Here is a 360,018-nt window from a genome sequence, read left to right on the forward strand (position 1 = left end):
CACATCAACACCGCCCTGGCCAACGACCTGGTCGTGACCCTGAGCAACAACGCTCAAGTCACCATCAAGGCCGGCCAGACCAGCGCGCCATACGAGCACGCGGCACAAGGCGACGACGTCTACAACGACGCCGGTGAAATCAGCCTGGGTATCAAGTCGGCAGCCGACATCGGCGGCCGTACCTTCGAGAACCTGCAGCTGGGCGACGCGGCGAAGGTCAACGTCACCGACACCACCGACGAAGTCATCGCGAAACTTACTGCGACCCCGTCGGTCACCGAAGGCGGCGTGATCACCTACACCGTGACGCTGACCAACAAAGATGGCCTGCCGATCAACAACCACTCGGCGCTGACATTCACCCTGAACGATGGCAAGACCACCATCACCGTGCCGGCCAACGGCACCGTGGGTACTGCCACCGTGGCTGCCCCGGACAACGTCTACGTCGGTGCAAACGACCCTGTGATCAAGTCGATCGCTTCGGTCAGCGGCACTGATGTCGGCAAGTTCGAGCAACTGACTCTGGACAAGACCTCGGTCAGCACCACCGTGACCGACGAGCCAGGCTCGGGTATCCCGGGCACCGGCAACCAAGGTGACGTCACCACGGTCGGCATCACCGGCACCAGTTCGCTGACCGAGGGCGAAACCGGCCAGTACACGCTGACCCTGAGCAACGCCTCCAAGGCCGAAGTCACGATCACCCTCAGCTACAGCGGCACCGCCAAAAACGGTGAGGACTTCACCGGTGTCACCACCGTGAAGATCCCGGCCAACAGCACAGGCACCACGTTCAACATCGCTACCATCGACGACAAGCTGGTCGAAGGTACCGAGAACTTCGTGGTGAAAATCGAAACTGCCACCGGTGGCAACTTCGAGAACCTGCAGGTGGATAGCAGCAAATCGAGCGTGGCTACCACCATCCTCGACAACGACCACCTGCCAGTTTCGCCTGGTGGCGCGGTGTTTGGCGTGGAAGACACCGACTACGTGTTCGCCTGGAGTGATTTCAAAGTCACCGATGCCGATGCCAACACCGGTCTGTCGGTGACCATTACCTCTATCCCCGGCGCAGGCAGCCTGCAGTTCTTCAACGGTACTGCCTGGGTGAATGTGACCGTTGGCCAGGTGGTGAGCCAGGCTGACATCATCGCCAAGAACCTGAAGTTCGTTCCGCTTCTCAACCAGTCGGGCTCGGATAACTACGGTGGCAATGGCGTGGGTAACCAGAAGGCCGACTACGCACAGTTCAAGTACAAGCCGAACGATGGCACCAACCTGGGCACAGAAGTGACCATGAAGGTCGACATCAGTCCGGTAGCCGACAAACCGACGCTGAGCTTCGGCAGCGCCGATATCGACTCCAAAGGCCTGACCAAGGAAGTCTGGACCAGCCTCAAAGGCCTGGGTACTGGTGGCAATGGCATTACCGGCGAGGACCTGAAGACGGTATTTGCCAACTCTGGCAACGCCAACTCCAGCAGCACTACTACCAACGTGCAGTCCGATGGCAGCGTCACTGCTGGCACCGGCTCGAAAACGTCGGGCCTGATCTACCTGGAAGCCGGCAAGACCTACACCTTCAGCGGTACCGCCGACGACAGCTTCGTGGTCACCATTGGTGGCAAGACTGTGGTCACGGCCACCTGGGGTGCCGGTGGCCAGGTTTCGGGTACCTTCACCCCGAACACCAGTGGCTACTACCCGATCGAGGTCTACCATGCCAACCAGTCTGGTCCAGGCAGCTATGACCTGAACATCCAGGTAGGCTCGGGTGCGGCCACTGACCTGAGCAGCTCGAACATCAAGATGTATCAGAACGTAACCGAGATGGCCAACGCTGGCCTGGGCGTGTCCGACCTGCACACCGTGAATGGTCAGAGCTACTACGACGGCTACAAACTAAACGAAGGGCCGGAAGGTGGCTCGGTGAAACTGGTTGGTATCAATACTGCCCTGACCGACACCGATGGCTCCGAAACCCTCAACGTTAGCCTCAGCGGCATCCCGAAAGGCACTGTACTCAGCGATGGTGCAGGCCACACGGTCACGGTAGGCAGCGCACCGGTGGATGTAACCGGCTGGAAACTCAGCGGCCTGACCCTGACGCCGCCGGCCTACTACAAAGGCTCGTTCGACATCACGGTCACCTCGACTGCCACCGAAAGCCTGGGCGGTTCGGCCATCACCACCGGCAACATCCCGGTGACGGTGTACGGCGCAACCTACAAGGCCAGCGTGGGTACTTCGGGCAACGACACCATGACCGGCAGCGAAGGCAACGACATCATCGTCGCCGACGTGTCGGGCCTGAACGTGGTCCAGGGCAAGAACTACAACATTGCCTTCATGGTCGACAGCTCGGGCAGTATGAGTGACCAGTCTGTTGCCACGGCCAAGGCCCAGCTGGCGTCCGTGTTCCAGACGCTGAAAGCGAGCCTGGGCTCCGACTCCTCCGGTACCGTGAACATCTTCTTGGTCGACTTCGACACCCAGGTCAACAAGAACGTGACGGTGAACCTGAACGATACCGATGCCCTGAGCAAGTTGCAGACGGTACTGGACTCGATGGTGGGCGGTTCTCGCTACGGCGGTGGTACCAACTACGAAGACGCGTTCAAGACCACGTCCAACTTCTTCAAGAGCACTGTGGCCTTGAGCAATTCTGGTGCGGAGAACCTCACCTACTTCATCACTGATGGCAAGCCGACTTACTACCAGAACGGGGAAAGCACCAACCCTCGCCTATGGACCAATGGCAAGTATCTGGATGACGTGGTCAACGTCAACAATTACAAGATTGGCGACACCTTCAGTGCCTGGGCCGACAGTACGCACAAGGTTGAGATCAGCAGTAACGGGCTCATCACCGTCTCTACCTACAGGAGTAATGGCAGGCTCGACTCGACCAAGGAGATCGGGACGATCCATGCCCAAGGTGATGGTACCTACGAGACCTCCGACCTGGCGGGTACTGGCTACGCTGACGCCTGGAACTATTACTACTCAGCGGCAGGTTCCACTGCGAGCTTTGCCGTACTTGGTGGCAAAGATACCGGTCTGAGCAAGGTGCAGGCGATTGGCCTGAACAGCGATGTCTCGCTCAGCGACCTGACAGCCTATGACACTGCTGGCAAGCCACAGGCCAACATCGACCCGGCCGACCTGGCCAAGGCGATTCTGGGCCACTCCGAGGCGATCTTGCCAGGTGCAGACACCATCGATGGCGGCAACGGCAACGACATCATCTTCGGTGACCTGATCACCCTCAATGGTGTCGTCAGCGAGGGGTATCAGGCCCTGCAGACCTACGTTGCGCAGAAAAGCGGTGTCGAAGCCAGTGCTGTTACCACCAGCAACGTGCACCAGTACATCACCGAGCATTACACCGAGTTCGATATCTCCGGTGCCAACGACGGCAAGGACTTCTTGTCCGGCGGCAACGGCAACGACATCCTCTTCGGCCAAGGTGGTAACGACACGCTCGATGGTGGCAGGGGTAACGACATCCTGCTGGGCGGTACTGGCAATGACACCCTGATCGGTGGCCACGGCGACGATATCCTGATCGGTGGCAGCGGTGCCGACACCTTCGTGTGGAAGGCGGGCGATTACGGCAACGACGTGATCAAGGACTTCAAGGTAGGCGAGAAAGACAAGATCGACTTGAGCGATCTGCTGCAAGGTGAGAAGGGCAGCACGATCGACAACTACCTGAAACTCACCACCGTGGAAGGCACGACCACGTTGCAGGTCAGCAGCGAAGGCAAGCTCAACGATGCTGGCGGTCTGGCAAATGCCGATGTGACCATCAAGCTTGAAGGGGTGAACTGGTCCAACACCACGGTCAACTCGTTGATCAGCGGTGCTGACCCGACCATCATCATCCACAACAAAGACAGCTGATGCGCTACAGGGCCGCTACGCGGCCCTTTCGCGACACAAAGGCCGCTCCCACACGGGTCTTTCCTGCCATCTGCTGACAGCGCATACTCTTGCGCCGGGCCTGCGCGCCCGGCGATCTTTGCCTATGCTGCTGTCTACCAACAAGGAACCAACGTGACGAGGGACACCGCCATGTTCTACGTGCAACGCGACGCCGCTGGCCAGTTGCTGCGGGTAGAAGCAGCTGCTTTTGACCAGTTCACCGAAATGCTCCCCGCCGACCATGCCGATATCCAGGAATGGTTTGCCGATGACGCCGTGGAAAACAGCCTCAACCAGCTCAAGCAAAGTGACCTGGACATGATCCGCGTGCTCGAGGACCTCATCGACGTGCTGACCGCCAAGGGGGTGTTCAAGATCACCGACCTGCCCGCCGGCGCACAGGCCAAGCTGCTCAACCGCTCCACCGCGCGCAAGGCGCTCAGCAGCCTCAACAACCTGATCGACGAAGAAGAGCAGGGTGGGCTGATCTGACAGCAGGGCAGCCCCGGCGACAGTGATATGGTTATGCTTTAAAGGTATTTAAAATATCGCGCTTATGACTTTATAGTCACATCCACTGCGTACCCGTCGACCAATCGATGCGCCGCACGACTTGAACCCACACGGGAAATCCCCGTGCGTTTCTGATCGTTGCGCGCCATTGAAGTCGCGCACTGCGTGGGAGTGATAAATGTCAGCCGCCTCGAACGCCTTGTCGACCATCGACAGCGCCCAGCCGCAAGTTTTCGAAATCCGCCCGTTCTCCGGTGCCGTAGGCGCCGAGATCATCGGCCTGGACCTGGCCAAACCGGTCAACGCCGAGGATTTCGCCCGTATCCATCGCGCCCACCTCGACCACCATGTGCTGGTGTTCCGCGACCAGCGCATCAGCCCGGAACAGCAGATTGCCTTCAGCCGCCGCTTTGGTGAGTTGCAGATCCATGTGCTCAAGCAGTTCCTGCTGGCAGGCCATCCCGAGATCCTGATCGTTTCCAACATCATCGAAAACGGTCAGAACATCGGCCTGGGTGATGCTGGCAAGTTCTGGCACTCCGACCTTTCATACAAAGCGCTGCCCAGCCTCGGTTCCATGCTGCATGCCCAGGAACTGCCAAGCGAAGGCGGCGATACGCTGTTCGCCGACATGCACAAAGCCTGGGACGCCGTACCCGACGCCCTGCGCAAAGTGGTCGAGGGCCGCAGTGCTGCCCACTCCTATACCGCCCGTTACGCCGAAACCAAATTTGAAGGTAACTGGCGCCCGAACCTGACCGCCGAGCAATTGGCGCAGGTACAGGAAGTTATCCACCCGGTGGTCCGCACCCACCCGGAGAACGGCCGCAAGGCGCTGTTTGTCAGTGAAGGCTTCACCACCCGCATCGTCGGCCTGCCAGACGATGAAAGCCGCGACGTGCTGCAACAGCTGTACGCACTGAGCGTGCTGGAGCAGAACATCTACCGCCACCAATGGCAGCCCCATGACCTGGTGTTCTGGGACAACCGCTCGTTGATCCACCTGGCCGCCGGCTGCCCCGCACACCTGCGCCGCAAGCTGTACCGCACCACCATCCAGGGCGACGCCCCGTTCTGACGACTGAGGACATCATCATGCGCAAATCCATCAGCCGCCTGGCGGCAAGCATCGGCCTGGGCGCAAGCCTGGTCGTTGGCAGCCTGGCTGCCCCTGCAGTGGCCCAGGCCGAAGGCAAGATCCGCATTGCCGAACAGTTCGGCATCGTCTACCTGCTGCTGAACGTGGTGCGTGACCAGCACCTGATCGAAAAGCACGGCAAGGAGCAGGGCATCGAAATCGACGTCGACTGGGCCCAGCTGTCGGGTGGCTCGGCCATCAACGACGCACTGCTGTCCGGTTCGGTAGACATCGCCGGCGCGGGTGTCGGCCCGTTGCTTACGGTGTGGGACCGCACCAAGGGTCGGCAGAATGTGAAGGCCGTGGCCTCGCTGGGCAACTTCCCGTACTACCTGGTCAGCAGCAACCCCAACGTGAAGACAATCGCCGACATCTCCAACAAAGATCGCATCGCCGTGCCAGCGGTCGGTGTTTCGGTGCAGTCGCGCTTCCTGCAGTATGCCGCTGCCCAGCAGTGGGGCGACAAGGAATACAACCGCCTCGACAAATACACCCTCGCCGTACCTCACCCCGATGCCACTGCCGCGCTGCTGGCCGGCGGTACCGAGCTGAACGGGCACTTCTCCAACCCGCCGTTCCAGGATCAGGTACTGGCCAACAAGGACGTGCATGTGGTGCTCAACAGCTATGACCTGCTCGGCCCCAACTCGCCGACCTTGTTGTTCGCCACCGAGAAATTTCGCAAGGACAACCCTAAAACCTACAAGGCCTTCGTTGACGCCCTGGCCGAAGCCGCAGACTTCGCCCAGAAAGACAAGGCAGCTGCCGCCGACACCTACATCCGTGTGACCAAGGCCAAGATCGACCGCGACGCGTTGATCAAGCTGATCGACAACCCGCAGTACGAATTCACCGTCACGCCAAAGAACACCTACAAGCTGGCCGATTTCCTCTATCGGGTAGGCGCCATCAAGCATAAGCCGGAATCGTGGAAGGACTACTTCTTCCAGGATGAACGCCCGCTGCAAGGGAGCTGATCGATCATGACCGCCCCATTGCCAGGCCACACGGCCAGCAACCTGAGCCGTGTCGCAACGCCGCCTTTGCTCAAGGTGGATAACCTCAGCCTCGAATACCGCACCGCGCAACGCGTGGTGCGGGCCACCCACCAGGTCAGCTTCGAAGTCGACCGTGCCGACCGCTTTGTGCTACTTGGCCCCTCAGGCTGCGGCAAGTCCACCTTGCTCAAGGCCGTCGCCGGTTTCATCCAGCCGCAGGAAGGGCAGATTCTGTTGCAGGGCCAGGCTGTCCGTGGTCCGGGCCCCGACCGCATAGTGGTGTTCCAGGAGTTTGACCAGCTGCCGCCGTGGAAAACGGTAAAGCAGAACGTCATGTTCCCGCTGCTGGTGTCGCGCCAGCTCAAGCGCGCCGAAGCCGAAGAGCGGGCACTGCATTACCTGGAGAAGGTCGGCCTGGCCGCCTTCGCTGATGCCTATCCACACACCTTGTCGGGTGGCATGAAGGCACGCGTGGCGATTGCCCGGGCCTTGGCCACACAGCCGAAGATCTTGTTGATGGATGAGCCGTTCGCCGCCCTTGATGCGCTGACCCGGCGCAAGATGCAGGAAGAGCTGTTGCTGCTGTGGGAGGAAGTACGGTTCACCCTGCTGTTCGTGACCCACTCCATCGAGGAGGCGCTGGTGGTCGGCAACCGCATCCTGCTGCTGTCGCCGCACCCGGGGCGGGTACGGGCCGAAGTGCACAGCCATCAGTACGACCTGGGCAGCCTGGGTGGCAGCGACTTCCAGGCCAGTGCCCGGCGTATCCACCGTCTGCTGTTTGACGAGGCGGACACCCCGCAACAGCCTGACGAGCTTGGTTTTAACGATATTCGCATCGCCTACTGACAGGAGCTTCAGCCATGACCACTACACCTGTACGCCAGGAATACGAGGTGCAGCTGGAGCCCCTGCTCAGTGTGCCTCTGGAACGACAACTGCCGTTGGCCCGGCGCCTGTGGCAGCAAGGCTGGCTGCGCAAGGCGGTTATCCTGCTGGTGATCGCTGTGCTGTGGGAGGCCGTCGCCCGCTATCAGGACAACGACCTGCTGTTGCCAGGCTTTTTGCAAACCGCCGCCGCCCTGTGGGACGGGATGATCAGTGGCGAACTGCCGGCCAAGGTTGGCGTGTCGCTGGTGATTCTGCTCAAGGGTTATGTACTGGGCATCGTCCTGGCATTCGGCCTGACCAGCCTGGCGGTTTCGACCCAGCTGGGCCGCGACCTGCTGGGCACATTGACCTCGATGTTCAACCCGCTTCCGGCCATTGCCCTGCTGCCGCTGGCCTTGCTGTGGTTCGGGCTGGGCGACAATAGCCTGATCTTCGTGCTGGTGCATTCGGTGCTGTGGGCTTTGGCGCTGAATACCTACGCGGGCTTTCTTGGCGTCTCGGAAACACTGCGCATGGCGGGCCGTAACTATGGCCTGAAAGGGCTGCGGCTGGTGCTGCACATCCTGGTGCCGGCGGCTTTGCCGTCGATCCTGTCGGGGCTGAAGATCGGCTGGGCCTTTGCCTGGCGCACCCTGATTGCCGCCGAACTGGTGTTTGGCGCCAGCAGCGGTAAAGGCGGGCTGGGCTGGTACATCTTCCAGAACCGCAACGAGCTGTATACCGACAAGGTATTTGCCGGGTTGGCGGTGGTGATCCTGATTGGTTTGCTGGTGGAAGGGTTAGTGTTCAACACCCTGGAGCGGCTGACCGTGCGGCGTTGGGGGATGCAGCGCTGACCTGTACTGGCCCTATCGCCGGCAAGCTGGCTCCCACAGGTACTCCACAGGTCGTGAGGCTTGTGGCTTTCCAGTGGGAGCTGGCTTGCCGGCGATAGGGCCAGTACAGGCTATCAACTCAGGTACTGAGCCGCCGCATTGCTCAGGATCTTGCCAATCTCTTCCCTCAATACCACAGGCTGCTCCACCACCAACCCATCCCCATGGCTCAACAGCCACCAGCGCAATGGCCAGCCGTCACTCACCGTCGCCCGCAACCGATGCCCATGCTCCAGCGCCGTCATCTGCATGTCGCTGCTCAACGGTGCAACGCGCAGTTGCCGCGCCAGTGCATCGCTGATCCGTGCCACCAGCTCCACCCCCTCACCCTTCGCCGGTTGCAACGCATCCCCCCGTAGGTGCGTCAGCAAGTCGAAGTTACCGCGCAACTCGCCCACCGCACTCGCCGACCAGTGCCAGCCGAACGGGATGCTCTTGTCATTGCGCTCCAGCGGGAATATCAGCGACAGCTCATTGAGGTCGCGCTCGACAGTGCGTTTGCTGACCGTGAAGCCGACATCGCGCAGGCCCCAGACAAGCTCGGCGCTGGTAATGCCGGGGGAGCGGTTGGGCAGCTGGCGCAGCAGCGCCCACTGACGGCTGAGGGTGGCGCGAGTGGTGGCGAACGGCAAAATGTAACGTCCTTGTCTAGGCTTGCCGCAACAGGATGGCGGCACGCGTGCTGTATGGCAATTGGCCACAGCCTGCTCAGATCAAGGAACTCGCATTTGGTTGCCGTGTGCCGATTCGTTCGCGACAGGTTTTGACGTGACGTCACGCAGAATCACGCCTCATCACAGCCGAAGGTTGGGGTTGTGCGTCGTTCAATGAGGATGAACATGTCTGCTGCCAGCAATATCCATTCGCTGCTTGCCCGCCTTCTTCCCGAGCGGGTCATTGCGCCACCGGCCCCGGTCGGGAGGCGACAGTGGCTGTTTGCCGGTGTGGGTCTGCCCAGCCAGCGCTCGATGCTGGTCAACCGCCTGGATGAGGCCAGCGACCTGCAGGCGGTGTATGCCGACCTGCGCCGCCAGGCGTTGCTGGGCAGCGTGGCGGCACTCAACGACCTCGGCTGGATCTGGCTCAACGGCAAGTACTGGCGTGCCGATACCGTGCTGGCCGGCCACCTGCTGCGCATGGCGGCCCTGCAAGGCAATGCCGCCGCTTGGTTCAACCTGGGGCAGCAGCATTACTTTGGCAAAGGCATCGACCCTTCCTACGTGCAGGCAGCGGAGTGCTATCGGCAGGCCTTTGAGCGGGGCATGCTCCACGCGGCCGCGGCATTGGGCGACCTGTATGAAGAGGAGGTGTGCGACGGCGACCTGGACTGGCAGGTCGACCTGGTTCAGGCCTACCACTGGTTCATGCGCGGGGCAGAGCGGGGTGAAGCACGCTGTCGTTTTGAGGTGGGTTACCGGCTGATGCACGGGCTGTATGTAGAGGCCGACCTGAAGGCCGCGCTGTACTGGCTGGAGCTGGCGGCAGCGGCGGGGGTGGTGCAGGCGGCAGAGGAGCTGGCGGTGCATTTCAGCAGCCGTGATGCAGCGCGCTATCAGGAATGGCGGGACCGGGCGGTGCAGATGGGCAGCACGCTGGCACTGACCATGAAGCTGGAAGACCAGATCCAGCCCTGATTTTCTGTTGCCTGTGCCGGCCTCTTCGCGGGAAACCACAAGCCTCAAAATGTGGGGTACCTGTAGGAGCGGGTTTACCCGCGAAGAGGCCGGCACAGGCTAAAAAATGAACAACATTTAACCCGGTTGTCCGTCGCCCACTGTTGACGACAGGGGGAGGGCAAGGCGTATATTGATAGTTAGCAAACTATGAATATCCTTGGTTCCCTTCATGTCCCTTGATCTCCTGCGCCTGCAAGTCAGCAGTGGCATGGTGGTCGCCGCCCGTCATTGGCGGCGCATCTGCCATACCGCCCTGACCGGTTACGGCATTTCCGAAGCCTGCGCTGCGCCGCTGCTGATGATCGTGCGCCTGGGCGACGGTGTGCACCAGGTGGCCGTAGCCCAGGCTGCCGGCCTGGAAAGCCCATCACTGGTGCGCCTGCTCGACCAACTGTGCAAGGCTGGCCTGGTGTGCCGCAGCGAGGACCCACTGGACCGTCGCGCCAAGGCCCTGAGCCTGACCGCCGAAGGCCGTGCCCTGGCCGAGGCCATCGAAGCCGAGCTGGTGCGCCTGCGCCGCGATGTGCTCAACGGTATCGACCAGGCCGACCTGGAAGCCACCTTGCGCGTGCTGCGCGCCTTTGAAGCAGCCGGCCTGGGCGGTACGGGCGGGGTGGCATGAACGGCTTCTTCAGCTCTGTACCACCGGCCCGCGACTGGTTCTACGGTGCGCGTACCTTCGCCGCCTCCATGATCGCCTTGTACATCGCGTTGCTCATGCAGCTGCCGCGCCCCTACTGGGCCATGGCCACGGTGTATATCGTTTCCAGCCCCTTCGTCGGCCCCACCAGTTCCAAGGCGCTGTACCGCGCCGTGGGCACGCTGCTGGGTGCCGGCGGGGCGATTTTCCTGGTGCCGCCGCTGGTGCAGTCGCCGTTGCTGCTGAGCATCGCCATCGCCCTGTGGACCGGCACCTTGCTGTTCCTGTCGCTGAACCTGCGCACGGCCAACAACTACGTGTTGATGCTGGCTGGCTATACCCTGCCGATGATCGCCCTGGCGGTGGTCGACAACCCGCTGGCGGTGTTCGACGTGGCGTCCTCCCGTGCCCAGGAAATTTGCCTGGGGATCGTCTGTGCGGCAGTAGTCGGCGCCATTTTCTGGCCGCGCCGGCTGGCCCCCGTGGTGGTCGGCGCCACCGGTAACTGGTTCACCGAGGCGATCCGCTACAGCGACACCAACCTGGCCCGCGAAGCCAGCGCCGACAAGGTCGGCGGCATGCGCGGGGCGATGGTCGCCACCTTCAACTCGCTGGAGCTGATGATCGGCCAGCTAGGCCACGAAGGTGCCGGCCCACATACCCTGAAGAACGCTCGTGAGCTGCGTGGGCGGATGATTCACCTGCTGCCGGTCATTGATGCGCTCGACGACGCACTTGTGGCCCTGGAGGGCCGTGCCCCGGCCCAGTTCGCCCAGCTTCAACCCGTGCTTGAAGCCGCGCGCGAATGGCTGAAAGGCACTGCTCACAGCGTTTCGGTAACGCGCTGGACCGCGCTGCACGAGCAGATCGACCGCCTGCAGCCCGGTGCCGCCGCCCTCGACCAGCGCGCCGAACTGCTGCTGTCCAACGCCCTGTACCGCCTGACCGAATGGGCTGACTTGTGGCAGGACTGCTGCACCCTGCAGCACGCCTTGCGTACCGACGATGCCAAGCCTTGGCGCGCGGTGTATCGCCACTGGCGCCTGGGCCGCCTGACGGCATTCTTCGACCGTGGCCTGATGCTGTACTCGGTGGGCTCTACCGTACTGGCGATTGTGGTGGCGTGCGGCCTGTGGATTGGCCTGGGCTGGAACGATGGCGCGAGCGCCGTGATCCTTGCTGCCGTGTCGTGCAGCTTCTTTGCTGCCATGGACGACCCGGCGCCGCAGATCTACCGGTTCTTCTTCTGGACGCTGATGTCGGTCATCTTCTCCAGCCTGTACCTGTTCCTGGTGCTGCCCAACCTGCACGATTTCCCGATGCTGGTGCTGGCGTTTGCCGTGCCGTTCATCTGTATCGGCACCCTGACCGTGCAGCCGCGCTTCTACCTGGGCACCTTGCTGACCATCGTCAACACCTCGACCTTCATCAGCATCCAGGGTGCTTACGACGCCGACTTCTTCACCTTCCTCAACGCCAACCTGGCCGGCCCCGTTGGCCTGTTGTTCGCGTTCATCTGGACCTTGGTGATGCGCCCGTTCGGCGTGGAGCTGGCGGCCAAGCGCATGACCCGCTTCGCCTGGCGCGACATTGTCGAAATGACCGAGCCGGCGACCCTGGCCGAGCAACGCCAGGTGGGCGTACAGATGCTCGACCGCCTGATGCAGCACCTCCCGCGCCTGTCGCAAACCGGCCAGGACAGCGGCGTGGCACTGCGTGACCTGCGCGTGGGGCTGAACTTGCTCGACCTGCTGGCCTATATGCCGCGCGCCGGCCAGCAGGCCCGCGAGCGCTTGCGCACGGTGGTCGAAGAAGTCGGCGCGCACTACGCCGCCTGCCTGCGGGCCGGTGAGCGCCTGCATGCCCCGGCCGCGCTGCTGCGCAACATGGAACGCGCACGCCTGGCGCTGAACCTGGATGAATTGTACGAGCGTGGCGATGCCCGCACCCACCTGTTGCATGCCCTGAGTGGCCTGCGGCTGGCGCTGTTGCCGGGCGTGGAAGTGATGCTCGAACCCGCCGAACAACCGCAACTGCCCCCTGGCCTCGACGGAGCGCCCCTGTGATTGGTGAACTGGATATCAGCGGGGTGTTTCTGCCCACGCTGCTGGTGATGATGTTTGGCACCTACCTGGTGTTCCTGGGGGTGCACGCGGTGCTGGTGCGCCTGCATTTCTATCGCCTGGTCTGGCACCGGGCGTTGTTCAACGTTGCTCTGTATGCCGTGCTGCTTGGCGCGGTGGACCACTTTTGCCGAAACCTGATGCTGCCATGAAAAAACCTTTGTTGACCTTGGGCCGTGTGGTCCTGACGTTGCTGGTAGTGACCTTCGCCGCCGTGCTCGTGTGGCAGATGGTGGTGTACTACATGTTTGCCCCCTGGACCCGCGACGGCCACATCCGCGCCGACGTGATCCAGATCGCCCCCGATGTGTCGGGGTTGATCCAGAAGGTCGAGGTGCGCGACAACCAGACCGTCAAACGCGATGACGTGCTGTTCACCATCGACCAGGACCGCTTCAGCCTGGCCCTGCGCCAGGCCAAGGCCACCCTGGGCGAACGCCAGGAAACCCTGGCCCAGGCCTCACGCGAGGCGCAGCGCAACCGCAAGCTGGGCAACCTGGTGGCCGCCGAGCAGCTTGAAGAAAGCCAGTCCCGCGAGGCCCGCGCCCGCTCGGCTGTCAGCGAGGCCCAGGTGGCAGTCGATACCGCCCAGCTCAACCTCGACCGTTCGGTGGTGCGCAGCCCGGTGGACGGCTACCTGAACGACCGCGCCCCGCGTAACCACGAATTCGTCACCGCCGGCCGCCCGGTGCTGTCGGTGGTCGACAGCACCTCGTACCACGTCGATGGCTACTTTGAAGAAACCAAACTGGGTGGCATCCACATCGGTGATGCCGTGGACATTCGCGTAATGGGCGACAACACCCGCCTGCGCGGCCATGTGCAGAGCTTTGCCGCGGGCATCGAAGACCGCGACCGCAGCAGCGGCGCCAACCTGCTGCCCAACGTCAACCCGGCGTTCAGCTGGGTGCGCCTGGCCCAGCGTATTCCGGTGCGCATCGCCTTCGATGAAGTGCCGCAGGACTTCCGTATGATTGCCGGGCGCACCGCCACGGTGTCGATCATCGAGGGCCAGCGCCCATGAAGCAGCTGATCCTGGCCGGCCTGTGCCTGTCGCTGGGGGCCTGCATGATGGTCGGGCCCGACTATGAGGTGCCCAAGGACGCTGCGGTGCAACGTAGCGATCTGAGCGGCCCGCTGCGCCAGGATGCCGATAGCGTGGTCTCGGCGCCGGTGCCCGAGGACTGGTGGCAGCTGTATCAGGACCAGCGGCTGAACGCGCTGGTGCGTCAGGCCCTGGATGCCAACACCGAGTTGCGCGTGGCGGCGGCCAACATCGCCAAGGCCCGCGCCCAGGTCGAAGTGGCCGAATCGCAAGGTGGCTTCAATGGTGGCGTCAAACTCGGCGCCCAGCGGTTGCAGGAGTCGGGCGAAGCCTTCCTGCAGCCCGAGAAGGTACCAGTGGCCAACATTGGCGAGGCTATTATCAGTGCCTCGTACCAATTCGACCTGTGGGGTACCTTCAAGCGCGGCACCGAGGCCGCCAAGGCCAATGCCGACGCGGTGCAGGCCGCTGCCGATACCGCGCGTATCACCCTGGTGGCGGATGTGGTCAAGGCTTACACCCAGGTGTGTTCGGCCAACGAGGAACTCCACATCGCCCGCGAGTCGCTGGACCTGCAGGAGCAGAGCGTCACGCTCAACCAGCGCCTGCGCGATGCCGGCCGCGGTGATGAAACCCAGGTCACCCGTTCGCAGACCCAGTTCAAATCCTTGCGCGCCGAACTGCCACGCTTCAAGGCCGAGCGAGAAACTGGCATGTACACACTGGCCGCGCTGCTGGCCAAACCGGTCGACCAGTTGCCTGCCGGTACCGCCGATTGTGCCGAGCTGCCACACCTGAACCAGCTGGTCCCGGTGGGTGATGGCGCCGCGCTGCTCAAACGTCGCCCAGACGTGCGCCAGGCGGAGCGCCAGTTGGCTGCTGCCACCGCCTATATTGGCGTGGCCACTGGCGCCTTGTACCCGGACATCAGCATTGGCGCCCAGGTTGGCACTATCGGTATCCTGGAGAACCTCGGTGAGCCCGCAACCAACCGCTGGGGCTTTGGCCCGCAGATCAGCTGGAGCATCCCTACCAACGGCACCCGTGCGCGTATTCGCATGGCCGAAGCTTCAACCCAGGCGGCGTTGGCGAACTTCGATGGGGTTGTGCTGAACGCCATCCGCGAAACACAGACCCGCCTGGCGCAGTACAGCGCCCTGCTGGACCGGCGTGATGCCTTGGCCGAGGCAGAAAAATCGGCCAAGGAAGCGGCGGACCAGACCCACCGGTATTACCAGGCAGGGCGTGAATCGTTCCTGGCGGATTTGCAGGCCACACGCACCTATACCGACATGCGTGCGCAGTTGGCAGCGGCCAATAGTCAGGTAGCCATGGGGCAGATTGGGGTGTTCCTGGCGCTGGGTGGAGGCTGGAAGGACACCGCCAAGCCTTGAGGCCCAATCGCCGGCAAGCCAGCCCCCACTGATCAGCGCAGCTTCTGAGGGCGGCGGAATACTTGGCATCTGATTTGTAGCAAGATTTTTCATGAAATCTGCGTGGCACCCTTGAGGGAAGCAAAGTGGGAGTGAACAATGTTCTCTTTCGCATTCCCTTCGAGACTGGCCATGAAAACCCGTTCACGTCTGCTTGCCTGGTTGCCGGCTTTATTACTCGGCCCAGTGCTGGCGCTGTGCAGCTCCCTGGCGCTGGCCGAGTCCCCCGCCGAGGCCGGCAAAGCCCTGCACCTGCTGGACTACATTGGCGCCGACTACCCGCCGACCGTACAAGATGGCAAGGTGATCGACGAGGGCGAATACCGCGAGCAACAGGAATTCAGCGCGGTATTGGCCGAGCTGGTCAAAGCCCTGCCCGCAAATACCGAGCAAGCCGCGCTGGAGCAGGGCGTCCAGGCGTTGCGCCAGGCCATCGATCAGCGCCAGGAGGGCACGGCTGTCGCCAGGCAGGCCCGCCAGCTGGGCGCGCGCCTGGCAGTGGCCTACGAGGTCAGCCAGGCCCCGGTGATTACCCCGGACCCGGCCCGCGGCGCTGCGCTGTACGCGCAAAACTGCTCGATCTGCCACGGCGACACCGGCGCGGGCGACGGCCCGGCTGGCGTGGGCTTGGAGCCTGCGCCCGCCAACCTGCGCGATGTTTCACGCCTGGACCAGTTGAGTCTGTTCGACCTCTACAACACCCTGGCCCTGGGTATCGACGGCACCGAGATGCCGTCCTTTGCCGACCAGCTGGATGACCGTCAGCGTTGGGATATAGCCGCCTATATCGCCAGCTTCACCGCCAAGCCGGAAGCCGGCAAAGGCGACAAGACCTGGAACATCGCCGACCTGGCTCGCCAGACCCCGGCCGAAGTCGCCGCCAACGAAGGCAGCGCGGTCGTGGAAGCGTTCCGTGCCCAGCGAGCCCAGCCGCCGCAAGTCAAGCGCGGCCCGGCGCAACTGCTCGAATACACCGCCAGCACGCTGGACAAAAGCTTGGCCGCCTACCGCGCAGGTGACCACGACCAGGCCTATGACCTGTCGGTAGCGGCCTATCTGGAAGGCTTCGAGCTGGTGGAAAGCTCGCTGGACAACATCGACACCCAGGCGCGCAAGGACACCGAAAGATCCCTGATGGCCTACCGTCAGTCCCTGCAGGATGGCCTGCCCGTGGCCCAGGCCGAGCAGCGTCTGGCTGAGGCAAAAGGCAAGCTCGACCAGGCCGCCAAGCTGTTGGGCAGCGACGGCCTGAGCTGGTCGCTGAGTTATATCTCCGGTTTGCTGATCCTGCTGCGCGAAGGCCTGGAGGCGATTCTGGTGCTGGCCGCGATCCTGGCCTTCCTGCGTAACACCGGGCAGCAGTCGGCGGTACGCAGCGTCAACATCGGGTGGGGGCTGGCGCTGGTCGCCGGGTTCGCCACTTGGGCGGTGGCGGCCTATGTGATCGATGTGGGCGGCGCCCAGCGCGAACTGCTGGAAGGCTGCACGGCGCTGTTCGCCGCGGTGATGGTGCTATGGCTCGGTGTATGGATGCATGACCGCCGCCACGCTGCCGCCTGGAAGGACTACATCAAAAGCAGCCTGGTCAGCGGCGGCGGGCGCTTTGGCTTTGCCATGCTGGCGTTTTTCTCGGTGTACCGCGAACTGTTCGAAGTGATCCTGTTCTACGAAACCCTGTGGTTGCAGGCAGGCCCTGCCGGGCACCAGGCGGTGCTGGCGGGTGGCGCCACGGCGCTGGTGCTGCTGGTGGGCCTGGCCTGGGTGATTTTGCGCGGTTCTGCCAAGCTGCCGCTGACGCTGTTCTTCAGCATCAACGCCGCACTGCTGTGCGCGCTGTCGGTGGTGTTTGCCGGGCATGGTGTGAAGGCGCTGCAAGAAGCCGGGGTGCTGGGCACACGGCCGGTGGCGTTCTTCGAGTTCGATTGGCTGGGCATTCACGCTGATGCCTACTCGCTGTGGGCACAGGCGGTGGCCTTGCTGGCCATAGTGTTCCTGTATGGGCGCTCGTGGCTGGTGGAAAAGCGCAGGGCAACGGCCAACTGACCGGGGGCCGCGCTGCGGCCCATCGCCGGCAAGCCAGCTCCCACCCCGACCGCATCAGTTTCAAGCCATGTGCAATACCTGTGGGAGCTGGCTTGCCGGCGATGGGCTGCATGGCAGCCCCTTGTAATCTCGGTTCAGGCCGGCTGTGGCGCCTTGAGGATGTTCTGCAGCAGCTGGACACTGTCAACGGCGTCATGACCCAGGCTGGTCAGGTAGCCGCCATCGGGTTGATCGGTCAGCCCCTTCTCATGCAGGCGTTGCGCAGCGGCGACCAGGGCAGGGGCGGCGTTGCTGTTTATCTTGATGCCTTCCTGGCTGCTGTCGTGTTTGAACAGCGCGAGTACTTCCAGTTCAGCGATCAGATCGGGGGTAAAAGACATGGCGACTCCTGACTTCCAGACAAGGATGGCGGCACCGCTTACGGTGCCTGACCTTCGAGTGTAGTCGGGTTATTCGTCCTCGCCTTGATCCATCTCAGGCGGCAGCTCCGGCAGCGCCCGCAAGGCGTTCTCGTACCACTCGCCGTCGAACGCGCGGTCTTCCACCAGCATGTTGTCGATTTCGAAGGCCAGCACATGGGCCATCAGGTTGAGGATGTCCTCGCGCTCGTAACCGACCAGGGTCAGCTTGTTGAAGGTGGCCTTGGCCGCAGGCGGTTCGCCGCTTTCAATCTGGTTTTCGATGGCTTGGGTCAGTGTCGCCTCGGCGAAGGCTTCGTCGTCATTGTCGATGTCGGTGGGCTCGCTCATGGCGGTACTCCTGTGATGGGATGCACAGTGTGCCACGCCCGTGGCGGCAATGCCCGGGCATTGACGGGGTGCATGACGCTGGTCAGGGGCGGGCTTAGAGTCTATAAAAGCCGGGCCAACCCCTTACGGCCTGGAGGCTGTTACCTCATGCTCAAGCTTCATGGATTCTCGGTCAGCAACTACTACAACATGGTCAAGCTGGCCCTGCTGGAAAAAGGCCTGCCCTTCGAAGAAGTCACCTTCTATGGCGGCCAGGCGCCACAGGCGCTGGAAGTGAGCCCGCGGGGCAAGGTGCCGGTGCTGCAGACCGAGCACGGCTTCCTCAGCGAAACCAGTGTAATCCTCGACTACATCGAGCAGACCCAAGGCGGCAAGGCACTGCTGCCGGCCGACCCGTTCGGGCAGGCCAAGGTGCGTGAGCTGCTCAAGGAAATCGAGCTGTACATCGAGCTGCCGGCGCGTACTTGCTATGCCGAGTCGTTCTTCGGCATGTCGGTTGAGCCATTGGTCAAAGAGAAAGCGCGGGCCGATTTGCTGGCCGGCTTTGCCACCCTCAAGCGCAACGGTCGCTTTGCGCCCTATGTGGCGGGCGAGCAGCTGACGCTGGCAGACCTGATGTTCTGCTTCTCGGTCGACCTGGCTTATGCCGTGGGCAAGAAAGTGCTGAACATCGACTTTTTGGCCGACTTCCCGCAGGCCAAGGCGTTGCTGCAGCTGATGGGCGAGAACCCGCACATGGCGCGGATCTTGGCGGACAAGGAAGCGTCGATGCCGGCCTTCATGGAGATGATTCGCAGCGGGAAACGCTAACCGGAGCTAGCGCTGAACCTGTAGGAGCAGCCTTGTGCTGCGAAGAGGCCGGTGCAAACACCTTCTATCCATGGTGTTTGCACCGGCCTCTTCGCAGCACAAGGCTGCTCCTACAAAAAGCAGGGCAGCGAGGCTGGCTTAACGCGAAGCCAGCAGCGCCTTGCCACGAACAACGGCAGCGCGTACCTGCGCCGGTGCGGTACCACCAATGTGGTCACGGGCATTCACCGAGCCTTCCAGGGTCAGCACGGCAAACACGTCCTGCTCGATCTGGTCGCTGAACTGGCGCAGTTCGTCCAGGCTCATCTCGGCCAGGTCCTTGCCGGTGTCCACGCCGTACTTCACAGCGTGGCCAACGATTTCGTGGCAGTCACGGAACGGCAGGCCACGGCGTACCAGGTAGTCGGCCAGGTCGGTGGCGGTGGAGAAACCGCGCAGGGCCGCTTCACGCATGATGGCGTGCTTTGGCTTGATCGCCGGGATCATGTCGGCAAAGGCACGCAGCGAGTCGCGCAGGGTGTCGGCAGCGTCGAACAGCGGCTCCTTGTCTTCCTGGTTGTCCTTGTTGTAGGCCAGCGGTTGGCCTTTCATCAGGGTCAGCAGGCCGGTGAGGGCGCCGAACACGCGGCCGCTCTTGCCACGTACCAGCTCTGGCACGTCCGGGTTCTTTTTCTGCGGCATGATCGAGCTGCCGGTGCAGAAGCGGTCCGGCAGGTCGATGAACTGGAACTGCGCGCTGGTCCACAGCACCAGCTCTTCCGAGAAGCGCGACAGGTGCATCATCGCCACGCTGGCAGCGGCGCAGAATTCGATGGCGAAGTCACGGTCCGACACGCCGTCCAGCGAGTTGCCGGCCACAGCTTCGAAGCCCAGCAGCTTGCAGGTCAGCTCGCGGTCGATCGGGTAGGTGGTGCCCGCCAGCGCGGCGCTGCCCAGGGGCATGCGGTTGGTGCGCTTGCGGCAGTCGACCAGGCGCTCGTAGTCGCGGCTGAGCATTTCGAACCAGGCCAGCAGGTGGTGGCCGAAGGTGACCGGCTGGGCCGTCTGCAGGTGGGTGAAACCGGGCATGATGGTTTCGGCTTCACGCTCGGCCTGCTCCAGCAGGCCCTGCTGCAGGCGGGTGATTTCGGCCAGGATCAGGTCGATTTCGTCGCGCAGCCACAGGCGGATATCGGTGGCCACCTGGTCGTTGCGGCTGCGGCCGGTGTGCAGCTTCTTGCCGGTGATGCCGATGCGGTCGGTTAGGCGTGCTTCGATGTTCATGTGCACGTCTTCGAGGTCGACGCGCCAGTCGAAGTTGCCGGCTTCGATTTCGTCCTGGATGGTCTTCAGGCCATCGATGATGGTGTCGCGCTCGGCATCGCTGAGCACGCCGACCTGCGCCAGCATGGTGGCATGGGCGATCGAACCCATGATGTCGTGGCGGTACAGGCGCTTGTCGAAATCGACCGAGGCGGTGAAACGGGCGACGAAGGCGTCGACGGGCTCACTGAAGCGGCCGCCCCAGGACTGATTGGTCTTGTCGGTGCTCATGGATTCACTCATTGCAGGCGTGAACGAAAAAGTGGCGCCGATAATAGCAGGGTTGGGCTGGCTGCCGCAGGGCGCCGGTCGAGAGAAATGCCCGGAAAATGGCAGAGAAGGATTTTAAGGAATGAACGGCAGTGTTCCACGGACCGTCTACAGTTGGACAAAGGACTGGCGGTGAATCTGCCGTCCGAGTGAATCTTTGGCCATCGCACCGGTCTAGAGCGTGACCGCAGTGTCGCTCGAACTACACCTGTCTACGCTATACCTGTGCGAGACTCATTCAGGAATCCAGCGCAATTATGAATGTCCTGATCGTTGATGACGAACCCCAAGGCCGTGAACGCCTCAGCCGGCTACTCGGCGAACTGGAGGGTTATACCGTGCTGGAGCCTAGCGCCACCAACGGCGAGGAGGCCCTTGCGCTGATCGAAAGCCTCAAGCCCGATGTGGTCCTGCTGGACATCGGCATGCCAGGCCTGGATGGCCTGCAGGTAGCCGCTCGCCTGTGCGAACGCGAGGCGCCGCCGGCGGTGGTGTTTTGCACCGGGGATGACGAATACGGTGCCGAGGCATTCAAGGAAAGTACCCTCAGCCATGTGACCAAGCCGTTCCAGGCCCAGGCGTTGCGCGATGCCTTGCGCAAGGCCGAAAAACCCAACCGCGCCCAGTTGGCGGCGCTTACCCGGCCGGCCAATGAAGGTGGCGGCCCACGTAGCCACATCAGTGCCCGCACGCGTAAAGGCATCGAGCTGATTCCTTTGCCCCAGGTGATCTATTTCATTGCCGACCACAAATACGTCACCTTGCGTCACGAGGCCGGGGAAGTGCTGCTCGACGAGCCGCTCAAAGCCCTGGAGGATGAATTTGGCGAACGCTTCGTGCGTATTCACCGCAATGCGCTGGTTGCCCGCGAGCGCATCGAACGCTTGCAGCGTACCCCGCTGGGGCACTTTCAGCTGTACCTGAAAGGCCTGGACGGTGATGCCCTGACAGTGAGCCGCCGGCATGTTGCCGGCGTGCGCAAGATGATGCAGACCCTCTGATACGGCGCCCGCATGGCAAGGGCTGCGCCCTTGTTCGCGGCTAAAGCCGCTCCCACAGGTGGATCATTGGCCTGTAGAGCGGCAGCTCACCCTGTGGGAGCGGCTTTAGCCGCGAAGAGGCCCTCAGGTGATCCACATCTGCAAGCGATAAAGGAGATGCTGTTATCATCGGCGGCATTTCTCTGGATCGGGGCGTTCCATGTCCACTCGCGAAATCCGCATTGCCACCCGTAAAAGTGCCTTGGCCTTGTGGCAGGCCGAATACGTCAAAGCCCGCCTCGAGCAGGCCCACCCCGGTCTGCTGGTGACCCTGGTGCCCATGGTCAGCCGGGGTGACAAGCTGCTCGACGCGCCGCTGGCAAAAATCGGCGGCAAGGGCCTGTTCGTCAAAGAGCTGGAAACCGCCCTGCTGGACAACGAAGCCGACATCGCCGTGCATTCGATGAAAGACGTGCCCATGGACTTCCCCGAAGGCCTGGGCCTGTACTGCATCTGCGAGCGTGAAGACCCGCGTGATGCCTTCGTTTCCAATACCTTTGAGAGCCTTGAAGCGCTGCCTGCCGGCAGCATCGTCGGCACTTCCAGCCTGCGCCGTCAGGCCCAGTTGCTGGCGCGCCGCCCGGACCTGCAAATCCGCTTCCTGCGGGGCAACGTCAATACGCGCCTGGCCAAGCTGGATGCCGGCGAGTACGACGCCATCATCCTCGCCGCCGCCGGCCTGATCCGCCTCGGCTTTGAAGACCGCATCACCGCCACCATCAGCGTCGATGACAGCCTGCCTGCTGGCGGCCAGGGTGCGGTGGGCATCGAGTGCCGCAGTGCCGACCTCGAGATCCACGCACTCCTGGCGCCGCTGCACCATGCCGACACCGCCGACCGGGTAGTGGCCGAACGCGCCCTGAACAAACACCTGAATGGCGGCTGCCAGGTGCCGATCGCCTGCTACGCGGTGCTCGAAGGTGACCAGCTTTGGCTGCGTGGCCTGGTTGGCCAGCCGAGCGGGGGTACCCTGCTGGTGGCCGAAGCCCGTGCCCCTCGCGCTGCTGCCGAGACCTTGGGCGTACAGGTGGCCGAAGACCTGCTGGGCCAAGGTGCCGAGGCCATCCTCAAGGAAGTCTACGGCGAGGCCGGCCACCCGTGAGCCAATGGCGCCTGCTGCTGACCCGGCCTGCCGAGGACTGTGCGGCGCTGGCGCAAAGCCTGGCGGCAGCGGGGGTGGGCAGCAGCTGCCTGCCGCTGCTGGCGATAGAGCCCGTCACCGTGGAGCCCCGGCAACGTCTGCTGCTGGAAGGCCTGCATGGCTTCCAGGCGATCATCGTGGTCAGCAAGCCGGCTGCCAGGCTGTTGCTTGAGCAGCTGGCCGAAGCCGGCATGCAGCCGCCACGGCAAGGCTGGTTCACCGTGGGTGAGGCAACCGCTGCAGTGCTGCAGGGCGCCGGGCTGGAGGTAAACACTCCGCCGCGTGGCGATGACAGCGAAGCCTTGCTGGCGTTACCGGCCCTGCTTCAGGCCGTTGCCGTGCCTGCAGCGCGTGTCCTGGTCGTGCGCGGCGTCGGAGGTCGCGAACTGCTGGCAGAGCGTCTTGCAGAGCAAGGTGCTAGTGTCGAATATCTGGAACTGTATCGTCGCTGCCTGCCGGGTTACCCGGCGGGCACCCTGAAGCGCCGCATCGAAGCGGAACGCCTCAATGGCCTGGTGGTCAGCAGTGGGCAGGGTTTTGAACATCTGCAGCAGCTGGCCGGTGCGGATTGGCCGCAGCTGGCACGCCTGCCGCTGTTCGTGCCCAGCCCACGGGTTGCCGAACAGGCCCGGGCCGCCGGGGCCCAACAGGTTGTGGATTGCCGTGGCGCCAGTGCCACGGCCTTGCTGGTAGCCGTGCAGCGCAGCGCTGCACCTGCCTCTTAAGGCGCTAAGCTGAACGCGATGCGCCCCCATGCAAAGGATGGATACGTGAGCGAGACTGTCTTGTCCAATAATGATCAGCCGTCGGCACAGGCGCCGGCGGAACCCGTCACCGCCCCACCTGCCAAGCGCTCCGGCAGTGGCCTGGCAGCGCTGGCCTTGATGCTGGGTGCGGCCGGGGTGGCAGTAGGTGGCTGGGGTGTCTGGCAGGTACGTCAACTGCAAGGCAGCGAGTTCAACCAGGGCCAGCACATCGAGGCGCTCACCCAGCGCGCCGAAGCCCTGCAGCAGCGCGAACAGCAGATCAGCGCGCAACTGGCCAGCCTGCCGGCGGCCAGCGAGCTGGAAGACCGCCGGCGCCTGGTGGCGCAATTGCAGGGCGACCAGCAGCGTCTCAGCCAGCGCCTGGAAACCGTGCTAGGCGAAAGCCGCAAAGAGTGGCGCCTGGCTGAAGCCGAGCACCTGCTACGCCTGGCTACCCTGCGCCTGTCGGCCTTGCAGGACATCACCAGCGCCAAGGCCCTGGTCGAGGGCGCCGACGAGATCCTGCGCGAGCAGAGCGACCCAGGCGCATTCGCCGCCCGCGAGCAGCTGGCGCGCAGCCTGGCCACCCTCGGCAGCACCCAGCAACCGGACCGTACCGGCCTGTTCCTGAAACTGGCCGCACAGCGTGAGCTGGTACAGCAACTGAGCGCGCAGTCGCCCGAGTTCGACAGCAATGCCGATGCGCTGGGTGCCCTGACCGCCGACGGCGATGGTGCCAGCCGGCTGTCGCAGTGGTGGGCAGAAATCTCCAAGTACTTCCAGATCGACTTCAACGCGGATGAAAACGTGCGGCCGCTGCTGGCCGGGCAGCAACTGAACCAGCTGCGCCTGGCCCTGAGCCTGACCATCGAGCAGGCCCAGTGGGCGGCGCTCAATGGTGACGCCAAGGTCTACACCCAGGCGCTGGACGACGCCCGCAGCGTGTTGTTGGCCAACTTCAACGCCGACAACCCGCAAAGCAAGGCAATGCTTGAGAGCCTCAATGCCCTGGCCGATCAGCCGGTGTCGGTGGTTACCCCCGACCTAAGCGAAAGCCTGGCGGCCGTGCAGGCCTACATTCAGCGCCGTCACCTGCCGGCTGAGGCTGAAGGGGGCAAACCATGAAGCGTGTCTACCTGCTGGCCGTGCTGGCAATCGTGATTGCCGCGGCACTGGGTATTGCGGTCGCCAAGCACAGCGGTTACGTACTGCTTTCCTATGGAAGCTTCCGCTATCAATCGGGGCTGTGGGCGGCCCTGGCCGGGCTGCTGGCCGTGGTCGCTGTGTTGTGGCTGTTGCGTTACCTGGTCGGCCTGGTGCTGACCTCCAGCGGTGTGGTCAACCCATGGTCGCGGCGTAATCGCAGCCGGCGCATCCGTCTGGCCATCGAACAGGGCCAGCTGGACCTTGCCGAGGGCCGCTGGGCCAGTGCTCAACGCCACCTGCACCGTGCCGCCGAGGCCGAGCGCCAGCCGCTGCTGTACTACCTCGGTGCCGCCCGTGCTGCCAACGAGCAGGGCCGCACCGAAGACAGCGACAACCTGCTGGAGCGCGCGCTGGAGCGTCAGCCGCAAGCAGAACTGGCCATCGCCCTGACCCATGCGCAGTTGCAGATGGACCGTGGTGAAAGTGACGGCGCCCTGGAAACCCTGCTGGCCATGCAGGAACGCCACCCGCACAACAGCCAGGTGCTGCGCCTGCTGCAGCGTCTGTACCTGGAGCGCGGTGACTGGTCGGCACTGATCCGTCTGTTGCCCGACCTGCGCAAGGGCAAGGTGCTGCCTGCCGCCGAGCTGGCCGCCCTGGAGCAACGCGCCTGGGGCCAGAACCTGAGCCTGGCCACCACCCGTGGCGAAGACGCGCAAAGTGCACGTCAGGCCCTGGAACGCGCCTGGCAGCAGCTGACCGCGGCCCAGCGCCAGGAGCCGCAACTGGTGCTGGCCTACGCTGAACAATTGCGCCAGGTAGGTGCCCAGAACGAAGCCGAGCAGGTGTTGCGCACCGCCCTCAAGCGTGGATACGAAAGCCACCTGGCCCGCCTGTACGGCCTGGTGCGCGGTGATGACCCGGCGCGCCAGCTGCAAACCGCCGAAGGCTGGCTCAAGGATCACCCGCAAGACGCCAGCCTGTTACTGACCCTGGGCCGCCTGAGCCTGCAGAACCGGCTGTGGGGCAAAGCGCGGGACTACCTGGAAAGCAGCCTGCGCATGGAACGCAACCCCGAGGCCTGTGCCGAACTGGCTCGCCTGCTCGCTGGCCTGGGCGAGACCGAGCGCAGCAACCAGCTGTTCCAGGAGGGCCTTGGCCTGCTGGACGAGCGCCTGCTGGCGCTGCCCTTGCCAGAAGGCGTACGCGCCTGACCCACCCCAAAGCCCGCGCCAAGGTGCGGGCTTTGGGGTTGGGTAACTTTTCTACCGCTGCCAGTTAGATCTGCAGTGCAGTTCCTCAGCCGCCTCCTACCGTATCGCTTGAAATTTCCTACACCATTCAGCGACTTGTCGCTACTGTCTCGCCTTGATACAAAGCGCATCTTTCCTCTACCGTCTCACATCCCAACATCTTCCCCGGGACTTTCACCGCCCATGCTTCCGGCCCGTTTGCGCACCTTTTTCCTTCCTGCCTGCCTGGCCGCATTTGCGGTGCTGGTGGCGTCATACCACCTGGAAAACATACGGGGGTTGATGCCGTGCCCGTTGTGCTTCAGCCAGCGGCTGCTGCTAGCGGTGTACGCACTGCTGAGCCTGGCGGCGGTGCTGCAGGCACCAGGCACGCAGGGCACCCTCCATTACGCGCGGGCGACTCTGGGCTGCACGCTGGCTGGCGCGTTGCTGGCAGCACGGCATGTCTGGTTGCAGGGGGCCAGCGGTGCTATCCCTGTATGCCCGGTACCGATCGGGCGTGTGTTCGAGCAATCCTGGAGCGAGGCGGCGCGGCAATTGCTGCTCGGCGGCCCCGAATGCAGCTCGCTGACCTGGAGCTTTCTCGACCTGACGCTGCCTGAGTGGAGCCTGCTGGCCTTCCTGTTGCTGGCCGTGCCGCCCTTGAGTTGCCTGCTGGCGTATCGTTTCCGCACCCTGGCAAGAAGTTGACCTGGAACAAGGCTGGGCCACTAGCGCGACCAATGGCGTATTAACAGGGTATTAAACACTTGTATGAACTTTGTCCGCTGCGTACCTTGATGGGCAGCACGCGCGGGAATAATCTCCCAGCACGCATACCGAAAATACAACTGCTCGATGCCGTCCTGCTGATGTCACCTTTGTGCTGCGCGGTCGTGGTGCGAGGTGCAGCGGCATCTACCCAGAAGGGAAGAGATTGCCATGCTCGATAGTTGTCAGAATGCCCAGGAACGCTGGGGTGGGGTTCACGACCTGATCGACCGTTGGCTGAAGGCGCGCCAGGACCTGGTGCAGTCTTTCGGCGCACTGCGCGATTTGAAGCCAGCCTTCGCCGACAAGGACACCAACGGGGACTTTTGCGCGCTCCTGGTCGACTACGTTTCGGCGTGGCACTTCGAAGTTTGCGAGCAACTGGTCAGCGAGGCCAAAGCTTTCGGAGACGAGAAGGCGCTGAGGCTGGCCGAAGAAATCAACCCACGGATCAACGACAGTACCCAGATTGCACTGGCCTTCAATGACCAATGCACCAAGGGTGAGTGCAAGGACACCGAACGCTTTGCCGAAAAGCTAGGCAAGTTGGGCGGGCTGTTGCACGAGCGCTTCGAACTTGAAGACTGCCTGATCGAGGTGCTGCACAACGCACACAAGGAAGAGGGTGCGGTCCAGGCATGAGGGTTGGCGTCAGTCGCCAACCGCCAGCAATTCGATCTCGAACACCAAGGGTGTATAGGGTGCGATAAGGTCACCCGCGCCTTCGGCGCCATAAGCTTGCGCCGACGGAATTACCAGGCGCCATTTGGCCCCTGCGTGCATCCTTGGCAAGGCCACTTGCCACCCTTCGATCACCGAATCCAGGCTGAACCACTGGGGCGCCTGGTTCTGGTCGAACACCGAACCATCCGGCAGCCTGCCCACATAGCGTACCTGCACTTTGCCGCCAGCCTTGGGCTGCGCGCCTGTGCCTGGCTGCAGTTCACTGTAGAGCACACCTTCCGGTAGTTCGCGTACTCCATAACGGCCACGCTCGTTGGCCATGAAGCGTGTTTCGACTGCCTGCAACTTCTGCGTGGCGGCGTCACCTTCCTGCGCTTCGTCTTGCTGGAGCACGGCCTGCATACGAGCCTTGTCGAGCTTCAAGGGTTGCCCCTGATAGGACTGCTTCAAGCCTTCGACCAGTGCGTCCAGTTGCAGGCCAGGCATATCCTGGCGCAGACGCTCACCCAGGCTGGCGCCCAGGCTGTAGGCGAGGTCATGGTCGTTGCTGTCGGCCATTGCAACTGGCACCAGCAGGCATAAACCTAATACAAGATATCGAGGCAATGCCCTGACTCCCAAATATCAGCAATGATTAATTCAGCAACTACACTTTCACGCAGCTGCAAGATAACAACTTTGCCCAGGCATGCAACGCGGCGTAAATATTACTGTCAACATGCCCTAGCGGCGGTAGCAGCAGAAGCATAGTATGAGCCGCAATCTCGTCAGCCAGGAGGTAAACCATGTCGGCCAAAAAGAAGCCAGTAAGTACGCCGTTACACCTGCTCCAGCAACTTTCGGGCAGCCTGCTCGAACACTTGGAAGATGCCTGCTCGCAAGCGCTGGCTGATGCGGAAAAACTGCTGGCAAAACTGGAAAAGCAGCGTGGCAAGGCCCAGGAAAAACTGCACAACGGGCGCCTGAAATTGCAGGATGCCGCCAAGGCAGGCAAAGCCAAGGCGCAGTCCAAAGCGCAAAAAGCCGTTGGTGAACTTGAAGGGCTGCTCGATGCCCTCAAGGAACGTCAAACCCAGACCCGCTCTTATATCCAGCAACTCAAGCGCGATGCTCAGGACAGCCTCAAGCTGGCCCAAGGTGTAGGCAAGGTTCGCGAAGCAGCAGCCAAAGCCCTTGACCAGCGCGCCGTCAAAACCACCAAGGCTGCCGCTGCCAAGCCAGCTGCCAGAACCACTGCAGCCAAACCTGCCGCGAAGCCAGCTGCCAAGGCTACTGCTGCAGCCAAACCTGCTGCGAAGCCAGCTGCCAAGGCTACTGCTGCAGCCAAACCTGCCTCCAAGCCAGCCGCTAAACCGGCTGCCAAGGCTACTGCTGCTGCCAAGCCAGCCGCCAAACCAGCCGCCAAACCAGCTGCCAAGGCCACTGCTGCAGCCAAACCTGCCGCGAGGCCAGCTGCCAAGGCTACTGCTGCAGCCAAACCTGCCGCGAAGCCAGCTGCCAAGACTACTGCTGCAGCCAAACCTGCCGCGAAGCCAGCTGCCAAAGCGACTGCTGCCGCCAAACCTGCGGCCAAGCCTGCTGCCGCTGCCAAACCTGCAGCCAAGCCAGCGCCAGCCAAAGCCGCTGCCGCGAAACCAGCTGCGAAACCTGCGGCCAAGCCTGCTGCCGCCAAGGCTCCTGCACGTCCGGCCGCCAAGCCAGCTGCCGCCAAGCCTGTTGCCAGCAAGCCAGCCGAAGCCAAACCTGCTACGCCAGCCGTCAGCACCCCGGCCGCAGCAACCAACTCGGCCACCCCGGCCACCCCGGCCGCTTCGGCAGCACCTGCCAGCACCCCGGCTCAGGCACCGTCTTCGGCGTCTTGAAGCGCAGCCGCCGCGACGCGCAACAGATCCAGCGCGTCGTGGTGTCGGGCAGGGTCCGGCGCCAGCCGGGCCAGCCAGTCGTCCGTGGGCTCATGGGAGTCCGCGGGCCACTGTCGCGAGCATTCCTGCATACGCGCCAGCAGCGCTTTTTCTGCCTGTAATTCCAGCCCCTTCACCTGCTCACGCAACGCCGCCAGTTGCGTATCACCCGACGCTGATGCCCGCCATTGCTGGCGCAGGCTGCGTAACGGGCCCACCACTTCCCGCTGCCAGGGCTCGGCAATGTCGTGCAGGGCTTGTGCGCGCGCGTCCAGCGGGGCCACGCCACGTGCCTGCAGCCAGGTGGCGCACAGCAGCAGGCAGACATCGCCACCCTGCGCCTGTAGTTCAAGGCAGGCCGCTTCCACGCCGGGCCTCGCATACAGGGCCAAGGCGTAATTCCACAGGTCGGTGTGCATGGTTCCACTCGCGCTATGGGCCGAGGAAGCTGGTAGACTCCGCGACCATCATGATCAGACTAACCAATCTCACTTTACAGCGTGGTCCGCAGCGCTTGCTAGACGGCGCCGACATGACCCTGCACGCCGGTCACAAAGCCGGCCTGATCGGCGCCAACGGCGCCGGAAAATCCAGCCTGTTCGCCTTGCTGCGCGGTGAGCTGTCGCCCGATGGTGGCGATTGCCAGCTGCCCGGCGACTGGCGCATCGCCCACATGCGCCAAGAGGTCGACACCCTCGACCGCCTGGCCGTGGACTACGTGCTCGATGGCGATCTTCGCCTGCGCAAGGTCCAGGCCGAACTGGCTGCGGCCGAGCAGGCCCACGATGGCACCGCCCTGGCGCGCCTGCACAGTGAGCTGGAAGGCGCCGACGGTTATACCGCTGACGCCCGTGCGCGCAAATTGCTGGCGGGCCTGGGCTTCACCAACGAGCAGATGGACCGCCGCGTCGGCGACTTCTCCGGTGGCTGGCGGATGCGCCTGAACCTGGCTCAGGCGCTGATGTGCCCGTCCGACCTGCTGCTGCTCGACGAGCCCACCAACCACCTGGACCTCGACGCCATCCTGTGGCTGGAAGACTGGCTCAAGGGCTACCCCGGCACATTGTTGCTGATCTCCCACGACCGTGACTTCCTCGACGCCGTGGTCGACCATGTGCTGCACGTCGAGCAGCGCAAGCTGAACCTGTACAAGGGCGGCTACTCCGCCTTCGAGCGCACCCGTGCCGAACGCCTGGCGCAGCAGCAGCAAGCCTACGAGAAGCAGCAGGCACAGCGCGCGCACATGGAAAAGTACATCGCCCGCTTCAAGGCCCAGGCCACCAAGGCCCGTCAGGCACAAAGCCGGATCAAGGCCCTGGAGCGCATGGAGGAGCTGTCGGCGGCGCATGTCGACTCGCCGTTCGACTTCGTCTTCCGCGAGTCGCAGAAAATCTCCAGCCCGTTGCTGAGCCTGTCCGAAGGCCGCCTGGGTTATGGCGACAAGGCCATCCTTGACAAGGTCAAGCTGCAGCTCACCCCGGGTGCGCGAATTGGCCTGCTCGGGCCCAACGGCGCCGGCAAGTCGACCCTGATCAAGAACCTTGCGGGTGAGCTGGAGCCGTTGTCGGGCCGCCTGGTCCGTGGCGAGAACCTGGCGGTTGGCTACTTTGCCCAGCACCAGCTGGACTCGCTGGACGACAAGGCCAGCCCGCTGCTGCACCTGCAGCGTATTGCCCCCACCGAGCGCGAGCAGACCCTGCGCGACTTCCTCGGTGGCTTCGACTTCCATGGTGCCCGCACTGACGAGCCGGTGGTGAATTTCTCCGGTGGCGAAAAGGCCCGCCTGGCGCTGGCGCTGATTGCCTGGGAACGGCCGAACCTGCTGCTGCTCGACGAACCGACCAACCACCTGGACCTGGAAATGCGCCTGGCGCTGACCATGGCGTTGCAGGAGTTTGCCGGTGCTGTGGTGGTGGTGTCGCACGACCGTCACCTGCTCAAGAGCACGACCGATGACTTCCTGCTGGTGGCCGACGGCAAGGTCGAAACCTTCGACGGAGACCTGGACGACTACAGCCGCTGGCTGGTCGAGTACCGCCAGCGCAGCGCGCCGGCCAGTACGGCCCCGGTCAACCCGGACAAGACCGACAAGAAAGCCCAGCGCCAGGCTGCTGCAGCCTTGCGTCAGCAACTGGCACCGCACAAGAAGGCGGCCGACAAGCTGGAAACCGAGCTCAACCAGGTGCACGTGCAACTGGCCGAGATCGAGACCGCGCTGGGTGACGGTGGCCTCTACGAAGCGGCGCGCAAGGACGAGTTGCGTGACCTGCTGGCGCGCCAGACCAAGCTCAAGCAACGCGAAGGCGAGCTGGAAGAAGCCTGGATGGAAGCGCTGGAAACCCTCGAAAGCATGCAGGCCGAGCTCGAGGCGCTGTCCTGATGGAGGAACTGCGTTCGCTGCTGCCAGGGCAATGGATGGACACCTTCTGGCTGGGCTTGCAGATTCTGTTGATCCTGGTGGCGGCCTTCGTCCTGCAGCGCATCGTTGCTCGCGGGTTGAGCCGCCTGGGCCAGCGTTATCCGCTGCCACCAGAGCTGCTGGTACCGGTGCGTGGCGGCCTGCGCTGGCTGATCATGGGCAGCGCGCTGCTGTTTGTGCTGGAGCGCCTGGGGGTTTCGGCGACCGTGTTGTGGACGGCACTGTCCGGCTTTGTCGCGGTGGCGGCGGTGGCGTTCTTCGCCATGTGGAGCGTGCTGTCCAACCTGCTGTGCGCGGTGCTGATCTTCACGGTCGGGCCGTTTCGCATCGGTGATGTGGTCGAGCTGGTCGACACGCTGGACAAGCCGGGGGTGAAAGGGCGGGTGATCGCTATAAACCTGCTGTTTACCACCTTGCTGGAAATGCCCGAAGCGGGCGGGGCGCTGGTGCAGGTGCCCAATAGCCAGTTCTTCCAGAAGTCGGTCCGGCGCTGGCGCGGGGCCGAGGTACAGGCCCTGCACAAAGAAACAGCTGCCGAAGCCGACTAAACCTTTAATGGCCTCTTCGCGGGTACAGGCGATAGAAATCCATCAGAAATCGCTGGTTATTTTTTCACCAAAACCTTAGCTTAACCTTTTGCAACAAGTGTTCGAGCGAGGTGTGTGATGTCGATGGAAGTATGGTTGGGCTTCTTTGCCGCCTGTTGGGTGATCAGCCTGTCACCCGGTGCCGGGGCAATTGCCTCGATGTCCAGCGGCCTGCAATACGGCTTCTGGCGTGGTTACTGGAACGCTCTGGGCCTGCAACTGGGTCTGATTGTGCAAATCGCCATTATTGCCGCCGGCGTCGGCGCCATCCTGGCCGCCTCGGCCACCGCCTTCCAGGTCATCAAATGGTTCGGCGTTGCCTACCTCGTCTACCTGGCCTACAAGCAATGGCGCGCCTTGCCGATGGACATGTCCGATGAGTCCGGCGTGCGGCCTATCGGCAAACCGCTGAGCCTGATGTTCCGCGGGTTCCTGGTCAACGTCAGCAACCCCAAGGCGCTGGTGTTCATGCTGGCGGTGCTGCCGCAGTTCATCAACCCGCATGCACCGCTATTGCCGCAGTATGTGGCAATCACCGTGACCATGATCACCGTGGACATGCTGGTGATGGCGGGGTACACCGGCTTGGCTTCGCGGGTGTTGCGCTTGCTGCGTACGCCCAAGCAGCAGAAGCGCTTGAACCGGACTTTTGCCGGGTTGTTCATTGGGGCGGCGACCTTCCTCGCTACCCTGCGTCGCGCGCCGATCTGATCGGGCCACGGGCGCAAACACAGACTCTGTAGGAGCAGCCTTGTGCTGCGAAGAGGGCATTGCAGCCGAAGATGATCTTTAGCCTTACCGGCCTCTTCGCAGCACAAGGCTGCTCCTACAGGGATTGCGGAGCGGCCCTTATTTTTTCTGCTTGTCTACCAAGCCCGTCAGCAAGTCCACCGGCATCGGGAAGACAATGGTCGAGGTCCTGTCGCCCGCAATCGCCCCCAGCGTCTGCATATAGCGCAACTGCATCGCCCCAGGCTCCTTGCCCAGCATCTGCGCCGCCTGCATCAGCTTCTCTGACGCCTGCAATTCCCCCTCGGCATGGATCACCTTGGCCCGCCGTTCGCGTTCGGCCTCGGCCTGCCGGGCGATGGCGCGTACCATCGATTCGTTGAGGTCGACATGCTTGATCTCGACGTTGGCCACCTTGATGCCCCAGGCATCGGTTTGCGCGTCCAGCACCTGGCGAATATCCGCATTCAGTTGCTCACGTTCGGCGAGCAGCTCATCCAGTTCGTGCTTGCCCAGCACCGCACGTAGCGTGGTCTGGGCCAATTGGCTGGTCGCCACCAGAAAGTCCTCGACCTGGATGATCGCCTTTTGCGGGTCGAGCACGCGGAAGTAGAGCACCGCGTTGACCTTGACCGAAACGTTGTCGCGGGTGATTACATCCTGTGGTGGCACATCCAGCACCACGGTGCGCAGGTCTACCCGCACCATTTGCTGGATCACCGGGATCAACAGGATCAGCCCCGGCCCCTTCACCTGCCAGAAGCGCCCCAGCTGGAACACCACGCCGCGTTCGTATTCGCGCAGGATGCGAAACGCCGACAACAGCAGCATCGCCAGCACGATCAGCACGGCAGTGAAACCCACTTGCATGAACATGGTTATTCTCCTTGCGCCGCAGGCGCGGCGGCGCTCACGTCCAGCATCACGCCATGGCGCGCGGTCACCCGCACGTCCTGGCCAGCTTGCAGCGGCGTTGCGCACTGCACTTGCCATTCCTCGCCCTGGGCCAGTACCACGCCACGGAACGGGTTGCCTGCCATCACTTGGGTGACGGTGACCAGGCTGCCGACCAGGCTGGCGTCACCGCTGACGAGCGCCCGTTGACGTGCCTTGAGGGCCATGCCCAGCACGCCGCCGATCAACAGCGCCGAGAGCACTGCCAGGGTACCGATCAAGGCCAGCGGGATGCCGTAGCCGGGTGCGTCGGTGTCGATCAGGATCAGCGCGCCGACCACAAAGGCAACGATGCCGCCAAACCCGACCACGCCGAAACTGGGCAGGAAGGCTTCGGCGATCATGAAAGCGATGCCCAGCAAGATCAGCGCCACCCCGGCGAAGCTCACCGGTAACAGCTGCAGGGCGTACAGTGCCAATAGCAGGCAGATGCCGCCGACCACGCCTCCCACGGTAGAGCCGGGGCTCATGAATTCGAACAACAGGCCGTACACCCCGACCATGATCAGGATCAGCACCACGCTCGGGTTGGTAATGACCGCCAGTACCCGGGTGCGCCAATCCGGCAGGTGCTCCACCAGGCTGGCGCCGGCTGTCTGCAACTGGTGTGGCTGGCCGGCGGCCTCCAGCGTTTTGCCGTCGAGTTTGCGCAGCAGGGCGGGCAGGTCGTCGGCTACCTGGTCGATCACATTCAGCCGCAAGGCTTCGCTGGCAGGAAGGCTGACAGCCTCGCGCACGGCCTTCTCCGCCCAATCGGCATTGCGCCCGCGCAGCTGCGCCAGGCCGCGGATGTACGCAGCGGCATCGTTGACCTGCTTGCGTGCCAGGGTTTCATCATCGCTGCCTTTGGTCTTGTCGTCCTTGGGCGCACCTGGGGGGGCGCCAATCTGTACAGGTGTGGCGGCCCCCAGGTTGGTCCCGGGGGCCATCGCGGCAACATGGCTGGCGTAGAGAATATAGGTGCCGGCGCTGGCAGCGCGGGCACCGCTTGGGGCCACGTAGGTGGCAACCGGCACGGGGCTGGCGAGAATCGCCTTGATCATCTGGAGCATGGCGCTGTCCAGGCCACCTGGGGTGTCCATGCGGATCACCACCAGTTGCGCGCCCTGGGCCTGGGCCTGGTCGAGGCTGCGTACCAGGTAGTCGGCGCTGGCCGGGCCGATGGCATCATCGATGCCCAGCACCCACACTGCACCGGGCGCTGCCTGGCCACCTGGCGTGATGCCAAGCAGCAACAGCAGCAACAGCCAGCGCCAGCAGCGGGCGATCACCTGTCGTCACCTCGTTTGGCCCTATTACACAAGTTTAGCCCTGGCTGGCGCCAGCCGGCCTAAAATTGGAGATTGGGGGGCGAAACCGGAGGTGCATCATGCGTATGGCAAAGACCCTGCAGGCCCGCCTGGACAAGGCCAACTGCGACTACGACATCATTCCCCATCCACACTCGGCCACCAGCCTGGAGTCGGCCCGTACGGCCGGCGTGCCCGCCGAGCGGGTCGCCAAGTCGGTGATGCTCGATGACCGGCATGGCAACTACATCATGGCCGTGCTACCGGCCAACCGGCATCTGGACATGACCAAGGTGCGCATGTCCGGGGCCTGGCAATTGACCCGAGAAAGCGGCCTGCCGAGCTTGTTCGGCGACTGCGAGCGCGGCGCCGTGCCGGCCCTTGGCGACGCCTACCAGATAAAAATGCTGCTTGATCCGAGTCTTACTCGCCAAGGCGATGTCTATCTGGAGGCGGGTGACCACGATCACCTGATCCACATGAGCATGGAGCAGTACATGAAATTGGTGCCGCACGCCGAAGTGCGCGAGCTGTGCTGATGTTTTCACACCCATGCCAGACGGGCGTCGTGGACGGCCTGCCTGGCGCTCAGGAGGAACCATGGAAGCGCCGACCCATCCCTTTGCCGACCTGTTCAAGCAGTTGGGCTTGCCCGACGATCCCGAGAGTATCGATCAGTTCATCACCAGCCATTCTCCGCTGAAGAACGAGATAAAGCTGGTGGATGCGCCGTTCTGGACCGACTCCCAGCGTGCTTTTCTCAAGGAAAGCATCATTGAAGATTCCGATTGGGCCGTGCCCTTCGATCAACTCAACGAAGCGTTGCGCCGCCCCCGAAAATAAAGCGCCGAGCGGCACCTGACGAGTGATTGGCCCTTGCTATGCTCAGGAAAACAATAAGGGGATAGCGCGATGAAAGATCCCTATGCACCAGGTTTCTGGTGCTCCGTGACGATCCTGGGCACCCTGACGGCCAGTTACTTCTATGGCATCAGGCAAACGCAACAGATGAACCAGGCTGTGCACTTCCTGTATGCGGCTGCCGCTGTCACGGTGGCGGTGGTATTGGTGGCGCTGACCTGGATCGCCTGGCAACAGTTGCACCTGAACAAGCGCGAAGTGATTCAGGGACGAACGTTGCTCACCATCTGGAACACCAAGGTGGCGCTACGCCGCGTCGAGACAGTATTCGACCGCTATTTCTGGGGCAGCTACTGGCATTCGGGGCGCACGTTCGAAGAAGTCATGGGCGAGCTCAAGGGCACGCCGCTGGAGCAGAGCCTGGATGCGCTGAAGCGACAGTGCCGGGTACTCGACCGTGAAATCCATGACCACCATCACCATTGGCTGGCCAATGCCCGCGACCTGTCCAGCGTGGCCCAGGCCATGGCTCGTGAACGCTACCAGCTGGACCTGGGCGAGCCAACCTGCAGTGGCAATGGCAATACTGCCGTGCTCAACCGTGACCTGGAGGTGCTGGTGTACACCTGGTCGGCGCGCCTGCGCAGCTTTGACCATCAACTGGACGAGCTGGAGCGCGCCTACCATTGAGGGGCGTCATTCGCCGCGGATGTACTGCTCCAGCTGCTGAATCAGGCTGGCCTGTTCGGTGATGGTTTCCTTGACCAGGTCGCCGATCGACAGCAGGCCGAGCAGTTTGCCGTTGTCGACCACCGGCAGGTGACGCAGGTGACGGTCGGTCATCAGGTTCATGCAGAAATCGAGCTTCCGCTTCGGTTCCACGGTGACCACGGGTGCGCTCATGATTTCGCGCACCGGGGTGGCGGCGGAAGAGCGGCCCTTGAGGACCAGTTTGCGCGCATAGTCCCGTTCACTGACGATACCCACCACCTGGTCGCCCTCGACCACGGGCAACGCACCGACGTTTTTCTCCGCCAGCACTTTCAGGGCGTCGAGCACCGAGTCATCCGGGCCGATGGTGTAAACGGTCTGGTGCTGGGACTTGGTCTTGAGGAGTTGTTCGACGGTCTTCATACGGGCCTCTGCGGGTGAAAAAAGCGCTGTCTCGGAGTAACTAAAGCATCCGGCACGGCGCTCTGCACGGCAATGCAGGAAACGGCATGGAGTCGATTGAAAAACGTCATCAGCCGACATTGCGCCTACGGGCAACCGGTCGCGGCCACCTCCTGGCTCGCTTCCTTGAGTGCCGCGGCCACAGCGGCGGCATCGTTGGCGGTATACACCCGCCCGCCGGTGTTGCTGGCTGCGCAGTTGGAGCCGGTGCTGGCGCTGATGTTGACTACGTTGATGCGCAGGCGCGGCTGGTTTTTGGCGATCTGTTCCGACACGCTGCACACACTGGTACCGCAACTGTCCCGGCCATCCACGAACATCACGATCACGCCATCCCGATCACGGCCGTTCATCTTGCTGGCGGCTGCTTGCAGGCTGATACCCAGCCCCGTCCCGCCACGTGCGTTCAGGTCGGCCACCCGCTTGACCAGGTCTGCGCGCTGGCCTTGGCCAAAGACGCCGTGGTCCACCGGGCTGCGGCAGCCATCGAAGGTTACCAGGCGCATGTCCACGGCCTTGTCCAGGTCGCCGATCACTGCGGTCAGCGAGCTTTTTGCCACGTCCATGCGGGTGAGCCGTTGCGGCTGGTTGTTGGCCAGCAGTTCGTCAACGTAAGGAATGCGGGCCAGCAGGCCGATGTACCAAGGGTCATCTTCCTTTTTCACCCTGATGCGCTGGTCCATGGAGCCCGAGGTGTCCAGCACCACCGCAAACTCCGATGCCTGGAAGGCGCCCCCCGGGGTACAGATTGCAGTCTGCGTATAGCCCTGCCAGCGCTGGTACAGCACAGGCCAGCTGCTGTACAGCCAGTAGAGCAGGAGCAGTAACAGGCCAAACAGCAGCCAGGGCCACAGGCGCAGGCTGCGGCGTTCGGTCATCACCACGGTTCGTGTCCGGGTGGGCTTGGGGGTTGGTGCGGGTTTTGGCTTGGCCGGCGCTGGCTGTCGCGGTGCCGGAGGTGGCGACACCACGGGCGGCGCAGCGACAGGTGCCGGCTGCCCCCAGCGAATCACCAAGGGTTCGTCGTTGATGCTGTAGAGGTTGGCAAGGTCGGGTCGGCCGATCAGTGTGCGCAACGCTTCGGCTGCGGGCGCCTGGCCGCGCCGTTGCAGCTCATCGGCCAATTGGCTGACGGCTGCCTGGCGCTCTTCATAGCGCTTGAGCAAGGCAGCCTGCTGCTCTCGGCCGAGGGTGGCATACAGATGCGGTTGCCCCTCCAGTTCAGACCACCATTCCAGCACACCGTCGCGGCCCTGCCGGGGTATTGCGTACAGGTGAGCGATGCCCGGCGGAAAGTGCTGACGGATCAACGCCACCCTGAGTTCGAGCGCGCTGGCAGCATCCTGGCTGGCGTGGGTGTCGCGGTTTACCCTTTGCATGTTTTGTCCTAGTCGCAATCGGCTGTGCTGGAGACTTCCTGGCTGGCAAGCTTGATGGCCGCGGCAACCTGCCCGGCATCGCTGGCGGAATAGATGCTCCCACCCGTACTCTCGGCCACACAGCTGGCCAAATTGCTGTTGCTGATGTCGACCAGATTGACGCGCAACCTCGACTGCTCGCGGGCAATCCGCTGCGCCACTGCACACACGTCCTGTTCACAGCCGTCGGCACCGTCGATGAACATCAGGATCACCCCATCGCGGTCGCGACCGTTCATTGTTTTGGCCGCCACATCAAGGCTGGCCGCCAGGGCGGTGCCATCATTGGGTACCAGTGCCTGGATACCTTTGATCAATGCCGGGCGCTGGGCCAGGGTGAACACGCCGTGGTCCAGCGGCGCGCGGCAGCCATCGAAGGTCACCACGCGCATATCGACCGCCGGGTGCAGGTCGTTGATCAGGTGGGTCAGGTTGCTCTTGGCCACGTCCATACGCACCGGGGCCCGGGTAAGTTGCGCGACACGCTGCTGATCGATGTTCGGGTCGTCATTGATGTGCTGGAAGAACCATTGTTCGTCTTCAAGGGTGGTGGCGACGTTGAGTTGCATCGAACCCGATGTGTCGAGCACCACGGAAAATTCGGGCGGCTGTATGCGGGTGTCTTTCACGCAGGCGAAGGGCGTGGCGGGGCGGTTGCCAAGCCAATGCTGCAGGTAGGGCCAGCCGAACCACAAGGCCAGGGCCAGCAACAGCAGGCCGAGCAGTGGCAACAAGAACCATGGCAGCCATACCCAGCGCCGACGTACCACGGGCGCGGGGCGTGGCGGCAGCGGTGTGGGCGACGGCTTGACCGGGGCAGGTTCGGCCCAGCGCACGACCAGCGGTTGGCCGTTGATGCTGTACAGGTTGTTCAGGTCGGCAGGCCCGATGAGCTTGCGCAGCAGCGCCGCATCGTTGGCCTGGCCCAGGCTTTCCAGTTTGCTTACCAGCTGGTGTACGGCTTCCTGGCGCTCGTCGTAGAGGCGCAGCAACGCGGCCTGTTGCTCGGCGCCGAGGTCATGGTATTGGTGCGGTTGGCCTTGCAGTTCCGACCACCATTCGCGCAGGCCATCCTTGCCGTTGCGTGGGGTGGCAAACAGATGAGCGATGCTCGGCGGAAAATGCCTGACGATGATCGCCATGGCCTGTTCGAGCACCCGCAGGTCGTCCTTGGCGGGGCTGGTGTCGCGGGTGACCCGCTGCATGTGGATATCCTGAGAAGATTCGGCAGCCGAAGCTGCCGATGAGGTTTTACTCGTAACCCAGGCTCAGCTGAAGGCGGCTGACCTGTTGTTGAAGGGCCGCGAGCTTCTGCTTGCGGGCTTCGATCTGGGCGTTGCTGGCATTTTGCGAGGGTGCGGCCTGGTTAGCCTTGAGCTGTTGCTCCAGGCCGGCGATCTGCTTTTGCACATCGCTCTTGTTGCCATGGCGCGCCTTGAGCGTGCCCAGCAGGTCGTTCAACGATTTTTCCAGGCTGGCCTGCTGCCGCTGCTGGCTTTGCAGGTCCTGGCGGGTCGAGGCCTGCAGTGCACTCAGTTGTGCGTACACTTCGTTGAACTGGCGGTTCTGCTCCTTGGCGCTGAGCAGCTGCTGTTCGCTGTTGCGTACACCCTCGGCATAACCTCCGCCGTAATCGCAGTTGAGCTTGCCGATCAGGCTGGCGCTGCTGTCGGAGGCATTGCACTGGGAGGCAGTGGTCGCACAACCGGCAAGGCTGGCCAGCAGTGCCAGGCACAGGCAGTTACGTAGAAACATGGCGTGCACTCCTTCAGCCCAGGGTGATTGCCGAACGCTGGCTGTAGAGGCCATCGACCTCCTGCTGCAGCGAGGCGACCTTGGTGTTCATCTTGGTGATCTCGGCTTCGACCTTTTGCACTTCGGCTTGGCTGGCGCCGCCATCACGTTCAAGCTTGGCCACCTGCTGGTATTCGGTAACGCGTTTTTTCATGTTGGTCAGGTCTTTGCGCATCAACCCGATGTTCTGGTCGATGTTGGCGATATCCCGCTGGGCCTTGGCCTTGTCCAGGGTCTTGGCTTTCATGCTCTGCTGGATGCTGGCAATTTGTTGCTTGTCGTCGTTGATGACGCGTTGCAGCGTATCGCTGCGCTGCGCGACCTTGGCGGTTTCACCCTGCACTTCGGTAGTCATCGCGTTCAGGCGCTCGGTGGTATCGGCATATTTCGCCCGGCGCTGATCAAGGTAGTAGTTGGCGCCCATGGCCACACCGCACGCGCCGACACCGGCGATGATCGAGCAGGCTGCCTTATTGCCGGAGTTGGACAGCATGCAGGCAAGAATGCCAGCGCTGGCCGCGATGGCACAGGCCTGGAAGCCCGATGTGGTAAAGAACTTGGCATCGTTGCCGCTGGTCAGGCGCGGATCGACAGTGCCCTGGCTACCGGTCATCGAGCTACCGGTATTGGCACAACCGGTAACGGCCAGGCAAGCAGCCATCAGCAGACCCAACCAAGGGTTGATACGGGTGGATGTAGGGAAGTTCATGGTGGCTCCTGGATGTCCTTGGGTCAGTGTGCGACGGTCTTGCAGCTGTTCAGCCATGCGTTGGCATCAATCTTCTGTGTCTTGAGGAACGACATCTGGTTGGCCCAGTGGGTACGCAGGTAGGGCGACAGGTCCTTGAGGTTCTTGTTGGCTTTGAACGAACCGTCCAGCACCGGCACCTGGGCTTCGAGCAGGTCCTTGCCGTACAGCGAACCCGACTCCACCAGGGAGCTGGCGTAGTAGCGGCTGAGCTTGTGCAGGCGCTCCTGTTGCTCTTCGAGCTTGACCTTGCGCACGCCACAGGTCGGGTCTTCTTCGCCGGCCTTGCAGTTGCTGGCGTAGTTTTTCTGCAAAAAGTCCAGGTACTGGCCGTCGTCGAGCATCTTGGTGCACAGGAAGGCGCCCAGGTTGAGGCTGGCGCGAATCGCCTGGTCTCGGGCTTCCTGCTGCTGCTGGTTGCTGGCGCGCAGTTGGTTCTCGACGGTCTTGAGCTGGTTCTTCAGGGCTTCGTCTTCCACGTTGGAAGCAAGCTCTTCCAGCGCCTTGACGGTGCCTTTCTGCTTGCTTTCGGCAGCCGGTTGATCGTTGCCCAGGTTGCTCCAGCTCTTCTCGATGTTTTTTACCCGGTCGCGCGAGGTGAGGGTCGGGGAAACCATGGCCAGGCGCAGGCCGTTGGTTTTCTTGGCCACTGCACCCTCGGCGTTGTAGTACGGCTCTTCCTGGCGCAGCGAGGTGCGCAGGTCGCCTTCGCTGGTCAGGTAGTTGCCACCGCGCACCACATAGCCACCGGCCTGGCCGTGCTGGCGGTCGAGCTTGTTCAGGCGGAACGGCTCGAACATCATCTCGCTGGCATTGCCGAGCATGTCATGCAGGCCCAGCGGGTTGGGCTTGAGCAGCCCGCTCAGTTGCAACTGGCCGTTGGCGGACTGCGCGCCGGCGAACCACTCGTAGGCATTCAGGCCTTCGGGCATGGGGTAGCGGCCATCGCGGAACTCGGCCGTGCTGACTTGCAAACCGCCACGCGCGGCGAATTCCCACTCCACCTCGGTTGGCAGGCGCAAGAAGCCTTGGGCGCCATCTTCTCGGGGCAGCTTGTCGGGTGCATTGGCACGCAACCAGCGGTTGTACTTGTCGGCAGCCTGCAGGGCGTCCAGCCACGACACCGATACAATCGGCAGGCGCTGCTTGTTGGAGGCGGTCGGGCAGGTTTCGTCCATCAACGCCTTGTACTGCAGCTGGCTCATCTCGTATTTGGCCAGCAGGTAGTAGCGCGACTTCTCACCTTTGGCACTGGTGAAACTGCCGGCAATGAACGCCGGGCGGGTCTGCTCGACATAGCCCCACTCGGCGCTGTCCTGGCCGATGTTGATGGGGTAGTCGTCCAGCGGGCCGGCCACCGGGATCATCACCTTGCGAAATACCATGGCGCCGTCACACGGCATGGGCAGCACCACGTCATCGGCGTCGGCCATGGGGTTGTAGTATTTCTCTTCCCAGGTCGCCGCTGTGGCTTGCAGCGCAAAGCCGAGAGCAAGTGGCGCCAGAAGCAGGCGGCTGTAGGCTTTAGAGTTCACGTAGGCTCTCCGCAGGTTGTATGCGTATGGCACGCAAGGCGCCGATCAGGGCGACCAGGCCGGCGACCAGGAAGGCCAGCAGCAGGGCGACCAAGCCATGCCATACGGTGATGTGACAAATGAAGGCGCCGGTTGCCTGGCTGCTGACCAGCAAGCGGTCGAACAGCAGGCTGCCGAGGTAGTAGCTGCCAAGGCCGCCCAGGTAGCCCACCAGGCTCAGCACGAGTGCTTGAAGCACCACGTAGGCCGATACCGCGGGGCTGCTGAAGCCCAGCAGGCGCAGCACGGCCAGGTGGCGGCGCTTGCGATCGATGTTGGCCAGGAAGGCGCCGACCAGCGAGGCGATGCAGCCGATCAGGGCGGCCCCGGCAATAACGCTGAAAATCAGCCCGAGCACGTGGTTGATTGCCTTGACGCTGTTGATTTCTGCCAGGCGGCTGGCGGTTTCGATGCGCTGTTCGTTAAGCCAGCGCTCCAGCGGTGCCACGCTGTCGATGTCCCGCGCATAGACCCGGGCCCGGGCGTAGCCGACGTTCAGGGCATCAAGGGCCTGGCCACTGCTTGCCCCGAGGCTGGCGACCAGATAACCGTCGCGATAATGTTCCAGCTCCATCAGCAGCTCGGGGCTGACGAAGGCTGCAGGGCGGGCGAAGCGAACCGAGCTGACGATGGCACGTACCTGCAACGTGCGCTCGCCACGCTCGTTGACTTCGTTCAGGCGCCGGGCAACGCGCAAGCGCAGGGTGTCACCGGCCTTGGCGTCGAGCCGTTCGGCGGCTCGTTCGCTGAGAATCACCTGGTCGGGCGCCAGCTCACTCAGATCTGTTGCCAACAAGGGATCGCCGGCCCGGGTAGGGATGACCTCGACGTTGTCGGCGAAGCGGCCGTGTGTACCCAGCAGGTCGGCCTGGGTGTTCAGCGAGCGGGTCTGGCCGATGGCGAAGCCCACCTCCGGGCGTGCCTGCAACCGTTGCAGCCAGGCTTGGTCGAAATGGCCGCTGCTGAGCATCTTGACCTCAAGGTTTCGGGGGTCGCTGAGCAGTTCCTGTTGCAGTTGGCTGACCACCCCGTGCTTGAGGCCGAACAGCAACAACAGCGGGGCAATGACAGCGACCAGCGAGGCCGCCATGCACAAGGAAACGTTACGGTCGTGCCAGAGATCGGCCAGGGATAACCGTGCCAGCAGTGCCAGGCGTTTATGCCACGGGTTCAAAGCGTGTTTCCCCTTGACCGTTGATGGCACCCAGGCGCGGCAGGCCGAAGCGTTCGACCAGTGCCCAGTCGTGGGACACGACCAAGGCGCTCAGCCCTAGCTCAGCCACCAGCTGCAGCAGCAGTTCGAACAGCCGCGCTGCATTGTGCGGGTCGAGCGCGGCGGTGGGCTCGTCGGCCAACAGCACCCGGGGTTCATGGGCGATGGCACGCACGCAGGCCACCCGCTGACGCTCGCCGATGGACAGCGCCTGGGGCAGCTTGCCCAGCAGCGGCGCCAGGCGCAGTGCCTCGACAGCCTTGTCCACCGCCGTGCTGGCAGGTGGCAGGCCGAGCAGGCGGCGTGGCAGCAGGATGTTGTCGCGCACACTGAGAAAAGGCAGCAGCCCGCCGTTCTGCAGCACAAAGCCCAGCTCGCGCGAACGCAATGCCGCCAACGCTGGCTGCTGGTCGCTGGCCAGCAGGCTGGCCACGTCCTGGCGTTGCGGGCCAAGCCTGTAGTGCGTCAGTTGCTCAGGCTTGAGCAGCAGGCCAATGGCCTCCAGCAGTGTGCTCTTGCCGCAGCCGCTCTCGCCCGTGATGGCACGTACTTCGCCGGGTTGCAGGCACAGGGCGTCCAGCCGTACCCGGTGAGCCTGCGATCCTTCGCCTCGAACGACTAGTAGTCCCTTGATATCGAGCATATGGGGTCAGGGCATCATTTCCAGCGGTACCGGGTAGACGTTGTCGCGGCTGTCACTGCCCGGCGCCAGGGCAACCCAGCGGTCGACATCGGCGTTGTAGCGTTGGTAATGGCGCAGCTTGGTGCTCAGGCTACGGATGAATTTCTCCTGGGCCAGGCCATCCCAGCCCTTCCAGGTTTCTTCGTCCAGGTTCAGCACTTCGCTCTGGTAGGGCAGGTCTTGCAGGTACTCGCCAAGCACGCCCAGGTCTGCCACGCGAGTGGTCGAGCCTTGCTTCAGCTGGTTCGGGTCGGCACCCATGGTCGCGGCAACCGAGCGCAGGCGGGTGAACATTTCGTCTGGCGAAATCATGCCTTCGTTGGCGGCATCCAGGATCTGCTTGAGTACATCGCTCAGGTCGCTGAGTTGGGCCTTGGTCAGCAGGACGCGCACATCGGTGGTCGGCACGTTCTGTTTGATCAGGTCGCGGTCGCTGATCCAGGCCTGGAACACCGGCGGCGCCTGGGTACCGTTGGCCTTGCCCAGGTAGGCCAGCTGCATGGCGTGGCCGATCAGTGCGGCATCCTCGAGCATTTTCTTTTCGGCAGGGTCGGCCTTGGCATTGTTTGCGCTGCCGATGGCCGCCTCGCCCATGTAGGCCGCCCGCACTTGCTGGGTGATGGCGGCAGCCAGGCCGTCGACCTTGCGGCCAAAGGCCTCCACATCGCCGGCATTGACCGGGTAGTACAGCGAGGTGTTGGTGCCCGGGTAGTTCGACAGGGTGCGGTACTGCGCTTCGGCGGAGCTGTGGTTCTTGGCGCCGCTGGGGGTTTTCAGGTGCAGGGTGTACAGGGCCACGCCAGGGTTGCTGGCTTCGATCTTGACCTGTTCGGCGCCAAGGCCGGTGCTCGACAGCTTGTCACCCCCGTCAATGGCGCCGGCATCGGTGATCAGCACCACATAGCGTGCGCCAAACTGGCTCCAGTCGATCTGGTCGACGGCAGACATGACACCGGCGTAGGCATCTTCGTTGAACTCGCTGCTCGACACCTTGGCTTGCTTCAGGTCCGCGACCTTGGCCATGAAGTCGGCACCGTCCTTCACCGTGTTGGGGTCGGCGTACATCTTGCTGACGTATTCCAGGCCCGGCACTGCTTTGGTGCTGGAGCGGTAGGCGACCAGGCCGAACTTGACCTGCTTACCGAGGTTTTCCTTCTCGATCTGCCCGTACACGCGCTTGATCGCCTCGCGGGTGCGGTCGATGTACGGGTCCATCGAAATGGTCGAGTCGATGACGAACACCACGGCCGCGCTGAACGCCTTCAACTGCTGGTTGGCAGCGGCCTGGGCAGGCGCAGGTGTGACGGCTGCGGCACTGTCGGCCTTGCTGACCGAAGCCACATTGAGGATGCGCGTGCGGAAGCCTTCCTCGGTCATCACTTCTTCGCCGCTGAGCACGGGCAGCAGGTAGAAGTTTTTCTGCAGGTCGACGAAGTATTCGGGCTCTTCGGCCAGCACGCCGGGCGCCTCGGTGCCGTGCTTGAGCTTGGCGCGTAGCGGGGCCACATGGCTGACCGGGTCGGGGGCGTTGAGAATGCCTTCGAGCTGGTTGCGCTCCTTGAAGAACATCAGCCGATCACGGTTGGCGGGGTTGGTAAACGCCAGGGTCAGCTGCATTTTCCATTCGACGGTGCAATCGGCAGGCAGCCAGCCGATGCTCTTGCCCTGCGTGTCAGGGCCGACCCGCAGCCACTCGCGGGCGTCAGCCTGGGCGCGTTCGTACACGTAGAAGCGGCTGAAGGTGGGTTGCGCGGCGCCAGGGGCAGCCCCGGCGTTATCGCTCAGCTTGCAGCCCGGCGTGGTCAACACGCGCTGGAACAGGGTTTTCTTGCCGTCCTGCAGCAGGGGCTTGTCGGCCGCCTGCAGGGCAGGGCTGAGCGACAAGGCCAGCAGCGCGGCGCCAATGCTACGCATCTTCATGGCTTGAGCTCCTCGTAGCGCTGCTTGGCTTCGGCGTTGTTTTCATCGAAGCTGAGGATGGTCTCGTACCAGGAGGCTGCGGTGGCGGCTTCCGGCGCCTTGAAGCAGTTGCTTGGCTGGTGGTACTTGGGATCGTATTCGTGAGCGTAGGCCGTGGCGATCTGGATGTCACCGGCATTGGCGCGGTTGGCATACAGGCGCTGGGCCACATCGCACTGGTCGTTGGCCTTGGCCAGGCTGATCACTTCAAGCAGTGCGGCGCTGTCCGGTTTGCTCTGGATGCACGACTGCAGGAACGCCAGTGACGTCTGGCCTTGCATGCTTTCCAGCGAACAAGGTTTGGCCGCGTCGGCCTGTGCGACGGGCTTGTCTTCAGGCGGCACGGCTGCAGTTGCTCCGCCTGCGCTGCGGTTGAACCACCACCAACCGCCCCCGGCGGCAAGCGCCAGCAGGATCAGGGCCAACAGGGGCAGCAGCCACTTCTGGCCTTGCTTGGCAGGCGCCTTCGGCGGCGGTGCCACAGGTGCCGGCTGGGGGGCTGGCGCGGCTTCGGGCTCGGGTTCTGGCGCCACTGCCGGAGCAGGCTCAGGGGTGGTCACCGCAGGTGGCTCGACAATCACCGTCGCGCTGGGCAACGGTGCCGGGGGCGGCGATTTCTCCAGCGCTGGCCCAGACTCGACAGACGCGATGATGGCGCTGTTGATACGCACCATGCCAAGGTCGCTGCGCCCGGTCTGCGGGTCGCTGACCTCGATGCGGAAGGTGGCGGTACCGCTGGCTTGCAGCAATGGGTTGATCAGGTTGGGGCCGATCCGCGTTTCGATGGCCGGGGCGCCTGCGACAGCATTCATGCCATCCAGGCGGAACCAGTGAGCCACTTTGGCCCAGTGCCCGCCATCATGAAGAAACTCGTGGGACTGGCTACTTTGCAGAGAGCATTGCAGCCCTTCGCTGGTGCCTTCCCAGCCGGTGATCCGCAACAGGCCTTGGCCTGGTGTGTTCACGTCCAGTGGCAGCACATCAACTCTGATACCCATTGCAATCAACTCGCTTGAAAGGTGTTCAGCAGCACCGCCAGCTGGCGTCGCTGCTCGGTGGTGATTTCCGGGTCCGCGCCACTTTTGGCGTTTTCCTGGGTCAGCCAGGCCAGGCTCGACAGCCAGTCGATCTGGAAGCTCTGCTCCTGGTTGGACGGCTCTTTCGGGAGCACTGGCAATTCGCCCTGGGCGAAGGTCTGGTAGGCGCCGAATACGGGTTGGCCCTCACCCAGCAGGGCGGTCGGGCGCTCGCTGACAGGTTTGCCCAGCAGGTCGAACCAGGACAGGAAGTCCCGCATGGCCAGTTGCACGGTCAGGACCTGGCGCTGGACTATCTGGTCACGGCGCACGCCGTTGAAAATCCGGCGCATGACGGCGGCATCCAGTTGTTCGATGAAGGCCGGTCGGCGTACTGCACTGACCAGTTCCTCGACCAGGGCCTCGACCACTTCGCGGCTCATGCGCAGGCTGCTCAGGTGCAGCGGTTGCGTACCCAGCTCGCGCATATGCTTGATCCACGCCTTCAGCGCCGCGCGTACAAAGCGTTGCTCGGAGTTGAGGCGCTTGGCCACAGGCTTGGGGGCAACTGCTGGCGTTGCCGAGGCAGTGTTGCCGAACACGTTGCCGAAGTTGAGTGCCGGGGCCTTGTTGGCCGGGGCCCTGACGGCGGGTTCCGGCTCTTCGCCGGCCTCGCCGTCAATGCCGTCGATGTCGTACACACCGCCCAGGTACAGTTCACGCAGCTGTTCGACAGGCACCTGCAAGGCATGGATCAGTTCGCTGATCGCGTCCGGGTCGGCGCCCAGGTTGTCGAGCAGGTACTGGGTTTTTTCACGCTTCTTGTTCAGCAGTTGCTCGAAGTCTTCCTCGCGCCAGGTGTTCAGGCCGTGCTCCAGCAGGTCGGTGCGGCACTGTTCCAGCTGTTCTTCGATACGGGTGAGCTTGAAGTCGATGTTGCTGATGCCCCGGAAGCTGCCACTGAAGCGGGTGATCCCGCCGTCATTCAGTTCGAGCATCGCGGCCCAGGCGTCAGCCGGGTCCTTGATGTGCCGCAGCACCGACGGGCTTTGCGCGAAGCATTGTTGTAACTGTACAAGGCGCGGTGCATGGCGCTCGTTCAGGCTGGTTTCTTCGCCGTTGCCGATATCGCGCTCGATGAACGCGGTATCCAGGCGCGGCTTGCGCACCAGGTAGGTGTTGTTGAACGGTACCCCGGACCAGTCTTTCATCCACTCCTGGCTGCCGAAGCGCTCGATCATGGTCAGCTTCATCATGTTCTCGCAGCCTTCGGGCAGCTGCCCTTCGCTCAGGGCGAGCGTGTTGCCGATGAAGCCATCGAGCATGGTCAGCGCCCAGATCAGGCCGGGGGTGCGCTGGCTGCGTTCTTTGGGCGTGGCGCCCTGTGTCTTGTGGATCCAGCGGGTCAGCACCGGCCCCACGCTGACCACTTCGCTTTGCTTGAACGAACTGGTGCACAGCACCAGGCCATTCATCTGCTGGGCGTCGGTATAGCGCTCGAACAGATAGGCGACCTTGCCCCGCAGGATCAGGCTGGCGGCCGGGTTGACCTCTTCGACCACGTCCGGGCTTGCCGCATCTTCGATACGCAGCAACTTCTGGCGAGTGCGGTAACCGGGGAAGTCGAGCAGGTCGACTTCTTCAACGACCGGGTCCTTGGGGCTGTTGGTCAAGCGGAAGGTCATCTCGGCAGTCAGTGCCGCCAGTTGCGCGACCGACAGTGTCACGCTCCCCTGCACCTTGTCGCCCTGCAGCGGCAGTACGTTTACTGGCAGGTCGCGGCCAGTACCCAGGCGGCCGAGAATATCGACGTTCATGATGCTGTTGGCCTGGGTGTAGGCGCCGTTTTCTTCCTTCACCAGCACGCTCAAGGGGGCGTAGACGGTGTCGGGGAAACCCAGTTTCTGCAGGCTGCCGACCAGCAGTTCATAAATTTCGGTGAGGGCGTCCTGTTCGCCCCACAGTACTGAAAACAGCTTGGCACGCTGGCGCGGGTTCAGGCGTGGTGCCAGCTTGATCACCCGTGGCCAGTAAAGCTCGTTGAGCTTGCGCACCGACTTTTCGTAGTTGCCTTTGAGGTAGTCCCACAGGGCGACCACGTCATCGCCGTTGACGCCCGGTTGCAGGCCTTCGTTCTCGCGGCCCTCGAAGCCGGCCAGCAGGGTCTGGATGCGTTCGTCTGTATAGGTGTAATCCAGCTTTTCCTGGTCGAAATCCTCGAACCAGGCATTGGACAGGATCTTTGCCACTTCGATTTCGCTGAACAGCTTCAGCTCGACCGGATGGTTGGCATCCGGGCTGGGTCTGGCGCGCCGGCTGAAACGGGTGACCAGGCCGGTGGCTTCCTTGCCTAGGCCGGTCGGGTTCACATGTTCGATGAAGTCCAGGGTGCGGCCGCCGAAATCGGTTTCCAGGCGGCCACTGCGGTCAGCGGCCAATGCCGAGATCAGGTACGACTTGCCCGCCTGGGACAGGCCGAAGAAGCCGATCACCATGGGTGTGGAAGCGGCACGCTGCAGGTCCTTGGCGCGGTTGCGGGCCTGGCGTAGGCGCAGGTTGAGGCCATCGGCCTCGGCCTCGACACTGGCGGCATTGCCACGCACCTGCTCGATCCATTCCAGCGCCTCGCCGGCGCCTTTGTGAATGGCGCCCCAGGCACCCATCAACTGCTGTTGCTTTGGCGTAAGGTCGCTCATTTTCCTTTGACGTTCCCGCTGTCGAGCCAATAGTCGCTGTCACTCAAGCTCATGGTTGGCATGGTGTTGAGTGAGAGTTCAAGATCCCGGTCGAAGTCGAAGTCGGCATCCTGGATGTTCGATTCCAGCTTCTGGATGACCAGCTTGTCGCTGATCAGCCCCTGGTCGCGTTCTTCCTGTTCGAACTGCTCGACTTCAAGGCGGATGCGCAAAACCGGCGCTTCGCCATTCTTGCCGATCGCCCTGGAGAACGCTGCCTTGCCCGAGGGGGTGAAACGCAGCGTGTAAAGCGGTGAGGCCGACCAGCGCTCGGTGGCCAGTTGGCGGTAACCCAGGTGCAGGTCGCCGCGCATCTCCAGCCAAGGCGTACCACGCTCATCGCCTTCGCCGACGATGGGCAGTTCGATCAGGCCTTTATCAGACTTCAGGTCGTGGTAGAGCACGTCGTGATACTTGATGGTGCCGGCAGCGTCGATCTGGCCAAAGTGCTTGATGATCGAGTAAGGCTTCAGCGCGGCGGTGCGGAAATAGAAGTTCGGCACACTGTGGTTGGAGCACAGCAGGCAGATCATCGCGCCCACCGATGCGGTGCTCTTCGGGTCGTCGATCAGGCCGTTGCGATGGAACGGGTACCAGCCGCCGGTGCGGTAGTTCTGCATCGGCAGAATGCGCCCGGGCGGCAGCGGCAGGCGCTGGCGGATGAACGCCTGAATGCCTGGCAGGCGCGATGGCCGCCCCGTCAGCAGCAGCATGTCGCAAGGGTACTTGGCGACCACTTCGCACAGTTCGGCAAGTGCTCTGGTGACGTTGATCTGGCCGCCGATGAACGCGGCGTGCACCTGTTCGAGGTCGAAGGTGATCGGCGTCTGCAGCAGGTCAAGCGTGCCATCGCGGCCCACTTCGCGGCGCACGGCGGCGTCGACGTACGCCAGCACCTTGTCGCTGACAACGGCTTCACCCAGCGCCTGCTGCCAGGTTTGCTCGACCGCGGCGGGTGGCAGGGCCGGGTCGAACTGCTCGTAGGCCTTCAGCAGTGCGAGGCCCAGCGGCACGAACACTTGCAGGTTCAACTGCTGGCGCAGCAGGCGTTCCTGGACGGTGGCTCCGCCGTTCCCGCACAGGCTCGACATCAACGCATCCGGTGCCGGCACGCCGGCATTGCGCAGCGCGTTGGCGAAGGAGGGCAGGATGAACTCCTGGATCACATCCAGCAGGATGTCATCGCCCGCAATCTTGAAGCCGTCACGGAAGCGCTGGTTCGGCACGATGTGCGCGTTGGCGCCGGCGCCACCGCCGGTGCCCCGATCCAGGCGGTAATCGGTAATCACCAGGTCCGTGGTGCCGCCGCCGATGTCGATGGTCGCCAGGGTGATCTGTTCGTGCTCAAGCTTGTCCGGGCGGGCCAGCGTGGCAAAGAACTCCTCCGGGTGACCGGCAAAGTTCTCGTTGACCTCGTTGTACAGGTAGACCAGCTGGCCGCAGCTGGCTTCGTCCCACTCCACACGCACGCTAGGGAACGGGGTGCGGGTCGCGACGCCCTTGCCTTTGAACGGGTTGCTCTCGTCCTGGTGCCAGCCCAGGCTCTTCCACACCAGGCCAATGGCCTCGTACAGGCGGTTGCTGAGCAGGCTGCGCTCGGCCTGGGGCATGCCTGGTGGAACGGTCAGGGTAATGCTGTTGAGCAGGCGCGGCACCCGCGCGTGGCCCTGGCGCGAGCGCTGCGCCGGGCTGTTGATCTGGGTCAGCGCCTGGGTCACCACTTCGGCCAGCATGAAGGTCATCAGGTTGCTGCGCGAATAGCGCGGGTTGAAGACCGGCATGTCGAAGGGCTTGAGGTACAGCGGCTGGCCACGGTCGTTGATCAGGTTGGCGAACGGCGCGGCGACGGCCATTGGCTCCTTGTCGGTCTTGACGTAGGCGGTGTTGAAGCGCCAGCCATGGCCGTAGGCCTTTTCATCCCACAGGTAGCGTTTGGGGCTGGAGAGGCCGGTCGAGCCTTCGGTGCCGCGGTTGCGGCTGGCCAGGCGGCTGGCTTCACCGCCGACACGGGCGATGGTCGGCCACTGGAAGGCATTGTGGCGGCCGCTCTTGATCGACAGGTGGTCTTTGCCGAAGGCGGCGTGGGTGAACTCGACCCGGCTCTCGAAAGCCTGGTTGTAGACTTTTTCCGGCTCGCTCAGGTCGCGCAGTGCCAGTACGTAGTTGTGGCGCATGCCCGAACCCGCCTGGCCATGGTCCTCAATGAGGATGCCGCAGGTGCGCGAGTTGCCGACGTCCAGCACCAGGTCCACCGGGATCGGCTTGACGATGCCATTGGCCTCGTTGGCGATCACCTTGATTTCCGGGATCTCGACCTTTGGCTTTTCGTTGCTCTGCTCGGCCGGGACCGGGCGGCGCAACAGGCTCAGCAGGTTCAGATAGTGGCCAAGGTGGCGGTTGCCCTGCAGGTCACGATCCAGGCGTTCGCGCGTCCACTCGGCACGCGCCTCGGTGTACACCTCCACCAGCCAGTCGCGGATCCATGTGTGCGTCAGGAACCAGCCATATTCGCGGGCACTGCACGCCAGCTTGAACGCCACGCCCGAGCGCACGTCGTCTTCGTTGGGCGCCAGGTACGGTGCGCCGGTAACCACTGGCATGGTGCGGCTGTCGAAGCCGAGGGTGAGGCGGTGGGTGTTGCCGTCGACATCGGGCTCCGCGAGCTTGACCAGGCGCATGCGCGCCCAGTTGTTCGGGCCTTCGTCAAAGCGATAAGGCGGCGTGAAACGCAGGACCGGGATCGGCAACCAGATCCCGTCCAGCAGCTTCAGGCTGTCTTCCATGGGCAAGCGGAAGTGGCTCTCTTCGCTGGTGTCGAACTCCACCTGCACCACTTTGTCTGGCTCGGGCTCGTAGAAGTCCTTGTACTCCTTGGACCACAGCAGGCGTGTCGGCACCATGCCGTTGTTGAGCTGGACGAATTTGCCGGTCTGCTCGCCATCCGGGCCGAGACGCAGGGCGAAATCCATGAATTGAATTCCGGTATCGCTGACCAGCGTGACCGTTTCTTCGAACTGGGTGATTTCGGGCAACATCTTCTGCGTTTCTCGTGTGATTAGCCGGCTTTTTTCATTTGAATGTCGAAGCCTTTGGCACCGTAGTTGGCGTTGCAATCGGCAGCGCCGTTGGCGTTGGCTTTGCAGCCCACTTGCGGCAAGTCATAGCTGCTGCCATCGGCGCAGGCGGCCTGGCCGGAACTGTTGATCGACAACAGGCCGCCTTGCATGGCTGCGGCAACTGGCGCATGGCACTGCACGTTGTCCGGGCGGGTGACCGTGGCCTGGCCCTTGCCGTTCTGGAAGTCGTACTTCAGGCGCAGGGGTTTGCCAGTGCCGGCTTCTTGAATGCCTGCACCCGCCCAGTTGCCGTTGAGGAAGTCCGCGTTGCCGTCGGCCGCATCTGGCGGGATGCTCAAGTCATCAGGTTGCGGCGGCTGAGCGCTGGTTTGCGCTTGCTCATCGGCCAGCTGTGGTGGCGCAGGGGGCGTGTTCCCTGGCGTTGATGCCTCGGGCCCGCCTGGCGGTGGCGTGTCGGATGCTTGCTCTGGCGCTGGCGGCTGCTCCGGCGCTGGCGGTGTTTCTGGCTTGCCCTGCGCAGGGGTGTCGGCATTATCCGCCGGCGCTTGGCTATCGCCTTGTGGCACGGCACCGCCTGCATCGGCTGAGCCGCCCGGCAGGCCCGCCGGGTTGCCATTACTCACCGCCACGTCCGGGGCAGCTACACCCATTGCACCGTTCGCAGCGCCAACAATGCCCGACGATTGTGTAGGCACTTGGGCTTGGTAGTTGTTTGATGCAGAGGTATCGCGGCCAAAGTCCGGGATGCCTGGACCGGAAAGGTTGACCCCAGGGATGCAGCCGCGCAGCCCGAACAACAGCAGGAGCAGCAGCGCCAGCAGCAACAGCAATGGCAGCAGCCAGCGCCAGTTGCGCCACCACGGCAGGCGTGCGACGGCAGCGGCTGGCGCTACCGCTGCTGCTGCCGCCGGCGCAATGGGCGCGGCTGGGGGAACCGGCGGCGTGGCCACGGGTTCGGCGATGGGTGCGGTGCGCGGATACAGGCAGTGCAGGGGCTGTCGGCTGCGCTCGGCACCGGCATGGATGAAGCCCCAGAAGGTCAGTACAGGGCGGCCATCGACCAGGTAGACGAAGTTTTCGTCAGGGAAGGGCACGACACAGGTCAGCAGCTTGCCGAACACCGCGTTATCACCTTCGGCGGCCTTTCTGGCCGTTGCCGAGGGTTGGCCGTTGGCATCCAGGCCAAGCAAGGTGTTGCTCAGGGCGTTGATCTTGGTTTGCAACACCTCGAGCTGCGCACGTGCTGGCGCGCGTTCCTCCTCGGTGGCGCTGCTCCAGGGGATTACATCGCCTGGGCGGTCGCTGTACCAATCGATGGTGCGGCCCTGCTCATCGCTCTGCGGGATGGCCAGGTGCTCGATCAGCTCCGGGTGCTCCGGGTACTTGCGCCGAATGGCTTCGCGAATCTGCAAAGCAGCGCGATAGACGGGTTGGCCAGTCTCGCCCAATGCGGTGAAGTGCTCACTTCTACCGCTGCGTAGTAATACTCCGCGCATCCTTGTAGACCTACCTAGTCTATTAGCCGAATCCATTCGGTATCCATTAAACAATACCGAAAAACCGAGTCACACTAATGGCAAAGTGCTTTTTTCGTCAATTCATATGGATGGCTTTTTGACGTCAAAGGACGTTTTATCCGGTTACACTCCGCCTGGTCCGATCAACGGCATCGGCAACTCATCATCGACGAATGGAGCACGAAGAGCATGAGCCTTTGGGATGACCTGAAGAAAAAGGCCTACGATGCCAACCCGGAGCTGGCCGCCAAGGCCGCCCAGGCGTTGGAAAAGGCCAAGGACCTGGCGGTGGAGGCCGGGCAGAAAGCCGCGCCCTTGATCAAGGAAGCCAGTGACAAGGCCGCAGGCTACGCGCAAGAGAAAACGCCGTTGCTCAAGGCTCAGGCCCTGAAGGCGATTGACGATGCCCAGCAGCGTCGTGCCCAGCTGCAAGAGCAGGCCAAGCGCGACAAGGCCGCGCGCGCGGAAATGATCCGCACCATGTATGACATCACCCTAACCCCGGAAGACGTCAATTTCGTCGAGGAACCGTTCAACCATTTTGAGCGGCAGTTGATGTTTTTCGTGCGTAACGGCGAGGTGCTGGAAAGCGAAAAGCGCAACCAGACGCACCTGGACGCCTACCACTCGCACCGCACCACCGGTGGCCACATGTGGCAGGGCACGGGCCATACCGGTAGCAGCTCATCGACCATGCAGGTCACTGCGCACAATGTTCAGGAGCACGAGTTCTGGGTGCGCCTGGAGAATGGCACCGAGGCGTGTTTCCAGCTGAACAACAATGGTGTGCGCCTGCGCCCTGGGCAGTATGTGAGCATGGCGTTTGTGCGCAACGCCAATCAGGACATGGGGCAGATGGTGGCGCTGTACAACCATAACGCCGGGCAGAACTTCGTGACCCTCTCGCCGAGGCAGATCAACCAGCAGTTCCAGCTTTACTTGAAAGAGCCTGGCATTTTCAACGCCAACGAAGTGAACGGTACGCGCGACAGGCTGCTGCAGGCGCTGGACAAGCGTCTGGGCGAACTGGCCAGGTACATGGCGTTGCACGGTGACAGGCGTGCCGGCCAGTTGATAGAAGGGCAGGCGGAATAAACGAAAAAGCCCCGGGAGATGTCCCAGGGCTTTTTTGATATGGCGCACTCGGCGGGATTCGAACCCACGACCCCTGCCTTCGGAGGGCAGTACTCTATCCAGCTGAGCTACGAGTGCAACGCGCACGCATGATACCCATCTGTGTCGTTGACGTCCATCGCCTTGATCTGTGGCCTTTTTCCTCTTTTTGCGCAGGCGGCTTTTGCGGGCCACCGGCCTGCGCAAATTTATCTATCCATATGCGATATCAATATTTCCCACACCCTTCTTATGCCCTCTATCCTCTGGTCACAACTTGTTATAACAAGTCATCGATCAGCGAAGAGACCCCATGGCCGAACTGCTCCCCCTGTCCCCGGTACCGCTCTATACCCAGCTCAAGGAACTGCTGCGCGAGCGCATCCTCGACGGCACTTATCCACCGCATAGCCGCATGCCCTCGGAAAGCGAACTGGGCAAGGCCTTCGACGTCAGCCGCATCACCGTGCGCCAGGCGCTGGGCGACCTGCAGAAGGAAGGGCTGATCTTCAAGATCCACGGCAAGGGCACGTTCGTCGCCAAGCCCAAGGCGTTCCAGAACGTCAGTACCTTGCAGGGCTTGGGCGAGTCGATGACGCAGATGGGCTACGAAGTGATCAACCGCCTGCGCAGCTTCCGCCATGTGCCGGCCAACGCATTGGTTGCCGCCCGGCTGCAGGTCGAGGAGGGTAGCCTGGTCACCGAGATCCGCCGGGTGCGCCTGATCAACCGCGAGCCGGTGTCGCTGGAGCTGACCTGGCTGCCCAAGGCTGTCGGCGAAAAACTGGAGAAGGCCGACCTGGTCACCCGCGACATCTTCCTGCTGCTGGAAAACGACTGCGCCATCGCCCTTGGCCACGCCGACCTGGCCATCGATGCGGTACTGGCCGACAGCGACCTGACCCAGGCGCTGGATGTTGAAGAAGGCTCGCCGATCATGCGCATCGAGCGCCTGACCCATGCTGCCGACGGCACGCCGCTGGACTTCGAACACCTTTATTACCGCGGCGATGCCTTCCAGTACCGCCTGCGCATTGATCGCCAGAAAGGGGGCAAGGCATGAGCATCCAGACCCAGGACTACGACATCATCATCATCGGTGGCGGCACGGCCGGGCCGATGGCGGCGATCAAGGCCAAGGAGCAGGACAAAAGCCTGCGCGTGCTGCTGCTGGACAAGGCCAACGTCAAGCGCAGCGGTGCCATCAGTATGGGCATGGACGGCTTGAACAACGCCATCATCCCCGGCCACGCCACCCCCGAGCAGTACACCAAGGAAATCACCGTGGCCAATGACGGCATCGTCAATCAGGCCACCGTGCATGCCTACGCAACCCACAGCTTTGAAACCATCGAGCAACTCGACCGCTGGGGGGTGAAGTTCGAGAAGGACGAGACCGGCGACTACGCGGTGAAGAAGGTTCACCACATGGGCGCCTACGTGCTGCCAATGCCCGAAGGCCACGACATCAAGAAGGTGTTGTACCGCCAGCTGAAGCGTGCCCGGGTGGAAATCAGCAACCGCATGGTCTGCACCCGTGTGCTGCTCGATGGCGAAGGCGCCGCCGCGGGTGTGCTGGGCTTCGACTGCCGAAGCGGCGAGTTTCGGGTGGTGCGGGCCAAGGCGGTAATCCTTGCCTGCGGCGCCGCCGGGCGCCTGGGCCTGCCGTCGTCAGGCTATTTGATGGGCACCTACGAGAACCCGACCAACGCCGGTGACGGCTACGCCATGGCCTACCATGCAGGCGCCGAGCTGGCCAACCTCGAGTGCTTCCAGATCAACCCGCTGATCAAGGACTACAACGGCCCGGCCTGTGCCTACGTCACCGGCCCGCTGGGTGGATACACCGCCAACAGCAAGGGCGAGCGCTTCATCGAGTGCGACTACTGGAGCGGCCAGATGATGTGGGAGTTCCACCAGGAGCTCGAAGGCGGCAATGGCCCGGTGTTCCTCAAACTGGACCACTTGGCCGAAGAGACCATCCAGAACATCGAAGAGATCCTGCACAGCAACGAGCGCCCCAGCCGTGGCCAGTTTCACGCCGGGCGTGGCACCGACTACCGCCAGCACATGGTCGAGATGCATATCTCCGAGATCGGTTTCTGCTCCGGGCATTCGGCGTCGGGCGTGTGGGTCAATGAAAAGGCCGAGACCAGCGTCAAAGGGCTGTATGCCGCGGGCGACATGGCTGCGGTGCCGCACAACTACATGCTCGGCGCCTTTACCTATGGCTGGTTTGCCGGTGTGAACGCCGCGCATTACGTGGCCGGGCGCGAACTCGCCGAGGTCGATGCCGCGCAGGTCGAACGCGAGCGCGCGCGGGTGTTTGCCCCGCTGCAGCGTGAGCATGGCCTGCCCCCAGCCCAGGTCGAGTACAAGCTCAGGCGCATGGTCAACGACTACCTGCAGCCGCCGAAGGTGACCAAGAAGATGGAAATCGGCCTGGCGCGCTTTGCCGAGATCGAGCGTGATCTGGAGCAGATGAAGGCCAGCAACCCTCATGAACTGATGCGTGCGATGGAAGTGTCGGTGATTCGCGATTGCGCCGAGATGGCGGCGCGGGCCTCGTTGTTCCGCGAGGAAAGCCGCTGGGGCCTGTACCACCACCGGGTGGACTTCCCTGAGCGCAACGATAGCGAGTGGTTTTGCCATTGCCACCTGAAAAAGGGCGAGAACGGTGAAATGACCAGTTTCAGGAAGGCCGTCGAACCCTACCTGATCGCCCTGGATGCCGATGAACAGACCGCCTATGACCGGTTGCGAGTGAAGGCTGATGCAGCGTGAATGAGGCCATCAGCCTCTGCAAAAAACAGAACGAGGGCCACAGGCCCCAAGGACTCCGTGAAATGGCCTACCAGCCGCAAGAAATCTTCTTCCGCAGCAGCGCCCCGGTCACCATCGACGAAGACAAATGCATCGCTGAAAAAGGCTGCACAGTGTGTGTCGAGGTCTGCCCCATGGACCTGCTGGCGATCAACCCGGCCACGCAGAAGGCCTACATGGCTTTCGACGAATGCTGGTACTGCATGCCCTGCGAGAAGGACTGCCCCACCGGTGCGGTGAAGGTCGACATCCCGTACCTGCTGCGCTGATTCATCCTGCCATCCGGCGAACCACCGGACGCCCTCCTGCTGTGCCCCTCGTTTCCCACCACCCAAGCCGGGCGGCGGAGACGACCCCAACTCTTATAACGATTCGAGGGGAAACACCCATGCGCCTTGTTGCAACCGCGGCCGGCCTTGCGCTGGCGCTCACTGGCCTGAGCGCCAGTGCCGAAACCATACGCATCGCCATCGGCACCCAGGACACCACCATCAACTGCGCCACCGGTGGCCTGCTGATCCGTGAGCTGGGCCTGCTGGACAAGTACCTGCCGCACGACGGCAAGTACAAGGATGCCACCTACCAGATCGAGTGGAAGAACTTCACCAGCGGTGCGCCGCTGACCAACGAAATGGTCGCCGGCAAGCTCGACTTCGGCGCCATGGCCGACTTCCCGGGGTCGTTTAACGGCGTTGCCCACCTGGATGCCGGCAAGCGCAGCCTGTTCATCAGTGTGCTGTCGGGCAGCGTGCATGGCAGCGGCAACGGCATCGTCGTGCCCGCCGCCTCCAGCGTGCAGTCGCTGGCTGAACTCAAGGGCAAGACCATTTCGGTGCCGTTCGCCTCCACTGCCCACGGCATGCTGTTGCGCGCCGTCGCCGCTCAGGGCTGGGACCCACAGAAGGATGTGCGGATCATCGCTCAGGCACCGGAGATCGCCGGTTCCGCGCTGCGCAGCAACCGCATCGAGGCCCACGCCGACTTTGTACCGTTCGCCGAGTTGTTCCCCAACCGCGGCTTCGCCCGCAAGATCTATGACGGCGCCCAGGCCAACGCACCGACCTTCCATGGTGCCCTGGTCGATGCCGATTACGCGAAGAAGTACCCGGAAGTGGTCACCGCCTACCTGCGTGCCAGCCTTGAAGCCGACCGCCTGATCGCTGCGCAGCCTGAAAAGTACAGCGAGTTGATCGAGAAGGTCACGGGGATCGAAGCCGAGGTCAATTACCTGTTCCATGGCCCGCTCGGCCTGCAGACCCGCGACCTGACCTGGAAGCCTGAATACCGGCAGGCAGTGGCTACATCCATCGATACGCTCAAGCTGCTGAAAAAGACCGACCGTGGCCTGGACACCGACAAGTTCATCGACGACCAGTACATCCGTGCCGCCTTCAAAGAGGCTGGCCTGGACTACGACAAGGCGCTGAAAGACTACGACGCGCTGCCACTCAAGGCCAATGACGCGCGGACCGGCAAACCGATCACCGACTTCAGCCGCCTGGCGCAGATCTGGGTGCGCGGTGAAGACAAGGTCCGCCACTACGCTTCGCCGGAAGCGGCCCTTGGCGCCCTGGCCCAGCTGGAGCAGGAGGGCAAGGACATCCGCGCCATCTACGCCCAGGCCGCCGACAGCGGCATCAAGTTGCTGGCAAACCAGGCCTGGTTCGTGCGCAACGGTAAAGGCGAACTGGCGGCGTTCCTGCTCAAGGACCAGGCCGAGCAGTATGCCAAGGCCCATGGTGGCGAGGCGCTGGACTTCGTCAGCGCCAACCAGAAGCTGGTCGCCCAGCGCTGACCGGGAGGCACCGACATGACCCGCAACCTCAAGCGCTGGCCGGTGCGCCTGGCGTCGCTGCTGGCCTGCCTGCTGTTCTGGCAGGTGGCGGCAAACGTGAAACTGGACCTTGGTCTGCTGACGTTCACCTATGTCCCCACACCCAGGGCGGTGCTGGACGCTGCCTGGCAGTTGCTGACCTCCAGCACCCTGCTGGCGCACCTGGGCAGCAGCCTGTCGCGGGTATTTGCCGGTTATGCCACTGCGGCACTGGTTGGCGTGGCCCTGGGGTTGCTGATCGGCCGCTTGAAATGGGCTGAAGATACCCTGCTGCCGCCGCTGGAAGTGCTGCGGCCGATTCCGGCGGTGGCGTGGATCCCGCTGGCAATCCTGATGTTCCCGTCGTCGGAACTGTCGATGGTGTTCATCACCTTCACCGGTGCGTTGTTCCCCATCCTGCTCAACACCGTGCATGGCGTCGAGGCCGTCGACCCGCGCCTGGTGGCATCGGCGCGCAGCCTCGGTGCCGGGCGCTGGGCGATCCTGCGCGAAGTGGTGTTGCCTGGGGCGTTGCCGAGCATCGTCACGGGCCTTGCCATCGGCATGGGTACGTCATGGTTCTGCCTGGTCACTGCCGAGATGATTTCCGGGCAGTTCGGCATCGGCTACTACACCTGGGAGTCCTACACCTTGCAAAACTACCCGGACATCATTGTCGGCATGCTGCTGATCGGCGTGCTGGGCATGGGCAGCAGCGCCCTGGTCAAGCGCCTGGGGGCGTTGGCCACGCCGTGGTACCGCACGCGGGGGGCCAGTTGATGAACAGTTATCAACAGGCGCAGGGGCGTATCGATGGTCGTGGCCTGTCGATTCGCCTGGGGCACGGCAGCGAAGCGTTCGAGGCGGTGCAGCGCCTGGACTTTGCCGTGGAGCCGGGCGAGTTCGTCTGCATCCTCGGCCCCTCCGGTTGTGGCAAGTCGACGTTGCTCGGCGCCCTGGCCGGCCACCTGGTGCCCAGCAGCGGCCAGTTGAAGGTGGACGGCCAGACCGTTGCCGGGCCGTCACCGCAGCGGGGCATGGTGTTTCAGCATCACACCTTGCTGCCCTGGCGTAGCGTACTCGACAACGTGGCCTTCGGCCTGAAGATGCAGGGCCTGGGCCGCGCCGAACGTCACCGGCAGGCTCGCGAGATGCTGCAACTGGTGGGGCTGGCCGACTTTGCCGGGCGCTGGCCCAACCAGCTGTCCGGCGGTATGCAGCAGCGGGCCGAAATCGCCCGGGTGCTGATCAACCGCCCACGGCTCTTGCTGATGGACGAACCTTTCGGCGCACTGGATGCGCAAACCCGTGCCCGCATGCAGGAGCTGTTGCTGGATATCTGGGCCAGCATCCGCACCACCGTGGTGTTCGTCACCCACGATATCGACGAAGCGCTGTTCCTCGCCGACCGCATCCTGGTGATGAGCCCGCGCCCCGGTCGCTTTATCGAAGACCTGCGCCTGGACTTTGCGCGCCCGCGCCGCGCCAGCCTGCTGACCAGCCCTGAATTCACTCACCTCAAGCGTCACTGCCTGGCGTTGCTGCGCCACGAGGAAGGCCGCGAACTGCCGCGCCTGACCCCGCTGGGCCTGCCGGACACTGACCACCCACCGCTACGGATCGCGCTATGACTGACCGAACGACCGACAACCCCGACATTCTTGCCCTGTTGCCTCGTCTTGATGCCAGCGACGCTGGCGTGCGCCGCATTGCCCTGATCGAGCTGGCCGACCTGGAAGACCCGGATGGCTTGCCTTGGCTCACCGATGCCCTGCTGGTGGACGCCGCCGACGAGGTGCGTGCCGAGGCCGCGCGCCTACTTGAGGCCTGGGAAGAACCCGAAGTTGTGCAAGCCCTGTGCGCTGCGCTGGCCGATGGCGCCGAGCCGGTACGTCTGGCAGCTGCGCAGAGCCTCAGCGAACTCAAGAGCCTTGAGGCCGGCCAGCTGATCCTCCCGTGGGTCAAACACGCCGATGCCTTCGTCCGCGCCAGTGCCCTGCGAGCCTTGCGCGAGCTGCGCCTGCAGGATGCCGCCGACCCTGCGCTGCTGGCGCTGGCCGATGACGACGCCACTGTGCGGCGTGAGGCAGTGGGCATTCTTGGCTGGCTCAAGCACCAGCCGGCGTTGCTGGCGCTGGCAGCGCTCGCCGAGGCCGAGCCGGACACCGAGGTGCGCCGCGCGGCCATCGGCGCGCTGGGCCTGGCCCGGGACAACTCGGTGTTGCCTGCGTTGGTGGGGGCATTGACTGACCAGGCCTGGCAAGTGCGCGAGGAAGCCGCCACCACGTTAGGCAAGGTCGGTCAGGACCAAGCAGGGCCGGCGCTGGTGGATGCCCTCGCCGATGACTTCTGGCAGGTACGCCTACGGGCAGCGCGCTCACTGGGTCGGCTGCGCTATGCCGCTGCACTGGACGCGCTTGGCGCGTTGCTTGGCCATGGCATCGCCAACCTGCGCAAGGAGGCGGCGCTGGCGCTGGGCGAGCTGGGCCAGGCGCGTGCTTTGCCGGTGCTGCAGGCCGCCGAGGCCGACAGCGATCCCGAGGTGCGCAAGGCTGTGCGGATTGCCTTGGCGCAACTGCGCGGGGCTGCCTGATGAACGCCCCGCAAGCCATTCGCAACCTGCGCGGGCCAGGGCAGTTGGTACTGCAATGGGAAGACGGCGAGCACAGCCTCAGCCACACCCGGTTGCGCGGTGCTTGCCCTTGCTCACAATGCCGAGCGGCGCGCCTGTCGGGGGAGATCAGCCTGGTGCGCGACGATGTGCGCGTGGTGCAAATCGAGTCGCAAGGGTATGGGGTGCAGCTGGTGTTCAGCGATGGGCATGAGCGCGGGATCTACCCTTGGGCTTACTTGCGTGACCTGGTCAGCAAGTGAAGCTGATCCCTCAGGCTACCGCATCCCCTTGTAGGAGCAGCCTTGTGCTGCGAAGAGGCCGGTAAGGCTAAAGATTATTTTCAGCTGCGATGGCCTCTTCGCAGCACAAGGCTGCTCCTACAGGGCTTGTGTCTGCATTGAAATTGTCGCCGGTCATTCACAATGCAATCAGCTCCGGCCGCAGCCCTTCGACCCGTCGCACCGGCGGTGGCAGGTAGCCGCCATCCCCCGTGATCTGGTGCAGCACCTTCTCGCGCAGCCCATGCAGTGCAACACCGGTGCGCAACCGTGGGTGCGGCAGGTCTATCTCGACCACCGATTTGATCCTGCCCGGACGTGGCTCCAGCACCACAACCCGATCAGCCAGGTACGTCGCCTCCTCGGCATCATGGGTCACCAGTAAGGTTGTGATACCTGCCCGTTCGCGAATGGCCAGCAGCTCGTCCTGCAGTTGCTGGCGGGTCAGGGCATCCAGGGCGCCGAACGGCTCGTCTAGCAGCAGGATACGCGGGCTGGCTACAAGGCCACGGGCAATGGCCACGCGCTGCGCCATGCCGCCCGACAGCTGGTGCGGATAAGCCGACTCGAAGCCGACCAGCCCCACCAGTTGCACGAATTCATGCACCCGCCGGGCACGTTCACCCTGGGTGAGCGACTCGTTGACCAGCCCCAGGGCAATGTTCTGTTCCACGTTCAACCACGGGAACAGCCGGTGCTCCTGGAACACGATGCCGCGTTCGCCACCAATGCCGCTGACGGCGCGGCCATCGACGCGGATGCTGCCGCTGTATTCGGTATCCAGCCCCACCAACAGGCGTAGCAGGGTGGACTTGCCGCAACCGGAAGCCCCGACGATGGCAATGAACTCGCCCTCGTTAATCGACAGGTTGAAGTTGCGGATAGCCTCCAGCGGCTGGCCGTTCACGCTGAACACCTTGCCGACCCCCTCGAAGCTGACCAGCGGCGGGGTGGTGTCGGGCTGGTTGGCCGCCTGCAGGTGCGAAGTGTTGAATGCGTTCATGCGGTTCTCCAGCGCGTGGCGCGCGATTCGAGGCGTTGTCCAAGGGTGCCGAGCAGGGCGCCGACCAGGCCGATCAGGACCATGACGGCCATCACCTGGTCCATGCGGAACAGTTGCTGGGCGCCGATCATCAGGCTGGCGATGCCGCCGTCCGACGGCATGAAGTATTCGGCGCCGATGGTGCCCAGCCAGGCGTAGATCAGCGACAGGCGCAGGCCGGCGAAAATCGCCGGGGCCGCGCCGGGCAGTACCAGCAGGCGCAGGCGTTGCCACAGGTTCAGGCGCAGGCTGCGGGCCGCCTCGCCCAGCTGCGGCGAGAGGCTGGCGATACCGCGCTGGGTAGCGATCAGCAGCGGGAAGAATGCGGCCAGGCCAACGAACACAAGCTTGGCCCCTTCACCCAGGCCGAACCACGCAGTGAGCAAAGGCACCCAGGCGAACAGTGCCACTTGGCGCAAGGCCGACAGGCTTGGCCCGAAGACGCGTTCGGCTGCACTGGAAAGCCCCAGCAGCAATCCGGCCAGCAAGCCTGCGGCGCCGCCCAGCAGCAGGCCGCTCAGGGTACGTTCCAGGCTCAGCAACAAGGCCTGCGGCAACGACCCATCGGCCAGGCCGACCAACAGCGTGCGCAGTACCTCAAGTGGCGAGGTGAGGATGTTCGGGTCAACCCAGCCAAAACTGTTACTGGCCTGCCACAGCGCCAACAGCCCCAGGGGCAGCAACAGGCTTTGCCAGCCGCGGGGCACAGGCCCGCGCTGCTGCTCGCCAGTGGCTGGTTGCGGCCAGTACAGCAGGCGTTTTTCCAGGGCTGAGAAGCTGCGCTCCAGCACGGCGCCGACCAGGCCGATCACCAGAATGCACAGCATCACCAGGTCGAGCATGAACAGTTGCCGGCCCCACACCATCAGGTAACCGATCCCCTCGCTGGAGGCCAGCAACTCGACCGCCAGCAGCGAGGTCCAACCGGTGGTCAGCGCCAGGCGCACGCCGGTGAGGAAGGCAGGCAGGGCAGCCGGCAGTAACAGGCGCAGGAACAGCAGGTGCCGGGGCAGGCGCAGCGCCGCAGCGGCCTCACGCAGTTTTGGCTGGGCATCGCGCACACCCACCAACGTGTGCAAGGTGACCGGGACCACCACGGCCTTAACCAGCACCACCAGCTTCAGCACCTCGCCAATGCCGAAGAACAGCATGAACAACGGAATCCAGGCCAGGGTAGGGATCTGGGCCAGCGCCACGAAAGTCGGCAGCACCAGCGTCTGTGCCCGCCGCGAAGCCCCCAGCCACACACCCAGCAGCAAGCCGCTGGCAATGCCCGCCGCCAGCCCCCAGAACAACCGTTGCAGGCTTATCCACAGGTGCCCCCACAGCTCCCCGGAGCCAAACTCCAGCGCGCTCTGCCACACCAGCGCCGGTGCCGGCAGGATCTGCTCGCTCATCCAGTGCTGCCGGCTCGCAACAATCCACAGCAGGGCAATCAGCACAGGCAGCAACCAGGGTAGCACCCGCTCCCCAGAGAAGATGCGACCCCTGTAGGAGCGGCCTTGCGCCGCGAATGGGTCGCGTAGCGGCCCCCCCCGATTCCTGCTCTGAACTCCATTCATCGGCCATCTCTCGAAGCGTTGTTAGGTTATTCACTTATGGAATTAAAAAAACAGTAATGTGAATTTCAAGAGATAAGAGCATGCGTTCCCTGCATACGGAAGCCCCTCGCCGTTGCGTTTTCCTCATATTTTCCATGCGTTTTCCGCAAGCTCCCCGCCGGCCCGCATGCCGCTTGGTTTATGCCTTTCAGTTACTAAAAAATGAAGTTTTGATCTTTGTAGGTTCTAACCAGACCTGCCTAGCTTCTGGCCAAAGCGCCGGCCTTCGCCGGTGGCAGCCTGCCAAGGAGCCTTGCCATGAAAACCCCATTGCGCCACCTGATCACCGCCCTTGGGCTGGCCTTCAGCCTCGGTGCCCACGCGGCTGAACCCGCCAAGCCAGAAAGCATTCGCATCGCCGTGCCCGACCTTAGCGCCGGCAGCAAGCCCAGCGCCGGTGGCGTGGTCGATGTGCTGCGTGACCAGCAGCTGCTGGAGAAGGAATTTGCCAAGGACGGCATCCGCATCGACTGGCATTTTTTCAAAGGCGCCGGGCCCGTGGTGAACGAGGCACTGGCCAACGGCCAGGCCGACTTCGCCTACCTGGGCGACCTGGCCGCGATCGTCGGCAAGGCCAATGGCCTGGACACCCGCGTGCTGTCGGCAGGCGTGCGTGGGGTCAAAAGCTACCTGGGCGTGGTGCCCGGCTCTGGCATCAAGACCCTGCATGACCTCAAGGGCAAGCGCGTGGCGGTGTTCCGCGGCACGGCCAACCAGCTGTCGTTCGCCAGCGCTCTGGCAAGCCAAGGGCTGACCGAGCGCGAGCTGAAAGTCATCAACCTGGACTTCAACGCCGCCAATGCCGCACTGGCCGCCAAGCAGATTGACGCCACCTGGGGGCTGTCCAACCTGCTGTCGCTACGTGAGCGCGGGCTGGTCGAACTGCCGGTCAACTCGCGGGATCTCGAAGGCGCCGGCAGCACCCAGGCGGTGCTGCTGGGCACCGGCGATTTCATTCGCAAGTACCCCGAGCTGGTCCAGCGCCTGGTTAACGCCCAGGAGCAGGCCAGTACCTGGCTGCGGGATGAACACAACCGCCAGGCCTACATCGAGCTGGTGGCCAGCAACGCCAACTGGCCGCGCAGCATCCTCAGCGATGACCTGGCCAAGGAAGACCTCGCCCACTACTTCGACCCACGCCTGGACGCTGGCTTCGTCGGCCAACTGCAGCAGGGCGTAGACCTGGCGGCCAAGGAACGCCTGATCCGCCGCGGCTTCCAGGTAGCCGACTGGATCGAACCGCGCTTCCTCGATGCTGCGCTGAAACAGGAACAGGCCGTGCAGGCCGCCCGCTAAACCTTCAAGAACCCGACAATGACCGCAAGGACCACGACCATGAGCAATGCCGCCCTGGCCACCGCGCCACAGCCCCTCGAACTCGACATTCATCCGGTTGCCGGCCGTATCGGCGCCGAAATCCGCGGTGTGCAACTGTCCGCCGACCTCGATGCAGCCACCATCGAGGCTATCCAGGCTGCACTGGTGCAGCACAAGGTGATCTTCTTCCGCGACCAGACCCACCTGGATGACCAGAGCCAGGAAGGCTTTGCCAAACTGCTCGGCGAGCCGGTCGCCCACCCCACCGTACCGGTGGTGGATGGCACCAGCTACCTGCTGCAACTTGATGGCGCCGAAGGCCAGCGGGCCAACTCCTGGCACACCGACGTGACCTTCGTCGACGCCTACCCCAAGGCTTCGATACTGCGCAGCGTGGTAGCGCCGGCTTCGGGTGGCGATACCGTCTGGGCCAACACCGCCGCGGCTTATCAGGAACTGCCCGAGCCGCTGCGCGAGCTGGCCGACAAGCTGTGGGCGGTGCACAGCAACGAATACGACTACGCCAGCCTCAAGCCGGATGTCGACCCGGCCAAGCTGGAGCGCTATCGCAAGGTGTTCACATCGACCGTTTACGAGACCGAGCACCCGGTAGTGCGTGTGCACCCGATCAGTGGTGAGCGGGCGCTGCAACTGGGGCATTTCGTGAAGCGCATCAAGGGGTATTCGCTGGCGGATTCGCAGCACCTGTTCGCTGTGCTGCAAGGGCATGTGACGCGCCTGGAAAACACCGTGCGCTGGCGCTGGCAGGCGGGAGACGTGGCGATCTGGGATAACCGCGCGACGCAGCATTATGCGGTGGATGATTACGGCACCCAGCCGCGTGTGGTGCGGCGTGTGACATTGGCGGGCGAGGTGCCGGTCGGGGTGGATGGGCAACTGAGCCGGACTACCCGCAAGGGCTGAGCCCAGCAGAGAACCCTGTGTAGGAGCAGCCTTGTGCTGCGAAGAGGCCGGTGCAGGCACCGCAGATTGATGGTGTCAGCTCCGGCCTCTTCGCAGCACAAGGCTGCTCCTACATCAGTCTGCGCAAGCCTTCACATTTCGGTATCACAGGCAATCAACTGCCTGACCAGCCCCTGCGCCAACGGCGACAAGCCATACCCCACCCGGCTCACCACCCCATAGCGGGTATGGCACGCCTCTTCCTGCTCGGGCGTCAGGTCTGCCAGCTTCAACTGCACCAACCCGCCCTCGCGTTGATACGGCCGCAAGTTGGCATTGCAGGCAATGCCGATGGTGTCCGAGTGCATCACCACATTCAGCAGCGCATACCCGTGCTCGCACTCTACCGCTGGCAGGAAGTCCTGCCGCCCGCTGAGGTCGCTGAGGATCTTGCGGATGTTCGGCGGGCGGAAGGTGGTAGCCATCGGGTAGTCGAACAGGTCTCGCGCCTGCACGGCCTCCTGCTCGGTCAGCGGGTGCCCGGCGCGGCAGCAGAAGTGCCAGCGCTGGGGCGTCAGCTTGTGCACCTGGTAGTCCGGGTCGGACTCGAACTGGCGGGTGTCGGCGACAAAGAACTCGATCTCTTCGGCCACCAGCTTGCGGTTCAGCGCCTGCCAGTTGTCCACCTGGAAGCAGGTGCGCGCCGCCGGGTACTCGGCCACGAAGCGCGCCACCGCGCGCGGCACCAGGCCACCGGCTGGCGCAGGGCCGGAGCCAAATCGCACCACCCCGGTGGTGGCGCCATTGAACTGGTGGATTTCGTTGACCAGATTGTGCGCCCCATGCACCAGCCGCCGCGAATGCTCCAGCACCAGCAAGCCCTGGCGGGTCGGCGCCAGCTCTTTGCTCGCGCGGTCCACCAGCCGGCAGCCGATGTTGTGCTCCAGGGTCTGGATGCTGCGGCTGAAGGCCGATTGCGACAGGTTCACGGCCGCCGCAGCGGCCACGAAACTGCGGTGCTCGACAAGGGCGATGTAGTGACGCAACTGACGCAGATCGATATGCATTTTTTACATTAAAACCTTCGGTCAAATGCAATTGCTGACAAGGGTGAGTCCCCTTATAAAGGGTGTTACTTATTCCACTAAATATGAATTACAAATATTTATATTACTAAAAAGAATATAAGCCCGACTGACCGCGATTCGGTTCCGCCAACGGAAATGCTCGCCAGGGCCCACGCCTCAAGGAGCATTTGCATGTCCGGACTTTCCAGTTGGCCTGCGCGCGCGTCGCGTTTCACCTTGCAACCCTTGGCCGCCGGCGTGTTGCTGGCGGCGTCCTCTGGCAGCTTCGCCGAAGAGCCGGTCAGCGCCACCCCGGCGGTAGAGCAGGAAGCCAAGCTCGGCACCGTCACCGTCAATGCCCGCCGCCGCGAAGAAACCGCGCAAAGCGTGCCCACGCCCATCAGCGTGCTCGACAGCGAAACCCTGGAAACCCAGCGCATCTACCGCGTGCAGGATTTGCAACAGCTGGTGCCCAGCACCAACGTCGCCTACGTGCATGCACGCCAGTCGAGCATCTCGATCCGTGGCCTGGGCAACAACCCGGCCAGCGATGGCCTGGAAGGCAGCGTCGGCATCTACCTGGACAACGTCTACCTCGGCCGCCCGGGCATGGCGGTTTTCGACCTGCTGGATGTGGAGCAGCTGGAAGTGTTGCGCGGCCCTCAGGGCACGCTGTTCGGCAAGAACACCACGGCCGGCGTGCTCAACATCAACACGCGCAAGCCCACCTTCCACCGCGAAGGCAGCATCCAGCAGTCGATTGGCGAAGACGGCTATCTGCAAACCCAGGGCAGCTTTTCGGGGCCGATCAGCGAGACCTTGGCCGGACGCATTAGTGCCTACCGCACCGAAGACGACGGCTATGTGAAGAACATCCACAACGGTGACGACCTCAACGGCGGCAAGCGCCAGGGCTTTCGCACCCAGCTGCTGTTCAAGCCCAGCGACACCTTCAACCTGCGCTGGATTGGCGAATACAACGAAGAAGACTCCAATAACGGCATCCTCAGCCTGTACAGCACCGGCCCCACCATCAATGGCGTCAACCGCTACGAAAGCCTGGCCGCCCAGGCGGGCGCGACGCTGGTGTCGGGCAAGGACCGCAAGGTCAATTTCGACGCCGACCAGCAGGTGACGGTGTTCCAGGGCGGCACCTCGGTGGAAGCCAACTGGACCTTGCCTAACGACTTCACCCTGACCTCGATCACTGCCTACCGCTGGTGGGACTTTACCCCGCGCAACGACGATGGCCTGGACGTGCCGGTGTTCTACAGCGCCGGGGTATCGGTACGCGACAAGCAGTACTCGCAGGAAATCCGCCTGGCTTCGCCTACCAGTGGCGCCTTCGACTACGTGCTGGGTGCCTACTACTTCAAGCAGGACCTGGACAACAAGTCCTTCACTTACTACGGGCCGCAGGCGGATGCCTGGAACCTCACCCCGGCCGGTGCGCTGAACAACGTCAACACCATTGGTGACGGGCATATTGATACCGACAGCTATGCGCTTTTCGCCCAGGGCACCTGGCATGTCACCGACCGCCTGGATTTCACCGCCGGCGTGCGCGGTACCTATGAAGAAAAGAGCGCCTGGGTGACCCGCGATGCACCTGACGGTGGCGCCGCTGTAACCGGGGCTGCTGCCACCGCGCGCCAGGCGCGGATAGGGGCCTACGATTCGGGCGATCTCAACCAGTACAGCTTCAGCCCTTCCGGCCTGCTGGGCCTGAGCTACCGCTTCAACGAACAGCTGCTGGGCTACGCCACCCTGACTCACGGTGAGAAGTCTGGTGGCGTCAACCTGACCGTCGGCGCCGCACCACGGCTGGGGACCGATTCGCTGCTGGTGGGTACCGAGCGGGTCAACAACGCCGAACTGGGCTTGAAAAGCACCCTGTTCGACGGTCGCCTGCAACTCAACAGCAACCTGTTCTGGGCCGAGGTGCATGGTTACCAGGCCAACGTCTACGACCAGATCAACCGCGTGCAGTACCTGGCCAACGCCGGCAGCGTGCGCTCGCGCGGCCTGGAGTTCGAAGCCACGGCGCTGCCGGTCCGTGGCCTTACGGTCAACTTCAACGGCTCGTGGAACGACGTGCGCTACACCGAGTACAAGGATGCCCCATGCCCGCCTGAGATGAGCCTGGCCAATGCCACCGCCACCTGCGACCTGTCTGGCCACCAGGTGGTCGGCGCCTCCAAGTACATCGCCAACCTCAACACCCAGTACAAGTGGCAAGCCACCGACCATGTCGAGCCCTACGTCACTGCCAGCTACGCCTTCCGCTCGAAGGCCGTGGGCACCATCGACGATTCCGATTTCGGCCAGATCCCCAGCTACGCGCTGGTCAACCTTTCCGCTGGTGTGCGCCTGGACCAGGGCGACGGCGTGGTCGACCTGTCGCTATGGGTGAAAAACGCCGGCGACAAAACCTACTTCACCAGCCTGTGGAACTCCGCCAACGGTGGTTATGCCGGCGTGCTCGGCACCCCGCGCACCTTCGGCGCCACCGCCCGTTACGATTTCTGAGCACAAGGAGCTTTGCCATGAATGCCAAGACCCAAACCCCTGCACTGCCTGAAGGCGCCTGCCTGACCGCCAAGGTCCCCGAGCGTGACGAGGCGCTGCTCGGCGATGTGGTTGTGAACCCGTACCGCCTGGCGCCGCTGACCGCGATCATCCGCGACGGTGGGCGCAGCCTGAGTGACGCGCATGTGCGTGTGCTGGGGCGTGGCGAGCGCGGTGTGGACATTGTCTATGACGTGTCTGATCGTTCGTTGTGGACCTACGGCGGCATCCCGGTATTCGGGCTGTACCCGGACTACGTCAACCAGGTCGAGGTGACCTACAAGCTCGACGGCGAGCGCATTCGCGAGCAGTACCAGGTCTACGCCCCGGCCGTGCGCCTGCCGGTGGTGGCCAGGCAGACCGCCGCGTTGCCGGAAGTGCAGCCGGTCAAGGTGACGCCTGGCTTTGAAAGGCGCCTGTACCTGTTCAACCACCTGCAGGGTGACATCCCGGGCGGCCGCGCCTTCAAGTGGAATGCCCTGGGTGGCGCAGCGGAATGGGACCAGGTGGGCAACAACTGGATTGCCGACAGCAATGGCGATGTGCGCTGGTACCTGGATATCGAGCAGATCCACGACTCCAACCGCCGCGACGGCCTGGGCGGCACCATGGGCTTCCAGCAGACCCGCGACGGCAAGCTGATCTGGGGCCAGGGCCAGACCTACTCCAAGTACGACCTGCTGGGCCGGCGCATATGGCAGCGCAGCCTGCCCGACAAATTCGCCGACTTCTCCCACGAAATCCGCGAAACCGCCAACGGCACCTACCTGCTGCGGGTGGGCACCAGCGACTACCGCCGCCCGGACGGCAAGCGTGTGCGTTCGATTCGCGACCACATCATCGAGGTCAGCGAAGCCGGGGATGTACTGGACTTCTGGGACCTCAACCAGATCCTCGACCCGTACCGCGGCGATTTGCTGGAAACCCTCGGCAAGGCCGCTATCCAGTTGCCGGAAGGGGTGCAGAAGCAGGACGACCGCCTGGCCAACGAACTGGCCGAGGGTAACCTGCCGTTTGGCGACACCCCGGGGGTGGGTACCGGGCGCAACTGGGCACACGTCAATGCCATCGATTACGACGCTGATGACGACAGCATCATCGTTTCAGCACGGCATCAGGGCGTGGTGAAGATTGGTCGCGACAAGCAGGTGAAGTGGATTCTTGCCTCGCCCCAAGGCTGGCCTGAGCGCCTGCGCGACAAAGTGCTGACACCGGTTGCGAGCGAAAACTTCGACTGGTCGTGGACCCAGCACACTGCCTGGCTGACTGGCAAAGGCACGCTGACCGTGTTCGACAACGGCTGGGGGCGCGACTTTGCGCCGACCAAGCTTGCCGGCAACTACAGCCGGGCGGTGGAGTACCGCATCGACGAAGCCAAGGGCACGGTCGAGCAGGTGTGGGAGTACGGCAAGGAGCGCGGCGACGAGTGGTACAGCCCGGTGACCTCGGTGGTGGCCTACCGGCCGGAGACCGACACCCAGTTCATCTACTCGGCTTCGGTGAACTTCCTCACCCCCGAGAAACTGACCACCACCGTCCTCAACGAGGTGCGGCGCGGGACCCAGGAGGTGCTGGTGGAGTTGAAGGTGCACAGCCGGCAGCCGGGCAGTGTTGGCTACCGGGCACTGGTGATCGACCTGGCCAAGGCATTTTGAGCTTGGTAGGCCTGACGTAAATTTTGTGTTGATGCGTACATCGAGCGCCGCCCGCGCGGCGCTTCGCAGCACAAGGCTGCTCCTACATTTGTTTCGGGCCAGTGACGCCTGCACCAACGCGCGCGACCGCCTTGTTTGTTCGACACGATATTGAGGTGAGCACCAAAGGGCCGCGCGCCTTGACCTCAGGAATAATTGGCCCGAAACAAATGTAGGAGCAGCCTTGTGCTGCGAAGCGCCGCGCGGGCGGCGCTCGTTTTCATAGGCGCTGAAGATCTCACGGCAACCACTCCCCCTTTCACATTTCTTTCTGCTAGATCGTCTACCCTGAAGCGGCCGTTTTTCGGGCGATTTCAGATGGACTGTTCAACCATTCGTTCTTTTTTTCGAACAGCCTATTGTCCAACACCCCAGCAGCCGCTTAGCATTCGTTTGAGATTTCAAACGCTCGATGCCCTGCCTTGGGCGCTTTTCAACAATCAACAATTCGGGAAGCCGACATGCAGCTCAAAGACGCTCAGTTGTTCCGCCAGCAAGCCTACATCAACGGTGAGTGGCTGGATGCGGACAATGGCCAGACCATCAAGGTGACCAACCCGGCCACCGGTGAAGTCATCGGCACCGTGCCGAAGATGGGTACTGCGGAAACCCGCCGTGCCATCGAAGCTGCCGACAAGGCCCTGCCGGCCTGGCGTGCACTGACCGCCAAAGAGCGTTCGGCCAAGCTGCGTCGCTGGTTCGAACTGATGATCGAGAACCAGGACGACCTGGCTCGCCTGATGACCACCGAGCAGGGCAAGCCACTGGCCGAAGCGAAGGGCGAAATCGCCTATGCCGCTTCGTTCATCGAGTGGTTCGCCGAAGAAGCCAAGCGCGTCTACGGTGACACCATTCCGGGCCACCAGCCAGACAAGCGCCTGATCGTCATCAAGCAGCCAATCGGCGTTACTGCGGCCATTACCCCGTGGAACTTCCCGGCTGCCATGATCACCCGTAAAGCCGGCCCGGCCCTGGCCGCTGGCTGCACCATGGTGCTCAAGCCTGCATCGCAAACCCCTTACTCCGCCCTGGCGCTGGTCGAGCTGGCACACCGTGCCGGTATCCCGGCTGGCGTGCTGAGCGTCGTTACCGGCAGCGCTGGCGAAGTTGGCGGCGAACTGACCGGCAACTCCCTGGTACGCAAGCTGTCCTTCACCGGCTCGACCGAAATCGGTCGCCAGCTGATGCAAGAATGCGCCAAGGACATCAAGAAGGTTTCCCTGGAGCTGGGTGGCAACGCCCCGTTCATCGTGTTCGACGACGCCGACCTGGACAAGGCTGTCGAAGGCGCGATCATCTCCAAGTACCGCAACAACGGCCAGACCTGCGTCTGCGCCAACCGTATCTACGTGCAGGACGGCGTCTATGACGCGTTCGCCCAGAAGCTGGCCGCTGCAGTTGCCAAGCTGAAGATCGGTAACGGCCTGGAAGACGGCACCACCACTGGCCCGCTGATCGACGGCAAAGCTGTCGCCAAGGTTCAGGAACACATCGAAGACGCCGTCTCCAAAGGCGCCAAGGTGCTGTCCGGTGGCAAGCTGATCGAAGGCAACTTCTTCGAGCCGACCATCCTGGTCGACGTGCCGAAAACCGCAGCTGTCGCCAAGGAAGAGACCTTCGGCCCACTGGCGCCTCTGTTCCGCTTCAAAGACGAAGCCGAAGTCATCGCCATGTCCAACGACACCGAGTTCGGCCTGGCTTCGTACTTCTACGCCCGCGACATGAGCCGTGTGTTCCGTGTTGCCGAAGCCCTGGAATACGGCATGGTAGGTATCAACACCGGCCTGATCTCCAACGAAGTAGCACCGTTCGGTGGCATCAAGGCTTCGGGCCTGGGCCGCGAAGGTTCCAAATACGGTATCGAGGACTACCTCGAAATCAAATACCTGTGCATCAGCGTCTGATAGCACGGTAAAGGCTTTACCTCTGCCAGCGGGGCGCGAGAGCGACGTCTCGCTGGCCTTTTTTACATCGCAGTACCTGGTGGCCAGGGCGTTTACGGCAGTCGATCAACGAATACTGTGCGCGAGCACTCCCAGCCACCCCCGAATAAAAGCGCCATTCCTGTCGGCGCAATGAGGGCATTATGAGCAAGACCAACGAATCCTTGATGCAACGTCGTGTAGCTGCCGTCCCACGTGGCGTTGGCCAGATCCACCCGATCTTCGTCGACACCGCGAAGAACTCGACCGTGATCGACGTTGAAGGCCGCGAACTGATCGACTTCGCCGGCGGCATCGCAGTACTGAACACCGGCCACCTGCACCCGAAAGTGGTTGCAGCCGTGCAAGAGCAGCTGACCAAAGTCAGCCACACTTGCTTCCAGGTGCTGGCCTACGAACCCTACGTAGAACTGTGCGAAAAGATCAACAAGCTGGTACCAGGCGACTTCGACAAGAAGACCCTGCTGGTCACCACCGGCTCCGAAGCTGTTGAAAACGCCGTCAAGATCGCCCGTGCCGCCACTGGCCGTGCTGGCGTCATCGCTTTCACCGGCGGCTACCACGGCCGTACCATGATGACCCTGGGCCTGACCGGCAAGGTCGTGCCGTACTCCGCTGGCATGGGTCTGATGCCAGGTGGCATCTTCCGCGCCCTGTTCCCGAGCGAACTGCACGGTGTAAGCGTTGACGACGCCATCGCCTCGGTCGAGCGCATCTTCAAGAACGACGCCGAGCCGCGCGATATCGCCGCGATCATCCTCGAGCCGGTACAAGGCGAAGGCGGCTTCCTGCCAGCGCCGAAAGAGCTGATGAAGCGCCTGCGCGCCCTGTGCGACCAGCACGGCATCCTGCTGATCGCCGACGAAGTACAGACTGGCGCTGGCCGTACCGGTACCTTCTTCGCCATGGAACAGATGGGCGTTGCGCCTGACCTGACCACCTTCGCCAAATCCATTGCTGGCGGCTTCCCGCTGGCCGGTGTGTGCGGCAAGGCCGAGTACATGGACGCCATCGCGCCGGGCGGCCTGGGCGGCACCTACGCCGGTTCGCCGATCGCTTGCGCTGCGGCCCTGGCTGTGATCGAAGTGTTCGAAGAAGAAAAACTGCTGGACCGCAGCAAGGCTGTAGGTGAGCGTCTGACCACCGGCCTGCGCGAAATCCAGAAGAAGTACCCGATCATCGGCGACGTCCGTGGTCTGGGCTCGATGATTGCTGTTGAAGTCTTCGAGAAAGGCACTCACACCCCGAACGCTGCTGCTGTTGGCCAGGTTGTTGCCAAGGCACGCGACAAGGGTCTGATCCTGCTGTCCTGCGGCACCTACGGCAACGTTCTGCGTATCCTGGTACCGCTGACTGCCGAAGACGCACTGCTGGACAAAGGCCTGGCCATCATCGAAGAGTGCTTCGCTGAACTCGCTTGATGTGATGCGCTTCTGAAAAAGCCCGCTTCGGCGGGTTTTTTTTGTGCCCAGAAAAGCCATGGGGCGCTATGGTTAGCGGAGGATTTGCTTTGGAAGCTGCGACGGAATGTGTGTCAGGCTATTCAGGAGTAGTTGGCGATGAGCGCTGTAGACCCCACCCCACCCAGCGTACTGATTGTCGAAGGCGACCCTTGGGTGCGTGACATGCTCAGCGAGATGCTGCTAAGCGTGCGCTGCGATGCCCGCCTGCAGGTATGCGTCGATGGGGCGCAGGCACTCAGCGCCCTGTCCAGCAAGCCAGACCTGATTATCGCCGCCCGCGAGCTGGCCGGTGTCGATGGCCTGGACCTGTTGCGCAAGGTGCGCGCCAAAGGGCCGGGGTTGCCGTTCATCCTCATGAGCAACCGCAGCGACAGCGCCAGTGTGCACGAGGTATTGCCCCTGCACCCTACCGCCTACCTGAGTAAACCACTGAATCTGGACAACCTGCGCAAGCGCCTGGAAGAGCTGCTGCTGGCCGTTGGCGAAGAAATCGCCTGCCCGGTGCCAGCCTTGCAGGCAGGTGCCAGCTTGTTCGCCTACCTTGAGCAGCGCCGTGCTACCGCCGATGGCGGGCCGCTGTTGGCCGATGTGCAGGTCGCGATCAAGCAAGCGCTCAACCCTCAGGGCCTGAACCTGAAGGTGCTCGAAGAGGAAGTGCGTAGCGACCCTCAGGTTACCGCCGTGTTGATCGCGGCCGCCAACAGCGCCGCGCTGCACCGGGAAGCACCGGTGCAAACGTTGCTGCAGGCCCTGAACAAGCTTGGCAGTACCCAGAGCATGAACCTGATTCTTGGCATGGCCCTCAAGCGCAGCGCACGGCTCAGCGACCCGTTGCTGGCGCAGCACGCGGCCGGCTACTGGGACCTTTCCCTGCATACGGCCGAATATGGCCGTACCTTGGCACGCATGCTCGAGCTGGACGAAGGGCGCTGCTATTGCGCGGGGTTGCTGCATTGCCTGGGCGACCTGGCGGTGTTGCGTTGCCTGCAAGAGTGGCGGTTGGCCGGGGGCGAGCTGGACGAACGCAACGTGCAGCAATCGCTGGATGAGTTTGGTGCGGCGTTCGGTTCGGCGCTACGCACGCGCTGGCGTTTGCCGCTGGCCTTGCGCGAATTGATCGCGGCGATCTACCAGTTGGGCGGCGGCGTGTATTCGCGGGAGATCCTGGCCATGAACCTGGCGGGGCAGTTGTCGCGGCTGCCGGCCGAGCAGGGGCTGGAGAAAGTGGCCAGCGGCAAGACCGCGCGCTTGCTCAAGCTTGGCCTGCCGGAGCTGAACCGGCTGCGCAAGGTGGATAACCCGGAGGTGAAGCCCCAGGAAGAGCCTCCTGTGGCGGAGGCTGAAGCGCCCAGCTGAGTTTTTGGGGCTGCAAAGCAGCCCCAGTTATACCTTTCCAGCGGGGGATGGGTCAGCCACGGACGATCTGGTTCTTGCCCTGCCGCTTGGCCTGGTACATCGCCGCATCGGCCCGGGCATACAGGCTGTCCAGGGCCACATCTTCTTCGGTCAGTCCGGTCAGCCCCTGGCTCACTGTCACCCCGTATGTCTGCTCGCCATGGTTGAAGCTCAAACGCTGAATCTGCCGCTGCAAGCGTTCGGCAATCTGCTCTGCCACCTGCGTGTTGCAACCCGGGAACACCGCCGCAAACTCCTCGCCGCCAATGCGCCCGAACAGGTCGCCACGGCGTAGTACGGCCTTGCCGCTGTCGGCAATGTGTTGCAGCACCTGGTCCCCTTCCTGGTGGCCATAGCTGTCGTTGATGCGTTTGAAGTCGTCGATGTCCAGCAGCAGAAAGGCCAGCGGCGTGCCGTCTTCGCGGGCGCTGTCAAAGGCCTGCTGGGCGCATTCGAAGAAGTGCCTGCGGTTGCTGCTCTGGGTCAGCACATCAGTGGTGGCCAGGCGCTGCAATTCGCCTTCAAGCTGCTTTTTCTCGGTGATGTCTTCGGCGATACCGACAATGATTACTCGGTCGCCCTCGTGTTGCTGGTTGATGTAGCACTTGTCGCTTAGCCAGCGCAGTTGCCCGTCGGCATTCAGTATGCGGTACTCGCGGTCTTCCACCGAGCCCTTGAGCAGCACCTGTGCCAGGCTGCGTTCGGCGAACTCGAGGTCGTCAGGGTAGATGCTGTCGCGCCATTCGTTGTAGTCGGCCAGCACCAGGCTGGCCGGGCGGCCAAAGATGCGCTCGTAGGCGGGGCTTACGTACAGCACCTGACGGGTTTCCCAGTCGAAGGCCCACAGCACCGCGTTAACGCTGTCCAGCAACGAGCTGAACAACTGGTCGCGCTCGCTCAGGCGGGCTACCTCGCCTTGGGCGTGGAGTAGCGCCAGTAAAGTCTGGGCGGCTTCGGGAGGTGGGGTGCCGGGCAATGTCGTTGGAATATTCTTGGCCATGTGCACGAAGCGGGTCTCGACGTAAAAGCGTGCGGCCAGCATCTGGCCCGCCACGCGGGCGATGTGCCAAATTTGAGTCAAGTCGAGGTGGCTAAGTTCCGAAAGGCACGCACCGCAATGGGGCGTGCCGATCAACGGCGGTCACGCGCCGGTGGGGCGCAGGGAGTAGGTCTTGAGCTGCGCCGCGAAGTCGCGCAGGGCGTGGATGCCGCTGGTTTCGGCCTCGTGTATCCAGTCCTTCATGGCAGCCAGCATGTCGTGGCCGTTGGCGCTGGTGCGCGCCCAGATCTGCTGCAGGGCCAAGCGTTTTTCGTAAATGGTCTTCAGCGCCTGGCTATGGGCAAGCATCGACTCGATACGCACATGGTGGCGGTCTTCCAGCAAGCTGGTTTCGCGCGACAGCAGGCGCTTGGCGCGGCGGAAATGGTGGCGCACCGAGGCGTCCACCCGGGCCAGCTCCTGCTTGACCAGCGGGCCGATCACCAGCTTGCGGTACTGGGCCATGATCTGGAAGCGGTTGTTGAGGATGGCCATGGCAGTGTCCATGTCCAGGCTGGCCTTGCCCGCCACACGGTGGGCAATCGGCGCCACGCGCTGCACCTTGGCCAGGCGCAACAGGCAGAACAGGCGGATCCACGCCCAGCCCATGTCGAACTCCCAGCGCTTGACCGACAGTTTGGCCGAGTTGGGGTAGGTGTGGTGGTTGTTGTGCAGCTCTTCGCCACCGATGACGATGCCCCATGGCACCAGGTTGGTGGCAGCGTCGCGACATTCGAAGTTGCGATAGCCGAGCGCGTGGCCCAGGCCGTTGACCACGCCGGCGGCCCAGAACGGGATCCACATCATCTGTACTGCCCAGATGGTAATGCCGGCGGTGCCGAACAGCAGCAGGTCGATCACCGCCATCAGCGCGATGCCACCCAGCTTGTAGCGCGAGTAGAGGTTGCGCTCGATCCAGTCATCCGGGCAGTTCTTGCCGTAGATGCGCAGGGTTTCGGGGTTGCGCGCCTCTTCACGGTACAGCTCGGCGCCCTTGCGCAGCACTGTGCCCAGGCCCTTGAACACCGGGCTGTGCGGGTCGTCCGGGGTTTCGCACTTGGCGTGGTGCTTGCGGTGGACGGCGGTCCATTCGCGGGTGTTCTGCGCCGTGGTCAGCCACAGCCAGAAGCGGAAGAAATGCTTGAGCGCGCCATTGAGCTCCAGGGCCCGGTGCGCGGAATAGCGATGCAGGTAGACGGTGACGCTGACAATGGTCACGTGGGTCATCAGCAGCGTGATGCCGACCAGTTGCCAGGCCGACAAGTCGAGCAGGCCGTTGTACCACATAGGTGTAAATACCCTCGAAATGCGGGTGGGAAGGGCTGATTATCCCTTGGCAGGGAAATAAAACCAGTCAAAGCTGACCACGCGATGTTTCACGCGATCGATGTGGGAGCGGGCGTGCCCGCCCCCATAGAGCACCAGAACCTTTATAATCGCCCTTCCTTTCTGATGGTCAATCCCACCCGACATGTCTGTTTCCGTTCGCGACGCCTTGCGCATGGCTGCGCTGTATGTGGTGCTCTCGATCCTCTGGCTGGCGCTCGCCGAGGTGATGCTGCACGGCATGACTGACGATCCCCTGGCACTGACCGTGGGGCGGCAGATCAACGTGGTGCTGTGGGTGTTGTTCAGTGCCGTGCTGATCTATGTGTCGCGCGTGCGGCTGCTGAACTTCATCGGTGTCGGTGCGCGCTTGCGCTGCGAGGACCGCGAGCGGCTGCGAATGGCCGCTGCGGTGTTTGACAGTACCCTCGAAGGCGTACTGGTTACCGACCGCCAAGGCCTGATCGTGCATGTAAACCGTGCCTTCATGCGCATCACCGGCTACCAGCAGGACGAGGTGATCGGCCAGCGCCCGAGCAAGTTCAAATCGGGCCGCCACGGCCAGGCGTTCTACCAGCAGATCTTTGCCACCCTGGCCGAGCAGGGCGAATGGAGCGGCGAAATCTGGAACCGGCGCAAAAGCGGCGAAATCTACCCGCAATGGCAGACCATCTGCGCCATCCGCGATGACGACGGTGAGCTGAGCCATTACGTAGCGGTGTTCAGTGACATCAGTGCGATCAAGCATTCGGAACAGGAGCTGGCCTACCTGGCGCACCACGACCCGCTGACCGGCCTGCCCAACCGCCTGCTGTTCAGCGACCGGGTCGAGCAGGCCCTGGCGGCCGCCCAGGCCAACAAGCGCGGTTGTGCCCTGCTGCTGTTGGACCTGGACCATTTCCAGAGTATCAACGACGGCCTGGGCCACACCATCGGTGACCAGTTGCTGAAGCTGGTGGGCGAGCGCCTGGGCGAGGTGCTGGGCAATGGCGTGACCCTGGCACGCCTGGGTGGCGACGAGTTCGGTGTGCTGGCCGAGAACTGCCAGCAGGTCGGCCAGGCGGGCAAGCTGGCGCAGTGCATTATCGAACGCATGCGCGAGCCGTTCGTGTTCGAGGAAAATCGCCTGTTCATCAGTGCCAGCGTCGGTATCAGCCTGTTCCCCAGCGACGCCTTGAGCGCCGAGCAGTTGCTGCGTAATGCCGATGCGGCGTTGTACAAGGCCAAAAGCAACGGGCGTGCCTGCTATGCGCTGTACACCGAAGAGCTGACCGCTCACGCCCAGCACCGGGTCGAGACCGCCGGTGAGCTGCGTCGGGCACTGGAGCAGGATGAGCTGCGGGCCTACTTCCAGCCGGTACATGATCTGGCAACAGGCCGACAGGTAGGGGTCGAGACACTGGTACGCTGGCAGCACCCCCAGCGCGGCCTGGTGCCGCCGGGCGAGTTCATCCCGATTGCCGAGCGCACCGGGCTGATTGCCGAAATCGACACCTGGGTGCTGCGCCAGGCCTGTCGGCAAATGGTGCAGTGGCAGGCCGAAGGCCGGCAGCTGGCGTTTGTGGCAGTGAACATCTCCAGCCGCCTGTTTGGCCAGCATGAACTGTACGGGCAGGTGGCCGAGGTGCTGCACGAGACTGGCCTGGCTCCGGCCCTGCTGGAACTGGAAGTGACCGAAAGCGCGGTGATGGAAGACCCGGAGGTGGCGCTGGAGCAACTGCATCGGCTACGCGAGCTGGGGGTGACCCTGGCCATCGACGACTTTGGCACCGGGTATTCGTCGTTGCTGCGGCTCAAGCGTTTGCCGGTGCAGAAGCTGAAGATCGATCAGGGCTTCGTGGCCGGGTTGCCTCTGGATGAGGATGACATCGCGATCGTGCGGGTAATCATTGCCCTGGCACGCAGCATGGGCATGCAGGTGCATGCCGAGGGCATCGAGCAGGCGGAGCAGGCCAGCTTCCTGCTGCTGGAGCAGTGCCAGCTGGGGCAGGGGTACTGGTTTGGTCGGCCGGTGCCGGCTGCGGATCTGCGCTGGGATTGAGACCCAGGGGCCGCTTGCGGCCCCCTGGCTATCGTTTGTTCAAGCCCTTCGCCAGGCGATCACCGCCCAGCTGGATCAACGCCACCAATGCCACCAGCATGGCAATCACGGTCAGCATGATCTGGCTGTCGAAACGCTGGTACCCATACCGATAGGCAATGTCGCCCAAGCCCCCGGCACCGATCGCCCCGGCCATGGCCGAGGAGTTGATCAGGGTCACCAGGGTAATGGTGAAACCCCCGACGATGCCCGGCAGCGCCTCGGGCAACAGCACGTGCCAGACGATGTGCCAGCGCCGGCAGCCCATGGCCTGTGCAGCTTCCACCAAACCATGGTCGACCTCGCGCAGGCTGACCTCGGCAATCCGCGCAAAAAACGGCGTGGCGGCAATGGTCAGCGGCACCACCGCCGCCCACACGCCGTAGGTGGTACCTACCACCAGGCGGGTGAAGGGGATCAGCGCGACCATCAGGATCAGGAACGGGATCGAACGGAACAGGTTGACGAAGGCGCCCAGCACCCGGTTCAGCAACGGTGCCTCGAAGATTCCGCCCTTGTCGCTGGTGACCAGCAGCACCGCCATCGGCACCCCCACCAGCAGGGCGATCAGCGACGACACGCCGACCATCAGCAAGGTATCGAGCAAGCCTTCCAGCAGGCGATCAAACCACATGGCCCAGTACCTCCACGTCCTCGGCCCAGCGGCGGGCACGTTCCAGCAGTTGATGGGTATCGTGCGGCGAGTGTTGCACCGACAGGATCAGTTGCCCCAAGGCATGCTCGCCAATGGTTTCCACGCTGCCCTGCAGCAGGCGCACGCGGCCGCCCAGATCGTTGAACAGGGCAGACAGCTCGGGTTCGCCGAGCAAGGTCAGTTTCAGTACCAAAGCGCTGTCGCGGCTAACCGGGTTCGCCCGCAAGCTGGCTTGCAGCGCGGCAGGCAACCTGGCCTGCAACGGTGCAAGCAGGGTGCGGGTGACCTCATGGCGTGGTGCGCCGAACACCCGCCAGACTTCGCCCTGCTCGACCACTTCGCCGCGCTCCAGCACGACCACCCGGTGGCAGATATCGCGGATTACCGCCATTTCGTGGGTGATCAGCACGATGGTCAGGCCCAGGCGCCGGTTGATGTCGCGCAGCAACTCAAGGATCGAAGCGGTGGTTTCCGGGTCCAGAGCCGAGGTGGCCTCGTCGCATAGCAAAATCTCGGGGTCGTGCACCAGCGCCCGGGCAATGCCCACGCGCTGTTTCTGCCCGCCGGACAGTTGCGCCGGGTAGACGTGGTGTTTTTCCTGCAAGCCGACCAGCTCCAGCAGCTCGCGCACCTTGCGTTGGCGCTCGGCCTTGGCCACGCCGGCCACTTTCAACGGCAGCTCGACGTTCTGCCACACGGTCTTGGCCGACATCAGGTTGAAGTGCTGGAAGATCATGCCGATGCGCCGGCGCAGCGCGACCAGGTGGTCCTCGTCGAAGGGCGCGATGTCCACCTGGTCGATCAGTACCCGGCCCTGGCTGGGTTGCTCCAGGCGGTTGATGGTGCGCAGCAATGAAGACTTGCCGGCACCGCTGCGGCCGATGATGCCGAAGATCTCGCCATGGCGGATGTTCAGGTCGATGCCTTGCAAGGCCGGTTGCGTCTGGCCAGGGTAGGTCTTGCCCAGGCCGATGAAGCGCACATGGGCTTCATTGACTTCCGGGCGCAGGGCCTGTTCCTTGACCGTTGGCGGCAATGGTTGTGGTGTAGGCGCCCTGAGCGCGCTGGCCTGGCTCATGTCAGCCTTCCCAGCCGGCTTGGTAGAGCTTGCCGTGGGCTTTGTCCAATGCTGCGCGCACCACCGGCGAATGCTGGTAGATGTCGACGAACCTGGCCAGCCGTGGGTCGTCCTTGCTTTGCGGGCGGATGACGAACTGGATCACATATTCCTTGTTTTCCAGGCCGTCGAACAGCAATGCCGAGGTGGCATCGAAGGTGTTGGCCAGGCGGATGTAGGCCGGGTAGCCCTGCACCAGGTCGGCGTCGTCGTAGGCGCGTACCAGCTGAACCGCCTCGACCTGAAGGATTTTCAGCTTTTTCGGGTTGGCGACGATGTCGTCCTCGGTGGCCTTGTAGCCAACGCCTGGCTTCAGGGTGATCAGCCCGGCCTTGGCCAGCAGTTGCAGGCCACGGCCGCTGTTGATGGGGTCGTTGGCGATGGCCACGCTGGCACCCTCAGGTAGCTCGGCAAAGCTTTTGTACTTTTTCGAGTACAGGCCAACGTTGTTGATGATGCCCGAGGCGTAAGGCACCAGGTTGAAGCCCGCAGCAGCCTTGGCGTTTTCCAGGAACGGGATGTGCTGGAAGTAGTTCACGTCGATGTCGCCGCTGTTGAGGCTGACATTGGGCGCAATCCAGTCGCTGAATTCGATCAGCTTCACTTCCAGGCCTTGCTTGTGCGCTTCTTCCACTGCGGCTTCCAGCGGAATGGCAAAGGCCGAGGTGGTGCCGATCTTCAGCGGTTCGGCAGCCAGGGCGCTGGCAGAAAGGCCCAGGGTGAGGGCAATGGCCGCGACGGGCCGGAACAGTCTCTCAAGCATGGTGCAGGGCTCCAGTCGGGGCAGGGGTTGGGGTAAAGCGGTAGGTCGAGCCCGGGTGATCGGCTGGCAGGTGCGGGTGGTCGGCCTGGAACAACTTCTCGCGCAGGGTGCCTTCGGCGTAGGCGGTCTTGTAGCGGCCACGCTGTTGCAACTGCGGGATGACCAGGTCGATGAAGTCCTCGAAGCTTTCCGGGGTGACGGTGCGGGTCAGGTTGAAACCGTCCAGCCCGGTTTCGTCGATCCAGGCGATCAACTGTTCGGCCACCTGTTCCGGTGAGCCGACCAGGGTTACGTAGCGGCCACCCAGGGCGTGCTGTTCAAGCAGCCGACGGCGGGTCCAGGCGTTATCCTGCAACTGGCGCGTGGCGGACTGGATGGCATTGCCCTGGCTGAAGCCAATCGGCTCGTCCAGCCCGTAGGCCGCAAAGTCGATGCCGGTGGATGCGGCGAAGTGCGCGACACCGGCCTCGGGGCTTGCATGGCGCAGGTACTCGGCATGCTTGGCCTGGGCCGCTTGCTCGGTGGCGGCGACGATCACCGTGATGCCCATGAACACTTTGACCGCTTGCGGGTCGCGCCCGGCGGCCTGGGCGGCAGCGCGTACCTTGTCGACCTGGGCGCGGGTGGCGGCCTTGTCCTGGCCGCTGATGAACACGCATTCGGCATGGTTGCCGGCGAACGCCAGGCCACGCTGCGAGCTGCCGGCCTGGAACAGTACCGGGGTGCGTTGCGGCGAGGGTTCGCTCAGGTGATAGCCCTCGACGTTGTAGAACTCGCCGTGGTGGCTGACCTTGCGCACCTTGTCGGGCTGGGCATACACACGCTGCTCGCGGTCTGCGACCACGGAGTCGTCGGCCCAGCTGCCTTCCAGCAGCTTGTAAAGCACTTGCAGGTATTCGTCGGCCTGGTCGTAGCGGCGGTCGTGCTCGGGTTGCTGCTCAAGGCCCATGGCGCGGGCGGCGCTGTCGAGGTAGCCGGTGACGATGTTCCAGCCCACCCGGCCATTGCTCAGGTGGTCGAGGGTGGAAAGGCGCCGCGCGAACAGGTACGGCGCCTCGTAGGTGAGGTTGGCGGTAAGGCCGAACCCTAGGTGGCGGGTGACCGCAGCCATGGCCGAAACCAGCAGCAGCGGGTCGTTGACCGGTAGCTGGATCGACTCCTTAAGGGTGACGTCCAGCGACTGGCCGTAGATGTCGTAGGTGCCGACGATGTCGGCAATGAACAGCCCGTCGAACAGGCCGCGCTCCAGCAGGCGCGCCAGGTTGGTCCAGTATTCCAGGGACTTGTACTGGGTCGAGGTATCCCGTGGGTGGGTCCACAGGCCGTGGTTGATGTGCCCGATGCAGTTCATGTTGAAGGCATTGAGCAGAATCTGTCTGGCCATCAGATGGTCCCCCGGCGTGGTGGGTTGGCATCGTTGAGGTAGTAGTTGCCAATCGCGTGATACTTCCAGCGCACCGGGTCGTGCAGGGTGTGCACGCGGGCGTTGCGCCAGTGGCGGTCGAGGTTGTGCTCGGCAAGCGTTGCCTGGCTGCCGCCCAGTTCGAACAGGGCGGTGCCGGCGGCGAGGGAAATCTCGGTGCTGATGGCCCGCGCTTCGGCCACGGCGATGGAGGCGGCGGCCACGTTGTCGGTGGTGCTGTCGTCGCGGGCGCGGTCGAGGTATTCGCCGGCGCGCTCCAGCAGGGCTTCGGCGGCATGCAGGCGGATCGCCAGGTGACCGAAGCTCTTCAGCGTCAGCGGATCATCCGTGGCCTTGTCCAGGCCGGAGTCGACCCACGGGCGGCTGCGTGTGCGCACGAAGTGCAGGGCGTCTTCATAGGCGGCGCGGGCGATGCCGGTGTCGATGGCGGCATGGAGGATTTGCGCCAGCGGCCCAACCGGGGTGGGGCGCTCGAAAGCGCTCTGGAACGGCACCACGTCGGCGGCGCTGACATACACGTTGTCGAACACCACCGAACCGCTGCCGGTGGTGCGTTGGCCGAAGCCGCTCCAGTCGTCGATCACCTGCAGGCCCTGGCTGTCGGCCGGGACGAAGGCCAGCTGCTGTACGCCTTGGTCGTCGACGACCGAGGTAGGAATGCGCTGGGCGTAGATGGCGCCGGTGGAGTAGAACTTGCGGCCGTTGATGCGAAAGCCCTCGCCGTCGCGGCTCAGGCGGGTGGTGCGCTCGTTGGCGGTCTTGGTGCCCAGCTCGGCCAAAGCATTGCCGAAGCGGCGGCCGGCGAGTACTTCGGCGTACAGGCGCTGTTGCTGTTCGGGGCTGCCGTTTACCCGCAGCACTTCCAGGCCGTAGAAATGGTTTTGCGGGATCTGCCCCAGCGAGCCGTCGGCCTGAGCGATACGGGCGATGACCTTGGCCAGGGTGACGTTGGACACGCCCGCGCCGCCAAAGGCCTTGGGCACACTGATGGCCCACAGGCCGGAGCGGGTGAACAGCTCCAGTTCGGCGTGGGGCAGGCGGCGCTCGCGGTCGCGCAGGGCGCTGTCGCGGCGCAGTTGCTGGGCGATGTCCTCGGCGACATTCAGGGCTTCGGTGTCGCTGGTGATGATTTTTGTAGTCATGTTGTTTCTCCGGGGCCATTGGGGCCGCGTTGCGGCCCTTTCGCGGCACAAGGCCGCTCCTACAGGAATGCGCGATCCCATGTCGGTACGCGATCCCGCGTAGGAGCGGCCTTGTGCCGCGATGGGCTGCAAAGCAGCCCCCAAGGCCTAAAAATCAGATCCAGGAATGCCGCGCAGGCAGGGTGCCGTTGAGGTGGTACGCGCCCACCGCGTGGTACTTCCAGCGCACCGGGTCGTGCAGGGTGTGCACCCGGGCATTGCGCCAGTGGCGGTCGAGGTTGAACTCGGCAAGGGTGGCGCGGCTGCCGGCCAGCTCGAACAGCTTCTCGCTGGCCTGCAGGGCAATTTCGGTAGTCAGCACCTTGGCCTCGGCTACCGCAATCGAGGCCCGGGCCGCGCTGGCTGCGTCGATGGGCGCAGCATTGACCTCGTCGAGTACCCGCGCGGCCCTGCGCAGCAGCGCTTCGGCGGCGTGCAGCTCAAGTTTCAGCCTGCCGATGTCGGCGATCACATAAGGGTCGTCGCTGGCGCGGTCCACGTTGGCTTCAATCCACGGGCGCGACTTTTCACGCACGAAGGTGATCGCATCATCGATTGCCGCTTCGGCAATGCCGGCGTCGATCGCCGCCTGGATCAGCTGCGAGGCTGCGCCCTGGATGTTGGGGATATCGCGCTGGCGCCAGTTGTCGATCACCAGTTCCGCGTCGACCGGCACCTGGTCCAGCAGCACAGTGCCGCTGGCGGTGGTGCGCTGGCCGAACCCGGACCAGTCATCGACGATGCGCAGCCCCGGGCTGCCACGGCGCACGAACGCCAGGCGCTGGCGGCCTTCGTCATCCAGTGCCTTCACTGCTACCCAGTGGGCGAACAGCGCACCGGTGGAATAGAACTTTTCGCCGCTGATGCGATAGCTATCGCCCGCGCGGGTGATCCGGGCCTTGAGGGTGAGCGTGTCCTTGGTGCCGCGTTCGGGGCCGGCATTGCCGATGCGCCAACCGTCGAGCACGCTGCGGAAGATCAGCGCCTGTTGCGCCTCGGTGGCCGTCAGGCGAATCAGTTGCAGCATGCCGAACTGGTTCTGCGGGATCTGCCCCAAGGCCGGGTCGGCGGCGCTGATCAGGCGGAACACTTCGGCTACGGTTTCGAACGACACGTCGGGGCCGCCGTGGGCCTTGGGTACGCTGATGCTGCCCAGGCCGCTGCGGGTGAACAGCTCGATCTCCGCCCACGGCAGTTTGCGTTGCTGGTCGCGGCGGGCGGCTTGCTCGCGGGCAACCTCGGCCAGCTCGCGGGCCGCTTGCAAGGCTTCGGCGTCGTTGCGCAGTACCTTGGCCGGCAGCAGCAGGGGCGAGCTGTCGAGATCGCTATGGAATTGGGTATTTGGCTGGCTGGACATCAGTACCGCTCCTTGGCTGCACTCAATGCCCTGGCGATACGCACTGGGGTGATTGTGATCCTGACCATTCCTGACCTCACAAAAAAGTTGTGTCGCTACAGCTGGTCGCGACAAAAGTGTGCTGGTCCGGTGGTCCGGTTTATATACCCTAATGCTTTATAAAAAGTTTATGAACTAACTCTTTGGAATATGTATAGATGGAAGGGGGAGAGTGGCTGTTTCAGGCAGGCGCGATCGGTGTAGGAGCGGCCTTGTGCCGCGAAAGGGCTGCGCAGCAGCCCCGGCAATCTCAGCGGTGTTGCTGAAACCTGGGTGCAGCTGCGCAGCCCTTTCGCGGCACAAGGCCGCTCCTACAGGGATCTGCGTCTGTGCGTGATTACTCGGAGGCAGCAGTACCGAGGAACTTGCGCAGGAACTGGCGGGTACGCTCTTCCTTCGGCGCCGCAAACAGTGCCTTGGCCTCGCCCTGTTCCACGATCACGCCCTTGTCGAAGAAGATCACCCGGTTCGCCACGTCCCGGGCAAAGCTCATCTCGTGGGTGACGATGATCATGGTGCGTTTCTCTTCGGCCAGGCCGCGGATGGTCGCCAGCACTTCACCCACCAGCTCCGGGTCCAGTGCCGAGGTGGGTTCGTCGAACAGGATCACCTCCGGCTCCATGGCCAGGGCGCGGGCGATGGCCACCCGTTGCTGCTGCCCGCCGGACAGGCGCCGTGGGTAGGCGTCTTCCTTGCCCGCCAGGCCGACCTTGGCCATCAGGCGCCGCCCCAGCTCGATGGCCTGCTCGCGGGGCGTCTTCTTGACGATCACCGGCCCTTCGATCACGTTCTCCAGGGCGGTGCGGTGTGGGAACAGGTTGAAGTTCTGGAACACGAACCCGGCCTGCTGGCGCAAGCGGCGTATCGCACTCTGCTGGCCACCCAGCGGGCGGTTGGCATCAATGCTGATGGCGCCGATCTTGATCTGCCCGGCGTCGGGGGTTTCCAGCAGGTTCAGGCAGCGCAGGAAGGTGGTCTTGCCCGAGCCGCTGGGGCCGATGATAGCCACCACTTCGCCGGGCTGCACGGTCAAGTCGATGCCGTTGAGCACGGTCTGGCCCTTGAAGCGCTTGGTCAGGCCTTTGACTTCAATCATGCTCATTGCTCCTGGTCATGCTGGTTGACCCGCGCTTCCATGCGGTTCTGGAAGTGCGCGAGGATGCTGCACAGCACCCAGTAGATGACCGCGACCGCCACGTACATGGTGAACACTTCGAAGGTGCGTGCGGTAATCAGCTGCGCCTGGCGGAACAGCTCGGGCACCTGGATGGTCGCCGCCAGGGCAGTGTCCTTGACCAGCGAAATGAAGCTGTTGCCCAGCGGGGGCAGGGCGGTACGCAAGGCCTGCGGCAGGATCGCCCGGCGCATGGCCTGGACGCGGGTCATGCCGATACTGGCGGCGGCTTCCCACTGACCACGGTCGATCGAGGAAATTGCAGCGCGCAGGATTTCGCAGATGTAGGCCGCCATGTTCAGCGACAGGCCGATCAGCGAAGCCGGGATGGGGTCGAGTTCGATGCCGATCTGCGGCATGCCGAAATAGATCACGAACAGCTGCACCAGCAGCGGCGTGCCGCGGAAGAACGACACGTAGATCCGCGCCAGCCAGTTCAGTGGCAAGATCTTCGACAGCCGCATCAACGCCAGGGCAAAGCCCAGCAGCAGGCCGAAGAACATGCCGCCGACACTGAGCAGCACTGTATAACCCGCGCCCTTCAGCAGGAAGGGCGCGGAGTCGACAACGAGTTGCAGGCTTTCAGCAATCATTTGGTGACATCGGCACCGAAGTATTTCTCGGACAGCTTGGGCAGCGTACCGTCAGCCTTGAGCTTGTCGATGGCCTTGTTGATGGCCGCCAGCAATTCAGGCTCGCCCTTGCGCAGGGCCACGCCGCTTTCCAGGCGCGAGAAGGCATCGCCGGCCAGTTCGGTGTCTTTGGCTTTTTGCGCGTATTCCAGCGCGGCCAGGCGGTCGATCAGGATGGCGTCGATACGGCCGTTGCGCAGGTCGGCGAACTTGCTCGGGTCGTCTTCATAGGTGCGCACTTCGGCTTTCGGGACGTCTTGCTTGACCCACTGCTCGTAGTTGGTGCCCAGGCCCACGCCGACTTTCTTGCCAGCCAGGTCTTGCGCAGTCTTGATGTTCAGGTCCGCGGCTTTCTTCTTCAGGATCAGGGCCTGGATACCCGAAACGGTGTAGGGCTCGGAGAAATCGTATTTCTTCTTGCGCTCCTCGGAGATGGTCACCTGATTGACCACCACGTCCAGGCGCTTGGATTCCAGCGCGGCAAGGATGCCGTCCCACTTGGTCGGCTGGATCTTGGCCTTGACCCCCAGCTCCTTGGCCAGCAGTTCCGAAAGCTCCACCTCGAAGCCGGCCAGCTTGCCGTTCTCGTCCTGGAAGCTGAACGGTGGGTAGGTGCCTTCGAGGCCGACGTTGATCACGCCTTTTTCCTGGATGGTCTTCAACTGCTCGCCGGCGAACGCCTGGCTGAGCAGGCCGGCACCCAGCAGGATGGCCAGGCTGGCGTTGAGTAGCGGTTTGGCGAATTTCGACATGTCAGAGCCCCGCGCTTGTTGTGTAAGTAGTGAGGTGGCGACTATAGGGTTGGCTGCTTAGGTCAGGAAATAATAAAAAATTATTTTGTTATTCCATTCTTAGTTTATACCAGGTGTTGGCTGCTTTGAGGGTAGGCGAGGATGCTCGCTACGTCATCGCGGCTTATGCCTGACTTAGCGCAGGATGGAATAAAGCGTTGTTTTTTCCAAGGGACGGATTTGCCGTAGAGTGGATTGCATGTAGGCAGGCTCGGCCTCTTCGCGGGTGAACCCGCTCCCACAGGGACCGCGAAAGGCTCGGGCCTGGCGAAAAAAACCAGATGGCCTATACGGCAGGAGAAAACCGTGAGCGAACAACCTTCATCCGCGCACTGGCAGTTGCACAGCATTGTCACCGGCCTGCGCGGCGCCCGTGAGCAATGGCGCACCCGCAATGGCCGCAGCATTGGTGAGCAGGGCGGGCGCGAGCTGCCGTCGCGCGAGGCGATGCGACAAATTCTCGAGCAACTGTGCGGGGCGTTGTTCCCCATGCGCCTTGGGCCGGTGGACCTGCGCGAAGAGAGCGAAGACTTCTACGTTGGCCATACCCTGGATGCCGCGCTGACCGCCTTGCTGACCCAGGCGCGCCTGGAATTGCGCTATGCCGCTCGGCAAAGCAAGGCCGAGCTGGCCAGCGTCGATGCCCAGGCGTTGAGCCTGATCCAGGGCTTTGCCGCGGCGCTGCCAGAATTGCGGGTGCTGCTCGACACCGACGTGCTGGCTGCCTACCACGGCGACCCGGCGGCGCGCAGCGTCGATGAGGTACTGCTGTGCTACCCGGGTATCCTGGCGATCATCCATCACCGCCTGGCGCATCACCTGTACCAGGCCGGCCTGCCGCTGCTGGCGCGGATCAGTTCGGAGCTGGCACATTCGGCCACCGGTATCGACATTCACCCCGGCGCACAGATCGGCCCGAGCTTCTTCATCGACCACGGCACCGGCGTGGTCATCGGCGAAACCGCGATCATCGGCGAGCGCGTGCGCATCTACCAAGCGGTGACCCTGGGCGCCAAGCGCTTCCCCAGCGATGAGTCCGGCACCCTGCACAAAGGCCTGCCGCGCCATCCGATTGTCGAGGACGATGTGGTGATCTACGCCGGGGCCACGGTGCTGGGGCGTATTACCATCGGCAAGGGTTCGACCATTGGCGGTAACGTGTGGCTGACCCGCAGTGTGCCTGCTGAAAGCAACATCACCCAGGCCAACCTGCAGCTGGATTGCCAGGACAAGAACTGATCTGGCATTGATATTAGCTGCACTGGCCTCTTGGCGGGCAAGCCCGCGAAGATGCCAGTGCAGGAGGACGCCAATCAGCGGCCCAATTCGCATTGAAATCCGATCCATGTTTAACTTGAACGCTTGTTCAATGTAAAAACGCTGGTCCGCTGCCGGTGTTCAACAGGAGGATTCCTTTGCTGAACCCGTTCATTCCGAACCTCACGTCATTCGACGAGGTGCACGCCCGATGAGTGCACCGAACCCTTCCGCCGCCAACGGCAAAATCCGCATGAACCCCCCGGTGTTCTACTTTGCGGCAAGTTTCATCCTCATCTTTGGCCTGGTAGTCATCTCCAACCCGCAAGCCGCAGGCGACTGGCTGCTGGCGGCGCAGAACTGGGCGGCCAACACGGTCGGCTGGTACTACATGTTGGCCATGACGCTGTATCTGGTCTTCGTGGTGGTCACCGCCTTGTCCGGCTACGGCAAGATCAAGCTCGGTGCCGACCACGACGAACCCGAGTTCAGTTACCTCTCGTGGGCCGGCATGCTGTTCGCCGCCGGTATCAGCATTACCCTGTTCTTCTTCTGCGTTTCCGAACCGCTGACGCACATGCTGCAACCGCCCCAGGGCGAAGCGGGCACGGCCGAGGCCGGGCGCCAGGCGATGCAGATCCTGTTCCTGCACTGGGGCCTGCATGGCTGGGGCGTATTCGCCTTTGTCGGCATGGCGCTGGCCTACTTCGCCTACCGCCACAACCTGCCGCTGGCGTTGCGTTCGGCGCTGTACCCACTGATCGGCAAGCGCATCAACGGCCCGATCGGCTACGCAGTCGATGGCTTCGGCATCATTGCCACGGTGTTCGGCCTGGGTGCCGACATGGGCTTTGGCGTACTGCACCTGAACGCCGGCCTGGACTACCTGTTCGGCATCAGCCACAGCCAGTGGGTGCAGGTGATCCTCATCATCCTGATGATGGGCGCGGCAGTGGCCGTGGCCGTTGCCGGGGTGGAGAAGGGCGTGCGGGTGATGAGCGACATCAACCTGTTCCTGGCCTGCGCGTTGCTGTTGTTCGTGCTGTTTGCCGGGCCTACCCAACACTTGTTCAACACGCTGATCCAGAACCTGGGTGATTACCTGGGCGCTCTGCCACGCAAGAGCTTTGATGTGTATGCCTACGGTGATAACCGCGACTGGCTGGGCGGCTGGACAGTGTTCTACTGGGCCTGGTGGATTGCCTGGGCACCGTTCGTGGGCCTGTTCATCGCGCGCATTTCCCGCGGCCGCACCATCCGCGAGTTCGTGTTTGGCGTGCTGCTGATTCCGCTGGGCTTTACCCTGGCGTGGATGTCGATCTTCGGCAACAGCGCCCTGGACCAGGTCATCAACCACGGCATGACCGCGCTGGGCCAGTCGGCACTGGATAACCCGTCGATGAGCCTGTACCTGCTGCTGGAAACCTACCCGTGGAGCAAGGTGGTGATCGCCACCACGGTGTTCATCAGCTTCGTGTTTTTCGTGACCTCCGCCGACTCGGGCACTGTGGTGCTGTCGACTCTGTCGGCCAAGGGTGGCGACGCGGACGAGGACGGGCCGAACTGGCTGCGCATCTTCTGGGGCGCGATGACGGCGCTGATCACCAGTGCACTGCTGTTCGCGGGCAGCATCGACTCGCTGAAGTCGGCGGTGGTGCTGACCTCGTTGCCGTTCTCGCTGATTCTGCTGTGCATGATGTGGGGGCTGCACAAGGCGTTTTACCTGGAGTCGCAACGGCAGATCGCGCAGATGCACTCGCTGGCCCCGTTCGCCCAGTCACGTCGCGGCCGTGGCGGCTGGCGCCAGCGCCTGAGCCAGGCCGTGCACTTCCCGTCGCGTGATGAGGTGTACCGCTTCATGGACGACGTGGTGCGCCCGGCGATCGCTGATGTGCGCGAAGTGTTCGAGCAGAAGGGCCTGGTGCTGATTACCCAGGACGACCCGAGCCACGATAACGTCAGCCTGAAGATTGGCCATGGCGAGGAACAGCCGTTCATTTACCAGGTGCAGATGCGTGGCTACTTCACGCCGTCGTTCGCCCTGGGTGGGCTGGGTACGCAGGAGTTGAAGAACCGGCGCTATTACCGGGCGGAGGTGCACCTGAGCGAAGGCAGCCAGAACTATGACCTGGTGGGCTACAGCAAGGAGCAGATCATCAACGACATCCTCGACCAGTACGAGCGGCACATGCAGTACCTGCATCTGGTCCGTTAGATTGCCGGGGCCGCTTTGCGGCCCATTCGCAGCACAAGGCTGCTCCTACAGGGGTACGCGATCCCCTGTAGGAGCAGCCTTGTGCTGCGAATGGAGGCCAAAGGCCTCGCAAAAACTGTCAGAAAGGTGCATCCCCCAGGATGGTCGCCCGGTGCATCACCCGCCGGTTCGGCCGGTAATCATCCACCGCAAAATGCTGGGTGACGCGGTTGTCCCAGAAAGCCACGTCATTCTCCTGCCAACGCCAGCGAATGCTGAACTCCGGTCGCGTCGCATGGGCGAACAGCAGCCTCAGCAGCGCATCGCTTTCCAGCTCGCTCAGCTCATTGATGCGCGTAGTAAACCCTTCATTGACGAACAACGCCTGGCGCCCGCTCACCGGATGCGTGCGCACCACCGGGTGCGACAGCGGCGGGTTGTTGCGCCGCGTGGCCTCCCAGCGCGCCAGGTCTTCCGGCGTGGTGCCAAAACGCTCCAGCGGGAACGACTTGGTAAAGTCGTGGGTGGCGGTCAGCCCGTCGAGCATTTCGCGCAGCGGCGCCGACAAGGCCTCGAAGGCCGCGATACCGCTGGCCCACAGGGTATCGCCACCGTAGGCCGGCAACTGCTTGGCGCTGAGCACCGCGCCCAGTGCCGGGGTCGGCAAAAAGGTCACGTCGGTGTGCCACACGGCGTTGTCGCGTACATCGGTGACTGCCGTGTCGAGCACCAGCACCTGCGGGGTTTCCGGCACGTTGGGGTAGATCGGGTGAATGTGCAGGTCGCCGAAGCGGGCGGCAAAGCGCGCCTGCTGCTCGGGGTTGATCGGCTGGTCGCGGAAGAACAGCACCTGATGCTTGAGCAGCGCCTGTTCGATGGCGTCGCGTTCTTCTGCAGTGATATCGCGGCTGATGTCCACGCCGCTGATCTGGGCACCGAGGGCCGGGCTGAGAGGGGTAACGGTCAGGCTCATGTCTTTTCTCGTTCTAGGCGCCGGGTTGCCGGCGTGGTCAGTCGGCAATCAGTGGCTCTGCCCATGCCAGGGCACCAGTTTGCGTTGCAGGGCACGCAGGCTCATTTCCAGGGCGAAGGCGATCAGGGCGATCAGCAAAATACCCAGCACCACCACATCAGTGACCAGGAACTGCGCCGCCGACTGGACCATGAAACCCAGGCCGCTGGTGGCCGCAATCAGCTCGGCGGCTACCAGTGTCGACCAGCCCACCCCTAGGCCGATGCGGATGCCGGTGAGGATGTCGGGCAGCGCACTGGGCAGGATCACATGGCGGATCAGCTGCGCCTTGGTCGCGCCCAGCGACTGTGCCGCCCGCAGCTTGGCCGGGTCGACCGTGCGCACACCGGTGGCGGTGGCAATGGCGATCGGGGCGAAGATTGCCAGGTAGATCAGCAGCACCTTTGACAGCTCGCCGATACCGCACCAGATGACGATCAACGGCAGGTAGGCCAGCGGCGGGATGGGCCGGTAGAACTCGATCAGCGGGTCGAGGATGCCGCGGGCCACGCGGTTGTAGCCGATGGCGATGCCGACCGGGATCGCGGTCAGGGTCGCGGCCACCAGCGCCAGGCCGATGCGGCCCAGGCTTGCGCCCAGGTGCTGCCACAGGCTGGCGTCCATGTAACCTTGGGTCAGCAGGGTCCAGGCCCTGGCCAGGATGTCACCGGGCGAAGGCAGGAACAGGGGTTCGATCCAGCCGGCGGCCGTCACCAGCCACCAGACCAGCAGCAGGCTGACCATGGTCAGGGTACTGATCCAGCGGGTGGACAATGGCCGGCGCTGCTTGGCGGCTGGCCGGGTTTGGGCGTTGTGTTTGCCGGCGACCGGCAGGTCCAGGCTGCTCATGCGCGCTCCTGCAGGCTTTGGCGTTGGGAGAACACCCGCGCCAGTACATGCTCGCGGGTTTCGATGAAGGCGGGGTCGGACTTGATGGCCCGGGCCGATTCGCCAGCGGCATAGCGCTGACCGAAGTCCAGTTGCAGGCGCTCCACTACGCACCCCGGGTTGGGCGCCAGCAGTACCAGTTCGCTGGCAAGGAACACCGCTTCTTCGATGTCGTGGGTAATCAGGAACACCGGCTTGGCGGTGCGCTGCCACACCTGCAGCAGCAGTTCCTGCATCTGCTCGCGGGTAAACGCGTCGAGGGCACCGAACGGTTCGTCCATCAGCAATACCCGTGGGTCGGCCGCCAGCGCGCGGGCCAGGCCTACGCGCTGCTTCTGGCCACCGGACAATTGCCAGATGCGCCGTTCGCCAAAGCCATCGAGGTCGACGAGGGCGAGCATTTCGCGGGCCTTGGCCTCACGCTGGGCGCGGGGCACGCCGGCCAGTTCGAGGCCGAAGGCGACATTGCCCAGCACGTTCTGCCATGGCAGCAGGGCATCGTCCTGGAACACCACACCGCGCTCGGCACCAGGGCCCTGCACCGGTACGCCGTCGAGGGTGATGCGCCCGCCGCTGGGGGAGACGAAGCCGGCGATCAGGTTGAGCAGCGAAGTCTTGCCGCTGCCGGAAGGCCCCAGGGCCACCAGCAGCTGGCGTGGCCCCAGGCTCAGGTTGATGTCGGCCAGCACCGGGGTGCTGGCGCCAGGGTACTGTGCGCTGATGCGCTCCAGCTCGAGCAAGGCCATGACGGGCTCCGGATCAGTTTGGAAGGAACTTGGCGCTGACGTACGGCGAGTAGTCCGGCAGTACGGCGTCGACCTTGCCTTGCTGCTTGAGGAAGTTGGCCGTGTCGGTCAGTGCCTGGGTGGTCGGCGCGCCCAAGGCGTTGGCCTGGTCTGCGGCCAGGGGGTACACGTTGCCCTCCAGCAGCACCGGGATGTCGCTGGCCTTGGCGCCGGACAGCTTCACCAGCTTGTCTACGTTGCCCTTGTCGGCCAGCCAGGCTTTCGGGTCCTTGCGGTAGTCGGCGTAGGCATCGAGGGTGACCTTGGCAAAGGCCTTGACCACTTCAGGGTGCTTGTCGGCGAAGTCCTTGCGCACAATCCAGGCATCGAAAGTGGGTGCGCCTTTCTGGGCCAGTTCGCCCGAGGTGATCAGCACCTTGCCGTTTTCCTTGGCCACGCCCAAGGCTGGGTCCCAGACGTAGGTGGCATCGATGTCGCCGCGCTTCCAGGCGGCAATGATGGCCGGTGGCGCCAGGTTGAGGATCTGTACCTTGGACGGGTCGATGTTCCAGCTTTTCAGGGCGGCCAGCAGGCTGTAGTGGCCGGTGGAAACGAACGGCACGGCGACCTTCTTGCCGATCAGGTCTTGCGGAGTCTTGATGCTGTCGCGGGCGACCAGCGCTTCACCGGCGCCAATCTGGGTGGCAATGAGGAAGGTCTCGACCGGCAGCTTGCGGGTGGCGGCAGCGGCCAGCGGGCTGGAACCCAGGTAGCCGATTTGCACGTCGCCGCTGGCCACCGCAGTGATCACGTCGGCGCCGTTATCGAACTTGCGCCAGTCGATGCTGGCCTTGCTGGCTTTTTCATAGTCGCCATCGACCTGAGCCACTTTGGCCGGGTCGACGGTGGTCTGGTACGCCACGGTCAGGTCGGCGGCCTGGGCAAACCAGCTGGTGCTGGCGAGGGTCAGGGCGGCGAACAGGCGCAGCGGAGCGTGCGGGATCATGGTGAACCTCTCGTCAGGCAATCAGGGCGATGGATGGCGAGAAGACTAAATGATCTAAGAATTTAGAAATAAATAACCTTTTTGCATTAGCTTAGGAGCCAAATGCTTTAAGCCCAGGGGTAGTGCGCTCCCACATTGACCGTAAAAGGCCCCCGCTACTTTGGGGCAACCCTGCCCGGTGGCGAAATCAGAGCGCGCTGCTAGGCTTTTTCGTCCCTATAGAACGTTACGGTATTAGGTTATGAGCAAACGTTTGCAAATAACCAATGGTTATGATTGGCGGGATTGCTACAACGTTTGGCTGTAAAGGTTCCAACCATATTCCGTAAAAATCTTACCAATTCATAAAACGGTCATTTTGGATTTATAGGATTGTCATTATCCTGTAGCGCAGCTGGCGTCTTAGACCAAAGTCGCGAAACGTTTAGAAACGATTGACTTAGTAGTCACGCTTTGGGACTAAATCGCCAATCCACGGTGAGAAGGGGCAGCAGATCCCTCCGCCAGAGATACACAAAAATTAGAACGTAGAGGAGCAAAACATGTACAAGTCCAGCCTGGCTCTGGCCGTGGCACTGGGGGTTCTCGCCCAACAAGCAGGCGCTGCCGGTTTCGTTGAAGACAGCAAACTGTCGCTCAGCTCGCGCACCATGTACTTCAACAACGACAACCGTGAAGCTTCGGGCAGTAAGCCTCGCCCGGACAACCGTGAGTCGGGTCAAGGCTTCAAGCTTGACTACATTTCCGGATTTACCCAAGGCACCGTAGGTTTCGGCGTTGATGCCCAAGCACTCTGGGGTATTCATCTCGATGGTGGTAAGGGTTATCACCCGAACGGCAGCAGCTTCTTCCCTAGCGATTCCGACGGTTCTGCTGAGAAACAGTGGGCGCGTCTGGGTGCCAACGCCAAGGCTCGTTTCTCCAAAACAGAAGTGCACTACGGTAGCGCCTTGGCGCCGAACCTGCCGATTCTGGTCTCCAACGATGGCCGTCTCCTGCCGCAGACTTTCGAGGGTGGCACGATCCAGTCGAAGGAAATCGACAACCTGACCATCAACGCCGGTCAGCTGACCCACGCCATGGGCCGTGCTTCGAGCAACCGTACCGGTTTGTCGGTTCAAGGTGCTACTCAGGAGAGCAACAAGTTCCGCTACGCTGGTCTGGATTACAAGCTAACCCCTGACCTGACCCTGCAGTACTACTACTCGAACCTGGAAGACTTCTACAAACAGCACTTCCTGGGTGCCACTCACGTCTTCAAAATTGCTGACGATCAGTCGTTCAAGACTGACTTGCGCTATTTCGATAGCAGCAAAGACGGGCGCAATGGTGAAGCCGGTTACGAGTTCAGAAACAACAGCGGCTACGCTAAGAACCCCGGCGAGGTCGACAACAAGACCTGGTCCGCCATGTTTACCTACACCCTTGGTAGCCATGCTCTGATGCTGGGTCATCAGCAAGTCAGTGATGATGGCGGCTTTGTGTGGTTGAACCAAGGCAGCCTGGCCAATGAAGGCGCCGGCGGCTCGAGCTTCTACCTGTTCACCGATAGCATGATCAACCAGTTCGCCAAGGCTGGCGAAAATACTACCTTTGGTCAGTATTCGTACGATTTCGCCAGTCTGGGTGTGCCGGGTCTGAAAGCCTCGGTAGCCTACCTGCGTGGCGAGGATGGCCGCAGCACCAACGGCAACGGCACCTTCACTGAGTGGGAACGTGACGCGCGAGTTGATTATGTTCTGCAAGAAGGAACGCTCAAAGGCTTGGGCTTCAGCCTTCGTCAGGGCGTATATCGCGGCACAGGGTCGGGCTCTGCTAACGACCAGGACCAAACTCGTTTCATCGTGAACTACACTTACAGCTTCCTGTAAGTCGTATCCACAAAGAAAGCCTCGCCTAGTGCGAGGTTTTCTTGTACCTGCATTTTCGTATGAATTTTGGTTATAAATAAATCGTTATTTATTCTTTTTGTTTTTAACCGAATGCAGGCACATTGAACCCATACGGTACAAAACCCAGCCAAGGAGCCGCAGCCCATGAGCCTCAAACTCGGCGATATCGCCCCCGATTTCGAACAGGATTCCAGCGAAGGCAAAATCCGCTTCCACGAGTGGCTGGGCAACAGCTGGGGGGTGTTGTTCTCTCATCCGGCCGACTTCACCCCGGTGTGCACCACCGAGCTGGGCCTGACTGCCAAGCTCAAGGACGACTTCGCCAAGCGTGGGGTCAAGGCCATCGCCCTGTCGGTAGACCCGGTCGACTCGCACCATAAATGGATCGAGGACATCAACGAGACCCAGAACACCGTGGTCAACTTCCCGATCATCGCCGATGCCGACCGCAAGGTGTCCGACCTGTACGACCTGATTCACCCGAACGCCAGCGACACCCTGACGGTGCGCTCGCTGTTCGTCATCGACCCGAACAAGAAGGTGCGCCTGACCATTACCTATCCGGCCAGTACCGGGCGCAATTTCAATGAAATCCTGCGGGTGATCGACTCGCTGCAGTTGACCGACAACCACAAGGTCGCCACGCCAGGTAACTGGCAGGACGGCGACGAGGTGGTGATCGTGCCTTCGCTCAAAGATGAGGAAGAAATCAAGCAGCGCTTCCCCAAAGGCTACCGGGCGGTCAAACCCTATCTGCGTCTGACCCCACAGCCAAATCGTTAAAGGATTCCTCGTTGCATTGCTCTTAGCCAAGCAGGGATTTTCGGGCCGTTTCGACGGCCCTTTTTTATGCCTGAACAAAAGTGTGGCCGTATTCGCGGGGAAAAGATAGAAATGGAATAAACAAATGAAAAAATATGATTTCTAGATATATGCGGCAGCTGTTAATGTCATTTCCAACAGAACACAAGGAAGCGCAGCAATGCTGGTCGTCTCAATCGGTGGTAGCCCAAGTCCTCGTTCACGCTCCGGCGTGCTGCTTGAGCGTTCGCGCCAGTGGCTGCAGGGCCGGGGCGTTGAAGTGGTGACGTTCCAGGTACGTGACTTCCCCGCCGAAGACCTGCTGCATGCCCGTTTCGACAGCCCGCATGTGCAGCACTTCCAGCAACTGGTAGCCCAGGCCGATGGCCTGATCGTTTCCACCCCGGTGTACAAGGCTTCGTTTGCCGGTGCACTGAAGACTTTGCTGGACCTGCTGCCCGAACGCGCCCTGGCCCACAAGATCGTGTTGCCGATCGCCACCGGCGGCAGCATCGCCCACATGCTGGCGGTGGATTACGCATTGAAACCCGTGCTGTCGGCACTCAAGGCACAAGAGACCCTGCAAGGGATCTTCGCCGACGACAGCCAGGTGGCTTATGCAGACGGCACGAAGCCCGCGCAGTTGGTGCCAGCACTGGAAGAACGCCTGCTGGACTCGCTGGAAACCTTCCACGTTGCCCTGGCCCGTCGGCCACGCCCCGTGGCCCCCGGCGTACTGAACGAACGCCTGATCAGCGCCCGCTGGAGCATCTGACCGGCACAACCCGCTTCACCACCTTACTCGCCCGATAACGAGGCAAGCAGGTGCAACCCGAACCTCATTCGCACAGGAGAGCGCCATGCGCACAGTCTTCTTGCGTCGCGGTCTGGTCGCCCTGTTTGCGGCGGCTGTGTCCTTCGGCGCCATTACCCAAGCCCAGGCCGAAAGCCTGCGTATCGGTTACCAGAAATACGGCACCCTGGTGCTGCTCAAGGCCAAGGGCACGCTGGAAAAGCGCCTGGCCGAGCAGGGCGTGCAGGTGCAGTGGACCGAATTCCCCGGCGGCCCGCAGCTGCTTGAAGGGCTGAACGTCGGCTCCATCGACTTTGGTGTTACCGGCGAAACCCCGCCCGTATTTGCCCAGGCCGCCGGCGCCGATCTGCTCTATGTGGCCTACGAGCCGCCAGCGCCGCACAGCGAAGCGATCCTGGTGCCGAAGGGTTCGTCGATCCAGTCGGTCAAGGAACTCAAAGGCAAGAAAGTCGCCCTCAACAAAGGCTCCAACGTCCACTACCTGCTGGTCCGCGCCCTGGAAGACGCCGGCCTCAAGTACAGCGATATCCAGCCGGTGTACCTGCCCCCTGCCGATGCCCGCGCCGCTTTCGAGCGTGGCAGTGTCGATGCCTGGGTGATCTGGGACCCGTACCAGGCCGCTGCGGAAAAACAGTTGCAGGCCCGTACCCTGCGTGACGGCAAGGGCCTGGTCGACAACCACCAGTTCTACCTGGCCACCCGCAATTACGCGACCCAGCACCCGGCGGTGATCAACACCCTCATCGAGGAAGTGCGCGCCGTGGGCGAGTGGTCGCAGGCCAACCCGCAGGAAGTGACCGACCAGGTGGCACCGCTGCTCGGCCTGCCTGCCGACATCACCCTGACCTCGGTCAAGCGCCAGGGCTACGGTGCAGCACCGCTAACCCCCGAGGTAGTGGCCGCGCAACAGAAGATTGCCGATGCCTTCCAGGCGCTCAAGCTGATACCCAAGCCGCTGAGCATCAAGGACGTGATCTGGACACCCCCGGCCAAGGTCGCTAGCGCGCCTTGATTGATTCGCCTGTGCCGGGGCGCCGCCCTGGCTGAGCCACCCTTGAGGAGACAACTCCAATGAGCCTTAACATTTTCTGGTTCCTCCCGACCCACGGTGACGGCAAGTACCTGGGCACTTCCGACGGCGCACGTGCGGTCGATCACGGTTACCTGCAGCAGATCGCGCAGGCCGCCGACCGTCTGGGCTTTGGTGGGGTACTGATCCCTACCGGCCGTTCCTGCGAGGATTCCTGGCTGGTGGCCGCGTCGCTGATCCCTGTGACCCAGCACCTGAAATTCCTGGTTGCCCTGCGCCCGGGCATCATTTCGCCGACCGTGGCAGCACGCCAGGCGGCGACCCTCGACCGCCTGTCCAATGGCCGTGCGCTGTTCAACCTGGTAACCGGTGGCGACCCGGACGAACTGGCCGGTGATGGCCTGCACCTGAACCACCAGGAGCGCTACGAAGCTTCGGTCGAGTTCACCCGTATCTGGCGCAAGGTGCTGGAAGGCGAAAACGTTGACTACGACGGCAAGCACATCCAGGTGAAGGGCGCCAAGCTGCTCTACCCGCCGATTCAGCAACCACGCCCGCCGCTGTATTTCGGCGGTTCGTCCGAGGCCGCTCAGGACCTGGCCGCCGAGCAGGTCGAGTTGTACCTGACCTGGGGCGAGCCGCCGTCAGCCGTTGCCGAGAAAATCGCCCAGGTGCGCGAAAAAGCGGCCGCTCAAGGCCGTGAAGTGCGCTTCGGTATCCGCCTGCACGTGATTGTGCGGGAAACCAACGAAGAAGCCTGGGCCGCCGCCGACCGCCTGATCTCGCACCTGGACGATGACACCATCGCCCGTGCCCAGGCCTCGCTGGCGCGCTTCGACTCGGTGGGCCAGCAGCGCATGGCTGCCCTGCACGGCGGCAACCGCGACAACCTGGAAGTCAGCCCCAACCTGTGGGCAGGCGTTGGCCTGGTACGTGGTGGCGCCGGTACCGCGCTGGTAGGCGACGGCCCGACTGTCGCGGCGCGGGTGAAGGAATATGCCGACCTGGGGATCGATACCTTCATCTTCTCGGGTTATCCACACCTCGAAGAGTCTTACCGCGTTGCCGAGCTGCTGTTCCCGCACCTTGATGTTCAGCGCCCGGAGCAACCGAAAACCGGTGGCTACGTAAGCCCGTTCGGCGAGATGGTGGCCAACGACATCCTGCCCAAATCCGTGTCGCAGAGCTGAGGGCCGGGCCATGAGTCGTGTAACTTCCTCCACCCTGACCCAGCGCCTGGCGCCGTGGGCGCTGCCGGTGCTGCTGCTGGCAGTCTGGCAACTGGCGGTCAGCGCTGGCTGGCTGTCGACCCGCATCCTGCCGGCACCTAGCGCAGTGGTCAGCGCCGGCGTCGAACTGGTGCGCAGCGGCGACATCTGGACCCACTTGGCCATCAGTGGCTGGCGTGCCGGACTAGGCTTCGCCATCGGCGGCAGCATCGGCCTGGTACTGGGCTTCATCACCGGCCTGTCGAACTGGGGCGAACGCCTGCTCGACAGCTCGGTGCAGATGATCCGTAACGTGCCGCACCTGGCGCTTATCCCCCTGGTGATCCTGTGGTTCGGTATCGACGAGTCGGCGAAGATCTTTCTGGTCGCGCTGGGCACGCTGTTCCCGATCTACCTGAACACCTACCACGGTATCCGCAACGTCGACCCGGCGCTGGTAGAGATGGCCCGCAGCTACGGCTTGTCCGGCTTCAGCCTGTTCCGCCAGGTGATCCTGCCGGGTGCGCTGCCATCGATCCTGGTGGGCGTGCGATTCGCACTGGGCTTCATGTGGCTGACCCTGATCGTTGCCGAAACCATTTCGGCGAATGCCGGCATCGGTTACCTGGCGATGAACGCCCGTGAGTTCCTGCAGACCGACGTGGTGGTACTGGCCATCGTCCTGTATGCCGTGCTCGGCAAACTCGCCGACCTCGCCGCCCGCGGCCTGGAGCGTGTATGGCTGCGCTGGCACCCGGCCTATCAAGTGGCCAAGAAGGAGGGCGCATGACCGTGCTCAAGGAACAGCCGCCACGCCTGCTGCGTGGCATCCCGCTGGCCTCCAATGGCCTGCGCAAGACCTTTGGCCAGCGCGAAGTGTTGAAGGGCATCGACCTGCACATTCCGGCCGGCCAGTTCGTTGCCATCGTTGGCCGCAGCGGCTGCGGCAAAAGTACCCTGCTGCGCCTGCTGGCCGGGCTCGACCAGCCCACTGCCGGGCAGTTGCTGGCCGGTGCTGCGCCGCTGGAAGAGGCCCGTGAAGAAACCCGCCTGATGTTCCAGGACGCACGTCTGCTGCCGTGGAAGAAGGTGATCGACAACGTTGGCCTGGGCCTGTCGGGTGATTGGCGCCCACGTGCGCTGGAAGCGCTGGATGCGGTTGGCCTGGCCGACCGCGCCAATGAATGGCCGGCAGCCCTCTCGGGTGGCCAGAAGCAGCGTGTGGCCTTGGCTCGCGCCTTGATTCACCAGCCACGCCTGCTGCTGCTGGATGAGCCGCTGGGTGCGCTGGATGCATTGACCCGTATCGAAATGCAGCAACTGATCGAACGCCTGTGGCGTCAGCACGGCTTCACTGTGCTGCTGGTCACCCACGATGTCAGCGAGGCAGTTGCCGTGGCTGACCGGGTGATCCTGATCGAGGACGGCGAAGTCGGGCTTGACCTTACGGTCGACCTGGCACGGCCCAGGGCACGTGGTTCGCACCGCCTGGCCGCGCTGGAAAGCGAAGTGCTCAACCGTGTTCTGTCGGCCCCGGGCACTGCGCCCGAGCCGGACCCTGTAGCCCCTCTGCCCACGCAACTGCGTTGGGCGCACTGAACCACTCACTTACCTGACTGAAGCCATAGAGAAGGAATGACATCATGACCATCAAAGCCATCAACGTCCGCAACCAGTTCAAAGGCACCGTGAAAGAAATCCTCGAAGGCCCGGTACTGTCGGAAATCGACGTGCAGACTGCCTCGGGTATCGTCACTTCGGTCATCACCACCCGCTCGGTAAAAGAGCTGGAGCTGCAGGTTGGCAGCGAAGTGATTGCCTTCGTGAAATCGACTGAAGTGTCTATCGCCAAGCTGTGATGCTGCTCGATATTGGGGCTGCTTGGCAGCCCTATCGTGACACAAGGCCGCTCCTACACGGGAATGCGATCTCCTGTAGGAGCGGCCTTGTGCCGCGAATGGGCCGCAACGCGGCCCCAATAACTTCAGCTGGAACGCTTGGCCAGAAACGGCGGCAGGTATAACCCCAGATACGCCTCGAACACCCGCTTGCCTTCTTCGGCCATGCGCGGTGTGATCGCCTCGTGCAGCTGCACCGACCGCGCATACACCCGGTCGCTCAGCTCCATGGCCAGGGCAAACACATCCACATCCAGCGGCATCACCGGCAGGTGAAAATGCTGGTCGAACAACTTGTGCATCAAGTCGCCCAGTTCCATGTCGTGCTGCCGGTCGGCCTGCACCACTTCGCTCAGGCCGTGCTGGGCCAGAATCAGCTGCCGCGCCGCAGCATCTTCGTTATAGATATCCAGCATGCGCTGCTCGATCAGCCGTGACAGCTGGTGCCAGGTGCTGAACGCGCTGCTGTCGAACGGTGCGCTCAGGGCTTCACGAAACGCCCGGTGTACATCGGCCGTCAGCGCTTCCAGCAAGGCCGGCACGCTGGCGAAGAAGTGATACACCGACGACGGTGGAATCTGCGCCCGCTCGGCCACGCTGTAGATGGAAAGTGCCGCCACCCCTTGTTCGGCCAGCAGCTCACGCGCAGCCGCCAGGATCGCCTCGATCCTGGCCTGGCTGCTGGCGCGCGGCTTGCGGGAGGCGACGGCGCGGCTCATCAGTTGCTGATCGCCAGGATGCTGGCCTGATAGGCGCCGACGAACAGGTCGAAGTCACCGACCTCTTCCTGCTCCAGCTCGGACTGCTTGGTGAGCGATTCGCGGGCCAGTGTTTCGAACGCCTGTTGCTGTTCGTTGCTCAGTGGCTGTTCGCGGAATGTCTCGGCGTGGACACGGCTCTGGCGCAGGGAGAACTGGATGAAGGTTTCGTCGTGCTCGGTCATGCGTGCCAGCACCTGGGCTGACGGGGTCAGCGCGGCATCATCCACCTTGGCCTGCTGGGCATCCAGGGCTTTGCCGTGGGCATCGCCGCCTTGCGCCTGGTCGAGCAGGTCGGCCAGTGGCCGGATACGCTCAATCAGCTCGCTGGCCCAATCCTTCAGGGTGATCGGCTGGCCATCACGATGCAGCTCCAGGCCCGGGCGACGGCCTTCCTTCACCACGGTCAGGAAGTTGTCGGTGCACTGGCGGCATTCGCCGTTGTCCAGCTGCGGGCTGTCTTCCAGGGCGCAGAACAGCAGGAACGCGTCGAGGAAGCGCGCCTCGGTCAGGTCGATACCTACCGGCAGGAACGGGTTGATGTCCAGGCAACGTACTTCCACATACTGCACGCCCCGCGAGGTCAGGGCCTGGATCGGCCGCTCGCCGGTGTAGGTGACGCGCTTGGGGCGGATGTTCGAGTAGTACTCGTTCTCGATCTGCAGAATGTTGGTGTTCAGCTGCACCCATTCGCCGTCCACGTGCGTACCGACCTCGACATAAGGCGGGTAGGGCGTGCCCACGGCCTTGCGCAGGCTGTCGGTGTAGCTGGCCAGGTTGTTGTAGCAAGGCGTGAGGCCTGCCTGGGCGTTGCTCTGGTAGCCCAGGTCGCTCATGCGCAGGCTGGTGGCGTAGGGCAGGAACAGGGTTTCGGCGTCCAGCTCTTCGAGCTGGTGCGGGCGGCCACGCAGGAAGCCTTTGTCCAGCGCTGGCGAGGCGCCGAACAGGTACATCAGCAACCAGCTGTAGCGGCGGAAGTTGCGGATCAGGGCGATGTAGGCTGACGACTGGTAGTCGCGGTTGTCTTGCGTGCTGCCTTCGGCTTCGCGCAGCAGAGGCCACAGGGCTTCGGGCAGCGAGAAGTTGTAATGGATACCGGCGATGCACTGCATGGTGCGGCCGTAGCGCAGGGCCAGGCCCTTGCGGTAGACGTGCTTGAGCTTGCCGATGTTCGAGCTGCCGTACTCGGCGATCGGGATGTCCTCCTCGGCCGGCAGCGTGCACGGCATCGACGGGCTCCACAGGTATTCGTCGCCCAGCTTGCTGTAGACGAAACGGTGGGTCTGTTCGAGGCTTTCGAGCACTTTGGCCGGGTCGGGCAGCGCTGGGGTGATGAACTCCAGCAGCGACTCGGAATAATCAGTGGTGATCTGCTCGTTGGTCAGCGCCGACCCCAGAGCTTCCGGGTGTGGGGTCTGGGCCAGGCGACCTTCGTCGGTCACGCGCAGGCATTCGCGCTCAATACCGTGCAGGCACTGCTTGAGCAGGGGAAGATTGGCGCCGAGCAGGCTCAGGCGGCGGTTGAGGAGTTCGCTCAAGATGTATTCCTTCACGCGTCAGTCGCCCCAATATGGGGGTAGAGATAACGGTCTACAAGGGTAGGAAGAAAGGAACTGGCGTTGTCGCCTGGTTTACGCGGTTCCAGCAGTGCCAGCGCACTGCTGAAAATACCGCAGATACTGCTTGGTGAGCTAGAGAACCGCGAAGGTTCCTTGCGCTTTGGCCACCAGCTTGTCGCCCTGGACTACGTCGGCGTCGACCACCAGGGTACGACGCCCGGCATGCAGCACACGGGCGGTGCACAGCACTTCGCCGTCGCTGACGGCGCGCATGTAGTTGATCTTGCACTCGATGGTGACACTTTGCTGGTCAAAGCCATGGCTGGCCGAGCAGGCCAGGCCCATGGCGATGTCCACCAGGCTGAAGATCGCCCCGCCGTGCAGCTTCTGGCCACGGTTGCGCAAGTGCGGCTCGAGGGCCAGGGCCACCTCGGCAACACCCGTGTCCAGGCGTTGCAGGCGGCAGCCCAGCAGCTGGCTGAAGGCGCTTTCGACGTATTCGCGGGGTACGTCCATCACTTCTTCTTCAACTGCTTGGCGTTGGCGAACAGCGAGGCCATGGCATTGTTGGCCGGTGCGGCAGTGGCGGTTTCACGCGGGCGTTGGGCCTGCTGCTGGCGGTTGCCGCCATTGCCACGGTTGCCACCGCGGTTGCCTTCGACCTTCTCGCCCGGGGTGTCGCCCATGCGCATGGACAGGCCGACGCGCTTGCGCGGGATGTCCACTTCCATGACCTTGACCTTGACCACGTCGCCGGCCTTGACCGCTTCACGCGGGTCTTTGATGAACTTCTCCGACAGCGCCGAGATGTGCACCAGACCGTCCTGGTGTACGCCGATGTCGACGAAGGCACCGAAGTTGGTGACGTTGGTCACCACGCCTTCCAGGATCATGCCGGGCTCCAGGTCCTTGAGGTCTTCGACGCCGTCCTGGAAGGTGGCGGTCTTGAACTCGGGGCGTGGGTCGCGGCCAGGCTTGTCCAGCTCTTGCAGGATGTCGGTGACGGTCGGCAGGCCGAAGGACTCGTCGGTGAACTTCTTCGGGTCCAGGCGCTTGAGGAAGCTGCTGTCGCCGATCAGCGAGCGGATGTCGCGCTCGGTGTCGGCGGCGATGCGCTGCACCAGCGGGTAAGCCTCCGGGTGTACTGCGGAGGCGTCCAGCGGGTTGTCGCCGTTCATCACACGCAGGAAGCCGGCGGCTTGTTCGAAGGTTTTTTCACCCAGGCGGCTGACCTTTTTCAGCGCTGCACGGGTGGCGAACGGGCCGTTGGCATCGCGATGGGCGACGATGTTCTGTGCCAGCGTGGCGTTGAGGCCGGAGATTCGGGTCAGCAGCGCGACCGAGGCGGTGTTCACGTCCACGCCCACGGCGTTCACGCAGTCCTCGACCACGGCGTCCAGGCCACGCGCCAGTTTCAGCTGGGAAACGTCGTGCTGGTACTGGCCGACGCCGATGGATTTCGGGTCGATCTTCACCAGCTCGGCCAGCGGGTCCTGCAGGCGGCGGGCAATCGACACGGCGCCACGGATCGATACGTCCAGGTCCGGGAACTCGCGGGCGGCCAGTTCCGATGCCGAGTACACCGACGCACCGGCCTCGGAGACCATGATCTTGGTAATTTTCAGCGCTGGGTATTTTTTGACCAGTTCGGCCACCAGCTTGTCGCTCTCACGGCTGGCGGTGCCGTTGCCGATGGCGATCAGTTCCACCGAGTGCTTGGCGCACAGTGCGGCCATGATGGAAATGGTGCGGTCCCAGTCATTCTTTGGCGCGTGCGGGTACACCGTGGTGTAGTCAAGCAGCTTGCCGGTGGCATCGACCACGGCGATCTTGCAACCGGTGCGCAGGCCTGGGTCGAAGCCCAGGGTGGCGCGCGGGCCGGCCGGGGCGGCCAGCAGCAGGTCGTGCAGGTTGTGGGCGAATACGTTGATCGCCTCGCCTTCGGCGTTGTCGCGCAGTTCGCCGAACAGGTCGGTTTCCAGGTGGGTGTACAGCTTGACCTTCCAGGTCCAGCGCACCACCTCGCCCAGCCACTTGTCGGCCGGGCGGCTGCGGTTTTCGACGCCGACGTGGTTGCCGATCATCACTTCACACGGGTGCAGGGTGCCAGGCAGTTCTTCGCCCACTTTCAGCGAAGCGCTCAGCACGCCTTCGTTGCGCCCGCGGAAGATTGCCAGGGCACGGTGCGACGGCGCGTTGCGCAGCAGTTCATCGTGGGCGAAGTAGTCGCGGAACTTGGCGCCTTCTTCTTCCTTGCCGGCCACCACACGGGCACTGAGCACGGCTTCCTGCTTGAGGAAGCTGCGCAGCTTGTCGAGCAGGGCGGCGTCTTCGGCAAAGCGCTCCATGAGAATGTACTTGGCGCCTTCCAGCGCGGCCTTGACGTCGGCTACGCCTTTTTCGGCGTTTACGAAGCGTGCGGCTTCGCTTTCCGGGGCCAGGGTGGGGTCGTTGAACAGGCCGTCGGCCAGGTCGCCCAGGCCGGCTTCCAGGGCGATCTGGCCCTTGGTGCGGCGCTTCTGCTTGTACGGCAGGTAGAGGTCTTCGAGGCGGGTCTTGGTGTCGGCCAGCTTGATTTCGCGGGCCAGTTCCGGGGTCAGCTTGCCCTGTTCCTCGATGCTGGACAGGATGCTGGCGCGACGGTCGTCGAGTTCGCGCAGGTAGCGCAGGCGCTCTTCCAGATGGCGCAGCTGGGTGTCGTCCAGGCTACCGGTCACTTCCTTGCGGTACCGGGCGATGAAGGGCACGGTCGAGCCTTCGTCCAACAGGCCCACGGCCGCCTCAACCTGCTGGGGGCGTACGCCCAGTTCCTCGGCGATACGGCTGTTGATGCTGTCCATGTAAACCACCTGACATTTGTGAATACGGGGGTCGCCTGTGGGCTTTTCGCCCGGCGGCGCTGGATGAAAGCCGCGCATTATACCCATCGCAAACGGCTTGCGGTGATGGCGCCCAGCCAGCTGGAACTGGCGCCGGGGGAAAAATCTGCTAACAATGCTCACGCAACGTGCAGCAATGGCTACGCCATAATGCGCGGCGATATCAGAGGAGTTATTCATGACCGGCACCGCAAACACCGCTGAAGGTGACAAGATTCTCATCGTCGACGACGATCCGGGGCTTAGCAGCCTGCTGGAACGTTTCTTCACCAGCAAGGGCTACCGTGCCCGCGCGGTGCCCAACACCGAGCAGATGGACCGCCTGCTGCAGCGCGAGGTGTTCAACCTGGTGGTACTCGACCTGATGCTGCCGGGCGAGGATGGCCTGTCCGCGTGCAAGCGCCTGCGCCAGCAGAACAACCAGATCCCGATCATCATGCTCACCGCCAAGGGCGACGAGCTGAGCCGTATCAAGGGCCTGGAGCTGGGCGCTGACGACTACCTGGGCAAGCCGTTCAACCCGGACGAGCTGATGGCCCGCGTCAAGGCTGTGTTGCGCCGTCAGGCCCCCGCCGTGCCGGGTGCGCCGGGCAGCGAGGACGAATCGGTCACCTTTGGCGACTACGAGCTGTCGCTGGCCACCCGCGAGCTCAAGCGTGGCGATGAAGTGCACATGCTTACCACCGGCGAGTTTGCCGTGCTCAAGGCCCTGGTGATGCACGCCCGCGAGCCGCTGACCCGCGACAAGCTGATGAACCTGGCCCGTGGCCGCGAGTGGGATGCACTGGAGCGCTCCATCGACGTGCAGATCTCGCGCCTGCGCCGCATGATCGAGCCGGACCCCTCCAAACCGCGTTACATCCAGACCGTCTGGGGCGTGGGCTACGTGTTCGTGCCAGACGGAAACGCAGGTAAATGATGCCGCGTCGTCCATGAAAACGCCGCTGTGGTTTCCGCAGAGTTTCTTCGCCCGCACCCTGTGGCTGGTGTTGATCGTCGTCCTGTTCAGCAAGGCCTTGACCCTGGTCTACCTGCTGATGAACGAGGACGTGCTGGTCGACCGTCAGTACAGCCACGGTGTGGCGCTGACCTTGCGCGCCTATTGGGCTGCCGACGAAGAAAACCGCGACAAGATTGCCGAGGCGGCGGGCCTTATCCGCGTGACCGGCTCGGGTGTGCCCGAGGGCGAGCAGCATTGGCCCTACAGCGAAATCTACCAACGGCAGATGCAGGCGGAGCTGGGCGAAGACACCGAGGTGCGGCTGCGTATTCATGCGCCACCGGCGTTGTGGGTCAATGCGCCAAGCCTGGGCCCGGGCTGGCTGAAAGTGCCGCTGTACCCGCACCCGCTGCGTGGGCAGAAGATCTGGAACGTGCTGGGTTGGTTCCTGGCCATCGGCCTGTTGTCCACAGCCTCTGCCTGGATCTTCGTGCGCCAGTTGAACCAGCCGCTCAAGCGCCTGGTATTCGCCGCTCGTCAGCTGGGCCAGGGGCGCAGCGTGCGCCTGCCGATCAGCGATACACCCAGCGAGATGACCGAGGTGTACAAGGCCTTCAACCAGATGGCCGAAGATGTCGAGCAGGCCGGGCGCGAGCGCGAGCTGATGCTGGCCGGGGTTTCCCACGACCTGCGCACACCGTTGACGCGCCTGCGCCTGTCGTTGTCATTGCTGGACAGCGACAGCGACCTGAGTGACGACATGGTCCGCGATATCGAGGACATGGATGCGATCCTCGATCAGTTCCTGGCGTTCATCCGCGATGGCCGCGACGAGCCGGTGGAAGAGGTCGACCTGGCTGAACTGGTGCGTGAAGTGGTGGCCCCGTACAACCAGCCGAAAGAACGTGTGCGCCTGTGCCTGGAGCCAATCCCGCCGTTCCCGCTGCGCCGTGTTTCGCTCAAGCGCATGCTGGGCAACCTGATCGGCAACGCCCTGCACCATGCCGGCAAGGGCGTGGAAGTGGCTGCCTATGTGTCGGGTGACGAGAGTGCACCATACGTGGTGCTGAGCGTGCTGGACCGTGGCACCGGGATCGACGAATCGGAGCTGGAGACCATCTTCAACCCGTTCATTCGTGGGGACCGTGCACGGGGCGGCAAGGGCACCGGTCTGGGGTTGGCGATAGTCAAGCGCATCGCGGCCCAGCATGGCGGGAATGTGGAGCTGCGTAACCGGTCCGGTGGCGGGATCGAGGCGCGGGTTCGGTTGCCGCTTGGGCTGCTGTTACCCCGGAACGCCGTGTGAGGGCCGGGGCCGCTTTGCGGCCCATTCGCAGCACAGGGTTACGCGATCCCCTGTAGGAGCAGCCTTGTGCTGCGAATGGGCTGCAAGGCAGCCCCCAAAATCTCAGCCCTTGCCCTTGGTCCGGGTCTGATTAGGCCCGCCGTTCTTCTCAAGGTGCTCGATGATCATCCCGCCCACGTTCTTGCCGGTGGTCACCTCGATCCCCTCCAGCCCCGGCGATGAGTTCACCTCCATCACCAACGGCCCATGGTTGGAGCGCAGGATATCAACACCCGCCACGCTCAACCCCATCACCTTGGCCGCACGAATGGCGGTAATCCGCTCTTCCGGGGTGATCTTGATCAGGCTGGCGACGCCCCCCCGGTGCAGGTTGGAGCGGAACTCGCCCGGCTTGGCCTGGCGCTTCATCGAGGCAATCACCTTGTCTCCCACCACGAAGCAGCGAATATCGGCGCCGCCGGCCTCCTTGATGTACTCCTGAACCATGATGTTCTGCTTCAGGCCCATGAACGCCTCGATCACCGACTCGGCCGCCTGGGTGGTTTCGCACAGCACCACGCCGATGCCCTGGGTACCCTCCAGCACCTTGATCACCAGCGGGGCGCCATTGACCATCTGGATCAGGTCGGGGATGTCGTCCGGTGAGTGGGCGAAGCCGGTAATGGGCAGGCCGATACCACGGCGCGACAGCAATTGCAGTGATCGCAGTTTGTCGCGCGAGCGGGCAATGGCCACCGATTCGTTGAGCGGGTACACACCCATCATTTCGAACTGGCGCAGCACTGCGCAGCCGTAAAAGGTGACCGAAGCCCCGATGCGCGGGATCACAGCATCGAAGCCCTCCAGCGGCTTGCCGCGGTAGTGGATCTGCGGCTTGTGGCTGGCAATGTTCATATAGGCCCGCAGGGTGTCGATCACCACCATTTCGTGGCCACGCTGGGTACCGGCTTCGACCAGGCGGCGGGTGGAATACAGACGCGGATTGCGCGACAGCACAGCGATCTTCATGCAGCACCTGTGACAGGGGAAAGGGTGGCCGGAAAGGCCGGTTTATCTTGGACGTACTTCAAGCCGGGGTTCACCACCAGCTGGCCCTGGATCAAGGCCTTGGAACCGAGCAGCAGGCGGTAGCGCATGTTCTTGCGACAGGCCAGGGTGAACTCCACCTCCCACACACCATCGCCCAGCGCCAGTGACGTGCGGATGACATAGCGGGTCTGGGCGTGGCCGTTGGAGCTCTTGATGGTTTTCATGGTGACCAGCGGGGCCTCGCAACGCCGGTGACGCAACTGCACCACCGAGCCCAGGTGCGCAGTGAAACGGACCCAGGGCTGGCCGTCGCGCTCGAACGGTTCCACCTCGGTAGCGTGCAGGCTTGAGGTGCTGGCGCCGGTGTCGATCTTGGCGCGCAGCCCGGCGACACCAAGGTCGGGCAGGGCTATCCACTCACGCAGGCCGATCACAGTCAAATGGTCAAATGTCTTCACGAAGCGCACCCTGCGAGTAAGGTGGTGAACTGTAAGCATGGCGGGGACTTTTTGCATCCGTATGTGAAGGTAGTACAGTTCGATGAAAGACAGAATCCGAGGTAACGGGATGGCACAAAAAGCCGAAGACGACGACAAGGTTCGCCTCGACAAGTGGCTGTGGGCGGCGCGTTTCTACAAGACGCGGGCGCTGGCCAAGGCGGCGATCGAGAGCGGCAAGGTGCATTGCCGCGGCGAGCGTTGCAAACCGGGCAAGGAGCCACGGGTGGGCGACGAATTTTTGCTGCGCACCGGGTTCGATGAACGCACCGTGGTGGTGAAGGCGTTGTCGGTGGTGCGGCGTGGGGCGCCAGAAGCGCAGACGCTGTACGAGGAAACCGAAGAAAGCGTGAGGCGGCGTGAGCAGGCGGCCGAAATGCGCAAGGCCGGGGCCATGGGCGTGACTACCGATGGCCGGCCGACCAAGAAGCAGCGCCGACAGATTCACCAGCTGCATGGCAGCTATGAATAGCCGGGGCCGCTCTGCGGCCCATCGCCGGCAAGCCAGCTCCTCACCGAGCATTGTGGGAGCGGCCTTGCCGGGGCGCCGGACCGGTCGGAAAGGGCTGCGTAGCAGCCCCAAGTATCTAGCGGAGCACGGCCAACCGCCCGACAAGCGGTAGTCTGGCCAGCAGGTTGAACAACGGTGCCGTCCAGCGTATCAACGCTTCACTGCCTTTGGCCGCCAGCGGCGTGTAGTAGCTCCAGCCCAACGCCAGCACTGCCATCAGCAACCCGCCAATGTAGTCATCCTGCCCCCAGTGGGCGCCGGCCACCAGGCGCGGCAGCATGAACAGCACCGCCAGCCCCCAGATCACCAGGAACTGCACCAGTCGGCGGCTGAATACGCTCATGAACAGCGCCCAGATCAGCAGCACCGAAGCGTGATCCCCCGGGAAACTCTTGCTGGATCGGTCCTTGAGCTCCCAGGCCGCCTCCAGGTTCGGGTAGTAGTCGCTGAGGTGCACCACGTCGTCGAAGATCATCGACGGGCTCTTGTGCTGCCAGCCGGCTGCATCCACCCACTTGGAAAACAGCGCGCGAATCACCACTAAGAGGAGTAGCGTGACCAGAAAGCCGAAAAAGGCCTGGCGAACCTGAGCTGCCTTGAACACCCAGTCACCACGGATAAGCACTGCCAGAAGGATCAGGCCAACGACGATGTCGAACGGGCGCAGGCTGCCGACGGTCCAGATGTAGCGCCAGGTAGTGTTGTCGGCCAGCGGCGCATTCAGGCTGTGGAACAGCCACTCGTCGAAAGTCAGGCACAGGATCTGGCCAAAAGGCCATAACCAGAAACACAGTAGAGCGATGGGAAGCAGCGTGCAGGCTGCCAATGGCCCCAAGGACCACCTTGCTTGGAACAGTGGTCGATTGTCCATAAGATACCTCTATTGCAAACAGGAATCGGAGCGCCTTGTGAGCGCTCTGTCACGGGTTTTCGAAGGTTTTCGACAACCGCTGTAACCATTTTGTCATCATTTTTTAGATAGCCAAAACCTATGAGCGATTTGCCTGATACCGATTTCACTCAACGTTTCATCTTCGACGAGCGCGATGTGCGCGGCGAGTGGGTGTCTCTCGATGACAGCTATGCCGCGGTGCTGGCGCGTCATGAATACCCACAGCCGGTGCAGGCGCTGCTCGGCGAACTGATGGCCGCCACCGCCTTGCTGGTGGGGGCATTGAAGTTCGATGGCCTGCTGATTCTGCAGGCGCGCTCCGAAGGGCCGATCCCGCTGCTGATGGTGGAATGCTCGGGCGATCGCGACATCCGTGGCGTGGCGCGCTACGAGGCCGATCAGATCGCCGCTGACGCCACGCTGGCGCAGTTGATGCCCGAGGGCCACCTGACCCTGACCATCGACCCGGTCAAGGGCCAGCGCTACCAGGGTACAGTGGACCTCGACGGTGCCAACCTGTCGGAGTGCTTCACCAACTACTTCGTCCAGTCGCAACAGCTCAATACCCGCTTCTGGCTCAACGCCGAAAACGGCAAAGCCCGTGGCCTGCTGCTGCAGCAACTGCCGCGTGATCGCCAGCCTGACGACGAAGAACGTGAAGACAGCTGGCAGCACGTGATCGCCCTGGCCAAGACCCTCAAGCCTGAAGAATGGGCCGAAGGTAACGAAACCCTGCTGCACCGCCTGTACCACGAAGATGCCGTGCGCCTGTTCGACATTCAGCCGTTGCGCTTCAATTGCAGCTGCTCGCGCGAACGCTCCGGTAATGCGCTGGTGAGCCTGGGCGAGCATGACGCCAAGGCGCTGGTGCAAGAGTGCGGCGGCCAGGTAGAGATCGATTGCCAGTTCTGCAACGAGCGCTATTTCTTCGATGCAAGCGATGTGGCGCAACTGTTTGCCGGTGGCGGTACAGACACCGCCTCAGAAACTCGCCACTGAAACGTTTAATTACAGGGGAATCTCCTGTCGAATTGCGCAAAAGCGCGGTTACGACAGGAGGGGCCTACTTTTTTTGGGCGTTTCTGGCATAATCCGGCCACTTTTTTCGCTGTAGTAGTTTTTTCAAGACAACTACAAAACGTTTGGAGCACTCGGCCTCGGGCCGGATGGGGTATCTCATGACGCAAGCCAACAACACCGTGTACACCGACCTGAGCGTCGATGAGCTGGTAAAAGAAGCGCTGCAACGCGGTGAAGGCGTACTAGCCGATACTGGCGCACTGGTCGTAGAGACTGGTCACCGTACTGGCCGTTCGCCGGCTGACCGTTTCATCGTCGAAGAACCTTCCACCCAGGACGCCATTTCCTGGGGCCCGATCAACCGCAAGTTCCCGGCCGACAAGTTCGATGCCCTGTGGGACCGCGTCGAGGCGTTCAACAACGCCCAGGATCACTTCGTTTCCTACGTTCACGTAGGGGCAGCCGCCGAGCACTACCTGCCGGTGAAGATGACCACCCAGACTGCCTGGCAGAACCTGTTCGGCCGTTGCCTGTTCATCAACCCGGAGCAGTTCAACCCGGCTGGCCGCGACCAGTGGCAGGTGCTCAACGTTGCCAACTTCGTGTGCGAGCCTGAGCGTGACGGCACCAACTCCGACGGTTGCGTGATCATCAACTTCGCCGCCAAGAAAGTGCTGATCGCTGGCATGCGTTACGCCGGCGAAATGAAGAAAGCCATGTTCTCGGTGCAGAACTTCCTGCTGCCGGCGGCCGACGTACTGCCAATGCACTGCGCGGCCAACATCGGCGAAGAAGGCGATGTAACCCTGTTCTTCGGCCTGTCCGGCACTGGCAAAACCACCCTGTCGGCCGACGAAAGCCGTTACCTGATCGGTGACGACGAGCACGGTTGGGGCGAAGGCGTTGTCTTCAACATGGAAGGCGGCTGCTACGCCAAGTGCATCGACCTGTCCGAGAAGAACGAGCCGGTCATCTGGAAAGCCATCAAGCACGGCGCTGTGCTGGAAAACGTCGTTCTCGACGCCAACAAGCACGCCGACTACACCGACGTCAGCCTGACCCAGAACAGCCGTGCAGCGTACCCGCTGGAGCACGTTGCCAAGCGTTCCGAAGCGAACCTGGGCGGCGAGCCTAACGCGGTCATCTTCCTGACCTGCGACCTGACCGGTGTTCTGCCTCCGGTTTCGATCCTGAACAACGAACAGGCGGCCTACCACTTCCTGTCCGGTTACACCGCGCTGGTGGGTTCTACCGAAATGGGTTCGGGCGGCGGCATCAAGTCGACCTTCTCCACCTGCTTCGGCGCCCCGTTCTTCCCGCGCCCGGCTGGCGAGTACGCCGAGCTGCTGATCAAGCGTATCAATGGCTTCAACTCCAAGGTCTACCTGGTCAACACCGGCTGGACCGGCGGTGGCTACGGCGTTGGCAAGCGCTTCAGCATCCCGACCACCCGTGCGGTGATCGCTGCGATCCAGAGCGGCGCGCTGGTCGGTGCCGAAACCGAGCACCTGGACATCATCAACCTGGACGTGCCAAAAGTTGTCCCGGGCGTTGAAACCGAGCTGCTCAACCCGCGCACCAACTGGGCTGACAAAGCTGCCTACGACGAGGCCGCCAAAGGCCTGGCCAAGCTGTTCATCGAAAACTTCAAGAAGTTCGAAGTTTCCGACGCCATCAAGGCCGCTGGCCCGCAGCTGTAAGCTGAGCCCAGCGCGACAAGAAAGCCGCCCTTTGGGGCGGCTTTTTTTTGAACGATATCCTGAGCCGGCCTCTTCGCGGCGATTCCTGTGGGAGCGGGTTTACCCGCGAAGAGGGCGGCTCAGGCAGCGGAAATCTGGAATTTCTGTTTCACTGTCAGCATCATTTGCGAGACAAGAGCCAGACAGATGACCGAATCCCCTCAGCGCAGTGCCTTCAACCACTTCCACCCCATCCTCACCCGCCCTTCGGACAACGACGTCAACGGCCATATCGCCGGAGCGACCGTACATGGCTTTTTCGAAACGGCTATCCAGGCCTTCCTTGTCGAACAGGCCGAGGTGGACCTGCGTGACGGCGAGCTGGCGGCATTCGTGGTCAGTTCGGCGGCGGATTTCTTCGCGCTGCCGGGCTTCCCCGACGTTCTCGAAGTGGGCTTGGGGGTGACGCGCCTGGCGGGTAGTACGGTGGAGTACCGCCTGGCGCTGTTCCGCCCGGGCGAGCCGGAGGCGTGTGCGGCAGGTACGGTGGTTCAGGTGTTCATCGAACGGGCCAGTGGTCGTCCTGTGGTGTTGCCTGAGCCGCTGCAAGTGATCCTGTCTGGCCTGGTGCTGGGATAGCAGGCATAAAAAAGCCCCGCCGAAAGGGGCGGGGCTTTTGCTGCCGGGGCGAGGCCCTCAGGCATCAGTCGCGCCAGTGGCGCTTGTGCTTGCGGTGGCCGTAGTGGTGGCCACGGTCGTAGTGACGCCGGTCGTCGTAGCCGCGACGGTAGCGACGATCGTCATCGCGGTCGTCGTCATCGGCTTTGTTGCCCATGTAGTTGCCGAGCGCGCCACCGGCGCCGCCGCCTGCGGCTGCACCAATGTAGCTACCGGTGGTGCCGCCCACCGAGCGACCGACCACGTTACCGCCTGCAGCGCCCAGCGCGCCGCCGATAGCAGCCTCGCCACGCTGGCGCTTGTCGGCACCCAGGGCACCACCGGCTGCGCCGCCCAGACCGGCACCAATGGCACCGCCCGTGCTACCACCGATGGAGTTGCCCACTACGGAGCCGAGTACCCCACCCAATGCGCCGCCAATGCCGGCCTCGGTATTGCCGCCTGCCATGGCAACGCCGCTGAGCAAGCTGAAAGACAACAACAAAATCGAGGAGTACTTCTTCATCAAGAGAGCCTCATAGGGATGACGAGGCGAATTTGAGGCTAAGCGGCGCGGCTGGCAACGGAAATCCGACGAGTAACACGAGTTGTACACAATTCGCTAAGTTACTGTATTTGCTGTGAAACTTTATGCATTTTCGGCTGTCTGAGACCTTTATGACAAAGCCCTGAACCGCAATGGAACAGGGCTTTTTCGTTTCTACAGGATACGCCCGTCGTCCCGTGCCCGCTCCAGTTTGATGGCAATGAACTTCGATGTCGGCGTATGGCTGCCATCGCCAATGCTCTCCAGCGGCACCAGCGGGTTCACTTCGGGGTAGTACGCCGCTGCCTGCCCGGCCGGGATGTCGAAGGCCAGCAGGGTGAAGCCCTGCACCCGGCGCACATGCTCATCCCCCCACAGCGACACGATGTCGACCTTCTGCCCCGGCTGGAAGCCCAGGCGGATGATGTCGGCTTCGTTGGCGAACAGCACCTCGCGCTGGCCGCGCACGCCGCGGTAGCGGTCGTCCAGGCCGTAGATGGTGGTGTTGTACTGATCGTGCGAGCGCATCGACTGCATGATCAGGTGCGGCAGCTGGCCACTGGCGCGCACGCGCTCATCGAGCAACGAATCCGGCAGCAGGTTGGCCTTGAAGTTGGCGCGGCCGGTGCTGGTCTTCCATTCGCGGCTGCCGGCGCTGTTACCCAGGTAGAAGCCGCCTGGGTGTTGCAGGCGCTGGTTGAAACCGCTGAAGCCGGCGATGGTATCGCCGATCAGGTCGCGGATGCGGTCGTAGTCGGCCACCAGCCAGTGCCAGTCCACCGGTTGCTTGCCCAGGGTCGCGGCGGCGATGCCGGCAACCACTGCCGGTTCCGAGCGCATTTGCGTAGACAGTGGCTTCAGCTGGCCGTTGGAGGCGTGCACCATGCTGAACGAGTCTTCCACCGTCACCGCTTGTGGCCCGTCGGCCTGCAGGTCGATGTCGGTGCGGCCCAGGCACGGCAGGATCAGCGCCTGCTTGCCATGCACCAGGTGGCTGCGGTTGAGCTTGGTGCTGATATGTACGGTCAGCTCGCAATTGCGCAGTGCCTGTGCGGTACGCTCGGTGTCCGGCGTGGCTTGTGCGAAGTTGCCGCCCAGGCCGATGAATACCTTGGCCCGCCCATCGAGCATGGCGTGAATCGCTTCGACGGTGTTGTGGCCGTTGTGCCGGGGCACGGGGAAGCCAAAACGCTTTTCGATGGCGTCAAGCAGGGCCACCGGCGGGCGCTCGTTGATGCCCATGGTGCGGTCGCCCTGCACGTTGCTGTGGCCACGCACCGGGCACAGGCCGGCGCCGGGAGCGCCGATGTTGCCGCGCAGCATCTGCAGGTTGACGATTTCCTGGATGGTCGGCACCGAATGGCGGTGCTGGGTGATGCCCATCGCCCAGCACATGATCACCCGCTTGCCGCGGCAGTACATGCGGGCGGCCAGCTCGATGTCGGCTAGGGCCAGGCCGGACTGCGCCTGGATGTGCTCCCACGGCGTGGCATCTACCACTGCCAGGTACTCGTCGACGCCATGGCCATGTTCGGCAATGAAAGCATGGTCGAACACGGCCGGTTCGCCCTTGGCCTGGGCTTCGCGTTCCCATTGCAGGGCGAACTTGGCCATGCCGCGCAGCATCGCCATGTCGCCGCCCAGTGCCGGGCGGAAGAACGCGGTGTTGGTCGGCCGGTCACTGTTGGTCAGCATCTCCAGCGGGTTCTGCGGGTGCTGGAAACGCTCCAGGCCACGTTCCTTCAGCGGGTTTACGCACACCACCTGGGCGCCACGCTTCACCGCATCGCGCAGCGGGTCGAGCATGCGCGGGTGGTTGGTGCCGGGGTTCTGGCCCCAGACGAAAATCGTGTCGGCATGCTCGAAATCGTCGAAGGTGACGGTGCCCTTGCCAACCCCGACGCTTTGCCCGAGGGCCACGCCACTGGCCTCGTGGCACATGTTCGAACAGTCGGGGAAGTTGTTGGTGCCGTAAGCACGCACGAACAACTGGTACAGGTACGCCGCTTCGTTGCTGGCGCGCCCCGAGGTATAGAACTCGGCCTGGTCAGGGTTGGCCAGCTTGTTCAGCTCGCGGGCGATCAGGGCGAACGCGGCATCCCAGCTGATTGGCAGGTACCGGTCGCTGGGCGCGTCGTAGACCATCGGTTCGGTCAGGCGCCCTTGGTACTCCAGCCAGTAGTCGCTCTGCTGCAGCAGCGAGGTGACGCTGTAACGGGCGAAGAAGGCAGCATCGACGCGGCGCTTGGTCGCCTCCCAGTTCACTGCCTTGGCGCCGTTCTCGCAGAACTTGACCATGCCGCTTTCCGGCGAATCGCCCCAGGCGCAGCCCGGGCAGTCGAAGCCGCCGTTCTGGTTGGTCTTGAGCAGCGCGCGAATGTTCTTCAGCGCGTTGTCGCTGCCGACCCAGGCCTTGGCCACGCTGCGCAACGCGCCCCAGCCACCGGCGGGGCCGTGGTAAGGCTTGTAGCGAGGGGGGGAGGCTGGGGCGTTGTCCGGGAGGTGCTGGTAGGAGGTCACGGGTATTACGACTCCGCCGCCGGGCTGTAGACCCGCGGTGCGCTGTGCTTTGGCAGATGGATGAGGTTGAGGTTGTGCTTGCGTGCCCATTGCAGGGCAAGGCCGGTGGGCGCCGACAGGCTGACCAGGGTCTGGATGCCGGCACGCAGTACTTTCTGGATCAGCTCCAGGCTGCAGCGGCTGGTGACGATGGCCAGGCCGCCCTGGCTGTCTATGCCTTGGCGCAGCAGGGCGCCGATCAGCTTGTCGAGGGCGTTGTGCCGGCCGATGTCTTCACGGCCGAGCAGCAGCTCGCCATGGCGGTCCATGAACAGCGCGGCATGCACAGCCCCGCAATGCTGGCCCAGCGGCTGGAAGGCATCGATGCGTTCACGCAGGCCAACCAGCCACTGGGGCGGGGGCAGGGGCGCGCCCGGCAGTTCGGGCAGGTCCGGTAGCGCCTGTTCAAGCGCTTCGACCCCGCACAGGCCGCAACCACTGGTGCCGGCCAGCTGGCGGCGCTGGTTTTTGAGGTTCCAGAACGCCCGGCTGGAAATTTCCAGGTCGGCATACATTGCCGAGCCGCTGCCGGAAAGCTTCAGGTCGTAGATTTCTGCGGTGCCTTCGACAATGCCGCTGCCAACGCTGAAGCCGACGGCGAAGTCTTCGAGGTCGGTGGGGCTGACCAGCATCACCGCCTGGTTGAGGCCGTTGTAGACAATGGCCAGGGCCACTTCTTCGGCCAGCGGGGTGCTGTCGCGTTGGGCGTCGCTGAGCTGGACGTAATCGTAGGTGTTGCTGGCGGCGGGCATGGACAAGGGCGATGATGCCGCGCAGACCGGAGGTTTGCTGTTCATCGGGGCGTTGAATACCGGCGGCTTTCTGATAGCACAAGCCTAGGCTTGCGGGCCGGCGGCGTCTAATCGCTAGGGTCTATGCCTTGATAGACCGTGTCGATTGGTCGCACAGGGGGCGGGAGTGGAAAAGCTGGCCTAGACTCGTGAGTCCGAGGTTTCGTCAACAAGGAGAGCGCAATGAGCCTGTTCAGTTTCGTGAAGGAAGCCGGCGAGAAGTTGATCGACCTGCTGACCCCTGGCAATGCCAATGCCGGGGAGCAGCTGAAAAAACACGTGCAAGACGTTGGCCTGGGCAACCCGAAGATCACCGCCACTGTAGAGGGAGACACGATCACCCTCAAGGGTGAAGTGGCCAGCCAGGAAGAGAAGGAGAAGATCATTCTTGCAGCCGGCAACATCAATGGTGTGGCCAGCGTGGATGACCAGATCACCGTGACCGGGCCAGTGGTGAAGGCGGCCCGGTTCGTTACCGTGAAAAAGGGCGACACGCTATCGGCCATTTCAATCGTGGTTTATGGCAACGCCAACCAGTACAACAAGATTTTCGAGGCCAACAAGCCGATGCTGTCGCATCCGGACAAGATCTACCCGGGGCAGGTGCTGCGTATTCCTGAGTAATCTTCCTCCCACAGTTGTTGCACTGCTTTCAATGGCGGTGAAGTGCTTGTAGGAGCAGCCTTGTGCTGCGAAGAGGCCGGTACTGTCACAGACAACTTTCTGTCATACCGGCCTCTTCGCAGCACAAGGCTGCTCCTACAAGCCTGCCAGTAAGGCCCGGTAATCCTCGACCGCCGCAAACTCTTCGGTATCCCGCGGCCCTGCCTTGCTATCCGGCTGGCGCACCGCCAGCAGGTGGCCCACCCCAAATCGTTGTGCACTGCGCAGTATCGCCAGCGTGTCATCGATAAACAGGCTGCGCCCCGGCTCAAAACCGATGTCCGCCTGCAAGGCATCCCAAAACTGCGGGCTTTCCTTCGGGTAGCCATAATCGTGCGAGCTGATCAGCCGTTCGAAATACGGCGCCAGTTCCACCCGCTCCAGCTTCAGCGACAGCGAGTCGCGGTGCGCATTGGTGATCATCACCACGCGTTTGCCCGCCTTGCGGATTGCCGCCAGGAAGGTGTCGGCGTCTGGGCGCAGGGCGATCAGGTCGGCGATTTCCTGCTTCAGCTCTCGGATTGGCAGGCGCAGCTCGCGGCTCCAGAAATCCAGGCAATACCAGTTCAGCGTGCCGGCATTGCGCTCGAACAGTGGCTGCAGCTCCATTTCCGCCATGGTCCGGCTCACCCCGTGCAGCTCGGCATAGCGCTGGGGCAGGTGCTCCAGCCAGAAGCGGTTGTCGTAATGCAGGTCGAGCAGGGTGCCGTCCATGTCCAGCAGGACGGTATCGATGGCAGACCAGGGAATAACAGGCATGGGAAACTCTCGATCAGTCGGCTAGCCACGGTATAGTACCCCGTTCACGCCAAGGAGCCGCCCCATGCGCCAGAAACCCACCGTCCTCAGCCGCGAAATCGTCGCCAGCAGCCGCCTGTTCCGGGTCGAAGCCGTGCAATTGCGCTTCAGCAATGGCAATGAGCGTACCTACGAGCGTTTGGTGGGCCGGGGTAACGGCTACGGCGCGGTGATGATCGTTGCCATGCTCGACGCCGAGCATGCCGTGCTGGTGGAGGAATACTGCGGCGGCACCGATGAATACGAGCTGTCGTTGCCCAAGGGCCTGATCGAGCCGGGCGAGGATGTGCTGGCGGCAGCCGACCGGGAGCTCAAGGAAGAAGCCGGTTTTGGCGCACGCCAGCTGGAGCACCTGACCGAGCTGTCGCTGTCGCCGGGCTACATGAGCCAGAAGATCCAGGTAGTGCTGGCCACCGACCTGTACGAAGAGCGCCTGGAAGGCGATGAGCCAGAGCCGATGCGGGTCGACAAGGTCAACCTGCGCGAGTTGTCGGCATTGGCCATGCACCCACAGTTCACCGAGGGCCGCGCCCTGGCGGCGCTATACCTGGCCCGTGACCTGATGATCCAGCGGGGGCTGCTGGAGCTATGAACGACCTGCAACTGATGCACGAAGTGGTCAAGCTGGCACTGACCGCAGGCGAGGCGATCCTGCCGTTCTGGCGTGCCGATGTGGCCGTGACCAACAAGGCCGACGATTCGCCGGTGACCGCCGCCGACCTGGCAGCGCACCGGGTGATTGCCGATGGCCTGCTGGCGCTGGCCCCGCACATTCCGGTGCTGTCCGAGGAAGACTGCAACATTCCGCTGGCCGAGCGTCAGGGCTGGAGCCGCTGGTGGCTGGTCGACCCGCTGGACGGCACCAAGGAGTTCATTGCCGGCAGCGAAGAGTTCACGGTCAACATCGCCCTGGTCGAAAACGGCGAGGTGGTGTTTGGCGTGGTGTCGATGCCCACCAATGGGCGCTGCTATTTTGGTGGGCGCGGCATGGGGGCCTGGCGTGCAGATGCCGGTGAGGTAGCCCAGCCGATCCAGGTACGCAACGCACCCGCGCAGGGCAAGCGTTTTACCGTGGTGGCCAGCCGTCGGCATTCCAGCCCGGAGCAGGAAGCGCTGTTGGCGGGCCTTGGGGCTGCGGTGGGTGAGCTGGAGCTGGCCAATATCGGCAGTTCGTTGAAGTTCTGCCTACTGGCTGAGGGCAGCGCAGACTGCTATCCGCGCCTGGCGCCGACTTCGCAGTGGGACACTGCTGCGGCGCAGGGTGTGGTGGAGGGGGCCGGTGGCGAAGTGATCGGGCTGGATGGCTTGCCGTTTCGGTATCCGCCACGCGAGTCGCTGCTCAATCCGTATTTCCTGGCGTTGCCTGCCAATGCTGCATGGCGCCAGGCCTTCCTGAACCTCATCTAACTGCCTGGCACGATCCTGTGGGAGCGGCCTTGTGTCGCGAAAGGGCCGCTCCCACAAAGGCCGCTTTAGTCGCATTAGCGGTGCAGCACGTACTGGCCGCTGAATTTCACTGCCGGCTCGTCACTACCGGCATTGCTCACGGTGGTTTCCAACGTCAACCGCGCCCGCCCACGGCGCTGGTACATGGCCAGGAATCGCTCCCAGGTCTTTTCGTCGGGCGCTACACAACGCGCCACCGCCGCACCGGTGACCGGCAACGGATAACTGATCTGCCCTTCCTGGATGACGATATGCCCGTCATCGATCCCCAGCGCCCTCAGGCGCAGGTGCAGCCAGCCCCAGCCCGCCAGCACGGCGGCGCAGTAAAGGCTGCCGCCAAACATGGTGCTCTTGTGGTTGACGTTGGCCGCCAGCGGCAGTTGCAGGCGCAGGGTGTGCTGCTGCCAATCGATCACTTCTAGGCCCATTTCGCGGGTCAGGGGGATGTCGCTGTGCAGTACGGACTGCAGGTACTGGCTATCGGTGCTCATTAACGGTGGTCCTCTTGGTCGTCATGCCCGCCGCTGCCGCCGTCGAAGCTCAAGCTGTGCTTGCGCAGCTTGTCGTGCAGGGTCTTGCGGGGGATGCCCAGCGCCTCGGCCAGGCTGCGCATGGAGCTGTGTGGCTGGGCCAGTTCGGCAGCGATCAGCGAGCGTTCGAACTGCTCGACCTGCTCGCTGAGGTTGCCGCTCAGCATTGGCACAGCAGCTGCTGTCGCCGGCGGCGCCTGGCCGTCCAGGGCCAGCTCCAGGCCAAGGGCGAAACGCTCGGCGGCGTTTTGCAGCTCGCGCACATTGCCTGGCCAGGGGTGGCGCAACAGCACGGCACGCTGCACTGGCTGCAGGGTGTGCGGGGGCAGGCCATGGCGCTGGCTGGCGGCGTCGGCGAAGTGCTGGAACAGCACCAGGATGTCATCGCCGCGTTCGCGCAGCGGTGGAATACGCAGCGGCGCCACGTTCAGGCGGTAATACAGGTCGGCACGGAAGCGCCCTTGGTCGGCGGACTGGCGCAGGTCTTCCTTGGTCGCGGCAATGATGCGGATATCCAGCGGGATCAGCTGGTTGCCGCCGAGTCGCTCGACCACCCGTTCCTGCAACATGCGCAGCAGTTTTACCTGTACATCCAGGCTCATGCTCTCGATTTCGTCGAGGAACAGCGTGCCGCCGTTGGCGAACTCGAACTTGCCGATACGGCGTTTTTGCGCGCCGGTGAAGGCGCCTGGCTCATGGCCGAACAGCTCGCTTTCCACCACTGACTCGGCCAGCGCGCCGGCGTTGATCGCCACGAACGGGCCGTCGCGTCGGCTGGACAGGTCGTGCAGGGCGCGGGCCACCACCTCTTTGCCCGCGCCGGTTTCACCCAGTATCAGCACATCGGCGCGGGTGCCGGCCAGGGCACCGATCTGCTCGCGCAGGCGCAGCATGGACGGCGAATGGCCGACCAGGCGGGTGGCCAGTTGCTGGCGGTCGCTCAGTGCCAGGCGCAGGCTGCGGTTGTCCAGCACCAGGCGGCGCAGGGCCAGGGCGCGGCGCACGCTGTCGAGCAGGGCGTCTGTGGCAAAGGGTTTTTCCAGGAAGTCATAAGCCCCGGCGCGCATCGCCTGCACCGCCAGCGGCACATCGCCATGGCCGGTAATCAGCAGCACCGGCAGCTCGCTGTCGCGGCCGTGCAGTTGCTCCAGCAGTTGCAGGCCATCGATACCGGGCATGCGGATGTCGCTGACCACCACACCGGGCCAGTCGGCCTCGATACGCTCGGCCAGGCCTTGGGCATCGGCCAGGGCTACTACCTTGAGCCCGGCCAGGTCCAGGGTCTGGCTCAGCGCCTGTCGCAGGTGCGGGTCATCGTCCACCAGGATGACCTGGGCTTGGCTGTCGATCAGTGTCTCGGTGGTCATGCCGAGGAGTCCTCCGAATTGGGCAAAGTAGCGCCAGGCGCGGCCACACGCAGCTGCAGGGTCAGCAGTGCGCCACCTTCCGGGTGGTTGGCCAGCAGCAGTTCACCGCCCAGGGCGCGCATCAGGCTTTCGCAGATGGCCAGGCCCAGGCCCAGGCCCTGGGTGCGGGTCTTGGTGGTGAAGAACGGCTCCTTGGCATGCTCCAGGGCCTGTCGGCTGAAGCCGGGGCCGTTGTCGCGGATGTACAGGTAGACGCAGTCATCGCGCTGCTCGGCACTTAGCCACAAGCGGCGCGGGTTGGCCTTTTCGGTCAGGGCGTCGAGGGCATTGGCCAGCAGGTTGCCGAGCACCTGGCGCAGGCGGGTTTCACCGGCTTGTACCCACAAGGTCGCCTCCGGCAGGTCGCGGATCAGCTCCACGGCCATCGCCCGGCGGCGCTTGGCCAGCAGTGCCAGGGCATCGTCCAGGGCTGGCTGCAAGGCCACGCTTTCCGGGGCATGGCGGTCGCGGCGGGCGAAGGCGCGCAGGTGGGCGATGATCGAGGCCATGCGCCCGGTCAGCTCGCCGATCAGCTTGAGGTTGCCGCGGGCGTCATCGGTGCGTTGGTGGTCCAGCAGTATTTCGGCGTTTTCCGCGTAGCTGCGGATGGCCGCCAGCGGCTGGTTCAGCTCGTGGCTGATGCTGGCCGACATGGTGCCGAGTACCGACAGCTTGCCCGCCTGCACCAGTTCGTCCTGGGCGCGCACTGCTTCTTGCTGGGCGTTTTCGCGTTCCAGCACGGCATTTTTTAACCGTGTGTTCAGGCCTTCAAGGTCGGCGGTACGTTGGGCCACGCGCTTTTCCAGCTCCTGGCGGCCACGGGCTTCGAAGTCGATGCGGTCGATGTAGTGGCGCCGTCGTTGCATCACCAGGCCGGCCAGCAGCATCAGTACCAGCAGCGTACCGGCACCGATGGCCATCACCGTTTGCACCGAGCGATCGACGAGCATGCGCGGCGCGAGGATGCTGACCTGCCAGCCGGTCTCCTTGATGTCGCGGGTCTGGGTAATCCAGGCGTCCGGGCTGAGCACCAGCGGTTGTGGGGCCTGGGTCGGGTAGGGCTGGATGGCGATGATGGCCTGGCGCTCGGCCTCGGTCAGCGTGCGCGTAGCACGGAAGCGCCAATCGGGCCGCGACGTCAGGATGACCACACCATTGTGATCGGTCAGCAACAGCTGCTCGGGGGTGCGGCCCCAAAGGGTTTCGGTGTGGTCGAGGTCGACCTTGACCACCAGCACGCCAACGATCCGCTCGCGGTCCCGCACGGCTGCGGCAAAGAAGTAGCCGCGCTTGGCCGAGGTGGTGCCCTGGCCGAAGAAGCGGCCCAGGTGGCCGGCCATGGCTTCGTTGAAATAGGGGCGGAAGGCGAAGTTGCGGCCGACGAAGCTGTCGTGCTTGTCCCAGTTGGACGCGGCCAGGGTGTTGCCGCTGACGTCCATCAGGTACATCACCTCGGCACCGGTCTGCTGCACGATGCCCTTGAGCAGGCGGTTGGCGTTGGTCACCGCTTCCAGGCGGAACGGGTCTGCCAGCACGCCACGTAGCGCCGGCAGGTCACCGAGGATCTGCGGCAAGGTTTCGTAGCGGTGCAGGGTGCCGAGCAGGTTGGCGACGTACAGGTCGAGGGTCTGGCGGTTCTGCGAGGCCAGCTCTTCCTGGTAGTAGCGTTCGGCCAGGTGATGCAGGGGCCACAACAACGGGGCCAGGCACAGGGCCAACAAGGCCAGGCTGCGCCAGCGGGGACGGCGTGGGGGCGTGGGTTTTGCAATCATCACGTAAATGCGCCAGAAAAGTCTGGCGCAATTATGCGCTAGTTAAGGCAGCAGTTCCGCCTCTGCCAGTGGCAGGCCGAGCTTGTCCTTGTCCGACAGCACCGGTGGTTGCTGCAACCCCCAGTCGATGGCCAGTTGCGGGTCGTCCCAGCGGATGCAGCGGTCGGCGCCGGGGTTGTAGTAATCGGTGGTCTTGTAGAGGAACTCGGCCGATTCGCTCATCACCGCAAAACCGTGGGCGAAACCGGGAGGTACCCATAGCTGGCGGTGGTTGTCGGCCGACAGGTGCACGGCGACCCATTGGCCAAAGGTTGGCGAGCTTTTGCGCACGTCCACGGCGACATCGCGGATTTCCCCGTGTACCACCCGCACCAGCTTGCCTTGGGTGTTCTCGACCTGATAGTGCAGCCCGCGCAGTACACCCTTGATGGAGCGAGAGTGGTTGTCCTGGACGAACTCGGCCTTCACACCGGTTTGCCGCGCGAACTCACGCGCGTTGAATGCCTCGAAGAAAAAACCACGGCTGTCACCGAAAACCTTCGGCTCGATGATCAGTACTTCAGGGATTGCGGTAGGGATGATGTTCATAGTGGCTCGCTGGCCCGTTGCCCAAGTATTGACCCTAGTCGGCCCCGCTGGAATTTTCCGCATGCCGATGCCACAGGATGCATAAGGTGTGGCTATGGTAGACGTCAGACCGGTAGCGGCACCAGGCACGGCTTTGCATGATTCGATTGTTATCGATTTAATTGCAGGTAATTAGCGAGTCATTCCCGACTACCGGGCTTCAAATATCGATATATATCGGTTATAAATTGACAAACGCCCCAGCACACTCCGGCTCAGGGCCATCATAGAGGTCACCCATGAAAACCCTCAACTCCACGCCCCGTGCCGATGGTTTCCACATGCCCGCCGAGTGGGCCCCGCAAACCCAGGTGTGGATGGTCTGGCCGGAGCGCCCGGACAACTGGCGCCTGGGCGGCAAGCCGGCACAGGCTGCGCATGTGACCCTGGCCAAGGCCATTGCCCGCTTCGAACCTGTCACCGTCGCGGCCTCCGCCGGCCAGTACGAAAATGCCCGTCGCCAGCTCGACCAGCCGAACATTCGCGTGGTCGAAATCAGCAACGACGACGCCTGGGTGCGTGATACCGGCCCAACCTTCGTCATCAACGACCAAGGTGAAGTGCGTGGTGTGGACTGGGGCTTCAATGCCTGGGGCGGCTTCGACGGCGGCCTGTACGCGCCGTGGAACCGCGACGAGGAACTGGCCGCCAAGGTGCTGGAAATGGAGCGCTGCCAGCGCTACCAGACTGAGGGCTTCGTGCTGGAAGGCGGCTCGATCCACGTGGACGGTGAAGGCACCGTGATCACCACCGAGGAATGCCTGCTCAACCGTAACCGCAACCCGCACCTGAACCGCGAGCAGATCGAAGCGGTGCTGCGCGATCAGCTGGCGGTCGACACCGTGGTTTGGCTGCCCGATGGCCTGTACAACGACGAAACCGACGGCCACGTCGACAACTTCTGCTGTTACGTGCGCCCGGGTGAAGTGTTACTGGCCTGGACCGATGATTCCAACGACCCCAACTATGCGCGCTGCCACGCGGCCATGGAGGTGTTGAAGAACACCCGCGATGCCAAGGGCCGCGAGTTCATCGTGCACAAGATGCCGATCCCGGGCCCGCTGTTTGCCACCGCTGAAGAGTGTGCCGGTGTCGATCAGGTGGCCGGCAGCCAGGAGCGAGACCCGTCGGTGCGCCTTGCCGGTTCGTACGTGAACTTCCTGATCGTCAACGGTGGCATCATCGCGCCAAGCTTCGACGACCCGGCAGATGCCGAAGCCAGAGCGATCCTGGCAAAGATCTTCCCTGACCATGAAGTGGTGATGATCCCTGGCCGCGAATTGTTGCTGGGTGGCGGCAACATCCACTGCCTGACTCAGCAGCAGCCCGCGCCGGTCAAGCGTTGAACGCAGCTTGAATGAAAAAAGGCCCGTCATTTGACGGGCCTTTTTTTTCGGGCGACATCCGGCGCCCAGGCTGGCATAGGTTTTGTATTGTTTTTCAAGCAGATAGCTCGGCCGGGCCGCGCTCTCGGATCTGTAACATTACCTACGTAGATTAGCCGCTCACGGGCCAGGGAGTACGTGTAGACATGAACGCAGCAAGTGAGTCGGCTTTGCGCCCATCGGCAGTGAATCACCAATCGCTCAAGGTTGTGGCGAAGTGGTTGAAACACCATGGAAGCATCAGGGTCAGGACGACCGACCCACGACGTCTGCTTGCCGGGCGCTACCCCCAAGGGCTGATCAGCGAAGCAGAGATGCAGGCGCTGATGGCGGTGTGGCACTGATCGAATTGGTATTTCTGTGCCGGCCTCTTCGCGGGTGAACCCGCTTCCACAGGTACTCCACATGTCTCGAAACCTGTGGTGACCCTGTGTGTGCAGCTTCAGCCGCGAAGAGGCCGGTACAGCAATAAAGATCAGAAGCTGTAGCTACCCGTGACCACCAGGCTACGCGGGTCCCCCACCTGAATCTGCGCCGCACTGGTCGCCGAGCTGTAGTAGGTCTTGTCGGCAATGTTGCTCAACGCCGCCCGTACATCCCAGTCATGGGTGCGGTACCCCGCCAGCGCATCCCAACGGCCATACCCTGGCAACACCGTGGTGTTCTGGTTGTCCGCATAACGCTCACCTACCAGCGTAACGCCGGTTTCGGCGTACCAGCCCAGCTCTGGTTTCCAGGTCACGAACAGGCTGGCGTTGCGCTTGGCCACATCGTTGATGCGGTTGCCTTCCTGGCCGTTGTTGTCCTTGACGATGATCGCATCCTGCAGGCCGATGCCGCCGCGTACATACCAGTTGCCGACGATATTGCCGGTGGCCGTCAACTCGATGCCGCGCGAACGCTGCAAGCCGCTGAGCAAGATGTTATTCGGGTTTTCCGGATCACGGGTGCGGCGGTTGTACAGTTCCAGCTCGTAGATGGCCAGGGTGGTGGTCAGGCGCTGGTCGAGCCAATCGCTTTTCACCCCGATTTCTTTCTGCCGGGTCTCTTCCGGCTTGGCGTCGTTGCCGTTGCCCGGTGCATCCGGGGTGATGCCGATCAAGCCGCCGCCCACCGGCGAGAAGGTCTTGCTCCACGAGGCGTAGAACGAATGATCCCGCCATGGCGTGTAGACCACGCCCAAGCGCGGGCTGGTGCTGTTGCTGTCCTGCGGTTCGCGCACGCCATCCTTGTTGGTGGTTTCCACGTCGAACTGGTCGAAGCGCACGCCAGCCAGGATTTGCCATTGATCGTTCAGGCGGATCTGGTCTTGCAGGTAAAGGCCGCGGCTATCGACCACAGTGTGGTTGTTACTCGACAGCACCAGTGTGCCATTGTGCTGCTGGTTGCTACCGGGTTTGCCCAAGCCCGGGAGCGGCTGGCTACCAGCGGTATACAGCACAGGGTCACGCTTCTGGTTGCCGAACTCCAGGCCCAGCAGCAGCTTGTGCTCCAGGCCCAGGGTGTCGAAATCGCCCTCGGCCTCCAGGTTGTTGAACAGGTTGCGGGTGTTCAGGTCCTGCTGCCAGCGCTGGCGGGTCAGGACATTGGTGCTGGCGTTGTAGCCCGTGACGTAGGTGTTGTCGAACTCGCTGTCGAGCTTGAACAGGCCCAGGGTATGGCGCAGCTGCCAGGTTTCGTTCAGCTGGTAGTTCAGGCGTGAGCGCAGGGACTGGGCGCGGTCATCGATGTAGTCGCGCTGGTCGCCGTAGGTGGTGCCGCGGCTGACGTCGGCCGGGCGGCCATTCACCCCGGGGATGCCCCGGTCGGGCGTGCGGTTGTAGCGGCTGTATTCGTACTGCACCAGCCAGTTGAGGTCGGGGGTGATCTGCCAGCTGAGCGACGGGGCGAACAGCTGGCGGCTGCCGTCGATACCCTCGCGGAAGCTGTTGTTGTCCTGGTTACCCATGTTCAGGCGCAGGCTTACGGTATCGCTGGGGTCGGCGCTGAGGTCGGCATACAGGCTGCGCAGGTCTTCGCTGCCGGCCTGTGCTTCGATGCTCGAGCGGCGGCCCTGCTCCGGAGCCTTGCTGACCCGGTTGACGATGCCGCCCTGGCTGCCACGGCCATACAGCACCGCCGCCGGCCCCTTGAGCACCTCGACCCGCTCGATGTTGTGCAGGTCGCGGATGTACTGGCTGTCGTCGCGAATGCCGTCCAGGTAGAAGTCGTTGCTGGCCTCGAAGCCGCGGATGCGCACGCTGTCAAAGCGGGTGTCGGCGCCGCTGCTGACGTTGGGGATCCCCTCCAGCGCCTTGCCCAGGGTGTTGTTGCCGTAGTCCAGCACATTGGCGGTTTTCACCGTGTCGATGGCCTGCGGCACATAGCGTACCGGCGTCGAGGTGCGGGTGGCGGTGCTCACCTCCTTGACTCGCGGGTTGTCCTTCTCACGCTCGCTGTCGGCGGTAACCGACGACTCTGGCAGCGTGGTGGTGGCGGCACTGGCCAAGCCGGCGCTGAACAGCAGCGACAGGGCAAGCGTCAAGGGGGAAAGGCGGCAGGGTACGAGCATGGACACATCCGGACCGGGCAGGTGAAAAAGAAGGCGCGAATGGTAATGCTTGCTATTTACTCTTGCTTGGGTATTTGTAAAGGGTTGTCTTTACATATGTATCTCTTTGTAACAGCCTCTGCCGCCACGGTTTGCCTGCTCTCGGGAAATTGTCCGTTCGATCAAAAGGTAATTTCCCACACGAGATAAATTGCCCGCTGATAGCGCAAACCTGCATGGAAATGCACCAGCTCTGCCGATAATTTTGGTTATATCAACCTGCATTTCACGACTTTTTGACATTTGTAATCGCACACGGCTAGGATTCGGCCAACGCCTGCTGGCCATTATCTTGGCCATGCTGCTGCCGAGGGCTGCCGTGTACTTACCAGCTGGCCCACCAGGCGGGATCCGCATAGCGTCGAACCTACGAAGGGGCGTTGGTTCCTGGCGTCATATTGCAGAGCGTTTTTGATTAAGAAATAAGGAAAACAACATGTTGAAAACCAGGATCAGCCTGGTCGCCTTGGCGATGATCGCCGCGACCCAGGCACAGGCCAATGACCAGGCCGACAGCAAGGGCTTCATCGAGGACAGCCACGCCAACGTCCTTCTGCGCAACGCCTACATCAACCGTGACAAGAAGCACGGCACCGATGACCAGATCGAATGGGGCCAGGCGTTCATCGCCAACTTCTCCTCCGGCTTCACCCAGGGCACCGTTGGCGTCGGCGTCGACGCATTCGGGCTGTACGCCGTGCGCCTTGATGGCGGCAAAGGCCACAACGGTGGCGGCGGCGTCGACTTCTTCAAGCCGCACGAAACCACCAATGCCGAAGGCAATGCCAGCTCGCCGCACAACCTGGCCCGTGGTGGCGCAGCAGTAAAATTCCGCATTTCCAACACCGTGCTGAAGTACGGTGACCAGATGCCAGCACTGCCAGTGCTGCAGTACGACGACGCGCGTCTGCTGCCAGAAAGCTTCACCGGTACCCTGATCACCTCGAAAGAGATCGAGGGCCTGGAACTGAACGCCGGCCGCTTCACCCAGGAAGCGCGCAAAAGCGCCGAGCGCCGTGACGGTGGCGGCCTGAAGTCGATCAACGTCTTCGGTGGTAGCTACAAGTTCACCGACAACTTCACCGCTTCGCTGTACACCGCAGACAACGAAGACGTGATGAAGAAGCACTACCTGGGCTTGAACTACGTCTTCCCGATCGCCAGCGACCAGTCCCTGACCCTGGACTTCAACGGCTACAAGTCGGACATCGACAACAAGTACGTACAAGCCGCTGGCCTGAATGGCGACTCCAACACCATCTGGAGCCTGGCAGCCACTTACGCGTACGGTGCGCATTCGTTCACCCTCGCGCATCAGCGCAGCACCGGCAGCACCGGTTACAACTACGGTTTCTACCAGAACGCCGGTGGCGTGGGTGACGGTGGTTCGACCATCTACCTGGCCAACTCGTACTGGTCCGACTTCAACGCCGAAGACGAGCGCTCCTGGCAGCTGGGCTACGGCCTGGACTTCGGTGCCTACGGCATCCCGGGCCTGACCTACAAGCTGGCCTACGTGGTGGGTGACAACATCAACACCCGCAACGTCGCCAACCCGCAGGGCTTCGGCGAAGGTAAAGAGCGCGAGATCTTCAACCAGATCCGTTACGTGGTGCAGGACGGCCCGGCCAAGGACCTGTCCATCAAGCTGCGTAGCTCGTTCCTGCGCACCAACAACGCCGTGCAGCAGAACGGTTACAACGACGACGGCAACGAAGTCCGCGTATTCGTCGAGTACCCGATCAGCATCTTCTGATCCTGATCTGGAGCATCGAACAGCCCTGGCTTATGCCGGGGCTGTTTCTTTTCGGCGCACGGTTTTTGCTGCAACGGGCATCAGTTCTCCTGTCTCCGGCGCAAAACTGTCGCTACGCGCCATCCGCCACATCCGCGCATAAAACTCGCTTTCAATCGAGCCACTGAGCAATTCGCCTGGCTTGAGGAACGTGTGCAGGTCCGAAAACAGCCCGATCTCGCTGGGGCTGATGCGCCGGGCAAGGTGCTTGGGCTTAAGCTCCGAAGGGTGCTCCAGGCCGGCAGCAGCCAGCATTTCGGCCAGTGCGTGCAGTGTGTTGCGGTGGAAGCTGGCTACCCGCTCGGCCTTGTCTGGCACCACCAGGGCGCGCTGGCGCAGAGGGTCTTGGGTCGCCACGCCGGTCGGGCACTTGTTGGTGTGGCAGCTCTGCGACTGAATACAGCCAATGGCAAACATGAAGCCGCGTGCCGAATTGACCCAGTCAGCGCCGATGGCCAATACGCTGGCGATGTCGAAGGCACTGACGATCTTGCCCGCCGCGCCAATGCGAATGCTGGAGCGCAGGTTCAGGCCGACCAAGGTGTTGTGCACGAACATCAGGCCTTCGCGCATGGGCACGCCCATGTTGTCACTGAATTCGCGTGGAGCCGCGCCGGTACCGCCTTCCTTGCCATCAACGACGATGAAGTCCGGGGTGATGCCGGTGGCCAGCATGGCCTTGGCAATGCCCATGAACTCCCACGGGTGGCCCAGGCAGAACTTGAAGCCCACGGGCTTGCCGCCCGACAGCTCGCGCAGGCTGGCCACGAATTGCAGCAACTCGACTGGCGTGCGGAAGGCACTGTGCGCGGCCGGAGAGATGCAGTCTTTACCTGCGCGCACGCCACGGGTCTCGGCAATTTCGGCGCTGACCTTGTGCCCTGGCAGGATACCGCCGTGGCCAGGCTTGGCACCCTGGCTGAGCTTGATCTCGATCATCTTCACCTGCGGCGAGCGGGCCTGTTCGGCGAAGCGCTGCGGGTCGAAACGACCGTCCTCGGTACGGCAGCCGAAGTAGCCACTGCCGATTTCCCAGATCAGGTCACCGCCATGTTCACGGTGATACGGGCTGATGCTGCCTTCGCCGGTGTCGTGGGCAAACCGGCCCATGCGCGCACCGCGGTTGAGTGCGGCGATGGCGTTGGCGCTGAGGGCACCAAAGCTCATGGCGGAAATATTGAAGATCGAGGCCGAGTAGGGCAGGCGGCATTGCGGCCCGCCAATGGCGATGCGGAACGAGGCCGGGTCTGGCGTGGCCACTGGCAGCATCGAATGGCTGATGAATTCGAACCCGGGCTTGTAGGCATCGTTCAGGGTACCGAAGGCTTTCTCGGCGCTTTCGTTCTTGGCGCGTGCGTACACCAGCGAGCGCTGCGAGCGGGAGAACGGCAGCTTGTCGTCGTCACCCTCGATCAGGTACTGGCGGATTTCCGGGCGGATGGTTTCGATCAGGTAGCGGATATTGCCCAGGATCGGGTAGTTGCGGCGCACGGCGTGGTGGCTCTGGCGCAGGTCGTTGAGCCCGACCAGGCTGAGCAGGGCAGTGATCAGTGTGATTGGCCAGAGCCAGGCATGTTGGGGCAGCAGCGGCAGGCTGGCAAAGGTGAACAACAGGCAGATGACGAGGCAGGCGTAGCGGCTGGGCAGAGAGTGATTCATGGGTCCATCGCAGGCAGGATGACCGGGCATAGGATAGGCAAAGGCGCGGAGGGGAAAACCTGGGTAATCGGTAAAAGACTGTTACCTGATAGCGTATTCCCACAGAAAATAGCGTTAGCCAGGCAGCAGTATGCTGACCCGCAACCCACCGCCCTCGCGGTTCGCCACCATCAGCTCACCGCCATGGCTGTTGGCAATCCGCTGGGCAATGCTCAACCCCAGCCCATACCCGCCGGATGCCTGGTTGCGCGACCCTTCACCACGCACGAACGGGTCGGTGATGGTTGTCAGCAGGCCCGGCGCAATCCCCGGCCCGCGGTCGTTGATGTGGATGAACACCCCATCTACAGCCCGTTCCAGTGTGACCGAGATGTCCTTCGCGTAGCGCAACGCATTGACCAACAAGTTTTGCAGGCAGCGTTGCAGCAACAGGGCATCCAGCTGCGAACACCCCACCTTGCCATGCACCGGCAGCGCTTCTTCGGCGCTGGCCAGCTCGGCGCACTGGCGTGCCACCAGCCGGTCCAGGTCCACCTGCTGCAAATTCAGCTGCTCGCCCGCGCGCAGGTAATCGAGTACCTGGCCAATCATGTCGTCCATCTGGGTAATGTTCTGCCGCAGGCGCTGGCGATGTTCGTCGTCCGGCAGGCGCTCCAGGCGCAGGCGCATGCGGGTCAGCGGGGTGCGCAGGTCGTGGGACACGGCGGCCAGGAAGTAAGCCTTGTCATTGACCATGGCAATCAGCCGCTGCTGCATGGCGTTGAACGCCTGGGCCGCCTGGCGCACTTCTTCCGGGCCATCCAGTGCCAGGGGAGGCTGCTCGAGGTTGCCGCCCAGGCCGCGCGCTGCGTCGGCCAGGCGCCGCAACGGGCGCAGGCACAGGCGCACGGCAATCAGGCACACCAGCAATACCGCGACAATCCGCAGCGCATACACCCGCAACAGGTAGTCGCTGATCAGCACCCAGGCCGATTCGCCACTCCAGCCCTGCAGTTCCTGGCCCTCGATGGTCAGCCAGTGGCCGTCGGCCAACGGCACCGCGAACTGCACATGCGCCTGGGCCGTACGCAGGCCGAACAGGCTGCGCCAGACAATCGGCTGGCCCAGCTCATCGGTCAGTCGCACCTTCAGCAGGCGCACGTCTTGGGCATGCCCCAGTTCGTACTTGAGGGCCTGCTGTAGCAACAGTTCGACGCGCCTGCGCCCCCGGCGCTCGTCATGTTCAGGTGTGGGTAGCGTTTCGGCGCAGCGCAACTGATAGTGCGCGGGCACCTTCAGCGTGCCGGCCTGGCAATTGGCCTGGGCGATCAGGGGGGCACTGCGCACGGCGATCAGGCGAATGGGCGCCTCCAGTACCTGGGCGAAACGCACATCGAACCAGATGCTGCTCGACATCAACTGGATCACCAGCGTGCCGCTGATCATGATCAGCAGCAGCTGGCCAAACAAGGTGCGCGGCCACAGCCGGCGAAGCCAGCGCATGTCAGGCATCGGCCGCGAGGCTGGCGATACTCAGCAGGTAGCCTTCATTGCGGATGGTGAGGATTTGCGCGGCACCTGCTGGCGCACGCCGCAGTTGCTGGCGCAGGCGGCTGACGCACATGTCCACCGAACGGTCGTCGGGCAGGTGGTCGCGGCCAAACGCGCTGCGGGTCAGCTGGTCGCGGGAGACCACCCGGTTGTTGGCTTCCAGCAGTTGGCGCAGCACGCGGTAGTCGGAGCGCGGCAGGGTCAGGGTTTCGCCATCGGGGCGGGTGAGCAGCCGCTTGACGTGTTCAAGGCGAAAGCCGGCGAACAGCTGCGCATCCACCACGGCGCGCTCTTCGGCGGGAGTGTCCAAGCGTTGCGGGCGACGCAGCACGGCCTTGATCCGGGCGATCAGCTCGCGGGGCTCGAAAGGTTTGGCCAGGTAGTCGTCGGCACCCACTTCCAGGCCGATGATGCGGTCCAGCGTGCTGCCCTTGGCCGACAGCATGATCACCGCCAGGCCTGGCGTCGCTTGCAACTGGCGGCACAGGCTAAGGCCATCTTCACCCGGCAGCATCAGGTCGAGCACCACCAGGTCCACCTTGTGCCGGACCAACTGTTCGCGCATCTGCTCACCATCGGCTGCGGCTAGCACGTTGTAGCCGGCATCGGTCAGGTAATCACAAAGAAGTTCGCGGATCTCGTCGTCATCGTCGACAACCAGCAAGGTCGTGCTCATGCGGGAAAACACCTGTTCGGTGAGGGCCGGTGGCGCTCGTTACGTTCAATTACATCCCCGTACATGTCGGGTCTGGAGCCTGGAGGGCCGATCCCTAGAATCCTAACAAAAAATCATCTGCAAATACGAAGCCTTCCCAAATGAATCCCAAGCGTATCCCGCAAGTGTTCACCCCCATCAGCCAAAGTGGCAATCGCCTCAAGCCGCTGGCGTTTTTCGTTGCCGTCGCCATCAGTGGCGGGGCCATGGCTGCCGATGGCAAACCTCTGGAGCTGGACGCCACGCAGATCGAAGACAGCGCTCTGCTGCCGGCCGACGATGCTGGCCTGCTAGGCTACACGGTCGAGAGCACCCGTAGCTCCACCGGCCTGGCGCTGACGCCACGCCAGACGCCGCAATCGGTCACCACCATTACCCGCCAGCAGATGGATGACCGCGACATCCACACCATCGAGCAGGCGCTGGAAACCACGCCAGGCGTAACGGCCAACAAGTCCGAGGTGGGTGGGCGTACCGACTACCGTGCCCGGGGCTACTCGATCAGCAACTGGAAGGTCGACGGCCTGCAGACCCAGGGCGGTTCCGACTTCAGCGGCAGTGGCAACGCACTGAACATGGACCTGTACGAACGCATCGACATCGTGCGCGGCGCCAACGGCCTGCTGGGCGGCACCGGCGACCCCTCCGCCACCGTCAACCTGATCCGCAAGGCACCCACCAAAACCTTCGGCGGTAGTGCCTATGCCACTTACGGCAGCTGGGACAAGCGTCGTCTGGGTGCTGACTTGAACCTGCCGCTGTCCGAAGATGGCCGCCTGCGTTCGCGCTTCGTGATGACCCAGCAGGATGCCAACTCCTTCCGCGACAACCAGTCCGAACGTTCCCGCGCCGCGTTGGCCAATTTCGAGTTCGACCTGGACGACGCCACTACCTTGGGCGCCGGTTACCAGTATGAATACAACAAGGTCGTGGGGGGCGGCTGGGGCGCGAACGTTCCGATCTGGTACCGCGACGGCAGCAAGACCGACTTGCCGCGCAGCACCAACGTGGTGCCCAGCTGGAGCTTTGGCGAGTACACCACCCGCACTGCGTTCGGTTCGCTCGAGCACCGCTTCGACAACGACTGGACGTTGGACCTGAAAGCCGCCCAGGCCACCACCGAAGCCCTGAACCATCGCGGCCTTGCCAAGGTGAACTCGGCTGGGCGCGGCAGCTACGGCGGCTATTGGGACCAGGACGGCAGCGGCGCCGTACTGAATGGTTTGCACAGCTCCAGCGACACCACCCAGCAGTCCGCGCAAATCGACCTGTCCGGCCCGTTCCAGCTGTTCGGCCGCACCCACCAGGCCATGGTCGGCTACAACGACAGCCGCACCGTCGGCTGGTCGCCTCAGTACACCTGCACCATGGTCGGCGACGGCATGACCAGCGCGCCTGCAGTGGGTTGCCAGTTCCGCGCCAACAACGGCTTCCCGGTGACCGACTGGCACAATGGCGTAGATGACGACTACGACCTCATCGCCTCGCGCACCGGCCTTCACAGCAAAACCACCACCCGCCTGCAGGGCATGTACGCCGCCACCCGCCTGAGCATTACCGACCCGTTGTCGGTGATCGTTGGCGTGCGCACCAGCAACTATTCTTCGGTCGCCCGCAGCGTGGCCGGCGAGCGCAGCAGCCAGGAAGAGAACGGCATCGTCACCCCCTACCTGGGCGCGGTGTATGACCTCAACGACAACTACTCGGTGTATGCCAGCTACACCGACATCTTCACCCCGCAAACCTCTGAAACCAGCAGCGGCAGCAAGGTCGAACCGATTCGTGGGAAAAGCTACGAAACAGGTATCAAGGGTGAATGGTTCGATGGCCGCCTGAACGCCTCGGCGGCGTACTTCCGCACCAAGCAGGAAAACAAGGCCGTGTTGGACGGCGACCTGACCACCCCGACCGGCGGCAGCGCCTACAAGGCCGGCTCCGGGCAGGAAACCGACGGTATCGACCTGGAAGTCGCAGGCGCGCTGACGCCCAACTGGAACGTCTACGCCGGTTACACCTACCTGCACTTCCGCCGCGTCGACAGCGACGGCCGCAGCGACCCGTCGCACCTGTTCAAGGCCTCGACCACCTACCGCCTCAGCGGCCCGCTCGACCGCCTGACCCTGGGCGCCGGCGTGACTGCGCAGACCAACATCCGCGCCATCTCCAGCCCAGCTGGCCAGCCCACGAACGGTGTGAGCAATGGTGCCACTGACGTGAACTGGTCCGGTTATGCCATCTGGAATGCCATGGCCAAGTACCAGCTGACCGATGAGACCAGCGTCAGCCTCAACGCCACCAACCTGTTCGACAAGCACTACTACACCCAGTACGGGTTCTATGCCGGAGCGATCTACGGCGACCCGCGTAACCTGTCGTTGACGGTAAGCACCACGTTCTGACCAACCGTTCCCACAGGTCTGCGCGCGGTCCCTGCATCAACCGGCTTCTCCAACTGGCCCTCGAAGCTGTTTCAATCCTCGCCAAACAGCTCCACCAATTGCGAGGTCATCGTGCATCGCGCATCCAGATATCTGGTTGACAGATATCTGGATCAGAGATATTTTCCACGTTATGTTGGTGCGCTTGGACAACACAATGCGGGTCATAACGAAAGCGGCGGTTACCAAGGCGATTGAAGCTCACGGCCAGTGGAAAGCGTCGCTTAGCCTGTGGCTGACGACCTTCGACAGAGCGACGCTACGCTTTGAGTCTTTTGAACAGTTGAGGCAGACGTGGGCCACTGTGTCTGGCTGGAACGTTGATCGCATCCCCCACTCAAAACTCAGGCCCACCAGCCGCAAAGGGCCGCTTGATATCTACGTGTTCGATATCAAGAAAAACGAATGCCGCCTGATCGCGTGGCTCAATGCGCGAACGGGCACTCTCTACATCAAGGCCATTTTGTCGCACGCCGAGTACGACAAATGGTGCCGAAGCGATATCAGGTAGCAACCTGGGCCGCGCGATATTTCAATTCGACAGGTGACAACATGAAGCGGGATAAAATCGAAGCCAATGGACTAGATGCCTTCATCGCTAATATTTCACCCATGCTCGATGGCCTGAACACTCAGATGGCAACCATGGCCCAACTTCTAGCCGCCTGCCATGACCCCATCAAGGACGATGCCGAGCTTGAGGCACGCATGGCATTGATCGACGAGCTCTACTTCCATGCGGACAGCGAAGGCCACGCTGCGGCACGCTTTGCCGAGATGGTAGCGGACCGCGTCTACGAGTATGAGAGTGAGTCTGTATTGGTGCCGTTCGCGAGCCAGGCCGAAGCGTTGGCCTTTCTGCTGTCGGACAGGGGCGTGAAGCAGAAGGACCTGTCGGCGATAGCGACCCAGAGCGCGGTATCCGAGATTCTGAACAACAAGCGAAAGATGACGGTTGCCCAGATAAAGGGCTTTGCTGAGTTTTTCAGTGTACCGGTTGAGTTCTTCATGCATGGGGTGGTTTGAAATCAAAGCCTTTGCTTGACCGAATGCTCCATATGAAGCGACCAGGCATAAAAAACCTCTCAATTTGTGCAGGGTTGCCGGACCAGCCATAGCCATGGTGGCTGTATTGGTGTAGACGTTCTGTCAATACACTGAGGTGAGTGTTTTACAATCTTGCGAGCCCCGCGGTGGTGGGGTATCGCAGGGTCGATGATGCACTTTGCTTTAGCGCAAAAGGAGTTGCTTTGGAGCACCATTCAACCGGCAAGCGCGGCGTGAGTTACGATCCGCCGCAACGGCGGCAACGCAGGGACATCCCTTCCATCGTGCGCCGGGTGACGATGGGCGTTGTGGTCGTCTGGTTGGCACTTGTGGCAAGCCTGGGCGGCTGGATAACACAGCGCCTTACGGCAGAAGAACTCGACAACCTGGCGGCAGGCGCCGAATACGAAGCCCAGATTACGGGGCGAATCGTAGACCGCCTGTTCACCGAAATGGCCAGCGTGGCCAACATGGTGGCCCGTCAAAGCGAAGTGATCCAACTCGCTGCCCGATATCGCCATGATCCGCCCGGCTTCGCCGCACTCACGCGTGAGGAGCGCGCTTCGAAGTTCACCCGTGACCCGCTGGTGCGAAGCGTGGGTGATTTCATGGATAGATTGGCCAGCGATCTCCACTATGGCCGTATCTACATGAACAATCTCTCAGACGATACGGTGACGGCCAGCAACTGGGCGGAGTCATTCAGCATCGTTGGCCAGATCTATACGGGCAGGGCCTACCTCATCGACGCATTGCGCACCGGCAGTGGTGAGATGTTCGGCATCGCCCGCTTGAACAAAACCCCCTCCTATTTCGTCGCCAGCCGCATCGACGATGCTGACGGCAAGCCACTCGGCTCTGTCACGGTCAAGTTCGACGCCCCGGACATCGCCCTTTACCTGACAGGGCGTCACATTGCCTTGATTGTGAACCGTCAGGGGCGCGTGACCACCGCGTCCAGCGAACCCTTCATGCTGCGTAACGTGGCGGCACTGCTCCCGCCCGATATTCGCAGGCCTCTGGATGGCGACGAAGAGCCGGGCGAGCCCATGGATATCCGCGCAGTGGCAGGCGCGGCTCACGCCGATCAATGGCTCATTGGCGGGCACCCTTATCTGGTGCATCGCCAGCCCCTGAACGACGCGCAATATCAGCTGCTGACGCTGGCAAAGCTTGATCACCTGCAGCCGATGCGTCAGCAGTATTACTGGACCGGTGCCTCTGTAGCAGCGCTCGGGTTGATCTTGATCTTGCTCTCCAGCCGTGTGGCCGGGCAGATGCTGTTGCGCCGCCAGGAAGAACGCTATGCGGCAAACTATGACGCGCTGACCGGGTTGAAGAATCGGCGTGCAATCCTGGCTGCCTTGCATCGGCATTTCGCGTTGGCGAAGCGAACGGGGCAGGGGGTGCTGGTGGCGTTTATCGACCTCGATGAATTCAAGGCGATCAACGACACGTACGGGCACGAGGTGGGGGACAAGTTCCTGATCGAAAGCAGCCGGCGCCTGCAGGGTGGATTGCGGGCGTCGGATGAGCTTGGGCGCTGGGGTGGTGACGAGTTCGTTGTGAACGGCTTGACCGCTTCGGTCCACCCGGACGAAATGGCCAAAACTGCCGCAGCGATGCGCAGACGGCTGGTGCCGCTGCTGATTGGTAGCTACGAGTTTGACGACTGCCGGTTCGATTACGCGGGTGCGAGTTTTGGTATTACGAGTGTTGATCCCGCTGCGACTTCGCTGCAGGCTGCGCTTAAAGTGGCGGATCAGTTGATGTATGCCGATAAAGAGGTGCGGCGGGGGGGGCGGAGGGTTTGAGAGGGGGCTGCTGGATCGAAAGCAAGCACCAAGCTTTCGGGAGTGGCCTTCGCAGCCCGCCCCTAAGCCAGCAGTCTCTCGCAGCTTGTTGCATCCACCGCCGCATCCAGCTCAGCCCCAGCCAAATGCATTGCATAGTGTTCCATCAGCTCCGACTCCCAAGAGGCGACCTCATCCAATATGCCTGCCGCCTCATCTTCCGTCAGTGCAAAATGCTTATGCTGGCTAAGCAAGTTGGCTCGACTTAGAAGGGGACCGTTGATACCAACATCCATTGACAGTCCCTGTGCAGGCCCCTCTCCCAGTACTGGAAGAACGTCATACATTGGCGAGAGGCGCCAAGCGCCTTCCTGCCATATCACAGCGTGGTTACGAGGATGATCGTCACTGTTCCCTACGAGAGCGTTATAGGCCATTCGCCTGTAGAGCTCCTGCCTATCAGCATCTGGCGCGCCTCTGCGGTACAACTCATCGGCGAGCGCCGCGTAGATCCACCCATTGTTGCGCTGCGCATGCCATTCGGCATCGAGAAGAGTTAAGCCACTCATCATCGGGATGCGCCGAAACCGCGCATCATTCTCTGACCATTTTCGGTCAAATCGCTCTACTAGCAGCGTGTTGCCTTTTTCACTTTGATGGAGTGCTGTCCGGGCGACACTCATTCCCTTGGTAGCCGCAAAAGTCATGCAGGCATACTCAAATTTCGGTAGGTCGTAGTGATCAAATTTATCGCGTGGCTTAGCTAGAACCAGCTTGTGATCAAAACGGTACGTACGCTTGGGCCTGGCACCACCCACTGCTGAGCGCTGATCCCGTATTCTCAATGCCTCCAGCTGCTCTGCGCTCAGCTGGCTGTCATAGATCGCAGCGCAAACCTCTATGAAGTGATCGAGCCCTTTGGCTTCAAGCATTTTCACCGGCCTTTCGCCTATGCCTGGCCGCGGTGTGCGAACTTCGCCAGCCATGATATTTCCGGCGCGATCTTCGTTGGGAGACAGCAGCAGGAGCTGGATCGGAGTGAGTTCTCCCTTTAGGGTGCGGCGCAGCAGTCGTTCCCCCCAGCCATCTGGCATCGCATCATCAATGAACCCAGGAACACCGCCATTCTTATGTACCGGAAAGGGTCGAGCGGAGAGCGGATATCGTATCGGGTCGGGCACCCAACGCTTGGCATCCACGATCTCCGGCGCATAGACGAAGGTTCCCGTGCGACCAGCAAGGGTCAGCCTACCCAACGTCACAGTCTCACCTGTTTCCGGACACTCCATGTAGATGTAAGCGCGTGACATCAGAAGTCCTCCGCGTTGCTGCGCGGCAACTTTACGCGCTTGGTCGTGTTGGTTTCTAAAGAGTTGAGATCAAGCGCAGGGTCATCGATCAGCGCCTGGAAAACCCGGTCAGAGATTCCAACGGTGAACAGCGCGAGCATGAAATCGCGCAACGAAACACCGTCAGCCTTACCCCTCTCGAGGTGACGAACAGTGCGGAGAGAAATTCCAGCCAGGTCCGCAAGGTCAGCTTGCCGCATTCTCATGCGAAGACGAGCCTCCTTCATCAGAAGGCCTATACGGTGAAGCACCGAGGTGCTTTGAACAGGGAAAAATTCTTTCATAAGGTGGCACCAACCGACATCCTACAGAGGATAAGGTACTACCAATCGCACACTAAGAGAATTTTGCAGGGAGTTAAGAGTTCATTAAGTAGTACCTTATAGGCGTTAAGATGTCATGAAGTGATGCCTTATAAGGAGATTGAACTAGCACAGGTAAGCCACGGTTGTGGTTCTGGACGATAGATCTGCGTCGCTTCGGCACCAGTCCAGGCCAGATCAGGCTTCTGCTGCGACTGGCGGTTTCTGGCCAATTGCGCTCAGCGTGACCATCAGGATCACTGTGCCATTGGCTTTTAATAAGGTTAGGTGCATGGGAGCGGGGCAGTTCTGTAGCCTCGTTCCAATGAAGCCGCTGGGACTAGTGCGATCGGTGGATAACTTCATAGCGAGCTTGAGGAAGAATGCGGCGGGCTACTCGGTTCGCATGGCACTGCTGAGGCGCGTGAGATTCTCAGGCGCCTGGTTCGCGAACTGATGCTGTGTCACACATGCTCATCGCGGTTTGCCTCCAGAAACGGGCTCCATCAGGTTGTGATTATCGGGGGGTTGGGGCTGCTGCGCAGCCCATCGCAGGCAAGCCAGCTCCTACACCGATCGTGGTGGCTTCAGGGCATCTGGAAGGCAGGGGCTTGGGGGCTGCGGGGGGAAAACAAAAAAGGCCCACCTTTCGGTGAGCCTTTTTTGATACTGCGTATGGTGCCGGCACCAGGAATCGAACCCGGGACCTACTGATTACAAGTCAGTTGCTCTACCATCTGAGCTATACCGGCAATGGGGCGTCATTATAACGATCGTTTGGCGCCTGTAAACCACTTCCTTGCGAATGTTCGCAAAAGACCTAAGTCACCGGCCTAAAAGGAGAATTTTCCTACCAGCCGCGGTGGATGGTGTTGACGCTTGGCTCGTTTTTGCCCGGGTTGAAGAACAACTTGTCGTTGTCGCAGCCGCGCTTGCGGCAGGGACTTTCGGTGCGCAGGGGCAGGCCGTTGTCGCCGCCCAGTTGCATACCGGGGTGGTTCCAGCCCAGGTTGCTGTTTGGGTGAGGCGAGGTGCCGCCGGCGCAGCCGGTCAGGGTTAGGGCGAGGGTCAACAGGGCGAGGGGTTTGGCTCGGGTCACGATGGTCAGGTCCGTTGGTCCATTGTCGGTTCTGGCGCAACGCCAGAAGGCCGCGAGGCTGGCGGGCAGCGCGCGACGTCACTTTTTAATGATTTGGGGGGCGGATGATACACCGTTACGGCGGTGGGGCATTAGCCTTGTGTTGCCTGATAGGGCCTCTTCGCGGGTGAACCCGCTCCCACAGGGATCGTGTGAGTGCGGCAATTTGCGTAAGGAAATTCTGAACCATGGGGCCAAAAGCTTCTGGGTTTGGATGCTTCGGAAGTATCCTACGCGCGCCGCCGAAGTATCGCTGTTGTCGGGGAAGTGGCTCACAGATACCGTTTTCGGGTCGCTCAGGCGACCGGGTGTGAGAGCCCGACTTTGAATAAGCGCTACCTGTCATGGTGGCCGTACGTGGGCAGACCTCGGTCTGGCCGGGCTTCCTTATTCACTCGGTTTCTCACCCCGCGTACGGCTGCCGCCCCAAATCCGTGAGAAAGATTTTTGGCAGCCTCCTTTCGTGAATGAGGATTTGCCATGAAACAAGATGAGCCAGTCACCACCGCAGGCGTGGAAACCTTCCTCGCTGCCGGTAACCCATCCCTCAATCTGCTACGCGTGGAGCCCGGTGTCCCTGTGGATGCTGCCTACGAGCATGTCTCGATCCTGATGGGCTACATCAAGCACCTGGTGCGTGAGGGAGATATGGAAGACGACCATAAATTCCTGGGTGCTGCCGATTACCTGTGCGACATGGCCAAGGCGCTAATGAACGATATCGAGATCGCCAAAGGTAAGGCGCACTGAAATTTTTGCTGCCACAAAAGCCGCTTGCGCCAAACACAGGAAATGTTTATGCACAAGTGGCATTTGGGACTTGCGCGAAAGGCATGCCGGATCGCTGCGCCGCTGGTCTTTGCGCAAACGCCTGTTTTTACTGGCCTTGAGCTGCAACCCGGAATAAGCCAAACGCTTGAAATAGCGCTTGGATCCAACAGGTAATCAAAAGCTTGTTCACAGACTTATCCACAGGTTGTGCTGCGGCTAACGGTCGCGTTCCGCGAGGATAAGCAGGTTGCGTGGGGTCAGTGGATAGTCGCAAAACAGGCCCAGGCGAACGGCGTAGCCTTGTTCTTCGAGGAACAGGGCGCGATCGAGTACCAACCACAACTCCAGCGGCCGGCGGAACAGGTTGCGTACGCGCTCCAGGTTGCGTACCTCGGCCAGGCGCTGCCAGCCGGCGACCTCGAGGGCGGCCCAGTCCGGGTTGCCGGTCAAGGGCAGCTGTTTGAGGTCGGCCAGGTCGCGGCAGTATTGCTCGAAGGGCTTTTCCAGCCAGGCTACCGGCAGCGACGGCGTTGGCAGGTATTCGCTGCTTTGGCGCTGCTGGCGTTGCAGCAGGTCAAAGCCCAGGCGCCGGGCCATCGAGGTGTCGCGCTGGCGCCGCACGCGGGCGCCGGCGGTGACGGTTTCGCTCAGGGGCAGGCCCAGGTCGTCCAGCGACAGCTGCAGCCTCGATGCCTGCGCGGCTGTGGATAACGCTTGGTACTGCGGCGCCGCGATGCGGTTGTAGCAGCAGGGGGCTACGGCGAGTTGCCGGCAACCTTGCTGGCTGGCCAGCTGCATCAGGCGTACATGCAGGTCGCCACAGGCGTGCAGGGCGACCACGCTTTTGTCGCTAGCCAGGTGGCGGGCGCTGCCGCTGGCCATCACATCCTGGTGTACGTGCTGTGCTGGCAAGTGATGGTGGGCGCTCAGGGCCTGGCCGGCGGCGACTAGTTCGGCGTCGTATTCCAGGCAGGTCAACTGCTGGCCGGGTTGTAGCAGGCGACGGCCGAGGTGGCCTTTGCCGGAGCACCAGTCCAGCCAGTGGTGTGGCGGGTCGCGGAAGGCCAGGTGGCTGGCGAAGGTTTCGATCTGCTGCCATTTGCGGCCGGGGACGGCGACGTCCAGGCGGTGAGCGGCAGGTGGCAAGTCGGTTTGAGGGAGGCTGCCGAGGGCGGCGAGCTTTTGGGCTTGTTCGGCCAGTTGCGGGAAGGGCGCGGGCAAGCGGTCAGCGGCGCTGTCGGCTTCGGCGTCTGCCAGGGAACATTGGCGCAGGTGGGCGGCAAGCTCTGGGTGGGTGGTTTCCCAGGCCAGTTGCAGGGTGGTGAAGGGGCGGGGTTTCCACAGCTGTTGGTGCTCGATCAGGAACTGGTCGAGGGCCTGGAAGCGGGTGCTTAGGTGGTGGCTGTGGAGGTGGTTGGACATGGGTAGATGTGTGTTGGTTTTTAGGGCCTCTTCGCGGGCATGCCCGCGAAGAAGGCCAGGAGATGTCAGCGCCCTTGGCAGGCATCCACGCGCAGCCAGCGCTCCAGCAGCTTGAAGCCTTGTACCAGCAGGAACGAGATCACCAGGTAGAACACGCCTGCGGCAAAGAAGATTTCCACCGGCAGGTAGGTGCGGGCGATGATGGTACGGGCCATGCCGGTCAGTTCCAGCAGGGTCACAGTACTGGCCAGCGCACTGGCCTTGAGCATCAGGATCACTTCGTTGCTGTACGCCGGCAGGCCGATGCGCGCAGCACGGGGCAGCATGATGTAGAACAGCGCCTTGCCCCGTGACATGCCCAGCGCCCGCGCCGCTTCAATCTCACCTTTGGGGATCGACTGCAGGGCGCCGCGCAGGATCTCGGCAATGTACGCGGCGGTGTGCAGGGTCATGGTCAGCACCGTGCACCAGAACGGATCGCGCAGGTACGGCCACAGCGAGCTGGAACGCACCGCATCGAACTGCGCCAGGCCGTAGTAGACCAGAAACAGCTGCACCAGCAGCGGCGTGCCGCGGAAGAAGAAGATGTAGCTGAACGGCACGGCGCGCACGTACCAGTGGCGCGATGAGCGGGCGATGCCCAGCGGGATGGCCAGGATCAAACCGGCAACCACGGCAATGGCTACCAGCTCCAGGGTCAGGACCGCACCCTCGGCCAGGCGCGGTAGCCATTTGAAGATGACTTCCCAATTCATTATTCAGCCCTCGCAAAGCCGCGAGCGGCGCGTTTTTCCATGAAGTACATGCCGGTCATGGCAATGACGGTCAGGCCCAGGTAGATGCAGGCAGCGACCATGTAGAAGGTGAAGGGCTCCTTGGTCACGGTCACGCCGATTTGCGAGTGACGCATGATTTCTTCCAGACCGATCACCGACACCAGGGCGGTGTCCTTCATCAGGATCATGAACAGGTTGCCAAGGCCGGGCAGGGCGATGCGCCACATCTGCGGCAGGATGATCCGCGAAAGGATGCGGCCCTTGGAAAGGCCCAGCGCCAGGCCAGCTTCACGGTGGCCCTTGGGGATCGCCAGAATGGCGCCACGGAACACTTCGGTGGCGTAGGCGCCAAAGCACAGGCCCAGGGCGATGACGCCCGCAGCGAAGGCGCTGAGTTCCAGGCCGGGCATGTTCAGGGCTTCGCCGAGGCTGTTCATCAGCCCGACGGTGCCGAAATAGATAAGCAGCACCCACAGCAGTTCGGGCACGCCGCGAACCAGGGTCGAGTAGAAGCCGCCAAGCCATTGCAGCGGCTTGAGCGGGGAGGTTTTGGCCAGGGCGCCGAGCAGGCCCAGCACCAGCCCCAGCAGCAAGGCGCAAAGCGCCAGTTTTACGGTCATCAGGGTGCCGGCCATCATGGCCGGACCGAATCCGTGCAGGTCGATATTCATGGGCAGGTCATTTTAGGGACTGGCGCGCCACGGGGGCGCGCCGGTCAGGGCGGGTCATTCGATGCTGAACGGGAAGTACTTGTCGTTGATCTTCTTGTACGTGCCGTCGGCTTTGATTTCTGCCAGGGCTTTGTTCAGGTCGTCGCGCAGCTTGGTGTCACCTTTGCGCACGGCAATGCCGATCTTGTCGCTGTCCATCACCGGCTCGCCCTTGAACTCGAAGTTCGAGCCATCTTTGCTTTTCAGCCACTCGTACTGCACGTACTTGTCGGCCAGGATGCCGTCGATGCGGCCGGAGACCAGGTCGAGGTAGGCGTTTTCCTGGGTGTCGTAAAGTTTGACATCGACATCCGGGTAGTTGTCTTCAAGGTAGGTGCCGGCCAAGGTGGCGCGCTGGGTGCCGATGACCTTGCCTTTCAGCGACGCTTTGTCAGTCTTGAAGTCGACGTTTTTCGGCGCGATGAACTGCAGCTTGTTGGAGTAGTACGGCTCGGTGAAGTCCACGGCCTGCTTGCGCTCGTCGGTGATCGACAGCGAAGACACCAGGAAGTCGAACTTCTTGGCGTTCAGGGCCGGGATGATGCCGTCCCAGTCGGAGGTGACGACCGAGCATTCGACTTTCATCTTGGCGCACAGGGCGTCGCCGATGTCTTTGTCGAAACCAACCACGTTACCGCTGGCATCCTTGTTGTTGAACGGTGGGTAGGCGGCTTCGATACCCATGCGCAGTTTTTCTGCGGCCATGGCGTTTGCCGACATCACCAGCGTGGCAGCAGCTGCCAGGAGAAACTTCTTGTAAGTGTGCATGTATTGCTCCGTTAGCGGTGGCTTGACATGAATTGCTTGCAACGCGCCGAGTTCGGGTTCTCGAAGACCTGCTGCGGCGATCCCTGCTCTTCGACCAGGCCCTGGTGCAGGAAGACGACTTCACTGGACACATGGCGGGCAAAGCTCATCTCGTGCGTTACCAACAGCATGGTACGGCCTTCTTCGGCCAATGCGCGGATAACGTTAAGCACTTCCTGGACCATTTCCGGATCGAGGGCCGAAGTGGGCTCGTCGAACAGGATGACTTTAGGCTTCATGGCCAGGGTACGGGCAATGGCGGCACGCTGTTGCTGGCCACCGGAAAGCTGGGCGGGGTAGCTGTGGCGCTTGTCGTAGATGCCAACCTTGTTCAGCAGCGCTTCGGCGGCTTCGATGGCCTCGGCCTTGCTCTGGCCGAGCACGCGGCGTGGCGCCTCGATGATGTTGTCGAGGATCGACATGTGCGGCCACAGGTTGAAGTTCTGGAAGACAAAGCCGATTTCGCTGCGCAGGCGGTTGATCTGGCGGTTGTCGGCGGCGATCAGGTCGCCGTTTTTGGCAGCCTTGAGCTTGAGGGCTTCGCCGGCCACCAGGATTTCGCCTTGGTGCGGGTTCTCGAGCAGGTTGATGCAACGCAGCAGGGTGGACTTGCCGGAGCCGGACGACCCCAGGATGGAGATCACGTCACCGTCGCGTGCGGTCAGCGAAATGCCCTTGAGAATTTCCTGCTCGCCGTAGCGTTTGTGCAGATTGCGGATTTCCAGCGCGGGCGTGGCCTGAGCCATGTGCGGTCCTCATGTGTTCGGGTGCGTTCCCAGCTATTGGCTGCCTTCCTGGCGTGCGCCAAGCTAGCATAGCGGCATTATGGCGGCCAACAGGGTTGCCAGGGACTCGGGGCACTGGTGGGGCAGTTTGTCGCATCGCTGCAGCGCAACGTCGCGCAGATGTCCGCGAAGGTGTCGCCCAGCACCAGAGCCTTGATGAAAAAAGGCGCGATGGTGCCAGCTTTAGCCTGCTCATGGAAGCGGTTTTGGCCCATTCGAGGGGTAAACCCGACCTTTAGGTCAGGCCACTCCAGTGTGAGCGGGGCTACCCGCGAATACGCAGGCAGGCTGAACGGTTGTACCTCAAGGTTGCACTTTTTGGCATTGCGTTGGTGCACAGGTGTTACCGGGGAGCACCTTTGGTGCGTTTGTAAGTGGGTATTTCAGTAATCCGACGATTTGGCGTCCTTTCGGTCAAGGTCTGGCCGAAAGCCCTCCAAACCGCGTCCTAAAAGGCCCGCAGAATTTTCTGACGAATGCATTCAGCAGGTGGCGCGCTTATTGCCAGTAGGAAACCGCCGATTGCAGCGACGCCTAGGTCAACCCCTGGCGCGCTCCGTTTCCGCAGTCGGAGTGGTCCACTCCTTACAAAGGTAGTTTTAATGAGCGGTAACAATTCCAATGACCTCGCTCAGGGGCTCAAACAACGGCATGTGACTATGCTGTCCATCGCTGGCGTCATCGGTGCCGGCCTGTTCGTAGGCTCCGGCCACGCCATCGCAGCTGCCGGCCCGGCCGTGCTGCTGGCTTACGCCGCCGCCGGTACGCTGGTCGTGCTGGTCATGCGCATGCTGGGTGAAATGGCGGTCGCCTCGCCAGACACCGGTTCGTTCTCAACCTATGCCGACCGCGCCATCGGGCGTTGGGCCGGTTTTACCATTGGCTGGCTGTACTGGTGGTTCTGGGTGCTGGTGATACCGCTGGAGGCCAACGCCGCCGCGGCCATTCTGCATGCCTGGTTCCCTGCAGTTGACCTGTGGGCCTTCTCCCTCATCATTACCCTGGCGCTTACCCTGACCAACCTGTGCAGCGTGAAGAACTACGGTGAGTTCGAGTTCTGGTTCGCCCTGCTCAAGGTGCTGGCGATCATCGGCTTCATCGCCGTGGGCTGTGCGGCCTTGTTCGGCTTTGTGCCGAGCAGCCAGGTGAGCGGTGCCAGCCACCTGTTCGACACCCAAGGCTTCATGCCTAACGGCCTGGGCGCAGTGCTGGCAGCCATGCTGACCACCATGTTCTCGTTCATGGGTACCGAAATTGTCACCATCGCCGCTGCCGAGTCGAAGGACCCGGGCAAGCAGATCAGCCGCGCCACCAACTCGGTCATCTGGCGTATCTGCCTGTTCTACCTGGTGTCGATCTTCCTGGTCGTTGCCCTGGTGCCGTGGAACGACCCGGCCCTGGCCGAAACCGGTTCCTACCAGACCGTGCTGAGCCGTATCGGCGTGCCGAATGCCAAGCTGATTGTCGACATCGTCGTGCTGATTGCCGTGACCAGCTGCCTGAACTCGGCGCTGTACACCTCTTCGCGCATGCTGTTCTCGCTGAGCAAGCGTGGCGACGCCCCAGCCATCGCCCAGCGCACCACCAAGGCGGCGACCCCGTACGTGGCGGTATTGCTGTCCACTGCAGCGGCATTCCTCTGCGTGTTCGCCAACTTCGTGGCCCCGGCCCAGGTGTTCGAATTCCTGCTGGCCAGTTCTGGTGCCATTGCGCTGCTGGTGTACCTGGTGATTGCCATTTCGCAGCTGCGCATGCGTGCCAAGCGTGAAGCCAGTGGCGAGAAGATTGCCTTCAAGATGTGGCTGTTCCCGGGCCTGACCTGGGCGACCATTGCCTTTATCGTTGCCATTCTTGTGGTAATGGCCCTGCGTGAGGATCACCGTGCGGAGATCATCGCGACTGCGTTGCTGAGCATTGGTGTGGTAGCGGCTGGCTTGCTGGTGCACCGCAAGCGCGAAGCTGCCGGGCGGGTGGCGCTGGATAACTGATCCGCGCTGTCTGAAATGAGAAGGCCGCGCCCTGTGAAGGGTGCGGCCTTTTTTTGTTGCCTGTACCGGCCCTATCGCCGGCAAGCCGGCTCCTACAGGAATCTTGCTGCACTCAGGCCTGTCATGAACCTGTGGGAGCTGGCTTTCCGGCGATAGGGCCCTTGCAGGTTAAATGGCCCTGTCAGCCAAACTGCTTCTGCTGTTGCTGCTGCTTGGCCACCAGTTCGGATGCGGCGATGTAGGCATCCTGGAACTCATCGCTTTCCAGCCAGGCCATGGTGGCCTCTTCGTCAGCGCCGTCCAGCCATTTGCGGTAGGCGTTGAACACCAGCACGATGTAGTCGGTAGCGTGCTCTTCCTTGTGCCCCTTGAGCACCAGGGCCAGCAGCGGGTCCACCAGGAACACCGAGATCATCGGCACCAGGCCGCCTGCTTGGGCTTCCTTCATCTTCTCGAACATCGCGTCGTAGCTGCCCGACTCCATCGCCTTGTTGTACACCTGCTCGACGCTGGCGCTGTCGCCGGCACTGGGCTTGACCGCCTGGCCGCTGCGCACCATGCGGTTCTGCTTGGCCTTGCTGGCGGCGCGCTTGGCGCGTTTTTGTTGCTTGGTAGGGGTGGCCATGGGGTGAATCCTTGGGGTGTCTGAAAAGTGCGCGTATTGAAGCGCAGTTGCCGGGGAAACCCAAGTGTTGTGCAAAGGGGCTGAAAGGCAGCCCCGGCAATCAACTGGCTACGCCTATCGGTTCATCCTCATCGAATCCCCGCGATGCCCGACCCGCCAGCAGTGCATCGGAGCATAGGCCGCGCTGTGGTCCTTGTGGGTAATCCAGTGAATGCACGTGCTCATAAACGGTTTGAAACAGCTGCCAATTGGCTGTAGTGTTAACTGTGGTTTACATTTTCTCCCCATGCGTACATTAATTCAAACCGAAACCTACCGAAGGTGGTTCGCTGCTTTGCGGGACTCGCGTGCAAAAGCTCGCATAAACCTCCGTTTGCGTCGGGTGGAGCTTGGAGGGATGGGGGACTGTAAGCCGGTTGCTGAGGGAGTGTCCGAGCTTCGGATCGACTATGGTCCGGGCTATCGGGTGTATTTCGTTCAGCGAAGTCATGAAGTGATCATCCTCCTGGCGGGTGGCGACAAAGCTAGCCAGGCCAGGGATATCAAATCTGCTCTTACTATGGCTCGCGACCTCTAGGAGGCCACCATGACAAATATCAAACTGACCAAATGGGACGTTGTGGACCATTTGAAGACGGAAGAGGACATGGCCTTGTACCTTGAAGCCTGCCTGGAAGAGAACGATCCGGCACTGCTTGCGGCTGCGCTGGGTGATATCGCTCGTGCTCGCGGCATGGCGCAACTGGCACGTGATACCGGGCTGACTCGGGAAGGTTTGTACAAGGCGCTGTCTGCTGAAGGTAACCCGAGCCTGGCGACCATCATGAAAGTGATGGCAGCGCTTGGGGTGAGGCTGCATGCCGAGGTGTTGCCACGCTCTACCGGGTAAAGCCTTGTTCGGGTTTGGCAGCAGGTGGGACAGCTGCCGAATCCACAGCACAATTCACAGACAACAAAAAACCCGCACTAGGCGGGTTTCTTGTTGTCGCTTCGGGTAACTTTGCAACCACCAGAAGCTGAAGGTGGTGCCCAGAGACGGAGTCGAACCGCCGACACGAGGATTTTCAATCCTCTGCTCTACCGACTGAGCTATCTGGGCGACGAGGTGAATTAAATAGATTTCCGGACCGCTCGTCAACGACTTTTTGAAAAAATTTTAAATTAATTCCGTCGCTTACGATTTTTGGGGTCATTCGGCCGGTGGAACGTAGCCTTCCGCCTGGGCGTATTCTTCGCCGGCGAAAAACTTGTCCATCTCTGCCTGGAGGAATTTGCGGTCCTCGGCGTTCATCATGTTCAGGCGCTTTTCGTTGATCAGCATGGTCTGGTGCTTCTGCCAATCGGCCCAGGCTTTCTGCGAGATGTGTTCGAAGATGTCCTGGCCCTTGGCGCCGGGGTAGGGCGGGCGCTCCAGGCCTGGCAGTTCTTCGTTGTACTTGCGGCACATCACGGTGCGGGTCATCGGGCATCTCCTGCAATCAGTTCGTCGGCTGCGCGTTCAAGCAGCTTTTTGACCGGGGCGGCGAGGCCCAGGCGCGGCGGGGTGGCGAGGTTATACCAGAGCCAGTCGGCCTCGGCCACGTGCTCGCCGACCAAGTCGACGCGCACCAGCCAGGGCTCGATTGCCAGCTGGAAGTGGCTGAAGGTATGGGTCAGGCCTTCCATGGCCCGGCTGCCTGCCAGGCGCAGGCCGTGCTGATAGGCCAGGTCGTCGAGCTGTGCGAGGTCGTCCAGCTCCGGCAGGCTCCACAAACCACCCCAAAGGCCGCTGGAGGGGCGGCGATAAAGCAGGATGGCGCCTTCGTGGTTGGCCAGCAGTGGCATCAGCGTGCGCCGTTGTGGCAACGCCTTGCGCGGCTTGGGCTCCGGGTAGCGGGTTTCTTCGCCGTGCAGGTGCGCTTCGCAGCCGCGCTGCAACGGGCAGATCAGGCAACTGGGCTTGCTGCGGGTGCACAGCGTGGCGCCCATGTCCATCATGGCCTGGGTGTAATGGTTGGCGCGCTGCAGCGGGGTGAAACGCTCGGCCGTGGCCCACAGCTGGTTGGCCACCTTGGGCTCGCCGGGGTAGCCGGCCTGGGCGGTGTAGCGGGCCAGCACGCGCTTGACGTTACCGTCCAGGATCGGCGCGCGTATGCCCATGCTGATGCTGGCGATGGCGCCAGCGGTGGAGCGGCCGATGCCGGGCAGCTCGGTGAGCTGCTCGACACTGCGCGGGAATTCGCCGCCATGTCGCTCGACGACGATCTTTGCCGCCTTTTGCAGGTTGCGTGCGCGGGTGTAGTAGCCCAGCCCCGTCCACAGGTGCAGCACTTCGTCCTCCGGCGCCTCGGCCAGGGCCTGCACGGTTGGCAGGGCCTGCATGAACCGGTCGAAGTAATTGAGCACGGTGCTGACCTGGGTCTGCTGCAACATGATTTCCGACACCCACACCCGGTACGGGGTGATGCCCTGTTGCCAGGGCAGGTCGTGCCGGCCGTGCTCGTCGTACCAGTCCAGCACAGCGCTGGAGAACTGCTCGGGGCTCATCGCTTGAACAGCCCCTTGAGTGCGTCTTTTACTTCCGGGCTCACTTTGTCTCCGAGTTTCTCTTCGAGCTTTTCATCAATCTTGTCTTTCAGGCGGTTGCCGGCCAGCTTGGCGGCAACTTTGCCCATGCCGCCCTGGTCCAGGCGGCAGGCCTTGGCGCCCAGCTCCAGCGGGCCACGGCAGCGCAGCGGCACTTCAACGCCCACATAGCGTTCGTTGACCTGGCAAGCCGGGTCCGGCATGGCGCGCTGGTCGCCTTCGACAATCACGCCGACGTTGTAGTCCATGCCCAGCACGCGCAGGTCGAGGTCGCCATGGCCGTTGACGGTCAGGCCCGGGATGCGCGCCTTGAGGTCCGGGTTGCTGGCAACGCCATTGCGCACCACCAGGCTGCCGCGCAGTTCCTGGAACGGGGTGTCCTTGCCGCGAGGTTCGCCGCTCAGGGTCTTGCGGTTGAGGGTGGCGATGGCCTGGCACAGCTGCTGTTCCAGGTTGGCATTGACCAGCACGCCATCATTGATGGTGAACTTGGCGCTGCCATTGAGGGTGTCGACCAGGGCTTTCTGGCTGTTGCCGGTGGCGGTCAGGTCGCTGGTCAGGGTCAGCAGGCCTTTGACCGGTGGTACCTGGTCCTTGCCTTCGGTCTTGATGAAGTGCTCTACCGGCACCCGCTGGATGTTGGTGTTCACACCCAGTTGCGGTACGGCAGGGCGCACGTCGACCGTGCCCTTGGCTTCGAAGGTACCATTGTATAGCTCGCCGCGCAGGGTTTGCAGGGTCAGCAGGCCGCCTTGGCCGATGGCCTTGAGCTGGGCGTCTTCGATCGGCAGCTTGTCCACGGTCAGCGAGCCAAAGGCCAGGTCGGCTTGCAGGTCGAGGGCGCGCAGGCGGTCGACCGGCAGCAGCTTGTCGTCGCTCCAGGCCACCTGGGTCGGGGCGTTGGGCAGTGGTGTGGTGCCGGCACCGGCCACGGCGCTGGCTTCTTGCTGCTTGACCTCGGCCTGGCGCGCGGCAGTGGCGCCCTTGGCCTCTTCGCTTTTGGCTGGCAGGTAGCGGTCAGCGTCGAAGGTATCGCCCTTCAGTTGCAGGCGCAGGGCCTGCTTGGCGAAGTCTTCCACGGCCACACGGCCACTGAAGGTACTGTCGTCCAGCTTCACGGCCAGGTCTTCCAGGGCCAGGCTGTTTGCTGTGCCCTGCAGACGGGTCACCAGCTCCAGCTTGGCGAAGGCTGCCGGGTCGTTGGTGGCCGGCAGCGTGCGGCCGATGCTGTCGAGGAAGGTGCGCAGGTTGAACTGGGCGATGGACAGGCCACCGCTCAGCTGTGGTGCCTTGTCCAGGTCGCGCACATTCAGCTCGCCCAGGGCGCGCAGCTGGTTGGCCGAGACTTTCAGGCCGTTCCACGAGGCGACATTGGCTGCCAGGTCGACCAGCAGCTGGCCTTGGGCGGCGAAGGTCACGGTCTTGCCGCCGGTTGGCTCACCCGAGGTTTCGCCCGACAGGCGCATGTCTTCGAAGTTGTAGCGCTTGAGCTTGCGGTCGAAACGCAGCTCGCCGGCCAGTTCGGTGCGGGCCTTGATGTTCGGCTCGCTGGCGCTGATGAAGGCACTGGCCTTGAGCGGAATGTTGGCGCCTTCGTGGACCGGCCCCGTGCTCAGCTGGATGCTCTCGGCGCTGTAGCTCTGGCCGGTCTTGGCATCGGTGTACTGCACGCGGGCGTTGTTCACGGTCAGGCTGTCGATGTCCAGCTTGACGGCCCGCTCGTTGCCGTTCGCAGGCGCCGGCTTCTGTTCGGCAGTTGCTTGGGCGGGGGCATTGGCCTGCGCATCGGCAGGGGTGCCGTTCGGCGCGGGCAGCGGCTTGCCGATGTCTTCCCAGTTGCCATGGCCTTGCTCGTCGCGGGCCAGGGTCAGGTTCAAGCCTTCGACGCGCACGTCGCTCATCTGCACTTCGCGGCGCAACAACGGCAGCACACGCACGGACAGGCCGAGCATTTGCAGGTCGGCGAACGGCTCCTTGGGTTTGGCCAAGGTGGCGATGCTTGCTTCGTGCAACTCCAGGCCCAGCCACGGGAACAGGCTCCAGCCGATGTCGCCGTTGAGGGTCAGCTCGACGTGAGCCTTGTCCCGTGCCAACTGGCGAATCTCGTCTTTGTAGTCGTTGGGATCAAAGAGGTGGGTCAGGGCGAAGCCCAGCGCCACGATGATCAGCAGCAACCCGAGAAGCCCCAGTCCCAGGATTTTGCCGAACGCTTTCATGGGCGAGTCCTTGTAGTCCGTTAGTGAATTCAGGCGACAGAGTATAACGCCGCGGTGGTTGTCCCTGCTTATTCGACTAGAGATACAGGGCTTTTCCTACGGTTGAAGCAGATGGTACGGCTTTCGGTGGGCAAATGTTTGCCTGTGCCGGCCTCTTCGCGGGCGAGCCCGCGAAGAGGCCGGCACAGGAGAGAGGACCGTTTCAGCAACGCGAAAAATCACGATATCAGATTGCTTTCACGCCACTTGGCTCTGCTAATCTTGCGCCGCTTTGCGAGCACCCACCCTATAAGAAGGATCAGATCCATGACCAGTACCGTCGCGGCGGGGGCCTTGGCCAGTGCGCCAGGCTTCCTGTCGAAGGAGCGCATCATCGCCCGCCCGGGCTTCAACCGCTGGCTGGTCCCGCCAGCCGCCCTGGCCATCCACCTGTGCATCGGCATGGCCTACGGTTTTTCGGTGTTCTGGCTGCCGTTGTCGCAAGCCCTCGGTATCACTGCCCCCGTCGCCTGTGCGCCAGACATGGGCTTCATTGCCCGCCTGTTCAGCGCCGAATGCGACTGGCCGATCTCGATGCTGAGCTGGATCTACACCCTGTTCTTCGTCTTCCTCGGCTGCTCCGCGGCAGTACTGGGTGGTTGGCTGGAGCATGCCGGGCCGCGCAAGGCCGGCCTGGTGTCGGCACTGTGCTGGTGTGGCGGCATGCTGATCTCGGCCATTGGCGTAAAAACCCACCAACTGTGGCTGATGTGGCTGGGCTCCGGCGTGATCGGCGGTATCGGCCTGGGCCTGGGCTATATCTCGCCCGTGTCCACGCTGATCAAGTGGTTCCCGGACAAGCGCGGCATGGCCACCGGCATGGCGATCATGGGCTTTGGCGGCGGGGCCATGGTGGGTGCACCGCTGGCCACCGCGCTGATGGGGCATTTTGGCAACGAGCACGAAATGGGCGTATGGCAGAGCTTCGTCGCGATGGCGGCGATCTACTTCGTGTTCATGACTGCTGGCGCGCTGGCTTACCGTGTGCCGCCGACCGGCTGGAAGCCCGAAGGCTGGACCGCCCCGGCGAAAAAAGCCGGTAACACCATGGTTACCGATCGCCATGTGCACGTTAGTGTGGCGTGGAAAACCCCTCAGTTCGCGCTGATCTGGCTGGTGCTGTGCCTGAACGTGTCGGCGGGTATCGGTATTCTCGGCATGGCGTCGCCCCTGCTGCAGGAAGTGTTCGCCGGCAAGTTGCTGGGCAACGAACTGACCTTCAGCCAGCTGAATGCGGCCCAGTTGGCACAGATTGCCGCGATCGCCGCCGGCTTCACCGGCCTGCTGAGCCTGTTCAATATCGGCGGGCGGTTCTTCTGGGCGTCGTTCTCCGACTACATCGGCCGCAAGAACACCTACTTTGCCTTCTTCGCCTTGGGCGTCGGCCTTTACAGCCTGGTGCCGAACATGGGGCACCTGGGTAACGTGGCGCTGTTCGTGGCCGCGTTCTGCATCATCCTGTCGATGTATGGCGGCGGTTTCGCGACCGTGCCGGCGTACTTGGCTGACCTGTTCGGCACGCAGATGGTCGGCGCCATTCATGGTCGCCTGTTGACTGCCTGGGCTGCGGCGGGCGTGCTGGGGCCGGTGTTGATCACTTACCTGCGCGAGTCTCAGCTGGCTGCGGGGGTAGAGCGCGCAGCGGCTTACGACATGACCTTGTATATCCTCGCCGGCCTGCTGGTGCTGGGCTTTATCTGCAACATGCTGGTGCGCCCTGTGGCCGACAAGCACTTCATGAGCGATGCCGAACTGGCGGCCGAGCGCGCGCTGAGCCATGACAAGGGTGCCGATGGGGCGCGGTCGCTGGAGTGGAAGGCAGCGCCGGGGAGCCTGCCGTTGGTGCTGCTGGCATGGGCGGTGGTGGTCGTGCCGCTGGCCTGGGGGGTGTGGGTTACCTTGCAGAAGACTGCGGTGCTGTTTCATTGATGTAATCCTGGGCAGGCCCATGGGGCGCTTTGCGCCCCATTCGCGGCACAAGGCCGCTCCTACAGGTGAGCGGCTGCCCCAATTACCGGGTTGTATAGACCTGTAGCGGCATCCAGCCCCGTAATTGCTTGGTTTGCCATATGTCATCCGCGTTTCAAGCTGGCGCGTTCTGGGCCTATAATGGAGCCCTTTTCGCCCAATGATTTTGCGGAGCTGGTGATGGTCGAACGTAAGGCTTCCGTCGAGCGCAATACCCTGGAAACCCAGGTCAAGTGCTCGATCAACCTCGATGGCAGTGGCAAGGCCCGATTCGATATCGGCGTGCCTTTTCTTGAACACATGCTGGACCAGATCGCCCGCCATGGCCTGATCGATCTGGATATCGAGTGCAAGGGGGACACGCATATCGACGATCACCATACCGTCGAGGACGTTGGCATCACCCTGGGCATGGCATTCGCCCAGGCCATCGGTGACAAGAAAGGTATCTTCCGCTACGGCCACGCCTACGTGCCGCTGGACGAAGCGCTGTCGCGTGTGGTCATCGACTTCTCCGGCCGCCCCGGCCTGCAGATGCATGTGCCGTATACCCGTGCCAGTGTTGGCGGTTTTGATGTCGACCTGTTCCAGGAGTTCTTCCAGGGCTTCGTCAACCACGCGCTGGTAACCCTGCACATCGACAACCTGCGTGGCCACAACACCCACCACCAGATCGAAACCGTGTTCAAGGCATTCGGCCGCGCGCTGCGCATGGCTGTCACCCTCGACGAGCGCATGGCCGGGCAGATGCCGTCGACCAAAGGGTGCCTGTAAATGCAGACGGTAGCCGTAATCGACTATGGCATGGGCAACCTGCACTCGGTGGCCAAGGCGCTTGAGCACGTTGGTGCCGGTAAAGTGCTGGTCACCAGCGATGCCGCAGTCATTCGTGAAGCCGACCGCGTGGTATTTCCGGGCGTAGGTGCGATCCGCGATTGCATGGCCGAAATCCGCCGTCTGGGCTTCGACAGCCTGGTGCGCGAAGTCAGCCAGGACCGCCCGTTCCTTGGTATTTGCGTGGGCATGCAGGCGCTGCTTGAACACAGCGAGGAAAACGCCGGTGTGGACTGCATCGGCATGTTCCCGGGCCAGGTGCGCTTCTTCGGCAAAGATCTGCAAGAAGACGGCGAGCACCTGAAGGTGCCGCACATGGGGTGGAACGAAGTCAGCCAGACCATCCACCACCCGCTGTGGCACGACATCCCCGACCAGGCGCGTTTCTACTTCGTGCACAGCTATTACATCAATGCCGGCAAGCCGGGCCAGGTAGTCGGCCGCGGCCACTACGGCGTCGATTTCGCCGCTGCGCTGGCGGACGGCTCGCGCTTTGCCGTGCAGTTCCACCCGGAGAAGAGCCATACCCATGGCCTGCAGTTGCTGCAGAACTTCGTCGCCTGGGACGGGCGCTGGTAAATGAGCAGGTCGAAAGCCAAGGCCCCGGTCATCACACTGGCCCCCGAGCAGGAGCGCGATGCGCTCGACACGCTCAAGCGCTTCCTCGAAGACCGTTTCGAGCTGGAGCTGGGGTCGTTCGAGGTGGCCGAGGTGCTTGAGCTGTTCAGCAAAGAAATTGCACCCCTTTACTACAACAGGGCGATTGCCGATGTTCAGCTGCACCTCAAGGAGCGGTTCGAGAGCATCGAAAGCGATCTGTGGGCGCTCGAAAAGCCCTGAAACCCTAAGAACAGACAGGTTCCCAAGATGCTGATTATCCCCGCTATCGATCTGAAGGACGGTGCTTGCGTGCGCCTGCGCCAGGGCCGCATGGAAGACTCCACGGTATTTTCCGACGACCCGGTGAGCATGGCCGCCAAGTGGGTCGAGGGTGGCTGCCGCCGCCTGCACCTGGTCGACCTCAACGGTGCCTTCGAAGGCCAGCCGGTCAACGGTGAAGTGGTTACCGCCATTGCCAAGCGCTACCCGACCCTGCCGATCCAGATCGGCGGTGGCATCCGTTCGCTGGAAACCATCGAGCACTACGTCAAGGCTGGCGTCAGCTACGTGATCATCGGCACCAAGGCGGTCAAGCAGCCAGAGTTCGTCGCCGAAGCGTGCAAGGCCTTCCCCGGCAAGGTCATCGTTGGCCTGGATGCCAAGGACGGCTTCGTCGCCACCGACGGCTGGGCCGAAGTGAGCACCGTGCAGGTCATCGACCTGGCCAAGCGTTTCGAGGCCGATGGCGTCTCGGCGATCGTCTACACCGACATCGCCAAGGACGGCATGATGCAGGGCTGCAATGTGCCTTTCACCAAGGCACTGGCTGAAGCCACCCGCATTCCGGTGATCGCCTCGGGCGGCATCCACAACCTGGGCGACATCAAGGCCCTGCTGGACGCCAAGGCCCCCGGCATCATTGGCGCCATCACCGGCCGTGCCATCTACGAAGGCACCCTCGATGTCGCCGAGGCCCAGGCCTTCTGCGACAACTACCAAGGCTGAGGACTGAACCATGGCACTGGCCAAGCGCATCATCCCTTGCCTGGACGTGGACAACGGCCGGGTGGTCAAGGGCGTCAAGTTCGAGAACATCCGTGATGCCGGCGACCCGGTGGAAATTGCCCGTCGCTACAACGAGCAGGGGGCCGACGAAATCACCTTCCTCGACATCACCGCCAGCGTCGATGGCCGCGACACCACCCTGCATACCGTCGAGCGCATGGCCAGCCAGGTGTTCATCCCGCTGACCGTGGGCGGTGGCGTGCGCACCGTGCAGGACATCCGCAACCTGCTCAATGCCGGTGCCGACAAGGTTTCGATCAATACGGCTGCGGTGTTCAACCCGGAGTTTGTGGGCGAGGCGGCGGACCGTTTCGGTTCGCAGTGCATCGTTGTCGCCATCGATGCCAAGAAGGTGTCCGGGCCAGGTGAAACGCCACGCTGGGAAATCTTCACCCACGGCGGTCGCAAGCCGACCGGGCTGGATGCCGTCGAGTGGGCGAAGAAGATGGAAGGCCTGGGTGCTGGCGAGATCCTGCTGACCAGCATGGACCAGGACGGCATGAAGAACGGCTTCGACCTGGGTGTTACCCGCGCCATCAGTGATGCGCTGGGCATTCCGGTGATTGCCTCGGGGGGTGTGGGTAACCTGCAGCACCTGGCTGACGGCATTCTGGAAGGGCATGCCAGCGCGGTGCTGGCGGCCAGTATCTTCCACTTTGGCGAGTACACGGTGCCGGAGGCCAAGGCCTACATGGCTTCGCGCGGTATCGTCGTTCGCTGACAGATTGCCGGGAGGGCTTTGCCCTCCATTCGCAGCACAAGGCTGCTCCTACAGGGATACGCATTCCCCTGTAGGAGCAGCCTTGTGCTGCGAATGGCCCGCAAAGCGGGCCCCGGGGCATCACCCGTGGTTCTTGCCGAGCAACGCGTGATAAAGCTCGGTATCCCCAAGAATCCCCACCACCCTGTCGTTATCCTGCAACACCAGCTTGTTGCCGGTCTGATAACGAATCTGCAGCGCCTCGCGCATGCCGATGTCGGCGTGCACCACAGTCGGCCTGCGCTCCAGCAGCTCCACATCCTGCCCCGGTGCCCAGTTCTGCATGTCCAGCCCGTTCTGGCCCTGGCGTGCACGCTTGAGCGCGCCACCTTCGCCCAAGTCCAGCCACGAATCGATTCCCGGGTCCAGGCACACCGAGCCATTGACCCGCTTGCAGTTGTCCAGGCTACGCATCAGGCTGCGGCCGCACAGCACGTTCAGCGGGTTGGTGTGGGCGACGAAGGTACGCACATACTCGTCGGCCGGGTTGAGCACGATCTCCTCCGGCTTGCTGTACTGGATGATCCGCCCGTCCTTCATGATCGCAATGCGGGTACCCAGCTTCAGTGCCTCGTCCAGGTCGTGGCTGACGAACACGATGGTCTTGCTCAGCTTGGCCTGCAGGCCCAGCAGCTCGTCTTGCAGGCCCTGGCGGATCAGCGGGTCGAGGGCCGAGAACGGTTCGTCCATCAGCAGGATGTCGGCATCCATCGCCAGCGCCCGGGCCAGGCCCACGCGCTGCTGCATGCCGCCAGACAGCTCGTCCGGCTTCTTGTTGCGCCACTGGGTCAGGCCCACCAGCTCAAGCTTCTCGTCCACCAGCTTGCGCCGTTCCTTTTCAGGGCGGCCCTGCATTTCCAGGCCAAAGCTGATGTTCTCGCGCACCGTCAGCCAAGGCATCAGGGCGAACTTCTGGAACACCATGGCAATGCGCTTGGTGCGCATCATTTTCAGCTCGGCCGGGCTGCAGTGGGCAATGTCGATGTGCTTGCCTTCGTGCTCGACAAACAGCTTGCCGCGGCTGACGGTGTTGAGGCCGTTGATGCAGCGCAGCAGGCTCGATTTGCCCGAGCCGGACAAGCCCATCAGCACGCAGATCTCACCCTTGTTGATATCAAGGTTGGCCTTTTCGACGCCGACCACCAGGCCGGTCTGCTTGAGGATCTGTTCGCGGGTCTTGCCCTGGTCCAGCAGCGACAGCGCCTCGCGCGGCTTGTTGGAGAAAATGACGTCGACGTCTTCGAAACGAATGATGCTCATGCCTCACCCCTTACCGGCAGTTCCGGTTGCTTGCAGATACGGTCGAGCATGATTGCCAGCAGCACGATCGCCAGGCCCGCTTCGAAGCCCAGGGAGATATCGGCGGTGTTCAGTGCGTTGACCACAGGTTTGCCCAGGCCGTCAGCGCCCACCAGGGCGGCGATTACTACCATCGACAGCGACAGCATGATGCACTGGGTGACGCCGGCGGCGATGCTGGGCATCGCATGCGGCAGTTCGATACGGGTAAGCAATTGGCGACGCGAGCAGCCAAAGGCCTTGCCAGCGTCCATCAGCTCCTGCGGGACGTCGCAGATGCCCAGGTAGGTGAGGCGGATTGGCGCCGCAATGGCGAAGACCACGGTAGAGATCAGCCCCGGTACCACACCCAGGCCGAACAGGGTCAGGGTAGGGATCAGGTAGACGAAGGTGGGCACCGTCTGCATCAGGTCGAGTACCGGGCGCATGGCGGTATAGAACATCGGTTTGTGCGCAGCGAGGATGCCCAGCGGCACGCCAATCACCACGCACACCACCGTGGCGAAGGTCACTTGCGCCAGGGTTTCCATGGTTTCCTGCCAGTAACCCAGGTTGAAGATCAGCAGGAATGACAGGGCAACGAACGCGGTCAGCCCCCACTTGCGCTGGATCAGGTGCGCCAGGCCGGCGAACAGGGCGATGAGGACGAACGGGTTGAACCAGGTCAGGGCACTGGTGACCCCATGGATCATGAATTCCAGGCCTTGCGCGATGGCGTCGAAGTAATTCGCGCCGTTCTGGGTCAGCCACTCGACGAACGACGCGATGTACTGGCCCAGGGGTATTTTCTGATCGATAAGCATGATAGCGAGCTTCCACCTGCATAGATTGAAATCAACCCGGGGCAGGCACGGTCCTGCCCCGAGGTAGCGCTATTGCGTGGTGCGTTATTGCGCCAGCTTGGCCTTGGCCGCCTCAAGGCCGGGTTTGCCATCAACAGTGGTAACGCCGGCAAGCCAGGTGTCCAGCTTGCCGGGGTTGTCTTTAAGCCACTTCTTGGCGGCTGCTTCGGGTTTCATCTTGTCGTCCAGGACATAGCCCATCATGGTGCTTTCATCCTTGAGCTCGAACGACAGGTTCTTGAGCAGTTGGCCAACGTTGCTGCATTCCTGCGCGTAGCCCTTGCGGGTATTGGTCAATACGGTCGCCTTGCCGAAATCGGGCCCGAAGAAATCGTCCCCGCCGGTCAGGTACTGCATCTTGAAGCGGGTGTTCATCGGGTGCGGTTCCCAGCCCAGGAACACCAGGGCCTCGCCGCGTTTTTGCGCGCGGTCGACCTGCGACAGCATGCCGGCCTCGCTCGATTGCACAATCTTGAAACCGGCGTCCTTCAGGCCGAAGGCGTTCTTGTCGATCATGCTCTGGATGGTGCGGTTGCCATCGTTGCCAGGCTCGATACCGTAGATCTTGCCGTCCAGTTCCTTCTTGAACTTGGGAATGTCGGCGAAATCTTTCAGGCCCTTGTCGTACAGCGCCTGAGGCACGGCCAAGGTGTACTTGGCGTTTTCCAGGTTGGCGCGCACCGTTTCCACGGTGCCAGCGTCGCGGTACTGCTTGATGTCGTTCTCCATGGTCGGCATCCAGTTGCCGAGAAACACGTCCAGGTCCTTGCCGGCGGCCAGCGACTTGTAGGTCACGGGTACCGAGATCATGGTGGTGTGGGTTTTGTAACCCAGGGCTTCGAGCACAACGCTGGTGGTCGCGGTCGTGACTGTGATGTCGGTCCAGCCGACGTCGGAGAAACGTACCGTCTGACACTGCTCGGGTTCGGCGGCCTGGGCCAGCAAGGGCGTGGACAGCAACGCAACCAGCAACAGCGAGGGTGAACCTTTCATGGATGGACTCCTGAGATATTGTCTTCGGGTTCGCGTGGGTCGCCGGGCTTTCTGAGGGTCCGGTCGACCAGGCCTGCAGAGGGCAGGATGCGTGGCCGTGCTTTACGAGTCGCTTTCGATAATCCTCCAGCGCCGGGCAATCGCCTACTGGTAGGGTCGTATCCAGTACGGAACGGGTCGTATCCAGTAAGGGCGATGTCGCTTATGGGTTTATCCACCCCCTCGGCCGCATTTTTGCGTCACCAGGCCGCCGGAAAGCGGCGTGGTGAGGGCCGCTCCTTGAGCAAAAACAGCGCGGCGCGGCTGGACAAAAGTACGTCGGTTGCAGACGGCGAGGGGTGCGGTAAAAGCCCGATGATGCTGGCATTCAAGGCGGCCCGCTGTTTGAGCCTAGCAGTTGCCCCGCCCTGCGCATGGCGCGCAGAGACAAGCCCAGCAAGAGGTGATTCGACAATGGCCATCAGCGTGTTCGACCTGTTCAAGATCGGTGTCGGGCCTTCCAGCTCCCACACCGTCGGCCCCATGCGTGCTGGCGCCCTGTTTGTTCAGGGCCTTCGCGAACGCGGCGAGCTGGAACGTGTGAAACGGATCGAGGTGCGCCTGTATGGCTCGCTGTCGGCCACCGGTATCGGTCACGGCACCGACAACGCCACCATCATGGGCTTGATGGGCGAGTGGCCTGACGCCATTGACCCGACCCAGATCGTGCCGCGCATTGCCGACCTGCGCGAAACCAACACCCTGCAGCTGGACAGCCGCCTGCCCATAGAATTCGTCTGGGCCCGCGACATGCTGCTGCTGGACGAAAACCTGCCGTACCACCCCAACGCCATGACCCTGGTTGCCGAGGGCGAGCAGGGCGAGTTGCACCGCGACACCTACTACTCGGTGGGTGGCGGCTTTGTGGTCGATGCCGCCCAGGCCGCCAGCGGTGTGCTGGATGCCGACCAGACGGTGCTGCCGTACGACTTCAACAGCGCCGCCGAACTGCTGCGCCTGTGCAAGCAAAACGACCTCAGCGTGTCGCAATTGATGATGGCCAACGAGAAGGTCTGGCGCAGCGAGGAAGAGATCCGCGCCGGCCTGCACAAGCTCTGGGAAGCCATGCAGGAATGCGTCAACAACGGCCTTAAATACGAAGGCACGCTGCCCGGCGGGCTGAACGTGCGCCGCCGCGCTGCCAAGCTGCACCGTAGCCTGCAAGAGATCGGCAAGCCCAACGTGATCGGCTCGACCATGAGCGCCATGGAATGGGTCAATCTGTTCGCCCTGGCCGTCAACGAAGAGAACGCCGCCGGTGGGCGCATGGTTACCGCACCCACCAATGGCGCGGCCGGCATCATCCCGGCGGTGCTGCACTACTACATGCGCTTCAGCGATGAGGTGAACGAGTCCAGCATTGTCGATTACTTCCTGGCTGCGGCTGCCGTGGGCATCCTGTGCAAGAAGAACGCCTCGATCTCTGGGGCTGAAGTGGGTTGCCAGGGGGAAGTCGGCTCGGCCTGCGCCATGGCGGCGGCAGGGCTTGCCGAAGTGCTGGGCGCTACCCCGCCACAGGTGGAGAACGCGGCCGAAATTGCCTTGGAACACAACCTCGGCCTGACCTGCGACCCGGTCGGCGGGCTGGTGCAGGTGCCATGCATCGAGCGCAACGCGATTGCTGCGGTAAAAGCCATCAACGCGGTGCAAATGGCGCTGCGCGGTGACGGCGAGCACTTCATTTCCCTCGACCAGGTGATCCGCACCATGCGCGATACCGGGGCCGACATGCACGACAAGTACAAAGAGACCTCACGCGGTGGCCTGGCGGTCAGCGCTATCGAGTGCTGATCTTTACCAGGTTTGCTGGCCCCTTCGCGGGTTCACCCGCGAAGGGGCCTTTTAAGGTTGATGCAGGTGCAACATAACCACAAATGCCTCCTTATGGTGCGCCCGCCGCCTACCGATCGTCGGGTGTCGCTATCAGTGCGGGCATTGTCGGTGACACTCAAGAGTGTCGTTTCTGGGCAACTTACGCTGCACGTGTCACCAAATTGCTCAGCCGTTACACGCACGGCGCCTAGCACGCCTGTTTTGCGACTATCTGCCAACTCGGCCGAAGCCCTTGATTTGCCTGATGAAGGTGTCGTTTTCAGGTTTTTTTGGATAGCCGTTCAATTTCAGGCACGGCGTTTGCGTTGAGATTGGCAACCTACCCCCGGAAAATGACCGAGGGGTCATAACAAGAAATCAGTGCCCGCCTGAGGCACACCCTGCATTTGTGTGAGGAGAAATCGCGATGACGTCGTACACCTCCGGGACCCCAACCCAGAACCGCACAGCACCCCAGTCCATCGGGTTTCTTCTACTGGACAATTTCACCCTGATTTCCCTGGCATCGGCCGTCGAGCCGCTGCGCATGGCCAACCAGCTGTCCGGCCGCGAGCTGTACCGCTGGCACACCCTGACGGTCGACGGCGGCCAGGTCTGGGCCAGCGACGGCCTGCAGATCACCCCCGATGCCGCCATGCACAGCGCGCCGCCCATCGATACCGTGATCGTCTGCGGCGGCGTGGGCATCCAGCGCACTGTTACCCGTGAGCATGTCACCTGGCTGCAGGCCCAGGCCCGCCAGTCGCGCCGCCTTGGCGCGGTGTGCACCGGCAGCTGGGCCCTGGCCTGTGCCGGGCTGCTCGACGGTTTCGATTGCAGTGTGCACTGGGAGTGCCTGGCGGCCATGCAGGAAGCCTACCCACGGGTGAACATGAGCACCCGCCTGTTCACCCTCGACCGTAACCGCTTCACCAGCTCCGGCGGCACTGCGCCGCTGGACATGATGTTGCACCTGATCAGCCGCGACCATGGCCGCGAGCTGTCGGCGGCCATCTCCGAGATGTTCGTCTATGAGCGCATCCGCAACGAGCAGGACCACCAGCGCGTGCCGCTCAAGCACATGCTCGGTACCAACCAGCCGAAGTTGCAGGAAATCGTCGCGCTGATGGAGGCCAACCTCGAAGAGCCGATCGACCTGGACGAACTGGCGGTGTACGTGGCAGTGTCGCGACGCCAGCTTGAGCGGCTGTTCCAGAAGTACCTGCACTGCTCGCCATCGCGCTACTACCTGAAATTGCGCCTGATCCGTGCGCGGCAGCTGCTGAAGCAGACACCGATGTCGATCATCGAAGTGGCGTCGGTGTGTGGTTTTGTGTCCACGCCGCACTTCTCCAAGTGCTACCGCGAGTACTTCGGCATTCCGCCGCGTGACGAGCGTGTGGGTTCCAACACCGCGCAGCAGGTAGCGATGATGCCGATTCCGCAGGCCATGACCCTGTCGCCACACAGCGGGCCGATGGCGGCACTGAGCCAGGCGCGCAACGAGTCGACCTTTGCCAGCGTAAGGCTCTGATACCGAGTCGGCCTCTTCGCGGGCACGCCCGCTCCCACAGGTACTGCACAGGCCTCGAGCTGTGTGTAGTCACTGTGGGAGCTGGCTTGCAGGCGAGAGGGCCAGTACAGGAAAAAGAATCAGGCCCGCTTGTTGAAACTCGCCAGCGCCGGCAACAGCTGCTTGTCGATGGCCTGGCGCACAGCAGGCAGGATCGTCGCACTACCGGTGTACATCTGCTCCACCATCCCCTTCAGCGCCCGCGCATTGGGCTCGGTCAGCCCCCGCACCACTGCTTCACACGCCTGTTCGGCACTGGCCCCGGCCGGAATATCGAAACCGCGCGCGCGCAAATGGCCGGCGAGGTCGTCCTGATCAATCAAATCCGCATGCATCATGGCTGTTGTCCCTTTTATCGCTAAGAGAGTGCTGCTGTGATTTACGACCGATTCTGTGACGTGCGCGACAGCCTCGCAAGAACAGAATGTCGCCATGGCTGCTTTGGCTAAGAACAGGTCGTTTACGGCTAAATCCCCCGCCCGGCAAGCCCGCACACTGAAGCCATTCACGGTACCCGAGGGTTTGGTCACCCTCGCTCACGCACAGTGGATGTTGCTCGCTCTTGGCCCCGGTAGCTCACGGCTTTCCGGGGTTTTTTTGCAACTGTTATTTATGTCAGTTGTTGGGAATCGATGCCCATGCTCAAGTGAGGCTCCGATATCTGGAGCATGAACATGAACCGGAAACAATTGAAATTCTGCTTGCTAGGTGCTGTGTTTCTTTTTGGAGGATGCACAGCTTCGGACCCTACAAACCATCTCGAAAGTTCGGCGGATACGCTGTTTCAGATCAAGCCAGACCAGAACCGCGCCGCCCTCGAGAGGCAATCTAGTACTGACAAGTATTTGAAGCTTTTGTTGAATTGGTCAGAAGAAGCTGAAGTTAAAGAAGTGCAGGTCAAGCCTGGGCTTGTATCGAAAGATACGACGATGCTCTCAATGCCTCTGACTGACGGCAGAACGGTGAGTTTCAAGTTATCAAGAAGCGATAGTGTTGCTCCAGGAATGCTAGGGTGGGTTGGCGATATGCCTTCCAACCGTAGACAACTTTACCCCTCACCGGCGGAAGTCGATATGGATCCGCTCAACTGGGTTTCATTGGTGAGCGACGGTAACCTGGTCGTTGGGGATATCCGGGTGGATGGGCAGCTCTACCGGTTAACGGCGGTTGGCAAAGGCCAGCAAGTCTTGGTCAAGGTTGATGAATCAAAACTACCACCAGAAGCAGCGCCGATAGCTGCTCCGGTGCAACCACAGGGCAATACCCAGTTGGTCACTGCTCCTCTGTCGTCAAAAAGTACGATTAGGGTGCTACTCGTGACAACCCGGCAGTCCAGAGCGTTATTTCCAAATTACAAGATCGAATTGGCGCAGGCGTTACAGAACGCCAATCAATACTTTATAAATAGCAAAGTCGATGCCGTGTACGAGCTGTCTGATATTTACGATTCTGACTACGATGAAACAGGCAAAACGCCCGAAACTCAGATCGGTGATATGGCAGCTGGTAAACCCTTGGGGGCTAAAATTCATATTGAACGTGAAAAGGGGCGCGCCGATCTGGTATCAATGCTTTCGACGTTTAGCGTTTACTGTGGCATAGCGAACGTTAACGCTACCGTGTACAGGGCTTTTTCGGCCATTAGTTGCTTTGCTGCGTTAGGACACGAATTAGGACATAACATGGGGGCCGATCATAAGGACGAGGCTCCAGTTGGGTCTCTACCCCTTTACGCCTATGGCTACCAGCGTACAGCGCCAAATTTCCATACTCAGATGCGAACGTCGCATGGCGCCATTCCCTACCATTCAAACCCGCGTTTGCAGTATCAAGGGGTTCCTATGGGTACGGTAGATAAAAATGATGTGGCGCGGGCTTTCAATGAAAATCGTGACACTGTTGCCAATTTTTATCCGGACCCTGCTCATCCTGTTCGTTTGTGGTTGTACGGGGCGAACCGGGGTTGCTTCATTGATTTGAACCCGGGTGAACAAGCCCTGCTCTCATGGTATACCGAATGCAAGGATAATGATGTCGATCCCGTACAAGTCGTGGTAAAAGACTTTTACAGTGGTTCCACGCCGAGAAAGCTGTGTTTCTCCAATATCCTCTATTGGGTACACAGTTGTTATAAGGCAGGCAATTTTTCTGGGGACTTTGAAATAACTAGCGTACATTCGGGTGGTGGTAAGCCCGAGGGGTTCGAATTCACGAGAAGACTAATCGGGCCAGTATACAGAGTGTCCTATGAGTAAACCTAGGGCCTGATCGTATCTGGCGAGGGCGCCAAGGTGCTTGGTCTTTATATACACCTTGGCGCCAACTCCATGGTCATTCAAGAGGGAAGTTGTAGGATACGCCCCAGGTATCGCGGCGCCAGCGTCCCCTCCTGTTGCTTTACCAAGTGATTCAATTGGCAAACAGTCGTGTGCCCAAAAGGTGCTGACTGCGGCCCCGCCAGGTCCACGTGCAATAACATCTGCTCGCTCGCCGCCAGGACCTCGTCGAACCCTGCCCGGTGCAGGCTGTGATACACGTGAAGACGCTTGCGATCAAAGCCGATGATATGCGTCTGCACCCACACCTCGGTGCCCAGCTTCACCTCGTGCAGATAATTGATATGCGCCTCCAGCGTGAACAGTGAATTACCGCTTTGCCCGCGGCTGTCGGCGTCCAGGCCAATGCGCTCCATCAGGGCATCGGTCGCGTAGCTGAAGATCAGCAGGTAGAAGGCATCCCGCAGGTGGCCGTTGTAATCGACCCAGTCCTCCTGGACCGTGGTGCGGTAAGTGATCAGAGCGGGCATCTTGGTCTCCTTAATCGCCAAACGACATTCCGTGGCTGGCCTTGCTGGTTTTCACCGCTTCCAGCACCGCCAGCAGGGTGTCGTCACGGTAGCGCTCCAGTGCAGCGATACTGCGCTCGCCCTGTTGCTCAGAGGTACCGTTCACCACATCGTCGATCAGCTTGTCGGTCAGTTCCGGTGCTGGCAGGTAGGTCCAGGGCAGCCTCAGGGCAGGGCCGAACTGTGACATGAAGTGGCGCATGCCGGCATCGCCACCGGCCAGGGTGTAGGTAAGGAACGTGCCCATGAACGACCAGCGCAAGCCTGCGCCGAAGCGAATCGCGTCATCGATTTCGCCCGTGGTGGCAACGCCGTCGTTGACCAGGTGCAAGGCCTCGCGCCAGAGCGCTTCGAGCAGGCGGTCGGCGATGAAGCCTGGCACTTCCTTGCGCACATGCAGCGGGCGCATGCCGAGTGCGGTGTAGATGGTTTTGGCAGCTTCAATGGCCTCGGGTGAGGTGCGGCTACCGCCGACAATCTCGACCAGCGGCAGCAGGTACACCGGATTGAACGGGTGGCCGACAACGCAGCGTTCTGGGTGAGTCGACGACTCATAGAATTCGCTGGGCAGCAGGCCTGAAGTGCTGGAACCGATGATGGCATCGGGCTTGGCGGCGGCGCTGATTTTTGCGTGCAGGTCGAGCTTGAGGTCCAGCCGCTCCGGTGCGCTTTCCTGGATGAAATCGGCATCGCGCACGCATTCCTCGATGGTGCTGACGAACTTCAGCCGGTTTTGGGAGGCACCTTGGGTCAGGCCTTGTTTTTCTAGTGGCGGCCAAGCGTTGGCGATGCGCTTGCGCAGTGCTTGCTCGGCACCGGGGGCCGGGTCCCAGGCGACCACGTCCAAGCCGTGGGCGAGGGCGCGGGCAACCCAGCCGCTGCCGATTACGCCGCTACCCAAAGCGGCGAAGGTCTTGATCTCAGTGATGAAGGGCATATCAGTCTCCTGAAGTGTCAGCGGCGCTTGAGATTCATTTTTTCCCGGCCTTCTGCCGGGGACAGGATGCGGCCACCCATGCGGGTGATGATCTCGCTCGCGCGTTCGACCAACTGGCCGTTGCTGGCCAGCACGCCGCGGTCCAGGTACAGGTTGTCTTCCAGGCCGACCCTCACGTTGCCGCCGAGTAACACCGCTTGTGCGGCCATCGGCATCTGCATGCGGCCGATGCCAAAGCCCGCCCAGGTGACGTTGGCCGGCAGGTTGTCGACCATCGCCTTCATTGTGGTGGTGTCGGCCGGTGCGCCCCACGGGATGCCCAGACACAGCTGGAACAGCGGGTCTTCGAGCAGGCCTTCCTTGATCATTTGCTTGGCGAACCACAGGTGGCCGGTGTCGAAGATTTCCAGTTCGGCTTTCACGCCCAGTTCGGTGATGCGTTTGGCGCCGGCGCGCAGTTGGGCCGGGGTGGACACGTAGATCGAGTTGCCGTCGCCGAAGTTGAGGGTGCCGCAATCGAGGGTGCAGATTTCCGGCAGCAGCGCTTCGACATGGGCCAGGCGCTCCAGCGGGCCGATCAGGTCGGTGCCCGGGCCGAACTCCAGCGGCGTTTCACCCGGGCCGATTTCCAGGTCGCCGCCCATGCCGGCAGTGAGGTTGACGATGATGTCCACGTCGGCTTCACGAATGCGTTCCATGACTTCGCGGTAGAGGTTTACGTCGCGGCTGAAACGGCCGGTTTGCGGGTCGCGAACGTGGCAGTGGACCACGGTGGCGCCGGCCTTGGCGGCCTCGACGGCGGCTTCGGCGATCTGTTTGGGGGTGACCGGGACCAGGTGGCTTTTCGAGGCGGTGTCGCCGGCGCCGGTGAGGGCGCAGGTGATGATGACGTCGTGGTTCATGGCGGGGTTCCTTGTGTTGTCGGTGCTGGCCCTATCGCCGGCAAGCCAGCTCCCACAGGGTTCGCGTGAACCCTGGGCGTAGGGAGAACCTGTGGGAGCGGGCGTGCCCGCGAAAGGGCCGGATCAGTTGGCAGTAAGCTTGAGGTTGTCCGCAGCCGGCTTGCCATCGAAGGTGGTCACGCCCTCAAGCCAGCGCGCCTTGTCATCGGGGTGGTCCTTGAGCCACTGGCGGGCCGATTCCAGCGCATCCTTGTGGTCGAGCAGCGGCTGCATCATGCGGCTCTCGTCCTCGGCGCTGAAGTTCAGGTTGGCCAGCAGGCGGTGGGCGTTGGGGCAGCGTTCGGCATAGTCCGGGGCAGTCACCGTCCACACCGTTGCGCGGCCTTCGTCCGGGCCCAGGGCGTCCTGGCTCTCGCCCAGGTAGGCCATGTCGATGTTCACGTTCATCGGGTGCGGCGCCCAGCCGAAGAACACCACGGCCTCCTTGCGCCGCACGGCGCGGTCGACGGCAGCAAGCATGCCGGCCTCGCTGGACTCGACCAGCTGGAACTTGCCCAGGCCGAACTGGTTCTTGGTGATCATCGCCTTGATCTGGGTGTTGGCGCCGGAGCCGGGCTCGATGCCGTAGATCTTGCCGCCCAGCTCCTTCTCGAACTTGTGGATGTCGGCGAAGGTCTTCAGGCCTTTGTCATACAGGTACTTCGGCACTGCCAGGGTCGCCCGGGCATCTTCCAGGCTGGGCTTTTCCAGCACCTTCACCTGCTGGGCATCGATGAACGGGGTGATGGTCTGGGTCATGATCGGGTTCCAGTAACCCAGGAACATATCCAGGCGCTTGTCGCGGATGCCGGCAAAGATGATCTGCTGCGAGGCGCTGGTCTGTTTGGTCTGGTAGCCCAGGCCGTCGAGCAGCACCTGCGCCATGGCGCTGGTGGCGATGACGTCGGTCCAGTTGACCACGCCCAGGCGGACGTTCTTGCAGGCCGCAGGTTCGGCGGCGTAAAGCGGGGAAGTGGCGATGCTGCTCAGGGCAAGGGTCAACAGGCTGCGGCGGATCAAGCTGTGCATGGTGGCTCTCCATCGGCAGTGCATATTGTTATGGGGTTCGGTCTCTCTGGGCCGTGTGAACACGCTACGCTGCACGCAGGGTGAAAAATCGCACCCTGGCGACCAACACTTGCACGGAGGCGACCACCTTTGCCGTGGAGCATGCAATGCTGCAAAACATTCAATTTCTGCTGTTGCCCGGGTTCTCGGCCATGGGCTTCATCAGTGCCCTGGAGCCGCTGCGGGTAGCCAATCGGTTCAAGGGGCCGTCCTACCGTTGGCAGGTATTGAGCCTGGATGGCGGTGCGGTGCAGGCCAGCAACGGCATGTCGGTAAACGCCGATGCGGCGCTGGCCGCGGGCGAGCCTGCCGGCATCCTGCTGATCGTGGCCGGTTTCGATCCCTTGGCCTGTTATGGCCCGGCGCTGCAACAGGTGCTACGCCGCCTGGATCATGAAGGGGTGATACTCGGCGGCATCGACACGGGTGCAGTGGTACTGGCCGAGGCCGGCCTGCTCGACGGCCATCGCGCCACCGTGCACTGGGAGGCGCTGGAAGCGTTCAAGGAAAACTACCCGAGCCTGCAGGCGACCCAGGAGTTGTTCGAGATCGACCGGCGGCGCATCACCTGCGCTGGCGGTACGGCGTCGATCGACCTGATGCTCGACCTTATTGCACAGGCCCATGGCAGCGAACTGGCGGTGCAGGTGTCGGAGCAATTCGTGCTCGGGCGTATCCGCCAGCGACAGGACCACCAGCGCATGCAGATTGCCAGCCGCTATGGCATCAGTAACAAGAAACTGGTGAAGGTGATTGGCGAAATGGAGCGCAATACCGAGCAGCCACTCAATACCCAGGTGCTGGCAGAAGCGGTGCAGGTGACCCGGCGCCAGCTGGAGCGGCTGTTTCGTGTGCACCTGGACGACACGCCCAGTGGGTTCTATTTGCGACTGCGGCTGGACAAGGCGCGGCAGTTGTTGCGCCAGACCGACATGAGTGTGCTGGAGGTGGGGGTGGCTTGCGGGTTTGAGTCGGCCTCGTACTTTACCCGCTGTTATCGGGCGCGGTACCAGCGTTGCCCGCGGGAGGACAGGTTGGCCAGGGCAGTTTGATTTCCTCCTGCACTGGCCCTATCGCCGGCAAGCCAGCTCCCACAGGTATTGCACAGGCTTTGAGTGCCGTGGGGTACCTGTGGGAGCTGGCTTGCCGGCGATAGGGCCTGCGCAGGAAACAGGGATTTCACTGCTGGCCGATGGACTGCAAATACTCCGACCGGTCATCACTGCGCTGGGCCACGCAGGTATCCCAGGCCGCCTGGAATGCCTTGCTCCCCTGCTTCTCGGCATAGGTCTCGACCTTGCAATCAGCATCGCGCAGTTGCGTCCACAGCTTCTCTGCCGCGTCCATGCGCCCGATCAGGGCAGTGGCCTGGTCGCCTTCGTCGGCATATTGATCGCGGATGCGCTGGATCAAGTCATCGTAAGCCGACTTCAACTCCCGCTCGGCCGTCTGCTTGTTGAACGCCGCGCAGGCGTAGGTCTGCTGGTCGGTCTCGACGTTGTCGCACGGGGTGCTTTCTTCCTCGCCGGCCTGGGCGCCCGATACGACGGCCAGCAGCGCCAGCCATGCCAATGATTTCATCCCTTTTCTCCTCAACAGGCTGACGAATCGCAGGGATTCTCGCTCAGACGAAGGCGCGTGGGTAGCCACCTGTCCAAATGTTCATAAAGCAGCCCGAAAGGTCGTTAACGCGACTGCCTCTCATCGCCAGACGGCGTGCCAGAGGGCGTGTTGTCGCGCATTGACGCTTTCGGCAAACCCCCTGTCGTTTTTGCATCGGGGCGCCTTTGGGCACAGGCATATGCTGGCCCCAAAGCGCCGACACAAGGTTTGGCGCCAACCATTCAATAAAAGGGGACAGCCTGATGAGCCCAGCCGAACTTCACGCCGACAGCATCGTCATCGACGGCCTGATCATTGCCAAATGGAACCGCGAGCTGTTCGAGGACATGCGCAAAGGCGGGCTGACTGCGGCCAACTGCACGGTGTCGGTCTGGGAAGGCTTCAAGGCAACCGTCGACCAGATCGCCGCCAGCCAGAAGCTGATCCGCGACAACAGCGACCTGGTGATGCCGGTGCGTACCACCGCCGACATCCGCAAGGCCAAGGAACTGGGCAAGACCGGCATCCTCTTCGGCTTCCAGAACGCCCATGCGTTCGAAGACCAGATCGCCTATGTGGACGTGTTCAAGCAGCTGGGCGTAGGCATCGTGCAGATGTGCTACAACACCCAGAACCTGGTGGGCACCGGCTGCTACGAGCGTGACGGCGGGCTGTCGGGCTTCGGCCGCGAGATCGTGGCGGAAATGAACCGCGTCGGCATCATGTGCGACCTGTCCCACGTCGGCTCCAAGACCTCCGAAGAGGTCATCCTCGAATCGAAAAAACCGGTCTGCTACTCCCACTGCCTGCCGTCGGGCCTTAAAGAGCACCCGCGCAACAAGTCGGACGCAGAGCTGAAGTTCATCGCCGACCACGGCGGCTTCGTCGGCGTGACCATGTTTGCGCCGTTCCTGGCCAAAGGCATCGACTCGACCATCGACGACTACGCCGAAGCCATCGAGTACACCATGAACATCGTCGGTGAAGACGCCATCGGTATCGGCACCGACTTCACCCAGGGCCATGGCCAGGACTTCTTCGAGTACCTGACCCACGACAAGGGCTATGCCCGTCGCCTGACCAACTTCGGCAAGATCATCAACCCGCTGGGCATCCGCACCGTGGGCGAATTCCCCAACCTCACCGAAACCTTGCTCAAGCGCGGCCACTCCGAGCGTGTGGTGCGCAAGATCATGGGCGAGAACTGGGTCAACGTCCTCAAGGACGTCTGGGGCGAGTAAGCCGCTCTCCAAGCCTGATAGCCCCTGCCAGCAACGCCGGGGCACCCACATAAAAATTTGTATGGAGTTGAGTTTCCATGGCCAAGATCGCCCCGCAATTGCCAATCGAAGTCGACAGCGAGACCGGTGTCTGGACCAGTGACGCCTTGCCGATGCTGTACGTGCCGCGCCATTTCTTCGTCAACAACCACATCGGCATCGAGGAAGTGCTGGGCGCCGACGCCTATGCCGAGATCCTCTACAAGGCCGGCTACAAGTCCGCCTGGCACTGGTGTGAAAAAGAAGCCGAGTGCCATGGCCTGGAAGGCGTGGCGGTGTTCGAGCACTACATGAAGCGCCTGAGCCAGCGTGGCTGGGGCCTGTTCGAGATCCAGGACATCGACCTGGACAAAGGCACCTGCAGCGTCAAGCTCAAGCATTCGGCGTTCGTGTACGTGTACGGCAAGGTTGGCCGCAAGGTCGACTACATGTTCACCGGCTGGTTCGCCGGCGCAATGGACCAGATTCTCGCTGCCCGCGGCAGCTCGATCCGCACCGTGGCCGAACAGGTCTACGGTGGGTCGGAAGAAGGCCACGAAGATGGCCTGTTCGTTACAAAGCCGTTGTAAGCCGGAGATAGCGTCATGGCATTCGAAGCAATGTTCCAGCCGATCCAGATCGGCAAACTGACCATCCGCAACCGTGTGCTCAGCACCGCGCACGCCGAGGTCTACGCCACTGACGGCGGCATGACGACCGACCGCTACGTGAAGTACTACGAAGAGAAGGCCAAGGGCGGCATCGGCCTGGCGATCTGCGGCGGCTCGTCCGTCGTCGCCATCGACAGCCCGCAGGAATGGTGGGCGTCGGTCAACCTGTCGACCGACCGCATCATCCCGCACTTCCAGAACCTGGCCGACGCCATGCACAAGCATGGCGCCAAGATCATGATCCAGATTACCCACATGGGCCGTCGCTCGCGCTGGGACGGCTTCAACTGGCCGACCCTGATGTCGCCGTCGGGCATCCGCGAACCGGTGCACCGCGCCACCTGCAAGACCATCGAGGTGGAAGAGATCTGGCGCGTCATCGGCAACTACGCGCAGGCTGCGCGGCGTGCCAAAGAGGGCGGCCTGGACGGCGTGGAACTGTCGGCCGTGCACCAGCACATGATCGACCAGTTCTGGAGCCCGCGGGTCAACAAGCGTACCGACGAATGGGGCGGCACGTTTGAAGGCCGCATGAAGTTCGGCCTGGAAGTACTTAAAGCCGTGCGCGCTGAAGTGGGCGACGACTTCTGCGTGGGCATGCGTCTCTGTGGCGACGAGTTCCACCCTGATGGCCTCAGCCACGAGGACATGAAACAGATCGCCGCGTATTACGACGGCACCGGCATGCTCGACTTCATTGGCGTGGTCGGCTCGGGTTGCGACACCCACAACACCCTGGCCAACGTCATCCCGAACATGAGCTACCCGCCAGAGCCGTTCCTGCACCTGGCAGCCGGCATCAAGGAAGTGGTCAAGGTCCCGGTACTGCACGCGCAGAACATCAAGGACCCGAACCAGGCCACGCGCATTCTTGAAGGCGGCTACGTGGACATGGTTGGCATGACCCGTGCGCACATGGCCGACCCGCACCTGATCGCCAAGATCAAGATGGGCCAGATTGACCAGATCAAGCAGTGCGTCGGTGCCAACTACTGCATCGACCGCCAATACCAGGGCCTGGATGTGCTGTGCATCCAGAACGCCGCGACCTCCCGTGAATACATGGGTGTGCCGCACATCATCGAAAAAACCACCGGCGTCAAACGCAAGGTGGTGGTGGTTGGCGCCGGTCCTGCCGGCATGGAAGCAGCCCGCGTGGCTGCCGAACGTGGCCACGATGTGACCCTGTTCGAGAAGAAAGACCAGATCGGCGGGCAGATCACCATTGCCGCCAAGGCACCGCAGCGTGACCAGATCGCCGGCATCACCCGCTGGTACCAGCTGGAGCTGGCGCGCCTGAAAGTGGACCTGCGCCTGGGCACCGCTGCCAGCGTGGACGCCATCCAGGACCTGCGCCCGGACGTTATCGTGCTGGCGGTGGGCGGCCATCCGTTTGTCGAGCAGAACGAGCACTGGGGCGCTGCCGAAGGGCTGGTGGTCAGCAGCTGGGACGTGCTCGACGGCAAGGTTGCGCCGGGCAAGAACGTGCTGGTGTACGACACCATTTGTGAATTCACCGGCATGTCGGCAGCAGACTACATTGCCGACAAAGGCAGCCAGGTCGAGATCGTCACCGACGACATCAAGCCGGGCGTGGCAATGGGCGGCACAACCTTCCCGACCTACTACCGCAGCATGTACCCGAAAGAAGTGATCATGACCGGCGACATGATGCTGGAAAAGGTCTACCGCGAAGGCGACAAGCTGGTGGCGGTGCTGGAGAACGAGTACACCGGTGCCAAGGAAGAACGCGTGGTCGACCAGGTGGTGATCGAGAACGGTGTGCGGCCTGATGAAGCGCTGTACTACGCGCTGAAAGAGGGCTCGCGCAACAAGGGCCAGATCGATGTGGAGGCGCTGTTTGCCATCAAGCCACAGCCGATCCTCAGCCAGCCGGGCGAAGGTTACCTGCTGTACCGCATCGGCGACTGCGTGGCCCAGCGCAACGTGCATGCGGCGATCTACGACGCCTTGCGCCTGTGCAAGGATTTCTGATCGCACCGCCTTTCTAGAGGCGGGACTGGCCCCCCTGTAGGAGCGGCCTTGTGCCGCGAAAGGGTCGCGAAGCGGCCCCAGCATTTCATCAGTATCAAGGATGCTGGGGCCGCTACGCGGCCCTTTCGCGGCACAAGGCCGCTCCTACAGGGGTCCGCGCTGGCCTTTGGGGTGGCGCAAGAATCTAGCTGTTGTGGGAGCCTCCCATGTTGAACACCCTTCTACCCATCCTGCTGTTCGCTGCCCTTGGCCTGGCGGTGCTCGGCGCCCTGCGCCGGGTGCGCATGTGGCGGCGTGGCCGGGCCTCCAAGGTCGACCTGATCGGCGGCCTGCTGGCCATGCCGCGCCGTTACCTGGTGGACCTGCACCACGTCGTCGAGCGCGACAAGTACATGTCCAAGACCCACGTGGCCACCGCTGGCGGCTTCGTGCTGTCGGCCGCGCTGGCGATCCTGGTGCATGGCTTTGGCCTGCAGAGCAAAATCCTCGGCTACGCGCTGCTGGTGGCCACGGTGATCATGTTCACTGGCGCCATCTTTGTCTTCAAGCGCCGCCTCAACCCGCCTGCGCGCCTGTCCAAAGGCCCGTGGATGCGCTTGCCGAAGAGCCTGCTGGTGTTTGCCGTAAGCTTCTTCATTGCCACCCTGCCGGTCGCCGGCATCCTGCCTGCCAACACGGGTGGCTGGGTGATGGTGGCAGTGCTCGGCCTGGGCGTGCTGTGGGGCGTGTCGGAGCTGTTCTTCGGCATGACCTGGGGCGGCCCGATGAAGCACGCCTTCGCCGGTGCGCTGCACCTGGCCTGGCACCGCCGCGCCGAGCGCTTTGGCGGCGGACGCTCCACCGGCCTCAAGCCGCTGGACCTGGAAGACCCGACCGCTCCACTGGGCGTGGAAAAGCCGGCGGATTTCACCTGGAACCAGCTGCTGGGCTTCGACGCCTGCGTGCAGTGCGGTAAATGTGAAGCCATGTGCCCGGCCTTTGCCGCTGGCCAGCCGCTGAACCCGAAAAAGCTCATTCAGGACATGGTCATCGGCCTGGCCGGTGGCACGGACGCCAAGTTTGCCGGCAGCCCTTACCCGGGCAAGCCGATTGGTGAACACGGCGGCCATCCGCACCAGCCGATCGTCAATGGCCTGGTCGACGCTGAAACGCTGTGGTCGTGCACCACCTGCCGTGCCTGCGTCGAGGAATGCCCGATGATGATCGAGCACGTCGATGCCATCGTCGACATGCGCCGCCACCTCACCTTGGAAAAGGGCGCCACCCCGAACAAGGGCGCCGAGGTACTGGATAACCTGATCGCCACCGACAACCCCGGCGGCTTCGCCCCCGGCGGTCGCATGAACTGGGCAGCCGACCTCAACCTGAAACTGCTGTCGGAGGTGAAAACCACCGAAGTGCTGTTCTGGGTTGGCGACGGTGCCTTCGACATGCGCAACCAGCGCACGCTGCGTTCGTTTGTCAAAGTACTGAAGGCCTCGGGCGTGGACTTTGCCGTGCTCGGCCTGGAAGAACGCGACAGTGGCGACGTGGCCCGTCGCTTGGGTGACGAAGCGACCTTCCAGCAACTGGCCAAACGCAACATCCAGACCCTGGCCAAGTACCAGTTCCAGCGCATCGTCACCTGCGACCCGCACAGCTTCCATGTGCTGAAGAACGAGTACGGCGCATTGGGCGGCGAGTACCAGGTGCAGCACCACAGCACCTACATGGCCGAACTGATCGCGGCCAACAAGCTCAACCTCGGCCAGCACAAGGGCGGCAGCGTCACCTACCATGACCCGTGCTATCTGGGCCGCTACAACGGTGAGTACGAAGCGCCGCGTGAAGTGCTCAAGGCGCTGGGTATCGAAGTGCGCGAGATGCAGCGCTCGGGCTTCCGTTCCCGTTGCTGCGGCGGTGGCGGCGGTGCGCCGATCACCGACATCCCGGGCAAGCAGCGTATCCCCGACATGCGCATGGACGACATTCGCGAAACCGAGGCCGAGTTGGTGGCCGTGGGTTGCCCACAGTGCACCGCCATGCTCGAAGGCGTGGTCGAGCCGCGCCCACAGATCAAGGACCTGGCCGAGTTGGTGGCCGACGTGCTGATCGAAGAGGACGCACCGTCTGCCGCAAAGCCGCAAACGGCCAAACGTGAACCTGCGGAGGTGCACTGATGAGCGATATTATCCGCCGCGACCCACGCGCCGAGTGGATCGCCCGTAACCGCCTGCACCCGCTGCATGCGGCCATGCAGACGCAACAAACCAGCTGGATGGGGCCCAATGGCCTCATCCGCAAGAACCCTCATGCGATTGCCGCAGGCTTCATCGGGCCGGCCGGCATCAAGCGCATCGACCGTAGCGGCGCCCAGCAGGGTACCGGTGTGGGCGGGCGGCGCACGGCGGCGGCAGAGGTCAAGCTGCCGCTGCACCAGGTATCGGCGCCCGCGTTCTACATCGCGGTGGTGCCGGACATGGTCGGTGGCCGCCTGAGCAGCCACGACCGCGACCTGCTCGGCCTGGCCCACAGCCTGGCCGGTAGTGACGGCGCGGTGCTGGCGGTGGTCTTTAACGAGCACAAGGAAAGCAACTTTTCCACAGCTGGCGTCGACCGTCTGCTGGTCGTCGAGGGCGAGGCCTTCGAGGGTTATGCACCGGAGCAACTGGTGCAGGGCCTGCGGGCTGTGGATAACCAGTTCACCCCGCGCCACTGGCTGCTGCCTGACAGCCGCACCGGGGGCGGCGAACTGGGTCGACGCCTGGGCGCGTCGCTGGGCGAACGCCCCGCCACGCGCGTATGGCAGGTCAAGGACGGCCAGTGCATCGGCCGCGCCGGTGCCGGCCAGCAAGACCTGCAACGCGCGGTGCCACGCCTGATCCTGGCGGCTGCCGAGTGCGCCGAGCCGGTTAGCGAAACCCGTCACGAAGCCTTGCCGGTGGAGTTGTCCACAAGCGTGGCGCGCAGCCTGTCGCGCATCGAAGACCTGGGCTCGGTGGCCGTGGACCCGGCCACCATTGCCATGGCCGAGGCCGAGTTCATCATCTCGGGCGGCAACGGGGTCAAGGACTGGGACCTGTACCACCAGGCCACCGCAGCCCTTGGCGCAACCGAAGGCGCCTCGCGGGTGGCGGTGGACGACGGCTTCATGCCGCGCAACCGCCAGGTGGGTGCTACCGGTACCTGGGTCACCGCCCGCGTGTACGTGGCTGTGGGTATCTCGGGTGCGATCCAGCACCTTCAGGGCATCGGCGCCTGCGACAAGGTGGTGGCGATCAACATGGACCCGGGGTGCGACATGATCAAACGGGCGGACCTGTCGGTGATTGGCGACAGTTCGGCGATTCTCAAGGCATTGATCGAGGCTGTGGACAACTACCGCAGCGGCGGTCAGCGCGACGCGGCATAAGGGCACGAGCATGAGTACGAAAGTGATCAGCCTGGTTTCCATCGGTGCTCACCCAAGCTCCGGGCGCGCCCGCCGCGCCGAGCAGGATGCCCGCGCCGTGGAACTGGGTTTGCAGCTGGCTGGGGATAACTTGCAGGTGGTACATGCCGGCAACCCACAGGAAGAAGCATTGCGCGCCTACCTGGGCATGGGCCTGGACCATCTTGACGTGCTGGAGCAGCCGGCCGGTGCCGATGTGCTGGGCGTGCTGGGGGATTACCTGCGCGACGCCGGAGCACAGCTGGTGCTGACCGGTAACCAGGCCGAGACGGGGGAAGGGTCGGGCATGTTGCCATTTCTGCTGGCCGAAAAGCTTGGCTGGCCGTTGATCGTGGGGTTGGCCGAGGTGGAGTCGATCGAGAACGGCACCGCTCAGGTATTGCAGGCCTTGCCGCGGGGTCAGCGGCGCCGGCTGAAAGTGCGCCTGCCGTTGTTAGCGACTGTGGATAACGCGGCGCCCAAGCCGCGCCAGAGCGCTTTTGGGCCTGCGCGTCGGGGGGTATTGGCGGCGCGTAACGTGGCCATTGTCGAAGATGAGCTGTTGGCTGACGCCGAGCTGCAACCGGCCCGTCCAAGGCCCAAGCGCTTGAAGGTGATCAAGGCCAAGAGTGGCGCCGACCGCATGAAGGCCGCGACGGCCAAGGCCAGTGGCGGTGGTGGCAAGGTGCTGAAGGACGTTTCGCCGCAGGAAGGCGCTGAGGCAATCCTCAAGTTGCTGGTGGAAGAGGGCGTATTGCGCTGAGTCCCCTGGGGGCGGCCTGTGTGACGCGATGGGCCGCTTGGCAGCCCCCTGACAATCCTGAGGCAGAATCCAGATCCTGGGGCCGCGCTGCGGCCCCTGCGGCACAATCCATAGCCCAGTCCCCTGTGTATAAGTTATCCATTTCCCCCGTCACATGCCTGGATTCCAGCAAACTGGACGAACTGTCAGGTACGCTCCGTTTTGCCCACGGAATCTGTTCGCCAAGGTGTGGATAAATTGTTGGTGCATGGCTAGGAGCCTTATATAACGGCGCTTACACGGTTTAGATCATAAAATGATCAGCTTCCGCCGGCTTCGCCTGAGGCGGTCAATGCTGGTTCTTGTCGAGGCTTTCCCACAATCTCTGTTAGCCGCTCTGTGGATAATCTGTTTGAGAGCGGCTGTAGGCCCCGCCGTTCCTGTCTTCGAATGCTTTGATCAGAAAACAGCCAATCGGGCTCTAACACTGCTCTGGCTTACGTTCTCGGTGAGTGCAGGTAAAAACTCAGGATCACCCAAGTCAGAACCTGTGAATAAGTACCAAGAACCTATCATTTCTATCAGTTAGCAGTCCTGTTTCAGGCGAGTAGAATGAGCGATCACTATCGGCTGAGCGTTCATCATGCATGGCATGCTGCAACCCGTTATCCCTACCCACATGGGCGGGACTCCAAGGTCGTATTCAGCATACGGGGCCTATGCTGGTGCAAGGAATATTGCCTTCGCCGGGCAGATGGTCGATCGCCTGACGGGTTGCTATCACCTGGGCAATGGCCGGCGCACCTACAACCCTGTGCTGATGCGCTTTCACTCTGCCGACTCACTCAGCCCTTTCTCGGAGGGTGGGCTGAATGCCTATGCCTACTGCGGTGGCGACCCGATCAACCGGGTCGACCCCAGTGGCGCCGTCCCGGCCACCCGGTCCGCCCGCCCCCAGGTCGACGTGATTAGCCCGGTGCTCAGTGGCATAAGCATGTTTTCAAGTTCGGTGACGCTGGGCGGGGCTGTCACACGAACGGCCAGAAACGTGGTCGCCCGCTTGCAAAGCCAGCATTCCGGTACGCCCTACACCGAGCCGAGCCTAAGATCCCGGATTGGTAATACAAGCCTTTTCTACACAGGAGGAATGGGGGTTGCAGGCACCGCATTGAGCGGTGTCGAACAAGGGTGGATTGGTAATGTACTGACCAGTAACGGCCGTCGCCTGGGGCTGGGCAACGCAATTGGGAACATCAGCGGTGGCTTGTTCTCCAACGCCGAGGCGGCACAGGCTGTATGGAGGGGGGTAGGACAGCCCGGAGTGTCGGGGGTAAGGGTAGCCTGGGAGACATTCTATGAAGTCACCGGTGTGCGCATGGTTGTCGAAGGGGCTTCGTACGTGTGGGGCAGAGGCACGGCACTCGGGGCCAGGATCGCTTCGGCAGGTCGAGCAGCTATTGATGCATGGCGTCGCTGGGGTACTGAACCCAGTGCGCCGCCTCCGTCTCCGAATCGGGACATAAGGCGACGATAAACCCACTGGCACGGCAATTTGCCCTGCCAGTGGGTGGTACGGGTTACTGCGCCTGCACCTCCTTCAGATACGGCGCCGGTTCCGCCCCCAGGTTGTTCAAAACCCGCTGGCTGTACCAGTCAATGAAGTTCACCACGCCAAACTCGTAGGTTTTCGAGTACGGCCCAGGCTGGTACGCCGTGGAATTAATGCCACGCTGGTTCTCTTCCGCCAGGCGGCGGTCCTGATCGTTGGTGGCGTCCCACACCTTGCGCATGCGCTCAGGGTCGTAGTCCACACCTTCGACGGCATCCTTGTGCACCAGCCACTTGGTGGTGACCATGGTCTCCTGGGCACTGATCGGCCACACGGTGAACACGATCATGTGGTCGCCCATGCAGTGGTTCCACGAGTGCGGCAGGTGCAGGATGCGCATCGAGCCCAGGTCCGGGTTCTTGATGCGGCCCATCAGTTTCTGGCAAGCCTGCTTGCCGTCCATGGTCATCGATACCGTGCCTTTGAGCAGCGGCATGCGCACGATACGGTTACGCAGGCCGTGGCTCTTGTGCAGATACGGGATCTTTTCGGCTTCCCAGGCGGCGGCCGAAGCGGCCACGTGGTCCTTGAATTCCTGGCTGGCGCGCGGGTCGTTGGTGTCGTCCCACTCCAGCAGGGTTTGCAGCAGCTCCGGGTGCGAACCGCTGCAGTGGTAGCACTCGCGGTTGTTTTCCAGCACCAGCTTCCAGTTGGCCTTTTCCATCAAGGTGGTGTGCACCGCCACCTTGGTGTTCTCCATGTCGTACGGTTCCATGTAGTGTTCCAGGGTGGCCAGGAACTCGTCGATGGCAGGCGGGTTTTCTGCCAGGCTGATGAAGATGTAGCCACCGGCCACCTTCACATGCACTGGCTTCAGGCCGTACTCCTTCATGTCGAAGTCGGCGCCCATTTCGGTGCCAGCGAACAGCAGGCGGCCGTCCAGTTCGTAGGTCCACTGGTGGTAATGGCAGACCAGCTTGGCCACCTTGCCTTTGTCGCTGACGCACAAACGCGAACCACGGTGGCGGCAGACGTTATGGAAGGCGTGCACCTTGCCTTCGGCACCACGCACCACCAGGATCGGGTTTTTGCCGATCTGCAGGGTGATGTAGTTACCTTTCGCCGGAATTTCGCAAGTCATGCCGGCGATCAACCATTCTTTCTGGAAGATCTCCTGCATGTCGATCTGGAACAGACGCTCGTCGGTGTAGAAAGGCTGGGGCAGCGAGTAGGTGCGCTCGCGGGTCTGCAGCATCTCGGCGGTAGCCTTGCGTGCAGGTTCCAGTGGATCGCCCAGGCTCAGGGTTGCGGTGACGTCCATCGTGTATTCCTCGGGGCCGTGTGCGGCCGGCAAAAGGTGGCTAATCGTTGTTGTTGCCGCAAGGCTTTTTTCAGCGGCTCTTTGTTTAAACAGCTGGCGTGTTTATTTGCCGTGGAGTGTGCGTCCGAAGCTGCTACGAACCGTATCCATGGGCGACATGGCCGATTTGAATTACGACGCGCCAGCCCTTGTAGCGCGGGGCTGGTCGCGATAAGCACGCCGATGTCGCTGGCAGGAATGTACGTCGCTCTCAGCTTGCGCATTATCCAAGCCATAAAAAGCCCGATAGTCGGCTGCTGGAGATGAACATGTCCGATACCTTCCTCAATCCGGTCACCACCCAGACCTGGGCCAACGGCCGCCACATCGTGCGCTGCGTCAAGGTCATCCAGGAGACCTGGGACGTGCGCACTTTCTGCTTCATGGCCGATCAGCCGATCATGTTTTTCTTCAAGCCCGGGCAGTTCGTCACCCTGGAGCTGGAGATCGAAGGCAAGCCGGTGATGCGCTCCTACACCATCTCCAGTTCGCCGTCGGTGCCGTACAGCTTCTCGATCACCGTCAAGCGCGTGCCGGGCGGCCTGGTGTCAAACTTCCTGCACGACACCATGCACGAAGGCGCCGAGCTGCCGGTGCACGGCCCGGTGGGGCTGTTCAACGCCATCGACTTCCCGGCGGGCAAGGCGCTGTACCTGTCTGGCGGTGTGGGCATTACCCCGGTGATGTCGATGGCGCGCTGGTTCTACGACACCAACGCCAATGTCGACATGGTGTTCGTGCACAGCGCCCGTTCGCCGAAGGACATCATCTACCACCGCGAGCTGGAACAGATGGCTTCGCGCATCCCCAACTTCAGCCTGCACATCATTTGCGAAAAGCATGGCCTGGGCGAGCCATGGGCGGGGTACCGCGGTTACCTGAACCAGCGGCTGATGGAGCTGATTGCGCCGGACTACATGGAGCGCGTGGTGTTCTGCTGCGGCCCGACGCCTTACATGACGGCAGTCAAGCGCATGCTCGAAGCGGTCGGCTTCGACATGAAGAACTACCACGAGGAGTCGTTCGGCGCGACGCCACCAGAGGCCAAGGCCGATGCAGTGGAGCACGCCGAGCAGGCGGCCGATGCACCGGAGCTGGATATTTCCGACCTCAACCTGGTGGAGTTCATCGGCAGCGACAAGAGCATCCGCGTTGCCCCGGGCGAGACCGTGCATGCTGCGGCAGCCAAAGTTGGCCTGATGATCCCCAAAGCTTGCGGCATGGGCATCTGCGGCACCTGCAAGGTGCTCAAACTGGGCGGCGAAGTAGAGATGGAGCACAACGGCGGCATTACCGAAGAGGATGAAGCCGAGGGCTACATCCTGTCGTGCTGCAGCGTGCCGAAAGGGGATGTGCGGATCGATTACTGATCCACTGATCCGAGATTGCCGGGGGCCGCAAAGCGGCCCCAACTTTTTCAGGTGCGGAAACGGGCTACCAGACCATTCAGGTCCACAGCCAGGCGCGACAGCTCTGCACTCGCCGCACTGGTCTGATGGGCACCGGTAGCGCTCTGCACCGACAGGTCATTGATGTTCACCAGGTTGCGGTCCACTTCCCGCGCCACCTGCGCCTGCTCTTCCGCCGCGCTGGCGATTACCAGGTTACGTTCGTTGATTTGCGCGACCGCACCGGCAATGGTGTCCAGCGCCATGCCGGCGCCTTTGGCGATGTTCAGCGTCGACTCGGCGCGTTCGGTGCTGGTGCGCATCGATTCGACCGCCTCTTCGGTACCGCCCTGGATGCTGCCGATCATCCGCTCGATTTCGCTGGTCGACTGCTGGGTGCGGTGCGCCAGTGCGCGCACCTCATCCGCCACCACGGCAAAACCACGGCCCGCTTCGCCGGCACGCGCCGCCTCGATGGCAGCGTTGAGCGCCAGCAGGTTGGTCTGGTCGGCCAGACCACGGATCACGTCGAGTACCTTGCCAATATCGCGCGACTGTTCAGCCAGGTGAGTGATCAGTTTGGCAGTGGCCTGCACATCACCGCTCATGCGCTCGATGGCTCCCACGGTCTCCATCACCAGGTCGCGACCGTCACCGGTGGAGCGGCTGGCTTCACTGGACGCTTCCGAGGTGCTCACGGCGTTGCGCGCCACTTCCTCCACCGCGCTGGTCATTTCGGTGACGGCGGTGGCGGCCTGTTCAATCTCGTTGTTCTGCTGTTGCAGGCCACGGGCACTTTCGTCGGTGACGGCATTCAGCTCTTCGGCGGCTGAGGCCAGCTGGGTGGCAGAGCCTGCGATCTGCTGCAGGGTGTCGCGCAGCTTGTCCTGCATGCGGGCCATGGCGCGCAGCAAACGCGCGGCTTCATCAGTACCCTCGGCGCGGATGACATGGGTCAGGTCACCGTCGGCGACTTGCTCTGCGCACTTGAGCGCCTCATCGATCGGCTTGACGATGCTGCGGGTCAGCAGGAAGGCGCAGGCGAAGGTCAGCACGGTGGCGGCAACCAGCAGGCCGATAACCAAGGCAAAGGCCGCAGCGTATTGGCTGGCGGCTTTCTCGTTAGTGGCGCGGGTCTGGTCGGTGTTGATGCGCACCAGCGTGTCCATGACCTTGTTGATCTGTTCGGAGTTGGCCAACAGGTCGCGGTTGAGCAGGTCGCGCAGTTCGTCGACGCGGTCGGCCTCGCTCAGGCTGCGCATGCGCGATTCCAGTTGGCGGTACTGGTCAAGCAACTGGCCGTACTGGTCGAACGCGGCCTGTTCGTCGGCGGCGCCGATCATTGGCAGGTAGGCCTGGCGTGCGCGGTCGATCTGGCTGTTGCGCTGGGCCAGCAGGTTGAGGGTATCGCTTTGGATTGCAGGCTCGCGGTTGGTCAGCAGGCGGTAGGAGAGGGTGCGCATGCGCAGGTTAAGCGCGGTGATTTCGTCGAGGATCTTGATGCTGGGCACACTGACTTGCTCGATGGCCACGCCCGCCTGACGGATGTTGCCCATCTGCACCAGCGAGAAGACACCGAGGCCAAGCATCAGCAGGCCGATAAGCGCAAAGCCGAGCAGCGCGCGCGGGGCGATATTCATGTTACGTAGAGACATGGAGAGGAGGATCCAGGCAAGGGATAAAGAGTGCGCAAAGTGCGACAAAACATGACTTGCCGGGCTATCGGTCGTGACTGGCCAGTCTTGAGTGCAACCCGCAAAAATTGTGAGGTAGCTAACCTTTTCCTGACCGGCGGTTGACCCAGGTCGGAACAAGGGGGTGATTACCCTGTCAATCTGCGGGCCAGACACCTTGTGAATCCGATTTTTAATGGCGATGGGCCGCGCTTTTCTTTATCGTGTGCGCCCCTCGCAACAACCTGAGATAGACCCATGCTGGAAGCTTCCCTGAATCAAATCGAGCAACTGGTCAGCGACCTGATGCAGAAAAACGCTCAACTCACCGAGCAGAACGCTGCCCTCGGCACGCAACTGGCCCAGGCCAAGGAAGAGAACGAAACCCTGCAGCTGTCGCTGATGGAGCAGGAAGAGAAGAACGGCAGCACCGCCGCTCGCCTGCAGGCCTTGGTTGATCGCGCCAGCGCTGGCGTTGTTGGCGCATGAGATTGCAAGAGCAGCCGGTCAATGTGGTGTCGATTCTCGGCATCGACTATTCGATCAAGGCGCCCGAAGGCCATGAAGAAACCCTGGCCCAGGCGGTGCGGATGCTCAACACCGCCCTGAACGAAACCAAGCGTCAGTACCCGACCCTGATCGGTGACAAATTGCTGGTGCTGGCTGCCCTTAACCTGTGCTCCAAACAGGTGGAACTGCAGAAAGAACACCAGCAGACCCTTGCGCGTACCCAGGCGCAGATCGACGCCACGGTGGACGCCATCGTGCGGACTATTGCAGAGTCCTGATCGATAGCTGAAAGGCCCAAGGCCGCTCCTCCAAGGGTTATGCATTCCCCTGTAGGAGCAGCCTTGTGCTGCGAATGGGCTGCGCAGCAGCCCCAAAGCCCCAACTCATTGTTCCAGGTCACTGGATTAACTGGATACGCAAGTGTATACACTTCTCGCAAAACAATAATGTGCGGGGGGGTAGGGGCATGCGTATCTGGCGTAAAAGCATCCAGTGGCAGTTGATCACCAGCATGGGCGCCGCCCTGCTGGCCAGCATCCTGGTGGTGATCATCATCTTCACCGTGGCGCTCAACCGCCTCACCGACCGCTACCTGGTCGACACTGCCCTGCCCGCCAGTGTCGAGGCGATCCGCAACGACATCGAACGCATGCTCGGCCAGCCACTGGTGGCTGCGGCGGACATTGCCGGCAACACCTTGCTGCGCGACTGGCTGGCAGCCGGTGAAGACCCCGCCCAGGCTGCGGCATTCATCGAATACCTGGGCGCCGCCAAACAGCGTAACCGGGCCTTCACCACCTTGTTTGCCTCGACCGAAACCGGCCACTACTACAACGAGAATGGCCTGGACCGCACCCTCAGCCGCAGCAACCCCAAGGACAAATGGTTCTACGGCTACATCGACAGCGGCGCCGAACGGTTTATCAATATCGACATTGACGGTGCCACTGGCGAGCTGGCGCTGTTTATCGACTATCGCGTGGAAAAGGCCGGCAAGCTGGTGGGCGTGGCCGGCATGGGCCTGCGCATGACCGAGCTGTCGCAGCTGATTCACGACTTCAGCTTTGGCGAGCATGGCAAGGTCTTCCTGGTACGTAACGACGGCCTGATCCAGGTGCACCCGGACGCTGCTTTCAGCGGCAAGCGCCAGCTCGCCGAGCAGCTCGGCACGGACGCTGCCAAGGCCGTGATGACCGGCGGCGAAGGCCTGCGCAACAGCCGTTTCAGCCGTGACGGCGAGCGCTACCTGGCGCTGGGCCTGCCCCTGCGTGAACTCAACTGGACGCTGGTGGCCGAGGTGCCGGAGTCGGAAATCTACGCACAAATGCATCAGGCGGTATGGCTGACCAGCCTGATCGGTGGCGCCGTGGCGCTTGTGTCGCTGCTGCTGGTGGTGCTGCTGGCGCGGGGCCTGGTGCGGCCTGTGCGCCGCGTTACCGCTGCGCTGGTGCAGATTGGCAGTGGCGCAGGCGACCTCAGCCACCGCCTGGATGATTCGCGCCAGGACGAACTGGGTGACCTGGCCCGGGGCTTCAACCGCTTTCTCGACAGCCAGCGCAGCCTGATTGGCGAGGTGTTGCAGACTTCCGAACGGCTGCATCGGGCGGTTGAGCAGGTGACCCAGGTGGTGGAAAACACGGCCGAGCGCTCCGGGCGGCAGCAGGAAATGACCGAAATGGTTGCCACTGCCGTACATGAAATGGGCCTGACCGTGCAGGACATTGCCCGCAATGCCGGTGATGCAGCGCAGGCCTCGCAGTCGGCACGGGATGAGGCCTTGCAGGCGCGCGAGGTGGTACGGCGTTCAATTCAGGGCATCGAGGGCATGTCGGGCGACATCGGCAAGGCAGCCGATGCAGTCAGCCAATTGGCCAACGAAGTCGCCTCTATCGATGAAGTGCTGGCGGTTATCCGCAGTATTTCCGAGCAAACCAATTTGCTGGCGCTGAACGCCGCCATCGAGGCCGCGCGGGCAGGGGAAATGGGCCGCGGGTTTGCTGTGGTGGCCGACGAAGTTCGCACGCTGGCGCGGCGCACGCAGCTATCCACCGACGAAGTGCAACAGATGATCCAGCGCCTGAAGCAGGGCGCGGGTTCGGCGGTGAGCTCGATGCAGGCGGGGCAGCAGGCGACCGGCAGTGGGGTGGAGTCGAGCCAGCGCACCGGGGCGTCGCTGGGGGCGATTACCGACCAGGTGGAACACATCAGCGACATGAACCATCAGGTGGCCACGGCGACTGAAGAGCAGTCGGCGGTGACTGAGGAAATCAACCGCACGGTGCAGGGCATTTCCGACCTGGCGCGGGAGACGGCGGCAGAGGTGCAGGGCTGCCGCGAGGAGTGCCAGGCGTTGCGTGGCTTGGCTGATGACCTGGCTCGGCAGATGGGCGGGTTCAGGCTTTAGATCGGTGTGGGCTTCATCGCCGGCAAGCCAGCTCCTACAGGATCACCACAGGCCTGAGCCTTGTGTAGTCCATGTGGGAGCTGGCTTGCCGGCGATTGGGACCTGTCAGGCGGTGATGATGCTGCGGATATCCGCCGCCAGCTCGCGCACCCGCTCTTCCTCGGTATCCCAGGAACACATGAACCGCGCCCCGCCGCTGCCGATAAAGGTATAGAACCGCCAGCCCTTGGCGCGCAGCGCTTCAATCGCGTGTTCCGGCATTTGCAGGAACACCCCGTTGGCCTCCACCGGGAACATCAGTTCCACCCCCGGCAAGTCACTCACCAGCGACGCCAGCAGCTGCGCGCAATGGTTGGCGTGGTTGCCATGGCGCAACCAGGCGCCATCTTCCAGCAGGCCCACCCACGGCGCGGACAGGAAGCGCATTTTCGACGCCAGTTGCCCGGCCTGCTTGCAGCGGTAGTCGAAGTCCTCGGCCAGTTGGCGGTTGAAGAACAGGATCGCCTCGCCCACCGCCATGCCGTTCTTGGTGCCGCCAAAGCACAACACGTCGACGCCGGCCTTCCAGGTCAGCTCGGCCGGGCTACAGCCCAGGAACGCGCAGGCATTGGTAAAGCGCGCGCCGTCCATGTGCAGGTTCAGGCCCAGCTCCTTGCAGGTGGCGCTGATGGCCTTGAGCTCATCGGGGCGGTACACCGTACCCACCTCGGTGGCCTGGGTGATGGTTACCACGCGCGGCTTGGGGTAGTGGATGTCCTGGCGCTTCAGTGCCACTTCGCGGATCGACTGCGGGGTCAACTTGCCGTTGACGCTGGCCGCCGTCAGCAGCTTGGAGCCGTTGGAGAAAAACTCCGGCGCGCCGCATTCGTCGGTTTCGACGTGGGCAGTCTCGGAACAGATCACGCTGTGGTAGCTCTGGCACAGCGAGGCCAGGGCCAGGGAGTTGGCGGCGGTACCGTTGAAGGCGAAAAACACCTCGCAGTCGGTTTCGAACAGGTTGCGGAAGTATTCCGAGGCGCGCTCGGTCCACTGATCGTCGCCATAGGCGCGGTCGTGGCCGTGGTTGGCCTTCTCCATCGCCGCCCAGGCTTCGGGGCAGATACCGGAATAGTTGTCGCTGGCGAATTGTTGGCTCTTATCTGTCATGACACGGTCCTGTGAACGACGCAGAACAGCACTCTAAACCATCGATTCAGCGGTTGCCTATACAACCCGTACAGCGATTTCTGTTCATTCTGTGCCGGCCTCTTCGCGGGCACGCCCGCTCCCACAATGGTCCTGCACACGCCAATCACTGTGGGAGCGGGCGCGCCCGCGAAGGGGCCAGCATGGGCGGCACAAAGAGAATGTCGTAAACGCGCCATTGCAAGGCGTGCGCAGGCATCTGACCCGACCCCGCCAGTCATACCATCGCCACAAAGGGCCACAGTGCCCCACGACAAAAAACGATCGCTGCCGGGAGATACACGATGTTCAGCAAGCAAGACCAGATCCAGGGTTACGACGACGCACTGCTGGCGGCGATGAATGCCGAAGAACAGCGCCAGGAAGATCACATCGAGCTGATCGCTTCGGAGAACTACACCAGCAAGCGCGTCATGCAGGCCCAAGGCAGCGGCCTGACCAACAAGTACGCCGAGGGCTACCCAGGCAAGCGCTACTACGGTGGCTGCGAGCACGTGGACAAGGTAGAAGCCCTGGCCATCGAGCGCGCCAAGCAGCTGTTCGGTGCCGACTACGCCAACGTCCAGCCGCACTCCGGCTCGTCGGCCAACGGCGCCGTCTACCTGGCCCTGCTGCAGGCCGGCGACACCATCCTCGGCATGAGCCTGGCCCACGGTGGCCACCTGACCCACGGCGCCAAAGTGTCGTCCTCGGGCAAGCTGTACAACGCCGTGCAGTACGGCATCAACACCGACACCGGCCTGATCGACTACGACGAAGTCGAGCGCCTGGCGGTCGAGCACAAGCCGAAAATGATCGTTGCCGGTTTCTCGGCCTACTCCAAAACCCTCGACTTCCCACGCTTCCGCGCCATTGCCGACAAGGTCGGTGCGCTGCTGTTCGTCGACATGGCCCACGTAGCCGGCCTGGTTGCCGCTGGCCTGTACCCGAACCCGATCCCGTTCGCCGATGTGGTTACCACCACCACCCACAAGACCCTGCGCGGCCCTCGTGGCGGCCTGATCCTGGCCAAGTCGAACGAAGAGATCGAGAAGAAGCTGAACGCCGCTGTATTCCCGGGCGCCCAGGGCGGCCCGCTGATGCACGTGATTGCCGCCAAGGCCGTGTGCTTCAAGGAAGCGCTGGAGCCTGGCTTCAAGGCCTACCAGCAACAAGTGATCGAAAACGCCCAGGCCATGGCCCAGGTGTTCATCGACCGCGGCTACGACGTGGTGTCCGGTGGCACCGACAACCACCTGTTCCTGGTCAGCCTGATCCGCCAGGGCCTCACCGGCAAAGATGCCGACGCCGCCCTGGGCCGCGCGCACATCACCGTCAACAAGAACGCCGTGCCGAACGACCCACAGTCGCCGTTCGTCACCTCGGGCCTGCGCATCGGCACCCCGGCCGTCACCACCCGCGGCTTCAAGGTTGCGCAGTGCGTGGCCCTGGCCGGCTGGATCTGCGACATCCTCGACAACCTCGGTGACGCAGACGTCGAAGCCGATGTGGCGAAGAACGTCGCGGCGCTGTGCGCAGACTTCCCTGTTTACCGCTGAGTGGAGTAAACGACCATGCAACGCTACTCGGGCTTCGGCCTCTTCAAACACTCCCTCAGCCACCACGAAAACTGGCAGCGCATGTGGCGCACGCCAACCCCTAAAAAGGTTTACGACGTGGTTATTGTCGGCGGTGGCGGCCATGGCCTGGCCACGGCCTACTACCTGGCCAAAGAGCACGGCATCACCAACGTTGCCGTGATCGAGAAAGGTTACCTGGGCGGCGGCAACACCGCCCGTAACACCACCATCGTGCGCTCCAACTACCTGTGGGACGAGTCGGCGCAGCTGTACGAGCACGCCATGAAGCTGTGGGAAGGCCTGTCCCAGGACATCAACTACAACGTGATGTTCTCCCAGCGCGGCGTGTACAACCTGTGCCACACCCTGCAGGACATTCGTGACTCCGAGCGCCGCGTCAGCGCCAACCGCCTCAACGGCGTCGATGGCGAGCTGCTGAACACCGCCCAGGTCGCGGCCGAAATCCCGTACCTGGACTGCTCGAAGAACACCCGTTACCCGATCCTTGGCGCAACCGTTCAGCGCCGTGGTGGCGTAGCCCGCCACGACGCCGTGGCCTGGGGCTATGCCCGCGCTGCCGACGCCCTGGGTGTGGACCTGATCCAGCAGACCGAAGTGATCGGTTTCCGCAAGGAAAACGGCGCGGTCATTGGTGTGGAAACCAACAAAGGCTTCATCGGCGCCAAGCGCGTTGGCGTGGTCACCGCAGGTAACTCCGGGCACATGGCCAAGCTGGCCGGCTTCCGCCTGCCGCTGGAATCGCACCCGCTGCAAGCGCTGGTATCCGAGCCGATCAAGCCGATCATCGACAGCGTGATCATGTCCAACGCCGTGCACGGCTACATCAGCCAGTCCGACAAGGGCGACCTGGTAATCGGTGCCGGTATCGACGGCTGGGTCGGCTACGGCCAGCGCGGTTCGTACCCGGTGATCGAGCACACCCTGCAGGCCATCGTCGAGATGTTCCCCAACCTCTCGCGCGTGCGCATGAACCGCCAGTGGGGCGGCATCGTCGACACCTCGCCGGACGCCTGCCCGATCATCACCAAGACCCCGGTCAAGAACATGTTCTTCAACTGCGGTTGGGGTACTGGCGGCTTCAAGGCGACCCCGGGTTCGGGCAACGTCTTCGCCGCGAGCCTGGCCAAGGGCGAAATGCACCCACTGGCCGCGCCGTTCTCCATGGACCGTTTCTACAACGGCGCACTGATCGACGAACACGGCGCCGCCGCCGTCGCCCACTAACCGGAGACACCGTCATGTTGCATATTTTCTGTCCCCACTGCGGCGAGCTGCGCTCCGAAGAAGAGTTTCACGCCTCTGGCCAGGCGCACATCGCCCGCCCGCTGGACCCCGCCGCCTGCTCCGACGAGGAGTGGGGTACCTACATGTTCTACCGTGATAACCCACGCGGTATTCACCATGAACTGTGGGACCACGTTGCCGGTTGCCGCCAGTACTTCAACGTCACCCGCGACACCGTGACCTACGAAATTCTGGAAACCTACAAGATTGGCGAAAAGCCGCAAGTGACCGCCAACGGTAAAGCTGCGAACGCACCGTCGACCGTCAAAGGCCAAGGGGAAAAAGTATGAGCCAGACCTATCGCCTCGCCAGCGGCGGCCGCATCGACCGCAGCAAGGTCCTGAATTTCACTTTCAACGGCAAGACCTACCAGGGTTATGCCGGTGACAGCCTGGCCGCTGCGTTGCTGGCCAACGGCGTAGACATCGTCGGCCGCAGCTTCAAGTATTCGCGCCCACGCGGCATCATCGCTGCCGGTACCGAAGAACCGAACGCCATCCTGCAGATCGGTTCCAGCGAAGCCACCCAGATCCCGAACGTGCGCGCTACTCAACAAGCGCTGTATGCAGGCCTTGTCGCCACCAGCACCAACGGCTGGCCGAACGTCAACAATGACGTGATGGGCATCCTCGGCAAAGTGGGCGGCAGCATGATGCCGCCGGGCTTCTACTACAAAACCTTCATGTACCCGAAATCGTTCTGGATGACGTACGAGAAGTACATCCGCAAAGCTGCAGGCCTTGGCCGTGCACCGCTGCAGAACGACCCGGACAGCTACGACTACATGAACCAGCACTGCGATGTGCTGATTGTCGGCGCCGGCCCTGCTGGCCTGGCCGCTGCACTGGCTGCTGCGCGCAGCGGCGCACGGGTGATCCTGGCTGACGAGCAGGAAGAGTTTGGCGGCAGCCTGCTCGACAGCCGCGAAACCCTCGACGGCAAGCCTGCCGCCGACTGGGTCAATGCCGTGGTCAAAGAGCTGGAAGGCCTGCCGGACGTGACCCTGCTGCCACGTGCCACGGTCAACGGCTACCACGACCATAACTTCCTGACCATTCATGAGCGCCTTACCGACCACCTCGGCGACCGCGCCCCGATCGGCCAGGTACGTCACCGTGTGCACCGTGTACGCGCCAAGCGCGTGGTACTGGCGCCCGGCGCCCACGAGCGGCCGCTGGTGTACGGCAACAACGACGTACCGGGCAACATGCTGGCCGGTGCCGTTTCCACCTACGTTCGCCGCTACGGCGTGGCACCGGGCCGCAAGCTGGTGCTGTCGACCAACAACGATCACGCCTACCGCGCCGCGCTGGACTGGCACGACGCTGGCCTGCAAGTGGTCGCCATCGCCGACGCCCGCCACAACCCACGTGGCTCGCTGGTTGAAGAAGCGCGTGCCAAAGGCATCCGCATCCTCACCTCCAGCGCCGTGGTCGAGGCCAAAGGCAGCAAGCATGTCACCGGCGCCCGCGTGGCGGCCATCGATGTGCAGGCGCACAAAGTCACCAGCCCAGGCGAAACCCTTGAGTGCGACCTGATCGCAACCTCCGGTGGCTACAGCCCGATCGTGCACCTGGCTTCGCACCTGGGCGGTCGCCCAGTGTGGCGTGACGACATCCTCGGCTTCGTACCGGGCGATGCGCCGCAGAAACGCGAGTGCGTGGGCGGTATCAATGGCGTCTACGCCCTCGGTGACGTGATTGCCGATGGCTTCGAAGGCGGCGTTCGCGCAGCCACCGAGGCGGGCTTCAAGGCCTCTGTCGGCACCCTGCCAAAAACCGTGGCGCGCAAGGAAGAGGCCACCGTGGCACTGTTCCAGGTGCCGCACGACAAAGGCACCAAGGGGCCGAAGCAGTTCGTCGACCAGCAGAACGACGTGACCGCCGCAGGTATCGAGCTGGCCACCCGTGAAGGCTTCGAGTCGGTCGAGCACGTAAAACGCTACACCGCGCTGGGTTTCGGTACCGATCAGGGCAAACTGGGCAACATCAACGGCCTGGCCATCGCCGCCCGTTCGATCGGCATCACCATCCCGGAAATGGGCACCACCATGTTCCGCCCCAACTACACGCCGGTGACGTTCGGCGCGGTAGCGGGCCGTCACTGTGGCCACCTGTTCGAGCCCGTACGCTTCACCGCCCTGCATGCCTGGCACGTGAAGAATGGCGCTGAGTTCGAAGACGTTGGCCAGTGGAAGCGCCCTTGGTACTTCCCCAAAGCCGGTGAAGACATCCATGCCGCCGTGGCCCGCGAGTGCAAGGCCGTGCGCGACAGCGTGGGCCTGCTGGACGCCTCGACCCTGGGCAAGATCGACATCCAGGGCCCGGACGCGCGTGAGTTCCTCAACCGCATCTATACCAATGCCTGGACCAAGCTGGACGTGGGTAAGGCCCGCTACGGCCTGATGTGCAAGGAAGACGGCATGGTCTTCGACGACGGCGTAACCGCCTGCGTCGGCGACAACCACTTCATCATGACCACCACCACCGGCGGCGCCGCCCGTGTGCTGCAGTGGATGGAGCTGTACCACCAGACCGAATGGCCAGAGCTGAAGGTGTACTTCACCTCGGTTACCGACCACTGGGCCACCATGACCCTGTCCGGCCCTAACAGCCGCAAGCTGCTGAGCGAGCTGACCGACATCGACATGGACAAGGAAGCCTTCCCGTTCATGACCTGGAAGGAAGGCAACGTCGGTGGCGTGCCGGCCCGTGTGTTCCGTATCTCGTTCACCGGCGAGCTGTCGTACGAAGTGAACGTGCAGGCCAACTACGCCATGGGCGTGCTGGAACAGATCATCGAGGCGGGCAAGAAGTACAACCTGACCCCGTACGGCACCGAAACCATGCACGTACTGCGTGCCGAGAAGGGCTTCATCATCGTGGGCCAGGACACCGACGGTTCGATGAACCCGGACGACCTGAACATGAGCTGGTGCGTTGGCCGCAACAAGCCGTTCTCGTGGATCGGCCTGCGTGGCATGAACCGCGAAGACTGCGTACGTGAGAACCGCAAGCAGCTGGTGGGCCTGAAGCCGGTCGACCCGACCAAGTGGCTGCCGGAAGGCGCCCAGCTGGTGTTCGACCCGAAACAACCGATCCCGATGGACATGGTCGGCCACGTCACCTCCAGCTACGCGTCCAACTCCCTGGGCTACTCGTTCGCCATGGGTGTGGTCAAAGGCGGCCTCAAGCGCATGGGCGAGCGTGTCTACTCGCCGCAGGCGGATGGCAGCGTGATCGAGGCGGAAATCGTGTCTTCGGTGTTCTTCGATCCGAAGGGTGAGCGGCAGAACGTCTAAGGCCCCGGATGGCGGCGCAGCCTGATTGCACGGCTGCGCTGCCCTGACGAACAAGAATTCAAGGCAGGTAAGAAATGAGCGCTATCAACGTCTTCCAGCAAAACCCCGGCGTCGAGGCCAAGGCCCAGTCGCCACTGCACCATGCCGACCTGGCCAGCCTGGTTGGCAAAGGCCGCAAGAACGCAGGTGTAACCCTGCGTGAGAAGAAGTTCCTTGGCCACCTGACCATCCGTGGTGATGGCCACAACCCGGAATTCGCCGCTGGCGTGCACAAGGCCCTGGGCCTGGAGCTGCCGGTAGCCCTGACCGTGGTTGCCAACGGGGAAACTTCGCTGCAATGGGTAGGCCCCGATGAATGGCTGCTGATCGTCCCAGGCGGCCAGGAACTGGCGGTCGAGCAAAAGCTGCGCGCGGCCCTTGAAGGCCAGCACATTCAGGTCGTCAATGTCAGTGGCGGGCAAAGCCTGCTGGAACTGCGCGGCCCGAACGTGCGCGACGTGCTGATGAAGTCCACCAGCTATGATGTTCACCCAAACAACTTCCCGGTGGGCAAGGCCGTGGGCACCGTGTTCGCCAAGTCGCAACTGGTGATCCGCCGTACCGCCGAAGACACTTGGGAGCTGGTGATTCGCCGCAGCTTCGCCGATTACTGGTGGCTGTGGCTGCAGGACGCTTCTGCCGAATACGGCCTGAGCATCGAAGCCTAAGGAGCAAGAACATGAGTCGGGCACCGGATACCTGGATTCTCACCGCCGACTGCCCGAGCATGCTCGGCACCGTCGACGTGGTGACGCGTTACCTCTTCGAGCAGCGCTGCTACGTGACGGAGCACCACTCCTTCGATGACCGGCAGTCGGGGCGCTTCTTCATTCGCGTCGAGTTCCGTCAGCCGGACGATTTCGACGAGGCGGGCTTCCGGGCCGGCCTCGCCGAGCGCAGCGAAGCGTTCGGCATGGCCTTCGAGCTGACCGCGCCCAACCACCGCCCCAAGGTGGTGATCATGGTGTCCAAGGCTGACCATTGCCTGAATGACCTGCTGTATCGTCAGCGGATTGGGCAACTGGGCATGGACGTGGTCGCGGTGGTGTCCAACCACCCTGATCTCGAACCGCTGGCGCAGTGGCACAAGATCCCTTACTACCACTTCGCCCTCGACCCCAAGGACAAGCCTGGGCAAGAACGCAAGGTGCTGCAGGTGATCGAGGAAACCGGCGCCGAGCTGGTGATCCTCGCGCGCTACATGCAGGTACTGTCGCCCGAGCTTTGCCGCCGTCTGGATGGTTGGGCGATTAATATTCACCACTCGCTGTTGCCAGGGTTCAAGGGCGCCAAGCCTTACCACCAGGCCTACAACAAGGGCGTGAAGATGGTCGGTGCCACGGCGCACTACATCAACAACGACCTGGATGAAGGGCCGATCATTGCCCAGGGTGTCGAGGTGGTGGATCACAGTCACTATCCCGAAGACCTGATTGCCAAGGGGCGGGATATCGAATGCCTGACCCTGGCGCGTGCGGTGGGGTATCACATCGAGCGGCGGGTGTTCCTCAACGCCAACCGCACGGTCGTGCTCTGACATCCTGTACCGGCCTCTTCGCGGGACAAGCCCGCTCCCACAGGTTCATCGCCATGTTAGAAAGAGCGGTGAGCCTGTGGGAGCGGGCTTGCCCGCGAATGGGCTCACACCTTTGTACCTGCCGCTAAAAGACATCCCCCTGTCGTTTCCAGTCAGTGCAGCCCGGCCTATCAGGCCCACAATTCCCTGCATTCCAGTAACACAAGCCGCCCATGGATGGCGGCGCGTTCAACCACCGCTGCATAAATAAAAATCAAGCGAGGTAAGAGCATGTCTGGCAATCGTGGAGTGGTATATCTCGGCGCCGGCAAGGTCGAAGTGCAACACATCGACTACCCGAAAATGCAGGACCCGCGTGGCAAGAAGATCGAGCACGGCGTCATCCTGAAGGTGGTCTCCACCAACATCTGCGGTTCTGACCAGCACATGGTCCGTGGCCGCACCACTGCCCAGGTCGGCCTGGTCCTGGGCCACGAAATCACCGGTGAAATCGTCGAGATCGGGCGTGACGTCGAACGCCTGAAAATCGGTGACCTGGTGTCGGTGCCGTTCAACGTTGCCTGCGGCCGCTGCCGCTCCTGCAAAGAGATGCACACCGGCGTCTGCCTCACCGTCAACCCGGCTCGCGCCGGTGGTGCCTACGGCTACGTCGACATGGGCGACTGGACCGGCGGCCAGGCTGAGTACGTGCTGGTGCCATACGCCGACTTCAACCTGCTGAAACTGCCGGACCGCGACAAGGCCATGGAAAAGATCCGTGACCTTACCTGCCTGTCCGACATCCTGCCCACCGGCTACCACGGTGCCGTGACGGCTGGCGTAGGCCCAGGCAGCACCGTTTACGTTGCGGGCGCTGGCCCTGTCGGCCTGGCCGCTGCTGCCTCGGCCCGCCTGCTGGGCGCCGCCTGCGTCATCGTCGGTGACCTGAACCCGGCCCGCCTGGCCCACGCCAAGTCGCAAGGCTTCGAAGTGGTCGACCTGTCCAAGGACACCCCGCTGCACGAGCAGATCATCGACATCCTCGGTGAGCCGGAAGTGGACTGCGCCGTCGACGCCGTCGGCTTCGAGGCCCGTGGGCATGGCCACGAAGGTGCCAAGCACGAGGCCCCTGCCACCGTGCTGAACTCGCTGATGCAAGTGACCCGCGTGGCCGGCAACATCGGTATCCCGGGCCTGTACGTGACCGAAGACCCGGGCGCGGTGGATGCCGCTGCCAAGATCGGCGCGCTGAGCATCCGCTTTGGCCTGGGCTGGGCGAAATCGCACAGCTTCCACACCGGCCAGACCCCGACCATGAAATACAACCGCCAGCTGATGCAGGCGATCATGTGGGACCGCATCAACATTGCTGAAGTGGTGGGTGTGCAGGTGATCAACCTGGATCAGGCGCCGGAAGGGTATGGCGAGTTTGATGCCGGTGTGCCTAAGAAGTTTGTGATCGACCCGCACAAAATGTGGGGCGCGGCGTAATCAGCGTCGAGTAAAAAGAGCCCCTCGCATTGAGGGGCTTTTTGTCCATTCTGATAAGGCATCTCGGCCGGAGGTGCTTGTCACAAAATTTTCATCGCTTTGAGATCGAGCGCCGCCCGCACATACCCCATCAGTTCCGAAGCCTGGAGAGTGGCGGTGGAGCGAAGAGCCACTGCGCAGTCATTTTCATGCAGACAGTTAATTACTTCGATTGTGGCCGGCGCGTCTCATTATTTGCGTCGATTGCCCCGAATTGGTAGTTTCTGTCGTCATTAGGATCGTCATATTTTTTTTGCGTGTAGAACATGTTTCTTCTATCGGTGTTCCCGCTCGTTGGGCGGTTAGTATCAGGGGTTGAATTTGTTATAGCTTGTTGGGCATGGTAATGTTCGGAGAAAATGTATGCATGATCTTTACTTTCTACGTATCTATTTATGCCGCGTGCCTTTCTTAAACCCCTGTCAAGCGTTTTTTGGAGGGTTTTTCTAGCGGCCTCAATTCTTGGGGCGACTGTTTTTCCTCCGTATTCTCTTTTGTTGACTAAATTATTGAGTTTGGCGGTTTGCTCTTTCAGTTTTGCATTAATAACCGTCATGCTTTCCAAGCGCTGCTCCAATTTTGCTTGGTTACTACGAAACCACGTTCTAGGCTTGAGAATGCTCCACATCCCCGTTTCATCTTTCCGATTGACTGGGTCATTCACACAGTACGCGAAAGCATTGACCCCGCCTCGGGCGAATGGGCTTTCAGCATTGTCCGGTCCGATGAACCGTCTCATCTCGGTGCTAAAGCCACGGTGTCCTTGGCCTAGGAGATAAAGGTGCATGTTGTCCAATATGAACTCGCCGTTGAATCCCATCGCTGTGGATCCTGATGGCAGTTTGTCGTTGTATCCAAAGGGGGTGTAGTTGTGATTGTTTTGCTTTCCGTCAGGCGTGCTCACGACAAGCACTGAGTCCATCTCATCCGTTGCGAAAAGCTGGGAGCTTCTTGCTTCTTTGCCAGCGGACTCAGCAAGAGGGAGCGTTCCAATCCGCAGGAATGAACGCTTCTGATCGTTTCCAATGACAGTGGTCAGTTTGCTGGTCTGGTAGAAATATTTGGGGGTATCAGGACTGTTTTTCACCGACGTGCTCCCGTTGTCTGCAGTTGGCCCCGGAAATGTATGGCGTGGGCTCTACGATTATCTGGGGTGTCTTGAGCAATTGACTACTGGCAGAAATGTCAGGTGTGCGCCTTTTGGGGCTCGGAACAATCCCTCAGATTTCCAGTCAAACCCTTCGTTTTCGAGGCCATCCCGGCCGACGAGGTCCCTTCCGATGAAAGCACTCACCTTGGCAACCCTGATGACCCTGGCCGCCAGCCCGGTGTTCGCCTTCAACCTCAGCGACGCCGCCAATGCCGTGTCCGCCATGCAGACCCAGAACCAGCAAGGCCAGGTGCAAGCGCCCGAGGCCCAGGCCAACCTGCTCAATACCTTGGGCAGCGAATTGAAGATCACCCCCGAACAGGCCGTGGGCGGAGCTGGGGCTATGTTGGGGCTGGCGCGCAACAACCTGAGCAGCGATGACTACGGCCAACTGACCAAGGCAGTGCCGGGGCTGGACCTGCTGGCCGGTGCGAATGCGCTGGGGGGCTTGAGCGGCTTAGGCGATTTGCTGGGTAAGAACAGCGAAAATCAGTCGGCATTGAGCAATGCGCTGGGCAACAACGTGGAAAACCGCAGCGACCTGGACAGTGCGTTCAAGGCGTTGGGGATGGACACCGGGATGATCGGGCAGTTCGCCCCGTTGATTCTGCAGTACCTGGGGCAGCAGGGGATTGCTGGTTCGCTATTGCAAAACCTGGGGAGCTTGTGGACTGCCCCAGCGCCCTTGACCCAGCCTTCGGTCTAGTGGGTTTTAGGGGCAGTGTGGGTATCACAGCCGTTGAAGGCTGGCGCCCCCTTGAGGTTACGCTGAGCACCATTATCCAACAGATGCGTCTTCACCACCGCTTGGTTCACCGCCGGAAATGGCACCAGCGCCCCAAAGCTTATCAACGATGCCAAGTTGGCCAGGTCAATTACCAACGCCAGCAGCGAGAACGCAGACATCAGCGCTGAAGTGGTGGGCGGCTTTTTTTGGGGGAGTTGTTCCCCCTGGCAGATTTGGCGCTCGATTCAACAGGCTTCGAACCTGTCAAAGCGAGCACTTAGCGCCTCAACTCAGCATCATCCATCAGTGCTTGTTCCAAGCGCAGATGGATGATGTGAAGCGCGGAGCAAGCGCTGCGCAGCGCATACTTCCCGCCCCTAGTAAGGCGGGGTGACGGTTCTCATGTCGTAAGAGTTGGGGATGCTCAGATCCACGCCATCGCGAATCAGGCGGAGTAATTCTGGACTGAGTGGCACCTTGATCTTTGGCCGGAATAAATTTTGCTCTGTCATTGCCTGAATCACGCCTGCATATCGTTCGGTTATCTTTGTATTCAGTGCTTCCACCAACCGATGGTGGCGATTTTCCAACGAGATGAATCGTTTGGTAGCAGCTGCACCGGTTTCGTCGGGGCTACTCAGCATCAGACGTTTAGCATTGTTCAGTTCGGCTTTTGAAATCCTGGTCCGATATCGAAGTTCGGCATAAGTCATCGTATTCAAACGTGTTGTACTAAAATTCTTGCCAGCGAGACGTGGGAGGGGCTGGGGCAATGTTGGTTCTGGACCACGCTTGGGTAATTGAATAAGCGGCGTAGGGGTGGGCTTCTGGATGTAATGATTGTGGAGGTAAGAGCGTCCAGTTGGGTCGGTGCGGTTCACCGGGTCGCCTGCGCAGTAGGCGTAGGTGTTGATCCCTCCGTCGCCAAACGGGCTCAAACTGTCAGGCGAAAGGAAGCGCATCAACTCGGTGCCGTAACTTCTGTGACCGGAACCCAGCATATATAACAATGTTAGGGCTTGCGCGTATTCGCCATTGAACCCGAGCATCTTTTTTACTGAATGGAGCGATACTGTAAAACCATAGGGAGAGTAAGCATGTACGCCGCATTTGTTCATGTTGTTGTACTCGCTATCAGAGGGCGTGTCTTTTTCGCCCATTTGTCTTGACCTCTTCAAGTATCTAAATGATCTGAGCATGCCGCTACTGGCAAAAATAACAGGTTGGTGCCACTGCTTGATAGTCTCGACAACCGGCTCGGAACAAACCCCGGAACGCCGAGTTAAAAGCCTCGTTTCCGCGGCCATCCAGGCCCACGAGGTCTCTCCCGATGAAAGCATTCACCCTGGCAACCCTGATGACTCTGGCCGCAAGCCCGGTGTTCGCCTTCTACCTCAGCGACGCTGCCAACGCCGTGTCCGCCATGCAAGCTCAGAAGCAGCAGGGCCAAGTACAGGCACCTGAGGCACAGGCCAATCTGATGAACACCTTGGACAGCGAATTGAAGATCACCCCCGAACAGGCCGTGGGCGGAGCTGGGGCGATGTTGGGGCTGGCGCGCAACAACCTTAGCAGCGATGACTATGGGCAACTGACCAAGGCAGTGCCAGGGCTGGACCTGCTGGCCGGAGCCAATGCGCTGGGTGGCTTGAGCGGCTTGGGCGACTTGCTGGGCAAGAACAGCGAAAGCGAGTCGGCCTTGAGCAACGCGCTGGGCAACAACGTGGAAAACCGCAGCGACCTGGACGGTGCGTTCAAGGCGCTGGGGATGGATACCGGGATGATCGGGCAGTTTGCGCCACTGATTCTGCAGTATTTGGGGCAGCAGGGGATTGCTGGGTCATTGTTGCCGAACCTGAGTAGCCTGTGGACCGCGCCGGCATCTACACCAGCCCCTTCGGTGTAAAAATAGGGGGCACTGAAACGTATTCATATTCAGCGCTTAGGCGCGAGATCAGTGCCCTTTGCTTTAGTCTCATGTTTAAATTGAGCGGGTTTTACCGATCTCCTTTCTGAGTTGATCAAATCGTAGTTTCGTATTTTCAAGAATTCCAAATCTTTCTTGATCTGCTACGTCAATCTTAATTCCATTGGATGCGCGCATTTCGATTTTTTTGCGGAGGTCAGCGAACTCATTTAGCAATGGCTCATTTTTCATGAGCTCTCTTTCGTAATATTTTATGAGTTCTGCCCGGTATCGAAACTGGTCAGGTCTAGTCAGCTCTGCTTCATCTGGATAGGTTATGCGGGAGGGTAGATTACTGAATCGTGTTATTTTTTTGGTCGCTGTGACTGGCGTGGTCAGAGTGTCCGGTATTACCTTGGTCCCCACAGTAGGAGAAGCGGGTCGATCAAAAATCGATACCAGGCGTTTTAACGCTTCCTTGGAACTTAGCCATATGCTCGCCCCTCGCATATGGCCTGTGGGGTCTTGATAATTGACCGGGTCACCTTCGCAAAAAGCGTAAGCGTTGAGCCCGCCCTGCTCAAACGGGCTGAGGTGGTCCGGAGCATGGAAGCGCATCAGAACAGGACTATAACTGCGGTAGCCTTGGCCCAACGCATAGGCGCGGGCGGCAAGATCATATCGCTCACCGTTAAAGCCAAGCACAGGGTTCTGGTTTGTGTGGTTATTACTCTGCCCATATGGGCAATACGTAAACACTGCTACTGACATAGGGCTGGCCTCGCAAGACGGTCTGCCTCAGTCTTGATGTTTGCAAGGCCATGCACAACTAGCAGAATTATCAGTACCCGTCTTTGAGGTCAGCCGGCTTCGGAGAAATCCACCATACGCACTGGGCGGCGGAAGCCGGCAGTCAGTGTTGCCAGATAGACCAACCCCAGGGCAAACCAGCACAACCCGATCACCAGCGTCACCGCCGACAGGCTGGTCCACAGCCACAAGGTCAGCCCCAACCCCACCAGCGGCACCACCCCATAGCTCAACAGCCCCTTGGCATTACGCTGGCTTGCATCGTCCATCAGATGCGTCTTCACCACCGCCAGGTTCACCGCCGAGAACGCCACCAGCGCGCCGAAGCTGATCAGCGAGGCGAGGGTAGCCAGGTCGATCACCAGCGCCAGCAGCGAGAAGGCTGACACCAGCAAGATAGCGAACACTGGCGTACCAAAGCGCGGCGACAGGTAGCCGAAGCTACGGCGTGGCAGCACGTTGTCGCGGCCCATGGTGAACAGGATGCGCGACACCGCCGCCTGCGAGGCCAGCGCCGAACCCAGGCTGCCCGCAACATAAGCGGCGGTGAAGAAGTTGGTCAGGAACTGCCCGCCAGCCTTGAACATCACTTCGTTGGCCGCTGCATCGGCATTGGCGAAGCTGCTGCCTGGCAGCACCAGCTGGCTGACGTAAGCCAGCAGGGTGAACAGCAAGCCGGCAAACAGGGTGGTGAGGATGATCGCCCGTGGCACGTCGCGGCGTGCGTCGCGGCATTCTTCGGCCAGGGTCGACACAGCGTCGAAGCCCAGGAACGACAAGCACAGCACCGCCGCGCCAGCCATCAGGTGGCCGAAGCCCGGTTTGCTGCCATCACCGATTAGCGGCGATAGCAGGTCGAGCGGCTGGCCGGCCAGCGTTTGGCAGGACAGCGCGACAAACACACCGATAAACACGATCTGCGCGCCGACGATCAGGTTGCTGGTCTTGGCCACCGAGTTGATGCCGACCACGTTCAGCACTGTCACCAGGGCGATGCAGGCGAGCACGAAGGCCCAGGCGGGCACTGCCGGGAACGCGATGTTGAGGAACAGGCCGATCAGCAGGTAGTTGATCATCGGCAGGAACAGGTAGTCGAGCAGCAGCGACCAGCCGGCAAGGAAGCCGATATTGGGGCCGAAGGCCATGTTGGTGTAGGAATACGCCGAGCCCGCCACCGGGAAGCGTTTGACCATGAAGCTGTATGACGCAGCGGTGAACAGCATGGCCACCAGGGTGACCAGGTAGGCGCCGGCGGTGCGGCCACCGGTGAGTTCGGTGACGATGCCGTAGGTGGTGAAGATGGTCAGTGGGACCATGTAGACCAGGCCGAAGAACACCAGGGCGGGCAGGCCGAGGACACGGCGGAGTTGGGCGGGGGCGGAGCTAGGTTGGTTGGCCATTGATCGATCCAGGCTTTTTGTAATTGTGCTTTGATCGATTTTTATCCACTTAGGTGGGGTGTGACAAAGAAGTAATCCTTATGTCGATTATTAGCCTGGGTTTTAATCGGGCTTTGCAGTGGGTTCACCGGCCCTATCGCCGGCAAGCCAGGTCCCACAGAATGCCCGCATTGGCCAATGCTGTGCAGTCCCTGTGGGCGCTGGCTTGCCGGCGATAGGGCCAGTCCAGATCAGCCCAGCTCTCCCCGCAGCGCCTCGATCCGCTGGTCCTTCGCCGCCCACAGCTGGTTCACCCAGGCCTGTACGGTCTGCCGGAACTCGGGGTCATTCTCGTAATCGCCCGCCCACAATGCCGGGTCCAGCTCTCGCACTTGAATGTCGATAATCACCCGGCTAATGCTGCCATTGAGCAACGCCCAGAACCCCGGTGCCTGGTTGCCGGGGTACACGATGGTCACATCCAGCAGGGCATCCAGTTGCTCGCCCAATGCCGCGAGCACAAACGCCACACCACCCGCCTTGGGCTTGAGCAGGTAGCGATACGGCGACTGCTGTTCCTGGCGCTTGGTTTCGGTAAACCGGGTGCCCTCCAGGTAGTTCACCACGGTCACTGGCTGACGCTTGAACAGCTCGCAGGCCGCCTTGGTGATCTCCAGGTCCTTGCCCTTGAGCTCGGGGTGCTTTTCCAGAAACGCCTTGCTGTAGCGCTTCATGAACGGGTAATCCAGCCCCCACCAGGCAAGGCCCAGCAGCGGAACCCAGATCAATTCCTTCTTGAGGAAGAACTTGAAGAACGGCGTGCGGCGGTTGAGGCTTTCGATCAACGCCGGGATATCGACCCAGGTCTGGTGGTTGCTTACCGCAAGATAGGAGGTGTCCTTACGCAGGTTCTCTACGCCGCGGATGTCCCAGTTTGTAGGAATGCACAGGGCGAAGATGGCCTTGTCGATTTCCGACCAGGTTTCGGCCACCCACATCACTGCCCACGAGGCATAGTCGCGGCCACGGCCCGGCAGCACCAGCTTGAGCAGGGCAAAGACCAGCAGCGGGCAGATCAACACAACTGTATTGAGCAGCAGCAGAGTGGTAGTAAGAATGCCGGTCAGCAGGCGACGCATAAAGAGACTCTTGTTGTGGGAAATAAACGGCTGGCAATGATAAGCAGGGCAGTGGCCTACGCCAAATGTCCAATGCCCTGCGGCGGCAACAAATGTTTCACATTATGTTGATTAGGCTTGGGACAGCGAACCTATCCTGCCAGTGCAGTCTAAGCACTGACCCTTCTCAAGGAAGCCTGCTTGTGAAATCTCTGTTAGCCATGTTGTCACTGTTGGCGCTGCCAGTAATGGCCGCCGAACCTACGATCTACGGCCGGTACGAGAACATCGCCCTGCCCGAGCTGGGCGAAACCCTGAAGGCCAAGATGGACACCGGTGCCTTCACCGCGTCGCTGTCGGCCAAGGACATTGAGCTGTTCAACCGCGATGGCGACGAGTGGGTACGTTTCCGCTTGGCGACCAAGGACTCGGACGGCAAGGTGTACGAGCACAAGGTCTCGCGCATCAGCAAGATCAAGGGCCGTGCCGATGAAGAGGAAGAGGGCGATGCGCCGGAAATTTCCAAGCGCCCGGTGGTGGACCTGGAGCTGTGCCTGGGTGACGTGAAGCGCACCGTGGAAGTGAACTTGGTGGACCGCAGCAGCTTCAACTACCCGCTGCTGGTGGGGTCCAAAGCGCTGCGTGAGTTCAAGGCCGCGGTCAACCCGGCCAAGAAGTTTACCGCTGGCAAGCCTGACTGCTAAGCAGTAGCTGCAAGCTGCAAGTGAGAACAGATCAGTGTAAGTTCACGTGATCCGCTTTTACTTGAAGCTTGCAGCTTGAGGCTTGTAGCTCGATGCCCCATATCCTCATCGTCGAAGACGAAGCCGCCATCGCCGACACCCTGGTCTACGCCCTGCAGGCCGACGGCCACAGTACCGAATGGGTGACCCTGGGCGGCGCTGCACTCGACCAGCAGCGCCAGCGCCCGGCCGACCTGATCATCCTCGACATCGGCCTGCCCGACATCAGTGGCTTCGAAACCTGCCGCCAATTGCGCCGTTTCACCGAGGTGCCAGTGATGTTCCTCAGCGCCCGTGACGGTGAAATCGACCGGGTGGTGGGCCTGGAAATTGGTGCCGACGACTACGTCGTTAAACCCTTCAGCCCGCGTGAAGTGGCTGCGCGGGTGCGCGCGATCCTCAAACGCATGGGCCCCAGGGCCGACCCGGCTATCGATGCGGCGTTGTTCCAGCTCGACACCCTGCGCATGCAGATCACCTATCGCGGCCAGCCACTCACGCTGACCCGCCACGAATTCCGCCTGCTGCAATCCCTGCTGGAGCAGCCGCAGCGGGTGTTCAGCCGAGAACAGCTGCTTGATGCCCTGGGGGTGGCCTCCGATGCAGGGTACGAGCGCACCATCGACAGCCATATCAAAAGCCTGCGCGCCAAGCTGCGCCAGGTCGCGGGTGACGCCGAGCCGATCCAGACCCACCGCGGCCTTGGCTACAGCTACAGCCCGGACCATGCCTGATGCGCCTGGGCATCCGGATCTTCCTGGTGTATTTCCTGTTCGTCGGCCTGGCGGGCTACTTTCTGCTCAACACGGTGCGTGAACAGATCCGCCCGGTGGTACGCCAGTCTTCCGAAGAAACACTGGTCGACACCGCCAACCTGCTGGCCGAGATCCTGCGCGATGACGTCAAGGCCGGCACCTTGAGCCAGAGCCGCCTGCCGCAAGTACTCAGGGCCTACGGCTCGCGCAGCCCGGGCGCGCAGATCTGGGGCCTGGCCAAGAACCAGGTCAGCCACCGCATCTATGTGACTGACGCCAAGGGCATCGTGCTGCTGGACTCCAGCGGTGAGGCGCTGGGCAAGGATTACTCGCGGTGGAATGACGTGCTGCTTACCCTGCGTGGCCAGTACGGCGCCCGCTCCACCCGCAGCGACCCCAATGATGAAAGCACCTCGGTGATGCACGTTGGCGCACCGATCATCGACGACGGCAAGGTCATCGGCGTGGTCACCGTGGCCAAACCCAACAGCTCGCTGCAGCCGTACATCGACCGTTCCGAGCGGCGCCTGCTCACGCTGGGCCTGGGGCTGATCGGCCTCGGCTTGCTGATCGGTGCGGCGTTATCCTGGTGGCTGGCGCGCTCGCTGCGCCGGCTGGCGCGTTATGCCCAGGCGGTCAGTGAGGGTGAGCGGACTGCGTTGCCGCACTACAAGGGCGGCGAGCTGGCGCACCTGGCCCAGGCGGTGGAACGCATGCGCACCCAGCTGGAGGGCAAGGCTTATGTAGAGCGCTATGTGCATACCCTGACGCACGAACTGAAAAGCCCGCTGGCGGCCATTCGTGGGGCTTGCGAGCTGCTGCAGGACGAGGGCATGCCCGCCGACCAGCGCACGCGCTTTGCCGGCAATATCGAGCGCGAGAGCGAGCGCTTGCAGCAGATGGTCGAGCGCCTGCTCAACCTGGCCAGGGTCGAGCAGATGCAGGCCCTGGAGGATGAACAGCAGGTGGCGCTGGCGGCACTGGTGGACGAGTTGCTGTTGGCTCACGGGGCGCGAATCGAAGGCGCCGGTTTGCACGTGCGTCAGCGGGTGCCGGCTGGCTTGCGCTTGCTGTGTGATCCGTTCCTGATGCGCCAGGCGCTGGCCAACCTGCTGGATAACGCACTGGATTTCACCCCCGCAGGTGGCGCACTGCTGTTTGACCTGGAGCGCGACGGCGATCGGGTGGCATTGAGCCTGTTCAACCAGGGGCAGGCGATACCGGCGTATGCCATCGGGCGGGTCAGCGAGCGCTTCTACTCGCTGCCGCGGCCAGGGAGCGGGCGCAAGAGCACCGGGCTGGGGCTGAATTTTGTGGCCGAGGTAATGCAACTGCATGGCGGGGCGTTGGCGGTGGATAACGTCGATGGCGGGGTGCGGGTGCGGTTGTGGTTGCCGGTGCGGCGTATCAGCTGAGATAGCCGGGGCTGCTTTGCAGCCCATCGCCGGCAAGCCAGCTCCCACAGGTACTGGGCCTTGCGCTGGACCTGTGGGAGCTGGGTTGTCGGCAATTTGGCCCTTGAAAGTACACACGATCTCCACACAAGCTCCCCAAAGCCTCCACGCAAGGCGCAGACACTGCGCCCACTGCCAAAGGAGGCCCCATGACCAAGACCCTCGGTTACAAACTCGGCATGATCGCCGTGCTCATGTTGCTGCTGCTCATCCCGCTGCTGCTGATCAACGGCCTGATCGATGAACGCCAGGCCCTGCGCGACAACGTGCTGCGCGACATCGCCCAAAGTGCCAGCTTCGACCAACAGCTCAGCGGCCCGCTGCTGGTGGTGCCGTACCGCAAGTACCAGCGCCGCTGGATCGAAAAGGACGGCGAGCGCACCCAGGAAACCAGCACCATCGCCGGCCACTTGTACTTCCTGCCGGACACCTTCGCCGCCGACCTGGGCGTGGACACCGAACTGCGTGCCCGCGGCATCTATCAGGCCCGGCTGTTCCACGCCAAGGGGCGTATCAGCGGCCGCTTCAAGCTCCCGGAGCGTTGGGGCATCGACAAAGACTTCGACGACTACCGCTTCGACAAACCCTTCCTGGTGGTGGGCATCAGCGATATCCGCGGCATCGAGAATGGCCTGGAACTGAGCCTGGACGAACAGAAGGTGCCGTTCGAGGCCGGCACCCAGCTCGACTGGATGCGCGGTGGCGTGCATGCCAGCCTGCCGGGTTTGGACGGTATGCAGGCACGGGAATTCAGCTACGGCTTCGACCTTGCTTTGCAAGGCACCGGCCAGTTGCACATCGTGCCGGTGGGCCGCACCAGCAGCGTTGACATGCGTGCCAACTGGCCGCATCCGAGCTTTGTCGGCAGCTATCTGCCCAACCGCCGCGACATCGATGCGCAAGGCTTCAGCGCCCACTGGCAGACGTCGTTCTTCGCCACCAACCTTGAAGATGCCCTGCGCCAATGCGCCACTGCCGGCCAGTGCGAAGACTTCAGCGAGCGTAGCTTCGGCGTGAGCTTTGTCGACCCGGTGGACCAGTACCTGAAGAGTGAGCGGGCGATCAAGTACGCGTTGCTGTTCATCGCGCTGACCTTTGCTGGCTTCTTCCTGTTCGAAGTGTTGAAAAACCTGAGCGTGCACCCGGTGCAGTACATCCTGGTGGGTGTGGCGCTGGCGTTCTTCTACCTGCTGCTGTTGTCATTGTCCGAGCACATAGGCTTTGGCCTGGCGTACGGGCTGTCGGCTTCGGCGTGTGTGCTGCTGATCGGCTTCTACCTCAGCCATGTGTTGCGCAGCCTGGGACGAGGGATCGGGTTTGCGGCGGGGCTGGCGGCGCTGTATGCGCTGCTGTACGGGCTGCTGAGTGCCGAAGACTATGCGCTGCTGATGGGGTCGCTGCTGTGCTTTGGCTTGCTGGGGGTGTTCATGGTGCTGACCCGGCGGCTGGACTGGGCGCGGGTGGGGAGGTCGGCATGAGGGAGGATAGAGAGATCGGGCGGTGGTTGGCCTTCAGGATCGGGCTGTTGTTTCCTGTGACAGCCAAGTGAGGCATTCGCAGCGCAAGGCTGCTCCTACAGGCGGTCGCATCCCCTGTAGGAGCAGCCTTGTGCTGCGAATGTCCCTGTCAGGCTGTCGGCGCTGTGGCGACCATCGACGGCCGCTTGGCCACCTCGGCATACCATGCCGCCAGGCCTGGTTGGCGTTCACGCCAGCCAAACTCCGGCTGACGCAAATCCAGATACCCCAGCGCACAGGCCACGCCAATCGCCGCCAGGTCGAACCCGGACACCAGCTCGGGCAGGTGCTCCTGCTCCAGGTTGGCCAGGCTACGGCGGATCTTGTCGCCCTGCGCCTGCAACCAGCCGTCCCAGCGTTTGTCTTCTGGGCGCAGGAAGCTTTCATAGCGCGACGACACTGCTGCGTCCATGATCGCATCGGCCTGCGACACCAGGGTCAGGCGCCGCCAGCGCGCCGAGCCTTCGCGGGGCAGCAATGGCAGGCCGACATGTTGCAGATCGAGGTATTCGCAGATCACCCGGCTGTCATGCAGCACGGTGCCGTCGTCCAGGCGCAGGGCCGGGATCTTGCCGATCGGGTTGTCGTGGTTGAGCTGCGGGTCGCCGCTGACCGGGCTGATGTTGACCGGTTGCAGCGTCACGCGCTCAAGCTGGGCGGTCTCGTGCAGCACCACCATGACCTTGCGCACGAAAGGCGACAATGGCGAGTGGAACAGGGTCATCGTGGCCATGGTTCAGTTGCCCTGCAGGCTGGGTGGCAGGCATACACCGGTGCCGCCGATGCCGCAGTAGCCGTCCGGGTTCTTGGCCAGGTACTGCTGGTGGTAGGCCTCGGCAAAGTACACGGTCGGTGCCTGGTCGATTTCGGTGGTGATCTCACCGAAGCCGGCCTTGGTCAGTTCGGCCTGGAAGGCGTCGCGGCTGGCCTTGGCCTGTTCCAGCTGTTCAGGGCTGGTGCAGTAGATGGCCGAGCGGTACTGGGTGCCGACGTCGTTGCCCTGGCGCATGCCTTGGGTCGGGTTGTGCAGTTCCCAGAACATCGCCAGCAGCTCGCGGTAGCTGACCTTGTCTTTGTCGAACACCACCAGCACCACTTCAGTGTGGCCGGTCAGGCCCGAGCAGACTTCTTCGTAGGTCGGGTTCGGGGTGTAACCGCCGGCGTAGCCGACCACGGTGCTGACCACACCTTCACGCTGCCAGAAGCGCCGCTCCGCCCCCCAGAAGCAACCCAGGCCGAAGATGGCGAAGTCGATGGCGCCCTCAAAGAAGGGGCCGAGCAGCGGGGTGCCTTCGAACACGTAGTGGAACTCGGGCAGGCTCATTGGCGTTTCGCGGCCAGGCAGGGCCTGTTCCGCAGTTGGCATGACGTTTTTGTTCACCAGGATTTCCGAACGCAGGACCATGGCCGTTCCTCTGTGTTAATTCAGTGGGATAGGTGTTGGGGCATTCGCAGCACAAGGCTGCTCCTACAGGGGACGCGCTTTTCTGTAGGAGCAGCCTTGCGCTGCGAAAGGGCCCGAATGACCTCTATAGTGCCCGAGGTTTGAGCTGCTGTCAGGCCACCGGGCCACGTGGATAACGCTTCAGCCGCTCGGCCAGCTCGCGCCCCGGAATCGGCCGGTCGAACAGGTAGCCCTGGCCCACGTCGCAGCGGTGCCGGCGCAGGAACGCCAGCTGCTCCGGCGTCTCTATACCTTCGGCCACCACCTTCAGCTTGAGGTTATGGGCCATGGCCACCACCGCCGAGGTGATTTCCATGTCGTCCTGGTTATCCGGGATTTCGTTGATGAAGCTGCGGTCGATCTTGAGGATGTCGATCGGAAACTTCTTCAGGTAGCTCAGCGACGAATAGCCGGTGCCGAAGTCGTCCATGGCCAGGGTCAGGCCCAGGGCCTTCAGTTCGTCCAGCTGGCGGTGGGTGTCTTCGCTGGCTTCCAGCAGCAGGCCTTCGGTCAGCTCCAGCTCAAGCAAGTGCGGGGGCAGGGCTTCTTCGTTGAGGATGGTGCTGATGGACGCCACCAGGTCCGGGTCGGAGAACTGCTTGGGCGACAGGTTGATGGCCACGTGCAGGTTGCCCAGCCCGGCCTCGCGCAGTTGCTTGCTCATGCGGCACGACTGGCGTACCACCCACTTGCCGATGGGTATGATCAGGCCGGTTTCTTCTGCCACGCTGATGAACTGGTCCGGGCGGATCATGCCGCGCTCGGGGTGGTTCCAGCGCAGCAATGCCTCCAGCCCCAGCAGGCGGCCGCTGCGCAGGCAGATCTTGGGCTGGTAGAACACCTCCAGCTCGTTCTGGGTCAGGGCGCGGCGCAGGTTGTTCTCGACGAACAGCTTGTAGCTGGCCTCGGCGTTCAGCACCTCGGTAAACACCTGTACCTGGTGCTTGCCGTTGGCCTTGGCCTTGTGCAGCGCAAGGCCGGCGTTTTTCATCAGGCTGGCGGGGTCGACGCCGTGCAGTGGTGCACAAGCCAGGCCTACCGAGGCGGTGACGTTGATCAGCTGGTTGTCGACGAACATCGGCTTGTCGAGTGTGCTCAGCAACTGCAGCGCAACGCCCTGGCCATCTTCCAGGCTGGTGTCATCGAGCAGCACGGCGAACTCGTTACTGGCAAAGCGCGCCAGGATGCCACCGCTGTGCAGGCTGTTGCGCAGGCGCCGGGCCAGGCTGATCAGCAGCTTGTCGCCGGTCTGATGGCCGAGGCTGTCGTTGATGCGCTTGAAGTTGTCGATGTCCACCAGCAGCAGGCACATCGCGCTTTCGCCATCGCGGACGAAGCGCTCGTCCAGGCTGCGGATGAACGCCGGGCGGTTGCCCAGGTTGGTCAGGTTGTCGGTGTAGGCCAGGCGCTCGATGCGCTGCTGGGCCAGCTTGGTCTGGGTGACGTCTTCGTAGATGCCGATGTAATGGGTCAGCTCACGGTTGTCGCCGTACACCTTGGAAATCGACAACTGGCCCCAGTAGGGCTCCAGGTTTTTACGCCGGCTCTTGAATTCACCCTGCCAGCTATTGCCCATGGCCAGGCTGGAGGGCGAGTCGAACAGCAGTTCGCTCAGGTTTTCCAGTGCAGGCAGCTCGCCCAACTGGCGGCCTTGCACTTCGTCGGTGCTGTACTGGGTGATGGCGGTGAAGCTTGGGTTGACGTACTCCACCCGGCCATCGCGGTTGACCAGCAGGAAGGCGCTGGCGCTTTGCTCCACCGCACGCTGGAACAGGTGCAGTGCGCTGGCCGCCGCGCGCCGGTTGTGGTTGGTGATGACCTGGGCGAACTGGTCGGCCAGCTCGCCGGCAAAGGCTATCTCGTCCGATTGCCAGGCCCGTGGCTGGCCGCTCTGCTCCAGGCACAACACGCCGACCACCTGGCCATCGACGCGGATACTGGCATCGAGCATGGCCTTGTTTTCCGGGCGCAGGCTTTGCGTGAGGGCGCGGGTGCGCGGGTCGTGGCCGGCGTTGTGGGCGTCGATGGCGCGGCTGGCGTGCAGTGCTTCAAGGTAGTCGGGGAAGCGGCTTGCATCGATGGCCTCGGGCTGGCGATGCTCCTGCGCGTCGCGGTACCAGGCGGTGATCGGTTCCAGGCGCTGGTCGTCCAGGTGCCAGATGCTGGCGCTGTCGACCTTGTAAATTTCGCAGGCGCTTTGGGTGATCAGCTGGGCGGCTTCCAGCAGGGAGTTCTCGGCGCTGTAGCGCTGGCGTGCCAGGCGCAGGATCAGGTCTTGCTGGCCGCGTACCCGCTCCAGGTGTTCCAGTTGTTCCTGCTGGGCACGCTGGTTCAGTTGCAGGGCCAGTTGCAGGCGGTTGTTGCGCGACTCCAGGTCGCTGGCACTCTCGCCTGCGTCGTCGGGCTGGTCGTCGAGCACGCTCAGGTAACCGCGCAACAGCTGGCGGTTGTGCTGCTTGTAGGCTTCACCGGTTTCCAGCAGGCGCAGCGAGGTGGTTGGCGTGTGCAGGGAGTAGCGCACGCGGTAGTAGCCGCGCTGGGCCAGTTGCAGCTGGATCTCGTCGTGCAGCCGGTAGCGGGCCTCGGGCTCCATCAGGCTGGCGTAGGGCGCGTCCACCAGGGCACACAGGTCGGCGGCGTGCAGGCCAAACTGGCGCTCGCAGGCCGGGTCAAGGTAGAGCATGGACCAGGTGGCTTCGTTGAGCCTTTCGAAACGCAGCATACCGAGCCGCGAGGGCACGGGTAACGGCGTGACGACCTCGGCCGCCACACGGCTGGCGGCATCGGGTTGGCTTTTCATCGAAGACTCGCTTGAACAGGGAGCGCGGCCTTGGAGCGGCGGCGGATTCGGCAAGGTTGCATCATGTCCCGAGGGCTGGCAAGCGGCCATGCTTGATGCTGTGGACAGGTTATCGGCGGGTGGGGCGGAAAACTTAGATCGCGTTGGGATTTTTGCCGCCTGGGAGATCGAGCGCCGCGCGGGCGGCGGTCGATCTCCCAGGCGGCAAAACCCTATCGGCGGACAAAAAAAGCCCCGCCAATTGGCGGGGTTGAGGTACGAGCGTGGCAGCTCGAAAAGGGTACTGCCCCTCGCAAGGAGGGGCAGCGGGCTGCCTTACAGCAGCATGGTACGGATATCGCCCAGCACGTCGCCCAGGCGCTTGGTGAAGCGCGCGGCGGCAGCGCCGTTGATCACACGGTGATCGTAGGACAGCGACAGCGGCAGCATCAGCTTCGGCTGGAAGGCCTTGCCATCCCACACTGGCTGCATGGTCGCCTTCGAGACGCCCAGGATAGCCACTTCCGGCGCGTTGACGATCGGCGTGAAGCCGGTGCCGCCAATGTGACCGAGGCTGGAGATGGTGAAGCAGGCACCTTGCATGTCGTCGGCCGACAGCTTTTTGGTACGCGCCTTCTCGGCCAGTGCAGCGGCTTCGGCAGCCAGTTGCAGCAGGCTCTTCTGGTCGACGTTCTTGATCACAGGGACCAGCAGGCCGTCCGGGGTGTCCACGGCGAAGCCGATGTGCACGTACTTCTTGCGGATGATGGCCTTGCCGCTTGGCGCCAGTGAGCTGTTGAAGTCCGGCAGTTCCTTGAGCAGGAAGGCGCAGGCCTTGAGCAGCAATGGCAGCACGGTCAGTTTCACGCCAGCTTTTTCGGCCACGGCCTTCTGCGCAACGCGGAAGGCTTCCAGCTCGGTGATGTCGGCGGAGTCGAACTGGGTCACGTGCGGCACGTTCAGCCAGCTGCGGTGCAGGTTGGCGGCACCGACCTGCATCAGGCGGGTCAGGGCCACTTCTTCCACTTCACCGAACTTGCTGAAGTCCACCACCGGGATCGGCGGGATGCCAGCGCCACCGGTTGCACCGGCGGCTGCCGGGGCTTCCTTGGCCTTTTGCATCATCGCCTTGACGTAAACCTGCACGTCTTCCTTCAGGATACGGCCGTGCGGGCCGGTGGCAGCCACTGCGCCCAGCTCGACACCGAATTCACGGGCCAGCTGACGAACAGCCGGGCCTGCGTGAACCTTGGCATTGTTGCCAGCAGCCGGTGCGGTAGCAGCCGGTGCAGGGGCAGCAGCAGGGGCAGCAGCGGCAGGCGCGGCGGCCGGAGCAGCCTCAGCCTTGGCTGGCGCCGGTGCAGCAGCAGGTGCTGGCGCAGCAGCCGGGGCAGCGCCCGCGACTTTCAGCTTGAAGATCAGGTCGCCAGTGCCGACTTCGTCTTCCAGCTTGCACAGTACTTCTTCGACAACGCCGGCAGCCGGCGACGGGATTTCCATGGAGGCCTTGTCGGACTCCAGGGTAATCAGCGACTGGTCGGCTTCGACGGTGTCGCCGACCTTGACCAGCACTTCGATGATCTTGGCCTTGCCCGACGAGCCGATGTCCGGCACGTGGATGTCCTGCACGCTGGCAGCAGCCGGGGCTGCGGCAGGAGCAGGGGCGGCTTCGGCGGCAGGCGCTGGAGCAGCAGCCGGGGCAGCGGCCGCGGCCGGAGCCTCAGGCGCCGCAGCAGCGGCACCTTCGACTTCCAGCACCAGCAGCTCGTCGCCTTCTTTCAGGCGATCGCCCAGCTTGACCTTGAGTTCCTTGACGATACCGGCCTTCGGGGCCGGGATCTCCATGGAGGCCTTGTCGGACTCCAGGGTCAGCAGGCTCTGGTCAGCCTCGATACGGTCACCGACCTTGACGAACAGCTCGATGATTTCACCTTCACCGCTGCCGATGTCAGGTACGCGAATGAGTTCGCTCACTTAAAAATACTCCTCAGCAGTCCAGTGGGTTGCGCTTGTCCGGGTCGATGCCGAACTTGACGATGGCGTCAGCCACAACCTTGGGTTCGATCTCGCCACGGTCAGCCAGGGCTTCCAGGGCAGCCAGTACCACGAAGTGGCGGTCGACTTCAAAGAAGTGACGCAGCTTCTTGCGGCTGTCGCTGCGACCGTAACCGTCGGTACCCAGGACTTTGAACTCTTTGCTCGGCACCCACTGGCGAATCTGCTCGGCGAACAGCTTCATGTAGTCGGTAGAGGCGATGACCGGGCCTTTGCGGCCGTTCAGGCACTGCTCGACGTAGGTCTGCTGTGGCTTCTGGCCAGGCTTCAGGCGGTTGGCGCGCTCTACGGCCAGGCCGTCGCGACGCAGTTCGTTGAAGCTGGTGACGCTCCATACGTCGGCACCGACGTTGAACTCTTCACGCAGGATCTTCGCCGCTTCGCGGACTTCGCGCAGGATGGTGCCGGAGCCCATCAGCTGTACGTGGTGCGCGGCTTCGCGGGTGTCTTCTTCCAGCAGGTACATGCCCTTGATGATGCCTTCCTCGACACCGGCCGGCATGGCAGGCTGCTGGTAGGATTCGTTCATCACGGTGATGTAGTAGAAGATGTCCTGTTGCTCTTCGGTCATCTTCTTCATGCCGTCCTGGATGATCACCGCCAGCTCGTAGCCGTAGGTTGGATCGTAGGTGCGGCAGTTCGGGATGGTACCCGCCATCATGTGGCTGTGACCGTCTTCGTGCTGCAGACCTTCACCGTTCAGGGTGGTGCGGCCGGCGGTACCGCCGATCAGGAAGCCACGGGTGCGGCTGTCGCCAGCGGCCCAGGCCAGGTCGCCAATGCGCTGGAAGCCGAACATCGAGTAGAAGATGTAGAACGGCAGCATCGGCTGGTTGTGGCAGCTGTACGAAGTACCGGCAGCGATGAACGACGACATGGCGCCGGCTTCGTTGATGCCTTCCTCGAGAATCTGGCCCTTCTTGTCTTCGCGGTAGAACATCACCTGGTCTTTATCGACTGGCTCGTAGAGCTGGCCGACCGACGAGTAGATGCCCAGCTGGCGGAACATGCCTTCCATACCGAAGGTACGGGCTTCGTCCGGGATGATCGGCACGATGCGCTGGCCGATTTCCTTGTCCTTGACCAGCTGCGCCAGAATACGCACGAAGGCCATGGTGGTGGAGATTTCGCGGTCGCCCGAGCCGTCCAGGATCGCTTTCAGCGTTTCCAGGGATGGGGTCGGTACGCTGAAGCTCTTGGCACGGCGCTGTGGTACGAAGCCGCCCAGGGCAGCGCGACGCTCGGCCAGGTACTTGGCTTCGGCAGAACCTTCTTCCGGCTTGAAGAACGGCAGGTTCTCCAGGTCGGCATCCTTGACCGGGATGTCGAAGCGGTCACGGAAGTGACGCAGGCTGTCGACGTCGACCTTCTTGGTGTTGTGCGCGGTGTTCTTGGCTTCGCCAGCACCGGTGCCGTAACCCTTGATGGTCTTGGCCAGGATGACGGTCGGCTGCTCTTTGTGGTTCACAGCCTGGTGGTACGCCGCGTAGACCTTGTACGGGTCGTGGCCGCCACGGTTGAGCTTCCAGATCTCGTCGTCGGACAGGTCTTCGACCATGGCCTTGAGTTCTGGCGTGTTGAAGAAGTTCTCACGAACGTACGCGCCGTCTTTGGCTTTGTAGTTCTGGTACTCGCCGTCGATGACTTCGTCCATGCGGCGCTGCAGGGCACCGTTGGTGTCCTTGGCCAGCAGTGGGTCCCAGAAACGGCCCCAGACCACTTTGTTGACGTTCCAGCCACCGCCACGGAACACGCCTTCGAGTTCCTGGATGATCTTGCCGTTGCCGCGAACCGGGCCGTCGAGGCGCTGCAGGTTGCAGTTGATGACGAAGATCAGGTTGTCCAGCTTCTCGCGGCCGGCCAGGGCGATTGCGCCCAGGGATTCCGGCTCGTCGCACTCGCCGTCGCCCATGAAGCACCAGACCTTCTGCTTGCCGGCCGGGATGAAGCCACGGGCTTCCAGGTACTTCATGAAGCGCGCCTGGTAGATGGCCTGGATCGGGCCCAGACCCATCGATACGGTCGGGAACTGCCAGAAGTCAGGCATCAGCCATGGGTGCGGGTACGAAGACAGGCCGTTGCCGTCCACTTCCTGACGGAAGTTGTTCATCTGGTCTTCGTTGATGCGGCCTTCCATGAAGGCGCGGGCGTAGACGCCTGGCGAAGCGTGGCCCTGGAAGAAGATCAGGTCGCCGCCGTGTTCTTCGGTTGGGGCCTGGAAGAAGTAGTTGAAGCCGATGTCGTACAGGGTGGCGCTGGAGGCGAAGCTGGAGATGTGTCCGCCCAGGTCCGAGTCTTTCAGGTTGGTGCGCATGACCATGGCCAAGGCGTTCCAACGCACCATCGAGCGAATGCGGCGTTCCATGAACAGGTCGCCAGGCATGCGTGCTTCGTGGGTGACAGGGATGGTGTTGCGGTATGGCGTGGTGATCGCATACGGCAGCTGGGAGCCACTGCGGGTGGCCAGCTCGCCCATACGGGTCATCAGGTAATGAGCGCGGTCTTCGCCTTCTTTGTCGAGGACCGACTCCAGGGCATCCAGCCATTCCTGGGTTTCGATTGGATCGAGGTCTTGCATGGCTTGCTCCAGGGCGGAAAGGCAACCAGAATCGATTGCCTGAAGTTGCGACTGGCCTTATGGGCAGACGTCGTGAATTCTTGGATTACCGGGGTGTCTTCCGGCGCCGTGTAGTTTTACTACATTTGCTTGCGCATTTCATGCTTTTACACGACATGAGTAGTAGTAAAACTACATTTCTGCGACGTTTGGTCGCACCTTGGCTTGTGAGGAAAAACGTTCATGGTGGTTGGCATTGTGACGCGAACGGGTGCTTCTTGATGTTTGTTGCCAAGTTTTCGTTTTTTTCAGCTATTTCCAACTTTTGTACGACAGTCCAACCGTGGTCCGGCTTCCCCTTGGCCGCTTTTTCCCTTCTATTTCACGCCGATCAAGGATAGACCATGCGCCTGCCTTTGCCGTCCGATCTACCCGCCACCCTCCAGCCATTGCTGGCCCGCAACCGGCAATTCCTCAGTGATGCAGTGGCCGCTCACGCCGACCTCGACCTGAATGCCTGGATCCCGGTGCACCGGCAACAATTCGACCAGGTTGCCGCCGCCAGCGACTTTGTTCTGGGCCTGGCCCAGCGCGAGCCGGCCATGCTGTTCGAGCTGCTGGCCAGTGGCGAGCTGGAGCGGCGTTATGCGCCGGGTGAGCTGCGTGGGCAAATCGCGGCGGCCGCCCAGGCTGCGCAGAGCGACGACGAGCTGGCGCGCAACCTGCGCCGCGCGCGCAACCGCCAGCAACTGCGCATCATCTGGCGCGACATCACCCGCCAGGCAGAGCTTGGCGAAACCTGCCGCGACCTGTCGGACCTTGCCGATGCCGCCATCGACGAAGCCTACCAATGGTTATACCCGCGCCATTGCCAGCAGTTCGGCACGCCCATCGGCAACCGCAGCGGCCAGCCGCAGCACATGGTGGTGCTGGGCATGGGCAAGCTGGGGGCGGTGGAGCTGAACCTGTCGTCGGACATCGACCTGATCTTCGGCTTCCCCGAAGGTGGCGAAACCGAAGGGGTGAAGCGCTCGCTGGAAAACCAGGAGTTCTTCACCCGGCTTGGCCAGCGGCTGATCAAGGCGCTGGACCCCGTGACCGTCGATGGCTTCGTGTTCCGCGTCGACATGCGCCTGCGCCCCTATGGCTCGGCCGGCGCACTGGTGCTCAGCTTCAATGCCCTGGAGCAGTATTACCAGGACCAGGGCCGCGACTGGGAACGCTACGCCATGATCAAGGCGCGGGTGGTGGCGGGCGACCAGGTGGCCGGGGCGCAGTTGCAGGAGGTGCTGCGGCCGTTCGTGTACCGCCGTTATCTGGACTTTTCCGCGATCGAAGCGCTGCGCACCATGAAGCAGCTGATCCAGCAGGAAGTGCGGCGCAAGGGCATGGCCGACAACATCAAGCTGGGTGCCGGTGGCATCCGCGAGGTGGAGTTTATCGCCCAGGCCTTCCAGCTGATCCACGGCGGGCGCGACCTCAGCCTGCAGCAGCGGCCGTTGCTCAAGGTGCTGGCCACCCTCGAGGGCCAGGGTTACCTGCCGCCGGCGGTGGTCGCCGAGCTGCGCGAGGGCTATGAGTTCCTGCGCTATACCGAGCACGCCATCCAGGCCATCGCCGACCGCCAGACGCAAATGCTGCCGGAAGGTGAGACCGACCAGGCGCGTGTGGCCTACATGCTCGGCTTTGCCGACTGGCAGAGCTTCCACGACCAGCTGATGTACTGGCGTGGCCGTATCGACTGGCACTTCCGCCAGGTGATCGCCGACCCGGATGACGAAGATGGCGAGGGCGAACTTGTGGTGGGCGGCGAATGGTCGCCGCTGTGGGAGCAGGCACAGGACGAGGAAGCCGCTGGCCGGCAGCTGGAGGAGGCCGGTTTCAAGCAGCCCGTCGAAGCCCTGCGGCGCTTGGCCGGGTTGCGCTCCAGCCCGCAGCTGCGCTCGATGCAGCGTATCGGCCGTGAGCGCCTGGATGCCTTCATCCCACGCCTGCTGGCCCAGGCGGTGGAGCATGACAACCCTGACCTGGTGCTTGAGCGCGTGTTGCCGCTGGTCGAGGCCGTGGCGCGGCGTTCTGCCTATCTGGTACTGCTGACCGAAAACCCCGGCGCCTTGCGCCGCCTGCTGACGTTGTGCGCCGCCAGCCCGTGGATTGCCGAGCAAATTGCGCTCTACCCGCTGCTGCTCGACGAACTGCTCAATGAAGGCCGCTTGTTCAGCCCGCCACTGGCCCCAGAGCTGGCCAGCGAGTTGCGCGAGCGCCTGACGCGCATCCCCGAGGACGACCTGGAGCAGCAGATGGAAGCGCTGCGCCACTTCAAGCTGGCGCACAGCCTGCGCGTGGCGGCTTCGGAAATCAGCGGCAACCTGCCGTTGATGAAGGTCAGCGACTACCTGACCTGGCTGGCCGAAGCCATCCTCGACCAGGTGTTGGCCCTGGCCTGGCGCCAGACCGTGGCCCGCCACGGCCAGCCCAGGCGCAGCGACGGCAGCCTGTGCGACCCAGGGTTCATCATCATTGGCTACGGCAAGGTCGGCGGCCTGGAGCTGGGCCATGGCTCGGACCTGGACCTGGTGTTCATCCACGACGGCGACCCGCACGCAGAAACCGACGGCAGCAAGCCCATCGACAGTGCGCAGTTCTTCACCCGCCTGGGCCAGCGCATCATTCACTTGCTGACCACCCAGACCAACTCGGGCCAGCTGTATGACGTGGACATGCGCCTGCGCCCGTCCGGTGCTTCCGGCCTGCTGGTCAGTTCGCTGGGCGCATTCGAGCGCTACCAGCAGAACGAAGCGTGGACCTGGGAGCACCAGGCGCTGGTGCGAGCCCGCGTGCTGGTGGGTTGCAAGCAGGTGGGCGCGGCGTTCGAAGGCGTGCGCGCCAAGGTGCTGGGCCAGGCGCGAGACCTGGAAAAACTGCGCACAGAAGTAAGTGAAATGCGCGCCAAGATGCGCGGCAACCTCGGTACCAAGGCCACGGCTGCCGGTACCGCGGCCAATGCCTTCGAGGCCGGTGTGCCGTTTGATATCAAGCAGGATGCCGGCGGTATCGTCGATATCGAATTTATGGTGCAATACGCCGCTTTGGCCTGGTCTCACGACCATCCGGCCATACTCCGATGGACCGATAACATCCGCATTCTGGAAGAGCTGGAGCAGGCGAACCTGATGCCGGCCAGTGACGCGGTGCTGTTGCGTGAAGTGTACAAGGCGTTCCGCTCGGCCTCGCACCGCCAGGCCCTGCAGAAGCAGGCCGGGGTGATCGATGCGACGCAATTTGCCGATGAACGCCGTGAAGTGCGGCGGATCTGGGGTGAATTGGGTTTGACTTGATATTGCTGGGGCCGCTTTGCGGCCCATTCGCAGCACAAGGCTGTTCCTACAGGGGAACGCGATTCCTTGTAGGAGCAGCCTTGTGCTGCGAATGGGCTGCAAAGCAGCCCTAAAGGCTCATGCCTCACCACCGGTGGTACACTGTCCGCCACATAGCCTGAATATAAAGAGGGGAGGCCAGGCTGTACCGCAGCCTGTAGCCTCCCCGAGCGTTTCTGGACTAAGCATGAGAATACTGATCATTGGCCCCAGCTGGGTCGGCGACATGGTGATGGCGCAGACCTTGTTCCAGTGCCTGAAACAGCACCACCCCGACTGCGTGATCGACGTGCTGGCCCCCGAGTGGAGCCGGCCGATCCTGGAGCGTATGCCTGAAGTACGTCAGGCCTTGAGCTTCCCGCTCGGCCACGGCGCACTGGAGCTGGCTACGCGGCGGCGCATCGGCAAATCCCTGGCCGGCCAGTACGACCAGGCCATCTTGCTGCCCAACTCGCTGAAGTCGGCGTTGGTGCCGTTCTTCGCTGGCATCCCCAAGCGTACCGGCTGGCGCGGTGAACTGCGCTTCGGCCTGCTGAACGATGTGCGCAAGCTGGACAAGGCCCGCTACCCGCTGATGATCGAGCGCTTCATGGCCTTGGCCTACGCGCCCGGCGCCGAGCTGCCGCAGCCGTACCCGCGCCCCAGCCTGCAGATCGAAGCGCAAAGCCGCGATGCTGCACTGGCCAAGTTCGGCCTGGAGCTGGACCGCCCGGTGCTGGCGCTGTGCCCTGGCGCCGAGTTCGGGGAGGCCAAGCGTTGGCCGGTCGAGCATTACGCTGCGGTGGCCGACGCGATGGTTCGCCAGGGCTGGCAGGTATGGCTGTTCGGCTCGAAGAACGACCACCCGGTCGGTGAGCAGATCCGCGACCGGCTGATCCCGGGTTTGCGTGAAGAATCGTCCAACCTCGCCGGTGAAACCTCGCTGGCCGAGGCCATCGACCTGATGTCCTGTGCCCATGCCGTGGTGTCCAACGACTCCGGCCTGATGCACGTGGCCGCCGCGCTGAACCGCCCGCTGGTGGCGGTGTACGGCTCGACGTCGCCCGGCTTCACCCCGCCGCTGGCCGACCAGGTAGAGGTGGTGCGTACCGGTATCGAGTGCAGCCCATGCTTCGACCGTACCTGCCGTTTCGGCCACTACAACTGCCTGCGCCTGCTGGAACCGGGCAAAGTCATCGCCGCCCTGCACAGCCTGAGCGGGCCGGACCTGATCGATACCGTGGCTGAGGTCGACTAAGTGCGGGTACTGATCATCAAGACCTCGTCGCTGGGTGATGTGATCCACACCCTGCCGGCGCTCACCGATGCCGCCCACGCCATCCCGGGCATTCGTTTCGACTGGGTAGTGGAGGAAGGCTTCGCCGAAATCCCCAGCTGGCACCCTGCGGTCGACCAGGTTATCCCGGTGGCCATTCGCCGCTGGCGCAAGAACCTTTGGCAAACCCTCAAGAGCGGCGAGTGGAAGGCGTTCAAGCAGCGTGTGCGCGAGCGCAAGTACGACCTGGTGATTGACGCCCAGGGCCTGGTCAAGTCGGCTTGGCTGACCCGCTACGTGAAGGCCCCGGTCGCCGGCCTGGACCGCTATTCGGCCCGTGAAGGCTGGGCCAGCCGCTTCTATGACCGGCGCCTGTCGGTTGCCACCGGCCAGCACGCGGTGGAGCGGGTGCGCCAGCTGTTCGCCATGGCCCTGGCCTACGACTTGCCAGAAGGCATTGGCGACTACGGGCTGGACCTGGAGCGCCTGCAATTGCCGCCCGCCGCGCCTTACGTGGTGTTCTTGCATGGCACCACCTGGGCGACCAAGCACTGGCCCGAAGCCTACTGGCGCGAACTGGCCGAGCGCATGGGCCGGCGCAAGCTGGAAGTGCGCCTGCCATGGGGCAACCCTGCCGAGAAGGCACGGGCCGAGCGCATTGCCCAGGGCTTGAACAACTGCCAGGTACTCCCCAAATTGAACCTTGCCGGCGTTGCACGTGTATTGGCGGCGGCAAAAGCCTGTGTGGCGGTCGATACCGGCCTTGGCCACCTGGCAGCGGCACTCGATGTGCCGACCATTTCGCTGTTCGGCCCGACCAACCCGGGCCTGACGGGTGCCTACGGACGGACCCAGATTCACCAAGCCAGTGACTGGCCTTGCGCTCCCTGCCTGCAGAAGAAGTGCACCTATAAACCGAGCGCCGACGACCTGCGCCGGTTCGATCTGAAACGCGAGTGGCCGCTGTGCTTCACTCGCCTGAATCCCGAGCATGTGGCGGGCCGCTTGAGCGCGTTGCTGCTGGCTGAGGATGTCCGTTGATGCAACTGGCTTTCGTGCTTTACAAATATTTCCCCTTTGGCGGGCTGCAGCGCGATTTTATGCGCATTGCCCTGGAATGCCAGAAGCGGGGCCACCAGATCCGTGTGTACACGCTGATCTGGGAGGGTGACATTCCGCCGGGCTTCGAAGTGCTGGTGGCGCCGGTGAAGGCGATTTTCAACCACCGTCGCAACGAGAAGCTCAGCGCCTGGATGGCCGCCGACCTGGCCAAGCGCCCGGTCGACCGCCTGATCGGCTTCAACAAGATGCCGGGGCTGGACGTGTACTACGCCGCCGACGGCTGCTTCGAAGACAAGGCGCAAACCCTGCGTGGCGGCCTGTACCGCCGCTGGGGCCGCTACCGGCACTTTGCCGAGTACGAGCGTGCGGTGTTCGCCAAGGACGCCCACACCGAAGTGTTGATGATTTCCGAGGTGCAGCAGCCGCTGTTCATCAAGCATTACGGCACCCCGGTGGAGCGCTTCCACCTGCTGCCGCCGGGCATTTCCCAGGATCGCCGTGCGCCGGCCAACGCTGCCGATATACGCGCCGAGTTCCGCAAGGAATTCAACCTGGGCGATGACGACCTGTTGCTGGTACAGATTGGCTCGGGCTTCAAGACCAAGGGTGTGGACCGTAGCCTCAAGGCGCTGGCCGCGCTGCCATCGGCCCTGCGCAAACGCACGAAGCTGATGGTGATCGGCCAGGACGACCCCAAGGTGTTCCAGCTGCAAAGCGCCACCCTGGGGCTGGGCGACCAAGTGCAGTTCCTCAAGGGCCGCAGCGACATCCCGCGCTTCCTGCTGGGTGCCGACGTGCTGATTCACCCGGCGTACAACGAGAACACCGGCACCGTGCTGCTTGAAGCGCTGGTGGCCGGCCTGCCAGTACTGGTGTCCAAAGTGTGCGGTTACGCCCACTACATTGCCGAGGCCGACTGCGGCCTGGTGCTGGACGAACCGTTCGAACAGGACCAGCTCGACGGTTACCTGCAACGCATGCTCGAAGACCCGCAGGCCCGCGCCAGCTGGTCGCGCAACGGCCTGGCGTTTGCTGAAACCGCCGATCTGTACAGCATGCCGCAGCATGCTGCCGACGTGATCCTGGGGCAGAAAACCGTATGAAGCTGATACTGGCCGAACCGTTCAAGCGCCTGTGGGCCGGGCGTGATGCCTTCGATGCCGTAGAAGCGCTGCAAGGCGAGGTTTATCGCGAGCTGGAAGGGCGCCGCACGCTGCGCACCGTAGTGGCTGGCGAGGGTTTTTTCGTCAAGATCCACCGCGGCATCGGCTGGGGCGAGATCTTCAAGAACCTGTTCACCGCCAAGCTGCCGGTGCTCGGTGCCGGCCAGGAATGGCGGGCTATCCAGCGCCTGCACGAGGTGGGTGTGCCGACCATGACCGCTGTCGCCTATGGCGAGCGGGGCAGCAACCCGGCCACGCAGCACTCGTTCATCATCACCGAAGAATTGGCGCCCACCATCAGCCTGGAAGACTTCAGTATCGACTGGGTCAAGCAGCCGCCAGAGCCGCGCCTGAAGCGTGCGCTGATCGCCGAAGTGGCGAAGATGACTGGCGGCATGCACCGCGCCGGGGTCAACCACCGCGACTGTTACATCTGCCATTTCTTGCTGCACACCGACCGCCCGGTGACGGCGGACGATTTCAAACTGTCGGTGATCGACCTGCACCGCGCCCAGACCCGTGTAACCATCAGCCGCCGCTGGCGCGACAAGGACCTGGCCGCGCTGTACTTCTCGGCGCTGGACATCGGCCTGACCCAACGCGACAAGCTGCGCTTCCTGCGGGGTTACTTCCAGCGCCCGCTGCGCCAAGTGCTGAAGGACGAAGCCCAGTTGCTCGCCTGGCTGGAGCGCAAGGCGCAGAAACTCTACGACCGCAAACAACGCTACGGGGATGCGCTCTGATGGCGGGCTGGACACTGGCGCCGGGTTACGAACACCTGGCGACGGACTTCGGCAGCCTCGATGCGGTATTTGCCCTGCAAGGCGAGCGCCTGACCCGCGACCCGCTCAGCGAGGTGGTGCGCATCGAGCGTGATGGGGTCAACTACTACGTCAAGCGCTACACCGGCGCCGGCAAGCACATGCGCCGCTATCTGGGCCGGCCGCGCATCAAGGCCGAATGGCAGAACCTCAAGCAATTCGCCAAGTGGGGCATCCCTACCGCGGAAGTGGTGGCCTGGGGGCTGGAGCGCAAGGGCCTGGCCTTTGGTCGTGGGGCGATGATCACCCGCGAGCTGCCGAACACCGAAGACCTGTCGGCACTCGCCGAGCGCAACGATGCGCGCCTGGCCGACCGCGCCTGGGTCGACCACCTCAGCCGCCAGCTGGCGCGCCATACCCGGGTCATGCACGAGCACCGCTTTGCTCACAACGACCTGAAGTGGCGCAACCTGCTGGTCGATGACCAAGGCACGCTATTCTTCATCGACTGCCCCACCGGCGACTTCTGGCGCGGCTTCATGTGGCGGCACCGGATGATCAAGGACCTGGCGTGCCTGGACAAAGTGGCCAAATACCACCTGTCGGCCACCCAGCGCCTGCGTTTCTATCTGCAATACCGTGGCCGCGACCGGCTGAATGAGCGTGACAAGAAGCGCATTCGCCAGGTGCTGGGCTTTTTCGAGGGAAGGGAATGACCGATTACCTGGCCAGCGCGGACCTCGCGCTGCTCAAACGCCATGGCCTGGACGACTTCGAGGCGCTGTGGGCCTTGCAACTTGAGGCAGTGGATGAACCCAACACCGGCCGTGGCGGCTGGAGCAGCGTGTTCCGCCTGGAACTCGAAGGCAAGGGCTACTATCTCAAGCGCCAGAGCGACTACCTGACCCGCACCCTGCACCGACCGTTTGGCGAGCCCACCTTCGCCCGCGAATTCCGCAACATCAGCCGCTACCAGAAGCTGCACATTCCGGCCTTGCAGGCGGTGTTCTATGGCGAGCGCAAGCAGGGCGGCAAGCACCGGGCCATCCTGATGACCCGCGCGCTGGACGAGTGGGCCGACCTCGACAGCCTGCTGGCCCAGTGGCCACAGCTGGGCGATGCGGAACGCAATGGCATCCTCAAGGCATGCGGCCAGCTGGCGCGCACCCTGCACAGCGCCGGCCAGGTGCATGGCTGCTTTTACCCCAAGCACATTTTCCTGCGCCAGCGCCGTGAAGGCTGGGACGCGCAACTGATCGACCTGGAAAAGACCCGGCCATTGCTGTTCGGCATGCGTGACCGCCTCAAGGACCTGGAGCCGCTGCTGCGCCGCGCCCCGGTCTGGAGCGAGGCCGATGTGCGCACAATGCTGGCGACCTACCTGGCGCAGCCGGCTGACAGCACGCTGGTCAACAACTGGTTGCAACGCCTGACGCAACGCCGTCGTGAAAAAGAGGCCCGCTGATGCGTTTGTCCGAACTGAAAGATGCCGGGCGCAGCCCGTCGTTGCCCCTGAGCATCACCCTGGCGGATGCCGCCGGCAGCGCCGAGTTGCAACTGCTCAGCCTGCTGCGCGTGTTGCCGGGCCAGCGCTATGTTGGCGCCGGAGTGTGGCGCGGGACCCCGGTGCTGGCCAAGCTGCTGGTGGGCGGTAACGCCGCCCGGCATTTCCAGCGCGAACTGCAAGGTGTGAAGCTGCTGGCCGAGCAAGGCCTGACCACGCCAAAACTGTTGGCCGATGGCCTCAAGGAAGGCGAGGGCGGCTGGCTGCTGTTCGAATTCCTCGACGGCGCCGAAAGCCTGGCCGATGCCTGGGCGGCGGTGGAAAACCTGCCGGTGCTGGCTGACGAGCAACATCTGGTATTGGGTGAAGCGCTGACTGCTGTCGCGCACATGCACGCCCAGGGCCTTTGGCAGGAAGACCTGCACCTGGACAACCTGCTGCGCCATGGCGGCAAGCTGTACCTGATCGACGGCGCCGGTATCAAGGCCGAAACGCCTGGCCAGCAGCTGTCACGCCCGCGCGTGCTGGAAAACCTCGGGGTGTTCTTCGCCCAGCTGCCCAAGCGCCTGGAACCGTTCATCGAAGAGCTGCTGGTGCACTATCTGCTGGCCAACGCCGAGCATGCGTTGCCCCTGGAAGCCCTGCAAAAGCAGGTGGACAAGGTGCGCAACTGGCGCCAGAAGGACTACCTGGACAAAGCGGGCCGCGAGTGCAGCCTGTTCAGCGTCCAGCGCAGCCTCTCGGGCTTGCAGGCGATCCGCCGCAGCGAAGTCGACGCCATGCAGCCGGTGCTGGAGCAGGCCGATGCGCTGATCGACAAGGGCCACCTGTACAAGACCGGTGGCGCCGCCAGCGTGGCGCGTATCGAGGTGAACGGTCGCAAGCTGGTGCTCAAGCGCTACAACATCAAGAACACCGCGCACTGGTTCAAGCGCTTCTGGCGCCCGAGCCGGGCCTGGCATTCGTGGATCGAAGGCCACCGCCTGGAATTCCTTGGCATCGCCACGCCTCGCCCTCTCGCGGTGCTGGAACAGCGGGTGCTGGGCCTGCGTAGCCGTGCCTATCTGGTCACCGAGTATGTCGACGGCCCGGACCTGACGGCATGCTTCGCGCCCTACGTCGAAAGTGGCGATGCACCCGAGGAGCAAGTGGATGCCCTGGTCCATGTGATGCAGCAGCTGATTCGCGAGCGTATCAGCCACGGTGACTTCAAAGGCCATAACCTGTTCTGGCACAACGGCCAGTGGTCGCTGATCGACCTTGATGCCATGTGCCAGCACGCCACCCAGCTCAGCTTCGCCCCGGCCTATGCCCGCGACCGGGCACGGCTGCTGCGCAACTGGCCGAGTGGCAGTGCCTTGCATCAGCGACTGGACCGGCTTTTGCCAAAACTGGTCGAGTAAGGCCGCCAGTTCGGGCTTTTATTGGGCTGGTGGTGGTTGGTCTGGCAGTGTCAGCCAGTCACTGCTGCGCCCTGCCTGGCGAACGCGTATCAGCCACTGGCCGTTTTCGTGACGCATCACCGCCCACGGCACCACCCCGGCGTTGTCGGGGCTAGCCATCTGCAAGTGGTAATGATCCGGCAGCAGGTGGCGGCGCACCGGCAACTGCCCGTTCTCGAGCCCCAGGTACAACTGATCGTCAGCCTCGAAAAGCCCTTGTTCGATGTTCAGTGGCAGGCCAGCCACAGGCACCTGCAGGTAGCAGTCTTGCAGTAACTGCTTAAGGTCGGGCAGCCCGTCGTACCAGAGTACCGGTGAGTCGATGACCCACTGCCCGTCGGCCTTGCGCTTGAGCGGCTGCTGCAGGTAGGCGTCTGGCTGGGCAGGGTCGATGGCCCGCCAGCGGTAGCCATCGAAGCTGACCTGGTAATACCGGTTGTCTTTGTCCTTGACGAAGTACAGCGATTGCCCGCCAAACACCGAGCTTTGCTCGTATACACCTTCACCGTATATACCGTCTATGCGATAGCGCAGGCTGCTGCTGCCCGGTTGTACCTGTTGGCGTGCGGGCAGCGGCAGTGGCGGTTGTTTGGGGATCCCGCGCAGGGATCGGCGTAGCACTCTGGAACCCAGAAAACTGGTACCCGCATCGTTGAGGTGGCTAAGCGCCTGATACGCATGCCGCATCACCCCTTCGACATCCTCTTGCTTGAAAGCCTCGGCGCCGTCCCAGATATCGATTGCCATGCGGCCGATCGACAGCACCAGCAGCGGACGGTTCGGCAGCAGCAGGCTGATGAAGTCCAGTAAGCGCCAGCTCAGCGCTATGACCGATTCCACGTTCACTTCCCTGGTCGTCATGCTGTCGGCATCGGCCTGAGCGATCAGCGCCCGGGCTTCGGCCATGTAGTAAACGAAGAAAAGGTCGTCCTTGATCTCAGGTGTCGTCAAATGCGTGCTCATGCGCCCCTTGTCCAGCAGCCGCTGCACCGTGACGGCAGGTAGCAATGGCAGGCGCTGGGCTACGTATGCTCTCAATGCGGGCTGTTGGCGCAATGTGCGAAGCAGTTCGCGGGTTGTTCGGAAACGCCGCCAGGCCCTGCGGTCCGGGGCATCCGGGGTGTACAGCACACATGCCGGAGACTTGTAGGTGATGCTGTTGAGCAGAAGTACGCCCTGCAGGGTATGGCCCATGATGTTCAGCTGCCGGACAGTGACCGGGTAGCCTGCTACCGGCGCACGCAAGGCATTGTGTGGTTGGTCCAGCACTGCGCGCACCCAGTTGTAGCCGTGTTCGAAAGGGTCTTCGCCAAAGTGCCCTGCGTAGCGCGCCTTGACTGCTTCAGCGTGCATGCGTGCACGGTTGACCTTGCTGTGCGCAGTGAGGCGCCATTTGCCCGCTCTGGAACTGATGAGTTGGGTGCGCAGGTACTCTGCGTAACTGTCACCCACGTTCAGTTCCCGGACCATGTGCTTGACATACTGCGGCGTGAGCCCGGCGGGCATGGCTTTGCCATGGGCATGGATCACCCGGGCAGTAAGCCAGTAGTCGGTATCGAACCACGGCAAGTTCTTGAGGGCGATCTCTTCGAAGGTGTTTATTTCCTCGACCATTTCGACCATCTCGTCGCCCACGCGTCGCATGCCTGCATAGGTGACATAGGACGAGATGGCGAAGGGATGCATGACGGCGCCAGTGCGGCGGGTACGCACGACCACGATCTTGATATCGCGGGGATCTGCGGCGTACCCCAGGTCATGGCGCAGTCGCTCGCGAAGGCGTGCGTTGGCCCAGCCCAGCAGGCTATTGCGTTGCTTGAAGTCGTTGAAGCTCAGCACTCCCGGGGCGGCAGCCTGCTCGGCGATTGCCACCAGCTCTTGCATCGCCTGCATCATATGGCTCAGGCCTTGCGCAGATGTATTGCGCAGCCAGTTCGGCAGGTTCTTCTCAAGCAATCGGGAGTAACGTGTCTGCAGGATGGGTTTGGCGCCGACTTCGTGCCAGAGCTCCATGGCTTTATGTATTCGGGTGTGCTGGTGGGGTGAGCTGCTCCACAAGCCGGTGTCACTCAAGCGTTGGCGCTGGGCTTCTATCACACTGTCGATCTGGGCCTCCAGCAGGCTATCGGCGTACCAGTCATAGCGCAGGCGCTGTGACAGCCGCACGCGGTCCGCCTGCGCGTCAGTGTACAGATGCAGCAGCGGTTTGCTCTGGAGTGGGTCTTCCAGGCGTTCGCAAAGCTCCTGGTGCAGCGCGGCAAGGGACTCGAAGGCTTCAATGCCTTGTGAGAGGCTGCACAGCAAGGCCATGCCTGCGGCATCCTCGGGTGTGAGCATAGGGCCCTCGGCGGTGCCGGCAACGATGATCAGTGTGCCTGGCAGGTAGCTTCGCCAGTTGGGCCGTAGGCCTTCCAGCAGCACGCGGTAGACCTGTGGCCTTTTGGCCAGGGGCATATGCCTGCGCTGGGAGGGTAGTGGCTGTTGCAGGCAGGCCCATAGTTGATCGGCTGAGCGGTAGCCCAAGGTCTCGTCGCCCAGGCGCAATTCAACCTCGGCCAGCATCAGCGCCTTGCGCAGTGCCAGCAGCTTTTGTCTTGGGGTTTCGCCTTGCTCATCGGCCGTGGTCCAGAAGCTGGCCAGTTCGCCGTGCAACCAGGTGCGTGTGTCGGGGTTGATGGGGTGCTGAAGGTCAATCGTCGGAAGGCCGCCGAGCAGGTCACTGATCTGTCGGTCGATCTGTTCCAGTTGTTCGAGGGGGCGCATGGGGCGGGTCCTTGGTTGAGGAAAACCCCATGCTTGGCAATACCTGCGGTTGCGTGGCGGTAGCGGGCTAGCGCCCCCGACGCCAGAGCAGCCCGCGCAGGCTCAACAGGGCCGGCAGGCCCAGGCCGGCCCATGCCAGAACGTCCCAGCCACCGTCGCCGAGCAGTGCGGCGAACAGGCCCAGGAACCCAAACATGGCCATCAACGCCGGCCAGGCGAAGAGGCGTGCAGTGGATTGCGACCTGTGGCTCATGCGCGCACCTCCCTGGGTTTGCGCTGCTTGCCCCACCACAGGTAGAGGCCGCTGCCGAGCACGATGATTGTCAGCACGTCCAGCAAAGCCCAGAGGATTTGCATCGGTCGCCCGCCGTAATCGCCGAAATGCAACGGCTGCGACAGGCCCATGGCATCCATGTACCAGGGACGGTCGCCTACGGCAGTCACAGCAAGGGTGCGAGCATCGATCAATACCGGCGTGAACAGGTGAGAACTCAGGTGTGTGGCACCGTTCATGAATACCGCATAGTGGTGCTCGCTGGAGAACCGTGTGCCTGGAAAAGCGATGAAGTCCGGGCGCATGCCGGGGGCGGCCTGTTCGGCAATTTCCAGCAGGCGAGTGGCTGGGGCGCGATCGACGAGCGGCGGCGCGTCGCGGTAGGGGGCAACCATCGCTGCCAGGCTGTCGTTGCGCCAGGCCGCGATGACCAGGTCGGACAGGGCACTGATCACGCCCGTCACGCCCACGGTCAACGCCCAGGCCAGGGTAACTGCGCCGATCAGGTTATGCAGGTCGAGCCAGCGCAGGCGGCGGGACTTTTCGTGGCGCACGGTGCCGAACGCCAGACGGCGCATGAACGGCGCATAGAGCACGGTGCCGGAGACAATCGCGACGATGAACAGCACGCCCATGAAGGCCAGCAGCAGCTTGCCAGGCAGGCCGGCGAACATGTCCACGTGCAGGCGCAGCATGATCATCATGAAGCCGCCATTGGCAGCCGGCATGGCCACTGCTTCGCCGGTGCGGGCGTCGAGCATGAAGGTGTGCGACAGGTTGGGGTCGGTGCCAGCGGTAGCGGCGGTGATGGCCACCACGCCGTTGGGTTCGTCCTCCTCGTAGCCGAAGTACTGCACCACCTCGCCGGGACGGTGTTGTTCGGCTTTCAGTACAAGCTGCTGCAGGTCGAGGTGCGGGGTGCCAGCTGGCATTTCACGCAGTTCGGGGGCGTCGCCGAGCAGGTGTTCGAGTTCGTGGTGGAAGATCAGCGGCAGGCCGGTGAGTGCCAGCAACAACAGGAACAGGGTACAGACCAGGCTGCTCCAGGTATGGATCACGGACCAGCGGCGGATGGTTGGGCTTTTCATCACGGTACCGATTTTTGTCTGTTGGATCGAGGGCCGCAAAGCGGCCCCCGCTCACTCAGAACTTGTAAGTGGCGCTGGCGACAACACTGCGCTCATCGCCGTAGTAGCAGTAGTACGAGTCACAGGTAGAGAGGTAATCCTTGTTCAGCAAGTTGGTGGCATTGACCGCCACCGACGCGCCCTTCAGGCTGCTGTCCAGGCGACCCAGGTCGTAATGCACCGATGCGTCGAACACGGTGTAGGCCTTGGCCTTGCCCAGGTAGGTATTGCCCTGGTCACCGTAGGTATTGCCGGTATAGCGCGCGCCCAGGCCGATGCCGAAGCCGTCGAGCACGCCGGCGTGCCAGGTGTAGTCACTCCATACCGAGGCTTGCTGGTTAGGCATCAATTGCAGGCGGTTACCTTTGTAGAGGCCGTCCTGCACTTCAGATTTGGCCAAGGTGTAAGCGGCAATCACTTTCAGGTTTTCGGTAACGTCGGAAACTGCTTCAAGCTCAAGGCCGTGGACTTTCACTTCGCCGCTCTGGCTGGTGACGGTTACGCCACCCACGTTGTTGGTGACCGAGACGTTCTTCTGGGTCAGGTCATACACAGCTGCCGACAGCAGCGTGTTGGAGCCCGGTGGCTGGTACTTGACGCCCAACTCCCACTGCTGGCCCTCGGTCGGCTTGAACGACTCGGTCGCAGAGGCGCTGGCATTGCTGGCAGGTTGGAAGGACTCGGCATACGAGAGGTACGGCACGAAGCCCGAATCGAACACGTAGCTGAGAGCCGCGTTGCCGCTGAACTTCTTGTCGCGCTGGGTATTGGTGGCATCACCCTGGTTGAGATACCTGGTACCGGTATGTACCCAGTCCTCACGACCGCCCAAGGTCAGGCGCCAATTGCCGAGCGCCATCTGGTCCTGAACATACAAGCCGGTCTGGCGGGATTTCTGGTTGTAGTCGTAGAACGCCGTCGAGCGGTCCGGGCGGGTGATCGGCACCCCGTAGACCGGGTTGTTGACGTTGCTGTCCGGCACGTTGAAGCCGAAGATCGACAGGTAATTGGTGTTGATGCGCTGGTGGTCCAGGCCGAGCAGCAGGGTGTGGGTGATGTCACCGGTGGCGAAATCTGCCTGGAAGTTGTTGTCCACGGCGAACTGGCTGATGTCTTCGTCAGTGTTGGTGGACATGCGGCTTACCGTGCCATCGTCTTTCACCGGGCCGCCGGGCTGGTAGTAGCTGCCTGGTGTGATGGTCTGGAACGCCAGGTCTGTCTTGGTGTAACGCAAATTCTGACGGAACTGCCACACGTCGTTGATGCGGTGTTCGAAGGCGTAGCCCAGGGCGTAGTAGGTACGGTCGTAGAATTCGTAGTCCGGGTCACCCAGGTTCTTGTGGTGCGAGATCTTGCCGAACGGCATGTCGATCTTGGTGCCCTGGATTGGCCGGAACTGGCTGGTGGCGCCGGTATCGTCGCGGGTGAACTGGGTGAGGAAGGTCAGCGTGGTGTCTTCGTCAATGTTCCAGGTCAGGCTCGGGGCGATGTTGTAGCGCTTGTCGTCGATGTGGTCGATCTGCGTGCCGCCGTCGCGGATCACACCGCTGACGCCGTACAGGAAGCGGCCTTCATCGTCGATCTTGCCAGTGCTGGCAAAGTTGATCTGGCGATGGTTGTCGCTGCCGTACTGCAGTTCGATCTCGTGCTCGCTTTCGGCTTGCGGGCGACGGCTGACCATGTCCAGCAGGCCGCCGGGCGGGGTTTGGCCATAGATCGAGGAGGCCGGGCCACGCAGCAGGGCGAGGCGGTCGAGGTTCCAGGTTTCGGCTTTCGGGTTGGCGTACACGCCGCGTGGCAGCGGCAGGCCATCGAGGAACTGGGTGGGCTCGAAGCCGCGAACGCGCATCCAGTCATAGCGCGTGTCGCTGCCGAAGCTGGCCGACACGATGCCGGGCATGTAGCGCACGGCGTCATCCAGGCTGTGCACACCGCGGTCTTTCATCTGCTCGCGGGTGGCGATGGAGATGGAGCGGGGGGCCTCCACCAGCGCGGTGTCGGTCTTGGTGCCAGCGGCGGTGCGCTTGGCCAGGTAACCCTCTACCGGGCCCCAGGCACTTTCAGAAACGCTGGCGGCGTCCACGGTGGTTTCCGGTAGCGCCAGGGTGCCGTCCGGCACGGCCACCAGGCTGTAGCTACCCACGCTGCTCTGTTGCAACTGCAGGCCGGTACCGCGCAGGGCCGCTTGCAGGGCGCCGAGGCCGTCGTACTGGCCGCTTACCGGGGCCGAGGTGCGGCCGCTTACCAGTGCCGGGTCGATGGCCAGGGCAATGCCGGCCTGGCTGGCGATCTGGTTGAGGGTGGTGGCTAGCGGCGCGCTGGGCAGGTTGTAGGCGCGCGGCGTGGATAGCTCGGCGGCGAACAAGGCGGAGCTTGCCAGCGGGGCAGCCAGGCCGATGGCCAGGGCCATCAGGCTGGGGCGCAGGATACGATCAACGGCACGGGACATGCGGCGGTTCCTCGACGGGTAAGTGCTTGCTGCTTCCTTGCCGAGCGAGAATTGAAAAGTGACAGGGGAAATCTGAAAAATATTGAGAATTATTTGGTATGTGTATTTGCCTGCACTGGCCTCTTCGCGGGTTCACCCGCGAAGAGGCCGTTACAGGTCTACTTGGGAACGACGTTGACCCACCACTGGGTATGCCGCTCGATTTTCACCGGCAAGGCCGGCACCAGCGACTCCAGCGCCAAGTCGGTGTTGGTCAGCGGGAAGCTGCCAGTCACGCGCAAATCGGCGACCTGCTCGGCTACCCCGAGGTGGCCGCTGCGGTACTTGCCCAGTGCGGCCAGCAAGTCGCCCAGCCGCACGTTGTCCACCACCAGCATGCCGCGGGTCCAGGCATCGGCCCCGACCGGTACTGCGCCGACCTGGCCGAGGCCGTTGGCGTTCATCAGTACCTGCTGGCCTTCGCGCAGCACATGCTCGTCGCCACTGTTGTGCGGCATGGCTGCAACCGAGGCTTGCAGTACTTCCAGGCGGGTACCGTCGGCTTCGCGGCGCACCAAAAAGCGCGTGCCTAAAGGCCGCAGGCGGCCATCGTCGGTGCGTACCAGCAGCGGGCGCGGGTCCTGGTGGCCGGTTTCAACCGAGATCTCGCCCTGATGCAGCACGATTACCCGCTGCTCGCCGGCGTAGTCGATGTCTACGGCGGTGTGGGTGTTCAGGCTCAGCAGTGTGCCGTCTTCCAGACGCAGGGTACGCAGCTCGCCGGTAGCGGTACGCTGGTCGGCCAGCCAGTAGCTTGGGGCCAGCGACGGTGCGCCGACCCAGGCCAGCAGCGAGCCGAGCAGGAACATGCCGGCCAGCCCGCCGCCCACATTGCCGATGCGTCGACGCAGGCTGGCGCGTGATTGCAGCAACGCCTGGCGTGCCGGGCCGGCCGCGGCGCTGACGCGCTGGTCCATGGCGCCGAGCTGGCGCCAGGCACGCGCGTGTTCTTCGCTGGCGGCATGCCAGCGCATGAATTCGTTGCGTTCATCGGGCGTGCCGCTGGCGTCGCCGAGGCTGAGTTTCCAGGCGATGGCGGCTTCCAGTACCTGAGACGAAACCGGTGCATTGCTCACGTCGGTTCCCCGTACAGGGCCACATAGCACTGGCGCATGCCTTGGGCGATGTACTGGCGCACCCGCGACACCGACACACCCAGGCGCTCGGCGATTTCGCCATGGCCCATGCCGTCCAGGCGGTTGTGCAGGAATGCCGCGCGGGCCTTGCTCGATAGCTTGCCGAGCAGCCGGTCGATGGCCTTGAGGTCTTCGAGGATCAGCAACTGCACTTCCGGGGAAGGTTGTTCGGCTTCCGGGATCAGCGCCAGCTCGGCCAAATAGGCCTGTTCCAGCGCGGCGCGGCGAAAGTGGTCGAACATCAGCCCTTTGGCCACGGCGGCCAGAAACGCACGGGGTTCGCGGGGCGTGTCCAGCTGCTCACGGCCGAGCAGGCGCACGAAGGTGTCCTGGCTCAGATCTTCGGCACGTTGGCGGCAGGCCATGCTGCGTTGCAGCCAGGCGAGCAGCCAGCCGCGGTGGTCGCGGTACAGCGCACCGACCAGATCGGCGTGTGGGCTCTGTGCTGAAAACAAGCAGCGTCCCCCCGGAACGAATGCATTAACTAACGATAATTATTCGCGATTGTTGCAGAGGGGAGGGGGTGGGTGCAATGGACGCTTATCGGATTGCCACCATGGAAAAGGCTGATGGCCCAATGCAAAGCTACAGGCCATGACTCTGTGCTTTGCGCCGCCGCCACCCACGCAACCGCTGCTCCAGCTGCAATGGGCTGTCCAGCTGCTGGCGCCGGGCCTGGCTCAACAGGATCAGCGCCAGCTCTGCGGTCACTTGGGCATCGGCACTGGCATGGTGGCGCTCTTCAACCTGCAAACCAAACCGCGCCACCCAGTCATCCAGCCCGGCCTCGCGCAGCACCGTGTCGGGGTTTAGCATCGGCGCCAGTTCGGCAACGTCGAGGAACAGTGACTGCAGACGATGCCCAAGGCTCTCCTTCAGCGCACGGGCCAGCATGCGCTGGTCGAAGGGCGCATGAAACGCCAGCACCGGGCTGTTGCCAATGAAATCGAGCAAGTCGAGCAGGGCCTCGGCCGGGTCGCAACCGGCGGCCAGGGCGCCAGGGCCCAGGCCATGAATCAGCACGCTGGCGTTGGTCTTCTGCAAAGGCCTGTGCAGGGTGCGTTCGAACTGCTGGGCAAAATCGATGGCGCCGTCTTCGATGGCCACTGCGCCAATCGACAATACCTGGTCCCGGTTGGGGTTGAGCCCGCTGGTTTCGAGGTCCAGCACCACCCAGCGCTGTTCACGCAGGGTGCATACCCCCAGCGGCGTGGGCTTGGGTAACCGGCTCAGGCGCTGGCGTGTGGCGGGGTCCAGTTCGGGCGCGCTGGGGCGCAGCCAGGTGAACAGGCTCATAGCTGGTACCGCAGGGCCAGGCTGCTTTGCAGGCGCTGGGCCTGGCGCAGCGCCTCGCGCAGGATGCGCCGGTCCAGGTGGTTGAGGCTGTCCGGGTCGAGGCGGTTGGAGTAAGGCAGGTTGTCGCGAGCCTGGCGCTGGTGCTGCTGCATGCGGGTTTGCTGGATGAAGTGGTAAGCCTCTTCATAGGCCGCGCCATCCAGTGGCTCGATCACGCCCTTGGCCACCAGCTGGCGCAGCCGCTCCAGGGTGTTGCACGCACCGACGCCATTGGCCAACGCCAATAGCCGGGCACCGTCGACGAAGGGCGTCAGGCCCTGAACCTTGAGGTCGAGGGTGGCGGCCTTGTCATTGCCCTGGCGGGTCAGCACGAACTCGCGCAGGCGGCCCACCGGCGGGCGCTGGCGCAAGGCGTTTTCGGCCAGCATGCGCTGGAAGATGCGGTTGTCGGCCACTTGGTCCAACAGGCGTTGGCGCAGTTGTTCGCAACCTTGCTCATCGCCCCACACCACGCGCAGGTCGAAGTAGATGCTCGAACCCAGCAGGTTCTCCGGGCTGGCTTCACGAACAAAGCCGGCAAAGCGCCGTGCCCACTCGCTGCGCGACAGGCACAGGTCAGGGTTGCCGGCCATGACGTTGCCCTTGCACAGGGTAAAGCCGCACTGGGCCAGGCACTGGTTGATGTACTGCGCCAGCGGCAGCAGGCGGGCACGGATGGCGTCGGCTTCAGCGCTGTCGGCCGCCTCGAAGAGGATGCCGTTGTCCTGGTCGGTGTGCAGGGTCTGCTCGCGGCGCCCTTCGCTGCCAAAGCACAACCAGCTGAACGGCACGCCCGGGTCGCCGCGCTCGGCCAGCGCCAGCTCGATTACCCGGCACACGGTGTGGTCGTTGAGCAGGGTGATGATCTGGGTGATCTGCGTGGACGATGCGCCATGGGCCAGCATGCGCTCCACAAGCTGGCTGATTTCCCCGCGCAGCGAGACCAGGGTGTCCAGCCGAGGCGCATGGCGGATGGTGCGCGCCAGGTGCACCAGGTCGACCCGTTGCAGCGAGAACAGGTCACGCTCGGAAACCACCCCGCACAAGCGCCGGTTTTCCACCAGGCACACGTGGGCGATATGCCGCTCGGTCATGGCCATGGCCGCGTCGAAGGCGCTGGCCTGAGGGCTGAGGTAGAAGGGTTTGACCGTCATGTGCCGCTCGATGGGCGCGCCCAGGTCGGCATCCGCCGAGGCCACCACCTGGCGCAGGTCGCGCAGGGTGAAGATGCCGGTGGGGTAGCGCTGCGCGTCGACCACCACGATGCTGCCGACCTGCTGCTCGTGCATCAGCCGCACGGCTTCGCGCAGCGGGGTTTGTGCCGTGCACACCACCGGGTGACGCATGGCCAGCTCACCCAAGGGCGTGTTCAGCGAATACTGGGTGCCGAGGGTTTCCACAGCGCGCTGTCGCACCTGCTGGTTGACCTGGTCGAGCAGGCTGCTGACCCCGCGCAGGGCAAAATCCCGAAACACTTCAGACATCGAGAACACGCGGATGAACGCGGCCTTGTTCAACTGCAGGCAGAAGGTATCTTCACCGGCCAGGTGCTCGGTGCGGGTGGCTCGCTCGCCCAGCAGGGCGGCCAGCGGGAAGCACTCGCCACTGGTGATTTCGAAGGTGGTTTCCACCCCAGGCTTGACCAGGTGCTGGCGCTCGCCAACCACGCGGCCCTGCTTGACGATGTAGAAGTGCTCGACCGGCCCGTCGGCAGGTTTGACGATGCTTTCGCCGCAGGCATAGAAGCGCAGCTGGCACTGCTCGACCAGGTAGGCCAGGTGGCTGTGCTCCATCTGGTTGAACGGCGGAAAGCGCTGCAGGAACTGCAGGGTGCCTTGAATGTTCTGCAGTACTGCTGTCCTGCCCGCCTGGCTGTAGGCGTCCTTTTTGCTCATGAAACTGACCGTATCGCTACGCCGAACTATATATATCTATATATAGGTGCCGGCCTTGTTGTTCTCTGCCTCCATGGTCGGCTTGCGGCGGGGTGGTGCCCATTGGACGTAAGTCTATGAACGCCCCTGTCAAAGACCCGACGAAAGGCGAAACGGGTTACGCGAGTAATGTGGTCCTAAGGCTGAAGCGGAATTTTTTTGACGAGATGAGCATGCCTGAGCACACCGACATCCTGAGCGACGCCGAGCGTGAGGCCTTGGCCGTGGTAAGTGCGCCTGTGGCACCTAGGCCGTTGGTGCTGGTGGTGGATGACAACGCGGTCAACCGTGAGGCGCTGATCCTGTACCTGAAAAGCCGGGGCATCGATGCGGTGGGGGCGGACGGGGCGGAGGAAGCCAGGTTGTACCTGCATTATCAGCAGCGGATCAGTTTGATGATCACGGATTTACGCATGCAGCCAGAGGATGGCCTGGATTTGATCCGCACGATTCGTGAGTCGGAGCGCGCAGCGTTGTCGATCATCGTGGTGTCGGGCGACACCGATGTAGAAGAGGCGGTGGACGTGATGCACCTGGGGGTGGTGGATTTCCTGCTCAAGCCGGTGGACCTGGGCAAGCTGCTGGAACTGGTGAAGAAGGAATTGAAAATAGAGTGATGCACAAAGGGGCTGCTTTGCAGCCCATTCGCGGCACAAGGCCGCTCCTACAAGGGTTATGCGTTCCCCTGTAGGAGCGGCCTTGTGCCGCGAATGGGCCGCAAAGCGGCCCCTTGCGGTTTACAACCCGTTACGCGCCTTGAACTCGCGGCGACGGCGGTGCAGCACCGGCTCGGTGTAGCCGTTCGGCTGCTTGCCACCTTCCACCACCAACTCTACAGCCGCCTGGAACGCGACGTTGTCGTCGAAGTTCGGCGCCATCGGGCGGTACAGGGCGTCACCGGCGTTCTGCTGGTCCACCACCACGGCCATGCGCTTGAGGCTTTCCAGCACCTGATCCTGGCTGACCACGCCATGGCGCAGCCAGTTGGCCAGCAACTGGGCAGAAATGCGCAGGGTGGCACGGTCTTCCATCAGGCCGACGTTGTTGATGTCCGGCACCTTCGAGCAACCCACACCCTGGTCGATCCAGCGCACCACGTAGCCGAGGATGCCCTGAGCGTTGTTGTCCAGCTCGTTGCGGATTTCTTCGTCCGACCAGTTCGTGTCGGCGGCCAGCGGGATGGCGAGGATGTCGTCCACCGACGCCGGGGTACGCGAAGCCAGCTCACGCTGGCGCGCCTGCACGTCCACCTTGTGGTAGTGCAGGGCGTGCAGGGTGGCGGCAGTCGGCGACGGCACCCAGGCGGTGTTGGCACCGGCCAGCGGGTGGGCGATCTTCTGCTCGAGCATGGCAGCCATCAGGTCGGGCATGGCCCACATGCCTTTGCCGATTTGCGCACGGCCTTGCAGGCCGGTGGCCAGGCCAACGTCGACGTTGTTGTTCTCGTAGGCGCCGATCCACTTCTCGTTTTTCATGGCGCCTTTGCGCACCACGGCGCCGGCTTCCATCGAGGTGTGGATTTCATCGCCAGTGCGGTCGAGGAAACCGGTGTTGATGAACGCTACGCGCTCGGCGGCAGCCTTGATGCAGGACTTGAGGTTGACCGTGGTACGGCGCTCCTCGTCCATGATGCCGACCTTGACGGTGTTGCGTGGCATGCCCAGCAGGTCTTCGACCTGGCTGAAGATTTCGGCGGCGAAAGCGACTTCTTCCGGGCCATGCATCTTCGGCTTGACGATGTACACGCTGCCGGTGCGGGTGTTCTTGCGGCTGGTGTTGCCGTTGAGGTTGTGCAGGGCGATCAGGTTGGTGAACAGGCCGTCCTGGATACCTTCGGGGATTTCGTTGCCCTGGGCATCGAGGATCGCCGGGTTGGTCATCAGGTGGCCAACGTTGCGTACGAACAGCAGCGAACGGCCATGCAGGGTGACGCTGCCGCCATTGGGCGCGGCGTACTCGCGGTCCGGGTTCATGGTGCGGGTGAAGGTTTTGCCACCCTTGCTCACGCTTTCGGCCAAGTCGCCTTTCATCAGGCCCAGCCAGTTGCGGTAGACGATAACCTTGTCGTCAGCGTCGACGGCGGCAACCGAGTCTTCGCAGTCCATGATGGTGGTCAGTGCCGATTCCATCAGGATGTCTTTCACGCTGGCGGCGTCGGTGCTGCCAACCGGGGTGTTGGCATCGACCTGGATTTCGAAGTGCAGGCCGTTGTGCTTGAGCAGCACGGCGGTTGGTGCGGCGGCGTCACCGTGGAAGCCGATGAGCTGGGCATCGTCACGCAGGCCGCTGTTGCTGCCGCCTTTCAGGGCAACAACCAGCTTGCCGCCTTCGATGCGGTAGCCGGTGGAGTCGACGTGCGAGCCGGCAGCCAGTGGCGCAGCTTCGTCGAGGAAGGCGCGGGCGAAGGCGATGACCTTGTCGCCACGGACCTTGTTGTAACCCTGGCCTTTTTCGGCGCCGCCTTCATCGCTGATGGCGTCGGTGCCGTACAGGGCGTCATACAGCGAACCCCAGCGTGCATTGGCGGCGTTCAGGGCGAAGCGGGCATTCATTACCGGCACCACCAGCTGCGGGCCGGCCATGTGGGCGATTTCTTCGTCCACGTTCTGGGTGGTGGCCTGGAAATCGTCGGCTTGTGGCAGCAGGTAGCCGATTTCCTGGAGGAATGCTTTATAGGCGACGGCGTCGTGGGCCTGGCCTTTGCGTGCCTGATGGTAGGCGTCGATCTTGGCTTGCAGCTCGTCGCGCTTGGCGAGCAGGGCTTTGTTCTTTGGAGCGAGGTCATTGATGATCTTCTCTGCACCCGCCCAGAACTGCTCGGCGACGATGCCGGTCCCGGGGATGGCTTCGTTGTTCACGAAGTCGTACAGGACCTTGGCGACCTGAAGGCCACCGACTTGAACGTATCCAGTCATTGCTTGCCTCACTCTGCTCAGCTATTTCGCTCTTCTGTATTAAGCCTGTAGCGCTTCTCTAAACACGGCACCAGTGCGTGCCCCCGGGTTGTACCGGGCGCGGCTGGGTGCGGCTTGCCAGACATGCCGGCAGGCAGTGTGCGTATTTTCACAGGCGCCTTGGCAGACATCCAAACGACGTTTTGTAGTCCGCGCCACGGGATACTACATGAAGCAGTAGGCGGGGCAAAATCAGACTAAAAGCGCCGTTATGCGACCCGTTGGTCGCGTATGGTCACGCTGGGAGTGGGTATGTTCGCAAAAAACAGGTGGATTGTTCCAGATAAATCTTGAAACAGTACACGATTCGTTGTGCAGGACGCCCTGCGGCAGGTTGCCGCGCCTTGCCTATACTGACTCGATCCCCCGATTTTCTGCCGCCGGGCGCGGTCCGACACGAGGAAGGGCTTGTGGATCATCTTGTACTGACTGTTATCGCCCCTGACAAGGCCGGCCAGGTCGAACGCATTGCCCAGTGCATCGCCGACCACAGTGGCAACTGGCTGGAAAGCCGCATGTCGCGTATGGCCGGGCAGTTTGCCGGCATCTTGCGGGTGGCGGTGCCGGCTGAGAATTACGCTGAACTGGTGGCATCGTTGCAGGGGCTGGCCCGGTATGACATTCGCGTGCTGATTGCCGAGAGCGGCATCGAGCCGTCGTGTACCTGGAAGCCGATTGCCATGGAACTGGTGGGGAATGACCGGCCGGGGATCGTGCGGGACATTACCCGGTTGCTGGCGGATCTTGGGGTGAACCTTGAGCGGTTTACCACTGAGGTGCGGCCGGCACCGATGAGCAGCGAGGCGCTGTTTCATGCCGATGCATTGCTGGCGCTGCCGTTGACCCTTTCGCTGGATGAACTGCAGCAGAAGCTGGAGAGCCTGGCGGACGATTTGATGGTGGAGTTGCAGTTGCGGGCGGAGGATTGATTCGGGATCGCCGGGGCCGCTTTGCGGCGCATTCGCAGCACAAGGCTGCTCCTACAGGGAATTGCATAACTCCTGTAGGAGCAGCCTTGTGCTGCGAACGGGCTGCATCGCAGCCCCTTGCGGTTATCCCGATATCACGGGGAAGGCCCTGTGGATAACCTGGGGGTGTACCTCTCCACCCCAGGCCCTCTGTGCCCTGCGCAGTTTTGATCAAAAAACACCCAATAATCAGCAGCTTGTGCACAAAGCACGGGGACGAGGGTGTGGATAACCTTTGGAGATGTCGCTGCAGGCCTCGAACCGCATGGCCTGCAGAGTTTTGATCGTTTTTTGATCAGCTGCGCTTGCGCAAATTCATCCACGCATCGACGCTGTAGATCGCCAAACCCGCCCAGATGAACATGAACGCCACCAATGTGCTCGACGACAAATGCTCATCGAACAACAGCACTGCCTGCAGCAATACCAGCGTCGGCGCCAGGTACTGCAGGAAGCCCAGGGTGGTATATGGCAGGTGCCGGGCCGCAGCGTTGAAGCACACCAGCGGTATCAGCGTCACCGGCCCGGCCGCCATCAACCACAGTGCTTCGCTGCTGGTGTAAAACGCCCCCTGGGCACTCATCGCCGCCGGGTGCAGTAGCAGCCAGCCAAGGGCCAGCGGCACCAGCATCCAGGTTTCCACCACCAGGCCCGGCAATGCCGCCACTGGCGCCTGTTTGCGAATCAGCCCGTAGAAGCCGAAGCTCAGCGCCAGCACCAGCGACACCCAAGGCAGGCTGCCTACCTGCCACACCTGCTGGGCTACGCCTACGGCGGCCATGCCCACCGCCAGCCATTGCAGGCGGCGCAGGCGCTCGCCAAGAATCAGCATGCCCAGTACCACATTGATCAGCGGGTTGATGTAGTAACCCAGGCTGGCTTCGAGCATGCGGCCGTTGTTTACCGACCAAACATAGGTCAGCCAGTTACCCGCAATCAATGCTCCGCTCAGCGCCAGGATGCCCAGCCGGCGCGGGTTGTCGCGCAGTTCGCGCCACCAGCCCGGGTGTTTCCACACCAGTAGCAGCAGCGAGCCGAACAGCGCCGACCAGAGCACCCGGTGGACAATGATCTCGACCGCCGGGACGTTCTGGATTGCCTTGAAATAGATGGGGAACAGGCCCCAGATGATGTAGGCGCTCAGGCCCAGGATGTACCCGCGACGCGGGTTTGCGGCGTGCATGCAGAATCCTTGCTTAGGTAGCTAAATAAAGCGACGCCTATTGTAGACAGACGTAGGCATGCTTCTAGAACAATTTCAGCGGTGCTTCATCCAGCGCGGCCATTTGTTCGCGCAAGGCGAGAATCTGGTCCCCCCAGTAGCGGGGTTGGCCGAACCACGGGAAGCTGGGCGGGAACGCCGGGTCGCTCCAGCGCCGTGCCAGCCACGCGCTGTAGTGAAGCTGGCGCAGGGCGCGCAGGGGCTCGATCAGGGCCAGTTCGCGCGGGTCGAAGTCGTGGAACTCGTTGTAGCCGTCGATCAGCTCGGCCAGTTGCCCCAGGCGCTCCTCGCGGCTGCCGGCCAGCATCATCCACAGGTCTTGCACCGCCGGGCCCATACGGCAGTCGTCGAGGTCGACCACGTGGTACACCTCGTCACGGTGCATCAGGTTGCCGGGGTGCAGGTCGCCGTGCAGGCGGATCAGCTGGTGCGGAGTGCGGGCGTAGATATCCTCGACACGTTTTAGCAGGTCGCGGGCCACGGACTCGAAGGCGGGCAACAGTTCGCGAGGGACAAAACCACCGTCCAGCAGGGTGTTCAGCGAGGCGTGGCCGAAGTTGTCCACAGCCAGGGCCTCACGGTGCTCGAATGGTTTGGTGGCGCCCACGGCATGCAGGCGGCCGAGCAACTGGCCAAGGCGGTAGAGCTGGTCGAGGTTGCCCGGCTCCGGAGCGTGGCCGCCGCGGCGCGGGAACAGAGTGAAACGGAAGCCTTGATGCTCGAACAAGGTGCGGCCGTCGTGCTGCATCGGCGCAACCACCGGCACCTCGCAGTCGGCGAGTTCGGCGGTGAAGCTGTGTTCTTCGAGGATCGCCGCATCGCTCCAGCGGCCTGGGCGGTAGAACTTGGCGATCAGCGGCTGCGCGTCTTCGATGCCCACCTGATAGACGCGGTTCTCGTAGCTGTTCAGTGCCAGCACCCGGGCGTCGCTGAGAAAGCCGATGCTTTCCACTGCGTCCAGGACCAGGTCGGGGGTGAGGGTGTCGAAGGGGTGGGACATGGTGACTCCGGAGGGTAAGCAGCGTGGGGCCATGGTAACGCGTTATGCCTGTACCGGCCTCTTCGCGGGCATGCCCGCTCCCACAGGTACAGCGCACGTTTCAGGATTTGTGGGAGCGGGCGCGCCCGCGAACCGCGCAATGCGCGGCCAGGCTATGCAGGAACCCCGATCAACACATAGGACGGATGAAACTGCACCTGCACCGCACTGCCCGCCGCCACCGGATGACCAGCCAACCAGCCCGCCTCCGCGATGGCACACAATGTCTGCCCATTGCCCAACGCCAGCCGCACCTCACTGGGCCCCTCATCCTCTGCCAACACTTCTTCCACCGTTGCACTCAAGCAGTTGCTGCCCGCGTCGGCTGCTTCCCCCTCCGGCAGCAACCGTACCCACCCGGCCTTGAGCAGCGCCACCACCATCGTCCCCAGTGTCAGCTCCAGCCGCGCGGTGCTGTCGTGGGTGATCAGCGCATCAATCTCCAGCCCACCGCCCAATGCCAGGCTGACGCGGTCATACCGGCCCTCGCGGCGCAAGCCGCTGACCTGGCCCTGGAGTTGGTTGCGCGCACTGGTACGCAGCATCAGGCGGCCGAGCAGGTCGAGGTCACTGGATTCTTCGGCGGCCTCAAGAATTTCCGCCTGCAGGGCCTGCAACCTTTGATACAGACGCAACACCCGCTCGCCTTCCGGCGACAAACGCGCACCGCCACCGCCACGGCCACCGGTACTGCGCTCGACCAAGGGCTGGCTGGCCAGGTTGTTGAGCTCGTCGATGGCATCCCAGGCAGCTTTGTAGCTAATGCCTGCGGCTTTGGCGGCTCGGGTGATCGAGCCTTGCTCGGCAATGTGCTGCAGCAGGGCGATGCGCTGGGGGCGGCGGGCGATGTGCTGGGTAAGCAGGGTGGGTAGGGGCATGGGTATTGAGTCGTTATATTTGAAGGTCCTGAAAGCGGATTGTGGAGGACTGCGCAGGGTCATGCATACCCCGGCTTGGGCGTGCGTGCCAGGCAATACACATCCACCCGCCGCGCTCCGGCCTTGCGCAGCACCTCGGCGATTGCCTGCGCGGTGGCACCGGTGGTGAACACATCATCGACAATAGCGACATGTTTGCCCGTCAGTTCACCCGAGAGCGCAAACGCTTGTCGCAAATTGCGCCGCCTTGCCCGGGCATCCAGCTGTTGCTGCGCAGGCGTCTCGCGCGTGCGCAGCAACAATCGCTCATCGCACGGTAGCCCAAGTTGCGTGGACAACCACCGCCCGAGCATCCCGGCCTGGTTGAACCCGCGCTCGCGCAGTCGACGCTTGGCCAAGGGCACAGGCAACAGCAGGTCAGGGCGGGGTAGCCCTTCGGCAAAGCGATGCAGCAGCCCAAACCCCAGCAGTTCAGCCATCAAACGCCCCAGAGGCCACTGCCGGTTGTGCTTGAAGCGGCTGACCAGCGTGTCGACCGGAAAGCCGAATTGCCATGGTGCAATCACGCTCTCGAACGGCGGCAAGTGCCGGCAACAGTGGGCGCAGGTCAGGCCAGCCATAGGCAGCGGCAGGGCGCAGCGCAGGCATTGATCGCCCAGCCAAGGCAGTTCCTGCTCGCAGGCGATGCACATCGGGTAGGCCTGATCGGCAGGCTCGTCACACAATAAACACATCTGATTAATAAGTGAGCACTTGTAAACCAGTCTTTTCCAGTGTGGTTGACAGTTCATGGGCCTTCCGTAACTATGCGGGCTATCCGTGATGCGCTTGTGGGCTTTCCTGTCCCGGCGCCAGCTACAGCCTAAACAAGGAAACGCCGATGAGCGCCAGCACAACTGCAACAACACGTCACGACTGGTCCCTGGCCGAGGTCAAGGCGCTGTTCCAGCAACCGTTCAATGACTTGCTGTTCCAGGCGCAGACTGTGCACCGCGCGCATTTCGACCCTAACCGGGTGCAGGTTTCGACCCTGCTGTCGATCAAGACCGGCGCCTGCCCGGAAGATTGCAAATATTGTCCACAGTCCGGCCACTACAACACCGGGCTGGAAAAACAGAAGCTGATGGAAGTGCAGAAGGTGCTGGAAGAGGCTGCTCGCGCCAAAGCCATCGGTTCCACCCGCTTCTGCATGGGCGCGGCGTGGAAGCACCCGTCTGCCAAAGACATGCCTTACGTGCTGGAGATGGTCAAAGGGGTGAAGGCCATGGGCCTGGAAACCTGCATGACCCTCGGCAAGCTCGACCAGGAGCAGACCGCAGCCCTGGCCCAGGCTGGCCTGGATTACTACAACCACAACCTCGACACCTCGCCGGAGTTCTACGGCAGCATCATCACCACCCGCACCTACAGCGAGCGCCTGCAGACCCTGGCCTACGTGCGCGATGCGGGGATGAAGATCTGCTCCGGAGGCATCCTGGGCATGGGCGAATCGCTGGACGACCGCGCCGGCCTGCTGATCCAGTTGGCCAACCTGCCCGAGCACCCCGAGTCGGTGCCGATCAACATGCTGGTCAAGGTTGCCGGCACGCCGCTGGCCGAGGAAGAGGACGTCGACCCATTCGATTTTATCCGCATGCTGGCCGTCGCCCGCCTGTTGATGCCCAAGTCGCACGTGCGGCTGTCCGCCGGCCGCGAGCAGATGAACGAGCAGATGCAGGCCCTGGCGTTCATGGCGGGTGCCAACTCGATCTTCTACGGCGAAAAACTGCTGACCACCGCCAACCCGCAGGCCGACAAGGACATGCAGTTGTTCGCACGCCTGGGCATCAAGCCCGAAGCGCGTGAAGAGCACGCCGACGAAGTGCATCAGGCGGCCATCGAGCAGGCGTTGGTCGAACAGCGCAGCAGTGAGATGTTCTACAACGCTGCATCGGCCTGACATGGCCTTCGACCTGGCGGCGCGCCTGGCCGAACGGCGCGCCGCAGACCTGTATCGGCAGCGGCCACTGCTGGAGAGCCCGCAGGGGCCGGAAGTGGTGGTCGACGGCCAGCGGTTGCTGGCCTTCTGCAGCAATGACTACCTTGGCCTGGCCAACCACCCCGAAGTTATCGCCGCCTGGCAGGCTGGCGCCGAGCGCTGGGGTGTCGGTGGCGGTGCCTCGCACCTGGTGGTCGGCCACAGCACGCCACACCACCAGGTTGAAGAAGCGTTGGCCGAACTCACTGGCCGCCCGCGTGCGTTGCTCTTCTCTACGGGCTACATGGCCAACCTGGGCGCCATCACCGCGCTCGTGGGGCAGGGCGATACCGTGCTGCAAGACCGCCTGAACCACGCCTCGCTGCTGGATGGCGGGCTGCTCAGCGGTGCACGCTTCAATCGCTACCTGCATAACGATGCGGCCAGCCTGGCCAGCCGCCTGGACAAGGCGGTCGGTAATACGCTGGTGGTGACCGATGGCGTGTTCAGCATGGACGGCGACCTGGCCGACCTGCCGGCACTGGCCGATGTCGCTCGCGCCCGCGGTGCCTGGCTGATGGTCGATGACGCCCATGGCCTGGGCACACTCGGCGCACAGGGCGGCGGCATCGTCGAGCACTTCGGCCTGAGCGTGGATGACGTACCGGTGCTGATCGGCACGCTGGGCAAGGCTTGCGGTACTGCGGGTGCCTTTGTTGCCGGCAGCGAAGAGCTGATCGAGGCGCTGGTGCAGTTCGCCCGCCCTTACATCTACACCACCAGCCAGCCACCGGCGCTGGCCTGTGCCACGCTCAAGAGCCTGGAACTGTTGCGTCACGAAACCTGGCGCCGCGAGCACCTGGCGGCGTTGATTCGCCAGTTCCGCGAAGGCGCACAGCAGATCGGGCTGGCGTTGATGGACAGCCCGACGCCGATCCAGCCGATCATGATCGGCGACAGCGCACAGGCCCTGCGCCTGTCGCGCATGCTGCGCGAGCGCGGCTTGCTGGTGACGGCCATCCGCCCACCCACCGTGCCAGCGGGCGGCGCACGCCTGCGGGTGACCCTGAGCGCCGCGCACAGCGAGGCGCAGGTGCAGCTATTGTTGAATGCATTGGCCGAGTGTTATCCACAGTTGGAGAACGCCGATGCGTAATCGTCTTGTATTGCTGCCTGGCTGGGGCCTGGGCACTGCCTCACTGGAGCCGCTGGCAGCCAGCCTGCGCGCCCAGGATGCCCGCTTGCAGGTAGAGCTGATGCCCTTGCCCGAATTGGACCACAGCGATGTGCAGGGTTGGGTCGACCACCTGGACCGCAAGCTGCCCAGCGATGTCTGGCTGGGTGGCTGGTCGTTGGGTGGCATGCTTGCCAGCGCGCTGGCGCACCAGCGCGGCGACCACTGCTGTGGCCTGCTGACCCTGGCCAGCAACCCCAGCTTCGTCGCCCGGCCAGACTGGCCCCACGGCATGCCCGAAGACACCTTCGGCACCTTCCTCGACGGCTGCCGCAGCCATACCCAGGTCACCCTCAAACGCTTCCGTACCTTGTGCAGTGATGGCGCCCAGCAGCCACGTACGTTGCTGCGCCAACTGGGTGTGGGGGTGCCGGACACCGACCCGCTGTACCTGGCAACCGGCCTTGAGGTGCTGGCCAAGCTGGACACCCGCGAAGCCCTGCAGGCATACGCCGGCCCGCAATTGCACCTGTTTGCCGGCAGCGATGCGCTGGTGCCGGCAGAGGCAGCCAAGGCGTTGAGCGAGCTGCTGCCGGATGTGGAAGTGGGCCTGGTCGAAGACAGTTCCCACGCGTTCCTGCTGGAGTACCCGCAGGAGCTGGCGGCGGGCATCAAGAGTTTCCTGCATGAGAGTGGCGATGACTGACCTTTCCCGTCCAACCCTGCCCGGCGCGTTGCCCGACAAACGCCAGGTGGCGGCTTCGTTCTCCCGCGCTGCGGCCAGCTACGACAGCGTGGCGGCCTTGCAGCGCGCTGTAGGGTTGAACCTGCTGGAGCAGTTGCCGGCAGGCTTGCAGCCGTCGCACTGGCTGGATCTGGGCAGCGGAACCGGCCATTTCAGCCGAAAACTGGCCGAGTGTTTCGCACAGGCCAGCGGTGTGGCAGTGGACATTGCCGAAGGCATGCTGCGCCACGCGCGGGATGAACAAGGTGGGGCGCACTACCACGTGGCCGGTGACGCCGAGCGCTTGCCGCTGCGCGATGCCAGTGTCGACCTTGTGTTCACCAGCCTGGCCGTGCAGTGGTGCGACCAGTTCGCCTGTGTGCTGGCAGAGGCGTTGCGAGTACTGCGCCCGGGTGGCGTGCTGGCTTTCAGCAGCCTGTGCGTGGGTACCCTCGACGAGTTGCGTGCCAGCTGGCAGGCCGTGGATGGCCTGGTGCATGTGAACCGCTTCCGCCGGTTCGAGGATTACCAACGCCTGTGTGCCGGCAGCGGCTTTGAACAACTTGGGCTGCAGCGCTGCCCGCATGTGCTGCACTACCCGGATGTTCGCAGCCTGACCCATGAGCTGAAGGCACTGGGCGCGCACAACCTCAACCCGGGCCGCCCTTCAGGCCTCACCGGTCGGGCCCGCATGCAGGGCCTGTTGCAGGCCTACGAAGCATTTCGCCAGCCCGAGGGGCTGCCAGCCACCTATCAGGTGGTCTATGGTGTGTTGCGCAAGCCACAGGCGTAAGGGGAGCGAGATGAGCCAGGCCTATTTCATTGCCGGTACCGATACCGATGTCGGCAAGACCACCATCGCCGCCGGGCTTTTGCACGCGGCGCGCTTGCAGGGCATGAGCACTCTGGGTGCCAAACCGGTGGCCTCCGGCTGCACCATGACACCTAAGGGCTTGCGCAACAGTGATGCGCAGGCGCTGATCGACGAAAGCACGATCAAGTTGCCATACGAGCAGGTCAACCCGTTTGCCTTCGAGCCTGCCATTGCCCCGCATGTGGCGGCGCGTGAGGCGGGGGTGACGCTGGCTGTTCCGGAGTTGCTGGCGGCAATGCGCAATGTGCTGCAACAAAATGCCGATTTCACTTTGGTCGAAGGGGCCGGTGGCTGGCGTGTGCCGCTGTCGGGCCTGGAGAACCTTTCCGACCTCGCCGTTGCCCTGCAGTTGCCGGTGATTCTTGTTGTGGGGGTGCGGTTGGGTTGCATCAGCCATGCCTTGCTCAGCGCCGAGGCGATCGAGCGGGATGGGCTGCAATTGGCCGGGTGGGTGGCGAACATCATCGAGCCCCGTACTTCGCGTCTTGAAGAGAACCTTGCCAGCCTGGCAGAGCGCTTGCCTGCGCCTTGCCTTGGGCGGGTGCCCAAACTGAAGCAAGCCAGTGCCGATATGGTGGCTGAACACCTTCAGCTGGATCTGCTGGATTAGCCGGCGATGGGGCCAGAGCAGGAATACCCAAGGCCTATCAACTGGCACCAGGCCATTAGGGTTTTAAACGGGCCTTTTCGCGCCCAGCCTGCTTTAATTGGGGCTGTTCGTTATCCAGCGTCAATGGAGTCCTGACATGGAAATCACCGGTAGCTCCGCCTATTACGCGGGCCTGAGTGCGATTCAAACCGGCCAGAACCGCGTCGATCAGGCCGCAGGCCAGATCGCCAACACCACAGCCGAACGTACCGCCACCAGCCAGTCCAGCGATTTTCAGGCTGAACGCCTGCGCGCAGTAGATCGCAGCCAGCAGATGGACCTGGCCACCAGCACCGTGCAAATGGTTGTTGGCAAAACCGAAGTCGAGCTTGGTGCAAAGGTGGTCAAGGCATCCGACGAAATGCTCGGTCGGATCATCGACACCTACGCCTGACGGGTCACCCCTCCCATTAAACACAGCCCCTGTGGGAGCGGGGCGTGCCCGCGAAAGCGTCAGGTCAGGCATCTCTGTTGTCTGGCCGGGCCCTTTCGCGGGCACGCCCGCTCCCACAGGGCCGGCGGTTTTTCTGGGTGTGGCGTAAACGCCATTTTTCGTGGCGTAAATGGCACCATAGTCCCTCCTTGACATAAGCCGGAGCTAAACGTAAGTTTCAAACAACTGTTTGATAGACGGCCGCCAAGAGCTGGTCACCCCCACAGAACTGACCCAGAGGTTCATCGCAATGCCTGATTACAAAGCCCCCTTGCGTGATATCCGCTTCGTTCGCGACGAACTGCTTGGCTATGAGGCGCACTATCAGAGCCTGCCGGGCTGCCAGGACGCCACGCCCGACATGGTCGATGCGATCCTCGAAGAAGGCGCGAAGTTCTGTGAGCAGGTGCTGGCCCCGCTGAACCGTGTCGGTGACTTGGAAGGCTGCACCTGGAGCGAATCGGGCGTTAAAACCCCGACTGGCTTCAAGGCAGCCTACGAGCAGTTCGTCGAAGGCGGCTGGCCGAGCCTCGCCCATGACGTCGCCCATGGCGGTCAAGGCCTGCCGGAGTCGCTGGGCCTTGCGTTGAGCGAGATGGTGGGTGAGTCGAACTGGTCGTGGGGCATGTACCCAGGCCTGTCGCATGGCGCGATGAACACCATTTCCGCGCACGGTACCCATGAGCAGCAAGAGACCTACCTGACCAAACTGGTTTCCGGTGAGTGGACCGGCACCATGTGCCTGACCGAACCGCACTGCGGTACCGATCTGGGCATGCTGCGCACCAAGGCCGAGCCACAGGCCGACGGCAGCTACAAAGTGTCGGGCACCAAGATCTTCATTTCGGCCGGTGAACACGACATGGCCGACAACATCGTCCATATCGTCCTGGCCCGCCTGCCGGACGCACCAGCCGGCACGAAAGGCATTTCGCTGTTCATCGTGCCGAAGTTCCTGCCCAATGCCGAAGGCGGCGTGGGCGAGCGCAACGGCGTGAGCTGCGGTTCCATCGAGCACAAGATGGGCATCCACGGCAACGCTACCTGCGTGATGAACTTCGATGCGGCAACCGGCTACCTGATCGGCCCGGCCAACAAAGGCCTGAACTGCATGTTCACCTTCATGAACACTGCTCGCCTGGGTACCGCGCTGCAAGGCCTGGCGCATGCCGAGGTGGCCTTCCAGGGTGGCCTGAAGTACGCCCGTGAGCGCCTGCAGATGCGTTCCCTGACTGGCCCGAAAGCGCCGGACAAGGCTGCCGACCCGATCATCGTCCACCCGGACGTGCGCCGCATGCTGCTGACCATGAAGGCCTTCGCCGAAGGCAACCGTGCGATGGTGTACTTCACTGCCAAGCAGGTGGACATCGTCAAGTACAGCCAGGACGAAGAAGAGCGCAAAAAGGCTGACGCCCTGCTGGCGTTCCTGACCCCGATCGCCAAGGCGTTCATGACCGAAGTCGGTTTCGAAGCGGCCAACCACGGCGTGCAGATCTACGGCGGCCATGGCTTCATCGCCGAGTGGGGCATGGAGCAGAACGTGCGCGACAGCCGTATCTCCATGCTGTACGAAGGCACCACCGGCATCCAGGCCCTCGACCTGCTCGGCCGTAAAGTGCTGATGACCCAGGGCGAGGCTCTGAAGGGCTTCACCAAGATCGTGCACAAGTTCTGCCAGGCGCAGGAAGGCAATGAAGCGGTCAAGGAGTTCGTTGAACCGCTGGCGGCAATCAACAAGGAGTGGGGCGAGCTGACCATGAAAGTGGGCATGGCCGCCATGAAGGACCGCGAAGAAGTGGGGGCGGCGTCGGTGGATTACCTGATGTACTCCGGCTACGCCTGCCTGGCCTACTTCTGGGCCGACATCGCCCGCCTGGCGGCCGAGAAGCTGGCAGCCGGCACCAGCGAAGAGGCGTTCTACACCGCCAAGCTGCAGACTGCGCGCTTCTACTTCCAGCGCATCTTGCCGCGTACCCGTACGCATGTGGCGACCATGCTGTCGGGTGCCAACAACCTGATGGCGATGGACGAAGAGCACTTCGGCCTGTCGTACTGATTCACCCGCTGTACCCAAAACCCGCCTGCCGTCATCGGCAGGCGGGTTTTTTCATTCTGCGGGCGGATGCCTATCCCTGGTAGGAGCAGCCTCGTGCTGCGAAGAGGGCATAACTGCCAAAGCAAACCTTCTGTCATACCGGACCATTCGCAGCACAAGGCTGCTCCTACAGGGGCCGTGGCGGAACGGAAATTCAACTGTTCATGTGCACTGCCGATGAAGTAAGGGCACAATGCCACTATTGATCTGCCGGGTTGGAGATTACCCTTGTTTCGTCTTAACGCTGTTCGCGCAAGCCACTTCCTGCCTTCGCTGTTTCTGTTGCTGGCAGGGCTCGCCGCAGCCTATGTGAGAGACCTCAGTGTCTTTTTCACATCGCTGTTCAACGTCCTGCCCACCTTGGTCCTGTTGCTGGGCGGTGCCTACTGCGCGGTTTACCGCCGCCAGCGTGAGCTGTTCATGATGCTCACGGTGTACATCGCGTACTACCTGCTCGATACCCAGACCGACTTCTACCGTGACCATGGCCGCGTGCGCGAGGACGCGGCAGTGATCTTCCACCTGGTGTGCCTGCTGCTGCCCGCCCTGTTCGGGCTGTATGGCGCCTGGCAGGAACGCACCCACCTGCTGCAGGACATGGTCGCCCGCGGTGCCGTGCTGTTCGCCGTGGGCAGCGTGGCGGTAGCCCTCGAACAAAGCTACCCCGAAGCGCTGCTGACCTGGCTGGCGGAGATCCGCTGGCCAACCTTGCATGGCCAGTGGATGAGCCTGATCCAGATCGTCTACCCCTTGTTCCTCGGCGTGTTCATCCTGCTGGTGGTGCAATACCTGCGCGCACCGCGGCCGCTGCACGCTGCCTTGATAACCGGCCTGCTGGGCATTTTCTGGATGCTGCCGCAAACCTTCATCCTGCCGTTCACCCTGAACATCATGTGCAGCCAGGTGATGTTGATGATCGCCGCAGCGGTTGCGCACGAGGCCTACCAGATGGCCTTCCGTGACGAGCTGACCGGCCTGCCGGGGCGCCGTGCGCTTAACGAGCGCATGCAGCGCCTGGGGCGCAACTACGTGATCGCCATGACCGATGTCGACCACTTCAAGAAATTCAACGATACCCACGGGCACGACGTGGGCGATCAGGTGTTGCGCCTGGTCGCCAGCCGCTTGTCCAAGGTGACCGGCGGTGGCCGCGCTTATCGATATGGTGGCGAGGAGTTCGCCCTGGTGTTCGCCGGCAAGACCGCCGAGGAATGCGTGCCCCACGTGGAGGCCGTGCGCGAGGTGATTGCCAACTATGTGATGCACCTGCGCGACCAGAGCAGCCGCCCACAGGACGATACAAGCGGGCGCCAGCGCCGGGCGGGCAACAGCGGCGGGACGGTGTCGGTCACCATCAGCATCGGTGTGGCCGAGCGCCAGGTTGACCACCGTAACCCTGAGGCGGTGCTCAAATCCGCTGACCAGGCGCTGTACAGCGCCAAGGGCGCAGGGCGCAATTGTGTCATGGTGCATGGGCAACAATCGCAGCGCGGAGCAGTGCGCACGGCGTGACTGGGCAAGACTGTGCGGTCAGTTGATGACCCTATGTCTCGTAAAAGTTGTTCGGTTACACTGCCGGTAACCCCAGTGTCGCGGTTCCCCGAGACCGCCCCGACCCGACTAGCGAGAGGTTGTCATGGCTGACTATAAAGCGCCCCTGCGCGACATGCGCTTCGTACTGAATGAAGTCTTCAATGTGGCCGAGCAGTGGGCGCAGTTGCCCGGGCTGGCTGAGGTAGTCGATGCCGAGACGGCCATGGCCGTGCTGGAAGAAGCCGGCAAGGTCACCGCCAAGACCATCGCGCCGCTCAGCCGCGGCGCCGATGAAGAAGGCTGCCACTGGGACAACGGTGCGGTAAGCACACCGGCCGGTTTCATCGAGGCCTACAACACCTACGCCGAAGGCGGCTGGGTAGGCGTGGGCGGCGACCCGGTGTTCGGCGGCATGGGCATGCCCAAGGCCATCTCGGCCCAGGTCGAGGAAATGGTCAACGCCTCCAGCCTGGCGTTTGGCCTGTACCCGATGCTGACCGCTGGCGCCTGCCTGTCGATCAATGCCCACGCCAGCGAAGCGCTGAAGGCCAAGTACCTGCCGAACATGTACGCCGGCGTTTGGGCAGGTTCAATGTGCCTGACCGAGCCGCATGCCGGTACCGATCTGGGCATCATCCGCACCAAGGCCGAGCCGCAGGCCGACGGCAGCTACAAGGTCAGCGGCACCAAGATCTTCATCACCGGTGGCGAGCACGACCTGACCGAGAACATCATTCACCTGGTGCTGGCCAAGCTGCCGGATGCACCGGCAGGGGCGAAAGGCATTTCGCTGTTTCTGGTGCCGAAGTTCCTGGTCAACGAAGACGGCAGCCTGGGGGCGCGCAACCCGGCTACTTGCGGCTCGATCGAGCACAAGATGGGCATCCAGGCCTCGGCTACTTGCGTGATGAACTTCGACGAGGCAGTCGGCTACATCGTCGGTGAGCCGAACAAGGGCCTGGCGGCCATGTTCACCATGATGAACTACGAGCGCCTGGGCGTTGGCATCCAAGGCCTGGCCTCCGCCGAACGCTCCTACCAGAACGCGGTGGAATACGCTCGCGACCGGCTGCAGAGCCGCGCCCCGACCGGCCCGCATGCCAAGGACAAGGCCGCCGACCCGATCATCGTCCACCCGGACGTGCGCCGCATGCTGCTGACCATGAAGGCGCAGATCGAGGGTGGCCGCGCCTTCTCCACTTATGTAGCCATGCAACTGGACAGTGCCAAGTACAGCGAAGACGCCGCCGTGCGCAAGCGCAGCGAAGAGCTGGTGGCACTGCTGACACCGGTGGCCAAGGCGTTCCTCACCGACCTGGGGCTGGAGAGCACGGTGCATGGCCAGCAGGTGTTCGGTGGGCATGGTTATATCCGTGAGTGGGGGCAGGAGCAGCTGGTGCGTGATGTGCGCATTACGCAGATCTACGAAGGCACCAACGGTATCCAGGCCCTCGACCTGATGGGGCGCAAGGTGGTGGCCAGCGGTGGCGCGTACTACCGGTTGTTCTCCGACGAAATTCGCCAGTTCATAGCCGGCGCGGGTGGCGAGCTGGGCGAATTTGCCAAGCCGTTGGCGGCCAGCCTCGACCAGCTCGATGGCTTGACCGAGTGGGTGCTGGAGCAGGCCAAGGGCAACCCGAATGAGATCGGAGCTGCGTCGGTTGAGTACCTGCATGCCTTTGGTTATGTGGCCTATGCCTACATGTGGGCACTGATGGCGCGGGCGGCCAAGGCGGGTGAAGGGGACGAGGCGTTCTACTCGGGCAAGCTGGGGACGGCGCGGTTCTACTTTGCGCGGCTGCTGCCACGGGTGGATTCGCTGGTGGCTTCGGTGAAGGCGGGGAGCGAGTCGCTTTACCTGCTGGATGCCGAGCAGTTCTGACAGATTTTAGGGCCGCTTTGCGGCCCATTCGCGGCGCAAGGCCGCTCCTACAGTCACCGCGCGCGTCGTAAGGATTGTGCGGTCGCTGTAGGAGCGGCCTTGTGCCGCGATGGGCTGCGCAGCAGCCCCAATTCACGGCATGAATCCTCTTTGTAAGCTTTTTCCTACACGACGTGGTGACTTTTCACCACTGTTCTCAGATTGGATCCACGGTTAATCTTTACCACATGGACGTTGCGCAGGAAGTGCAAAGGACAGATCAAGGAAGACGACGAAGGACCACCTGCCAGGATGGCGGGGCGATACGGATGTCACAGGGAAACAGTCTGGAAAACCCCGCTTCGGCGGGGTTTTCTTTGTGCGCGTGTTTTTCAGGCCAGCACATCCAGCGGCGATGCGCCCAACAGGCGGGCGTCCGTCTCTTCCTCCAGCAGGGTGCGCAGCAGCTCCACAGACGCCTGCTGGCGCTGGGCATCGCGAAACACCAGGCCAACCTTCAGCGGCACCCGCGGCTCGCTCAACGGCTTCCACAGCAGGCCCTGATCATCCTCGGCGGCTTCTTTGGCCCGGCCCGGCAGAATGGTGGCCAGTGCCGTGTGCGCCAGGCTGTCGAGAATCCCTGCCATGTTGTTCATCTCTGCCTGTACGTGTGGCCGCCGCCCCTGGCTGGCCAGCTGCGCCTGCCAGATCTGGCGGATCTGGAACTCTTCGCCCAGCATCAGCATGGGCAACTCGGCGGCCTGGCGGATGGACACCTTCTTGAAATCCTTCAGCGGGTGGGTATCGGGGATCACAAGCTGCAGCTCGTCTTCGTACAGCAGCAGGCCATGCAGCCCAGGTTGGCGCGGTGGCAGGTAGCTGATGCCGATATCCAGGCTGCCGTTGAGCAGCCGCCGTTCGATTTCCAGCCCCGACAACTCGTAGATCTGCACGACAAGGTGCGGCTGTGCCTTGCGCAGCCGTTCGAGCAGCTGTGGCACCAGGCTCGGCCGCACGGTCTGCAACACGCCGATAGCCAAGGTGCGAAGCGACTGGCCCTTGAAGTTGCGCATGGCCTCGTGGGCGCGCTGCAGGCCATCGAGCAATGGCAAGGCGTGGTTGTACAGGGTGTGGGCAGCCAGGGTGGGCAGCAGGCGCTTGTTGCTGCGCTCGAACAGGCTCAGGTCGAGGCTGTGTTCCAGCTGGCGGATCTGCTGGGAGAGTGCCGGCTGGGACAGTGACAGGCGCTCGGCGGCGCGGCCCACGTGGCCTTCTTCATACACCGCGACGAAATAACGCAGTTGGCGGAAATCCATAAGTAACACTTATCGAAAATGCTGGAAAAACGAAATGGTCGAAAACCGTCGCGAAGCCTAGTCTATCGCCGTATTCCAACGGGTTACAGCGATCATTGAGTCGATTGTTACCCCGGATGAAAAACACTTTTGATAGGCAAGGCAAAATATCGAGTGTCGGCACCAAGACCGCCCCGTAGCCGCCCTTTACCGTGATAGGTTGGAGCCCTGATGAACCTGTTCAACCTGCGCCGCTCGGCCCCTGCCGCTGTCGCCGAGCCCAAGCGCGCGCCGGTGATCGTGCCGCACGCTGATGAGTTGTCGCGTGATCGCCTGATGCCCAGCGCCGAACGGGCAGCGCAGGTGTTCGTACGTGGTCAGGGCTCCTGGTTGTGGGATAACGAAGGGCGTGCCTATCTGGACTTTACCCAGGGTGGTGCAGTCAACAGCCTGGGCCATAGCCCCAGCGTGCTGGTGAAGGCACTGGGAAACCAGGCCCAGGCGCTGATCAACCCGGGCTCGGGCTTCCACAGCCGGGGCCTGCTGGGGCTGGTCAACCGCCTGTGCCAGAGCACCGGCAGCGAGCAGGCCTACCTGCTGAACAGCGGTGCGGAGGCCTGTGAAGGTGCGATCAAACTGGCGCGCAAGTGGGGCCAGCTGCACCGCAACGGCGCCTACCACATCATCACTGCCACCCAGGCCTGCCATGGCCGTAGCCTGGGCGCCCTGTCGGCGTCCGACCCGCTGCCGTGCAACCGCTGCGAGCCTGGCCTGCCGGGCTTCAGCAAAGTGCCGTTCAACGACCTGGCCGCCCTGCACGCCGCCGTGGATTCGCGCACCGTGGCCATCATGCTTGAGCCAATCCAGGGCGAGGCGGGTGTTATCCCCGCCACCCAGGAATACCTCAAGGGCGTGGAAACACTGTGCCGTGAACTGGGCATCCTGTTGATCCTCGATGAAGTGCAGACCGGCATTGGCCGCTGTGGTGCGCTGCTGGCCGAGGAGCTGTATGGCGTGCGCGCCGACATCATCACCTTGGGCAAGGGCCTTGGCGGCGGTGTGCCCCTGGCTGCCTTGCTCGCCCGGGGCACGGCATGCTGCGCCGAGCCTGGCGAACTGGAAGGCAGCCACCATGGCAATGCGCTTATGTGCGCCGCCGGCCTGGCTGTGCTGGACACCGTGCTGGAGCCTGGCTTCTTCGCCCAGGTGCAGGATAACGGTCGCCATCTGCGTGAAGGCCTGAGCCGCCTGGCTGGGCGCTATGGGCAGGGTGAGGTGCGCGGGCAAGGCTTGCTGTGGGCACTGCAACTGAAAGAAAACCTGGCCAAAGAGCTGGTGGCTGCGGCCCTGCATGAAGGCCTGCTGCTCAATGCACCGCAAGCGGATGTGGTGCGTTTGTCGCCAGCGCTGACCGTGAGCAAGGGCAACATCGATGAAATGCTGTTGCGCCTGGCCCGCGCCTTTGCCCGCCTGCATGCCCAGCAGCAGGCCCGCCGCGAGGTGCCGGCTTAGCGGTATAGCAATACTGAGAATTCTACGAACCGTCTGGCGTTCCTGCGCATCGCCCCTGGCCTGTTTCATTCGGCCTGGGGCGTTTTTTTTTGCCTGTGGAACCTCTGTGGCGGGCGGCTAGTCTTTGATGTAACCCTTCAGGAGAGACTCGCATGGACTTTATTCGCATCATCATCGCCATTCTTCTGCCACCGCTGGGCGTGTTTCTGCAGGTGGGGTTTGGCGGGGCGTTCTGGCTGAATATTCTGCTGACCTTGCTGGGTTACATTCCGGGGATCGTGCACGCGGTGTACATCATCGCCAAACGGTAAGCGGCGTACACGGTCCCTGTAGGAGCAGCCTTGTGCTGCGAAGAGGCCATTACAGGCGCAGCAAATGCGCTGCCTGTGACGGCCCTTTCGCAGCACAAGGCTGCTCCTACAAAGGGCTAGCTCGGCTTACTGCGCCAAAACCCGGCAGTAGAACTTCCACTCTTCTTCCAACGCATGCGCCAGGTTCTGAGCCTGGCGGAACCCATGCCGCTCACCCGCATAGAAGTGCCCTTCAGCCTCGATGCCGTTAGCCTGCAACGCCGCCAGCATGGCGCGGGTCTGCTCTGGCACCACCACAGCATCCAGCTCACCCTGAAAGAAAATCACCGGCACCTTGATCTGCCCTGCACGCAGCAGCGGCGTGCGCTGGCGATAGCGTTCGGCATCCTGCTGCGGGTCGCCGATCAGCCAGTCCAGGTAATCCCCTTCGAACTTGTGGGTGGCACGGCCCAGGGCAACCGGGTCGCTGACCCCGTACAGGCTGGCGCCGGCGCGGAACACGTCATGGAACGCCAACGCGCACAGGGTGGTGTAGCCACCGGCGCTACCGCCGCGGATAAACGCCTTGTGCTTGTCGACCAGGCCTTGAGCAGCCAGGTATTCGACCGCCGCGCAGGCATCGGCCACATCGCTCTCGCCCCAGCGCAGGTGCAGTGCCTGGCGGTATTCCCGGCCATAGCCGGTGCTGCCCCGGTAGTTCAGGTCGGCCACGGCAAAGCCGCGTTGGGTCCAGTACTGGATGCGAGGGTCGAGCACGGGATAGCAGGCCGACGTCGGCCCGCCGTGGATGAACACCACCAGCGGTGCGCCTTGCGCCTGCGCTGGCGGGTAGAAGAAACCATGGGCCTGCTCGCCATCACTGCCATAGTGGATCGACTGCGGCAGGCTGATCTGCTCCGCCGGCAGCATCTCGACACCACCGGCCAGCACGCGGACCTCGTGGTTGCGGCGGTCGATGGCAATCACTGCCGGCGGGCTGATGGGCGAGGCGGCAATGGCATACAGGTTTTCGCTGTCCATGGCCAGGCTGCGAAAGCGTGTGTAGGCACTGGCGTAACGCGCCATGCGGCCATCTTCATGACGCAGCCCGAGTTGCCCGAAGCCATCTTTGAACCAGCTCGCTAGATAGCTGTGCGGCCCCAGCGCCAACCAGGTACAGGTGCCCAGTTGCCAAGGCGCAGCCGCGTGGTCGGCAGGCTCGGCAGGCAACGCCTGCCAGCGGCCATCGACTTCCCCCCAGGGCTGCCAGAAGCCATTGCGGTCGGACAGGCAGTAGAGCCGGCCTTCGGCATCGAAGCGCGGCTGTTGCAGCGACTCATCATCGCTGGCTACACACTGCGCGGGCCCCCAGTGGCCACTGCTGTCGCGTACGCGGCCCATCAATCGGGTGAGGGTCCAGGGCTGTGCCGGGCGGTCCCATTCGATCCACGCCAGGCGCATGCCATCGGCACTCACCGTGGGTGAGGCGTAGAAATCGGCGCCCTCGGCGAGCACTTCGCGGCTGCTTTCAGCCAAAGCCACCAGGCGATGCTCTACCTGCTCGGCATGGCGTTCCTCCACGGCCAGCACCTGGCCATGGTGCCACTGCACATCGCCGTAGCGGCAGCTGGCATCCTGGGTCAGCGCACGCGGTGGCACATCGTCCAGCGGCTGGGTGTAGACCTGCTGGTCCTTTTCGTTGACGAACACCAGCCCGTCGCCACCCAGGCAAAAGCTGCCACCGCCATATTCGTAGACCCGGCTGCGCACGCTGAAACCATCCGGGGTCAGGCAGCGGGCCTGGTGGTACAGCCAGTGCCAGATACGGCAAGCACCGTCGGCGGGGCGAAATTCTATCCAGAACAGCCCGTCGGCACTGACTTTGAGTTCGGCGAAGTCGGTACCGGCGGCAACTGCCTGGGCCGCGCTGAATTCAGCCGCGGGCGATGACACGGGAGTTTCGATCATTGCGGAAGGTCATCTGTTCAATGGCGAGCTGGGCGGTTTCCGCCTCCTCGCGGGCCTTGAGGATGATGCCGTGGTCGACCGACTTGGCGCACACAGGGTCGGCGTTGCTGGCATCGCCGGTCAGCATGAAGGCCTGGCAGCGACAGCCGCCGAAGTCCTTTTCTTTTTCGTCACACGAGCGGCACGGTTCGCGCATCCACTCATAACCACGGAAGCGGTTGAAGCCAAACGACTCATACCAGATATGGTGCAGGTCGTGGTCGCGGACATTGGGGAACTGCACGGGCAACTGGCGGGCGCCGTGGCAGGGCAGCGCGGTGCCGTCCGGGGTAATGGTGAGGAACAGGTTGCCCCAGCCATTCATGCAGGCCTTGGGGCGCTCTTCGTAGTAGTCCGGGGTGACGAAGATCAGCTTGCACGGGTTGCCCTCGGCCTTGAGCTTTTCCCGGTACTCGTTGGTGATGCGCTCGGCCCGCTCCAGTTGCTCGCGGGTTGGCAGCAGCCCCAGGCGGTTGAGGTGCGCCCAGCCGTAGAACTGGCAGGTGGCAAGCTCGACGAAGTCGGCTTCCAGGGCAATGCACAGCTCGATGATGCGGTCGATCTTGTCGATGTTGTGCCGATGGGTGACGAAGTTGAGCACCATCGGGTAGCCGTGGGCCTTTACCGCACGGGCCATCTCCAGCTTTTGCGCAAAGGCCTTCTTCGAGCCGGCCAGCAGGTTGTTGACCTGCTCGTCGCTGGCCTGGAAGCTGATCTGGATATGGTCCAGGCCGGCCTTCTTGAAATCGGCGATGCGCGCTTCGGTCAGGCCGATACCCGAGGTGATCAGGTTGGTGTAGTACCCCAGCCGGCGGGCTTCGCCGATCAGCTCGGCAAGGTCCTGGCGCACCAGCGGTTCACCGCCGGAAAAGCCGATTTGCGCGGCGCCCATTTCCCGCGCTTCGGCCATCACCTTGAACCACTGTGCGGTGCTCAGCTCCTGGCCCTGGGCGGCAAAGTCCAGCGGGTTGGAGCAATAGGGGCACTGCAGCGGGCAGCGGTAGGTGAGCTCGGCCAGCAGCCACAGCGGCAGGCCGACCTCGGGCGTAGGCGGCAACTCAGGCGAGGACGATCCAGTGTTCGGCACGGGCCACCTCCATGAACTGCTCGATGTCATCGGCGACTTCCGGGACATCGGGGAATTGCTGTTCGAGTTCGCTGATGATGGCTGCCACGTCACGCTGGCCGTCGATCAGGCCACCGATCAGGCTGGCGCTTTCGTTGAGCTTGATCATGCCCTCGGGGTACAGCAATACATGGCCCTTTTGTGCCGGCTCGTACTGGAAGCGGTAGCCGGGGCGCCAGCTCGGCACCTGATTGCGATCAAGACTCATAGGGTGATCCCCTTGTGCCACACCCGGTCCTGGGTGACGGAGTGATAAGGCGGGCGGTTCAACTCGTAGGCCATGCTCATGGCGTCGAGCATGCTCCAGAGAATATCCAGCTTGAACTGAAGTATCTCCAGCATACGCTCCTGGCCCGCGCGGGTGGTGTAGTGCTGCAGGGTAATCGCCAGGCCGTGCTCCACGTCACGCCGGGCTTGGCCCAGGCGGGTGCGGAAGTACTCGTAGCCGGCCGGGTCGATCCACGGGTAGTGCTGTGGCCAGCTGTCCAGCCGCGACTGGTGGATTTGCGGGGCGAACAGTTCGGTCAGCGAGCTGCTGGCCGCTTCCTGCCAGCTGGCGCGGCGGGCGAAGTTGACGTAGGCATCCACGGCAAAGCGTACGCCGGGCAGTACCAGCTCCTGGGAGCGCAGCTGGTCCGGGTCGAGGCCGACCGCCTGGCCAAGGCGCAGCCAGGCTTCGATGCCACCGTCCTCGCCGGGTGCGCCGTCGTGGTCGAGCAGGCGCTGGATCCACTCGCGGCGTACTTCGCGGTCCGGGCAGTTGGCCAGGATCGCGGCATCCTTCATCGGGATGTTGACCTGGTAGTAGAAGCGGTTGGCTACCCAGCCCTGGATCTGCTCGCGGGTGGCGCGCCCTTGGTACATCGCCACGTGGTACGGGTGATGGATGTGGTAATAGGCGCCCTTGGCGCGCAGGGCCTGCTCGAATTCGGCAGGGGACATTGGCAGTGCGTCGCTCATTCGGCTGGCTCCTGTAAAGCTGAGTCTCGGCTCGATCCCTGTGGGAGCGGGTTTACCCGCGAACACCGGCGAAGCCGGTGCCATACACTGTGTTGGATTCTTCGCGGGTGAACCCGCTCCCACAGGGGAACTGTGTTGCTTGTGCGATCTCGGTTTTACAACTCGATGCTCATGCCATCGAAGGCAACTTCGACGCCCCGGCGCAGGACTTCGGCGCGCTCGGGTGAGTCTTCGTCGAGAATCGGGTTGGTGTTGTTGATGTGGATAAGTACCTTGCGCTGGCGCGGGAAGCCGTCGAGCACTTCCAGCATGCCGCCAGGGCCGTTCTGGGCCAGGTGACCCATCTCGCGGCCGGTGCGGGTGCCCACGCCACGGCGCTGCATTTCGTCGTCTTCCCACAGGGTGCCGTCGACCAGCAGGCAGTCGGCACCGTGCATCATCGCCAGCAGCTTTTCGTCTACCTGGCCCAGGCCCGGTGCGTAGAACAGCTTGCCGCCGGTGCGGGTGTCTTCGACCATCAAACCCAGGTTATCGCCCGGGTGCGGGTCGAAGCGGTGCGGGGAGTAGGGCGGCGCGGCGCTGCGCAGCGGGAACGGGGTGAACTTGAGGTTTGGGCAGGCGTCGATCACGAAGCTGCCTTCCAGCTCGATGCGGTTCCACTGCAGGCCACCGTTCCAGTGGCTGAGCATGTTGAACAGCGGGAAACCGGTGCTCAGGTCCTGGTGGACCATGTCGGTGCACCACACCTGGTGCGGGCAACCTTCGCGCAGGCTGAGCAGGCCGGTGGTGTGATCGATCTGGCTGTCCAGCAGGACGATGGCGTTGATGCCGGTGTCGCGCAGGGCACGGGCCGGCTGCATCGGCGCAAAGGCCTGGAGCTGGGCGCGGATGTCGGGCGAGGCATTGCACAGCACCCAGTGCACGCCGTCGTCGGACAGGGCGATGGACGATTGGGTGCGCGCCGTGGCCCGCAGGGTGCCGTCACGGTAGCCCTTGCAGTTGACGCAGTTGCAGTTCCACTGCGGGAACCCGCCACCGGCGGCGGAGCCGAGAACCTGGATGTACATGGCCACTCTCTATGCAGAAAACCGTGTCGTAAAAACGAAAACGCCCCGGCGGGCCGAGGCGTTGAGGCGCAAGCCTGGCTTAGCGGCTTGCGAAGTACATGGTGACTTCGAAACCGATACGCAGGTCAGTGTAAGCAGGTTTGGTCCACATGGAATTACTCCTTCCGAATGAGGGTTGGGTTGCTCAGCTACTACTTGGGTACCGCCATGGGCCGGCAGTTCCCTGAAACTGGGATTGCGCTATCTTACAAGAAAAATTTGTACCGAAAGGTTAATTATTCGAAAAGCGCCGTTGTAATTGGCGTAACAATCGCGAGGTTGTTCACGGCCATTCAAGGGCTGGCGCGGCAGCGTTGGCCAAGCAGAGCCAAGGGCAGTCCTTATCGAGCAGGGTGCCCAGCAGCTGGTCCAGATCCGTCTGCCGCGTCTTCAAGATAGCCCGGCGCAGCTCATCCAACGTGCCCGGTTGTGTAGCCAGGTGTGTCTGCCATGCCCATTCGGCAACGTCGGCGTTGGCCATGGCGGGCTCGTCGAATTGCTCGGCCAACGCCACCCGAGCGCGCGGATCCAGCGTGATGCCTTGCCGCAGCAGGGTGAGCAGGTGGTCGAGGATCTGCGCTGGGCGGGTATTTGGCGACTGCACCCCGAACACCAGGCCGCCGACACCCTCGACCTGACGAAAGGTACTGAACACCGCGTAGCCGAGTTGCAGCTCTACCCGCAGCCGTTGGTAAACCGGCCCTTGCAGCAATTGCGCAAACACGCGGCCGCTGGCTTCGCTGGTCGCAGGGAGCGGGCAGAACAGCAACAGGGCGTGTTCACTGCCGGGTACTTCGGCGTGCTGCCAACGGTGGCTGGCCCATGTAGGCGGGGGGGCAGGCAGCGAGCCTTGCCCAGGGCAGTGCTGTAACGCAGTGCCCAAAGCGCTCAGCGCAGCAGCGTCGAAACCTGTGGCAAGGCCATGCCAGCGGGCGTGCTGCCACAGGCTGTCGAGTTGTGACTGCGTCGGCATGCCGGCAGGCGCACTTGCGGGGTGGGCGCCCAGTACCGCGTCGGGCAGTTGCTTGAGCAAGGCCCTGATGGGGATCAGTGGCGGTGGCGTCGCCGTGCTGGGCTGCCAGCAACTGGTTGCTGGCTTGAGCATCAGGGCCAAGGCCTGCTCCAATGCCCGAAGCACCGCTGCCGGTTGCCCGGCGCAGCGCAATTGCCAGTATTCGCCAACGGCACTGAACAGCAGTTGCACCGACGCGCGCTCGCAGCGCTCCTGTAGTGGGGCCAGCGCCTGTTCCAGCACGGCCTGCAAACGCTGGCGCAGGGTCGATGGCACGTGCCAGCGCAGGTAAAGCGCGGCGTACTGACGGGTGCCAGGCAGCAGGTCGCTGGTCTTCAAGGCCGCCGGTAGAGGTTGTGCCGGGGCATTGGGCAAATCTGCCATCAGCAAGGGGTCGACGGGGGGCAGTTGCCATTGCCCATGCGCTTGGCCCGGCAGGCCCTGGAGCAGTGCGCCCAGGGCCTGCAGGCCTTGCGCATCCAGCTTGGCGAACGGCTGGCCCGTGCTGTCCCGGCGAGCCAGCTCAAGCGCGCCGGCGCTGCGTTCACGGCTGAGCTGCAGCAGGCCGAATGCGTGGTTCATCTGCTCAAGGTCGGCCTGGCGGATGAAGCTGAACCAACCCTGCAGCAGGGCATCTGCTTCGTCCGGTTTGGCGCTTGCGCTGAGCTGCAGGTCGATGTGCCAAAGTAACTGCCCGGAGAAGCTGTACAGCCTCTCGGCCTTGAAGCTTTGCAGCCAGCCGCGTTGGCGCAGCGCATGCAGCCAGGTACCCGGGCGGTTGTCGCCCAGGCAACTGATCAGTAATTCCAGGGCCTGCTCGGCACCTGCCGGGAGCTTTTCATGGGTGAACACCAGGCGCGCGTTCGGTGGCGACAGTGGCGGCGGCAGCGTTTGTGGCGCATGCGTGCCCGCGGCGAACAGGCTGGCATGTTGCCTGCCTAGCTGCTCCATTTCATCCAGCGACTGTGGGCCACACAGGCTCAGGGTCATCTGGCCGCCCTGGTAATACCGTTGGTGAAAGCCTTTGAGGGCGTGCTGGAAGGCAGCATTCTGCAAGGCCAGGGTGTGCCGGTTACCAGCGTGAAAAGCGCCTAGCGGATGGCCCGGCGAAACCGATTGCAGCAAGGCGAACTGCTGCTGAGCCTGCGGGTTGCGCGACCAGGCAATGAATTCGGCGTGGATCACTTCGCGTTCGCGGCGTTGGCGCTCGATGCCCAGGTCCGGTTCGGCCAGCATCTGGCACAGGCGCTCAAGGCCCCCGGCCAATGCATTGGTCGGCACTTCGAAGAAAAAATCGGTGGCGCGTTCCCGGGTGCTGGCGTTGACCTGGCCACCGAGGGCCTGGACGTAGCGCATCAGGCCGTCGTTCAGGGGGAACTGCGCGGTGCCAAGGAAGAAAAGGTGTTCAAGGAAGTGGGCCAGGCCGGGCCACCTGGCGGGAGCGTCATGGCTGCCCGCGTGCACCCGCAATGCGGCGGCCGAGCGCTTAAGGCGCGGGGCGTGGCGCAGGGTCAGCTGCAGGCCGTTGGCGAGGGTGAGGTGGCGGGTGGTGTCAGGCATGGAAACTCCGGGTAGGTGTTCATGCTAACCCATTTGTATGAGCAGGCCCGGCCTCTTCGCGGGCGCGCCCGCTCCTACAGGTATGGTGTGGCTTGCAGACTGACACCAATCCTGTGGGAGCGGGCATGCCCGCGAATGGGACGTCAGCTTTTACGCAGGTGCAGTTCCTGGCGCAGGTCTGTCAGGTAAGGAAATGCCTCCCGCCCCTGCACCACCTGTTCATGCTCCAGTTCCGCCAGCAACAGGCATTCATCCCGCCCACCCATGGCCAGCAGGCTGCCATCAGGGCCGATGATGCTGCTCTGCCCGCAATACTGGATCTCGTCTTCCGAGCCGCAATAATTGGCATACACCAGGTAGCACTGGTTTTCCTGCGCCCGCGCCCTCACGGTCACCTGGCAGACGAAGTCGTACGGGGCCATGTTCGCCGTCGGCACCAGGATCAGTTCGGCACCACCCAGCGCCAGGCGTCGGGCGTTCTCCGGGAACTCGATGTCGTAACAGATCAGCAGGCCGACTTTCCAGCCGTCCAGTTCCACCACCGGGAAGTGGTCTGGGCCTGCGCTGAACATCGCGCGGTCCAGCTCACCGAACAGGTGAGTCTTGCGGTAGTTACACAGGCTGCGCCCGTGCGCGTCGATCAACTGCACACTGTTGTAGATCGCCCCATCATCACCACGCTCGGGGTAGCCATAGACGATCGCGATGCGGTGCGCCTGGGCTATTTCCACCACGTCCATCGCCGCCGGGCCATCGTCGGCTTCGGCCAACCGCTCGACCTGGGCCAGGCCGATGTTGTAGCCGGTCAGGAACATTTCCGGGCACACCAGCAACTGGGCGCCGCGGTCGGCTGCCAGCTGCGCCTGGTGGCGCAGCCGTTGCAAGTTGCCGGGCACGTCCAGTGGCTTGGGGGCGCCCTGGAACAGAGCAATGCGCATGGTGCCTCCTTGTGTCAGTCTGCCAGGGCGATCGGGCCGATCTCGTCAAACACATCGCCCGGGCCGGGGTTGTCCGGGTGGGTCTGGCCACCGAAGTGGTTCATGATACCCCACACCGCATTCAGCGACGTCTGCACCGCGCCTTCCACCCACGCCGGGGTCCACGACACGTCGTCACCGGCGATGAACATGCCGCGCTGCTCGGCAGGCATGTCTTGCTGCATGAAGTGCGCGTACATGCGCTGGTTGTAGCGGTAGTGGCCCGGCAGGGCGCCCTTGAAGGCGCCGAGGAAGTGCGGGTCGGCCTCCCAGGAAATGGTGATCGGGTCGCCGATGATGTGCCCGGCGATATCGGTCTTGGGGTAGATCTTCTTCAGCGCATCCAGGGCCAGCTGCACGCGCTTTTCCACCGGGTGCGGCAGCATCTTCAGCGCGTCGCTCATCCAGGCGTAGGACAGGCAGATGACCCCCGGCTTGTCGTCGCCGTTGTCGAACAGGTAGGTGCCGCGGGTGAGGCGGTCGGTGAGGGTCATGCTCATCAGGTCACGGCCGGTTTGCGGGTCCTTGTCCTTCCAGAACGGCCGGTCGACCATGACGAACGTCTTCGACGATTGCATGTAGCGGGTGCGGTCCAGGGCCATCCACATTTTTTGCGAGAACAGCGATTCCTCGCAGTCGATCTGGGTGGTCAGCAGCCAGGTCTGGCAGGTGGCGAGCACGGCGCCGTAGTGCCGGGTGTCGCCCCAGTTGTCGGTGACCGCCAGGCGGCCATCGGCGGCACGGGCAATGCGCTTGACCCCGGTGCGCGGCGCGCCGCCATGCAGGCCGCTGAGGCTGGTGCCCTCCGGCCAGTGGGCGCAGCGCTCGGGCACATGGCGCCAGATACCTTGCGGCACCTGCTCCACACCGCCGACGACCAGGTGCTGGTGGTCGTCGCAGTTGGTCATCACCACGCGGAAGATTTCCAGCATCGAGTTGGGGAAGTCCGAGTCCCATCCGCCGGTGCCAAAGCCGACCTGGCCGAACACTTCGCGGTGCTGGAAGCTCAGTTTGGCGAACGAGCGCGAGGTGGCCACGAAGTCGTAGAAGGTGCGGTCGTCCCACAGCGGCACCAGCTTGTTCCACAACTCCTTGAGCCGCGGTACATCGCGGTCGCGGATAGCTTGCTGGATGTCGGCGAACTGGGCGCCACTTTCCAGGGCGTCGGCCCAGGCGTCGGCCACTTCGTGGAACAGCTTAGGCAGGTCGGTGGTTTTTTCGGCGTAGTAGGTCTGGCCTTCCAGGTCGATCACTGTGCTGCCCGAGGCCGGGGTCAGGGGGTTGGGGAAGGGCTTGGTCTCCAGGCCCAGCTTGTCCACGTAGTGATAGAACGCCGTGGACGACACCGGGAAACGCATGCCGCCGAGTTCGGCGATGATCCCGTCGGTGCCGTTGAAGGCTTGCGAACGCAGCCGGCCACCCAGCTTGGAGGCCTCGTACACCACCGGCTTCAAGCCCAGTTTCATCAGCTCGTAGGCCGCCACCAGGCCGGCGATACCGGCACCCACGATGGCCACTTCTTCACCCTGGCGCTCGGCTGGAATGCTGCCCAGGCCTGCGGGGTGTTCCAGCCAGTCGTCGAAGGCGAAGGGGAAGTCCGGACCAAAGATGGTGATGGGCTGCTTGCCGTCGGCGGGGTGGCGGTTTTTCTTGTTCATGAAGTGACCTTGCCAGAGAGGCTGCGCGGGGAGCGGAGCCTGAGTATAGGAGATGCCTGGTGGTCATTTTAGGGAGTAGGGCGTTCGTAATTAAGGTTCAGAGTGGTGTCTGAATGTAGCTTTATTCGTCATATTTACTAATAAAAGATCAATTATGATGAATCAGATAAGGGATGCGAGGTGATCCACGGTCTCGGGGTATTTCTGCACAAGGCGAATGAGCGCAACAGCCTGCGCATTAGGTCTGGAACGGCCTTGCTCCCAGTTCTCCAGTGTTCTGGCGTTGGTCCGTAGACAGTTCGCGAACAGTGCCCTGGACATGTTGAGGCGCTGGCGCAGTTCCAACAGTTCATTAGGCGCCAAGGGGGCCAGTTCGATGGAGCTGACTTTGTGCGAGCGCAGGGTCTTCTTGCCTTGGCGTTCTTCGGCCAAGGCGTCGAAGCCTTCAGTGAGTTCAGTGAACAGGTTGCGTGGCATGGTGGGTCCTCGACAGGTATTCGCGTTCGAGCATGGTTCTCAGAGCTTTTCGCTGGGAGTCGGTCAAGTCATCCTGCATGCCTTTGCCGTATAGGGTAAACAGCCAGAATTGAGTCCCCGGAAGCCAGAAGTAGTAGATGACGCGGATACCGCCCCGCTTGCCCTTTTGGCGTTGGGAGTCCGAAAATCGCAGCTTCCGGAGGCCACCTGTACCTTGGATCAAATCTCCAGCAAGCGGATTCTTCAACAAAAACTGTTACAAGGAGCGAAAGTCTTCGTCGCTCAGGTAACTGGGACGATGACGTTCGAACGGGGGAAGCTCAACAAAAACGGCGTCCATGCTGTGTACGTTATCTGCGTATAGTTTGGAAGAGGTGGTGAGGCCTGTCAATCCGGCCTCTAACCAGCCTATTACGCATTGACGCTACGCCTCAGCACGAATGAATTGCAGCAAGTAACGCAGGTATAGGCCTCGATCGGTCGATACAGCGTTTCACTCAAGATATTGACGGTGCTGGAGGATGTCGCTCAGATTGGCTGACCGCGATCCACCTTGCTGCTGAGAATGATCGACGTGGTGGTTTTTTCCACCCCGTCGACACTGCCGATCTGGTCGAGCAGCTGGTCCAGTTGCTCGGGCGAGTCCGTACGCAGCCAGGCCACATAGTCGAATTCGCCGCTTACTGCACACAGCTGCTGCACCTGGCCCATGGCACTCAGACGGCGTACCACTTCCTTCCCGGAGCGCGGCTGCACCTTGATCCCCACGTACGCTTGCAGCCCGCCACCCATCACACTCTGACCCAAGCGCACGCCATAGCCTGAGATGACCTTGTTCTTCTCCAGCCGTTCCAGGCGCGAGTTGACGGTGGTGCGGGCGATGCCCAGCTGGCGCGCGAGGGTGGCGACGCTTTCGCGGGCGTTGATTTGCAGCAGGGCGATCAGCTGGCGATCGATTTCATCCAGCGTGATAGAGCGGGAATCCGACATGGCGAGTCTCTACGGTTGGCCTGCTAGCCTAGCCAGCGAGTGCCAATCAGGGCAAGGCCGGGCACAGCTGAACAATCCGACGCGCTCCTACAACGACTGCGCTGGCCTGGTGGCTGTGCCTTCGGCATGATGAAGCGCTAGCTCAACGGGAACCTCAGCGTGAACCTCGACCACCTGCTCGAATGCTGGCGACTGGAAGTCGCCAACAAGAAAAGGCCCGGGCGCCGTATAAGCCTGCTGTTCAACGTGCTGCGCCGTGCGCGCAAGGACAACAAACTGCGTTTCCTCTTTGCCTACCGCCTGGCCCAGTACCTCGACGCCCGCGGCGGCCTGGCGCGGCGTCACGCCCGGCGCATGCAACAGCGGCTCAACCTCAAGTACGCGCTGGACATCGACATCGGCGCACAGATCGCGCCCGGCCTGCGCATCGCACACCTGCCGGGGGTAGTAATTACCCGACACGTGAGCATCGGGCGCAACTTCTTCGTCCGGCAGAACTGCTCGATCGGTATCAAGACACTAGGGTTGGACGATTACGCGCTGCGCATTGGCGACAACGTGAGCATGGGGGCTAACAGTTGCATCGTTGCCGACTGCATCGATATTGGCGACGACGTGGTGATTGGCGCGATGTCGTTGGTTACGCGGGATATTCCGGCTGGCATGACCTTCTACAACCCGCGGCAGGTCGAGATGCGGTCAAGAGGTGAGTAAGAAGAGTTACATTTCCGGAGCTGTGGGCGGGATGCTCGAATAATACTGTCTGGTGCAACCATTGCACTGTACCCATTGACGGCCTCGGTGGGTCGCAAGTAAGGCACTTGAATGGGCTTTGCGAAACAGGGCTCGACTGGTAGCAATGTGGGAGGAGTTGAATCCATGACCAACAAGCATTTCCAGCTGACCGAGGTAACCGTGGTGGGCCCCGCTTCATTGCTGCTCACCTTCGCGGACGGGGGAGTGTTCACACGAGCTCATCTGGAGCTGGATGGCCAAACATGAGCTGACGTTGGATCGAGCAGCTGAAGAGCTAGGGCTGAGCAGGCGTATGTTGGCTTATTACCGTAAGGGCGAAAAACCGGTGCCGAAGACAGTTGGCCTGGCCATGAAGGGTTGGGAAGCACTTCGGTTGCCTGAGACGCAGGCAAATAGCGTATCGAAGAAGCGGGCATAACGGCGCGGCTGATCGATAGGCATGAAAAAGCCGCGGAATCGCGCGGCTTTCTGGTATTTGGTGGGCCCACACGGACTTGAACCGTGGACCAAAGGATTATGAGGCCCAAACAATGCTGTTCCCTCATGTCCCCTAGTGTTCTTTAGACCAGAAGAATCCTTTGAAAATCACAGGCCGGCGCCCATCCTTTGTTTGTGCCTGTTCGCTTATGTGCGCCAGTGACCGGGCCCTATATAGATTTTTGTAGACACGGGAGAAACGGCCATGGGCGACTTCACCAACGTGACTGTAGATGCAGCGAAGAAGGAGGCCTGCAAACTCGGCGCCGATGTGTGGAAAACCGAGGGTGGTACGCGGGGCACAGGCCGTTTGCGGCTGCGCGCTTCACCGCATGGCATCGTCACCTACTTTTTCCGCTACAGCCTGAACGGTAAACAGATTCAACTGCGTATCTATGAAGAGGGACTGGCCGAAGCCCGGCTGGAAGCGGATCGCCTGTCGCTGCTGTACCGCCAAGGCATCACCGATCTGCACCAGCATGCCAAGCTGGAAGCTAAGGCAGAGCAGGCACGGCTGGCGGTGGAAGCTGCCCAGTTGGATGTGCTGAAGCAGGCAGAAGCAGCAAGGGCCCGTCAAGGCAACTTCGCCCAGTTGCTCGATGCCTACACCGCCGACATGGAACGCCGGGGCAAGACCAGCACCAAAGAGGTTCGCGGCTCGCTCAATCTCAATGTGCTGGCGCCGTTTCCTGAGCTGGTGGCCAAGCCAGCCAAGGAAATTCAGCCTACCGATGTATCTGCGATCCTGCGCCACTGCCTGACGCGACCCGTGGCCAACAAGGGGCGGGGCAAGCGGCTGACCCCCGCCAGCGCCACCAATGGCAAGTTGCGGCAGACTGCGAAGCTGCGCGCCTACCTGCAAGCCGCGTTCGCCTTCGGCCTAGGCTTCGACCTGAACCCCCTGCGCCCTGCCGATGCCGTGTTGTTCGGCCTGACCGCCAACCCGGTGCGGGATGTGCCCACCATCGAAGGTGCCGACCGGGCGGAAACCTGGGCGCTAACCAAGGACGAATTGAAGGTGGTACTCGAAGCCATCGAAGGCCTACCCGAGCGTCACCGTGCCCTCGCCAAGAGCATGCTGTACCTGGCCGGGCAACGGGTCGAGATGCTGTGCCGTGTCACCTGGGCCGACTTCTACGACGACGCAGAGCATGGGGCGGTGATGCAGCTGACGGATCTGAAGGGCGGCAAGGGCACGCCGCCCCGTGCGCATTTATTGCCGATGACAGCACGCTTGACCGAGGTCATGGCGCCGCTGCTGGCGCTTCGAGGGACTGGCGCCCCTGGCCCCTTCAGCCTGCGCGGGGATCGCACCGCCACGCCCGGCAGCCTGCAAGGGATATTCAGCGCCCTGGGTGACCTGCTGGCCGGGCAGGGCAAGACCCGGCGCTTTACCTGGAGGCATATGCGGGCAACTGTGGAGACCCACCTAGCCGGGCTTGGGGTGAATCAGGAACGGCGCGCATGGCTGCTTTCGCATGGCCGGTCCGGTGTCCAAGCCAAGCACTACGACCGCTATAGCTACCTGCCCGAGAAGAAGACGGACCTGGAGAAGTGGGCACGCTACTTGGATCAGTTGGCCAGCGGCGAAGCCGCCAAGGTCGTGCAAATCAGACCAACGGCATAAACCATTAGAATCTCCCACGGATACCAATTTTCGTGGGTGATTTTGTGAATTAATAGGCTGTTTGCAGAATAATTAATCGCATTTCTATTTGGTCTTAAGTAAAGCGTGGTTTTGCACAAGTTTCTTGTGCGGTTACACGTTTTAGCACACATACAACTATTGACGGCCATGTGCAGAGGAGTATTGTTTGAATCACTGCTTCCACGGATGCAGATCGGCAGTCGTAATATTCGAGACGACTTAAAAAGTTTCACAAAATTAAGTCTCTCGGAGTACGCACCATGGCCTCAGAAATCACCCCTATTGTGCTGTCACCAAATGACGCTGCTAAAGCGCTGTCTATCTCCCGCAGTTCAATCTACGCATTAATGCGCAACGGTGCTTTGCCGTGGGTGCAATTCGGTGCTGATCGCCGTATTCATATCGACGAGATAAAACGTCTGGCAATCGAAGGTGTTCCGTCGGCCGTAAAAAAAGCTTAGTGGGTGATATATGACTCTTGACGATATCTTTGGCTACGTCGGGGAATTGAACCGCTGGGTTCCTTTTAAATTGGTCTGGAATTCCAAACGCAACAAGCACGACAAGGTTCCCGATAACGGCCGCCATGGATTATCCACTACCGATCCGCTTGACTGGCGTCCACTAATCACTGCACTGCAAATTGCCAAGGAAGGGTTTGGCCTATCCGGTGTAGGCTTCGTCATGACCGACGGCATCGAAGTAGACGGGCTCACGCTGGTTGGCTTCGACTTCGATGGCGTGGGTGAAGAGTTCAACCTGCCGTTTGAAACGTACACCGAGTGGTCGCCCTCGGGTAAAGGCGTCCGCGCCTTCGCTTGGGCGCCGACGACTTGGTGCAAAAAATATAAGGATTCCAACGACACCAAGCCGCCATTCTGCGAGCACGCCGAAATCTATATTGGCTCGGCGCCACGCTTCCTGACTGTGACCTTCGACACTATCCAGATGCTTGAGTTTAAACAGCTTGAGCCAAAGGATTTAAAAGCTATCGCGTCGTGGGGCATGAAGCCATACGTTGAAAAGTTCGAGGTGCCCATTGCACCGGACACGGCCGGCAAACCAGCTGACTTGGCCCGCATCCGCCTTACCGTCGACATGAAGAAGCTTATCGACGGCACACATTATGGCGATAAGTCCAAGACAATGCAGGGCCTTATTATCCGCTTGCTGGACAGCAACGTATCCAATGAAGACGTGCTGGCCACGTTGGTTAAAACGCCTGCGCTCTGGCAATACCTTTTAGCCCACCGTAGTGACGAGGAAACTAAAGCGCTCAAGTTTGCACACAACGAGATTAATAAAGCGTTCCCTCTATCCATAAAGGGCAAGCGGGCAAAGCTTGTTTCGTTCAACGACAACTGGAGCGACAAGCTTGTGACCGCTGCCGACGAGATCCCCGACTTCGGCCCCCCGACCTTCCCCATGCACATATACGACACCGCGCCCGGTTTGGTGGGTGAGATTGCCCGCTGGATCATGCGTGCATCACGCGCCCCGAGGGAGGAATTCTCCTACGCCGCTGCGCTGTCCGTAGTGGCCTGCCTGATCGGCCCGTACTGCACCGTAGGAGGGGGCATCCTCAATCTCTATATCGCCCTGGTCGGTGGCACCGGCACCGGTAAGACCGAGGCCATCAAGGCCGGGCTCAGGCTGCTGTCGGCCACCGACGCCAAGGATTGCGTGATGGACTTCCCTGCGTCCGAGGCGGCGCTACGGCGCCAGCTGGGCGTGACGCCCAATGTCATTATCCGAATCGACGAGCTGGCGCATAAGATCGACGGCCTCAAGGACACTGCCAACGGCTCTTCCATGAGCCGCGCCATCCTTGAGGGCTACGACGGTGACCGGATGCCGCCGAAGGTCTACGCCGACGAGAAGAAGACCCTGCCGGCAGTGGAAAACCCCTTCATGCAGATACTGGGCGGCACCACGGACAAGGTGTGGGAGACGCTCCAGACCCGGCACCTGGAGGACGGCACGATCAACCGCTTCCTGTTCGTCTGCCTGCCCGACGATGTGCTGTACGTCGAGAATGCATCGCCGTGCCATGCCATTGAGAAGGCCCTACAGGATCGGCTCAATGCGTTTTTCCGCGCCGGTCGGATGCGCGACCTGATCGGCGACGTGCCGGGTCTCAGGTTCGGCCGTCAAGTCGAGTTCAGCCCCGAGGCGAGGGAGGCAATGAGGGCGCTGGGGCCTGAACAGTTCGCTAATCAGCGGGGTGAGTATGGGGCGCTGTACGGCCGGTTCGCACAGCATGTCGGCAAGGTCGCGGCCATCCTCACTGTGAGTGATGGGCGCGTCGAGGTCGGCATGCGAGAGTTCGAGCAGGCCCTGGCATTCGTGACCTGGAGCGTCGAGACCACGTTGAGCAAGATCGGCAGTACGTTGGCCGGGAGTTTGTTCGAAAAGAGCGTGAAACGTGTGACCAGAAAGCTACAGAAGGCCAAGGGCGGCAGGATGACCATGCGCGAGCTGTATCGAGCCTTGACCATCACGCGGCGGGAAATGGACGAAATCGTGGCGGTGATGGAGTTGAGCGGGACGGTCACTCAGGAGGGTGACTGGGTGGTGCTTAGCTGTCAGAAAAAGGGGGCTGACTTGTCAGAAAAAGAGGTCTGACTGTCAGAAAATGTCAGTAGGACACCGGGCAGCTGTCAGCTGACAGTCAGACCTCATTTTCTGACAGCACCAGCCGCTCTACACCGGTGGTTTGAGTACTAGTGTCAAAAAAAACAAATAAATTAATTCTCATGTAAATGAGCATTTTTACGGGTTTTAATGGCGTTTCAACGTGTTTTTATGCCATTCAGCGTCCGCGTGTTTTTTCAGGGAAAAACTCTGACAGCCCTCTGGATGGGGCGGTGAAAATGAAAGCGAAACTTCTCGTGCATGGTAGCCACGCCAGGTCCATTACCTCGCCGGACGAGGTTGAGCGGCTGCTGACCATGGGCTGGCTACTGGCTGCACCGAAGCCCAAAACGCGGATGGCAGCCAAAATGCGTGCGCTGAACAGCCGCCGCCGGGCTCAAGGTTGGACGACGAGAACGCTTTGGTTCAGCCCCGAAGACCTCGCTGCTGTGAAGGCGGCGCTGCTCCCAGGCGAAAGCTACGCAGAATTATTTGTTCGATTGGTCAGGAAAAACTCTTTGATGTAAAGAAAACTGTGGCAGCAGGCACACAACTAGAAAAACGGCCAGCATCTTTATCGGAAGGCTGTAACCCGCAAACTATGAGGCCTGGGAGAATGAAAGATCATCTGATGCTTGAGTTTTATAAATCTCAAACAAACTTCGACGACGATATTTTCGCCCGCTGGTGCGCCTGGTGTATCGACCATGCTGAGCCGCATGGTTCCTACAGCGAGTTTGTTGGGCGTCTTAAACGCTGCCATCTGGCGCAGATGCGTGTGCGGTGTGGCAGGTCCGGCGGCGACCAGTTGGTGCGTATAGGACACCGATAAACAGGGCTACAAAGCCACTACAAGAGGATTTATAGTCCCTAGGTTTGGTACTTAGTAACGCGGTCTGTAGAGGTTTCGGAGAGTGGGAATGGCATTTTCGTGTCTACATCGTACCTATTAACAGGTTCGAACCGCCTATCGACCTCCTGTGAGGCTCTAGCAGAAACGCAGGCACGTGGCTTGTAGTCCCAGTTGTCCCAATGTCTCTCGGGTTAAACGCACAGCAGGCTCAGCACCTCCTGGATCAAAGCCCAGCCACACGAGCCCGAGATGCCGCCACTCGACACCGCTCCGCAGATCGACCCGGATAGCCAGCGCCTGGTCGCGGGAAACGCATGTGGCAGCCTAGAACCCTTCCAGGGTAATCAGTAAAAGCTGGGCACTGTACCGCCAGCGTACTGCTCTCTATCGAGAAGCGGTCAGGCTGTTGGTACGGCCCTGAGCAGTTGAACTAAACGCACGAACTCCGCGTTGTCACTGTCACTTTTCCAGCGATTGGCGAACCAGCATACTATTTGCAAATTACTCGGTTCGTAGTGGCCATCGCTGTCTATACGATCCAGGGAACAAACCAGTTCCCGATCCAATTCCGACCCCAAATGCTGCAGCGGTATGCCTGTAAGCGCGCACAAGCCTTCCTGCAGGGTGAAGAGCTCTTCCAGGTAGGCGCGTAGCTCATCTTCATCAAGGAAGCCAAAGCTTTTGATTTTGACCGTGCGTTTTTCTTCCTGACCGTTGGCAGCTTGCGTCGTTTGCCAGGCTGTTCGCGCCATATTGAACGCTGACCGCTGGAGGTCTCCAAAGGATGTCACTGGGCTGGCTTTGTGTAAGCTCGGTTTGTCCTTCCACTCTTTGCGGTCATGCCAAGGGCTCAGATCTTTACCAAATACAAGCGCCAGAGCGTACTCGGCGTAGTCTGGGGACAATTGCTGAAGCGTGGCCTCGGTTGAGAGGAAGTCGCGCGCCTTGGGGTGAAGGCCGTTCCACTCTAAAGGGCTGCCGTTCAGGCTCTTGCTTGACCAAGGCTTGCACGGTTTATGGCAAACATAGACCGGCTTGGGCGTTTTCCCGGTTGGGTCTTCACTCAGTTCAAAAGTTGGAGAGTCGGGCAACGACTCGGTCCACCAGAGTGTGTTCTTTTCCCGGTGAATCCAGATATCGCTAGAGGTTTCGGCGATGGTGGTCATCAGGTTGAACCAACGGGAAGCGACGGAGCGTGTTGGAGCCACACCGAGTGCCGTTCGCTCGACATTCATTGACGTCAGTATGAATGCCTCGCGGTTGCCGGCTAACCAAAGGTCGTGGGTTTTAAAGGAGTTCATGGTCGCCACCGTCGAGCGGCGAAGGCAGTTGGGCCACTCGTAGTTTTCCCGTCCGAAGTTGGCAATGAACACTCGCTTCATACGTTTTTCCGCCCGCGCTTGGCTTTTGGGACGGTGGCACGCTGGTCTTTGATTCGCTCCAGCAACACAACGGCAGGTTCGTCGTTCGGGTCTTGTGGCACCAGTTCTCCACGGAAGGCTTTGGCTAAGATGCTTTGTGTAAGACGATCGATACGAGTTTTGGCCGAGACGACTCTGGCTTCCAGTTGATCGGCGAAGGAGAAGAGTTGTTCGACGCGACGGACGATTTCTATCTGCTCTTCCAATGTTGGCAGCGGAACTTGCATTGCCTTTAGCTCTTTAACCCCCTTCAAATTAGGGATTGCGGAGCCTGTACTGTTATCGAGCAAATCCTTCTGGAAGCTTGGTGATCTAAAAATTATTTTGAAGAATGCATCGCTGTATAGTGATGGATTTAAACGTACCCGCAGCAAGGCCTGATTTATTATTCCCGGCTCACTTCCAGGAGGCACTTGAGTGATACGACCAAGACTTACACCCGAACAGCTAATCAGAAAGTCTCCAGGCTCAACAGCGAAAGCCTCCATTTCCTCAAATTTTTGGGGGGAGATGTAGTATCTCGCAAATGTACAGTCGTCATTAATTGGGCAATATTGCTCGTAGACCTTATATCCATGCGCAATAAACATACTTTTCGTAAGGGAACTTCCGAAGGGCCCTCGTTTGAACGCATCTTTATTATTTTTGAGAATTTCTGCCCACGAGGTACTCGACCAAACATCTAAGCAAAGCTTTTCTCGCCACTCTTCCGTCAACCGCCCAGTAACCGCTGCGGCGAGTACAGATTGGCGGAAGCATTTGAGCAACGCGGGCATGGCGTCGATGCGGGCTTTGAGGGTATCGACCTGGGCCAGCAGCTCATCAACTTTTTGAGCAATGCGGGTTTGTTCAGCGAGAGGTGGCAGCACAAATGGAGCAGATTTAGCTTGCTGAGTGCCCAAGCGCGGCATCCGCATCCCATGCGAAACATTGCTTACATACTCAATGAAGCCAGGGGAACGCATTGAGTAAAAAAGGTAATTCTTGTCGAGTAGCCCCGGCGATATGGCAATGACTTCGCTGGAGCAAAAGCCATCCCGATCAGCCCTTACAACCTTGTTCAGGTAGGGCCGCAGTTTCCCGTAGAGTACATCCCCGGCATAGAAACGATTTTTAGAGCTTTTCGGTGCGCGCTCTCCAACAGTTTTCCGGTCCAGCACCTTGCCTGAGTCGCGCTCAATGTCCTCAAGTTCAAGAAGCCAGACATCTGCTGGCAAATCAGTCGGGCTAACTGTTTCGTTGTCGGCGTAGCTCACAACCTGCCCCAAGGTGGTTCTGATCCAGCCTTTGGGCAGCTCACTCATTGCCATTCTCCTGAGCCACCATCAACCCCATCACCTCCGCCATTAACTGCTTCTGCGCCGCCACTTCATCCCCAGCCCCCAGCGCCTTCATCAGTTCTTCCAGCTCATGCAGGGCTTCGGTCAGTTCGGCCATGGCTTCACCGGCCAGCACCTCAGGGGCGGGTAGGTCTGCGGCGTCCAGGCTGTCGGCATCTTTTAGCCAACTGATGTCCAGTGAGTCACCGCGTTCGCGGATCTGCTCGCGGGTAAACACGCGGAAGCGGCTGGTTTCGCCGATACCTTCGACATTTTCGGCGCGTGGGCTATTGCCGTTGGCATCCTTGCCATAGGCCTCTTCGAAGGGTTTGAGGTGAGCGGTACCGAATGGGGTGCGCTTGCCGAAGCTGGGCATATTGCTGCGCAGGTCATATACCCATACACGGTGGGTGCAGCCTTGCTCCTGACGCGGGTTGTCGGTGGTGCCCTTCTGGAAGAACAGTACGTTGGTCTTCACGCCCTGGGCGTAGAAGATGCCGGTGGGTAGACGCAGGATGGTGTGTAGGTTGCACTTGTCCATCAGGTCGCGGCGTACGTCGGTGCCGACGCCGGCTTCGAACAAGACGTTGTCCGGCAGCACCACGGCGGCCCGGCCGCCGGGCTTGAGGCCCCGGTAGATATGCTGGAGAAAGGCCAGTTGCTTGTTGCTTGTCTTGTAGGTGAGGTCGTCGCGGGTTGGGCCGCCGCCGCCCTTGGCCGTGCCGAAGGGCGGGTTGGAGAGGATCACGTCGACCTTTGGCAGTTTGGCGCCGGTTTGGCCGAGAGCGTTGCCCAGGTGAACCACGCCTTCCTCGTCGCCTTCCATGCCGTGCAGCAGGGTGTTCATCAGGGCCAGACGGCGGGTGCCAGGCACCAGTTCAACGCCTACAAAAGCGCGGTTGCGCTGGAAGGTCTGGGCCTTGGCGTCGAGGTCGTAGTGGTCGTCGGTGTGGCTTTTGATATAGGCGTCGGCGGCAATCAGGAAGCCGGCGGTGCCGGCGGCCGGGTCTTGAATGACTTCGCCAGGTTGTGGGCGGATGACGCGGATGATGCTGTCGATCAGCGGGCGCGGGGTGAAGTACTGGCCGGCACCGGATTTGGTTTCGCTGGCGTTCTTTTCCAGCAGGCCTTCGTAGAGGTCGCCGAGGCCGTCCTGGCGGGCGCTGAACCAGTCGATACCGTCCAGGCTCTTGATCAGTTGCTCCAAGTGGCGCGGCTCTTTCAGGCGAGTCTGGGCGTCGGCATATATGGCGGCTATCAGCGGGTCGCTGTTCTTGCCAAGATCCAGCAGCATCTGCCGGTAGTGATCAAGCAGGTTGAGCCCGGACTTACCGGCCAGGTCCGGCCAGCGCGCACCCTCGGGCAGCTTGTGGGCGAAGCTGTCGTTATTCTGCACCTGCTCGTATTCCATCTTGATGAACAGAAGCAAAACCAGCTCGGTGACGTAGTCGCTGTAGTTGATGCCGTCGTCGCGTAGGACGTCGCAGAGGTTCCAGAGTTTCTGGACGATGTCGGAGTTGGTCATGGGACACTCTTAGTGGGGCAGGGCGCAAGCCGAATAAGTCGGCTATTCGGCTCACAGGATTGAATGGGTGGTGTGCTCAGCTAGGCGCTTGCCAGAACGGGTCGTTCTGCCAGTCGGGCGGGAAGCCCATGGCTGCCAGATTGATTTCCGCGAACTCGTTCAACAGCTCATGCAAACGCCTATCCCAACTTGTATGCGGGCTGACTTGGCGCATCAGCAAGTTGAGGATGCACAGCACCGTGAACATGCGAGCGTGTTGTCCAGGATTTTGCAGGTGTTGCGGCCAAGGGAAGTTGGCCGTTTTGGGTAGTTCGGGACGGATACCCAGTTCGCGGTTCCACAGCCGGGCGTGATGCGCGCAGATGTTGCGAATGGTGGTCAGGGTGTGCAGCCAGGACTGCAGCAGTGGTCCGGGCAAGGCCATGCGTCGGGCGATGGCTTTTTTGTCGGCATCGCGTGCCAGACCTTTGAACAGGTGCGAGAGCTCGCCCAGGGTGATTTCTTCCATGGCGGCCCAGGCGGGCATGAGGTCGGGTGCGTCGTAAGTCAGCGTGTAATGGCGTGCATAGCTTTCCTTGGCGCGCAGGCCTTTGAGTTGCGCTTTGCGGGCATCAGGCGCTTGTGAGGCGTCGATGCGCCGGCATTCGCGCACATGGTCCTGACGCGCCTTGTCCTGTTTGCTGCGAATACTGTCGAGCAGCACCTGGTGACGATAATCGCGCTGGAAGAAACGACTCTCCAGATACCAGTGAGCGCCATATTGTGGCCCCATGTGGTTGCTGATGGCCGCTCTTGCCGCGACTTCAATGCGTTCAATTGCATCGATGACCAGCAGGCGCAGGCGTCGGTCGAAATCGTACAGGCGAGTGAGTGCTAGTAGACGCGTACCGGGTTTGAAACCGTGCTCGGCATCCTCCGAGAGTTGGAAAGGGCGCATGTAAGGCGTGAGGCGAAAGAAGCTCACAGCTTCGAGAAAACAGTGCGCCTTGCCTTCGTCCTGAATGGTAAGCCCACGTTGTTTGAGTAGGGCCAACTGCGCAGGAATATCAATGGCTGGCTTGCTGAAGGGCTTCATGCGGAAAAACTACCGGGCATAAAAAACCCGCTCAATTTGTGCGTAGCTGCCGAAGCAACCATAGGCATGGCGGGTGTGTTGCGTGAGAGGTTATGCACAGCTGCATCGTTTTGCAAGATATTTGGCACTGCAGTGATGAGCGGATACGCCGTTTTGTAGGTCGTTTTGGCGGCCAGCGGACATAGCTTGTTGCTCAGGTGTGGCGAATGCTCAGGCGCGAGAGCAGGTGTCCTCTGTCCCAGGACTGCGGACACTGACGGCCGGAAAATCATTGAGTGGCCAAGGGTCATCCCGCAGCCGACCACAGGTTGTCATTCAAGGCTTCCAATACTCGATCCAGGTTGCCGCCAAGGTTGCGGTCCAGGCCTTTGAGGCCGCCATCATTCCTGAAGGCATCATTAACCTGTTGCGGGTCGATGATCACTTCGTGCACCAATTGCTTGGCCAGGCGCTCCAGCCAACGACGCTGCACAGGCGTCCAAGATTGCAAGGCATAGATCTTTTGCATGGCATGCGTCACTCGCTGGTCGAACGGCAGCAGCGCTTCGCCGATGGCGGCCTTGCGGATAAAACCGATGATGCTAGCAGCGACTTCCTGGTTAGTCTGGTTGCGCCAGGCGCTTTTCAGGCTGGCTTCGCTGAAACCGTGCTGGTCGAGCAGCAGACGCACCTCACGCAGCTGTTCGCGGGTTAGATCCTTGGGGCGGTTGACCACCACGCCAAGCGCGGCGGACTGGTTGAGTTGATTGTGGATGAAGTCTTGGAAGCTCTCCAGATAGTCGGCGGGCTTTTTGTTCTGTCCGTAATCCTGTCTGCGCTCTTTTAGCTCGTCGGCGTGGGTCGAGATAACGGGGTGGTTCTCCGAACCGAGCAGGGCGCTGACGGTGGCTAGCTGGTTGATCAGTTGGCTGTGCTGGCGAATAAAGTTGGCTGCTTGCTGCGGGCCGAGCTCATGCAGGTGGCTGTGCAGCTTGGCCGGTTCGACGCCCCAGGCATCTTGCAACTCATCGAGCTTTTGCTTGAGGTTCGGTTTGCTCTCGGCCTTGTGTTGGGCTTTGCGCAGGATGCGCATGACGCGCTGGCCCAGTTGTTCGAGTACGTCATGGGCGTGGCTGCTGTCATCCTGGCTGCCAGGCGCATCGTGGCTGGCACTGCCAGTGAGTTCGCTGACCAGTTGCTCTAGGGAGATGTTGGGGTTCTTCACTAGGGGCTTCATGGTGTCGACTGCTTCCAGGCTGGCGTAGAGGTCGACGGGGTCGTAAATGCGGAAAACGGTCTTGCCGATTTCGTCGCAACGACGGGTAGCGCGACCTTTCATCTGCTCATAGAGGATGCGCGAGCGCACGCGGCGCATAAACACTAGATTACAGATTTTCGGCACGTCAATGCCGGTGGTTAGCAGGTCGACGGTTATGGCGATGCTGGGGTTCGGCTCGTTCTTGTAGCGGCGAATCAGCTGCTCAACCTTGTCGCTCTGGCCGGTGATGATGCGCACCGTCGCTTCGTTGTATTGCTCGCCGTAGGCCGCCTTGAAAGCATCATCGAGCAGGGTTTTCACCCGTTCGGCATGAGCCTGGTTGACGCAGAAGATCATGGTCTTTTCCTCGCCGAACGGGTCTAGCTCCTTGGCCAGTTCGTCACAGATGACCTTGTCAAAAGCTGGCGTGATGACGCGGCGGTTGAACGACTCGATATTGAAGGTGAGTTCGTCCTCCAGTTCGGCTACGTCGACTTCGCCAGTCTGGGTGTTGATGACGCTGACCGACTCGCCTTTTTCAAAGCGGATACCGTGCTGGCTGAGCTGGGTTTCGTAGCGGATCGGCGGTTCGTGATCGATCAACCAGTCGTCGGCCACGGCTTCCCGGTAACTGTAGGTGAATACCGGTTTGCCGAAAATTTCGCTGGTGTGTTTGGCTGGCGTGGCCGTGAGGCCAATGCGGCAGGAATCGAAGTGATCGAGCACGCGGCGGTATTGCGAGAGGTATTGGCTGTGATCGCGCACGGCCAGCTCGCCTTCGGTCATCTCCTGGTCGAGCGTGTAACCCCGGTGCGCTTCGTCGACGATGATGCAGTCGAACTCCCCCACGGGTGGTGGGGTATCTGAGCGGAAAATACGGCTGACCATGGCTTGCACGGTGGCCACCTGGACGCGGGTTTCCGCCTCAGATGCCATATCGCCCAGCTCTTTGATGTCGTAGATCTGCGCCAGGGTATGGTTCTGCTCAAGTGTGGTGTCGTTGAATGAGTCGATGGCCTGTTGGCCGAGTGCGCTGCGGTCGACCAGAAACAGAATGCGCTTGAAGCGTTCGGCCTTGAGGAAGCGATACATTAGGCCAATGATAGTGCGGGTTTTACCTGTGCCGGTGGCCATGGCCAGCAGGCAGTCGCGCTGGTTGTTGGCCAGCGCCAGTTCCACGGCCTGGATGGCTTTCTCTTGATAGTCGCGCAGTTTGAGGTAGCTAAAACCTTCTGCTTTGAGCTTGGCCTCCGCTTCCACCTGGCTGCGTTTAAGCAGGTCAAGCAGATCACCCGGCGTGTGGAAGTCTGGCAGCGGCCGGCGTGTGTTGGGCGGGCTGCGCAGGTCACGGAACCAGGTGCCGGACTGCTCGGCGAGCTGCTTGATAAAGGGCCGGCCATTGCAGGCGAACGCAAAGGGCACGCGGAAGTGGCCACCTTGACCGTCGCTCCAGGGCTGTGTTTGACCAGCCTGCAGCCAGGGCAGTTGATGCTCGGTGGAGAGGTTGAACTCGCGTGAATAACGCTCTGCCTGGGGAATGTGGTCGGCAATATTGATGCGTTTACGCTTGGCCTCGACGATGGCGATGGGCGTGAGGCCGGCAAACAGTACGTAGTCGGCACAGGCTTTGGAGCTGCTGGTGGGCCACTCGGCGATGGCCTTGTTCTTACCTTTTTCGGGGCGTGCGCCTTTGCTGTAAGTGAGGTCAAGGGAGTCGGCTTCCCAGCCTGCATCGATCAGCTGCTGGTCGATCAGGATACGGGTGAGATCTTCGCTCAGGTCAAAGCTATTACTGGCCTGCTGGGTCTTCTTGGCAACCTGTTTGCTGGCCTGCGGCTGGGCGGTCAGTCGCTGCTGCAGTGCTTTGAGGCTTTGCTCGTGCTCAGTGCGCAGCTTGTGTAAAGCGGCTTCGTGTTCTGCGGCCAACTGCTTATGGCTGCGTGATTCGGCATCCATCTGCTCGGCGAGTACGGCGTATTCCTCGGCTTCGCGCTTGAGCAGGTCGGCAAGCTGCTGGTTGCTCTCCAACTGCTGGTTGGATTCGCTGAGTTGCGCCTTGAGCTGTTCGATCTGGCTTTGTAGGTCGCGTAGTGGGGCGCTGGGGTCGCTGGGCGTCACAAAGGGGCCGGGCTTGAAGGCGTGGGCGTTCTTGCCGAAGGACTGGTGATACCAGATGGCCAAGGCGCGAGCGACCTTCAGTCCATCCATGGCTTCGCGATGTTGGGTGCAGAACTCGTGAGTAGCTCTATTGCCCTCGACACGCAGGGTATGGAACAGGCTGCGGATGTTCTGATCAAGCTGGATCTCACGGCTGAGCTTATAGAGCAGATCGGACTGGGTGGTGTTGGTGTCGAATTCGATTCCGGCGCGGCTGGCCAAGTCCTGGGCCAGGGCTTCGCCGAGTTGACGCAGTTTGATCAGGGTTGTGTTGGGATCGTTGGCGAACACCTGCTCGGCCATGCTCGCAAGCTGGAGGAAGACGGGATCGTGGTCCTGGAGAAAGTCGAAGTTACTGCTAGCTGCCATGGTCGATCCTTCGGTTGCGTGTCCACTCAGTGCGCAAAGCTTGGCTTCACTATGCGTAAGTTTCAGTAGCTTAACCAAGGTAAGCCAAGTTTGACCATGGCACTGCACTATTAAATAGGCCAATACGTGGCTTGTCCCGGACTCTGCGTGAAATCTGTAATGGCCATCAGTAGGAGGCCGCTTGTGTCGTGTAGCAGGTTTAGCAGATTGTTTTACGTAGCGTGCAAGGGGGAAATCAGCACGAATTCCGTGCTACACAGAGCCCCCAAGTGCCCCTTGGCCGTGGCTGACCAGTGGCCGATGCTTGGCCTCGTGGCACTGTTGCTGGATATGCAACCGTGCTGAGGACAGGACTGGAACGGCATCCCTCACCGCTTGCGGGGCGAATCCACATCCTCATTTGGCATAGAGAGCCAAGCTGCGGCGCCAGATATTAAAAGAATTGGCCCGGCAACATAGGTTACATATACACCCACGTAAGATGCCGTAAGTAATATAAGTACATATATAGCTATTGTGATAAAAAATATTATTGATGCTTTGTCGTGAATCCATTTTTTCATTGTGGAAGCCCTAATCTACTGTCAGTTGTTGCATGGGTAATGTGTCTTGAGCGCCTGAAGCATTACCACTTCCACAGGGGTGTCTGGTGCGTAGGGATGGCCGCTAGACGGGTTGGCGACTTCGTTACTCAGCGCAGAAATTGAGCCTCCATATGCTTCATCCATCTTATTTTTCGGGATGCAAAATAGCCTTGCCGCATACTCCTGCTCAATGTACATGCTTGCCAATACTAGTCCGCGCGAAACACCTATCAGATAGGATGCGTCTCGCTCTTTCTCAGCGGAATTCAGGCTCCTGAAAGATTGAAATCTTTGTACGTCATATCCGGTGGCGTGGGCGGAACCGGTGACGAAGATCAGTAGCAGTGAAAGGATTGTGCTTGTCGGTGACAAGAATTTTTCTCCTTGATTAGGCGACATGCCATGTCGCCACGGCATGCCATACAACGTTCCTTGTCGTCCTAGTCCTTGACCCATCTATCGAGGGGAAACGTAACTGGGGTGATGGCAAGTCCTGCTGCGTTAGAGAATCAGCGCAGCATCGGTGACCCTATCAATTGGCCACTACCATGTCCACCGGTGGCTCGTGACTGGTCTGGGACATCCACCAGCACGGCGGAATCTCCGCCCCCACCTGTGCCGCTCAGCGTACCCCTTGCCTGAAACGCCAAGGGCTTGCATCGCTGCCTTGGCGACCGGCGTACACGAGGACTAGCGCGTAAAGTTGATGCCCCCGAAGTAGTAGCGCTTGATCATGTCGATCGTGTTGGCGGCCCGCTCATTGAGCGGTGCGAAGCGTGGTTCAATTTGAGTGAAGAACTGCTTCGTGACTTCCATGAAGTGCTCTGGGGCATCCGGGTGTGCGAGGTTTTCGAAGACCCCTCCGCGTTTGAACTGCTTCTCAAGGTAAATCGCAACTCCGCCGAGCTTCGATTGCCAGGTGTATGGGTACTCATCCTTCATATCCTCAGGCATCTTCGAGGTGGGCTGGATCAGGGTTGTGCCGTGTGCCAGGACGTTACGGAGAACAAACAGTGCCAGGATTCCCTCTTTAATCTCCGGAGTTACATCCTGATCCAGCCGCGTTCCGTAGTACGACACGCCGCTGTTCTTCACGAGGTTGTCCCAGCCCCCAGAGCTTTCGAGGTCCACCAAGAATTTCTGCAGTAGGCGGGTTGGGGAATCATGCTCCGTCCTGCCCTCGCGCTTGCCTCGCTCTACTGCTGCGTCAAGGTCAGATCTGACCTTCTCGGTCAGAATGGTGCGCACAGTCCCCTCAATGATGGACGCATTGAGTATGAACAGCCCGAAGCCGTGCATATAGCTGAAATACGGGTGGGCTTCTTCGCCTTCTGTTGTTGCCCTGCGCAGGGTTCTTTTGTGCGCGATAGCAAGGCTTTCGTAGGCGAGAAGCAGCGAAGTGGCGGTTTCCCAGCCTCGGTAGCTAGTCATTTCGAGGTTCCATCATGACGGTCGGCCGCTGAGAGTAGCAGAACGCCATTGCATTGATGGGCCAAACACGGCGTATAGGCTCCCTGACTCACCGCAGTTCGATTAGACTCGTGGCGCCTAGCCACCCTCCAGATCGGGACATACCGAATGACTACACCTTTTGACTTGATCACCCAATACAATCGTCCACCGATCATGGACTACACCGATCCAAACCTTGCTAGCGAGTTTTACCGGCGACTTGTGAAGTGGATTAATGACTTTCACAGAGAGCTTGAGGATGAGTACGAGGTTGGCGGACAGCTGGTTAGCTTCGGTAATGAAATCACTTTTTCGTTCACTGAGCTGACCTATTGGAATCCTTCGCTGATTGGGTTCTACGGCAGTAGACCTGATGGCTCACCAGTGAAGCTCATCCAGCACGTTAGTCAGATTAACGTACTGCTGGTTCGCCAGAAGCGCGTTCACCCGGAAGAACCGAAACGTCCCATTGGGTTTGCCAGTTGGGAAGAGTATGACCAGAAGGTGGCTGAAAGGGGTTAGCGCGATCTCTCCACGCTCTCAGTGCGAGCTGGTGTAACCCGACCAGAATCGAAAAAGCCTTGCGATCATGTAAGGCTTTTTATGCCCAAACGGTCTATAGACCTCAAACAGACACGAAAGGCCCAGAAACGAAAAAGCCCCACCCGAAAGGTGAGGCTAAGTCGTTGATTTCATTGGTGGGCCCACACGGACTCGAACCGTGGACCAAAGGATTATGAGTCCTCTGCTCTAACCAACTGAGCTATAGGCCCTCAGTAAGTGGCCGGATTATAACGAGGGTTTCGCACCTGTGCCATCTGAAAGATCCGATAGTGCTATGCGAAGAAACGTTGCCGCGAACTCGCCTGGCGGCAGCGGCAGGCTGACGATGTAGCCCTGGATCTGCTCGCAGCCCTCGGCCGCCAGGAAGCGTTGCTGAGCCTGGTTTTCCACGCCCTCGGCAATGATGGTCAGTTGCATGCTGCGGCCCAGGGCAATGATCGCACGGGCGATGGCGGCGTCGTGGGGGTCGTCGGGCAGGCCGCGGATGAACGACTTGTCGATCTTGAGAATGTCCAGTGGCAGGCGCTTGAGATAGCTCAGCGATGAATAGCCGGTGCCAAAGTCGTCGATGGCCAGCTGCACGCCCAGCTTTTTCAGCTGGTACAGCACGGCCAGTGCTTCTTCCGCCTGGCTCATGATGAAGTTTTCGGTGATCTCCAGTTGCAGGTCACCCGCCTTGAGCTGGTAGTGCTTGAGCAACTGTTCGATGCGCCGGGCCAGGTGTGGCTGGCGAAGCTGGGCGCCGGCGAGGTTGATCGACAATGGGCCGAAGGGTTCGTAGTGCTGCTTCCAGGCCTGCATCTGCCGGCAGGCTTGTTCCAGTACCCAGTCGCCGAGCTGGAGGATGGTGCCGTTCTCTTCTGCCAGGTGGATGAAGTGCTCTGGCGGCACTTCACCAAAGGTCGGGTGGCTCCAGCGGATCAGCGCCTCGGCGCCTACCAGGTTCTGGGTCTTGAGGCTGAGCTTGGGCTGGAAGCACAGGCTCATTTCGTTGCGTTCGACGGCGCGGCGTAGCTCGTGCTCCAGGGCGATGCGCTCGCTGGCCTGGGCGGTCAGGTCGCGGGTGTAGGCTTCGACGCGGTTGCGGCCTTTGGCTTTGGAGCGGTACATGGCAGCGTCGGCGTTGCGGATCAGCGTGGCCACGTCGGTGCCGTCCTGCGGATACAGGCTGATGCCAATGCTGGCGCTGGTGAAGAACTCGTGCTCACCGGCCTGGAACGGTGCGACAAAGCAGGCCAGCAGCTTGTTGGCGATGGTGCTGGCGTCACTGGGCTTGTGCAGGCCGGGCAGCAGGATGATGAACTCGTCGCCGCCCAGGCGGGCCACGGTGTCGACGTCCCGCACCTGTTCTTTCAGGCGCTGTGCAATGCCCTTGAGCAGCAGGTCGCCGACCGGGTGGCCAAGGCTGTCGTTGATGTGCTTGAAGCGGTCGAGGTCAAGGAACAGCACCGCGCCCTGGCGGTTGGACACCTGCGCGCAAGTGAGCACGGCCTGCAGGCGGTTCTCGAACAAGGCACGGTTCGGCAGGCCGGTGAGCGGGTCGTGGTGGGCCTGGTAGTCGAGCTTGGCCTGGGCGTGCTTGAGGCTGGAAATGTCGGCGAACACGGCAACGAAGTGGGTGATCTCGCGTTCGCTGTTGCGCACCGCACTGATGGTCAGCCAGCCGGGGTACAGTTCGCCGTTCTTGCGCTTGTTGTAGATCTCACCTTGCCAGTGGCCCTCGGCAGTAAGCTGGTGCCACATGGCGGCATAGAAGGCGCTGTCGTGCTGGCCGGAGGCAAGCAGGCGCGGGGTCTGGCCGAGGGCTTCGATCTCGCTGTAGCCGGTGATTTCGCTGAAGGCGCGGTTGACGGCACTGATGCGTTGGTCGATGTCGGTGATCAGCACGCCTTCGGCGGTGTTCTCGAACACGGTGGCGGCCAGCTGCAGTTTTTCCTGCATCAGGTGGCGCTCGGTGATGTCGCGGGCGATGGTCAGCATGCAGTCGACACCGGCAATCGGCAGCGGCCTGGCGGACAGCTCGCACAGGCGGATCTGCCCGTCGCTGCGGCGGATGTGGCAGGTGAAGTCGCGCACGAAGCCGTCGCGGTTGAGCTGGTCGACCATGCGTTTGCGTTCGTTGAGGTCGACCCAGATACCCAGGTCAAGCGAGGTCTGGTCGATGGTCGGGTTGAGGTCGTAGCCTGTGAGGCGGCAGAAGCCTTCGTTCACCTCAAGCAGCAAACCGTCGCTCTGGCGCGACAGCAGCAGGCCGTCGGGCGAAGCGTGGAACGCCTTGGCGAATTTCTCTTCCGAGGTTTGCAACTGCCCCTGGGTTTCCTTGAGCTGGCTGATGTCGCGCACCGCCACCACCAGTGCCGGGGTGCCGTCGAGTTCGAAGGTTTCGGCCGAGGTGAGGCCGGTGAACAGTTGGCCATTGCTGCGCCGGAAGCTCATTTCCAGGTTGCGGATGCCGCCTTGGTGCAGGCGCTCAAGCAGCGGGGGGCCGGAGCCTTCGACACCCCACAGGTGCAGATCCGTAGCGCTGCGGCCAAGCACCTGTCCCGCGGTCAGGCCGATCTGCTCTTCGAAGGCTTCGTTCACCTCCAGCAGGCAGCCGTCGCTGTGGCGGGCGATCAGCAGAATGTCGGGGCACTGCTGGAACACCGAGGCAAACTTTTGTTCGGAAAGGCGCAGGGCGTCCTCGGTACGCTTGGTTTCGCTGATGTCGATCATCAGCCCGCGCATCACCGGCTGGTGCCCGTGTTCGATCATGCTGACGATATTGCGTACCCACAGGGGCTGGCCGTCAGCCCGGATTACCCGATAGTCCAGGCTATGGTCGCGTCCGGCTGCGGTTTCGCTGTCGCAGTAGGCCTGGGCCCAGAGGGCGTCCTCCGGGTGCAGGATGCTGCGCCAGAAGCCCGGCCTGAGCCAGTCGCTCAGCGGGTAGCCAAGCAAGTCTTCGGCATGTGGGGAGACGTAGCTGTAGGTAAAGTCGTTGGCATCGGCTTCCCAGGCGATGGCGGACAGGCTCTCGACCAGTCCGCGGTAGTGGTACTCGCTGCTGCGCAGCTCCTGCTCCAGTGCGATACGCCGGGAAATTTCCGAGCTGAGCCGACGGTTGATTCGGATCACCACGGCCAGCACGGCCATCAGCAACAGCACCGTTGGCAGGCCATACACCAGCAGGTCAGACCAGAACATCCGCTGGTCGACCACATTACCCACCCAGCGCTGCTGGATCTGGCTGACTTCGCCGCTGCTCATGTCGGCCATGACTTTGTCCAGAATGCCCACCAGCACTTTGTTGTCGCGTGGTGCGGCCATGGCCAACTGGTAGCGGTAGGGCGTTTCGCCACTGACGTAGAGCCCATCGAGCTTGAGCTGGCGCAGGCTCCAGATGCTTGAAGCGAGGTCGCCGACCACGGCGTCCACCTGATCGGTGGCCAAGGCCTGCAAGGTGGAGCTCACATTGGGCAGTGCCACCAGATTGAGGTCGGGGTGATGGGTACGCAGCAGTTCGTGCGGGGCGTAGTTTTCGACCACGGCTATCTTCAGGCCGTACAGGTCGTCCAGTTTGCGCGGTTGTGCGCCGCCTTTGTGGGCGAGGATGACGATGGGGAAGTCGAGGTACGGGCGGGTGAAGGCCAGATAGCCTTGGCGTTCGGGGGTGGACATGATACCGGGCAGCAGGTCGATGCGGTTTTCCCGCGCTTGCGCCAGTACCTCGGTCCAGCTGCTGGGCTCGACCGGTTTGAGCGTCACGCCCAGGCGTTGCTGGATCGCGGCGATGTAATCGGCGGCCAATCCCTGGTACCGGCCCTCCTGGTCGCGAAACTCGAACGGTGGCCAAGAGGCGTCTACGCCCAGGCTCAGCTGTTGGTGGGCAGCCAGCCAGGCTTTCTCCTCGTCTGTCAGGGTCAGGGCGCCGGCCGTTGTGTTCCACAAAATCAGGAGCAGCAGCAGAATGGCCGGCATGAGCGGCATAGCGGCCTCGCACTTTTTGGGGTCTGACGTCGAGTGTAGACGGGCATTGCGCAAGCGTGGGGTAAGCGAGATATGTGTAGGAGCAGCCTTGTGCTGCGAAAGCGCCGTATGGGCGGAGGTGTACGGTGACCCGGATGGCTTCTTCGCAGCACAAGGCTGCTCCTACAGGGACCGCGAGTGTTTCAAAAGGCAGAAAAGAAAAACCCCGGCCTGGGCCGGGGTTTTGTCATCACTCGTCGAGGAAGGAGCGCAGATGCTCGCTGCGAGTGGGGTGGCGCAGTTTGCGCAACGCCTTCGCTTCGATCTGACGGATCCGCTCACGCGTTACGTCAAACTGCTTACCCACCTCTTCGAGGGTGTGGTCGGTGTTCATGTCGATACCGAAGCGCATGCGCAGCACCTTGGCTTCGCGTGCAGTCAGGCCCGAGAGCACGTCACGGGTGGCTTCCTTGAGGCTTTCGACCGTGGCCACGTCGATCGGGGACTGCATGGTCGAGTCCTCGATGAAGTCGCCCAGGTGCGAATCTTCGTCGTCACCGATCGGGGTTTCCATGGAGATCGGCTCTTTGGCGATCTTCAGTACCTTGCGGATCTTGTCCTCAGGCATTTCCATGCGCTCGCCCAGCTCTTCCGGGGTTGGTTCGCGACCCATTTCCTGCAGCATCTGGCGGGAAATACGGTTGAGCTTGTTGATCGTCTCGATCATGTGCACCGGAATACGGATGGTGCGTGCCTGGTCGGCGATCGAACGGGTGATCGCCTGACGGATCCACCAGGTGGCGTAGGTCGAGAACTTGTAGCCGCGACGGTATTCGAACTTGTCCACCGCCTTCATCAAGCCGATGTTGCCTTCCTGGATCAGGTCGAGGAACTGCAGGCCACGGTTGGTGTACTTCTTGGCGATGGAGATCACCAGACGCAGGTTCGCCTCGACCATTTCTTTCTTGGCGCGACGGGCCTTGGCTTCACCGATCGACATGCGACGGTTGATGTCCTTGATCTCGGCAACGGTCAGGCCGGTTTCGGTCTCAAGGTCGATCAGCTTCTGCTGGCAAGCGACGATGGCGGCGTCCTTTTCACCCAGGGCAGCAGCCCATTTGGTGTTGCGCTTGGCCAGGTCACCGCTCCAGGTCTGGTCGGTTTCGTTGCTCGGGAACATGCGCAGGAAGTCGGCACGCGGCATGCGGGCATCACGCACGCACAGCTGCATGATGGCGCGCTCTTGCTGACGCAGACGGTTCAGGGCATCACGAACACGCTCTACCAGGACCTCGAACTGCTTGGGTACCAGCTTGATCGGCATGAACAGGTCGGCGAGGGCTTGCAGGGCCGCGATGCTTTCCTTGTGGGCACGACCGTGCTTCTTCACGACCTTGAAGGTCGCCTGAAGCTGGTCGGATACCGCACCGAAACGTTGGGCTGCGACTACCGGGTCCGGACCGCTCTCGGTCTCTTCCTCGTCGTCACTGCTCTCGGCTTCTTCCTCTTCGTCGTCAGACTCTTCCTTCGCAGCTGCGGCCTTGGCGCCAGGGATCGGCACCTCTTCGGTCGGCGCGGCGATGTTGTCGTCAGGGTCGATGTAACCGCTGAGCACGTCCGACAGGCGGCCGCCCTCGGTGGTGACGCGGTCATATTCGCCGAGAATGTAATCGACAGTGCCCGGGAAGTGAGCGATGGCGCCCATGACTTCACGGATGCCTTCCTCGATACGCTTGGCGATTTCGATCTCGCCCTCGCGGGTCAGAAGCTCGACGGTACCCATTTCACGCATGTACATGCGCACCGGGTCGGTCGTGCGGCCGATATCGGTTTCAACTGCCGCCAACGCAGCAGCGGCTTCTTCGGCCGCGGCTTCGTCAGTGTCGGCTTCCGCCAACAGAAGGGCATCCGCATCCGGAGCACTCTCGAATACGTTGATCCCCATGTCGTTGATCATGCGGATGATGTCTTCCACCTGTTCAGGATCTGAAATATCCTCAGGCAGGTGGTCGTTGACCTCCGCGTAAGTCAGGTAGCCCTGCTCACGACCGCGGGTGATCAACTCTTTGATACGAGACTGCTGTTGCGCTTTTCCGGACATAACACCCTATCCACTGAAGGTCTTGGCGGGCAAAAAACAAGCCGAGGATTATACCCGAGCATGGGCCTCACGCGCCAGATGAGGTCGGCGTTTGTGCGGGAACATTCCGGCTCAGCAGGGCGAGGAGCTGGGTTTTTTCCTCGCTGGTCAACTCACTTTGACGTGATTTCCTGAGCAGTTGTTCCAGGCTGCGCTCGCGTTGGCGGGCGGACAAGCTAGTTATAGTGTCGAAAAACTGTTGTTCAAGGTTGTCGGCTACGATCAGCCATTCCTTTTCCGCCAGGGCCCGCAGCAGGCGGCCCTGTTCGGTGCCATGCCAGCGTGCGATCAACTGCATTGAGCTTAGCCCAGGATTTTTCTGTGCGGCTTCGATCAATGACACCAGCAGCTGGCTGTACAGGTGTTCTTCGTCGGCAAAGTGGCTGGCATCTTCCACCTTGCCGGCCAGCAACGGGTGGTGCAGCAGAGTGCGCAGGGCGGCCAGGGTAGGCGGCTCGACCGGGGCTGGCACGCGCGGTGGCGCTTCATCTCGTTGCTGCCAGGCTTTGCCGCCTTTGCGATTCTTGTCCCAGGGTTTGTCGCTCCACTGCTTTTTGCCCCCGCCCTTGTTCGGCTTCCACGCCTGCTCCTGCTGAGCGGGGACGAAGTCGTGCTGCGGCATGTCGCCGTAGTCAGGGGTGTAGCTGGCCATGGCGTCGTAGTCGTAGCCAGGGTCGTAGTCCGGCACACCGCTGGCCGCTGGCGCTTGTTGAGCCAGTTGCTCGACCTGCTGCGGGGCCAGGCCGGTGATTTCCTTCAGGCGGTTGCGCATCAGTTGGCGCAGGTTGGCGCCAGGGATCTTTTCGATCAACGGTGCGGCCAGGGTCGCCATGTGCGCCTTGCCTTCCAGCGATCGCGGGTCGGCTTCAACGCCCAGTTGCTCGAAGAAGTAGTCGGCCAGCGGCTGGGCGTGCTGGTTGATGCGGGCCCTGAAGGCATCGGTACCTTCGGCGCGCACCAGGCTGTCCGGGTCTTCGCCTTCGGGCAGGAACAGGAAGCGGGCGCGGCGGCCGTCCTGCAGGTTCGACAGGGTCGACTCCAGTGCACGCCAGGCGGCCTTGCGCCCGGCCTGGTCGCCGTCGAAGCAGAACAGCACGCTGGGCACTACCCGGAACAGGCGCTTGAGGTGCTCTTCGCTGGTGGCGGTGCCAAGGGTCGCCACGGCATTGCGCAGGCCCTGTTGAGCCAGGGCGATGACGTCCATGTAGCCCTCGACGACGATGATTTCGTCGAGGTTGCGGTTGTGCTTGCGCGCCTCGTACAGCCCGTACAGTTCCTGGCCCTTGTGGAACACCGGGGTTTCCGGGGAGTTCAGGTACTTGGGCTTGTCGTCGCCCAGTACCCTGCCACCGAAGGCGATGATGCGCCCGCGGCTGTCGCGAATGGGGAACATCACCCGGTCGCGGAAGCGGTCGTAGCGCTTGCCGCTTTCGGCGTTTTCGATCAGCAGGCCGGCATCGATCATCACCTTTTGCTGCAGGGCGTCAGCACCCAGGTGCTTGAGCAGGTTGTCCCAGCCGGGCGGGGCGAAGCCCAGGCAGAAATCGCGAGCGATCTCCCCGGACAGGCCGCGGCCCTTGAGATAGTCCACCGCGGCCTTGCGGGTCGGGTGGCTGCGCAGGGCCTGGCGGTAGAACTCCGAGGCGGCGTCCAGCAGCGGGTACAGCGGCGAGTCGGTTGGCTGGCGAGGCTTCTGGTCGCGGCGGCCTTGCTCGCGGGGCACTTCCATGCCAGCGGCGCGGGCCAGTTCTTCGACAGCCTGGGGGAAGTCCAGGTTGTCGTGGTCCATGACGAAGCCCAGGGCGTTGCCGCCAGCCCCGCAGCCGAAGCAGTAGTAGAACTGCTTGTCGGGGCTGACCGTGAAGGAAGGTGTCTTCTCTTTATGGAACGGGCAGCAGGCCGAGTAGTTTTTGCCGGTTTTTTTCAACTGGACGCGCGAACTCACCACGTCGACGATGTCGAGGCGGTTGATCAGGTCGTCAATGAAACTCTGGGGAATCAGCCCGGCCATGGCAGTCTCGTCATCTGGCAACTGGCAAGTCTAATCGCTCACGCGCCGAACGGGGCAGGTGATGCTTGGGGAAGTGCGAGGGAAATGTGTGCTCGTCGCCAGCCCCTAAGGGCCCGTCAGTCGGACGTGCACGTCTGGTCATACAGCAAGAAAGACCAGCTCTGACGTTTCAGGCAGGTTGCCCTGTGCACTTCGCGTGAAGCTTGTGCGGGGCCTTGAGCTAGCTGCTCAAGTTTGAAACGACCGCTGCCATCACCCGGCGGTTAGCCGGGCAGGGCAGAAGCTTTGCGTAGAACGTCTGTATTAGTACAGACGAACGGCGCGGCGCTGTTCGCGCTGTACTTTCTTGGCGTGACGCTTAACAGCAGCAGCTGCTTTGCGCTTACGCTCGGCGGTCGGCTTCTCGTAAAACTCGCGGCTACGAACTTCAGCCAGTACACCGGCTTTTTCGCAGGAGCGCTTGAAACGACGCAGAGCTACGTCGAAGGGTTCGTTCTCTTTAACTTTGACGGCTGGCATCCAGGGCTACCTTAATTCATTACCGGGGTAGACGTGCTCCTGGCAAAACAAAGGTGTGCTGGAGAACGTCGGTTTTCAAGGGTTGCGGATGTTAACCCTTAGCAAGCCGGAATGCAAAGCCTCTGATCGAAAACCGCTGGTCGGCATCCGACACGGGGACTATCATGCGCGCCTTCGAATTCAGCCCCCACAAGGGACGAACCCATGCTAGTACTGGGATTGGAAACATCCTGCGACGAAACTGGCGTCGCATTATACGACAGTGAGCGCGGCTTGTTGGCCGACGCACTGTTCAGCCAGATTGACCTGCATCGCGTGTTTGGCGGTGTGGTGCCCGAGCTTGCCTCGCGTGACCACGTGAAGCGCATGTTGCCGCTGATTCGCCAGGTGCTGGAGGAGGCGGGCTGCGTCGCCACCGAGATCGACGCCATTGCCTACACCGCGGGCCCTGGCCTGGTCGGCGCATTGCTGGTGGGCGCCTCCTGCGCCCAGGCGCTGGCCTTTGCCTGGGACATTCCGGCGATTGGCGTGCACCACATGGAAGGCCACTTGCTGGCGCCCATGCTGGAAGAAAACCCCCCTGAGTTTCCGTTCGTCGCTTTGTTGGTTTCAGGCGGACACACCCAGCTGGTACGCGTCGATGGCATCGGTCAGTACGAACTGCTGGGCGAAAGCCTGGACGATGCCGCCGGCGAAGCGTTCGACAAGACCGCCAAGCTGATCGGCCTCAACTACCCCGGCGGCCCGGAAATCGCGCGCCTGGCCGAGCAGGGCGTACCTGGGCGCTTCGTGTTCCCGCGGCCGATGACCGACCGCCCGGGCCTGGAATTCAGCTTCAGTGGCCTCAAGACCTTCGCCCTCAACACCTGGCAGCAATGCAAGAACGCTGGCGACGACAGTGAGCAAACCCGTTGCGACCTGTCCCTGGCATTCCAGCAGGCGGTGGTGGAGACTTTGACCATCAAGTGCAAGCGGGCGCTCAAGCAGACCGGCCTCAAACGCCTGGTCATCGCGGGTGGTGTGAGTGCCAACAAGGCTTTGCGCGCGTCCCTCGAAGACATGCTCGGCAGCATCAAGGGCAATGTGTACTACGCGCGCCCGCAGTTCTGTACCGACAACGGCGCGATGATCGCCTACGCCGGTTGCCAGCGCCTGTTGGCGGGGCAGCACCAGGACCTGGCGATCAGCGTGCAGGCGCGCTGGCCGATGGAGCAGTTGCCGCCGCTGTAACGTGTGAAGCCGAACGGTCAGAAGTGCCGTTCGCGCCCGGCGAACAGGTCGCGCAGGTTTTTGCGGTGGCGCCATACGATCATCACGGTCAGCACGGTGATCGGCAGCAGGGCTTCGGGCTCGCGCCAGGCCAGCAATGGCAAGGTCAGCGGCGTGGCAATCAGCGCCGCCAGCGAGCTGGTGCGGGTGAGGTAGAACGTCAGCAGCCAAGCGCCGATGGCCAGCAGCGCGGCCGGGAAATACAGGCCCATGAGCATGCCGGCAGCCGTCGCCACGCCCTTGCCACCCCGGAAGCGGAAGTACAGGGGAAACAGGTGGCCCAGCACCGCGCACACGCCCACCCAGGCTTGCGCGTGCAGGTCCAGCCCGGCAAGGCGGGCGAGCAATACCGGCAAAAGGCCCTTGCACAGGTCGCCAAGCAGGGTCAGGATCGCCAGTTTACGGCCTGCCAGGCGTAGCATGTTGGTGGCGCCGGCATTGCCTGAACCACTGGAACGCGGGTCCGGGCTGCCCGAAAGGCGGCTGAGGAGAATGGCGAAGGACAGTGAGCCGAGCAGGTAGGCGAGCAACGCCAGTAACCAAAACATGCTAACTATTCCGGGCGAGGACGCCCTGATTCTAACGGCGCCAGTCGCCCTTGTCGTGCTGTGGAGAGAAGTGCTTGGACAGAGTGTTCATCGAAGGCCTGGAAGTCGATACCGTCATCGGTGCCTATGACTGGGAGCGGGATATTCGCCAGTGCTTGCGCCTGGACCTGAGCTTTGCCTGGGACAACCGCCCGGCCGCAGCGGGTGACGACCTGAACCTGGCGCTGGACTACGCCAGCGTCTCGGCACGCATCCAGGCGTTTGCCGAGCAGGCCCGTTTCGAGTTGGTGGAAACCTTTGCCGAGCGCCTGGTGGCAACCTTGATGGAAGAATTCCATATCCCCTGGGTGCGGTTGAAACTGACCAAGCCAGGTGCGGTACCGGCGGCCCGTGGCGGTGTAGGCGTGGAGATCGAGCGCGGATGTCTCTGAGCACGGTTTACCTTGGCCTCGGCAGCAACATCGACCGTGAGGCGCACTTGTGCGCCGGGCTAGATGCGTTGGCGGGCATCCTCACCGACATGCGCTGCTCGCCGGTGTTCGAAAGCCAGCCGGTGGGTATCAAGAGCGGGCCGTTCATCAATTTCGTGGTGACCGGGCAAACCGCACTGCCGCTGATCGAACTGGACCGTCGGCTGAAGTTCATCGAGGCCGAAAATGGCCGATACGCGCCGGACCGCAAAGGGCTGCCGCTGGATATCGATGTGCTGATGTATGACGATCTGCACGGCACCTTCGATGGGCTGGTACTGCCCCGGGCCGAGATCATGAAGAATGCGTTTGTGCTGTGGCCGCTGTCGTTGCTGGCGCCTGAGCTGGTGCATCCGGGGGCAGGCAAGAGCATGGCCCGGTTGTGGCAAGAGGCACAGATTGACCAGGTGCTGGCCCCGGTCGCCTTCGAGTGGCGTGGGTTGCAGCTGACACCCGCTTAAGCCTGTTCCGGCCCTTTTGCGGTCAAAGCCACTCCCACAAGTACTACGCAGGTTTCTGGCCCACGTTGTACCTGCGGGAGCGGCTTTAGCCGCGAAGAGGCCGTATGGTCAGTCGAGTTGGTAAGCCTCAAGCGCTTTCAGCCGCTCAGCCTTGAGCGCTTCGCCCAGTGCCTGCCCAGTCAGCCCGGCCTGCACCAACGGCTTCACATCCACCGCTCGCGCCGCTGCTGCTGCGCCACGCAGGTAATCGGCCTGTGGATAACCTGGCTGGCCATCACCTAGCGCCGCCATCTCGCAAGCGACCACAAAATCCTCGAACCGCTGCGGCCTTCGGTAAACATCGAACTTCTGCAACAGCTCCAGTAGCGCCGTGGCTGGCAGCTCCAGTGCCTGATTACCTTGTGCCAGGCACTCTCCCGTCAGTAAGGCCAGCTCCTGGCAATCCCTTGGGGCCTTGAGGCGCTGGTTGACGGCTTTGATCGATGCCGGTGCCAGCCCGCGCAACAGGCACGCCCAGCGCACGTGCAGGGGCTGTTCATGCGCCGCTGCCTGCTCCAGCGCCGCCAGGGCCTGGGCACCGTCAACAAGCTCAGGCAGCAGGGCCTGCAGGGCGTCGCAATCGCGCAGCACCTGGAAGAACACCTGGGGCTGTGCCTCCATCAGCGCCCGCTCGATTTCCTTCCAGCTGCGCTCTGCAGTCAGCGCCTGCAGCTCGCCAGAGGCGCTGATCTGGCGCATCAGCTCAAGCGTTTCTTCGGCAACCCGGAAACCAAGCGGTGCATAGCGGGCAGCAAAGCGCGCAACGCGCAGCACGCGCAAAGGATCTTCGGCGAATGCCGGTGAAACGTGGCGTAAAATTCGCCTTTCGAGATCGTCTTTGCCGTGGTAGGGATCGTACACCGTGCCTGCTTCGTCCTCGGCCATCGCGTTGATGGTCAGGTCACGGCGAATCAGGTCTTCCTCCAGTGTCACGTCAGGGCTGGCGTGAAAAGTGAACCCGCCATACCCGCGCCCGCTCTTGCGCTCGGTGCGCGCCAAGGCATATTCCTCGCCGGTTTTCGGGTGCAGGAATACCGGAAAATCAGCGCCCACCGGCCGATAACCCTTGGCGTGCATTTCTTCAACGGTGGCGCCTACCACCAGCCAGTCGATATCGCTGACAGGAAGGCCGAGCAGGCGGTCGCGCACGGCGCCGCCGACTTTGTAGATGTGCATGTGCAGCTCTCCATAACTGCCGACAGGATAACCCGTCGGCAGTTATGGTGTAGCACTAGAGGTGGTGAATGACAGCCAGGTCCATGCGCCCGTAGTCGGCGCTTTCGCCGTGCTCGCCACGGGGTGGCATGTGGTGGGTTTTCATCACTTGCTCGCCCTGTACGGTCTCCAGGTGGATATCGAAGCCCCACAGGCGATGCAGGTGCTTGAGCACTTCATCGGTTGAGTCGCCCAGCGGTTTGCGGTTGTGTTGCTGGTGGCGCAGCGTCAGCGAGCGGTCACCGCGACGGTCGACGCTCCAGATCTGCACGTTCGGTTCACGGTTACCCAGGTTGTACTGCGCGGCCAGCAGTTCACGAATCACCCGGTAGCCGGCTTCATCGTGAATGGCGGGCACCAGCAGGTCGTCGCGCTGGTCGTCGTCGAGGATGCTGAACAGCTTGAGGTCGCGCATCACCTTAGGCGAAAGGTACTGCAGGATGAAGCTCTCGTCCTTGAAGCTGCTCATGGCAAACTTGATGGTAGAAAGCCAGTCACTGCCGGCAATGTCGGGGAACCAGTGGCGATCTTCATCGGTAGGGTTTTCGCACATGCGGCGGATGTCGGTGTACATGGCGAAGCCCAGTGCGTAGGGGTTGATGCCGCTGTAGTAGGGGCTGTCGAAGCCGGGCTGGAACACCACGCTGGTGTGCGAGGTCAAGAACTCCATCATGAAGCCTTCGGTGATCAGCCCCTCGTCGTACAGGTCGTTCATGAGCGTGTAGTGCCAGAAGGTTGCCCAGCCTTCGTTCATGACTTGGGTCTGGCGCTGCGGGTAGAAGTACTGGGCGATCTTGCGCACGATGCGCACCACTTCACGCTGCCAGGGTTCGAGCAGAGGGGCATTCTTCTCGATGAAATACAGGATGTTCTCCTGTGGTTCGGCGGGGAAGCGCCCCTCATCGCGTTCGTTGCCCCTTTCGGCGCTTTTCGGGATGGTGCGCCACAGGTCGTTGATCTGGCGCTGCAGGTGTTCCTCACGCTCCTTCTGGCGCCGCCGTTCCTCTTCTGCGGAGATGGGGTAGGGGCGCTTGTAGCGGTCCACGCCGTAGTTCATCAGGGCATGGCAGGAGTCGATCAGGTCTTCCACGGCATCGATGCCGTGGCGCTCTTCGCACTGGGCGATGTACTGCTTGGCAAACACCAGGTAATCGATAATGGAGCTGGCGTCGGTCCAGGTGCGGAACAGGTAGTTGCCTTTGAAGAAGCTGTTATGGCCATAGCAGGCGTGGGCAATCACCAGTGCCTGCATGCACATGGTGTTTTCTTCCATCAGGTAGGCGATGCAGGGGTCGGAGTTGATCACGATTTCGTAGGCCAGGCCCATCTGGCCACGGCTGTAGGACTTTTCTGTGCTGAGGAACTGTTTGCCGTAGGACCAGTGGTGGTAGCCCAGAGGCATGCCGACCGAGGCATAGGCGTCCATCATCTGCTCGGCCGTGATCACCTCGATCTGGTTGGGGTAAGTGTCCAGGGCGTAACGTTCGGCCAGGCGGCCGATTTCCCGGTCGTAGGTCTGGATCAGCTCGAACGTCCACTCGGACCCGGTGGAAATGGGTTGGCGTCTCTGTGCTCTGGCGGTCATGTGGCTAACCTGCGCTGGAAGAGTTCACGGAAGACCGGGTAGATGTCGCCGGCCGATACCAACTGCTGCTGGGCGAACGTGTCGGGGAAGGCTTCGCCGATGCGTTCGTATTCGTACCACAGCGCCTGGTGCTCACGGGGGGTGATCTCGACGTAAGTGTAGTACTGCACGTGCGGCATGATTTGCTTGGACAGAATCTCGCGGCAGATCGGCGAGTCGTCGTTCCAGTTATCGCCGTCAGAAGCCTGAGCGGCGTAGATGTTCCAGTCGCTGGCCGGGTAGCGTTCGGCCATGATCTCCTGCATCAGCTTGAGCGCGCTGGAGACGATGGTGCCGCCGGTTTCCCGCGAGTAGAAAAACTCTTCCTCGTCGACTTCCCGGGCGCTGGTGTGGTGGCGGATGAACACCACTTCGATGCGGTCGTAGTTACGCTTGAGGAACAGGTACAACAGGATGAAGAAGCGCTTGGCGATGTCCTTGGTGGCCTGGGTCATGGAGCCGGACACGTCCATCAGGCAGAACATCACTGCCTTGGAGCTGGGGTTGGGCTGCTTGACCAGCAGGTTGTACTTGAGGTCGAAGGTGTCGAGGAAGGGCAAGCGGTTGATGCGTGCCTTCAGGCGTTCGATTTCCTGTTCGACTTCCTGGATATCGGTGAAGTTGTCCGGCTCCTCGACCCGCAGGCGGTCGAGTTCCTTTTGTGCTTCGCGCAGCAGTGCGCGGCTGCTGCCGGTCAGGGCGATACGCCGGGCATGGGCCGAGCGCAGGGTGCGCACGATATTGATGCGTGACGGGTTGCCCTCGTTGGCGATGCCCGCACGCACGGTCTTGAAGGTGTCGGTCCCGGTCAGGTGACGTTTGACCAGGTTGGGCAGTTCGAGATCCTCGAACATGAATTCGAGGAACTCTTCCTGGGTGATCTGGAAGACGAAGTCGTCCATGCCGTCGCCGGAATTGCCCGCTTTACCGCGGCCGCCGCCACCCCCGCCACCACCTTGCGGCCTGGGGATATGTTCGCCGGCAGTGAATTCCTTGTTGCCCGGGTGCACGACGGTCTGTTTGCCGCCGCGACCGTGGTGGAGCACGGGTTCGTCAATGTCGCGCCCCGGAATGCTGATCTGCTCGCCATGTTCCATGTCCATGATGGAACGGCGGCTTACCGCCTCTTCGACGGCTTTCTTGATATGTTCACGGTACCGCCGCAGAAAGCGCTGACGGTTGACCGTGCTCTTGTTCTTGCCGTTCAGGCGTCGGTCTATAACGTAGCTCATGGTCCCTCCGGTAGCTGGGAACAGCTGCACGCTTCAAGCTACGGGCTCGCTGCACCTAATGGCAGCAAGGCAGTTGCTGCCGCCCAAGGCTGGCTTGCCAGCCTTGGGCGCGCAGTGTGTAGCTTGTCGCTTTATTGCGATTTCCTGACCCGCAGGTACCATTCCGACAGCAGACGAACCTGTTTGTCGGTGTAGCCACGCTCCACCATGCGCGTGACGAAGTCGTTGTGCTTCTGTTGGTCCTCCTTGCTGGCCTTGGCGTTGAAGCTGATGACCGGCAGCAGGTCCTCGGTGTTGGAGAACATTTTCTTCTCGATCACCACCCGCAGCTTTTCATAGCTGAGCCAGCTCGGGTTCTTGCCGTTGTTGTTGGCACGGGCACGCAGCACGAAGTTGACGATTTCGTTGCGGAAATCTTTCGGGTTGCTGATGCCGGCCGGTTTCTCGATCTTCTCCAGTTCTTCGTTGAGGGCGATGCGGTTGAGGATTTCGCCGGTTTCCGGGTCGCGGTATTCCTGGTCCTGGATCCAGAAGTCGGCGTACAGCACGTAGCGGTCGAAAATGTTCTGGCCGTATTCGCTGTAGGACTCCAGGTAGGCAGTCTGGATTTCCTTGCCGATGAACTCGATATAGCGCGGTGCCAGGTACTCCTTCAGGTAGCGCAGGTAGCGTTCGCGCACTTCGGCCGGGAACTGTTCCTGTTCGATCTGCTGTTCGAGCACGTACAGCAGGTGAACCGGGTTGGCCGCAATCTCGTGTGGGTCGAAGTTGAAGACTTTGGAAAGGATCTTGAAGGCGAAGCGGGTCGACAGGCCGTTCATGCCCTCGTCGACGCCTGCCGAGTCCCGGTACTCCTGGATCGACTTGGCCTTCGGATCGGTGTCCTTGAGGTTCTCGCCGTCGTAGACGCGCATCTTCGAGTAGATGTTGGAGTTCTCTGGCTCCTTGAGGCGCGAGAGTACAGTGAACTGGGCGAGCATCTTGAGGGTGTCTGGCGCGCAATGGGCCTTGGCCAGCGAGCTGTTGATCAGCAACTTGTCGTAGATCTTGATCTCATCGCTGACGCGCAGGCAGTACGGCACCTTGACGATGTAGATCCGGTCGATGAACGCCTCGTTGTTCTTGTTGTTGCGGAAGGTGTGCCACTCCGATTCGTTGGAGTGGGCCAACAGGATACCGGTGTAGGGAATGGCACCCAGTCCTTCGGTACTGTTGTAGTTACCTTCCTGGGTGGCCGTGAGCAGTGGGTGCAGGACCTTGATCGGGGCCTTGAACATCTCGACGAATTCCATCAGGCCCTGGTTGGCACGGCACAGCGCGCCCGAATAGCTGTAGGCATCGGCGTCGTTCTGCGGGAATTCTTCGAGCTTGCGGATATCGACCTTGCCGACCAGGGCGGAAATGTCCTGGTTGTTCTCGTCGCCCGGTTCGGTCTTGGCGATGGCGATCTGGTTGAGGATCGACGGGTACAGCTTGACCACTTTGAACTTGCTGATGTCGCCGCCGAACTCCTGCAGGCGCTTGGTGGCCCAGGGCGACATGATGGTGTTCAGGTAGCGCCGCGAGATGCCGTACTCTTCCTCAAGGATGGCCCCGTCTTCGGTAGCGTTGAAAAGCCCCAGGGGCGACTCGAATACCGGCGAGCCCTTGATGGCATAGAACGGTACCTTTTCCATCAGCTGCTTGAGTTTTTCGGCCAGCGACGATTTACCGCCCCCCACCGGGCCCAGCAGATAGAGGATCTGTTTCTTTTCTTCCAGGCCTTGGGCGGCGTGGCGGAAATAAGACACGATCTGGTCGATGCACTCTTCCATGCCATGGAAGTCGGCAAAGGCCGGATAGCGGCGGATAACCTTGTTGGAGAAGATGCGCGACAGCCTGGAGTTGGTTGAGGTGTCGATCAGCTCTGGCTCACCGATGGCCAGCAACAGCCGTTCGGCCGCCGATGCGTAGGCACTGCGATCCCCTTTGCACAGCTCGAGGTACTCCTGCAGCGAGAGTTCTTCCTGGCGCGTGGACTCGAAACGTTGTTGGAAGTGGCTAAAAATACTCATGACGTCACCTCGCTCGATACGTGGAGACGACGCCGGATCAGTCAGCTGATGCTGGCATGCAACCGGTTTTGACGGTTGCTGTATACCCCCCAGAACACCCTGTAACGCTACCGATGACCCGCACGCCGGTGTACCGGCTCTCCCCTTTTTCTGGATGGCCTGCGCTTAAGAATAGTTGGTTATCGGCAAGTTCAAGGGCGGGGGGCGGAGAAGTTGCGAACGACCGTTCGTCAGATAAGCCGCAAGCCCGCACGTGGCGCGGGCTGCAGTAAAAATGAAAATATTTATTCGGCGATGCCTTGGGCGGTCTCGGCCGGGTAGGTAGCGCGCCACAGTTCAAAGCCACCGTCCACGCTGTACACGTCGGAAAAGCCCTGGCCTACCAGGTAGGCGGCAGCGCTCTGGCTGGAGTTGCCGTGGTAGCAGACCACCAGGGTCGGGGCGTCGAGGTCGGCGTTGCGGATGAAGTCTGCAACCGAATGGTTATCCAGGTGCCGGGCGCCGGTAATGTGGCCTGCGGCGAAGGCTTGCGAGTCACGAATGTCGACGACGACCGCACCTTCTTGCTTGCGAAGCTCCAAGGCCTGCTCGGGAGGGATGCGCTTGAATTCGCTCATGGGTACTACTTCCTTCAGGTGTGGTCGTTGAGTGTAGTGGGTTGTGCCGGCTGGCGCAGGGTGCCGTCGTCGGCGCAGTCGCAGCGGTGGTATTCGCCGCTGTCGACGTTGTACAGGGTCATGGCGCCGCCCCACACGCAACCGGTGTCCAGGGCGATGACGCCCGGCTCGTCGACGCGGCCTTCGAGGGCGGCCCAATGGCCGAAGATGATCTTCACATGCCGCGAGCGGCGGTCCTTGTGTGCAAACCAGGGCTTGTAACCCTTGGGCGCGGTGCCCAGGCCTTCCTTGCTCTTGAGGTCGAGCTTGCCCTCGGCGGTGCAGAAGCGCATGCGTGTGAAGTAGTTGGTAATGACCCGCAGGCGTTCGATGCCGGTGAGGCGCTTGCTCCACTTGTTCGGCTCGTTGCCGTACATACCGTCGAGGTACAGCTTCAGGCGGCCATCGTCGCGCAGTACCTCTTCCACCTCAGCCGCAAGACCAAGGGCCTGGCCGAGCGTCCACTGTGGCGGAATGCCCGCGTGCGCCATGGCAATGCCGCGTGCCTCGTCGTAATGCAGCAGTTTTTGCTGGCGCAGCCAGTGGAACAGCAGGTCGGCGTCCGGTGCTTGGATGATCTCGCGCAGCGTGTCGCTTTTTTTCAGGCGCTCGACGTTGTGCCAGGCGGCCAGCAGGTGCAGGTCATGGTTGCCCAGCACGCAGACCAGCGACTGGCGGATCGAATACAGGAAGCGCAGGGTTTCCAGTGATTCGGGGCCGCGGTTTACCAGGTCACCGACCAGCCACAGGCGGTCGACGGCCGGGTTGAAGCTGACACGTTCGAGCAGGCACTTGAGGGGCTGCAGGCAGCCCTGCACGTCACCGACGGCGTAGGTTGCCATCAGTGCAGTGCCCCGGGCACCGCGAGGCGGAAGGGGGCGATCTCGGCGTCGAAGCGCTTACCGTCTTCGGCGAACATCTGGTAACTGCCCTGCATGGTGCCCACACGGGTGGTGATTACCGCACCGCTGCTATAGGTGTGGCTCTGGCCCGGATCGATGTTGGGTTGTTGGCCGACCACGCCGGAGCCGCGCACTTCCTCGACCTCGCCGTCACCATTGGTGATCAGCCAGTGGCGTGACAGCAGCTTGGCCTTGAGCGAGCCGCTGTTGTGCACGGTGATGGTGTAGGCGAAGGCGAAACGACTGTTTTCGGGGTCGGATTGTTCTTTGAGGTAGCGGGTCACGACGCTGACGTCGATCAGATAGCGAGGATCGGACATGCAATGGCCTTGGGCGAGCTGACGCAATAACGCAGTCTAGGCCATTGGGAGGGGGGAGGGCCAGCGGTGTGGGGGACTTGGGGGGTGTATGGGCTGGCCTCTTCGTCGGCATGCCCGCTCCCACAGGTTTTCACCACATTTGCAGGGGGTGATTTACCGGTGGGAGCGGGCGTGCCCGCGAAGAGGCCAGTGCAGGCTGGATCAGGCTTGTTGCTGATCAGCCAGCTGGTCGGCCAGGCGCACGAAGGCCGCCAGGTCCAGCTGTTCGGGGCGCAGGCTGCCATCCACGCCGGCTGCCTCGATGGCTGCGCTGTCGAGCAGGCCTTTCAGGGTGTTGCGCAGTGTCTTGCGACGCTGGTTGAAGGCTTCACGAACGACGCGCTCCAGCAGCAGGTGATCCTTGGCCGGGAATGGCAGCACTTCGTGCGGTACCAGGCGGACGATGGCCGAGTCCACTTTCGGCGGCGGGTTGAAGGCCCCAGGGCCTACGTTGAACAGGTGTTCGACGCGGCAGTGGTACTGCACCATGATCGACAAACGGCCCCAGTCACCACCACCAGGGCCGGCGGCCATGCGCTCTACCACTTCCTTTTGCAGCATGAAGTGCATGTCGCGGATCAGGCCGGCATGGCTGAGCAGGTGGAAGATCAGCGGGGTGGAGATGTTGTAGGGCAGGTTGCCCACCACCTTGAGGCTGCGCGGTGGCACGCCCAGCTGGTTGAAGTCGAACTTCAGGGCGTCGCCCTGGTGCAGCCGGAAGTTGCTGCGGTTACCGAACTTGTGCTGCAGGATCGGCACCAGGTCCTTGTCCAGCTCCACCACGTCCAGTTGTGCGCCGCTGCCCAGCAGGCCTTCGGTCAGGGCGCCCTGGCCCGGGCCGATTTCCAGCAGGTGTTCGCCGGCCTTGGCGTTGATGGCACGCAGGATGCGGTCGATGATGCCGGCGTCGTGCAGGAAGTTCTGGCCGAAGCGCTTGCGCGCCCGGTGTTGGTATTGCTCGTTCATGGTCGGTTCTCGGCCATCTGGTAGGCGGTTTCCAGCGCGACGCGCAGGCTGCCGGTGTCGACGTTGCCGGTGCCGGCGAGGTCCAGGGCGGTGCCGTGATCGACCGACGTGCGGATGATCGGCAGGCCCAGCGTCACGTTGACTGCAGCGCCGAAGCCTTTGTACTTGAGTACAGGCAGGCCTTGGTCGTGGTACATCGCCAGCACTGCGTCGCAGTGCTCCAGATATTTGGGGGTAAACAGGGTATCGGCCGGCAGCGGCCCGCGCAGGTCCATGCCTTCGGTGCGCAGGCGGGCCAAGGTCGGCTCGATGATGTCGATTTCTTCGCGGCCCAGGTGGCCGCCCTCGCCCGCGTGCGGGTTGAGGCCACACACCAGTATGCGCGGGTTGGCAATGCCGAACTTGTCGCGCATGTCGGCATGCAGGATACGGGTTACACGTTCGACGCGCTCGGCAGTGATGGCGTCGGCAATATCACGCAGCGGCAGGTGCGTGGTCACCAGGGCCACACGCAGGCCGCGGGTGGCCAGCATCATTACCACTTGCGCGGTGTGGGTCAGCTCGGCAAGGAACTCGGTATGCCCGGAGAAGGCGATACCGCTTTCGTTGATCACGCCCTTGTGCACAGGGGCGGTGATCATCCCGGCAAAATGGCCATCGAGGCAGCCTTGCCCGGCGCGGGTCAGGGTTTCCAGCACGAACGCCGCGTTGGCTTTGTCGAGCTGGCCTGGCACTACCGGGGCTGCAAGAGGGGTATCCCATACGTACAGGCTGCCCGCGGGTGCCGGCCGGTCGGGCCATTGGCCCTGGGCGACTGGCAGCAGGCTGACGGCCAGCCCCAGCTGCGTGGCCCGCTCGGCGAGCAGGTCACGGCTGGTGATGGCGATCAGGGGGTGGGGCTGGGCGTCTGCGGCGAGCAGCAGGCACAGGTCGGGACCTATGCCGGCAGGCTCGCCAGGGGTGACGGCGAAGCGCTGGGGCTTCACTGGGCGGCCTGGTCGGCGCCAGGCAGCTTGATTTCAACGTAGGCTTCGTCGCGAATCTGGCGCAGCCAGGTTTGCAGCTCTTCGTCGTACTTGCGATTGCGCAGGACGCTCTGGGCCTGTTGCTCACGTGCCTGTTCGGTGCTGTCGGTGGCGCGGCGGCCCAGCACTTCCAGAACGTGCCAGCCGTACTGGGTCTTGAACGGCTTGGTCACTACGCCTTGCTGGGCGTTGGCCATCTGTTCGCGGAACTCCGGTACCAGGCTGTTCGGGTCTACCCAGTTGAGGTCGCCGCCGTTGAGCGCCGAACCCGGGTCTTCCGAGAAGCTCTTCGCCAGCTCGCCGAAGTCTTCGCCGTTCTTGATGCGATCGTACAGGCGCTCGGCCAGTTGCTCGGTGGCCGCTTCGCTGCGGATTTCACTTGGCTTGATCAGGATGTGGCGTACATGCACTTCGTCACGCAGCACGTTCTCGCTGCCACCGCGCTTCTCCTCGAGCTTGAGGATGATGAAGCCGTTGGGGATGCGAATAGGCTGGGTGATTTCACCGACCGGCATGCTGCTGAGCATCTTGGCGAAGTCTGGTGGCAGTTGGCCGGCTTTACGCCAGCCCATCTCGCCGCCTTCCAGGGCGTTTTCGCTGGCCGAGTTGGCAATCGCCATCTGGCCGAAGTCGGCACCCTGGCGCAGTTGCTGGTACACGTCACCAACCTTGCGCGCAGCCTTCTGGATATCATCCGAGCTGGCGGCTTCCGGGGTAGGGATGAGGATGTTGGCCAGGCGGTACTCTTCCGACATCTGCATCTTGCCCATGTCGGAGTTGAGGAAGTTCTTCACTTCCTGCTCCGACACCTGGATGCGTTCGGCCACGCGACGCTGACGCACGCGGCTGATGATCATCTCGCGCTTGACCTGCTCGCGAGCGTCGTCGAACGACAGGCCGTCATGGGCCAGGGCGGCGCGGAACTGGTCCAGCGACATGCCATTGCGCTGGGCAATGGTGCCGATGGCCTGGTTCAGCTCTTCGTCGGTGATGCGGATGCCGGAGCGCTCGCCGATCTGCAGCTGCAGGTTTTCGACGATCAGGCGTTCCAGTACCTGCTGTTCCAGAGCACCGGTCGGTGGCACGCCGCCGCCGCGCTTGGCGATGGTTTGCTGCACCTCGCGGACGCGCTGGTCCAGCTGGCTTTGCATGACCACGTCGTTGTCGACGATGGCCACCACGCGATCAAGAGGCTGTACCGCGGCATGCACCGCGCCACTCAGCAAAACGGCACCCAGCAGCACTGGGCGCAGACGGTCAATAAGCTTGGTCTTCACGTTCACGGTAACCTTGAATGCCTTGGTCGAGGAAAGATTCGACCTTGTTGCCCACTACGCCACCGAGCCCTTTCAGAACGATCTGAAGGAAGATGCCGTGGTCGCCTTTTTCGTTCGCCGGAAGTGCCTGGCTGAAGTCGTCGTAATCGATCCAGTAACGGTTGATCAGGCGCAGCTTCCAGCAGCAGTTGTCGTACTCGAAACCGCCCATGGCTTCCAGGGTGCGATTGCGGTTGTAGTCATGCTGCCAGCGAGCGATGACGTTCCACTGTGGAACGATCGGCCAGATGACCGAGAAGTCATGCTGCTGGATCTTGTAGTAGTCCTTGATGTAGTTCGGGTTGCCCGGAACACTATAGTCGCCACCGCCCACTTTCCAGGTACCGGTCGTTGAGTCGTAGGAAATGGTGTCGTTGCGGTAGCGATAACCGAGGTTGACCACCTTGTTCGGATTGTCTTCAGGCTGGTAGTGGAACATCGCGCTGCCCGAACGGGTGCTGCGGCTGTCCGGATCCCAGTTGAAGTCCGAATTGAAGCGCCAGTCGCGGTTGAAGAAGTAGTTGTACATCAACGCGTACGGCGACACGTCTGACTGCGAGTCAGCGCGCGTGCGGTAGTCGATACCTGGCAGCTGAACCTTGCGATCCTTGAAGTAATACGCCTGGCCGATGCTGAAGTTCTGGCGTTCGAAGCCGTTCTCTTCAATCCAGCGGGTAGTCACGCCCAGCGACAGTTTGTTCTCGTCGCCGATACGGTCGGTACCGCTGAAGCGGTTGTCGCGGAACAGCGAGTCGTAACTGAACAGGGTCTCGCCCGAGTCAAACAGCGGGATGTCCTTCTGGTCCTTGTACGGGACATAGAGGTAGAACAGGCGCGGTTCGAGGGTTTGTTTGTAGTCGGTGCCAAACAACGAGGTGTTACGGTCGAAGTAGAGGCCGCTGTCCACGCTGAAAATAGGTACATCGCGGTCCAGCGAGCTGTTGTAGCTGCCATACGCCGGGTTTGCCGACTGGGCGATTGCCTGGGCTTTGCCCTGGCTGTCCAGGTCCAGGTCATAATGGGTGTACGCATACTTCAGCTTGGGCGTCAGGTAGCCGTAGCTGGCTTCCATCGGCAGGCTGATCGACGGCGCAACGTTGTAGCGGTTGCCGTTGGCGCGGGCGATGCCGCTGACGTTCTGGTCCAGGCGACGGCCTGCCGCACCGGCAGAGAAGTCAGGGTTGCCGTCTTTGTCCAGGACGAAGTCATCTTTCAGATCGCGATCGAAGCGAACAGCTTCGGTTTCGTAGGCAAGGTTGAGCCCGCCCGGCTCATACGGCAGCTTACCGTTGAAGGTAATTTGCGGCAGGCGATCATATGGCGTGATCTTCGAGATGGTCGCCATCTCGTAGGCATGCACGTTCAACCGCGCGGTGTAGCTGTCACCGCGGTAGGTCAGCGCACCCTGCTGATTGAGCAAGTCCTGGCTTTCAACACCGATCTGGTCGGACTCCAGGTCCTGGAAGTAGAACGGGTCGCTGATGTCGGTGTAGTCCACCTCGGCCATCAGGCGCTCGTCCAGGCCTCCCTTGTGCTGCCAGTTGACCATCCAGCGCTGTTCTTTGTAGTCAGTCTGGTCTTTGCGGTCGTCGTTCTTGTCGTTCAGGTACGCGCCACCGAGCTGGCCTTCGCTGGAAGGGGTCAGGTAGCGGAACTCGCCTTCCATCAGCAGGCCGCGTTTGGTCATGTAACGCGGGTACAACGTGGCGTCGTAGTTGGGCGCCAGGTTGAAGTAGTACGGCGTGACCAGCATGAAGCCGGTGTCGCTGCTGGTGCTGAACGATGGCGGCAGGAAGCCGGACTGGCGACGGTCGTCGATCGGGAAGTAGATGTACGGTGTGTAGAACACCGGGAAATCCTTGACCCGCAGCGTAACGTTGGTCGCAGTACCGAAACCGGTTGCCGGGTTCAGAGTGATGTTATTGCCCTTCAGCTGCCAGGCGTTGCTGCCCGGTTCGCAGGTGGTGTACGTACCGTCCTTGAGGCGGATGATGGCGTTTTCACCACGCTTGGCATACAGGGCACTGCCGCGGATGTGCGACTTGTGCATCACGTATTCGGCGTTGTCGACCTGGGCTTCGCCGGTGTCGAGCTGAATCTGTGCCTCGTCACCGACCACCAGCGAACCGTTGTCACGGATCCGGACGTTGCCCTTGAGCTCGCCACGGTTTTCGGTCTGGTAAAGGTTGGCCTCGTCGGCCTCGGCCTGCATGCTGCCCTGGCGCATCACCACGTCACCGGCGAGGGTAGCGATTTGCTGCTCCTGCTGGTACTTGGACACCTTGGCGTTGATGTAGGTCGGCGACTCGTCCTTCGGCGTGGTGTCGGCCATGCCCGGGCGGGTTGGCTCGACATACGCGCCACCGCAATACGGGCCGGTTTCGGCCAGCTGCGCGGCAGTCAGCTTGTCACGCGGCACCCAGTCCAGGTGGCTGTAGTCTTCGCTGCGCGACTTCAGGGCACGGCCCTTGGCCTCGGTGACCAGCATCGGCCGGTCCGCGGTTTCGGCTTCGCTCGCGGCTTCTGTGCCGGAGCTGACGGCCGCACCTTCGTGCACCGGGCGCGGCGGCAGGTTGTTGACTGGCGCTTTGGGCTTGCAGTCCCAACCACCGGAGGCGGACACTTGGCAGTCGAACTGTTCGGCTGCCACTACGTATGAGGTGGCCAGAGGTTGCAGGGCCAGCAGACCGCCGGTTACCAGCAACGGAAACTTTCTACGAAACGCGGGGGATTTCAATGCCATCTTATTAGTCCGGGCTTCCTGCGTGCCATCTGCCCGCGTGTGGGGCCGCACGCCTCTCGATGGTCTGAAAAAGATGCTGGATAATAAAGCATGACCCGCTTGACGGCTAGGGCCGTCGGAGACCCTTGTAATGCCTGAACACGATGTACGCCTGCAACAACTGACGGTCTGGCTCGATGAGCAGCTCAATGATCTTTTCCTGAACAACGCCTGGGGCGAAGTGCCCGCAGGCAACCTGACCGCGGCCAGCAGCGACGCCAGCTTCCGCCGCTACTTCCGCTGGCAGGGCGCTGGGCGCAGCTTCGTGATCATGGACGCGCCACCCCCGCAGGAAAACTGCCGACCGTTCGTCGCCATTGACCACTTGCTGGCCAGCGCTGGTGTGCATGTGCCGCTGATCCATGCCCAGGACCTGGAGCGCGGCTTCCTGTTGCTGGGGGATCTGGGCCACCAGACATACCTTGATGTAATTGATGCCGACAACGCCGATGGCCTGTTCGCCGACGCCATCGAGGCCTTGCTGGCCTTCCAGCGCCTGCCAATGGATGCGCCGCTGCCCAGCTACGACGATGCCCTGTTGCGCCGTGAAGTAGAGCTGTTTCCCGAGTGGTACGTGGGGCGTGAGCTTGGCCTGGCCCTGAGCGAAGCGCAGAAAGCCACCTGGCAGCGCGTCAGCCAACTGCTGATCGACAGCGCCCTGGCCCAGCCCAAGGTGCTGGTGCACCGCGACTACATGCCGCGCAACCTGATGCAAAGTACCCCCAACCCCGGCGTACTGGACTTCCAGGACGCGGTGTACGGCCCGGTCACCTACGACATCACCTGCCTGTTCAAGGACGCCTTCCTCAGCTGGCCGCAGGCACGGGTCGAAGGCTGGCTGCGAAACTACTGGCAGCAGGCCAAGGCGGCTGGCATCCCGGTGCAGGGCGACTTCGAAGCATTCCAGCGTGCCAGCGACCTGATGGGTGTGCAGCGCCACCTGAAGGTGATCGGCATTTTCGCCCGCATCTGCCACCGCGACGGCAAACCGCGCTATCTGGGCGACGTGCCGCGTTTCTTCGCCTATATAGAAGAAGTGATCGGCCGCCGTCCCGAATTGGCGGAGCTGGGTGAGCTGATCGCCGAGTTGCAGGCCGGAGCGCGTGCATGAAGGCAATGATCCTGGCAGCAGGCAAAGGCGAGCGCATGCGCCCATTGACCCTGCATACCCCCAAACCACTGATCCAGGTCGCTGGCCAGCCGCTGATCGAGTACCACCTGCACGCCCTGGCGGCGGCGGGTATTACCGAGGTGGTGATCAACCATGCCTGGCTCGGCCAGCAGATCGAAGACCACCTGGGCGATGGCAGCCGCTTCGGGCTGAGCATTCGTTATTCACCTGAGGGCGAGCCGCTGGAAACCGGTGGTGGCATCTTCAAGGCCCTGCCATTGCTGGGCGACGCGCCGTTCCTGCTGGTTAATGGCGATGTCTGGAGCGATTACGACTTCACATGCCTGCCGGGCCCCTTGCAAGGTCTTGCTCACCTGGTACTGGTCGATAACCCTGGCCATCACGGCCGTGGTGACTTCCGCCTGGTAGGCGATCAGGTCGTCGATGGCGATGATGCACCGGGCACGCTCACCTTCAGTGGGCTTTCAGTGCTGCACCCGGCATTGTTCGACGGTTGCCAGCCCGGCGCCTTCAAGCTGGCGCCACTGCTGCGTCAGGCCATGGCGGATGGCAAGGTCACTGGCGAACACTACCGTGGGCACTGGGTAGATGTTGGCACGCCTGAGCGCCTGGCCGAGGCTGAGCGTTTGATTGGCGAGCGCGCCTGACATGTGGTGGCCAGGCACGCTGATTGGTGTGAGTGCAGGTTTTGCTGTAGCCAGCATCCCGGGGGCCTTGCTCGGCGGGTTGCTTGGGCAGGCCCTGGACCGCCGCCTGCGCTTGCAGGGCTGGGAAGACATGCGCGAACGCCTGGGCGGTCGCTCGGCCTTGCGTGACGACGAGTTGCTGTTCGTGATGCTCGGGCGCCTGGCCAAGTGCGATGGGCGGGTGGCTGAGCAGCATATCCGCCAGGCGCGCCAGGAAATGCTGCGCCTGGACCTGGCCGAAGCGGCCCGGCTGCGCGCGATAGCCGCGTTCAACCGCGGCAAGGCGGGCAAGGACCGGCTGGGCAGCCATTTGCGCCGCATTCGCCAGCAGCCTCATGCGGCGGAAGGCACCCTGCGCGCCTGTTGGCGCATGGTCTGGGCCGACGGCAAGATGGGCAACAAGGAACGTGAGCTGCTGCTGGACTGGGGACAGAAGCTAGGCCTGAGCCGGCGCCAGGTGCAGGCGATGTCGCTGGAGTACGAGCCGCGCAAGGCAGCCGGAACGGAAGGGGTGGCCATGACCTATGCCGCGGCGTTGCGCTTGCTGGCGGTTGAGGCTGACACCGAGACCGACAAGGTCAAGCAGGCGTATCGCCGGCTGGTCAGCCGGCATCACCCGGACAAGCTGGCAGGTACCGGTGCCAGCGAGGCGCAGGTGCGTGAGGCGACTGAGCGTACCCGTGAGTTGCATCAGGCCTATGCCATGATCCGTAAGCGCCGGGGCCTGTGAAAATGGGGCCGCTGTGCGGCCCATCGATTTCAGCTCAACCCTGAGGGCTCATCCATCCCCGTACCCGGCGGAACAACTGCTCTTGTTCCGCGGCCTTGTTCCCCGGCATGGCAATCAACGACAACTGCCGGTACTGGCTGTCCTTCTGCCGCTTGCTGGCCTGCAGGCGCTGCTCGGCCGCGTTGCGGTCGCTGCTACGGGTGACGTAGTAGATATCGGCAGTCGGCACCTTCAAGGTCGGCGCCAGGCTTTGCAGGTCATGTTCAACCCGCGCCGGTGTCTGCGCGGCGACCATCACCAGTTTTTGTACCTGGGGTGGCTGCTTCTCGCTCAGGTAGCGTGCCGCCCAATACGCACCGCTACCATGGCCGATCAGCACGATGCTGCGGGCGTTGTGTTGCTGTGCGTACGCTACGGCGGCATCCAGGCGGGCGAAGATACGCTCGGCATCTGCCGGGTCGGCCTGCTCGCTGGCCTGTTCAGCGTCAGTGCTTTCTGCGGTGTCGGCATCGGCCGCCGTGGCCTGGGCCACGTTGGCGTTGGCGTCGGCCGGTACGTCCTTGGCCGGTGCGCTTTCGCCTTTGTCTTGCTCAGGCTCGGCGGGCGGTGCGGCCTCGACCCTTGCCTGCGGGCTGTCGGCGAGCAGGTCGGGCAGGCTGACGCTCAGAGTGTGCCAACCGACATCAGGGAATTTCTGCCGCAGTGGGCCGACCGCATTTGGCCAGTCGGCGGTCTCGCCAGCACCGGGAATAATGATGACTGCCCCTTGCGGGTCGTTGTCATTGGCGGGTTTCCAAAGGGCCAGGAAGCTGTCGGCACCGGCCTGCAAGGTCTGCTGCTCGGCCTTGGGCACAAGCCGTTCCAGCGCCTGGGCATCTTCCTGGCTGCGCTCCAGCAGGGGCGGGCGCGGGGCTTCGGCGGCCGGAGCTTCGGTGGTGGTGGTTGGTTTTTCGGCATCGGCAGCCAAGGCGCCGAGTGGAAGGATCGAGGTCAGGCAGCACATTGCCAGCGTCGTGCGATAAAGTGTGGACATGAGTCAACCCAGGGCCAGAATGATATCGGCAGCCTAATAGTATTTGCCCGTGACGGCCATGCTGCATGGCCGCCTTTGCCAAGACGAGCGTGTAGATGAAGCGAGTGCGTAGCCTGTTGGTTATCGGCTGCTTGTGGCTGCCCTTGATTGCATTGGCCCGGCCCGAGGTGGTGCCCACCGTTACGCTGGAGCCTGCGCAACAGCAGTGGCTGGACGCGCACCGCAGCTTGCGCGTCGGCCTGGTGCTGCAGGCGCCCTACGCCCAATTCGACCGGCGCCTGCAGCAACTGTACGGGGCCAACGTAGAACTGGTGAACAGCCTGGCGCAGGCGCTGCGCCTGGACCTTACCTGGCGCAACTTCAGCGACCAGGCCAGCCTGGAACATGCCCTGCAGAGCGGCGAAATCGACTTCGCCCCCGGCCTTACCCAGACGCCGGCCAGCCTGCGGCTGTGGCTGTTCAGCGACCCGTACATGCGCGTGCCGCAACTGGTGGTGGGGCCGCGCACCGGCGCCATGGCCGTGGAGCTGGAAAAGCTTGAAGCCGAGCAGCGGGTGGCCGTGCGCATGCCCAGCCAGCTGGCCGATTACCTGCGCGGCAACTACGGCAACCTCAACCTGCAGGGGGTGCCCAACGAACGTGAGGCCTTGCAACTGGTGGTAGGTGGCCAGGCCAGTTTCGCGGTGCTGGATGAAGCCCAGCTCAGCCGCTTGTCACGCGAAAGCGAGTTCAGTGAGCTGGCGGTGGTCGGCGATATCGGCCTGCCGCAGTTGTTGCGCATCGGCTCGCGGCGCGACTGGCCGCTGCTGGCCGATGTGCTCGAGCGCGGCCTGCAGGCGCTGCCGGCCAAGGAGCTGGAGCAACTGCACCAACGCTGGCTGCAACCCAAATACCCACGGCTGAGCGAGTCGCCTGGCTTCTGGCAGAACCTGGCCTTGCTGTTCGGTATGTTGCTGTTGTGTGCCTTGGCCACCCTGGTGTGGCAACGCCGCCAGCAGCGCCAGCTGGAGCGCAGCCTCCTGACCACGCGGGAAAGCCTGGTGGAGCGACAAGTGCGTGAAGAAGCCCTGCGCCTGAGCCAGTTCGCCATCGACCAGAGCACGGTGGGTATTCTCTGGGTCAACTGGGACAGCCACGTACGCTACGCCAATCACGCCGCCGAGCGCATGCTGGGATATGGCGATGGCGAACTGCTGGAGCGGCCGTTGAGCACCTTCGAGCCCAGCCTGAACATGGACCGCTGGCTGGAGTTATGGAAAGGCGCACGCACGGGGGAGGGCGGTGTTGGCCAGTTCGAGGCACAGTGCCGGCGGGCCGACAACAGCCTGCTGCCGGTCGAGCTATCACTGAGTTTTCTGCGTTTTCGAGATTCCGAATACCTGGTGGTCTACCTCGCCGATGTCACCGAGCGCCACCGCGCCCTGGCGGCACTGCGCGAGAGCGAGGCGAGGCTCAAGGGCATTGCCGGCAACGTGCCCGGGCTGGTGTTCCGCCTGGAGCGTGACCCGGCCGAAGGCGAGCTGGAATTCCCCTATATCAGTGAGGGCAGCGAGGCGTTGGTGGGCTATGCGCCTGTCGAGATCCAGCACCCACAGATGGGCCTGCGCAACCTGGTTCACCCCGAAGACCGCGCCGATTACCACCGGGTCCAGGACCTGGCCTTGGCCAGCGACCAGGACTGGTCCTGGCAGGGGCGTATCCTGACCCGCCACGGTGAACAACGCTGGGCCGACATCAAGGCCAGCACCCGGCGCCTGGCCAACGGCCAGGTGGTGTGGGACGGTGTGGTATGGGACATCACCCAGGGCAAGCGGGCCGAGTTGGCGTTGGCGAAATCCCAGGAGCAGCTGCGCGAGCTGTCGGCCCACCTGGAAAGCGTGCGCGAGGAAGAAAAGGCGCGCATCGCCCGGGAAGTGCATGATGAGCTGGGGCAGATGCTGACCGTGCTCAAGCTGGAGGTGTCGATGTGCGAGCTGGCGTTTGCCGACCTGGACCCGGGCCTGCATGAGCGCCTGGCAAGCATGAAGCGCCTGATTGCCCAGCTGTTCCAGTTGGTGCGTGATGTCGCCACTGCTTTGCGCCCGCCGATTCTCGATGCCGGCATTGCCTCGGCCATCGAATGGCAGGCACGGCGCTTTGAAGCCCGCACGCAGATCCCCTGCCTGGTACAAGTGCCGGATAATCTGCCAGCATTGAGCGATGCCAAGGCCACCGGCCTGTTTCGTATCTTGCAGGAGGCGCTCACCAACGTCATGCGCCACGCCCAGGCGCACAGCGTGGAGATCGAGCTGGTGCGTGAGGAAGGGCAATTGCGCATGACGGTCAGCGATGATGGCCAAGGCTTTTGCCGCGAGCAGACCCGGCCCACTTCATTTGGCCTGGTGGGTGTACGCGAACGGGTGCTGATGCTGGGGGGCAGCATGGCGCTGGACAGTGAACCGGGCGAAGGCACCAGCCTGAGTGTGGCCATTCCATTGGAGTAGGAGAGCAATCGTGATTCGAGTACTGGTGGCCGAAGACCACACCATTGTCCGTGAAGGCATCAAGCAGTTGATTGGCCTGGCCAAGGACATGCAGGTGGTGGGGGAGGCCGGGAATGGTGAGCAGTTGCTCGACACCCTGCGCCACACGCCGTGCGAAGTGGTGCTGCTGGATATCTCGATGCCGGGGGTGAACGGCCTGGAGGCGATCCCGCGGATCCGTGCCCTGCACGATGCGCCGGCAATCCTGATGCTGTCGATGCACGACGAGGCCCAGATGGCGGCGCGGGCGCTGAAGGCTGGGGCGGCGGGCTATGCCACCAAGGACAGTGACCCGGCGCTGCTACTGACCGCGATACGTCGGGTGGCAAGCGGCGGCCGGTACATCGACCCGTCGCTGGCCGACCGCATGGTGTTCGAAGTGGGCCTGACCGAGTCCCGGCCATTGCACACGCTGCTGTCGGAGCGGGAGTTTTCGGTGTTCGAGCGCCTGGCCCAAGGGGCCAACGTCAACGACATCGCCCAGCAACTGGCGCTGTCGAGCAAAACCATCAGCACCCACAAGGCGCGTTTGATGCAAAAGCTGAAAGTGAACTCGCTGGCGGAGCTGGTGAAGTACGCCATGGAACACAAGCTGGTCTGATTGCGACATAGGCGTGCCCGAAACTTGCCGAAGCCTCTGTGGGAGCGGGCATGCCCGCGAACGGGCCTGGCCTGCTGATCTCTATGGCTGAGCCGGCCTCTTCGCGGGCATGCCCGCTCCCACAGGTTTCGTGGCTGGATCGCAAGGGCATTCCAATCCCGCCATTGTTGTAGGGCAATCCCTACAGCAAATCTTCCATCCGGATGATGGCATTCTCTCAGTGCCCCCGATTTTCGTGCGCTTGCGCCTCTTCTACTCTTTTGCCTACGCAGTCATCCAACAAGAAGGTGCAGGCATGAGCGAGGCGAAGTCGAACGCTGCAACCAGCGAAACGCTGGTCAGCTTCCGTGGTGTGCAGAAGAGCTACGACGGCGAGTCGCTGATCGTCAAAGACCTCAACCTGGACATCCGCAAGGGCGAGTTCCTTACCCTGCTTGGCCCGTCCGGCTCCGGCAAGACCACCAGCCTGATGATGCTGGCCGGCTTCGAAACCCCTACCGCCGGTGAAATCCAGCTGGCCGGGCGCTCGATCAACAACGTGCCGCCGCACAAGCGCGACATCGGCATGGTGTTCCAGAACTACGCGTTGTTCCCTCACATGACCGTGGCCGAGAACCTGGCCTTTCCGCTGACCGTACGCAACCTGAGCAAGACCGACGTCAGCGAGCGGGTCAAACGCGTGCTGAACATGGTCCAGCTCGATACTTTCGCCAAGCGCTACCCCGGCCAGCTTTCCGGTGGCCAGCAGCAGCGGGTGGCCTTGGCCCGTGCACTGGTGTTCGAGCCGCAACTGGTGCTGATGGACGAACCGCTCGGCGCGCTGGACAAGCAGCTGCGTGAACACATGCAGATGGAGATCAAGCACATCCACCAGCGCCTGGGCGTGACCGTGGTGTACGTGACCCACGATCAGGGCGAAGCGCTGACCATGTCCGACCGCGTGGCGGTGTTCCACCAGGGCGAGATCCAGCAGATCGCCGACCCGCGCACGCTGTACGAAGAACCCTGCAATACCTTTGTCGCCAACTTCATCGGCGAGAACAACCGTATCAACGGCACCCTGCTGGCCAGCGATGGCAAGCGCTGCCAGGTGCAGCTGCCGCGCGGCGAGCGGGTTGAAGCGCTGGCGGTGAACGTCGGCCAGGCCGGCGAGCCGGTAACCCTGTCGATCCGCCCGGAGCGTGTGCGCCTGAATGGCCACAGCGAGCGCTGCGTCAACCGCTTCTCTGGCCGGGTGGCCGAATTCATTTACCTGGGCGACCACGTGCGGGTGCGCCTGGAAGTTTGCGGCAAGGCCGATTTCTTCGTGAAACAGCCGATTGCCGAGCTCGACCCGGCCCTGGCCGTGGGCGATGTGGTACCGCTGGGCTGGGAGGTGGAGCACGCCCGCGCGCTCGATCCGATTGCCGAAGCCCATTGATGGATTGCTTCACCAACCCTGTACTGTGGAGAGAATAAGAATGCGCAAGCAGTTGAAACTGACCGCCCTGGCCCTGGGGCTGTTCGCCGCTGGCCAGGCCATGGCCGCAGACCTCACCGTGATCTCGTTCGGGGGCGCCAACAAGGCCGCCCAGGTCAAAGCGTTCTACGAGCCATGGGAGAAGGCGGGCAATGGCAAGATCGTCGCCGGCGAGTACAACGGCGAAATGGCCAAGGTCAAGGCGATGGTCGACACCAAGAGCGTGTCGTGGAACCTGGTAGAGGTTGAGTCGCCAGAGCTGGCGCGCGGGTGCGATGAGGGCATGTTCGAAGAGCTCGACCCGGCCCTGTTCGGCAGCGAGGCCGATTACGTGCCTGGTGCCATCCAGCCGTGCGGCGTGGGCTTCTTCGTTTGGTCCACGGTCATGGCTTACAACGCTGACAAGCTCAAGACCGCACCTACCAGCTGGGCCGATTTCTGGGACACCAAGCAGTTCCCAGGCAAGCGTGGCTTGCGCAAGGGCGCCAAGTACACCATGGAATTTGCACTGATGGCCGATGGCGTTGCGCCCAAGGACGTCTACAAGGTGCTGGCCACAAAGGAAGGCCAGGACCGCGCCTTCAAGAAACTTGATGAGCTCAAGCCCAGCATCCAGTGGTGGGAAGCGGGTGCACAGCCACCGCAGTTCCTGGCTTCAGGCGACGTGGTCATGAGCTCTGCCTACAACGGCCGTATTGCCGCTGTGCAGAAAGAGAGCAACCTCAAGGTGGTGTGGAACGGCGGCATCTACGACTTTGACGCCTGGGCGATCCCTAAAGGTGCCAAGAACGTCGAAGAGGCGAAGAAGTTCATCGCCTACAGCGTCAAGCCCGAACAGCAGAAGATCTACTCCGAGAACATTGCCTACGGCCCGGCCAACTCCAAGGCCGTACCCCTGCTGTCGGACGAGGTGAAAAAGGACATGCCGACCACGCCTGAGAACATTGCCAACCAGGTGCAGATCGACGTGGCCTTCTGGGCCGACAACAGCGAGCAGCTGGAGCAACGCTTCAACGCCTGGGCGGCGAAGAAGTAAGGCGCATCAAAGGGGCGCTGGCCATTGGGCCGGCGCTCCCCGTTTCCCTGTTTTGCGGAGTTCGCCATGGCCATTGCAGTGCCCCTCAACGAAGGCGCAGGTCCAAGTCTCAAGCAGCGCCTGAAACACGCCGAGCGGGTCAACCGCTGGAAGGCGCAGGCGTTGATCGCGCCGCTGGCGCTGTTTCTTCTGCTGGTGTTCCTGGTGCCGATTGCGGCGCTGCTGTACAAGAGCGTCGGCAACCCGGAAGTGGTCGCCGGCCTGCCACGCACGGTAGACATCATCAGCCAGTGGGATGGCAAGAGCCTGCCCGGCGAGGATGTGTACAAGGCGCTGAGCCAGGACCTGGCCGAGTCGCGCAAGAACCAGACCCTTGGCGACCTTTCCAAGCGCCTGAACATGGAGCTGGCCGGCTACCGCAGCTTGTTGACCAAGACTGCCCGCGCACTGCCATTCAAGGCAGAGCCTGCCTCTTATAAAGACGCCCTGCAGGCCGTCGACGAGCGTTGGGGCGACCCGGCCTACTGGCAGGCGATACGCCGTAATACCAGTACGGTGACCTCGTTCTACCTGCTGGCTTCTGTGGACCACCGCATCGACGACCTGGGCGAGCTGGCCAAGGCCACGCCGGACCAGGCCATTTACCTGGATATCTTTGCCCGCACCCTGTGGATGGGTGTGGTGATTACCGCCATCTGCCTGGTGCTGGCCTACCCACTGGCCTACCTGCTGGCCAACCTGCCAACCCGGCAGAGCAACCTGCTGATGATTCTGGTGCTGCTGCCGTTCTGGACCTCGATCCTGGTGCGGGTGGCAGCGTGGATCGTGCTGCTGCAGTCGGGTGGCCTGATCAACAGTGCACTGATGGCCATAGGCATCATCGACCAGCCGCTGGAACTGGTGTTCAACCGCACCGGTGTGTACATCTCCATGGTGCACATCCTGCTGCCGTTCATGATCCTGCCGCTGTACAGCGTGATGAAGGGCATTTCGCCCAGCTATATGCGTGCCGCGATCTCGCTGGGCTGCCACCCGTTCGCCAGCTTCTGGCGGGTGTACTTCCCGCAGACCTACGCCGGTGTTGGCGCGGGTTGCCTGCTGGTGTTCATCCTGGCCATCGGCTACTACATCACCCCGGCGCTGCTGGGAAGCCCGAACGACCAGATGGTCAGCTACTTCGTTGCCTTCTATACCAACACCAGCATCAACTGGGGCATGGCTACCGCGCTGGGTGGGCTGTTGCTTTTGGCTACCGTGCTGTTGTACCTGATCTATAGCTGGCTGGTCGGCGCCAGCCGCCTGCGCCTGAGCTGAGGAGCCTTGCCATGTTGAGCCCCTATATGTCGCCCGTGGAGCGGGTCTGGTTCTACAGCCTGCGCATTCTTTGCGGCCTGGTTTTGCTGTTCCTGATCTTGCCGGTGCTGGTGATCGTGCCGCTGTCGTTCAACAGTGGCAGCTTCCTGGTGTACCCGTTGCAGGGCTTTTCGCTGCAGTGGTACCAGGACTTCTTCGGCTCGGCCGAATGGATGCGGGCGCTGAAAAACAGCATCATCGTCGCCCCGGCGGCCACGGTGCTGGCTATGGTGTTCGGTACCCTGGCGGCCATTGGCCTGACCCGTGGCGATTTTCCCGGCAAGTCACTGGTGATGGCGCTGGTGATTTCACCGATGGTGGTGCCGGTGGTGATCATCGGTGTGGCCAGCTACCTGTTCTTCGCCCCGCTGGGTCTGGGTAACAGCTTCACCTCGCTGATTCTGGTGCATGCGGTGCTGGGTGTGCCGTTCGTCATCATTACCGTGTCGGCAACCCTGCAGGGCTTCAACTACAACCTGGTGCGAGCGGCTGCCAGCCTGGGTGCGTCGCCGCTGCTGGCCTTCCGTCGGGTGACCCTGCCGCTGATTGCGCCCGGGGTGATCTCGGGTGCGCTGTTTGCCTTTGCGACGTCGTTTGACGAGGTGGTGGTGACGCTGTTCCTGGCCGGGCCGGAGCAGGCAACCCTGCCAAGGCAGATGTTCAGCGGCATCCGTGAAAACCTGAGCCCCACCATTGCTGCTGCGGCGACCTTGCTGATTGCGTTCTCGGTAGTATTGCTGCTGACCCTGGAGTGGTTGCGTGGGCGCAGCGAGAAGCTGAGAACCCAGCAACCGGCCTGATGATGGGTCGCCTGTGCCGGCCTCATCGCCGGCACAGCCAGTGCAAGGCTCTTGGGTATCGGTCGCGATCATGTGATACCAATCAGCCCTCATCCGTTCGCCTGGGTTACAATGCGCGCCACCGTGATTCTGCCAACAGGTGCGCCATGCAGCCCTACGCTATTGCCCCCTCCATCCTCTCCGCCGATTTCGCCCGCCTGGGTGAAGACGTCGACAAGGTATTGGCTGCGGGTGCCGACATCGTCCACTTCGATGTCATGGACAACCACTACGTTCCCAACCTGACCATTGGCCCGATGGTCTGCACGGCCCTGCGCAAGTACGGTGTTACCGCGCCGATCGACGTGCACCTGATGGTCAGCCCGGTCGACCGCATCATCGGCGACTTCATCGAAGCCGGCGCCACCTACATCACCTTCCACCCGGAAGCCTCCCAGCACGTCGACCGTTCGCTGCAACTGATCAAGGACGGCGGCTGCAAGGCCGGCCTGGTGTTCAACCCGGCCACCAGCCTGGATGCCCTGAAGTACGTGATGGACAAGATCGACATGGTGCTGCTGATGAGCGTCAACCCAGGCTTTGGCGGGCAGAAGTTCATCCCGGGCACCCTCGACAAGCTGCGCGAGGCGCGGGCGCTGATCGACGCCAGTGGCCGTGATATCCGCCTGGAAATCGACGGTGGCGTGAACGTCAACAACATCCGCGAGATCGCTGCCGCTGGCGCCGACACCTTCGTGGCCGGTTCGGCTATCTTCAACGCCCCGGACTACCAGGAAGTCATCGCCAAGATGCGCGCCGAACTGGCTCAGGCCCGCCCATGAGTGGCTTCGAGCAGCTGTTCCCGGGGACGCTGCCCAGGCTGGTGATGTTCGATCTGGACGGTACCCTGATCGATTCCGTGCCAGACCTTGCCGCCGCCGTGGACCGCATGCTGCTCGAACTGGGGCGCCCGCCTGCCGGCCTTGAGGCAGTACGCCATTGGGTCGGCAACGGCGCCCAGGTGCTGGTGCGTCGGGCGCTGGCGGGTGGCATCGAGCACGCCGCCGTGGACGACGCGCTGGCTGATCAGGCGCTGGCGCTGTTCATGGACGCCTATGCGCAAAGCCATGAGCTGACCGTGGTCTATCCCGGTGTGCAGGACACCCTGCGCTGGCTGCGCAAGCAGGGCGTGGAAATGGCGCTGATCACCAACAAGCCCGAGCGCTTCGTCGGCCCGTTGCTGGACCAGATGAAAATCGGCCGCTACTTCCGCTGGATCATTGGCGGCGACACCCTGCCACAGAAAAAGCCAGACCCGGCGGCTTTGCTGTTTGTCATGCAGATGGCCAGCGTTACCCCGCAGCAGTCGCTGTTTGTCGGCGATTCGCGCAGTGACGTATTGGCCGCCAAGGCGGCTGGCGTGCAGTGCGTGGGGCTGACCTACGGCTACAACCATGGCCGGCCGATCCACGACGAATCCCCTAACCTGGTGATCGACGATCTGCGCGCGTTGCTGCCCGGTTGCGCAGACCCGGCCACTGGGATAACGTTGGCCAACCTTCAAGCCTCACAAGACAGAGAGCCCACCGTGGTGGTTACTGGCAAATTCTGGATGAAAGTCATCAAGGCCCTGGCCCGTTGGCGTTGGCGCGCCTGACTTCAGCCTGCCGGCGCGTGCCGGCCCGTCCGTTTGCCTGACCTATTGCTGCTTGCCACGAGGCTACTCATGAACCGCGAAGAATTCCTGCGCCTGGCCGCTGCCGGCTACAACCGCATTCCCCTGGCCTGCGAAACCCTGGCCGACTTCGACACGCCGTTGTCGATCTACCTGAAACTGGCTGACCAGCCCAACTCGTACCTGCTCGAGTCGGTGCAGGGTGGCGAGAAATGGGGCCGTTACTCGATGATCGGCCTGCCGTCGCGCACCGTGATGCGTGTGCACGGCTACCACGTCAGCATCCTGCAGGATGGCGTCGAGGTTGAAAGCCACGATGTCGAAGACCCGCTGGCCTTTGTCGAAAGTTTCAAGGACCGTTACAAGGTCGCTGACATCCCTGGTCTGCCGCGCTTCAACGGCGGCCTGGTCGGCTACTTTGGCTATGATTGCGTGCGTTATGTGGAAAAACGCCTTGGCGCCAGCCCCAACCCGGACCCGCTGGGCGTGCCGGATATCCTGCTGATGGTGTCCGATGCGGTGGTGGTGTTCGACAACCTGGCAGGCAAGATGCACGCCATCGTGCTGGTCGACCCGGCTGAAGATCAGGCCTTTGAACAGGGCCAGGCACGCCTGCAAGGCCTGCTGGAAACCCTGCGTCAGCCGATCACCCCGCGCCGCGGCCTGGACCTGAGTGGCCCGCAGGCCGCCGAGCCGGAATTCCGCTCCAGCTATACCCGCGACGACTACGAGAGCGCGGTCGGCCGTATCAAGGAGTACATCCTGGCCGGCGACTGCATGCAGGTGGTGCCGTCGCAACGCATGTCGATCGACTTCAAGGCTGCGCCCATCGACCTGTACCGTGCGCTGCGCTGCTTCAACCCGACGCCGTACATGTACTTCTTCAACTTCGGCGACTTCCATGTGGTCGGTAGTTCGCCCGAGGTGCTGGTGCGGGTCGAGGATAACCTGGTCACCGTGCGCCCGATTGCCGGTACCCGCCCGCGTGGCGCGTCCGAAGAAGCCGACCGCGCGCTGGAAGACGACCTGCTGTCGGACGACAAGGAAATCGCCGAACACCTGATGCTGATCGACCTGGGCCGCAACGACGTCGGCCGTGTGTCCTCGACCGGCAGCGTGCGCCTGACCGAGAAGATGGTGATCGAGCGCTACTCCAACGTGATGCACATTGTCTCCAACGTCACCGGCCAGCTGCGTGAAGGGCTGACAGCGATGGATGCACTGCGGGCAATCCTGCCGGCAGGCACCCTGTCGGGTGCGCCGAAGATTCGCGCGATGGAGATCATCGACGAGCTGGAGCCGGTCAAGCGTGGGGTTTACGGTGGTGCAGTCGGCTACTTTGCCTGGAACGGCAACATGGACACCGCGATTGCGATCCGTACTGCCGTGATCAAGGATGGTGAACTGCATGTGCAGGCCGGGGGCGGCATCGTTGCCGACTCGGTGCCGGCGCTGGAGTGGGAAGAAACCATCAACAAGCGCCGCGCCATGTTCCGTGCCGTGGCGCTTGCAGAGCAGACGTTGGCTAAATAAACAGATTGGGGCTGCTTTGCAGCCCTTCGCGGCACAAGGATCGCGCAAATCCCGAGACCTGCGCGGTCCCCTGTAGGAGCGGCCTTGTGCCGCGAAGGGCCGCTAAGCGGCCCCACCAATTCAAAAGTCCACGCTCACCCCCAGGCTAACCCCCTGCTGCGTCAACTCATCGCTCTTGCGCCAGTTGTAGTTCCCACGCAAATGCACCCCTGCCACCACTTCATGGCTCACCCCCAGGCTCGCCCGGGTCAGGTCGCTGTGCGGCGTATAACCGGTCAGGGTGAAGTCATTGGCCGGCAAGCTGGTCAGGTGCATCGTTACATCCTGCTGGTCATCCTCGAATTCATGCTCCTGTGCCACCTCGGCGAACAGCCGGGTACCTGGCAGCACCTGCACGCTGCCCAGCAACCCCAGGCCCAAGCGGCGTGACGTGCGTTCCTGGTCATCGAAGCCCAGTGCCGTCGAGCGCCCGCTCTTCTCGTTGTACCCATCCACTTTCACACGTGCATAGTCGGCACTGATGAATGGCGCCAGCTGCCAATTGCTGCTGTCTGCCGCCAGGTTGTAGCCCAGCCGCCCGGACATCGCCCAGGCCTCGCCGTCGGTGTCGCCCTTTTCGCTGCGCTCGTTCACGCCAAGGGCAAAGGTGCGCTTGAGGTCGCTGTAGTCGACGTGCCCGGCGGTCAATGCAGCATCGGCCCACCAGCGGTCCTGGCTGTACTGGGCGAAGGCGCTGGCCAGGTAGCTGTTCAGTTTGTAGTCCGAATCATTGGCGCCGGCCTCCAGCTTTTGCCGATACGCGCCGCCGGCCAGGCCCAAACGCCAGGCATCGTTCAGGCGATAGCTGCCGCCCACGGTCAGGTTATAGCCGCGGCCATCGCCGCTGGCCGCGCTGCGCTGGCTGTCGAAGTCCAAGTCCTGGGCACCGGTGGCGACGAAGGCCTGCCATTGGCCAACGGCCTGCCAGGGCGTCTGCCATTGGTTGCGCAGTTCGTCCTGGTGGGCGCGCAGGCTGGCGTGGGCCATTTCCGGTAGTAGCGTCAGTTCCCACGGGGCGGAGATGATCGAATAGGCGTAGTCGGCAATCAGTTGCTGGCCAGCAATGGTCGGGTGGACCGAGTCGTTGAACAGCAGTTTTGTCGGGTCTGGGTTTGTGCCATTGATGCCGTACACCGGGTTTTCCACGCAGCTGGCGCCGCTGTAGCAGGTACCGACCAGGTTCTGGTCGCTGGCCAGGCCGAACTGGTTGGGGCTGGCCAGTGCCTCGCCCAGCAGCACCGGGATGTTCAGCGGGATGATCTCGGCATCGATCTGACCGAGTTGGCTGATCAGTGACTGGTTGAACGCGCCAGACAGCAGGGACAGCGGGTTTTGCTGCGGCGTGCCGCTGAAGTTGGGCGTTTGGCCGAGGTCGGGCAGCAGCCAGACCATGATGTAGCGGGCGCCACCTTGTTGCAGGGCCTGGGCGCTGGCCGCCAGGCGGGCACCGGCGGCCACGGCGTCGGCTGGGCTGTTCACCAGGCCTTGCAGGAAGTCGTTGCCGCCGCCCGTCAGGTAGTAAAGCGCATTGGGGTCGGCACGCAGGCCGTTGGCCAGGTAGCCCGCCTTTTCACGCAGCACCCGGCCGGCGCCGGGGTTTCCTGGCGGGATGACGGTCTCGGAAGTTGTCGTGATCGAATCCAGGATCTGCTGGGTTGTATAGCCACCGACAGCCCAGTTGTTGCCATCGGGCTGGATGCCCACCGACGTGGAGGGGTTCAGCTCATCCGGGTTTATACCCAGCCTTCCACCCAGGATCATGGGCGACACAGGTGCAAAGTTGCCATCGGCATCGCGGTTTGTGAACCGTGCGCCGGGTGTGCCGCCGGTCAGGTCGGGGAACTGCCCCGCATCGGCGAGGCTGTCGCCAAACACGATCAGCGTGGAATAGGGCGAGGGTGCAGCGAACGCCTGGCTGCAGGCCAGGGCCAGTGAGGCAAGGGTAAAGCGCAATAACGGGGCTTTTCGCATCTGGGAACATCCTTTTCTTTGTTTTTATCTGGACAACCTGATCGACCTTAGCAAATCGCAGTGCATCCCTCCCAAGTCCATTCGTTTCCCCGTGTTTACAGGCATATTGCGCCCGCCGCCCCGGTAAGCTACTGTGCCGGGACGTATGAGCGAGACCTATCCTGTGTTGATCGTCAGTAAACTCTTGATGCGCGTAATCAAGGCCCACGCCCGTTGGCGTTGGCGCGCCTGACTTTATCCCCTGCCGGCCCGCCCGGCCCGCCCCCGTTTGCCTTCTTCTTTACTGCCCTTTGTGGCGAAGCCGTGCCTGTAGCGGCTGCAAGAAGGTTCGAATTCTCAAGTCAGTAAATTCAAGAGGTTCAACACCATGTTACTGATGATCGACAATTACGACTCATTCACTTACAACGTCGTTCAGTACCTTGGCGAGCTGGGTGCCGAGGTCAAGGTCATTCGCAATGACGAAATGACCATCGCTCAGATCGAAGCCCTCAACCCCGAGCGCATCGTCGTGTCCCCGGGCCCGTGCACGCCAAGCGAGGCTGGCGTGTCCATCGAGGCCATCCTGCATTTTGCTGGCAAGCTGCCGATTCTGGGTGTGTGCCTGGGCCATCAGTCCATCGGCCAGGCCTTCGGCGGTGACGTGGTGCGTGCCCGCCAGGTGATGCACGGCAAGACCAGCCCGGTACACCACCGTGACCTGGGCGTGTTCGCCGGCCTCAACAACCCGCTGACCGTGACCCGCTACCATTCGCTGGTGGTCAAGCGCGAAACCTTGCCCGATTGCCTGGAGGTCACTGCCTGGACCGCTCATGCAGACGGTTCGGTAGACGAGATCATGGGCCTGCGCCACAAAACGCTGAATATCGAAGGGGTGCAGTTCCACCCCGAGTCGATCCTGACCGAGCAGGGCCACGAGCTGTTCGCCAACTTCCTCAAGCAGACCGGCGGCCACCGCTAAGGATCGAACATGGATATCAAGAGCGCGTTGAGCCGTATTGTCGGCCAGCTGGACCTTTCTACCGAAGAAATGCGCGACGTCATGCGTCAGATAATGACCGGCCAGTGCAGCGAGGCGCAGATCGGCGCCTTCCTGATGGGCATGCGCATGAAGAGTGAAAGCATCGACGAAATCGTCGGCGCGGTGTCGGTGATGCGTGAGCTAGCCGACAAGGTTGAACTGAAAAGCCTGGATGGCGTCGTTGATATCGTCGGCACCGGCGGTGACGGGGCCAATATTTTCAACGTGTCCACCGCGTCTTCGTTCGTCCTGGCGGCGGCGGGCTGCACCGTGGCCAAGCACGGCAACCGCGCAGTGTCGGGCAAGAGCGGCAGTGCCGACCTGTTGGAAGCTGCCGGCATCTATCTGAACCTGACGCCAGTTCAGGTGGCCCGCTGCATTGACAGCCTGGGCATCGGCTTCATGTTCGCGCAAAGCCATCACTCGGCCATGAAATATGCTGCCGGCCCGCGCCGCGATCTGGGGTTGCGTACCCTGTTCAACATGCTCGGCCCGCTTACGAATCCGGCCGGAGTAAAGCATCAGGTGGTCGGCGTGTTTGCCCAGGCCCTGTGCCGCCCGTTGGCTGAGGTACTGCAACGCCTGGGTAGCAAGCATGTGCTGGTGGTGCACTCGAAGGATGGCCTGGATGAGTTCAGCCTGGCTGCCCCCACCTTCGTTGCCGAACTGAAAAACGACGCAATTACTGAATACTGGGTCGAGCCGGAAGACCTCGGCATGAAGAGCCAGAGCTTGCATGGCCTTGCCGTCGAGAACCCGCAGGCGTCGCTGGAGTTGATCCGCGATGCGCTGGGCCGGCGTAAGACCGAAAACGGCCAGAAGGCCGCCGAGATGATCGTGCTTAATGCTGGCGCGGCACTGTATGCAGCCGACCATGCAATGACCCTGGCTCAAGGTGTGGAATTGGCCCACGACGTACTGCACACCGGCCTGGCCTGGGAAAAGCTGCAGGAACTGGGTGCCTTTACTGCAGTATTCAAGGTGGAGAACGAAGCATGAGTGTGCCGACGGTGCTGGAAAGGATCATTGCCCGCAAGTTCCAGGAAGTGGCCGAGCGCAGCGCCCGCGTCAGCCTCGCCGAGCTGGAAGGCCTGGCCAAGGTTGCCGATGCCCCGCGTGGCTTCGCCAATGCGCTGATCGAGCAGGCCAAGCGCAAGCAGCCAGCGGTGATCGCCGAGATCAAGAAGGCTTCGCCGAGCAAGGGCGTGATCCGCGAGCACTTCGTGCCGGCGGAAATCGCTGTCAGCTACGAGAAGGGCGGCGCTACCTGCCTCTCGGTGCTGACCGATGTCGATTACTTCCAGGGTGCCGATGAGTACCTGCAGCAGGCACGTGCTGCCGTTTCGCTGCCGGTGATCCGCAAGGACTTCATGGTCGACCCTTACCAGATCGTCGAAGCCCGGGCCTTGGGCGCGGACTGCGTGCTGCTGATCGTCTCGGCGCTGGACGACGTGAAGATGGCCGAACTGGCCGCGACCGCAAAAGACGTCGGCCTCGACGTGCTGGTGGAAGTGCACGATGGCGATGAGCTGGAGCGCGCGTTGAAAACCCTGGATACGCCGCTGGTGGGGGTGAACAACCGCAACCTGCACACCTTCGAGGTCAGCCTGGAAACCACCCTTGACCTGCTGCCGCGCATTCCGCGTGATCGCCTGGCGATTACCGAGAGCGGTATTCTCAACCGGGCCGATGTCGAACTGATGGCAATCAACGAGGTTTACTCGTTCCTGGTGGGCGAGGCGTTCATGCGCGCTGAGCAGCCTGGGCTGGAGTTGCAGCGGTTGTTCTTCCCCGAACAAGTGAAGAAGACTGTTCAGCACCTGGACTGATCAAATGAAGCCGGCGTTTTTGCCGGCTTTTTTGTATGCCTGCCAGGGCCTCTTAAAAACAACATCAAAGGTGGATCAATGACCGATCAACCCCTGGCCCTGACCGTCGAGCAAGGCCTGCACGCCGAACAGGACCTGCTGGCCGCGGTGTGCCGCGGCGAACGCGAAAGTGGCGTGCTGTTCTGGCGCCCTACCGACCATGCCCTGGTCATGCCCCGGCGAATGAGCCGCCTGGACAACTTCGAAGCCGCCTGTTCGGAGCTGGCGATTGCCGGCTGGCCGGTGCTGCTGCGCGAGACTGGCGGTGAGCCGGTTCCCCAATCCCATTCCACCGTCAACGTCGCACTGGTCTACGTTGCCCCGCGCAGCGAAGGCGATCACGGCCGCATCGAAAGCGCCTACGAGCGCCTGTGCCTGCCGCTGTGCGATGTACTGCGCGAGTGGGGCGGGGTGGCGTCGGTGGGTGAAATCGACGGGGCGTTCTGCGATGGCCGTTACAACGTCAACCTCAATGGCCGCAAGCTGGTGGGCACCGCCCAGCGCTGGCGTCAGGGCCTGGGTGGCAAGCGCCCGGTAGTGCTGGTGCACGGTGCGTTGCTGCTGGACAACGAGCGTGAGTCGATGGTGGCGGCGGTCAACCGCTTCAACGAGTGCTGTGATCTGGAGCAACGCTGCCGCGCCGATGCACACATCGCCTTGCATGAAGTGGCGCCTGCGGCGCCCTGGTTCGAGCGCTTGTCGCAGGCCTACGCCAAGGTGCTTGCAGACCTGCCCAAGGACTAGGCGTTGTCCCTAGCGGGTACCGTAGACCACCATGGTCTTGCCCTTTACCTGCACCAGGCTGCGCTCTTCAAGGTCCTTGAGGACGCGGCCGACCATTTCCCGGGAGCAACCGACGATTCGCCCGATTTCCTGGCGGGTGATCTTGATCTGCATGCCGTCGGGGTGGGTCATGGCATCGGGTTGCTTGCACAGTTCCAGCAGGCAACGGGCAACGCGCCCGGTGACGTCGAAAAATGCCAGGTCGCCGACCTTGCGTGTTGTGTTGCGCAGGCGCTGGGCCATCTGGCTGCCCAGGGCATAGAGGATTTCCGGGTCCTGGCGGGCCAGTTCGCGGAACTTCTCGTAGCTGATCTCGGCCACTTCGCACTCAGTCTTGGCTCGCACCCAGGCACTGCGCTGCTGTTCGCCGTCAACCGGCTCGAACAACCCCAGCTCGCCAAAGAAATCGCCATTGTTGAGATAGGCAATGATCATTTCACGGCCGTCGTCGTCTTCGATGAGGATGGTCACCGAACCCTTGATGATGAATGACAGTGTCTCGGCCCGGTCGCCGGCGCAGATGATGTTGCTCTTGGCGGTATAACGGCGGCGCTGGCAGTGTACCAGCAGCTTGTCGATGTTCTTGATCTTGGCGGGTAGGGCGGAGGCAACCATCACGAAATCCTGTTCGATACGACCCGTAGGCTTTTTATAAGGCTGTCTGGCGCAAGCGCCATTCATTTGGCGCCAGCTTATCAGACGTCACCGGATGTTTCGGTACTAAACCGACACGTCTCGTGCTTTTCCCACAGCCGCACAAGGTCTAAGCTGACACCCTTTTCCGAATATCAGGAGTCCGGGTAGATGAAGGCACGTATCCAGTGGGCCGGTGAGGCCATGTTCCTTGGCGAATCGGGGAGTGGTCATGTCGTCGTGATGGACGGCCCGCCCGAGGCCGGCGGCCGCAACCTGGGTGTGCGCCCTATGGAAATGTTGCTGTTGGGCCTCGGTGGCTGCAGTAGCTTTGACGTGGTGAGCATTCTGAAGAAATCGCGGCAGGCGGTGGAAAGCTGCGAGGCGTTTCTGGAAGCCGAGCGCGCCAGCGAAGACCCGAAGGTGTTCACCAAGATTCACATGAACTTCGTGGTGAAAGGGCGTGGGCTGAAAGAAGCACAGGTCAAGCGGGCGGTGGAGCTGTCGGCAGAGAAGTACTGCTCGGCTTCGATCATGCTCGAGCGCGCCGGGGTTGAGATTACCCACGGGTATGAAATCGTAGAGCTCGGTTAACGCAACGTTTTTTGGGGCTGCTTCGCAGCCCATCGCCGGCAATATCAGCTCCGAAGCGCAGGCAGTGCAGCTTGCACCCACCCTGGCAGCCATCCCCGCATTACTTGGCTCAACCGCTCCCGCCGCTTCTGGTAAACCAGCCCCAGCCAGATAACCCCCAGCCCGATCAAGGTCACCACCACCGGGAACAGCAGCGACTCGGCGAACACCTCGTATGACAGGTACCCCAGGTAAGCCGCCACCCCCAGCGCACCAAACACCATGAACACCGGCCGGCGCAGCAGCACCGCCATGCCCATCAGCACGATGTTGATCAGGCAGTACAGGGCCTTGCCCAACTCACTGCCACTGTCCACCAGCGTCAGCCCGCCCCAGAATGCCGCCAGCCCGGCCAGGTAGCCCCAGCGGGCATAGTCCTCTTGCGTGCGGCCGTCTATCACAAGGAACACCACCAGCAAAGCCAACCCGAACCACAGCGAAACCTCGCGGCGCTGCTCCCAGCTGAACGGCGAGCCGAAGAACCATTCGCTCAGATCCATCGACATGAACCACAAGGCCACGGCTATCGGCATCACGACGAACGGGTAGGGGATCAGCCGCAGCATCAGCAGCCCGGCGAGCACCGTGGCCGCTTCCATCGCCAGCCAGCCGCCCTGCACGTAGGTGTAGTACTGGTGATAGTTGGCTTGCGCGTCGTCCAGTGGCCACCAGCCCACCAGGCGTTCGATGGCGAACACTGCCAGTGGCACTATGCTGACCGCGACGGCCGCCAGCACCCCGGCAGCAACAGGCTGGGCGCGGCGTTGCAGATGCAGGGCGAACAAGGTGATCACCAGGATATAGAGGCTGGCGATGACCAGCAGAGCGCCGTCGCCAATGCTCATCCAGGCTTCGGTGAGCAACCAGCCCATGGCCGCCATGATCAGCATGGCGCCGAAGTAGAAGGCGACATGGGCCAGCTGGAAGCTGCCCCGTTGGGCCGGTTGCTGGCGCAGGAATACCAACAGGGCCTGGTCCTGGCCCGGCTGGAGAATGCCGGCTTGCACGGCGCGCGCCAGGTCCTTGGCGTCGAATCGATCCGTCATGGCGATGCCTTCAGATGCGGTAGGTGCTCTTGGTCATGACCTTGGCCAGCAAGCTCATGCCAAAGCGGACCGGTGCCGGGAAGCGATAACCACCGGCTTCCAGTGCTGACTCGGCATGCTGCTCTTCATCGATGCGCATCTGCTCGAGAATGGCCCGGGACTTTTCGTCTTCGTGCGGGATCTGCTCCAGGTGCTCGTCGAGGTGCTTGCACACCTGGTGTTCGGTGGCGGCGACGAAGCCCAGGCTGACCTTGTCGCTGACCAGGCCGGCGAGTGCGCCGATGCCGAACGACATGCCATAGAACAGGGGGTTGAGCACGCTTGGGTGGCTGTTCAGCTGGCGAATGCGCTGTTCGCACCAGGCCAGGTGGTCCACTTCTTCCTCGGCAGCATGCTCCATGGCCTTGCGTACCTGGGGCAGTTTGGCGGTCAGCGCCTGGCCTTGGTACAACGCCTGGGCACACACTTCGCCGGTGTGGTTGATACGCATCAGCCCGGCGATGTGGCGGCTCTGCTGCTCGTCCAGGTCGACGTCCGGCTGGACAATGGCCGGCGATGGCCGGGCGGGTTGGCCGCTGAAGGGCAGCAAGGTGCGCATGGCGGTATCGGCCTGCAGCAACAAGCGGTCGAGCGGCGAGTAGTGACGTTCGGTAGCCATCGGGCACCTCCGCAAGAATGTGCCCGACAGTTTACCGCAATAGCGGCGGGGTCGCTTGCCGTGGATCAGCCCGGTGGCCAGTGCATCTGGCGCTGGCCAAGCACGTGCATATGGATGTGGTAGACGGTCTGGCCACCTTGCTCGTTGCAGTTCATGACCACGCGGAAGCCATCATCGCAGCCAAGTTCTTTGGCCAGGCGCTGGGCGGTGAACAGGATATGACCGGCAAGGCCCTTATCGTCCTCGGTCAGGTCATTGAGGGTACGGATGTGTTTTTTCGGGATGACCAGAAAATGCACCGGCGCCTGGGGCGCGATATCGTGGAACGCCAGAACCTGGTCGTCCTCGTAGATGATCTTGGCCGGGATCTCCCGGTTGATGATCTTGATGAATAAATCGTCCACAGCACTTGCTCCATGGTGAGGGTCCCGGCCGAGTGTACTGAGCCAGGCGCCACTCGCCCAGTGGCTATTCCATTCCGACCGGGCAGTAGCGGCGGTGGATGAAGCCTGCAAGCTTGCGCGTCAGCCAGCGGGGCAACAGGCGCGGAGCGAATGCCAGCCACTGGTTACGCCGCACCGGCATGATCAGTGCACGGTTCTTGGCCAGCGCGCGTACGGTATACAGCGCCACTTCCTCAGGGCTCAGGCAGCGGCTGTTGCCGTCTAGTCTGCGAATGGGCCGGCGCGAAGCGCGCACCGGGCCTGGGCACAGGACCGAAACCTTGATGCCGGTGGGCTTGAGCTCTTCGCGCAAGGCTTCGCTGAAGTTCAGCACGTAAGCTTTGCTGGCAGCATAGGTGGCCATCGAGGGGCCGGGTGCGAAGGCGGCCAGGCCTGCGACATTGAGGATCTGCCCGCCACCCTGTACGGCCATCAGGTTGCCGATGGCGTGGCACAGGCGGCTCAGGGCCAGGACGTTGACCTCCAGCAGGTCCTGTTCGTCGGCCCACTCATGCGCCAGGAACGGCCCGTAGGTGCGCAAGCCGGCACAGTTGACCAGCAGGTCGATACGCCGTTCGCCTTCTTCCAGTTCGAGTACGAAGCCAGACAGGCGCAGCGGCTGGCTGAGGTCGCAGGCGCGGAACAGCACCTCGACACCAAAGCGCTGGGTCAGCTCGATGGCCACGGGTTCCAGCGTTTCACGCTGACGTGCCACCAGGATCAGGTTGCGCCCGCGCCGTGCCAGAGCTTCCGCCAGGGCCAGGCCCAGGCCGCTGGAAGCACCAGTGATCATGGCGTAACGGGTCATGCAAGGCTCCTGGGGGCGGAAGAGGGCGCCTAGTGTACAGCTTGGCCGGGCAAGGTGTTGCGTTTTGCTACAAGGTGCGGGCGCGCAGAATCTGGCAGCGCTCCAGGGCTTCCCGATACTCACGGTGGAGCCGTTCGATCAATGCACTCGCACTGGGCAGGTCATGGATTTCGCCGACGCCCTGGCCCGCCGACCATACGGTCTTCCAGGCTTTGGCTTCGTCGTCGATAGGTTTGAGCTTGCCTTGCTCGTGGCTGCCTTTGAGGGCGTTCATGTCGTAGCCAGCCTGTTCCAGGCTCGAACGCAGGAAGCTTGCAGGGATGCCGGACACTGCCGGGGTGTGAATGATGTCGGCGGCGTGGGCATCGAGCAGCATCTGCTTGTAGGCATCCTGAGCCTTGCTTTCTGTAGTAGCGATAAAGCGCGTGCCCATGTAGGCCAGGTCGGCGCCCAGCAATTGTGCGGCGAGGATTTCATGGCCATGGTTGAGACAGCCGGCCAGCAGCAGGGTCTTGTCGAAGAACTGGCGAATCTCTGCGGCCAGGGCGAACGGGCTCCAGGTGCCTGCATGGCCGCCTGCGCCGGCAGCGACGGCGATCAGCCCGTCGACACCCGCTTCGGCGGCTTTCTCGGCATGGCGGCGGGTGGTGACGTCGTGGAACACCAGGCCGCCGTAGCCATGCACGGCATCGACCACTTCCTTGACGGCCCCCAAGCTGGTGATGACGATCGGCACGCGATGTTCCACGCACAAGGCCAGGTCGGCCTGCAGGCGTGGGTTGGTCGGGTGCACGATCAGGTTGACTGCATAGGGGGCTGGCGCCTGCAATTGCGCCAGGCCTGCCTCGATCTCCTCCAGCCAGGCCTTGAAGCCGGCGCTGTCGCGCTGGTTAAGGGCCGGAAAACTGCCGACCACGCCGCTGGCGCAGCATGCCAGCACCAGTGTGGGGTTGGAGATCAGGAACATCGGCGCCGCAACCACAGGCAGGCGCAGGCGTTGTTCGAGCGAGGCAGGTAGCGACATGGCAAGGCTCCTTGAACGGGTGGCTATGTCAGAACGGTTTGACCACCACCAGAATTACGATGCCCAGCAGGAACAGCACGGGCACTTCGTTGAACCACCGGTAGTAGATGTGGCTGCGGGTGTTGTTGCCGCCGGCGAAGCGTTTGCGCTGGGCTCCGCACATGTGATGGTAGCCGGTCAGCAGGATGACCAAGGTCAGCTTGGCGTGTAGCCAGCCCTGGCTGAGCCAGCCGGGTGTGAGGTAAAGCATCCACGCGCCGAACACGTAGGTGGCGATCATTGCCGGGTTCATGATGCCGCGGTACAGCTTGCGTTCCATGGTGACGAAGCGATCCTTGCTGATGCTGTCCTCGCTCTGGGCGTGGTAGACGAACAGCCGCGGCAGGTAGAACAGGCCGGCGAACCAGCAGACCACGCTGACGATATGCAGCGCTTTGATCCATAGGTAAAGCATGGAGGGAGTTCCTTCAGGTATTCACGGTCGTCAGATAGTAGTGGTCAAGCGCCCGAAGGGTCACCCGAAGAGTTGTTACAGGCGCTTCGCGCCCCTATTATCGTGCGCTTTCCAGACGGCTCGTTGATAAGGGGCAAGCGTTATGATCAAGGTCGGTATCGTCGGCGGCACGGGTTACACCGGCGTCGAACTGTTGCGTCTGCTGGCACAGCATCCACAGGCCGAAGTGGCGGTCATCACTTCGCGCTCCGAGGCGGGCGTGGCGGTGGCGGACATGTACCCGAACCTGCGCGGCCACTATGACGGGCTGGCGTTCAGCGTGCCGGACAGCAAAGCCCTGGCCGCCTGCGATGTGGTGTTCTTCGCCACTCCGCACGGTGTTGCCCATGCCCTGGCTGGCGAACTGCTGGCGGCCGGTACCAAGGTGATCGACCTGTCGGCCGACTTCCGCCTGCAGGATGCTACCGAGTGGGGCAAGTGGTATGGCCAGCCGCACGGCGCGCCAGAACTGCTCAAGGACGCGGTATATGGCTTGCCTGAAGTCAACCGCGAGAAGATTCGCCATGCGCGCCTGATCGCCGTGCCGGGTTGCTACCCGACCGCCACCCAGCTGGGCTTCCTGCCGCTGCTGGACGCGGGCCTGGCCGACCCGTCGCGCCTGATTGCCGACTGCAAGTCGGGTGTCAGTGGCGCTGGTCGTGGTGCTGCAGTCGGTTCGCTGTTCTGCGAGGCCGGCGAAAGCATGAAGGCCTATGCGGTCAAGGGCCATCGTCACCTGCCGGAAATCAGCCAAGGCCTGCGCCTGGCCGCTGGCAAGGACATCGGCCTGACCTTCGTGCCGCACTTGACGCCAATGATCCGTGGCATCCACGCCACCCTGTACGCGAACGTTGTCGACACCTCGGTCGACTTGCAGGCGCTGTTCGAAAAGCGCTACGCCGACGAACCGTTCGTCGATGTGATGCCAGCGGGCAGCCACCCGGAGACCCGCAGTGTGCGCGGCGCCAACGTCTGCCGCATTGCCGTTCATCGCCCGCAGGGTGGTGACCTGGTGGTGGTGCTGTCGGTGATCGACAACCTGGTCAAGGGCGCGTCGGGCCAGGCGGTACAGAACCTGAACATCCTGTTTGGTCTGGATGAGCGCATGGGCCTGTCCCACGCGGGCTTGTTGCCGTAAGCAAGCCCCTATCGAAATGGCCCGCCTCGTGCGGGCCTTTTTGTTTGTCGCGACTAAAGCCGCACAATTGTTGACCGATTTTCTCGGGAAAGCGGATAATGCGCGTCATCGAGTTTTAAGGCGGCAACTGCGCCGGGAGAGTCAACATGAGCGTCGAAACCTTCACCCCTACCGGTCTGGAATTCACCCATGGGGCAGCCCAGAAAGTGAAGAACCTGGTCGATGAGGAAGGCAATGAGCGTCTGAAGCTGCGGGTGTTCGTGACCGGTGGTGGTTGCTCGGGCTTCCAGTACGGCTTCACTTTCGATGAGGATGTGGCCGAAGACGACACCATCGTCGAGCGCGAAGGCGTGGCGCTGGTGGTCGACCCGATGAGCTTCCAGTATCTGGCTGGTGCTGAGGTGGACTATCAGGAAGGCCTGGAGGGTTCGCGCTTTGTGATCAAGAACCCGAACGCTGCCACTACGTGCGGTTGCGGCTCCTCGTTCTCGATCTGAAGTCTGGCCTTACGAAAACGCCGCGCTATTGCGCGGCGTTTTGCTTTCTGGCGTAGCGGTTATGCCGGGTAGATTGCGCCCAGTACTCGCAGGCCTTTGGCCGCTGTCACGCTTGGGCGGTTGGCACAGATGCCTTCCAGGCAGCAGTGAGCCAGCCAGGCGAAGGCCATGGCCTCTACCCAGTCAGGGTCTACGCCATGGGCACCGGTGCTGGCGACACGGGCCTCGGGTAGCAGCTGGCCGAGGCGAGCCATCAGGGCGCCGTTACGCGCGCCACCACCACACACCAACAACGCCTTGGTGCCTTGCTGGGCATTGCTCAGCGAGTCGATGATGCTGCGAGCGGTAAGCTCCAGCAGCGTCGCCTGGACATCCTCGTCCTGGTAAGTGGGCAGGCCCGCCAGGTGACCATCCAGCCAAGGCAGGTTGAACACCTCGCGGCCTGTACTTTTCGGGCCGCTACCAGCGAAGAACGGGTCGGCCAGCAATACACCGAGCAAGCCCGCCTGCACCACGCCCGAGGCCGCCCAGGCACCATCGGCATCGTAGGCCTGGCCGCGCTTGCGCTCTATCCAGGCATCCAGCAGCACGTTACCCGGGCCGCAATCGAAGCCGCGGACCGGCTTGTCCTGCTCGATCAGGCTGAGGTTGCTGAAACCGCCTACGTTCAGGACTGCCAGGCGCTGGCCAAGGTGGCCGAACAGGGTTTCATGGAAGGCCGGTACCAAGGGCGCACCTTGGCCCCCAGCAGCCACATCGCGCCGGCGGAAGTCGGCAACCACGCTGATGCCGGTAAGCTCGGCGAGCAGCGCCGGGTTGCCGATCTGCACGGTAAAACCGCGTGCGGGTTCGTGGCGGATGGTCTGGCCGTGGCTGCCGATGGCGCGGATGGCATCGGCCTGCAGACCCTGACGGGCCAGCAGTTCACGGATACCTTCGGCTGCCAGGCTGGCCCAGCGGTTTTCTGCCAGCGCCGCGCGCGCGATCTCGTCAGCGCCGCTGCTGCACAGGGCAAGCAGGTCCTGACGCAGGTCGCTGGGCATGGGCAGGTAATGGGTGGCGAGCAGTTCAAGCTGCTCGCCTTGTTTGATCAAGGCGATGTCCAGGCCATCAAGGCTGGTGCCGGACATCACCCCCAGGTAGAGCGCCATGGGCTTAGCGCTTGTTCGCTGCGAGCAGGGTGGCTTTTTCCTGATCCATACGGGCGATCAGGGGTTGGCTCTGCTGCTGGAAGCGCTGGCGCTCGTTTTTGGCGATCGGGTCGGCCATCGGAACTTTCTGGCTGAGTGGATCGACGTGCACACCGTTGACCTGGAACTCGTAGTGCAGGTGCGGGCCGGTGGACAGGCCGGTGGTGCCGATGTAGCCGATGATCTGGCCCTGCTTCACTGAGCTGCCAGTCTTGATGCCCTTGGCAAAGCCTTGCATGTGACCGTACAGCGTCTTGTAGCGGTTGCCGTGCTGGATGATCACGGTGTTGCCGTAACCGCCACGGCGCCCGGCCAGTTCGATGCGGCCGTCACCGGCTGCCTTGATCGGCGTACCGCGCGGGGCGGCGTAGTCGACGCCTTTGTGGGCGCGGATCTTGTTCAGGATCGGGTGCTTGCGGCCGGCGGAAAAGCGCGAGCTGATGCGGGCGAAGTCTACCGGAGTACGGATGAAGGCCTTGCGCAGGCTGTTGCCGTCGGCGGTGTAGTAGGTGGTGTTGCCCTGCTTGTTGGTGTAACGCACGGCGGTGTAGGTCTTGCCGCGGTTGGTGAAGCGGGCGGACAGTATGTTGCCGGTGCCGACCACCTTGCCGTCCATCACCTTCTGCTCGTAGACCACGTCGAACTCGTCGCCTGGGCGAATATCCTGGGCGAAGTCGATGTCGTAACCCAGCACCCGGGCCATGTCCATGGTCATGCTGTGGGACAGGCCGGCGCGCTGGGCCGAGGCCGACAGCGAGCTCTTGATCACGCCGTGGGCGTAGGCGGTACGCACCACCGGTTTGCTGATTTCACGGTTGAAGGTGTAGCCCTTGGCGGACTTGGTCAGGCGAATGGTTTCGAGGGTGCTGACCTTGCTGTGCAGGCTGGCCAGTTGGCCATCCTTGTCGAGCTCGAACTGCAGCACCTGGCCGTGCTTGAGCTGGCTGAACTGCTTGGCCTGCTTGTTACTGGCCAGCAGGTCGTGCACCGCATTGCTCGGCAAGCCGACCTTGGCGAACAGGGTGGACAGAGTGTCGCCACGGGCCACGGTGACCTCGCGATGGCCAGGCTCCTTGGCGGCTTCGGCGACAGGCTCGGCGGCAGGGGTTGATTGCTCGGCCTTCTGGGTCTCGGGGGTAGCCTCTTCGATCTGCGCGAATGGCGAGCCTTGGTCGCCTTCGGCCTGCACCAGGGGCGCAGCACGGGATTCGTCTTTCAGCTGCTCGGCAGGGCTCTCCAGCTCGAGGTTGAGGGTGGTTTTCTTGGCTTCCACTTCGCTGGACGGAAATACCAGCAGAGCCAGACTGAGCAGGGCGGCAATGCCGCTGGCGGCCAACAGATGGCTTTTCGGATAAAGCGGGGGCGCTTTAGGCGGTTCGTTGGTCATGGGTAAGGTGACTTTGAAAAAAGTGAAATGGAAAAGATGAATGACATGATGAAGATGAAATAACTGTATAAAATATAACCAAATCCATTTTCACGCAAGGGCGCGTAGACGCCGCAAGCCGGTGCCCGGGTCACATTCCTTTGCGAAACTTGTATTTGACGGCCGATCTTGTATGGTTGGCTCCCCCTGAATCTGAGCCTTGCGGGTTTGTCTATGAAGTCGGTTGAAGAGCAGCTGGCGCTTATAAAGCGCGGCGCGGAAGAAGTACTGGTCGAGTCTGAACTGGTGGAGAAGCTCAAGCGCGGCCAGCCTCTGCGCATCAAGGCCGGCTTTGACCCGACTGCGCCTGACCTGCACCTGGGGCACACGGTGCTGATCAACAAGCTGCGTCAGTTCCAGGAGCTGGGCCATCAGGTCATCTTCCTGATCGGTGACTTCACCGGCATGATCGGTGACCCCAGCGGCAAGAGCGCCACGCGCCCACCGCTGACCCGTGAGCAAGTGCTGGACAACGCCGAGACCTATAAGCAGCAGGTGTTCAAGATTCTGGACCCGGTCAAGACCGAGGTCGCGTTCAACTCCACCTGGATGGACAAGCTGACCCCGGCCGACTTCATTCGCCTGGCGTCGCAGTACACCGTGGCGCGCATGCTTGAGCGCGACGACTTCGACAAGCGCTACACCACCAACCAGCCGATTGCCATTCACGAGTTCCTCTACCCGCTGGTGCAGGGTTATGACTCGGTGGCGCTGAAGGCGGATGTCGAGTTGGGTGGTACCGATCAGAAGTTCAACCTTCTGATGGGGCGCGAGTTGCAGCGCGCCTATGGCCAGGAAGCGCAGAACATCGTGACCATGCCGCTGCTCGAAGGCCTCGACGGTGTGAAGAAGATGTCCAAGTCGCTGGGCAACTATGTAGGCATCCAGGAAGCGCCGGGGGTGATGTACAGCAAGCTGGTCTCGATCCCGGATACCTTGATGTGGCGTTACTTCGAACTGCTGAGCTTCCGTTCGATGGAAGAGATCGAGCAGTTCCGTGCCGACGTCGCCAAGGGTGCCAACCCGCGCGACATCAAGATCAAGCTGGCCGAAGAGATCGTTGCGCGCTTCCATGGTGAAGAGGCTGCGGCCAGCGCTCACCGTGGTGCAGGTAACCGCATGAAAGAAGGCGAGTTGCCGGAAGACCTGCCAGAAGTCGAAGTGGCTGCAGCGGAAGACTTGCCGATTGCGGCCGTGTTGAACCGGGCTGGCCTGGTGAAGAACTCGGCTCAGGCGCGGGACCTGTTGAGTGGCGGTGCTGTTAAGGTCGACGGTGCGGTAGTTGATCGTGACTTCGTGTTTGCGCTGGGTGCGACCCATGTGTGCCAGGCGGGTAAGAAGTCGTTTGCGCGGGTTACCCTCAAGGCTGAGTGAGTGTTTGCAGGTGTAGCTATATAGAAGCGGGGAGGCCGGAAGGCCTCCCCGCTTTGTTTTTGGGGGTGTTCGCCTTAGGGTGTTCAGCGCTCGATCTCCTAGGCGCTGAATGTGTTGTGGCGGACACCTGGTGGCCTTTCTAGGGTATTTCCCGCTTATATTTCAGTTTCTTGAAATTAAAGGTTGACGCCCTTCCGAATCCCCTTATAATGCGCCCCACTTCCAGCGACATCGGAACGACAAACTCCTTGAGATTCAATGAGTTAGGTAGTTAAGATGCTGCTGAAAGGGCTACGATCGAAAGATCGCAAGCGGTTGAAATGGTGGTTGACAGCGCTTCTAAACGCTGTATGATTCACCTCCCGCTACGAGAGATCGCAGCGAGTTAAGTGTTTGAAGCTAAACGAGTTTCTCGCAAAAAACTTCAAAATAAACGCTTGACAGGCCCTGAGGAAAGCGTAGAATGCGCGCCTCGGTTGAGACGAAAGGCTCTTAACCAAACGCTCTTTAACAAATTGAATCAAGCAATTCGTGTGGGTGCTTGTGAGTACGGACTGATAGTCAACAAGATTATCAGCATCACAAGTGGCCATGCGAGAAATCACATAGTCATTTGAGATTGCTGAGCCAAGTTTAGGGTTTCTTAAAAACCCAAGCAGTATTGAACTGAAGAGTTTGATCATGGCTCAGATTGAACGCTGGCGGCAGGCCTAACACATGCAAGTCGAGCGGATGAGAAGAGCTTGCTCTTCGATTCAGCGGCGGACGGGTGAGTAATGCCTAGGAATCTGCCTGGTAGTGGGGGACAACGTTTCG

At 62.4% G+C, this 360,018-nt stretch carries 312 protein-coding genes, 4 tRNA genes, 1 rRNA gene and 3 pseudogenes; 162 read left to right on the forward strand and 158 right to left on the reverse strand.

Features of this window, described 5'->3' with window-relative positions:
- From SB756_RS15290 to SB756_RS15315, 6 genes are all read left to right on the forward strand, one after another.
- Positions 1–3,912, forward strand: a 3,912-nt coding sequence (locus SB756_RS15290) for an immunoglobulin-like domain-containing protein (protein ID WP_410911058.1), incomplete at its 5' end; no start/stop codon positions are given.
- A gap of 171 nt (positions 3,913–4,083) precedes the next feature.
- The gene (locus tag SB756_RS15295) at positions 4,084–4,425 is read left to right on the forward strand and encodes a tryptophan synthase subunit beta (protein ID WP_341798848.1); all 342 of its coding nucleotides are present in this window, start codon (positions 4,084–4,086) and stop codon (positions 4,423–4,425) included.
- Between the two features lie 199 nt (positions 4,426–4,624).
- A complete protein-coding gene (locus SB756_RS15300; RefSeq protein ID WP_338745735.1) occupies positions 4,625–5,524 on the forward strand; it encodes a TauD/TfdA family dioxygenase in 900 nt (299 codons plus the stop codon).
- A gap of 17 nt (positions 5,525–5,541) precedes the next feature.
- Entirely contained in the window at positions 5,542–6,561 is a 1,020-nt protein-coding gene (locus SB756_RS15305; protein WP_341797250.1) for an ABC transporter substrate-binding protein, read from the forward strand.
- 6 nt (positions 6,562–6,567) lie between these two features.
- Complete coding sequence (locus tag SB756_RS15310; RefSeq protein ID WP_341797251.1) at positions 6,568–7,431, forward strand: ABC transporter ATP-binding protein; 864 nt, start codon at positions 6,568–6,570, stop codon at positions 7,429–7,431.
- A gap of 14 nt (positions 7,432–7,445) precedes the next feature.
- Entirely contained in the window at positions 7,446–8,309 is an 864-nt protein-coding gene (locus SB756_RS15315; RefSeq protein WP_410911059.1) for an ABC transporter permease, read from the forward strand.
- A 113-nt stretch (positions 8,310–8,422) separates the two neighbouring features.
- Here SB756_RS15315 and SB756_RS15320 read toward each other — a convergent pair whose 3' ends face one another.
- The gene (locus SB756_RS15320) at positions 8,423–8,980 is read right to left on the reverse strand and encodes a WYL domain-containing protein (protein WP_410911060.1); all 558 of its coding nucleotides are present in this window, start codon (positions 8,978–8,980) and stop codon (positions 8,423–8,425) included.
- Between the two features lie 207 nt (positions 8,981–9,187).
- Here SB756_RS15320 and SB756_RS15325 point away from each other — a divergent pair, with 207 nt between their 5' ends.
- The 7 genes from SB756_RS15325 to SB756_RS15355 all read left to right on the forward strand — a co-directional run bounded on the left by SB756_RS15325 (position 9,188) and on the right by SB756_RS15355 (position 17,308).
- Positions 9,188–9,982, forward strand: a complete 795-nt coding sequence (locus SB756_RS15325; RefSeq protein WP_341797253.1) for a tetratricopeptide repeat protein — start codon at positions 9,188–9,190, stop codon at positions 9,980–9,982.
- Positions 9,983–10,193: 211 nt separating this feature from the next.
- Positions 10,194–10,646 carry a MarR family winged helix-turn-helix transcriptional regulator gene (locus tag SB756_RS15330; RefSeq protein ID WP_341797254.1) on the forward strand — a complete coding sequence of 151 codons (453 nt, stop codon included), beginning with the start codon at positions 10,194–10,196 and terminating at the stop codon, positions 10,644–10,646.
- Entirely contained in the window at positions 10,643–12,730 is a 2,088-nt protein-coding gene (locus SB756_RS15335; protein ID WP_410911061.1) for an FUSC family protein, read from the forward strand. The genes SB756_RS15330 and SB756_RS15335 overlap by 4 nt, the downstream gene beginning before the upstream one ends.
- Complete coding sequence (locus SB756_RS15340) at positions 12,727–12,939, forward strand: DUF1656 domain-containing protein (protein ID WP_016497473.1); 213 nt, start codon at positions 12,727–12,729, stop codon at positions 12,937–12,939. The genes SB756_RS15335 and SB756_RS15340 overlap by 4 nt, the downstream gene beginning before the upstream one ends.
- Positions 12,936–13,811, forward strand: coding sequence for an efflux RND transporter periplasmic adaptor subunit (locus SB756_RS15345; RefSeq protein WP_410911062.1), 876 nt, complete (start codon positions 12,936–12,938; stop codon positions 13,809–13,811). Before SB756_RS15340 ends, SB756_RS15345 begins: the two co-directional genes overlap by 4 nt.
- A complete protein-coding gene (locus SB756_RS15350; RefSeq protein WP_410911063.1) occupies positions 13,808–15,226 on the forward strand; it encodes an efflux transporter outer membrane subunit in 1,419 nt (472 codons plus the stop codon). Before SB756_RS15345 ends, SB756_RS15350 begins: the two co-directional genes overlap by 4 nt.
- Positions 15,227–15,364: 138 nt before the next feature.
- Positions 15,365–17,308: an FTR1 family protein gene (locus tag SB756_RS15355; RefSeq protein ID WP_410911064.1), complete on the forward strand. Its 1,944-nt coding sequence runs from the start codon at positions 15,365–15,367 to the stop codon at positions 17,306–17,308.
- A 134-nt stretch (positions 17,309–17,442) separates the two neighbouring features.
- On the opposite strand, the gene SB756_RS15360 is transcribed toward SB756_RS15355, so the two are convergent.
- Together SB756_RS15360 and SB756_RS15365 are read right to left on the reverse strand one after the other, a co-directional pair.
- Positions 17,443–17,688 carry a TIGR02647 family protein gene (locus tag SB756_RS15360; RefSeq protein WP_016484337.1) on the reverse strand — a complete coding sequence of 82 codons (246 nt, stop codon included), beginning with the start codon at positions 17,686–17,688 and terminating at the stop codon, positions 17,443–17,445.
- Positions 17,689–17,757: 69 nt separating this feature from the next.
- A complete protein-coding gene (locus SB756_RS15365) occupies positions 17,758–18,057 on the reverse strand; it encodes a hypothetical protein (protein ID WP_258654554.1) in 300 nt (99 codons plus the stop codon).
- Positions 18,058–18,204: 147 nt separating this feature from the next.
- Here SB756_RS15365 and SB756_RS15370 point away from each other — a divergent pair, with 147 nt between their 5' ends.
- Positions 18,205–18,867, forward strand: coding sequence for a glutathione S-transferase (locus tag SB756_RS15370; protein WP_410911065.1), 663 nt, complete (start codon positions 18,205–18,207; stop codon positions 18,865–18,867).
- A 138-nt stretch (positions 18,868–19,005) separates the two neighbouring features.
- Here SB756_RS15370 and argH read toward each other — a convergent pair whose 3' ends face one another.
- Complete coding sequence (argH, locus tag SB756_RS15375; RefSeq protein ID WP_341797259.1) at positions 19,006–20,400, reverse strand: argininosuccinate lyase; 1,395 nt, start codon at positions 20,398–20,400, stop codon at positions 19,006–19,008.
- Positions 20,401–20,696: 296 nt separating this feature from the next.
- On the opposite strand from argH, the gene SB756_RS15380 reads away from it, so the two are divergent.
- The 7 genes from SB756_RS15380 (at position 20,697) to SB756_RS15410 (ending at position 27,157) form a co-directional block, all read left to right on the forward strand.
- Positions 20,697–21,440 carry a LytR/AlgR family response regulator transcription factor gene (locus tag SB756_RS15380; RefSeq protein ID WP_341797260.1) on the forward strand — a complete coding sequence of 248 codons (744 nt, stop codon included), beginning with the start codon at positions 20,697–20,699 and terminating at the stop codon, positions 21,438–21,440.
- Positions 21,441–21,639: 199 nt separating this feature from the next.
- Entirely contained in the window at positions 21,640–22,581 is a 942-nt protein-coding gene (gene hemC / locus SB756_RS15385; RefSeq protein WP_410911066.1) for a hydroxymethylbilane synthase, read from the forward strand.
- Entirely contained in the window at positions 22,578–23,345 is a 768-nt protein-coding gene (locus SB756_RS15390) for a uroporphyrinogen-III synthase (RefSeq protein WP_410911067.1), read from the forward strand. The genes hemC and SB756_RS15390 overlap by 4 nt, the downstream gene beginning before the upstream one ends.
- A 45-nt stretch (positions 23,346–23,390) precedes the next feature.
- A complete protein-coding gene (locus tag SB756_RS15395) occupies positions 23,391–24,491 on the forward strand; it encodes a uroporphyrinogen-III C-methyltransferase (protein ID WP_410911068.1) in 1,101 nt (366 codons plus the stop codon).
- The gene (locus tag SB756_RS15400; RefSeq protein ID WP_341797263.1) at positions 24,488–25,726 is read left to right on the forward strand and encodes a heme biosynthesis protein HemY; all 1,239 of its coding nucleotides are present in this window, start codon (positions 24,488–24,490) and stop codon (positions 25,724–25,726) included. Before SB756_RS15395 ends, SB756_RS15400 begins: the two co-directional genes overlap by 4 nt.
- 222 nt (positions 25,727–25,948) lie before the next feature.
- On the forward strand, positions 25,949–26,455 hold the full coding sequence (locus SB756_RS15405) for a disulfide bond formation protein B (protein ID WP_341797264.1): 507 nt from the start codon (positions 25,949–25,951) through the stop codon (positions 26,453–26,455).
- Positions 26,456–26,686: 231 nt separating this feature from the next.
- Positions 26,687–27,157, forward strand: coding sequence for an Rsd/AlgQ family anti-sigma factor (locus SB756_RS15410; protein ID WP_019471710.1), 471 nt, complete (start codon positions 26,687–26,689; stop codon positions 27,155–27,157).
- A 9-nt stretch (positions 27,158–27,166) separates the two neighbouring features.
- Here SB756_RS15410 and SB756_RS15415 read toward each other — a convergent pair whose 3' ends face one another.
- Positions 27,167–27,805 (reverse strand): FKBP-type peptidyl-prolyl cis-trans isomerase, encoded by a 639-nt coding sequence (locus tag SB756_RS15415; protein WP_410911069.1) that lies wholly within the window; start codon positions 27,803–27,805, stop codon positions 27,167–27,169.
- Positions 27,806–27,984: 179 nt separating this feature from the next.
- Between SB756_RS15415 and SB756_RS15420 the strand changes: the two genes are divergently transcribed.
- The gene (locus tag SB756_RS15420) at positions 27,985–29,061 is read left to right on the forward strand and encodes an AlgP family protein (RefSeq protein ID WP_341797266.1); all 1,077 of its coding nucleotides are present in this window, start codon (positions 27,985–27,987) and stop codon (positions 29,059–29,061) included.
- Here the strand turns inward: SB756_RS15420 and SB756_RS15425 are convergent.
- Complete coding sequence (locus tag SB756_RS15425; RefSeq protein WP_410911070.1) at positions 29,037–29,519, reverse strand: TIGR02444 family protein; 483 nt, start codon at positions 29,517–29,519, stop codon at positions 29,037–29,039. The two genes, SB756_RS15420 and SB756_RS15425, sit on opposite strands and share 25 nt — an antisense overlap.
- A 50-nt stretch (positions 29,520–29,569) precedes the next feature.
- Here SB756_RS15425 and SB756_RS15430 point away from each other — a divergent pair, with 50 nt between their 5' ends.
- From SB756_RS15430 to SB756_RS15440, 3 genes are all read left to right on the forward strand, one after another.
- Entirely contained in the window at positions 29,570–31,480 is a 1,911-nt protein-coding gene (locus SB756_RS15430) for an ATP-binding cassette domain-containing protein (RefSeq protein ID WP_049274583.1), read from the forward strand.
- Positions 31,480–32,067, forward strand: a complete 588-nt coding sequence (locus SB756_RS15435; RefSeq protein WP_016497491.1) for a mechanosensitive ion channel family protein — start codon at positions 31,480–31,482, stop codon at positions 32,065–32,067. The genes SB756_RS15430 and SB756_RS15435 overlap by 1 nt, the downstream gene beginning before the upstream one ends.
- Positions 32,068–32,184: 117 nt before the next feature.
- Positions 32,185–32,817, forward strand: coding sequence for a LysE family transporter (locus SB756_RS15440; protein ID WP_341797268.1), 633 nt, complete (start codon positions 32,185–32,187; stop codon positions 32,815–32,817).
- 138 nt (positions 32,818–32,955) lie between these two features.
- Here SB756_RS15440 and SB756_RS15445 read toward each other — a convergent pair whose 3' ends face one another.
- Both SB756_RS15445 and SB756_RS15450 read right to left on the reverse strand, forming a co-directional pair.
- Positions 32,956–33,711 carry a slipin family protein gene (locus SB756_RS15445; RefSeq protein WP_341797269.1) on the reverse strand — a complete coding sequence of 252 codons (756 nt, stop codon included), beginning with the start codon at positions 33,709–33,711 and terminating at the stop codon, positions 32,956–32,958.
- A gap of 2 nt (positions 33,712–33,713) precedes the next feature.
- Positions 33,714–35,060 (reverse strand): NfeD family protein, encoded by a 1,347-nt coding sequence (locus SB756_RS15450; RefSeq protein ID WP_410911071.1) that lies wholly within the window; start codon positions 35,058–35,060, stop codon positions 33,714–33,716.
- Between the two features lie 98 nt (positions 35,061–35,158).
- On the opposite strand from SB756_RS15450, the gene SB756_RS15455 reads away from it, so the two are divergent.
- The 3 genes from SB756_RS15455 to SB756_RS15465 all read left to right on the forward strand — a co-directional run bounded on the left by SB756_RS15455 (position 35,159) and on the right by SB756_RS15465 (position 36,629).
- Positions 35,159–35,617 (forward strand): aminoacyl-tRNA deacylase, encoded by a 459-nt coding sequence (locus tag SB756_RS15455; protein WP_016484356.1) that lies wholly within the window; start codon positions 35,159–35,161, stop codon positions 35,615–35,617.
- Positions 35,618–35,678: 61 nt separating this feature from the next.
- Entirely contained in the window at positions 35,679–35,921 is a 243-nt protein-coding gene (locus SB756_RS15460) for a DUF2789 domain-containing protein (protein WP_016497495.1), read from the forward strand.
- A 69-nt stretch (positions 35,922–35,990) separates the two neighbouring features.
- A complete protein-coding gene (locus SB756_RS15465; protein WP_019473112.1) occupies positions 35,991–36,629 on the forward strand; it encodes a hypothetical protein in 639 nt (212 codons plus the stop codon).
- Positions 36,630–36,635: 6 nt separating this feature from the next.
- Here the strand turns inward: SB756_RS15465 and SB756_RS15470 are convergent, their stop codons facing one another.
- From SB756_RS15470 to SB756_RS15530, 13 genes are all read right to left on the reverse strand, one after another.
- The gene (locus tag SB756_RS15470; protein ID WP_016497497.1) at positions 36,636–37,073 is read right to left on the reverse strand and encodes a CBS domain-containing protein; all 438 of its coding nucleotides are present in this window, start codon (positions 37,071–37,073) and stop codon (positions 36,636–36,638) included.
- A 125-nt stretch (positions 37,074–37,198) separates the two neighbouring features.
- Entirely contained in the window at positions 37,199–38,491 is a 1,293-nt protein-coding gene (locus tag SB756_RS15475) for a hypothetical protein (protein WP_410911072.1), read from the reverse strand.
- An 8-nt stretch (positions 38,492–38,499) separates the two neighbouring features.
- Positions 38,500–39,735 carry a hypothetical protein gene (locus tag SB756_RS15480; protein ID WP_410911073.1) on the reverse strand — a complete coding sequence of 412 codons (1,236 nt, stop codon included), beginning with the start codon at positions 39,733–39,735 and terminating at the stop codon, positions 38,500–38,502.
- Between the two features lie 46 nt (positions 39,736–39,781).
- Positions 39,782–40,285, reverse strand: a complete 504-nt coding sequence (locus SB756_RS15485) for a hypothetical protein (protein WP_410911074.1) — start codon at positions 40,283–40,285, stop codon at positions 39,782–39,784.
- Positions 40,286–40,298: 13 nt separating this feature from the next.
- On the reverse strand, positions 40,299–41,033 hold the full coding sequence (locus SB756_RS15490) for a hypothetical protein (protein ID WP_049274575.1): 735 nt from the start codon (positions 41,031–41,033) through the stop codon (positions 40,299–40,301).
- 23 nt (positions 41,034–41,056) lie between these two features.
- Positions 41,057–42,607 (reverse strand): formylglycine-generating enzyme family protein, encoded by a 1,551-nt coding sequence (locus tag SB756_RS15495; protein ID WP_410911075.1) that lies wholly within the window; start codon positions 42,605–42,607, stop codon positions 41,057–41,059.
- The gene (locus SB756_RS15500; protein ID WP_341797275.1) at positions 42,597–43,820 is read right to left on the reverse strand and encodes an ABC transporter permease; all 1,224 of its coding nucleotides are present in this window, start codon (positions 43,818–43,820) and stop codon (positions 42,597–42,599) included. The genes SB756_RS15495 and SB756_RS15500 overlap by 11 nt, the downstream gene beginning before the upstream one ends.
- Entirely contained in the window at positions 43,804–44,502 is a 699-nt protein-coding gene (locus SB756_RS15505) for an ABC transporter ATP-binding protein (protein WP_410911076.1), read from the reverse strand. The genes SB756_RS15500 and SB756_RS15505 overlap by 17 nt, the downstream gene beginning before the upstream one ends.
- 6 nt (positions 44,503–44,508) lie before the next feature.
- Entirely contained in the window at positions 44,509–46,461 is a 1,953-nt protein-coding gene (locus tag SB756_RS15510) for a vWA domain-containing protein (RefSeq protein ID WP_410911077.1), read from the reverse strand.
- Positions 46,458–47,498: a hypothetical protein gene (locus tag SB756_RS15515; RefSeq protein WP_410911078.1), complete on the reverse strand. Its 1,041-nt coding sequence runs from the start codon at positions 47,496–47,498 to the stop codon at positions 46,458–46,460. The genes SB756_RS15510 and SB756_RS15515 overlap by 4 nt, the downstream gene beginning before the upstream one ends.
- 5 nt (positions 47,499–47,503) lie before the next feature.
- Entirely contained in the window at positions 47,504–50,212 is a 2,709-nt protein-coding gene (locus SB756_RS15520; protein WP_410911079.1) for a virulence factor SrfC family protein, read from the reverse strand.
- Positions 50,209–53,286: a virulence factor SrfB gene (locus SB756_RS15525; RefSeq protein WP_410911080.1), complete on the reverse strand. Its 3,078-nt coding sequence runs from the start codon at positions 53,284–53,286 to the stop codon at positions 50,209–50,211. Before SB756_RS15525 ends, SB756_RS15520 begins: the two co-directional genes overlap by 4 nt.
- A 20-nt stretch (positions 53,287–53,306) precedes the next feature.
- The gene (locus SB756_RS15530) at positions 53,307–54,824 is read right to left on the reverse strand and encodes an SrfA family protein (RefSeq protein WP_410911081.1); all 1,518 of its coding nucleotides are present in this window, start codon (positions 54,822–54,824) and stop codon (positions 53,307–53,309) included.
- Between the two features lie 210 nt (positions 54,825–55,034).
- Between SB756_RS15530 and SB756_RS15535 the strand changes: the two genes are divergently transcribed.
- Positions 55,035–55,940: a hypothetical protein gene (locus SB756_RS15535; protein WP_410911082.1), complete on the forward strand. Its 906-nt coding sequence runs from the start codon at positions 55,035–55,037 to the stop codon at positions 55,938–55,940.
- A gap of 40 nt (positions 55,941–55,980) precedes the next feature.
- On the opposite strand, the gene SB756_RS15540 is transcribed toward SB756_RS15535, so the two are convergent.
- Positions 55,981–56,057 (reverse strand) — tRNA-Arg (locus tag SB756_RS15540).
- A gap of 214 nt (positions 56,058–56,271) precedes the next feature.
- Between SB756_RS15540 and SB756_RS15545 the strand changes: the two genes are divergently transcribed.
- The 8 genes from SB756_RS15545 (at position 56,272) to SB756_RS15580 (ending at position 63,468) form a co-directional block, all read left to right on the forward strand.
- A complete protein-coding gene (locus SB756_RS15545; RefSeq protein ID WP_016497511.1) occupies positions 56,272–57,021 on the forward strand; it encodes a GntR family transcriptional regulator in 750 nt (249 codons plus the stop codon).
- Complete coding sequence (locus SB756_RS15550; protein ID WP_341797281.1) at positions 57,018–58,742, forward strand: fumarate reductase/succinate dehydrogenase flavoprotein subunit; 1,725 nt, start codon at positions 57,018–57,020, stop codon at positions 58,740–58,742. Before SB756_RS15545 ends, SB756_RS15550 begins: the two co-directional genes overlap by 4 nt.
- Before the next feature lie 62 nt (positions 58,743–58,804).
- A complete protein-coding gene (locus SB756_RS15555) occupies positions 58,805–59,050 on the forward strand; it encodes a ferredoxin family protein (protein WP_008096634.1) in 246 nt (81 codons plus the stop codon).
- Positions 59,051–59,169: 119 nt separating this feature from the next.
- A complete protein-coding gene (locus SB756_RS15560) occupies positions 59,170–60,576 on the forward strand; it encodes an ABC transporter substrate-binding protein (protein WP_410911083.1) in 1,407 nt (468 codons plus the stop codon).
- A 15-nt stretch (positions 60,577–60,591) separates the two neighbouring features.
- Positions 60,592–61,374, forward strand: a complete 783-nt coding sequence (locus SB756_RS15565) for an ABC transporter permease (protein WP_341797283.1) — start codon at positions 60,592–60,594, stop codon at positions 61,372–61,374.
- Entirely contained in the window at positions 61,374–62,225 is an 852-nt protein-coding gene (locus tag SB756_RS15570; protein ID WP_410911084.1) for an ABC transporter ATP-binding protein, read from the forward strand. Before SB756_RS15565 ends, SB756_RS15570 begins: the two co-directional genes overlap by 1 nt.
- On the forward strand, positions 62,222–63,187 hold the full coding sequence (locus SB756_RS15575) for a HEAT repeat domain-containing protein (protein ID WP_341797285.1): 966 nt from the start codon (positions 62,222–62,224) through the stop codon (positions 63,185–63,187). The genes SB756_RS15570 and SB756_RS15575 overlap by 4 nt, the downstream gene beginning before the upstream one ends.
- Positions 63,187–63,468 (forward strand): DUF971 domain-containing protein, encoded by a 282-nt coding sequence (locus SB756_RS15580; RefSeq protein ID WP_410911085.1) that lies wholly within the window; start codon positions 63,187–63,189, stop codon positions 63,466–63,468. The genes SB756_RS15575 and SB756_RS15580 overlap by 1 nt, the downstream gene beginning before the upstream one ends.
- A gap of 157 nt (positions 63,469–63,625) precedes the next feature.
- On the opposite strand, the gene SB756_RS15585 is transcribed toward SB756_RS15580, so the two are convergent.
- Together SB756_RS15585 and SB756_RS15590 are read right to left on the reverse strand one after the other, a co-directional pair.
- Positions 63,626–64,489: an ABC transporter ATP-binding protein gene (locus SB756_RS15585; protein WP_341797287.1), complete on the reverse strand. Its 864-nt coding sequence runs from the start codon at positions 64,487–64,489 to the stop codon at positions 63,626–63,628.
- The gene (locus SB756_RS15590; RefSeq protein ID WP_410911086.1) at positions 64,486–66,090 is read right to left on the reverse strand and encodes an ABC transporter permease; all 1,605 of its coding nucleotides are present in this window, start codon (positions 66,088–66,090) and stop codon (positions 64,486–64,488) included. Before SB756_RS15590 ends, SB756_RS15585 begins: the two co-directional genes overlap by 4 nt.
- A gap of 297 nt (positions 66,091–66,387) precedes the next feature.
- Here SB756_RS15590 and SB756_RS15595 point away from each other — a divergent pair, with 297 nt between their 5' ends.
- Together SB756_RS15595 and SB756_RS15600 are read left to right on the forward strand one after the other, a co-directional pair.
- Positions 66,388–67,425 (forward strand): ABC transporter substrate-binding protein, encoded by a 1,038-nt coding sequence (locus SB756_RS15595; RefSeq protein WP_410911087.1) that lies wholly within the window; start codon positions 66,388–66,390, stop codon positions 67,423–67,425.
- Between the two features lie 39 nt (positions 67,426–67,464).
- Positions 67,465–68,370 carry a TauD/TfdA dioxygenase family protein gene (locus SB756_RS15600; protein ID WP_410911088.1) on the forward strand — a complete coding sequence of 302 codons (906 nt, stop codon included), beginning with the start codon at positions 67,465–67,467 and terminating at the stop codon, positions 68,368–68,370.
- Between the two features lie 131 nt (positions 68,371–68,501).
- Here the strand turns inward: SB756_RS15600 and SB756_RS15605 are convergent, their stop codons facing one another.
- Positions 68,502–69,416, reverse strand: coding sequence for a LysR family transcriptional regulator (locus SB756_RS15605; protein WP_016484372.1), 915 nt, complete (start codon positions 69,414–69,416; stop codon positions 68,502–68,504).
- 192 nt (positions 69,417–69,608) lie between these two features.
- Between SB756_RS15605 and SB756_RS15610 the strand changes: the two genes are divergently transcribed.
- The 5 genes from SB756_RS15610 (at position 69,609) to SB756_RS15630 (ending at position 78,440) form a co-directional block, all read left to right on the forward strand.
- Positions 69,609–71,945: a TonB-dependent receptor gene (locus SB756_RS15610; RefSeq protein WP_410911089.1), complete on the forward strand. Its 2,337-nt coding sequence runs from the start codon at positions 69,609–69,611 to the stop codon at positions 71,943–71,945.
- Positions 71,946–71,962: 17 nt separating this feature from the next.
- Positions 71,963–73,639 carry an aryl-sulfate sulfotransferase gene (locus tag SB756_RS15615; RefSeq protein ID WP_341797291.1) on the forward strand — a complete coding sequence of 559 codons (1,677 nt, stop codon included), beginning with the start codon at positions 71,963–71,965 and terminating at the stop codon, positions 73,637–73,639.
- Between the two features lie 500 nt (positions 73,640–74,139).
- The gene (gene gabD, locus SB756_RS15620) at positions 74,140–75,582 is read left to right on the forward strand and encodes an NADP-dependent succinate-semialdehyde dehydrogenase (protein ID WP_016484375.1); all 1,443 of its coding nucleotides are present in this window, start codon (positions 74,140–74,142) and stop codon (positions 75,580–75,582) included.
- A gap of 182 nt (positions 75,583–75,764) precedes the next feature.
- Positions 75,765–77,042: a 4-aminobutyrate--2-oxoglutarate transaminase gene (gene gabT, locus SB756_RS15625; protein ID WP_341797292.1), complete on the forward strand. Its 1,278-nt coding sequence runs from the start codon at positions 75,765–75,767 to the stop codon at positions 77,040–77,042.
- Between the two features lie 138 nt (positions 77,043–77,180).
- A complete protein-coding gene (locus tag SB756_RS15630) occupies positions 77,181–78,440 on the forward strand; it encodes a response regulator (RefSeq protein ID WP_341797293.1) in 1,260 nt (419 codons plus the stop codon).
- A 52-nt stretch (positions 78,441–78,492) separates the two neighbouring features.
- Here SB756_RS15630 and SB756_RS15635 read toward each other — a convergent pair whose 3' ends face one another.
- Entirely contained in the window at positions 78,493–79,521 is a 1,029-nt protein-coding gene (locus tag SB756_RS15635; RefSeq protein ID WP_258654621.1) for a GGDEF domain-containing protein, read from the reverse strand.
- 99 nt (positions 79,522–79,620) lie between these two features.
- Entirely contained in the window at positions 79,621–80,805 is a 1,185-nt protein-coding gene (gene desA / locus SB756_RS15640) for a delta-9 fatty acid desaturase DesA (RefSeq protein WP_338745768.1), read from the reverse strand.
- A 184-nt stretch (positions 80,806–80,989) separates the two neighbouring features.
- Between desA and dibA the strand changes: the two genes are divergently transcribed.
- Complete coding sequence (dibA, locus tag SB756_RS15645; RefSeq protein ID WP_410911090.1) at positions 80,990–82,885, forward strand: phosphodiesterase DibA; 1,896 nt, start codon at positions 80,990–80,992, stop codon at positions 82,883–82,885.
- A 28-nt stretch (positions 82,886–82,913) separates the two neighbouring features.
- On the opposite strand, the gene SB756_RS15650 is transcribed toward dibA, so the two are convergent.
- The 9 genes from SB756_RS15650 to tcyJ all read right to left on the reverse strand — a co-directional run bounded on the left by SB756_RS15650 (position 82,914) and on the right by tcyJ (position 92,017).
- The gene (locus tag SB756_RS15650; protein ID WP_008096606.1) at positions 82,914–83,558 is read right to left on the reverse strand and encodes a methionine ABC transporter permease; all 645 of its coding nucleotides are present in this window, start codon (positions 83,556–83,558) and stop codon (positions 82,914–82,916) included.
- A complete protein-coding gene (locus tag SB756_RS15655; RefSeq protein ID WP_410911091.1) occupies positions 83,548–84,657 on the reverse strand; it encodes a methionine ABC transporter ATP-binding protein in 1,110 nt (369 codons plus the stop codon). The genes SB756_RS15650 and SB756_RS15655 overlap by 11 nt, the downstream gene beginning before the upstream one ends.
- Before the next feature lies 1 nt (position 84,658).
- Positions 84,659–85,459 carry a MetQ/NlpA family ABC transporter substrate-binding protein gene (locus SB756_RS15660; RefSeq protein ID WP_410911092.1) on the reverse strand — a complete coding sequence of 267 codons (801 nt, stop codon included), beginning with the start codon at positions 85,457–85,459 and terminating at the stop codon, positions 84,659–84,661.
- Complete coding sequence (locus SB756_RS15665) at positions 85,452–86,843, reverse strand: LLM class flavin-dependent oxidoreductase (RefSeq protein WP_410911093.1); 1,392 nt, start codon at positions 86,841–86,843, stop codon at positions 85,452–85,454. Before SB756_RS15665 ends, SB756_RS15660 begins: the two co-directional genes overlap by 8 nt.
- The gene (locus tag SB756_RS15670; protein ID WP_410911094.1) at positions 86,843–88,024 is read right to left on the reverse strand and encodes an SfnB family sulfur acquisition oxidoreductase; all 1,182 of its coding nucleotides are present in this window, start codon (positions 88,022–88,024) and stop codon (positions 86,843–86,845) included. Before SB756_RS15670 ends, SB756_RS15665 begins: the two co-directional genes overlap by 1 nt.
- A gap of 154 nt (positions 88,025–88,178) precedes the next feature.
- Complete coding sequence (locus tag SB756_RS15675; protein WP_341797301.1) at positions 88,179–89,420, reverse strand: SfnB family sulfur acquisition oxidoreductase; 1,242 nt, start codon at positions 89,418–89,420, stop codon at positions 88,179–88,181.
- A 376-nt stretch (positions 89,421–89,796) separates the two neighbouring features.
- Positions 89,797–90,555: an L-cystine ABC transporter ATP-binding protein TcyN gene (gene tcyN / locus SB756_RS15680; protein ID WP_016497536.1), complete on the reverse strand. Its 759-nt coding sequence runs from the start codon at positions 90,553–90,555 to the stop codon at positions 89,797–89,799.
- A 2-nt stretch (positions 90,556–90,557) separates the two neighbouring features.
- A complete protein-coding gene (gene tcyL / locus SB756_RS15685) occupies positions 90,558–91,226 on the reverse strand; it encodes a cystine ABC transporter permease (RefSeq protein ID WP_016497537.1) in 669 nt (222 codons plus the stop codon).
- Positions 91,223–92,017, reverse strand: a complete 795-nt coding sequence (gene tcyJ / locus SB756_RS15690) for a cystine ABC transporter substrate-binding protein (RefSeq protein ID WP_341797302.1) — start codon at positions 92,015–92,017, stop codon at positions 91,223–91,225. The genes tcyL and tcyJ overlap by 4 nt, the downstream gene beginning before the upstream one ends.
- A gap of 345 nt (positions 92,018–92,362) precedes the next feature.
- On the opposite strand from tcyJ, the gene epsC reads away from it, so the two are divergent.
- Both epsC and betT read left to right on the forward strand, forming a co-directional pair.
- Positions 92,363–93,295, forward strand: a complete 933-nt coding sequence (gene epsC / locus SB756_RS15695) for a serine O-acetyltransferase EpsC (RefSeq protein ID WP_341797303.1) — start codon at positions 92,363–92,365, stop codon at positions 93,293–93,295.
- Positions 93,296–93,524: 229 nt separating this feature from the next.
- Complete coding sequence (betT, locus tag SB756_RS15700) at positions 93,525–95,528, forward strand: choline transporter BetT (protein WP_410911095.1); 2,004 nt, start codon at positions 93,525–93,527, stop codon at positions 95,526–95,528.
- A gap of 118 nt (positions 95,529–95,646) precedes the next feature.
- On the opposite strand, the gene tauD is transcribed toward betT, so the two are convergent.
- The 4 genes from tauD to tauA are packed head-to-tail and all read right to left on the reverse strand — an operon-like array spanning position 95,647 to position 99,138.
- Positions 95,647–96,480 carry a taurine dioxygenase gene (gene tauD, locus SB756_RS15705; protein ID WP_016484392.1) on the reverse strand — a complete coding sequence of 278 codons (834 nt, stop codon included), beginning with the start codon at positions 96,478–96,480 and terminating at the stop codon, positions 95,647–95,649.
- Positions 96,481–96,528: 48 nt separating this feature from the next.
- The gene (gene tauC, locus SB756_RS15710; RefSeq protein ID WP_410911096.1) at positions 96,529–97,368 is read right to left on the reverse strand and encodes a taurine ABC transporter permease TauC; all 840 of its coding nucleotides are present in this window, start codon (positions 97,366–97,368) and stop codon (positions 96,529–96,531) included.
- Positions 97,365–98,153 (reverse strand): taurine ABC transporter ATP-binding subunit, encoded by a 789-nt coding sequence (gene tauB / locus SB756_RS15715; protein WP_410911097.1) that lies wholly within the window; start codon positions 98,151–98,153, stop codon positions 97,365–97,367. The genes tauC and tauB overlap by 4 nt, the downstream gene beginning before the upstream one ends.
- A gap of 13 nt (positions 98,154–98,166) precedes the next feature.
- Positions 98,167–99,138 (reverse strand): taurine ABC transporter substrate-binding protein, encoded by a 972-nt coding sequence (gene tauA / locus SB756_RS15720; RefSeq protein ID WP_016714452.1) that lies wholly within the window; start codon positions 99,136–99,138, stop codon positions 98,167–98,169.
- Between the two features lie 542 nt (positions 99,139–99,680).
- Here tauA and SB756_RS15725 point away from each other — a divergent pair.
- The 8 genes from SB756_RS15725 (at position 99,681) to SB756_RS15760 (ending at position 106,742) form a co-directional block, all read left to right on the forward strand.
- A complete protein-coding gene (locus tag SB756_RS15725; RefSeq protein WP_368977542.1) occupies positions 99,681–101,009 on the forward strand; it encodes an OprD family porin in 1,329 nt (442 codons plus the stop codon).
- Between the two features lie 165 nt (positions 101,010–101,174).
- On the forward strand, positions 101,175–101,813 hold the full coding sequence (locus SB756_RS15730) for a peroxiredoxin (protein ID WP_016497546.1): 639 nt from the start codon (positions 101,175–101,177) through the stop codon (positions 101,811–101,813).
- A 199-nt stretch (positions 101,814–102,012) separates the two neighbouring features.
- Positions 102,013–102,606, forward strand: a complete 594-nt coding sequence (ssuE, locus tag SB756_RS15735; RefSeq protein WP_043200296.1) for an NADPH-dependent FMN reductase — start codon at positions 102,013–102,015, stop codon at positions 102,604–102,606.
- A gap of 85 nt (positions 102,607–102,691) precedes the next feature.
- Positions 102,692–103,657 carry a sulfonate ABC transporter substrate-binding protein gene (locus SB756_RS15740; protein ID WP_019472321.1) on the forward strand — a complete coding sequence of 322 codons (966 nt, stop codon included), beginning with the start codon at positions 102,692–102,694 and terminating at the stop codon, positions 103,655–103,657.
- Positions 103,658–103,716: 59 nt separating this feature from the next.
- Positions 103,717–104,865 carry an FMNH2-dependent alkanesulfonate monooxygenase gene (ssuD, locus tag SB756_RS15745; protein WP_016484400.1) on the forward strand — a complete coding sequence of 383 codons (1,149 nt, stop codon included), beginning with the start codon at positions 103,717–103,719 and terminating at the stop codon, positions 104,863–104,865.
- 10 nt (positions 104,866–104,875) lie between these two features.
- A complete protein-coding gene (gene ssuC, locus SB756_RS15750; RefSeq protein ID WP_341797308.1) occupies positions 104,876–105,673 on the forward strand; it encodes an aliphatic sulfonate ABC transporter permease SsuC in 798 nt (265 codons plus the stop codon).
- Positions 105,670–106,482: an aliphatic sulfonates ABC transporter ATP-binding protein gene (ssuB, locus tag SB756_RS15755; protein ID WP_019472320.1), complete on the forward strand. Its 813-nt coding sequence runs from the start codon at positions 105,670–105,672 to the stop codon at positions 106,480–106,482. The genes ssuC and ssuB overlap by 4 nt, the downstream gene beginning before the upstream one ends.
- 44 nt (positions 106,483–106,526) lie before the next feature.
- Positions 106,527–106,742, forward strand: a complete 216-nt coding sequence (locus SB756_RS15760; protein ID WP_008095172.1) for a molybdopterin-binding protein — start codon at positions 106,527–106,529, stop codon at positions 106,740–106,742.
- Between the two features lie 125 nt (positions 106,743–106,867).
- Here the strand turns inward: SB756_RS15760 and SB756_RS15765 are convergent, their stop codons facing one another.
- From SB756_RS15765 to SB756_RS15780, 4 genes are all read right to left on the reverse strand, one after another.
- On the reverse strand, positions 106,868–107,500 hold the full coding sequence (locus tag SB756_RS15765) for a TetR/AcrR family transcriptional regulator (protein ID WP_043200300.1): 633 nt from the start codon (positions 107,498–107,500) through the stop codon (positions 106,868–106,870).
- Positions 107,500–109,077, reverse strand: a complete 1,578-nt coding sequence (gene gshA / locus SB756_RS15770) for a glutamate--cysteine ligase (RefSeq protein ID WP_016497552.1) — start codon at positions 109,075–109,077, stop codon at positions 107,500–107,502. Before gshA ends, SB756_RS15765 begins: the two co-directional genes overlap by 1 nt.
- A gap of 153 nt (positions 109,078–109,230) precedes the next feature.
- Positions 109,231–109,614, reverse strand: a complete 384-nt coding sequence (locus tag SB756_RS15775) for a PaaI family thioesterase (RefSeq protein WP_012270050.1) — start codon at positions 109,612–109,614, stop codon at positions 109,231–109,233.
- Positions 109,614–111,938 carry a Tex family protein gene (locus SB756_RS15780; RefSeq protein WP_410911098.1) on the reverse strand — a complete coding sequence of 775 codons (2,325 nt, stop codon included), beginning with the start codon at positions 111,936–111,938 and terminating at the stop codon, positions 109,614–109,616. The genes SB756_RS15775 and SB756_RS15780 overlap by 1 nt, the downstream gene beginning before the upstream one ends.
- A 217-nt stretch (positions 111,939–112,155) precedes the next feature.
- Here SB756_RS15780 and ompR point away from each other — a divergent pair, with 217 nt between their 5' ends.
- Both ompR and SB756_RS15790 read left to right on the forward strand, forming a co-directional pair.
- Entirely contained in the window at positions 112,156–112,896 is a 741-nt protein-coding gene (ompR, locus tag SB756_RS15785) for a two-component system response regulator OmpR (protein ID WP_016484407.1), read from the forward strand.
- Between the two features lie 13 nt (positions 112,897–112,909).
- Positions 112,910–114,223: an ATP-binding protein gene (locus tag SB756_RS15790; protein ID WP_059394994.1), complete on the forward strand. Its 1,314-nt coding sequence runs from the start codon at positions 112,910–112,912 to the stop codon at positions 114,221–114,223.
- A gap of 102 nt (positions 114,224–114,325) precedes the next feature.
- On the opposite strand, the gene rimK is transcribed toward SB756_RS15790, so the two are convergent.
- Together rimK and SB756_RS15800 are read right to left on the reverse strand one after the other, a co-directional pair.
- Positions 114,326–115,231, reverse strand: coding sequence for a 30S ribosomal protein S6--L-glutamate ligase (gene rimK, locus SB756_RS15795; protein ID WP_410911099.1), 906 nt, complete (start codon positions 115,229–115,231; stop codon positions 114,326–114,328).
- Positions 115,228–115,710, reverse strand: coding sequence for an ATP-dependent zinc protease (locus SB756_RS15800; RefSeq protein WP_016497556.1), 483 nt, complete (start codon positions 115,708–115,710; stop codon positions 115,228–115,230). Before SB756_RS15800 ends, rimK begins: the two co-directional genes overlap by 4 nt.
- Before the next feature lie 109 nt (positions 115,711–115,819).
- Between SB756_RS15800 and SB756_RS15805 the strand changes: the two genes are divergently transcribed.
- The gene (locus SB756_RS15805) at positions 115,820–116,221 is read left to right on the forward strand and encodes an RNA-binding S4 domain-containing protein (protein WP_338747467.1); all 402 of its coding nucleotides are present in this window, start codon (positions 115,820–115,822) and stop codon (positions 116,219–116,221) included.
- Between the two features lie 115 nt (positions 116,222–116,336).
- Here SB756_RS15805 and SB756_RS15810 read toward each other — a convergent pair whose 3' ends face one another.
- The gene (locus SB756_RS15810) at positions 116,337–117,131 is read right to left on the reverse strand and encodes a phosphatase PAP2 family protein (RefSeq protein ID WP_410911100.1); all 795 of its coding nucleotides are present in this window, start codon (positions 117,129–117,131) and stop codon (positions 116,337–116,339) included.
- 120 nt (positions 117,132–117,251) lie between these two features.
- Between SB756_RS15810 and hslO the strand changes: the two genes are divergently transcribed.
- The 3 genes from hslO to SB756_RS15825 all read left to right on the forward strand — a co-directional run bounded on the left by hslO (position 117,252) and on the right by SB756_RS15825 (position 120,490).
- Positions 117,252–118,151, forward strand: coding sequence for an Hsp33 family molecular chaperone HslO (hslO, locus tag SB756_RS15815; protein WP_049276053.1), 900 nt, complete (start codon positions 117,252–117,254; stop codon positions 118,149–118,151).
- 179 nt (positions 118,152–118,330) lie between these two features.
- Positions 118,331–119,872: a phosphoenolpyruvate carboxykinase gene (locus tag SB756_RS15820; protein ID WP_063423222.1), complete on the forward strand. Its 1,542-nt coding sequence runs from the start codon at positions 118,331–118,333 to the stop codon at positions 119,870–119,872.
- Positions 119,873–120,058: 186 nt separating this feature from the next.
- Positions 120,059–120,490 carry an acyl-CoA thioesterase gene (locus SB756_RS15825; protein ID WP_410911101.1) on the forward strand — a complete coding sequence of 144 codons (432 nt, stop codon included), beginning with the start codon at positions 120,059–120,061 and terminating at the stop codon, positions 120,488–120,490.
- Positions 120,491–120,554: 64 nt separating this feature from the next.
- Here SB756_RS15825 and SB756_RS15830 read toward each other — a convergent pair whose 3' ends face one another.
- The 3 genes from SB756_RS15830 to fdhD all read right to left on the reverse strand — a co-directional run bounded on the left by SB756_RS15830 (position 120,555) and on the right by fdhD (position 124,411).
- Positions 120,555–121,034, reverse strand: coding sequence for a glycine zipper domain-containing protein (locus tag SB756_RS15830; RefSeq protein ID WP_174371285.1), 480 nt, complete (start codon positions 121,032–121,034; stop codon positions 120,555–120,557).
- 195 nt (positions 121,035–121,229) lie between these two features.
- Positions 121,230–123,575: an FdhF/YdeP family oxidoreductase gene (locus SB756_RS15835; protein WP_410911102.1), complete on the reverse strand. Its 2,346-nt coding sequence runs from the start codon at positions 123,573–123,575 to the stop codon at positions 121,230–121,232.
- 5 nt (positions 123,576–123,580) lie between these two features.
- Positions 123,581–124,411, reverse strand: a complete 831-nt coding sequence (gene fdhD, locus SB756_RS15840) for a formate dehydrogenase accessory sulfurtransferase FdhD (protein WP_041167489.1) — start codon at positions 124,409–124,411, stop codon at positions 123,581–123,583.
- A gap of 177 nt (positions 124,412–124,588) precedes the next feature.
- Here fdhD and lysM point away from each other — a divergent pair, with 177 nt between their 5' ends.
- Positions 124,589–125,029, forward strand: a complete 441-nt coding sequence (lysM, locus tag SB756_RS15845; protein ID WP_410911103.1) for a peptidoglycan-binding protein LysM — start codon at positions 124,589–124,591, stop codon at positions 125,027–125,029.
- Positions 125,030–125,164: 135 nt separating this feature from the next.
- Here the strand turns inward: lysM and yrfG are convergent, their stop codons facing one another.
- Positions 125,165–125,827, reverse strand: coding sequence for a GMP/IMP nucleotidase (gene yrfG / locus SB756_RS15850; protein WP_410911104.1), 663 nt, complete (start codon positions 125,825–125,827; stop codon positions 125,165–125,167).
- Positions 125,828–125,891: 64 nt separating this feature from the next.
- Here yrfG and nudE point away from each other — a divergent pair, with 64 nt between their 5' ends.
- Positions 125,892–126,458: an ADP compounds hydrolase NudE gene (nudE, locus tag SB756_RS15855; protein WP_043200325.1), complete on the forward strand. Its 567-nt coding sequence runs from the start codon at positions 125,892–125,894 to the stop codon at positions 126,456–126,458.
- Positions 126,455–127,273 carry a 3'(2'),5'-bisphosphate nucleotidase CysQ gene (cysQ, locus tag SB756_RS15860; protein WP_410911105.1) on the forward strand — a complete coding sequence of 273 codons (819 nt, stop codon included), beginning with the start codon at positions 126,455–126,457 and terminating at the stop codon, positions 127,271–127,273. Before nudE ends, cysQ begins: the two co-directional genes overlap by 4 nt.
- 74 nt (positions 127,274–127,347) lie before the next feature.
- Here the strand turns inward: cysQ and SB756_RS15865 are convergent, their stop codons facing one another.
- From SB756_RS15865 to rfbC, 4 genes are read right to left on the reverse strand one after another with little or no spacing between them, the layout of a single operon-like run.
- Positions 127,348–127,803 carry a YiiD C-terminal domain-containing protein gene (locus SB756_RS15865; RefSeq protein WP_341797317.1) on the reverse strand — a complete coding sequence of 152 codons (456 nt, stop codon included), beginning with the start codon at positions 127,801–127,803 and terminating at the stop codon, positions 127,348–127,350.
- Positions 127,803–129,209, reverse strand: a complete 1,407-nt coding sequence (locus SB756_RS15870) for a sigma-54-dependent transcriptional regulator (RefSeq protein WP_410911106.1) — start codon at positions 129,207–129,209, stop codon at positions 127,803–127,805. Before SB756_RS15870 ends, SB756_RS15865 begins: the two co-directional genes overlap by 1 nt.
- A complete protein-coding gene (locus tag SB756_RS15875) occupies positions 129,206–131,020 on the reverse strand; it encodes an ATP-binding protein (protein ID WP_341797319.1) in 1,815 nt (604 codons plus the stop codon). The genes SB756_RS15870 and SB756_RS15875 overlap by 4 nt, the downstream gene beginning before the upstream one ends.
- Positions 131,021–131,062: 42 nt before the next feature.
- Positions 131,063–131,608: a dTDP-4-dehydrorhamnose 3,5-epimerase gene (rfbC, locus tag SB756_RS15880; protein WP_063423229.1), complete on the reverse strand. Its 546-nt coding sequence runs from the start codon at positions 131,606–131,608 to the stop codon at positions 131,063–131,065.
- 278 nt (positions 131,609–131,886) lie between these two features.
- Here rfbC and aguA point away from each other — a divergent pair, with 278 nt between their 5' ends.
- Positions 131,887–132,993 carry an agmatine deiminase gene (gene aguA / locus SB756_RS15885; protein WP_016497575.1) on the forward strand — a complete coding sequence of 369 codons (1,107 nt, stop codon included), beginning with the start codon at positions 131,887–131,889 and terminating at the stop codon, positions 132,991–132,993.
- A 185-nt stretch (positions 132,994–133,178) separates the two neighbouring features.
- Positions 133,179–133,376 carry a hypothetical protein gene (locus SB756_RS15890; RefSeq protein ID WP_026034717.1) on the forward strand — a complete coding sequence of 66 codons (198 nt, stop codon included), beginning with the start codon at positions 133,179–133,181 and terminating at the stop codon, positions 133,374–133,376.
- 131 nt (positions 133,377–133,507) lie between these two features.
- Here the strand turns inward: SB756_RS15890 and SB756_RS15895 are convergent, their stop codons facing one another.
- Positions 133,508–135,583 (reverse strand): TonB-dependent receptor, encoded by a 2,076-nt coding sequence (locus SB756_RS15895; RefSeq protein WP_410911107.1) that lies wholly within the window; start codon positions 135,581–135,583, stop codon positions 133,508–133,510.
- A gap of 475 nt (positions 135,584–136,058) precedes the next feature.
- Here SB756_RS15895 and SB756_RS15900 point away from each other — a divergent pair, with 475 nt between their 5' ends.
- Positions 136,059–137,378, forward strand: coding sequence for an OprD family porin (locus SB756_RS15900; RefSeq protein ID WP_059394988.1), 1,320 nt, complete (start codon positions 136,059–136,061; stop codon positions 137,376–137,378).
- Between the two features lie 30 nt (positions 137,379–137,408).
- Here the strand turns inward: SB756_RS15900 and SB756_RS15905 are convergent, their stop codons facing one another.
- The 3 genes from SB756_RS15905 to SB756_RS15915 form a co-directional block, all read right to left on the reverse strand.
- The gene (locus SB756_RS15905; protein ID WP_410911108.1) at positions 137,409–139,076 is read right to left on the reverse strand and encodes an FMN-binding glutamate synthase family protein; all 1,668 of its coding nucleotides are present in this window, start codon (positions 139,074–139,076) and stop codon (positions 137,409–137,411) included.
- 114 nt (positions 139,077–139,190) lie between these two features.
- Positions 139,191–140,558 carry an ATP-binding protein gene (locus SB756_RS15910; protein WP_410911109.1) on the reverse strand — a complete coding sequence of 456 codons (1,368 nt, stop codon included), beginning with the start codon at positions 140,556–140,558 and terminating at the stop codon, positions 139,191–139,193.
- Between the two features lies 1 nt (position 140,559).
- Complete coding sequence (locus tag SB756_RS15915; protein WP_341797323.1) at positions 140,560–141,282, reverse strand: response regulator; 723 nt, start codon at positions 141,280–141,282, stop codon at positions 140,560–140,562.
- Positions 141,283–141,422: 140 nt separating this feature from the next.
- Here SB756_RS15915 and SB756_RS15920 point away from each other — a divergent pair, with 140 nt between their 5' ends.
- From SB756_RS15920 to SB756_RS15935, 4 genes are all read left to right on the forward strand, one after another.
- Positions 141,423–143,720: a TonB-dependent siderophore receptor gene (locus SB756_RS15920; protein WP_410911110.1), complete on the forward strand. Its 2,298-nt coding sequence runs from the start codon at positions 141,423–141,425 to the stop codon at positions 143,718–143,720.
- Positions 143,721–143,856: 136 nt separating this feature from the next.
- Positions 143,857–144,270, forward strand: a complete 414-nt coding sequence (locus tag SB756_RS15925; RefSeq protein ID WP_410911111.1) for a type II toxin-antitoxin system HigB family toxin — start codon at positions 143,857–143,859, stop codon at positions 144,268–144,270.
- A 41-nt stretch (positions 144,271–144,311) separates the two neighbouring features.
- Positions 144,312–144,785, forward strand: a complete 474-nt coding sequence (locus tag SB756_RS15930; RefSeq protein WP_410911112.1) for a helix-turn-helix domain-containing protein — start codon at positions 144,312–144,314, stop codon at positions 144,783–144,785.
- Positions 144,786–145,009: 224 nt separating this feature from the next.
- Positions 145,010–146,620 carry a diguanylate cyclase domain-containing protein gene (locus SB756_RS15935; RefSeq protein WP_410911113.1) on the forward strand — a complete coding sequence of 537 codons (1,611 nt, stop codon included), beginning with the start codon at positions 145,010–145,012 and terminating at the stop codon, positions 146,618–146,620.
- Positions 146,621–146,682: 62 nt separating this feature from the next.
- Here the strand turns inward: SB756_RS15935 and SB756_RS15940 are convergent, their stop codons facing one another.
- The 4 genes from SB756_RS15940 to SB756_RS15955 all read right to left on the reverse strand — a co-directional run bounded on the left by SB756_RS15940 (position 146,683) and on the right by SB756_RS15955 (position 149,349).
- Complete coding sequence (locus tag SB756_RS15940) at positions 146,683–147,909, reverse strand: type II toxin-antitoxin system HipA family toxin (RefSeq protein ID WP_341797325.1); 1,227 nt, start codon at positions 147,907–147,909, stop codon at positions 146,683–146,685.
- On the reverse strand, positions 147,909–148,232 hold the full coding sequence (locus SB756_RS15945; protein WP_410911114.1) for a helix-turn-helix domain-containing protein: 324 nt from the start codon (positions 148,230–148,232) through the stop codon (positions 147,909–147,911). Before SB756_RS15945 ends, SB756_RS15940 begins: the two co-directional genes overlap by 1 nt.
- 694 nt (positions 148,233–148,926) lie before the next feature.
- Positions 148,927–149,002 (reverse strand) — tRNA-Thr (locus SB756_RS15950).
- Positions 149,003–149,100: 98 nt separating this feature from the next.
- Positions 149,101–149,349 (reverse strand): hypothetical protein, encoded by a 249-nt coding sequence (locus tag SB756_RS15955; RefSeq protein WP_410911115.1) that lies wholly within the window; start codon positions 149,347–149,349, stop codon positions 149,101–149,103.
- Positions 149,350–149,868: 519 nt separating this feature from the next.
- Between SB756_RS15955 and SB756_RS15960 the strand changes: the two genes are divergently transcribed.
- Positions 149,869–150,138 carry a DUF3077 domain-containing protein gene (locus tag SB756_RS15960; protein WP_016497590.1) on the forward strand — a complete coding sequence of 90 codons (270 nt, stop codon included), beginning with the start codon at positions 149,869–149,871 and terminating at the stop codon, positions 150,136–150,138.
- A gap of 237 nt (positions 150,139–150,375) precedes the next feature.
- Here SB756_RS15960 and SB756_RS15965 read toward each other — a convergent pair whose 3' ends face one another.
- From SB756_RS15965 to SB756_RS15985, 5 genes are all read right to left on the reverse strand, one after another.
- On the reverse strand, positions 150,376–151,581 hold the full coding sequence (locus SB756_RS15965; RefSeq protein ID WP_410911116.1) for a methyltransferase: 1,206 nt from the start codon (positions 151,579–151,581) through the stop codon (positions 150,376–150,378).
- Positions 151,582–151,646: 65 nt separating this feature from the next.
- Positions 151,647–152,336, reverse strand: coding sequence for an ABC transporter permease (locus SB756_RS15970; protein ID WP_016497592.1), 690 nt, complete (start codon positions 152,334–152,336; stop codon positions 151,647–151,649).
- Positions 152,336–153,028 (reverse strand): ABC transporter permease, encoded by a 693-nt coding sequence (locus tag SB756_RS15975; RefSeq protein WP_016497593.1) that lies wholly within the window; start codon positions 153,026–153,028, stop codon positions 152,336–152,338. The genes SB756_RS15970 and SB756_RS15975 overlap by 1 nt, the downstream gene beginning before the upstream one ends.
- Before the next feature lie 54 nt (positions 153,029–153,082).
- Entirely contained in the window at positions 153,083–153,835 is a 753-nt protein-coding gene (locus SB756_RS15980) for an ABC transporter substrate-binding protein (protein WP_019439074.1), read from the reverse strand.
- Positions 153,836–153,846: 11 nt separating this feature from the next.
- Positions 153,847–154,620, reverse strand: a complete 774-nt coding sequence (locus tag SB756_RS15985; protein ID WP_132842884.1) for an ABC transporter ATP-binding protein — start codon at positions 154,618–154,620, stop codon at positions 153,847–153,849.
- A 641-nt stretch (positions 154,621–155,261) separates the two neighbouring features.
- Between SB756_RS15985 and gabP the strand changes: the two genes are divergently transcribed.
- Complete coding sequence (gabP, locus tag SB756_RS15990) at positions 155,262–156,647, forward strand: GABA permease (RefSeq protein WP_258654705.1); 1,386 nt, start codon at positions 155,262–155,264, stop codon at positions 156,645–156,647.
- A 181-nt stretch (positions 156,648–156,828) separates the two neighbouring features.
- Here the strand turns inward: gabP and SB756_RS15995 are convergent, their stop codons facing one another.
- On the reverse strand, positions 156,829–157,272 hold the full coding sequence (locus tag SB756_RS15995) for a hypothetical protein (RefSeq protein ID WP_151326440.1): 444 nt from the start codon (positions 157,270–157,272) through the stop codon (positions 156,829–156,831).
- Between the two features lie 286 nt (positions 157,273–157,558).
- Here SB756_RS15995 and SB756_RS16000 point away from each other — a divergent pair, with 286 nt between their 5' ends.
- Together SB756_RS16000 and SB756_RS16005 are read left to right on the forward strand one after the other, a co-directional pair.
- Positions 157,559–157,849, forward strand: a complete 291-nt coding sequence (locus tag SB756_RS16000; protein ID WP_341798850.1) for a type II toxin-antitoxin system RelE/ParE family toxin — start codon at positions 157,559–157,561, stop codon at positions 157,847–157,849.
- A gap of 9 nt (positions 157,850–157,858) precedes the next feature.
- A complete protein-coding gene (locus SB756_RS16005; RefSeq protein ID WP_341797328.1) occupies positions 157,859–158,161 on the forward strand; it encodes an addiction module antidote protein in 303 nt (100 codons plus the stop codon).
- Positions 158,162–158,295: 134 nt separating this feature from the next.
- Here the strand turns inward: SB756_RS16005 and SB756_RS16010 are convergent.
- From SB756_RS16010 to SB756_RS16025, 4 genes are all read right to left on the reverse strand, one after another.
- A tRNA-Phe gene (locus SB756_RS16010) sits at positions 158,296–158,371 on the reverse strand.
- Between the two features lie 90 nt (positions 158,372–158,461).
- Positions 158,462–158,734, reverse strand: coding sequence for an oxidative damage protection protein (locus SB756_RS16015; RefSeq protein WP_086976938.1), 273 nt, complete (start codon positions 158,732–158,734; stop codon positions 158,462–158,464).
- Entirely contained in the window at positions 158,731–159,798 is a 1,068-nt protein-coding gene (mutY, locus tag SB756_RS16020; RefSeq protein ID WP_410911117.1) for an A/G-specific adenine glycosylase, read from the reverse strand. Before mutY ends, SB756_RS16015 begins: the two co-directional genes overlap by 4 nt.
- Positions 159,795–162,053, reverse strand: a complete 2,259-nt coding sequence (locus tag SB756_RS16025; RefSeq protein WP_410911118.1) for an AsmA family protein — start codon at positions 162,051–162,053, stop codon at positions 159,795–159,797. Before SB756_RS16025 ends, mutY begins: the two co-directional genes overlap by 4 nt.
- 306 nt (positions 162,054–162,359) lie before the next feature.
- Here SB756_RS16025 and SB756_RS16030 point away from each other — a divergent pair, with 306 nt between their 5' ends.
- From SB756_RS16030 to hisF, 6 genes are all read left to right on the forward strand, one after another.
- The gene (locus tag SB756_RS16030; protein WP_341797331.1) at positions 162,360–164,021 is read left to right on the forward strand and encodes an OFA family MFS transporter; all 1,662 of its coding nucleotides are present in this window, start codon (positions 162,360–162,362) and stop codon (positions 164,019–164,021) included.
- 219 nt (positions 164,022–164,240) lie between these two features.
- On the forward strand, positions 164,241–164,834 hold the full coding sequence (hisB, locus tag SB756_RS16035) for an imidazoleglycerol-phosphate dehydratase HisB (RefSeq protein ID WP_009682881.1): 594 nt from the start codon (positions 164,241–164,243) through the stop codon (positions 164,832–164,834).
- Positions 164,835–165,473: an imidazole glycerol phosphate synthase subunit HisH gene (hisH, locus tag SB756_RS16040; RefSeq protein ID WP_016497603.1), complete on the forward strand. Its 639-nt coding sequence runs from the start codon at positions 164,835–164,837 to the stop codon at positions 165,471–165,473.
- The gene (locus SB756_RS16045; RefSeq protein WP_043203968.1) at positions 165,474–165,734 is read left to right on the forward strand and encodes a DUF2164 domain-containing protein; all 261 of its coding nucleotides are present in this window, start codon (positions 165,474–165,476) and stop codon (positions 165,732–165,734) included. It abuts the gene before it with no gap.
- 27 nt (positions 165,735–165,761) lie between these two features.
- The gene (hisA, locus tag SB756_RS16050; protein ID WP_016484508.1) at positions 165,762–166,499 is read left to right on the forward strand and encodes a 1-(5-phosphoribosyl)-5-[(5-phosphoribosylamino)methylideneamino]imidazole-4-carboxamide isomerase; all 738 of its coding nucleotides are present in this window, start codon (positions 165,762–165,764) and stop codon (positions 166,497–166,499) included.
- Between the two features lie 10 nt (positions 166,500–166,509).
- The gene (hisF, locus tag SB756_RS16055) at positions 166,510–167,280 is read left to right on the forward strand and encodes an imidazole glycerol phosphate synthase subunit HisF (protein ID WP_008091498.1); all 771 of its coding nucleotides are present in this window, start codon (positions 166,510–166,512) and stop codon (positions 167,278–167,280) included.
- A gap of 120 nt (positions 167,281–167,400) precedes the next feature.
- Here hisF and choV read toward each other — a convergent pair whose 3' ends face one another.
- The 3 genes from choV to SB756_RS16070 form a co-directional block, all read right to left on the reverse strand.
- On the reverse strand, positions 167,401–168,579 hold the full coding sequence (choV, locus tag SB756_RS16060) for a choline ABC transporter ATP-binding protein (RefSeq protein ID WP_012270095.1): 1,179 nt from the start codon (positions 168,577–168,579) through the stop codon (positions 167,401–167,403).
- A complete protein-coding gene (gene choW / locus SB756_RS16065) occupies positions 168,576–169,424 on the reverse strand; it encodes a choline ABC transporter permease subunit (protein ID WP_169725175.1) in 849 nt (282 codons plus the stop codon). Before choW ends, choV begins: the two co-directional genes overlap by 4 nt.
- Positions 169,425–169,505: 81 nt before the next feature.
- Positions 169,506–170,453, reverse strand: coding sequence for a choline ABC transporter substrate-binding protein (locus SB756_RS16070; protein ID WP_341797332.1), 948 nt, complete (start codon positions 170,451–170,453; stop codon positions 169,506–169,508).
- Positions 170,454–170,906: 453 nt separating this feature from the next.
- On the opposite strand from SB756_RS16070, the gene SB756_RS16075 reads away from it, so the two are divergent.
- A complete protein-coding gene (locus SB756_RS16075; protein WP_259139819.1) occupies positions 170,907–172,283 on the forward strand; it encodes an L-serine ammonia-lyase in 1,377 nt (458 codons plus the stop codon).
- Between the two features lie 448 nt (positions 172,284–172,731).
- The gene (locus SB756_RS16080; RefSeq protein ID WP_016497607.1) at positions 172,732–173,838 is read left to right on the forward strand and encodes a GlxA family transcriptional regulator; all 1,107 of its coding nucleotides are present in this window, start codon (positions 172,732–172,734) and stop codon (positions 173,836–173,838) included.
- Between the two features lie 119 nt (positions 173,839–173,957).
- Here the strand turns inward: SB756_RS16080 and SB756_RS16085 are convergent, their stop codons facing one another.
- The gene (locus tag SB756_RS16085) at positions 173,958–174,215 is read right to left on the reverse strand and encodes a hypothetical protein (protein ID WP_016497608.1); all 258 of its coding nucleotides are present in this window, start codon (positions 174,213–174,215) and stop codon (positions 173,958–173,960) included.
- A 336-nt stretch (positions 174,216–174,551) separates the two neighbouring features.
- Between SB756_RS16085 and SB756_RS16090 the strand changes: the two genes are divergently transcribed.
- Positions 174,552–176,132, forward strand: coding sequence for a zinc-dependent metalloprotease family protein (locus tag SB756_RS16090; RefSeq protein ID WP_410911119.1), 1,581 nt, complete (start codon positions 174,552–174,554; stop codon positions 176,130–176,132).
- A gap of 80 nt (positions 176,133–176,212) precedes the next feature.
- On the opposite strand, the gene SB756_RS16095 is transcribed toward SB756_RS16090, so the two are convergent.
- The 4 genes from SB756_RS16095 to choX form a co-directional block, all read right to left on the reverse strand.
- Positions 176,213–176,683, reverse strand: coding sequence for a thioesterase family protein (locus tag SB756_RS16095; RefSeq protein ID WP_410911120.1), 471 nt, complete (start codon positions 176,681–176,683; stop codon positions 176,213–176,215).
- 10 nt (positions 176,684–176,693) lie between these two features.
- Positions 176,694–177,659 carry an L-carnitine dehydrogenase gene (locus SB756_RS16100; protein ID WP_410911121.1) on the reverse strand — a complete coding sequence of 322 codons (966 nt, stop codon included), beginning with the start codon at positions 177,657–177,659 and terminating at the stop codon, positions 176,694–176,696.
- A 17-nt stretch (positions 177,660–177,676) separates the two neighbouring features.
- Positions 177,677–178,561, reverse strand: a complete 885-nt coding sequence (locus SB756_RS16105; protein ID WP_132842916.1) for a 3-keto-5-aminohexanoate cleavage protein — start codon at positions 178,559–178,561, stop codon at positions 177,677–177,679.
- A 123-nt stretch (positions 178,562–178,684) separates the two neighbouring features.
- Positions 178,685–179,629: a choline ABC transporter substrate-binding protein gene (choX, locus tag SB756_RS16110; RefSeq protein WP_016497615.1), complete on the reverse strand. Its 945-nt coding sequence runs from the start codon at positions 179,627–179,629 to the stop codon at positions 178,685–178,687.
- A gap of 146 nt (positions 179,630–179,775) precedes the next feature.
- Between choX and SB756_RS16115 the strand changes: the two genes are divergently transcribed.
- Positions 179,776–180,720: a GlxA family transcriptional regulator gene (locus tag SB756_RS16115; RefSeq protein ID WP_341797338.1), complete on the forward strand. Its 945-nt coding sequence runs from the start codon at positions 179,776–179,778 to the stop codon at positions 180,718–180,720.
- A gap of 127 nt (positions 180,721–180,847) precedes the next feature.
- On the opposite strand, the gene SB756_RS16120 is transcribed toward SB756_RS16115, so the two are convergent.
- Complete coding sequence (locus tag SB756_RS16120) at positions 180,848–181,249, reverse strand: lysozyme inhibitor LprI family protein (protein WP_410911122.1); 402 nt, start codon at positions 181,247–181,249, stop codon at positions 180,848–180,850.
- Positions 181,250–181,533: 284 nt separating this feature from the next.
- Between SB756_RS16120 and SB756_RS16125 the strand changes: the two genes are divergently transcribed.
- From SB756_RS16125 to SB756_RS16155, 7 genes are all read left to right on the forward strand, one after another.
- Entirely contained in the window at positions 181,534–182,511 is a 978-nt protein-coding gene (locus SB756_RS16125) for a dipeptidase (protein ID WP_009682902.1), read from the forward strand.
- Positions 182,512–182,588: 77 nt separating this feature from the next.
- Positions 182,589–183,119, forward strand: coding sequence for a DUF5943 domain-containing protein (locus SB756_RS16130; protein WP_016497619.1), 531 nt, complete (start codon positions 182,589–182,591; stop codon positions 183,117–183,119).
- 15 nt (positions 183,120–183,134) lie between these two features.
- Entirely contained in the window at positions 183,135–185,195 is a 2,061-nt protein-coding gene (gene dgcA / locus SB756_RS16135) for a dimethylglycine demethylation protein DgcA (protein ID WP_341797339.1), read from the forward strand.
- 206 nt (positions 185,196–185,401) lie between these two features.
- Complete coding sequence (dgcB, locus tag SB756_RS16140) at positions 185,402–187,354, forward strand: dimethylglycine demethylation protein DgcB (RefSeq protein WP_410911123.1); 1,953 nt, start codon at positions 185,402–185,404, stop codon at positions 187,352–187,354.
- Positions 187,354–188,586: an electron transfer flavoprotein subunit alpha/FixB family protein gene (locus SB756_RS16145; RefSeq protein WP_410911124.1), complete on the forward strand. Its 1,233-nt coding sequence runs from the start codon at positions 187,354–187,356 to the stop codon at positions 188,584–188,586. The genes dgcB and SB756_RS16145 overlap by 1 nt, the downstream gene beginning before the upstream one ends.
- Before the next feature lie 10 nt (positions 188,587–188,596).
- Positions 188,597–189,367 carry an electron transfer flavoprotein subunit beta/FixA family protein gene (locus tag SB756_RS16150; RefSeq protein ID WP_410911125.1) on the forward strand — a complete coding sequence of 257 codons (771 nt, stop codon included), beginning with the start codon at positions 188,597–188,599 and terminating at the stop codon, positions 189,365–189,367.
- 658 nt (positions 189,368–190,025) lie between these two features.
- A complete protein-coding gene (locus SB756_RS16155) occupies positions 190,026–190,880 on the forward strand; it encodes an RHS repeat-associated core domain-containing protein (protein ID WP_341798851.1) in 855 nt (284 codons plus the stop codon).
- A gap of 43 nt (positions 190,881–190,923) precedes the next feature.
- On the opposite strand, the gene gbcA is transcribed toward SB756_RS16155, so the two are convergent.
- Positions 190,924–192,216, reverse strand: coding sequence for a glycine-betaine demethylase subunit GbcA (gene gbcA / locus SB756_RS16160; RefSeq protein ID WP_059394973.1), 1,293 nt, complete (start codon positions 192,214–192,216; stop codon positions 190,924–190,926).
- A gap of 308 nt (positions 192,217–192,524) precedes the next feature.
- Between gbcA and gbcB the strand changes: the two genes are divergently transcribed.
- A complete protein-coding gene (gene gbcB / locus SB756_RS16165) occupies positions 192,525–193,625 on the forward strand; it encodes a glycine-betaine demethylase subunit GbcB (RefSeq protein ID WP_049274014.1) in 1,101 nt (366 codons plus the stop codon).
- Between the two features lie 47 nt (positions 193,626–193,672).
- Here gbcB and SB756_RS16170 read toward each other — a convergent pair whose 3' ends face one another.
- Positions 193,673–194,545: a methyl-accepting chemotaxis protein gene (locus SB756_RS16170; protein ID WP_408002852.1), complete on the reverse strand. Its 873-nt coding sequence runs from the start codon at positions 194,543–194,545 to the stop codon at positions 193,673–193,675.
- Positions 194,528–195,298, reverse strand: a pseudogene (locus SB756_RS16175) (MCP four helix bundle domain-containing protein); the annotation flags it as partial. The pseudogene SB756_RS16175 and the gene SB756_RS16170, both read right to left, overlap by 18 nt.
- 276 nt (positions 195,299–195,574) lie before the next feature.
- Here SB756_RS16175 and SB756_RS16180 point away from each other — a divergent pair.
- The 3 genes from SB756_RS16180 to mcpH all read left to right on the forward strand — a co-directional run bounded on the left by SB756_RS16180 (position 195,575) and on the right by mcpH (position 198,230).
- Positions 195,575–195,805 carry a hypothetical protein gene (locus SB756_RS16180; protein ID WP_019470193.1) on the forward strand — a complete coding sequence of 77 codons (231 nt, stop codon included), beginning with the start codon at positions 195,575–195,577 and terminating at the stop codon, positions 195,803–195,805.
- Positions 195,802–196,104 carry a cell division protein ZapA gene (locus SB756_RS16185; protein WP_410911126.1) on the forward strand — a complete coding sequence of 101 codons (303 nt, stop codon included), beginning with the start codon at positions 195,802–195,804 and terminating at the stop codon, positions 196,102–196,104. The genes SB756_RS16180 and SB756_RS16185 overlap by 4 nt, the downstream gene beginning before the upstream one ends.
- A 188-nt stretch (positions 196,105–196,292) precedes the next feature.
- Entirely contained in the window at positions 196,293–198,230 is a 1,938-nt protein-coding gene (mcpH, locus tag SB756_RS16190) for a methyl-accepting chemotaxis protein McpH (protein ID WP_410911127.1), read from the forward strand.
- Positions 198,231–198,335: 105 nt separating this feature from the next.
- On the opposite strand, the gene SB756_RS16195 is transcribed toward mcpH, so the two are convergent.
- Positions 198,336–199,376, reverse strand: coding sequence for a threonine aldolase family protein (locus SB756_RS16195; protein WP_410911128.1), 1,041 nt, complete (start codon positions 199,374–199,376; stop codon positions 198,336–198,338).
- Between the two features lie 323 nt (positions 199,377–199,699).
- On the opposite strand from SB756_RS16195, the gene SB756_RS16200 reads away from it, so the two are divergent.
- From SB756_RS16200 to fdhA, 7 genes are all read left to right on the forward strand, one after another.
- The gene (locus SB756_RS16200; protein WP_016484535.1) at positions 199,700–200,953 is read left to right on the forward strand and encodes a serine hydroxymethyltransferase; all 1,254 of its coding nucleotides are present in this window, start codon (positions 199,700–199,702) and stop codon (positions 200,951–200,953) included.
- 15 nt (positions 200,954–200,968) lie between these two features.
- Positions 200,969–202,219 (forward strand): sarcosine oxidase subunit beta family protein, encoded by a 1,251-nt coding sequence (locus SB756_RS16205; protein WP_016484536.1) that lies wholly within the window; start codon positions 200,969–200,971, stop codon positions 202,217–202,219.
- Positions 202,220–202,233: 14 nt separating this feature from the next.
- The gene (locus SB756_RS16210) at positions 202,234–202,569 is read left to right on the forward strand and encodes a sarcosine oxidase subunit delta (protein ID WP_016484537.1); all 336 of its coding nucleotides are present in this window, start codon (positions 202,234–202,236) and stop codon (positions 202,567–202,569) included.
- On the forward strand, positions 202,566–205,580 hold the full coding sequence (locus tag SB756_RS16215; RefSeq protein ID WP_341797345.1) for a sarcosine oxidase subunit alpha: 3,015 nt from the start codon (positions 202,566–202,568) through the stop codon (positions 205,578–205,580). Before SB756_RS16210 ends, SB756_RS16215 begins: the two co-directional genes overlap by 4 nt.
- 74 nt (positions 205,581–205,654) lie before the next feature.
- Positions 205,655–206,287 (forward strand): sarcosine oxidase subunit gamma, encoded by a 633-nt coding sequence (locus SB756_RS16220; protein ID WP_410911129.1) that lies wholly within the window; start codon positions 205,655–205,657, stop codon positions 206,285–206,287.
- Between the two features lie 11 nt (positions 206,288–206,298).
- On the forward strand, positions 206,299–207,156 hold the full coding sequence (gene purU, locus SB756_RS16225; RefSeq protein WP_016714526.1) for a formyltetrahydrofolate deformylase: 858 nt from the start codon (positions 206,299–206,301) through the stop codon (positions 207,154–207,156).
- 270 nt (positions 207,157–207,426) lie between these two features.
- Complete coding sequence (fdhA, locus tag SB756_RS16230) at positions 207,427–208,626, forward strand: formaldehyde dehydrogenase, glutathione-independent (protein ID WP_016497631.1); 1,200 nt, start codon at positions 207,427–207,429, stop codon at positions 208,624–208,626.
- Between the two features lie 202 nt (positions 208,627–208,828).
- Here the strand turns inward: fdhA and SB756_RS16235 are convergent, their stop codons facing one another.
- Positions 208,829–209,752, reverse strand: a complete 924-nt coding sequence (locus SB756_RS16235) for an RHS repeat-associated core domain-containing protein (RefSeq protein ID WP_410911130.1) — start codon at positions 209,750–209,752, stop codon at positions 208,829–208,831.
- 193 nt (positions 209,753–209,945) lie between these two features.
- Between SB756_RS16235 and SB756_RS16240 the strand changes: the two genes are divergently transcribed.
- On the forward strand, positions 209,946–210,521 hold the full coding sequence (locus SB756_RS16240) for a DUF2780 domain-containing protein (protein ID WP_341797348.1): 576 nt from the start codon (positions 209,946–209,948) through the stop codon (positions 210,519–210,521).
- Between the two features lie 47 nt (positions 210,522–210,568).
- Here the strand turns inward: SB756_RS16240 and SB756_RS16245 are convergent.
- Positions 210,569–210,724, reverse strand: a pseudogene (locus SB756_RS16245) (Putrescine importer PuuP); the annotation flags it as partial.
- Positions 210,725–210,919: 195 nt separating this feature from the next.
- Positions 210,920–211,702, reverse strand: coding sequence for an RHS repeat-associated core domain-containing protein (locus SB756_RS16250; protein WP_341797349.1), 783 nt, complete (start codon positions 211,700–211,702; stop codon positions 210,920–210,922).
- Positions 211,703–211,872: 170 nt separating this feature from the next.
- On the opposite strand from SB756_RS16250, the gene SB756_RS16255 reads away from it, so the two are divergent.
- Entirely contained in the window at positions 211,873–212,448 is a 576-nt protein-coding gene (locus SB756_RS16255) for a DUF2780 domain-containing protein (RefSeq protein ID WP_341797350.1), read from the forward strand.
- Between the two features lie 75 nt (positions 212,449–212,523).
- Here the strand turns inward: SB756_RS16255 and SB756_RS16260 are convergent, their stop codons facing one another.
- The 3 genes from SB756_RS16260 to SB756_RS16270 form a co-directional block, all read right to left on the reverse strand.
- Positions 212,524–213,219: an RHS repeat-associated core domain-containing protein gene (locus SB756_RS16260; protein ID WP_410911131.1), complete on the reverse strand. Its 696-nt coding sequence runs from the start codon at positions 213,217–213,219 to the stop codon at positions 212,524–212,526.
- Positions 213,220–213,308: 89 nt separating this feature from the next.
- Positions 213,309–214,658 carry an APC family permease gene (locus tag SB756_RS16265; protein ID WP_341797351.1) on the reverse strand — a complete coding sequence of 450 codons (1,350 nt, stop codon included), beginning with the start codon at positions 214,656–214,658 and terminating at the stop codon, positions 213,309–213,311.
- 230 nt (positions 214,659–214,888) lie between these two features.
- The gene (locus SB756_RS16270; RefSeq protein WP_341797352.1) at positions 214,889–215,776 is read right to left on the reverse strand and encodes an acyltransferase; all 888 of its coding nucleotides are present in this window, start codon (positions 215,774–215,776) and stop codon (positions 214,889–214,891) included.
- 182 nt (positions 215,777–215,958) lie between these two features.
- On the opposite strand from SB756_RS16270, the gene SB756_RS16275 reads away from it, so the two are divergent.
- The 4 genes from SB756_RS16275 to creD all read left to right on the forward strand — a co-directional run bounded on the left by SB756_RS16275 (position 215,959) and on the right by creD (position 220,185).
- The gene (locus SB756_RS16275) at positions 215,959–216,459 is read left to right on the forward strand and encodes an ATP-dependent zinc protease (RefSeq protein WP_341797353.1); all 501 of its coding nucleotides are present in this window, start codon (positions 215,959–215,961) and stop codon (positions 216,457–216,459) included.
- Between the two features lie 92 nt (positions 216,460–216,551).
- The gene (gene creB / locus SB756_RS16280) at positions 216,552–217,232 is read left to right on the forward strand and encodes a two-component system response regulator CreB (protein ID WP_341797354.1); all 681 of its coding nucleotides are present in this window, start codon (positions 216,552–216,554) and stop codon (positions 217,230–217,232) included.
- The gene (gene creC / locus SB756_RS16285; protein ID WP_410911132.1) at positions 217,232–218,668 is read left to right on the forward strand and encodes a two-component system sensor histidine kinase CreC; all 1,437 of its coding nucleotides are present in this window, start codon (positions 217,232–217,234) and stop codon (positions 218,666–218,668) included. Before creB ends, creC begins: the two co-directional genes overlap by 1 nt.
- Positions 218,669–218,856: 188 nt before the next feature.
- Complete coding sequence (gene creD, locus SB756_RS16290) at positions 218,857–220,185, forward strand: cell envelope integrity protein CreD (protein ID WP_410911133.1); 1,329 nt, start codon at positions 218,857–218,859, stop codon at positions 220,183–220,185.
- A gap of 148 nt (positions 220,186–220,333) precedes the next feature.
- Here the strand turns inward: creD and SB756_RS16295 are convergent, their stop codons facing one another.
- The 5 genes from SB756_RS16295 to aceE form a co-directional block, all read right to left on the reverse strand.
- The gene (locus SB756_RS16295; RefSeq protein ID WP_041167498.1) at positions 220,334–220,957 is read right to left on the reverse strand and encodes a glutathione S-transferase; all 624 of its coding nucleotides are present in this window, start codon (positions 220,955–220,957) and stop codon (positions 220,334–220,336) included.
- Positions 220,958–220,960: 3 nt separating this feature from the next.
- Positions 220,961–221,629: a peptide-methionine (S)-S-oxide reductase MsrA gene (msrA, locus tag SB756_RS16300; protein WP_410911134.1), complete on the reverse strand. Its 669-nt coding sequence runs from the start codon at positions 221,627–221,629 to the stop codon at positions 220,961–220,963.
- A gap of 151 nt (positions 221,630–221,780) precedes the next feature.
- Positions 221,781–224,468, reverse strand: coding sequence for a putative bifunctional diguanylate cyclase/phosphodiesterase (locus SB756_RS16305; RefSeq protein WP_016497643.1), 2,688 nt, complete (start codon positions 224,466–224,468; stop codon positions 221,781–221,783).
- A 315-nt stretch (positions 224,469–224,783) separates the two neighbouring features.
- On the reverse strand, positions 224,784–226,421 hold the full coding sequence (aceF, locus tag SB756_RS16310) for a dihydrolipoyllysine-residue acetyltransferase (RefSeq protein ID WP_016497644.1): 1,638 nt from the start codon (positions 226,419–226,421) through the stop codon (positions 224,784–224,786).
- Between the two features lie 13 nt (positions 226,422–226,434).
- Complete coding sequence (gene aceE / locus SB756_RS16315; RefSeq protein WP_019470533.1) at positions 226,435–229,080, reverse strand: pyruvate dehydrogenase (acetyl-transferring), homodimeric type; 2,646 nt, start codon at positions 229,078–229,080, stop codon at positions 226,435–226,437.
- Between the two features lie 383 nt (positions 229,081–229,463).
- On the opposite strand from aceE, the gene glnE reads away from it, so the two are divergent.
- The 8 genes from glnE to SB756_RS16355 all read left to right on the forward strand — a co-directional run bounded on the left by glnE (position 229,464) and on the right by SB756_RS16355 (position 239,584).
- Positions 229,464–232,397 (forward strand): bifunctional [glutamate--ammonia ligase]-adenylyl-L-tyrosine phosphorylase/[glutamate--ammonia-ligase] adenylyltransferase, encoded by a 2,934-nt coding sequence (gene glnE / locus SB756_RS16320; RefSeq protein ID WP_410911135.1) that lies wholly within the window; start codon positions 229,464–229,466, stop codon positions 232,395–232,397.
- A gap of 226 nt (positions 232,398–232,623) precedes the next feature.
- Complete coding sequence (gene waaF / locus SB756_RS16325; RefSeq protein ID WP_410911136.1) at positions 232,624–233,673, forward strand: lipopolysaccharide heptosyltransferase II; 1,050 nt, start codon at positions 232,624–232,626, stop codon at positions 233,671–233,673.
- The gene (gene waaC, locus SB756_RS16330; RefSeq protein ID WP_016497648.1) at positions 233,674–234,732 is read left to right on the forward strand and encodes a lipopolysaccharide heptosyltransferase I; all 1,059 of its coding nucleotides are present in this window, start codon (positions 233,674–233,676) and stop codon (positions 234,730–234,732) included.
- Entirely contained in the window at positions 234,732–235,856 is a 1,125-nt protein-coding gene (locus tag SB756_RS16335) for a glycosyltransferase family 4 protein (RefSeq protein WP_410911137.1), read from the forward strand. The genes waaC and SB756_RS16335 overlap by 1 nt, the downstream gene beginning before the upstream one ends.
- Positions 235,853–236,659 carry a lipopolysaccharide core heptose(I) kinase RfaP gene (gene rfaP / locus SB756_RS16340; protein WP_341797359.1) on the forward strand — a complete coding sequence of 269 codons (807 nt, stop codon included), beginning with the start codon at positions 235,853–235,855 and terminating at the stop codon, positions 236,657–236,659. Before SB756_RS16335 ends, rfaP begins: the two co-directional genes overlap by 4 nt.
- Entirely contained in the window at positions 236,659–237,393 is a 735-nt protein-coding gene (locus SB756_RS16345; RefSeq protein WP_016497651.1) for a lipopolysaccharide kinase InaA family protein, read from the forward strand. The genes rfaP and SB756_RS16345 overlap by 1 nt, the downstream gene beginning before the upstream one ends.
- Complete coding sequence (locus SB756_RS16350; RefSeq protein ID WP_410911138.1) at positions 237,390–238,142, forward strand: lipopolysaccharide kinase InaA family protein; 753 nt, start codon at positions 237,390–237,392, stop codon at positions 238,140–238,142. The genes SB756_RS16345 and SB756_RS16350 overlap by 4 nt, the downstream gene beginning before the upstream one ends.
- A complete protein-coding gene (locus SB756_RS16355; protein WP_049272916.1) occupies positions 238,142–239,584 on the forward strand; it encodes a lipopolysaccharide kinase InaA family protein in 1,443 nt (480 codons plus the stop codon). Before SB756_RS16350 ends, SB756_RS16355 begins: the two co-directional genes overlap by 1 nt.
- A gap of 18 nt (positions 239,585–239,602) precedes the next feature.
- On the opposite strand, the gene SB756_RS16360 is transcribed toward SB756_RS16355, so the two are convergent.
- From SB756_RS16360 to SB756_RS16395, 8 genes are all read right to left on the reverse strand, one after another.
- Entirely contained in the window at positions 239,603–242,386 is a 2,784-nt protein-coding gene (locus SB756_RS16360; RefSeq protein WP_410911139.1) for a dermonecrotic toxin domain-containing protein, read from the reverse strand.
- Between the two features lie 67 nt (positions 242,387–242,453).
- Positions 242,454–242,639, reverse strand: coding sequence for a hypothetical protein (locus SB756_RS16365; protein ID WP_410911140.1), 186 nt, complete (start codon positions 242,637–242,639; stop codon positions 242,454–242,456).
- Positions 242,636–243,748: a PepSY-associated TM helix domain-containing protein gene (locus tag SB756_RS16370; RefSeq protein WP_061203606.1), complete on the reverse strand. Its 1,113-nt coding sequence runs from the start codon at positions 243,746–243,748 to the stop codon at positions 242,636–242,638. The genes SB756_RS16365 and SB756_RS16370 overlap by 4 nt, the downstream gene beginning before the upstream one ends.
- Positions 243,749–243,803: 55 nt before the next feature.
- Entirely contained in the window at positions 243,804–246,236 is a 2,433-nt protein-coding gene (locus SB756_RS16375; protein WP_410911141.1) for a TonB-dependent siderophore receptor, read from the reverse strand.
- A gap of 158 nt (positions 246,237–246,394) precedes the next feature.
- Positions 246,395–247,351 (reverse strand): FecR domain-containing protein, encoded by a 957-nt coding sequence (locus SB756_RS16380; RefSeq protein ID WP_410911142.1) that lies wholly within the window; start codon positions 247,349–247,351, stop codon positions 246,395–246,397.
- Positions 247,348–247,866: an RNA polymerase sigma factor gene (locus SB756_RS16385; protein ID WP_341797365.1), complete on the reverse strand. Its 519-nt coding sequence runs from the start codon at positions 247,864–247,866 to the stop codon at positions 247,348–247,350. Before SB756_RS16385 ends, SB756_RS16380 begins: the two co-directional genes overlap by 4 nt.
- Before the next feature lie 130 nt (positions 247,867–247,996).
- Complete coding sequence (locus tag SB756_RS16390) at positions 247,997–248,707, reverse strand: PolC-type DNA polymerase III (protein WP_341797366.1); 711 nt, start codon at positions 248,705–248,707, stop codon at positions 247,997–247,999.
- Positions 248,704–250,641, reverse strand: a complete 1,938-nt coding sequence (locus SB756_RS16395; RefSeq protein ID WP_341797367.1) for a DUF294 nucleotidyltransferase-like domain-containing protein — start codon at positions 250,639–250,641, stop codon at positions 248,704–248,706. Before SB756_RS16395 ends, SB756_RS16390 begins: the two co-directional genes overlap by 4 nt.
- 116 nt (positions 250,642–250,757) lie before the next feature.
- Between SB756_RS16395 and SB756_RS16400 the strand changes: the two genes are divergently transcribed.
- Entirely contained in the window at positions 250,758–251,297 is a 540-nt protein-coding gene (locus tag SB756_RS16400) for a response regulator (protein WP_341797368.1), read from the forward strand.
- A gap of 120 nt (positions 251,298–251,417) precedes the next feature.
- Here the strand turns inward: SB756_RS16400 and SB756_RS16405 are convergent, their stop codons facing one another.
- Entirely contained in the window at positions 251,418–253,595 is a 2,178-nt protein-coding gene (locus SB756_RS16405; RefSeq protein WP_341797369.1) for a malate synthase G, read from the reverse strand.
- Between the two features lie 449 nt (positions 253,596–254,044).
- Here SB756_RS16405 and SB756_RS16410 point away from each other — a divergent pair, with 449 nt between their 5' ends.
- A complete protein-coding gene (locus tag SB756_RS16410) occupies positions 254,045–254,563 on the forward strand; it encodes a glycine cleavage system protein R (RefSeq protein ID WP_341797370.1) in 519 nt (172 codons plus the stop codon).
- Positions 254,564–254,897: 334 nt separating this feature from the next.
- Here the strand turns inward: SB756_RS16410 and rarD are convergent, their stop codons facing one another.
- The 4 genes from rarD to SB756_RS16430 form a co-directional block, all read right to left on the reverse strand.
- On the reverse strand, positions 254,898–255,785 hold the full coding sequence (gene rarD / locus SB756_RS16415) for an EamA family transporter RarD (protein WP_016497665.1): 888 nt from the start codon (positions 255,783–255,785) through the stop codon (positions 254,898–254,900).
- Between the two features lie 64 nt (positions 255,786–255,849).
- The gene (locus tag SB756_RS16420) at positions 255,850–256,824 is read right to left on the reverse strand and encodes a serine/threonine protein kinase (RefSeq protein ID WP_019470553.1); all 975 of its coding nucleotides are present in this window, start codon (positions 256,822–256,824) and stop codon (positions 255,850–255,852) included.
- A gap of 152 nt (positions 256,825–256,976) precedes the next feature.
- Entirely contained in the window at positions 256,977–257,741 is a 765-nt protein-coding gene (locus tag SB756_RS16425; RefSeq protein ID WP_410911143.1) for a TOBE domain-containing protein, read from the reverse strand.
- Positions 257,742–257,800: 59 nt separating this feature from the next.
- On the reverse strand, positions 257,801–258,532 hold the full coding sequence (locus SB756_RS16430) for a ComF family protein (RefSeq protein ID WP_410911144.1): 732 nt from the start codon (positions 258,530–258,532) through the stop codon (positions 257,801–257,803).
- Positions 258,533–258,621: 89 nt separating this feature from the next.
- On the opposite strand from SB756_RS16430, the gene bioB reads away from it, so the two are divergent.
- From bioB to SB756_RS16475, 9 genes are all read left to right on the forward strand, one after another.
- Positions 258,622–259,680, forward strand: coding sequence for a biotin synthase BioB (gene bioB, locus SB756_RS16435; RefSeq protein WP_016497669.1), 1,059 nt, complete (start codon positions 258,622–258,624; stop codon positions 259,678–259,680).
- 1 nt (position 259,681) lies between these two features.
- Complete coding sequence (gene bioF, locus SB756_RS16440) at positions 259,682–260,854, forward strand: 8-amino-7-oxononanoate synthase (RefSeq protein WP_016497670.1); 1,173 nt, start codon at positions 259,682–259,684, stop codon at positions 260,852–260,854.
- Positions 260,847–261,578, forward strand: coding sequence for an alpha/beta fold hydrolase (locus SB756_RS16445; protein WP_410911145.1), 732 nt, complete (start codon positions 260,847–260,849; stop codon positions 261,576–261,578). The genes bioF and SB756_RS16445 overlap by 8 nt, the downstream gene beginning before the upstream one ends.
- Positions 261,571–262,389, forward strand: coding sequence for a malonyl-ACP O-methyltransferase BioC (gene bioC / locus SB756_RS16450; RefSeq protein ID WP_197898037.1), 819 nt, complete (start codon positions 261,571–261,573; stop codon positions 262,387–262,389). The genes SB756_RS16445 and bioC overlap by 8 nt, the downstream gene beginning before the upstream one ends.
- A 10-nt stretch (positions 262,390–262,399) precedes the next feature.
- Positions 262,400–263,080 (forward strand): dethiobiotin synthase, encoded by a 681-nt coding sequence (gene bioD / locus SB756_RS16455; protein WP_019472548.1) that lies wholly within the window; start codon positions 262,400–262,402, stop codon positions 263,078–263,080.
- A gap of 136 nt (positions 263,081–263,216) precedes the next feature.
- Positions 263,217–263,513, forward strand: coding sequence for a hypothetical protein (locus SB756_RS16460; protein WP_016497674.1), 297 nt, complete (start codon positions 263,217–263,219; stop codon positions 263,511–263,513).
- A 289-nt stretch (positions 263,514–263,802) separates the two neighbouring features.
- On the forward strand, positions 263,803–265,608 hold the full coding sequence (locus SB756_RS16465) for a phenylacyl-CoA dehydrogenase (protein ID WP_410911146.1): 1,806 nt from the start codon (positions 263,803–263,805) through the stop codon (positions 265,606–265,608).
- Positions 265,609–265,875: 267 nt separating this feature from the next.
- Complete coding sequence (locus SB756_RS16470; RefSeq protein WP_341797376.1) at positions 265,876–267,159, forward strand: sensor domain-containing diguanylate cyclase; 1,284 nt, start codon at positions 265,876–265,878, stop codon at positions 267,157–267,159.
- 124 nt (positions 267,160–267,283) lie between these two features.
- Positions 267,284–269,062 carry an acyl-CoA dehydrogenase C-terminal domain-containing protein gene (locus tag SB756_RS16475; protein WP_410911147.1) on the forward strand — a complete coding sequence of 593 codons (1,779 nt, stop codon included), beginning with the start codon at positions 267,284–267,286 and terminating at the stop codon, positions 269,060–269,062.
- Positions 269,063–269,433: 371 nt separating this feature from the next.
- Here SB756_RS16475 and SB756_RS16480 read toward each other — a convergent pair whose 3' ends face one another.
- Positions 269,434–270,357 carry a LysR family transcriptional regulator gene (locus SB756_RS16480; protein ID WP_016484586.1) on the reverse strand — a complete coding sequence of 308 codons (924 nt, stop codon included), beginning with the start codon at positions 270,355–270,357 and terminating at the stop codon, positions 269,434–269,436.
- Between the two features lie 210 nt (positions 270,358–270,567).
- Here SB756_RS16480 and SB756_RS16485 point away from each other — a divergent pair, with 210 nt between their 5' ends.
- Positions 270,568–271,848 carry an aspartate aminotransferase family protein gene (locus SB756_RS16485; protein WP_284399078.1) on the forward strand — a complete coding sequence of 427 codons (1,281 nt, stop codon included), beginning with the start codon at positions 270,568–270,570 and terminating at the stop codon, positions 271,846–271,848.
- Positions 271,849–272,000: 152 nt separating this feature from the next.
- Entirely contained in the window at positions 272,001–272,159 is a 159-nt protein-coding gene (locus SB756_RS16490; RefSeq protein ID WP_003177654.1) for a YqaE/Pmp3 family membrane protein, read from the forward strand.
- A gap of 126 nt (positions 272,160–272,285) precedes the next feature.
- Here SB756_RS16490 and SB756_RS16495 read toward each other — a convergent pair whose 3' ends face one another.
- The 12 genes and pseudogenes from SB756_RS16495 to SB756_RS16550 all read right to left on the reverse strand — a co-directional run bounded on the left by SB756_RS16495 (position 272,286) and on the right by SB756_RS16550 (position 284,011).
- Positions 272,286–274,106: an alpha/beta hydrolase family protein gene (locus SB756_RS16495; RefSeq protein WP_410911148.1), complete on the reverse strand. Its 1,821-nt coding sequence runs from the start codon at positions 274,104–274,106 to the stop codon at positions 272,286–272,288.
- Positions 274,072–275,232, reverse strand: a complete 1,161-nt coding sequence (gene pqqE, locus SB756_RS16500) for a pyrroloquinoline quinone biosynthesis protein PqqE (protein ID WP_341797380.1) — start codon at positions 275,230–275,232, stop codon at positions 274,072–274,074. Before pqqE ends, SB756_RS16495 begins: the two co-directional genes overlap by 35 nt.
- Positions 275,204–275,479 carry a pyrroloquinoline quinone biosynthesis peptide chaperone PqqD gene (gene pqqD, locus SB756_RS16505; protein ID WP_016497682.1) on the reverse strand — a complete coding sequence of 92 codons (276 nt, stop codon included), beginning with the start codon at positions 275,477–275,479 and terminating at the stop codon, positions 275,204–275,206. The genes pqqE and pqqD overlap by 29 nt, the downstream gene beginning before the upstream one ends.
- Positions 275,476–276,231 (reverse strand): pyrroloquinoline-quinone synthase PqqC, encoded by a 756-nt coding sequence (gene pqqC, locus SB756_RS16510; RefSeq protein WP_012270176.1) that lies wholly within the window; start codon positions 276,229–276,231, stop codon positions 275,476–275,478. Before pqqC ends, pqqD begins: the two co-directional genes overlap by 4 nt.
- 155 nt (positions 276,232–276,386) lie before the next feature.
- Positions 276,387–277,298 carry a pyrroloquinoline quinone biosynthesis protein PqqB gene (pqqB, locus tag SB756_RS16515; protein WP_410911149.1) on the reverse strand — a complete coding sequence of 304 codons (912 nt, stop codon included), beginning with the start codon at positions 277,296–277,298 and terminating at the stop codon, positions 276,387–276,389.
- Positions 277,299–277,377: 79 nt separating this feature from the next.
- Positions 277,378–277,449 carry a pyrroloquinoline quinone precursor peptide PqqA gene (gene pqqA, locus SB756_RS16520; RefSeq protein WP_008365141.1) on the reverse strand — a complete coding sequence of 24 codons (72 nt, stop codon included), beginning with the start codon at positions 277,447–277,449 and terminating at the stop codon, positions 277,378–277,380.
- A 171-nt stretch (positions 277,450–277,620) separates the two neighbouring features.
- Positions 277,621–279,909 carry a pyrroloquinoline quinone biosynthesis protein PqqF gene (gene pqqF, locus SB756_RS16525; RefSeq protein ID WP_410911150.1) on the reverse strand — a complete coding sequence of 763 codons (2,289 nt, stop codon included), beginning with the start codon at positions 279,907–279,909 and terminating at the stop codon, positions 277,621–277,623.
- A 143-nt stretch (positions 279,910–280,052) separates the two neighbouring features.
- Positions 280,053–280,847 carry a carbon-nitrogen hydrolase family protein gene (locus SB756_RS16530; RefSeq protein WP_410911151.1) on the reverse strand — a complete coding sequence of 265 codons (795 nt, stop codon included), beginning with the start codon at positions 280,845–280,847 and terminating at the stop codon, positions 280,053–280,055.
- Positions 280,848–280,861: 14 nt separating this feature from the next.
- The gene (locus tag SB756_RS16535) at positions 280,862–282,544 is read right to left on the reverse strand and encodes a flavin monoamine oxidase family protein (RefSeq protein ID WP_132843037.1); all 1,683 of its coding nucleotides are present in this window, start codon (positions 282,542–282,544) and stop codon (positions 280,862–280,864) included.
- A gap of 162 nt (positions 282,545–282,706) precedes the next feature.
- Complete coding sequence (locus SB756_RS16540; RefSeq protein ID WP_341797384.1) at positions 282,707–283,021, reverse strand: helix-turn-helix domain-containing protein; 315 nt, start codon at positions 283,019–283,021, stop codon at positions 282,707–282,709.
- Positions 282,999–283,361: pseudogene (locus SB756_RS16545) on the reverse strand (toxin). Before SB756_RS16545 ends, SB756_RS16540 begins: the two are co-directional and overlap by 23 nt.
- A gap of 188 nt (positions 283,362–283,549) precedes the next feature.
- The gene (locus SB756_RS16550; RefSeq protein WP_059394951.1) at positions 283,550–284,011 is read right to left on the reverse strand and encodes an Lrp/AsnC family transcriptional regulator; all 462 of its coding nucleotides are present in this window, start codon (positions 284,009–284,011) and stop codon (positions 283,550–283,552) included.
- A 159-nt stretch (positions 284,012–284,170) separates the two neighbouring features.
- Between SB756_RS16550 and SB756_RS16555 the strand changes: the two genes are divergently transcribed.
- The 7 genes from SB756_RS16555 (at position 284,171) to SB756_RS16585 (ending at position 290,358) form a co-directional block, all read left to right on the forward strand.
- Positions 284,171–284,725 carry a serine acetyltransferase gene (locus SB756_RS16555; RefSeq protein ID WP_341797387.1) on the forward strand — a complete coding sequence of 185 codons (555 nt, stop codon included), beginning with the start codon at positions 284,171–284,173 and terminating at the stop codon, positions 284,723–284,725.
- 165 nt (positions 284,726–284,890) lie between these two features.
- Positions 284,891–285,013, forward strand: coding sequence for a hypothetical protein (locus SB756_RS16560; RefSeq protein ID WP_341797388.1), 123 nt, complete (start codon positions 284,891–284,893; stop codon positions 285,011–285,013).
- 436 nt (positions 285,014–285,449) lie between these two features.
- Positions 285,450–286,871 (forward strand): tyrosine-type recombinase/integrase, encoded by a 1,422-nt coding sequence (locus SB756_RS16565; RefSeq protein WP_410911152.1) that lies wholly within the window; start codon positions 285,450–285,452, stop codon positions 286,869–286,871.
- A 281-nt stretch (positions 286,872–287,152) separates the two neighbouring features.
- Entirely contained in the window at positions 287,153–287,353 is a 201-nt protein-coding gene (locus tag SB756_RS16570; RefSeq protein WP_410911153.1) for a helix-turn-helix domain-containing protein, read from the forward strand.
- Between the two features lie 10 nt (positions 287,354–287,363).
- Complete coding sequence (locus SB756_RS16575; RefSeq protein WP_410911154.1) at positions 287,364–289,517, forward strand: DUF3987 domain-containing protein; 2,154 nt, start codon at positions 287,364–287,366, stop codon at positions 289,515–289,517.
- Between the two features lie 137 nt (positions 289,518–289,654).
- Positions 289,655–290,053: a hypothetical protein gene (locus SB756_RS16580; protein ID WP_410911155.1), complete on the forward strand. Its 399-nt coding sequence runs from the start codon at positions 289,655–289,657 to the stop codon at positions 290,051–290,053.
- Between the two features lie 89 nt (positions 290,054–290,142).
- A complete protein-coding gene (locus SB756_RS16585) occupies positions 290,143–290,358 on the forward strand; it encodes a hypothetical protein (protein WP_410911156.1) in 216 nt (71 codons plus the stop codon).
- Between the two features lie 419 nt (positions 290,359–290,777).
- Here SB756_RS16585 and SB756_RS16590 read toward each other — a convergent pair whose 3' ends face one another.
- The 7 genes from SB756_RS16590 to SB756_RS16620 all read right to left on the reverse strand — a co-directional run bounded on the left by SB756_RS16590 (position 290,778) and on the right by SB756_RS16620 (position 301,497).
- Entirely contained in the window at positions 290,778–291,761 is a 984-nt protein-coding gene (locus tag SB756_RS16590; protein WP_410911157.1) for a hypothetical protein, read from the reverse strand.
- On the reverse strand, positions 291,758–293,104 hold the full coding sequence (locus tag SB756_RS16595; protein WP_410911158.1) for a restriction endonuclease subunit S: 1,347 nt from the start codon (positions 293,102–293,104) through the stop codon (positions 291,758–291,760). Before SB756_RS16595 ends, SB756_RS16590 begins: the two co-directional genes overlap by 4 nt.
- Positions 293,097–294,644 (reverse strand): N-6 DNA methylase, encoded by a 1,548-nt coding sequence (locus tag SB756_RS16600; protein WP_410911159.1) that lies wholly within the window; start codon positions 294,642–294,644, stop codon positions 293,097–293,099. Before SB756_RS16600 ends, SB756_RS16595 begins: the two co-directional genes overlap by 8 nt.
- Positions 294,645–294,720: 76 nt before the next feature.
- Positions 294,721–295,719: an Abi family protein gene (locus SB756_RS16605; RefSeq protein WP_410911160.1), complete on the reverse strand. Its 999-nt coding sequence runs from the start codon at positions 295,717–295,719 to the stop codon at positions 294,721–294,723.
- 286 nt (positions 295,720–296,005) lie between these two features.
- Positions 296,006–299,482, reverse strand: coding sequence for a type I restriction-modification system endonuclease (hsdR, locus tag SB756_RS16610; protein ID WP_410911161.1), 3,477 nt, complete (start codon positions 299,480–299,482; stop codon positions 296,006–296,008).
- Between the two features lie 584 nt (positions 299,483–300,066).
- A complete protein-coding gene (locus SB756_RS16615; RefSeq protein ID WP_410911162.1) occupies positions 300,067–300,465 on the reverse strand; it encodes a hypothetical protein in 399 nt (132 codons plus the stop codon).
- Between the two features lie 291 nt (positions 300,466–300,756).
- Positions 300,757–301,497 (reverse strand): hypothetical protein, encoded by a 741-nt coding sequence (locus tag SB756_RS16620; protein WP_410911163.1) that lies wholly within the window; start codon positions 301,495–301,497, stop codon positions 300,757–300,759.
- A 147-nt stretch (positions 301,498–301,644) separates the two neighbouring features.
- Here SB756_RS16620 and SB756_RS16625 point away from each other — a divergent pair, with 147 nt between their 5' ends.
- Positions 301,645–302,040 (forward strand): DUF6173 family protein, encoded by a 396-nt coding sequence (locus SB756_RS16625; RefSeq protein WP_410911164.1) that lies wholly within the window; start codon positions 301,645–301,647, stop codon positions 302,038–302,040.
- Between the two features lie 174 nt (positions 302,041–302,214).
- Here SB756_RS16625 and SB756_RS16630 read toward each other — a convergent pair.
- The 5 genes from SB756_RS16630 to rpsU all read right to left on the reverse strand — a co-directional run bounded on the left by SB756_RS16630 (position 302,215) and on the right by rpsU (position 310,700).
- Positions 302,215–302,291, reverse strand: a tRNA-Ile gene (locus SB756_RS16630).
- Positions 302,292–302,307: 16 nt separating this feature from the next.
- Entirely contained in the window at positions 302,308–306,051 is a 3,744-nt protein-coding gene (locus SB756_RS16635; protein WP_410911165.1) for an EAL domain-containing protein, read from the reverse strand.
- 229 nt (positions 306,052–306,280) lie between these two features.
- Positions 306,281–308,131 (reverse strand): RNA polymerase sigma factor RpoD, encoded by a 1,851-nt coding sequence (gene rpoD, locus SB756_RS16640; RefSeq protein ID WP_016497695.1) that lies wholly within the window; start codon positions 308,129–308,131, stop codon positions 306,281–306,283.
- A 67-nt stretch (positions 308,132–308,198) separates the two neighbouring features.
- The gene (gene dnaG, locus SB756_RS16645; RefSeq protein WP_410911166.1) at positions 308,199–310,181 is read right to left on the reverse strand and encodes a DNA primase; all 1,983 of its coding nucleotides are present in this window, start codon (positions 310,179–310,181) and stop codon (positions 308,199–308,201) included.
- Between the two features lie 303 nt (positions 310,182–310,484).
- Positions 310,485–310,700, reverse strand: a complete 216-nt coding sequence (gene rpsU / locus SB756_RS16650) for a 30S ribosomal protein S21 (protein ID WP_003255575.1) — start codon at positions 310,698–310,700, stop codon at positions 310,485–310,487.
- A 204-nt stretch (positions 310,701–310,904) separates the two neighbouring features.
- Here rpsU and tsaD point away from each other — a divergent pair, with 204 nt between their 5' ends.
- Positions 310,905–311,930 carry a tRNA (adenosine(37)-N6)-threonylcarbamoyltransferase complex transferase subunit TsaD gene (tsaD, locus tag SB756_RS16655; protein ID WP_016497697.1) on the forward strand — a complete coding sequence of 342 codons (1,026 nt, stop codon included), beginning with the start codon at positions 310,905–310,907 and terminating at the stop codon, positions 311,928–311,930.
- Between the two features lie 17 nt (positions 311,931–311,947).
- Here tsaD and plsY read toward each other — a convergent pair whose 3' ends face one another.
- Positions 311,948–312,517 (reverse strand): glycerol-3-phosphate 1-O-acyltransferase PlsY, encoded by a 570-nt coding sequence (gene plsY / locus SB756_RS16660; protein WP_043202462.1) that lies wholly within the window; start codon positions 312,515–312,517, stop codon positions 311,948–311,950.
- A 74-nt stretch (positions 312,518–312,591) separates the two neighbouring features.
- Here plsY and folB point away from each other — a divergent pair, with 74 nt between their 5' ends.
- Entirely contained in the window at positions 312,592–312,948 is a 357-nt protein-coding gene (gene folB, locus SB756_RS16665) for a dihydroneopterin aldolase (RefSeq protein WP_004375185.1), read from the forward strand.
- Positions 312,939–313,448 carry a 2-amino-4-hydroxy-6-hydroxymethyldihydropteridine diphosphokinase gene (gene folK / locus SB756_RS16670; protein ID WP_341797391.1) on the forward strand — a complete coding sequence of 170 codons (510 nt, stop codon included), beginning with the start codon at positions 312,939–312,941 and terminating at the stop codon, positions 313,446–313,448. Before folB ends, folK begins: the two co-directional genes overlap by 10 nt.
- 108 nt (positions 313,449–313,556) lie before the next feature.
- Here the strand turns inward: folK and SB756_RS16675 are convergent, their stop codons facing one another.
- The 11 genes from SB756_RS16675 to SB756_RS16725 form a co-directional block, all read right to left on the reverse strand.
- Positions 313,557–314,663 (reverse strand): multifunctional CCA tRNA nucleotidyl transferase/2'3'-cyclic phosphodiesterase/2'nucleotidase/phosphatase, encoded by a 1,107-nt coding sequence (locus SB756_RS16675; RefSeq protein ID WP_410911167.1) that lies wholly within the window; start codon positions 314,661–314,663, stop codon positions 313,557–313,559.
- A gap of 55 nt (positions 314,664–314,718) precedes the next feature.
- Positions 314,719–316,287: a SpoVR family protein gene (locus SB756_RS16680; protein ID WP_043202470.1), complete on the reverse strand. Its 1,569-nt coding sequence runs from the start codon at positions 316,285–316,287 to the stop codon at positions 314,719–314,721.
- Complete coding sequence (locus SB756_RS16685; protein ID WP_016497702.1) at positions 316,284–317,558, reverse strand: YeaH/YhbH family protein; 1,275 nt, start codon at positions 317,556–317,558, stop codon at positions 316,284–316,286. The genes SB756_RS16680 and SB756_RS16685 overlap by 4 nt, the downstream gene beginning before the upstream one ends.
- Positions 317,559–317,689: 131 nt before the next feature.
- The gene (locus tag SB756_RS16690) at positions 317,690–319,612 is read right to left on the reverse strand and encodes a PrkA family serine protein kinase (RefSeq protein ID WP_016497703.1); all 1,923 of its coding nucleotides are present in this window, start codon (positions 319,610–319,612) and stop codon (positions 317,690–317,692) included.
- 284 nt (positions 319,613–319,896) lie between these two features.
- On the reverse strand, positions 319,897–320,229 hold the full coding sequence (glpE, locus tag SB756_RS16695; RefSeq protein WP_341797393.1) for a thiosulfate sulfurtransferase GlpE: 333 nt from the start codon (positions 320,227–320,229) through the stop codon (positions 319,897–319,899).
- Between the two features lie 14 nt (positions 320,230–320,243).
- Positions 320,244–321,110 carry a symmetrical bis(5'-nucleosyl)-tetraphosphatase gene (locus SB756_RS16700; RefSeq protein ID WP_341797394.1) on the reverse strand — a complete coding sequence of 289 codons (867 nt, stop codon included), beginning with the start codon at positions 321,108–321,110 and terminating at the stop codon, positions 320,244–320,246.
- Positions 321,110–321,490, reverse strand: a complete 381-nt coding sequence (gene apaG / locus SB756_RS16705; RefSeq protein ID WP_016497705.1) for a Co2+/Mg2+ efflux protein ApaG — start codon at positions 321,488–321,490, stop codon at positions 321,110–321,112. Before apaG ends, SB756_RS16700 begins: the two co-directional genes overlap by 1 nt.
- Positions 321,491–321,691: 201 nt before the next feature.
- The gene (gene rsmA / locus SB756_RS16710) at positions 321,692–322,495 is read right to left on the reverse strand and encodes a 16S rRNA (adenine(1518)-N(6)/adenine(1519)-N(6))-dimethyltransferase RsmA (RefSeq protein WP_016497706.1); all 804 of its coding nucleotides are present in this window, start codon (positions 322,493–322,495) and stop codon (positions 321,692–321,694) included.
- Entirely contained in the window at positions 322,492–323,481 is a 990-nt protein-coding gene (gene pdxA / locus SB756_RS16715) for a 4-hydroxythreonine-4-phosphate dehydrogenase PdxA (protein WP_410911168.1), read from the reverse strand. Before pdxA ends, rsmA begins: the two co-directional genes overlap by 4 nt.
- The gene (surA, locus tag SB756_RS16720) at positions 323,478–324,797 is read right to left on the reverse strand and encodes a peptidylprolyl isomerase SurA (protein ID WP_341797396.1); all 1,320 of its coding nucleotides are present in this window, start codon (positions 324,795–324,797) and stop codon (positions 323,478–323,480) included. Before surA ends, pdxA begins: the two co-directional genes overlap by 4 nt.
- Entirely contained in the window at positions 324,778–327,579 is a 2,802-nt protein-coding gene (locus SB756_RS16725; protein WP_341797397.1) for an LPS-assembly protein LptD, read from the reverse strand. Before SB756_RS16725 ends, surA begins: the two co-directional genes overlap by 20 nt.
- A gap of 130 nt (positions 327,580–327,709) precedes the next feature.
- Between SB756_RS16725 and SB756_RS16730 the strand changes: the two genes are divergently transcribed.
- From SB756_RS16730 to SB756_RS16740, 3 genes are read left to right on the forward strand one after another with little or no spacing between them, the layout of a single operon-like run.
- Complete coding sequence (locus SB756_RS16730; RefSeq protein ID WP_341797398.1) at positions 327,710–328,729, forward strand: aminoglycoside phosphotransferase family protein; 1,020 nt, start codon at positions 327,710–327,712, stop codon at positions 328,727–328,729.
- The gene (murU, locus tag SB756_RS16735; RefSeq protein WP_410911169.1) at positions 328,726–329,397 is read left to right on the forward strand and encodes an N-acetylmuramate alpha-1-phosphate uridylyltransferase MurU; all 672 of its coding nucleotides are present in this window, start codon (positions 328,726–328,728) and stop codon (positions 329,395–329,397) included. Before SB756_RS16730 ends, murU begins: the two co-directional genes overlap by 4 nt.
- A 1-nt stretch (position 329,398) precedes the next feature.
- The gene (locus SB756_RS16740; RefSeq protein ID WP_341797400.1) at positions 329,399–330,166 is read left to right on the forward strand and encodes a TerB family tellurite resistance protein; all 768 of its coding nucleotides are present in this window, start codon (positions 329,399–329,401) and stop codon (positions 330,164–330,166) included.
- 34 nt (positions 330,167–330,200) lie between these two features.
- Here the strand turns inward: SB756_RS16740 and SB756_RS16745 are convergent, their stop codons facing one another.
- Positions 330,201–331,199, reverse strand: a complete 999-nt coding sequence (locus SB756_RS16745; RefSeq protein WP_410911170.1) for an alpha/beta hydrolase family protein — start codon at positions 331,197–331,199, stop codon at positions 330,201–330,203.
- Positions 331,200–331,294: 95 nt separating this feature from the next.
- Between SB756_RS16745 and SB756_RS16750 the strand changes: the two genes are divergently transcribed.
- The 9 genes from SB756_RS16750 to trpE all read left to right on the forward strand — a co-directional run bounded on the left by SB756_RS16750 (position 331,295) and on the right by trpE (position 342,157).
- Complete coding sequence (locus SB756_RS16750) at positions 331,295–333,682, forward strand: PAS domain S-box protein (protein WP_410911171.1); 2,388 nt, start codon at positions 331,295–331,297, stop codon at positions 333,680–333,682.
- 7 nt (positions 333,683–333,689) lie between these two features.
- Positions 333,690–334,322, forward strand: a complete 633-nt coding sequence (locus SB756_RS16755) for a response regulator transcription factor (RefSeq protein ID WP_169725176.1) — start codon at positions 333,690–333,692, stop codon at positions 334,320–334,322.
- A 295-nt stretch (positions 334,323–334,617) separates the two neighbouring features.
- On the forward strand, positions 334,618–335,742 hold the full coding sequence (locus tag SB756_RS16760; protein WP_258654869.1) for an ABC transporter ATP-binding protein: 1,125 nt from the start codon (positions 334,618–334,620) through the stop codon (positions 335,740–335,742).
- Between the two features lie 40 nt (positions 335,743–335,782).
- Complete coding sequence (locus tag SB756_RS16765; RefSeq protein ID WP_410911172.1) at positions 335,783–336,817, forward strand: ABC transporter substrate-binding protein; 1,035 nt, start codon at positions 335,783–335,785, stop codon at positions 336,815–336,817.
- Between the two features lie 66 nt (positions 336,818–336,883).
- Entirely contained in the window at positions 336,884–338,131 is a 1,248-nt protein-coding gene (locus SB756_RS16770) for an ABC transporter permease (RefSeq protein ID WP_410911173.1), read from the forward strand.
- Between the two features lie 11 nt (positions 338,132–338,142).
- Complete coding sequence (locus SB756_RS16775; protein WP_341797404.1) at positions 338,143–338,970, forward strand: ABC transporter permease; 828 nt, start codon at positions 338,143–338,145, stop codon at positions 338,968–338,970.
- Positions 338,971–339,116: 146 nt separating this feature from the next.
- Positions 339,117–339,791, forward strand: a complete 675-nt coding sequence (rpe, locus tag SB756_RS16780; protein ID WP_019472940.1) for a ribulose-phosphate 3-epimerase — start codon at positions 339,117–339,119, stop codon at positions 339,789–339,791.
- A complete protein-coding gene (locus SB756_RS16785) occupies positions 339,788–340,606 on the forward strand; it encodes a phosphoglycolate phosphatase (RefSeq protein WP_410911174.1) in 819 nt (272 codons plus the stop codon). The genes rpe and SB756_RS16785 overlap by 4 nt, the downstream gene beginning before the upstream one ends.
- Before the next feature lie 69 nt (positions 340,607–340,675).
- The gene (gene trpE, locus SB756_RS16790) at positions 340,676–342,157 is read left to right on the forward strand and encodes an anthranilate synthase component I (RefSeq protein WP_341797406.1); all 1,482 of its coding nucleotides are present in this window, start codon (positions 340,676–340,678) and stop codon (positions 342,155–342,157) included.
- A gap of 120 nt (positions 342,158–342,277) precedes the next feature.
- On the opposite strand, the gene estP is transcribed toward trpE, so the two are convergent.
- Entirely contained in the window at positions 342,278–344,167 is a 1,890-nt protein-coding gene (estP, locus tag SB756_RS16795) for an esterase EstP (RefSeq protein ID WP_410911175.1), read from the reverse strand.
- A 367-nt stretch (positions 344,168–344,534) separates the two neighbouring features.
- On the opposite strand from estP, the gene SB756_RS16800 reads away from it, so the two are divergent.
- From SB756_RS16800 to SB756_RS16815, 4 genes are all read left to right on the forward strand, one after another.
- Complete coding sequence (locus SB756_RS16800; RefSeq protein ID WP_016497723.1) at positions 344,535–345,128, forward strand: aminodeoxychorismate/anthranilate synthase component II; 594 nt, start codon at positions 344,535–344,537, stop codon at positions 345,126–345,128.
- 9 nt (positions 345,129–345,137) lie between these two features.
- Entirely contained in the window at positions 345,138–346,187 is a 1,050-nt protein-coding gene (trpD, locus tag SB756_RS16805) for an anthranilate phosphoribosyltransferase (protein ID WP_341797408.1), read from the forward strand.
- Positions 346,184–347,017 carry an indole-3-glycerol phosphate synthase TrpC gene (gene trpC, locus SB756_RS16810; protein WP_016497725.1) on the forward strand — a complete coding sequence of 278 codons (834 nt, stop codon included), beginning with the start codon at positions 346,184–346,186 and terminating at the stop codon, positions 347,015–347,017. Before trpD ends, trpC begins: the two co-directional genes overlap by 4 nt.
- A 78-nt stretch (positions 347,018–347,095) precedes the next feature.
- Entirely contained in the window at positions 347,096–347,800 is a 705-nt protein-coding gene (locus tag SB756_RS16815) for a biotin/lipoate A/B protein ligase family protein (RefSeq protein WP_341797409.1), read from the forward strand.
- 9 nt (positions 347,801–347,809) lie between these two features.
- Here the strand turns inward: SB756_RS16815 and crp are convergent, their stop codons facing one another.
- Positions 347,810–348,454 carry a cAMP-activated global transcriptional regulator CRP gene (gene crp / locus SB756_RS16820; RefSeq protein ID WP_016497727.1) on the reverse strand — a complete coding sequence of 215 codons (645 nt, stop codon included), beginning with the start codon at positions 348,452–348,454 and terminating at the stop codon, positions 347,810–347,812.
- A 189-nt stretch (positions 348,455–348,643) separates the two neighbouring features.
- Here crp and SB756_RS16825 point away from each other — a divergent pair, with 189 nt between their 5' ends.
- Complete coding sequence (locus tag SB756_RS16825; RefSeq protein ID WP_004376171.1) at positions 348,644–349,066, forward strand: OsmC family protein; 423 nt, start codon at positions 348,644–348,646, stop codon at positions 349,064–349,066.
- A 44-nt stretch (positions 349,067–349,110) separates the two neighbouring features.
- On the opposite strand, the gene SB756_RS16830 is transcribed toward SB756_RS16825, so the two are convergent.
- The 6 genes from SB756_RS16830 to hemJ all read right to left on the reverse strand — a co-directional run bounded on the left by SB756_RS16830 (position 349,111) and on the right by hemJ (position 353,538).
- Complete coding sequence (locus tag SB756_RS16830) at positions 349,111–350,151, reverse strand: DUF2157 domain-containing protein (RefSeq protein WP_341797410.1); 1,041 nt, start codon at positions 350,149–350,151, stop codon at positions 349,111–349,113.
- 10 nt (positions 350,152–350,161) lie between these two features.
- Positions 350,162–350,809, reverse strand: coding sequence for a 2-polyprenyl-3-methyl-6-methoxy-1,4-benzoquinone monooxygenase (gene coq7 / locus SB756_RS16835; protein WP_341797411.1), 648 nt, complete (start codon positions 350,807–350,809; stop codon positions 350,162–350,164).
- Positions 350,810–350,874: 65 nt separating this feature from the next.
- Positions 350,875–351,213, reverse strand: coding sequence for a histidine triad nucleotide-binding protein (locus SB756_RS16840; protein WP_341797412.1), 339 nt, complete (start codon positions 351,211–351,213; stop codon positions 350,875–350,877).
- 64 nt (positions 351,214–351,277) lie between these two features.
- Complete coding sequence (locus SB756_RS16845) at positions 351,278–352,060, reverse strand: SDR family NAD(P)-dependent oxidoreductase (RefSeq protein WP_341797413.1); 783 nt, start codon at positions 352,058–352,060, stop codon at positions 351,278–351,280.
- A 67-nt stretch (positions 352,061–352,127) separates the two neighbouring features.
- Positions 352,128–353,084, reverse strand: coding sequence for an NAD(P)H-dependent flavin oxidoreductase (locus SB756_RS16850; protein ID WP_410911176.1), 957 nt, complete (start codon positions 353,082–353,084; stop codon positions 352,128–352,130).
- Positions 353,085–353,112: 28 nt separating this feature from the next.
- On the reverse strand, positions 353,113–353,538 hold the full coding sequence (gene hemJ, locus SB756_RS16855) for a protoporphyrinogen oxidase HemJ (RefSeq protein WP_341797415.1): 426 nt from the start codon (positions 353,536–353,538) through the stop codon (positions 353,113–353,115).
- Between the two features lie 142 nt (positions 353,539–353,680).
- Here hemJ and argC point away from each other — a divergent pair, with 142 nt between their 5' ends.
- Positions 353,681–354,715: an N-acetyl-gamma-glutamyl-phosphate reductase gene (gene argC, locus SB756_RS16860; protein ID WP_410911177.1), complete on the forward strand. Its 1,035-nt coding sequence runs from the start codon at positions 353,681–353,683 to the stop codon at positions 354,713–354,715.
- A 146-nt stretch (positions 354,716–354,861) separates the two neighbouring features.
- Positions 354,862–355,212: an iron-sulfur cluster insertion protein ErpA gene (erpA, locus tag SB756_RS16865; protein ID WP_016497734.1), complete on the forward strand. Its 351-nt coding sequence runs from the start codon at positions 354,862–354,864 to the stop codon at positions 355,210–355,212.
- A 59-nt stretch (positions 355,213–355,271) separates the two neighbouring features.
- On the opposite strand, the gene SB756_RS16870 is transcribed toward erpA, so the two are convergent.
- The gene (locus SB756_RS16870) at positions 355,272–356,363 is read right to left on the reverse strand and encodes an anhydro-N-acetylmuramic acid kinase (RefSeq protein WP_341797417.1); all 1,092 of its coding nucleotides are present in this window, start codon (positions 356,361–356,363) and stop codon (positions 355,272–355,274) included.
- A 4-nt stretch (positions 356,364–356,367) separates the two neighbouring features.
- On the reverse strand, positions 356,368–357,789 hold the full coding sequence (locus tag SB756_RS16875) for a peptidoglycan DD-metalloendopeptidase family protein (protein WP_410911178.1): 1,422 nt from the start codon (positions 357,787–357,789) through the stop codon (positions 356,368–356,370).
- Between the two features lie 213 nt (positions 357,790–358,002).
- On the opposite strand from SB756_RS16875, the gene tyrS reads away from it, so the two are divergent.
- Together tyrS and SB756_RS16885 are read left to right on the forward strand one after the other, a co-directional pair.
- Positions 358,003–359,202 (forward strand): tyrosine--tRNA ligase, encoded by a 1,200-nt coding sequence (gene tyrS / locus SB756_RS16880; RefSeq protein ID WP_410911179.1) that lies wholly within the window; start codon positions 358,003–358,005, stop codon positions 359,200–359,202.
- Between the two features lie 663 nt (positions 359,203–359,865).
- Positions 359,866–360,018 (forward strand): 16S ribosomal RNA (locus SB756_RS16885); the annotation flags it as partial.

The organism is Pseudomonas sp. SIMBA_068, from assembly GCF_046534705.1.
Lineage (GTDB): Bacteria > Pseudomonadota > Gammaproteobacteria > Pseudomonadales > Pseudomonadaceae > Aquipseudomonas > Aquipseudomonas putida.

Bases quoted from the DNA above. Each gene is read 5' to 3' on its own strand.
- SB756_RS15995 (WP_151326440.1), bottom strand. From the start codon at position 157,272: ATGGCCACCCCTACCAAGCAACAAAAACGCGCCAAGCGCGCCGCCAGC.
- SB756_RS16530 (WP_410911151.1), bottom strand. From the start codon at position 280,847: ATGCGCATTGCTCTGTTCCAGGGCGCCCCCAAGCCACTGGACGTGCCC.
- SB756_RS15900 (WP_059394988.1), top strand. From the start codon at position 136,059: ATGTTGAAAACCAGGATCAGCCTGGTCGCCTTGGCGATGATCGCCGCG.
- SB756_RS16015 (WP_086976938.1), bottom strand. From the start codon at position 158,734: ATGACCCGCACCGTGATGTGCCGCAAGTACAACGAAGAACTGCCAGGC.
- SB756_RS16770 (WP_410911173.1), top strand. From the start codon at position 336,884: ATGGCCATTGCAGTGCCCCTCAACGAAGGCGCAGGTCCAAGTCTCAAG.
- SB756_RS16115 (WP_341797338.1), top strand. From the start codon at position 179,776: ATGCTGCAAAACATTCAATTTCTGCTGTTGCCCGGGTTCTCGGCCATG.
- erpA (WP_016497734.1), top strand. From the start codon at position 354,862: ATGAGCGTCGAAACCTTCACCCCTACCGGTCTGGAATTCACCCATGGG.
- SB756_RS15475 (WP_410911072.1), bottom strand. From the start codon at position 38,491: ATGCAAAGGGTAAACCGCGACACCCACGCCAGCCAGGATGCTGCCAGC.
- tauA (WP_016714452.1), bottom strand. From the start codon at position 99,138: ATGATCCCGCACGCTCCGCTGCGCCTGTTCGCCGCCCTGACCCTCGCC.
- SB756_RS15575 (WP_341797285.1), top strand. From the start codon at position 62,222: ATGACTGACCGAACGACCGACAACCCCGACATTCTTGCCCTGTTGCCT.
- fdhD (WP_041167489.1), bottom strand. From the start codon at position 124,411: ATGAACAGCAAACCTCCGGTCTGCGCGGCATCATCGCCCTTGTCCATG.
- SB756_RS15430 (WP_049274583.1), top strand. From the start codon at position 29,570: ATGATCAGACTAACCAATCTCACTTTACAGCGTGGTCCGCAGCGCTTG.
- SB756_RS16255 (WP_341797350.1), top strand. From the start codon at position 211,873: ATGAAAGCATTCACCCTGGCAACCCTGATGACTCTGGCCGCAAGCCCG.
- SB756_RS15660 (WP_410911092.1), bottom strand. From the start codon at position 85,459: ATGCTTGAGAGACTGTTCCGGCCCGTCGCGGCCATTGCCCTCACCCTG.
- hisA (WP_016484508.1), top strand. From the start codon at position 165,762: ATGCTGATTATCCCCGCTATCGATCTGAAGGACGGTGCTTGCGTGCGC.
- SB756_RS15410 (WP_019471710.1), top strand. From the start codon at position 26,687: ATGCTCGATAGTTGTCAGAATGCCCAGGAACGCTGGGGTGGGGTTCAC.
- ompR (WP_016484407.1), top strand. From the start codon at position 112,156: ATGACCGGCACCGCAAACACCGCTGAAGGTGACAAGATTCTCATCGTC.
- SB756_RS15355 (WP_410911064.1), top strand. From the start codon at position 15,365: ATGTTCTCTTTCGCATTCCCTTCGAGACTGGCCATGAAAACCCGTTCA.
- bioC (WP_197898037.1), top strand. From the start codon at position 261,571: ATGACTGACCTTTCCCGTCCAACCCTGCCCGGCGCGTTGCCCGACAAA.
- SB756_RS15910 (WP_410911109.1), bottom strand. From the start codon at position 140,558: ATGCGCTGGCTTCGCCGGCTGTGGCCGCGCACCTTGTTTGGCCAGCTG.
- dgcA (WP_341797339.1), top strand. From the start codon at position 183,135: ATGGCATTCGAAGCAATGTTCCAGCCGATCCAGATCGGCAAACTGACC.
- SB756_RS15655 (WP_410911091.1), bottom strand. From the start codon at position 84,657: ATGAGCCAGGCCAGCGCGCTCAGGGCGCCTACACCACAACCATTGCCG.
- SB756_RS15630 (WP_341797293.1), top strand. From the start codon at position 77,181: ATGAGCGCTGTAGACCCCACCCCACCCAGCGTACTGATTGTCGAAGGC.
- SB756_RS16540 (WP_341797384.1), bottom strand. From the start codon at position 283,021: ATGCCACGCAACCTGTTCACTGAACTCACTGAAGGCTTCGACGCCTTG.
- SB756_RS16495 (WP_410911148.1), bottom strand. From the start codon at position 274,106: ATGATCGAAACTCCCGTGTCATCGCCCGCGGCTGAATTCAGCGCGGCC.
- SB756_RS15310 (WP_341797251.1), top strand. From the start codon at position 6,568: ATGACCGCCCCATTGCCAGGCCACACGGCCAGCAACCTGAGCCGTGTC.
- SB756_RS15945 (WP_410911114.1), bottom strand. From the start codon at position 148,232: ATGAAAGAATTTTTCCCTGTTCAAAGCACCTCGGTGCTTCACCGTATA.
- dnaG (WP_410911166.1), bottom strand. From the start codon at position 310,181: ATGGCCGGGCTGATTCCCCAGAGTTTCATTGACGACCTGATCAACCGC.
- choX (WP_016497615.1), bottom strand. From the start codon at position 179,629: ATGCACAGCTTGATCCGCCGCAGCCTGTTGACCCTTGCCCTGAGCAGC.
- yrfG (WP_410911104.1), bottom strand. From the start codon at position 125,827: ATGCCTGTTATTCCCTGGTCTGCCATCGATACCGTCCTGCTGGACATG.
- SB756_RS15470 (WP_016497497.1), bottom strand. From the start codon at position 37,073: ATGAAGACCGTCGAACAACTCCTCAAGACCAAGTCCCAGCACCAGACC.
- SB756_RS15740 (WP_019472321.1), top strand. From the start codon at position 102,692: ATGCGCACAGTCTTCTTGCGTCGCGGTCTGGTCGCCCTGTTTGCGGCG.
- SB756_RS16550 (WP_059394951.1), bottom strand. From the start codon at position 284,011: ATGTCGGATTCCCGCTCTATCACGCTGGATGAAATCGATCGCCAGCTG.
- SB756_RS15650 (WP_008096606.1), bottom strand. From the start codon at position 83,558: ATGTGGTTTGATCGCCTGCTGGAAGGCTTGCTCGATACCTTGCTGATG.
- SB756_RS16700 (WP_341797394.1), bottom strand. From the start codon at position 321,110: ATGGCAACCTACGCCGTCGGTGACGTGCAGGGCTGCCTGCAGCCCCTC.
- SB756_RS16690 (WP_016497703.1), bottom strand. From the start codon at position 319,612: ATGAGTATTTTTAGCCACTTCCAACAACGTTTCGAGTCCACGCGCCAG.
- SB756_RS15560 (WP_410911083.1), top strand. From the start codon at position 59,170: ATGCGCCTTGTTGCAACCGCGGCCGGCCTTGCGCTGGCGCTCACTGGC.
- SB756_RS16155 (WP_341798851.1), top strand. From the start codon at position 190,026: ATGGGCGGGACTCCAAGGTCGTATTCAGCATACGGGGCCTATGCTGGT.
- rarD (WP_016497665.1), bottom strand. From the start codon at position 255,785: ATGCACGCCGCAAACCCGCGTCGCGGGTACATCCTGGGCCTGAGCGCC.
- hslO (WP_049276053.1), top strand. From the start codon at position 117,252: ATGAGCGATTTGCCTGATACCGATTTCACTCAACGTTTCATCTTCGAC.
- SB756_RS16730 (WP_341797398.1), top strand. From the start codon at position 327,710: ATGCCTGAACACGATGTACGCCTGCAACAACTGACGGTCTGGCTCGAT.
- gabD (WP_016484375.1), top strand. From the start codon at position 74,140: ATGCAGCTCAAAGACGCTCAGTTGTTCCGCCAGCAAGCCTACATCAAC.
- SB756_RS16460 (WP_016497674.1), top strand. From the start codon at position 263,217: ATGGAAATCACCGGTAGCTCCGCCTATTACGCGGGCCTGAGTGCGATT.
- SB756_RS16685 (WP_016497702.1), bottom strand. From the start codon at position 317,558: ATGAGCTACGTTATAGACCGACGCCTGAACGGCAAGAACAAGAGCACG.
- SB756_RS15405 (WP_341797264.1), top strand. From the start codon at position 25,949: ATGCTTCCGGCCCGTTTGCGCACCTTTTTCCTTCCTGCCTGCCTGGCC.
- SB756_RS15570 (WP_410911084.1), top strand. From the start codon at position 61,374: ATGAACAGTTATCAACAGGCGCAGGGGCGTATCGATGGTCGTGGCCTG.
- SB756_RS16535 (WP_132843037.1), bottom strand. From the start codon at position 282,544: ATGAACAAGAAAAACCGCCACCCCGCCGACGGCAAGCAGCCCATCACC.
- SB756_RS16605 (WP_410911160.1), bottom strand. From the start codon at position 295,719: ATGAAGCCCTTCAGCAAGCCAGCCATTGATATTCCTGCGCAGTTGGCC.
- SB756_RS15535 (WP_410911082.1), top strand. From the start codon at position 55,035: ATGAGCCTTTGGGATGACCTGAAGAAAAAGGCCTACGATGCCAACCCG.
- SB756_RS15825 (WP_410911101.1), top strand. From the start codon at position 120,059: ATGACCGAATCCCCTCAGCGCAGTGCCTTCAACCACTTCCACCCCATC.
- purU (WP_016714526.1), top strand. From the start codon at position 206,299: ATGAGTCGGGCACCGGATACCTGGATTCTCACCGCCGACTGCCCGAGC.
- SB756_RS15425 (WP_410911070.1), bottom strand. From the start codon at position 29,519: ATGCACACCGACCTGTGGAATTACGCCTTGGCCCTGTATGCGAGGCCC.
- estP (WP_410911175.1), bottom strand. From the start codon at position 344,167: ATGCGAAAAGCCCCGTTATTGCGCTTTACCCTTGCCTCACTGGCCCTG.
- SB756_RS16370 (WP_061203606.1), bottom strand. From the start codon at position 243,748: ATGAAAAGCCCAACCATCCGCCGCTGGTCCGTGATCCATACCTGGAGC.
- SB756_RS15675 (WP_341797301.1), bottom strand. From the start codon at position 89,420: ATGTCCAGCCAGCCAAATACCCAATTCCATAGCGATCTCGACAGCTCG.
- betT (WP_410911095.1), top strand. From the start codon at position 93,525: ATGAGTGCACCGAACCCTTCCGCCGCCAACGGCAAAATCCGCATGAAC.
- argH (WP_341797259.1), bottom strand. From the start codon at position 20,400: ATGAGCACCGACAAGACCAATCAGTCCTGGGGCGGCCGCTTCAGTGAG.
- dgcB (WP_410911123.1), top strand. From the start codon at position 185,402: ATGTTGAACACCCTTCTACCCATCCTGCTGTTCGCTGCCCTTGGCCTG.
- SB756_RS15365 (WP_258654554.1), bottom strand. From the start codon at position 18,057: ATGAGCGAGCCCACCGACATCGACAATGACGACGAAGCCTTCGCCGAG.
- SB756_RS15510 (WP_410911077.1), bottom strand. From the start codon at position 46,461: ATGAAGATGCGTAGCATTGGCGCCGCGCTGCTGGCCTTGTCGCTCAGC.
- trpC (WP_016497725.1), top strand. From the start codon at position 346,184: ATGAGTGTGCCGACGGTGCTGGAAAGGATCATTGCCCGCAAGTTCCAG.
- argC (WP_410911177.1), top strand. From the start codon at position 353,681: ATGATCAAGGTCGGTATCGTCGGCGGCACGGGTTACACCGGCGTCGAA.
- fdhA (WP_016497631.1), top strand. From the start codon at position 207,427: ATGTCTGGCAATCGTGGAGTGGTATATCTCGGCGCCGGCAAGGTCGAA.
- murU (WP_410911169.1), top strand. From the start codon at position 328,726: ATGAAGGCAATGATCCTGGCAGCAGGCAAAGGCGAGCGCATGCGCCCA.
- SB756_RS16565 (WP_410911152.1), top strand. From the start codon at position 285,450: ATGGGCGACTTCACCAACGTGACTGTAGATGCAGCGAAGAAGGAGGCC.
- SB756_RS15820 (WP_063423222.1), top strand. From the start codon at position 118,331: ATGACGCAAGCCAACAACACCGTGTACACCGACCTGAGCGTCGATGAG.
- SB756_RS15805 (WP_338747467.1), top strand. From the start codon at position 115,820: ATGGCACAAAAAGCCGAAGACGACGACAAGGTTCGCCTCGACAAGTGG.
- SB756_RS16815 (WP_341797409.1), top strand. From the start codon at position 347,096: ATGACCGATCAACCCCTGGCCCTGACCGTCGAGCAAGGCCTGCACGCC.
- SB756_RS15400 (WP_341797263.1), top strand. From the start codon at position 24,488: ATGAAGCGTGTCTACCTGCTGGCCGTGCTGGCAATCGTGATTGCCGCG.
- SB756_RS16350 (WP_410911138.1), top strand. From the start codon at position 237,390: ATGACCGATTACCTGGCCAGCGCGGACCTCGCGCTGCTCAAACGCCAT.
- msrA (WP_410911134.1), bottom strand. From the start codon at position 221,629: ATGGTCCTGCGTTCGGAAATCCTGGTGAACAAAAACGTCATGCCAACT.
- SB756_RS16615 (WP_410911162.1), bottom strand. From the start codon at position 300,465: ATGTCGCCTAATCAAGGAGAAAAATTCTTGTCACCGACAAGCACAATC.
- SB756_RS15505 (WP_410911076.1), bottom strand. From the start codon at position 44,502: ATGCTCGATATCAAGGGACTACTAGTCGTTCGAGGCGAAGGATCGCAG.
- SB756_RS15350 (WP_410911063.1), top strand. From the start codon at position 13,808: ATGAAGCAGCTGATCCTGGCCGGCCTGTGCCTGTCGCTGGGGGCCTGC.
- hisB (WP_009682881.1), top strand. From the start codon at position 164,241: ATGGTCGAACGTAAGGCTTCCGTCGAGCGCAATACCCTGGAAACCCAG.
- SB756_RS16560 (WP_341797388.1), top strand. From the start codon at position 284,891: ATGACCAACAAGCATTTCCAGCTGACCGAGGTAACCGTGGTGGGCCCC.
- dibA (WP_410911090.1), top strand. From the start codon at position 80,990: ATGTCTGTTTCCGTTCGCGACGCCTTGCGCATGGCTGCGCTGTATGTG.
- tcyN (WP_016497536.1), bottom strand. From the start codon at position 90,555: ATGATTGAAGTCAAAGGCCTGACCAAGCGCTTCAAGGGCCAGACCGTG.
- SB756_RS15665 (WP_410911093.1), bottom strand. From the start codon at position 86,843: ATGGCCAGACAGATTCTGCTCAATGCCTTCAACATGAACTGCATCGGG.
- nudE (WP_043200325.1), top strand. From the start codon at position 125,892: ATGCGCCAGAAACCCACCGTCCTCAGCCGCGAAATCGTCGCCAGCAGC.
- rpoD (WP_016497695.1), bottom strand. From the start codon at position 308,131: ATGTCCGGAAAAGCGCAACAGCAGTCTCGTATCAAAGAGTTGATCACC.
- SB756_RS16430 (WP_410911144.1), bottom strand. From the start codon at position 258,532: ATGAACTGTCAACCACACTGGAAAAGACTGGTTTACAAGTGCTCACTT.
- SB756_RS16345 (WP_016497651.1), top strand. From the start codon at position 236,659: ATGGCGGGCTGGACACTGGCGCCGGGTTACGAACACCTGGCGACGGAC.
- SB756_RS15875 (WP_341797319.1), bottom strand. From the start codon at position 131,020: ATGATTGCAAAACCCACGCCCCCACGCCGTCCCCGCTGGCGCAGCCTG.
- SB756_RS15445 (WP_341797269.1), bottom strand. From the start codon at position 33,711: ATGTTCATGCAAGTGGGTTTCACTGCCGTGCTGATCGTGCTGGCGATG.
- SB756_RS16625 (WP_410911164.1), top strand. From the start codon at position 301,645: ATGACTACACCTTTTGACTTGATCACCCAATACAATCGTCCACCGATC.
- SB756_RS15360 (WP_016484337.1), bottom strand. From the start codon at position 17,688: ATGTCTTTTACCCCCGATCTGATCGCTGAACTGGAAGTACTCGCGCTG.
- SB756_RS16635 (WP_410911165.1), bottom strand. From the start codon at position 306,051: ATGCCGCTCATGCCGGCCATTCTGCTGCTGCTCCTGATTTTGTGGAAC.
- SB756_RS15790 (WP_059394994.1), top strand. From the start codon at position 112,910: ATGAAAACGCCGCTGTGGTTTCCGCAGAGTTTCTTCGCCCGCACCCTG.
- SB756_RS15985 (WP_132842884.1), bottom strand. From the start codon at position 154,620: ATGGCTCAGGCCACGCCCGCGCTGGAAATCCGCAATCTGCACAAACGC.
- SB756_RS15440 (WP_341797268.1), top strand. From the start codon at position 32,185: ATGTCGATGGAAGTATGGTTGGGCTTCTTTGCCGCCTGTTGGGTGATC.
- SB756_RS16210 (WP_016484537.1), top strand. From the start codon at position 202,234: ATGTTGCATATTTTCTGTCCCCACTGCGGCGAGCTGCGCTCCGAAGAA.
- SB756_RS16825 (WP_004376171.1), top strand. From the start codon at position 348,644: ATGAAGGCACGTATCCAGTGGGCCGGTGAGGCCATGTTCCTTGGCGAA.
- SB756_RS15865 (WP_341797317.1), bottom strand. From the start codon at position 127,803: ATGAGCACCGATAGCCAGTACCTGCAGTCCGTACTGCACAGCGACATC.
- choV (WP_012270095.1), bottom strand. From the start codon at position 168,579: ATGAGCATCATTCGTTTCGAAGACGTCGACGTCATTTTCTCCAACAAG.
- lysM (WP_410911103.1), top strand. From the start codon at position 124,589: ATGAGCCTGTTCAGTTTCGTGAAGGAAGCCGGCGAGAAGTTGATCGAC.
- SB756_RS16725 (WP_341797397.1), bottom strand. From the start codon at position 327,579: ATGGCATTGAAATCCCCCGCGTTTCGTAGAAAGTTTCCGTTGCTGGTA.
- SB756_RS15580 (WP_410911085.1), top strand. From the start codon at position 63,187: ATGAACGCCCCGCAAGCCATTCGCAACCTGCGCGGGCCAGGGCAGTTG.
- SB756_RS16145 (WP_410911124.1), top strand. From the start codon at position 187,354: ATGAGCGATATTATCCGCCGCGACCCACGCGCCGAGTGGATCGCCCGT.
- SB756_RS16760 (WP_258654869.1), top strand. From the start codon at position 334,618: ATGAGCGAGGCGAAGTCGAACGCTGCAACCAGCGAAACGCTGGTCAGC.
- SB756_RS15345 (WP_410911062.1), top strand. From the start codon at position 12,936: ATGAAAAAACCTTTGTTGACCTTGGGCCGTGTGGTCCTGACGTTGCTG.
- SB756_RS15980 (WP_019439074.1), bottom strand. From the start codon at position 153,835: ATGCACACTTACAAGAAGTTTCTCCTGGCAGCTGCTGCCACGCTGGTG.
- SB756_RS16375 (WP_410911141.1), bottom strand. From the start codon at position 246,236: ATGTCCCGTGCCGTTGATCGTATCCTGCGCCCCAGCCTGATGGCCCTG.
- plsY (WP_043202462.1), bottom strand. From the start codon at position 312,517: ATGTTTTGGTTACTGGCGTTGCTCGCCTACCTGCTCGGCTCACTGTCC.
- aguA (WP_016497575.1), top strand. From the start codon at position 131,887: ATGAAAACCCTCAACTCCACGCCCCGTGCCGATGGTTTCCACATGCCC.
- rpsU (WP_003255575.1), bottom strand. From the start codon at position 310,700: ATGCCAGCCGTCAAAGTTAAAGAGAACGAACCCTTCGACGTAGCTCTG.
- rpe (WP_019472940.1), top strand. From the start codon at position 339,117: ATGCAGCCCTACGCTATTGCCCCCTCCATCCTCTCCGCCGATTTCGCC.
- SB756_RS16170 (WP_408002852.1), bottom strand. From the start codon at position 194,545: ATGGCCCGCATGCAGGACAAGCTGCGCGACACCCTGCAGCAGATCGCA.
- SB756_RS16335 (WP_410911137.1), top strand. From the start codon at position 234,732: ATGCAACTGGCTTTCGTGCTTTACAAATATTTCCCCTTTGGCGGGCTG.
- SB756_RS15730 (WP_016497546.1), top strand. From the start codon at position 101,175: ATGAGCCTCAAACTCGGCGATATCGCCCCCGATTTCGAACAGGATTCC.
- SB756_RS16215 (WP_341797345.1), top strand. From the start codon at position 202,566: ATGAGCCAGACCTATCGCCTCGCCAGCGGCGGCCGCATCGACCGCAGC.
- SB756_RS15635 (WP_258654621.1), bottom strand. From the start codon at position 79,521: ATGCTGGCCGCACGCTTTTACGTCGAGACCCGCTTCGTGCACATGGCC.
- SB756_RS16740 (WP_341797400.1), top strand. From the start codon at position 329,399: ATGTGGTGGCCAGGCACGCTGATTGGTGTGAGTGCAGGTTTTGCTGTA.
- SB756_RS16575 (WP_410911154.1), top strand. From the start codon at position 287,364: ATGACTCTTGACGATATCTTTGGCTACGTCGGGGAATTGAACCGCTGG.
- pqqD (WP_016497682.1), bottom strand. From the start codon at position 275,479: ATGAGTCTTGATCGCAATCAGGTGCCGAGCTGGCGCCCCGGCTACCGC.
- SB756_RS15590 (WP_410911086.1), bottom strand. From the start codon at position 66,090: ATGAATGGAGTTCAGAGCAGGAATCGGGGGGGGCCGCTACGCGACCCA.
- creD (WP_410911133.1), top strand. From the start codon at position 218,857: ATGACCAAGACCCTCGGTTACAAACTCGGCATGATCGCCGTGCTCATG.
- SB756_RS16100 (WP_410911121.1), bottom strand. From the start codon at position 177,659: ATGCCCTTCATCACTGAGATCAAGACCTTCGCCGCTTTGGGTAGCGGC.
- SB756_RS16750 (WP_410911171.1), top strand. From the start codon at position 331,295: ATGAAGCGAGTGCGTAGCCTGTTGGTTATCGGCTGCTTGTGGCTGCCC.
- SB756_RS15595 (WP_410911087.1), top strand. From the start codon at position 66,388: ATGAAAACCCCATTGCGCCACCTGATCACCGCCCTTGGGCTGGCCTTC.
- SB756_RS15975 (WP_016497593.1), bottom strand. From the start codon at position 153,028: ATGAATATCGACCTGCACGGATTCGGTCCGGCCATGATGGCCGGCACC.
- desA (WP_338745768.1), bottom strand. From the start codon at position 80,805: ATGTGGTACAACGGCCTGCTCGACTTGTCGGCCTGGCAACTGGTCGGC.
- tauC (WP_410911096.1), bottom strand. From the start codon at position 97,368: ATGAGCAGCCTGGACCTGCCGGTCGCCGGCAAACACAACGCCCAAACC.
- SB756_RS15435 (WP_016497491.1), top strand. From the start codon at position 31,480: ATGGAGGAACTGCGTTCGCTGCTGCCAGGGCAATGGATGGACACCTTC.
- SB756_RS15315 (WP_410911059.1), top strand. From the start codon at position 7,446: ATGACCACTACACCTGTACGCCAGGAATACGAGGTGCAGCTGGAGCCC.
- hisF (WP_008091498.1), top strand. From the start codon at position 166,510: ATGGCACTGGCCAAGCGCATCATCCCTTGCCTGGACGTGGACAACGGC.
- hemJ (WP_341797415.1), bottom strand. From the start codon at position 353,538: ATGCTTTACCTATGGATCAAAGCGCTGCATATCGTCAGCGTGGTCTGC.
- SB756_RS15330 (WP_341797254.1), top strand. From the start codon at position 10,194: ATGTCCCTTGATCTCCTGCGCCTGCAAGTCAGCAGTGGCATGGTGGTC.
- bioD (WP_019472548.1), top strand. From the start codon at position 262,400: ATGAGCCAGGCCTATTTCATTGCCGGTACCGATACCGATGTCGGCAAG.
- SB756_RS16305 (WP_016497643.1), bottom strand. From the start codon at position 224,468: ATGAAAAGCCAACCCGATGCCGCCAGCCGTGTGGCGGCCGAGGTCGTC.
- SB756_RS16195 (WP_410911128.1), bottom strand. From the start codon at position 199,376: ATGACAGATAAGAGCCAACAATTCGCCAGCGACAACTATTCCGGTATC.
- SB756_RS15915 (WP_341797323.1), bottom strand. From the start codon at position 141,282: ATGAGCACGACCTTGCTGGTTGTCGACGATGACGACGAGATCCGCGAA.
- SB756_RS16250 (WP_341797349.1), bottom strand. From the start codon at position 211,702: ATGGGCGAAAAAGACACGCCCTCTGATAGCGAGTACAACAACATGAAC.
- SB756_RS16580 (WP_410911155.1), top strand. From the start codon at position 289,655: ATGAGCATTTTTACGGGTTTTAATGGCGTTTCAACGTGTTTTTATGCC.
- SB756_RS15555 (WP_008096634.1), top strand. From the start codon at position 58,805: ATGGCCTACCAGCCGCAAGAAATCTTCTTCCGCAGCAGCGCCCCGGTC.
- SB756_RS15895 (WP_410911107.1), bottom strand. From the start codon at position 135,583: ATGCTCGTACCCTGCCGCCTTTCCCCCTTGACGCTTGCCCTGTCGCTG.
- SB756_RS16360 (WP_410911139.1), bottom strand. From the start codon at position 242,386: ATGCGCCCCCTCGAACAACTGGAACAGATCGACCGACAGATCAGTGAC.
- SB756_RS16130 (WP_016497619.1), top strand. From the start codon at position 182,589: ATGGCCAAGATCGCCCCGCAATTGCCAATCGAAGTCGACAGCGAGACC.
- SB756_RS15565 (WP_341797283.1), top strand. From the start codon at position 60,592: ATGACCCGCAACCTCAAGCGCTGGCCGGTGCGCCTGGCGTCGCTGCTG.
- SB756_RS16025 (WP_410911118.1), bottom strand. From the start codon at position 162,053: ATGAAAGCGTTCGGCAAAATCCTGGGACTGGGGCTTCTCGGGTTGCTG.
- SB756_RS16475 (WP_410911147.1), top strand. From the start codon at position 267,284: ATGGCTGACTATAAAGCGCCCCTGCGCGACATGCGCTTCGTACTGAAT.
- SB756_RS16620 (WP_410911163.1), bottom strand. From the start codon at position 301,497: ATGACTAGCTACCGAGGCTGGGAAACCGCCACTTCGCTGCTTCTCGCC.
- SB756_RS16830 (WP_341797410.1), bottom strand. From the start codon at position 350,151: ATGACGGATCGATTCGACGCCAAGGACCTGGCGCGCGCCGTGCAAGCC.
- SB756_RS16775 (WP_341797404.1), top strand. From the start codon at position 338,143: ATGTTGAGCCCCTATATGTCGCCCGTGGAGCGGGTCTGGTTCTACAGC.
- SB756_RS16850 (WP_410911176.1), bottom strand. From the start codon at position 353,084: ATGTCGCTACCTGCCTCGCTCGAACAACGCCTGCGCCTGCCTGTGGTT.
- gabP (WP_258654705.1), top strand. From the start codon at position 155,262: ATGAGCGGTAACAATTCCAATGACCTCGCTCAGGGGCTCAAACAACGG.
- mcpH (WP_410911127.1), top strand. From the start codon at position 196,293: ATGCGTATCTGGCGTAAAAGCATCCAGTGGCAGTTGATCACCAGCATG.
- SB756_RS16845 (WP_341797413.1), bottom strand. From the start codon at position 352,060: ATGACCCGTTACGCCATGATCACTGGTGCTTCCAGCGGCCTGGGCCTG.
- SB756_RS15465 (WP_019473112.1), top strand. From the start codon at position 35,991: ATGAAAGATCCCTATGCACCAGGTTTCTGGTGCTCCGTGACGATCCTG.
- bioB (WP_016497669.1), top strand. From the start codon at position 258,622: ATGAGCGCCAGCACAACTGCAACAACACGTCACGACTGGTCCCTGGCC.
- SB756_RS15480 (WP_410911073.1), bottom strand. From the start codon at position 39,735: ATGCAGCGGGTCACCCGCGACACCAGCCCCGCCAAGGACGACCTGCGG.
- SB756_RS16355 (WP_049272916.1), top strand. From the start codon at position 238,142: ATGCGTTTGTCCGAACTGAAAGATGCCGGGCGCAGCCCGTCGTTGCCC.
- SB756_RS16745 (WP_410911170.1), bottom strand. From the start codon at position 331,199: ATGTCCACACTTTATCGCACGACGCTGGCAATGTGCTGCCTGACCTCG.
- SB756_RS15305 (WP_341797250.1), top strand. From the start codon at position 5,542: ATGCGCAAATCCATCAGCCGCCTGGCGGCAAGCATCGGCCTGGGCGCA.
- SB756_RS16800 (WP_016497723.1), top strand. From the start codon at position 344,535: ATGTTACTGATGATCGACAATTACGACTCATTCACTTACAACGTCGTT.
- SB756_RS15780 (WP_410911098.1), bottom strand. From the start codon at position 111,938: ATGGACAGCATCAACAGCCGTATCGCCGAGGAACTGGGCGTACGCCCC.
- SB756_RS15585 (WP_341797287.1), bottom strand. From the start codon at position 64,489: ATGAACGCATTCAACACTTCGCACCTGCAGGCGGCCAACCAGCCCGAC.
- SB756_RS16420 (WP_019470553.1), bottom strand. From the start codon at position 256,824: ATGTCCCACCCCTTCGACACCCTCACCCCCGACCTGGTCCTGGACGCA.
- SB756_RS16485 (WP_284399078.1), top strand. From the start codon at position 270,568: ATGAACCTGTTCAACCTGCGCCGCTCGGCCCCTGCCGCTGTCGCCGAG.
- SB756_RS16365 (WP_410911140.1), bottom strand. From the start codon at position 242,639: ATGAGCCACAGGTCGCAATCCACTGCACGCCTCTTCGCCTGGCCGGCG.
- SB756_RS16465 (WP_410911146.1), top strand. From the start codon at position 263,803: ATGCCTGATTACAAAGCCCCCTTGCGTGATATCCGCTTCGTTCGCGAC.
- gabT (WP_341797292.1), top strand. From the start codon at position 75,765: ATGAGCAAGACCAACGAATCCTTGATGCAACGTCGTGTAGCTGCCGTC.
- pqqC (WP_012270176.1), bottom strand. From the start codon at position 276,231: ATGAGCGACGCACTGCCAATGTCCCCTGCCGAATTCGAGCAGGCCCTG.
- SB756_RS15335 (WP_410911061.1), top strand. From the start codon at position 10,643: ATGAACGGCTTCTTCAGCTCTGTACCACCGGCCCGCGACTGGTTCTAC.
- ssuC (WP_341797308.1), top strand. From the start codon at position 104,876: ATGAGTCGTGTAACTTCCTCCACCCTGACCCAGCGCCTGGCGCCGTGG.
- waaF (WP_410911136.1), top strand. From the start codon at position 232,624: ATGAGAATACTGATCATTGGCCCCAGCTGGGTCGGCGACATGGTGATG.
- pqqF (WP_410911150.1), bottom strand. From the start codon at position 279,909: ATGCCTGACACCACCCGCCACCTCACCCTCGCCAACGGCCTGCAGCTG.
- ssuE (WP_043200296.1), top strand. From the start codon at position 102,013: ATGCTGGTCGTCTCAATCGGTGGTAGCCCAAGTCCTCGTTCACGCTCC.
- SB756_RS15970 (WP_016497592.1), bottom strand. From the start codon at position 152,336: ATGAATTGGGAAGTCATCTTCAAATGGCTACCGCGCCTGGCCGAGGGT.
- bioF (WP_016497670.1), top strand. From the start codon at position 259,682: ATGGCCTTCGACCTGGCGGCGCGCCTGGCCGAACGGCGCGCCGCAGAC.
- SB756_RS15870 (WP_410911106.1), bottom strand. From the start codon at position 129,209: ATGACCACCGAGACACTGATCGACAGCCAAGCCCAGGTCATCCTGGTG.
- SB756_RS16220 (WP_410911129.1), top strand. From the start codon at position 205,655: ATGAGCGCTATCAACGTCTTCCAGCAAAACCCCGGCGTCGAGGCCAAG.
- SB756_RS15295 (WP_341798848.1), top strand. From the start codon at position 4,084: ATGTTCTACGTGCAACGCGACGCCGCTGGCCAGTTGCTGCGGGTAGAA.
- rsmA (WP_016497706.1), bottom strand. From the start codon at position 322,495: ATGAACGAGCAATACCAACACCGGGCGCGCAAGCGCTTCGGCCAGAAC.
- SB756_RS16185 (WP_410911126.1), top strand. From the start codon at position 195,802: ATGAGATTGCAAGAGCAGCCGGTCAATGTGGTGTCGATTCTCGGCATC.
- aceE (WP_019470533.1), bottom strand. From the start codon at position 229,080: ATGCAAGACCTCGATCCAATCGAAACCCAGGAATGGCTGGATGCCCTG.
- creB (WP_341797354.1), top strand. From the start codon at position 216,552: ATGCCCCATATCCTCATCGTCGAAGACGAAGCCGCCATCGCCGACACC.
- tauD (WP_016484392.1), bottom strand. From the start codon at position 96,480: ATGAGCCTGACCGTTACCCCTCTCAGCCCGGCCCTCGGTGCCCAGATC.
- SB756_RS15515 (WP_410911078.1), bottom strand. From the start codon at position 47,498: ATGGGTATCAGAGTTGATGTGCTGCCACTGGACGTGAACACACCAGGC.
- SB756_RS15520 (WP_410911079.1), bottom strand. From the start codon at position 50,212: ATGAGCGACCTTACGCCAAAGCAACAGCAGTTGATGGGTGCCTGGGGC.
- SB756_RS16090 (WP_410911119.1), top strand. From the start codon at position 174,552: ATGAACCGGAAACAATTGAAATTCTGCTTGCTAGGTGCTGTGTTTCTT.
- SB756_RS15485 (WP_410911074.1), bottom strand. From the start codon at position 40,285: ATGTTTCTACGTAACTGCCTGTGCCTGGCACTGCTGGCCAGCCTTGCC.
- SB756_RS15760 (WP_008095172.1), top strand. From the start codon at position 106,527: ATGACCATCAAAGCCATCAACGTCCGCAACCAGTTCAAAGGCACCGTG.
- SB756_RS15325 (WP_341797253.1), top strand. From the start codon at position 9,188: ATGTCTGCTGCCAGCAATATCCATTCGCTGCTTGCCCGCCTTCTTCCC.
- SB756_RS15905 (WP_410911108.1), bottom strand. From the start codon at position 139,076: ATGAATCACTCTCTGCCCAGCCGCTACGCCTGCCTCGTCATCTGCCTG.
- SB756_RS16570 (WP_410911153.1), top strand. From the start codon at position 287,153: ATGGCCTCAGAAATCACCCCTATTGTGCTGTCACCAAATGACGCTGCT.
- SB756_RS16045 (WP_043203968.1), top strand. From the start codon at position 165,474: ATGAGCAGGTCGAAAGCCAAGGCCCCGGTCATCACACTGGCCCCCGAG.
- tyrS (WP_410911179.1), top strand. From the start codon at position 358,003: ATGAAGTCGGTTGAAGAGCAGCTGGCGCTTATAAAGCGCGGCGCGGAA.
- glnE (WP_410911135.1), top strand. From the start codon at position 229,464: ATGCGCCTGCCTTTGCCGTCCGATCTACCCGCCACCCTCCAGCCATTG.
- tsaD (WP_016497697.1), top strand. From the start codon at position 310,905: ATGCTAGTACTGGGATTGGAAACATCCTGCGACGAAACTGGCGTCGCA.
- SB756_RS16490 (WP_003177654.1), top strand. From the start codon at position 272,001: ATGGACTTTATTCGCATCATCATCGCCATTCTTCTGCCACCGCTGGGC.
- SB756_RS16075 (WP_259139819.1), top strand. From the start codon at position 170,907: ATGGCCATCAGCGTGTTCGACCTGTTCAAGATCGGTGTCGGGCCTTCC.
- creC (WP_410911132.1), top strand. From the start codon at position 217,232: ATGCGCCTGGGCATCCGGATCTTCCTGGTGTATTTCCTGTTCGTCGGC.
- SB756_RS15530 (WP_410911081.1), bottom strand. From the start codon at position 54,824: ATGCGCGGAGTATTACTACGCAGCGGTAGAAGTGAGCACTTCACCGCA.
- ssuB (WP_019472320.1), top strand. From the start codon at position 105,670: ATGACCGTGCTCAAGGAACAGCCGCCACGCCTGCTGCGTGGCATCCCG.
- SB756_RS16405 (WP_341797369.1), bottom strand. From the start codon at position 253,595: ATGACTGGATACGTTCAAGTCGGTGGCCTTCAGGTCGCCAAGGTCCTG.
- gbcA (WP_059394973.1), bottom strand. From the start codon at position 192,216: ATGGACGTCACCGCAACCCTGAGCCTGGGCGATCCACTGGAACCTGCA.
- SB756_RS16585 (WP_410911156.1), top strand. From the start codon at position 290,143: ATGAAAGATCATCTGATGCTTGAGTTTTATAAATCTCAAACAAACTTC.
- SB756_RS16785 (WP_410911174.1), top strand. From the start codon at position 339,788: ATGAGTGGCTTCGAGCAGCTGTTCCCGGGGACGCTGCCCAGGCTGGTG.
- SB756_RS15965 (WP_410911116.1), bottom strand. From the start codon at position 151,581: ATGTCCAACCACCTCCACAGCCACCACCTAAGCACCCGCTTCCAGGCC.
- rfbC (WP_063423229.1), bottom strand. From the start codon at position 131,608: ATGAACATCATCCCTACCGCAATCCCTGAAGTACTGATCATCGAGCCG.
- SB756_RS16150 (WP_410911125.1), top strand. From the start codon at position 188,597: ATGAGTACGAAAGTGATCAGCCTGGTTTCCATCGGTGCTCACCCAAGC.
- SB756_RS16270 (WP_341797352.1), bottom strand. From the start codon at position 215,776: ATGCGTCGCCTGCTGACCGGCATTCTTACTACCACTCTGCTGCTGCTC.
- rfaP (WP_341797359.1), top strand. From the start codon at position 235,853: ATGAAGCTGATACTGGCCGAACCGTTCAAGCGCCTGTGGGCCGGGCGT.
- SB756_RS15455 (WP_016484356.1), top strand. From the start codon at position 35,159: ATGCGTATGGCAAAGACCCTGCAGGCCCGCCTGGACAAGGCCAACTGC.
- SB756_RS15370 (WP_410911065.1), top strand. From the start codon at position 18,205: ATGCTCAAGCTTCATGGATTCTCGGTCAGCAACTACTACAACATGGTC.
- SB756_RS15765 (WP_043200300.1), bottom strand. From the start codon at position 107,500: ATGAGCCGCGCCGTCGCCTCCCGCAAGCCGCGCGCCAGCAGCCAGGCC.
- SB756_RS16400 (WP_341797368.1), top strand. From the start codon at position 250,758: ATGAACGCCCCTGTCAAAGACCCGACGAAAGGCGAAACGGGTTACGCG.
- SB756_RS16395 (WP_341797367.1), bottom strand. From the start codon at position 250,641: ATGAGCAAAAAGGACGCCTACAGCCAGGCGGGCAGGACAGCAGTACTG.
- SB756_RS16200 (WP_016484535.1), top strand. From the start codon at position 199,700: ATGTTCAGCAAGCAAGACCAGATCCAGGGTTACGACGACGCACTGCTG.
- apaG (WP_016497705.1), bottom strand. From the start codon at position 321,490: ATGTCCGATCCTCGCTATCTGATCGACGTCAGCGTCGTGACCCGCTAC.
- glpE (WP_341797393.1), bottom strand. From the start codon at position 320,229: ATGAGCGAATTCAAGCGCATCCCTCCCGAGCAGGCCTTGGAGCTTCGC.
- SB756_RS16595 (WP_410911158.1), bottom strand. From the start codon at position 293,104: ATGAGTGAGCTGCCCAAAGGCTGGATCAGAACCACCTTGGGGCAGGTT.
- SB756_RS15605 (WP_016484372.1), bottom strand. From the start codon at position 69,416: ATGCATATCGATCTGCGTCAGTTGCGTCACTACATCGCCCTTGTCGAG.
- SB756_RS15725 (WP_368977542.1), top strand. From the start codon at position 99,681: ATGTACAAGTCCAGCCTGGCTCTGGCCGTGGCACTGGGGGTTCTCGCC.
- SB756_RS16070 (WP_341797332.1), bottom strand. From the start codon at position 170,453: ATGAAAGGTTCACCCTCGCTGTTGCTGGTTGCGTTGCTGTCCACGCCC.
- crp (WP_016497727.1), bottom strand. From the start codon at position 348,454: ATGGTTGCCTCCGCCCTACCCGCCAAGATCAAGAACATCGACAAGCTG.
- SB756_RS15550 (WP_341797281.1), top strand. From the start codon at position 57,018: ATGAGCATCCAGACCCAGGACTACGACATCATCATCATCGGTGGCGGC.
- SB756_RS16080 (WP_016497607.1), top strand. From the start codon at position 172,732: ATGACGTCGTACACCTCCGGGACCCCAACCCAGAACCGCACAGCACCC.
- SB756_RS15920 (WP_410911110.1), top strand. From the start codon at position 141,423: ATGAATCCCAAGCGTATCCCGCAAGTGTTCACCCCCATCAGCCAAAGT.
- SB756_RS15490 (WP_049274575.1), bottom strand. From the start codon at position 41,033: ATGAACTTCCCTACATCCACCCGTATCAACCCTTGGTTGGGTCTGCTG.
- SB756_RS16445 (WP_410911145.1), top strand. From the start codon at position 260,847: ATGCGTAATCGTCTTGTATTGCTGCCTGGCTGGGGCCTGGGCACTGCC.
- mutY (WP_410911117.1), bottom strand. From the start codon at position 159,798: ATGAGCCCCGAGCAGTTCTCCAGCGCTGTGCTGGACTGGTACGACGAG.
- SB756_RS16265 (WP_341797351.1), bottom strand. From the start codon at position 214,658: ATGGCCAACCAACCTAGCTCCGCCCCCGCCCAACTCCGCCGTGTCCTC.
- SB756_RS16000 (WP_341798850.1), top strand. From the start codon at position 157,559: ATGCGTACATTAATTCAAACCGAAACCTACCGAAGGTGGTTCGCTGCT.
- cysQ (WP_410911105.1), top strand. From the start codon at position 126,455: ATGAACGACCTGCAACTGATGCACGAAGTGGTCAAGCTGGCACTGACC.
- SB756_RS15775 (WP_012270050.1), bottom strand. From the start codon at position 109,614: ATGGACGTACCCCGCGAATACGTCGAAAGCGCCTTCAGCCAGCTGCTG.
- pqqB (WP_410911149.1), bottom strand. From the start codon at position 277,298: ATGTACATCCAGGTTCTCGGCTCCGCCGCCGGTGGCGGGTTCCCGCAG.
- SB756_RS16425 (WP_410911143.1), bottom strand. From the start codon at position 257,741: ATGCCCCTACCCACCCTGCTTACCCAGCACATCGCCCGCCGCCCCCAG.
- SB756_RS16390 (WP_341797366.1), bottom strand. From the start codon at position 248,707: ATGAGCCTGTTCACCTGGCTGCGCCCCAGCGCGCCCGAACTGGACCCC.
- SB756_RS16105 (WP_132842916.1), bottom strand. From the start codon at position 178,561: ATGAACCACGACGTCATCATCACCTGCGCCCTCACCGGCGCCGGCGAC.
- tcyJ (WP_341797302.1), bottom strand. From the start codon at position 92,017: ATGTCGAAATTCGCCAAACCGCTACTCAACGCCAGCCTGGCCATCCTG.
- SB756_RS15940 (WP_341797325.1), bottom strand. From the start codon at position 147,909: ATGTCACGCGCTTACATCTACATGGAGTGTCCGGAAACAGGTGAGACT.
- SB756_RS16680 (WP_043202470.1), bottom strand. From the start codon at position 316,287: ATGACCGCCAGAGCACAGAGACGCCAACCCATTTCCACCGGGTCCGAG.
- coq7 (WP_341797411.1), bottom strand. From the start codon at position 350,809: ATGGCTACCGAACGTCACTACTCGCCGCTCGACCGCTTGTTGCTGCAG.
- rimK (WP_410911099.1), bottom strand. From the start codon at position 115,231: ATGAAGATCGCTGTGCTGTCGCGCAATCCGCGTCTGTATTCCACCCGC.
- SB756_RS15615 (WP_341797291.1), top strand. From the start codon at position 71,963: ATGAATGCCAAGACCCAAACCCCTGCACTGCCTGAAGGCGCCTGCCTG.
- SB756_RS16765 (WP_410911172.1), top strand. From the start codon at position 335,783: ATGCGCAAGCAGTTGAAACTGACCGCCCTGGCCCTGGGGCTGTTCGCC.
- SB756_RS16480 (WP_016484586.1), bottom strand. From the start codon at position 270,357: ATGGATTTCCGCCAACTGCGTTATTTCGTCGCGGTGTATGAAGAAGGC.
- SB756_RS16600 (WP_410911159.1), bottom strand. From the start codon at position 294,644: ATGACCAACTCCGACATCGTCCAGAAACTCTGGAACCTCTGCGACGTC.
- SB756_RS16005 (WP_341797328.1), top strand. From the start codon at position 157,859: ATGACAAATATCAAACTGACCAAATGGGACGTTGTGGACCATTTGAAG.
- SB756_RS15600 (WP_410911088.1), top strand. From the start codon at position 67,465: ATGAGCAATGCCGCCCTGGCCACCGCGCCACAGCCCCTCGAACTCGAC.
- ssuD (WP_016484400.1), top strand. From the start codon at position 103,717: ATGAGCCTTAACATTTTCTGGTTCCTCCCGACCCACGGTGACGGCAAG.
- SB756_RS16205 (WP_016484536.1), top strand. From the start codon at position 200,969: ATGCAACGCTACTCGGGCTTCGGCCTCTTCAAACACTCCCTCAGCCAC.
- SB756_RS16125 (WP_009682902.1), top strand. From the start codon at position 181,534: ATGAGCCCAGCCGAACTTCACGCCGACAGCATCGTCATCGACGGCCTG.
- gbcB (WP_049274014.1), top strand. From the start codon at position 192,525: ATGTCCGATACCTTCCTCAATCCGGTCACCACCCAGACCTGGGCCAAC.
- SB756_RS15670 (WP_410911094.1), bottom strand. From the start codon at position 88,024: ATGACTACAAAAATCATCACCAGCGACACCGAAGCCCTGAATGTCGCC.
- SB756_RS16295 (WP_041167498.1), bottom strand. From the start codon at position 220,957: ATGGCCACGATGACCCTGTTCCACTCGCCATTGTCGCCTTTCGTGCGC.
- SB756_RS16870 (WP_341797417.1), bottom strand. From the start codon at position 356,363: ATGGCGCTCTACCTGGGGGTGATGTCCGGCACCAGCCTTGATGGCCTG.
- tcyL (WP_016497537.1), bottom strand. From the start codon at position 91,226: ATGATTGCTGAAAGCCTGCAACTCGTTGTCGACTCCGCGCCCTTCCTG.
- SB756_RS16180 (WP_019470193.1), top strand. From the start codon at position 195,575: ATGCTGGAAGCTTCCCTGAATCAAATCGAGCAACTGGTCAGCGACCTG.
- folK (WP_341797391.1), top strand. From the start codon at position 312,939: ATGTCTCTGAGCACGGTTTACCTTGGCCTCGGCAGCAACATCGACCGT.
- SB756_RS15890 (WP_026034717.1), top strand. From the start codon at position 133,179: ATGAACGCAGCAAGTGAGTCGGCTTTGCGCCCATCGGCAGTGAATCAC.
- SB756_RS15460 (WP_016497495.1), top strand. From the start codon at position 35,679: ATGGAAGCGCCGACCCATCCCTTTGCCGACCTGTTCAAGCAGTTGGGC.
- SB756_RS16030 (WP_341797331.1), top strand. From the start codon at position 162,360: ATGACCAGTACCGTCGCGGCGGGGGCCTTGGCCAGTGCGCCAGGCTTC.
- SB756_RS16095 (WP_410911120.1), bottom strand. From the start codon at position 176,683: ATGCCCGCTCTGATCACTTACCGCACCACGGTCCAGGAGGACTGGGTC.
- SB756_RS16875 (WP_410911178.1), bottom strand. From the start codon at position 357,789: ATGACCAACGAACCGCCTAAAGCGCCCCCGCTTTATCCGAAAAGCCAT.
- SB756_RS15930 (WP_410911112.1), top strand. From the start codon at position 144,312: ATGAAGCGGGATAAAATCGAAGCCAATGGACTAGATGCCTTCATCGCT.
- SB756_RS16240 (WP_341797348.1), top strand. From the start codon at position 209,946: ATGAAAGCACTCACCTTGGCAACCCTGATGACCCTGGCCGCCAGCCCG.
- SB756_RS16675 (WP_410911167.1), bottom strand. From the start codon at position 314,663: ATGCACATCTACAAAGTCGGCGGCGCCGTGCGCGACCGCCTGCTCGGC.
- trpE (WP_341797406.1), top strand. From the start codon at position 340,676: ATGAACCGCGAAGAATTCCTGCGCCTGGCCGCTGCCGGCTACAACCGC.
- SB756_RS16260 (WP_410911131.1), bottom strand. From the start codon at position 213,219: ATGTCAGTAGCAGTGTTTACGTATTGCCCATATGGGCAGAGTAATAAC.
- SB756_RS15300 (WP_338745735.1), top strand. From the start codon at position 4,625: ATGTCAGCCGCCTCGAACGCCTTGTCGACCATCGACAGCGCCCAGCCG.
- SB756_RS15810 (WP_410911100.1), bottom strand. From the start codon at position 117,131: ATGGACAATCGACCACTGTTCCAAGCAAGGTGGTCCTTGGGGCCATTG.
- tauB (WP_410911097.1), bottom strand. From the start codon at position 98,153: ATGGCCTTGCTCGAGCTGGAGCGCATCAGCGCACAGTACCCTGGCGCC.
- SB756_RS16085 (WP_016497608.1), bottom strand. From the start codon at position 174,215: ATGATGCATGCGGATTTGATTGATCAGGACGACCTCGCCGGCCATTTG.
- SB756_RS16590 (WP_410911157.1), bottom strand. From the start codon at position 291,761: ATGAAGCGAGTGTTCATTGCCAACTTCGGACGGGAAAACTACGAGTGG.
- SB756_RS15960 (WP_016497590.1), top strand. From the start codon at position 149,869: ATGAAACAAGATGAGCCAGTCACCACCGCAGGCGTGGAAACCTTCCTC.
- SB756_RS16120 (WP_410911122.1), bottom strand. From the start codon at position 181,249: ATGAAATCATTGGCATGGCTGGCGCTGCTGGCCGTCGTATCGGGCGCC.
- SB756_RS15830 (WP_174371285.1), bottom strand. From the start codon at position 121,034: ATGAAGAAGTACTCCTCGATTTTGTTGTTGTCTTTCAGCTTGCTCAGC.
- SB756_RS15545 (WP_016497511.1), top strand. From the start codon at position 56,272: ATGGCCGAACTGCTCCCCCTGTCCCCGGTACCGCTCTATACCCAGCTC.
- SB756_RS15610 (WP_410911089.1), top strand. From the start codon at position 69,609: ATGTCCGGACTTTCCAGTTGGCCTGCGCGCGCGTCGCGTTTCACCTTG.
- hemC (WP_410911066.1), top strand. From the start codon at position 21,640: ATGTCCACTCGCGAAATCCGCATTGCCACCCGTAAAAGTGCCTTGGCC.
- hsdR (WP_410911161.1), bottom strand. From the start codon at position 299,482: ATGGCAGCTAGCAGTAACTTCGACTTTCTCCAGGACCACGATCCCGTC.
- trpD (WP_341797408.1), top strand. From the start codon at position 345,138: ATGGATATCAAGAGCGCGTTGAGCCGTATTGTCGGCCAGCTGGACCTT.
- SB756_RS15525 (WP_410911080.1), bottom strand. From the start codon at position 53,286: ATGTTGCCCGAAATCACCCAGTTCGAAGAAACGGTCACGCTGGTCAGC.
- SB756_RS15420 (WP_341797266.1), top strand. From the start codon at position 27,985: ATGTCGGCCAAAAAGAAGCCAGTAAGTACGCCGTTACACCTGCTCCAG.
- SB756_RS15380 (WP_341797260.1), top strand. From the start codon at position 20,697: ATGAATGTCCTGATCGTTGATGACGAACCCCAAGGCCGTGAACGCCTC.
- hisH (WP_016497603.1), top strand. From the start codon at position 164,835: ATGCAGACGGTAGCCGTAATCGACTATGGCATGGGCAACCTGCACTCG.